Origin of the sequence: Novosphingobium sp. 9 (genome assembly GCF_025340265.1) — a bacterium.
GTDB lineage: Bacteria > Pseudomonadota > Alphaproteobacteria > Sphingomonadales > Sphingomonadaceae > Novosphingobium.
The window spans coordinates 1,527,450-1,982,028 of sequence record NZ_CP022707.1 but is presented as its reverse complement, the minus strand read 5'-3'; the positions used below and the strand labels follow the sequence as shown (position 1 = coordinate 1,982,028).

The following is a 454,579-nucleotide window of genomic DNA, read 5'->3' as shown; positions in this document are numbered from 1 at the left end:
AAAATTCGTAGGACTGAAGGCCGTTGAAGCGCGAGGTGGTCGAGGGCGATGTCGACCAGCCTACGGTGGCGAAGGCCGAGAACGGCGACATCTGGCCGTCCGACCCTCGGACATACCACTGGGCCATATCCTCCGGGCGCGAGCGGTACGGCGCATCGCCCTGCACGTAGACCTTCTTGACGCGGCCCTGATCGATGAAGTCGTTGACGTACGTGCCGCCCCATGCGGTCGCCAGCGTGGCGTTCACGTCCGACTGCGAAAGGCCGTAGGCGCTCAGCGCCTGCGTGTTCGTCTTGACGTTCATCGTCGAGACGTCGGGCAAATCGCTCAGGCGGACCTGCGAGAGTCGATGGTCGGCCGTCGCCATCTCCAGCAGCTTGTCGCGGGCAGCGGCAAAGTCCGTGCGCGACAGTCCACCGCTGTTCTGAAGCTCCATGGTGAAGCCCGCATCCTGCCCGAGACCACGGATGGCTCCCGGCACGGTCGCAAAGACCTGCGCATTGCGCAGCGCCTTGAAGGCACCGGTCGCGCGCTTGACGATGGCATCGGCACTGTTCTTCTCGTCGGTGCGCTGGCTCCAGTCGACAAGGTTGATGAACGAGGAGCCGGTGTTCTGGCCCGCCGCGCCAAGGCCACCGCCCGAGACGGTGAACATGCCGTTGACGAGCTTTTCATCGCGGCCGAGGAAGTATTTCTCGACTTCGCTCTGGACCTCTTCGGTGCGGCTGATCGGCGAGCCTGCGGGAAGGCGCCATTGCACGCGAATGGTGCCCTGATCCTCGTTGGGCAGGAAGCCGGTGGGCAGGGCGTGGAACAGCAGGTAGGTGATGCCGCAAAGCACTGCGAACAGTGCCAGCCACCACCACTTGCGGTCGATCACCTTGCCCACGCCGTTGGCGTAGCTGTGGCTGGTCTTGTCGAACGAGGTGTTGAACCAGGTCTGGAAACGATGCCAGCCGCGCGCAAGGAAAGGCAGCTTGCGTTCGATCAGGTTCGGGCCGCCATGGGCATGACGCGGCTTGAGCAGGGTCGATGTCAGCGCCGGGCTGAGGATCAGCGCAACGAGCACCGACAGCCCCATCGCCGAAATGATCGTCAGCGAGAACTGGCGGTAGATCACGCCCGTCGAGCCCCCGAAGAAGGCCATTGGCAGGAACACGGCGGACAGCACCAGCGCAATGGCGATCAGCGCGATCTGGATCTCCTTCATGGAGATGATCGTCGCCTCGCGGGCACTCATGCCGGGATTTTCCTCCATCAGGCGCTCGACGTTCTCGACCACCACGATCGCATCGTCGACGAGCAGGCCGATGGCGAGCACAAGCCCGAACATCGTCATCGTGTTGATCGAGAAGCCCGCGAGGTAGAAAATCGCGAATGTCCCCAGCAAAACCACCGGCACCGCGATTGCCGGGATCAGCGTGGCGCGCCAGCTCTGGAGGAATACGAACATCACCACGACGACCAGTGCGATGGCCTCGAACAGGGCCTTCACCACTTCGTCGATCGACAGCTTGATGAACGTGGTGCTGTCGCTGGCATAGAGGAACTTCATGCCATCGGGCATGCCGACAGCCATCTTGTCCATCGCGGCCTTCACGCGCTCGGACGTCTGGAGCGCGTCCGCCCCCGGCGACAGCGAAATCGAGATGCCTGCGCCCGGATGGCCGTTGACGTGGCTGATCGTCGAATAGTTTTCCGACCCCATTTCCACCCGGCCGAGATCGGCGATGGTCACGGTCGAGCCGTCGGCCTGGGTCTTGACGACGATGTTGCGGAACTGGTCGACCGTTTGCAGCCGCGATCCCGCCCGCACGATGGCATCAAGGGCCTGATCGCGCGGCGAGGGCAGGCCGCCCACTTCACCGGCGGCGACTTCGGTGTTCTGCGCCTCGATGGCAGAACTGACGTCGCTGGGCATCAGCGACACGGCGGCCAGTTTGGCTGGGTCCAGCCAGATACGCATGGCATGGGGCGAGCCGAACACGTTGACGTCACCCACGCCTTCGATACGCGAAAGCGGGTCCTGAATGTGCGAGGACAGGTAGTCCGACACATCCTGGTTCGAGCGGGTGTCCGTCTCGTCGTAAACGGCGACCAGCAGGAGCTGATCGGGGTTCGACTTGGTGACGGTGACGCCCTGGCTCTGCACCGACTGGGGCAGGCGGCTGACGGCGGTCTGGACCTTGTTCTGGACCTGCACCTGCGCAATGTCGGGATCGGTGCCCTTGGCGAAGACCGCCGTGATCGTGGCCTGACCCTTGTTGCTCGATTGCGAGCTGAAATAGAGCAGGCCATCGATGCCGGTCAGCTGCTGCTCGATGATCTGGGTGACGCTGTTCTCGATGGTCTGCGCCGAGGCGCCCGGATAGGTCGCCTTGATGTTGACCTGCGTGGGCGCAATATCGGGATACTGCTCGTTGGGCAGCGAGACCAGCGCGCCAAGGCCCGCCAGCATGACGATGATCGCAAGCACCCATGCGAAGATGGGGCGGTCGATGAAGATCCGTGACATGCCGGTGCGTCAGCCCTGCTTGCCGGTGCCGGAAGCCGCGCCCTTGTCAGCACCGGCCTTCTTGTCCTGCACCTTCTGCGGTGTCGAGGCCGGAACCGGCTTGATCGCAGCCCCTTGCTTCAGGCCATTGAGGCCCTGAACGATGATCTTGTCCCCGGCCTTCAGGCCGCTGGTGACGACGGCGTTCACACCGGCGGTCCGGTCCGAGTCCACCTTGCGCCGTGCGGCCTTGCCGTCGGCGCCGACCACCATCACGAAAGCGCTGCCATCGAAATCGCGTTGCACGGCGGCCTGCGGGACAAGATAGGCGCCCTTTTCGATCGACTGGTCGAACTCGGCATTCACGAACATGCCCGGCATCAGGAAGCCCGTGGGATTGGGAAACTGTGCGCGCAGTGTCACCGTACCCGTCGCTTCATCGACGATGACTTCGGAGAACTTGACCGTACCGGCCACCGGATAGGTCGAACCGTCCTGCATATGGAGATGTACGACCGTGCTGCCCGGATCGACGCCGCCGCTGCTCAGCTTCTGGCGCAGCGCGAGCAGGTCGGTCGAGGACTGCTTCATGTCGACATACATCGGATCGGTGCGCTCGATCTGGGCAAGCGGATCGGTCTGGGCGCTGCTGACAAGCGCACCTACGGTGTAGAGCGAACGGCCGATTCGCCCGGAGATCGGGGCAGGCACCGTGGTGAAGCGCAGGTTGACCTGCGCGGTGTCGAGCGCGGCCTGCATCTGCGCGACGGTGGCATCGGCCACGCGGGTGGCGGCCAGCGCATCGGTATAGTCCTGCTGGGCGATGGCCTGCATCGCGGCCAGCGGCTTGTACCGGTCGGACTTCGCCCGCGCGGCAGCGGCAGTCGCCCGCGCGCTGGCAAGGTTGGCCTTGGCCTGATTGACGGCAGCGGTGTAGAGGCTCTGGTCGATCACGAACAGCGGTTGCCCGGCGCGGACTGCATCGCCTTCGGTGAACAGGCGCTTCTTGATGAGGCCTGTAACCTGCGGCCGCACGTCCGAGCTTTCGAACGAGACGGTGCGACCGCCCAGAATGACCGGAAGCGGCACGTCGCTCGGCTGTGCAACGATGTACCCGACTTCGGGAGCCCCGCCTTTCTTGGTTTTATCGCTGCTGCCACAGGCTGCCAGAGAAAGTGCAACTGTTGCGATAAGGGCGCCGCGCAGGGCCTGCGCACGTCGAGTGGTCTTCAGGGGGTTGGTCAAGTGATCCGCCGGTCTACTATGCCTTGGCGGCCTGTATCGTTTCAAATTTTTGCTACTGCAAGCGTCGTTTTTTGCAATTGCATCAATTTTGCCGAGCTTGCGAAATCATCTGTCACACGCAGGCCCCATGCCTTCGATAAGTTTCGCGCTCGACTTTATAAGTATGCCGACTGCATCCCTCCGAGTGATGGCGCTCGGATAATGACTTCGCCTAGGTACCGATGACATAAATCGGGAGAATTGAGAGTGGCCATGAAATCAGGGCGCAGAACGCTCGGGGCCGGTCTGGCCGTAGTGCCTTTGATCATATTCCTGTCGGGATGCCAGACTGTCCCGAAAGTTATGGAAGGCGGGAAATCTCAGGACTTGCTTGCCTATGTCGGAACGCAGGGCAGTGTGGCTGCAGGGCAGGGAATTGTCGCGGTGAAGCTTGATCCGCGAACCGGGGCGCTGACCTCGCAAGGCGTTGTCGGCCCCGTCGAGAGGCCGACCTGGGTGCTGGCCGATACCCTGCACCGCCACCTCTTTTCCGTCAGCGAAGTGGGGAACGACGGCAAGGATCATGGCGCGGTGCTATCCTTCGCCTACGATCCGGCGACCGGGGCGCTTCGCCCGTTGGGCCGGGCGGATTCGGGGGGCGGCGGCGCGACCCATCTGGCTCTCGATGGCAAGGGACGAACGGTATACGTCGCCAATTATGGCAGCGGGCAAATTGCCGCGATCCCCATTGATGCGCAGGGCAGGGTGGCAGCGATGCCGTCCGACGTGGAGGCGCACACGGGCTCCGGCCCCAGTCCCCGCCAGAAGAGCGCCCATGCCCACGGCGTGACCGTCGATCCATCGGGCCGCTATCTGCTGTCGCCCGATCTCGGCACCGATCGGATCTATATCTACCGCATTGGTGCGGGCGGCTCGCTCACGCCCGCCAAAACCCCTTGGGCAGCGCTGCCTCCGGGCAGCGGGCCGCGCCATATCGTCTTCGCACCGGATGGCCGCCATGCCTTCCTGATGACCGAGATGGGCGGCACGATCTACGCGTTCAACTGGAACGCCGAAGTCGGGAGCCTCGCACCCGTGGCGAGCACACCGCTCGATGGACCGGAGTTTACGGGCAAGCCCAGTGGTTCGGAGATTGCGCTCTCACGGGATGGACGCTTCCTTTACGCCGGCAATCGCGCCGCGAACCGCGTGCAGGTCTATGCTGTCGGTAAGGACGGACACCTGACCTTCGTGCAGGCCCTCGATTGCGGCGGTCAGGTGCCCTGGGGTTTTGCGCTGAGCCATGATGGCCGCTGGCTGGTGGTCGCCAACCAGATGTCCAATAACCTGTCGGTATTCCGTATCGATGCTGCGAGCGGCAAGCTTGACGCGACCGGCCAGCGGCTCGACATCGCAAGGCCCACCTCGGTCGCGTTCACCGATCGCTGAGACAGGAAATCGAGAGCCAGATGACTGACACTTTCCACGCCGTCCTCTACCTGAAGGCCGCTTGCCCGCATTGCCTGAAGCTGCGGATATTCCTGCTGGAGGCGGGGCTCATGGAGCGGTTCGACATGCGGGTCTTCACGCCCGGCGATGACAACGAAACGGATATGCGCGCCGAACTGGCGCCGTGGTTCGAAAAGGTCACCTTCCCGACCGTCCAGCACACACCGGGAGCCTTCATGAACGAGTCTGATGCGATCATCGCGCTCTATGCGCAAGAGGCGGGCCTTGATCCGGCCAGGCTGCCGACCTTCGTCGATTACACGCAAGGCGTGCTGCCCAAGTACCAGCGCATGCGGCGTGAACTGGTGTCGCTGGGGCAGCCAGTCTGACAGCCCGCCTCAAAGGCGTAATGTAAAAAAGACGCCCGGCGGAAGCGCAGCTTCCGCCGGTTTTTTATTCGCAGTTCTCAGAAATCGAAGCCTGCCGTCACACCATACGTGCGCGGGGCAGCGTAAGTGCCGTTGTCGCCGCTATTGCTGGCGGCGATCTGCGTGAAGTAGAACGCCTTGGTGAGGTTCTTGCCCAGAGGCGAACGAACAGGTGATCGTCGCTGGAGTGCCAGGTCAGCGCGGCATCGACGGTGTTGTAGGCCTTCTGCTTCACGCGCTCGTCGGGCGAGCCCACGAAGCCGGAGTTGTAGTAGTAGTTCCCCGAAAGCGTGAACTTGCCGATCCCGGTATCGAGATCGTAGCTGCCCCCGATGCTGCCGGTGAATGTCGGCGTGTTCTGCAGCTTGTTGCCCGAAGCATCGCCGATGTAGAGGCAATTGCCCCCGGCAATCGCGCCGTATGGCGGGAACGAGCCGTAGCACACGCCGCCCGGAACCGTGAAGCCGCTCGGCAGCGGATAGGGCTGACTGAGCATCGCGTCGGTGAACCTGGTGTAGCGTGCATGGGTGTAGTTCACGCCGCCGAACAACCGCAGCGCATGGGTCACGCGCCAGGTCATATCGGCGTCGACCCCGTAGATATGCGCGCCGTCTGCCTGATAGACCGTCTGCGCACCCGAGATCACCTGCATGACCTGGATGTTCTTCTCGTTATAGTAGTACCCTGCAACGTTGAGCTGGACCGACCGGTTGAACAGATCCGTCTTCAGGCCGACTTCGTAGGCATCGACCGTTTCGGGCTTGAGCAGCACGACGGGATCGTTCTGGGTGATGTAGGTGCCGCCGCGGAAGCCGCGGTTGTAGCTGGCATAGGCCAGAACCTCGGGCGAGAAGCGGTGATCGAGCGACAGGCGCCAGGTCAGCTTGTTGAAGGTGTGCTGCTCCGGATCGATCGTCGTTACCGTGGTGGTGCCGATGTTGCCGTTATAGTCCGTGACCTGCGCGTTCAGTGAACGCTTGTCGCTGGTATAGCGCAGACCCGCCGTCAGGTTGGTGGAAGATCCGAAAGTATAAGTGCCCTCGGCAAAGGCGGCGATCGAGTCCAGTTTGACGGCGTTGTCGTCCTGCGAATAGCCGTTGCCGCCGAAGGTATAGATACCGGTCGTGCGCGAGCCGTCGTTACCCGCCTTGTCGTGCATGTAGAAGCCGCCCAGCACCCACTTGAACGGGCCGCTGCCTTCGGAAACGAGGTTCAGCTCCTGCGTGAACTGCTTGTCGAACTGGTGGTTGTCGACGACGATGTAGTTCGCCGCCGAACCGTCCGGGTCGAAGAAGTAGCTGAACTTGGAATCGCGATAGGCGGTGATCGACTTGAGCGTCGCGAAACCGAGGTTTTGTTCGACCGTCAGGCTGGAGCCCCAGGCGCGCGTGGACATCTTCGGATCGACGTTCGAGATGATGTCGGTATGCGGATCGCCGCCCAGCGAGGTAATCAGCGCGGGTACGTTCTGGCCCAGCGAATTGAGGCCGAAGTTGCGGAAGGCAGGCGCAGCGCCGTCACGTCCGTTGAAATCGCCCGCCAGCGTCACCTTCGTATCCGTGCCCGGCTCCCACAGCAGCTTGGCCCGCCCCCCCCACGATTTCGAGGTGTTGATGTCGTTTCCGGTGGTCAGGTTCTTACCCCAGCCATCCTGCTGGTTGTCGTACTGCCCGGCAAGGCTGATCGCGAGTGTCTTGGTCAGGCCGCCGGAGATATAGGCAGCGGAATGGACGGTATCGTAGTTCGCGTATCCGACCTCGGCCTTGCCGGTCCAGTCGAAGCTCGGGCCCATCGTGGTGATCTGGATGAGGCCGCCGGTGGCGTTGCGACCGAACAGCGTGCCTTGCGGCCCCTTGAGCACCGCCACCTGATCGGTGTCATACATCGACTGCAGAATGCCGAACGAGGCGCCATAATACACGCCATCGACATAGACCGCGACCGGGTTCTCGATGCCGGGCCCTTGCCCCGTCGCGCCGATGCCGCGAATGCGGGGCAGGCCGATACCGCCGGTGCCGGTGGTGATATTGAGCGCAGGCACCGTGGCCTTGAGATCGAGCGTGCTGGAAACGCCGGCATTGCTCAACTGCTGGTTGGTGAGGGCGGTAATCGCGATCGGCACGTTCTGCACGCTTTCGGCGCGCTTCTGAGCCGTCACGATGATTTCCTGGATGCCCTTGTCTTCGGAGGCAGGAGGTGTTGCGTCCTGTGCCGAGGCAATCTGCGGAGCTGCCAGCAAGGCCACGCCTGCCATCAGCATGGCGCGCAGCGAACGGACACGGATTTCGGGTGTGGTTTTCATCGACTTGCTCTCCCCAAGCATCGACCGACATGGGTGACGGTCGTCGTACTGATGCCGGGCATGTCGTTCGGGACTATTTGCCCCGAATGCTGCCTCGGCTTGCCTCACGTTGTAATCGGCGTTTTTCGTAAGGGCGTTATCGGCACTTGGATCGGACCGATAATTTCAGTGATGGCGTCGATGTAATGTTCCGAGGGGCTGCACTATACAGGAAGACAAGGCAGTCAAACGTGCTGCCGGAAGCAAAAAAGTCATTCTGCACAGCAGAAATTCAGTCCGGGATTACGGGGAGAGCGTAATATGAAGCGTAGGGATTTTCTCGCGGCCGTGCCCGCGTCCATGCTGCTCAGCCAGGTCGGGATCGCCAAGCCGGCTCCCACACGCAAGGGCGTGATGATGATGAACCGCATCGCGCCATCGGTTTCCGAACTGCGCGTCTGCGCCGCCGATGGAACGGGTGAACGCAAGGTGCTTGCCGAAGGCGCCTACGATTACAACGCCATGCTGTCCCACGATGGATCGCGCCTCGTCTTCACGTCCGAGCGGCTGGGGGACGGCAACTCCAGCCTGTTCATCGCCAAGGGCGATGGGACGGGCGTCACCGCGCTGCAGGGCGGTCCCAGCGTCGATGATGCCGCCGCGCTCTCGCCCGACGGCAAGTGGCTGGCCTTCGTCTCCACGCGTAACGGCTACAAGGCGAACATCTGGGTGATGAACCTCGCCAGCGGCAAACTGAGGCAGTTGACCGGCATTGGTGAGGTCAAGGGCGAAGCAGACAGCCCGATTGCTACTTCCGCCCTTCTTGGTCCCCGGACGGCCAGTGGATCGCCTTTTCGAGCGATCGGAACACCAGCTGGCGCGGCCACGACGAAGGTCGCGGGTGGGAGCACACGCAGGAACTGGCGATCTACAAAATTCGCCCCGATGGCACCGGCTTTGCCAAGGTCTCCTCGCGCAAGAACTGGTGCCAGGGCTCTCCGGTATGGTCACCGGACGGCAAGCGGATCGCCTTCTATGAACTGACCACAGAATCCACCTGGGGTGCGCGCCGTCCCGAATGGATCGGCCGCGTCGAATCGCAGATCGTCTCGGTCGACGTGGAGACCGGTGCGCGGGTCGAGCATACCAGTGGCGGCTGGCTGAAAGTCTCGCCGCACTGGGTCAGCAACGACGAGATCGGCTATGTCGTCAAGGGCGGACCACTGGAAGGAATCGCCTATACTTCCGGTCGCCCCGGCTTCAAGCGGGAGGGGCTGCGCTCGCCGCGATGGACGGCGGATGGCGCCTCGATCCTGTATGAGGTGCAGGCCTTCCGCCCGGTGCGCCAGCTCGACAAGCCGCTCTACAGCTGGGACGCGCAGTACGACTATCGCTTCATGGACGTGTTCCCGATCCTGTCGCGCCAGGGCATGATGGCCTTTACCGAGAAGCAGACCGGCAATTCCTCGATCGTCACTTGCCGTCCCGATGGCTCGCAGCGCCGCGTGGTGTTCGACAACACCAAGTCCGGCCTCAATCCCGATATGGTCAAGAAGGGGCTCGCAGGCGCATTCCAGCCCTGTTGGTCGCCCGATGGCGAATGGCTGGCCTTCGGGATCGGGACGTGGTTTGCCGAGCGCTCCTATGCCAAGGCGGTCGTCGCGCGTGTCCGCAAGGACGGCAGCGATCTGGAGATCCTGACCGATGGCACGGTCCATTCCGGGTTCCCCAGCTTTTCCGGCGACGGCAAGGAACTGGTGTTCCGCGTCTGGGGCGAGAGCGAGGAGCGCGGCCTGCGCGTGCTGAACCTCGATACGAAACAGCAGCGCGTGCTGACAAAGGATCTCGATAACCTTCCGGGCTGGTCCCCGATGGCCAGCGCATCGTCTTCACCCGCAAGGTGGACGGGCTCTATTTCCAGATCTGCACGATCCGCCCCGATGGTTCGGATCTTCAGCAGCTCACCACCGGCAATGCCAGCGATGCACACGCGGTGTGGTCGCCCGATGGACGGATCATGTGGTCGGGCTCCGCCCACGGTTTCCGCGACGAGGCGGCGCTCTACGACAACACCTTCCAGCAATATGGCCAGATCTACGTGATGGATGCCGATGGCGGCAACAAGCGCCTGCTGACCGACAGCAAGTGGGAGGATTCGATGCCGCTCTACATCGACAAGTCGCTGCTCTGAGCAAACGCGGGCGGCATCAGGGCGCTACAGATCACACGGGCGCGGCATTTCGATGTCGCGCCCGTTTTTGCGTGAGCGCTGGAGCGTCCCCACGAACACAGCGTGCGACAAGCATTGACGAATAGCGTCAGAATTTCAAAACGTTGTGGAAATACCATGCCTTGAAAGGGACGATGGTGCCCGGGGACGGATTCGAACCGCCGACACTGCGATTTTCAATCGCATGCTCTACCAACTGAGCTACCCGGGCATTTCGTCATCAGCAGTCCATAAAAGGAAGCGCTGAGCGGCTGGTGGAGGGGCCTATGAAGAAGGGGTGGCCGGTTGGCAACCCTAAAATTTGCAGGCTTTCAAACTTGTTCAATCATCCTGTGGATAATCTTCGACATTCGCCGGACCGGGCAGGGCGTAGCCGTCTTCCAGCCATTGCAGGAGGTCGCGGTCGCGGCAGCGCTTGGAGCAGAAGGGCGTATGCTCCTGCGAGCGGGGCTTGCCGCAGATCGGGCATTTGCGTTCGGTCGGGCTCATGCCGACAGCGCCTGCGCGAAACCGGCATGGAGTGCAAGTGCGGGATCGTTCTGGCGGCGGATGCGACGCCCGGTGCGCCGTGCCAGTTCCTCGTCCCATTCCGGCAGGCTGGCAGCGTGGACTTGCGGGTGGGCCGTCAGAACCAGCACGCCCGGTTCGGCGACATGCTCGCCCCGGCGCAGCAGTTCGCGCGCGGCACCGGCGACAGGGGCATGGTGCAGGCGGTGGAGCAGAGAGGGACGCTCCAGCCGGGCGACGAGCTGGACGAAGCCGAAGCCGTTGATCGCGGTGTGCTGGTGTGGCCAGTGATCGAGCGCAGCGGCAAGTGCGTCGTCCACGGCCCGGCGCTCCTCCTTGCGCTCGATGGTCGGGAAATCGATGCCGATGGAGCCGCCCAGTTCGAAATGTCCAATCGCGTCGGCAATCGCCGGAACCGCCGCCAGCGCCAGCGCGCCCGGCGGAAGGTGGCCGTCGATGTCGATCAGCGTCATCGCCGGGGTCGGCATGACGAGCACTGCGCCGCCCGGAAACGGGATTTCGCCGGAACGGGCTTCGTCGATCAGGTCGTGCCAGGGATCATCGGGAAAGCGGCGGACCGTGCGGACCGGATGAGAGGTCTCCCGCAGGCGTTCGGCGAGGCCGGGTGCAGGGCGCGGGGCTTGCGTGGTGAAGCGGGCCTGCGGGCGTTTGTGGCGCCCCTGCTCGGCGATGGCTTCACGGGTGACGAGGGCATTGAGCGTGGCGCCGGTGGTGATCTCGCGCGGGAGCGTGTCGATCAGCGCCTCTGTACCGCTTTCAAAGCGGATCAGGCCGCGCGCGGTGCCGCGCTGGCGCTCGATCAGGCGCGCGGGCGCGATCTGCCCAACGGTGAGGTCATCGGCGCCCGAATGCCACAGCGAGCGCGCTTCCAGCATCCGGTCGCCATGCACGAGAATGGCGCGGGTTTCCCCGATGCCGTCCTCGACCAGCCACTCAGGCAATCGGGAAGCCCGCCGCGCGCAGCAGCGCCCGCGTCTCGAACAGAGGCAGGCCGACGACGCCCGAATGGCTGCCGCTGATCGAGGCGATCAGGCCCTCGGCGCTGCCCTGAATGGCGTAGCCGCCTGCCTTGCCGTCCCATTCGCCGCCCGCGATATAGGCGTCGATTTCCTGCGCGCTCAGCGTCTTGAAGCGGACCACGGTTTCGGAAAGGCGTTCGCGCAACGAGCCATCGGGGCCTTGAGCGCGACTGAAGAGAGCACCCTGTGACGTCGGCCGGACAACAGGGCAAGGCACTGGCGCGCGGTGGCCTCGTCCTCGGCCTTGGGCAGGATGCGATGGCCGCAGGCGACGACAGTATCACCCGCCAGAACGTGCATGCCGGGTGCCGTCAGCGCGAGCGCCTTTTCCCGCGCCATACGCCGGGCATAGGCGCGCGGGGCTTCGGCAGGACGCGAGGTCTCGTCGATATCGGCGGCTTCGACAGCATCGGGCGTTATGCCGAGCCGCTCGATCAGCTCGCGGCGTCGCGGGCTGGCGGATGCCAGCAGCAGACGCGCGGGTGCGTGGGACGAAGTGCACTCCGTCCCGGTATTCGCAGCCGTCACCGGATCAGTACGGGCCGGGGCCACCGCGACCGGGCATGAAGCGATAGGTGATGCGACCCTTGGTCAGGTCGTAAGGGGTGAGTTCCACCAGCACCTCGTCACCCACCAGAACGCGAATGCGGTTCTTGCGCATCTTGCCGGCGGTGTGACCGAGGATTTCGTGACCGTTTTCCAGCTCGACGCGGAACATCGCGTTGGGCAGAAGCTCGACCACACGGCCGCGCATTTCGAGAAGTTCTTCTTTCGCCATGGGCGATCAGTTTCCGTAGATTTTGTGCATGTTGGCGCGCCACATAGACGCGACTCCGCAAAATTGAAAGAGTGCCATCTTCGCCGCAGGCAATAAGAATGCGACAAAAGGTTGTGCAGACCGGCTTGCGCTCCCTTCGCAGACGCGGCAAGCCGCGCTCGGGAAGGACATGGCAGGCCCGGCGGGATACCGGGCAAGCTCTTGGCGGAGAAAGCGTTTGCGTCCCAAATACAGGAATTTTACCGTCGGCGCGATTTCCGTGTCGGCACTGGCGCTGTGCCATCCCGCGTTCGCGACAGGTACGGGCGTAGGCACGGGCACCGAGCAGGCCGCGACCCCGGCGGCGGCCCTGAATGACGAGGACAAGCCGATCGACGTGCCGGTGACGGGCAACGAGATCGTCGTCGTCAGCAAGCGCATTCCCGGACAGGTCGTGGCGCCGCAAGCGCCGATCCAGACGTTCGACGAGCAGGACATCGCGGCTTATGGCGCATCGTCCATCGACGAACTGATCGATTCCATCGCGCCGCAGACCGGCAGCGGTCGCGGTCGTGGTGACGGTACGCCGGTGATCCTGCTCAACGGCCAGCGCATCAGCAGCTTCCGCGAGCTTCGCCGCATTCCGCCCGAGGCGATCCGCCGCATGGAAGTGCTGCCCGAGGAAGTCGCCCTGCGCTTCGGCTATCCGCCCGACCAGCGGGTGGTGAACATCATCCTCAAGGATCATTACGCAGCGACGACGGTTTCGGGCGAGATCAACGTGCCCACGCGCGGTGGCTACGAAAACCACGCGTTCGAAGGCGGCATCGTCAAGATCGAGGGACTGCGGCGCTACAATGTCTCGGCCGAGATCAACAACACCTCGATGCTGACCGATGCCGAACGCGGCATCACCGAGGACGCCTCGATCATGCCGACCGTCTCGGGCGATCCCGATCCGGCGAAGTATCGCAGCCTGATCGCGCAGGATCACGTCTTCACGCTGGAAGGCACGATTACACAGGGCCTGGGCGAGAAGGGCTATGGTGGATCGTTGACCGGCAACGTCACCTATTCGCACGAATCCAAGATTTCGCTCTCCGGTCTCGATACCGTGACGCTGGAAGATCCCGATGGGGATACCGCGATCCGCACGCTGCCCGACCCGCTGGAAACCCGCGTAATCACCGACGAGATCCAGGTCGGCCTGGGCTTCAACAAGTCGCTCGGTCCATGGCAACTGAGCGTCACATCGGACAACGGCTATACCACCGCCGACACCTGGACCGACAACAAGCGCGACACCTCTTCGCTGGTCGATGCGGCGGCGGCGGGCACACTGTCGATCGACGGTGCGCTTCCGGATGTCCCCGGCAGCGGCGTCAACCACGCGCTCAACCGCACCTTCACCTCGACCAACGTCGCGACGATCAACGGTTCGCCGTTCGAGATGCCCGCAGGCGAAGCCTCGCTGACAGCCAAGGCGGGATACGCTTTCAACAACAGCCAGAGCGAGGCGTCGAACAGCCTTGTGGGCAATACCACGCTCAATCGCGGCGACGTGTCCGGCAGCGTCAACCTCGCGCTGCCACTGACCAGCCGCAGCGCCGACGTGCTGGGCGCAATAGGCGACATCTCGCTGAACCTGTCGGGCGGGATCGACCAGCTTTCCGATTTCGGCACGCTCACCAACTGGAACGCGGGCGTCACCTGGTCGCCGACCGATACGCTGACGCTGGGCGCCAGCTACATCGTCGCCGATGCAGCGCCGACGCTGACCCAGCTCGGTGCGCCCGAGACGATCACCTACAACGTCGCCACCTACGACTATACCAATTCGCGCACGGCGCTGGTGACGGTGATCAGCGGCGGCAATCCCGACCTTCGCAAGGAGCGCCAGCGCGACTGGAAGTTCTCGGCCAACTGGAAGCTGCCGTTCCTCGACCGCTCGAACCTGCTGGTGGAATATTTCCGCAACCGTTCGACCAACGTCAGCGAGACGTTCCCGACGCTGACCACCGCCGTCGAAGGCGCGTTCCCCGATCGCGTGACGCGCGATGCCGAGGGTAATCTGCTGACCATCGACGAGCGCCCGGTGACGTTCGACGAGGTAAAAAGCTCGAACCTGCGCTGGGGCTTCAACCTTTCGGGCAATGTCGGGAAGAAGCAGGAAGACCAGAAGGGCGGCAGCAATGGAGGCCGACGTGGCCCCGGTGGCGGTGGCTTCGGCCCGCCTCCCAAGGGCAGCGGTCGCTGGAACCTGTCGATCTATCATACCTGGCGGTTCAACGACACGATCAAGATCGCCGATGGCGTGCCGGTTCTGGACCAGCTGAACGGCGGCGCGATCACCTCGGGCGGCGTAGCGCGGCACGAGATCACGGGTGAGGGCGGCGTCTTCATGAACGGCGTCGGCTTCCGCCTGAAGGGCACCTGGACTGCGCCGACGACCGTCGACGGCAGCGGCGCGCCGGACAGCACCGATCTGCGCTTCGGCAGCACGTTCATCACCCAGCTGCGCCTGTTCATGGACCTTGGTCAGCAGGAAAAGCTCGTGAAGAAGCTGCCGTTCTTCAAGGATGCGCGCCTCTCGTTCGTGGTCGAGAACCTGTTCGATTCGCGCCAGAAGGTGACGAACTCGGCCGGTGAGACGCCACTCGCCTACCAGCGCGCCTATATGGAGCCGCAGGGCCGGGTGGTCGGGCTGGAACTCCGCAAGATGTTTTAAAGAAGCCTGCGGATGGAACATCGCCGGGGCTACTCAAGTCCGGCGATGTTCCCTATCTGGACCGGATGGCAAGGACACCCGCCGGCACGCCGGATACCCCGCAAGGACACGCGCGATTCAACGAGGATCGCGCGACCTATACGGTGCGCGGATCGGACCAGCCCGACCTTCAGGCCGGGGTCGAGGTGATCCGCGATACCGTGCGCACGCTGCCCGCCAAGCCGGGCGTCTATCGCATGCAGGATGCGCGCGGCGACGTGCTCTATGTCGGCAAGGCGCGGGTGTTGCGCAATCGCGTGGCGAACTACACGCAGTGGGAACGCCTGCCCTCGCGCCTGCAACGCATGGTCAGCCAGACGCGCAGCATGACCATCGTCACCACCAATTCGGAAGCCGAGGCGCTGCTGCTCGAAGCGCAGCTGATCAAGCGCTTTCGTCCGGCCTACAATGTGCTGCTGCGCGACGACAAGTCGTTCCCGTTCATCCTGCTGCGCGCCGAGCATGACTTCCCGCGCATCATGAAGCATCGCGGCGCGCGGCGGTTCAAGGGCAACTATTACGGCCCCTTCGCCAGCGCCGGTTCGGTGAACACCACGATCAACGCGCTGCAGAAGTTGTTCCTGCTGCGCAGCTGCACCGACAGCTTCTTTGCGCGGCGCGACCGGCCCTGTCTGCTTTACCAGATCAAGCGCTGCTCGGCGCCCTGCGTGGGGCGGATCGACGAGGCGGGCTATGCCGAGCTGGTGAAGGAGGCGAAGGACTTCCTTGGCGGCAAGTCCAGCGCGGTGCAGCGCAAGATCGAGGGTCAGATGGCCGAGGCCGCCGAAGCGCTCGACTTCGAGCGGGCGGCGATGCTGCGCGACCGGTTGCGTGCGGCGACTTTCATCCAGGGCAGTCAGGCGATCAACGCCGAGGGCATGGACAATGCCGATATCTTCGCGATGGCCGCCAAGAACGGTCAGATCGGCGTGCAGGCCTTCTTCATTCGCGGCGGCCAGAATTGGGGGCACCGCGCCTTCTTCCCCACCCACACCGAGGGGCTTTCGGAAGAGGAAGTGTTTCAGAGCTTCCTCGGACAATTCTACGAAGAGGTCCCCCCGGCACGCACGATCCTGCTCGACCGCGAACTGCCCGAGGCCGAGCTTCTGGCCGAGGCATTTCGCGAAGGGGCAGGGGGCAAGGTCGAGATTTCGGTGCCCCAGCGCGGCAATCGCAAGCGGCTGATCGAACAGGCGGTGCGCAATGCCGTCGAGGCGCTGGACCGGCGCATGGCCGAGCGCGGATCGCAGGCGAAGATCTGGCGCGAGATGGCCGAGTTCCTCGAACTGCCCGAGCTGCCGCAGCGCGTCGAGGTCTACGACAACGCGCATATCCAGGGCTCGAACGCGCTGGGTGCGATGATCGTCGCCGGGCCGGAGGGCTTCCTCACCGGCCAGTATCGCAAGTTCAACATCCGCGAAGCGCAGACCGACGACGACTATGCGATGATGCGCGAGGTCATGACCCGGCGCTTCTCGCGCGTGCAAGAGGAAGACCCCGAGCGCGAGAGCGGCATGTGGCCCGACCTCGTGCTGATCGACGGCGGCAAGGGGCAGATGAGCACGGTGCGTGATGCGCTGGAGGAACTGGGCATCGAGGACGTGCCGCTGATCGCCATCGCCAAGGGTCCGCATCACGGGCGCGAGGGGCGCGAGGTGTTCCACTTCCCCGACGGGCGCGAAAAGATGCTGCCGGTCAATTCGCCGCTGCTGTTCCACCTCCAGCGCCTCCGCGACGAGGTCCACCGCTTCGTCATCGGCGCCCACCGCGCCAAGCGCAGCCGCGCGATCACCGCCAGTCCGCTCGACGAGATTCCCGGCATCGGTCCGGCCCGCAAGCGCGCGCTGCTGCTGCATTTCGGTACGGCGAGCAAGGTTCGCGCGGCAAGCCTCGAAGACCTCCAGCGCGCGCCGGGCGTCAGCGTGACCGTGGCGCGCACGATCTACGATTTCTATCACCCGAATGGCTGATTGACCGATGAATATACGAATCATATATGGTTCGTATATTCATCGAGGACATTTCCGCCCATGGGCATCGTGAAAATCGCCGACGACCTGCATGAAGAGGCCCGCCGCGCCAGCGCGGTGATGTGCCGCTCGATCAACGCACAGGCCGAATTCTGGATGAAACTGGGCATGCTCGCCGAAGCGCATCCCACGCTCTCGTTCAACGAGATCGTCCGCCGGGAGCTGGCGGCTGCGCAAGTGCAGGTGGCGGGAATGTCCTCGCAGGATCGCGAAGCTGCCTGACATGGTGAAGACGCCCGATGAACTCGCGCTCATGCGCATTTCCGGCAAGCTGCTCGCCTCGGTGTTCGAGATGCTGGACGGGCAGGATCTGGCCGGGATGACGACCATGGCGGTGAACGACATGGTCGAGCGGTTCATCGTCCACGACCTTGCCTCGCGCCCCGCCAGCAAGGGGCAGTACGGCTTCAAGTACGTGCTCAACTGCTCAATCAACCAGGTGGTCTGCCACGGCGTGCCGAGCGAGCGCGAAGTGATCCGCGAGGGCGATATCATCAACCTCGATATCACGCTGGAGAAGAACGGCTTTATCGCCGATTCGAGCAAGACCTATATGGTCGGTACTGTTTCGGCGGCAGCGCAGCGCCTTGTCCGGGTGGCGCAGGAGGCGATGTGGGAGGGTATCCGGCAGGTTCGCCCCGGCGCGCATATGGGCGACATCGGCTTCGCCATCGAGCGTCATGCCGCGAAGAACGGCTATACGGTCGTGCGCGAATACTGCGGCCATGGCATCGGTCGTGAGATGCACGAGGAGCCACAGGTGCTGAACTTCGGTCGGCGCGGATCGGGGCTGAAACTGCGCGAAGGCATGGTCTTTACCATCGAGCCGATGGTCAATCAGGGCACCCGCCACTGCTCGACCGGGGATGACGGGTGGACCGTCACGACCGACGACGGCAAGCTTTCGGCGCAGTTCGAACATACCGTTGCGGTGACGAAGGACGGCGTGGAAGTGCTGACCTTGCGCAAGGATGAAGCGGCAAAGCTGCGCGCGGCATAAAGCCGTCATCCCAGCGAAAGCTGGGATCGTTGTGATGAACGCGCTCCCCTCCAGCGATCCCGGCCTTCGCCGGGATGACGGGACTCGAGAGCGCGGCTCCCCTTACAGCGTGAACAGGTAGTACAGCCCACCCGCGATGATAATCGTGCCGGGCAGCGTCAGTATCCACGCCAGCATGATCTTGCGGATCGTGGTCCAGCGCAGCCCTGCGCCCGAGCCGACCATCGTGCCCGCGATGCCGGAGGTGACGACATGCGTGGTCGAGACCGGGCCTCCGGTGAAGCCCGCAACGCCGATCACCACTGCCGAGACCAGCTCCGCCGAGGCGCCCTGTGCGGGCACGAGGTGCGATTTGCCCAGCTTTTCGCCCAGTGTGACGACGATACGGCGATAGCCCACCATCGTGCCGATGCCGAGGCACAGCGCCGAGAGGATGCGCACCCACCATGGGGCATATTCGATGGTCTTGCCCAGCGTTCCACCGAGCGCCTTGGCCTGCTTCTTGACGGCATCGGGCGCGGTGGTGCCGCGATCTTCGGTGATGGTCTGGAGCGCCGCCTGAACGCGGGTCACGTCGCCGCGCACATGCGGGCGGTCGGGCCGGGCGATGTCGTGCATCGAGGTGACACCGGCAAGGCGCGCCTCGAGGTCGGTCGCCGCCTTCAGGCCCCGCGCCTTGTCATAGCCGCCGTAGCTCTGGATCAAGGCGGCCGCTTCGTGCGCGGCAGGCGCCAGTGCGGCGACATCGGCGGGCTTGCGGTCGAGATCGATGGCGAACGAGAAGGGCGCAAGGCCGATCACCACCAGCATGATCAGGCCGATGCTTTTCTGCCCATCGTTGCTGCCGTGCGAGTAGGATACGCCGGTGCAGGTCAGGATCAGCAGCGCACGCACCCACCAGACCGGCGGCGTCTCGCCTTCGGGTTGCTGGTAGAGCGCGCGGTCCTTGAACAGCAGTTTGACCACATTGAACAGGATCAGCGCGCAGACGAAGCCGATCAGTGGCGAGAACAGCAGCGCTTCCAGCACCTTGACGATCTGGCTCCAGTCCACGCCGTTGTTCAGCGGCACATGGGTGTGCAGCGAGGAGGCGATGGATATGCCGATCAGCGAGCCGATCAGGGCATGGCTGCTCGAATTGGGAATGCCCAGTGCCCAGGTTGCGATGTTCCACCCGAAGGCCGAGACCAGCAGTGCCGCCAGCATGCCGATGGCCGGGTTCGTGTCCGGCGGGCTGAGCACTTCGGGCGGCAGGATATGCACCACGGCATAGGCCACCGCGATGCCGCCGGTCAGCACGCCGAGGAAGTTCATCACGCCCGACAGTACCACGGCGGGCACGGGCTTGAGCGAATTGGTGTAGATCACCGTGGCGACGGCATTGGCGGTGTCGTGAAAACCGTTCGAGAACTCGAAGGCGAGGACAAGCAGGAGGCAGATTACCAGCAGCACGATGGCTGCGGTCGATCCCGCCGTGACGAACCAGAACATGCCGAAAGCTCCCGGTGTGGAGTGTTGATTAACGAGGTCTTTCCTGCCCAAAGCAGGCATGCATGACGGGACTGTGACACTATCCCCGGTCTCAGCGCGATCTTGTCCTGCGCGATAACGAAATTTCACGCGATGCTGCGAAAGATATTCGGGCTGGATCGAAACGGATAGAGCGACTACCCCTCCCGACCGGTCACAAACCCAAGAGTCCCAGGGAGCACTCATCCATGCGCCGTTCAATCCTTCGTCGTCCGTCCGCCCGTCGCGGCCTGGCAGGCGTTGCCGCCGCCACGCTGGCCTTCGTTCTCGCTCAAAGTGCCATGGCTGACGAAGTGCCGATGCCGCAGCCGGGGCCGGGCACAACGGCGATCGTGCCGCTGACCGATGCGATCCCGACCAGCCTGCCGCGCACCGCGCGTCCGATCCATTACAGGATCGACATCGTGCCCGACACCAAGGCGCTGACCTTTGCCGGCACCGCCTCGATCGATCTTCAGGTGTTTACGGCCAGCCCCAGCATCACCCTGAACGGCAACGAACTGACCGTCTCGAAGGCCAGCCTCGTGCCGACCGACGGGAAGGGCAAGCCCATCGCGCTGACCGTCGCCACCGATGCCGACGCGCAGACGCTCACCTTCACCGCGCCTGCCGCCATCGCCGCGGGCCGCTATCGCCTAGACATTGCCTATACCGGCAAGATCGGCACGCAGGCGGCGGGTCTGTTCGTGCTCGACTATCCCGATCCGGCCACCGGCAAGGACGTGCGCGGTCTGTTCACCCAGTTCGAGGCGCCCGATGCGCGCCGCATGATCCCCAGCTTCGACGAGCCGAGCTACAAGGCGACCTTCGATCTCTCCGCCGTGGTCCCGGCCGACCAGATGACGATCGGCAACATGCCCATCGCCAGGACCGACGACCTCGGCAATGGTCTGAAGCGCGTGACCTTCCAGACCACGCCGAAGATGAGCAGCTACCTGCTGTTCCTCGCTTCGGGCCAGTTCTCGCGCAGCGCGATGAAGGCGGCGGATGGCGTCGAGGCCGGTATCGTCGGGCCGAAGGGCACCGAAGCGCAGATGGCCTATGCCCGCGATTCGATGGCACAGGTGCTGCCGTTCTACGACGAATACTTTGGTGCGCGCTTCCCGCTGCCCAAGCTCGACAACGTGGCCGCGCCGGGCGCCTCGCAGTTCTTCAGCGCGATGGAGAACTGGGGCGGGATCATGACCTTCCAGCGCCTGCTGCTGCTCGATCCCAAGCTGACCAGCCCCGCCGCCAAGCAGGGCATCTACTCGGTGCAGGCGCACGAGATGGCGCACCAGTGGTTCGGCGATCTGGTGACGATGGCCTGGTGGGACGACATCTGGCTGAACGAGGGCTTCGCCAGCTGGATGGCCGCCAAGGCGACCGCGCACTTCAACCCGGACTGGAACTGGCTGCTCGGCCAGATCGACGGGCGCGAAGGCGCGATGGCGCAGGATGCGCTGCCCACCACGCACCCGGTGGTCCAGCATGTGCGCACGACTTCGGAGATGGAGCAGGCCTTCGACGGTATCACCTACCAGAAGGGGCAGGCCGTCATCACCATGCTCGAACACTATGTGGGCGAGGACACCTGGCGCGACGGCATCCGCCGCTACATGAAGGCGCATGCGTTCTCGAACACGCAGAGCCACGATCTGTGGTCGGCGATCGAGCAGGCGGGCGGCAAGGACGTGAACCGCATCGCGCAGGCCTTCACCACGCAGCCGGGCGTCCCGCTGGTGCGCGTGACTTCGGTCTCGTGCAAGGGTGGGCAGACCACGTTGCAGCTTGAGCAGGGCGAATTCTCGACCCGCAACACCACGGGCGAGACGACCAGCCTCTGGCCGATCCCGCTGCTGCTCAGCGCGGGCGAGGGCGAGCCTGTCCAGCATCTGATGACCGGCAAGACCGACACGGTGACGATTGCCGGTTGCGGTCCGCTGGTGGTGAACTCGGGCCAGCTTGGCTACTATCGTACGCTCTACCCCAAGACGGCGATTGCCGGGCTGGTCAAGGGCTTCGCCAAGCTGTCCTCGATCGATCAGTACGGCCTGATCCGCGACAATCTTTCGCTCGGCAATGCCGGGTATCAGGACATGTCGGTCGGCCTCGATCTGCTGAATGCGGTTCCGGCAAGCATGGACCCGGTGATGGCAGGCAATGTGGTCGCGCTGTGGGCAGGCCTTTACGAGAGCGTCGACAATGCGGCGGACAAGGCCAAGATCCGCAAGCTTGCCATCGCGAAGTTCGGCCCGCGCCTCAAGGCGCTCGGCTTCGATGCGAAGCCTGACGAGAAGCTGGTCGAAACCTCGCTGCGTGCCGATCTGATCGGGCGTCTCGGCGCGATGGGCGATCCGACCGTTGTGGCCGAGGCCCGCAAGCGCCTGAGCGCGCTCGCCAGCGATCCGCATGCGCTGGACGGCCCGCTCAAGCCGACGTGGATCTCGGTCGCGGCCAAGAACGCCACGGCGCAGGACTGGGAGCTGATGAAGTCGCTCGCGGCCAAGTCCGGTTCGATCGTCGAACGCCAGATCTACTATGCGGCGATGGGCGCAGCCCATGACGATGCGCTGGCGCAGAAGACGCTCGATCTGGCGATCTCGGGCACGCCCGATGCCACCAGCGGCTCGCAGATGATCGTCGCGGTCGCGGGCGATCACTCAAACCTGGCGTGGGAGTTCGTGCGCGCCCATCAGGTCGAGACCGACAAGCTGATCTCCAGCGCCGGTCGTCCGCGCTTCCAGGCCAATCTGGTGCGCAACAACGACGATCCGGCGATGGTCGGGAAGCTGGCAGCCTACGCCAAGACGCTGCCGGTCGATCAGGCCAAGCCGATCAACCAGGCGCTCTCTCGTTTGCAGGAGCGCCTGAAGAACACCCCGCGCACGCGGGCAGAGATCGGTGCCTGGCTGAAGACCGCGAAGTAAACCTTACCGGTTTTCGAACCATGCAGACCCCGCTCCGGCCCTCGCGCCGGGGCGGGGTTTCTGTTAGGGGCACCATGTCCCCCTCTCCAGACAGGAGCCTGTCCGCTGTCTTCCTCTGCAATTCGCCGCCCGCTTGCCGTGATCTTCGATATGGATGGCACTCTGCTCGATACCGAAGCGATGTTCCATACCGCGCTTGGACAGGCCGCAAAGGCTGTCGGGCAAGTGCTGACGCAGGATCACATCCACCAGATGGTCGGCATCCACCGCGAGGAAAACGAGAAGCTCCTGCGTCGTCTGTGGGGTGAGGATTTCCAGCTCGAAACGTTCTATCGGCAGGTCGACGTGCTGTTCGAGGCCGCATGGCGCGAGGGCGTGCCGCTGCGCCCTGGTGCGGTGGAACTGCTCGATTCCCTGCGCGCGGCTGGTCTGCCGCTGGGCCTGTGCACCTCGTCCACCAGTCCCGATGCCGAGGAACGTCTGAAGATCGCCGGGCTGTTCGACTATTTCCAGCACATCGTGACGATCAGCCACGTTACCCATCCCAAGCCGCACCCCGATCCCTATCTGTTGACGGCGAAGAAGCTCGGCATCGATCCGGCGGATTGCGTGACCGTGGAGGACTCGCCCAACGGCCTGCGCGCGGCGGCAGGTGCAGGCACCATGGCATTGCTGGTGCCGGACATGGTGCCGGCCAACGACGAGACCCGCGCTCTGGCCTGTGCCGTGCTCCCCGATCTTCACGCCGTGTCCGACTGGATCGCGCAGGCGCTGACGCTCGAAGAGACGCCTGCCGAGTGACCGGACAAGTCGGGCAGGGCATCACCTTGCCCGATCTTTCAGATACTTGCACTGCTGTCCTCTATCGCAGTCCGTCCAGACCACGATAGAGGTGGGTTGCCCACCGTTTCTGCACAGTCCCCGCATTGCCAAGTGTCATGCTTGTCTATAGCACTGTGAAGTACCGCACCGGTAAAGCTGGGCGGCAATACACAAGACAATAAAAATAACATCTTTGGGAAGAGGAGAGTGGCGTGAACCTTATCACGATTGCACTTGTCCTGGGACTTGTGGCCATTGGCTACGGGCTCGTTACCGCGCGGCAAGTGCTTGCTGCGCCAGCGGGTTCTGCCGCCATGCAGGCCATCGCCGGGGCTATCCAGGAGGGCGCGCAGGCCTATCTGCGCCGGCAATATCTGACCATCTCGATCGTCGGCATCATCGTCGCTGCCGTGCTATCGGCTTCGCTGGGCCCGGTGTCCGCCGCCGGGTTCATCCTTGGCGCGCTGCTTTCGGGCGCTACCGGGTTCATCGGCATGACGATCTCGGTGCGTGCCAACGTGCGTACCGCCGCCGCCGCGCAGGCCGGGTTGCAACAGGGGTTGACGCTGGCGTTCCGCTCCGGCGCGATCACCGGCCTGCTGGTGGCGGGACTGGCGCTGCTGGCGGTCGCCGGGTTCTACGCGCTGCTGATCGGCCCCGGAGGACATACCGTGGGCGGCAGCGACCGCACGGTGATCGAGGGGCTGACCGCACTGGCCTTCGGCGCTTCGCTGATCTCGATCTTCGCGCGGCTGGGCGGCGGTATCTTCACCAAGGCGGCAGACGTCGGCGCCGATCTCGTCGGCAAGGTGGAGGCGGGAATCCCCGAGGACGATCCACGCAATCCCGCCGTCATCGCCGATAACGTGGGCGATAACGTGGGCGACTGCGCAGGGATGGCCGCCGACCTGTTCGAGACCTATGTCGTCACCGTAGGCGCGACGATGGTGCTGACCGCGCTGTTGCTCGGTTCCGCCCCGCAGATCGCGTCGCTGATGGCGCTGCCGCTGCTGATCGGCGGGGTGTGCATCGTCACCTCGATCATCGGCACGTTCGCGGTGCGCCTTGGCGGTTCCGACAACATCATGGGCGCGATGTACAAGGGTTTCCTGCTGACCGCCGTGCTGTCGATCCCGGCGATCCTCTGGACCTTCCATATGGCGCTGGGCGGGCTCGATGTCGTGCTGCTGGCAGGCGAGCACAGCGTGGCCGTCGCAAACCTGTTCTGGTGTGCGATGCTGGGTCTGGCGATCACCGGGCTGATCGTGTGGATCACCGAATATTACACCGGCACGAACTATCGCCCGGTTCGCTCGATCGCCAGGGCTTCGGAGACCGGGCACGGAACGAACGTCATTCAGGGCCTTGCGATCAGCATGGAGGCGACCGCGCTGCCCACGCTGGTGATCGTGGCGGGCATCGTCATCGCCTACCAGCTCGCCGGGCTGCTCGGCATCGCCTATGCAGCCACAGCGATGCTCGCGCTGGCAGGCATGGTCGTGGCGCTAGATGCCTATGGACCGGTGACCGACAACGCGGGCGGCATTGCCGAGATGGCGGGGCTCGACGACGATGTGCGCCGCCGCACCGACGCGCTCGATGCGGTGGGGAATACCACCAAGGCCGTGACCAAGGGCTATGCCATCGGTTCGGCAGGACTGGCCGCACTGGTGCTGTTCGCGGCCTATACCACCGATCTCAAAGCGTTCTTTCCCGGTGTCCCGGTCGATTTCAGTCTGGAGAACCCCTACGTCATCGTCGGCCTGCTGCTGGGAGCGCTGCTGCCGTACCTGTTCGGGGCACTGGGCATGACCGCGGTGGGGCGCGCGGCGGGTGAAGTGGTGATGGACGTGCGCGAGCAGTTTCGTGAGGCGCCCGGCATCATGACGCGCGAGGTGCGGCCCGACTATGCCCGCACCGTCGATCTCGTCACCCGCGCTGCGATCCGCGAGATGATTGCGCCCTCGCTGCTGCCGGTGCTGGTGCCGATCGTGGTATTCTTCGCGATCGGAGCCGTGGCCGGGCGGGCCAACGGTTTCGCGGCTCTCGGCGCGTTGCTGTTGGGGGTGATCGTCAGCGGACTGTTCGTTGCGCTGTCGATGACGTCCGGCGGCGGCGCCTGGGACAATGCCAAGAAATATATCGAAGACGGCCACCACGGCGGCAAGGGTTCCGAAGCCCACAAGGCCGCCGTCACCGGCGATACCGTCGGCGATCCCTACAAGGACACCGCCGGGCCTGCGGTCAACCCGATGATCAAGATCACGAATATCGTGGCGCTCCTGCTGCTCGCGGCTCTTGCCGGCGGCACCTGAGCGTCCCGAACGGGGGAGCACGCGATCTGCGCAGGGCATTCGGGCAATGTCTCGCCGGATCGCGTGCTTCCGCTCCCTTTCGACATAGCTTGGCAACGTTAGGACTTCCTTGAGCGGACTGTGCTATATCCGGCCCGTCCCCAAGCGAGTACCTCTCCCGACGATGCCTCAAGCGCAAACCCGGATTGCTTCTGATGCGCCCGCGAAGGGAACGCTGACGTGCGTGCCATGGCAGTCCATGGAGCGGGACATTGCGGCATGGGATGCGCTTGCAAGGCAGGCATCGGAGCCCAATCCCTTCTTCGAGAGCTGGTATCTGCTGCCCTCGCTGCGCCATGTCGCGGGAGGGAAGGGGGCTCGATCCTGCGCTTCGAGGTCGAGGGGCGTCTGGCCGGGCTGCTGCCGGTTATCCGCGCACCGCGCTATTACCGCTATCCCTTGCCGCAACTGGCAAGCTGGGTTCACGACAACTGCTTTCTCGGCGCGCCGCTGGTCGAGCGAGGCTGCGAGGTTGCGTTCTGGCGCGCGCTTCTGGCTTGGGCCGATCGCCGCGCAGGCACATCGCTGTTCCTGCATTTGCGCAGCCTGCCGCTGAGTGGCCCGCTCCATGACGCGCTGGAAACCGTGCTGACGGAACAGGGCCGTCCCGGCGCCGTGGTCCATCGCGAGGCGCGGGCGCTGCTCGCCTCAGATCTTTCGCCCGAGGCCTATCTCGAAGCCTCGCTGACCGGCAAGAAACGCAAGGAACTGCGCCGCCAGAGCGCGCGCCTGTCGGAGTTGGGGCACGTCGCCGTCGAGCGGCAGGAGGACGGTGAGGGCATCGCGGCATGGTGCGAGGAATTTCTCGCACTCGAAGCCAAGGGCTGGAAAGGCGAGGCCGGTTCCGCGCTGGCCTCTGCTCCCGGCACGCGAGCGCTTTTCGTCGAGAGCCTTGCAGGCGCGGCGGGGCAGGGGCGTCTCGAACGGCTGACGCTGCGGCTCAATGGCGGGCCCATTGCGATGCTCGCCAGCTTCCTGACATCGCCCGGCGCGTTCTCGTACAAGACCGCGTTCGACGAAAGCTTTGCGCGCTATTCGCCCGGTGTTCTGCTCCAGCGGGAGAACCTCGCGATGCTGGAGCGTCCCGGTATCGACTGGACCGACAGCTGCGCTTCTGCCGATCACCCGATGATCGACCACCTGTGGCGCGAGCGCCGCGTTGTCGGGCGCTATTCCATCGCCATCGGCGGGGCCTTGCGCCGTGCCCTGTTCACGCGCCTCCTGCGCGCCGAAACGGCCCGCGCGGCGCCTGTCCTGCCTCCTTCGGAAGATCTCCCTGCATGAGCGTGTTCCCGACCGAGACCCGCGATCTGTTCGCGGCGAACTACCCCGAAGTGCCGCATATCCTGCGCCACGATCTTGGCCTGCACCCGTTGCTGGAGCTGGAGCCGCTTGCCGCGCTGGCCGAAAGTCTGCCGCCTTCCAGCGTCGAATACAACTTCGGCAACCAGCCGCTCGGCGTCGATGGCAAGCCCGCGCCCACCGGCATTCCCATCGGCAAGACCATCCGCGAGATCGAGACAACCAATTCGTGGGCCGTGCTCAAGAATATCGAGCAGGACCCGGCCTATGCCGCGCTGCTGGGCGATCTCCTCGCCGAAATCCGCCCCGCGATCGAGGAGAAGACCGGAAAGATGCTCAAGACGCAGGGGTTCATCTTCGTGACTTCGGCGGGCGGCGTCACGCCCTATCACTTCGACCCGGAGCACAACATCCTGCTGCAGGTGCGCGGCGCCAAGACGATGACGCAGTTCCCGGCAGGCAACGCCCGTTTCGCACCCGATACCGTCCACGAAGGCTATCACACCGGCGGCGGGCGCGAGCTGAAATGGTCGGACGATCTGCACGAGGGCGGCAGCGAGTTCCCGCTCGTCGCGGGCGAGGCGGTGTTCGTGCCGGTGATGGCCCCGCATTTCGTGCGCAACGGCACCGCGCCTTCGGTCTCGCTCTCGATCACCTGGCGCTCCGAATGGAGCTTTGCCGAGGCGGACGCACGCGCCTTCAACGGGCTGCTGCGCAAGTGCGGGATCAGCCCCAAGGCGCCCGGCCGCTGGCCCGAACGCAACCGCGCCAAGGCGCTGGGCTGGCGTATCGCCCGCAAGCTGGGTGCGGGCTGACGAGGCTATAGCTTAGTGCTGATAGCCCAGTTTTGCGGGCAGGGGGACAGTCTCCCCGCCATCGCGCAGGTTTATGCCGCTGCCTTCCACAACCTCACCAATGCGGACGAGCGCCTGACCAAGGCGATCGGCTTCGGCCAATAGCGCTGGTTCATTGGCGGCTGGCGCGGTGAACAGCAGTACGTAGTCGTCACCCGCCGTCGCGGCGAAGAGGCGGCGTTCGCGGCTGTCTCCGGCGATGGCGCGAAACGGCACCGAAAGCGGCAGGCGCGCGAGGTCCACGGTCACGCCCACGCCACTGGCCTCGGCCATGCGCGCGGCATCGACCAGCAGCCCGTCGGACACGTCCATCATCGCGCTGACATGCGGGGCAAGGGTAGGTCCGAGGCGACCGTCGGGCGTCGGGCGGCGATAGGCTTCGCACAGCGCTTCGGGCAGGTGCGCGGTCTCGGCGGCGTCGAAACCATCGAGGCCAAGGCGATGACCCAGCCATAGCCCAGCGTCTCCCAGTGCCCCCGCGACCCACAGCCCGTCCCCGGCCTGCGCCCCGAGCGCGAGGGCACCGGAACGCCACCCTCGACCAGACCCAGCGCGGTCAGCGAGAAGCTGCGTGCGGAGCCCTGCGGCATGCGCACGGTATCGCCGCCCAGCACCGGCAGGCCGAAGTGGCGGCAGGCAAGGCCCAGCCCCTCGACGAAGCGGGCATCCCATTCGGGCGCGCCCAGCGCGTGCGAGGTCAGGCAGCCGAGCGGCCCGGCGCCCTTGGCGGAGAGGTCCGAGGCGTTCACCGCCACCAGCTTCCACGCCACCGTTTCGGGCGGATCGTCGGGCAGGAAATGGACGCCCTCGACGATGGTGTCCATCGTCAGCACCAGCTGGCCATGGCCGAGCGGCAGCACGGCGGCATCGTCCGACAGCCCGCGCGCGGCAGGGTCGGTGGCGATGGCGCGCAGGGCGTCGATAAAGGCGAATTCGCCGCTCATGGCATCAATTCCCGAGCAGCGATCCGCAAATTCAGCGAACCGACTTGCCGACCGCGTCGAGCACGCCGTTGACGAACTTTGCCTCGCGCTCGTCGAAGAAGGCATGGGCGACGTCGACATATTCGCTGATCGCTGCGGCCATCGGCACGTCGGCGCGCGCCATCAGCTCGTAGGAGCCCGCGCGCAGGATCTGCAGCATGGTCTTGTCGAGGCGGTGCAGCGACCAGCCCTCGGCGAGCTTGGAAGAAAGCAGTTCGTCGATCTCGTCGCGGCGGGCGATAGTGCCCTTCACCACGTCGTCGAAGAAGGCGGTCTCGCCTTTGACGCTCTCGTCCTCGGCGAGCACCGCGCCGCCGCGATGGCGGTGGAACTCGTCGAGAAGGATGGCGATCGGGGTCGCTTCCATCTGGAACTGGTAGAGCGCCTGAACGGCGGCAAGGCGGGCGGCAGCGCGGTCGCGCTTGCTGGAGGGAGTTGCGGCGGTCATAGGCCAAGTCTCAATTCGATCGAGCGCGCGTGCGCGGGAAGCCCTTCCGCATCGGCAAGGGCAATGGCGGCGGGGCCGACGGCTTGCAGCGCGGCCTCGTCAAGCTGGATGAAGCTGGTGCGCTTCATGAAATCGAGCACCGAAAGGCCCGAGGAGAACCGCGCCCGGCGCCCGGTGGGGAGCACGTGATTCGGCCCGGCGACATAATCGCCCACGGCTTCGGGGGTCATGCGGCCAAGGAACACCGAGCCTGCATGGCGGATGCCGCGCATCAATGCTTCGGGATTGTCTGTGGCGATCTCGACATGTTCGGCGGCAAGGCGATTGGCGAGCGCGGGCGCTTCGTCGAGGCTTTCCACCTCGATGATCACGCCATGCGTGTCCCAGCTCGCCTTCGCGGTGCGCGCGGTCGGCAGCATGGCGATCTCGACGCCAACGCGGTCGGCCACGGTATCGGCAAACAGCGCATCGTCGGTGATGAGGATCGACTGGGCAGCTGGGTCATGCTCGGCCTGGCTGAGCAGGTCGACAGCGGTCCACTCGGGATCGTTCTTGCCATCGGCGATGACGAGGATTTCGCTGGGGCCTGCCACCATGTCGATGCCGACGACGCCGTAGAGCTGGCGCTTCGCCTCGGCCACCCAGGCATTGCCGGGGCCGGTGACGACATCGACCGGCGCGATCTTCTTCGTGCCGTAAGCCAGCGCGCCCACGGCATGGGCACCGCCCACGCGCCACAACTCGTCCACGCCGGCCAGATGCGCGGCGGCCAGCACCAGCGGATTGACCTGCCCCTTGGGCGTGGGGGTGACGACGACCAGCCGCTCGACGCCTGCGACCTTGGCCGGAATGGCGTTCATCAGCAGCGAGGAGGGATAGGCCGCGCGGCCGCCCGGCACATAGAGCCCGGCGGCGTCGACACCGCGCCAGATCGCGCCGAGACGCACACCGGTTTCGTCGACATAGTCGCGGTTTTCCGGCAGCTGCGCCTCGTGATAGGCGCGGATGCGCTGGGCCGCGAGTTCGAGCGCCGCGCGCAGATCGGGCTTGAGCGCATCGAAAGCCTCGCGGCATTCGGCAGCGTCGATCCGCCAGCCGGTCTGGTCGAGGTCGTGCCCGTCGAAGCGGCGGGTGTAGTCCGCCAGTGCCTCGTCGCCGCGATTGCGCACGTCGGCAAGGATCAGCGCGACATCGCGGGCGATATCGTCACCGCTCTCGCGGCGATCGCGCACCAGACGCTCGAACGCCTGGGCAAAGTTCGGATCGCGGGTGGAAAGGCGCAGCATCTACAGCGCCACTTCCGGCTCGGCAGCGACGAGCTCGCGGAAGGCATCGACCAGCGCGGCGACGCGCTCGTCAGTCTTGAGTGCGGCCCGGTTGACGATCAGGCGTGCGGAAATTTCGAGGATATGCGCGGTCTCGACCAGCCCGTTTTCCTTCAGCGTGCGACCGGTGGAGACCAGATCGACGATCCGGCTCGACAGGCCGAGCGAAGGCGCCAGTTCCATCGCACCGTTCAGCTTTACCACCTCGGCCTGCACGCCCAGCTTCTCGAAGTGGCGGCGGGTGAGGTTGGGATACTTGCTGGCAATGCGCAGGTGTGAGGGCAGCACGGTCGAATCCTGCCCGACCGGCTCGGCCACCGACAGGCGGCAGTGCCCGATCTTGAGATCGACCGGCGCGTAGAGGTCAGAGTAGTTGAACTCCTCCACCACGTCCGAACCGACGATGCCGACCTGCGCGGCGCCATGCGCCACGAACGTCGCGACGTCGAACGCGCGCACGCGGATCAGGCGCATGTCGCTGTTCTCACACGCGAAAGAGAGCGCGCGGGACTTCTTGTCGTGGAACTCGGCCTCGGGCACCACGCCGGCGCGCGCCATCAACGGCAGCGCCTCGTCGAGAATGCGCCCCTTGGGCACGGCGAAAGTCAGCGGTTCGGGCATAGCCCGCGCATGTACGCAAGGCCCCGCCAAAGGGCAACCGGGTTAACGCCCCCGATTGCCTCTATATTGTACGTTGTGCTTGCCCTTGGCGCCTACTCGCCGGGCGCGCGGGCCTTGATGGCGACGGCGTGAACGCGGTTTCCGGGTATGTCGCCGAGCGCGGCATTGACCATGCGCTGGCGCTGGAGGCGCGAAATCCCGGCGAAGGCCGCGCTTTCGATCTCGATGGTGAAGTGCGATTCGCCGCTGCCGTCATCCCCCATATGGCCGCTGTGCTGGGCGGAATCGTTGGAGACGACGAGCGAGGTCGGGGCGAGCACGGCGGTCAGGCGCGCGTGCATTTCCTGTGCGAGAGGTCCGGTCATGGGGTTTCATTTAGCGCCAAGTGCCTCCATCTTGAAGCCGGTGATGAGACACGACAGATTTCATGGACGCCATCGCACCGCCGGACGCGAATGTTCCTGGCCGGGCTGCGAGGAGGCGGGTGAGTTCCGGGCGCCGGGCAGCCGCGCACCCGGCTTCGACGGGCCGGGCGATTATCGCTGGATGTGCCTGGAGCATGTGCGCCAGTTCAATTCGGGCTACGACTATTTCGAGGGCATGGCGGCCGAGGAGATCCTGCGCGCGCAGTCGCCGATCCATGGCTGGGACACCCATTCGCGCGCCTTTCGGGCGGATGCAGGCGTGGACGGCGTGCCGCGCTGGGCGGACTTTTCCGATCCGCTCGAAGCGATCAGCGGACGCGCCCGAGCGCATGTCCGTCGTCGTCAGGAAGAGATGGCCCGTGCCGAAGCGCGCCCCTCGCGGTTCTCGCCCGGCGAATGGCAGGCGATGGAAACGCTGGGGCTCGAAGCCGATGCCGATCGCAAGACACTCCGCCTGCGCTACACGCGCCTGCTGCGCCAGTATCACCCCGACCACAACGGCGGCGACCGCAGCCACGAGGCTCGGTTGCAGCAGGTGGTTGAGGCGTATCAGACCTTGCGCGGCGCAGCGGCTTTCCGCGCCGAGGCGTAAGCGGCGCGGGTAAGCTGGTGTTCGCTGAGTTTGGATAGCTACCAGACCATCAAGTACCCAATCTTCGTCCTTCCCGCGAAGGCGGGAATCCAGCTTCGATCAGCCGGGATGTCCGGCACCGGTGCCATATCTCGATCCCCTTGTATTGGATCAGTTTAAAAGTGCTGCCGGTGTAGAGCGTACCGTCTGACGCCAATGCGTGGACGAAGGTATTTTCTATCGTGAGGTCGTTTCTGGATTCCCGCCTTCGCGGGAATGACGAAGAAGGGTGGGAAATTGCCATTAGGGCAAGGCCTATAAATGCATCCCAAGCCAGATGATTGCTTCCGTTGATGCGGAGACAATCGGGTCTATCAGCTTGGGCCAGAACAGGCTTCTGCCAAGCCGCCTAACGGAGAGGTCGTGATGCTCCTGCTCTTCCGAGATAACGCAGCGCAAGGTTGCCGCCGCATGCAGATCGACATTTTCTAATACGCGTAGCTGTTCATGCATGTGGTGTAACACCACCCGTTCGATGACTACGGTGGTTGCCGCTATCGCATTGCGACCGGCCAACCCTGTGACACCTCCGAGGATGAAGCCCCCAATTCCGCACCAATGATAGCTTCGACAACGACGCCTGTTACGGCGTTGCAACTCGGCATCAAACAGTGCGCGGTGCCCTCTCTCGTGCCGAAGGAAGTGCTCAAGCTCAGGCACCATTTCAGGTGCTCGCCAGCGCGCCAGCCAGCGCTGTGCACGATAGATGCAAATTGCCCCGTGCTCTCCAGCATGGTCGACCTTCATTACTCGGTCACCCAGCGTCTCGCCTACGCCCAATCGTGCGGTTAAACCCATCCGTGGACCGATCCATGCATGCGGAATGTCCGCAAGGGGGCGCTTACAGACGAACCATCCAAATTCGCCTGCGCCGCTTCCAGCCTCACCCCTCGCACAGCTTCGCAAGCTGCTCGGCGGCGGCGGTCCAGCCGGGGGTGAAGCCCATCGCTTCGTGGGCGTCGCGGTCTTCGGCGCGCCAGTGGCGGGCGCTGGCGGTGTAGCGCGTTCCCTCGGCCTCGGGCGCGATTTCCCACACGCCGATCATGAACGGTCCGGCAGGGTGCAGCGTGGAGGTGATCGCATCGGTGGTGACGAAGCGCACGCCGGGCTCGAAGGCGAGATAGAGGCCGTCCTGCGGGATCGTCTCTCCGTCCGGCCCGTGCATCGTCATCCGCAAGGCGCCGCCGGGGCGGTGGTCCTGCTCGATCACCGAGACGCGCCAAGGGGCGGGGCACCACCATTCCTCGATCCTTTCGACCATGGCATGCCACACCGCCTCGGGCGGCGCGGCGATATACCGGGTGATCGACAGCTCGAAAGGCCCCTCGGTCGTTCCGGTCACTTCTTCATCTCCGCGATCAGCGCGCTGTCGATGGCCTTGGCCGCCTTGTAGGCGGGGCGCGCCTGCAGGCGCTCGGCATAGGCGACGAAAGCCTCGACCGGCGGCATCGTCCCGAAGGTCAGCCCCCAGTCCACCGCGCTGCCGACGTAGACGTCCGCCATCGTGAAGCGCGGCCCGCACACGTAATCGCGGTTGGCCAGATGCGTCTCCAGCGTGGTCATCGTGCGCTCGTAGCTGCCGAAGCCAACCATGCCCTTCTGTTCGGGTGCGGGCTCGAACTTGAGCGCGCGGGCCGTCACCGCCTGTTCGACCGGCCCTGCGGCAAAGAACGTCCAGCGCAGGTAATCGGCGATCTCGGGCGGGGTCGGCAAGAGGTTCGCCTGCGGGTGCATCTCGGCAAGGTAGAGACATACCGCCGCCGCCTCGCTCACCACGCGGTTCTCTCCGGCGACGTGGTGGACGAGCGTGGGCACCTTACCCATCGGGTTGATCGCCAGCAGCGCCTCGGGCTTGGCGCGCCAGTCGACCAGCACCTGCGTATAGTCGGCGCCCGCCTCGTGCAGCGCCCAGCGCGCGATCTGCCCGCGCGACATGGGGTTGGTGTAGAAGGTGTATTCGGCCAAGGCTTGCGTGCTCCGCTGCGAGGAAAGAGTGGGGGAAAGGCGCCTGCTCAGATCGCGACGAGTTGCGGCCCGACCAGCCCGAAGGCCGCGCCTTGCGGGTCGGCTGCCAGCACGATCCAGTCGCCGCCCGGCACCTCATGCGGCCCCATGAAGACCTGCCCGCCGTTCGCGACCACCGCCTCGGCAGCTGCCGTGATCGAGGGAACCCCGAAATAGAGCGTCCAGAGCGAAGGCTGATCGGGGTTGCGGCTCTGCCAGATCGCGCCGACCCGAAGGCCCGCGTGATCGATGAACCGGTATTCGCCCAGTTCGCCCATATCCATCGCCTCGTCGAACACGAAGCCGAAGTGCCGGGTATAGAACGCCTGAGCGCCTGCCTGATCGGGGCTGGCCAGCTCGTTCCAGCGGACATGCTGCACGGCATCGGGCGAGAACACGTCGCTGCGCTCACCCTCGCGCCCTGGCACAGGCACCGGTGCCATTACATAGAACGGCACCCCTTGCGGGTCGGCAAGCATGGCGATCCGCCCGACTTCCAGATCGGCAGGCGGCATCAGCACATGTGCGCCGTCCTCGGCCATTGCCGCCACCGCCACATCGACGTCGATCACATGGAGGTACGGCATCCAGCAGGGGCGCGTGCCTTGTTCGACCATCGCGGTGCTGAGCGTGAGCACGCCACCGGCAAAGCCGCCGTCGGCACGGCCGATCATGCGATAGTCGATATCGCCCGCGACCGGTGCCGCCGCGCCGATCGTCCATCCCACCACCGCGCCATAGAAGGCGGCGGCTGCATCGGGATCGGGGGTCATCAGTTCGTACCAGATGAAGCTTCCGGCAGGGTTCAGCATCCTTGGAGGGCCTTTCGTGTCGGAGGAAGGGAAATCAGGGGACAGCACGAGCGCGGGCACGAACCCGCCGTAGATCATGCGAGCGCCATCGAAGGGCATCGGGGAGTCCTCGGGAAAGAAGCGCGGATCGCTTTCCATCGCGGCAAAACAACGGTCGCGCGTGGCCTTGTCGGGCCATTCGATCCAGCTAAAGACCACCGCCTCGCCATCGCCTGCTTCGACCGACCGGTAGAAGTCGGTGCGCTTGCCGGGCGGCACATCGTCGCTCCAGCACTCGACCACACGCAGTGCGCCATATTCGAGAAAGAGCGCATCCATCGTGCGGGCGTGTTCGTAAAAGGCCTCCCGTCCGATCATCGGGACGGGAATGACGAAGCCATCGACATAGCCCAGGCCCTGTCCGGGCTGGGTGACGATACCTTCTGCGGAAATGCTCTCATCAGACACTTGGACTTCTCCCGGTCGATTCGCAGTTCTGAAGCGAGAGTGCGCGTGCTCTCCCGGCTTGGCAATCGCGTTCGCACCGGCGCCCGCGCCGATACCCGCCACTCTATATCGCATCTGCACGCAAAGGGTGTTGCGAGCGCTCGCCCCGTCCGTTAGTCGGGTGGGCAAGATGACCGACAGCGCAAAGATTCATACCGAAAGCCGCGACAAGACTGTCCTGGCCGCCCCCGACATCGAACTGGACGTCCGCGAGACCTTCGGGATCGACATCGACATGATGGTGCCCGCCTTCTCGCAGGCCGACGAGCGTGTGCCCGATCTCGACGAGACCTATGTGTTCGATCCGGACACCACGCTCGCGATTCTGGCGGGCTTTGCCTATAATCGCCGCGTGATGGTGCAGGGCTACCACGGCACCGGCAAGTCGACCCATATCGAGCAGGTGGCCGCGCGCCTGAAATGGCCGTGCATCCGCATCAACCTCGATGCGCATATCAGCCGTATCGACCTGATCGGTCGCGATGCCATCGTCCTGCGCGACGGGCTTCAGGTTACCGAATTCCGCGAGGGTCTGCTCCCCTGGGCGCTCCAGCACCCGGTTGCGCTGGTGTTCGACGAATACGACGCGGGCCGTCCGGACGTGATGTTCGTGATCCAGCGCATCCTCGAAACCGAGGGCAAGCTGACGCTGCTCGACCAGAACCGCGTGATCCGCCCCGATGCCAACTTCCGCCTGTTCGCCACTGCCAACACGGTGGGTCTTGGCGACACTTCGGGCCTCTATCACGGCACCCAGCAGATCAACCAGGGCCAGATGGACCGCTGGAACATGGTCGTGGGTCTGAACTACCTGCCCGAGGACACCGAAGTCGCCATCGTCTCGAAGAAGGTGCCCAAGGTTTCGGAAAAGACCATCGCCGACATGGTGAAGGTGGCCGACCTGTCGCGTCGCGGCTTCATGAACGGCGATATCTCGACGGTGATGAGCCCGCGCACGGTCATCACCTGGGCGCAGAACGCGGCGATCTTCAGCGACGTGGGCTTCGCCTTCCGCCTCTCGTTCCTCAACAAGTGCGACGAGACCGAGCGCGTGCTGGTGGCCGAATACTACCAACGCGTCTTCGGCACCGACCTGCCCGAAAGCGTGGTCGGGAAGGCCTGATCGGCGACGGATATACGAACAGGGAAGGGAGGCTGCGGCCTCCCTTTTTTGTTGCCGAGGGCAGCGCCACCCGCACGTCATCCCAGCGGAAGCTGGGATCGTTATGGGCTGGGTACGAACTCAAGGCGATCCCAGCCTTCGCTGGGATGACGACCTGGTTTGAGGCCGGATTTGAGCCCGAACTTGAGCCCGAATTTTCCTACAGACGCGGCTTGATCTATTTTCGATGGATGCCCGCAACTCGCCCTGACACCTTCGGAAAACCCGTTCTGCGTTTACATCGCAGGGTGACACTCGCCACTTGCAAGGTGACACTTTCTGCCGGAATTGCGCGTCTTCCCTTGAACCGTGTCAACTGTGTCAACCAGAGTGTCACCTTGCGCCGGGCCACACGGTTTCAGGGCTCACTCGTCCGGATACGTCGCCTTCACGAAATAGAGCCCGTCCGGCGGCGCGTTCAGGCCGAGCGCCTGCCGGTCGCGCGCTTCCAGTGCCTCGCCGATCTGCGCCTCGCTCCACCGGCCCATGCCGACCAGCGCAAGGCAGCCGACCATCGAGCGGACCTGATGGTGCAGGAAGCTGCGCGCCTCCGCTTCGATCAGCACCATGTCGCCCTCGCGCCGCACATCGAGCCGATCGAGCGACTTCAGCGGCGAGGCGGACTGGCAGTGGGCGGAGCGGAAGGTGGTGAAATCGTGCCGCCCGACCAGCGCCTGTGCGGAACGGTGCATCACCGCCGCGTCGAGCGACTGCATCACTTGCCAGGCTTTGCCGCGCTCCAGCGTCAGCGGCGCCCGGCGATTGGCGATGCGATAGATATAGGCGCGACCGGTGCAGGAAAATCGCGCGTGCCAGTCGTCCGCCACCTCGACGCAATCCAGCACGGCAATCGGATCGGGACGCAGTCTGGCGTTGAGGGCCTCGCGCAAGCGAAACGCGCCGAGCGGCTTGTCGATCTCGATATGCGCGCGCATGCCCAGCGCATGGACGCCCGCATCGGTGCGCCCGGCGGCGTGCATGATCACCGGATGTCCGCAGACCGCTTCGGCAGCCTCTTCCACTGCCTGTTGCACGGACGGCCCGTGCGACTGGCGTTGCAGGCCCATGAACGGGGCACCGTCGAACTCCAGAGTCAGCGCGAACCGGGTCACGAGAGCAGCGTTCCCGCCGGGATCGGGCGCCCGCGCAACAGGTCTGCCGCGGCCATCGCCGGCTTGCCTGCGCGCTGGATCGTCACCACGCGCAAGGCACCAGTGCCGCATGCCACCGTCAGCGCGTGGTCCAACGTCGTTCCCGGCGCACCGGACATGTCGGCTACCACCTCGGCAGCAAGCACCTTGTACCGCTCGCCCTCAAGCTCGAAGAACGCCCCCGGCGCCGGGACGAAGGCGCGGACCTGCCGCTCTACCGCCTCGGTATCCTGCGAGAAATCGAGCCGGGCCTCGGCCTTGTCGATCTTGCTGGCGTAGGTCACGCCGTCCTCAGGCTGGGGCACGGCGCGGTGGACCGCCAGATCGCGCAGCGTCTCGACCATCAGCCGCGCGCCGCGTTCGGCCAGTTCCTGTGTCAGCTCGCCTGCGGTCTTGCGCTCGATGGGCGTGCGCAGCGTTGCCAGCATCGGCCCGGTGTCGAGGCCGCTCTCCATCTGCATGATGGTAACGCCGGTGGTCGGGTCGCCGCTGAGGATCGCGCGCTGGATCGGCGCCGCACCTCGCCAGCGCGGCAGGATCGAGGCATGGATATTCAGGCAACCAAGGCGCGGGGCATCGAGCACCGCACGTGGCAGGATCAGGCCGTAAGCGGCGACCACCGCGATATCCGCCTCCAGCGCCGCGAACGCTGCCTGCTCGTCCGCCCCTTTCAGCGAGACCGGATGGCGCACTTCAAGGCCAAGCCGTTCCGCCTCGCGCTGGACCGGGGAAGGCGTCAGTTCGCGCCCGCGCCGCCCGCCGGGGCGTGGCGGCTGGCTGTAGACTGCAACGATCTGATGCCCTGCCTCATGCAGTGCTAGCAGCGCGGGCACGGCGAAATCGGGTGTTCCCATAAAAATGATGCGCATGACTGGGGAAACTCCGAGGTTCGAGGGCAGGGCAATACAGACAGGCACTATCGCCGGGTCGGCGCAGGCCCTATCTGCCTGAGGATGGCATCGCAAGAGATCGAGACGCTGACCGCCGCGCTTTCGCGCCTTCCCGGCCTCGGGCCGCGCTCCGCCCGCCGGGCCGTGCTCTGGCTCATCAAGCGCCGCGAGACCGCACTGGTGCAGGTGCTCGATGCGCTGGAGGCCGTGCGCGGCGCGCTGGTCGAATGCGACACCTGCGGCAATATCGACACCACCAACCCTTGCGCGATCTGCGCCGATCCCCGCCGCGATGTCCGCTCGATCTGCGTGGTGGAGGAAGTGGCGGACCTGTGGGCGCTCGACCGCGCGCGGCTGTTCACCGGGCGCTATCACGTCCTTGGCGGCAGGCTCTCGGCGCTTGACGGCATTCGCCCCGAAGACCTCGCCATCGACAGCCTGCTGCGCCGGGTCGAAGCAGGGGGTATCGACGAAGTGCTGCTTGCCATGAATGCCACGCTCGAAGGTCAGACCACCGCGCACTACATCGCCGAGCGGCTGGAGGCGATGCCTGTCCGCGTCACGCAACTGGCGCATGGCGTCCCGGTCGGCGGCGAACTCGATTATCTCGACGAAGGCACTCTGGCGCAGGCGATCCGCGCGCGCAGGCCGGTGATCTGACAGGCTGTTTATCCCGCACCTTATCCGATCACGGTGATCGCAAGCGCCCGGATTGCGGAATCGCGACGATGCGCTTATTTAGAGCACATGGCTATCCGTGAAATCATCGAAGTTCCCGACCCGCGCCTGAAGCAGGTCTCCAAGCCCGTCGAAACGTTCGACGACGAGTTGCGCACGCTCGTCGAGGATATGTTCGAGACGATGTACGATGCCCCCGGCATCGGCCTCGCCGCAATTCAGGTCGGCGTGCCGCTGCGCGTGCTGGTCATCGACCTGCAGCCCGATGACCCGGATGCAGAGCCCGAGAAGTGCCACTCGCACGGCGATCACGAGCACTATCACCAGCCCACCAAGCGCGAGCCGCGGGTGTTCATCAATCCCGAGATTCTCGACCCCTCGGAAGACTATTCGGTCTATTCCGAGGGTTGCCTCTCGGTGCCCGAGATCTTCGCCGAAGTCGAACGCCCGGCCCGGATTCGCGCTCGCTGGCAGGACCTTGACGGCACTGTCCATGAAGAGGTCATGGACGATCTGATGGCGACCTGCCTCCAGCACGAGATGGACCATCTCGAAGGCATCCTGTTCATCGACCACCTCTCGCGCCTCAAGCGCCAGATGGCGCTCAAGAAGCTCGACAAGCTGCGCAAGGCGGCCTGATCCGCCAAACTGGTGGAAATTCTGCAATAGAGACTGGCGTTCCCTGAATGTTCCCGATAAGCTCGGGGCATGCAGGGAATCGTCTTCGCCATTGTCGCACTCGTCATCGGTCTCGTTCTGGGCTGGGTCTTCGGCTCGCGACCCGGTGCGCAGTGGCGTGCGATGGCCGACGCGCGCGAAAAGGAAGCGCGCGAGGCGGACGGTAAGTATCTGCGCGCCTTCGCCGAACTGGAAGCGGCGCGTGAAAGAGCCAGTCGGGTAGACGAACTGACTGTGGCCCTTGAGCGGGCAAGAACGGAACACGCAGCGCAGACCGAACGCCTCCGCGGCGAGAGTGTCACAACGCTCCAGCAGGCCCGCAGTGAACTGGAACAGGCGCACGAACGCACGCGCTCCGAGCATGCTCAGCGCGTCGATGTGTTGCTTCGTGAACAACGCGCGCTTTCCGATGAACTCTCGACCCTGCGCGAAAAGACCGCGAATTTCGACGAGCAGAAGCGCTTGCTGATCGAAGCGCAGGAAGGCTTGCGCAAGGAGTTCGAGAACGCTGGTGCGAAGGTTCTGGCGGGCGCGCAGGAAGCCTTCCTCCATCGCGCTGGTGCGCGTTTCGAGGAAAGCGAAAAAGCCAGTGCAGAGCGTATCGCAACCCTGTTGGCCCCTGTCGGCGAACGCCTGAAAAGCTATGAATTGCAGGTCGCCACACTGGAAAAGCAGCGCACCGATGCCTTCGCCACGCTGACCGGGCAACTTGTCGAACTCAGCGCAGGCCAGGAACGCGTGCGTGCCGAAGCCGCCCGCCTCAGCAACTCGCTTCGCAATGCCCCAAGGCGCGCGGGCGCTGGGGCGAGCAGCAGCTGAAAAACGTGCTCGAACAGTGCGGCCTTACCGAGCATACTGATTTCGAGACCGAACAATCGATCGAGACCGAGGATGGCCGGCTTCGTCCTGACGCGATCGTTCGCGTGCCGGGCAACAAGCAACTGGTCATCGACGCCAAGGTTTCCCTGAACGCCTATCAGGATGCGTTCGAGGCCGAAGATGAAACGCGCCGCAACGTCTTTCTCGACCAGCATGCCGCTTCGATGCGCAATCACATTCAGACGCTGGGCGCCAAGAGCTATCAGAGCCAGTTCGAGAATGCGCCGGATTACGTCATCATGTTCGTCCCCGGCGAACATTTCATCGCCGCCGCGCTCGATCACGATTCCGGGCTTTGGGACTATGCTTTCGATCGCAAGGTCCTGCTGGCAAGCCCGACCAACCTTGTCGCGATCTGCCGGACAATCGCACAGGTCTGGCAGCAGGAGGGTTTGGCGCGCGAGGCACGCGAAATCGGCAAGCTCGGCAGCGATCTTTACGATAGCCTTGCCAAGACGCAAGACGACCTTGGCAAGGTAGGCGTGCATCTCGGACGGGCGGTGAACAGCTTCAACGACTTCGCCCGAACCTATGACGGCAATGTCCTGAGCCGGGCACGCCGCCTCAGCGAGAAGCACATCAAGATCGGTAAGCGCGAAGTCTCGGATGAAGTCGCGCTGGTGGAAACGAGCCCGCGTTATGGGACTTCGGCAGATAACGCTGAAGCATCAGACGCCGACCTGCCGCGTATCGCCGCAGCCGAATGACCACCCGTATGAAACCGGCCCGTATGAAACCGGGGCGCGATTTCGCGCTTCGGTCTTGAAATCCGGCTGTTTTGTAAATCGGTTAAACTGGCTCAGACCTTGATGCGGGCCAATGCTTCATAGGCCAGAACGGCCCCGGCGATCGCCGCGTTCAGGCTGTCGGCACGGCCCAGCATCGGCATGGTGACGCGAATATCGCACGCCTTCTCATACGCTTCCGGCAAGCCTTGCGATTCGTTGCCGACCATCAGGAAGCAAGGGGCCGTGTAAGCCGCTTCGCGATAGCCGGTAGGATCGCGAAGCGAGGCGGCCACCAGTTGTCCGGGGCCGGAGCGCAGCCACGGTTCGAACTCGTCCCACGGGGCCATGACCAGCTTCTGGGTGAAGATCGCGCCCATGCTGGCGCGCACGGCCTCGACCGAGAAGGGATCGGCGCAGTCGTCGATCAGGATCAGGCCGCCAGCGCCCACGGCATCGCCGGTGCGCAGCATGGTGCCCAGATTACCGGGATCGCGCATCGCCTGCGCCACCAGCCAGATCGACGATGCGCCACGGTCGATATTGGCGAGCGAAGTGTCGAACTCGGAGAAAACGCCTGCCACGGCTTGCGGGTTGTCCTTGCCCGTAACCTTGGCGAGGATTTCGACGTCCATCTCGACGACATCGCCACCCGCTGCCAGCACGTCCGCTTCCAGTGCTTCGAGCAAAGGGTGCGGATCGCGTCCCGTTGCCATCACCAGGATTTCGGGAAGAATGCCGTTCTCGCGGGCATCGGTCAGCAGACGCAGGCCTTCTGCGAGAAAGCGACGCTCACGCTTGCGGTGCTTCTTCTCGCGCAGGCTGCGCAGAAACTTGACGAGCGGATTGGAAAAGCCCGTGATTGTACGCCGATGCATGGGAAAATCAGTCCTCGCCGAAGCCATCGCGTACCAGTGCGCCGAGCGTTTCCATCGCGTGCTGCGCGCCGTCGCCACGGCAGGCGATCTCGATGGTATCGCCTTTCGCGGCACCAAGCATCATCAGCCCCAGGATGGAGTTACCGGCCGCTTCCGTACCGTCCTTGCTTACGATCACGCCGACGGTTTCCGGCAGTTCCGACACGTAATTGACGAATTTGGCACTGGCGCGCGCATGCAGGCCGCGCTTGTTGACGATAAGGATCGTCTCGCGAAATTCGCTCATGCGTCCTGACCCAGATATTCGCTGGCGATGGTGATGTAGTTCCGGCCTGCATCCCGCGCCGCCGTCACGGCATCGCGAACCGGCATGCAGCGGCGCGCCTTGGCGAGGCGGATCAGCATGGGGAGATTGATACCGGCGATCACTTCGACCTTGCCTGCCTGCATCAGCGAAATGGCAAGGTTGGACGGTGTGCCGCCGAACAGATCGGTCAGAACGATCACGCCTTCGCCCGAATCGACAGCTGCGATGGCGTCGGCGATTTCGGAACGGCGACGCTCCATATCGTCATTGGGGCCGATACAGATCGTGGCGACCGCTGTCTGGCTACCCACGACATGTTCCATCGCATTGACGAATTCGACGGCAAGATTGCCATGCGTGACGAGGATCATGCCGATCATTGGAAAAGAATGCTCCGAATTTCCTGCGAATGCATCCTGGTCCCAGTCTTTTGCTCAGTTGCCACGAGGCAGTCCTCCTTCGAGAAGGTCAGCCGCTCTCGCCCCCAGGTTGCGGTGCAGCAATGTGGGCGAAAAACCGGCGAGACGCAAGGCTTCGCCCATCAGTTCGGCGGTGAAGACCGAACGGTGCCGACCGCCGGTGCAGCCAAAGGCAATCGTCACGTAGCTTTTTCCTTGCGCCTTGTAGCGCGGAAGCAACAGCATGAGCAGATCGCGCATCCGCTCGAAGGCTTCGTCGAAAGCGGGGTCCTTGCGGATGTAGTCACCGACTGGGGCATCCTGTCCCGTCATCGGGCGCAGTACCGGGTCCCAGTGCGGATTGTCCACGAAGCGCATGTCGAACACCAGATCGGCAAGCGGCGGCATGCCGCGCGAAAAGCCGAAACTGGTGATGGTGATCGTCATTTCGGCAGGAGATTCCTCACCGAAACGGTCGCGGATGGTGCGCTGGAGATCGTTCGAGGTGAAGTCGCTGGTGTCGATCAGAACTTCGGCCCAGCGCCGAAGCGGTGCCATAAGATCGCGCTCGGCGCGGATGCCCACTGCCACCGGGTTGTCGTGGGCCAGTGGATGCCGGCGGCGCGTTTCGTTGTACCGTCGTTCGAGTTCCGCAGACGTGCAGTCCAGGAACAGGGTGGTCAGTTCCACGCTGCCGCGCTCGACCAGCGTTTTGACTTGCCGGATGATCCGCTGGGCATCGAAGCCGCGCGTTCGCGAGTCAAAGCCGATCGCCAGCGGGCCGGATGTGCCGCTCTCTTCATGATTTGCAGGGTCGAGCAGGCGATCGAGCAACCGGACGGGGAAATTGTCGATGATTTCCCAACCGAGATCTTCCAGCACCCGAAGCGCGGTCGTCTTTCCCGCACCGAGCATGCCGGTGACGAGCATGAGCTGCTGCTTTTCGCCGCTTCCGACAGGCTGAGCCTGCAACGATGGATCGTCCTCATTCATGTTTGCTTGTCCGCGCCCGCCTCATGCCGTCGGCAGTTGGTCCTGCCTGATCGGTCTTGTTCTCTCGCATCGTCACTCTCCCCGGAAAAGTCCATAGGTTTTGAGTGCGAGTTCCACCTTGAAGGCCATCAGTGTGGCTTCCGTGGGCCAGATATCGACGTGCGGGACAGCATGGCCGAGAATATCACGCTTGCCTGCCGCCTCGATAAACCGGGGCGCTTCGCAATCCAGCGTGACGGACAGCGACACAAATGCGTGCTGGACCGGGGCCGTCCGGATGAGGCCGAGATTGCGGACTTCGATCAAACCGCTCGTTCGAGGGTGAGGGCGAACCAGCAGGCGGTCTCCGCTGTCGTCCAGAAGGACGGAATCGTCGCCGACAAGTCGTGCTCCCCGATCAATCAGCGTGAGAGCCAGCGAGGACTTGCCCAGCCCGGAGGCCCCGTCGATCAGTATCGCCATGCCGTCGATAGCCACTGCTGTCAGTTGCCGGGCGATCCCGTCCATGGCGCCTTGTGCCTCGCTCATGGCACGCTTTCCCATGCGGGCAAGGTCAACTCAAAGCGTGCGCCGGGTTTTCCGTCTTCCCGTTGCATTGCCGCCAGCCTGCCGAAATGGGCCTCGACAATGGTCCGGGCGATCGCGAGGCCGAGGCCGCTGTGCCGCCCGAAGGCTTCGCCGTCCGGCCGCAGCGAGTGGAAACGCTGAAAAATCCGCTCGCGCGCATCTTCCGGAATGCCGGGCCCATGGTCGCTGACGGCAACGCGGATACGATCTTCCTGCCGCGACAGCGCAACTTCGATCGAGGCATTTTCAGGCGAGAACGAAACCGCATTGTCGAGGAGGTTCTGCAGCACGCGAGCGAGGCGGGAGGCATCGCCCGGCACCAGCAGGTCCTGCGATCCTTCGCGCCCGATCACAACTTGCCGCCCCTCGTTCACGCCGCGCTGGTCGCGTTCGGCGACAAGCGCGCGAACAAGGCCGGTCATGTCGACCGGTTCGAATGTCGTACGGCTCAATTGTGCATCGATGCGACTGGCATCGGCGATTTCGGTAATGAGGAAGTCGATCCGTCGAACGTCATCCTGCGCAATGCCCATCAACTGACGGCGTAGATCCGGTTGCTCGACCCGTTCGAGGCTCTCCAGCGCGCTGCGCAGAGAGGTAAGCGGATTCTTCAATTCGTGCGAGACATCGGCAGCGAAGCTTTCCACGTCATCGATGCGCTGGCGTAGCGCCAGACTCATGTCCGAGATCGCGCGGGCCAAAAGTCCGATTTCGTCCCGTCGGTCGGGCAGGCGCGGCACGATGACGCTGCGGTCACGCCCCAGCCGCACGCGGACCGCCGCCCGGACAAGCTTGCGCAGCGGCTCGACGATGGTGCGGGCCAGAAACAGCGAGAGCAGGACCGAAACGACCAGCGCCGCGCCAACAATGATCGCCAGCGTCTGGCGCGCCTCTCGTACATTGTCGGTGATGTCGCGCGCATTGCGGGTGGTCAACAGCGCCTCGCCATCGGTGCCGACCGGCGTTGCCGCAATGATGATCGGCGTCTGGTCCGGCGCGGCCATATGCTGAATGCGCGTATCGTGTGCGGCAAGCGCCTGTGCGATTTCGGGCCAGTTGGCGGCCTTGTCGACTGTGGGATCGCGATACTCGTCGAGCGGACTGGAGCCGAGAATGACATCCATGGCCCGGTCCAGCATCCGTGCAGCGTCCTGCACCCATGGCTCTTTTGACGGATCTACCAGCGTGTAGGACGGGGGGCCAGAGCGAAGCTGTCGGCAACAAGGTCGCCCTTGGCATCATATAACCGCAATCGCAGGTGTTGCGTCGTGCCGATCCGGGCCAGCAGGTCGAGCCGCTCGTAAGGACTGCGCGCGGCAAGGGCGCTGGCTGCGATTTCGGCCTCGGCGGCGGCCAGTCGGTAGCGCTCCGCCAGCAGTTCGCGACGATAGCTGTCGATGTAGAACAGGCTGCCGGCCATCAGCGCCAGCGCGATCACGTTCACGGCAAGGATGCGCGCGGTCAACGAGACACGGCGCGAAATCCCGAAACGGGGTTTGAAAGGACGCCAGCCCGAAACGGGCCGCGCCCTAGCCATCGGCGAAGGCATAACCGGCACCATAGAGGGTATCGATCGCGCTGAATTCCGGATCGACCTGCCGGAACTTGCGCCGCATGCGTTTGATGTGGCTGTCGATGGTGCGATCGTCGACGTAGATATCGTCGTTGTACGCGGCGTCCATCAGCTGGTTCCGGCTCTTGACCACGCCGGGGCGCGCGGCGAGCGCTTCAAGGATCAGGAACTCCGTCACGGTCAAAGACACCGCGCGATCACGCCATGTCACCATATGGCGTGCCGGATCGAGTTGCAGGCGCCCGCGCACCACGGGGTCGGGAACCGGCTCGTTTTCGGACATGTCGCCTGCCTCGCGGGCCAGATCGCTGCGGCGAAGGATCGCGCGGATACGGGCGACGAGCAGGCGTTGGCTGAACGGCTTGGTGATGTAGTCGTCAGCACCCATCGCCAGCCCCAGCGCTTCGTCCGGCTCCTCGTCCTTCGAGGTCAGGAAGATCACCGGCAGGCTGGACTTCGCCCGCAACGCCTGGAGAAGGGCGAGGCCGTCCATGCGCGGCATCTTCACGTCGAAGATGGCAAGGTCGGGCGGGTTGTCGAGCAGCGCCCGCAGCGCGGTCGCCCCATCGGCATAGACGCGGGTCGCGAAGCCTTCGGCCTGTAGCGAGATCGACAGCGTCGTGAGAATATTGCGATCGTCGTCGACGAGCGCGATCGTCTGCTGGCGTTTGGTCGCCTGCGCTGGAGCGGAGAGCGACTCCGGCTGCGACTCCGGGGGGGCGGACGCGGACATGACGGACCCTGCAAACCTTCCTAACTCGCGGATTCGGCGTGCATCGCTACCCGTCAAACCGCTGTCGTCTTCGGACTTGTGAGTAGCCCGCCCATGCCGCGCTGACAACGCGTGGAATATCGTTTGCAACACCCATTTGGACGCACTCGGCGTTCCATTCTGTGGGATTTATGCACATTCTGCATCCGCCGGCCGCCTCTTCTTCCGAGGGAAGGGGCGGCAGGTACAGGAATGGGCGCTCCGGCCGGGAAAACCGGAGCGGGCAAGTCATAGGAGGAGATGACCTTGACCACAGTTCTCAACACACCGCTTTCCGCGCAGGGTATCGAGACCACTGCAACGATCCACGCCAATCTGCAGACCGCACCACTGGTCGAACATGCGGTCCGCAACGGGGAGGGTGTGCTCGCAGCGGACGGCCCCTTCGTTGTGGCGACCGGCAAGCACACCGGCCGTTCGGCCAAGGACAAGTTCATCGTCCGCGATGCGACGACCGAAGACACCGTGTGGTGGGGCGACGTCAACCGCCCCATGACCGAGGCGCATTTCGCTGCGCTCAAGAGCGATTTCCTGAAGGCGCTGTCGCAGAAGGACACGCTTTACGTCGCGGACCTGTTCGGGGGCTCGCAGCCCGAACACCGCGTGAACGTGCGGGTGGTCAACGAATATGCCTGGCACAACCTGTTCATCCGCACGCTGCTGGTCCGTCCCACGCAGGATGAGCTTGCCGGGTTCGCGCCGGAATACACGATCATCGACCTGCCCAGTTTCCGCGCCGATCCCGAGCGCCACGGCTGCCGCAGCGAGACGGTGATCGCGGTCAACTTCACCGAAAAGCTGATCCTGATCGGCGGTACGGCCTATGCGGGCGAAATGAAGAAGTCGGTCTTCGGCATCCTCAACTTCCTGCTGCCCGCCAAGGGCGTGATGCCGATGCACTGTTCGGCCAATATCGGCCCCGATGGCAATACCGCGGTGTTCTTCGGCCTTTCGGGCACCGGCAAGACCACGCTTTCGGCCGATGCCTCTCGCACGCTGATCGGCGATGATGAACATGGCTGGTCGGACACCGCGGTCTTCAACTTCGAAGGCGGCTGCTACGCCAAGATGATCCGCATCTCGGCCGAGGCGGAGCCGGAAATCTACGCCACCACCAAGCGCTTTGGCACCGTGCTGGAAAACGTGGTGATCGATCCTGACACCCGCACGCTCGATTTCGACGACGCCTCGCTCGCCGAAAACTCGCGTGGGGCCTATCCGATCGACTTCATTCCCAACACCTCGGAAGAAAATCTGGGGCCGGTGCCGCAGAACATCATCTTCCTGACCGCTGATGCCTTCGGGGTGCTGCCGCCGATCGCACGGCTCACGCCCGAACAGGCGATGTACCACTTCCTCTCGGGCTATACCGCCAAGGTCGCGGGCACCGAGATCGGCGTGACCGAGCCGGAAACGACGTTCTCCACCTGCTTTGGTGCCGCGTTCATGCCGCGTCACCCGTCTGTTTATGGGAACCTGCTCAAGGAGCGGATCGCCAGGGGCGGGGTGAAGTGCTGGCTGGTCAACACCGGCTGGTCGGGCGGCAAGGCGACGATGGAGGGCATCAAGCGCATGCCGATCAAGGCCACGCGCGCACTGCTGAACGCCGCGCTCGACGGCTCGCTCAACAGCGCCGAGTTCAAGGAAGATCCGAATTTCGGCTTCGAAGTGCCTGTTTCGGTTCCGGGCGTAGATACGAAGCTGCTCGATCCGCGCGGCGCGTGGGCCGATCCGGTTGCCTATGACGAGACCGCACAGGCGCTCGTCAAGCGCTTCATCGACAACTTCGCGCAATTCGAGGCGCATGTTGACGAAGGCGTTCGCAAGGCCGCACCGGGGTTCGCTCCTTCGGTCGAAGCGGCCTGACGGGATAATGACGAACAGCAGGAGGTCCCCTTCTTTGGTTGGGGGCCTCTTGTTCTGTCATGACAAGCGTGCATGATCGCGTGAATGCCAAGAGTGGCAGCCCGTCGTTGAGAAGGAGTACGCGAAATGGGAATGTTCGATTCGATCCTCGGTCAGGTGAGCGAGCACGCCGACGTCGAGAACCTTGCCGCCAAGCTCGGCATTGACCCCGCGATGGCGGAGAAGGCTATCGCCGCGCTCGGCATCGCCCACCAGCAGCCCGGCGACACTGCCGAACTCGCTGCTCAGAAGACCGGGCTCGACCTTGGCACGATCCAGTCGCTGATCGGCCATATCGGCGGCGAAGGCTCGCTCAGCGAATTTGCAGGTCAGATCGCCTCCGATCCCTCGAAGATCGCCTCGATGTTCGACAAGGATGGCGACGGCAGCGCGATGGACGATATTACCGATATGGCCAAGGGCTTCTTCGGCCGCTCGTAATCGCCTGAAAGCTTGACGAAAAGGCCGGAAACCCAGGTTGGGATTCCGGCCTTTTCGTTTGTTCACAACCGAGCCCGGAGCCCATCGTCTCGGATCACTTGATAGGGCAATCCGGCGCGAGGCGCATGTCGAGATAGCGGTCGACCGAAGTCATCAGTTCGGTCGTCTCGTTCTCGAAGAAGTGGTTGGCGCGCGGGATCTCGTCATGATGGATGGTGATGTGCTTCTGCGTGCGCAGCTTGTCGACGAGCTTCTGCACGGCATTGGGCGTCACCACCGTGTCACCGGTGCCCTGGATGATGATGCCCGAAGCCGGGCAGGGCGCCAGGAACGAGAAATCGTACATGTTGGCGGGCGGCGCGATCGAGATGAAGCCGCGAATTTCGGGGCGACGCATCAGCAACTGCATGCCGATCAGCGCACCGAACGAGCTGCCCGCGATCCAGGTGGTCGAGGCTTCGGGATGGATCGACTGCACCCAATCGAGCGCCGCAGCGGCATCCGAAAGCTCACCGATGCCGTTGTCGAAGCTGCCCTGGCTGCGGCCGACGCCGCGGAAGTTGAAGCGCAGAGTCGCAAAACCGCGGTTCACGAAGGTCTTGTAGAGGTGCTGCGTGATGCGGTCGTTCATCGTGCCGCCGGCCTGCGGGTGCGGGTGCAGGATCATCGCCACGGGCGCGCGGGCGCGGGTTGCGGGCTGGAAGCGGCCTTCGAGGCGACCTTCGGGACCGGGAAAGATGACGGCTGGCATAGTTGTGTGTCGACCTGACCTGTTGAAACTCCCGCCCAGGCCACAATCGGATCGACCGGCGGCCACAAGCGGGAGTGTAAAAGAGCAAAGTCCGTATATAGAAACGGCTTCCTTGAAAACAACTTTACGATCCGAGCGTGCCGGAAACCATCTATCTCGACCATGCCGCCACCACGCCGATGCTGCCTGCCGCCCGTGCGGCCTGGCTCGAAGGCGCTGACATCTGGGCCAATCCCTCCAGCCCGCACAAGCCGGGCCGCGCCGCGCGCGCCGCGCTGGAAGATGCGCGCGAGCGGGTAAGGACTGCGCTGCAATGGCAAGGCGAAGTGATCTTCACCTCGGGCGCCAGCGAAGCCCTCGCGCTAGGCCTAGGGCGAGCCAAGGCAGAGCGTAGGCTGGTCTCGGCGGTGGAGCACGATGCCGTGTTCCGCGCCGCGCCGGGGGCTGACGTATTGCCGATTGGTGATGGCTGGGAGGTGGATCGCGCAATTCTGCAGCAGAAATTACGTGATGGAACGCGTGCCGCCGTGGCCATTCAGCACGTCAACTCGGAAACCGGGGTTATTCAACCCGTCAGCGAATACACGGCGATGGTGCGCGAGCATGGCAGTCTGTTGCTCAGCGATTGCTCACAGTCGGCAGGTAAATTCAGGCTGCCGGATGCCGACATGATCGTGCTTTCGGCGCACAAGCTGGGAGGTCCGGTCGGCATTGGCGCGTTGCTTGTGCGCGATTTCGCCATGCTGGAAGCTGCTGGCGGTCAGGAACGCGGCTACCGTGCTGGCACCGAAAACCTTCCCGGTGCGCTGGCTTTTGCGGCAGCGTTGGAGGCGCGGCAGATCAGCAAACATACCATTGGCAAAGGAATGCAAACGAGCGCCATTGAAGGATGGGCATCTTGGGTTACGATGGCCAGCCTCGCTTTTGTTGATATCGAATATGAGATCAATCGACTTGGCGGCACATTTCAGTGTCCGGCAAAGCAATACGATCCTTCGATCCTGTCGATCACGATGCCGGGCGTCAGCGCAGCCGCTCAGCTGATCCAGTTCGATTCTGCCGGTTTCGCGGTTTCGGCGGGTAGTGCCTGTTCCTCGGGGACACTCAAGCAGAGCCGAACTTTGCTGGCGTTTGGAGTGCCAGAGGAACAAGCCCGAAACACCATCAGAATGAGCGCTGGCTGGAACACTAGCCACGAAGACATCGTTTCCTTTTCGAAGGCGTGGAGTACCATCGCCTCGCGTGGGAGGAAGCAGGCATGATCTACCTCGACTATCAGGCGACGACCCCGCTGGCGCCCGAAGCGCGCGAGGCAATGCTGGCGTGGCTTTCCGGTCCGGATACCGACGGCTTCGCCAATCCGCACAGCCCGCACCGTGCCGGACGCGGCGCGGCGGCCGCCGTCGAGATCGCGCGTGAACAGGTGGCGCAGCTTCTGCCCGCCGGTGGCCGGGTGATCTTCACATCCGGTGCAACCGAGGCGATCAACCTGGCACTGCTGGGCTCGGGACGCAGGCATCTTGCCGTCTCTGCGATCGAACATGCCGCCGTGCTCGACTGCGCGCAGGCGATTGATCCGGCGTTGGCTCTACTGCCAGTCGACAGCGAGGGCCTGGTCTCCGCCGATGTGCCATTCCCTGCGCAGACCGACCTCGTCGCGGTGATGCAGGTGAACAACGAGATCGGCACGATCCAGCCGGTCGAAGCTCTCGCCGAGCGCGCGCATGAGCAAGGCGCGCTGTTCCTGTGCGACGCGGTGCAGAGCGCCGGGAAGCTGGCACCGCCGCAGAACGCCGACCTGATCGCGATCTCCGCGCACAAGCTCTACGGACCCAAGGGTATCGGCGCATTGTGGGTGCGCGATGGTGTCGAGATCGCGCCGCTGATCCGGGGCGGCGGGCAGGAGCAGGGCCTGCGTTCGGGCACGCTCAGTCCGGCGCTCTGCGCAGGCTTCGGCGCTGCTGCGGCACTGGCCCACCGCCGTCGCACCGAGGATGCCGCCCGCGCCGAAGCGCTGTGGCACCGCACTCGCGCCATGCTGGGGCGCTGGACGCTGAATGGCTCGGCGACCGCGCGGTGGCACGGCAATCTCAATCTGCGCCTGCCGGGTCTCGACGTGGCACGGCTGATGTCGGACCTTCGCGACGTGGCGTTCTCCGCCGGATCGGCCTGCGCCAGCGGTTCGGGGCGGCCCAGTCATGTGCTGCGCGCGCTGGGGCTTTCAGATTCCGATGCAAAGACCTCTATCCGGTTGGGATTCGGACGTTATAGTCACCTTCGGGACATTGAGGATGCCTGCGCACGCCTGGAAGCCGCCGCCGCGGATCAGGGCGTATGAGTTGCAGGAGTTTGAATTGCCGGACGTACGTTTCGTAACGGAGCAGGGCGAGATCGTCCTCGCCCATGCCGCCAGCGGCGACAGGCTGCTCAAAGTGGCGCAGATCGCAGGCATGCCGCTGGAAGGCACCTGCGAGGGGCAGATGGCCTGTTCCACCTGCCATGTGATCGTCGCGCCAGACTGGTTCCCGCGCCTGCCCGACCCGTCCGACGAAGAGGAAGACCTGCTCGACCTCGCGGCCCACGTTACCCGGACCAGTCGCCTCGCCTGCCAGATCAGCGTGACCGAGGATCTCGACGGGATCGAGGTGCGCATTCCCCGCAATGCGCACAACCTGCAGATCGGCTGACCGCTCCCGCTTCCCCCATCCTCGCGAAAGATCGTCGGAAAACTTGGGGTAAGGGTATTCCGGTCTGCCGATCGCGTTGCTAGGCTGTTCCTACCATGGTGAACACGATCGACGACGCTCCGGACCCTTTCGACGCCATTGTCGATGCGCCCTTCGATGCCGCGCTGTCCGAGCGCTATCTCGTTTATGCGCTCTCGACGATCACCGCGCGTTCGCTGCCCGATCTTCGCGACGGCCTGAAGCCGGTCCACCGCCGCCTGCTCTGGGCGATGCGGCAGCTCAAGCTCGATCCCGCCAGCGCCTACAAGAAGTCCGCGCGCGTCGTCGGCGACGTGATCGGCAAGTATCACCCGCATGGCGACGCCTCGGTCTACGATGCGATGGTCCGCCTCGCGCAGGACTTCTCGCTGCGCTATCCGCTGGTCGAGGGGCAGGGCAACTTCGGCAATATCGATGGCGATAACGCCGCCGCCTATCGCTACACCGAAGCGCGCCTGACCAAGACCGCGATCCAGCTCATGGCCGGGCTGGACGAGGGCACCGTCGATTTCGTCCCCACCTACAACGGTGAAGAGAGCGAGCCGGATATCTTCCCCGGCCTGTTCCCAAACCTGCTGGCCAATGGTGCCACCGGCATCGCGGTGGGCATGGCGACCTCGATCCCCAGCCACAACGTCGCCGAGATCATCGACGCGACGCTGATGCTGATCGACAATCCGCAGGCCGAGCATGCGCAGATCATGCAGGTGTTCAAGGGGCCGGACTTCGCGACCGGCGGCCTCGTGGTCGACAGCCCCGAAGCGATCAGCCACGCCTACGAGACCGGCAAGGGCGCGTTCCGCGTGCGCGGTCGTTTCTCGACCGGGCGGAACGAGGACGGCAGCTGGGAAGAGACCGGCATCGAAAAGCTGGGGGGCGGCCAGTGGCAGCTCGTCATCAGCGAAATTCCTTACATGCTGCCCAAGGGCAAGCTGATAGAGCAGGTCGCGCAGCTGATCGCCGACCGTAAGCTGCCGATCCTCGAAGACATTCGGGACGAGAGCGACGAGAGCATCCGCATCGTCTTCGTGCCCAAGAGCCGCAATGTCGATCCGGAGCTGCTGAAGGAAAGCCTCTACCGCCTCTCCGATCTGGAGAGCCGCTTCTCGCTGAACCTCAACGTGCTCGATGCGCACCGCACGCCGGGCGTTCTTGGCATCCGGCTGGTGTTGCAGGAGTGGGTCTTCGCGCAGATCGATATCCTGCTGCGCCGCACCCAGCATCGCCTCGAAAAGATCGCTGCCCGCCTCGAACTGCTCGAAGGCTACATCATCGCCTATCTCAACCTCGACCGGATCATCGAGATCATCCGGACCGAGGACGAGCCCAAGCAGGTGATGATGGCCGAGTTCAGCCTGACCGACCGTCAGGCCGAGGCGATCCTCAACATGCGCCTGCGCTCCTTGCGCAAGCTGGAGGAGATGGAGCTGCGGCAGGAACATGCCGAACTGCTCAAGGAGCAGGACGACCTCACCAAGCTGCTCGAAAGCCCGGCCCGCCAGCGCACGCGTCTCAAGCGCGATCTCAATACCCTGCGCAAGGACTATGCCGAGACCACCGTGCTGGGCCGTCGCCGGACGACCATCGCGCAGGCCACGCCAACCGTCGAGTTCTCGATGGACGCGATGATCGAGAAGGAGCCGGTGACGGTCATCCTCTCGGCAAGAGGCTGGATTCGTGCCGCTAAGGGCCATGTGCCGCTGGACGGCGATTTCAAGTTCAAGGAAGGCGATGGCCCGGCCTTCGCCTTCCATGCCCAGACCACCGACAAGATCCTGATCGCGGTGGAGAACGGCCGGTTCTACACGCTCGGTGCTGACAAGCTGCCCGGCGCGCGCGGCTTCGGCGAGCCGATCCGCACGATGGTCGATATCGATGCCGATGCCCACATCATCGCCGCCATGCCGCACAAGCCCAAGGCGCAGCTGCTGCTGGCCTCGAATATCGGACGTGGCTTCGCGGCGGACAGCGACGAACTGCTGGCCGAAACCCGCAAGGGCAAGGCGGTCATGTCCACCAAGCCCGGCGTTACGCTCACCATCGTGCGCGAAATTCCGGCTGAGCACGATCACGTTGCCGTGGTGGGCGACAATCGCAAGCTCGTGGTGTTCAGCCTGGAAGAGCTGCCGGTGCTGGCCAAGGGGCAGGGCGTTACGCTCCAGCGCTATCGCGACGGGGGCCTTGCCGATGCGATCACGCTGAAGCTGGAGGATGGCCTGTCATGGACGATGGGCGGCGATACCGGCCGCACGCGTACCGAAAAGGACATGGTGCTGTGGAAGGTCGCGCGCGGTGCCGCCGGTCGCCTGCCGCCTAACGGCTTCCCGCGCGACAACAAGTTTCAGGGATAGTCCGAATACATCGCCCCGGCGCAGGCCGGGATGATGCCAGCGCCGTCAGGCCCCCGTCACCGTCTGCGGATGGTGGGGCTCAAGGATCAGCGTGTTGCGCTCCACCCGCCAGCCCGCGAGGCGCGAGAGCAGGTTCATGCCGATCACGTTGGCATCCTGAAGTCCCGGCACGATCACGGCATCGAGATCGCGAGCGACGATATTGCCCATGTGCATCTCGTCGATCGTCGCCATGTCGGCGGAGACGGTGCCGTTGGCGGTCTGCATCATCACCGCCCGGCGGATCGGCTGCACTTCGACGCCTGCTTCGCGCGCCGCACGCGGGCTGAGCGCAGTAATCGTTGCGCCGGTATCGACAAGGAAGCGGATCGGGGTGCCGTTCACTCGGGCGCGTATCCAGAAGTGCCCGTCGGGCGACATCGGCACCCGCGTCACCCGGCCTTCGACCACCTGCCTGGGAACGCCGAGTGCGGGAATGGAGATGTCCGCGCTCGTCGAAAACCGCGCGACCTGCGCCACGGTCAGCAGCAGCGCTGCGACCAGCCCGAGCGTGCCGATCCCGCGCAGCAGACCCGCTATCCACGGGAGCGGGCGGCGCAGCACACCGCCCAGCACGCTGACGAAGATCGCCGCCAGCGCCAGTGCCAGCAAGGGCTGCCCCCGCAACCACGGCAGGAGATCATGAAAGCCCGAGAGATCGAAGCCGGAAAAGTTCATATACCGAGCGCTTAGTTCGTGCCGGCTTTCTCGACGCTGACTGGCCGACTTGTCGCGCCGGCAGACGGCACCAGCGTCATCCGGTCGCCATCCACCCGCCAGCCTTTCAGGCGCGAGAGCAGGTTCATGCCGATCACGCTGGTATCGCCTGCGCTGTCGGGTGTGACGGCCACCGGGAGTTCGCGCGCCGAAACACCGCCGAAGTCCAGCGATCCCGCGGTCGACATGCGCGCGACGATAGTACCGTTGGCGGTATCGAGCATCCGCCCCTCGCTATCAGGATTGACGATGATGCCCGCTGCCTGCGCGACGCTTTGGGAGATCGAGGTGTAGGTCGCGCCGGTATCGATCAGGAAGGCGGTGGGCACGCCGTTCAATTTCGCCTCGACCCAGAAATGTCCGTCCCGGCGCTTAGCGATCTGCGTCTCGTCGCCTGAAACGGTGGCGGGGCGCGTATGGTCGAACCAGTCCGCCGCTTCCGACTTGTCATTGTTGAGTGCGGATTCCGCGATGGTCAGCAAGACCACGGCGGCCATGATGAGATAGGCCCCGTTGCGCAGCCCCTGGGCCAGACGTGTGCGTTCGGGCGACAGCATCATCGAGGCGATACCCGCCAGCACCGCCACGACGGCCAGCGCCAGCAGGGGATTGGCATAAAGTTGCGCGCCCAGTTCGCCGAGGTTCACGAGCCGAGTTCCTTGTCCAGCATCGCGTCGATGGTCGCCGGATCGGAAGGGAAGCCTGCCGCGATCCAGCAGTCCTCGACCTTTCGCAACGTGGCCGCGACCTGTGGCCCGGCGCTGACGCCGCGTGCGACGATCTGCCCACCCTTCACCGGAAAGAGGGGAATGTCCCAGCCAGTCAGTGGCGAGGTATCCGCGCCTGCCAGCAGCAGGCGATCGAGCGCTTCCTTGCGGCCCAGCCGATAGGCAAGTTCGCGCGCGGATGGCATGTCATCGGTTCGTGCGGCCGCCAGCGACAGGCGCTTCCTCTGCGCGCCCGAGAGGCGGAAGCGCGCGGTGACCTGTTCGGCGAGCCCCGGCTGTTGCGGCACCAGCGCTGCCAGACGACGCAGCGGATCGGGCGCGATGCCCTGTGCCTTTTCGCTGGCGACAAGCCGGGCGAGGGCGGGAACGTCAGCTTCCGGCAGGATTTCGCGCAGGACGCCAAGTTCCTCCATCCGTGCCACGGTCGGTGCCGGATCGGGCAGGCCCAGCAGGTTCATGGTCTCCATGCCGACCCGCTCGCGCGAGAGGCCTTTCAGTGTGGCTGCAAGATTATGACATGCCTCTTCCGCCTGCTTGTCAGCAGGTTGAGCGCCAAATCTCGCCTGAAAACGGAAGTAACGCAGGATACGCAAGTGGTCCTCGCGGATGCGCTGTGCGGCATCGCCAATGAAGCGGACCCGGCGCGCATCGAGATCGGCGAGCCCGCCGAACCAGTCAAACACCTCGCCGGTCAGGGTATCGGCGTAAAGCGCGTTGATCGTGAAATCGCGACGGGCGGCATCCTCGCGCCAGTCGCTGGCGAAAGCCACTGTCGCGCGGCGGCCATCGGTGCTGACATCGTGGCGCAGCGTGGTGATCTCGACCGGACCGCCCGGCAGGACAGCGGTCACGGTGCCGTGCTTGATCCCGGTCGGTACCTTGCGGATCGCCGCCACATCAAGGCGCCGCATGATCTCTTCGGGATGCAGCACCGTCGCCATGTCGATGTCCTTGACCGGCGCGCCGAGCAGGCTGTCGCGCACCGCGCCGCCGACATAGCGCACGTTCTCCCGGCCCAGCGCCGCCACCAGCGCGGCCAGATCGGCCCGCGCCATCCATTCGGCCTCAAGCCGTTTCGTCATGCCAGTTCAGTCTTCTTGCAAGGTTGGAGAGGATTGCCCCGGTCACGCCCCAGATGACGTGGCCCTGCCAGTCGATCTCGATGACAGGATACTGCTGACCATTGCGCTCCAGCAACCGGGTGCGCTGGTTGGCGGGATCGAGGACGAAGTCTGCAGGGGCTTCGAACCACTGCGACACTTCGGCAGCATTGGGACGGATTTCGATATCGGGGGGAATCACGCCGATCACCGGCGTGATCTCATAGCCGCTCCCGGTGCGATAGACGTCGGTTGCGCCCACCACGCGAACGAGGTCGGAAGGAATGCCGAGTTCTTCCTCTGCCTCTCTCAAGGCCGCCTCTGTCGCGTTCTCCCCCAGTTCGCGGCGACCGCCGGGAAGGGCGATCTGCCCCGGATGGGCGCGCATCGTCGAGGGGCGATGGAGCATAAGAATTCCGGGGTTATCGCGTTCTGTCAGCGCGATAAGGACCGAAGCTGGCTTCAGTTCGAGGTCACTGCCTTTCAGGCGCGGGTCGGACAAGCGCATCGGAGGCTGCTCTGCATGCGCATCGGTGAGGCGCTGTGCCACACGCTGGAACAGGTCGCTCATACAGATGGCGCCAGTGCGAAGGTGCAGCCCTTGCTGCTGACCGACATGTCCGAGAGTTCAATCGCAATTTCAGCGAGTTGCAGCCATGTGCTGCGATCCAGTCTGGCTTCGATCCCATGGCGGACGGCGAGATAGATCGCCGGCGCCTCGATGCTGCCACGGGCGATCAGCGGGTGATCGCTGTCGGCAATGACGAACTCATCGGTGTTCAGCCGAAAGACCAGCGCGTCGCCTTCGTGCTTGAGGTCGACGGCAAGGAAAGCGGCATCGTCCACCACGATCGACAGCTTCTGCCCCGGCGTGACCAGCCAGTGCTGCCCTTGTGCATCGCGGATCAGCAGTTGCGAGAAGGCGCGAACCATCGCCGCGCGGCGGATTTCCGTGCCTTCATGATACCAGCGCCCATCCGCTGCGATCCGCATATCGCTACTGCCCACCACGTCCGGTCGCCACGTATCGACCGGCGCGAGCCTGCGCTCGGCGACGAGTTCGGCGATACGGGACAGACTGAGGCCTGCCAGATCAGGGGGCGGATCGTAAGGCATGCCGCCCGGATGCCAGATCGGCACCCCGACGCCAAGCGTTCCTTGTCGAATTTAAGCCGTGAACTCAGCGCAGCCAGGGGCCGAGCGTGCCCGCTTCGGGAAGCACCGCCGCGTTGGGGGTGCGCACCAGCAGACGATGGCGCTCGAACGGTCCGGGCAGTTCCCAGGCGCCTGTGTGGGTGCTCTCGAAGCCCCAGAAACGGCCGTAATATTCGGGGTCGCCGATCAGGACCTGCGGCAGCGGCGCGCGAGGATCGAGGCCTGCAAGCGCTGCGGACATCAGCGCCTGACCGTAGCCCATGCCCTGATGTTCGGGCAGCACGGCAACCGGGCCGACCATCACCATCGGATGGGCGCGCCCCGCCGGGGCGGTGAGTGCCACCGGCCAGCACTGGATCGTGCCGACCAGCATCTCGTTCGCATCCATCGCCGCGAAGCTGAGCGCCGGGAGCCAGTCGGTTCCCTCGCGCACCTTGTAGGCTGTTCGCTGGTGTCGCTCGGAACCGAAAGCGCGGTCGAGCAGGCTCTCGACAAGCACGGGGTCGACGTTATCGAGCGGGATCAGCGTGGATTGAACGGTATCGGACATGGCGCGCGCGGATAGGCGGGTCTGCGGGGTTTGTCGATTCAAATCGCGGGATACAGGCTTGCATGTCCAGTAATCGCGACCTTGCGGCGCTGCGATACAGCGGCGATAGACGCTTTCCATGAGCACTTCGCCTGCCCCGTTCGCCCTGCCGCCCCGCATCGTCATCGGCGTGGATGAAGCCGGGCGAGGGCCTCTTGCAGGTCCGGTGGTCGCAGGAGCCGTGATCCTGTCCAGGCCGCGCCCTTCCGGGCTCGACGATTCCAAGAAGCTCTCGGCCAAACGCCGTGCGGAACTGGAAGCGGTGATCCAGCGCCGGTGCCTGTGGGCGCTGGGCGTCGTCGATGTCGAGGAGATCGATCGCCTCAACATCTTCGGCGCTACGATGCTGGCAATGACCCGCGCGGTGGAGGCGCTGTGCATCCAGATCGACCGGGAGCCCGACGAGGTATTGATCGACGGCAACATGACGCCTGCGGGCCGTCGTCCGGAATGGCGATGGAATGCCCGCGCCATCGTCGGCGGCGATGCGCTGGAGCCGTGCATTTCCGCAGCTTCGATCGTCGCCAAGGAACATCGCGACCGGGTGATGCGGGGCCTTGCCGAGCAGCACCCGCACTATGGGTGGGAACGCAATGCCGGATACGGCACCGTGCAGCACCTCGCCGCGCTACGCGAACATGGTGCGACGGTGCATCATCGCCGCAGTTTCGCACCGGTTGCGCAACTCTCGCTCCTGTAAGCGGAAAACTGGTTCAAGCCTTTCCGGATCGTTCCTGAGCGCGAAATAAATTTCGCAGGTGAGTCGTGCGAGTCACACCGCAGAATCTTGAGTCATCGCGATTCGAAAGCCCACTATATCTTGTGTCGGATTCGTTTTGTTCCGCTTCCGATTCGCCTGAATCGCGAGAGATTCCGGCGAGTCGCAGCTTGACGGCGAGTCTCTGACGACTCACAAGGGGGAACATTTTCCACATCTGAGTTTCGGAGCACACATGGGTCAGGTCCTCGTCAAGGAGCGTCTTCGCGCAGCAGCACCGGCGCCTACGCCGCGCGAACTGCTGCCGCTGGGCCGCATCATTCCGGGTGACTGCATCGAGGCCATGCGCTCGCTGCCGGACGCCTGCGTCGACATGGTCTTCGCCGACCCGCCGTACAACCTCCAGCTTGGCGGCGACCTTGCCCGTCCCGACGGCAGCCACGTCGATGCCGTGACCAACGACTGGGACAAGTTCTCCAGCTTCGCCGCCTACGACCAGTTTACCCGTGAGTGGCTGACCGAAGCGCGCCGCGTGCTCAAGCCCGACGGCTCGCTGTGGGTGATCGGATCGTACCACAACGTGTTCCGCCTCGGCGCGATCATGCAGGACATGGGCTTCTGGATCCTGAACGATATCGTCTGGCGCAAGGCGAACCCGATGCCCAACTTCAAGGGCACGCGCTTCACCAACGCGCACGAGACGCTGATCTGGGCCAGCATGGGCGAGAAGTCGAAGTACACCTTCAACTATCGCGCGATGAAGACGCTGAACGACGAATTGCAGATGCGTTCGGACTGGGTTCTGCCGATCTGCAACGGCGCCGAGCGTCTCAAGAAGGGCGGTCGCAAGGTTCACCCGACGCAGAAGCCCGAAGCGCTGCTCTACCGCGTCATGCTGGCGACCACCAACGCGGGCGATGTCGTGCTCGATCCGTTCTTCGGCACCGGCACCACGGGCGCTGTAGCCAAGCGTCTTGGCCGCGAGTGGATCGGCTGCGAGCGTGAGAGCGACTATCGCGAAGCCGCTCTGGAGCGTATCGAGATGGCGCTGCCGCTCGACGAAAGCGCACTCAAGACCATGCAGTCCAAGCGCACCGCCCCCAAGGTCGCCTTCGGCACGCTGGTCGAGACCGGCTGGATCGAGCCCGGCACCAAGGTTTTCGACAAGAAGCGCCGCCATGTCGCCTCAATCCGCGCCGACGGCTCACTGATCCAGGGCGATGCCACCGGCTCGATCCACGGGCTGGGCAAGGACCTGCAGGGCGCGCCGTCGTGCAACGGCTGGACCTTCTGGCATCTGGAGCACGAGGGCGAAGTGAAGCCGCTCGACGCGATCCGCCAGCTCTACATCCTCGCCACCGAGCCCTGAGTTTTACGGCAGGGTCATGGCACGGCAGGTCTACATCCGTCCGATCGGCTTTGCCGAAAGCCCGCAGAGCGAGCTTGGCGAAGCCATACGGTTGGGCGGCTCTATGGTCTGGGCCAGCCGCTTCGCGCTGATCGTACGCGAGAATGGCGTGGTGACGCGGCGTGAGCGGGTCGATGTTCCCGCGATGCCGACCGCGCTTGCCGGGCTTCCCGACGATCTGGCGCAGGAGGCCGAGGCGCAATGGGCGAACCTGCGCAAGAGCCATCCTGCGTTGCAGTGCGGCAACCGAACCATTCGCTTTGACCAGCCGCAGGTCATGGCGATCCTTAACCGCACGCCGGACAGTTTCTCGGACGGTGGCCGCTTCGACAGCGACCTTGATGCTGCCGCTGATCACGCCATGCAGATGCTGGAGGCAGGCGCCGCGATCATCGATGTCGGAGGCGAGTCCACCCGCCCCGGTGCTGCGTCCGTGTGGGAAGGGGACGAAATCGCCCGCGTGGTGCCGATCGTGGACAGGCTGGCCAAGGCTGGCGCTGCAATCAGCGTCGATACCCGGCGAGCGGGGGTGATGGAAGCCGCGCTCAAGGTCGGCGCGCATATCTTCAACGACGTCTCGGGCCTGCGTTTCGATCCGCGCAGCGCCGAACTGGCTGCGAACGCTGGAACGCCGGTCGTGCTGATGCATGCTCCCGGTGACGGGAACGACCTGCATGCCGAGCATGGCTATCGCGATGTCGTGCTGGACGTGTTCGATCGCCTGAGAGCCCTTCGCGATCGGGCGGTGGAGCAGGGCATCGCGCCGGAACGCATCTGGCTGGACCCAGGCATTGGCTTTGGCATGTCCGTCGCCGAAAACCTTGCCTTGATGAATTGTCTGGCACTGTTCCACGCTCTGGGGCATCCGATCCTGCTGGGTGCAAGCCGCAAGCGGCTGATCGGCGCGCTGGCGGGCGAAGTTCCCGCAGATCAACGCCTGGGCGGCTCGCTGACGCTTGCTCTGAAGGCTGCTGAAGCGGGGTGCCATGTGATCCGCGTCCACGATGCGATGGAGACCGTTCAGGCCTTGCGTGTCTGGCGAGGTCTTCGCGACAGTGCTCTGACGGACTTCTCACAAATACCGGAATAAAGCGCATTTTTCGTGCATGTATCGGCCGGAAATCTGAACACCCGTACAGAAACAGTAGTTCCCAGAGCACATAATAACATGTTGCCGGTGGAAAGGCTCACTTCATCCATTTTGCGGACGACTTTTCCCGATTTGCTCGTTTCTCCCTCAAACGCAGGCAATCGGGCCTGTGTCGTACAAGCGAAAGGGAGTAATTCCATGAAGCAGACCACGACCATCCGAGCCGCTCTGGCCGTCGCCGCGCTGGGCGTGACCGGCGGTGTGACCGCCACCGCCATGGCCGCCTTGCCCATGATGTATGAGGAATCGCTCGCCCATCAGGAAGAAGGGCGGATCATCAAGTCTCCCATCGGCGGGATCGAGAACAGCCACTGGTTCAATTATCGCGCCAATATCAACGAGAGCCGCAAGGAACTGGTCAGCGACATGCGCCATGCCAGCGATACGGAGGATCGCCGCGATGCCTGGGACGAATACGCGCACGAACTGAACCATGAGCGGGCCGGCTATGTGAAGTACATGGCCAAGCGCGGCTACCGCATGCCTCAGGTCTACTTCGAAGGCATGTAAACCAGCCACCGAGGGATGAAGCCTCTCCCGCCATCGGGCGGCAGGGACTTCGCCCGGGCAAAGGGGTCGGATTGTGGTCCGGCCCCTTTTCTCATACCACTTTCAAATCGGTCAGCGTGCCAGATAACCGCCATCGACCGGATAATAGGTCCCGGTCATGAACGAGGCCTTCGACGAGAGCAGGAACAGCGTGAGGTTGGCGATCTCATCCGGCGTCGCAAGGCGGTTGAGCGCGTGCTTTTCGGCCAGTTGGGCGATCGCCTCATCGGTCATGTTCTTTTCCAGCGCAGGCGTGGAAACGAAGCCCGGCCCCACAGCATTGATGCGCAGGCCATCGGCGGCATAATCGAGCGCGGCGGTCTTGGTCATCCCCAGCAACGCGTGCTTCGCAGTGACATAGGCCGCCGAGCCCTGCCAGGCGACAGCGCCGAGGATCGAGGCCATATTGACGATCGAGCCGCCACCGCCTGCGACCATCGCCGGGATCTGGTATTTCATGGCATAGAACACGCTGTTGAGATCGACATTGAGCACGCGCTGCCAGTTCTGCAGGGGAATGTCCGCCAGCTTCATCGGCTTGTCGCCGATCCCGGCATTGTTCACGGCATAGGCGAGTGGACCGAAGCGCTCTTCGGCGAAGCGTACCAGTTCCTCGTTCGCTGCGGCATCGGCGACGTCGATGCCGAATACGGCAGTCTGTTCGGTACCCAGTTCCCTTGACAGCGCGTGGGCAGCCTCTTCATCGAAATCGGCGATCACGACGCGGGCACCGGCCTTGGCCAACTGGCGCGCGATAGCCGCACCGATGCCGGAGGCTGCGCCGGTCACGATGGCGCAACGGTTGGTAAAGTCTTCCATTCTCGAAATCTCCCGTTGGATTACGTCGTACAACGCATGGGAGCATCAGAGGTTTTCTTTACAAACGAGAGACTTGTAAAAATATCAGGCGACGTTGTCGATGCCGAGCTCACTGAGCTTGCGATACAGCGTCGAGCGGCCGATCCCCAGCCTGCGCGCGACCTCGGTCATGCGCCCCCGGTAGTGGCCGATGGCGAGGCGGATGACATCGGCCTCAATCTCTTCCAGCGGGCGCAGGTTGCCGTCTGCGGTGTAGAGCATGACGCCGCTGGCTTCCTGACGCGGATTGCCGTTGGCATGGGCCGTCCCGTCGCCGAGGATCGCCAGAAGCTGCGGGAAGTCCTCTGCGGTCAGCGCATCACCGTCGCAGAATACGGCGGCGCGGAACAGCACCGCCTGCAACTGGCGGACATTTCCGGGCCAGTCGTAGGACGACAGCAGCGAAAGCGCGCCGTCGGTGATGCCAAGCTCGCGCAGGCCCGGCTGCTCGCCGATGCGGGCCAGGAAAAAGCGGGTGAGGGCAGGAATGTCGCCCGGTCGTTCGCGCAAGGGCGGCAGCAGCACCTTGGTGGGAGCGAGCAGATCGTGAAGCCCTACAAGGAAGTGACCTTGCGCGACCAGTTCCTCCAGCGGAATATTGCTGGCAACGATCAGGCGGACGTCTACCCGGAACGAATGGCGCGCGCCGATCGGGCGGACATCGCCGCGCTGGAGCGCTTCGAGCAGGCGCTCCTGCACCGAGAGCGGGAGGCGGTCCACTTCATCGAGGGCGAGCGTGGCCCCGTCGGCATTCTGCAGTGCGCCGACATGACGGTCGAACGCACCGGGGAAAGCCCCTTTCTCATGACCGAACAGCACCGACTCCACCGAGCTTGCCGGAACGCCGCCGAGATTCACGATCCGCAGCGGCATCTTCGCGCGTGGTGAGGCCGCATGCATGGAGCGGATCAGCATTTCCTTGCCGCTGCCGCTCTCGCCCTCGACCAGCACCGCGCCGTGGCCGCGCGCCGCCTTGGCGGCGACAGCCAGCGCCTTGCGGAAAGTGGGGGCGGCGCCGACCATCGACTCGAAATCGGGGCTGAGCATCAGCTTTTCGGTCAGCGGCGCCAGTTCGTCGCGCGGCGCCTCCAGCATGGTCGCGGCCCGCAGCGCATGCATCAGGCGGTCGGGCGCGACGGGCTTCACGAGATAATCCGTCGCGCCCGCACGCATCGCCTCGACCGCAAGCAGCGGCGAGGTGCTGGCAGTCAGCATCAGGATCGGCAGCGCCGGGCGGCGGGCTTTCAATTCGGCAATCAGCGCACAGGCATCGTCGCCCGGCACCCACTGGTCCAGAATGATCGCGGATAGGCGCATCCCCTCACGCGTGCCCAGCGTGGCGATCGCCGTCTCGGCATCGCGCACGAGCAGGCAGCGCCAGCCTTCGCGTGCAGCAAGCGCGGAGATGAGCCGGCTCTGTCCCGGTTCATCGTCAATCAGCATCAAGAGGCGCTGCTCGATTTCAGCCATGATCCCTGTTTCTTCGTCCGCGACCCGCCAATGTTGTAACGGCCTTAGCTTACGGGGAGTAAATACCGGATTAAGCACAGGGGCAACCGCGAAGCGCGCGGCTCAGATCCACCTTGCCGCCGCAGTTCCACAGGCATAGCATCACCCCAGTTCCGGCTTGGGAGAGCGGATAAGGCCATGACACCCGACAAGAGCATCGCTGCCGCGCAGCAGACCTATCACAGTTTCCTGAAAGTGCTGGGCTGGACCGTGCCGATCATCCTGCTGATTGTCGCCTTCGTGGTGTTTCTGCTCACCTCGTAACACTCGCTCATCCTGCGGCAATGCAGACCCGCGCAATGAGAGGCCTTGCGTGCGACTCGCCTCGCCTGCCACAGGAGCCTTCATGCGTATTGCCCCTTTGCCCCTGATCGCCTCTGCGCTTGCGATCGCTGCGGGCCTTTCGCTCTCGGGATGCGCCTCGCGCATCGCCTATTCGCACGTCCGGGACTCGCTGGTCGAGGCTGGCGTGCCGCCGCCGACCGCCGAATGCATGGCCCAGCGCATGACCGACCGCCTGACCGTCAAGCAGCTCAAGAAGCTCAAGGCGCTGAAGGGCGCAGGGCACGCCAGCATGTCCGACCTTGCGCTGCTGGCCGCGCGCATCGACGATCCCGAAGTGGTCCGCGTCACGGTGAAGTCTGCCGTCGTCTGTTCGGTGCAAACCGCGCGTTAGGGAATGGACCTCGGCCCCGTGCCCGGTTAGGTGCGGTATCGATTGCGACCATCCCAACGCGAAAGGATCTGCTCCCTTGCGGAAAATCGGCCTGATCGGCGGTCTCAGCTGGTACTCGACCCAAACCTACTACGATGCCATCAATCGCGGCGTGCAGAGCCGCATCGGCGCGAACCATTCCGCCCCATGGTGATCGAGAGCCTCGATGCCGCAGGGCTCACCCGGCTTTCCAGCGCGGATGACTGGGCACGGGCCGGAGACGAACTGGCCAGCGCGGCACAGCGGCTTGAAGCGGCAGGCGCGACCTCCGTGCTGATCGGCGCCAATTCGATGCACAAGGTCTACGACAAGGTCGCAGCGGCGGTTTCGGTGCCGGTGCTGCACATCGCCGAATGCGTGGCCGAACGCATGGTGTCGGACAAGGTCGGCCTCGCCGGGCTGATCGGCACGCGCAACGTGATGCTGGAGAGCTTCTATCGTCAGAAGCTGATCGCGCGCGACATCGAACTGTTGCCGCCGGTGCTGACCCGCGTCGAGGCGCTGGACAAGATCATCTACGATGAGCTGATGCTCGGCAAAGTGACGCGCCAGTCGGAGCGCGACCTCAAGACCATCGTCACCAACCTCGCGCAGGAAGGCGCGCAGGCCATCGTGCTGGGCTGCACTGAACTCGCCATGATCGTCGATGTCGATGCCAATGTCCTGCCGGTCTACGACTGCACCCGCATCCATGCGGAAGCGGCGGTCGACTGGATCCTGGGGTAACATATCTTGGCAAGAGCCCCTTACGCGTCCGATCCTGCGCACTCGCGCGGGCGTGAGTTCACCATCGAGGGCTCGCTTTCGCGCGGGCCGCGCAGCGACTATCAGCGCGATCGCGACCGGATCATCCATTCGATCGCGTTCCGTCGCCTGCGCTACAAGACGCAGGTCTTCGTCGCACCCGATGGCGATCATTACCGCGTTCGCCTGACGCACAGCCTCGAAGTCGCGCAGATCGCCCGCGTGATCGCCCGCGCGATGAACCTCGACGAGGATCTGGCCGAAGCGCTGGCGCTGGCCCACGATATCGGCCACGCGCCGTTCGGCCATGCGGGTGAGGATGCGCTCAACGCCGCGCTCGTCCATGCCGGTGGCTTCGACCATAACGCCCAGAGCCTGCGCACGCTGATGCGGCTGGAAAGCCCCTATTGCGAGCACGACGGATTGAACCTGACGTGGGAAACGCTGGAGGGCCTCGCCAAGCACAACGGCCCGGTGCTCGATCCCGGCTGGGCGCTGACCGAACTCGACGCGGCCTATAACCTCGATCTCGGCTCGCACGCTTCGCTGGAGGCGCAGGTCGCGGCGCTGTCCGACGATATCGCCTACGACAACCACGATATCGACGATGGCCTGCGCGCCGGGTTCCTCAACCTCGACGAAGTGCTCGCCCATCCGTTCGTGGCGCAGCAGTGGGCGGCGGTCGAGAAGCGCTATCCGGGCGTTCCGCGCAATCGCCAGCTCTCGGAACTGATCCGCAGCCAGATCGGCGTGATGGTCAATGACCTGCTGGAAGAAAGCGCGCGGCGTCTGGTCGGCATCACCTCGGTCGACGAGGTGCGGCAGGCCGGGCGCCAGCTGATCGCGTTTTCGCCCGAAGTCGAGGAGGGCGAGCGCGCCTTCAAGCGCTTCATGTACGAGAAGCTTTATTTCCACCCGGAGCAGCTGGAAACGGCGCGCCGGGCGCGTGCGCTGCTGGCGGAACTCTACTCCGCCTATTCGCAGGACCCCGTGCTGATGGACGAGGAGTGGATCGACACGCTGCCCCGCCACGAGCCCGAGCGCAGCCGCCATATCGCCGATTACATCGCCGGTATGACCGACCGCTTCGCCATCGCCCGCCATGCCGAGATCTACGAGCGCACGCCCGAAGTCCTGCGCAATGTCTGACGACCGCGAAGGGGCGGAGGAGCGTTCCTCCGCTTCCTTGCGTATCTGCCTGCTCGGCGCGTCCGGGCTGGTGGGGCAGGCGGTGATCGCGGCGGGCGCGAAGGCTCCTGGCCTGCGCCTGACGGCCATTTCGCGTCGGGAAATTCCGCTGCCGGAAGGGGCGCGTATGGAGGTTCTGCTGGACGAGCCGTCCGGCTGGCCCGATCTCGTCCGTGCAGCCCGTCCCGATGTCGTGATCTGCGCGCTGGGCACCACGTTGCGCAAGGCCGGATCGAAAGAAGCCTTCCGCGCAGTCGATCACGATCTCGTGCTCGATCTTGCGAGAGCCGCGCGGGAGGCGGGGGCAGACCACTTTATCCTCGTTTCCTCAACCGGCGCCGATGCCGCCAGCGGCAACTTCTACCTGCGCACCAAGGGCGAGGTCGAACAGGCGGTGCAGGCGCTCGGCTTTGCTCGCGTCGATGTGATGCGCCCCGGCGTTCTGCGTGGGCCTCGCAGCGAGTTCAGGCCCATGGAACTGGTTGCCCGCATCACCGCGCCTGCCGTGGACCTTGCAATCCTGCGCGGACAATGGCGCCGGTTCCGCTCGATGCCTGCACGACGTCTTGCCGCCGCGATGCTTGCGCTGACCCGCCAGCGCGAGCCGGGCGTGTTCGTGCATGACTGGGACGCGGTTGACACCCTCTTGCGCGAGGCGGCCTGATCGGGTCGTGGAAATTGCGCGCGCTTGCGTCTCGCGGACGTTGACTTGCGTTGCGCGCTCGACCAAGGCTTTGCGCGTCGCTGACAACGCGGGAGAGACCCGCCGATTCGGACGGGACTTGCCCCTGTGGTAAGCTACGGAAGAACGGCAGGCGCCGAAGGAGCAACCGCCCCGGAAACTCTCAGGCAAAAGGACCGCGCCCGTCGATAGCGACGCTCTGGAAAGTGCCCCTCCGGCAACGGTGTGGCCGCCGAAGGTGTAACCTTGCTCCCCGCATCGGGTGAGTGGGGGAAAGCTCTCAGGCTTCCGTGACAGAGGGGGCACCTGGAATGGTGTGCCAATGCTGTGCGGAGCTGTGTCTTGAGCGAATTTCCCGTGAATGATGACGATCAGGTCGAAGAGACCCTGGAGCCGATGATCCTGCCGCTCGATGCCTGGCATCGCGAGAAGGGCGGCCGAATGGTCGAATTCGCCGGTTACATGATGCCCGTGCAGTATGAAGGCATCATGGCCGAGCACCTGTGGACCCGCGAGAATGCAGGGCTGTTCGACGTCAGCCACATGGGCCAGCTGTTCCTGTCGGGTGAGGGCGTGGAAGCGGCCATCGAGGCCGCGCTGCCCATCGACCTTTCGACCCTGAAGACCAACTCGGTACGCTATTCGCTGCTGCTCGACGAAGAGGGCGGCATTCTGGACGACCTGATGGTCACGCGCTGGGACGATGGTTTCTACATGGTCGTCAACGGCGCGACCAAGTGGGACGACATCGGCACGCTGCGCGAACTGCTGCCTGATGATATTACGCTCAACCACCTCGATGACCGCGCGCTGCTGGCGTTGCAGGGCCCCAGGGCCGTCGCCGCGCTGGAGCGTATCGCTGAGGGCGAGCAGGCACTGTCCTCGCTCACCTTCATGAAGGGCGCGCGTTTCACGCTGGGCGGCGTCGAGGCCTGGATCAGCCGTTCGGGCTATACCGGCGAGGACGGTTTCGAAATCTCGATCCCAGGCGAGGATGCTGCCAAGGTCGCCGACCTGATCTGCGCACAGCCCGAAGTGAAGCCGATCGCTCTTGGCGCACGCGATTCGCTGCGCCTCGAAGCGGGGCTGCCGCTTTACGGCCATGACATGGATCCCGCGCGCGGTCCGGTCGACGCGGGCCTCGCATTCGGCGTGAACAAGCGCCGCCGCCTCGAAGGCGGTTTCCCCGGCGCCGAGCGCGTGCAGCGCGATTTCGCGCAGGGCACTGCGCAGAAGCGTATCGGCCTCGTGCTCGAAGGCCGCATGGCCGCACGCGAGGGCGCCAAGGTGCTGAACGGCGATACCGAAGTCGGCGTCGTCACTTCGGGCGGGTTCTCGCCCAGTCTGCAAAAGCCGATCGCGATGGCCTATGTCGATGCGGCCCTGACCGCCGACGGCACCGCGCTCACCATCGAAATGCGGGGCAAGAAGCTCGACGCCACCGTCGCGCCCATGCCCTTCGTCCCAACCGCTATCACCGCTGAAGGAGCCAAGGCGATGACACGTTATTTTTCCGAAGACCATGAGTGGATCGAAGTCGAGGGCGACCTCGGCACCGTCGGCATCACCGACTATGCACAGGGCCAGCTTGGCGACATCACCTTCGTCGACCTGCCCGAAGTGGGCGCCACGTTCGGCAAGGGCGATTCCGTCTCGGTCGTCGATTCGGTGAAGGCCGCCAGCGATGTCTACACCCCGGTTTCGGGCAGCATCGCCGAAGTGAACGAGGCGCTCGCCGACGCTCCCGAGCTGGTGAACACCGAAGCCGAGACCGGCGGCTGGCTGTTCCGCATCACGCTGTCGGACACCGCCGAACTCTCGGGCCTGATGGACGAGACCAACTACAAGGCTTTCGTCGAAGCCCTCTGATCGCCTGACGGGGACGCAGCGAGAGCGCAAAGCGCCGCGCGCGTCCCCACCCGGCCTCACCAATTCTCCCGAGGATCTGCCCCTTGCGTTACCTCCCCCTGACACCCGCCGACCGGGCCGAGATGCTCGGCGTGATCGGCGCGGCCTCGGTCGACGATCTGTTCGTCGACGTTCCCGAGGAAGCCCGGCTTGCCGGCCCGATTTCCGGCCTTGCCCTCCACGCCAGCGAATTGGCGGTCGAGCGCCACATGTCGAAGCTCGCTGCCAAGAACATGAGCGCGGGCTCCGTGCCGTTCTTCCTGGGCGCAGGGGCGTACCGCCATCATGTGCCCGCCTCGGTCGATCACCTGATCCAGCGCGGCGAGTTCCTGACGGCCTACACGCCCTATCAGCCGGAAATTGCGCAAGGCACGCTGCAGGTCCTGTTCGAGTTCCAGACGCAAGTCGCGCGCCTGTTCGGCACCGACATCGCCAACGCCTCGATGTACGACGGTTCGACCGCGTGCTGGGAAGCCATCCTGATGGCGGCGCGCGTCACCCGCAAGGGCCGCAGCGTCCTGTCGGGCGGTCTGCACCCGCACTACGGCGAAGTCGTGCGCACGATGGCCAAGTTCACCAAGGACGACATCGTCTCGCTCGCCGCCGAACTGACCGCCGAGCCCGATGACGCCGCGCTGATCGCCGCGATCGACGACAAGACCGCCAGCGTCGTCGTCCAGTACCCGGACGTTCTTGGCCGCATCCCCGATCTCGCCGCGATTGCCGAAGCCGCGCACGCCAAGGGCGCGCTGATGATCGTGGTCGTGACCGAGCCGGTCGCGCTCGGCATGATCGAGGCACCCGGCAACCTCGGTGCCGATATCGTCGTGGGCGAGGGTCAGTCGATCGGCGTCGGCCTCCAGTTCGGCGGGCCGTACCTCGGCCTGTTCGGCTGCCGCGAAAAGTTCGTGCGCCAGATGCCGGGGCGTCTGTGTGGCGAGACCGTCGATGCCGAGGGCAAGCGCGGTTTCGTGCTCACGCTTTCCACGCGCGAGCAGCACATCCGCCGCGAGAAGGCGACGAGCAACATCTGCACCAACTCCGGCCTCTGCGCGCTGGCGTTCAGCATCCACCTGACGCTGCTGGGCGGCGAGGGCATTGCCCAGCTGGCGGCGGTCAACCATGACCGCGCACAGGCGATGGTCGACGCGCTCACGCAGATCCCCGGCGTCACCTGTCTGAACGAGGCGTACTTCAACGAAGTCACGCTCGTCCTGCCGACCGATGCCCGCGAAGTGGTCCGCCAGTTGGCCGACCGCGAGGTGCTGGGCGGCGTGTCGCTTGGCCGCCTGTTCCCCGACGCCTCGGGCCTGCACAACGGCCTGCTCGTCACCGCCACCGAAACCACCACCGACGAGGATATCGCGACGCTCGCGCGCGAACTCGCCGCCGTTCTCGAAGGAGCCGCCGCATGAGCGCCGTGAATGCTGCCGGATGGCGCCCCTCGATGGGTGAAGGTTCGACCGGAACGCCGCTCACCACCAACAGTGGCGATCGCGGCCTGATGCTGGAAGAGGCGCTGAGCTTCGAACTCGGCGCGGACGGCAAGTGCGGCGTCGATATCGACGTTCCTGCACGTAGCCCCGCTGCGGGCGTGTCGAAGTTCCTGCGCAAGTCGGCCCCGGCACTGCCCGGCCTGACCGAGCCGGAAGTGGTGCGCCACTACACCCGTCTGTCGCGCCAGAACTACGCGATCGACCTCGGGCCGTTCCCGCTCGGTTCGTGCACGATGAAGCACAACCCGCGCCTGAACGAGAAGATGGCGCGTCTGCCGGGCTTCGCCGACGTCCACCCGATGCAGCCGCAGGGCACCGTGCAGGGCGCGCTGGAAGTCATCGAGCAGTTGGCCGACTGGCTGATCACGCTGACCGGCATGGCCTCGGTGGCGATGAGCCCCAAGGCCGGTGCCCATGGCGAGCTGTGCGGTCTGCTGTGTATCCGCGCCGCTCTGGACGCGCGCGGCGAGACCCGCGATGTCGTGCTGGTGCCCGAGAGCGCCCACGGCACCAACCCGGCGACTGCGGCTTTCGCAGGCTTCAAGGTCCAGTCGATCCCGGCCACGCCTGAGGGCCGCGTCGATGTCGAGGCGCTCAAGGCCAAGCTGGGACCGAACGTTGCGGGCGTGATGATCACCAACCCCAACACCTGCGGCCTGTTCGAGCCTGAACTGAAGACCATCGCCGATGCGGTCCACGAGGCTGGCGGCTATGTCTACTGCGACGGCGCGAACTTCAACGCCATCGTCGGCAAGGTCCGCCCCGGCGACCTGGGCGTGGATGCCATGCACATCAACCTGCACAAGACCTTCTCGACGCCGCACGGCGGCGGTGGTCCGGGTGCGGGGCCGGTGGTGCTGTCCGAAGCGCTGGCGCCCTTCGCGCCGCTGCCCTTCGTCACGCGAGGCGCCGACGGTTCGATCCACCTCGTCGAGGAAGAGAACCGCGGCGAGGGCCATGACAAGGCGTTCGGCCGCATGGTCGCCTTCCACGGTCAGATGGGCATGTTCACCCGCGCGCTGACCTACATCCTCAGCCACGGCGCGGACGGTCTGCGTCAGGTGGCCGAGGACGCGGTGCTCAACGCCAACTACGTGCTGCGTTCGTGCGACGACGTGCTGCAGGCCCCGTTCGGTGCCAGCGGTCCGTGCATGCACGAGGCGCTGTTCAGCGACGCCGGGCTGGCCGATGGCTTCTCGACGCTCGACATCGCCAAGGGGCTGATCGACGAGGGCTTCCACCCGATGACGGTCTACTTCCCGCTGGTGGTGCGCGGCGCGATGCTGGTCGAGCCGACCGAAACCGAGAGCAAGGCCGGTCTCGACCGCTTCATCGGTTCGCTGCGCAGCCTGGCGGAGCGCGCCAAGCAGGGCGACGACACCCTGCATTCGGCACCGCACTTCGCGCCGCGCCGCCGTCTTGACGAAACGCTCGCGGCGCGCAAACCTGTGCTGGTATGGCAAGGCGATGTGGCTCCGGCAGGGACGCCCTCGCTGAGCGAGATCGGCGGAAGCTAAGGGGTATCATATGACGGGGGATGCAAAGTCGCTGCTGGGGTATCTGCCGGTGGCGATTTTCGCCCTCGTCATGCTCCTGCGCTATCGCAATCTGCAGAAGGCACGGCCGCTGCGGCTGCCAATGCTGTGGATCATGCCGGTGATCCTGTGTGCCGTGGTGGGAATTGCCCTGTTCGGCATGCATCCCAGTCCGATGGGCTGGCTGGCCGTGGCGGGAGGCGTGGTCATCGGCGCCGCCATTGGCTGGCAGCGTGGCCGCATGATGCGCCTTCATGTCGAAGGTGAGGGCGAAAATGCCCGCGTGATGATGCGCCAGTCGCCTGCAGCGCTGCTGTTCGTCGCTGCGATCTTCATCGTCAGGCGGGTGATCTTTCCAAGCTATCAGCCGGGTTCAACGCCGGATCATCATCCCGCCGCCGGTGCCTTGCTGGTGACGGACGGTATGCTTGGTCTGGCGCTGGGAATGGTGCTGGCGCTGCGACTGTGCCTCTGGCTTCGTGCCCGAAAGGTGGCGGAAGAGCATCGGCTCAGGAAAACCGAAGAAGTCTTCCAGTAAGATAAAAGCCCGCGCTCCGGGGTTGGAGCGCGGGCTTTTCTGACGGCTTACTTGCCGTTGATGGCGTCGTCGCCGGCCTGACCGACCGACGTCACGTCGCGACCGGCACCCTTCACGGTGTTGCAGGCGGTCGCACCCAGCGCGATGCTGGAGGCGACGAGCATGAGAACGACTTTCTTCATCATGACGGGAATTCCTTGTTCCTGTTGTCTCCGCCGCCGCCAAGAGCGTGCGGATCGGGAGAACAAACGTGTGTCGGCAGGTCAGGTTCCCACGCTCCGGCGATGACCGAGCACGTTTTCACGAAGATGATCAGAGAGGCTGGGGACCAGCCTTGGCCTCTTCCAGTGCAGCATCGTCGAGCGAAGTGGTCGGCGCGATCGCTTTTGCCAGCACGATCTCGCGCCAGGTGATGAGAAGGCCCGCACCAATCACCAGCGGTGCCCCCAGCCAGATCGAGGCAGGCGGCCACTCGCCGAATACCAGCACGCCAAAGCCGGTCGCCCAGATCAGCGAGGTGTAGTCCATCACCACCACCGTCGCCACCGCACCCCGGCTGAGCGCGGCTGCAATGAAGAACTGCGCCAGCGTCCCTGCCAGCCCCACGCCGACCAACATCAGCCAGACCTGCCAAGGGTGCGGCTGTCCGTAGAGCGGCAGCGCGATGGCGGCCACCACCGCGCCGAAGGCCGAGAACCAGAATACACAGGCGATCGGCGAATCGGTGCGGGCCAGACTGCGCACCTGAAAGCTCACGGTCGCAACGATCAGGCCCGCGCCCAGGCCCGAGGCGAGGCCCGCCAGCGCAATCGGCTCGGCGCCGGGTCGCGCGATCAGCAGGACGCCTGCAAAGCCGATCAGCACCGCGCTCCAGCGCCACGGGCCAACCTTCTCGCGCAGGACCAGTCCCGCGATCAGCACGGCAAAGATCGGCGAAGTGAAGCTGAGCGTAGTACCCACCGGCAACGGCAGCAGCGTTGCCGTGCCGACATTGCACAACAGGCCAAGCGTTCCCACTGCGGCCCGGCCCAGATGCGCAGGCACGCGGTGCGTCTTGAGCAGTGACATCTCTCCACGAGCCGCGAGCCATAGCAGCATGATCGGCACCGCCATGCCCTGCCGCCAGAACAACATCTCCGGCACTGAAACGCCGTGCCTGGAGGCAAGGCGGATCAGCATGAACATCGCCGAGAGCATGAACATGCCGAGCACGCGCAGGCCCAGCGCGGCGAGCGGGCTGTCCTGTGTCCTGGTGCGGGGCGGAATGGCAGGAGTTGCGGAGGCGGTCATTTCGCCTACCCCCTTTAATTTGCGTGAGCGTCAGGGCAATGGGCGAGAGATGGATCAAACCGATCTCCTCTTCGCCGCAGGCGGTGGCGCCTGCATCGTTCTGGCTGCGATTGCTTGGCTGGCCGATCACCTGCGCGCGCGGCGCCGCGATCTCGACCGGGTGGGCCTGATCCCGTGGACAGGCGTGTTCTTCATGACCTTCCTGCCCGGTATCCTGATGCTGGGCCTTGCCTCGCGCGCGATCGTGACGGCCCTGATCGCGCGCTTTCAGTAGAGTTCAGAGGCAGGCTTCGAGGAAGGCCTGATCGAAGCCGAACTGGCGCGCCTTCTCCAGCGTATAGGGACGCAGGCCCGAGGAGCGGAATTCGCCGATGATCTTGCCGTCGTCGGTCTCGTCCAGATACTCGAACTTGAACAGTTCCTGCGTGACGATGACATCGCCCTCCATGCCGATCACCTCGGTGATGTTGGTGGTGCGGCGCGAACCATCGCGCAGGCGCTTCACCTGCACGATAAGGTCGACCGATTCGGCGATCTGGCGGCTGATGGCTTCCTTGGGGATCTTGATGTCGCCCATCAGGATCATGTTTTCCATACGGCCAAGGCATTCGCGCGGGCTGTTGGCGTGGAGCGTACACATCGAACCGTCGTGACCGGTGTTCATCGCGGCGAGCAGGTCGAAGCACTCGGCGCCACGGATTTCGCCCAGGATGATGCGGTCGGGACGCATACGCAGGGCGTTCTTCACCAGATCGCCGATGGTGATCGCGCCTTGCCCTTCAAGGTTCGGCGGGCGGGTTTCCAGCGGCAGCCAATGCGGCTGCTGCAGGCGGAGTTCGGCTGCGTCCTCGATCGTCAGCACGCGCTCGCCCGGATCGATCATTTTCGAAAGGGCGTTGAGCATCGTTGTCTTGCCCGAGCCCGTACCGCCCGAGATCACCACGTTCATGCGGCAGGCCCCGGCGATCTTGAGCGCGGTTGCCATCTTCTCGCTCATCGAACCGAAGCCCTTGAGCATGTCGATGGTGATCGGCTTCTCGGAGAACTTACGGATCGAGATCGCCGTGCCGCGAAGGCTCAGCGGCGGGACGATCACGTTGACGCGGCTGCCGTCCTTAAGGCGGGCGTCGGCCAGCGGCGTGGTCTGGTCGACGCGGCGGCCGACCTGGTTGACGATGCGCTGGGCGATCTGGAACAGGTGCTGCTCGTCGCGGAATTTGGTCGAGGCGAGTTGCAGCTTGCCCTTCTTTTCGATGTAGGTCTGGTTGGGTCCATTGACCATGATATCGGACACGTCAGGGTCGTTCAGCAGTTCTTCGAGCGGACCGAAACCCAGCAGTTCGTCGATCAGCACCTTTTCGAGCGCGAACTGCTCACGACGGTTGAAGGTGATCTTCAGTTCCGCCAGCACTTCCATGATGATCGGGCGGAATTCCTCCGACAGCTCATCCTTGGTCAGCGTGGCGGCAGCTTCGGGATCGACGCGCTCCAGCAGGCGCGGCAGCACCTGTTCCTTGATCTTGTGGATCGAGGCTTCGAAGCCGCCTTGCTCGTTGGAAGCGTCGTGAACGGCATTGGCGCGATCGGCGAGACGCGCCATGGCGTCCTCCCCGCGTGCCTTGGGGCCTTCGGGTGCCGCTGCGGCGGCAGGCTCGGCAAAGGGCGTTTCCGGCATTCCGCCTTTGAGCGGGCGAGCGACACCAAAAGCCGGGCGTGCGCCCTGCGTCATGCCGTTGATACCGTTGCGCCGACCGAATGCCGTCATTTTACCCTCAATTCCAAGTTCGCAAGACGCAGGCTGCTTTGGAGAAGCATGCGGGCGATTGAGCACCGGATTAAGGTTGAAACTTTGATAACTTCCTAATGCCGGGAGGTATCCGGCGGCGAACACGGCGAAGCGAACTTGATCGGTTCGGCCAAGCGCGCCATTTTCGGGACATCATGGATGCACCGCAAACCTGCTGCTGGCTATGCGACAGGCCTCTGGGGCAGCGGGTCGAATGGCATCATCCCGTGCCAAAAAGCCGGGGCGGGCGTCGGACGGTTCCCGTCCATCCCATCTGCCACCGCACCTTGCATGCGACCTTTCCCAATGCCCGGCTGGCAAAGCTGGGCGAGGATCTGGCGATGTTGCGGGCCACCCCGGAAATCGCGCGTTTCCTCTCGTGGGTTGCCAGCAAACCGCCTGATTTTCATGCGCCTACGGCCAAGCGTAGATAAAGAAAAAGGGCGCCGCCGGTCAGACCGGGGCGCCCCATTTTCGCGTGATGTAAAAGGCGTCAGCCGTTCACATGCTCGGCCAGAACCGTCAGACCGTTCGCGCCGACTTCCGCGAAGCCGCCGGTGATCTGGATCGCCTCGGGCGCGGCGTTCTCGGTGCGATAGACCATGAGCGCGCCGTCGGCGACGGTCGACATGAAGGGCGCGTGGCCCTCCAGCACGCCGAACTCGCCTTCGGTTCCGGGGACGACCACCATGTGGACTTCCTCGGAGCGAACGAGCCGGGCCGGCGTCACGAGTTCGAAGTGCAGTGCCATCGGTTCGTTTCCTTGCGTTCGATCAGCAGACGTGACGATCAGGCGTCAGCGGCCAGCTTCTTGGCCTTCTCGACGGCGTCGTCGATGCCGCCGACCATGTAGAAGGCCGCTTCCGGCAGGTGATCGTACTCACCGTTGACCACCGCCTTGAACGACTTGATGGTTTCTTCCAGCTGCACGAACTTGCCCGAGATGCCGGTGAAGACTTCGGCCACGTGGAACGGCTGCGAAAGGAACTTCTGGATCTTGCGGGCGCGGGCGACCGTCAGCTTGTCCTCTTCCGACAGTTCGTCCATGCCCAGGATTGCGATGATGTCCTGCAGCGACTTGTACTTCTGCAGGGTTTCCTGAACGCGGCGGGCGGTCTCGTAGTGCTCGGCACCGACGATGCGGGGCTCCAGCACGCGCGAGGTCGAGTCGAGCGGGTCGACCGCCGGGTAGATGCCCAGTTCCGAGATGGCGCGGTTCAGCGTCGTCGTCGCATCAAGGTGCGCGAACGAGGCAGCAGGCGCCGGATCGGTAAGGTCGTCCGCGGGGACGTAGATCGCCTGGACCGAGGTGATCGAACCCTTGGTGGTCGAGGTGATGCGCTCCTGCAACTGACCCATGTCGGTCGCCAGCGTCGGCTGATAGCCCACGGCCGAAGGAATACGGCCCAGCAGTGCCGACACTTCCGCGCCCGCCTGCGTGAAGCGGAAGATGTTGTCGACGAAGAACAGCACGTCCTGACCTTCCTGGTCGCGGAAGTACTCGGCCATGGTCAGACCCGACAGGGCAACGCGGGCACGCGCGCCCGGCGGCTCGTTCATCTGGCCGTACACGAGCGCAACCTTCGAACCGTCCGAGGTGGCGTTGCCTTCGGCGTCCTTGGCGATAACGCCCGCGTCGAGGAACTCGTGGTACAGATCGTTACCCTCGCGGGTGCGCTCGCCGACGCCCGCGAAGACGGAAACGCCGCCGTGGCCCTTGGCGATGTTGTTGATCAGTTCCTGGATGAGCACGGTCTTGCCGACGCCCGCGCCGCCGAACAGGCCGATCTTGCCGCCCTTGGCGTAAGGGGCGAGAAGGTCGATGACCTTGATGCCGGTGACGAGGATCGCCGCTTCGGTCGACTGCTCGGTGAACTCGGGCGCCTTGGCGTGGATCGGGGCGAACATGTCCGAACCGATCGGGCCACGCTCGTCGATCGGATCGCCGACGACGTTCATGATACGGCCCAGGGTCTTGGGACCGACCGGAACCGAGATCTGCGCGCCGGTCGACACGACGTTCTGACCGCGGGTCAGGCCCTCGGTGCTGTCCATCGCGATGGTGCGAACGGTGTTCTCACCCAGATGCTGGGCGACTTCGAGCACCAGCTTCTGGCCGTTGTTCTCGGTTTCGAGAGCGGAGAGGATCGACGGCAGTTCGCCATCGAAAGTCACATCGACGACAGCACCGATGATCTGGCTGATCTTGCCAGTAGTGGTCTGGTTAAGCACGGGGGCGGTGGCCATTTTGGGTTCCTTGCCTGCGGTTTCTTGAAGCGCTTCCGCGCCAGAGTTTTCGGGTGCCGTTAAAGCGCTTCCGCGCCGGCGATAATTTCGACGAGCTCAGTGGTGATCGCGGCCTGACGGCTGCGGTTGTACTGGATCGTGAGGTTCTTGATAAGATCGCCGGCGTTGCGCGTCGCGTTGTCCATGGCGGTCATCGACGCGCCCTGTTCGGAAGCGGCATTTTCCAGCAGCGCCCCGAAGATCTGGGTCTTCACGTAGCGCGGCAGCAGGGCTGCCAGGATCTGCTCCTCATCGGGCTCGTACTCGACGACGGCATCGTTGGCATCGGCAGCCTCGACCTTGGGAGTCGGAACCGGAATGACCTGAACGCTCGTCGGCTCCTGAAGAAGCGCGGTGCGGAACTTGGAGAAGAACAGGTGGGCCACGTCGAAGCGGCCTTCGTCGTAGAGCTTCACCAGTTCGTTGGCGATCTTCTCGGCTTCGTCGAAACCGGGTTGCGCACGTCCGTGGTGTCGAACGTGTAGGCGACCTGGTTCGGGTAGGCGCGGGTGATCGGCGCGCGGCCCTTGCGGCCCACGAGGTAGAACAGCACGGTTTTGCCCTGGGCTTCCAGCTCGCGCGCCTTGGCCATGGCAGCCTTGACGATGTTCGAGTTGAAAGCGCCCGCCAGACCCTTGTCCGAGTTGGCAACCACGAGCAGGTGAACCTGATCGCTGCCGGTGCCGGTCAACAGCTTGGGGCTGGAGCCGCTGAGGCTGACGCGGCCCGCCAGCGAGGCCATGACGCGCGTCAGACGCGTGGCGTAAGGGCGCGCGGCCTCGGCGGCCGCCTGTGCCTTGCGCAGCTTGGCCGCAGCGACCATCTGCTTGGCCTTGGTGATCTTCTGGGTCGATTTGACCGAGCCGATCCGGCCCTTGAGTTCCTTGAGCGAAGCCACTCGTTTGTCTCCGAATTACCGGCCGGACCCGAAAGCCCGGCGCGGCGGCGTCACGTCAGTCTCAGGCGAACTGCTTGGCGAAGGCGTCGAGCGCGGCGACGGTCTTGTCCTTGATCTCGCCCTCGAACTTCTTCGTGTCGCGGATCATGGCCAGCACGTCGGCATGCTCGGCGCGCATGTAGTCCAGCATCTCGGCTTCGTACTCGGTCACGCGGGTGGCCGGGATCTTGTCGAGGTAGCCGTTGGTGCCCGCGAAGATCGAGACGACCTGCTCTTCCATGCCGAGCGGCGAGAACTGCTTCTGCTTGAGCAGCTCGGTCAGGCGCGCACCGCGGTTGAGCAGCTTCTGCGTCGAGGCGTCGAGGTCCGAACCGAACTGCGCGAAGGCCGCCATTTCGCGGTACTGCGCCAGCTCCAGCTTGATCGAACCGGCAACCTTCTTCATCGCCTTGGTCTGCGCAGCGCCGCCGACGCGGCTGACCGACAGGCCGACGTTGATCGCCGGACGGATGCCCTGATAGAACAGGCCGGTTTCGAGGAAGATCTGGCCGTCGGTGATCGAGATCACGTTGGTCGGAATGTAGGCCGACACGTCGCCTGCCTGCGTCTCGACGATCGGGAACGCGGTCAGCGACCCTGCGCCCTTGTCGTCGCTCATCTTGGCCGCACGCTCAAGCAGGCGGCTGTGGAGGTAGAACACGTCGCCCGGATAGGCTTCGCGGCCCGGCGGACGGCGCAGCAGCAGCGACATTTGGCGGTAGGCGACGGCCTGCTTCGAAAGATCGTCGTACACGATCACGGCGTGCATGCCGTTGTCGCGGAAGAACTCACCCATCGCGGCGCCGGTGTAGGGCGCGAGGTACTGCATCGGTGCGGGCTCCGAAGCAGTCGCGGCGATGACGATGGAATATTCCATCGCGCCGTTCTCTTCGAGCTGGCGCACGATCTGCGCCACGGTCGAGCGCTTCTGGCCGACAGCGACGTAGATGCAGTAGAGCTTCTTGTTCTCGTCGTCGCTCTTGTTCGCTTCCTTCTGGTTGATGAAGGTGTCGATGGCGACGGCGGTCTTGCCGGTCTGGCGGTCACCGATGATCAGCTCGCGCTGGCCACGGCCCACGGGAACGAGGGCGTCGATCGCCTTGAGGCCGGTCTGCACGGGCTCGTGCACCGACTGGCGCGGGATGATGCCGGGAGCCTTGGTCTCGACGCGGCGACGCTCGGTGTACTCGATCGGGCCCTTGCCGTCGATCGGGTTGCCCAGCGCATCGACGACGCGGCCGAGCAGGCCCTTGCCGGTCGGCACGTCGACGATGGTGTTGGTGCGCTCGACGATGTCGCCTTCCTTGATCTCGGCGTCCGAGCCGAAGATCACGACGCCGACGTTGTCGGCTTCGAGGTTGAGCGCCATGCCCTGGGTGCCGTTGGCGAACTTGACCATTTCGCCGGCCTGGATGTTGTCCAGACCATGGATGCGGGCGATGCCATCACCCACCTTGAGCACCGAGCCGACTTCCGAGACCTGTGCCCCGGTGCCGAAGCTGGCGATCTGGTCCTTGATGACCTTCGAGATTTCTGCCGCGCGGATATCCATTGTTCTGCCTTTCTTAGCCCTGCATGGCCTGGGCGAGCGAATTGAGACGGGTGCGGATCGAGCTGTCGATGCGCTTGGACCCGATAGTGACGACGAGGCCGCCGAGCAGTTCCGGATCGATCCGGGTGCTGAGCTTGATCTTGCGGCCTTCGCGCGCCTCGAGCTTGTGACGCAGTTCCTCGACCTGGGCTTCGCTCAGCGGGTGAGCGCTGGCCACTTCGGCCGAGACTTCGCCGCGCTGGGCAGCGGCAATCGCGGCGAACGCGGTGACGATGCCCGGCAGCGAGGCAAGGCGACGGTTGGCCGCCAGCACGCCGAGGAAATTGCGAGTGAGGGGCGAGACACCGAGCACACCGGCCACGGCATCGATCGCCTGACCGGCTGCCTTGCGGCTCAGCTGGGGATTGCGAATCAGATCCGCCATTTCCGCGCTTTCGCGCAGGGCCTGCCCAAGACCTTCGAGGTCGCTCTCGACTGTCGAGACGGTGCCCGCTTCGCTGGCAAGGTCGAACAGCGCCGAAGCGTATCGTCCCTGCAGGCTGGCCTTGATTGCGCCGGAATTCTCCACGCCGTCCTGTTCCTTACATCGGTGTGTCTGGGGCACGACAAGACAGTGCGCGAAAGCGCTCTCCCCGGCCTGCTGTCGGGGGCCGCATAGCGACGATAATGCGACGACGCAAGGTGGGCGGATTGTCTATGCGCGACCGCAATCGAAGTGATTTGAAAGCAGAAATCGGGAAGCGCTGCCGTGTGCACGCAATTACTATGCGCGCATGACCTTCATTTCGCCAAAAACTGCGCCGCAAGCGGGACACACCCTGCCGATTTTCCAGCTCGGAAATGGTGCAGGCCCGCGCGATCTTTCGCGCTCGCGCCTTGACCCGGCAGGTCGGATGACGGATTCGGACGGCATGGCGAACACTATGCCCGATAATAATACGGGGCCCGATGATGATACGGCCTGGCGCGCGGTTCTGTCGCGCAACCGGGATTACGACGGGCATTTCGTGACCGGCGTGCTCTCTACCGGCATCTACTGCCGTCCCTCGTGCGCGGCCCGCCATCCCCGGCGCGAGAACGTGCGGTTCTTCGCGACGCCTTCGCAAGCGCGTGAGGAAGGCCTGCGCCCGTGCCTGCGCTGCCATCCCGATGACGTATCGCGGGACGAGGCCGCGCTGGCAGAGGCGGTGCGAATGCTCGCGCTCGACGAGGCCATCACGGTCGAGCAGGTGGCAGGCCATGTCGGCTATTCGCCCGCCCATTTCCAGCGCCTGTTCAAGCGCGCGCTGGGACTGACGCCTGCCGCCTATGCCCGCGCCCGGCGCATGGAACGCGTACAGAACGCCTTACAGGAGACCCACAAGGTGACAGAGGCCATCTACGACGCCGGATACGGCTCCGCATCGCGCTTCTACGAGGCCAGCGAAGCCCGCCTCGGCATGACACCCTCGGCATGGAAGCACGGCGGGCGCGGCGTGGCGATCCATTGGGCGGTGGTTCCCACCAGTATGGGCGCGATGCTGGTCGCCGCGACGGGGAAGGGTGTGTGCCGCCTCTCGTTCGACGAAAGCGTCGAGGCGCTGGCCGAGCGTTTCCCCCATGCTGATCTGATCGAGGGCGGCGAGGATTTCGCGGCCTTACTCCGACAAGTGATCGACGCGGTCGAGCGTCCGGGCGATGCACGCGGCATTCCGCTCGACGTGGCAGGCACCGCGTTTCAGGAAGCGATCTGGCGCGAGCTTCAGCGCATTCCGGCAGGCGAGACGCGCAGCTATGCGCAGCTGGCCACCGCCGTGGGCAAGCCCAAGGCCATGCGCGCGGCAGGCTCAGCCAATGGCGCGAACTGTGTGGCGGTGCTGATCCCGTGCCACCGCGTGGTGCGCACCGATGGCACGATCGGCGGCTATGCCTATGGCACCGACATCAAGCGCGAACTGCTGCGCCGCGAGGGTGTCACTACGGAACACGGCGACACGCCTGATCTCTTTGCTGATCGGACGCCCCGGACAAGTCAGACAAAAGAGTAAGGGTCGATATCGATGTTCACGCGCACACCGCGCGGGAACTGGAGCGGCTCCAGCCACTCGCGCAGCACCTTCTGAAGACTGGCCGAGCGCCGCGCGTTGATGAGCAGACGGAAGCGGTGCCGTCCGCGCAGCAGCGAGAGCGGGGCAGGGGCAGGGCCGAGCACCAGCATGTCGGGCAGGTCCGGCGCAGTGCCGCCGATGGCGCGGGCCGCATCGCGCGCCTCGTTGAGTTCTTCCGAGGAGACGATGATCGCTGCCCAGCGTCCGAACGGCGGGGCACCGGCATCGCGGCGCGCCTCGGTCTCGGCGGCATAGAAGGCATCGCGGTCGCCCGCCGCCAGCGCAGCGATGACGGCGGCTTCGGGATGCCGCGTCTGGAGCAGCACCTGCCCCGGCTTCTCGCCGCGCCCGGCGCGCCCGGCGACCTGCGCGATCTGCTGGTACGTCCGCTCGCCCGCGCGCAGATCGCCACCTTCGAGGCCAAGGTCCGCATCGACGACACCGACCAGCGTCAATTCCGGAAAATGGTATCCCTTCGTTACCAGTTGCGTACCGATAATGACGTCGATCACGCGGCCTTCCGCCATCGCGACGAACTCGCCGATGGCTTCGGGCGTGTTCATCGTGTCCGAGGTGACAAGCGCGGTGCGCGCCTCGGGCAGCACTTCGGCCACTTCATCGGCGATCCGCTCCACACCCGGCCCGCAGGCGACGAGGCAATCGCCGGTGCCGCATTCGGGGCAGGCCTCCGGTGCAGGCGTTTCATGCCCACAGTGGTGACAGGCAAGGCGCTTGGAAAAGCGATGCTCCACCAGCCATGCCGTGCAGTTGGGACACTGGAAGCGATAGCCGCAGTTGCGGCACAGCGTCAGCGGGGCATAGCCGCGGCGGTTGAGGAACAGCAGCGATTGCTCGCCCCGCGCCAGCCTTACCTTCATCTCCTCGACCAGCCGAGGCGCCAGCCAGCGCCCGCGCTCGGGCGCCTCGCTGCGCAAGTCCAGCACCTCGATCGAGGGCAGGCTGGCACCCCCGAAGCGCCCGGCCAGCTCGATCCGGCGATAGACACCCGCCTCGGCAAGCTGCATCGATTCCAGCGCCGGGGTTGCGCTGGCAAGGATCACCGGGATGCCCTCGAACCGCGCGCGGATCACCGCCACGTCGCGGGCATTGTAGCGCACGCCGTCATCCTGCTTGAACGAGACCTCATGCGCCTCGTCGACGACGATCAGGCCCAGCCTGGCATAAGGCATGAACAGTGCCGAGCGCGCGCCGACGACGACCTGCGCGTCTCCGCTGACGATAGCCCGCCATGCCCGTCGCCGCTCGCTGGCCTTGAGCGAGGAATGCCACAGGATCGGCGGCACGCCGAAGCGATGCTCGAAACGGCGCAGGAAATTCTCGGTCAGCGCGATCTCGGGCAGCAATACCAGAATTTGCCGCCCCAGCCGCAGCGCTTCGGCGACAGCCTCGAAATAGGTCTCGGTCTTGCCCGAGCCAGTCACGCCATCGAGCAGGAACGGCGCAAATTCATGCGCGATGACGGCCTCGATAAAGGCATCCGCCGCCGTGCGCTGTTCCGGATTGAGGTCGGGCACGGCATGTTCGGGATCGGCGGCGAGATAAGGCCGGTCGAGATCGACCGTCACCGCCTCCAGTATCCCTGCGCCCACCATCCCGCGCAGCACCCCTTCGGAGACGCTGGCGAGTTCGGCGAGTTCGCGGATCGAGGCCTGCTCACCCTGCAGCGCGTCCATTGCGGCAGCGCGCTGGGGGTAAGGCGGGCGGGTTCCACGCCCGTCAGGCGATACTCGGTGGTCGTGCCGCCGCCGCGCAACGCCGCGCTGCTGCCCAGTGCCATGCGTGCCACCGAGGCCATCGGCGCGCAGTAGTAATCGGCCGTCCACTCCACCAACCGCCGCAGCGGTTCGGGCAGCGGGGGCACCGGCAGCACTTCCAGAATGGGACGCAGTTTTGATTCAGGCACTTCCTGCGCATTCAGGCGTTGCGGCTCCCAGACGATTCCGAGTATTTGTCTGGGCCCCAACGGCGCCACCACCACGGCGCCCGGCTGCGGGGCCATGCCGTCCGGCACGCGGTAGTCGAGCACGCCGAGCGCGGCATTGAAGACGAGGAGGCGGACGCGTTTCATGTCGCGTCGATATAGGCACCGCATCGGGTGTTCGTGAAGCAGGAGGGCATTGTGAACTGGGGATCGCGTAACAATTTCACCGCGCAAGGCGCGTTTTTCGGACCCGAGGCGATCATCGCACGCCGCAGCGTGCTGGGTTTTGCTGCAGCGGGCCTCGCCGTGGCCCTGACCGGCTGCGTGACGAACGAAGGCGGCTCCCGCCCGCATAGGGCAGGGCCGCCGCCAGCGAACGAGGGTGCCGTGCGCGCACTTCTGCACCTCGCCAGCGCCCGTGCCTTTGCGCAGCTCAGCCAGCCGGACGGCTTCTGGAACAGCCCGGTCGCACAGATCGGCCTGCCGGTGCTGTTCCAGCGCCCCGGTCGCACCCGCAACAATGCGCTGCGCTCGGCAAAATTCCGCAACGACCTTGCGCACCGGCTCAACACCTTCGCCGAGGCCGGTGCGAAAGTCGCCAGGCCGCTGATCGAACGCGCGATCGACGAGGCGACCTTTGCCAAGCCCGACGCGCTGCTTACTGCGGGGCGCACTGCCGCCAGCAGCGACTTGCGCCAGCAGATGGGGCCAGCGCTGGTCAACACGATGATCCCAGCGCTCGAACAGGCCATGCAGGCCAGTAACGATCCGGTGCTGGCCAGGGCCATGGCGGCGGTTTCGGGCGTGACGATCACCGACGCGGCACATGCCCTCGCACTCGGGGCCGACAATGCGATCTGGTACGAGATCGGAGCCGCCGAAGGACAGGTTCGCGACGATCCCACCGCTGGCGGTAACGCCATGCTGGCCGCCGCTCTGCATCGCCGATAACCGATTGCCTTCGCTGCATAACGTTACACAGTGATACTTGACTGTTATGCGGTGAAACGAACGCGCCATCGCGACGAAACGAGTTCTTCCTAGCCCTGCGCCACCAAAGATGCGTGGCGGAGGGTTGAGGGGAATGACGACAGTCGGTTTCGAGCAGGTCTTAGACCTGAAGAAAACAACGCGGCGAGCCGTACTCGCCGGTGGCGGGCTGCTTGCGGCGGGGCTTCTGTCCGGCTGTGCCGCCTCGATGGTGCATTCCGGCCCGACGCTGACCGGGCGGCGCCTGCTGACGCTCTCGATCGAGCGCAGCTATGCCCAGCTTGCCAGTGCGAACGGATTCTGGGACAGCCGCTACCGGCTCGCCATTCCGCGCCTTTCCGGGACGCAGCCCGCCTCGGCCTCGAACGATCCCGCGCTTCAGCGCCAGCTCAACGACTATGCCTACAAGGCCATTCTCGAAGCGCAGCCGGTGCTGATGGATGCGGCCGAGCGCCTGCCGATGAAATATGGACGGCAGGCCTATCGCGGGCAGATGTCGATCAGCGCCTTCATGCGACGCGGGTTCGGCGCTTCACTGGACAACGTACTGTTCTCCAACCTCTATACGATCATCGGTAATGGCAGCAGCATTTCGCTCGCCATGCAGCAGCAACTGGCGCACGATGCCGCCGATGCGCTGTGGCGCACGATCGCGGCGAACGAGGCCGAGCTGAAGGCGCACCCCGGCGAACTCGATACCGAACCGATGCATACTGCCGTCTGAGCCGCTTGGCCCGACGGCATCTCTCACGCGGATCAGCCTTACACGGGGTAGCCCCGCGCACGCGGGACGCCTATAGCGGGGCCAGAATCGCAAACCCATCGAAGCCGGGTCTTGCGGGCCGGGCACTCCTGTCCTGCGCCTGCCAGTGAACCGGCTTTCGCAGCAGGATGTTTCCCGAGCCATGAAGTTCTTTGTCGACACCGCCGAAATCGCCGACATCAAGGAGCTTGCCGAAACCGGCCTGCTCGACGGCGTGACCACCAACCCCTCGCTGATCGCCAAGTCGGGTCGTGACTTCATCGAAGTGACCAAGGAAATCTGCGCGCTGGTGGACGGTCCGGTTTCCGCCGAAGTCGTCGCGCTCGACCACGCAGGGATGATGCGCGAGGCGGAAAAGCTGCGCAAGATCGCCGACAACGTGTGCATCAAGGTGCCGCTGACGATCGACGGTCTCAAGACCTGCAAGGCGCTGACCTCGGACGGCACGCAGGTCAACGTGACGCTGTGCTTCTCGGCCAACCAGGCGCTGCTCGCCGCCAAGGCAGGGGCAACCTTCATCTCGCCCTTCATCGGTCGCCATGACGACAACGGCTTCGACGGCATCCAGCTGATCGAGGATATCCGCATCATCTATGACAACTACGCCTACGAGACCCAGATTCTCGCGGCATCGGTGCGTCACCCGATCCACCTCCTCCAGTGTGCGAAGATCGGCGCCGATGTCGCCACGATGCCGCCCTCGGTCATTAAGAACCTGTTCAAGCACGTTCTGACCGAAAAGGGCATCGAGGGCTTCCTGGCCGACTGGGCGAAGACCGGCCAGTCGATCTGATCCGGAAAGGTCGATCTGATCTCAAGAGGTCGGCCTAGCTAATTGTAAATACGAAGGTTCCCCCGTTTTGAGCGAAGAGACACCGGCAGACCGCTTCAAGGCCGCACTGGCAGGCGCCGCGCGCGCCATTGCCGACGAGACCGAGATCGAGGTCAACTGGACGTCCGACGCGCCGAGCCAGACCGGAGGAACCTTCCGCCTGCCGCTGCCCGCCCGCAGCCTGCCGGCGGATCAGGCGGCGCAGCTGCGCGGCTTTGCCGACAGTTTCGCGCTGCGCCTGCGCCACCACGACGAAAAGCTGCACGCCCGCAACGCGCCCGTCGAACCTTCGGCACGCGCCTGCTACGATGCCGTCGAGGCGGTGCGCTACGAGGCCATGGGTGCCAACCGTTTCGACGGCATGCGCGACAATCTGAATGCGGCGCTCGATGTGCGGATTGCCAGCGATCCGATTACCCGCGCCAAGTCGCCCGACGAAGTGCCGATGCCGACCGCGCTGGCGTTGCTGCTGCGCGAGCGGCTGACCGGCGAGCCGATCCCCGAGGTCGCTGCCGAAGGTGTCGCCATGCGCCGTCGCTGGATCGAGGAGAAGGCGGGCGAGGATTTCGAGGCGCTGGCGAACTCGCTGTCGGACCAGAAGGCCTTCCAGTCGCTCTCGCTCGACATGCTGCGTCACCTCGAAATGACGCGCGTCGACGAGCTGGACATGCCCCCTGAGGATTCGGAGGACATCGACGGCGACGAAGAGACCGAGCAGGACGAGCAGGGCGACGAGAGCGGGGAGCAGCAGCAGCCCGCCGAAATGTCGACCGAGCCGGTCCGCGGCGAGGATCAGGGCGACGCCGAGGCCGAGGGCGACATGCCCGATGACGTCGAGGACGGCCAGGAAGGCGACGAGGGCGAGGAGGGCATGATGCCCGTGCGCCCCAATCGCCAGTGGACCGATATTCCCGACGGTTTCGACTATCAGGTCTTCACCGAGGCCTTCGACGAAGTGGTCGCCGCGCACGAGTTGTGCGACGAGGAGGAACTCACCCGCCTGCGCGCCTATCTCGACGCGCAGTTGAAGGGCCTGCAAGGCCTCGTCACCAAGCTGGCGAACCGGTTGCAGCGCCGCCTGATGGCGCAGCAGAACCGCTCGTGGGACTTCGATCAGGAAGAAGGCCTGCTCGATGCCGCGCGTCTTGCCCGCGTGGTCGTCTCGCCGGGCAGTTCGCTGTCCTACAAGATCGAGCGCGACGTCGAGTTCAAGGATACCGTCGTCACGCTGCTGCTCGACAACTCCGGCTCGATGCGCGGACGGCCGATCTCGATCGCCGCGATCAGCGCCGATGTGCTGGCCCGCACGCTGGAACGCTGCGGCGTCAAGGTCGAGATTCTGGGCTTCACCACCCGCGCATGGAAGGGCGGGCAGAGCCGCGAGACCTGGCTGGCCAATGGCAAGCCGGTGCATCCCGGCCGCCTCAACGACTTGCGTCACATCATCTACAAGAAGGCCGACGAGCCGTGGCGCCGCGCGCGCCGCAACCTTGGCCTGATGATGCGCGAAGGGCTGCTGAAGGAGAACATCGACGGTGAGGCGCTGCTCTGGGCGCACAACCGCATGCTCGCCCGGCAGGAAGACCGTCGTATCCTGATGGTGATCTCGGACGGTGCGCCGGTCGACGATTCGACGCTCTCGGTGAACTCGGCAGGCTATCTGGAGGCGCACTTGCGCAAGGTGATCCAGTGGATCGAGAGCAAGTCTCCGGTCCAGCTCGTCGCCATCGGCATCGGCCACGACGTGACGCGCTACTATCGCCGCGCGGTGACGATCATGGATGTCGAGCAACTCGGCGGCACGATGATCGAGCAGTTGGCGGACCTCTTCGAGGAAGAGTGAGGCATAGGGGGCAGGCGAGGGGAAACTCTCTCGCCTCTCGTAAACACGACGATCAGAATACCGACTTCGGATGCTCATCCTTTACGCAGCGCCATGACACCGGCAGCTTGCCACTATCCAGAAGCGCCCAGTTGTAGGCGATCAGGAAATGCTTCTGTTTGGCATAACCATCGAGCGCTCCCACTTCAATCGCATCTGACACGCCGTACCCGTAAGCATAGATCGTTTCGGGCTTTGTATCGGGAAGCGCCTCGCATTTCAGGCCATAAGAATACCATACGCCTTTCGGCTGAAACAAGCCGTATTGCAAGACACCTGCCAGTCGATAGTCCTGGCGAGCGAGAGCATGCCGTGCCGCGACGGCGGGATCGGGAGGAGTGGCGCCGATCATGATGATAACGGAGGCCAGAATTTCGAACATCGCATCTCCTGACTGATCCTGTCGAGGCTGACACGAGATCGCCTCCATGTCACGATCCTTGCATCCGTTTCAAAGCCATCTTGTCCTACAGATATTGCAGAAATCCGCGGCTCATCCCGGCCATGACGCTGCCCACCTCCTTCCCGATGTAAGTATGTGCGACAGATGCGCGCGAATTTTGCGTTATGTTGCAACAAAGATGAAATCTTCGGGAAGGAATTAACTCCGACAAATGCGCTCGCAAAAAGCGAGTCTGAGGGGACCGGGAAAGCCTGCCCCTCACATTGGGAGGGTGATTTATGGCGTTCCGGCCATTCGTATTCTGCACAGCATCGGTCCTTGCGCTCGGCATGAGCGGCGTCGCGCAGGCGCAAACCGCGCAGGTCAACGCAACCGCGCAGTCCGGCGGCGATTCCGCCGACAGCGCCGCGACCGCAGCCGCACCGACGGACAACTCGGAAATCATCGTGACGGGCGTGCGCGCCTCGCTGATGTCGGCCGAGAACATCAAGAAGAACGCGATCAACATCGTCGATTCGATCGTGGCCGAAGACATCGGCAAATTGCCGGACAACACCGTGTCCGACGCGCTCCAGCGCGTAACCGGCGTGCAGATCACCCGCGCCGCAGGTGAAGCCAGCTCGGTCCAGATCCGCGGCCTTCCCAACGCTGCCACGCTGGTCAACGGCTTGGAGACTTTCACCGGAACGGGCCGTGCCGTATCGCTGGGCGATATTCCTGCCGAACTCGTCAACGGGGTCGACGTCTACAAGACCAGTACGCCCGATCTGATCGAGGGCGGCGTCGCCGGTGTCATCGACGTGCGCCTGCGCCGTCCGTTCGATTTCAGCGACGGACTGCATGTGGCAGGCGGTATCCGCGGCATCTACTCCGACCAGTCGGACAAGGGCAGCTACGTTGGCAGCGCGCTCGTCAGCGATCGCTGGCAGACTGGCCTTGGCGAAATGGGCCTGCTGGTCTCGGTCTCGTACAACCGCCGCAAGTACCAGGATCAGGACGCGTTCGACTATGTCAGCACCGGCGATCCAGTCGCCATCCCCAATACCGTTGGCGGCATCTATGCCGGCGGCGACCGCGAACGGACCGGCGTGAACGTCGCCTACCAGTGGCGCCCCAGTTCGAACCTCGAAATCCACGCGGACGGGCTCTACACCAAGTACCGCAATCTCTATAACAACAGCTACTTCATCGGCATTCCGGGGGCGGGCACGATCACCTCGACGACGCCCTACGACGATTACGATTTCCTTGCCCAGAGCACGACAACAACCAACGCCTACACGCTGACCAGCATGCAGGCATACCTTGACCAGACGCAGAACTATCAGGGCAATCTGGGTGCGCGCTGGAACAGCGGCAACGTGACGATCTCGTCCGAGCTGACGTACAACTACAGCAAGATCAAGGATCGTAACGTCATCGTTGATACGTCGTTCAACGCGCCGTCGATGACGATCGATTACGATCATGGCGGCACGCCGAACGTCGATATTTCGGGCGTCGATATGACCGACCCGTCGAACTACACCTTGCGCAACCTGTTCGACAATCACTCGCTCGCCACCAGCAAGCAGTGGGCCTGGCGCAACGATCTCAAGGTCGACACCGGCGATGGGTTCTTCAAGAACATCAAGATCGGCACGCGCTTCACGCATCGCGAGGTCGTCTCGCAGGCGACCACCTCGACGCAGTATGCCTCCGATGGCACGACAACGCTCGATATGCTGTCGAGCGATGCCTACACCACCTCGCCGACCGGCCTCGTCAAGGGCGCCCTTGGCGTGGGCCAGTACCTGACGATGGATCCGGACTACCTGCTCAGCCACACCGACGCGATCCGTGAACTGTTCGGCCGTGCCGATGGCGATCCTGCCTACGATCCCAACAACTATTTCGCTGACACCGAAGATACCTATGCGTTCTACGGCCAGTTCCAGTACGGCTTCAACCTCGGCTCGATCCCGGTCACGGGCGTCGGCGGCGCGCGTGTCGTCAACACCGTGGAGCGACTGGTCGGCGGCACCGTGGGCTCGAAGCAGAATTACCTGAACGTGCTGCCCAGCATCAATGCGAAGGCGGAACTGGCGGACAACCTGTTCCTGCGTCTGGCCTGGGGCAAAACGGTTACCCGTCCCGAGTTCGCCTCGCTCAACCCGCTGGTGAGCTACGCGCCAAGCGGCGACACCGGCCTTAATGGCGGCTACTATGGCAGCGGCTCGGGCGGCAACCCGGACCTCACGCCAATCAAGTCGACCGCCTACGACGCCAGCCTGGAGTTCTACCCCTCGCGCTCGACCTCGCTGACGGCAGCCGGGTTCTATCGCTCGATCGACGGCTATATCGTCACCTACTCAGCGGACGAATATATCGATGGCAACAAGTATCTCGTCAGCCGTCCGCGCAACACGCATGACGGTAAGCTCTATGGCGTGGAAGTGGCTTATCAGCAGTTCTTCGACTTCCTGCCGGGCGCCTTCAGCGGCCTCGGCGTGCAGTTGAACGGTACTTACAGCGACGGCACCGTCGAGGATCCGATCAACGGCGGGCGCGAGCGCGTTCCCGATGTCTCGCACTGGTCGTACAATGCCGTCGCCATGTACGAGAAGTACGGCATCTCGGCTCGCCTCGCGTACAACTGGCGTTCGAGCTATGTCGACAGCTACAATTCGGGCGGCGTGCAGGGCAACACGATCATGGTCAAGCCGACCGGGCAGCTCGACTTCTCGGCAAGCTACGATCTGACGCAAAACGTGACGCTGACCTTCAACGCCACGAACATCACCGACCGTACCTATCACGACTACTTCGTCGGTACGGGATCTACCGGTGAGACCAGTGTGACACCGCGTGATACCCGCACTTACGACCGTACTTTCGAGTTCGGCGCCCGCTTCAAGTTCTGATCGAGCCTGAAGGTCGCACAAAAAAGAGCCGGGGAACCAGCGAGGTCCCCCGGCTCTTTTGCATTACCGTCCCGTGAAAAGGGGCGATCAGCTCTCGGGGAACATCGCATCGCGCGCGGCGCGGGCGGCCTGCACTTCCTCTGCCGTCAGGTCGAGGCGATCGAAGGCCTCGTCGAGCATGATCGGCAACGGCGCATCGGGGTGGCGCACGGCAAGCACGAAAGTCTCGTTGTACATCGGCACGAAATGCATCCACGGCGTCTCGGTCTTGCGGAACAGCGAGACGACCGAAAGGCGCGTCTTGCGACCGGTGACAGGCGCATAGGTAATGCGATCCTTGCCCCGCTTCTTCATGCGATGGGTGACACGCGCCCAGACCGGCTCCAGCTTTGCCGCGCCCTTGATGCCCTTGTAAGTCGCGGCCATGTGGAAGTGGCGGCGGATCAGCAGTACCGAGACCACGCCCAGCAGTACGACGATCGCCAGCGAGCCGAGCGCGCGGTTCCAGAACTCGTCGATGGCAAGCGAAAGCGTCATGTTTTCAGGGTGTCCGCGCTGGGCGACGACAGTGGTCTCGTAGTCACCGCCACCGATATAGATGAACGAGAAATCGACGTCCTTGATCGCGGTCGTACCGTCAGGCGCGGTATAGGCAATGCCCGCCTTGCAGTTCACCGTCATGCGCTTGGACCGACATTCGCTGCTGGCGAGCGAAGCGTCGGTCACTTCCACCGGATCGAGCTTGATCTGGAAGTCGCGATAGAGCCCCGGCCACACGACAATCGCCGTTCCGATGGCCACAATGCCCATGATGATCGCGATGAAGACCATGCGATAGCGGTCGGCGAGGCCGGGATTGCGCACTCCGATCGGTCTGTCGGGCAGCACGCCCGCAAGGCTGGGAAGGTCGAAATCGGTTTTCATCTGAGGTTATCCCCCCGTTACTTTTCATTAAGGATAAAGCGGTCGCCACAGAACCGAAAAGCCAATCAAGGCAACGGACTAGAGGCGATAACTCTACTCAAAAGCAGATCGGGACGGGTGGTTAAAGCACAGCTGTCGGAAATGAGGCACGTCTCGTCCCTTCATGTCGGACAAGACGTGCGGGAGCGACGGATGACCCACGACTTGGCTTAAGCTGCCGCTTGAACGCGTGTTGCGTGCCATAAGACAGCGGCCATCGCAGCCACACGCCGATAGGGGCATCGGCGGAGCTGTTCGCAACGACTGCCATCAAGGGCCGGCTCTTAGGAAATGGCGGACAGGGTGGGATTCGAACCCACGGTGAGCTTGCACCCACGGCGGTTTTCAAGACCGCTGCCTTAAACCACTCGGCCACCTGTCCGTTGGGGATTGCGCATAGCGCAAAGCGGGCGCGGTGCAAGAGGCGTTCTCACGCCGTGAGCGCGAAGACGGAACGCGCGATGCTTGCGATGGCTTTCCACGACGAAGCAGGGCTTTGCATTTCCTTGGGCTCCCGATTGTGCAAGGTTGTGTGGCGATGACTTTGGCGAACCGACTTTCGACCCGTTTTTCTGCCGCAACCCGTCGGCGTGGCTTTGGCATGGCGGCGCTGGCCGCTGCACTGCTGGCAGTGCCGGGATCGGCATTGCAGGCCCAACCGGGCGGCCAGTCGTTCGACAGTTATATCTCCACCGTGGCAGCCCGCGCCCGCCGCGAAGGCGTGAGCGAGGCGACAATTTCGCGCATGCTGACGGGCCTCACGCCCAACGACAAGGTGATCGCGCTCGATACGCAGCAGCCCAGTCGCCAGAGCGCACCGCCTGCGATGTCGGGCTACCTCGCCAAGCACCTTGGCGCAGGGATTGTCCAGCGCGGCAAGGCCAACTATGCGCGCATGGCGGGTATCCTGCCGGGTATCGAACAGCGCTATGGCGTTCCTGCCCCGGTGCTGTTCGCGATCTGGGGGCATGAGACGAATTTCGGCAGCTATACCGGCGATTTCGACCTCAACCGCTCGCTCGCGACGCTGGCCTGGGAAGGGCGCCGCCGTGCGCTGTTCGAGGGCGAACTGATCGCGCTGCTCAAGATGGTCGACCGGGGTGTGCCGCCGTCGAGCCTCAAGGGCAGCTGGGCAGGGGCGTTCGGCTATCCGCAATTCCTCCCCAGCGTCTACCTGCGTCTTGCCGTGGACGGCGACGGCAATGGCGATGCCAACCTGTTCAGTGCTGCCGACGCGATTGCCTCGATCGCCAACTATTTCCGCGATGCCGGATGGCGCCCCGGACAACCTTGGGGCGTCAGCGCCTCCATTCCCTCGGGCTTCAACACCGCCGCTTATGCGCCCAAGCTGAACGCGGCGAGTTGCAATTCGGTCTATGCGCGCCATTCACAGTGGAAGACGGTATCGGAATGGCGTGCGCTCGGCGTGCAGGCACTCGCCCCGATTGCGGGCAATGTGCAGACCACGCTGTTCCAGCCCGATGGCCCCGGAACCCCGGCCTGGCTGTTAACCGGTAATTATCGGGTCATCCTCCAGTACAACTGCTCGAACTACTACGCGCTTTCCGTGGGGTTGCTTGCAGATGAAATTGCCCGTTAACCACGCCGCCTCGCTGGCGACCGTGATCGCTCTCGCTACCGGCGGGATCGCCTTGCCCTTGCTTGCCGTTCCCGCGCTCGCGCGCGATCATGACAAGCATCAGGCCGAACAGGTCGAGCCGACGAACGGTCCCGCCGCCGATTATCCCGTGGTGATCGGCGATCCCTTCACCATCGGCACCACGACCTGGACGCCCTCGGATCAGCTCAACTACGACGCCGTGGGCTATGCCAGCGTCGACAGCACCGAAGGGCTCGTCGGCGTCAGCGCGGCGCACAAGACGCTGCCGCTGCCCAGCTATGTCGAAGTGACGGCGCTCGATAGCGGACGCACGATCCTGCTGCGCCTGACCAAGCGCGGGCCGATGAGCAACGATGTGCTGGTCGGGCTTTCGCCCGACGCCGCCGCGCAGCTCGGGATCGCGCCCGGCTCGCATGCGCCAGTTCGCGTGCGCCGGGTGATCCCGCCGGAACAGGAGCGCGCACTCCTGCGCGCCGATGGCCGTGCGCCCGAACGCATGGCGACGCCCGACGGCCTGCTGCGCGTCCTGCGTCGCAAGCTGGCGGAACAGTCCCCGCTGCTCCCACCGCCTTCCACGCCGCCGACGATGCCCTCCGCCATTCCCACCGATGCCAGGGTCGGCGCTTTTGCAGGTGGTCCGACAGCCCCGGTGGTGAAGCCGGATTCGGTGGTCGCAGCACAGAAGGCAGCGCCGAAGCCTGTCGTTGCGTCAGCGCCCAAGGTGGAGCCGGTTACACCGCCGAGGCAGACGCCCAAGCCGAAGGCAAGCGAGGCCGCAAAACCGACGCCTAAGCCTGCCGAGAAACCCGCCGCTCCTGTTGCGGACAAGGGCTTGGACAAGGGGTGGGCCGTGCAGGTCGGCGCCTTCTCGTCCGCGCCTAACGCCAAGGCGCTCGCCCGCAAGCTGGGCGGCAGCGCGACGGCCAGCGGCAAGCTGACGCTCGTGCGGATGGGGCCTTTCGCAAGCCGTGCACAGGCTGCCGCAGCGCTGGAGAAGGCCAAGAGTGCAGGGTATAGCGACGCCCGAATAGTCCACTTAGACTGATCCTGCACGTGGACTGATCTTGCCGCCGCATTGACCCGGCGCACCTTCTCCGCGATGCAAATGGACGAGTTACCGGAGAAGCGGGTCTTGAAGTCTTACGTGAAATTCGCCAGCGCGCTCGCCCTTGCCGGCGGCGTGGTGGCGACAGGCGCTGCCACGGCGGCCAACACTGCCACCACGGTCCGCACCGTTTCCCTCCCGGCACCGCCGCCCGAACTGGCGAAAGTGCCGGTGAGCATCCTTGTCGATCTCGGCTCGGGCCAGGTGCTCGAACAGCGCCGCCCGGACGTGTCCTGGCTGCCTGCCTCGGTGACGAAGGTCATGACGGCCTACACCGCCTTTCAGGAAATCGACGCCGGGCGCCTCAAGCTTGACCGGCGCTTCCCGGTGCCCAAGGCAATCTCGGACGAGTGGTTTGCCAAGGGTACCTCGATGTACCTCAAGCCCACCGACAACCCGACCACCGCAGACCTGCTCCATGGCATCCTGACGCAATCGGCCAACGATGCCGCGATCCTGCTCGCCACCGAATATGCAGGCAGCGTGCCTGCGTGGACAGCGAAGATGAATGCCAATGCCCGCGCGCTGGGCATGGCGCACAGCCACTACAACACGCCCAACGGCTGGATGGACGAAGGCAATACCTATGTCGCCGCGCGCGATATGGTGAAGCTCGCCGATGCGATGATCATGCACCACCCCGAACTCTATCACGAGTTCGTCGGCAAGAAGCACTGGTTCTGGCGCGATGTCGCCATGCGCAGCCACGATCCTCTGGTCGATGTGTTCCCCGGCGCCGACGGGATCAAGACCGGCTACACGCGCGAGGCGGGCTACAACTATGTCGGCACGGCAGAGCGCGATGGTCGCCGTCTGGTGCTGGTGCTCGCCGCGTCGGCGACGCCCAAGATCCGTGACGATGCCGCCAAGGCGCTGATGGAATGGGGCTTCTCGGGATGGCAGGCGCATCACCTGTTCGACAAGGGGGCGACGATCACCGCCGCCCGCGTCCAGAACGGAGCCCAGCGCACCGTGCCGCTGGTCGCCGACCGTGAGGTTCACGCCACCGTTCTCACCGGCACCGACCCGAAGATCACGCTCACCGCACATTACGACGGGCCCTTGCGGGCGCCGATCACGCGAGGGCAGAAAGTGGGCGATCTCGAAATCCGCGTCGGCAATCTGCCTGCGGGACACATCGCCCTCTATGCCCGCGAAGATGTGCCTGTCGCCGGGCCGGTGGACAGGATCGTCAACGGGTTTATGAACCTGTTCTCATGAGCCAGAGCATCACCAAAGGACGCTTCATCGCGCTGGAAGGCGGCGAGGGGGCAGGCAAGTCGACACAGGCGCGCCTGCTGGCCGAGCGTCTGCGCGCGCAGGGCCTCGAAGTCGTGAGCACGCGCGAGCCCGGCGGCACGCCCGGCGCCGAGGCCATCCGCCACCTGCTGCTCCATGGGGTCGATACGCCGCAGGGCACCGCAGGCTGGAACCCGCGCGCCGAAGCGCTGCTGTTCGCTGCCGCGCGCTCCGATCATGTCGAAACGCTGATCCAGCCTGCGCTCGCGCGCGGAGCATGGGTGGTGTGCGACCGCTATCTCGATTCGAGCCGCGCCTATCAGGGCGGCGGCGGTGGACTGTCGGATGCCGATATCGTCACGCTCCACGGCGTGGGCAGCGAAGGCCTGCTGCCCGACCTCACACTGCTGGTCGAGATCGATCCCGAGGTTGCCGCCGCGCGCCTCGCGATCCGCGATGCCGATGGCACCGACCGCATCGGCTCGCGCGGGAGCGACTACCACGCCCGCGTCGCCACCGCCTTTGCCGCGTTTCGCGAGGAAGACCCGGCGCGCTACGCCCGGATCGACGGCAACGGTGATGCGGACAGCACCGCCGCACTGATCTGGCAGGCCGTCTCCCGCCTGATCGAAGTCTCCGCAGCATGACCGGCAAACCCGATACGGTCATCGGCCAGGACGCGGTCTGGGCCGAATGGATGGCCGCGCTCGCGTCCGAGCGAATGCACCATGCCTGGCTGCTTGCCGGTCCCAAAGGGCTTGGCAAGCGCGACTTCGCCCATGCCGCCGCCGCCGAACTGGTGCGCGAGGAGGGCGTGCGCCAGCCTCCGCTCGATCAGCACCCCGATATCCTGCTGCTCGAACCGCTGCCCGCCAACGACGACGAGGCCAAGAAGAAGGCCGAGGGCAAGCCGTTCCAGACCAAGCGCAACATCTCGGTCGATCAGGTCCGCACGATGATCCGCAAGCTGGCGACCAAGCCGACGCTCGGCAGCCGGCGCGCGATCATCGTCGAACCGGCGGATGATCTGGAGAAAGGCGCGGTCAACGCGCTGCTCAAGGTGCTGGAGGAGCCGCCCGCGGGCACCTACTTCCTGCTGATCGCGCACCAGCCCGGCCGCCTGTTGCCGACCGTGCGCTCGCGCTGCCGCACCTTGCGCTTCGCCCCGCTGGAGCGTGACCAGCTCGACCGGATGCTCCGTCAGGCCGAGCCGCAGGCAGACGACGCCTCGCGCGCCGCCGCGATTGCCGCTTCCAATGGCTCGCCCGGCCTCGCGCTTACCATCGTCCAGCTTGAACTTGGCGCCATCCATGCGCTGATGCAGCGCATCCTTCACGAAGGCGACCACCATATGCAGTTGCGCGGCGCGCTGACGCAGGAAATGGGCGCAAGGCCGACACGCGAACGGCAATTGGCCGCGCTCGAACTCGCCCGTGCCGAACTGGCGGGGGCGTTGGCCGCTGCCTCGGGCGAGCGGCAGATGCGGATCATCGAAGCCCATGCGGCGATGACGCAGCTCTCGGTCGAGGCCGGGACCTACAATTTCGATGCCGGGCTTCTCATATTGGAAATTGGCGGCTTGCTGGCCTCGGCTGCGGTGCCTAGAGAAGCGGTTCGCACACCACGGTAATCATCACAGAAAGTCGCGACGGCGCCATGGCCGAGCCCTATTACATCACCACCGCGATCAGCTATCCCAACGGCAAGCCGCATATCGGCCATGCCTATGAGGCTATCGCCGCCGACGTCATCGCCCGCCATCGCAAGGCCGAAGGCCACGAGGTGCGATTCCAGACCGGCACTGACGAGCATGGCCTGAAAATGGCGCAGAAGGCGCGCGACCTTGGCATGACCGCCGCCGAACTTGCAGATGAAATGTCACAGCATTTCATCGATATGTGTGCCGCTCTTAATATCGATTACGATGTTTTCCTGCGCACCACCGAGCCCCGCCATCATGCCGCCAGCCAAGCGCTGTGGCAGCGCATGGAAGCCAACGGCGACCTTTACCTCGATCGCTACGAAGGCTGGTACTCGCTCCGCGACGAGGCCTATTACGACGAGAGCGAACTGGTCGCAGGCGAGAGCGGCGAAAAGCTCTCGCCGCAAGGTACGCCGGTCGAGTGGACGGTCGAGGAATCGTGGTTTTTCCGCCTCTCGAAGTATCAGGAGCCGTTGCTGGAACTCTACCGCAACGCCGAGTTCATTCGCCCGGAGAGCCGCCGCAACGAGATCGTCCGCTTCGTCGAAGGCGGGTTGCGCGATCTGTCGGTCTCGCGCACCAGCTTCGACTGGGGCGTGAAAGTGCCCGGCAGCGACAACCACGTGATGTACGTATGGGTCGATGCGCTCACCAACTACCTGACCGGCCTCGGCTTCCCCGAGCAGACCGAGGATATGGCCAAGTTCTGGCCCGCCGATCTGCACCTGATCGGCAAGGATATCGTCCGCTTCCACACGGTCTACTGGCCCGCCTTCCTGATGAGCGCGCAATTGCCGCTCCCCAAGCAGGTGTTCGGCCACGGTTTCCTGCTCAATCGCGGGCAGAAAGAATCGAAGTCGCTCGGCAACACCACTGACCCCGTAGCACTGGCCGAGACTTTTGGCGTCGATACCGTCCGCTACTTCCTGATGCGCGAAGTCGCTTTCGGGCAGGACGGTTCGTGGTCGCCCGAAGCCATCGTGACACGCTCGAACGCCGAACTCGCCAACAGCTTCGGCAATCTGGCGCAGCGCAGCCTTTCCATGATCTTCAAGAACATGGATGGCGAAGTAAAGGCTGGACTTGAGCTTTCCGAGGCCGACACCGTGCTCGAAGCCGCCGTCGCACTGGGCATCGCCGAACTGCGCGAAGCCTTTGGTCGCCTCGCTTTCTCCGACGGGCTCGACGCCTGGATGCGCGCTGTTTTTGCCTGCAACCAGTACGTCGATGAGCAGGCCCCCTGGGCACTGCGCAAGAGCGACCCGGCGCGCATGGAAGCGGTGTTGATGACGCTGTTCCGCGTCGTGCGCGATCTCGCGCTTGCCGTCCGTCCGGTCGTGCCGGGCGCCATCGACGCCCTGCTCGACCAGATGGGACAGGCTGCGGATGCCCGCACTTATGCCGCACTGGCGACGAACGACTGGTTCGCCACCTTGGCTGCCAGCGGCTACAAGGTCGACAAGCCGCAGGGCGTCTTCCCGCGCCTTGAACTGCCGGAAGAGGCCGCCGCCTGATGCTGATCGATTCCCACTGCCACCTCGAATACGAAGGCGTCGCTGAGGATCGCGAGGGCGTTCTCGCCCGCGCAAGGGCGGCGGGAATCGCCGGTTTTCTCAACATTTCCACGCGCCAGAGCGAGTGGGAGAGGGTGGTCGGCACCGCCGAGCGTGAGCCCGACATCTGGGCCTCGGTCGGCATCCATCCGCATGAGGCCGACAGTCACGCCGATCTCGGCGAGGCGGTCCTGCTGGCCGCTACGGCCCATCCCAAGGTAATCGGTATCGGCGAGACGGGGCTCGACTTCTATTACGACAAGTCCGACCGGCAAGTGCAGGAAGAGCTCTTCCGCATGCATATCCGCGTCGCGCGCGAGACCGGCCTTCCAGTCATCATCCATACGCGCGAGGCCGAAGCGGATACGCTGCGGATCCTGGAGGACGAACTGGGGAAGGGGGCGTTTCCGGCGCTCATCCACTGCTTCACCGCCTCGCCCGAATTTGGCCGCGCCGTGCTCGATCTGGGCCTGCGCATCTCGATTTCCGGCATCGTGACTTTCAAGAATGCCAAGGACTTGCAGGCTTTTGTTCCGACTATTCCGGAAGATCGTCTGCTGGTCGAGACGGACTCGCCGTTCCTGGCGCCGGTGCCGCATCGTGGGCGCCCTTGCGAGCCTGCCTTCACCGCCGTGACTGCGCAGTTCGTGGCGGACCTTCGTGATGTGTCGCTTGCTGATCTGGGCGCCTCAACCACGCGCAACTTCTTTACGTTGTTCTCGAAAGCACAGCCGGTGCAGGCGGTTACGGCGTGAAAGTCACGATCCTTGGCAGCGGGACATCGACTGGCGTGCCGCGCCTAGGCGGCGAGGACGGCAAGGCGGACTGGGGCCTTTGCGACCCGAACGAGCCCAAGAACCGTCGCACCCGCGTTGCGATCCTGCTGGAGAGCGATGCCGGCGCGCGCATCCTCGTGGATACGCCCACGGATCTGCGCCAGCAGCTGCTCGATAACGACATCCATCGGCTCGATGCGGTGTTCTGGACGCACGATCATGCGGATCACTGCCACGGCATCGATGATCTGCGCCCGTTGCGCTATGGCCGTGCTGGTCCGATACCGGGCTTTGCGGATTCCGAGACAGTACGCCGGTTGCGCCAGCGTTTCGGTTATGTCTTTGCCGGGCAATACGGCTACCCGACGCTGATCCAGCTCGACAATCTGGACACGCTGCGGCTGTGCGAGGGCTTTCGGGTGGACCATTGCCAGATGCCGCACGGCGGCATGGAATCGACCGGATATCGCTTCGACTGCGATGGCAAGTCCGTCTGCTATACGACTGATTTCAATGCGATTACGCGTGATATTGAAGACCTGTGTTATCGCGCGGACCTGCTGATCGTCGACTGCCTGCGCCGTGAACCGCATCCCACGCATGCGCATTTGGCCATGTCGCTCGAACTGATCGAGCGCTGCCGCGTGGGCCATGCGGTGCTGACACATCTCGACAAGAGCATGGATTACGCAACTCTAGTGGCCGAGATGCCCGATAACGTTACGGTCGGCTATGACGGGCTGGTGATCGCGCCATGAGCAGTATGGGAACCATCGTTGCGATCATAACCGTGCTAGGCTCGCTGTTTCTGGTGACGCGAGGTTCGACATTCCAGTCGATGAAGGCGTCTCAGACGGTAAAGCTTGCCGCGATCTGGGCCGCAATCATCCTCGGGCTGGTGCTTCTCATTTCGTTTTTGCAGCACTGACGGTCGGTCAAAGGCCACCTCTGCCTGACACCTAATTTAACATAATATGGATTATCAATCATATTCGATCTTTGCCGTCATCGCCCTCAGATCAGGAATCTGGGACTCACTCCATCGAGCGCCTGATTACAAATCAGGTGCGTTCCATCACACTCTGCACTGTCCTAACGATTGCCAAGCGTGAAACCCCAAGCTAGAGGCATCCGCGTTGCATCCGTAGCTCAGCCGGATAGAGCACCAGATTCCTAATCTGGGGGCCATGGGTTCGAATCCCGTCGGGTGCACCACCCCCTCAAAATCGCGAGAAATTCGCTGCCGTCAGTTGGCCTTTTCCGGCGTAAGCGGAAACAGCAGCGGCGCGAGGTCGATGCCTTCCTCTGCCAGCGCACGGGCATCGGCCAGACTGGCCTCGCCATGGATCGCTTCGGCATCCTGCTCGCCATAGTGCATGGCGCGCGCCTCCTTGACGAAATGCTTCCCGACATGTCGCGAGGACTTGAGCACTTCGGCCTGAACCGTGGCAAGGTGCATCAAGACGGCAGCGAGTTGCTCGGGGCCTGGCGGCGGAGCCTGCGGCGATGGAGCGGCCGATACGGCAGCCTGTTTCGACGCTTTGGCAGGCGCCTCCGCATGCTGGGGCAACTGGTTGCCCTTGCGGGTCAGGCGCGGCGCCTGCACGGCCTTACCTATGTCGGAACAATCGCAGTGTGGACAGAAAATCAGCCCCTTGACCTGCTGATCCTCGAAATCGCCTGAACTCTTGAACCAGCCTTCGAAACGATGATCGCCGCCCGCGCACTGGAGATCATAGACGATCATCGGGCCACCTCGCGACGATTGGCAAGGCTCGGCAACTGCCTGCGCACGTCGACGAGACGCGCCGGATCGAGATCGACGAAGCCGAGGCCCGCAACCTCACCGCCCATGTCGAGAAGAACCTCGCCCCAGGGATCGATCGCTAGCGAGTGGCCATAGGTTTCGCGCCCATCCTCGTGGACACCGACTTGCGCGGCGCTCAGCACGAAGGCGCTGGCCTCAACGGCGCGGGCGCGCTGCAACAGGTGCCAGTGCGCGCGGCCCGTAGGCACGGTGAAGGCCGCCGGAATCGCGATCACATCGCACGTGGCTCGGCCCAGCGCCTCGAACAACGCCGGGAAGCGAATGTCGTAGCAGATCGCCAGCCCCAGTTTGCCGAGCGGAGTCTCGACTGTGGTGACGCGCTCGCCCGGCGCATAGGCCCCGGATTCGCGCCAGGTCTCACCGGTATCGAGTTCGACATCGAACATGTGCATCTTGTCGTAGCGCGCAGCGACATCACCTTGCGCGTTGATCACGAACGCGCGGTTGGCGAAGCGCTGGTCCTCTGCCCCCGCCTCGGGTCGGATCGCCAGCGAGCCGAGGTGGACCCACACCCCTTCCCGCGCCGCGGCTTCGCGCACGGCAGCCAGTACGCGGTCTTCCGTCTCGGTCATGACCTTGGGACGGCCTCTTGCACGGTCGCGATCGAGCAGGCCGGACATCTCGGGCGTGAACAGCATGGCAGCCCCGCCCTCACGCGCGGCCTTCACCGCCGCCACAATCGTGGCGGCGTTGGCATCGGGGTCGATGCCGCTGGTCATCTGCAGGATCGCGGCGCGGGGCATGGTATTCCGGGCCTCCGCGATCAGAGGCCGAGCACCGGATCGAGTTTGCCCGCGCGGTCCAGCGCGTTGATGTCGTCGAAACCGCCATAGGGCGTGCCGTCGACCAGAACCTGTGGCACGGTGCGTGCGCCGGGCACGCGCTCTTCCATCTCGGTGCGCTTGGGGCCGCCCATGGTGATGTCATATTCCTCGTAGGCGACGCCCTTGTCGTCGAGCAGCGCCTTGGCCGCGACGCAGTACGGGCAACCCCACTTGGTGTAGATCTCGACTTTCGGGGTGCTGCTCATCTGCGATGCTCCTTGAGGTAATGCGCGACCGTTCGGAAGGGGCCATGAAAACTCTTTCATCGTGCCCCTTGAAAGCCTGCGGCGCTACCATAACTTGGGAGCAGAGTCATGGCCCGCCAAGGGGATGGCTCGATAACCGGGGCGCCGCAGTGCGGGCCCTTCACGAAGATTGCTCAGCAGAGGATTTTTGTCATGAACCGTGTCGATTTTTCGCCCTATCGCCGCACCATGGTCGGTTTCGATCGTTTGTTCGACATGATCGAGAACCAGAACCGGGTGAACGGCGGCGACAAGTACCCCCCGTTCAATATCGAGCGCCGTAGCCAGGACGACTACCGCATCACGCTGGCGGTCGCCGGTTTCAAGTCCGCCGATATCGACATCACCGCGCAGGCCAACCTGCTGATCGTCAAGGGTTCCAAGCCCGAGGATCATGCCGAGGGCGAATACCTGCACGTCGGCATCGCCCAGCGCGGGTTCGAGCGTCGCTTCGAACTGGCCGATTATGTCCGCGTCACCGGCGCCGACATGGCCGACGGTCTCCTGGTGATCGACCTTGCACGCGAAGTGCCCGAGGCGATGAAGCCCAAGAAGATCGCCATCGGCGGCAACCAGTTGACGGTGGTGGAGAACGACGAAGGCAGCGCAGCGGCCTGATCCGCGCGCTCACCTCTCCCTTGTTGCTCGTTATAGGGCGGTCCGGTTTTCCGGGCCGCCCTTTTGTCATGCAGCGCTGAATTCCTCCGCCCTGCCGAGAGCCGGTTGCCGCCATCCAACTGTCTGGGCTAGATACTTTACGCAGGGCGTTAGCCGGCGACGCCTTGGCTAGAAGCATCGACGGACGCAACGATGATCGAAGACACGAAACTGCAGGATGAAGCCGGGCGCCTCGGCGCGCTGCGACGTCTCGACGTTCTGGACACGGCGCCGGAAGAACCGTTCGACAATATCGTCCAGCTTGTGCGCTCGGTACTCTCCGTACCGATGGCGCTGGTGACGCTGCTCGATGAGGACCGGCAGTGGTTCAAGGCCCGGCGTGGCCTCGAAGCCTGTGAGACCGCACGCGAGATATCTTTCTGCACATATGGCATCCAGCATCGTGAGCCGTTCATGATTCCCGATGCCCAGATCGACGCGCGCTTTGCCGAAAATCCTCTTGTCACCGGCAATCCCAATATCCGCAGCTATCTAGGCATCCCGCTTGAGACGCCCGACGGCTACAACGTGGGCATGCTCTGCGCGATCGATACGCATGCGCGCAACTACAAGGACAGCGAGATCGATCTGATGCGCGGGTTTGCGCGGCTGGTCATGAAGGAGTTCGAACTGCGTACCGCCGCGATCCGAGACCCGCTGACCGGCGCGCACAGTCGCCGGGGTTTTCTCGACCGCGCCGAGCAGGAGCGCGAACGGTTCGCACGCTATGGCGGCCCCGGTTGCATGGTGATGATCGACATCGATCACTTCAAGGCCGTCAACGACACGCACGGACATCGCGCCGGTGACATCGTACTGCGCGAGGTGGCCCAGCGCCTCAACGCGGACAAGCGACCCAGCGATGTCTTCGGGCGACTGGGCGGCGAGGAGTTCGCGATGATGCTGCCTGAGACCAGTGCAGCCGATGCCCGGATCGTGACCGAGCGGTTCCGCAAGGTGGTCGAGGACATGGCCATAGACATCGGCGGAGGCAAAACCCTGAACGTCACGGCCAGCTTCGGAATCGCGCCGCTCGACACTTTGTTCGACAGTGCCGAAGACTGGATCGCAGCTGCCGACGAGCCGCTCTATCTCGCCAAGCGCGGCGGCCGCAATCGCTGGATGATGCGCGGCGAAAGCTGAGCCTCGCCCTGGGGCAGGACCCGATAGAGCGGGTAACTACCCTTCCCGCGCCTGATCTCGTGAACGCAAACGAAAAGGGCCGAGGCGATCATCCGCCCCGGCCCTTTTCGTTTTTCTAGTCGGCCGACGAAAGCGTCAGACCAGACGGGCCTGACGCAGCGCGGCGGCGATGAAACCGGCGAACAGCGGGTGCGGCTCGAACGGGCGCGACTTCAGCTCCGGGTGGAACTGTACGCCGACGAACCACGGATGGTCCGGCCGCTCGACGATCTCGGGCAGCAGGCCATCGGGCGACATGCCGGCGAAGATCAGGCCGCTGCCTTCCAACTGCTCGCGATACGAGGCGTTGACCTCGTAGCGGTGGCGGTGGCGCTCGCTGATCGTGGTCGAACCGTAGAGCGAGGCGACGTGGCTGTTGGGCGAAAGCTCGGCCGTGTAGGCGCCAAGGCGCATGGTGCCGCCCAGATCGCCGCCCGAAGCGCGCTGCTCAAGACCATCCTTGCCCATCCACTCGGTGATGATGCCGACGACGGGTTCGTCGGTCGGGCCGAACTCGGTCGAGCTGGCCTTGGCGACACCGGCATGGCGGGCGCCCTCGATGCAGGCCATCTGCATGCCTAGGCAAATGCCGAGGAACGGCACGTTGCGTTCGCGGGCGAAGCGCACCGAGGCGATCTTGCCTTCTGCGCCGCGCTCACCGAAGCCGCCGGGCACGAGAATGCCGTGCATCGGCTCCAGCTCGGCAGCGATTTCCGAATCGGCCTTCTCGAACAGCTCGGCGTCGATCCACTTGATGTGGACCTTGACGCGGTTGGCCATGCCACCGTGGACGAGCGCCTCGTTCAGCGACTTGTAGGCATCGGGCAGGCCAACGTACTTGCCGACGACGCCGATGGTCACTTCGCCTTCGGGGTTCTCGTAGCGGTCGGTGATGTCGTCCCAGCGCGCCATGTCGGGGGCCACCGAAGTCTCTTCCATCCCGAAGTGATGGAGCACTTCGGCGTCGAGGCCTTCCTGGTGGTACTGGAGCGGCACCGCGTAGATGTTCGGCGCGTCGAGCGCCTGGATGACTGCTTGCGGACGCACATTGCAGAACAGCGCGATCTTGCGGCGCTCACCCTCGGGCAGCGGACGGTCGCAGCGGCACAGCAGGATGTCGGGCTGGATGCCGAGGCCGGTCAGCTCGCGCACCGAGTGCTGCGTCGGCTTGGTCTTCAGCTCGCCCGCAGCCGCGATGTAGGGCACCAGCGTGACGTGGACGAAGCAGGTCTGCTCGCGCCCCAGTTCGTTGCGCAGCTGGCGCATCGCCTCGACGAAGGGCAGGCCCTCGATGTCGCCGACGGTCCCGCCGATCTCGCAGAGCACGAAATCGAGGTCGTCGGCATCGTCAAGCGCGAAGTCCTTGATCTGGTCGGTGACATGCGGGATCACCTGCACCGTCGCGCCCAGATAGTCGCCACGGCGCTCCTTCGTGATGATGTCACGATAGATGCGGCCCGAAGTGATATTGTCGCTCTGATGGGCCGAGACGCCGGTGAAGCGCTCGTAGTGGCCGAGATCGAGATCCGTCTCCGCGCCGTCGTCGGTCACGAAGACCTCGCCGTGCTGATACGGGCTCATCGTGCCCGGATCGACGTTGAGGTAGGGATCGAACTTGCGGATGCGCACGCGATATCCGCGTGCCTGCAGGAGAGCCGCGAGGCTCGCTGCCATGAGACCCTTGCCGAGCGAGGAGACCACGCCGCCGGTGATAAAAATATGCCGCGCCATGGGAGTCGGCCCCTAAATCGCATGGAGGCCCAAAGGCAAGAGCCCTTGTGCCGAAATCCACAAAATGAACAAACGAAAGGCGCCCGACCCTGCCGGGCGCCCGCGAAAAATCAGGCTCTCAAGTGTCGGTCAGGCTGCGACCGACAAGGCGCCATTCCAGCAGCTTACTGCTTGGCGGCACCCGAAAGCGGATCGGCGGCAGCGCCGGTCGCGGCAGGTGCCGGAGCCGGTGCGGCAGGCGCGGTCGAAGCCGGTGCCTGCTGCTGGATGTTGCGCTGCAGCGAGGTATCGATCTGGCGGCCCGAGCTTGCGCCCACAGCCAGCGAGGCGAGCACGATGCTGAGCAGCACGAAAACACCAGCCAGGATGCTGGTCAGGCGCGTCATGATATTGGCCGCACCGCGCGCCGACATCACGCCCGAAGGGCTGCCGCCCGTGCCAAGACCGCCACCTTCGGACTGCTGCATCAGGATCACTGCCACGAGAGCGGCAGCCACCAGTGCCTGAACGATGGTGAGGAATTGGAACAGCATGTCAGAATCAGCCTCGTCGTGGGCCAAGCGCCCGCCTTGTTGTCGCGCAGATAGGGCCAAGCCCTTTCTTACGCAACCCGCTTGGTCCGCTGACGGCACAAGCCCGACCGCAAACCGTCACAAATATAGTCCCCGAACTCAGTCCTGCAGGGCCGCTGCCGCGCCAACGATGGCGAGGAAGCTTTCCGCGGTCAGGCTGGCGCCGCCGACAAGTGCGCCGCCGACTTCCGGGGTTTCGAGCAGCTCGCCCGCGTTGTCCGCCTTGACCGAGCCGCCGTAGAGGATGCGCACCTGCGCGCCTGCCTCGCCGTAGACTTCGACCAGCTTGGCGCGCAGCGCCGCGTGCATCTCGGCGACATCGGAAGCTGCGCAGACCTTGCCGGTGCCGATCGCCCAGATCGGCTCATAGGCGACAGACAGCTTCTCCGCCGCCTGCTCGGACAGCGGCAGGCTCTCGCCCAGCTGCGCGGTCACGACATCGAGCGCCCTGCCCGCCTCGCGCACGTCTAGGCTTTCGCCGACGCAGACGATCACGCCAAGATTCGCCGACAGCGCGGCTTCCGCCTTGGCGCGTACGTCCGAATTGCTCTCGCCATGGAGCGTGCGACGCTCGGAGTGGCCGACGATGGTGAAGTCGGCGCCCGCATCGCGCAGCATCGGCGCCGAGACGTCGCCGGTGAAGGCGCCCGATTCGAGCGCGTGGCAGTCCTGACCGCCGATCCCGATCAGTTCGACCGCGTCACGGGCGCGGAAGATCAGCGTGGCGGGCGGCGCGATCGCCACCTGCACGCGCGGCAGACGGCCAGCTGCACGGTCGATCGCACGAAGCTCGTTGAGCATCGCACGCGTGCCGTTCATTTTCCAGTTGCCGACGATGTAAGGCAGAGCAGCCATAGTAGTACCTTCAATAAACCCCCGCGGCGAACAGGGCTGCGGCGCGGACGCGCTCGACAGACATTACCCGGACGATTCCCCGATCAGAAGAGGAATCATGTCGCCACCATTGCCGCGCAGCTAGGCCAGTGGAGGGCGACTTGTCAAAACCGGTGCGACAGGACGTGGCTTGCATTTCCTGCTCCGTTGATTGCGCCCGTGCGCGTCGCCAGCCATTGCAGGATGGACAAAGGCCCCCTAAAGCCTGCCGCGATCCATCTGCCGGACGCGCATGCGTGCGGCGCACATGGACATTTTGTCATATGCAATTTCGGCAGGGTCATGCTTTCTGGTCTTCGCTCCCTAATCAAGTCCAAGTTCGGTGTCGTCGTTGCGGCGCTGTTCCTGATCGTCATCATCTTCGCTTTCACCAGCGGTGATCTGTCGAACTTCACCTCCAGCGTGACTGGCGACGACAGTTCCGGTTCGGTCGCGGTCGTCGGCGGCAAGCCGATCGACCAGCAGACGCTCACCCAGTCGATGCAGGTCGCCTTCCAGCGCATCCAGCAGCAGCAGCCGACCGCGACGATGGGCCTGATGATCGCCCAGGGCGCGCTCGACGACGTGCTTAACGATCTGGTCGACCGCGTGGCCGTGGGCGTGTGGGGCCAGAAGCACGGGATTGTTGCGGGCGACCGCCTGATCGACAGCGAGATCGCCTCGATCCCGGCGTTCGCGGGCGTTGACGGCAAGTTCAGCCAGGACACCTTCAAGCAGGCGCTGGCCCAGCGCAACATCACCGAGCAGTCACTGCGTGACGACATCGCCCAGGGTCTCATCGCCCGCCAGCTGGTGGTGCCTGCAGGCTTTGGCACGGTGATGCCCAAGGCGCTGGCGGAACGCTACGCCGCCATGCTCGGCGAAAGCCGTGAGGGCGCGATCATCGAGGTTCCCGCGCTGGCCTTCGCGCCGCAGGGCGACCCTTCGGCCGCGCAGCTGAACGCCTATTACAATGCGCACATCACCCGCTTCCAGCGCCCCGAACGTCGCACAGTGCGCTATGCCCTGTTCGACGAGGCGGCGATGAAGAACGTGCCTGCGCCGACCGATGCAGAGATCGCCGCGCAGTACCAGAAGGATCAGGCCCAGTACGCCGCGCAGAACCTGCGCAGCGTGACCCAGCTGATCGTCGCTGACCAGAACACCGCCAACGCGGTCGAGGCCGAGGTCAAGGGCGGCAAGTCGCTCGACGACGTGGCCAAGGCCAAGGGTCTGTCGACCGCCAAGGTCGGCCCGCTCGACAACAACGCTTTCGCCAACCAGATCTCGCAGCCCGTCGCCAACGCGATCTTTGCGGCCCCTTCGGGTCAGCTTCTGCCGCCGCAGAAGGGCGTGCTCGGCTGGTACGTGATCCGCATCGACAGCGTGACCACCAAGCCCGCGCAGTCGCTCGATCAGGTCAAGGCCGATATCGCCAAGACGCTGGCCACTGCCAAGCAGACCGCTGCGTTCTCGGCGATGCTGAGCAAGATCCAGTCGCAGTTCGATGGCGGCGCAGGCCTGCCCGACGTTGCCAAGGCGATGGGCCTCGAAGTCAAGACGTCCGAGCCGATCACCGCTGACGGCAAGGTCTACGGCAAGCCGCAGGAAGCGCTGGCACCCGAACTGGTCCCGGTGATCAAGACCGCATTCTCGATGGAACAGAACCAGCCGCAGGTCGCCGAGGCCGTGCGCGGCAAGAGCGTGATCCTGTTCGACGTGTCCCAGATCGACGAATCGGCGCCCGCGCCGCTCGCACAGATCAAGGGTGACGTCGCGCAGGCCTACAAGCTCGACGCCGGGTTCGATGCCGCCAAGGGCGCAGCCCTGAAGGTGCGCGATGCCGTGCTCAAGGCCAAGGACCCGGCAGCGGGCCTCTCGGCGGCGGGCAAGCCGCTGCCCCCGGTCCAGCCGATCGGCCTCTCGCGTGCGGTGCTGACGCAGATGATGCAGCAGGGTCGCCAGATCCCGCCGCCGGTCTCGCTGCTGTTCCATATGGCTCAGGGCACCGTGAAGGTGCAGGCAGCGCCGGACAAGCGCGGCTGGTTCGTGGTCTTCCTCAAGACCGTGAAGCCCGGCGCGCAGGTTCCGCCGCAGGCCATCGCCTCGGCGCAGACCGAACTGGGCCAGCAGCAGGGTGACGAGTACACCCAGGCGCTGACCAAGGCGATCCGCAAGGACGTGGGCGTGATCAAGCACCCCGCCGCGATCAAGACGGTGGTCCAGCAGCTGGGCGGTAACGCGCCCGCCGCCTCGACCAACTGATCGCCGCTTACCTGACAGAATGCTTCGGCGGCCTCCCGCAACGGATGGCCGCCGAAGAACCGCATACCCCAAACAGCATACCGGGAACCCAAGTGATGGTGCATGAAACCGACCACGCGGCCGCGCTCGCCTGCCTCGAAGCGGGACGTCCGGCTCTCGCCTGGCGGCGGTTGGTTGCGGACACCGTCACCCCGGTCGGCGCCGCGCTCAAGCTGTTCGAGGATGGCCGCGGCGACTTCGTGCTCGAATCGGTGGAAGGCGGCGAGACGCGCGGGCGCTACAGCCTGATCGGCCTCGATCCTGACCTCGTGTTCCGCGCCATCGGTCCCAAGGCTGAAATCAACCGCGGCTGGAAGCACGATCGCAAGGCCTTTGCGCCGCTCCCCGGCGACAGCCTCACCGAACTGCGCCGCCTTGTCGCCTCATGCAAGATGGACGTGCCTGCCGAGCTGCCCCCCGCGCTTGCCTGCGTGGTCGGCTATTTCGGCTACGAGACCATCGGCCTTGTCGAGAAGCTGCCGCGCGCGCCGCAAAGCCCGCTCGAACTGCCCGACATGCTGTTCGTGCGCCCCTCCGTCATCCTCGTGTTCGACCGACTGAGCGACGAGCTGTTCTGTGTCGCCCCGGTCTGGCCGCAGCCCTTGTGGAGCGGCACCGCCGATGCCGAGCGGGCGCTCGACATGGCGCGCGACCGCATCGACGAGACCCTGCGCCGCCTTGCCGAACCCGTACCGGCAGAGCCTGCCGCGCTCGAACTGCCCGTGGCCGAACGCCAGCCCGTGATGGCCCCTGAGGATTACCGCGCCATGGTCCTTCGCGCGAAGGACTACATCGAGGCGGGCGATATCTTCCAGGTGGTGCTGGCCCAGCGCTTCACCTGCGAGTTCCCGCTGCCGCCGCTGGCGCTCTATCGCTCGCTTCGCCGCATCAATCCTTCGCCGTTCCTCTATTTCCTCGACCTGCCCGGCTTCGCGCTGATCGGATCGAGCCCGGAAATCCTCGTGCGCGTGCGAGATGGCGAAGTCACCATCCGCCCGATCGCGGGCACCCGCCCGCGCGGCAAGACCGCGATCGAGGACAAGGCGAACGAGGAAAGCCTGCTCGCCGATCCCAAGGAGCGCGCCGAGCACCTGATGCTGCTCGATCTTGGCCGCAACGATGTGGGCCGGGTAGCCGCTGCGGGCACGGTCGAAGTGACCGACAGCTACACCATCGAGCGTTACAGCCACGTCATGCACATTGTCTCGAACGTGGTCGGCCAGCTGGACGACAAGCGTCACGATGCCGTGGATGCAGTCTTCGCAGGGTTCCCCGCAGGCACCGTCTCGGGCGCGCCCAAGGTTCGCGCCTGCCAGATCATCGCCGAACTCGAACCCGAGACGCGCGGCGCCTATGCGGGCGGCGTCGGCTATTTCGCGCCGGACGGCTCGGTCGATTCGTGCATCGTCCTGCGCACCGGAGTCCTCAAGGACGGCGTGCTCCACGTTCAGGCGGGCGCCGGCATCGTTGCCGATTCCGACCCCGAATACGAACACCGCGAATGCGAGGCCAAGTCCGGCGCGCTCTTCGCCGCTGCCCGCGAAGCCTTGCGCGTCGCCGGAGAGCCGGGTTTCGGCCAATGACGTCCCGTCCTGCCGGGCGGGATATCGAAGTCATCCTGACCGAAGCAGATATTCGCGAGGCACTGACCGCCCGGCGTAGCCTTGGCCGCGAGGTCTTCCGCGATCCGTTCTTCGGGTTCCTGCTGGCGGTCATCGCCATGGTCATCGGCAACGGCGGTCAGTTCCACGCGCTCTATCTGCTGAGCGGTCTGGCCGTCATGGTGGTGCTGGCAGGCTGGTACTACTGGCGCCGCGAGCCCCGCTTCGAGGCCGAAGTGGCGCGCGAGATCCGCTATCGCCAGACGCTGGATGCCAACAAGGGACCGCTGCACGTCATCATCGCGCGCGAAGGTCTTGCCATGGCGCGCGGCGGAAAGGTCGAGCAATTGCCGTGGAGCGCCCGCAAGCTGCGCGGCGAACTCGAAGGCGTCTTCCTCGTGCGCGACGATGTGCTGCCCAAGCGGCTGTTCTCGCCCGCCGAAATCAAGCTGCTGCGCACAGGGCTTCCCGACAATGCTGCGCCGCGCGGCTGAGCCTGTCCCTCGCATTGCACTGACGGCGGGCCTGCTCGCAGTCCTCGCCGCGTGCTCGCCATCCCAATCCGAAAAGCCTGCCCCGCAAGCCAGTGAAACCCCGCCGCCCGCCGCCTGCGAGAGCGCGCAGTTCGAGGGCACCCCGCTCACCCACTGCACCGCGCGGACCGGTCTCAACCGGATCGTGACCGTGCTGGGACCTGCAGGCGGCAAGCCTTACCGTAGCCTCTCCGAACTGGCCCTCGCCCGCAGCCATGCGCAAGGCGGCAAGGCCCAGCCTGCCGTCGCCTTTGCGATGAATGCAGGCATGTTCGACACACAGGGCCTTCCCATCGGCTACTACGTCGAGAACGGAAAGCGCGGCCACGAACTGAACACCAACGAAGGCTGGGGCAATTTCCACCTCAAGCCCAACGGCGTGTTCTACGGCGCGGCGAACGGCCCCTGGGCGATCCGCACCAGCGACGATTTTCAGGCCCATGTCTCCAGCCGCCCAGACTTCGGCACGCAATCGGGGCCGATGCTGGTGATCGGCGGCAAGCTGCACCCCAAGCTCGACAGCGACGGTGCTTCGCTCAAGCTGCGCAACGCCGTGGGCGTGGACGACAAAGGCAACGCCCATTTCGTCATCGCCGATGCCCCGGTCTCGTTCGGGCGCCTTGCGCGCTATTTCCGCGATGTGCTCCATTGCCGCAACGCGCTGTTCCTCGATGGCTCGGTCTCCTCCTTGTGGGACCCCGAACATGGCCGTGTCGACGGCGGCCCTGCGCTCGGCCCCTTGATCGTCGTCGAGAAAAGGACGAAGGCGAAACCATGATCCTCGTCATCGACAATTACGACAGCTTCACCTGGAACCTCGTCCACTACCTGATGGAACTGGGCGCGCAGGTTGAGGTCGTGCGCAACGACGCGCTTTCCGCCGCGCAGGCCGTGGGTTCGGGCGCCAAGGGCTTCCTGATCTCGCCCGGCCCCTGCACGCCGAACGAGGCAGGCGTCAGCCTCGATCTCGTGGGCGCGGCGGCGGACAGCGGCATTCCACTGCTGGGCGTGTGCCTTGGCCACCAGTCGATCGGCCAGTATTTCGGCGGCAAAGTGGTGCGCGGCGGGCTGATGCACGGCAAGACCAGCCCGGTCACGCACGATGGCAGCGGCGTCTTCGCAGGCCTGCCCTCGCCGTTCACCGCGACGCGCTATCACTCGCTGATCGTCGAGGACATCCCCGAGGTGCTCCACGTCAACGCGCGCAGCGACGACGATCACGTCATGGGCTTCCGCCACAGGACGCTGCCGATCCACGGCGTGCAGTTCCACCCCGAATCGATCGCGACCGAGCACGGCCACGCGATGCTCGCCAACTGGCTCAAGGCCTGCGGTGTCGATGCGGTGCTGCCCGAGCGAGTGCGCGCGAAAGAAAGCCTGAGCGCGTGATCGCCACCCTCCCCGATCCGCTCCACCCGATTGCCGAGGACGAGGCCGAAGCCGCGTTCGGTGCGATCCTCGACGGGCAGGTTCCCGAAGAGACCATCGCCGCGTTTCTGATCGCGCTGTCCGAGCGTGGTGAAGTCGCCAGCGAGATCGTCGGCGCCGCACGGGCGATGCGCGCGCGGATGATCCCCATCGATGCGCCTGCCAATGCGCTCGACGTGTGCGGCACCGGCGGCGACGGGCACCATACGCTCAACGTCTCGACCGCCGTCTCGCTGGTGGTCGCGGCCTGCGGCGTGCCGGTCGCCAAGCACGGCAACCGCGCGGCGAGTTCCAAGGCAGGCGCGGCGGACACGCTCGAAGCGCTCGGCCTCAATCTCGACCGGGCGGCGGAGACGGCGGAAGAGACGCTGCGCGATCTCAATATCTGTTTCCTGTTCGCCGCTGCCCATCACCCGACGATGGGGCGCCTGATGCCGCTGCGCCGCGCGATCGGACGCCGCACGATCTTCAACCTGATGGGGCCGCTCGCCAATCCCGCGAAAGTCACGCGCCAGCTGGTCGGCATTGCGCGTCCGGCCTACGTGCCGATCTATGCCGAGGCGATCCTGCGGCTCGGCACCGAGCACTCGATGGTGATCTCGGGCGACGAGGGTCTCGACGAGCTGAGCCTTGCGGGCGGCAACGAAGTCGCCGACATTCGCGGCGGCGAAGTCTCGATGCGCCGTGTCGCGCCGCTCGACGTGGGTCTGCCCGAAGCCGGGATCGACGCGATCCGGGGCGGCGATCCGGCCTATAACGCGGCGGCCTTGCGCGGCCTGCTGATGGGCGAGCCCTCGGCCTATCGCGACGCGGTGCTGCTCAATGCGGCAGGCGCGCTGATGGTCGCGGGCGAAGTCTCCTCGTGGCGCGACGGCGTCGAGGAAGCCGCCGAGGCCATCGACAAGGGGCTCGCCAAGGCCCTGCTCGACTGCTGGATCGACACGCTGCGCTGAAGCAAGCATCCCTACTTTTTCAAGGTTTCTCCCGATGGCCGACAAGCTCACCGAAATCTGTGCGACCAAGCGCGAGGAAGTCCTCGCTCGCAAGGCACTGACCACGCTCGCCGATCTTGATGCGCGTACCGCCCAGCAGAGCGCTCCGCGCGGCTTCGAGGCAGCGCTGCGGACCAAGGCCGAGACCGGCTTCGCGCTGATCGCCGAGATCAAGAAAGCCTCGCCCTCCAAGGGCCTGATCCGCGAGGACTTCCGCCCCGCAGAGCACGCCGCAGCCTATGAACAGGGCGGCGCGGCCTGTCTTTCGGTTCTGACCGACGCCCCCTACTTTCAGGGGCACGAGGATTTCCTGATCGAGGCGCGCGCGGCCTGTGCGCTGCCGGTGATCCGCAAGGACTTCATGATCGATCCGTGGCAGGTGGCCGAAGCGCGCGCCATCGGCGCCGATGCCATCCTCATCATCGTCGCCGCGCTCGACGATGTACTGATGGCCGAGATCGAGGCCGCCGCGCACGGCTATGGCATGGACTGCCTTGTCGAAGTGCACAACGAAGAGGAAATGGCGCGCGCGGCCAGGCTGAAGTCGCGCCTCATCGGCGTGAACAACCGCGATCTCAAGCGCTTCGTCACCGACATCGGCGTGACCGAGCGCCTCGCACCGCTGGCGCCCGAAGGCACCCTGCTGGTGAGCGAGAGCGGGATCAACGCCCATGCCGACCTCACGCGCCTGTCGGCATGCGGCGCGCGGACCTTCCTTGTCGGCGAAAGCCTGATGCGCCACGCCGACGTCACCGCCGCCACCCGCGCGCTGCTGACGGGGGCCTGAGCGTCCCTCACCCCTCCAGCGGCAGCATCAGTTCGGTGAGCGCCTCGGCTTCGGGCACCATCGGGTAAAGCCGCACGCGCTCGCAGAACAGCGGATAGTCGCGCAAGGTCTCGCCGCTGGCGGGCAGCCAGTCGCGATAGAGCGCGATGGCCGGGGCTTCGAGGTCCATCCCCCGCCCCGGCACCGGCAAGACCGCCACGCGCCCGCCGGGAATCTCGACCCGCTCGACACCGGCCGCCGCATCCCCCTTGAACGCGCCCAGCTTCGCCGCCGGAACCGAAGCGCAGAGCACCAGTCGATAGTCCTCCACCGGCACGCTGCGCGGATCGACCGGGAACAGCGTGAAGGTGCGGCTGAGCGGCGGCACCAGCCCCGCCTCGCGTCGCAAGTCGATGAAGCGGCGGATGGTGTCCTCCAGCGACGCCGGACCGCCGCGATGCTCCATGGCGGCGACGATCACGGGAGCAAATTCGCGAATTTCAACACCATTCAGCATCGTAGCATTCGTCATCACACGGCTCCTTGCCTGTTGAAGTCTGTCGCCCAGATCGCGCCAGGCGCTCCAGTTCGGCGCGCGGCGAAACGCGCTGGGAGAGCTTGCGAACTGCCGCCGGAAAGCGCGGGTGAACGCCTCCAGTGTCTCGTAGCCGGCATCGAACGCGAGATCGGTCACGCCCGTTTGCGAATGGAAGCCGAGGCGATGCGCCGCGCGGTGAAGCCGCAGGCCTTGCGCGAAATCGTGCGCGGTCAGCCCCGCCAGCCCGCGAAACTGGCGATGGAAGTGATAGCGCGAGAACCCTGCCACCTCGGCCAGCGCCTCAAGATCAGCGGGGCGGCCCTCCTCAGCCTCGATCCGCGCGATCACGGCAGCGAAGCGGTCGGCGTAAGGGTCTCGGCGAGGCGGGTTCTGCGTCATGCCGCTGCTTGTGACAGGATTCGCAGCGGCCCGCCTGCCCGATCTTGCGCTTGTGCGCCCCTTTGAAAGAACATCGTTTTTGTCAGGCACCCTGTCCTGCACCCTGTCCTACTGCGCGCGATTGTGCCAACCAGAGAACATGCTCCACGCTCCCTTTCCTTTCCTGCCCTTGCAAGTGGACACTGCCGACCGGCAAGGCGACACCTTTGCGCCCGAAGATAACGCTGTTAACTTCGGTAAAGTTCGCGTTTTCAATCAGGTAAGCCAGTGTTTCACGTCCAAGGTGACACTTCCTCTCTGGACCGTGTCAACTGTGTCAACCAGCCTCGCCTCGAAGCCGATTTCGGAAAGGTCCATCGCATGACCCGCTCGCTCACCCACATCGATGCCGAGGGCACCGCGCGCATGGTCGATGTCGGGGGCAAGGCCGAGACACAGCGCCTCGCCATCGCCTCGGGCCGCATCACGATGGCCCCCGAAGCGCTCGCCGCGATCCGCGCCGGGAACGCGCCCAAGGGCGACGTGCTGGGCACGGCGCGCATCGCCGGGATACTCGCCGCCAAGAAGACCGGCGACCTCATCCCGATGTGCCATCCGCTCGCGCTCGATGCGGTCAATCTGGACTTTTCGTTCGAGGACAATGCCGTCAGGGCCACCGCCACCGCCTCGCTCACCGGGCGCACGGGCGTCGAGATGGAGGCGATCACCGCCGTCTCGATCGCGCTGGTGACGATCTACGATATGGCCAAGGCGCTCGACAAGGCGATGGTCATCGAGGGCATCCGCCTGATCGAGAAACGCGGCGGCAAGTCCGGCCACTGGCGCGCTCCCGACGCCCCCGACGCGCCGGAGCCCATCGCATGACACCGCCGCTGCCTCTGGAGGACGCGCAGGCACGTCTGCTGGCACTGGTGGAACCGCTATCACCGGAAACGATCGCGACTCAGCATGCCGCGGGCCGCTCCCTTGTCGCGCCCCTGCTCGCCCGGCGCACCCAGCCTGCCGCCGACCTCTCGGCGATGGACGGCTACGCGCTCCGCGCGGACGATCTTTCCGGCCCCTGGCGCGTAATCGGCGAAAGCGCTGCCGGGCATCCTTTCCACGGCACGCCCAAGGCGGGCGAAGCGGTGCGGATCTCCACCGGCGCTCTGCTGCCCGCAAGCGCCGATGCGGTGATCGTACAGGAAGATGTCATCCGTGAGGGGATGTTCTCACCCTGACCGGCGACGGCCCGGACACGCCCCGCAGCCACGTCCGCCCGGCCGGGATGGATTTTCGCACGGGTGACACTGTCATTCCGGCCGGAGCGCCTCTCGCCCCGGCAAGCCTTGCCCTCGCCCTTTCAGCGGGACATGGCACGCTCGATGTCCACCGACTTCCCTCGCTTGCCGTCATCGACAGCGGCGACGAACTTGCAGACGATCCCGCCGACTGCGCCTTGCATCGCATTCCGGCGAGCAACGGCGTCATGCTGAGCGCCCTTGCTGCACCGCTCTGTCATGGCGTCACCCGGACCGGCCCGGTCGCGGATCGTGCGGACGCCCTGCTCGCAGCGTTCGAAAGCGCCCGCGATGCCGATGTCATCGTCACCAGCGGCGGCGCCTCGGTGGGCGACCACGACCTGATCCGGCCCGCGTTGGAAACCTGGGGGGCGCAACTCGCTTTCTGGCGCGTGGCGATCAAGCCCGGCAAACCGCTGCTGATCGCAACGCGCGAAAATGCTGCCCGTCGCCAGATAATCGTGGGATTGCCCGGAAATCCGGTGTCGGCATTCGTGACCGGATATTTCTTCCTGCTCCCTTTGCTACGCCGACTGGGTGGCGCGAAAATGGCGACCCCGCGCTCGATCGTCACCCGTCTGGCCGGCTCGACGCCCGCGACCGGTAGCCGCCGTGAGTTCGTTCGGGGAATATGGGACGGCGAAGCGGTTCAGCCCATACCCTTGCGCGATAGTGGCGCACTGACATCTCTGGCTCATGCCGATGCCCTTATCGATCTTCCCGCTGGCAGCCCGCCCCGCCGGCAGGGTGACAATGCGCGCATCTACTTGATCCGGAACGGCGGTATTGCTTGACCGGGCGCAATTTGTTGCTTAGTTGTTCTCACATTGTTCACGCTTTAGAGCAGTGAGGCGGTCATGCCTCACCAGATCGGCAAGAGGCAGCGACCATGTTGACGCGCAAACAGCACGAATTGCTCCGGTTCATTCAGGTCCGTCTGGAAGAAAGCGGTATCTCGCCAAGCTTTGAAGAAATGAAGGAAGCCCTCGACCTCAAGTCCAAGTCGGGTGTGCACCGCCTGATTTCGGCACTGGAGGAACGCGGCTTCATTCGCCGCCTGCCCAACCGGGCCCGCGCGCTGGAAGTCCTGCGCCAGCCCGAAGACGCCACAAGCAAGCCCGCTCCGTCCCGCCCGGCAGAGGCTGGCGTTGCAGCCTCCTCGCTCACAAGCGGCACGCCTGCGCCTCGCACTCCGGCGAACAATAACGATGTGATCGAAATTCCTCTTCACGGAAAGATCGCTGCCGGCGTTCCGATCGAGGCCCTTGAAACGCACGCAATGTTGCCCGTGCCTGCCGCTCTGCTGGGCGCCGGCGACCACTATGCACTGGAGGTTTCGGGGGACTCGATGATCGAGGCAGGTATTCTCGATGGCGACTTCGCCCTGGTCAAACGCACCAATACAGCGCGTGACGGGGAAATCGTGGTGGCACTTGTGCGCGGAGAAGAAGCCACTCTCAAATATCTTCAGCGTGAGGGTGGCATGGTTCGGCTGGAACCTGCCAACGCCGCTTACGAACCTCAGATCTATGCCCCGCAAGACGTCGAGGTTCAGGGCAAACTCGCCGGCCTGCTGCGCCGCTACCATTGAACCGGAATTGCGGTAGATGACTGCTCCGACATGGCAAAGCAGTCATCTTGCAATCGACAGGCAAGCTCCCGCCTCGCAGCCGGGTCCAGCCCCCTATAGCGCTGAAGACGATACTGAACGGTCGTCTGATTGAGAATGATCGTCGGATCGCAATCGCAGTCGATGGTTCGTCCCGCTGGGTATGGGCCGCCACCAGCCATGCCCCCCTTGCCCTGCGGCAACGGTATCGACGGACTGGCCTTCCAGATCGATCGACAGGCCGCCGGTACGGCCCAGTGTATCGCGATCGATCAATAGCCACGCGGGCCGGCAACTCGATGCCAGCCATCGATCGGCGATCACAATGTCGGCACCGGCGCATGCCGCCGCAAGACTACGCTCGCTGACCGCTTCATGCCCGCGAGACAGAAGAACGCGCCACAAGCGCCCTGTCTTCGAAATATCGATACGACAGAAATCGTCATTGCATCGCGCCGACGGCCAGGTCTCCAATGGCCGCAGATCTCCGGAAAAGCCGGCTATTTCCTTGATGCTCTGGCGGGTATAATCGCTGCGAGTATTGCGTAATGTCAGCAGAGTGCGCCCCCCGTCCTCGACGATGGCAACATGTCGGCCATCGCCTGTGACGAGAATATCGGGCGGTTGCAGAGTACATAGCCACAGCACGCCTGCGAATGCGGGCAACAGCCCCCACAGGCGCACAGCCCCACGCCAAAGCCCCAACCATAGCCCGCCAAACGCAAACAGGGCAAAAGCCACACCGCTCATCGTGGGCAACAGCGTGACAGCGCCTGGGCGCTCGGCCACCCAATGCGCCAGCCCGATGAGAAAGCGGATCGCCTGTCCCGCCACCCACCATGCCGGCGCGCCCAGATGGGCAATATCCAGCACAAGCGCCAATGCGACCGCAGGCATGATCACGACAGTCGTCAGCGGGATCGCGATGACATTCGCAATCGCCCCGTAGAGCCCCGCTCGATGAAAGTGATAGAACCCGATGGGCATCAGCGCCAATTCGACGACGATGCCAGAGATGAGAAGCATCGCGGTCGCGCGGGCGGTTCGCGCGATCACCCCCTCTTCGCGAGGCGCCAGAAATCGCCGGACCGGCTGTGCACCGCTGAGACTGACAATCGCCAGAACGGCGGCGAAGCTCATCTGGAAGCTGGGCCCTACCATGGCTTCCGGCCAGATCAGCAGAACGCCGAAGGCCGCGACCGCGAGCATGCGCAAGGAAAGCGCCTCACGCCCCGTCGCCATCGCCGCCAGCACGAGGAGCGCCCCAAAACACGAGCGCATCGTCGGCACCTGCGATCCGGTTAGCACAGTGTAGGCAATCCCCGTCATCGCTCCGGATATTGCTGCCAAAAACGGCAGACGTGCTCGCAGGACTATCCCAGGGACCAGCGCAAGCACGCGCAGAACGAGAAAATAGGCTGCTGCTATCACGGCACTGACATGGAGCCCGCTGATCGATAGCAGATGCGCCAGCCCGGCATCGCGCATCGCCTGCGCATCGCTTTCAGGAATGGCGCCGACATCGCCCGACGCAAGCGCGCTGGCGATCCCCCCGGTATCCTTGCCCAGCCTGTCGAGGATATGGGCTGCCAATCGGTTGCGCAATTCACCGATACGGTCTCGCGCCCCGTCGTGCGAAACGACTCGCAGTTCCGACATCGCCGATCCGGTTGCCGACAACCCTGAAAACCACGCCGTGCGGGCAAAGTTGTAGGCACCAGGCAACATCGGCGGTGCTGGCGGCATAAGTCTGACTTTCGCGCGAACGGTATCTCCCGCCTTCGCCCCTCCGCCACGATACTCATCCGGCACATTCACGCGCACTTTCGAGGCTCCAGAGCCGGAAAGCGTCCCGACAGCCAAAATCAATTGTTCGCGATGCAGCGCCGGTTGTGGTTGCATAGCAAGCACAACCCCTTCGATTTCCGACACGCCACTGCCTTCGAACGGCGCCGGACCGATGATGCTCGAACGCGCCCAAACGACGCACAGGCCTGCCGTCGCCATCAGTATAAGACCGAGCAATGCTCTGAAAATATGCGGATAATTGACATACCCCGGACGAAGCAGCCACAGCAGCCCGACCATCGTTGCTGCACCTGCGAGGAACAGGGACCATTCCCGCACAGAGCCAAGCGCGAACCACGATACAATACCTGCACCAAATGCAACTGACAGCCATGGCGCGCGTTCGTATGCCGCCCGGACAAGAAAATCTTCGAGCCCGGCCAAACCCCTCGACAAACGCCTCGCGGTGTTCCAAGGCCCCTGCTGCAACGCAGCGGGCGCCGGATCAACCGGCAGCGAACTGCGGTTTCGGGACGCGGCATGGGAGGCCATGCCGCCCATAGGACAGGAAGGACGAATAAATGGCAAGCGAGGTTGCAACGGGATCTGCGGCAGGCAAACGGCCGGTCGTCACCCGGTTCGCGCCCTCGCCGACCGGGTTCCTTCATATCGGCGGCGCGCGCACGGCGCTGTTCAACTGGCTGTTCGCCCGCCACCACGGCGGCAAATACCTCCTGCGCATCGAGGACACCGACCGTGAGCGCTCGACCGAGCCCGCGATCGAAGCCATTTTCGATGGTCTGCGCTGGCTGGACCTTGACGGCGACGAGGCCCCGGTGTTCCAGTTCGCCCGCTCCGATCGCCATGCCGAAGTCGCCGCACAGATGCTGGCCTCGGGCGATGCCTATCGCTGTTACCTGACGCAGGACGAACTCGCCGAGCGCCGCAAGAAGGCGCAGGAAGAGCGCCGCCCCTTCCGCATCGACAGCGAATGGCGCGATGCCGATCCTTCGACCTGGCCCGCCGACGCTTCGTATGTCGTGCGCGTGAAGGCGCCGCGTGAAGGCGAGACGACGATCGTCGATCTCGTTCAGGGCGCCGTCACCGTCCAGAACGTGGAAATCGACGATTTCGTGCTGCTGCGCTCGGACGGCACGCCCACGTATATGCTGGCGGTGGTTGTCGATGACCACGACATGGGCGTCACCCACGTCCTGCGCGGTGACGATCACCTGAATAACGCGTTCCGCCAGCTTGCCATCCTGAACGCCATGGGCTGGGACGTGCCGGTCTACGGACACGTTCCGCTGATCCATGGCGCGGACGGTGCCAAGCTGTCCAAGCGCCACGGCGCGCTCGGCGTTGATGCCTATCGCGACGAGATGGGCCTGCTGCCCGAAGCCGTGTTCAATTACCTGCTGCGCCTTGGCTGGGGCCATGGCGACGACGAGATCATCTCGCGCGAGCAGGCGGTCGAGTGGTTCGACATGGCCGATGTCGGCAAATCGCCCTCGCGCTTCGACATTGCGAAACTGCAGAATCTCAACGGGCACTACCTGCGTGAAGCTGATGACGAGCGCCTTGCCGCGCTGGTCGCGCCGCGCGTCGAGGCTGCCGGCTATGCCGACATCGACCTTGGGCTGCTGGCCCAGGCGATGCCCGTACTCAAGGTCCGCGCCAAGGACCTGAACGAACTTGCCGAAGGCGCTGCCTTCCTGTTTGCCAAACGCCCTCTTGCGTTCAGCGAGAAGGCACAGGCGCTGCTGACCGACGAGGCGCGGGGGCGCCTCGCCTCGATGCACGAGCGCCTGTCCGGGCTGTCCGACTGGACGCCGGAGGCACTGGAAGCGAACCTGAAGGCAATGGCCGAGGACCTGGGGGTCGGACTCGGCAAGCTCGCACAACCGCTGCGAGCCGCTCTGACGGGTCAGACGACCTCGCCAGGCATTTTCGACGTACTGGTTCTGCTCGGGCGGGACGAAAGCCTTGCGCGCATCGGCGCTCAAAGCTCTGCCCCGGTCGGGTCCCAATCATAAAACAAAGGAGTTTGGATAGGTGGGTGATCAGGCAAAACTGAGCTCGGAAGGCAAGGATTTCGAATATCCGGTCCTCAAGGGCAGTGTCGGCCCCGATGTCATCGACATCCGCAAGCTGTACGGCCAGACGGGGAAGTTCACCTTCGACCCCGGCTTCACCTCGACGGCCAGCTGCGAAAGCGCGCTGACCTACATCGATGGTGACGAAGGCGTCCTGCTGCACCGCGGCTACCCGATCGGCCAGCTCGCAGAGCAGTCTTCGTTCATGGAGACCAGCTACCTGCTGCTGAACGGCGAACTGCCGAACGCGGAAGAGCTGAAGGACTTCGAATACACCATCAGCCGCCACACCATGCTGCACGAGCAGCTCAAGAGCTTCTACAGCGGCTTCCGACGCGATGCGCACCCGATGGCGGTGATGTGCGGCGTGGTCGGCGCGCTCTCGGCGTTCTACCCTGACTCGACCGACATCGCCGATCCCGAGCAGCGCAAGATCAGCGCGCATCGCCTGATCGCCAAGATGCCGACGATCGCTGCGGCCGCGTACAAGTACTCGGTCGGCCAGCCGATGCTCTACCCGGACAACAACCTGTCCTACACCGGCAACTTCCTGCGCATGACCTTCGGCGTGCCCGCGGAAGAGTATGAAGTGCTGCCCGAGGTCGAAAAGGCCATGGACCGCATCTTCATCCTGCATGCCGACCACGAGCAGAACGCTTCGACCTCGACCGTGCGCCTTGCCGGCTCGTCGGGCGCGAACCCGTTCGCATGTATCGCGGCGGGCATCGCCTGCCTCTGGGGCCCCGCTCACGGCGGCGCCAACGAGGCCGCGCTCAACATGCTGCGCGAGATCGGCACGCCCGATCGCATCCAGCACTACATCGATCGCGCCAAGGACAAGAACGATCCGTTCCGTCTGATGGGCTTCGGCCACCGCGTGTACAAGAACTACGATCCGCGCGCGACGGTCATGCAGAAGACCGTGCGCGAGGTGTTCAACGCGCTCAAGGTTACGGACCCGGTCTTCGAGACCGCCCTGCGTCTTGAGGAAATCGCGCTGTCCGACCCGTACTTCGCAGAGAAGAAGCTGTTCCCGAACGTCGATTTCTACTCGGGCATCATCCTCTCGGCGATCGGCTTCCCGACCACGATGTTCACCGTGCTCTTCGCGCTCGCCCGCACCGTGGGCTGGGTCGCGCAGTGGAACGAAATGATCTCGGATCCAGGCCAGAAGATCGGCCGTCCGCGCCAGCTCTACACTGGCCCCACGCAGCGCGATTACGTGCCGCTGGCCCAGCGCTGAGCGCTTGCAGATCCGATCATCGGACAAGAAAAAGGCCCCGGAAACGGGGCCTTTTTTTCACCTGTTCGCCCTGATCGCTGGAGGCAGACCGATCGTCAGTTCGAAAAAGCCGGTAGCGATAATGTAAACCTCGCGCCCTGGCCTTTGATGCTGGAAACAGAGAGTTCGCCTCCCATCGCAGCGGCAAGCCGATGGGAAATATAAAGCCCCAGTCCCGATCCGCCGTCTCCGCTGCGCCCCAGACGCTCGAAACGCTCGAAAACCTTGCGCTGCTCCTCTTCCGTGAGCCCCGGCCCCTCGTCCGTCACGTGGACGCTGTGCGCTTGGCCGGCCAAGCCTTCCTCAATCGCCACTTCGATACGGGAATTCTCCGGCGAATACCGAATAGCGTTCCCGATCAGGTTGAGAAGAACCTGAAGAACCCGTCGGAACTCCCCGCGCGCACTCAGTTCCTGAGCGAGACCGGGGGCTCGACACGAATATTCTTTTCCAGCGCCCGCACATTCAGGATGCCGGCAGCCTGTCTTGCCGCCTGCACCAGATCGATTTCCTCGCAATCGACGCTGAAACCTGCATCCTCGACCACTTCGAGGTCCGCGAAGTCGTCCAGCAATCCGGCAAGCAGAGTACCCGCCGCCACGATCTCACCGGCATATTCCGCATAAGCATCGGGCAAGGGGCCTGCCAGACGCGAACGAATGGTCTCGGCATTGGCAATAACGCGCGAGATCGGCTGCCGAAGCGCCGGAGCGAGATCCTGCGCCACCACGCCGCCGGAAAGCGGTTCAGGGCCGAAATCGGCAGCTGCCAACGGCTGAACGTCTGCAAGCTCTTCCGGTTCATCCGACAGGAGAAGGAGATCGAATCCCGCCGGTTCGGCACCGGGTTGCAATTGAGGTACAAGCGAGACGTGCCAACGCCGCGTCGAGCCTGATACCGTTACTTCCACGCCGTCCAGCAATCGCCAGTGAAGGCCATGCGACCCCGGCAGCCCCACCGGCGGCAGGATATCGGTCCAGGGGCGCCCTACCGCCTGCATGAATATCTGCTGCAGCCCCGCCAGCGCATCCGAACCGGAGTGGGCGGCAAGCACGCGCTGCTGGCTATCGAGTACCGCCGTCAACTCTGAAACGGCCCTGTCGGTCATATTCCGACGTCGCGTTGCAAGATGTCCGTCCTCGGCCAACGGGGATCCGGCCTGCCATGTGCGCAACCGGATCTCGCAACCGGTCTCGTCGCCAAGAGGTACGACATCCACCCATGCCCAGATATGCTCGGCGCCATCAAAGGCGGTAATCTGCCGTGTCAGCACTGCCTTGTTCGATCGGGCAAGCCGCACGACTTCCAGCAATTCCGGGATTGCCAGTGTTCCGGGTATGTCACCGCCGCAATGCAGTTGAAGCGAGGCGAGAGGCTCTTGCGCCGTCATGACACGATCGAGCGCGTCCGTCATGACCTTCGCCAACACGGGAAGCCGGGTATTCATGCCACAGCCCTTCCGCTTTGCGCCAGAACCTCGGCTGCCCGATCTGCTCCCAGTGTCTCGATACCCATAGGCAAAGGGAGTCCGGGATGGATCATGACGAACTGCAACTCGACCGCCGCAGCGCGCAGCCCGGCGGCTCGAAGCTGTAACAGCAGGCGCGCACTTTGCGAGGCATGCAATGAAAAGGCCACCTGATCGCGCACTTCACCCAAGGCCCCTGCCAGCGTGGAAACGAAAAGGCCAACGCCTGCATGTTCGATGGATAGGGCCTTCTCGGCGTCGACAGGCAGTGCGTCGACGATGCTTCTGGCAAGGTCGAGGCGGCATCGCCCCAAGCCGCGAGCTTCTTTCAATCGACGGACGCAATCGGGCAGACGTTCGCCAACGACAGAATGCTCGGCAGCGACGCCGTGAAGCGCAGCCATGATCACGTCGAACTGCGCTGCAGGCAATTCCGCAACCGTAATCGCCATCCGACGCTGGGACTGGCACCATCGGGCCTGCGCCGCCAGATAGGCCATGGCGAGCGACTGAAGCTGCATATCGCTCGATGCTATCAATTCGCGCACCAGCGGAGACGTCACCGCATCCAGCGACAATCTGGCCTGCAGGCGCTGCGTCACCTGATACTCCAGCGCCATGGCATGGAGATGCTGGAGCATGGCTTCATCGACCACCAGCAGATGGAAAAAATCGTTCTCGACCATGTCCCGCTGCGCGGCTTCGGTATAATGATCGTCCGCAAAGATCGCATCTTGCAGTGCATTGGCCAGCGATCGGATCATACCCTTGACCCGTGCCACAATCTCTTCGCTGAACAGATCGTTGCTGTCCTGCTGCAGTAAATGGCGCAGAATTGGTCGTGCTTCCTGTGCAACGGCGTCGCCCTGCATCAGTTGCACGCGCATCGCGGCTTCAAGAGAACCGGCACCGGAGAGATGGTCTTGCGTATCGCTCATCCCTTCCTCGCTAGCCTCACAGTGGTTAAAGTGGTGTTATTCCCGAAACGAACGGGGAATGCACAGGCACGTTATAGCGAGCGCCAGCGCGATAAGCTCCACTGCCGACTGCACCTGACCAAGCACGGCGGCCAACGCCAGCAACAGCGAGACCGCAGCCCTGTCCGAAACCCAGCATGCAATGCGTGCGGGGAGCAACCTTGGCACCAGCAGAAGCAGTAGAATCAGCGAAAGCGGCGCATAGAGCCAGTCGATCCAGGCGCTTCCCGTGATCGGTTGGGCCGCCAGCATCGTCCCTGTAAAAACCGCATCCCTTGCCCATGCGAGCACCTCGGCACGCGTAATAGCCGGGGGCAACTGCCCCACGGACTGCCGCTCGATATTGCGCAGCAGTCGCCCGGCCTCAATGCCGACGCAGGCCAATGCAACAGCTGCAAAGCCTGCCCACAGCATGGAAAACCACGTCATGACAGAGCCGATGAACAGCAACGCCAGGACGGCAAGGCTCATCGCGTTGCTGGCATTTCCGGCATGGAGAAGCGTCGCACCCAGTGCTTTCACGCCGAACCCTGCCACGCGCGTGGACGACCCGGCATTCCGCCCATCGCCAAGACGTGAACGCAACCAATGCACTTCCGCATCGTGTGCCTCACCCTCGTCACGGACCATCCGCCAGGCTCCGCTGCTCCGCAACGACGCCCCGATCTCGCACGTCTCGACACCAGCCTGAAGCGCGATCCGGGTCAGCGCAGACGCCACCTCGACATCTGACGGAAGATCATGAAGCTTCTCGACCAGTTGCGCGGAAATCCGGATGAGACCACCGGCAGCGCGATTGATGTCGATCCGCTCAAAACCTTCTCCGACCGCGCTTTCGACCGGTTGCACAAGAACGGCCTGGGCCCGCTTCTCCAACAGCCCCGCTGCTGCGGCACCATCCGCGAAAAGACCTTCCGAGATTACGACCAGTTCGTCGCGAGCCGTCACCAGGCTCGACAACTGATGGCTTGCCCCAGCAACGTGGAATTGCAGCCCTGCGTTTTCCGCGACGATCTGAAGGGCGGACAGTTCCGCATAAGGACGCCGCGCAAGGCAGATCACCCGCTGGCAGTCCAATGCCAGCGCGATGCTCAACTGGTGCTGCGCGACAGTCGCCCCCGCCACGCGCAAGAATGCGCGCGGCGTAGTCTGTCCCGCAACAGCAGGCTCGGTGATGGCGAGCAAAGCGATACGCAATGGTGATTCCCGAATATCCCAAGGCATTATCTAGGTTGACCGCCGCGCAGTGCCAAGCGTGGCCGACGATTTGCACCCGGTAATATTCGGCAAGTCCGGTGCAGTCCTTGCCGGCGATTGCCGAAAGCGACTGAGGGCTGCTGCAAGGGTCTCCGGTGGCGGCTATCCCCAGTTAATCGCCAGTTCGTTCAATCGAGGGTTTTAACACCGGGAACACGGGAGTATCCCGTCTCGATGGCAGGGGAAAAGAGCAGGATCGTCCCGATCGGGTCTAATGGCAGCGTCAGCGAAGGCGAGGCGCACAGCAGCGCGTCCGTATCCGAGGCATCCAGCCCCTCTTCGCCGCTGCCAGACCAGGTCCACTCCGAACAAGCCTGGGTGGAATACCATCCTCACGCCGAAGACGAAGCCGATCAGAGCCCATCACAAGGATCGCGGCTATGGATCGCGCCTGCCGTGGCCGGTGGCGCTCTGCTGGGATGGACGGCGTTCTTCCTGTTCGCCAACAGCAAGACCCTGACGGGTGCCAGTTCCACTCAGGTCTCGGCGCTTGTCTCGCAATGGGCGATGCCTGCCGCGTTCATTGCGGTGCTGCTATTGCTGGTCCTGCGCAGCAGTACGCGTGAAGCCCGGCGGTTCGGCGATGCGGCGTCGCGCCTCTCGCAAGAGTCCCTGTTGCTGGAACAGCGCCTGACATCGGTGAACCGCGAACTCAGCCTCGCGCGAGAGTTCCTTGCCTCGCAGTCGCGCGATCTCGAAACCCTGGGGCGCCTTGCCAGTGAGCGCCTGTCGACGAACGCTGCACGGCTGGAGGAACTGGTTCGCGAAAACGGCGAGCGCGTGGAGACGATCAGCACGGTCAGCACCCGCGCGCGGGACAACATGGAGCAACTTCGCGACCAGTTGCCGGTGATCGCCAATGCCGCCAAGGACGTGACGAACAATATCGCCGGTGCCGGGCGCATGGCGCATGGTCAGCTCGACGACATGATCAGGGGCTTCAATCGTCTCAACGAGTTCGGCATCGCCAGCGAGCGTCAGGTCGAAGCGCTGAACCGTACCACGCAGGGCACGCTGGCCATGTTCGCCGAGCGACTTGAGCAGATGCGCGTGCTGGCGGATGAACGGTTTGCAGCCATGACGCAGAACGGCGAGGCGCTTCGCAGCCAGTGGGACACGCAGGAGCGCGAAACACTCGCGGCCATGCGTCACCGGATCACGGCGCTGGGCACCGAAATCGACGAAGCACGGCAGCAGCTGGATACACAGGAAGCCCAGAGCCTCACCTCCCTGCGATCGCGTCTTGGCGCACTGCGCGATGAGAGCGATGTCGTCTCCCGCGCCTTCCGCGACAGCGAACAACGCGCCCTGCTGGCCCTGCGCAGCACGCTGGCGGGCGTGGAAGAAGAACAACAGCGCCGCAGCGCCGAGATCGAACACCATCAGAATGCAGCGACTTCCGCGCTGTCGAAACGCCTCGGCGACATCGCGGAAGAAATCGCGCGGCTGAACGGATCGCTCACGCGCGACGCAGAGCAGTTCCACAGCGAGATCGAGCAGCGCCGCAAACTGGCGCTCCAGCACGAAACCGAAGGCGCTGCCCGCCTGTCCGGTCTACTTGCGGATATCGATGCCGGCGTATCTGCTCGCCTTGCAGGCCATCGCGAACACACGGACGCACTCAAGCAGCGCTCCAACGATCTTTCCGATCTGCTCGGCAGCCACGATCAGCGCCTTGCCAGCATCGTGCAACAAGCCGAAATCGCCGAGGCACGCCTTGCCCGCACGCTCGATTTGCTGGCCGAGCGCCTCGCCGCGGCCCGAGAAACACTCGCTTCGGCCGACGGCGACGTATCCGGCCTGACCGATGCCGCCCTGCGCCTGCTCGAACTCGTGCAAGCCAGCGGCAAGCAGGTTCATGACAGCCTGCCCGAAGCGTTGTCGATCAACGAGGATCGACTGACCCGGCTCGATCACGGCGTCTCGGGCCTGCTCGATCTTCTGCGACATTCGGCGGACAACGGAGAACGCCTTGCCGACAGCGTTGGAAACAGCCAGTCGCAACTCGGCGCGCTCAATACGGCTCTGCTCCAGTCGCAGGCTGCCCTTTCGACCAGCGGCAAGGCCCATGCCTCGCTCCTCGACGGCCTGCGCCTCACGCTTGTCGAACTCGAAGAAGCGACCGACCGTACCGCCGACAAGGCGCAAGGCGCTTTGCACGATGCCGTTCACACACTGGCGACCAGCGCCGGTGAAGCGGTAGCCTCCATCGAGACCGACACCGCTGCGCGCGTGCTGGCGCTTGCCGCACGTCTTGGCGAAGAGAGCGACAAGGCCATCGACAAGGCGATGCGTGCCAAGGTGGCGGAAATCTCCGGACGCCTCGAACAGGCCGTCGCTCATGCCTCTGGCGTCACGCATGAAGCCACAGGCCAGCTTCGCGATGAACTGGCCCGTGTCGATGAACTGGTCGGCAACCTCGAAGCGCGCGTCACCGATGCCCGCACCAGGGCCGAGGAGCAGGTCGACAACAACTTCGCCCGCCGCGCGGCGATCATCAGCGAATCGCTCAATTCGCACGCCATCGACATTGCCGGTGCCCTCTCCGTCGATGTCTCCGACACGGCCTGGGCCTCCTACCTTCGCGGCGATCGCGGTATCTTCACGCGCCGCGCCGTCAGCCTGCTCGATGCGGGGCAAGTCAAGGCGATCCAGCAGACCTACGAGCGCGACGATGCCTTCCGCGATCACGTGAACCGCTACATCCACGACTTCGAATCGATTCTGCGCCAAATTCTCTCCACGCGCGACGGCAAGGCGCTGGGCGTTACCCTGCTGTCGTCGGACATGGGCAAGCTCTACGTTGCACTGGCACAGGGGATCGAGCGCCTGCGCGGCTGATCCGCGCGGTTGACATCCGGCGGGCGCAAGCGGCTCAGCCCGCTTAGTATCCTAGATCTTTCACTGGAGGGTGGCCGAACAGGTTGAGGTCGGCAAACGTCACCCAGCCCTCCCGCGCGTTGAGGTAGAACAGCGCGAACAGGATGGCCGCAAGCACCGTCGCGCGTATTGCGATCCGTCGCGGGCGGAAATTGACAGGAGCGCTGTCGGCATGGCCCTTGCCGATGTCGTGGTCGCGCACCTCATCGGGCGTGCGTAGCCCGAAGGGCATGACCAGAAACGCGCTGAAGACCCACAAGAGCCAGTAGACGGCCAGCATAGACAGGGGCTTCATCGGCATCCTCTCCCAAGGAGAGCGACAGGACGCCGGGATTGTCCGGTCCTGCCTGTCGCTCTTTCAATCTGCCGGATCAGTCCTCCAGCAGCATGACCTGTACCTGCGGCTTCTTGCCGCTCCAGCGCGTGGCCGCACGGCGGACGGCAAGGCGCATGGCCTCGACCCGGTCCTCGCGCGAACGCTTGCGCGTCTTGCCCAGAGCATCCGCCACGTCGCGGCGGGCTTCATCGAGGAACGTCTCGTAATCTTCTTCGAGCGGCAGGCCCAGCGCCGAAACCTCGACCTTGCCGCGACCGTCCGCAGCGACCGAGACCACGCCGTTGTGCGCCAGTCGGCGGCGCATGACCACGGCCTGTCCATCGGCAGGCGCGATGATATCGCCATCCAGCACCAGGCGGCCATGTTCGACCTCACCAAACTTGCCCGGCTTTCCGGGCGCCAGACGCACCAGATCGCCGTTCTTCTGGAACACCGCATCGGGAATGCCGCTCGACAGGCCGAGCCGCACCTGCTCGCGCATGTGGCGGATCTCGCCATGCACCGGCATCAGGATCTGCGGACGCAGCCAGCCATAGATCGCTTCCAGTTCCGGCCGCCCCGGATGGCCCGAGACGTGAATCTCGCTCTGACGATCCGTCACCAGCACGATACCCGCGTCCGAAAGCCGGTTCTGGATGCGGCCGATGGCGATCTCGTTGCCGGGAATCTGGCGGCTGGAGAACAGCACCACGTCCCCCGCCTCCAGCGAAATCTGGTGGTTGCCTTCCGAAATGCGCGAAAGCGCCGCGCGCGGCTCGCCCTGACCACCGGTGGCGATGAACAGCACTTCGCCGCGCGGCAGGTTCATTGCCGTCTCGAAATCGACGAGATCCGGCATTTCCTTGAGATAGCCGCTGGCCTGCCCGACCTCGATGATGCGGTCGAGCGAGCGCCCGGCAACGCAAAGCCTGCGGTTGGTGGCCTTTGCGATGCGTCCCAGCGTATGCAGGCGCGCCACGTTCGAAGCGAAGGTCGTGACCAGCACCCGGCGGCCCTTCCAGCGCTTCACCTCGTCCAGCAACCCGCGATAGACATCGCCTTCGGAGCCGGATGCCTTGGGATTGAAGACATTGGTGGAATCGCAGACCAGCGCCAGCACGCCATCGTCGCCAATGGCCTTGAGTTCTTCCGCCGTGGCGGGCGTTCCCACCTGCGGCTCATCGTCGAGCTTCCAGTCGCCGGTATGAAAGATCCGGCCGAACGGCGTATCGATCAGCAGGGCGTGCCCCTCGGCGATCGAGTGCGCTAACGGCAGGTAGCTGATGCCGAACGGACCGATCTCGAATTTTTCGAGGTTGTCGACGACGATCAACTCGATCTCATCGAGAATCCCCGCTTCTTCGAGCTTGGCGGCCACCAGACGTGCGGTGAACGGCGTCGCATAGATGGGAACGTTCAGTTCCTGCACGAAGTACGGCACCGCCCCGATATGGTCTTCATGCGCGTGGGTCAGCACGATGCCCAGCAGGTTGTCTCGCTGCTGCTCGATAAAATCGAGGTCCGCGAACACCAGTTCGACACCCGGATATTCGTTCATGCCGAACGTCATGCCCAGATCGACCATCAGCCACTTGCCCTGACAGCCGTAGAGATTGACGTTCATTCCGATTTCGCCCGAACCGCCGAGCGCGCAGAAAATCAGTTCGTTACCGGGAATCACTTAAGCGCAGCCCTTTCAGCCAGAATCGCCAGGCCTTCGAGTGTCAGGTCGGCATCGACCGCATCGAAGATATCGGTCGCCTCGTCAAACAGAACGGCCAGCCCGCCGGTCGCAATGACTTTCGCCGGGCGCCCGATTTCGGCACGCATCCGCGCGATCAGCCCCTCCATCGTCGCGACATAGCCCCAGAACACGCCGATCAGCATCTGGTCTTCGGTGTTACGACCGATGACGCTGCGGCTCTCCGGCGCGCGGATGGCGATGCGCGGCAGCTTCGCCGTATTGCCCACCAGCGCGTCGAGCGAGAGATTGATGCCCGGCGCGATGATCCCGCCCTTGTACGTGCCGTTGAAATCGACGACGTCGAACGTGGTCGCCGTCCCGAAGTCGATCACGATCAGGTCGCCCGGATATTTCTCGTGCGCAGCGATCGCGTTGATCGCGCGGTCTGCGCCCAGCGAGCGCGGCTGATCGACGTCGATCTCGATGCCGTATTCGGCGCTGCCCTGCCCGGCGATCAGCGGCTCCACGTCGAAATAGTGGCGGCAGAGAATTTCGAGATTGTGCAGCGCACGTGGCACCACGGTTGCGATGATGACCCGCTCGACCTCTTTCGGATCAACCTTGCGAATGGCCAGCAACTGCATCAGCCACACGGCATATTCGTCACCGGTACGGCGCGGATCGGTGGCGATACGCCAGCGCGCACGCATTTCGCGACCGTCGAACAGGGCAAAGACGACGTTGGTATTGCCGACATCGATGGCGAGCAGCATGGAAAGTGTCAGTCCTTCATAAAACGGCGGGCATAAAACGCCGGGCGACCGTGACGGAAACGTCATGCCGGTCGCGGCAGGTCGACATCCCCGGCGTGGATCGTGCGCAGCGATCCGTCATGGAGCGTGAGCCGCAGATTGCCATCCTCGGTCAATCCCGCAAAAGTACCCTCTACCGGACCTTCACCCGGTGCGATCACGCGAAGAGGCGTGCCCACCGGATGCGCTGCACTCTGCCAGCGGCGCACCAGCGGCGCAAGTCCGCCAAGCCGCCAGCGTTCGAGTTCCGTCGCGAAACTGCGGACAAGCGCATCGGCGAACGCGTCGCGCGAAACGTCGATGCCATGCGCGGCAAGCGAGGTGGTCGCCCTGTCCGGCACGTCCGGCGCGGCGACGAGATTGACGCCGATCCCCACGATCACGGCACCGGCAACGCCTTCCAGCAACACACCGCTGATCTTCGCGCCATCCAGCAGCACATCGTTGGGCCACTTCACGCGAAGGTCGGCATGGCGCCCGAGCCAGCCTGTCAGCGCATCCTGCACCGCAAGCCCGGCGACCAGCGCAAGCGATGCCACGGGTGGATCGCCATGCCCTGCACGAACGATCCCCGATCCCATGAAGTTACCGCGACCGTCGAACCACGTCCGACCAAGCCGTCCCCGGCCTGCCGTCTGCCGGTCCGCCAAAAGCCAATGCCCCTCGGGGAGGTATTCTCCTCCCCTCAGGGCATCGGACAGATCGGCGTTCGTCGACCCGGTTTCAGGTACGATCTGGAGCAAGCGCCGGCTCGGTTACGCGCCAGCGAACAGGGCCTTGGCAGCGGTTGCAGCCAGACCGTTCAGCCAGCCCATCGCCAGATAGCCAAGCGGCGAGATGAACAGCGTCGCAACCGTCAGCAGCACATAATGCGCCACGTCGCCCTTGCCCTTCACCACATCCGCAGGCTCGTCGAAGTACATGATCTTGACGACCTTGAGATAGTAGAAGGCGCCGATCACCGAAGCGACGATACCGATCGAGGCGAGCGGGACCATGTGGGCCTGCACGGCGGCCTGGAACACCACGACCTTACCCCAGAACCCGAGCAGCGGCGGAATACCGGCAAGGCTGAACATCACAAGGGCAAGCGCAGCGGCAAGACCGGGGCGCGTCCGCGACAGACCGGCCAGCTTCGGAATCTCCTCGACCGCGTTGCCATCCGCATCGCGCAGCAGCAGCACCGCCGCGAAGCTGGCAACCGAGGTCGCGACATAGATGCCGAGGTACGTCAGCATGCCGGTGGCGCCATTGAGCGTCGCGGTCGACAGGCCGATGAGCAGGAAGCCCACGTTGTTGATCGACGAATAGGCCAGCAGGCGCTTGATGTTGCTCTGCCCCATCGCGCCCAGAGCACCGATCACGATCGAGGCCAGCGCCAGGAACATGACGATCTGCTGCCAGGCATGTGCCTGATCGCCGAACGCCTCGAACACGATACGCATCAGCAGCGCCAGCGAGGCGACCTTCGGTGCCGTCGCGAAGAACGTCGTAACCGGCGTCGGTGCGCCTTCATAGACGTCGGGCGTCCACATATGGAACGGCACGGCGCTGATCTTGAAGGCCATGCCGGCCAGCATGAAGACGATACCGAACAGCGCGCCATTCGACAGACCATGCGACAGTGCCGCGCTGATGCCGTCGAACGAGGTCGTTCCGGTGAACCCGTAGGTCAGGCTCATGCCGAACAGCAGAATGCCCGAGGCCAGCGAGCCCAGCACGAAGTACTTGAGGCCCGCTTCCGCCGAACGATCATCGACCCGCAGGAATGCAGCCAGCACATAGGCGGCGAGCGAGTTCATCTCGAGACCGATGTACAGCGTCAGCAGATCGCCCGCAGACACCATCATGCCCATGCCGAGTGCGGCGAAGATGACGAGGATCGGATATTCGGCCCGCATCGCCTTGAAGCGATCAAAGTACGCCGGTGCCACGATCAGGCCCACTGCCGAAGACAGATAGATCAAGATCTTGGCGTAAGACGCGAAGGCGTCCGCCTGGAACTGGCCGTAGAAGGCCGAAGCCTGCTCGCCCATGACGCCGCCGCACAGGGCAGGCGCGACCATGAACGACACGCCCACCAGCACTGCAACGGCAAGAACCGAGATCAGCTTCGCAGCCTTGTCACCGCCCCAGGCGGCGATCATCAGCAGGACGAGGCCCGCGATGCTCAGCGTTTCTTCCGGCGCGATAAGGCGCAGGGAGTGCGACCAGTCCATCAGTGTGCCCCCTCGTGCGCGGCTTCGGCCTGCGCAGGCTTCTTGTTACTAGGCATGAAGACCTTGGCGTCTTCCTTCGGCTTGGCGTGTTCAAGCCTTGCGTCGATCGCGGCAATGTCCGCCCGCATCGGCGCAATGAAGCTTTCCGGGTAGACACCCATCCAGAACACCACAGCCGCCATCGGAAGAACCATCAGGAACTCGCGAAGATCGATGTCGCGCATGGCGGCTGCATCGGCGTTGACCTGCGCGCCGAACACGACCTTGCGGTACATGTAAAGCATGTAGACCGCGCCGAGAATGATCGTGGTGGTGCAGACCGCTGCCGTCCAGGTGGAGACGCGGAACACGCCGCCAAGGCTCAGGAACTCACCGACGAAGCCGCTCGTGCCCGGAAGACCAATCGAGGCCATCGTGAAGATCATGAAGAACAGCGCATAACGCGGCATGTTCACCGCAAGGCCGCGATAGCGGATGATCTCGCGAGTGTGCAGGCGGTCGTAGAGCACGCCCACGCACAGGAACAGCGCGCCCGAGACGACACCATGGCTGAGCATGAGGATCATCGCGCCTTCAAGACCCTGCTGGTTGAAGGCGAACAGGCCCACAGCGTCGACCGCCATGTGCGCGACCGAGGAATAGGCGATTAGCTTCTTCATGTCCTGCTGCACGGCCGCGATCAGCGAGGCGGTGATGACCGCCGCCATCGACAGCGCCCAGACCAGCGGCGCGAAGTACGCCGAGGCTTCCGGGAACATCGGCAGCGAGAAGCGCAGGAAGCCGTAGCCGCCCATCTTCAGCAGCACGCCTGCCAGAATGATCGAGCCTGCGGTCGGCGCCTCGACGTGCGCCGCCGGAAGCCAGGTGTGGACCGGCCACATCGGCATCTTCACCGCAAAGCTCGCGAAGAAGGCCAGGAACAGCCAGGTCTGGACATGCGGATCGAAGTTGTAGGCCATCAGCGTCGGGATGAAGCTGGTGCCGGTCTGGTTCACCATCCACAGCATCGCGATCAGCATGAGAACCGAGCCGACGAGCGTGTAGAGGAAGAACTTGTACGAGGCGTAGATGCGGTTGGGACCACCCCAGATGCCGATCGCGAGGTACATCGGGATCAGGCCACCTTCGAAGAACATGTAGAACAGGAACAGGTCCTGCGCCGCGAAAGCGCCGATCATCAGCGTTTCCATGAGCAGGAAGATCGCCATGTACTCGCTGACGCGGTTCTGGATCGATTTCCAGCTGGCACCGATACAGATCGGCATCAGGAAGACCGTCATGACGATCAGCAGCATGGCGATGCCGTCGACGCCAAGCGAATAGGAGAAGCCGGCGAACAGCGGCACGCGTTCGGTGAACTGCCACTGGGCCCCGCCCACGTCGAAATTCAGCCAGAGCACGATGCCAAGCGCCAGGTCCGCGAGCGTGGCGACGAGCGCAAGCATGCGCGCCGCCTTCGCATCGAGGTACAGACAGACCAGTGCCGCCGCAAACGGCACCAGAAGCATCAGACTGAGGATCGGAAAACCACTCATCATCTTATCCGCGATCGCCCAGCTGATGGCGGCGACAAGCCCCAGCAGCATGACAAGTGCATAACTGTACAGATAGCCCGTCTGGACCTTCTGCGCGTAAGTAGAGCTCTTGGCGACGAGCCAGGCCACACCATCGGGACCGAACCTGTCGATCACGTTGATGTCCAGAACGTCCCAGAACTCACGGCCGAGCCACATCGACGGGCGCACGAACAGGAAGTCGTACAGATCGTCGAACATCCACTTGCGATAGATGAAGGTGTAGATCGGGCCGAGCTGCTTGGCGACAGCCGCCGGGAAGCGGGTGTTCCGGATATAGCCGTACCAAGCGATCACGAAACCGATCACCATCACAATGAAGGGCATGTACTTCACCAGTCCGGTGATGCCGTGCATCGCGTGGAGCAGGTGCTCGTTGTAGACCAGCGCGCCCTTCCAGAACTCACCCGAACCGGGGCTGACGAAGGCATCCTCGAACACCGCGCCTGCGGCGACCGCGCCGACCGACAGCAGAACCAGCGGCAGCCACATGACCCAGGGGCTCTCGTGCGGATGATAGCCGCCCGTACCGTCGTCGTGCGCGCCATGATCATGACCGCCATGACCGTGCCCATGATCCGCATGCCCATGGCCGTGCGCATCATGCAGCGCGTGCTGGATATGCTCGGACTGCGCCCAGCGCGGCTTGCCGAAGAAGGTCAGGAACACCAGGCGCCACGAGTAGAAGCTCGTCAGCAGCGCGGCGAGCACGCCCATCCAGTAGGCGAACAGGCCCATGTTGGTGCCCGAAGCATAGGCCGCCTCGATAATCGAATCCTTCGAGAAGTAGCCCGCAAAGCCCCAACCGAACAGACCGAATCCGGTGATCGCCAGTGTACCCAGCGTCATGGCGACGAAAGTGATCGGCACCTTCTTCCACAGGTTGCCGTAGTACCGCATGTCCTGTTCGTGGTGCATCGCGTGGATCACCGAACCGGCGCAGAGGAACAGCAGCGCCTTGAAGAAAGCGTGCGTGAAGAGGTGGAACATGGCCGAGCCGAACGCCCCCACGCCTGCGGCAAAGAACATGTAGCCCAGCTGCGAACAGGTCGAATAGGCGATGACGCGCTTGATGTCCCACTGCGTGCAGCCGACAGTCGCCGCGAAGATACAGGTCGCCGCGCCGATGAAGGTGATGAAGGTCATCGCCGCAGGGCTCGTCTCGAACAGCGGCGACAGACGGCAGACCATGAAGACGCCCGCCGTGACCATCGTCGCCGCGTGGATCAGCGCCGACACCGGGGTCGGGCCTTCCATCGCATCAGGCAGCCACGTGTGCAGGCCAAGCTGCGCCGATTTGCCCATCGCGCCGATGAACAGCAGGATGCACAGCACCGTCATGGTGTCGAAATGACTGCCCAGGAAGCTGATCTGCGAACCGGCCATGCCGGGTGCGGCCTGCAGGATCTCGGGGATCGAGACCGTGCCGAACACCCAGAACACGCCGAAGATGCCGAGCATGAAGCCAAGGTCACCCACGCGATTGACCACGAAGGCCTTGATCGCGGCAGCGTTTGCAGACGGCTTGCTGAACCAGAAGCCGATCAGCAGGTACGAGGCAAGGCCCACACCTTCCCAGCCGAAGAACATCTGCACCAGGTTGTTCGCCGTCACCAGCATGAGCATGGCGAAGGTGAATAGCGACAGATAGGCGAAGAAGCGCGGCTGATCCGGCTCGTCGCTCATGTAGCCCCACGAATAGAGGTGCACGAGCATCGAGACAGACGTCACGACGACCAGCATGACCGCGGTCAGCGTGTCGACGCGCAGGTTCCAGTCGAACACGAGACCACCGGAATGGACCCACTTCAACACCGGAACGACAGTCGCTTCGGACGTGCCGTTCAGGAAGCCGATGAAGATCGGCCAGGACAGCACGCAGGCGACGAGCAGTGCGCCGGTCGTGATGACCTTGGGCGCCACCAGCCCGAACGACTTGTTGCACAGCCCGGCAACGATCGCTGCCAGAATAGGCAGGAAGACAATGAACAGGATCGGGTGCAAGGCCTTATCCCTTCATCCGGTTGACGTCGTCGACGGCGATGGTGCCGCGGCCACGGAAGTAGATCACGAGGATTGCAAGCCCCACTGCTGCCTCGCCCGCCGCCACGGTCAGGACGAACATGGCGAAGATCTGCCCGGTCAGGTCTCCCAGGAAGGAGCTGAAGGCGACGAGGTTGAGATTGACCGCAAGCAGGATCAGTTCGATCGCCATCAGGATGATGATGATGTTCTTGCGGTTGAGGAAAATCCCCAGGACGCCGAGCACGAACAGGATCGAGCTCACGACCAGATAATGTTCGATGCCGATCACAGCTGGACCCCCTTGCCGACTTCCGGCTTGACGTTGACGGTAGCATCGCCCGGACGGCGCTTGACCTGTCGGCTGATCTTCTGGCCGCGCGTATCACCGCGCTGGCGATGGGTCAGCACGATCGCACCGATCATCGCGACCAGCAGGATCACGCCTGCGGCCTCGAAAAGGAACAGGTAGCGGCCATAAAGCAGCGAGCCGATCGCGGTGGTGTTCGTCACACCCGTCGGGATCGCGGCGGTGCCGTTGGGCGTGCCCAGGTGGATCGCGCCCGAATGGTAGGCGCCGATGCCGAACACCATTTCCGCCAGCAGGATCACCGCGACAAGCGCCCCGAACGGGAAGTACTTGACGAGACCGCCGCGCAGTTCGGCGAAATCGATGTTGAGCATCATCACGACGAACAGGAACAGCACGGCAACCGCGCCGACGTAGACGATGACCAGCAGCATCGCGATGAACTCGGCGCCGGTCAGCACCATCAGGCCGGCAGCGTTGAAGAACGCCAGGATCAGCCAGAGCACCGAATGGACCGGGTTGCGCGACAGCACGGTGCTGGCGGCAGACGCGATCGTCATCACCGCGAAGAGATAGAAGGCGATTACGTGGATCATGATGCCCTCCCCTCAGCGATACGGCGCGTCGGCTTCAAGGTTCGCGGCAATCGCCCGCTCCCACTTGTCGCCGTTGGCCAGCAGCTTGGCCTTGTCGTAGAGAAGTTCCTCGCGCGTTTCGGTCGCGAACTCGAAGTTCGGTCCCTCGACGATCGCGTCCACCGGACAGGCTTCCTGACAGAAGCCGCAGTAGATGCACTTCGTCATGTCGATGTCGTAACGCGTGGTGCGTCGCGAACCGTCGACACGCGGCGCGGCCTCGATCGTGATCGCCTGCGCCGGGCAGATCGCCTCGCACAGCTTGCACGCGATGCAGCGTTCTTCGCCATTGGGATAGCGACGAAGCGCGTGCTCCCCGCGAAAACGCGGCGAAAGCGGGTTCTTCTCGAACGGGTAGTTCACGGTGGCCTTGGGCTTGAAGAAATACTTCAAGGTAAGCCCATGGGCCTTCACGAACTCCCAGAGCGTGAAGCTCTTGATGAAGTGTCCGACGGTCATGCGAAGTGTCCGGTAGCCATGAGGTAGCCGCTGACGAGTACGACGAACAGCAGCGAGATCGGGAGGAAGACCTTCCAGCCCAGGCGCATCAGCTGATCATAGCGGTAACGGGGAACCGTCGCCTTGATCCAGCTGAACACGAAGAAGCCGAACAGGACCTTGACGAGGAACCAGATGAAGCCCGGGATCAGGTACAGCGGCGCCCAGTCCAGCGGCGGCAGCCAGCCCCCCCAGAACAGCGTCGCGTTGAGCGCGCACATCAGGATGACGTTGGCATATTCGCCAAGCCAGTAGGCCGCAAAGGCCATCGACGAGTATTCGGTCTGATACCCTGCGACGAGTTCCGATTCCGCTTCGGCCAGATCGAACGGCGCGCGCTGCGTTTCGGCGAGACCCGAGATCAGGAACATCACCCACATCGGGAACAGGAAAACGTTGCAGGCGAAGGCGTTGACGATGCCGAAGCCGTGGCCCTTCTGCGCCTCGACGATACCGTTGAGGTTGAAGGTGCCGGCCCACAGCACGACGCAGACCAGAATGAAGCCGATCGAGACTTCATAGCTGATCATCTGCGCCGAGCCGCGCATGGCCGAGAAGAACGGGTACTTCGAGTTCGAAGCCCAGCCCGCCATGATCGTGCCGTAAACGCCCAGCGAACTGATCGCGAGGACATAGAGCAGGCCGACGTTGATGTTCGCCAGCACCGCGCCCGAATTGAACGGGATCACCGCCCAAGCCATCAGCGCGACCGTGAACGTCACGATCGGCGCGATCAAGAACAGCCCCTTGTTCGACGCCGAAGGAACGATGGTTTCCTGAAGGAACACCTTCAGACCATCCGCGAAGGACTGCAGCAGACCGAACGGGCCGACCACGTTGGGGCCGCGACGCAGCGCCATGGCCGCCCAGATCTTGCGATCAAGATAGATGATCATGGCGACGGCCAGCAGCAGCGGCAGCGCGATCAGCAAAATCCCGCAGATCGTGGAAATGAACCAGGCCCAATCGTGGCTCATTCCCAAAGATTGGAAGAAAGCGGTCATTCCGCGGCCTCCGCGATCTCTTCGCCATGCAACAGCTCCGCCGAGCATTGCTGCATCGTCGCGCTGGCGCGGGCGATGGGGTTGGTCATGTAGAAGTCCTTGATCGGATAGGCAATCGCACCGGATGCGGAACCGCCCCCGGCGTTGAGAGCCGTGCCGTAATCCACCAGATCTTCGACGCCAAGTGCAGGAACCGCTGAAATCATTGCATTTCGCAGTTCATCGAAGCTGTCGAACCCGACATTCACGCCAAAGGCATCGGCCATCGCACGAAGGATCGTCCAGTCCTCGCGCGCATCGCCCGGTGCGAACACCGCCTTGTCGGAAAGCTGCACGCGGCCTTCGGTGTTGACGTAAGTGCCGGCCTTCTCGGTGAAGGCCGCGCCCGGCAGGATGACGTCAGCCGCGTGGGCAGCCTTGTCACCGTGGTGGCCGATGTAGACGATCATCGAATCCGCGAACCTGGCATAGTCCACTTCGTCGGCGCCGAGCGAGATCAGGACCTTGGGCTTTGCCGCCACGAGATCGGCGATGCCGCCCTTCTGCGCGAAACCGAGCATCAGGCCGCCCATGCGGGCTGCCGCCATGTGCAGGACGTTGAAACCGTTCCAGCTCGAACCATCCTCCAGCGTGCGCACGAGGTTGAACTGCGCGGCTGCAGCAAGTCCGGCTTCAAGGCCGCCCCTGCCCAGTGCCGCACCGCCCAGGATCATGGCCGGACGCGATGCGTTCGACAGCGCCTCGGCAACATGCTGCGGCAGGTTGCCGAGTACCGACAGGTCTTCGCCGAGGAACTCGCCGCCGAACGTGGTTTCCCACTCGGGGCCGATCAGGAACACCTTGGCGCCGCGACGCACGGCCTTGCGCAGGCGAACGTTGACCAGCGGCGCTTCCCAACGGACCATCGAGCCGACGATCAGGATCGCATCGGCGGTTTCGATTCCCGAAAACGTCGTGTTGAAGTTCACCGACGCGAGGCTGGACGTATCGTAGTCCATGCCGGTCTGGCGGCCTTCGAGCAGGTCCGAGCCCAGCGCGCCGACGAGTGCCTTGGCGGCGAACATCGTTTCGCAATCGACCATGTCGCCTGCGACAGCCGCGATCGACGCCCCCGGATTCAGCGTGGCGATGGCGGAGAACGCCTCGCTCCAAGTTGCCGGAACGAGCTTGCCGTCACGGCGCAGATAGGGCCTGTCGAGGCGGCGCTTCATCAGGCCATCGACCTGATACCGCGCCTTGTCGCTGATCCATTCCTCGTTCACGTCATCGTTGATGCGCGGAAGGATGCGCAGGACTTCGCGGCCGCGCGCGTCGATGCGAATGTTCGCGCCGCACGCGTCGGACACGTCGATGCCGAGCGTCTTCTTCAGTTCCCACGGGCGTGCTTCGAACGCGTAAGGACGCGAGGTAAGCGCGCCGACCGGGCACAGATCGATCACATTGGCCGACATCTCGTGCTTCGCAGCCTGTTCGAGATAAGTCGTGATCTGCATGTTCTCGCCGCGATAGAGCGCGCCGATCTCGCTGACGCCCGCGATCTGCTCCGAGAAGCGGACGCAACGGGTGCAGTGGATGCAGCGGGTCATCTGCGTGCGGATCAGCGGCCCCATGTACTTCTCGGTCACGGCGCGCTTGTGCTCGTGATACCGCGAAGCGCCGCGACCATAGGCCATCGACTGGTCCTGAAGATCGCACTCGCCGCCCTGATCGCAGATCGGGCAATCGAGCGGGTGATTGATGAGGAGGAACTCCATCACCCCTTCGCGCGCCTTCTTGACCATTTCGGAGTCCGTGCGGATCTCCTGGCCTTCGGCGGCGGGAAGCGCGCAGGAAGCCTGCGGCTTAGGCGGTCCGGGCTTCACCTCGACAAGGCACATGCGGCAGTTGCCCGCGATGGACAGCCGCTCATGATAGCAGAAACGCGGGATTTCCTTGCCGGCAAGCTCGCAGGCCTGCAGCACGGTGGCGCCTGCCGGAACTTCGAGCTCTACGCCGTCAACTTTGACTTTTGGCATCGTTTCAGCCTTCCGGGTGGACTTGGGGACCGGCCAGCAGGCGGTAGGCACCAAGCGCGTACATCGCGCGGACCGCCGGACGGTTGAGCTTCATGGTCACGCCTTCGGGCACACAGCCGGGAAGGTCGGCGCCGGTAGGCTGGAGCGCTGCCAGTTCCTCAGGCGAATTGGGCGAAGTCTTGAGCAACGCTGCGACTGCATCGGGCTTTTGCAACACCACGCAAAGGCCGACAGCCTCCGAGACGGTATCCGCGTGCGAAGCGGCAAAGGCGCGGAAGGTCGGGGCATCGACGGGCTTGCCGTCCGCGTCCTGTCCTGCCGCCTTCCTGCGTTCGGCATCCAGCGCGGCCGCGGCATTCGCAAGCGAACGCCCTTCGTACCGGGTCGCCAGAACGGCCTCGGCAAGATCGCCGGCGAACGGCAGTCCGGTGAACTTCAGCTCCGTTCCCGTACGCGTGCAGTAACTGTGGCCCTTGGCAAAGCGCCTGAGTTCCGCGTTATACTCCGAAGAGGTGTGGTCCATGGCCAGAAGCTTGACCGCACCATCGGGCGTGCGCTGCACCGCGCACAGCGCGTAATTGTGCAGCGCTTCCAGTGCGAGGGTGTTCTCCGCGCCCGGATCGGCCAACGCAGGCGCAGATGCTCCCGCGCCGACGATTGCCAGCGCAAGGGCTCCGAAAAGTCCTCCTGTTGCGCGCAGCGTCTTCATTCCGCCGCCTCCGGCAGGCCGTGACGTTCACCGATGCGACGCTCAAGCTCGGGACGGAAGTGACGGATCAGGCCCTGGATCGGCCATGCCGCCGCATCGCCCAGCGCGCAGATGGTGTGGCCTTCGACCTGCTTGGTCACCTGCTGCAGCATGTCGATCTCCTCGACAGCCGCGTCACCGGTGCGCAGGCGCTCCATCATGCGCCACATCCAGCCCGTGCCTTCGCGGCACGGCGTGCACTGGCCGCAGCTCTCGTGCTTGTAGAACGCCGAAATACGGCTGATCGCGCGGACGATATCGGTGGACTTGTCCATGACAATGACCGCTGCGGTGCCGAGGCCTGAGCCGACAGCCTTGAGGCCGTCGTAATCCATCGGCGCGTCCCAGATCTGCTCGGCAGGCACCAGCGGCACCGACGAACCGCCGGGGATCACCGCTAGGAGGTTGTCCTTGCCGCCACGAATGCCGCCGCAGTGCTTTTCGATCAGTTCGCTGAACGGGATCGACATCTCTTCCTCGACCACGCAGGGAAGGTTCACGTGCCCGCTGATCTGGAAGAGCTTGGTGCCCTTGTTGTTCTCCCGCCCGAAGCTGGAGAACCACGCAGCGCCGCGACGCAGGATCGTCGGCGAAACCGCGATCGATTCCACGTTGTTCACCGTCGTCGGGCAGCCATAGAGGCCTGCACCTGCCGGGAACGGCGGCTTGAGGCGCGGCTGGCCCTTCTTGCCTTCGAGGCTTTCGAGCATCGCGGTCTCTTCGCCGCAGATATAGGCGCCCGCACCGCGATGGACGAAGACGTCGAAGTCGTAGCCCGACCCGCAGGCGTTCTTGCCCAGCAGACCCGCCGCATAGGCTTCGTCGCGCGCCGCGAACAGCGTTTCCGCCTCACGGATATATTCGCCGCGAATGTAGATGTAGGCCGCCCGCGCGCCCATCGCGAAGCCCGCGACCAGCGCGCCTTCGAGCAGAAGGTGCGGGTCGTGGCGCAGTATCTCGCGATCCTTGCACGAGCCGGGCTCGGATTCGTCCGCGTTGATCACGAGGAAGCTGGGCTTGGGATTGCCGTTCTGATCGACCGGCGCCTGCTTGGGCATGAACGACCACTTCATGCCGGTGGGGAAGCCCGCACCGCCACGACCGCGCAGGCCCGATGCCTTCATCTCGTCGATGATGGCATCGCGTCCGCGCGCGATGATGTCCTTGGTGCCGTCCCACGCGCCGCGCGCCTGCGCTTCCTTCAGGTTCCACGGCTGGAAGCCGTAGAGGTTCGTGAAGATGCGGTCCTTATCGAGGAGAGCCATTACCACTCACTCCGGTAGTCATGGTTGCCCGAGGTCATGGCGACGAGCGTGGTCGGACCGCCCGAAGGCTCGACAGTGTGACGGCCCGGCTCCTGCGTTCCGGCCTTCGGGCTCTCGCCACGCGCCAGCGCGTCCAGCACGGCATCGAGACGCTCGACCGTCAGGTCCTCGTAGTTGTCGTCGTTGATCTGCACCATCGGCGCAGAGGCGCAGTTGCCCATGCACTCGACCTCGGTGAACGACCACAAGCCGTCCTCGGTGATGTGCCCGGCCTTCATGCCGCGCTTCTTGCAGGCCGAGATCAGATCGTCCGAGCCGCGCAGCATGCACGGCGTGGTGCCGCAGACCTGCACGTGGAAACGGCCGATCGGCGCGATGTTATACATCGTGTAGAACGAGGCGACCTCGACCACGCGAATGATCGGCATACCCAGATAACCGGCGATATATTCCATCACCGGGATCGGCAGCCAGCCCTGCGTGTTCTCTTCCGCGCCGACCTGACGCTGGGCAAGATCGAGCAGCGGCATCACCGCCGAGCGCTGACGCCCCTCGGGATAGCGCGCAACGATCTGCTTCGCCTTCTCGGCATTCTCGGCAGTCCAGGCAAAATTACCCCAGCGCGCCCGCAGTTCGGGCGTTTCGGGTTCGATGTAGCGGTCAGCCATGCTTACCCCTGCGCTTCAGCCATTCGTCCTGGCCGAACAGAAACAATTCAAAACCACCGATGGCCGTGACCAGCATGGCCAGCACCGGCGAGGGATTTGCCCGGACGTAGAGCATCCCGAAATACGTAACGGCGAGCAGCAGCCCGGTGATCGCCGCCCAGACGCGGGCGAGATCGAGAGTGTTCATCTTCATCGGATGAACTCCACGCGCGAGCACTTGTCGCCCTCGAAGCTGTAGACGGCCACAACGTCGAACGGTTCGACCAGTGCCGAACCGTCAGTGGCGGGGCCGCGCGTCACATGCTCGCGCATCAGGACGTAAGCCCCGATGGCCTGCGCCTCGACGATCTCGGCGCGGTTCTGCGGCCAGCGCGCGAAAGCTGCAGCAAGGCCCGAACGCGTGCCTTCCTTGCCTTCGCGAACCACGTCGCCGCGATAGTTCGCCTCGCAGGCCGCATCGGTCATGTACGAAACGTAAGTATCGACGTCCTGCGCATTGTAGGCCGCGATCATCGCCTTTGCGGTGTCGAGATTGCTCATCGGTCGCACTCGCCGAACACGATGTCCATTGCGCCCAGGATCGCGGTCGCGTCGGGCAGCATGTGGCCCCTGCTCAGGAAATCCATGGCTTGAAGGTGTGAAAACGCGGTCGGGCGGATCTTGCAGCGGTACGGCTTGTTGGTGCCGTCCGAGACCAGATAGACGCCGAACTCACCCTTGGGACTTTCTGTGGCGACGTACACTTCACCCGCAGGCACGTGATAGCCTTCGGTGTAGAGCTTGAAGTGATGGATCAGCGATTCCATCGAGCTCTTCATCTCGCCGCGCTTGGGCGGTCCGACCTTGCGATCGGTGGTCATCGTCGGGCCTTCGGGCAGCTCGTTCAGGCACTGGCGCACGATGCGCGCGGACTGGCGGACTTCCTCGACGCGCACCATGATGCGATCGTAGCAGTCCGAATGGCTGCCCACCGGAATCTCGAAGTCCATCCGGTCATAGACGTCGTAAGGCTGGCTCTTGCGGATATCCCAGGCAAGCCCGGTCGCGCGGATCATCGGCCCCGAGAAGCCCCAGGCAATCGCATCCTCACGCGAGATCTTGCCGATGTCGGCATTGCGCTGCTTGAAGATGCGGTTGTCCATCCACAGCTTGCAGCCTTCCTCGAACAGCTTGGGAAAGCGCGTATCCAGCCACTCGCCGATATCGACCAGCAGCTTGAGCGGCACGTCCTGATGCACGCCGCCGGGACGGAACCAGGCCGAGTGCATGCGGGCGCCCGAAGCGCGCTCGAAGAAGTTGAGCAGATCCTCGCGGATTTCGAAGTACCAGAGCATCGGCGTCATCGCGCCGACGTCCATCACATGCGATCCGATGTTCATCATGTGGTTGGAAATGCGGGTCAGTTCCGCGAACATCACGCGCAGGTACTGCGCGCGCAGCGGCACTTCGACGTTCAGCAGCTTCTCGACCGCCAGAACGTAGGAATATTCCATGGCCAGCGGCGAGGAATAGTCCAGACGATCGAAATACGGCAGCGCCTGCGTGTAGGTCTTGTGCTCGATCAGCTTTTCGGTGCCGCGATGCAGCAGGCCGACGTGCGGGTCGATACGCTCGACGATCTCGCCGTCAAGCTCCATGACCATGCGCAGCACGCCGTGCGCCGCAGGGTGCTGCGGCCCGAAGTTGATCGTGTAGTTGGTGATGACCTCATCGCCGGTGGTCGGCGACTGTTCGAGCTGCATGCTCACTTGTCATCCTCCTTCTTGGAAGGCGCGGCGGCCTTGGAGTCAGCGGGTTCGCCCGCGCCGCTCTCGCCCTTCTTCTCGGTCGTCTTGGGCTCGGCAACCGGCGGAGGAGCGGGCTGCTGTGCCGCCTTCTCGTCGCCCGGCAGGATATAGTCAGCGCCTTCCCAGGGGCTCATGAAGTCGAACTGGCGAAGATCCTGCGGCAGCTGGACCGGTTCGTAGACCACGCGCTGTTCCTCGTCGGAATAGCGCAGCTCGACATAGCCGGTCAGCGGGAAGTCCTTGCGGAACGGATGCCCTTCGAAGCCGTAATCGGTGAGGATACGGCGCAGGTCCTGATTTCCGGCGAAGATCACGCCATACAGATCGAAGATTTCGCGTTCGAGCCAGCCGGCGTTCGGCCACAGCGTCGTGACCGTCGGCACCTGCGTCCTCTCGGACGCGGAGACCTTGACCATGATGCGATGGTTCTTCGTCAGCGAAAGCAGCATGTAGACGACTTCGAAACGCTCGGGGCGCGACGGGTAGTCGGCACCGGCCATTTCCATCAACTGCTGGTATTCGTAGCCATCGCGCAGCAGGCGCAAGGCGCTCTCGATCTCGTCGCGAGCAACGGTGAGCAGGATTTCGCCATGCTCCTCCGTCGCGGAAACGAGCATGGTCCCGAGCGCGGCGGAAAGCGTGTCGAGCACACCCTCGTTCGAGGCGAACTTGGGGGCGGAATGCAGAACGGGCATCCTGGCGATTACCTTTCGAGCGTGCCGACGCGGCGGATCTTGCGCTGCAACTGCATCACACCATAGAGCAGCGCTTCGGCGGTCGGCGGGCAGCCCGGCACGTAGATATCGACCGGAACGATGCGATCACAGCCGCGCACGACCGAATAGCTATAGTGGTAGTACCCACCGCCGTTCGCGCACGAGCCCATCGAGATGACGTACTTGGGCTCCGACATCTGGTCGTAGACCTTGCGCAGCGCAGGCGCCATCTTGTTGCACAGCGTGCCCGCCACGATCATCACGTCCGACTGTCGCGGAGACGCACGCGGCGCGGCACCGAAGCGCTCCATGTCGTAACGCGGCATGCTGGCGTGGATCATCTCCACCGCACAACAGGCCAGACCGAAGCTCATCCACCACAGCGAACCGGTACGGGCCCACTGGAACAGTTCCTCGGTCGTCGTGATCAGGAAGCCCTTGTCGGACACTTCCTGATTGAGATCCTTGAAGAACGCCTGATCGGGAGCGACAACGGCTCCACCGGCGGCGTTCACGGGAAGCGGCTGTCCCGCAGAGTTAACGAGCGTGCTCATTCCCAGTCCAGAGCCCCCTTCTTGAGTGCATAGACGAGACCGATCGCCAATTCACCCAGAAACACCATCATGGTGATCCAGCCGGCCCAGCCCGTGAACTTGAGCGACACGGCCCAGGGAAACAGGAAGGCAGCCTCGATATCGAAAATGATGAACAGGATGGCGACCAGATAGAAGCGCACATCGAACTGGCTGCGCGGGTCCTCGAACGCGGGAAAACCGCACTCGTACTCGCTCAGCTTTTCGGCATTCGGCTTACTTGTACCCGTCAGTCGGGACACGGCCATCGGAAGAAAAACGATGATCGAGGAGAGCCCGACGGCGATGACCATAAAGATCAGGATCGGGAGATATTGTGTCAGATCAGTCAAGGTTTTCTGGCCTCATACCGCTGCGGCGTTGTTCGGACTCAATTGTCATGGAAAGCCCTGCCGTTGGCCGCGTCCTTAGGCCAGCCTACCCCTGTCCGCAAGCCCGGCAAGTGCGAATTTGCGCCGGGATTTGAGGGACTCTAGCCAATTGTACCTGCATTGAGACAGCCCCCGATCTCACCCACAATCGGCCTAGACTGCGGGGTTAGGTGTGACAAAGTGTCCTAGGGGTTGCATGAAACTGCACGCGCCATGCGCAAATGGGGCGAGAAGATAAATTTCGAAAAATTTTAAATCACGAAGTAACCAATCAGTACATTCGTTGAACCACGACTCTCTCGCGGAAGACCGAAGATCGCCCACCCCCGCGCCTTCTTTATGACGGCAATCCTCGCACATTGCTTTTGAATCGGTCGCTGCCTATCTCTTCGCGAAGAGAAAATCCCGTTTCCACCCCGAGCGAAAGGCAGCAAATGCCGCAAATCTCCGTGAACGATCCGATTGTCATTCTCTCTTACGCCCGCACGCCAATGGGAGGGCTTCAGGGCAGCCTATCCGAAGTCACCACCACCGAACTGGGCGCCACCGCGATCAAGGCCGCCGTCGAGCGCTCCGGCGTCTCTGCCGAGGATATCGACCGCGCCTATATGGGCTGCGTGCTCTCCGCAGGGCTGGGACAGGCTCCTGCCCGTCAGGCCGTAATCAAGGCGGGCCTGCCCAAGTCGGTCCAGGCCACCACTGTCAACAAGGTCTGCGGCTCGGGCATGCAGACCGTCATCATGGCATCCGAGGCCCTGGCCTGCGGGTCGGCGGACCTGATCGTCGCGGGCGGCATGGAATCGATGACCAACGCGCCGTACCTCACCAAGAAGCACCGCTCGGGCGCGCGCATGGGGCATGACACGCTCTATGACCACATGTTCCTCGATGGCCTTGAAGACGCCTACGAAAGCGCCTCGATGGGCGCGTTCGCACAGGCCACCGCCGACGAGTACCAGCTGACCCGCGAGGATCAGGACGGCTATTCGATCGAATCGCTCAAACGCGCGCAGGATGCCATCGCCTCGGGCGCCTTCGCTGCCGAAATCGTCCCTGTCACGGTGAAGACCCGCAAGGGCGAAGTCGTGGTCGACACCGACGAGCAGCCCGGCAAGGGCAATCCGGACAAGATCCCGACCCTTCGCCCCGCCTTCGCCAAGGACGGCACGATCACGGCAGCCACCTCCAGCTCGATCTCGGACGGCGCCGCCGCGCTCGTCCTGACCCGCGCCAGCGTGGCCTCGGACAAGGGCTACACGCCCGTCGCCACCGTGATCGGTGTGGAAGCCCACTCGCACGAGCCGCAGAAGTTCACGACAGCACCGGTCGGCGCGATCACCAAGCTGCTCAAGAAGGTCGGCTGGGACGTCGGCGATGTCGACCTGTTCGAGGTCAACGAGGCTTTCGCCTGCGTCGCGATGTTCGCCATGCAGGATCTCGGTATCCCGCGCGACAAGGTGAACATCCACGGCGGCGCCACGGCGCTGGGCCATCCGATCGGCGCTTCGGGATCGCGCATCCTCGTCACGCTGATCGGCGCGCTCAAGGAAAAGGGCCTCAAGCGCGGCATCGCCAGCCTGTGCATCGGGGGTGGCGAGGCCACAGCCGTCGCCCTCGAACTGGCCTGAGGTTCACGCCCCAACAAAAGGAAAAGCCCGCAAACTTTGCGGGGCTTTTTCATGTGGCCAGCGCTGCAAGCCCCATCAGGGGGCGACAGTTCCCCACAGGCGATCTTCGGGCGCGAAACCCTTGTGGCCGCCTGCATCAAACGAACACCAGCCCTGCTTGCAGTCACCGAGCATTCCGGTGACGCCCGGCTCGACCTTCCAGGCGAGCCCGCCTGCGCCGCCTTCACCGGTCCGCATCTCCGCCAGCCCGTCACCGATGACGATCGCCCCGCGCTTGCGCGAAAGCAGCAGGTCGCGCATCCACCCTTGCGTGCCCGAAGGGTCCTCGATCAGACGCCAGGGACCTTCACGGCGGATCACCTTCACCGGCAGGCCGACGCGGCGATAGACCCAGCTGATCCGGAACGTGTTGCCCGGCCCCACCCGCAGGAAGGCCTTGTCTGCCGAGATGGTCGCCCAGTAGGGCACCTTGCCGTCATCGGCGGCATGCGCAGCGCCGGTCCCGGCGGCGGCAACGAGTGCAAGCCCGACGAGAATCGTCTTGGAGAAGATGGATCGAATCATCGCCGCCTCTTAATCTCCGCCCCGAGCGGGTAGCAAGACCACCGTTCCCGTCCGGATGAAAGGTATTTCACGCTTTCCTCACCTGTTTGCGGCTATCCGTTTCACCGGCACCGCAATATCGCGCATAACCGACAGCGGGTGCAGAACACGTAACGACGGGGCGGCAAGGCAATGGTTCGATCATTCAGATACGGCGGGTTTCATTCGACATTGCTTTTCTCCGCCCTGACCGTCGCACTGCCCGCCCCGCGAGCGCGCAGGCGGCATTTTCCGCTGGCACCGCCGTTGTCACCGACAGCGGCGATAGCGCACTGGTCATCGTCTGCGCACTACTGGCACTGCTCGTCGTCCCCGGCATCGCGCTCGCCTATGCCGGACAGGTCAGGGCGGCAAACATCCTGTCGGCCACGCTCCAGCCGCTGCTGGTCGCTCTGGCGGCGAGCCTGGCATGGGTGATCGCCGGATATACCCTAGCCTTCGGCCAGGTAACATCGGGCTGGATCGGCTCGGGCAATGCCTGGATGCTGCTGCACCTCGGCAATGTGCGCAGCGGCACCACCGTTCCGGAAAGCGCCTTCGCGCTGTTCCAGATCGCCATTGCCGTTGGCGCCCCCGCGCTGCTGACGGGAGCATGGGCAGGTCGCGCGCGGCTCGGCTGGGCCTTCACCTTCTGCACGCTCTGGAGCCTCGCCGTGCTCGCTCCAGCGGCGCACTGGCTGTGGGGCGGAGGATGGCTTTTCACCTCGGTCGGCACGCTCGACTGGGCTGGCGGACTGACCTTGCGGACCAGTGCAGGCGTATCGGCCCTCGTCTGCGCGGCCATGCTGGGGCGCGGTCGCGACCACGCGCATCCGTCTGCGCCTTCGCCATATGCCCTGCTGGCCCCGCTGGGCGCGATGCTGGCCTCGCTCGGCCTCCTCGGCATCAGCGCAGGATGGGCACTGGGCGCCAACGACGATAGCTCCTCCGCCATAATCGCCGCCTACGCGGGCGTTGCCGCAGGAACACTGGCGTGGCTGCTGATCGGTTGCCTCCGACGCGAGCCCTTGACGGCGCAGGACCTTGCCCGCGCAGTGATCGCCGCCTCCGCCGCGCTTTCGGCACCGGCCGGATACGTGTCACCCGGCGGCGCCATCGCCATCGGCGTGATCGCGACGGTGCTCGCCCGCTTTGCCGACCGCGCCCTCGCCCGCTCACCGATCGACGACCGGCTCGGCGTCTTTGCGGGCAATGCCGTGGCCGGGGCGGCGGGTGCTCTGCTGCTCGCGCCGTTTCTGAACCCGACGCTTGGCGGCACCGGCTATCGCGCCGGGATGAGCCTTGTCGCGCAACTCGCCGCGCAAGGGATCGGCATCCTTGTCATCACCGTCTGGTCGCTGGTGATGAGCGTGATCCTCGCGGTGATGATCTCCGTCATCTTCCCCATGCGCGTGAGCGAAGACGCCGAATTGCAGGGGCTGGACCCTTCCGTTCACACCCGGCGCTGACAGCGCTCATCCCCGAAACGAAAAGAGCCCCAAACGAAAAGAGGCGGCCCGATACCGGACCGCCTCTTTCTTGTGTTCCGCTCTGAAGGCAGCGCGCTCAGTCGCCGGTCAGGATGCGATCGACCAGTTCCTTGACCGTCGGCGTGAAGCCGTTGGAATAGAACGGGTCCTTCTTGAACATGTAGGCCGCGTGCCCTGCGAACATCAGGTTGTCGTCGATCGGGCCGCCGTGGGCGATGTCCTGAAGCGTCTTCTGGATGCAGAAGCTGCGCGGATCGGCGAGGCGGCCTGTGGTGTAGTCGTCATGGTCCTTCCACGACGAGAACCCGCAGTGCGACAGACAGCCCATGCAGTCGGCCTGATCCTGACGGATCATGTTGCGCTCTTCGGGGCCGACGAAGATGATCGTGTCGTCGGGCGTGCGCAGACCATCGGTGAAGCCTTGAGCGGACCACGAACGCGCACGATCAAGGTCGCCCGGCGTCACCCAGAAGTTCTTGCCCTTCACACCCACGTCCAGGCGCACGGTATGATCGCCCGCCTCGACCTTGGAATAGGGAATCTGCCGGTCCGAGCGCGCTTCGAGGCTGCGCAGGAACGGGTTGCGCACCGCCGAGGAATAGAACCCGGTCGGCGAGAAGCGGTGGAGCAGGACATCGCCCGGCTCCAGCGTGCGCAGGTGATCCTTCCACGGCTGCGGGATCGGGCTCTCGTGCGTCAGCAGCGGGCGCGTGCCGTACTGGAAGGCGATCGAGCCAAGCTCGGGGTTCTCGATCCAGTCGTCCCAGTCTCGCAGGAACCACACGCCGCCCGCCATCACGATCGGCACGTCGTCCGAGATACCCTCGGCCCGCATCGTATCGCGCAGCGCCTTGACGCGCGGATAGGGATTCTCGGGCTTGAGCGGATCTTCGGCGTTCGACAGGCCGTTATGGCCACCGGCCAGCCACGGGTCTTCGTAGACCACCGCGCCCAGCAGGTGCGGCACCTTGCTGTAGGCGCGCTTCCACAGCGCGCGGAAAGCGCGGGCCGAGCTGACGATCGGCAGGTAATGCACGTTGAAGCGCGCCGCGATCTCGGACAGGCGATAGGGCATGCCCGCACCGCAGGTCACACCCGTGACCATGCCCTGCGTCTGCTCCAGCACGCCTTCGAGGATCGGCTGCGCGCCGCCCATTTCCCACAGGACGTTGATGTTGATCGCGCCCTGACCGTTGGAGATCTCGTAGGCCCGGCGGACCTGCTCGACCGCACCGTCGATGCCGTAGCGAATCAGCTCTTCATGGCGCGCCTTGCGGGTCAGTTCCTTGTAGACCTGCGGGACGATCTTGCCTTCGGCATCATAGCTGTCGGCGTTGACCGCACTGACAGTGCCGATGCCACCGGCTGCGGCCCATGCGCCCGAGCTCATGTGGTTGGTCGCGGCAACGCCCTTACCGCCCTCGACGAGCGGCCAGACCTCGCGTCCACCATAGACGATCGGCTTGAGACCCTTGAAACCCATAGTAATCTCTGTCTTCCCTGGCTGTGCGCTCAGCTCGTTACCGCCTGCGCCGTGCCAGACAATCGGCATGGCTTGATCTGCGACGGTTCCGGCCGCGGTCCTGCGACCTCGAACTGCGCATAGTAACCCTGCAGTTCCGGCTTACGGACAAATTCGGTCAAACGAAAGCCCACCGAGCCCATTTCGCAGAAAAGCAGGGCCGGTGGAATACCGTGCCGGTCGGTGGCACGGTCGGTTTCGACCACGATCACGCGCCCGCCGGGGCGCAGCGCCGGGCGCAGATGCCATGCAAAGGCATAAGGCTCGGTCACTTCGTGATACATGTGGACAAGAAAAATGCGGTCGAAGCTGTTATCGGGCAGCTTCGGATCCTCGGGCGCGCCGAGGCGGATCGAGACATTCTCCAGCCGCTCGCGCTCGATGCGCAGGCCCAGATCGCGGATCACGTCCGGCTCGATGTCCTCGGCCAAGACCCGCCCCTTGCGCCCGACGCGCGGCGAAAGGCGCACGGTGTAATACCCGGCACCCGCACCGATATCGGCCACGGTCATCCCCGGCTCGATTCTGGCAAGGTCCATCACCGTGGTCGCTTCATGGAAGCTGTCGCGCTTGACCTCACTGGAGAAATCGTCGCTGACGGAAGAGACCGGGCGATCCGCAACCGGAAAATCGCGCACATCGGCGGGGCGCCGCTTCTCCTCGTTCTGCTGCTGGCAGCCGGCAAGGACCGCGCCCGCAGACAGACCCAGCGCGATCGTCGCGGCCTGGCGCCAGAGAGGCGACGCATCCATGGTCGATCTCAGTTCCACAGGCCCGAGATGGCGAACGCGCGCGCCATTGCAACCCTGCGCACGGCTTCGCAGCGACGCGGCGTATGCGCCAGCATGCCAGCCGTTACGGCATTCAGGGAAAGCGACATGCGCAAGCGTTCAGCCCCGGCGATCAGTCGACGTCTTCGACCTCGACCTTCTCGCCGGTCACGCGCTGCGAGAGCGCCGCCGCCATGAAGGGATCGAGAGCCCCGTCGAGCACATCGCCCGGCGCGGTGGAGACGACACCCGTACGCAGGTCCTTCACCTGCTGATACGGCTGAAGCACGTAGGAGCGGATCTGGTGGCCCCAGCCGATATCGCTCTTGTTGGCGTGCTCGGCACTGGCGGCCTCTTCACGCTTCTGCATCTCGGCCTCGAACATGCGCGCCTTGAGCATGCCCATGGCGATTTCGCGGTTCTTGTGCTGCGAACGGTCGATCTGGCTGGCCACCACGATGCCCGAGGGCTGGTGGGTGATGCGCACCGCCGAATCGGTGGTGTTGACGTGCTGACCGCCCGCACCCGAAGCGCGGTAGGTATCGATCTTCAGGTCCGCCGGATTGATCTCGATCTCGAAACTGTCGTCGATCACCGGGTAGACCCAGACCGACGAGAAGCTGGTGTGGCGACGCGCCGAGCTGTCATAGGGGCTGATGCGGACCAGACGGTGAACGCCGCTCTCGGTCTTGGCATAGCCATAGGCGTTCTCGCCCTTGATCAACAGCGTGCAGCTCTTGATGCCCGCGGCTTCACCGGCGTGATAATCGACCAGCTCGACCTTGTAGCCATGACGCTCGGCCCAGCGCGTGTACATGCGCTGGAGCATCTCGGCCCAATCCTGGCTTTCGGTGCCGCCGGCGCCTGCGTGAACTTCGAGATAGGTATCGTTGCCGTCGGCCTCGCCCGAAAGCAGTGCCGTCACCTTGTCCTGATCGGCGCGTTCGGCCAGTGCCTTGAGCGCCGCAAGGCCTTCGAGGATCGTATCCTCGTCGCCTTCCATCTCACCCAGTTCGACGAACTCGACCGCGTCGTTCATTTCGGCGCTGATCGACTTCACGGCGCCGATGGACGCCTCCAGACGACGGCGCTCCTTCATGACCGCCTCGGCCTCCTTGGGCTTGTCCCAGAGAGTGGGGTCCTCGACGCGCGCGTTCAGCTCGTCGAACCGGCGCAGCGCGCGGTCCCAGTCGAGGAACTTGCGAACGAGGGCCAATGCCTTCTCGATGCGGTCGATATGGGCCTGCCCTTCGGCACGCATGACGGACTTCTCCTGAAACCAGCGGTCGATCGGCGATGCGCCCCTGCGCCTCCTGCCTTCCGTGCCCGAGGCACACGGCGACAGGACGCGCGAAACGCGTCGTCCGGAAAGGCGCGCTCTTACGCGCGAGTGGGGGACTTAGCAAGCCCTGCCGCAGCCCCTGCAGCAGCGGGGCGTTGGCGGCGCGCGCTGCCTGTCGGCCAGAGCGGTTGACCGCACCGCCAGCCTCGTTCCACAAGGCCCGCCATGATTAACCCGAACCGTCCCCGTCCCCGTCGCAGCGCCCTGTTCATGCCGGCCTCTAACCCGCGCGCCATCGAGAAGGCCCGCAGCCTGCCCTGCGACGTGGTGATCCTCGATCTGGAGGATGCCGTGGCGCCCGATGCCAAGGCCGCTGCACGCGCAGCGGCAGTCGAAGCGGTCAACGCAGGCGGTTTCGGCACGCGGGAACTGGTGGTGCGGGTCAATGCCCTCGACACGGCATGGGGCGCGGACGATCTGGCAGCGCTTTCGCAGACCGGTGTCGATGCCGTGCTCGCCCCCAAGGTGGACAGTGCCGAGGATGTCGCCCGCTTCAACGCGCACCTCACCGGCGCGCATCAGGGCCTTGCGCTGTGGGCGATGATCGAGACCTGCACCGCCATGCTCTCGCTGCGGGAAATCGCGGCCAGCGCCGCCACGTCGCGCCTCGGTGCCTTCGTGGTCGGCACCAACGATCTCGCCAAGGAAATGCGCGCCGAGCGCACGCCCTGCCGCACGCCGTTCCTGCCGTTTTTCTCGCTGACGGTCGCGGCTGCCCGCGCGCATGGCCTCGCCGTGCTGGATGCGGTCTGCAACGACTTCCGCGACCTCGACGCCTTCGAGGCCGAAGCCCGGCAGGGGCGGATGTTCGGCTTCGACGGCAAGAGCCTGATCCACCCCGCGCAGATCGCCCCTGCCAATGCCGTGTTCGGCCCCTCGCCCGAGCGCATCGCGCAAGCACAGGCCATCCTCGCCGCTTTCGCCCTGCCCGAGAATGCAGGCAAGGGCGCGGTCGATATCGACGGGCAGATGGTGGAGCGCCTGCACCTCGAAGAAGCGCAGGCGCTGCTGGCGATGGCCGAGCGGATCTCGGCTACCGACTGATCGCGGCGATCCGCCGGGCGCTGTCAGTCCCCGCCTTCAGGAGCAGGCGCAACCGTCGCGATCGGTCCCGGTTCATTCGCGATGACCTTGAGCACGGTGCCCCAGGCATCGACGTTCTGCTGCAACTGGGCGGGGTCGATCTTGTCGAGCGTGTCGTCGGGCGTGTGGTGGATGTCGAAATAGCGGGTGCCGTCCTGCGCCAGATCGACCACCGCCAGCCGGTTCGCCGCGATGATCGGCCCCACGTCCTCGCCACCCCCTGCGCGGCCCGGATGGGGCACGATGCCCATCGGCCACAGCGCGGCCTCGATCTTCTTCACCAGCGGGGCGTTCTGCGGCGCGAACGTGGTCTTGAGCGCCCAGACGTGATCGGCGCCGAAATCGCTCTCCATCGCCACCGCGTGCGGCTCTGCGCCGTGGGCCTTGAGGTAGGCATCGCCGCCACCGCCGGTCAGCCCCATCTCTTCATTGCCCGACCACAGCACGCGGATCGTGCGCAGCGGCTGCCCGTCCTTTTGCGCCGCAAGCGCGGCAGCGGTGATGATGGCACACCCCGCGCCGTCGTCGATTGCGCCGGTGCCCAGATCCCACGAATCGAGATGACAGGCGAGCAGGATCATCGGCAGCGAGGGATCACGCCCCGGCAGGTCGGCGATCACGTTGCCCGAAGGCGCATCGGGATAGGGCTTGCCCAGCAGCGTCATGTCGATGCTCATCGGCTTGCCCCGCCCGGCAATGCGCGCGATCAGATCCGCGTCCGGGTTCGATACCGCGCCCGAGGGGATCGGCGTGACGCCCTGCGGGAAGATCGTGATGCCGGTATGCGGATTGCGATGCTCGTCGGTTCCGGCCGAGCGGATGACGACACCTGCCGCCCCCTTCTGCGAGGCAATGCCCGGCCCCTTGCGGCGAACGTCCCCGTAGGGACCGTATCCCGAGCCATCCTGCGCCGCGAGCATGGCATGATCGATAAAGGCAACCTTGCCCTTGAGCGACCCTGCCGGTGCGGCTTCGAGCGCGGCCAGCGTTGGGAAATAGGCCAGCGGCGCCTTCAGGCCCGTGGCCGGCGTCGGCACCGAATAGCCCAGCGCCGTGATCGCCAGCGGCTGGTCATAGGGTGCCGTCAGCCGCGCATGTTCGGGCCCGCGCTGCCAGGCGAGCGTGCGGAACGGCTCGATCCGCACATTGCGAAAGCCCAGCGCTTCCAGCTTCGCCTTGCCCCAGTCGCGCGCCCTGGCCTCGGCCGCAGAGCCGGTCGGACGCGGGCCGATTTCGGTCGTCAGGCCCTCAACGATGGTCCAGGCCGTGCCCGTACCTTCGACCGGACGGGCCGAAACCGATGGAGCCGGGAGGGCGGCGGCGGCAGCGGCCAGCAGGGCCGCGCGGAAAAGTGTGTGTCGCATGGAACACAGGCGTAACGCGCGCGGTCGCACCTGCCAACCGCCTCAGCGCAAGGCCAACCGTTTCAACGCAACGAAAGTCACACCGTCTGTAATGCGGACAGGTCCATCGTGAAGAACTGGTTGTGCGCGCTCTCCTCGTAGTCGGCGAAAGGCCCGCACGAGACGAAACCCGCGCTGCGATAGAGGCCAACGGCGGGCATATGCATCGGGGCGACGCCGGTCTCCAAGCTCAATCGTGCAGCCCCACGCCGCCGCGCCTCGGCGATCAGGTGATCCATCATCGCCCGGCCCACGCCCTTGCCCGTGGCCGACGGCGCCGCGCGCATCGACTTGACCTCGGCATGGGTCGGATCGAGCATCTTGAGCGCGCAGATCCCTGCGAGTTCCCCCTCGATCCACGCAGACCAGAACGTGATGTCCGGGTCCGACAGTTCCGAGGCGTCGAGCGCGAAGGCATATTCTTCCATCACCGCGCGCACCTGCGCCAGATGGTAGGCCAGCAGCTGCGCAACATGGGGCGCCTGCGGATCGTCCTGCCGGATGCTGATCGTCACTGTATTCACCTGATCTCCCCGAAGGCCAAACCCTGTCGTCCCCACGCGGCACGCCCCCTGCCGGGGCTGCCCTTGGCAACACGCCACCGCCCCTGTAGAGCGGGCGCCAACTATTCCCGATCCAGATCCTATTTCCAGAGGAATCCGATGGCCGCGCAATACGCCTTCGTCATGAAGGACATGACCAAGACCTTCCCCGGTGCCCAGAAGCCGGTGCTGAGCAACATCAACCTGCAGTTCTATCAGGGTGCCAAGATCGGCATCGTCGGCCCGAACGGCGCCGGTAAGTCCACCCTCATCAAGATCATGGCTGGCATCGACACCGACTTCACCGGTGAAGCCTGGCCGGGTGAGAACATCACCGTGGGCTACCTTGAGCAGGAGCCCGAGCTCGACCCGACCAAGACCGTTCTGGAGAACGTCAAGGACGGCGCGCGCGAGACCGCCGATCTGGTCGAGCGCTTCAACGAGATCTCCAACATCATGGGCGATCCGCCGGAAGACGTCGATTTCGACGCGCTGATGGAGGAAATGGGCGAGCTTCAGGGCAAGATCGACGCGGTCGACGGCTGGACGCTCGACAACCAGCTCGAAATCGCCATGGAAGCCCTGCGCTGCCCGCCGGGCGACTGGCCCGTCGACAAGCTGTCAGGCGGTGAAAAGCGCCGCGTCGCCCTTACCCGCCTGCTGATCCAGAAGCCCTCGATCCTGCTGCTCGACGAACCGACCAACCACCTCGACGCCGAATCCGTCGAATGGCTGGAGCACCACCTCAAGGAATACGCGGGTGCGGTGCTGATGATCACCCACGATCGCTACTTCCTCGACCACGTGGTGGACTGGATCCTCGAACTCGATCGCGGGAAGTACTTCCCCTACGAAGGCAACTACTCCACCTATCTGGAGAAGAAGGCCAAGCGCATGGAGCAGGAAGACCGCGAGGAATCCGGCCGCGCCAAGGCGCTCAAGGACGAGCTGGAGTGGATGCGCCAGACGCCTGCCGCCCGCCAGACCAAGTCGAAGGCGCGTATCCGCAAGTTCGAGCAGCTTCAGGAAGCCCAGGCCGGACGCAAGCCCGGCAAGGCGCAGATCGTCATCCAGGTGCCCGAGCGCCTCGGCGGCAAGGTCATCGAGGTGAAGAACATCTCGAAGGCGTTCGGCGACAAGCTGCTGTTCGAGGACCTCTCGTTCATCCTGCCGCCGGGCGGCATCGTCGGCGTCATCGGCCCCAACGGCGCGGGCAAGTCCACGCTGTTCAAAATGCTCACCGGCAAGGAACAGCCCGACAGCGGTACGATCGACATCGGTTCGACCGTGCATCTGGGCTTCGTGGACCAGAGCCGCGATCACCTCGACCCCAAGAAGAACGTCTGGGAGGAAGTCTCTGACGGCCTCGACTACATGAAGGTCAACGGCCACGACATGTCGACGCGTGCCTATGTCGGCGCGTTCAACTTCAAGGGCGCCGACCAGCAGAAGAACGTCGGCAAGCTGTCGGGCGGTGAACGCAACCGCGTCCACATGGCCAAGATGCTCAAGGAGGGTGGCAACGTCCTCCTGCTCGACGAACCGACCAACGACCTCGACGTGGAAACGCTGGGCGCGCTGGAAGAGGCGATCGAGAACTTCGCGGGCTGCGCCGTGGTCATCAGCCACGACCGCTTCTTCCTTGACCGTCTCGCCACGCACATCCTCGCCTTCGAGGGCAACAGCCACGTCGAATGGTTCGAAGGCAACTTCGAATCTTACGAGGAAGACAAGCGCCGCCGCCTCGGCGATGCCGCCGACCGCCCGACCGCGCTCAGCTACAAGAAGCTGACGCGCTAAGGTTTCGAGGCTAGAACCGATACAGAAAAGGCCGCCCGGCTCCTTGCGAACCGGGCGGCCTTTTTCGTGGGCGGTTTCGGGAAGGTTGTATTGGGAGCGAGATATTTCTGAACGATCGCTCCTTGCACCATTCACGAAACCGACAGCGCACACTCTGTAATTGTAGCGACACGAAAGGATGTCGGCAGGCAGAGAATCTCGCCGACACTGGAGAAGACCGATGGCGGACAGGTATACGAACACGGCAGGCCGATGGTTGCAGGCAGGTGCGCTTGGCGCCCTTGCGCTGACGATGGCCGCGACGGCCATTCCGGGTGCGGCACTGGCGCAGGACGGCCACCGCGAACATGGTGAGCGCGGCAACGGCGGCGGCAATCGCGGTGGCAACAATGGTGGCGGTCAGCAACGCCAGCAGGCCCCGCGCCCGCAGGCTGCGCCGCAGCAGCAGGCCCGCCCGCAGATGCAGGGCCAGATGCAGGGTCAGATGCAGGCTCGTCCGCAGATGAACGCCCCCCAGATGAATCGTGGCGGCAATGCGCAATGGAACCGCGGCGAGCGCCTCGACAACGCGAACCGTGATAACGGGGGCCGCGATAACGGCAATCGCGGTGCGTGGAACGCCGGGGGCAACAATCGCCCGGACGGCGGCAACGCCCGGCCCGATACACCGCGCCCCGGTGCCTGGAATGCGGGCAACAACGGCCGTCCCGGCGGCGATGACAATCGCCCCGGTCGCGGCGACGACAACGGACGTCCCGGCAACGATGGTCGTCCCGGCGGCAGCTGGAACAACGGTCGGCCCGGCAATGATGATCGTCCCGGTGGCAGCTGGAACAACGGACGCCCCGGCAACGACGGTCGCCCAGGCGGCAGCTGGAACAACGGTCGCCCCGGCAACGATGGTCGCCCCGGCGGTAGCTGGAACAACGGACGCCCCGGCGGGAACGGCGCCTGGAACCGCAACGACTGGCGCCGCGACAACCGCTACGACTGGCGCAGCTATCGCAGCAGCCACGGGTCGATCTATCGCCCGGCGGCTACTATGCGCCCTATCGCGGATATTCGTATCGCCGCGTCGGCATCGGCTTCTCGCTCGGCGCACTGTTCTATGGCGAGCGCTACTGGATCAACGATCCGTGGTACTACCGCCTGCCGCCCGCCTACGAGCCCTATCGCTGGGTCCGCTACTATGACGACGTGCTGCTGGTGAACGTCTACACCGGCGACGTGGTAGACGTGATTTACGACTTCTTCGATTAACGCGGCGGATCACGCCAAAACATCGAAAGGCCTCTCGCCCCTGCGGCGGGGGGCCTTTTCGCATTCCCGCTTGCGCGTTCGATCCTCGCCACGCAGGATGCTCTTCCTCGGGATATTGTCCGGGAGGAGACGGCATGGGCCATCGCGAGCATCCCGACACCCGCGCGCTGGGGCGCATCGGCTGCTGCGTGCGGGAACGTCTGGCGCGGCAGAGCACCCTCGCCCGCCTCGATTCCCCCGATGTCGAACTGTGGCACGCCGAAGCCTATGTCGAGCCGCATGCCTGCGCCCGCCTGATCGCGCTGATCGACACCGCCGCTGCGCCTTCGTTGCTGGCGCAGGAGGATGGCTGGGCAGGCTATCGCACCAGTTGCTCTGCCGACATCCCGCCTGCCGACCACGACGTGCGCATGCTGGAGCAGCGCCTGACCGACCTCACCGGCATCGATGCAAGGTGCGGGGAGAACCTGCAAGGCCAGCGCTATGCGCCGGGCGAATACTATCACACCCACTGCGACTGGTTCGACACCGCCGCGCCTTACTGGCAGCACGAGCGGCGCTGCGGCGGCCAGCGCAGCTGGACCGCGATGGTCTATCTCAACGATGTAAACGGCGGCGGCGAAACGCATTTCCCGCGCTCGGCCTGCGCGTTCGCCCGCGCACCGGCACGCTGCTGGTGTGGAACAACGCCCGCCCCGACGGCACTCCGAATCCCGCGACCCGCCACGCCGCCCTCGCGGTGGAACAAGGCACGAAATATATCCTGACGAAGTGGTTCCGGGCACGCGCCTGGGTGTTGTGAAACGCGCATCCGGCCTCAACAGCAGCACGAGATCACTCATTCATTTCCGACCACCAAGACATCGGAATTATTGCATGTCCTGAAAAGTTTCTGCTACTCTCGGGAAAATACGTAACTATTCAACGTAATCGGTCATTGACGTTGAAAGCTACTGTTTTCACCACCGGGGGGCCAGCGTGATTCAGGGAAGAAACTATACCTTCGATGCCATGCGGGGCGCAGCAGCCATTCTTGTGGTCCTGACGCATTCGACGTTTCTTACCGGAATTGCGCTGCCGTCAGGCTTTCTGGCTGTCGATTTCTTCTTTATCCTTAGCGGATTTGTGATCGCGCAGTCTTATCAGGACAGGTTGCTGTCCGGCCATTTCGGCAAGGAATTCATCAAAACGAGATTTGTCAGGTTATATCCCATGGTGCTTTTCGGCGCCTCGCTGGGTTTTCTGAAGGAAATATTCAAAACCCTGAGCGGTGATGGGAATCATATAGCCGCCATACTTGTTTTTTACGTCAGCAGCGCCACCCTCATACCCATTCCCATAAATGACACCTCACTATTCCCCGTGAATGGACCGATGTGGTCATTATTTTTCGAAGCGCTGATCAACATTGCATTCGTTTCATTTATATTCAAATTCAAAAACCATACTCTATTGATAGCCTGCCTCGCAGGCGCCTTGATCCTGGGCCTTTCGTCGGCAAATATGCCTTCCCTGAATGCCGGTTCTCACTGGTCCAGTTTTTTCGGCGGCGCGGGACGCGTTATCTTCGGTTTTTGCGCAGGACAGCTGATCTGGAGGGTGCTGCGGAACAGGTCTTCATCAAAGCAAGGAATGCTTTCCCTCGCCTTGATGGCCGTTCTGATCGCCGCCTTGATGATAAACCCGAGTATAGTATCGCAGAAAATATTTGACGGGATCGCCATATTCGCGATTTTTCCTGCAATCGTCTATATCGGGGCATCGATAAACCCTCCCAAATGGGCCATCTCCACTTGCAAATTCCTGGGCGAAGTGTCCTATCCGCTTTACGCGATACACTTCCCACTCGTGGTGGCGCTGGGCGTTGTTTTCAAGCATCTGAAACTCACGCCATCACTGGGATCTGCGGTGATTATCGTGTGCGTCACAGTAGCCTTTGCATGGCTGGCCCAGCGTTTCTTTGATGCGCCCGCACGCAAAGCGCTGACAAAGCTGCTGAATCGTGAAAAGCCTTTCGCCGGAAAGGCGCATTCCCCGCATCCAGCGGAGCCGGTGATCGCAACGCCTGATGCGCAGATAACGTCCTTGCCCCACTCGTAATACCAAGGCGCCGCGCGGGCTTTAGAGCATTTTCTAATCAGGTGGAATCACCTGATGACTCGGAAAATGCGACTAATCAAAAACTTAGAGCGGATGATTCGGCGCAGCCGGATCGAAATCCGCTCTAGCCCATCCCCCATGCCATGCCTCCTGTGACAGGGAACATGGCATGGAGGACGGCCAGGCCTTCCTTTACGATCAGAGCGTCGTCCGGATCAGCAGGGAATCCCCCTCCTGAGCCCGCCTAATCCGCCTCGTCCGGCACGCCCATATGGCGCGCCATCGCGTCGAGGCGGCGATGGAGGCGCAGGATTTCGAGCTGGGTGCGCAGGTTCACCTCGTAGTCGTGCCGCGCGGTAATGCGGTCGCGGGCGGACTGGCGGTTCTGGCTCATCATGATCACCGGCGCCTGGATCGCGGCCAGCATCGAGAGCATCAGGTTGAGGAAGATATAGGGATAGGCATCGAAGGGATGCAGCCCGAAGTCTTCGAGGATGCGGCTGTTGATCGCCATCCAGCCCAGCAGCACCACGCCGAAGGTGATGATGAAGCCCCAACTGCCGCCCACCGCCGCGACGCGATCGGCCAGACGGTCGGCGAAGCTGGCGTGGATCGAGGCTTCCTCGTCCGCGTCCGGCCCCATCACCGTCCCCGCCGCGATCCGGCGCAGCACGCGCTGCTCTTCCGGGTCGACCTGATCCAGCCGACGCCCGAGCAGATCCTCGCAGAGCTGCTCGGCCGTGGGACGGCGCAGGGCTTCGGGGCTCATGATGCGATCGAACTCAGGCTGCCAGCGCTTCGGCGATCAGCTTGCGCGTTTCCGGCACACCGTACAGCGCAATGAAGCTGCCCATGCGCGGCCCCTGCGAGGAGCCGAGCAGCGTCTCGTAAAGCGCCTTGAACCAGTCGCGCAGGGTCTCGAAGCCATAGGCCTCGTCCTTGCCGATCTCGTAAACGATGTTCTGGAGGTCTTCGGCAGTTGCATCCGCACCTGCCTCTTCCAGCTTCGCATCGAGCGTGCGCAACGCGGCGGCTTCGCTCTCGCTCGGCGCGCGGCGCTGGAGCGTCGGCGCGATGTAATCGCGGTTGGTGGCGAGCGCGGCGCGGACCATTTCGCCGAGCGCCGGATGCGCCTCGGGCTTGGCATCGGCCACATAGTTGCCGAGGTACGACCACACCTGCTCCGCCGTCGCTTCGGCACCGAGGACGCCCACAAGGTTCAGCAGCAGCGCGAAGGTCACCGGCACGGTATCGCCCGCTCCGACGACACTGCCGCCTTCCGCACCGCCGTTAGCGCGCAGCAAGTGCCACACCGGGTTGCCCAGCTGCTTGTCGAGCGCCTGCCCGGCCAGATTGCCACGGAACTGCCAGTACTCGTCCACCGCCTTGGGGATCACGCCGACATGCAGCTGCTTGGCGCTCTTGGGCTCGCGGAACAGGTAGAAGCCGAGGCTTTCCTCGGTGCCGTAGGTCAGCCACTGGTCGATGGTCAGGCCATTGCCCTTGGACTTGGAGATCTTCTCGCCGTTCTCGTCGAGGAACAGCTCGTAGATCAGCCCCTCCGGCTTGCGACCGCCCAGCACCTGCACGATCTTGCCCGACTGCGTGACCGAATCGGTCAGGTCCTTGCCGCACATCTCGTAATCGACGCCCAGCGCATACCAGCGCATCGCCCAGTCGACCTTCCACTGCAGCTTGGCCTTGCCGCCGAACACCGACTGCTCGACGACAGTGCCGTCCTCGTCGGTGAAACGCACCATGCCCGTGGCCGGGTCGAGCACTTCGACCGGCACCTGCAGCACGACGCCCGTGCTCGGCGAGACCGGCAGGATCGGCGAATAGGTGCGGCGGCGCTCCTCGCGCAGCGTCGGCAGCATGATGTCGAGGATGCCCTGGTTGCATTCGAGCACGCGGGTCAGCGCGGCGTCGAACTCACCCGAGTTGTAGCGGTCGCTCGCCGAGACGAACTCGTAGTCGAAGCCGAAGCGGTCGAGGAATTCGCGCAGCATCGCGTTGTTGTGATGGGCAAAGCTCTCGTGAGTCCCGAACGGATCGGGAATGCGGCTGAGCGGCTTGCCAAGATTGGCGGCGAGAACCTCGGCGTTCGGGATATTGTCCGGCACCTTTCGAAGGCCGTCCATGTCGTCCGAGAAGGCGACGAGGCGCGTGGGCGCGCCGCCCGTCAGCGCCTCGTAGGCGCGGCGGACCAGCGTGGTGCGCAACACTTCCTGGAAGGTGCCGATATGCGGCAGGCCCGAAGGACCATAGCCGGTCTCGAACAGCACCGGGGCGGGCGTTCCGTCCGGCCCGGTCTTGCCCTGAGGATAGCGTTTGAGCAGTTTCTGCGCTTCCTGGAACGGCCATGCCTTCGAGACACGGGCGGCCTCGCAAAGAGTTGCGTCATCGGTTGCGGCGGAAAGGGCGTCAATCTGGCTCATGCGCGCGCTATTGCCGGATAAGGGGCGCTTTAGGCAAGTGTGAAGGTGGTGCCGGAAAACGATAGGCAACCGGAGACCCGCTCGTCTCCGGTTGCCGCGTTTTCGGATCAGACGTCGAGACGTTCGATCCGGCGCGTCACCTCGTCGATCGCCTCGGCGATCTGGAGGATGGTCTCGCGGTCGGGCTCGCCCTTGGAGAGGCGCTCGATCACCGCGCTGCGCAGGCCGTGGATGGCGCGGCGCACCGGCGCGGGATCGACCTGCGCGCGCACGCTCGCCATGCTTTCAAGCCGGGCGCGCAGTTCAGCGGCCTTCTTCTCGTCGGTCATCACCTGCGCGCGGCCTTCGTCGGTGACGTCGAACGCCTTGCGCGCGCCCTCACCCTGCACCTGTGCGATCAACCCGGACTCTTCCATATAGGTGAGCGCGGGATAGACCACGCCCGGCGAAGGCGCGTATTCGCCGCCGGAAAGCGCCTCGATCTCGCGGATCAGTTCATAGCCGTGGCGCGGCCCCTGCGCGATCAGCGAGAGCAGCAGCGATTGCAGTTCGGCCTGATCGAACAGACGCCGACGGCGCCCACCACGACCGGCACCGCGACCACCGCCCCGACCATCGCGACCGTCATCGCCGAAACCACCGAAGCCGCCCGGAAAACCGCCGCCGCCAAAGCCGCCGCCCATGCCGCCGAAACCGCCGCCGAAGCCACGAACGGACGCGCGGCGCAGGAACTCACGCCCCATCGCCTCGAAACCGCGCCCGCCGAAGTCCCGACCGCCAGCCATAACCGCCATCATCCGCGCCCGCATCGCGCCGCGCAGATCGTCGCCGTCCACACCAAAGTCCTCGCTCGAACCGCGACCGCCCCGGCGCCCATGACGGCCACAGCGACGCCCTCGACCGAAATCGCCGCCGAAGCCTGCCTCGTCAAAGCCGCGATCTTCCCCGCGGCCACCAAAAAATGTATTACGCATATGCGTTCCTTGATCTCTCATGATGGTTCTAAGATATATCTTAAAGCGAAAAGCGCAAGAGCTTTTCCGCAGCCGTGCCGTGCGTGCCGGTTTTCAGCCGCGCATGGCCTCCCTATTAGGGTCATATGGACCCCTGCTCGTGCCTGCCCTTCATGCCAGCCACGCCGGATCGTGGCTGTGCGACCGGCGCGGGATCGCGCGCAGCGTCTCGAAGGGGCAGGCGGTTTCGGCCGTGGCGGACACCCCGCACCTGATGCTCAACGCGCCGCTGCTGGCAACGCGCCTCGGCTATCCCGACCTGACCGGGCTGGACCTGCTGGAGCTTTACGCCTTCGTTCACCCGGCGCGCTTCGTGGTGCCGACCGCGCACGGCCTTGCCACCGCGCTCGACCTGACGCCGCCCGCCAACGATGCCGAAGTCCCCGCGCTGCTCCAGCAGGCCGCCGCGAAACTGATCGCCACGTGCGAGAGCCCGCCCGACACGCCTGAGTGGCCTGAGCGCGAAGGCGCCTGGACCGCGCTGCAATCGCTGGTGCGCCTGCGCTGGCCCTGGGCCTCGGTACTGACGGGCCGCATCGCCCGTCCGCAACGCGCCGAGCGCTGGCTCTTCGCCAAGCTGCCTGAATGGGAAGAGGCGCAGGACGTGCCCCAGCCCCGGCAGGTCACGCTCGATCCCGAAGAGGTCACGCAACACCTCACCCGATTGACCGGCAGCGGCGCCGAACAGCGCCCTGGCCAGCAGGCCTATGCGCGCGAGGCTGCCGAGGCTTTCGCCCCCCGCACCCAGCGCGGGTTGCCGCGCATGATGCTGGCGCAGGCGGGCACCGGCGTCGGCAAGACGCTGGGCTATCTCGCGCCCGCCTCGCTATGGAGCGCGCTGTCGGGCGGCACGGTCTGGGTCTCGACTTTCACCAAGGCGCTGCAACGCCAGTTGCAGAGCGAGAGCCGCCGCGCCTGGCCCGAGCGTCGCCCCGATGGATCGCGCCCGGTCGTCGTGCGCAAGGGGCGCGAGAACTACCTTTGCCTGCTCAATCTGGAGGACGCGCTGCAAGGCGGCTTTGCAGGCCGCGCCGCGATCCTGGCGCAGCTGGTCGCGCGCTGGGCGGCCTATAGCCGCGATGGCGACATGATCGGCGGCGATCTGCCCGGCTGGCTGGGAACGCTGTTCCGCCAGCGCGGCATCACCGCCCTCACCGACCGGCGCGGCGAATGCGTCTATGCCGGGTGTCCGCATTACCGCAAATGCTTCATCGAGCGCGCGACGCGTGAAAGCGCGCAGGCCGATCTCGTCATCGCCAACCACGCGCTCGTCATGGTCAACGCCGCACGCGGACGCGATGCCGCCGCGCGCCCGACCCGCGTGGTGTTCGACGAAGGCCACCATGTCTTCGATGCCGCCGATTCGACCTTCGCCGCCGAACTGACCGGGGCCGAGGCCATCGAACTGCGCCGCTGGGTGATTGGCCCGGAAAAGAACGCGCGCGGGCGCCGTCGCGGCCTTTCCGCCCGTCTTGCCGACGTGGCGAGCTATGACGAGGCGGGCGGCAAGGCCATCGCTGCCGCCGTCTCTGCCGCCGAGGCGCTGCCTGCCGACGGCTTCATGCAGCGCATCGTCGAGGGGGAACCGTCCGGCCCGCTGGAACAGTTGCTCGCCGCCGTGCGCGCCACCGTCTACGCGCGCGACGAAAGCGGCGGACAGGAAGCGGGCTATGGCCTCGAAACCGAAGCGGCAGGGCTCGACGGCGATCTGATCGAGCGCGCCGCCGAGGCCGGTCTTGCGCTCGCCGAACTGCGCGCGCCGCTGATGCGCCTGTCCTCACGCCTCGAAGCGCTGCTGGAAGACGGGCCGGACTGGCTCGACGGACAGGGCCGCGCGCGGATCGAAGGCGCGCGCTTTTCGCTCGGCTGGCGTGTCGATCTGATTTCGGCCTGGGAAGCGCTGCTCGCGCGCCTCGGCGGGGTTGCCGATCCTGATTATGTGGACTGGCTGGCGCTCTCCCGCTCCGAAGCGCGCGAATACGATGTCGGCCTGCACCGCCACTGGCTCGACCCGATGAAGCCTTTCGCACAGGTCGTGCTCGAACCCGCACACGGCGTGCTGATGACCTCGGCCACGCTCAAGGATGGCGAGGACTGGACCCGCGCGGTCGCGCGTTCCGGCGCACCGCATATCGATCTCGCCCCGCGCTTCGGCGAGCATCCCAGCCCGTTCGACTATGCAGCGCAGGCCGAAGTGCTGATCGTGACGGACGTGCCGCGCGGCGACATTGCCGCGCTCGCGGGCGCCTATGGCAAGCTGATCGAGGCATCGGGCGGCGGCGTGCTCGGCCTGTTCACCGCGATCCGGCGCCTGCGCGCGGTCTATGCCCGCGTCGCGGATCGGCTCGCACGCGGCGGCCTGCCGCTCTATGCCCAGCATGTCGATCCGATCGACACCGGCACGCTGGTCGACATCTTCCGCGACGATCCCGCCGCCTCGCTGCTCGGCACCGATGCGCTGCGCGACGGGGTGGACGTGCCGGGCGAATCGCTGCGGCTGGTGGTGATGGAGCAGGTGCCGTGGTCGCGCCCGACGATCCTGCACCGCGCGCGCAAGCTGGCCGCGCAGGACCAGCCCGGCGGCGGTTCGGCTTACGAGGACAGCCTGATCCGCGCGCGTCTGGCGCAGGCTTTCGGGCGTCTGATCCGCTCGAAAGGCGACAAGGGCCGCTTCGTGGTGCTGTCCTCCGCGTTCCCCTCGCGCCTGCTCTCGGCCTTTCCCGAAGGCACCCCGGTTCACCGCGTCACGCTCGATCAGGCTTTACAGCGCATCGGCGGTCGTGCTTCAGCGGCGGGACCGGATGCGAATGCGGGAACGGGCGAGGTGGCGGATGCCGCTACGCCCCCCTCGATCCAGGACCGTTTTTTCTAGGCCGCGATGGCCAGCCAGCAAGGACGCGCGCGCTTCATGAAAACCCTCGGCCTGTTCCGCCACGCGAAATCGGACTGGCACGATGCGCGCCTGCGCGATTTCGACCGCCCGCTGAACAAGCGCGGGCGGATCGGCGCGGAAGTCATGGGGCGGCATATCCGCCAGCACGGGCTCGACACCGGCATCAAGTGGAACCGCGTGCTCGCGAGCCCGGCGGTACGCGTCACGCAAACCATCGACATCGCCGCCGAGGCTGCGGGCTTCACCCCGCCGGTGAAGTGGGACCGGCGCATCTACCTCGCCAGCTCCCCAACGCTGATGGAAGTGCTGCGCGAGCAGGACGATCACGCCGCCTCGGCACTCATGATCGGGCACAATCCCGGCCTCGAAGACCTGATCTTCGATCTGGTGCCCGACGACGGCTCCAGCCCCTTGCGCGATGTGGTCGAGGAGAAATTCCCGACCGCCGCCTTCGCGGTGATCGAACTCGATATCGAAACATGGTCCGATATCGACGACAATTGCGGACGGCTGACCCATCTGATCCGCCCGCGCGATCTCGACCCCGCCCTCGGACCGCAGGCCGAGTTCTGATTCGCGAGCGATAGCCTCCGCGAATCGATTCGCGAATCAGGCTGCGGCGTCAGGCGGAAAGATCGTCTTCGAGGGCCTGCTTCAGGCGCGCATGGATCGCCGCCAGTCGAGGGCGAACGTCATCGCGCGCTGACGGTGTAGACAGGCCTTCAGGCGTCTCGCCCCCTTCCAGACTCGCCTTACCCCCCTCTAGACCCGTCTCAGCCCCGCTTTCGATCTCGATCCTCGCGCCGCGCAAGGTGTAGCCCTTGCGGTGTACGAGGTCGCTGATCCGCAGGATAAGCACCATGTCTTCAGGGCGATAATAGCGCCGCCCGCCGCTGCGCTTGACCGGCTGCAGGCTGGGAAACTGCTCTTCCCAATAGCGCAGGACATGCGGCTTCAGCCCCAGCGCCTGCGCGACCTCCCCGATCGTGCGCAGCGCGCCAGGCTCTTTTTCGTCGTTAAACTGCAAATCTTCCAATGCTTTACAAGGCGGACCTCAGTCCACCCTCCTCATCGGCCGATTGCCATGAAGCACGCCGCAACGTCAGGAACCGACAATCCGGTCCTTCAGCATCTGGCTCGCCCGGAAGGTCATCACACGCCGCGGCGTGATCGGAACCTCGACCCCGGTCTTGGGATTGCGCCCCACCCGCTCGCCCTTGTCGCGCAGGAGGAAAGTCCCGAACCCGGAAATCTTGACGTTCTCGCCCTCGGCCAGAGCTTCCGACATATGCTGGAGAATGGACTCCACCATGGTCAGCGACTCTGCGCGGGACAGACCCAGTTTCCGGTGAATGGCTTCGGCTATTTCGGCTCTCGTCAAAGTTTCCGTCGCGCGCATCGCCCTGTATCCCCTCTGCTGCGCTGACCCCCGCTGCTGATCATAAGAATTCTTGCAACGAAATCAACGCTGGTGGAAATACCGGGCGTGCGGGAAGCACTTTTGGGCGCGATTGTCCCGATCAGATACGGATCAAGCTGGCGCCCCAGGTGAAGCCGCCGCCCATGGCTTCGAGCATGACGAGGTTTCCGGGGACGATTCGCCCGTCGCGAACTGCCCGGTCCAGCGCCAGCGGCACCGACGCCGCCGACGTATTCGCATGTTCGGAAACGGTTACGACGACCTTTTCGACCGGCATGTTCAGCTTGCGCGCGGTGGCATCGAGAATGCGAGCATTCGCCTGATGCGGCACCAGCCAGTCGATGTCGTCGCTGGTCAGGCCGGTCTCTTCAAGTACTTCCTGAAGAACCTCGGCCAGGTTCACGACTGCGTGGCGAAATACCTCGCGCCCCTTCATGCGCAGCTTGCCGACCGTCCCGGTCGTCGAAGGACCGCCATCGACGTAGAGCAGCGAGTTGTGCTCACCATCGGCATGCAGTCGCGTGGCAAGGATACCGCGCGGCGAAGCCTCGTCTTCCGGCTGTTCCTGTGCTTCGAGCACGATCGCACCGGCGCCGTCGCCGAAGAGCACGCAAGTCGCGCGATCTTCCCAGTCGAGGATACGACTGAACGTTTCTGCCCCGATCACCAGCGCGCGCTTGGCCATGCCGGAGCGCAGCATCGAATCCGCCGTACCCAGCGCATAGAGGAAGCCCGAGCATACGGCGGCGACATCGAATGCCATGCCGCCACGACAACCGAGATCGGCCTGTACGCGGGTTGCCGTCGCCGGGAAGGTCTGGTCGGGCGTGGCTGTCGCCAGCACGATCAGATCGATGGTTTCTGCTGCGATTCCAGCGGCATCTAGAGCTGCACGCGCCGCTGCCGTGGCAAGCGACGATGTGGTTTCATCCGCCTCAGCGATGTAGCGCTGGCGAATCCCGGTACGCTCGACGATCCACTCGTCACTGGTATCGACACGCTCGGCAAGATCGGCATTGGTGACGACCGTGCGCGGGAGCGCAGAGCCGGTGCCCAGCAGTACGGAACGACGCATCACGCGCGCTCTTCGGCCAGAGGACTGCGACGCAGGGAATCTTCCCCGACGCGGGCCAGGTCCGCCGAAATGCGCTCGGTCACGTTTTCCTCCAGAAGCTTCGCGGTCACCGCCACGGCATTCGCGACACCGGCAGCGCTGGCGCCGCCATGGCTTTTCACGACAATGCCGTTCAGGCCCAGGAAGACTGCGCCGTTGTGATTGTTGGGATCGAGATGGTGCTTGAGCAGTTCGGTGGCAGGCCGCGAGATCAGAAACCCGATCTTCGAGCGCAGCGAACTGGAAAAGCCCCGCCGCAGCAGGTCTGCGACGAAACGCGCGGTGCCTTCGACCGCCTTCAGGGCGATATTGCCCGAAAAGCCATCCGTCACCACGACGTCGACGTTGCCGCGACAGATCTTGTCCGCCTCGGTAAAGCCGTCGAAGCTGATCGAGAGATCACCGGCCGCCCGCTTGAGCGTGGCCGCTGCATCACGCAGCAGGTCGGTGCCCTTGATCTCTTCCGTGCCGATATTGAGCAACCGCACGCGCGGCACCTCGCGCCCCGTGGCGATGCGCGCATACGCGGCACCCATCACGGCGAACTGCACGAGATTGCGGCTGTCGCACTCGGTATTGGCACCGAGATCGAGCATTATGACGTCATTGTCGCCCAGCGTCGGCAGCAAAGCCGCCAAGGCCGGTCGATCGATGCCTGGCATCGTGCGAAGAGTCAGCTTGGCGATCGCCATCAGCGCACCGGTATTACCGGCACTGACAGCAGCTCCGGCGTCACCCGCCTTCACCGCTTCGATCGCACGCCCCATCGAGGTTCCCTTGGCCCGGCGCAACGCCTGGCTGGGTTTATCCTCTCCGGAGATCACTCCATCGGTATGGAGGATTTCGGAGGATGCCCTGAGATTCGGGTGGTTCTCAAGCGCGGCCTTGATCCGCACTTCATCCCCGACCAGCAGGAACTTGAACTTGTCATGGCGTCGACGGGCGAGCGCCGCGCCTTCGACCATGACGCGCACACCCTCGTCGCCGCCCATCGCATCAACAGCGATACGCGGCAGACTCATGGGCAATCTCCGACTGCGCTTGCGCTCTTAGACTTCGACCGCGACGATTTCGCGACCGTTGTAGTGACCGCAGGCATCGCACAGGTTGTGCGGACGCTTGAGTTCACCGCAGTTCGGGCATTCATGGAATGCTGCAACCGTCAGCGCATCGTGGCTACGGCGCATGCCCCGGCGGGACGGGGTCGTTTTTCTTTTAGGGACAGCCATTTCGGCACCTGTTCCTGGAATTCGTTAGTGTCAAAAACGCCGCCGTAGACCGTTCAAGGAACACGGCGGCTTGCGAAGGCGCGCCTATAACCGATTTCTGCCAAGTTGCAAGCGCTCGTGGCATCTCGATGACAGCACGAAACCGGAAAGACGAGAACTGCACGCCTGCATGAGCACGCTGGCAACTCTTATCACGCGGCGCTATCTGCACGCATATGATCCTGCAGACAACCCTTTGCCTCGCGGCGGCCGCCGCCGTCATCAACCTGTGGCTGATTGCCCGCACCATCCAGATGCGCTTTGCCCTCAAGGCATTGAGCGGAGATGGCGGTGACGCGCGCCTAGCCCAGCGGATGCGCGCGCAGGCCAACTTCGTCGAAAATGCGCCTTTCGCGTTGATCCTGTGCGCACTGATCGACCTCAGCGGCAAGGGCGGCGTATGGCTGGCTCCTGTCGGCGCGATCTTCATGATCGCGCGCGTGCTTCACGCCTTCGGCATGGACCGCCCTGCGCCCAATCCGCTGCGCGCCGGCGGCATGTTCCTGACCCTGCTGAGCCTCGCAGGCCTCGCCATCGCTGCGGTGCTGATCGCAGTCGGCGTTCTTTAAAGACGGTCACAAATACTGCAGCGCTGGCGCCTAACGATCCAGCGCTGCATCTCCGACATAGGGATTGGTCCGACGCTCATCCCCGAACGTGCTGACAGGGCCGTGGCCGGGCACAAAAGTCACGTCATTCCCCAGCGGCCAGAGCCGACCGGTGATCGATTCGACCAGATCGTCGAAATTGCCGCGCGGGAAGTCCGTCCGCCCGATCGAGCCCTTGAACAGGACGTCGCCGACGATCGCAAAGCGGCTGGGGGCATGGTGGAACACCACGTGGCCCGGCGTGTGCCCCGGACAGTGGTAGACGTCGAGTTCCAGCTCACCGACCGTCACCTTGTCTCCGTTCTCCAGCCAGCGATCCGGCGCGAAGACGTGCCCCTCGATATTCCAGCGTTGCCCCGCTTCGCCGAGCTGGGCGATCCAGAACATGTCCTCTTCGTGCGGCCCTTCGATCGGCACGCCCAGTTCCTTGGCCAGCACGCCCGCCATGCCGCAATGATCAACATGCCCATGGGTGACAAGGATCTTCTCCAACGTCACGCCCGCCTTCGTCAGCGCCTGCTTCAGCTTGTCGAGATCGCCACCCGGATCGATCAGCGCGGCTCGCATCGTACGGGTACACCATACGAGCGAACAATTCTGCTGGAGCGGCGTAACCGGAATAAGGGCGACACGCATAGGCGCTTCATTCTTGCTCATGCCCCAAGCCATGACCCGAGCCACGCGCGATTGCAATCGCCAAGCCGGAGCAGGGCAAAACTACAAACGGCCACCCTTCCAGACAACCCTGCCGATTATCGCAACATCCCCCGCAAGACATTCTACGGGGCGATAGGCCTGGTTGTCGCTGAGAAGGGTAATGACACCGGGACGAACGATCTCCAGCCGCTTCACCAGCACAGTATCGCCCAGCCGCACCACCCATATCCCATCGCCTGGGCGCCCCGGAGAGGTATCGACGAGCAATTCATCGCCATTGCGAAGGGTCGGCTCCATCGAATCACCGTCGACCACGATGACCGACAGGCGATCGCTCCGAAGCCCCATCTCGCGCAGCCACCTGCCGGAAAAACGCAGGATGCCGACCGCAGCCTCTTCGTCCACCAACGCCCCGGCACCTGCCGAAGCCCCCACAGCCAACCTTGGCATATCGACCCAGGTTGCAGAACTTACAGCTCGAACAGAGGATTTATCCTTCGACGAACGCAGTTCAGCTTCATCAACGCCGAAGAACCTCGCGAGCCGACCGCGGTCATGTTCCTCCAACTTGCGCGGCGAACCCTTTCGCACGAACTGCTGGAGATAGCTGGCGTTTCGTCCAAGCATTTGTGAAAGCGCAGACAAACTCACGCCTTGCTCAGACGCCAACTCCAACAACCGGGACCGGGCCTTGTCGATATCCATAATGTAATACCCTACGCGTAGGATTTTTCCTAGACAAGTTGGATTTCAGAAGGAACATTTAGCGAACAAAGCAACGCCCGCCAGCAAAGGATCGCCATGCTTTTGCGAGACATCGAACGCTTCCTGCGCCGCACCGACATGCCCTGGACGAAGTTCGGACGCCTTGCGGCCAACGACCCGAGGCTCGTCGGCGATCTGCGCAATGGGCGCGTGCCGCGCGAGGCCATGTGCCTGCGAGTCCAATCCTTCATGACCAGCTACCCGGAGCAGACCGATGCGATCTGAATGCGCCCCTGTCCTGTCACCTCCCGCACCGCTTTCACCCGTGCAATCACCCCGTGCGATAGAGCGCGGCCCATGGCTGCGCCTGGTATCGCAGGTTCTCAACCTTTCCGGCGATCAGGCCCAATTTGTCAGCCATGCAGAACGCGCCTGGACATCCAGCCTCTTTTGCGGGGCCAGACATCTCATCGTCCTGAGATTTGAACAGATTGCGGCGATTCTGGCTGGCGAGGATTTTATCGAGCAGCTTGAAGATCACGAATTTTCCATCTCCGGACAGATCGTTGCTGACGCGACCGTCACCGCAGTCCATCATGACACAGTGCCGGAGCCGCGAATGACAGTGGAAATGGAATTTCTGCTCATCCAGGAAAGATAAGGGAAAGCGCTACGCTGCGCTTTCCCGCCAGATCATTCAGGCACCCACTCCCAGCCGAGTGGGTCGCCATCCATCACCTCGACACCTGCTGCGACCAATTGCTCACGCAGGGCATCGGAAGCTGCAAAATCCTTTTCCGCACGAGCCAGTCTACGCTGTTCGAGGACACCCTCGATCTCAGCCTCGGCAACCGTTGCATGGCGAGGACGCAATCGCAGATCACGGCGCTCCACCGAGAGCAGCCCCAGCCCCAGAACATCATCCATCACTGCGACAGCCGCACGCTTGGCCGAAAGATCGACCTTCTTGGCGAACAGGACGTCTTCCAGCGCCGTCAGAGCGACCGCCGTGTTGAGATCGTCCCCGATCGCGGCCTCGAAGGCATTGAGCATCGGCGTCAGCTTGGGATGACGGGCATCGCCTGGAGCCACATCCTTCAATCGCTCTGCCGCCAGGATCATGCGCTTGAGCCGCGTCAGCGCCGCGCCCAGCCCTTCCCACGAAAACTCCAGTTCGCTACGATAATGCGCCTGCAGGCACATCAGACGATAGGCCAGCGGATGATAGCCGCGGTCGATCAGCAGTTGCAGACGCAGGAACTCGCCCGAAGACTTGCTCATCTTGCCCGAACGCTCAACGAGAAAATTGTTGTGCAGCCACATGTTCGCGCCGGAATTTGCGGCGCTGTCGAGGCTTCCCGCGCAGCAGAATGCCTGATTCTGGGCGATCTCGTTGGGGTGATGGATCTCGCGGTGGTCGATACCGCCGGTGTGGATGTCGAACGGGAATCCCAACAGGTCGCCGCTCATCACCGAGCATTCGAGATGCCAGCCGGGCGCGCCCTTGCCCCACGGCGAATCCCATTCCATCTGACGCGTCTCGCCCGCCGGGGTCTTGCGCCAGATCGCGAAGTCGGCCGCATTGCGCTTGCCCTCGACCGCCTCGATCCGCCCTTCCCCCTCGTCGGTGACGGCACGGGCCAGTCGCCCGTAATCCGCGACGCTGGCGACGTCGAAATAGAGGCCGCTCTCCAGTTCGTAGCAGTGCGCAGGCGCGATCTTTTCCGCAAAGGCGATCATCTGCGGCACATAGTCGGTCGCGATCGACCATTTGGCCGGCTGACGGATATTGAGCGCGGCAATGTCGGCCCAGTAGGCCTGCGTGTAATGCGCGGCGATATCCCAGATGGACTGGCTCTGTGCCTTGGCCATCTTCTCCATCTTGTCCTCACCGGCATCGGCATCGTCGGTCAGATGGCCGACATCGGTGATGTTGATGACGTGGGTTAGCCTGTAGCCCTTGTGGCTGAGCGTGCGCCCGAGAATGTCCGCAAAGACATAGGCGCGCATGTTGCCAATGTGGGGATAGTTGTAGACCGTCGGACCACAGCTGTAGACCCGCGCTTCCCCGGCATGGACCGGCCGGAACGGCTCGATCTGGCGGGTCAGGCTGTTGAACAGCGCAAGGGTGCGCGGTGCGGTCTGGCTTTCTTCGGTCATGCGCGGGCGATGGGCAATTCTGGCCGCGTCCGTCAAGTACCGATCGCGAGAAAGCAGGAAATCCCGGCGCGATTCCGCAAGACGGAACCGCGCCGGGCATAGGCTCAGAGCTTGGCCTGAACGCCGATAAACATGCGCTGGCCGGGATAGTAGAGTTCTACCGGCATGTCCTTGTTGATATAGGTCTTGGAATATTCCTTGAGGATGTTCTGCATCTCGAAGAACACGCTGAAATGCTGCTCGGGGAAGCGCAGCGTGATCTTGCCGTCAAGATAGCCCTCGCCCTTGCGGTAGATCGGATTGTTGCCGTTGTTGGCATCGAGCACCGTCACCAGCCACTTCGAGCGATAGTTGTAGTTCAGACGGGCGTTGAGGATGCCCTTGTCGTAGAAAATGCTCGCATTGTACGTGTACGTCGAAAGACCCGGATATTCCTTCAGCGGTTCGTTCGTCGCACTGTTGGTCAGGTTGGTGCGGATCGCGCGGGCATACGTCATGTTGCCGGTAATACCGAAGCCATCGAACGGCTTAGGCAGGAACGAGAAGACCGTCTGCGCGCTGACTTCGACACCGTCGAGCAGCGATCCATAGCCGTTGATCGGCTGGCGAACGGTATAGGTGATGCCGTCGTGGAACAAATCCACCCCGCTGCGCAGCACGTTCGGAATGACAAAGGTACTTTCGTACTTCTTGTAATATCCCAGGCTGATCATCGTGTCCGGGTTGGGATACCAGGCAAGGTTCAGTTCCCACTGGTCCGCACGATAGGGCTTCAGGTCCGGGTTACCTGCGGTGCAGACGTCATCAGCCGCCGCAATCGTCGTGTCGTCAAGGCAGTTGATATTGGGCACCAGATCGGTCGGCCGGGGCCGTGCCAGGTTCTTGGCATAGTTGGCCCGCAACGACAGCGTCGGCGTGATCGCGAGATTGGCGTTGAAGGCCGGCAGCCAGTCCGTGTACGAATTCTTGATCGAGGCTTCCTGCGCTGCCAGCACGACCGTTTCCGTGCCGCCGCTGGCATTGAGGCGCGTGACACGGCTGATGTTCGTGCCCAGCCCAGTATCCTCGGTATGGGTCCAGCGGATACCGGCGTTGCCCGTCAGGCGCATTCCGAACACCGGCATGTCGATGTCGGCCATGATATAGCCCGCATAAATCTTTTCGGTGATCTTGGCCTGCGGAATCTGCGGCAGGCCGTTGGCCTCCTTGACCAGATCATGATCGAAGCCGGACAGATCATAATACTGCGAGAGCACATCGGGGTCGAAATTCAGATAGGCTAGCCGCCCCGGAATACCGGAAGGCGCATTCTGCAAGCCGGAGTACAGCGGAGCGCCTCCGGTCACGCCGCCAAGCTGCGTAATCAGGCTCTGGTATTGGGCCGGTGTCAGATAGAACGTGTTACCGTTTTGCGCTGCCGGCGTATCCTGAATAACGGTCGTATAGGAAACGTTCGCAGTCGACTGATAAGTCAGCGTGGTGGGGTCGATCAGACGCGAACCGCCACCGGCATAGTTCAGAAACTTCTGCTCACGTCCCTGGATACCGAACTCGATCTTGTTGACGATGGGGTGGTCGATTTCCCAGTCGCCATCGAGCTTGAACTGCATTTCGGTGTTGTTGTACTCGGCCGGGCGATATTGCAGGGTCGGCCCATAGATCGGCAGGACCTGGCCATTCGCCCCCGTTCGCGTCAGATCCCCGTACACATTCGGGTCTGCCGGATCGAAATTCGAAGGGAAGTTGAAAACCGGAATTCCCAGCGCGTTATTACGATCAATGCCGATCCCGGCAACGCTCGTTCCGACCGCGATCAGATTGGTTTCGCTGTCCGTGTGCGCCTTGGCATACGATGCCATGCCGTCGAACTTCAATCGGCTCAGTTCCCAGGTAAAGCCGCCCGAATAGTATTTCGAGTTCTGGTCATAACTGAAATCGCGACGCTGCACGCCGACGATATTTGCCGCGCCGTTATAGTTGGGCGCTGCGGCCGTACCGATATTCACTGCATTGAGGGCCGTTGTGAGGCTCGTCACGACGTGATTTTCGTTGACCGTCGAAGTTCCCAGCTGAACCTGCGGACGAGACGTTCCGCCATTGGCACCCGCTGCAAGTTGCGGATCAAGATTGAACCGCTGGAACCGCGTCAGATCCACCGAATAGTTGGTGTCCTGCAGGTTCTGCGTGCGCGTGTTGATCTGCGCCTCGACATAGGCCTTGAAATTCGGGGCGGCCTGATATTGCAGCACGAAATCGCTGGAGAGGCGCTTGTCTTCCCGCACCAGGTTACGATAGCGCGGGACCGTGGGTGCCCAGTCGAAGAACTGGGTTTCGCAAGCCAGACGATTGGCTGTCGCCGCCGCCGTAGTCGCGCCACCAACACCGGCGCAGCTCGCATAAGTATTGTAATTTGCGTACTTGGGATCGGCGACCGTCTTCTGATCGGAATGATCGAAGTCTGCCAGACGCGACCAATTGGTGTTCGAGATGTAGTCCTGACGCGTGCTGACGTCGCTGTAGGTCATGTTGACCATGGCACCGAGGCCATCGATGAACAGCTTGGGCGTGCCGGCCACGAAGGTGACGCGCGGCTTCCAGTTCTCGGTCGTGTCGAGGTGCTGCCCGGAAATCACGCCGGTTGCCAGCGGCCCCTTGAGATCCAGCGGCTTGCGCGTCTCGATGCTGACCGTACCGCCGATACCGCCTTCGGTCAGGTTTACCGAATAGCCCTTGTAGACGTCGATCGACTTGACCAGTTCGGTCGCGAATTCGCGAAAATCGCCCGCGCGTTCGCCAGTGGCGCTGACCTGGCTGACGCCGTTGATCTCGACACGGTTGAGGTCAGGCTCGACGCCACGGATCGAAACCTGCGTTCCCTCGCCAAAGTCGCGGCTGAGCTGAACGCCAGTAATGCGCGCAAGTGAATCGCCGATATTCTTGTCGGGAAAGCTGGCGATATCATCGGCGACAATCGAATCGACGACGGTATTTGCATTCTTCTTGCGATTGATAGCCGACTGCAACGAGGCACGGGTGCCGACGACGACGATGTCGCTCGCCGTCCCGATGATCTGCTCTGCTGTCCGGCGATCAAGTTCCTCGGCCGGTCTCTTGTCGCGCCCCCCGATTTCCTGTGGTGGATTACTCTCTGATCCGGAACTTGTCTGAGCATAGAGCGGTGAGGATACCGTCATCGCGATCGTGATCGCCAATCCGGAAGCGCCCACCGCCATGGAACGCGACTTGGATTTCGTGCGGATTTTGGACGCACTTTCAGTGACATGCTTGAGCATATCCTCTCCCCCTCTTTTTCTGTTCGAACCGCCATCGGACGCTTTTGGTCCGTTGCTCGAATCAGTTTCTGGACCCAGACTTATTCTCCCTTTATGTGGGATGCAATTTTATATTTTGGACCAAAATAGAATTAGTAGGGAGAGAGCAAAGCCATGAACGCAAGAATCCGCTCATTTCCGGCAGTTTCGCTGCTCGTTTCGACCGCGCTGACAGCCATTCCCGTAACGGCATATGCGCAGACCAAGTCCCAACGGGTGGGACCGGAGCATCTCGACCGGGGCGCGGTAGCCGTTCCCGCGCAGGGCGGCGGCATGCTGGTGGACTGGCGCCTCCTGAAGCAGGACCCCGAGAATGCCCGCTTCCAGATCTTTCGGAACGGCAAGCTCGTCCACACCACCACGCCGCTGGAAGCCAGCGCCTGGCATGATCCGCAAGGTCAGGGAAAAGACAGCTACGCGGTACAGAGGCTGGGAGAGCGCACCAAGCCTACCCCGGCCATCGCGTTCCCTAACGGCTATCTTTCGATCCCGCTCACCCCGCCGCCGTCCGGCACCACGCCCGATGGACAAGCCTATTCCTACACCGCCAACGATGCCAGCGTGGGCGATCTCGACGGCGACGGACGCTATGAGATCATCCTGAAGTGGGACCCGACCAATAGCCACGACAACAGCCAGAGCGGCTATACCGGCGATGTCTTCCTCGATGCCTACCGCCTCGACGGAACGCGGCTCTGGCGGATCGACCTTGGTCCCAACATCCGCGCAGGCGCCCACTATACCCAGTTCCTCGTCTACGATTTCGACGGCGACGGGCGCGCCGAAGTGGCGATGAAGACGGCGGACGGCACAATAGACGGCACCGGCAAGGCGATCGGCGATGCCAAGGCCGACTGGCGCAGCCATGATGGCGAGGTTGCCCAGCGCGACCGCACCGGCGCCAAGGTGCTGGCGGATGGCACCATGGTTGCCCAGATGAAGGGACGGATCGTGCGCGGCCCCGAATATCTCACCGTGTTCGAGGGGCTGACCGGCAAGGCGCTGGCCACCGCCCCTTACGATCCGCCGCGCTATCCCGGCGGCAATCCCACGCCCGAGCAACTCGCCGCCAGTTGGGGGGATGGATACGCCAACCGCTCGGACCGGTTCCTGGCGGGCGTCGCCTATCTCGACGGCCATCTGCCCAGCATGGTGTTCGGGCGTGGGTACTATGCCCGCACGGCGCTGGCGGCATGGGACTGGCGCGGCGGCAAGCTGACCGAGCGCTGGCTGTTCGACAGTGCGACACCTGGCAATCAGGACTATGGCAATCGCGGCAACCACCAGCTCGCCGTGGCCGATGTCGACAACGACGGACGCGACGAGGTGATCTACGGATCGATGGCCATCGACGACAACGGCAAGGGCCTGTGGACCGACCCGCTGTTCCACGGCGATGCCATGCATGTGAGCGACCTCGACCCCGCCCGCCCCGGCCTCGAAAAATTCGGCGTCTTCGAGGAAGTGCGCAGCAACGGCCACATCGGATCGGGCCTGCTCGACGCGCGCACCGGCGAAGTGCTGTGGTCGAAACCCGCCGAGACCGACACCGGGCGCGGCCTCGCCGCCGATATCGACCCGCGACACTGGGGTGCCGAGTTCTGGGGTTCCAACTCACCCGACCTGTTCGACACGGCGGGCAAGCCCATCGGCCCGCATCCCAAGCAGACCAACTTCGCGATCTGGTGGGACGGCGACCTGCTGCGCGAACTGCTCGACGGCACGACCATCTACAAGTGGGACTGGCAGGACGGCGTATCGGTGCCGCTGCTCTCACCCACCGGCCTTGCCTCCAACAACTCGACCAAGGCGACACCCGCCCTTTCCGCCGACATTCTGGGCGACTGGCGCGAGGAAGTGGTCTGGCGCAGCGCCGACAATCGCGAGTTGCGGATCTATTCCACGCCCTATCCCACCACGCACCGCATGGTCACGCTGATGCAGGACCCGACCTACCGGCTCTCGATCGCGTGGCAGAACACCGCCTACAACCAGCCGCCGCACCCCGGCTTCTACCTCGGCGCGCGCAAGGACGGTTCGCGGTAACGCGCAAAGCCCGCACACCGTGGCGGAAGGGCTTCTCCTTCCGTCACGGCCGGGGCGCCGCATCCAAACTAAAACTATCCAACGCCTTATATTCTATAGCATTGATTGAGATTTATCCGTGTCGCAGCTTGCCGCGCATTCCGCCTGCAATCGTTGCGACTGCAAATACCTGCATGCAGCCCGTTGACGATGCAATCCACATGATGAAATATCGTCCCACATAAGGCACCACATGACCGAATCCCTGGCGCCGCACTTCATGGGAGAGACAATGGACAAGCTCGTTCTGAGCCGCCGCCAGATTCTGGCATCTTCGGCTGTAGCCGGCAGCATGGCGCTGTTTGCCGAGGGTGCAGGCGCAGCGATCCCGGCTCCTGCCCCTCTTCCCACGACCGAACCGCTCGGCTCGCAGATCGCCCCCGGTGACGACACGGTATGGATCGACGGCACGCCACCGCCTGCGCATGAGGGCATGAGCTGGGGCCAGCCCTGGCCGCGCGGCACGCGGCTATCCAAGAGCGGCTATGTCCTGCAAGGCGCTGGCGGCACTGCCGAAGCGGTGCAGACCTGGCCGCTCGCCTATTGGCCCGATGGCTCGATCAAGTGGACCGGCCATGCCATCGCCGCAAACGGCGGCCTTTCGAAAGGCCTGACTGTCGTTCCCGGCAAGGGCAAGCTTGCCGCCGGCCTCTCCGTGCGCGAGAGCAGCGATGCCGTGATCGTGACGGTTGGCGATACCGTGTGGACCATCGGCCGCTCGGGCGAAGCGCTGATCCGTTCAGCCAGCGCGGGCGGGCGCGAGGTGCTCCAGACGGTGCGGCTGGTCGCCTCGGCGCAGGATCGGGCCGACGATGAAGGAAACGGCGCACCGGTGGTTTCACGCTGGACGAGCGCCATCGACAAGGCAGAGGTCGAACAGAGCGGCCCCTTGCGCGCGGTCGTCCGGGTCAGCGGCAAGCACGCGGGCAGCGAAGGCGAATGGCTGCCGTTCACCGCGCGGCTCTATTTCCACGCAGGCTCGGCTTCGGTGCGCATCGTCCATTCGATGGTGTTCGACGGCGATCCCGCCAAGCGCTTCATCCGCGGCCTCGGCCTCGAAGGCGCGGTGCCGATGCACGATGCGCCCTATGACCGCCATGTGCGGATCGCGGGCGAAGATGGCGGCCTGCTGGGCGAGGCTGTCATGCCGCTCACCGGACTGCGCCGCGATCCCGGCAAGGCCTTCCGCACGGCGCAGGTCGCGGGCGAGAAGGTGCCGCCGCTCGACCAGATGGCGGCGACGGTGCGCGAGAAGCTACAATATATTCCGACCTGGGGCGACTTCCGCCTGCGCCAGCCCAATGCCGACGGGTTCTCGATCATCAAGCGCACCAAACCGGGCTGCGGCTGGATCGACGTCGACAGCGCCGGACGGGCGCCGGGGCTTGGCTATATCGGTGGCGCGTCGGGCGGCGTGGCGTTCGGAATGCACGACTTCTGGCAGCGCTGCCCGGTCGGCCTCGACATTACCGATGCCGCCAGCGACACCGCGCGCTTTGCGGTGTGGTATCACGCGCCCGATGCCCCGGCGATGGACCTGCGCTTCTATCACGACGTCATGGGCATGGAGACCTACGAGAAGCAGAACCTCGGCCTCGATGTGACGTACGAGGACTACGAGCCCGGCTGGGGCGATGCGATGGGCATCGCGCGCACCATGGAGTTCCGCCTCTGGGCACTGCCCGCAACGCCCCGCGCGAACGGCTGGCGCAGATGGCCGACACCCTCGCCAAGCCGCCGCGCCTGATCGCCAATGTCGCACGCGTCCATTCGGCGCGGATCTTCGGGCCGTGGAGCCCGATCACGGATGGCGCCGGTCGCCACGCCCAGATCGAGACGCGGGCGAAGCGCGAGGTCGATTTCTACCTCGGCCAGATCGACCAGCGGCGCTGGTACGGCTTCTGGAACTACGGCGATATCATGCACACCTACGATAACGACCGCCACGTCTGGCGCTACGATATCGGCGGCTTCGCATGGGACAACAGCGAGCTGTCGAGCGACCTGTGGCTGTGGTTCGCCTTCCTGCGCTCGGGCCGGGCCGACGTGTTCCGCATGGCCGAGGCGATGACGCGCCACACCGGCGAGGTCGACGTATACCACATGGGCCGCTTCAAGGGCCTCGGCACCCGCCACGGCGTGCAGCACTGGGGCGACAGCTCCAAGCAACCGCGCATCTCGAACGCGGCCTATCGCCGGTTCTACTACTTTCTCACCACCGACGAGCGCTGCGGCGACCTGATGCGCGAGTGCCTCGATGGCGACTACACGCTCCAGCATGTCGATATCGGCCGCAAGGTGATGCACCGCGAGGGCGACAACAACCCGCCCGGCGGCACCGGCGCGGTCGTCAATACCGAGCCCTTGCCCAAGGGACAGGTGTTCCTCCAGTTCGGCACCAGTTGGGGCTCGCTGATCGCGGCCTGGCTGGCCGAGTGGGAGCGCACCGGCGACAAGCGCTGGCGTGACCGGATCACCACCGGCATGCGCTCGATCGCGGGCCTGCCCAAGGGCTGGTTCGCAGGCGGCGCCAACTATGACCTTGCCACCGGGCGCTTCCTCGGCCCCGGCACCGAGGTCAGCATGAGCCATCTCAACGGCGTGTTCGGCGTGTTCGAGACGACGGCGGAACTGCTCGAACTGGTCGACGAGCCCGAATACCGTAAGGCCTGGCTCGACTATTGCGCGCTCTATAACGCGCCCGAGGCCGAGTTCCGCGCCGCCACCGGCTCTGCCGGCAAGGGCCGCGCGCTCAATCAGGCGCACTCGCGCTTCACCGCCTATGCCGCCGTGCAGCGCAACGATCCGGCGCTGGCGAAGCGCGCCTGGAGCGAGTTCTTCGGCGCGGGCGACCGTGCGGGCCGAGACCAGTCGCGCGGCAGCCACAAGGTCGATGGCGCCGCTGTGCTTAAGCCCATCGACGAGATCTCGGAAGTCTCCACCAACGATGCCGCACAATGGGGCATCGCGGCAGGCGTGAACCTGACGCTGATCGGAGACCTGCTGACATGAAACAGGCCGCTGCCGCGCTGCTCGCCGCCTTCGTCCTGACCGGCGCGGCATCTCCTGCGTCAACAGACGATTTCCGCCACGGGCTTGCCGGGTGGAGCGTCGAATCCGAGGCGGGCGCGAAAGGCCATGTCACGGTGTCCGGCGGCGTGATGGATATCGACACCCCGCAAGGCATCTCGGTGTGGTGGAAGCGCAAGCTGAGCGGGCCGGTCGCCATCGATTACGACGTGATGGCGGTTTCCGCAGGCGGTCCGAACGATGCCGTCAGCGACGTCAACGCGTTCTGGATGGCGAGCGATCCCGCGGTGCCGAACGGCTCCCCCTCACCCGTCGACGCAGCGGCGCCTTTGCGGATTACGATACGCTCAAGACCTACTACGTCGGCATCGGCGGCAACCGCAACACCACCACGCGCCTGCGCCGCTATGTCGGCAAGCCGGGCGACCGCCCGCTGCTGCCCGGCAACGACCGCGCCGATCCCGCCTCGCGGCTCCAGCCCAACCGCTGGACCCATGTGCGACTGACGGCCGAGGGTGGGCACATCACTGTCGAATACGACGGCAAGCCGCTGTTCGCGCTCGACGATGCCGATCCCTATCGCGCGGGCTGGTTCGCGCTGCGCACCACCAAGAGCCACCTCAAGATCCGCAACTTCCGCATCGCCCCGCTGCGGACGGACGATGTGGCGTCCAAGCCGCTGTTCCGCGATCCGGTCCACGATGGCGCCGCCGATCCCTCGACGATCTACGACGCGGCCAAGCGCGAGTGGGTGATGTTTTACACAAACCGCCGCGCCGACCTGCCGATGGACGACAAGGACGACGTGCGCTGGGTTCATGGTACCGCCATCGGCACCGCGCGCTCCAAGGATGGTGTCCACTGGCGCTATGGCGGGACCGCCGCCATCCCTGCAAGCTGCACCGGTGAGACGCTGTGGGCGCCCGATGTGGAGCGCTTCGGCGGCCTCTATCACATGTGGGTAACGGTGGTGCCCGGCGTGTTCCGCGACTGGAAAGCACCGCGCTTCATCGTCCACCTGACCAGCCGCGATCTGGCGCACTGGACCTGTGGCGAGCGGCTGGACCTTGGCGCCGACCGGGTGATCGATCCCAGCGTCGTTGCCCTGCCCGGCGGCGGCTATCGCCTGTTCTTCAACGACGAGCGCATGGGCAAGGCGATCCGCACTGCCGACAGCCCCGATCTGGTTCACTGGACCGTGAAGGATCGCCTGACGCAAACGCCCGGCGAAGGCCCCAAGGCGTTCTTCTGGAAGAACCGCTGGTGGCTGGTCTCCGATGCGTGGAAAGGCTTGCTTGTCATGTCCTCCACCGACGGCGAGCACTGGAGCACCCAGCCCGGCTATATCCTCGCCGATGCCGGAACTGCGCCCACCGACCGCGCCAAGGGACAGCACCCGGACGTGATTGTCTCTGGCGAACGCGCGTGGATCGTCTATTTCGTCCATCAGAGCGGCGAGAACCGGACGAAGACACAGCCCGATTACGGACGGCACACGGCCCTGCAGATCGCGGAACTGAAGGAGAGTGATGGCGTGCTCAGTGTCGATCGCAATGCCCCGGCCCATGTCGATCTCATACCCCCGGCGGGCCATCGATGATCCGGCTTGACCGTCGCACGGCTTGCGCGGGGCTGGGTCTCGGGATCGGCCTTTCACTCACCGGCACGCACGCATTCGCAGCACAGTCGTCTCGCAGCGGCCCGATCGTCTTCGCCTATTTCAGTACCGGCAAGGGAGAGGCCGACGGCATGAAGCTGGCGATCAGCGAGGATGGTTACACTTTCCGCTCGCTGCTCGAAGGACGCCCGGTGCTGGTCCCGCAAGTGGGCGAGAAAAAACTGCTGCGCGATCCGTTCCTGTTTCGCGGGACGGAAACCGAGCCGCTCTGGCACTGCGTGTGGACCACGGCATGGGACGGCCAGACCATCGGCCATGCGGTCAGCCGCGATCTCGTGACCTGGACCGACCAGCAGGCGCTGCCGGTGATGGCGGGCATCGAGGGCACCCGCAACTGCTGGGCGCCCGAGGCGATTTACGATGCCGCGAACCGGCGCTGGGTGCTGTTCTGGTCGAGCACGGTCGAAGGGCGTTTCCTCGAAACGGCGGGCACATCGGAAGGCGGCTACAACCACCGCCTGTGGTCCACCACCACGCGCGATTTCCAGACGTTCACGCCCGCGCAGGTGCTCTACGATCCCGGCTTCAGCGTGATCGACGGCACCTTTGCCCATGCACCGGACGGCTCGCTGTGGCTGGTGGTCAAAGACGAGACGGTCAAGCCGCCCCGCAAGTGGCTGCGTGCCGCACTTGCCAAAGGCCCGCTCGGCCCGTTCGGCAAACTGGGCGAACCGTTTACCGACAGCTGGGTGGAAGGGCCGATGACGCTTCGCGTGGGCGACGAACTGCTGTGCTGGTACGACGTCTATCGCGACGGGCGCTGGGGCGCGGCCGTCACCCGCGATATGGTCCACTGGCGCGATGCCTCGCCCCTGCTGCAGATGCCGCCGGGCGCGCGCCATGGCTCGGTCGTGCGGGTGAATGCTGCCGAAGGGGCAAGGCTGCTGGCTTTGACTTGAGCACTGGGGGGCCTGAACATCGGGCGGGAAGGTCCGGCGCCCCCCGCGTTTTCCTACAGGGTAACGTTCGGGGTATCCTTCGGGAATGCGCCCCTATCTTCGCCGCCCCCTGCCGTGCTCTCGAAACGGTAATCGATCTGCTTGCGTCAAGGTGACACATGTCACTTTGGCAGTGCTGCTCCGTGCCCCGCAAGGTGACGCTTTGGGCGCGGAAATCCGCCAGTCAGGGGCAAGGTGACATTTCATCCCTGAACCGTGTCAACTGTGTCAACCAGAGTGTCATCTTACGAAGATGAAGCGCGCAGCGCGGAAGGGGCGGGAAGCCGTAGATGCCGGACCCTTTCGCGCCCCGAAGCGCCAAAGAGGTCCAGCATCCGGCCGGGGCTCCGACTTGGGAAGGTCGCACCGGAGCCCCTTGCAGGATCGGGAACGTGGCGAGGTCTGGTCCGGGATTACCACCCCGCCAGATGCCCGGCCCACACACGAACCGGACACCCTCTCCCGATGCTGCATTCTTCCGATTCTCTGCCCGCCAAGAACAGGAATCGGACTTGCTTCAAGTTCCATTTTGTGGAACCCTGTTGCACATAATAAGATCGCATCCCGGTTCCGCTGTCAACCCGTCCGTTGCCCTGCCTCAGCTCGACGATGCTCGGCCCGACGACAACCAGCCCGACGATGCCCCGAATGCGGAGAGACCTGCGGACATGCCCTTCCTGCCGATGCGCGCGGCGCTCCTCGTCCCCCTGTTCGCCGGTCTTGTCGGCATCGCCCTGACTGGAGTTCCCATGGCGCAAGCAAAGGCCGCTGCTGCATCGGTCGCGGCGCCTGCGGCACGGACCTATCCGATCGGCGATCCGGCGCGGCTGGCAGCCTACACGCCGGGCGGAAGCGGGATCGAGGCGATCGATTCCGCGCAAGGCTTCGTCTGGTCCGTCGCCGTGCCCGAGGGGCTCTATCGCGTCACGGTGACGCTCGGCGATTCCCGGCGCGCGGCGCACACCACCGTCAAGGCGGAAAGCCGCCGCCTGATGCTGCGCGACGTAGCCACCCGTGCCGGGCAGAGCGTGACGCGCAGTTTCCTCGTCGATGTGCGGCGCCCCGATCTCCCCACCGATCCGCACGGCGCGCCGAGCCTTGCCGATCACGTCCTGCTGGATGCCGACGACATCGCCAGCCGTGACTGGGACGACCGGCTCAGCCTCGAATTTCTCGGCGCGCCCGCCGTGTACTCGATTCGCATCGAGCCCGCGCGCACGCCGGTGATCTACCTCGTTGGCGATTCGACGGTCGCGGACCAGTACGCCGAGCCCTATGCCAGTTGGGGCCAGGCTCTCCCCGCGCTGTTCGACGATGGCGTGGCGGTGTCGAACCACGCCAAGTCCGGCGGCACGATGAAGTCGCTGCTCGCCCAGTTGCGACTGGCCAAAGTGCTGTCGCGCATCCAGCCGGGCGACTGGCTGTTCATCCAGTTCGGTCACAATGACCAGAAGCAGAACTGGCCGCTGACCTATCTCGATCCCAAGACGACCTACCCCGCCTATCTGCGCGCCTACATCGCCGAAGCCCGCGCGCGCGGTGCAAATCCGGTGCTGGTGACATCGCCGGAGCGCCGCAACTTCGATGCCGCCGGGCACATCACCGATACGCTCGGCACTTATGCCGAAGCGGTCCGGCAGGTGGCGGCGCAGGAGCATGTGCCGCTGATCGACCTAAACGCCGACAGCCGCGCGATCTATGAGGCCCTGGGACCCGACGTTTCGCCCCGCGCCTTTGCCATGGATGGTGCGGACAGGACCCACAACGACAACTACGGCGCGCTGCTGCTGGCCAGTGCCGTCGCCGAACGTATCCGCGAGTCGATTCCCGCCCTCGCCGCGCACATCACCGCGCCGCCGTTCGATCCGGCCCATCCTCCGCCACCCGAAACGCTGAAAACGCTCGAAAGCCTCGGCCACGCCACGGAAAAGCCGAAAGGCAACTGACCCGGCGATTGACGCATGCCCAAATGATGATTACCATCATGCGGAACATACAACCAAATAATGAAACCATAAATCGATCAGGGAAGAGGACAGGGATCGTGCAGCTCCACGCTTTCAGAATGCGGCTGAAGCCCGGCAACCTCGATGAGTACCGCCGTCGCCACGATGAAATCTGGCCCGAGCTTGCCGAACTGCTGCATCAGGCCGGCATCCGCAATTACTCGATCTTCCTCGACGAAGAGACGCTCGCACTGTTTGCCGTCCTCCGCCTCGAAGAGAACAACAGTCGCGAGACCTTGCCCGATCATCCTGTGATGCAGCGCTGGTGGGAATACATGGCGCCGCTGATGGAGGTCGAGCCCGACAACCGGCCACAAGAACGCGCCCTGCCGCTCATGTTCCACATGGATTGACCCCATGATGCCGCGCGCCTTCTCCTCCCTCTTGATGCTGTCCAGCGCCTTGATCGCGCCGGTTGTCAGTGCCCCGGTCGCGATGGCGCAAGAGGCGCGCGCGTTGCCCGATCTTTCGGCGCCCGTGCAGAAATTCGGGCGCGTGTCCTACGATGCCCGCTCGCTGATGATCGACGGCAAGCGGCAGGTCATCTGGTCGGGCGAGTTCCATCCCTTCCGCCTGCCCAGCCCCGACTTGTGGCGCGATGTGCTGCAGAAGATGAAGGCGAGCGGCTTCAACACCGTCGCGCTTTATTTCGATTGGGGCTATCACTCGTCCAAGCAGGGCGTGTACGATTTCAGCGGTATCCGCGATCTCGACCGGCTGCTCGACATGGCGCAGGAGGAAGGCCTCTACGTCATCACCCGCGCCGGGCCTTACGTGAACGCCGAGCTTTCGCGCGGTGGCTTTCCCGGCTGGCTGGTCAACCAGAAGGCCCGCGCCCGCACCGACGATCCTGAATACATGGCCGCCGCCGACGAGTGGCTGGATCACGTCAATGCGATCATCGCCCGGCACCAGATCAATGGCGACGGGCATGGTCACGTGGGGACAGTGATCCTCCACCAGATCGAGAACGAACTGGCTCTGACCACACCTGCGCAGCGTCGCTACATGGACCACCTCTACGCCAAGGCTCGTGCGGACGGCATCACCGTGCCGATCTTCCACAACGACCAGGGCCGCAACGGCTACTGGGTCCCGAAAAGTTCCGGCGTCGAGAAAACCGTAGAGGGACCGAACAACCTCTATGCCTTCGACGGCTACCCCGGCGGCACCTGCACCGTGGCCGGCAAGCCGACGCGCGGGTCCGCTGCTCCCGACTGGGGCTTCTACGGTCCCGGCGGAGCAAAGGGCGGCGCCTCCGCATCTCCCAGAACGCCTGGCTTTCTGGCGGAATTCGGCGGCGGCTGGTTCGATTACTGGGGCTCGAACGGCAACTACGAATGCAACGCGATCCAGCGCGGCAATCGCTACCAGCGGGTGTTCTACGGCACCAACCTTGCCAACGGCATCGACATCCAGAGCTTTTATATGACCTACGGCGGCACCAGCTGGGGCTGGTTGCCTGCTCCCGTGGTGTTCACCAGCTACGACTACGGCGCCGCCATTTCCGAGCCGCGCAACATCCGGCCCAAGGCGCTGGAGATGAAGCAGCTGGGCGAGTTTATCGCCTCGGTGCCGGACCTTGCAGGCATGGTCCCGGCAGGACCAGTCGAGATTTCCTCGCCGTCGGTTCAGGTCTACCACAACAGGAGCACGGAAACCGACGCGCGGTTCCTGATGGTCACGCACAAGCCATCGAACGGCGACGGCAACGACCGCTTCACTGTCACCGCCGATCTTCCGGACGGACACTACACTCTTCCGCTGCAACTCAATGGCTTCGATGCCAAATGGCTGATCGCGGGCGTCAATCTCGGCGGACAGCGCCTGGTCTATTCGACCTCGGAACTGCAATCAGCCTCCAAAACCGGAAGTGCTGACCTTCTGCTCCTTTATGGTCGCAAAGGGGAACCCGGCGAGACCGTGCTGCGCTATGCATCGCCGCCCAAGGTCGACATAGTCGAAGGCAAGGCACAGAGCACCTTCAACGCAGCCACGGGCGACCTGAAACTCACTTACACGCATCAGGGCCGGACCGTAGTGCGCATGTCCGGCGGCGGACGCCCTGCCCTCACGCTGCTGCTCACCGATGAGGCGGAAGCGCAACTTTACACGCGCATTGCGACCAGTGCCGGTGCGCTATTGGTTCGTGGACCTGAAGTCGTGCGCAGCGCAGCGATCAAGGGGCCGGTTCTCGCTTTGACCGGCGACACCAGTGACAGCACGCCTTTGGAAGTCTGGGCTCCCGGCACCATACGTTCAGTCCGCTGGGATGGCGAAGCCGTTCCGGTGAAACCAACTGCATCGGGCAGCCTCGCGTCGAACCGGCCTTTGCTCGGCCCCGCTCCGATCACGCTACCCAGCCTCGACCGTTGGCGCATGGCTCAAGGTTCACCCGAAGCCGCGCCCGGTTTCGACGACAGTTCATGGCAACCGGTCGGCAGCAAACGCGGCGCCAGCACTACCGCACGCCCCGATGGCCAGCCGGACATGGCCATGGACGCCTATGGCTTCCACGATGGCGACGTGTGGTATCGCGGCCGCTACGAAGGCGCCGACGCGGCTCGCGACCTGACACTGGCCTACGGGCTGGGCGGCGCCGGTCTCCTGCAGGTGTGGATCGACGGCCAGTTCATCGGAGAGTCGGAAACGCCCGGCGGCCTGCCCCGCCCGATCACGACCGGCATGAAGACATTTACACTGCCGGACAGTGCCCGCACGCCCGGAACGCACGTCATCTCGGTCATGACACGCAGCGACGGACACAACTGGGATCTCGATTCCGATGACTTCCACAAGGAAGCGCGCGGGCTGATCTCGGCCTCGCTCGCCAGCCCCGGCGGGCGCAGCTTCGCGGTTCCTATCACATGGAAGATTCAAGGTGCCCGCGGCGGCGAGGATCTTCCCGATCCTACGCGTGGCCCTGCCAACAACGGTGGCCTCTATGGCGAACGCATCGGCTGGCATCTGCCTGACTTCGACGACACGAAGTGGCAAAGCGCCAGCCTTCCTGCGGCCACGGTAAAGCCCGGCACCACCTGGTATCGCACCCGCTTCGATCTTGCAGTTCCCAAGGGCAGGACGCCACGATCGGCGTATCAATCGGCGACAGCGAGACGCCCCGCTCTCCCGGCCGCTACCGCGTGCTGGTGTTCGTCAACGGCTGGAACATGGGGCAATTCATCGCCCATGTCGGCCCCAACGAACATTCCCGGTGCCGGAAGGTATCCTCAACCACCACGGCACCAACACGCTGGCTCTGGCTGTGACATCCGATGGTGCCTCTGGCGACGCACTGGAGGCAGTTCGCCTCGTCACGCTGCGCAATTCGCGCGGCGGGTTGCCGGTCCACATGGTCGATGCTCCCCGGACACCGGAACAGCTCAAATGAACATTCTCAATCCCATTTCCCTCCCGCGCGAGACGCATGCCGCCGGGACTTTCAGGAGACCCCACTTGGCCGCCCTTACGCACGACATTCCGCGCGAGGACATCGTCCGCTCCATCGACCTGCTGATGGACAACCTCGTCAACATCAAGGACGAGACCGGCGAATTCCTCCTGCACCTCGAAGACGGTCGCGTGATCGACACCAAGGGCTGGGCCGGATGGGAATGGACCCACGGCGTCGGCCTCTTCGGCATGTGGCGCTATTTCGAGCAGACCGGCGATGACAAGGCATTGAGCATCATCAAGCAATGGTTCGAGGATCGCTTCGCCGAAGGCACGCCGACCAAGAACATCAACACGATGGCCCCGTTCATCACACTCGCCTATCTCTACGAGTACGAGCCGGACCCGCGCTACATCCCTTATCTGGATACATGGGCCGAATGGCTGATGGCGCCCGATGGATTGCCCAAGACCGAGGAAGGCGGCTTCCAGCACATCGTCTATAATGACGAAAATCCGGGCGAGATGTGGGACGACACCCTGATGATGTCGGTGCTGCCGCTCGCCAAGATCGGCCTGTTGCTGAACCGCCCGCAGTATGTCGAGGAAGCCAAGCGCCAGTTCCTCGTTCACATCAAATACCTGTTCGATCGTAAGACCGGGCTGTGGTTCCACGGCTGGGACTTCACCGATCGCCACAACTTCGCCGAAGCGCTTTGGGCGCGCGGAAACTGCTGGGTGACGATCGCCATTCCCGAGATCATCGAGATCCTGAACCTGCCCGAAGGGGATGCCTTCCGCACCTTCCTGATCGACACACTCACCGCGCAGGTAAAGACGCTGGCAGAGACGCAGGATGCAGAGACCGGCCTGTGGCACACGCTCATCGTCGATCCGACGAGCTATCTGGAAGCTTCGGCCACCGCCGGGTTCGCGTATGGAATCCTGAAGGCCGTGCGCAAGGGCTATCTGCCCCGCCATTACGAGGCCGTGGGCATCGCGGCGGTAAAGGGCGTGCTCGCCAATATCGACGAGACCGGCGAACTTCAGCAGGTGAGCTTCGGCACCGCGATGGGTGACACGATGCAGTTCTACAAGGACATAGCCCTCACCTCGATGCCCTATGGCCAGAGTCTGGCGATCTGCGCGCTCGGCGAATTCCTGCGCAGCTATATTTGACTTGAAACGTCGCGCTCCGGTGCGGCACATTAACTCCGACAAGAAAAGGCGACAGCGGTCCCCCAAGAGACCGCGCCGCCAGAGCCGGACAACCGGCAAACCATGGTAGAGGATGCCCGCGATGCCCGAACAAGACGGCAGACCCACGCGACAGGTGCGCCTGACAACGTATCTCGGCTACGGCTCGAACGACGTGCTGGGCGCGGGCTCGATGGCAGTGATTTCCGGCTGGGTCCTGATCTTCTACACCCAGTTCTGCGGACTTTCCGCTGCTGAAGCCGGATTGATTTTCGCCGTCGCCCGCGTGCTCGATGCTTTCGCGTCGCCGATGATCGGCTATATCTCCGATCACTTCGGCGCGACCGCACTCGGGCGTCGATTTGGACGCCGCCGGTTCTTCATCCTCGCTGCCATTCCCCTGTTGCCCAGCTTTGCCCTGATGTGGCTGCCGGGCATGCATTTCTGGTACTATCTGGTCAGCTACGTGCTGTTCGAACTGGTCTACGCAATGGAGATCATCCCGTTCGAGACACTCGCGGCAGAAATGTCGAGCGATTACCGCACGAAAGCCAAGTTCGCCGGATCGCGTATCCTGTTCGGCCAGGCCGCCGCGATCCTTGCCGGCTTTCTTCCGCTCTGGCTCATCACCGCGCTGGGCCGCGACAGCGCCGCGACGTTCTTTTACATGGGCTGCATCTTCGCCGTGCTGTTCATGGCGACCGCCGCCTGTCTGTGGGCGGTCAGTTGGGAGCGGCATATCCCTGCCGCCGCTGATCCGGCCCAGGCACACAAGTCACAGGCTGCCAGTCCCCTCGACGCGATCAAGGCCCTGTATCGCAATCTGTTCTCGACGATGCGCATCCGGGCGTTCCGGCTGCATCTGGGCATGTATCTCGGCGGCTATATCAGCCAGGATATCTTCAACGCCGCCTTCACCTTCTTCGTGATCTTCGCGCTGGCAGGATCGACCGCTGTGGCCTCGGGCCTTCTGGGCACGATGTACATCGTCCAGTTCGTTGCGGTAATCGTGGCGATCAACATGGCGCTGCGGGCATCCCCCTCCATGGCCTACCAGATCGCGGCGGCGTCGTTCGCGGCGGGCGCGCTGATGCTGGTATTCCTCTGGGCCATGGGCATTTCTGCGAGCGGCCCGATCATCTGGGCACCCATCGTGCTTGCGGGCCTTGGTCGCGGGGCGCTCAACTACATCCCATGGGCCACGTACAATTACATGGCCGATGTCGACGAGATCGTGACCGGACGTCGCCGTGAGGGTGCTTTTGCAGGCGTCATGACTTTTGTGCGCAAGGCAACCCAGGCTGCTGCCGTCGCCGGCGTCGGCATCGTCATGGAAGCGGGCGGATTTGTTTCAGGGGCGCAGGTTCAATCCGACGATGCCGTCGTCACGATTGCTGCGCTGCTGGGCTTCGGCACCGTCGCCATGCTGATTTTCGGCATTCTGGTATCCACACGCTTTCGCCTTTCGCCCAAGACGCACGCCATCCTCATGGCTGAAATCGAGCATCTGCGCGCCGGACACCGAGCGCCATCGAGCCCGGAAGCGGGACGCGTGGTCGAAGACCTGTCCGGCTGGCGATACGATCAACTCTGGGGTCGCAATCCGCTCAGCGATGATCCGGCATCCGAGCTTCACCCGCATCGCAATGTGAACCTTAATTCCATATCGCGGGATTAAGCCTTTCACTCCCCATGAGCGCGCTATAACCGGCGACAAGAACACGAATTTTCGGAGAGTCCCATGTTTGAGAAGACCTATCACGCCACGCACCCCGACATGATGCAGTGCGTCGACAATGAGGACCTGCGCGATCGCTATCTGGTTGGCAGCATGTTCGAGCCCGGCAAAGTCTGCCTGAACTACTCTCATAACGAGCGTTTCGTGATCGGCGGCGCGGTTCCGGCTGGCGGCTCGATCAAGCTGCCGGAACAGAGCGAGCCCGCCTCGGCCAAGGGCCACCCCTTCCTCGAACGGCGCGAGGCTGGCATCGTCAACATCGGCGGCCCCGGCGCGATTGTCGTTGACGGTACGCGATACGAAATGGGCAACAAGGAGTGCCTCTACGTGCCGATGGGCACGAACGAGGTCATCTTCGAAGGCGCCGAAGCGCGCTATTACATTGCCTCGCTTCCGGCCCACAAGGTGTGCCCGATCAAGAAGATCACGCTGGCCGAGGCGAACCCGCTGGAGCGCGGCGATCTGGCCAACTCCAACCATCGCACGATCTATCAGTTGGTCATCCCCGGCGTGTGCGAAAGCGCGCAGCTTCTGCTTGGGCTGACCGTTCTGGAGACCGGTAGCGTGTGGAACACGATGCCCCCGCATCTCCACGACCGTCGCAGCGAGATCTACCTCTACTTCGATCTGCAGGGCGGCGACCGCGTGTTCCACTACATGGGCGAGCCCGAAGCGATGCGCCACATCGTCATCGAGAACGAGGAAGCCGTGATCTCGCCGCCGTGGTCCGTCCACATGGGTTCGGGCACCAAGTCCTACGCCTTCATCTGGGCGATGGGTGGCGAGAACCTCGATTATACGGACATGAACGTCCTCGACATCTGCCAGCTCAAGTAAGCATTCGGGCAAGAGGACAGGACATGGCCATATCCTTCGATCTGACCGGCAAGACGGCGCTCGTCACCGGCGCCAATACGGGTATCGGACAGGCGATCGCGGTCGCCTTTGCCGAGGCCGGTGCCGACGTTGCCGTCGCGGGGCGCTCGGAACCTTCCGAAACGCTGGAGAAAATTGCCGCGACCGGACGCAAGGCCGTTAACATCAGGGCCGATCTCTCCACAATCGCTCCAGTCCAGCGCGTCGTCGATGAGACCGTCGCAGAGCTGGGGCGCATCGACATTCTCGTCAACAACGCCGGGATCATCCGCCGCGACGACCTGCTCCAGTTCTCCGAAGAGGACTGGGACGCGGTCATCGACACCAATCTCAAGACGCTGTTCTTCCTCAGTCAGGCCGCTGCCAGGGGCATGGCCGAGCGGGGTGCGGGGAAGATCATCAACATCGCTTCGCTGCTGACCTTCCAGGGCGGCATCCGCGTACCAAGCTATGCTGCCGCCAAGTCCGGTGTCGGCGGCGTGACCAAGGCAATGGCAAACGAACTGGCGCCGCGCGGCGTGCAGGTCAATGCCATTGCGCCGGGCTACATCGCCACCAACAACACTGCCGCGCTACAAGCTGACGAAACACGCAGTCGCCAGATTCTGGAGCGCATTCCCACAGGCCGCTGGGGACGCCCAGAAGACATTGCCGGCGCGGCGGTATTTCTCGCCTCTCAGGCCTCCGACTATGTCACAGGACAAGTGCTGGCAGTCGACGGCGGATGGCTTGCGCGCTAAGAGGTCTGTCCACATTGTCTGACCGGATACCGTTACGATGACTCGCATCGCCTGCTTTGGTGAGCTTCTCTGCCGCCTTTCGCCTCCGGGACGGACGTTGCTGCGTACCGCGACCAGCCTTGACCTGCATGTCGGTGGGGCAGAGGCCAATGTCGCGATCGGCCTTGCCAGTCTGGGGCATTCCACCAGTATGATCGGCCTGATTCCGGATGACGGCCTCGGCGATACCGCGCTCGCAGCCTTGCGCGGTGCCGGCGTGAACTGTGAAGGCCTTCGGCGAGAGCCGGGGCGTATGGGCCTCTACTTCCTGACGCCCGGTGCAAGCCTGCGGTCATCCGAAATTGTCTATGACCGGGCAAACAGCGTCTTTGCATGCGCCGCCCCGGAAAGCTGGGATTGGGATGCCCTGCTGGATGGCATGGACTGGTTACACCTGTCAGGCATCACGCCAGCGCTGGGCGCTGGCCCTGCTCAGGCAGCAATCACCGCAGCCAAGGCCGCGCACGCCAAAGGCATGAAAGTGATCTTCGACGGCAATTACCGTGCTCGGCTATGGGAAGCCTGGGACAGCGACCCGCGCACAACGCTGACCGAACTGGTCAGCCAGGCCGACGTGTTGTTCGGCAACCATCGCGATATCTCGCTGCTGCTGGGCCAGACTTTCTCCGGCGACGGCCCCGAGCGTCGCCGCGACGCCGCTCTTGCCGCTTTCAAGACTTTCCCGAACCTCTCGATGATCGCCTCCACGGCGCGACACCTCATTGATGCGGACCACCACCGACTGGCGGCGCGTCTCGATACGCCGACACAGCATGTCCAGACCGAGGAACTGTCGATAACGGGAATCATCGACAGGATTGGCGGCGGCGACGCTTTCGCGACGGGTGTGCTTCACGGCCTGCTTTCAGCCGCCCCGGACGATCTCGAAAACATCGCTCGCAGCGGCCTTGCGGTAGCTGCGCTCAAGCACAGCCTCCCCGGAGACGCGAGCCTGTTCGGAATCAAGGATCTCATGGCCTTTATGGAAGGCAGTCTCGACGTCCGGCGCTAGTAGCGCCACGATCAGCGAACCCGGAACCCCACCGCCTCGCTGATTTCGGCCGCCGTCTTCACCACCTTGGCAATCAGCGCATCAGCGATATCGTCGGTAAGATAATGCGCGGCACTGGCAATGGAAATCGCGATCGCGACCTCCTTCTTAGCATCGCGCACTGGTACTGCGATCGATCGCACGCCGTCGCCCAGTTCGCTATCGTGAAAGACATACCCACGGGCGTGGTGCCTTCGCATAGTCTCCATCCACGCCTTCAGCCGTGCGGATGAGATTTTGCCATCGTTCGCCTGACGGTAGAGCGCTTCCCAAGTCGCTTCATCCTCGTCAAACAGCAGCGCCTTGCCGAGCCCCGTCTCGGCAATCGGACGGCGATCCCCCGGCGCGGTGGCAACACGAAGGCGCTGACGGCCGGTCACGCGATCGAGATGTCGAGACCAGTCGCCTTCGCGCTTGCCCACGAAAACGCAGAATCCCGTCTCCTCGGACAAGCGCTCCATGAACGGGCGCGCAACCTGTACATAGTCAATCTGTTCGGTTGCCATCACGCCAAGTTCAAGCAGTTTCGGCCCCAGCCCGAAACCCTCGCGCGTCACCGAAAGATAGCCGCGGGATTTCAGAGCATGAACGAGGCGATGCGCCGTCGTCTTGCTCATTCCCAGCTTACGTGCCAGATCAACGGCGCGGATCGGACCATCAATCACTTCATCGAGAATATCAAGCGCACGCATCAGCGTCTGCGTGCCCTTCACTTCGATTTCGGGCTTGTCTTCGGTAGCGGTAGCCATATGCGTGGTGCCATTATCTTATACCATCCCACTTTGCGGGACGATGACCCATAATTCCACTTGATCTAGAGCATCGCCACGCGCCGTCAACCGCTTCCTGTGCGCAACAGTATCGCACACGTTGCTCATAGGCATCTGGACGGGTAGCCTGGTTTCCTGTTCACATCTCAACCGGAGTTTCCCGATGGCCGCGACGAACCGTACACCGGATCAGGAACTCGCTCGTCTACTGGCCATCATGGTCCGCCTGCGCCATCCCGAGACCGGATGCGAGTGGGACCGCGAACAGACATTCGCGACGATTGCACCTTACACAATAGAAGAAGCTTACGAAGTCGCCGAAGCCATCGCTCATGACGACCTCATTTCACTGCGTGACGAACTGGGAGACCTCTTGTTTCAGGTCGTCTTCCATGCACGCATGGCGGAAGAACGCGGCGCATTCGCTTTCGCTGACGTTGCCGCCGCGATTTCACACAAGATGGAACGCCGCCACCCACATATTTTCGGTGACGTGAACGACCAGCTCGATGTTGAAGGCATACATCGGCGCTGGGAAGAGATCAAAGCATCCGAAAGGGAAGCAAAGGGAGAAACCAGCGCGATTGATGGCGTTGCCGTGACCCTCCCTGCCCTGATGCGTGCAGAAAAGCTGCAGAAGCGTGCGGCACGCGTGGGCTTCGACTGGCCCGAACCCCACAGCGCGGCGGCCAAAGTTGCTGAAGAAGTCGCCGAACTGGCCGAGGCCTCTCCTGAAGAAAAGCTGGAAGAGGCTGGAGACCTGCTGTTTGCAGCCGTCAATCTCGTGCGCCTCAACGGTATTGCCCCGGAAGACGCCTTGCGTGCGGCCAATGCCAAGTTTGAGCGGCGCTTTCGCTCGATGGAACAGTTCGCCAGCGAGGACGGCCATGACTTCGCCATACTCACTCTGGACGAACAAGAGCAGTATTGGCAGGCCGTCAAACGATCAGAGCGAACGGTAACGGCCTAACTCGCGCTCTGTCAGACGCACTTCGATACGGAGCATGGGGCCTTCAGGCCCTTCGCCTCCATCGGTCTCGCTTAGGACTTGCCCGCGCGCATGCAAATAAGCAAGGCGCTGTCCGTCACCTGCCGAAATCAGGAATGTATAGACTTTCGCATCCACTGTAAGCCTGTGACCAACCACATCGAGCAGCCTGTCACAGCCCTCTCCAGTCAGCGCCGATAGCGGAACGATGGTTTCATCGGGGCGATGCTCAACCGCATCTTCCAGTTCAGCTACGCGTTCGGGGCTCAGCAAATCCCACTTGTTCCAGACCTCGATAATCGGGATCGCCCCGTCAATGTTACTATCCTCGTCAGGTAACACACCAAGATCAGCCAGCACATCGAGCACCTGCCGTTTCTGTGCGTCAGTATCGGGATTGGCGATATCGCGCACATGCAGAATGACGTCAGCCGCGGTCACTTCCTCCAGCGTTGCACGGAAGGCGGCAACCAGCTGCGTCGGAAGATCGGAAATGAACCCTACCGTATCCGACAGGATCGCCTTTTCTACCGCTGGCAGGCGCACCGCCCGCATTGTCGGGTCGAGCGTCGCAAAGAGCAGATCCTGCGCCATCACCTCTGCGCCGGTCAGATGATTGAATAGCGTGGACTTACCCGCATTGGTATAACCGACAAGCGCGACAATCGGCCAGGGAGCCTTCTCACGACGATCCCTGTGCAGCCCCCGCGTACGGCGCACTTGCTCCAGCTCGCGGCGGATCTTCGCCATGCGATCACGGATCATGCGGCGATCCGCCTCGATCTGGGTTTCACCTGGACCACCAAGGAACCCGAAACCACCGCGCTGGCGTTCAAGGTGCGTCCAACTGCGCACAAGACGCCCCGCCTGATAATCGAGATGCGCGAGTTCTACCTGGAGGCGGCCTTCCGCCGTCGCCGCGCGCTCACCGAAAATCTCCAGAATAAGCCCGGTACGATCGATGACCTTGCGCTTGAGCTTCTCCTCAAGATTGCGCTGCTGAATGGCCGACAACGCACCATCAACGATAATCAGCTCAGCCTCATTCAATTGGCAGGCTGCAGAAATATTCTGAATCTGCCCTTCGCCAAAGAGCGTGCCCGCACGCGGTTCTCGGATCGGGATTGCCATCGCTTCGACGACTTCCAGGCCGATCGCCAGCGCAAGGCCACGCGCTTCTTCTAGGCGCGCTTCGGTGTCGAGATCGCTCACAGGGCCACGCGGCCCGCGCATTTGCGGATAGGCCACGAGGACACGCGCGCCACGCGTGACCTCGCCCTTCAATTCATCTGTCAATGCCGGTCAGCTTTTTTCTGAAATGCCAGTTCAGTCGTCCTGCGCTTCTTCGTGCGCCTGCAGATCGACCGGTGTAACCGGCTGGATGGTCGATACAGCATGCTTGTAAGCCAGCTGAACGTAGCCCTCGCGCTCCAGCAGCATGCAGAACAGGTCATACGCGGCAACGCGCCCCTGAAGCATGACGCCGTTGATGAGAAACATGGTCACCTGCACGCTCGCACTGCGAATGCTGGACAGGAACACATCCTGAAGCACGCGCGTTTTCTTGGCGCTTTCCGGACCACCGAACTGGTTCACATCGACCGGAGTCGAAGGCATGATCGTCGAGATCGCATGCTTGTAAACCAGCTGCGACTGTCCGTCACGGCGAAGCAGGATCGAGAAATTGTCGAACCAGGTCACGATACCCTGGAGCTTCACACCCTTGACAAGGAACATCGTGACAGGTGTCTTGTTCTTACGCAGCAGGTTCAGGAACTGGTCCTGAAGATTTTGCCCTTTGCCAGCAGACGATCCGGCGCTTACCGGGGTTGCTGCAGCCGGCGCGGCGGCAGTCGCTTCCTGCGCTGCAGGCTCGGATTTCGGACGTGCTGTCAGCGTACGACCAGCCATCTCGTCATTCTCCTTCTTTTTGGCAGCCGCCTATGCGGTCCGCAATCTGGCCCGTGCTACCCACTTGGACCGTTGGAGGCGAAAAGCTACCTCCTTGCTGCAATGCAGTAAACGGGTAAAATTGTCCCAGGCGGTTACGTCTCGACCGGGCCTTCTTCATCGCCTTCCAGTTCGCCCTCCCGCCTTTCGGACATACCCAACAGCTTGAGCTTTCGATGCAAGGCTGAACGCTCCATGCCGATAAAAGACGCTGTACGCGAGATATTCCCCGAAAATCGGCGGATCTGCACCTTAAGATACTCGCGCTCGAAGCTTTCTCGAGCCTCGCGCAAGGGAGCGCTCATCATGACTGACATACCTGAATCGCCCTGACTGCGAGTACTGAAAATCTCCGGCGGCAACATGTCAGCGGAGATTTCCTCCAGCTTTTCCCGCGGCGCCATAATAACTGTCCGCTCAACGACATTGCGCAACTGCCGAACGTTGCCGGGCCACTCATACGCCTGAAGCGCCGTCATCGCCTCAGCGCTTACAAGCGGCGGGATGACGCCCTGCTCGCTGGCATAGCGCGCGAAGAAGTGATCGATGAGTGCCGGAACATCTTCGCGCCGCTCACGCAAGGCGGGGATAGCGATTGGCACGACGTTCAGACGATAGAATAGATCTTCGCGGAACCGCCGCTCGGCTATCTCCTTCTCCAGATCGCGTGAGGTTGAGGAGACCACCCGAACATCGACGCGTATCTGCCGCGTTCCACCCACGCGCACAAACGCCTGATCCGTCAGCACCCTCAGGATTCGCGCCTGAGTAGAGAGCGGCATATCGGCCACTTCATCGAAATAAAGTGTTCCACCATCGGCCATTTCAAGAAGACCAGGCCGAATAAGCGCGCCATCAGCCTCCTCCCCAAACAACTCCTGCTCGAAACGCTCAGGCGTAATCCGCGCGGAATTGACGCTCACAAAGGCATTGTTAGCTCGCGGCGACCACGCATGGAGAATGCGTGCAGCCACTTCCTTGCCCGAGCCGGCAGGTCCGGTGATCAGCAGCCGGCTTCCGGTGTTCGCTACCCGCTTCAGCGTGGCTCGCACCTGATTGATCGCACTGCTGGAGCCGGTAAATTCCTCGTTGCCGGAATAATCCTGCCGCAGTTGCTGGTTCTCGCGCCTTAGGCGCTCAGTCTCGGTCGCACGCCCGACAAGGTGCAAAAGGCGCTCAGCCTCGAACGGTTTTTCGATGAAATCCATCGCACCACGGCTGATCGCAGCGACTGCGGTGTCGATGTTGCCATGCCCAGAGAAAATGATGACCGGCAACTCAGGCTCCCGCGCCTTGATCGCATCAAGGATTTCGAGCCCGTCCATTGGACTGCCGTGAAGCCATACGTCGAGCAGAACCAGTGACGGACGGCGTGCATCAACGGCCGCCAATGCCGCGACGCTGTCGCCTGCGGTACGGCATTCGTAACCTTCGTCACTCAGGACGCCAGCGACCAGCTCGCGGATGTCGCGCTCGTCGTCGACGATCAGGATATCAAGAGCCATGGGGGAATTTCTCGATGTGCTTGGGGGGAAAGGCATGAGCGAGGGAGATCATACGTCGATGGCCTCCGGCTTGCGAGTGGCGAGAAGCGGATCGGTCGCGAAGCGCATCACCACTTCAGTGCCTCCGCCCACCGCAGGCAGGAAGGTCATCTCCCCACCGTGCTCCTCGATAATCTTGTTGACGATAGCGAGACCAAGGCCGGTGCCCTTTTCCCGCGTAGTGACATATGGCTCGATGATCCGTTCGCGATCCTGCGAAAGGCCAATGCCGTTGTCACGAATACGGACACGGGCAGAGCCTGGAAGACCATCGACGGCAACTGCAATCAGGCCGCGATATCCCTCACCGATCTGCGCTGCCTTTGCCTCGATAGCCTCAACCGCATTCTTGAGAACATTGGTCATGGCCTGCCCGAATTGATGCCGATCACAATCGATCGAGCCAAGTTCTGAATCGCTGGCGAACTCGAACTCGATATCGGGGCGCGCAATTTCCTGGAGAAACAAGGCCTGCCGGGTTAGGGCGACCGGGTCTTCAGCGCGAAAAACGGGCTTCGGCAATCGCGCGAAAGAGGAGAACTCATCGACCATTTTCCGCAAATCGCCGACCTGACGAATGATCGTTCGGGTCAGGTCCTCGAACAATTCCGGATTATCGGTGATCTGCTTACGATAACGGCGGCTCAAACGCTCTGTCGCCAACTGTATAGGCGTTAGCGGATTCTTGATTTCATGCGCGATGCGTCTCGCGACATCCGACCAGGCGGCCGTGCGCTGATCCAGCAATTGTCGCGTGATATCTTCAAAGGTGATGACATGGCCGGTCACATCGCGACTGGTCTTCACTGCCAGCGTAAGCAGATCCCCGCCTCGACTGTATTGAACCAGTCCCCCGGCGTTCCCCTGTTCCACAACAGCGGCGATCTGCGGAGCCACTTCAGCAAGGTGCCGCCCCACGAATTCAACCTCAGCCCCCGGTTGACTCAGCAACTTCTGCGCCATCGAGTTCATCAGCAGGACTTCCCCTGCCGCATCGAGCGAGACAATGCCCGATGTCACCGATTCGAGCACCGCTTCGATAAACACGCTACGCTCGTGCAGCTCACGGTTCGCGCTCAGGAGATCCTGCGTCTGCTTGTCGATCTGCGCGGTCATGCGATTGAATGCCCGATTAAGCAGCCCGATCTCGTCTGCCCCCGTGCGCCCTTCAAGCCGCAAGGCATAGTTACCTGCACCGACCCGTCGTGCAGCATCGACCAGTTCGTAGAGTGGTTTGACCTGCCGGTCAGCAAATCGCAGCGCAAACCATATTGAAAGCCCAACCAAAACCAGCGAGGCAATGAACAGCGCGACATTGAACCGCAACTGGAGCACTCGGGCGCGATTAGTCAGAACCTCGTAAGCCTGCACGATGTTCTCTGCGCGCTGCCCCTGACTGAGCGCCAGAAGATCAGATGCGCGGGCTGTATATAGATAGATGCCACGCTCACGCTCGATCGGGGCAACCGCAACGATCCGGTTTGCGTTAGATGCCGTCGCCATAGGCTCGCCCCTGTCAAGCTGGGCAAGCTCATCCTTGGTGATCCGCTGCTCCTGCCCTTTCCTGTCAGGATCGACGATGATCGGGGTTCGCTGTTTGCCATCGGCATCAACCTGAACAATGGCAGCCATCGACAGATTACGGCGCAGCACCGCATCAGCCAGAAACGCCTGAAAAGTGGGACTGGCAACCGCGTTCTCGTTCAGCATGATGCGCGTATCCTGCGCCATCGCAACCGTTTGATACCCAACATCGCGCCGTGCCTGGTCGTAATATCCCAAGGCCAGTTTGTTGGCATTCTCCAAAAGGCCGCGTGAACTGTCAGAGAACCAGAATTCCACGCCGGACTGGAACAGCCATGACGCGAACACTACCACAAGCAGCGTCGGGATGGCAGATATCAACGAAAACAAGAAGACCAGCCGAACGTGCATCAAACCGGTGCCGCCGATACTCTCCTGCGCACGGCGAAGCGCCATGCGGCGCCCGAACAGCACCAGAATCGTCAACGCCGGAACGAGCGTCCCGACCAGCAGGCTCGCCGTAAGATCGGACGGCAGCAACTTGCCGTTATCGGCATTGGACGTGAGCGCGTACCAAGTGGTCGCTGTCATCACCAGGAAGGCGACAATTGCGATCACGGCAATCACGGCGAACAGGTTTGCGCGTCGGGCTACGACTTGCATTCGTCGCCACCAGCGCGGCCAGGCGCGTTTATGAACGGTAAGCTCATCCATCGTTGCCATCATACAACACTGCTGTTGCTTAACGGCAAGAGAAAATCCGTAGCCCGCGCATCAGGGACGACGGACAAACTCCTCCGGATCCAGAGCCAACTCGCCGAGGCGCTTGCGCAATGTATTGCGATTTATACCGAGTGCGCTTGCCGCACGCAGTTGGTTGCCGCCGGTCTCACGTAACACTTGTGCGAATAAGGGCCGTTCGAAGGCTGCCATGGCACGGACATAAATTGTCCCTGCTGTCGGCTGCTCCTGAGTCAACCACAGATACACAGCATCATCAATGCCAAGTGCGCCAGGGTCCCCGTTCGCGGATTGCGCTGCCTCTTGCGTCAATAACGGCGCAAGCCCATCAACGTCCACCAGGTCTTCGCGCGCCAACAGCGCAAGACGATAGATGAAGTTCTTCAACTCACGGACGTTACCCCGCCAGGGCTGCTGGCGCAGCAGTTCTATTGCCTGCGTCGTCAACTGCCTGCGCGGCAACCCTTCTCCAGCTGCCAATTGCAGGAAATGGCGCGCCAATACATCGATGTCATCCCGTCGCTCACGTAACGGCGGCGTCACGATCGGCACGACATTCAGACGATAATAGAGGTCCTCCCTGAAACGGCCAGCCGCAATTTCGGGTTCCAGATCCTTGTTCGTCGCAGCGATGATGCGCACGTCGAGAATCACCTCCTCGCGTCCGCCGACCCGGCGAATCGAACCGGACTGCAATGCTCTGAGCAGCCGTGTCTGTGCCTGCATCGGCATATCGCCAATCTCATCGAGAAAAAGCGTGCCGCCGGCCGCCTGTTCGAACTTCCCGACATGACGCGAAACCGCCCCGGTGAAAGCCCCTTTTTCGTGCCCGAACAGTTCGCTCTCGATCAGATCCGCAGGGATCGCCGCAGTGTTGACGGCGACAAAAGGCCCCTCCCGGCGATGACCTAGCTGATGGATAGCTTCGGCGACGAGTTCCTTGCCCGTACCTGATTCACCAAGGATCAGCACCGTCAGATCATTACGCAGAACGCGCGTTATCATGCGGAACACGGTCTGCATCGCCGGGCTGCGGCCTACCAGCGGCACCCCCTCGGCCAGCGGCTCGTCCTCACCCAGCATGCTGCCGACGGATGTTTCCGCAGCTTGCCGCACCGTTCTTGCGAGTTCGTCGATATCAAACGGCTTGGGAAAATACTCAAAAGCCCCCGTGTCAGTGGCGCGAACAGCCGTATCAAGAGTATTCTGCGCCGAAAGCACGATAACAGGAAGAGAAGACGCCACTTCTCGCACACGAGCCAAACTCTCGATGCCGTCACCGTCAGGCAGCATGACATCTGTCACCAACGCCGAGAAGCAATCCGACACCAGCAAGCGATCGCGCTCGGCAAGGGTCGCGCAATGCGTGACCGTCAATCCTTCGGCCTCAAGGGCCGCAGTTATGACCATGGCGATGGACATGTCGTCCTCGACGAGCAGAATACTCATGATCGATCTTTCTTTCCGGACACTCCGTGATTCACGTGCTCGCCTGAAAAATCCAGTGCCAGCGGCAAATGGACCCGGAAATGGGTAAGACCACGATCTTCGTCGCGCTCATGACTGATACGCCCATTCATGTCTCTTATCAGCTTACGTACAAGCGGAAGCCCCAATCCCTGCCCGCTCTTCTTCGTCGTTACGAACGGCTCGAAAATATGTTCGCGCATGGATCCGTCTACGCCGGGACCATTATCCGTCACCCGCAATTCAATCGGCAGGCGCAGCGGAACTCCCGCATCGGTCGTGTGAAGCTGCAAACCGCTTGCGAAACGGGATCTGATGGCTACGCGAGCCCCCGATACATCACGGCAGGCTTCAACCGCATTCGACAGAAGGTTGATGATGACCTGCACCAAGCCATCCGGGCTGCCGAGAACCGATGGCAAGGAGGGGTCGAATTCCTCAACGATTTTTAGCGGTTCACCACGTCCGGCACAGGCGGCTTCGATCACATCGACGGCACGCCGTGCGGAAATATGCAAATTGCAGGATTCCACCGGCGCAACCGTGCGTCGGCTTAATTTCTGCATCTGCTCGATCAACGTCGCAATTCGATCGACCTCCCCGGTGATCAGATCGGTGAGCGCCCGGTCGCGATCATCAAGCTTGCGGGCCAACAGTTGCGCCGCGCCGCGAATGCCTGCGAGAGGGTTCTTGATCTCGTGCGCAATAATTTCCGGACCGCGCAACACGGCGTTGTCCGCAGTTCCCGAATCCTCTCCAAGAGCTTCAGCCGGACTGTTGTCGTGCAGCGCCAGCACCTGCCAGCCCGGCGTGTCCGCCAATGGCGCAAGATTTATGTCTATCCGGCGCTGCCCCCGCCCCCTGAGATTGACGGCGATCTCGCGCGCACTCAGAGGCGTTTCATAATCAAGCAAGCGCTCTGCAAGGCGCGGATCCGTCAGTTCCATCACCGCATCCAGCGATTGCCCGGAAAGGCGGCGCTGCGACTGACCAAAGAATTGCTCGGCCGCCGGATTGACCGACGCGATCCGCAAGCCCGGCTCCAGCAGGACCACTGCCTGCGGCAGACTGGCGAGCATCCGGCTCGCTTCAGGCAACGAGGGCGTACGGACCAGCGGCGTCATGCAGCCCGCAAGTCATCCGGCAGCTCACCCACCTCATTGCCCCCACAATATGGAGCGTAGAATGCTTCAAGCTCACGCAGAACGGCATCCGCGTCCTGAATGAAGTTCACTTTGTTCCGGAATTCCGCCGAGCCTCGAACACCCTTGATGTACCAACCCAGATGCTTGCGCGCCATCTTGACGCCGGTGTCTTCACCATAGTGGTCGAGCATGTCCTGATAGTGACGGCGAATGATCTCGTACTGTTCTGCCACAGTCGGATCTGCGTCAACCGACTGACCACGCCACCACTGCATGACCTGAGCAAGAAACCACGGACGACCGTAGGCACCACGCCCAATCATGAGGCCGTCTGCCCCGGACTGCTCCAGCGCCTGCGCTGCGTCCGCGATCGTGCAGATGTCACCATTGACAACCACGGGGATCGAGACCGCATCTTTCACGCGGCGCACGAAAGCCCAATCGGCGCTTCCTTTATACATCTGGTTACGAGTGCGCCCATGGACGGTAATCATCTTGGCGCCCAGATCCTCGGCAATACGAGCGAGTTCCGGTGCGTTCAGGCTGTCATGGCACCACCCCATACGCATCTTGACCGTCACCGGCACCTTTACCGCCTTCACGGTTGCCTCGATCAGTCTGGTCGCGAGCGGAACCTGACGCATCAGCGCGGAACCGGCATCGCCGTTGACGACCTTACGAACCGGGCACCCCATGTTGATGTCGATAATCGCCGCTCCGCGATCCTCGACCAGTTTCGCTGCCTCGGCCATCTGCTCGGGATCGCAGCCGACCAACTGCATCGAGACCGGGTCTTCGACCTTGTCCCACATCGCCTTTTGCAACGACACACGCGTTTCGCGAATCGCCGCTGGGCTCGCGATCATCTCGGTGACATTCAAGCCAGAACCGAACGCGCGCACCATCCGACGAAACGGCAAGTCCGAAACGCCCGTCATCGGCGCCAGCACGACCGGGCAGTCGATCTGGACCGGACCGACCATGATCGGCTTCAATTCGGGCGAAATCGGATAATTGGACATTTTGTAACCAGCGTGCCTAAAAAACAGGCAGCGCATAATCCATTGCCCTTCTCACGGCAAGAGACTACCGGCGACGACGATGTCGCCTACACCTGCCACATCTGCCCAGGATGCAGTCCAACCACCCGAAAAGGTTGGCGGGGTTGGCGCTATCGTCGTAGCCGCAGGCCAGGGCCTGCGCGCCGGTCAGCCGCTTCCTAAACAGTTCGCCCTCTGGCGCGGCAAACCGGTGATACGCCATTCGGTCGAAACGCTCGTTCGCGCCGGCATTACGCCGGTTCTGGTGGTCATCCCAGAGGGGACAGAGCACGTCGCCACATCCGCGCTTGCCGGGCTCGAAGGCGTTCACTTCACCAATGGCGGCGACAGCCGACAGGATTCCGTGCGACGCGGACTGGAAGCGCTGGCCTCGCACGCCCCTTCCCAGGTGCTGATCCATGATGCTGCCCGACCTGCTCTGCCAATGCCAGTGCTGGAACGTCTGCTCGAAGCTCTTGCCAGTCAGCCAGGCGCAATTCCCGTACTGCCTGTGCCGGACAGCCTCACCCATATCGAAATCGACGCTGACATGCCGGTGATGGGCGCTCCAGCCCGCCGCGAAGATTTACGTCGCGTACAGACACCGCAAGCCTTTCGTTTCGCTGAAATCCTGTCGGCGCATCGCGAATGGGATGGTCCACTGACCGCGAGCGATGATGCACAAGTCGCGCAGGCTAATGGCCTCACCATAGCGCTGATCGAAGGAGACGAAGCCCTGCACAAGCTGACTTATGCAGCCGATTTCGCGACTGAAGCCCCCTTGATGCGTGTCGGGACAGGCTACGACGTGCACGCCCTTGTCGAAGGGGAGGAACTGTGGCTTGCAGGCATTCGGATCGAACATACTCACGGCCTTTCAGGCCATAGTGATGCCGACGTAGCCATTCACGCGCTGGTAGATGCGATGCTCGGCGCGGTAGGGGCTGGCGATATTGGTCAGCACTTCCCGCCATCCGATCCGCAGTGGCGCGGCGCTGCCTCTGACCAGTTCCTGGCCCATGCTGCAAAGCTTGCTGGCGAAGCCGGGTATCGCCTCGGCAATGCAGATCTCACCATCATTTGCGAAGCGCCCAAGATCGGCCCCCACCGCGAAGCGATGCGCCAGCGACTGGCAGCTATCCTGAACGTCGATCCGGTTCTGATCAGCGTGAAGGCCACCACGACCGAAAAGCTGGGCTTTACCGGGCGCAGTGAAGGCATCGCCGCACAGGCGGCCGTGTGCATGGTACGCTCATGAGGCCAACTGCAATGAGCCTCGCCACCTCGAAATGGGCTGCAGCCGCGCTTGCTCTAGGTGCGCTGGCATCCAACAATGCTGCACAGGCGGCGGATAGCGCCTGCCTGACACGCAGTGAAGCATCCTCGCTGATGACATATGCCCTGCCCGACGTCATCAGCGGGACTGCGGCACGTTGCCAGCAGGCACTGCCGCCCGGCGCTTTTCTGCCGACTGGCGGCAACGCGCTGGCGCAAAGGTACAGCCGCCAGCGCGCTGCCGTATGGCCCGCCGCACGCGCAGCTTTTCTGAAATTCGCAAAATCCGGGCATCTCGATCAAGGCACCGGCCTGTTCGCGGCTTTACCTGAAGCGACACAGCAACAGCTTGTGGGCGTGACCGTTCAGGGCTTCGTTGCGCAGGCCATTCCGCTTGACCAGTGCAGCCGCATCGACACCGTGATAGGCTTGATGGCACCGCTACCCCCGAAAGCACCGCCCGACTGCTTGCCGTATTTATCGACATGACCGCCCGAAATCGCCAGACCACTTCCGCCTCCTTCGGCGGACTGACTCTCTGCCGGGGCTAAAGGCCCCTTTAGACCTTCCAAGGACAACCATCAGGTATCCCCATGGCCCAGGCAACTCTCCTTCCCTCCGAACTGATTGAACTCGCCCAGCGCGTGATCGACGAGAACAAGGCGGCCGGACGCCGCGTCGCACTCGCCGAAAGCTGCACAGGCGGCCTTGTCTGCGCGGCACTTACCGAGATCGCCGGATCGTCCGCCGTTCTCGATCGCGGGTTCGTGACCTACTCCAATGAAGCGAAGACCGATCTTTTGGGCGTTTCACCGGATCTGCTCGATGCCGTCGGCGCTGTATCGCCCGCAGTGGCCTGGGCGATGGCGCAAGGCGCAATCGAGCGCAGCGACGCCGATGTCGCTGTCGCAATCAGCGGCATTGCCGGCCCCGACGGCGGCTCGGACGCCAAGCCCGTCGGCACCGTGGTCTTTTCTCGCGCGCACCGGGTGGAAGAGGAAATCAACGCCGAACAGCGGCTGATGAACGGCAAGAATCGCAGCGAAATCCGCCTTCAGGCCGCGATAGTCGCGCTGAAACTCCTGCTGCCGGAAAACGACGGCATCACTGTCGACTGAGGAGTACGGCGAAGGGGCGCTTTACAGCGCCCCCGCGATAAAGGTCAGCCGTTCTGCGGCGCACCGTAGAGTTCGACCGCGCGCTCTTCGAAGGCCGCTACCATCTTGCGGAAAGCCTTGTCGAAATACTGACCCGCCAGCTTTTCGAACAAGGCATTGCGGAACGTGAAGCGCACATCGAACTCAACGTCGCACGCGTTCTCGTCAACGGCGTGAAAACGCCAGACATTTTCCAGATCACGCATAGGGCCGTCGACGTAATGAACCTTGAGTTCCTGCGCCCGGACCTTCTCGACTCTGGACGTGAACTTCTCCCGCAGCGCCTTGAAGCCCACCAGCATATCGGCGACCATTTCGGTCTCGCTGTCCGATTTTACGCGGGTTGCGACGACCCAGGGGAGAAATTCCTGATAGCGCCCCACGTCCGCGACGAGGTCGAACATCTGCTCGGCACTATAAGGCAGTCGATACGTCTCATGGATACCGGGCATCAGCGCGTCTCAGCCGCCTTCGCACCCGACTTGACCGCTGCTGCCTTTGCCAGCTTCGCTTCACGCGCAGCACGCATCTCGGCGAAATCCTTGCCCGCGTGATAGCTTGAACGGGTCAACGGCGAAGAGGCGACCTGCAGGAAGCCCTTGGCGCGGGCGATGGCGCCATAGGCATCGAATGCCTTGGGCGTGACGAACTCCTTCACCTCGGCATGCTTGGGGGTCGGGCGCAGGTATTGCCCCATGGTCAGGAAGTCGATGTCGGCGCTGCGCATGTCGTCCATTACCTGATGAACTTCCAGACGCTCTTCGCCGAGGCCAAGCATCACGCCGGACTTGGTGAAGATCGAGGGATCGTGTGCCTTCACCTCTTCCAGCAACCGCAGCGATGCGTAGTAGCGCGCACCGGGGCGGATCGTCGGATAGAGGCGCGGAACCGTTTCGAGGTTATGGTTGTAGACGTCAGGGCGGGCGGCCACGATCGCCTCGATGGCGGGGCGCATCTTGCCGCGGAAATCCGGCGTCAGAATTTCAATCGTGGTCTGCGGCGTTGCGGCTCGCAGCGCCTGAATGACCTTCACGAACTGGTGCGCGCCACCGTCCGGCAAGTCATCGCGATCGACCGAGGTAATGACGATATGCTCCAGGCCGGTCTTGAGCGCCAGTTCTGCAACGTGTTCAGGCTCGGCAGGATCGACTCGCCCCGGCATACCGGTCTTCACATTGCAGAACGCGCAGGCGCGAGTGCAGGTGTCACCCAGAATCATCACGGTCGCGTGCTTCTTGGTCCAGCACTCACCGATATTCGGGCAGGCTGCCTCCTCGCACACCGTATTCAGGCTGAGGTCGCGCATCAGCTTGCGCGTTTCGCCATAGCCCTTGCTGGTCGGCGCCTTGACGCGAATCCAGTCCGGCTTGCGCTGGCGCTGCGGCGAATTTTCGGAAGGCGGCGTGCTGGAGAGGTCGTTCATGGGCTCCAGATAGTCTCATGCACGCGCCCTTGCCAGTAGGAATATCCGGACTAAGGCGAGAGCAGATTGTGAAGGAGCCCTACCATGACCGCTGAGAACGCAAACCCCGAAGAGAACCGCGTGCTCGACACGCTGATCGCCGGCTATCGCCGCTTCCGCAGCACCGGCTGGTCGCAGAACCGCGAACGCTGGGCGCAGTTGAGCGAGGGGCAGCAGCCCGAGGTGATGATTATCGCCTGCTCCGACAGCCGAGTCGATCCGTCGCAGATCTTTGACGTCGATCCGGGCGAAATCTTCGTCGTGCGAAACGTTGCCGCGCTGGTCCCGCCGTTCGAGACCACGCCCGGACTGCACGGTGTGTCGGCCGCACTCGAATTCGCGGTGCAGGTGCTCAAGGTCAAGGAAGTGGTCGTCATGGGCCATGGCATGTGCGGCGGCTGCAAGGCTGCACTGACGCAGGAACTGCACGGCACCCAGCCGGGTGAAGGCGGCTTCGTCGCCAACTGGATCGCCATGCTGGACGAAGCGCGCGAACCGGTCGCGGCCAAGCACGGCACCACCGGTCGCCCTGCCGAGCGCGAGATGGAGCAGGCTGCCGTGCGCGTCAGCCTAGACAACCTGATGACCTTCCCCTGTGTCCAGCGCAAGACTGCCAGCGGCGAGCTGCGCATTCGCGGCGCCTTCTTCGCGATCTCCGATGGCGTCCTGCACCTGATGGACAATGAAACCCGCGAATTCCACGCCGTCGCCTGATTGCTATCCGCTTGCCACTGATTGGCGCGGACACGAGCAAGCAAGGCCGCCACGAGCATGAAAAAGGGCGCCGGTCTCATGACCGGCGCCCTTTACAATTCAGCGAGATAGACCTGCCTTGCGATCAGGCGCCCGCCTTGCTCGCAGCATAAGCTTCCCACATCTTGGCAACCGAGGCCCGCGGCCCCGTCACCTTCTCGAAGCTGGTCTTGGCGTCGGCATACTTGCCCTGCTGGACCTGCGCCATGCCGAGGCGGAGCGCGACCTTGGCAGCGTCGACACCGGGCATGCCCAGAGCCTTGGTATATGCAGCCTCGGCCTGCGCCGGCTGATCGTAGCTCAGGAAAGCGTCGCCAGCGGCCACGACGGTCGCCAGCTTGGCACCCGGCTTCATCGCGTCGCGCTCCTGCGATGGCAGCGAAGCCTTGTCGGCACCGACAGCAGCAGCCGCGACGCTCTTGTCCTGTGCCACCGTGGAAGCGGTCAGCTTGCCCGCCGCAACGCCCGCATCGATGATCTTGATCGCTTCACCCGGATAGGCACGCGGATCGACGTCGGCGAGATATTCGAGGTAGTCATTGCCGTTCTTGAGAGCGCCGGTCGCGAACATCAGGCGCATCAGGTCAACGTTCTGATCGTTGGGCAGGCGGGCCAATTGACGCACGACCGCCAGCGATACGTTCCAGGTGTCCGGGCTGGGGTAATACTGCGCGAGCATCCCGGCATACTTCACCGACTGGTCCAGCTGCTTGGCATCGTAGGCGGATTGCAGCGCCGTCCGCACCGCATTCTGGTCAGGCTTCTGGCCAGCAGCGATGGCCTGATCAATCGACTGTGTCGCCATGCCGAGTGCAGCGCCAGCATTACCCGAACGCTTGTAGCTGTCGGCAAGCAGCGCAGGGATCAGATTCTGGTCGTCCTTGTAACCCGAATCGCTCGCCATCTTCAGGTACTTGGCCGCATTCGCATAATCGGCCGACTGATAGGCGGTAACGCCGGTAAGATACTGGACCTGCGGGACGTTGGCTGCGTCGAGCGCACCGCTGTCCAGCATATGGACGAGGCCCTGATTCTGGACCTTGGGATCGTCCAGATAAACGCCCAGCATGCGCTCCATATCGCCCTGCTTGAGTTTGTCGGTCGGCGTGCTGGCCACGGCGCCGGCAGCTTGCAGCTTGGCAGTGATACCGCCCATATCGGCATCAACCTTGGCCCGTGCCGCCGTCTTGGCCGCATCGTCAGTTGCGGCCTTCACCGCCGCTACGTCAGCCTGAACCGTGGCATTGGTCTTGCCATCGGTAATCGTCTTGTCGATCTCCTGGGCGGCCTTTGCATATTCGGGCGAGAAAGCCGACTTGGCAGGTTCGTCCTTCTTCTTGGCCGCCATCGCTGCCGAGGGCAGCATGGCAGCGGTCATGCCGCCCGACAGGGCGACCGCGAGAGCAAGGCGGGACAGCAGGAACTTGCGAGCCATTACAGGCCAACTCCTCTTTCAGAATGGACCGAGCGCGCCCCTTGGGCATGCTCGACGGGGGTTTGCCGCTGGTGATGGCTTCGAAATACGGCCTTGGCAACCAGCTTGCCGGAATAGTTTCATGCGACTTAACGCCGATTGAATGCAGTTTGTCGCAGAGTGCCCCACCCACTCGACGCTCAGCATTGGCGATTCGTCGAAAATGGCGCGCAAGGTGTGGAAAAGCTGACCGCCAAAGCCGCCTCGCATGCGGTTACGGTGGCATTCGCACGCAAGCTGTCCTAGTGCAGAACATCCGCCCTTCCCTGCTTAGCAACGAAACGACGAGCCCGCGTGAGCGACGACACCGACATTCTCGAAAGCACCGGCCCCGAGGGCGAGTACCCCCGCGTCGACATCGTCGACGAGATGAAGACGAGCTACCTCGATTACGCGATGAGCGTGATCGTCAGCCGCGCGCTTCCCGATGTGCGCGACGGCCTGAAGCCCGTCCATCGCCGCATCCTTTTCGCGAGCCAGGAAGGCGGCTTCGTCGCCGGACGTCCGTTCCGCAAGTCGGCCAAGATCGTCGGCGACGTGATGGGCAACTATCACCCGCATGGTGACGCCGCGATCTATGACGCCCTCGCGCGCCTGACGCAGCCGTGGTCGATGCGACTGCCTCTGATCGACGGTCAGGGCAACTTCGGGTCGATGGACCCCGATCCGCCAGCCTCGATGCGCTATACCGAAGCGCGTCTTGGCAGGGTCGCCAACTCGCTGCTCGAAGATCTCGACAAGGATACTGTCGATTTCGCCGACAACTACGACGGTTCGCGCCGCGAGCCGACGGTTCTGCCCGCGCGCTTTCCGAACCTGCTGGTCAACGGCGCGGGCGGCATCGCGGTCGGCATGGCGACCAACATTCCGCCGCACAACCTTGGCGAAGTGATCGACGGCTGCTTTGCGATGATGGAAAATCCGGGGATCACCTCGGAAGAGCTTCTCCAGATCATCCCCGGCCCCGATTTCCCGACCGCACCGCTGATCCTGGGTCAGGGTGGATCGCGCAATGCCGCGATCACCGGTCGCGGCTCGATCATCATGCGCTGCCGTCACAAGATCGAGGAAGGCCGGGGCGACCGCCGCTCGATCGTGCTCACCTCGATTCCCTATCAGGTCGGGAAGTCCAACCTCGTCGAGAAGATCGCCGAGGCCGCCAAGGACAAGCGGATCGAGGGTATCTCGGATATCCGCGACGAATCGAACCGCGAAGGCGTGCGCGTGGTCATCGACCTCAAGCGCGACGCCTCGCCCGAGGTCGTGCTCAACCAGCTGTGGCGCAACACGCCCGCGCAGTCGAACTTCGCCGCGAACATGCTGGCAATCCGGGGCGGTCGTCCCGAAGTGCTGTCGCTGCGCGACATCCTGCAGACCTTCATCCAGTTCCGCGAACAGGTCATCACTCGCCGCACCAAGTTCGAACTGAACAAGGCGCGCGACCGGGCCCATATCCTGCTTGGCCTCGTTGTCGCGGTTTCGAACCTCGACGAAGTGGTGCGGATCATCCGCGGCTCGCCGAACCCGGCAGAGGCACGCGGCAAGCTGCTGGCCAAGGAATGGCCGATCGGCGACATCGCGCCCTACATCCGTCTGGTCGAGGCGATCGAGCCGAATGCCGAGGAATCGGGCGGTTCCTATCGCCTGTCCGAAGTGCAGGTGAAGGCGATTCTCGACCTGCGCCTGCACCGCCTGACGGCGCTCGGCCGTGACGAGATCGGCGACGAGCTCAAGGAACTGGCGATCGCGATCGAGGAATACCTCTCGATCCTGGCCGACCGCGTGAAGCTCTACGCGGTCATGCGCGAAGAGTTGCAGGCCGTTCGCGATCTCTACGCCAACCCGCGCCGTTCCGAGTTCACCGCCGCTTTCGACGGGATCGACGACGAAGATCTGATCGAGCGCGAGGACATGGTCGTCACCGTCACCATGGACGGGTACATCAAGCGCACCCCGCTCTCGACCTTCCGGGCGCAGGCACGCGGCGGCAAGGGCCGCTCGGGCATGGCGACCAAGGACGAGGATGCCGTGACGACGATGTTCGTCACCTCCACGCACAACCCGGTGCTGTTCTTCTCGACTGCCGGGAAGGTCTATCGCCTCAAGGTCTACAAGCTGCCAGAAGGCGGCCCGACCACGCGTGGCCGCCCGATCGTCAACCTGCTGCCCGCGCTTGACAAGGACGAGACGATCCAGACCGTCCTAGCCCTGCCGGAAGACGAGGCAGAATGGGGCAAGCTCTCGGTCGTGTTCGCCACGGCCAAGGGCAATGTACGCCGTAACGCCATGGATTCCTTCGCGAACATTCCGACCAACGGCAAGTTCGCGATGCGCTTCGAGGACGAGTCGGAGGATCGCCTGATCGGCGTTGCCCTGCTCGAAGCGACCGACGATGTACTGCTCGCCACCCGTCAGGGTCGTGCGATCCGCTTTGCCGGCGACGACGTGCGCGAATTCGCCAGCCGCACCTCGACCGGGGTTCGCGGCATGACGCTGAAGGATGGCGACGAGGTCATCTCGCTGTCGATCCTCCACCGCGTCGGCGTGAAGGATCAGGACGAGCGCGATGCCTACCTGCGCTTTGCCGCGTGGAAGGGTGAAAAGGACGGCGAACCAACGCTTTCGGCAGAGCGCATGGCCGAACTGGCCGAGCGCGAGCAGTTCATCCTGACCGTCTGCGCCAATGGCTACGGCAAGATGTCTTCCGCCTACGAATACCGACGGACCGGGCGCGGTGGTCAGGGTATCACCAATATCGACAATATCGAGCGTAACGGCCCGGTTGTCGCCAGCTTCCCGGCGTTCCAGGCCGAGCAGCTGATGCTCGTCACCGATCAGGCCAAGCTGATCCGTCTGCCGCTGCACTCTCTGCGGGTGATCGGGCGCGGTTCGGCGGGCGTGCGCCTGTTCAACGTCTCGAAGGGCGAGCATGTCGTCAGCGCCGTGCGCCTTGACGAGGAGCAGGAGCCGGAAGAGATCGAAGGTGCTGAAATCGCGCCTGAAATTTCGCCGGAAGCCCCTGAAGCAGGCGCCGGCGAGTGAGCGAGCACCCCGCTGTCGCCTACAAGATCCTGACCGCAGAGCAGTTCGCCGAACTCTCTGCGGCGGGGACTTTCGCGGGTGCTCCGGTGGATCTGGCCGACGGCTATATCCACCTCTCCGCCGAAGCGCAGGTTCAGGGCACTCTGGACAAGCACTTCGCCGGGCAGAGCGATCTGGTGATCGCTGCCGTCGATCTTGCCAAAGTGCCCGATCCGGTGAAATGGGAAGTCTCGCGCGGCGGGGCCCTGTTCCCGCATATCTATGGAAACCTGCCGTTTTCTGCGGTCTTCGCACATGGACCAGCGACGCTGGATGAGGCCGGAAACGTCGTTCTGCCGGCCTGAGACAGGGGCGGACTGAAACAGACCCTAAAAGGGGGATAGAGGGGGGCTAGACGGGGTCTAGCCCTACCATAAGGCACTCTACCCCTGTCCCGCCCTTCCCTGCGCGCGCCAAAACGGGTAGGCGCGCGCTCCATGACCCAGAACACCTCTTACGACGTCCACATCATCGGCGGCGGCCTCGCCGGAAGCGAAGCGGCCTGGCAGCTTGGCAAGCGCGGTTTCCGCGTGCGCCTGTCCGAGATGCGCGGCGCCCCTGCCGACAAGGGCGGCGAGCGCAGCCCCGCCCATCAGGGCGATGGACTTGCCGAACTGGTGTGCTCGAACTCGTTCCGCTCGGACGATGACGAAAAGAACGCGGTCGGCCTGCTGCACCATGAGATGCGCCGCTGCGATTCGATCATCATGAGCGCTGCCGCCGAAGCGCAAGTGCCCGCAGGCTCCGCGCTCGCCGTTGATCGCGAGGTGTTCTCCGCCGCCGTCGAGGCGCGCCTGACCGCGCTGCCCAATGTCGATCTGGTGCGCGAGCGTGTCGACACGCTGCCCGACGCCGGGATCACCATCGTCGCCACCGGACCGCTGACCGCCGCCAGCCTTGCCTCCAGCATCGGCAGCGCGACCGGGGCCGACAGCCTGGCGTTCTTCGATGCCATCGCCCCCATCGTCTATCGCGACTCGATCGACATGGACGTGTGCTGGATGGCCTCGCGTTGGGACAAGCCCTCGAAACTGACCGGCGAGGCAAAGGACTACATCAACTGCCCGCTCGACAAGGAGCAGTACCTGGCCTTTCACGCCGCGCTGATCGCGGGCGAGAAGACCTCGTTCAAGGAGTGGGAAGCCAACACGCCCTATTTCGACGGCTGCATGCCGATCGAGGTCATGGCCGAGCGCGGCGTCGAGACCCTGCGCTTCGGGCCGATGAAGCCGGTCGGCCTCGACAACCCGCACTGGGCGACGCCCGAGCATCCCAACGGCCGCTGGCCCTATGCGGTGATCCAGCTGCGGCAGGACAATGCGCTGGGCACCTTGTGGAACATGGTCGGCTTCCAGACCAAGCTGAAGCATGCCGAGCAGGTGAAGCTGTTCCGCACGATCCCCGGCCTTGAGAATGCCGAGTTTGCACGGCTGGGCGGCCTGCACCGCAACACCTTCCTCAATTCGCCCGAACTGCTCGACCGCCAGCTTCGCCTCAAGAGCGCGCCGCACATCCGCTTTGCAGGCCAGATCACCGGCTGCGAAGGCTATGTCGAAAGCGCCTCGGTCGGCCTGCTGGCGGGGCTGATGACGGCAAGCGAACTGGCGGAGCAAACGTGGCAGGCGCCGCCGCGCGAAACCGCGCTGGGCGCCCTGCTCTCGCACATCACCGGCGATGCCGATGCCGAGACCTATCAGCCGATGAACGTCAACTTCGGCCTGTTCCCGCCGCTGCACGACGTGAAGAAGAAGGCTCGCAAGGAAGCCTATACCGAGCGCGCCAAGCGCGAGATCGGTGGCTGGCTGTCGGGGCTGGTCGGGACGGCCTGAGGAAGATGCCCGAAGTTCGCACGGCCTGATCCCTGCGAACTTCAGGCGACCGCGTTCAGGGGGCGGCCTTTCTGCGGCCGTTCATGGTTTCGAAGAATGCCTTGAAATCATACACATTCAGGGCCTTGGCATATCGCCAACCCTGAACATAGGTGACGCCCGCCGCGCGCAGATAGTCTTCCTGAATCCGGGTCTCGACGCCTTCGGCAACCACATCGAACGCCAGTTCGCGCGCCATTTCGATCACATGCGGCACCACCACGCTGGTCGCGGCTTCGGTGCCGATCGCATCGATGAACGACTTGTCGATCTTGAGCGCATCGAGCGGCAGGGTCTCCAGCAACGACAGGCTGGAAAAGCCGGTGCCGAAATCGTCGATTGCCACCTTGTGACCCGCCGCGCGCGCCCGCTCGATCGTCGCGCGCGCGGCCTCAGCGTTCATGAAGCCGCGCTCGGTCGCCTCCAGCCACACTTGCGACGGGGCAATTCCGGCAGCCCCAAGCGCGCGCGAAAGCACCGGCAGGAAGCGCCCGCTCTGCATATCCGCCGCCGAAATGTTGATGGCAACGTGAGCGCCGCGATCGGTACGCAGCAGGTCTCCGAGATCGGCGACCACCTGCCCGATCACCAGATCGGTCAGCGGATCGATCAATCCGGTCTCCTCCGCCAGCGCGATGAAATAATCCGGCGAAGTCAGCGAGCCGTCGAGACGGCGCCAGCGCACCAGAGCCTCGCCGCCGACACAGACGCCGGAGTGCAGATCGATCATCGGCTGATAGCAGACCGTGAATTCACGCTTGCGTATCGCGATCGCCAGTTCGGTCTGCGGCGAAAGGCGCAGGCGTGATGCCCACAGGATCAGGCCGACCAGCACGATCGACACCGCGACGCCGAGCGGCACCAGTGTCCACATCTCGCCACTGGTCCGATTCTCCACCACGGCATAGCTGGTGACGGCGAAAGCCCGCAGACCTCCCCGTTCGACCGAGGCATAGAGCTGATCCCCGTCGCGCCCGAAACCGGCCTTGTGCTCCAGCCGGTCCAGCAGACCGGACGAGATCGGCCCCGACAGCGCCAGCAGGTGCCCATCGGGTGCGACCACGCCCAGCGTCATCTTCGTATCGGTCAGGACATCGACCAGCATCGCCGGATTCATCAGCGCATTGTACCGGCCAAAGCGCAGCACGTTCATCGGCTTGCCACCCGTGACGCGCGGCTTAATGCCAAGATCGAAGGCATAGCCATCGCCCAGTTGCACCTGCGGCGGCTCGACGAGGATGGTCTTGTCGACCTTGCCCCACACCGTGCAGGCGAGGCGACCGTTCTCGAAATAACCGATCTCTTCCACGGAGGCGGTATTGATGGACACCTGCCGCATCCGGTCGATCTGGGCCGTCGTGCAGCCCGACCAATGCTCGCGTTCGATCGAGGTCAGCGCGGCCTTGGCCATATCGAGATTGCGCGTGGTGCGATCGAGCGTCCACCCCGCGTATTCGCGCAAGTGCATGCGCTCACCGTCCATGGCCCGATGCCGCGAATAGACCGCGATGCCCACCAGAGGCAGGATTGCCGCCAGCACAGCCAGCAGCGCTGCGATGAAAACAATCCTGCGGCGTTCCATTCTGCCGGGTTCCGGTTCGTTCTGGCGGTGGAGTGCGTTGGACAGTCTCGGAGCAAGAAGTGGATGAAGTGTTAAACCGTGATCACAGATCGCATTTTTGCACCTATTTGCCGCAAGCGCACTGCAGTTTGGGCTTGGGTTTTGGAGGCGCCGTGCTGCGAAATTCCGTGGGCGTCAGGTACAGGTCATGGTTGCTATCGGCACCCTGGAACTTGTCGACCGTGGTGACGGCCCATTCCTCGAAGGTCAGCAGGTTGTTGCCGTCCTTGTCCAGCTTGCGGAACGCCGCCGTGCGGGTGGAGAGCAGTTCGGCGCGCGAGACGCGGCCGTCGCGATCCCGGTCGTAGCGGGCAAAGCGCTTCTGCTCGCGAGAGAGTTCGCTGGCGACCGGCAGGTCCGGGCCTTCGATATTGGCCAGCGCATCGTCATCGGCACTGGGCAGGTCCATCGGATCGGGCGGCGGCGCACTGGGCAAGGCGGGTGGCGCCAGACGCTCGACCGCTGCCTTGCTCTGCCACCAGAACAGTCCCAGCGACACCAGCGCCAGCGCGCCGAGCGCGCCCAGAATCACCCGGTTCATGGCCATTCCCCTGCTGCCGATGCCGATCGGCACATACCCGGCGGCAGGGTAGAATCGGGCTCGAACTACGGGAAATTACATAATGGCAAGCGGCACCATACGCCGCAAAGCCTCAGCGCCCGAAGGCGCCGAGGCGCAGCGCCTGAAGCAGCGCGGCAGGCGAGCGGGCGCCGTCATCGTGACCGGCGCGGAAACGCCGCGCGGACAGCGCTTCGAGCACCAGCAGCGGGCGCAGATCGCGCGACACATAAGGACGGCGCGTGGCAATGGCCGCTTCGGCGAGAGTACGTGCGGTATCGCGCTCCCCCGGCTTGCCCAAACGCATCGCCAGATCGGTCAGGCCCCAGCGGCAACCGAGGTCATGCGCCCTGTCCGCCTCCCTCTCGCGACCGATGGCACGGGCAAACGCCGCGAAGGCCGCGCCGCGCCCCTCGGCCATGGCCTGCATGCCCTCGGCAGCCAGCGGCTCGGCGCCGGTCAGTTCCTCCCAGCCGTCGACCAGCGCGGTGAGGCCCAGATGCTCACCGTTCCACTGGCGCAGCGAGGCCAGCAGCGGTTCGCCTTCGGGCCACCCGGCAGGGTCGGCCTGAAGCGATTCGCGCCACCATGCCAGGCGGATGCGTGCCAGCATCGGCTCCTTGGAGTGGCGCAGCAGCCCGGCCATGCGCGTATCGAGCGCCAGCAGCACTGCCGTCTGTTCGCGCACCCGGCGCGGCGCATAGACCAGCGCGAGCCGCGAAAGATCGGGCAGCGCCTCGGTCAGCGTATCGAGAGTGGCGCGAGCGGCGGGCAGGGAAGCGTTGTCAGGCACGCAGCCAGCCCTAGTCGCGTCGGGCGGGCGGAGGCAAGCGCAAGGACCGCCTTCAAGGCGGGAGCGCAGCGAAAATCACGCGCTCAGGCTTGCCGCGCTGGCTTCGGGCGCCAGCTCTGGACGCCCACTCCGGCCACCGCCCACGCAAAAGGGCCGGGGAAGTTGCCATCCCCGGCCCTTTCAGATCCGTGTCACCGGAAGGTTTGCGAACCGCTTAGCGGTAGCAGACCTTCTTGGCGGCAGCGACGATGCTGTCGGTGTTGATCAGCGTCGCCTTTTCGAGGTTCGCCGCATACGGCATCGGCACGTCCTCGTTGGTGACGCGCAGAACCGGTGCGTCGAGGTTGTCGAAGCCTTCCTCCATGCAGATCGTCGCGATTTCCGAGGCGATCGAGCAGACCGGGAAGCCTTCTTCGGCCACGATCAGACGGTTGGTCTTGGCGAGGCTTTCGAGCACCGTGTCCTTGTCGAGCGGGCGCAGCGTGCGCAGATCGACGACTTCGGCATCGATGCCCTCTTCGGCCAGCTTTTCAGCTGCTTCCAGAGCCAGGCCGACGCCGATCGAGTACGACACGATCGTCACGTCCTTGCCTTCCTTCATGATGCGCGCCTTGCCGATCGGCAGGACGTGGTCATCAAGCTCGGGCAGCTCGAAGTGACGGCCGTAGACCAGCTCGTTCTCGAGGAACACGACCGGATCTTCCGACCGGATCGCCGCCTTGAGCAGGCCCTTGGCGTCCGAAGCGTCGTAAGGCGCGATCACCACCAGACCCGGGACCGAGGCGTACCACGGACCGTAGTTCTGCGAGTGCTGCGCACCCACGCGGGCCGCAGCACCGTTGGGACCACGGAACACGATCGGACAGCGCATCTGTCCACCGGACATGTAGTTGGTCTTGGCAGCCGAGTTGATGATATGGTCGATCGCCTGCATGGCGAAGTTGAACGTCATGAACTCGACGACCGGACGCAGACCACCCATCGCCGCACCGGCACCGATACCGGCAAAGCCGTATTCGGTGATCGGGGTGTCGATGACGCGCTTGGGGCCGAACTCCTGAAGGAGGCCCTGCGTCACCTTGTAGGCGCCCTGGTACTCAGCGACTTCCTCGCCCATCACGAAGACGCGCTCGTCACGGCGCATTTCCTCGGCCATGGCGTCGCGCAGGGCGTCGCGGACGGTCGAGGTCTTCATGTTGGTGCCGTGCGGGATCACCGGGTCCGAGACCTTGGGCTTGGCCGAACTGGCAAGCTGCTCGGTGCCGCTGGCGGCAGCCTTGGGAGCTTCCTCGGCAGCCGCAGCGGGCGCGGCAGCAGGCGCTGCCGAAACGCTCGACGCGTCTTCGCCTTCGGCGGCCAGAACCGCGATTACGGTGCCGACCTTCACGCCCTCGGTGCCTTCGGCCACGAGGATCTTGCCGACCACGCCTTCATCGACGGCTTCAAATTCCATCGTCGCCTTGTCGGTCTCGATCTCGGCCATGATGTCGCCCGAAGAGACGGTATCGCCTTCCTTGACCAGCCACTTGGCCAGCTTGCCCTCTTCCATGGTGGGCGAGAGAGCGGGCATTTTCAGTTCGATCGCCATCTCAGTACTGCTCCACCAGGATGTCGGTATAAAGTTCGGAGAGTTCCGGCTCGGGCGACTTCTCGGCGAAGTCCGCCGCTTCGGCGACGACGGCGCGCACGCGCTTGTCGAGATCCTTGAGGCTCTCTTCGGTAACGCCCATCTTGATCAGCTCGGCCTTGGCGTGCTCGATCGGGTCGCGATTGTCGCGAACGTCCTGCACTTCCTCGCGGCTGCGATACTTCGCAGGGTCCGACATCGAGTGACCGCGATAGCGATAGGTGTTGAGTTCCATCAGAACCGGACCGTTGCCGCCGCGCACGTGCGCCAGCGCCACTTCGGCGGCCTTGCGGACCTGCAGCACGTCCATGCCGTCAACCTGCATGCCGGGGATGCGGAAGGCATGGCCGCGACGGTGGAAGTGCGTTTCGGCCGAACCGCGCTTCACGGCGGTGCCCATGGCATAACCGTTGTTCTCGATCACGAAGATGATCGGCAGGTTCCACAAGGCGGCCATGTTGAACGCTTCGTAGACCTGGCCCTGGTTCGCAGCGCCATCGCCGAAGTAGGCGAGCGTGACGCCGCCGTCCTCGTTGTACTTGTGCGCGAAGGCAAGCCCTGCGCCCAGCGGCACCTGCGCGCCGACGATGCCGTGGCCGCCGTAGAACTTATGTTCGACGGAGAACATGTGCATCGAGCCGCCCTTGCCCTTCGAGATACCGGCTTCACGGCCGGTAAGCTCGGCCATGATGACCTTGGGATCGATGCCGTAGGCCAGCATGTGGCCGTGGTCGCGGTAGCCGGTGATGACCGAGTCTACGCCCGAGGTCAGGGCTGACTGCAGACCGACCGCAACGGCTTCCTGGCCGATGTAAAGGTGGCAGAAGCCGCCGATGAAACCCAGACCATAGAGCTGGCCGGCCTTTTCCTCGAAACGGCGGATGAGCAGCATCTGCTCGTAGAAGTTGAGAAGCTCCTCCTTCTCCGGCTGATACCGGCGGTCAGCATCGTAGGCTTCCTGGAGGGCATTCATGGCGAAGTTGTCGTCCGGTGCAGTTGCACCTGCGGCTTCCACCTCCGGCTGGACGTCGTTTTTTGCTTTAGGCAACGGGGGCTCCCCATCGTTTTGTGTCGTCAGGTGGAGGCGGTATAGGAGCGGTATGGCGAGAGCGGAAGCGGCAACACCAAAAATTGGCCGCTTTGCCGGAGAAATTATGGCTCCACGCAAGATTGATGCGTCGCGATGCAAAAGACGCTTATGAAATGCGCCTGAACCATTCGGTACAGCACACGAAGACGCCCTCACCGATCATGCTGCGGCGCAGCAGAATCAGGTGCGGTGCAGCAAGGAACTGGGCAGCAAAGATCTGGGCAGCAAAGTTATCGGAAGGTCAGGAGCCCTGATGCGGCAGCATCATGATCATCTCGTCCGGGTGCGCGACGTTCAGGTCGCGGCGGACGAGTTCCCCTGCCAGATCCGGGTCCATGTGATCGGGTTCGAGCAGATTGACGCGGTTCTGGAGGTGATCGCGCTGGCCACGCAGACCAGCCAGCGTTACCTGTCGCGCCTGCAACAGATGCGCGTTCTCGTTCCACGCGATCAGACCGCTGGGCCCGGCGATGACGAAGCCGAGCATGACAAGCAGGCTCATCAGGGCCATGCCCTGAATCATCCTCTCGCGTGCCATCCGGGGTTCGTGTCGCATCGTCCTCAATCGCAAGTCTGTATCACCGCGAAACACTGTGAATCACACCCGATTCCGTGTTGCAAGCCTTTTCATACGGAATGCGGCGAGTCGCGGCCACAGCCGGGCGCTACGTCCCGCCGCAAAGGTTGTGCATAGCTGTTGATAAGTGGGGTGGGATGACTGCGATGGGCACACCCCAAATCTTCGTCATTCCCGCGAAGGCGGGAATCCAGTCGGCGCCGCACTTCAAAATTGAGAGCCCCTCCAAGTTTGCGCCGCTCACTGTGGATTACCAATCCTCACATTTCGCGCAAAGGCAAGAATGGCAAAAACAATCGGAAGGTATGCCCCACGGCAAGGTGACCACCGGGCTCCCACTTTCGCGGGAATGACGAAGAAGGGTGGGGAGCGATCATAGCCTTCTCCCCTTCAGGGGAGAGGGCTGGAAGAGGGAGCGCGCGGCCTAACCCCTCTCAACTACGGCTAGACAGCAAACTGCCAAGCCTTCGTATCTCTCCCCTGAAGAGGAGAGAGGATATGTCCGCAACGGGGCGTAAACCATCTCGAACTCAATGATCCACTTCACACCCGAACGCCTTTCACCTCCCCATCAACGCCGTCGCCATGCAGTAAAGCTGCGGGCGTGCCCCGGCTTGTCACGCAGGACGCGTTGTGGGCCGTCGCGGACCAGCGCCTCTGCATCGGGTGACTGACCGGGGTTCATCGACCAGGATTCGATGCGCTCGTTATCGAACACGAAACCGGCCCCACCCTCGGCGCCGACATCGAGGCGGAAGGTGATGAAATCAGTCCAGTGCTGGCCACACGCGACACCGTTCTCGACCGTGAAGTAGCGCCCCGCGACGGAGATCGTCGCATCGCTGTCGAGGAAAGGGTCGCACTGGCCGCCTTCATCCGCCCTCATGACAACATCGTCATTGCGGGCAACCAGCACGAGCGCCCGTGCCTCATGCCCGCCGCGCTCCTCGAAGATCAGCAAGGGACGCGCTGGCGCCGCTTCATCGCGGGTGCGATAGCTGTCCTCACCCTTGCGTCCCATGGCGACCAGACGGAAACTCGGAGCGCCTTTCGGCGCCATCTCCCGACTGGCGAGAATGTCATAACCAGGCAGAACGCGCGCGGCAGCAACCGCGACCGGATCATCTGCGGGCGGCGCCGCCATAGCAGCAGCAGGAACACTCGAAAGTAGGGCAAGAGTGCCAAGCGAGATCGTCATATGCCGGGCCTAGCTGCATTGACCGACCTGGCAAAGCCCTTCAATCCGCCAGCGTCGTGAAGATCGCGCCAAAGTCCAGCGCCCCCTTGCCCGAAGCGACGAAGGCCTCGTAGATGCGCGTCGCGTGTTCGCCCATCGGCACGCTCGCACCCGCGCCTTCGGCTCCCGCCATCGCCAGACGCAGGTCCTTCAGCATCAGCGCGGACGCAAAGCCGCCTGCGTAATGGTTGTCTGCCGGGCTCGGCGCGCCGACGCCGGGCATCGGGTATAGTCGTTGAGCGACCAGCAGGCGCCCGTCGCCTTCGAGGCGATCGACTGGAACACCTGCGGGTCAAGGCCCGCCTTGCTCGCCAGCGCCAGCGCCTCGCACGTGCCGATCATGTGGATTGCCAGCAGCATGTTGTTCGCCATCTTGGCGATCTGCCCGCAACCCGAGGCACCGGCATGGATCACGGCCTTGGCCATCGGTGCCAGCACGGCCTCGGCGCGCACAAAGCTCTCCTCGCCGCCACCGACCATGAAAGTGAGCGCGCCCGCCTTCGCCCCGGCGATACCGCCAGAGGCCGGCGCATCGACCATCGCGAAGCCCCCTGCCTCGGCATCGGCCGTCAGCGCCCGCGCTGTCGCCAGATCGATGGTCGAGCATTCCACGAACAGCGTGCCGGGGCGAGCATGGGGGAATACCTCGCCCTCATAGACCGCGCGCACGATCTCACCGTTCGGCAACATCGAGACGACCGCCTCAGCGCCGACCACCGCCTCGGCCACCGAACGCATGATTGTGCAACCATTCTGCCGGCCTTGCTCCAGCGCCGGTTCAGAAAGGTCGAAGGCCCGCACACGGTGTCCGGCGGCGGTAATATTGGCCGCCATGCCGCTGCCCATGTTGCCAAGTCCGATGAAGGCGATCTCCATGGCATCCTCTCCTCGTACTGACGCCCGAAGTTGCTCCTCAGTGCGTCTCTACCCCTTTTTTATCCGTCTCAGCCGGGTTCTCCGAAACGTGTCACGAGCCGCTCAGCGGCCCTTCCAGACCCCTGCCCGCTTCTCGATGAACGCCGCCATGCCCTCGGCCTTGTCTTCGCTCGCGGCAAGCACCTGGAACATCCGGCGCTCGGCGACGAGACCCTGCGTCAGCGTGGTTTCATAAGCGGTATCCACCATTTCCTTGACCATCATCGCGGCCAGCGGCGGCATCGAGGCGATCACTTCGGCGGTTTTCAGCGCCTCGTCGAGCAGGTCCGCAAGTGGCACCACCCGCGCGACGAGCCCGGAACGCTCGGCCTCGGCGGCATCCATCATCCGCCCGGTCAGACACATTTCCATGGCCTTGGCCTTGCCGATGGCGCGGGTCAGTCGCTGCGAGCCGCCCATGCCGGGGCCTTCGCCGAGCTTGATCTCGGGCTGGCCGAACTTCGCAGTATCGGCGGCGATGATGAAGTCCGCCATCATCGCCAGCTCACACCCGCCGCCCAGCGCAAAGCCGTTGACCGCCGCGATCCACGGCTTGCGGGTCCGCCCGACCACATCGCTCTGCCACCCGGCGAACAGGTCCTCGGCATACATCGCCGCCGCGCCCTTGTCGGCCATTTCCTTGATGTCAGCCCCTGCAGCAAAGGCCTTCTCGCCACTGCCGGTGACGACGGCACAGAGTTGCGACGGATCGGCCTGAAAGGCAGCCAGCGCCTGACTCAATTCCGAAAGAACCTGCAAGTTCAGGGCATTGAGAGATTTAGGTCGATTTAATGTGAGGAGCGTAACAGCGCCTCGCTGTTCGACAAGAAGGGTTTCGAACTGGGTTGCACTGCTCATTGCGGGGTCCACTCCTCTTCGGCCGGCAGGGCGGCAAAGATAGCGTCCAGCATCGCCTCGGTCACGTCCTGCGATGCAGCCGGATGCCAATGCGGGGAATTGTCCTTGTCGACCAGCACCGCGCGCACGCCCTCGGCGAAATCCGGTTGCAGGATCGTGCGCGCTGCCAGGCGGTATTCCATAACCATCTCGTCTGCAAAGGTTTCCAGCCCCGCCCCGATCGCGAGTTGCCGCAAGGCGACCTTGCACGAGGTCGGGCTGCGAGTCTGCAACAGTGCAAGTTGGTCCAGCGCCCAGTCGGACGGATCGTCCGCCAGCGAGTGGAGAATGTCCTCCAGCGAATCCGAGGCGAAGTGCCGGGCAATCTCCGCGGCCTGCACCGCAATTCGAGGTTCCGGAGGTTTCACCGACAGGTCATTGAGAACACTGGCGATCTCATGTCCCGCCGCCAGTCTCTGTTTCGCATCCTCCAGCCGTTCCGACGGCAGGTAGTGCGTCGCAAGGCCAGCCCATAGGCACTCAGCGCCATCCAGCCGCGCGCCGGTCAGCGCCAGGAACTGCCCCAGACGCCCTTGCAGGCGCGAGAGATACCAGCCGCCGCCGACATCGGGAAACAGGCCGATCGCGGTCTCGGGCATGGCGAAGCGGGTGTTCTCGGTCGCCACCCGAAACCGTGCGGGCTGCGACAGGCCGACGCCTCCGCCCATGGTGATGCCGTCCATGAACGCGACGACAGGCTTGGGATAAGTAAACAGCCGATAGTTCAGCCGGTACTCGGCATGGAAGAACGCCCGACCGCTCATGCCGCCATCGTCGAGCGCCGAGCGCCGCACCTTGGCGACATCACCGCCTGCGCAAAAGCCGCGCCCGCCGGCATGATCAATCATCACCAGCGCAATGTGCGGATCGCTCTCCCATTCGTCGAGCGCACGGCGCATCGCTCGGCACATGCCCAGCGTCAGCGCGTGGATAGCCTTGGGGCGGTCGAGCGAGATGTGCCCGGCGATGCCATCGGCACGGGCCTGAACGGCCTCTTCAAGTATCTGGGAAGGCATGAAAACCTTTCATTCACTAAGCAGGTCGCGCCCGATGATGAGACGCATCACTTCGTTGGTGCCTTCCAAGATGCGATGCACGCGCAGGTCCCGCCAGAACCGTTCGATCGGATAGTCGCGCAAATAGCCGTAGCCACCGAAAAGCTGCAAGGCCCGGTCGACGACAGCCGAACCGGTATCGGTGGCGATCAGTTTGGCCATCGCCGCGAACCGGGTGCGATCAGGCGCGCCATGCGTCACCTTGTCCGCCGCCAGATAGAGCAGCGCCCGCGCCGCTTCGAGTTCGGCGGCCATGTCGGCCAGCCGGAACTGGGTATTCTGGAACTCGGCCAGGGGTCGGTCGAACTGGCGGCGATCGCGCACATAGCCCACCGCCTCGTCAAGGCAACGCTGCGCCCCACCAAGCGAGCAGGCGCCGATATTGAGCCGCCCGCCGTCGAGCCCCGCCATCGCAAAGCGAAAACCTTCACCCTCGTTTCCCAGAAGGTTAGTGGACGAAATTCGGGCATTTTCGAAGATTACCTGCGCCGTCGGCGAGGCATTCCAGCCCAGCTTCTTCTCCGGTGCGCCGAAGCTGACACCCGGCGTATCCTTCTCGACCACGAAGCAGGAAATGCCGCGCGACTTGTGCTCGCCGGTTCGCGCCATCACGAAATAGAGATCGTTGACGCCCGCCCCGGAAATGAACTGCTTGGTGCCGTTGAGGACATAATGATCGCCCTCCCGCCGTGCCGAAGTGCGCAGCGCTGCCGCGTCCGAGCCGGAACCGGGCTCGGTGAGGCAATACGACGCGATCTTGTCCATCGTCACCAGATCGGCGAGATAGCGCGCTTTCAGATCGTCGCTGCCGAACCTGTCGAGCATCCACGCCGCCATGTTGTGGATCGAGATATAGGCCGAGGTCGCAGGGCAGCCATAGGCCATCGCTTCCATCACCAGCGCTGCCTCGATCCGGCCAAGGCCGATGCCACCGCCTTCTTCCGACACATAGATGCCGCCAAAGCCGAGATCGCCCGCCGCCTTCCAGACATCGCGCGGATAGTGGCAGGTCTCGTCCCATTTCCCGGCATAAGGGGTGATCCGCTCGGCGGTGAAGCGGCGTGCCGTCTCCCGTATGGCAATCTGGTCTTCGGTCAGCCCGAACTGGCTCTCGGTCATGTCCTCTCCTGCGGGTTGGCCCCGCCTTTTTCGGTACGGTATGTCTTTATGTCAGGGGCACTTGGAGTACGTCAGTGCCTGCGGCATGGCATCGGGGCCAGTGTCCTTGCGGATCATCGTCAAGCCGCCGTCTGGCGTATGCAGGGCAACCTGGAGCTTCCAGCTTTGCCCTTCCCCGCTGAAATTGAAATCGCCGGTGAAGGCATCGGCCTTCGCGATGGTCACATGAGTCAGATCGGCCACCGATTCGTAGAACTGGAGGCGCGTGGAACTAACCGTCAGCAGGCCCTTGGCATCGCCTGCCTGCGAAGTGCAATCCGCCTTGACCAATCCCCAGCGGCCCAGCAGCGCGGGCGGGATCGCATCCTGCGGCACGGCCGCCTGCGTAGATGAAGGTTCCGGCGACGGCATATCGGAGGCGATGTCCTCCACCGGCGCATTGGCAGTGGGGCTGGGCTCAGGCTGATCCTTGCTCGATCTGGAGCAACCGGCCAGCGCGAGCATGGCGGCTCCGGTGACAAGGAACGCGGCGAAAGTGGAACGGCGCATGGCGGTATCCCTTTGCTGGAAGAGGCCTTTTCATCCGACGAAACGCGCTGGCTGCCAAGGCTGTTCCGCAAGTTGACCCCGTTTCAGCCCCCATTTCACCCCATCGTCGGGATCACGAAGGCATCGTGCCCCGTTGCTCCGCCGCTACCATCGGGCCAGCGCTGTGTGACCGTCTTTACGCGGGTCCAGAAGCGCACGCCTTCCATGCCGTGCTGGTTGGCATCGCCGAAAGCCGAACGCTTCCATCCGCCGAAGCTGTGATAGGCGACCGGCACCGGGATCGGCACGTTGATGCCCACCATGCCGACATCCACGCGCGAGGCGAATTCGCGCGCGGCATGGCCATTGCGCGTGAAGATCGCGACGCCGTTGCCGTACTGGTGACGCGAAGGCAGCGCGACCGCCTCCTCGAACGTCTGTGCCCGCACGATCTGGAGAACAGGGCCGAAAATTTCCTCGTGATAGCTGCGCATCTCGGGCGTCACCCGGTCGATCAGCGTCGGGCCGACGAACCAGCCGCCTTCGTGGCCCTGCAAAACCAGTCCACGGCCATCGACGACGATCTCTGCGCCTTCCTCGGCGGACTTCGCAATCCAGCCCTCGACCCGCGCCTTGTGCTCGGAAGAAACGACCGGGCCGTAATGTGCATTCGCGTCGGTCGATACGCCGACGCGCAAGGCCTCGATGGCCGGGATCAGCCTGGCGCGAAGTCGCTCTGCCGTCTCCTCCCCCACCGGCACGACGACCGGCAGGGCCATGCAGCGCTCCCCGGCCGAGCCGAAAGCGGCACCGGTAAGGTCGTTCACCACCTGATCGAGATCGGCATCGGGCATGACGATGCCGTGGTTCTTCGCCCCGCCCATCGCCTGTACCCGCTTGCCCGCCGCCGCACCGCGCCGATAGACCTCGTGCGCGATGTCGGACGAGCCGACGAAGCTGACAGCCGCGATATCGGGGTGATCGAGAATCGCCTCGACCATCTCGCGATCGCCGTGGACGACCTGCAGCACACCTTCGGGCGCACCGGCTTCCAGGAACAGTTCGGCAAGCCGCACCGGCACCGAAGGATCGCGCTCGGACGGCTTGAGAATGAAAGCATTGCCCACCGCCGTCGCCACTGCGAACATCCACATCGGGATCATCGCGGGGAAGTTGAACGGGGTGATCCCGGCACCGATGCCGATCGGCTGGCGCATCGAGAACACGTCGATCCCCGGCCCTGCGCCTTGCGTATATTCGCCCTTCAGCGCGTGCGGAATGCCGCAGGCGAATTCGACGACTTCCAGCCCGCGCTGGATATCGCCGCGCGCATCGGCAATGACCTTGCCGTGTTCGCTCGACAGCAGATGGGCGAGTTCGTCCATCTGCGCCTCGACCAGTTCCTTGAAGCGGAACAGCACGCGGGCGCGTCGCTGCGGATTGAGCGCGGCCCAGGCCGGTTGCGCCGCGCGGGCATGCGCGATGGCGCGGTCGAGCACGGATCTGTCTCCGAGCACGACGCGCGCCTGCACTTCGCCCCTGTTGGGATCGAAGACATCGCCCAGTCGGCAATCAGAAGAATCGCCCCGAAGCGATGCATCTGCGGGAATTCGCGTGACCGGGTTATTGTGATTCAGGGGATGTTCGTCGGCGCCTCCGACGAGATGGTCGATGAGGCGCATAACGGCATCCTCTCCCATGTTTTCGTTCTGTATTTTTGTTCTGAAGGCCGTTTAGGACCGACCCTTCTTGCAGGGAAGCAGTGATTTTGCTTTTCTGACCTGCATAAATGCAGGCACACGTCGGGAACCTTTCTGGGCGATGAATAAGGACGTAAAATCATGAGCATGCCCGATCTGGACTGGAGCGATTGCCAGGCTTTTCTGGCAGTTGCACGCTCCGGACAACTCGCTGCGGCAGGCCGCAGGCTCGGTGTCGATCCCACGACGGTCAGTCGTCGCCTGCGCCGGCTGGAGGCCGCAGTGGGCCAGACCCTGTTTGAGCAGAGTCGCACCGGGCAGGAACTGACCGAGGCAGGCGAGGCCATGCTCACTTCGGTCGAGGCGATGGCACTGGCCGCACACGAGATTTCCGAACGCGCCGAGGACGAGGAAGGCCTCGGCGGCACCCTGCGCATGAGCGTGACCGAGGGTTTCGGCTCCTGGTTCCTCGCCAGCATGCTGCCCCGCTTTCGCGAGGCACATCCCCGCCTCGCCATCGACCTTGTGGCCAGCAGCGGCTTTCTCAGCCCGTCACGACGCGAGGCCGACGTGGCGATCATGCTCTCGCGCCCGCGCGCGGGGCCGCTCGTCGCCCACAAGCTGACCGACTACACGCTGCGCCTCTATGCCAGCACCGATTATCTGGTGACGCGCGACCTGCCGAAAGTCCCCGCCGACCTCGAACAGCACCAGCTTGTCGGCTACATCCCCGACCTCATCTATGCCCCGGAACTGCGATATCTTGAGGAGATCCATCCTAACCTCAAGCCGACGATCCGCTCCACCAGTATCGCCGCGCAGCAGAACCTGCTGGCCGCAGGGGCAGGCATCGCCGTACTCCCATGCTTCATGGCCGATCGCGACACCCGCCTCGAACGGGTCATGCCCGACGTGTCGATCAGCCGCAGCCTGTGGTTCGTCACCCATCAGGACACCCGAAGTTTCCGCAGAGTGAGACTCCTGCGCGAATGGCTTGATGAAATCGTGGACATCATGGAGGTTTCCTTGCGCCCGAAGTGACTTCGGGCCAAACCTTGGCATGTTCAGTTCAGCGGAGACAGTGTGACTACCACGACCATCGACCCGGCCGTCTTTCGCAAGGTGCTCGGCAGCTATCCCACCGGCGTCAGCCTGATCACCGCGCTCGATGGCGACAAGCCCGCAGGCATGGTGGTGGGCACTTTCACCTCGGTTTCGCTCGATCCGCCGCTGGTCGGCTTCCTGCCTGCGCGATCGTCCTCATCCTGGCCGCTGATCGAGCGGGCCGGACACTTCGCGGTGAACATCCTCGCCGCCGACCAGCAGGACGTCTGCCGCGCCGCCAGCGCCAAGGGTGACGAGAAGTTCCTCGGCGTGAACTTCACGATGTCCGAACACAACCTGCCGATCATCGCCGATTCCATCGCCTGCATCGAATGCCGCCTCTATTCGGTGACGGACGCGGGCGATCACCTCTTCGTGCTGGGCGAGGTGCTGCGCATGGAGATCGTGCGCGACGAGGACCCGATGCTGTTCCATCGCGGCCGGTTCGGCGGTTTCGCCGAGCGGATCTGAAACAGGCGCGGCGCCTCAGTGTAAAACGGGCGCCGCCACTTCCACCATCGCCGGTTTTGCCCGGCGGTGTCGATTGAGTCCGATCAGCGGACGCAGCGGGCCGATTTCGCGACCGATCAGGTAGAAGCTCCAGCATCCCACCACGGTCGCCGCGATCAGGATCAGGAACTCGGTCAGAGCCGAAAAGCTCTGCTTCATCAGCCAGTATTCCACCGCCACCTGCACCGTCTGGTGGATGATGTAGAACGGGAACACCGCCTCGGCGAGCGTCGCGCGCCAGCTGCCGTCCACGTTCCAGAAGCGATCGGCGATCCCGAACAGCGCGATCATGATGCCCCAACTCTGCACCGCCTTGGCGAAGATCACCGGCACCTGCCAGAACGGCGGGGTCGGCACGTTGCCGGGGTAGAAGCACGCATCCAACGCTACGGCAGCATAGCCGACGAGGCCCGCTACCAGAGCGGCAGGCCACTGCTTCGCGATCGCCAGACGCAGCAGTTCGGAACGGCGCAGCGCAATGCCGAACAGGAACATCAGCCCATAGTGCAGGTGCGCATTGGGGTCGTTCAGGAAATGGTGCGTATCGGTCCAGTCGCCCGGCAACATGCGGATCGCAAAGACGATAAGGGTGCCCAGCGGCAGCAAGCCTGGCCCTGCCAGCAGCGTCTCGGTGCCGCGCAGCATCGCTGCCAGCCAGCGCGTGGGCAGCAGCGACAGCGCGCAGAGCGCCAGCGTATAGGCCAGCAGGTAGATCACGAACCACAAGTGCATGTCGGCAGGCAAGTTCTCGCCGCCCACGCGCCGGAAGCTGAAGGCGTCGTGGAGCATGAAGTAGCCGTAGCCGTGGGTATAACCGCTATGGACCAGCCCCAGAAACGGCTGCGGCGGCACCACCACGATCAGGCCGAACAGCAGCGGAATGCCCAGACGCTTGAGGCGGCTTTTCAGGAACCCGCCGGTGACATCGCCCCTCCCCCTCTGGTGGCAAACGTGCCCTGCTTCACGAACAGCGCCGCGCTGGCATAGCCGGAGATCGCGAACAGCAGCGACAGCCGCCAGGGACTGAGCGCCAGCAGCGGGATTTCCGCCCACCAGATCACGCCGCGCCCCGCCGTCTGGTATCCCCAGGGCGTGAAACCGAAGCCGACATGGTAGAAGATCAGCAGCGCGAACGCACCGACCCGCAGCCAGTCCATGCCATAGTGGCGTCGCGAGGGGGCGTGTTGCATCAAGGTCCGTGTCACTGCCGCATAGCCGACAGAGCCGACCGAAGAACCGCGAGCCTTAGTCCCGATGCCCCGCGCACGCAATCGCGCGATTGCTCCGCGAGACCGCCGGGTATCTCTCCGAAACGGCGCTATCTCGGCTTGGCCGCATCCGCCGGAAGTCCCATCCCCATACACAATGAAGTTCGCGCGTTTTCTTGAAGGCTCAAGCGTAGAGGCTGGCGCCAGCGGGGGTACTGGTGAACCGACCAGTGAACGAACGGGCGTTCAGATCGCCCTGCTTCACGATGGCACCAATATGCCGGTGGCCGGGCTGATCGAGGCCGGACTGCTCGAAGCCATGGCGGGAAGCGGCGTCGCGTTGCTGGTGCAGCCTGTGCTGGCGGGCCTGGGGCACGGCGCCGTGCCGCGCTTTCTCGCCGACCATCGCCCTGCCGCCGTGGTGATCGCCCCGCCGCTCTCCTACGACGATGCGCTGGGCGATCTCTGCGCAGAGGCAGGGGTTACGGCGCTGCGGCTCGGCCCGATCGAGGGCGACCATGCCATGGGCTGCGACGAGCGCTCGGCGATGGCCGCGCTGGTGGCGGCGCTGATCGCGCGCGGACATACCCGCATCGCACTGGTGAGCGGCGCCGATCTCTCACCCTCTGCACGCCTGCGCGAAATGGGGTATCTCGACATGCTGGCCGAGCACGGCCTCGATCGCGGCCCTTCGCTGATCGTGCCGGGGGATGACAGCTTCGCATCAGGACAGGAGGCCGCGCGCCTGCTGTTTCAGGTCAGCCCCTGCCCAGCGCGATCCTGAGCACGTCAGACATGATGGCCGCAGGCGTCCTCGCTGCCGCCACGGAGGCGCGCATCGCCGTGCCCGCCACGCTCGCCGTCGCCGGGTTCGACGACATGCCGATCGCCGCGCGCCTCTCGCCTGCCCTCACCTCGGTCCATATCCCCTGGCGCACGATGGCCCACGACGCCGTGCGCCGCCTGTTCGCCTCGCACCTCACGCCCGAGCCCATGATCTACCCCGCTCCGATCCTCGAACGCCCCAGCACCGCAATGCCCACCCCCGACCTGTCCCGCTCGGCACTCGATCCGGGGCGAGTGTGAAATTCAATCTGCTCGTAGAGAAACTTAATTCCGCTCCGCGAAACCTCGATATGGACCATCTTTGGGCATAACGAATGGTCGATCATCGGACTGGACGCGAACAGAAGATAGATCGACATGGCCATCTCTAACATCGCCAATCATCCATAAGGAATGGAAGCTGCCGGGATGCTTCGCAAATTCCGCACAGGCGTAAGGAGCGCTAATCGTAACCATCACGAGGTGTTCGCTGTCGCTGCTCCAGCGCACGCCATTAGGCAAAACCATTCGAGGCGGAAGGCATGGATAGCGCGTTGTTGCGATTTTCACGACAGCCCTGCCAAGCGCAGGCCGCTCCACAACGGTGGAATTGACGATCTCAAAAACTTGTAACGTATCCATGAAAGAACCGACGTGATGGTTAACAAAGAACCATCGTGAATTCGGCGCCCAAGATACCGAAAACGGCATATCATCACTCAGGACGCGAAGCGTTTGGGACACTTTGCCATGCACGTCATGCACCTCGATTGGAGGCTGTTCGTCGTCATAGGCCTTTTGGACAATTGCAATCCGCCCATCAGGCGAGCGCGCTTCCCCTGCACACGTAGCAATGAATTGATAGCTGCCATCTGGCTGAAGGCCGCCCAGATCACAATCCGTTTGCAAGGCACCCACCTGCGCGCGCACAGGCGATAAACAAAAAGCCGCCAAAACAAAAAGAGCGATAACAAAGCGCATAAAGCAACTATAAGTCGCACGCGCTATGTCGACAACGTAAAAGGACAATATTTCGCCGTCATTAGAGAAATAATGAAGAGATTTGAAAAAATTCTGCGCCTAGGGAGTACAATGCGCGTACTCTCAAGCTCAGCCCAGCATCACCTCTCGGTGAGGGCCGCCACCAGCGCGCGGACTTTCTTCTGGCGCCATTGCGGTACGGGGGCGACCAGCCAGTAGCCCCGGCGGCAGGCTTCGGGCGTCCCGCCTTCGCCATCGGGCAGCAGCAGCGAGGGGACGCGGGCCTTGCCGAGCCCGGCGCGGGCCATCGCCAGCGCCTGTCCGGCATCGCCAACCGCGATGGCGGCGGCGCTGTCTCCCAAGCCTTCGCCCGTCTCGTCAGGATCGCCCGGCCAGACGATGCGCTCGCCCTCGCCCAGTTCGGTCCATTCGGGCGCGCCGAGGGCTACGCCTTCAAGGTCGCCCGGCCCTTCGGTCCAGCGCACGGCAAGGTCGAGGTTCGCCTCGGTGAAATCATTCGCCGCGCCGTCGACGATCACGAAGCGGACCTGCGGGTTCTCCGCGCGGAACGCGGCCAGTCGCGGCGCGAGCCAGGCACCGAGGAACTCGCGCGGGGCGGCAATCGTCAGGACATGGCTGGACTGGCCCGCCTGCATCGCCTGCACCGCTTCCTCGAACTGGAGGAAACCGCTGCGCAGCGGGGCAAGGCCGCTGGAGGCCTCGTCGGTCAGTTCCAGGCCCTTGCTGGTGCGGCGGAACAGCACGACGCCCAGCAGGTCCTCGAGCGCGCGAATCTGCTGGCCGACGGCAGCAGGCGTCACCGCCAGTTCGTCCGCCGCGCGGGTGAACGAGAGGTGCCGGGCGGCGGCATCGAAAACGCGCAGGGCGTTGAGAGGCAGGTGCGTGCGCTTCATGCCGCATCCCTATGGCCTGACGCGCCTGTCGGCAATGGCTGACGTGCCCGGCGAAATCAGCCCGCTGTCGCAGGCGCGGCGAGCGGGAAGTACGGGATGGCAATGGCGATCTCGCTGCCGTCCGCGCGGCGCAGCATGTAGTGCCCTTCCATCGAGCCCTGCGGCGTGGGCAGCGGACAGCCCGACACGTAATCGTGGCTGGCGCCGGGCGCGAGCACCGGCTGCTCGCCCACCACGCCCTCGCCATCGACGAGGCTGACCTCGCCCGTGCCGTCGGTGATGCGCCAGTGCCGGGTGGTCAGCTGGAGCACCTCGTCCGACCTGTTCTCAATGCGAATGTGATAGACCCAGAACCACTTGCCCGCCTCGATCCGAGATTGCTCGGGCAGGAAGTTCACGGCCACGCGAACGGTCACGCCATGGGTAATGGCGGAATGCTGGAACAGCTCCTTCATGGTCCGATCGAGACTAGCGACTGATTTGCCGGGCGACAACCGGGGCCGGTGCCGCTTCTGAAATCGCTTCTTCGCGATTTCTCAAACGGGCGTGGCCGCGTCACCCCAGATCGGCGGGATCGCAGGCCAGCGTCCACACGAAACCCTCGGGCGGATAGCGCGTCTCGACCACTGCATTCAGGCGAGAACGCGGCACGTCTATGGTGATGCGCGTACCGAAGCCGGTGCGCACCGGCGGCGTCACCGGCGGCCCGTCGCTTTCGCACCACGACAGCTCAAAACGCGGTGCCTCCTGCTCTCCCGACAGCGACCAGACGATATCGATCCAGCCTGCCGCGACCGAGAGCGCGCCGTACTTGAGCGAATTGGTCGCCATCTCGTGCATCGCCATGGCCAGCGATTCGGCGGCGGCAGGCGAAAGCGAGACCGGCGGCCCGGCCATACGCACTTGCCGACTGACCTCTCCGATATTGCCCAGCTGCGCCTCGATCATGTCGATCAGCGGCACGTTGGACCATGACCGGCTGACGAGAAGGTCCTGATTTGCCGCGAGCCCCCGGATGCGCTGCTCCAGCCGCTTCACGAAATCGGGATGTCCCGAATCCGTGCGCCTCGCGATGGAAAGGATCACCGCCAGCATGTTTTTCGAGCGGTGGTTCACTTCATCGAGCAGCAGGGCGATGCGCTGTTCGGCATCGCGCATCTCGGTGACGTCGGTGTTGGTGCCGAACCAGCGCACGATCCGCCCACCCGAATCGCGGATCGCCTTCGCGCGCGAGAGGAACCAGCGGTAGGAGCCATCTGCGGCGCGCAAGGGGAAGGTGTCCTCCCAGTCCTGCCCGGTATCGATGCAGTGGCTGAAGTGGCGCACGACCCGATGCAGGTGATCGGGTGGTGGTACGAGCGCCACTGCCAGTTGCGCATGTCCTCCAGTGCGGCACCCGTGTAGTCGAACCAGCGCCGGTTGAACCAGATGATCGACCCGCGCGGCTCGGCGATCCACGCCAGCTGCGACATATTGTCGGCCAGCAGCCGCAACCGTGCCTCGCTTTCGGCAAGCTGCGTGATCATCTGCTTCTGCGCGGTGATGTCGCGTGCGATCTTGCTGGCGGCGACCACCCTGCCCTCGGCATCGAGCACCGGAGAGACGGTGACATCCACCAGCACTTCGCTGCCATCCTTGCGCAGACGGACCGTCTCGAACGGCGGCACGCGGCTCCCGCTCGAGATGCTGGCGATGATCGCATCTTCCTCGGCCTGCCGGTCGAGCGGGATCAGCGTGCGGATATTGCGCCCGATGATCTCGGCGGCGCTCCAGCCGAAGATGCGCGTGGCCGAATCGTTCCACGAGAGGATCGTCCCGTCGAGCGACTTGCCGACGATGGCATTGTCGCTCGACTGCACGATCGCCGCCAGAAAGGCGGCGGCGCCGGGGCCGGAGGTGTCCGCCTCTGTCAGCGCCGCGGTCCCTGTCAGAGCCCGGCTCGTGTGAGAGCCTGATCCATGTCGGCGATCAGGTCGTCCACGTCTTCAAGGCCCACGTTGATACGCAGCATGCCCTGATTGATGCCCATTTCCACGCGTGCGTCCTCACCCATGTTGGCATGGGTGGAAGAGGCCGGGTGGCACATCAGCGAGCGCGAATCGCCGATGTTGTTCGAGATGTCGATCAGTTCGAGCGCGTCCAGCAACGCATGCGCCTGTTCGCGACCGTTGACCTCGAACGAGAAGATCGGGCCGCAGGCGTCCATCTGCTTCATGGCAAGTGCCTGCGACGGGTGGCTGTCGAGCCAGGGGTGCAGGATCTTGGGCACGCGGCCTGCCACGAACTGGCCCAGCTTGAGCGCATTCTCGCTCTGGCGCTTGGCGCGCAGGTCCAGCGTTTCGAGGCCCTTGAGCACGACCCACGCGTTGAACGGCGAAAGGTTAGGCCCGGTGTTGCGCTGGAACGGCAGCAGCTTCTCGTTGATGAACTCTTCCGAACCGCACACGGCACCGGCCAGCACGCGGCCCTGCCCGTCCATCAGCTTGGTGGCCGAGTAAGCCACCACGTCGATCCCGAATTCGAGCGGACGCTGGAGTGCGGGCGAGCAGAAGGCGTTGTCGACCACGGTGGTGATACCGTGCGCCTTGGCGATCGCGGCGATGCCGGCCAGATCGGCGATGTCCATCGTCGGGTTGGCGGGCGTCTCGAAGAAGAAGACCTTGGTGTTGGGACGGATCGCGGCTTCCCATGCGGCGGTGTCGGTCGCGTCGATCACCGAGACCTCGATGCCGAAGCGCGGCAGCAGGCTGTCGCCCAGCCAGCGGCACGAACCGAACGCAGCGCGCGCGGCGACCATGTGATCGCCCGCCGACAACTGGCAGAGCAGCGCGGCGGTCATCGCCGCCATGCCCGATGCCTGCGTGCGGCATGCCTCTGCCCCTTCGAGCAGCGCGATGCGCTCTTCGAGCATCTGCACGGTCGGGTTCTGGAGGCGCGAATAGGTCATGCCGTCCGCTTCACCGGCGAAGCGCGCCGCAACGGTGGCGGCATCGTCATAGGTGAAGCCCGAGGTGAGGAACAGCGCTTCGCTGGTCTCCCCCATCTCGCTGCGCCACGTGCCCCCACGGATCGCGCGGGTTGCAGGGCGCCAGTTGGCGGTCTTGGTTCGGTCCTGTCCGGTGGTGCGTTTCATGATGGCACCGCTCTAGGACGCACCAGATGCAGGTGCAAGCGAGTCGCGCGCCCGAACGCACCCGAGATTACCGGTGCTTGCGCCGCGCCCGTGCCGCGCTTATCCCGCCCGGCGATGCCCCGCACGTTTTCGTCCGCCGCCCCGTCCTCCGCTCTGGCCTCTGCCGCCCGCAGGAACATCGACCCCATCGAGTGGTGCGTGGGCCTAGCCGTGGCCTTCATGGCGCTGGCGACATGGCGCCTGTCGATCCCGAGCAAGTTCTATTTCGACGAAATCCATTACGTCCCCGCCGCGCGCAAGATGCTGGAGTTGGTGGCCGTGAACCGCGAACATCCGCTGTTCGCCAAGGAAGTGCTGGCCGCCTCAATCCATTTCCTGGGAGACCGCCCGTTCGGCTGGCGCTTCCCGATGGTGCTGTTCGGCGGGCTTGGCCTGTTCGCGTTCGGGCGCACGGTATGGCACGCCAGCCAGCGTCGCTGGGCGACAATCGCGGCGATGATCCTGCTCGCCACCAACTTCATGTGGTTCGTCCAGAGCCGCATCGCCATGCTCGACATGGTGGAGGCCAGCCTGTGCATGGTCGGTCTGTGGCAGTTCGCCGGGGCCTTGCGCGAGACGAAGCGCGGCGCTGCCCGCCGCCGCCTCGTGTTCTGCGGCATTGCGTTGGGCCTCTCGCTCGGCGCCAAATGGAGCAGCGCGCCCGCGCTCGCGATGCCGGGTCTGTGCTTCCTGATCCTGTGTCTGCGCGATGGCGGCCCGATCCTGCCGCGCACCAGGCGCCGCACCGGGATCGCCAGCCAGACACGCGGCCCTGCCGCCGGGATTTCGCTGGTCGAGGCCTTCGTCTGGCTCGGCCTTGTACCGCTGGTGGTTTACTGGCTGACCTTCCTGCCCGCCATGTTCTACGCGCAGCACACGCTCGCCCCGTTCGACATCGTGGGCCAGCACAAACTGATGTTCCGCCTTCAGGATTCGGTGAAGAAGCATCACCCCTACCAGACCTACTGGTATCAGTGGGTCGTCGACTGGCGCGGCATCTGGTATCTGTTCAAGACCATCGACGGCGCCCCGCGCGGCATCGTGATGCTGGGCAATCCCTTCTCGATGATCGCCGGGCTGTTTGCGCTGGTGTGGAGCCTGTGGGCCATGATCTGGCGCCGCCGCAGCGATGTTGCCTGCTTCGTCGCGCTCTATCTCGGCACGCTGATGATGTGGGCGCTCGATGGCAAGCCGGTGCAGTTCTACTACCATTACCTGCTCCCCGGCGCCTTCCTGATGGCCCTGCTCGCCTTCGCGCTGGAAGCCCTCGCGCTGCGCCGCGACCGCTGGCGCTGGACAGGGCCCGGCGGCGTGATGCTGGCAGTGCTGATGTTCGTCGGGTTCTTCCCGATCATCTCGGGGCTCCCGATGCCTTATACCCAGTTCTACAACGTATGGATATGGCTGCCGAGCTGGCGATGAACGTCAACGCGATCGAAATACCCTAATCTTCGTCATTCCCGCGAAGGCGGGAATCCAGTGAGCCCAACGCTCAGATCGTCGCAAGCAAAGCGCCATATCGAGAGCGATCCCAGCTTTCGCTGGGATAACGATGTTGGTGAAGACTCAACCCACTATCCACCCCCCTTTCCTTCGCACTCGCACACCTTCTTCGCAGCTGCCCTTTGCGGCCTTGGCGTTTGCCTGCTAGGCGCGCAGCCATGCTGACGATCCGCGACATCACCGTGCGCCTTGGCGGGCGCGTCATCCTTGACGGCGCAAGCGCCACTTTGCCGCAGGGCGGCAAGATCGGCCTCATTGGCCGCAACGGCGCGGGCAAGTCCACGCTGGTCAAGACGATCATCGGCGAACTGGACCCGGACGGCGGCAGCGTCGACATGCCCAAGCGCGCACGTCTTGGCTATATTGCGCAGGAAGCGCCCGACGGCACCCGCACCCCGTTCGAGGCCGTGCTCGAAGCCGATGTAGAGCGCACGCAGCTGCTCGCCGAGTCCGAGAATTGCACCGACATGGACCGCCTCGGCGACGTCTATGAGCGGCTGATCGCGATCGACGCCTATACCGCCCCTGCCCGCGCCGCCCGCATCCTTGTCGGCCTCGGCTTCGACGAGGAGATGCAGGCGCGTCCGCTAAGCAGCTTCTCGGGCGGCTGGAAGATGCGCGTGGCGCTCGCCGCGCTGCTGTTCTCCGAACCCGACGTGATGCTGCTCGACGAGCCCTCGAACCACCTCGACCTCGAAGCGACGCTGTGGCTGGAGAACTTCCTCAAGAGCTACCCCAAGACGCTGCTGGTCATCAGCCACGAGCGCGATCTGCTGAACACCGTGGTCGATCACATCCTGCACCTGCAGGCGGGCAAGCTCTCGCTCTATCCGGGCGACTACGACAGCTTCGAGCGCCTGCGCGCCGAACGCGCCGCGCAGGTCGCTGCCGCGCGCGCCAGCCAGGATGCCCAGCGCAAGAAGCTGGCGGACTATGTTGCGCGCAACTCGGCCCGCGCCTCGACCGCCAAACAGGCGCAGTCTCGCGCCAAGATGCTGGCCAAGATGCAGCCGATCGCGGCGATGGCCGAGGACAGCTCGCTCAGCTTCGACTTCCCGAGCCCGGACGAACTGCGCCCGCCGCTGATCACCATGGATCTGGCATCGGTGGGCTATCAGGCCGATCTGCCGATCCTCAAGCGCCTGAACCTGCGCATCGATCCGGAAGACCGCATCGCCCTGCTGGGCCGCAACGGCAACGGCAAGACCACGCTGGCGCGCCTGCTCGCCCGCCAGCTGGAGCCGATGGACGGCGAGATGGCGTACTCGCCCAAGATCCGCATCGGCTACTTCACGCAGTATCAGGTGGAGGAGCTGCCCGGCGATTCCACCCCGCTCGAACTCATGTCGCGCGCGATGGACGGCAAGCCGACGACGGCGGTGCGCGGGCAGCTGGGGCGCTTCGGCTTCTCCGGCAACCGCGCGACGGCAGAGACCGGCACGCTTTCGGGCGGTGAGCGCGCCCGCCTTGCGCTGGCCCTCGTGACGCGCGACGCACCGCACATGCTGATCCTCGACGAGCCGACCAACCACCTCGACGTCGATGCGCGCGAGGCGCTGGTACAGGCGCTCAACGATTTTGCCGGCGCGGTGATCCTCGTCAGCCACGATCGCCACATGGTGGAACTGGTCGCCGACCGGCTGGTGCTGGTCGATGGCGGCACGGCGACGCCCTACGACGGCTCGATGGACGACTATGTCGACTTCGTGCTCGGCCGCAACCAGCCCAAGGGCGATGCCGCCAGCCAGCGCGCCGCCGCCAATGCCGCCGCAGCACCCGCCCCCGCTCCTGCCAGGAAAACCGTCTCGCTCTCGCGCGAGGAACTCAAAGCCCTGCGCAAGCGGGCCACCGAGACCGAAACCCGCCTCGCGCGCCTTCAGACGCAGATCGCGGCGGTGGACGCGGCACTCATCGATCCCGCTTCGGCCAAGGGCGATCTCAAGGGCCTGGCCACAGGGGCGCTCGGCACCCGCCGCAACGCGCTGGAAGAGGAACTGGCCGAGGCCGAAATCGCCTGGCTGGAAGCAAGCGAGGCGCTGGAAGAAGTGATGGGCCCGCAAGGCTGAGCCACGCCGAGCAAAGGGATGGCGCTGGACGGGCAGCACTGAACGGGCGGCCTTAGACCAAGAGCACCGCACCTTCGGTCATCACGGTCGAAGCCATCGCGACCGAAGCCATCGCGACCGAAGCCATCGCGACCGAAGCCATCAGGGTCGAAGATTGCCGCGTGATGGCCCGCGTAGTTACGCGCGGCCAACGCACTTGCCTGCATCACGTTGCAACGCATGATCAGGGCGACGCAAGGCAAGGCGTCCGGAATAGTTCAAACATTACCCGACGGTGCAGCACTGTGTCTGCTTGCCGCGCGTTACAGTCGTGATTCGGACAGATTCATCGGCGCGCGCGCAATTAACTTTGAAAAAATAGTAATAATAAATATAGAAATAAATCTACTCCGACAATCTCTATAACATGCATTTTTTACCATAGTATTCCCTCCTAGTTTCAGATAAATGACGCGATATTGCAGGGCGATGCAAAATATGTTGCCCGACAGTCACGGCATTTTCATTTAACGATGTCACAATCTGTTCGCCGCTTGGCGAAACCGTTTGGCCGAGCGCAAAAGAACCCCACACACCGCCAGCCCTTGGGTCGCGACAGGCACGGCGGTGTTTCAATCAGGGAGTTCTTGATGACATCGAAAATGAAGTGCCTGCTGCTGGCTTCGGCCTGCATCGCGGGCCTGCCCGCCGTCGCGCAGGCACAGACCGAGGCCGCTGCCAGCACCCCGGATACCGGCGCCTCCAACGATACCGCCTCCGACGCCAATGCGATCGTCGTAACTGGTTCGCGCCTCAGCAACCCGAACCTGGAGCAGGCTGCTCCGATCATGACGATGTCGTCCAAGACGATCGCCCTGACCGGCCAGCAGAACGTCGAGAACATCCTCGCCCAGATGCCGCAGATCGTGCCCGGCGAAGGTGCAAGCTCGAACAATCCGGGCGACGGCGTTGCCACCGCAGACCTGCGCGGCCTTGGCGCCCAGCGCACGCTGGTGCTGGTCAACGGCCACCGCTACGTTTCGTACGACACCAACCAGATCGTCGACCTCAACACGATCCCGGCTCCTCTGCTCGAGCGCGTCGATGTCGTGACCGGCGGCAAGTCGGCCGTCTACGGTTCGGACGCCGTCAGCGGCGTCATCAACTTCGTGACGAAGCAGGATTACCAGGGTGTCGAAGCCGGCGGCAACTACCGCCTGACGACTTATGGCGACGGCGGCCAGTACGACGGCTACCTGATGGTCGGCAAGAACTTCGCCGACGGCCGCGGCAACATCACCCTTTACGGTGACTACATGCACCGCAACGGCATCCTGCAATCGGCCCGCAGCTACACCGCGAACGCCCAGACCGATGACGGCGCCGGCGGCCTGATGAACGGCGGCTCGAGCATCACCCCGCAGGGTTCCGCCGTGCTCAACGGCACGACCAACATCTTCGGCACGGACGGCAGCATCTCGCCCTACAGCTCGAGCGACGCGTACAATTATGCCAGCGAGAACTACCTGCAGATCCCGCAGACGCGCAAAATGCTGTTTGCGCAGTGGCACTATGATGTGAGCGACCATCTGAAGCTCTACGGTGAAGCCCAGTACGTCGACAACAAGGTGACGACGCAGCTCGCGGCGACTCCGGTCGACGACGACTTCGAGATCACCGACAACTCACCTTATCTCAGCTCGGCCGCGCAGTCCTGGCTGGCCAGCGGCGATACGGACGGCGACGGCCTGACCACTGTCGAGCTGAAGCGCCGCATGAACGAGATCGGCGACCGCATCCAGGTGCAGGACAGCAAGGCCTATCGCGCCCTGCTCGGCGCCAAGGGCAACATCACCGGCAACTGGAACTATGACGTCTACGGCAGCTATGCCCGCACCCATCTGGTCCAGAAGCAGTATGGTAACGTATCGTACAGCAAGCTGCAGCAGGCGCTGCTGACCACCACGGATGCCGATGGCAATCTGGTCTGCACCGACCAGAGCAATGGCTGCGTGCCGATCAACGTGTTCGGCGAAGGCAACATCAGCCAGGCCGCGGCAGACTTCATCTCGGTCGACACCGTCAACCGCTCGACGATCGTCGAAAAGGTCGCCAACGCCTCGATCACCAACAACAACCTGTTCGATCTCGGCGCCGGTCCGGCCGGGCTTGCCTTCGGTGCGGAATACCGCAGCGAACACGGCAACTACGATCCGGACGAAGAGTTGGCATCGGGTGACGTGATCGGCTTCAACGCGAATGAGCCGATCTCGGGCGGTTACAACGTCAAGGAGCTGTTCGCCGAAATGGACGTGCCGCTGCTGGCGGACATGCCCTTCGTGCATAACCTCGCGTTCAACGGTGCGGCGCGCTATTCGGACTACTCGACTTCGGTCGGCAGTGTTGGCACCTACTCGGTTGGCCTCGTCTATGCCCCGATCAAGGACATCTCGTTCCGCGGCCAGTTCTCGCGTGCGGTGCGGGCACCTACGGTGAACGACCTCTATTCGAGCGCTGCACAGAACTACGAGGAAGCCGTCGATCCGTGCTCGGAAGCCGTCGCCCTCACCAACTCGAACCTCAATTCGAGCTGCCTTGCCTCGGGCGTTCCGGCCTCGGCCATCGGTTCGGGCTACCAGACCGACTCGCAGATCGAGAGCTACAACGGTGGCAGCACCAGCCTGAAGGCGGAATCGGCCTACACCTATACGCTGGGTGTCGCGCTGCAACCGAGCTTCCTGCCGCGCTTCTCGATGACGGTGGACTACTACCACATCAAGATCAGCAACTACATCACCACGCTGGGCACCCAGACGCTGATCAACCAGTGCTACGGCACGTCCGAGAACGGTTACACGCCGACCAACACCGATGCCTGCTCGCTGCTGCCGCGTAACAGCAACAGCTACAACATCGATGGCGCCATCGACGATCTGACCAACGCGGGCATGGTGAAGACCAGCGGCATCGACTTCGAAGCGAAGTACTCGATCCCGCTGAACTTCGGCACTGACCACTCGAGCAACCTCGACATCGACTTTGCCGGCACCCGCCTGATCAGCTGGACCCTGTCGCCCGACGGCGAGTCGGACGACGCCTACAGCTGCGCCGGCAAGTTCGGTGTGACCTGCGGCAACGTCTATGCCAAGTGGCGCTGGAACACCCGCGCAACCTGGTCGACCGAGGGCCTGACCCTGTCGCTCAACTGGCGCCACCTCTCGCCGGTCGACGGCGATGCCACCGGCTACAGCGTCGAGCACATCAAGGCCTACGACTACTTCGACGGTACGGCCCAGATCGACGTGAACCACATGTTCACCTGGACCATCGGCATGAACAACATGTTCAACAAGAAGCCGCCGATCCTGGGCGACAACCAGGAGCAGTCGAACACCTACCCGTCGACCTACGACGTGATGGGTCGTACGTTCTTCACCGGCATCAAGGTGGACTTCCAGTAAGATACATGCGGGGGCCGTCATCCGGCGGCTCCCGATACATCGATATGGAAACCAAAAAGGGCCGCCGGACGATCTGTCCGGCGGCCCTTTTTTGTTACGCTGTCAGCGGATCGGGCGATCAGCGGCCCTTCTTGGGACGCCCCTTGAAGCCGCCACCGGCAGCACGCTCGCCGCCGCCGTTACGCGGCCCGCGCGGACCACCCTGCGAAGGGCGCGCCTTGTAGTGCGGCCTGCCGCCCTCACGCCCGCCATCCCGATCGCCGCCTCGCTCGTAGCCGCCCTCGCGGCGACCTTCGCGACGGTTCTCCCGCGCGGCCTCGCGCGGCGTTTCGGCGGCGCGCTCGATCACGATAGTGCTCTCGAACTCGTCGTTTCCGCTGGCCGTTCTGGCGACCGCACGCTCGAACTGCTCGGCCTGATCGCGCGGGATCTGGAAATGCGTCTGCTTGGCCGAGATCCGGATCGCACCCACCGCATTGCGGGTGATATGGCCGCGACGGCACAGCAACGGCAGAAGCCAGCGCGGATCGGCGCGCTGGTTGCGCCCCACGTCCATCGAGAACCACACCACGTCCTCGAAACCGGGACGCTCGCGCTGCTGCTTGGCCTGCGGGCTGTTGCCGATCAGTTCCTCGGGCGCGGGCATCGCGGCGCGGTGCGTGCGCACCAGTGCCAGTGCGAGATCCTCGGCCGAGACCTTTTCGAGCAGTTCCTGCGCGATCGCGCGGTCCTCGTCCTCGGCTTCGACCGGAAGCAACAGCTTTTCCAGCAGGCGAGTACGGTCGGCGGCGTGAATTTCCTCCGGGCCCGGCGCTTCGCCCCACTCGGCCTGGATACGCGCACCACGCAGCATCGATTCGACACGGCGACGGCGCGGATAAGGCACGATCAGAACGGCGGTGCCCTTCTTGCCCGCACGACCGGTACGGCCCGAGCGATGCTGAAGCGTTTCGGCGTCCCGCGGAATCTCGACATGGACGACGAGGCTGAGCGAGGGCAGATCGATGCCGCGCGCGGCAACGTCGGTGGCAACACAAACGCGGGCGCGCTGATCGCGAAGGGCCTGCAACGCATTGTTGCGCTCGCTCTGCGAGTGCTCGCCCGACAGGGCGACGGCGGAGAAGCCACGCTCCATCAGCGAGGCATGGAGGTGCTTCACATTGTCGCGCGTGGCGCAGAACAGGATCGCCGTCTGTGCCTCGTGCAGGCGCAGCAGGTTGATCACGGCATGCTCGATATCGGCCGGGGCGACCGTGATCGCCTTGTATTCGATATCGCCATGGCCGCGGCTCTCGCTCATCGTCGAGATGCGCAGCGAATCGGTCTGATACTGGCGGGCCAGCGCCGCGATCGGTGCGGGCATCGTCGCCGAGAACATCAGCGAGCGGCGCTCGGCGGGGGTCGCATCGAGAATCTCTTCCAGATCCTCGCGGAAGCCCATGTCGAGCATCTCGTCGGCTTCGTCGAGCACCGCCACGCGCAGGCGCGACAGATGCAGCGCGCCGCGCTCCAGATGGTCGCGAAGACGGCCGGGCGTTCCGACCACGACAGTCGCCCCGCGCTCAAGCTCGCGGCGTTCGGCGGAAGGGTTCATACCGCCGACGCACGTCACGATACGCGCGCCGGTCTGGGCATAAAGCCATGTCAGCTCGCGGCTTACCTGCAGGGCCAATTCGCGCGTCGGCGCGATCACCAGCGCCAGCGGCGACGCGGGTGTGGGAACGGCATCGCCCTCCAGCAGTTGTTCCGCCATCGCAAGACCGAAGGCAACGGTCTTGCCCGAACCGGTCTGCGCGGAGACGAGGAGGTCACGACCCTTGGCCTCGTCCTCGATTACCGCGGACTGGACGGGGGTAAGCTGGTTGTAGCCCTGCGCCTGCAGGGATGCGCCGATAACGGCGGGAATCTGGGAAAACGTCATGTATCTCTCTGGGACGCTCCACATTGGGGAGCCTGAAATCCGCGCCGAAGCCGGCTCGACCCTCGACCCATGGCTCGCTTGTGCGGAATGGCCCCCATACACGCAAAAGTTCCGTTTGGCTCCCCCTGAAAATTCACAGGCGATTCCGGGGATGGGACGAGGCTCCTGCACGATGAATCGATCCGCAATCGCCCCATTCGCAGGCGCAGCATGATTGCCACACGCGTTCCAGATGCTATCGGGAGCCTTACTCGACACTCTCGCAATCCGGGCGAAATGCGAAAATTTGCTTCTCTGGTCATGGTTATCGCAGCTGCGGGATGCACTACGGTGCAGCCGACAAGCGCGCCCGAGACGCGTGCGCACCAGCTCTCCGACGGGATCGTGGTGATCGGCCACAGGCCCGAACGGACCCCGTGGTGGAAGGATGCGGGCGATCCGATCCTCGCTGCGCTGATCGACCAGGGGCTCTACAACGCCAGCGAACTCGGCTGCGGCGCACAGGCCGTGCGCGCGTTCGAGAAGAGCCAGCAGGATCGCGAGGGGCACATCGGCAACCGGCTGGCAAAGCTGGTCGGCGAGAAACCCACGCAAGCCGACCCGCTGCTGCTTTCGGCCCGCGCCTACCGCTGGCTGGATACGCGCGGCCATTACGCCGAACGCATCGCGCTCGCCTATTTCGAGGTCCGCCGCCTCCAGCGCCGCGAAGCGCTGCGCAGCGCGCTGGCCGACCAGTTCAAGGACAACGGCGAAATCGCCCGCTTCCGCCGCGAGGCCGGGCTGGTCCCGGCGATCGACGGCTCGCTGGCCGACAGCCAGGACGAGGTGAACCGCTCCGAACTCGGCCTCAATCAGGGACGGCTCGACCGTGCCGTCGCCGATCTCGCGACGCTTACGGATCTGACGCCGGAAGAGATTCTCAAGCGCCTTGGCACCGCGCCCGACACTGCCGCATCGGCTCCCGATCCGATGGCCGCGAACGCCAATGTCGCGGGCGACCGGCCCGACCTGCTCGCCCTGCGCTCGGCAGGCATTGCAGACCAGCTTCACGGCAAGGTCGTGCAGAGCGATATCGAGGCGAGCTTTGCCGCCACTTCCGATCCCGCCGCGCCCGCCCTTCCCGCCGATGCTCCGGCAGGTCTGCTGCGTTACCGGCAGGCGCTCGATACGGCACGGGCGACCATCCAGAACGAACGCGCGACGCTCGCCAAGGCCGAACTCGACGAGGCCGGTCTCCAGACCGCGCTTGCCAAGGCGCAACGCACCGTCGACGACGCCCGCCTCGCCTATCGCAACGGCATGGGCGATTTCTCGGCACTCTATGTCGCGGAAGCCGCTGCCCTTGCCGTGCGCGAGGGTCAGATCGACGCGGAAGCCGCGCGCCTTTCCGCCATGGCGCGGCTGTGGACCGATCGCGGCGCCACATGGTCGCGAAACGATCTGAACCTGCTCGACAATGCCCTGCCCGAAGGAGCTCCGGCCTGTGACTGAGACCGGCCCTGTAACCGAACCGGGTGGCGTGACCGAAACGGATGGCGTGACCGAGGTGGGTAACGGCGCCTACGAAGACGGCGCTGCCGAGCACAGCCCTCTCGACGCGTTCCTCGGATCGTCGCCGCGCCGCGCCAAACGGCACATCTTCAGCATTCTGATGCTGATCCTGATCGTGCTGGCAGCGGGCGTGTTCCTGCTCAAGTTCCTGGTCGGCACCGATTCGGCCTATTTCTCCAGCCCGGTGGAGCGTGGCGACCTGACGCCGCTGGTCTCCGAACGCGGCACCCTGCAAGGCAGCGGCGAAGTGACCGTGCGTGCGCCCTTCGACGGCAATGTGCTGGAAACGCCCGCGCTCGGCCATACGCAAGTCAAAGCGGGCGACGTGCTCGCCGTTCTCGATGCCGAACCGATCCGCAACGATATTGCCATCGCCTCTGCCGAACTGGCCGCCGCGCAGGGCGATCTGGCTTCGGCGCAGGCCGCCGTCGATCAGACCGGCGCGCGGCTGGCCCGATTCGAAAGCGTCTGGCGCAAGTCACAGGGCCGCGTTCCCGCGTTCAACGAACTGGAAACCGCCCGCACGCAGGCAACACAGGCGCTCGACGCCCGTGAATCGGCCACAGCGCGCGCCAAGGCTGCGACACTGCAACTGGCGTCCGACAAGGCCCGGCTCGCAGGCGCGGTGATCCGCGCGCCCACAGACGGCGTGCTGATGACGAGCGCCGCGCGAGTCGGCCAGCATATCGCCGCGCAGGACACGCTGTTCACGCTCGCCACCGGCACCGACAGGCTCCACGTCGATCTGCAACTGCCACAGACGCCGACCGGACCGTTGCAGGCAGGCGCGCTTGCCCATGTCCGCATCGACGATGCGCCCGACAAGGTGCAGGAAGCACGGCTCGACCGCATCCTCATCAATCCTCCCGGCGAGCCGGAAAAGCGCATCGCGCAGTTCGTGATCGACAAGCCGCAGCCGCCCTTGCGCGCAGGCCTGCCGGTCAATGCCGAGATCCAGCTGCCGGTCCGCAGCAACGTGCTGCTGGTGCCCAATTCGGCGCTGCACTTTGTGCCCGCAGGCTCGGCCGATCCCCGACGTCCGCGCGTTTATGTGCTGACCCGAGGCGAGCCGCGCCGCGTCTACGTGACCGTGGGCGGCAACGACGGCGCGCATACCGAAGTGTTCTCGACCGACCTCAAGCCCGGCGACCGGGTCATCACCGGCTGGCGGGATTCCTCGGCAGGTCGGGAACCTTAAGGCGTTTCAGGAATCTTTCACTCGGATTGCAGGAGTCCGACGCGCAAGTGCGTCCGGAACACGGCATCAGAAAGGTCCGAAGCGCCCTGACCGAGTTTTCAGCCCCGAGGCGCCCCCGTCGGACGCTGCCCACCGTCACTCGGCGGGAGGCGAGTGGTTTGCTGGCAGCCCTCGCCGCCACGTTCGGCCTGCCGCGACAGGTGCTTGCCGCAACATCGCCGCAAGTACATTTGGGGGCGCCGCAACCGTTCTCCTGGGATGTGCTGGTGGCGATGGCACGGAAACTGGCGGCAGCCCCTTATGTGGCGCCCAAGCCGACACCCAATGCCGCGCCGGACTATGACAGCGCCGTCAAGGCCACCTATGGCCCGGCAAAGACGCTTGCGGGCAATGTCCGCCTGTTCCCCGCCGCGAAGATCAACGCGCCGTTCCCGGTCGAGATCGCGCTGGTGAAGGACGGACAGGCCCGTCGCGTGGTCGATACCACCGGGCTGTTCGTGGGCAGCGCCCATTCCGATGCGGCAGGTTTCCGGGTGATGACGCCCGACGGCAAGTCCGATTGGCTGGCCTATATGGGCGCATCCTACTTCCGCGCCTCGGGCAGTCGCGACCAGTACGGGCTTTCGGCGCGCGGCATCGCCATCGACACCGGATCGAACCATGGCGAGGAATTTCCCAACTTCACCAAGTTCTGGTTCGAGGAAACGGGTGCCGACCGCGTGCGGGTCCATGCGCTGATGGAAGGCCCCAGCCTGACCGGTGCTTACGCCTTCGACTGCGCGAAGACCGATGCAGGCGTGGTGCAGGACATCCGCGCAACGCTGTTCCTGCGCAAGGACGTGGAACAGCTTGGCCTTGCCGCCGCCTCCAGCATGTTCTGGTACGATCAGGCCGATCCGCACAAGCGCCCCGACTGGCGCCCGGAAATCCACGATTCCGATGGCCTCGCGATCTGGTCTGGCAACGGGGAGCGGGTCTGGCGCCCCTTGCAGGATCCGGCAGGCGCAAAGATGTTCTCGTTCCGCGCCGATCATCCCAAGGGCTTCGGCCTGCTCCAGCGCGACCAGCATTTCGACCATTACGAGGACGATGGCGTGTTCTACGACAAGCGCCCCTCGCTCTGGGTCGAGCCACAGGGCGACTGGGGGGCGGGCGCGGTCTATCTCTACGAGATGCCCACGAAGTCCGAGACGCTCGACAACATCGCCGTGTTCTGGCGCGGCGATGCGCCTGCCAGAGCGGGCGAACGGCGCGATTTCGGCTATCGCCTGACATGGACCTCGAACGACCCGACGATCGATGCCAACGCGCGCTGCATCAACAGCTTCCTTGGCCCCGCGGGTATCCCCGGACACGAATACATCGCCGACGGCCTGAAATTCGTGTACGATTTCGCCGGTCCCTCGCTGAAAGGGCTGACCCGCGAGAGCGGGGTCAAACTGGTGTCGAGCGTCCCCCAGGCGGCACTGATCGCCGCCGAGGCCTATCCCATTGTCGGAACTGACGATATGTGGCGGGCCATGATCGATCTGAAGCCTGCGGGCCTTCCTGCCCCGGACTTCCGGCTGTTCCTCCAGCACGAGGGAACCGCCCTGACCGAAACCGTGATACAGGCTATCGAACCTTGACCATGACCGAACCTGCCGCCGCCCCCATGCTCCCGGCCGAAGCGCCGATGGAGATGCCGGTCCAGCGGCTCGACGGCAATCCGCCGGCCTCGCACGAAGTGCTCACCCGTCCGCACGGGATGCTGGTGAAACGCCTGCTGCTGATCGCGCTGACCGCACTGATCGGGCTTGCCGCCTCCAGTTCGGTGCGCATGGCCTTTGCGCGCGACGGGCTCGATGCCTTCGAGATCGCCCTGCTGATCTTCTTCGTGCCGCTGTTCTTCTGGATCTCGTTCGGATTCGTCACCTCAACCATCGGGTTTCTGAAGCTGATCAGCGGCGAGCATCCCGGCTTCACCGCGATCCCCAGCCCCGCCTCGACGCTGCGCCACCGCACCGCCGTGCTGATGCCGGTCTACAACGAGGACGTGGACGAGGTTTTCGCCCGCGTCCGCGCGATGACCACCTCGATCGCCCGCGCTGGCGGCGGTGAGTGGATCGACTTCTTTATCCTGAGCGATTCCAACCCCTTCCACGGCAAGCGCGAAGAGGCCGTGGCGCGCGAGGTCGCGGCTGAATCGCCGATCCCGGTCTATTACCGCCGCCGCGAGAAGAACACTGCGCGCAAGCCCGGCAATATCGCCGAATGGGTGCAGCGCTTCGGCGCGGCCTACGAGAACATGCTGGTGCTCGACGCGGATTCGATGATGAGCGGCAGCGCCATTGTCGGCATGGCCTCGATCATGGAGGAGCGCCCCTCGATCGGCCTGCTCCAGACGGTGCCGATGATCATCAACCCGACCACGCTGTTCCAGCGCTGGATGCAGTTCGCGAGCGAGGCCTACGGCCCCATCGCCTCGGCAGGGCTGCTGTGGTGGTCGGGCGCGGAGGCGAACTTCTGGGGGCACAATGCTATCGTGCGCACCCGCGCCTTCGCCGAAAGCTGCGGGCTTCCCGAACTGCCGGGCAAGGCACCGTTCGGTGGCCATATCCTGAGCCACGACATGCTCGAATCCGCGCTTCTGCGCCGTCGCGGCTGGGCCGTTCACATGGTGATGATCGGCGGCAGTTATGAGGAGTTTCCGCCCTCCATCGTCGACATGGCGATCCGTGACCGCCGCTGGATGCAGGGTAACCTGCAGCATCTGCAACTCCTTGGCTCGTCCGGCCTGCACTGGGTCAGCCGCCTGCACCTGCTGATCGGCGCGACCGCCTACCTCACCTCCCCCGGCTGGCTGCTGCTGCTGATCACCGCCATCGCCCAGACCGCGACGCTGGGCAGCGACGAGCGCTTTGCCGCCGCCACCCCGCCCGAAGTGCTGTGGCTGACGGTCATGCTGCTGTTCGGCCCCAAGCTGATGGGCACTATCTGGATGCTGGCCGACAGGGGCCGCCGCGCCGCTTTTGGCGGTACGCTCGGCGTCCTGAAATCGGTGCTGCTCGAAGTTCCGCTGGCCATCCTGCTCGCGCCTGTCACCATGGTCACGCAGACCAAGGCGCTGCTCGGGCTGCTCACCGGCATTTCCGCAGGCTGGACCACGCAGCAGCGCGGCGCGCGGCGCATCCAGGTACGCGAGATCGTGCCCGATCTGCGCGAGCACTTGCTGCTGGGCCTCGTATTTCTGGGGACATTCTTCATCGACAAGGTGACGGCGATCTGGCTCCTGCCGCTCACCATCGGCCTGCTCATCTCGCCCTGGCTGATCAGCCTGACCTCCAGCGAACGGCTCGGCACGAAGCTGCACGACAAGGGCTGGCTGCGCGTGCCCCCGCCACAGATTTCCGATCACGAGAACGGCCATCTGCTGACTGCGCCGCCCTCCTCCCCGCCGGAAGAAAGCCTGAATTCAGGCACCTGACACGCCCCTTTCGCAAGGCTGCGACCCTTTGGTACAAAGGTGAACCGCCGCCTTGTCACATTGTTCATGGCGCCGTCATGAGATCAGCATAATAGCGCGTCCCAGCCGCATTCTGCGGTGGAGCGCTGTTACATGTCCCTGCCTGCGACTGGTCCCGACAAACGACTTCTCGCCTCGATCCACGACGTAGGGCCGGGCGCTGCCGAGCGCGTCGCGCGCCTCGTCGATCTGTTCGAAAAACATCTTGGCACCGCGCGCTTCGCAATGCTGGTCGTCCCCGATCACTGGGGACAGCACCCACTTGCGGCAGACAAAAATTTTCAGACGCAACTGCGGGTCTGGGCAGAGCGCGGCGTCGAGATGTTCGTGCACGGATGGTTTCACAAAGACACGCAGCAGCATGCGGATGGGATGGCCCGGTTCAAGGCGCGTCATATGACCGCCGGCGAAGGCGAGTTCCTGGGTCTCGACCATGCGACGGCGCTGCAGCGCATGCGCGATGGCAAGGCGCTGATCGAGGACATCATCGGCCGCCCGACCGCAGGCTTCATCGCCCCTGCCTGGCTCTATGGCGATGGCGCCCGCGCGGCGCTGCGCGATGTCGGCTTCCCGCTTGCCGAAGATCACATGCGGGTGTGGGACCCGCGCGATGGCCGTGAACTGGCGAAAGGCCCGGTGATCACCTGGGCCAGCCGCTCGACGATGCGCACGGCCTCCTCGCTCGCCTTCGCCTCGCTTGCCCGGCTCGCCCTGCCGCGCCTCAACACCGTGCGCCTTGCCGTGCATCCCGGCGATGTCACCAAGGCTTCGTTGATCCGCAGCATCGATGCGACGCTTGCACGCTTCGTGCGCACGCACCGCCCCGCCCGCTACGCCGAACTGCTGGCCTGACACCCGATGTCCGTCGCGCTCCTGTCTCAAGTTGGCTCGCAAGTCTGCCGCGTCGCAGAGCGTCGTCACAGGACCGACATGACTTATCCGTACCAGCGGGCAGCGAGGCAGCCGCTGGCACACGCGCGAAATTCGCGGGCAATCCAGTCGCCGCAGGCAGGAGCGTCGCAATGACCGAACCGAACCAAGCTGCCGCGCAAACGGTGCGCCTCAGGATCGCCGTGCCGATCCACAGCCTCGATCCCGGCGGCGTGGAGCGCGTGGGCGTCAATCTGGCAGCCCGGTGGCATGAGGCGGGGCATGACGTCACGGTCGTGCTGGGCCGGATCGCCAGTCGTCACCTGTCGAGCGCGCCTTCGATCAACTACTGGCGCATTCCCAACCGCTATGCCTCGGTCGCGTGGGAAACGCCGTGGATGATCTTCACGCTGCTGCGCTATCTGCGCCGCAACGAGACCGACGTGGTGTTCCTTCCGGGTAATACCTATGCCATCGTCGGCGCACTCGTGCGACTGCTGGCCCCGCTGGTGCTGAAGCGTCGGATGCCGCCGATGGTCCTCAAGATCAGCAACGCACTGGAGCGGGCGGACATGCCCTCTGCCTTGCGGCGCGGCTATGCAGCGTGGCTGCGGCTGCATGCCCGGCTGTTCGACCGCATGATCGCGCTTTCCGACGCCATGCGCGACGAAGTGCTGCGCGCGACCACCGCCGCGCCAGAGCAGGTCTGCACGATCGCCAATCCGATCCTCTCCCGCCACCGCATCGAAACCCTCGCCCGGATCAGCCAGCCGGAGCGCCGCGATGGCGCCATGCACTTCGTCAGCGCCGGGCGACTGGTGACGCAGAAGAACTACCCGCTGCTGCTGCGCGCTTTCGCCGCCGTATGGCAGCGCGGCGACCGGCTGACGATCGCGGGCGAAGGCCCGGAACGTGCCCGGCTGGAACGCCTCGCGGCAGAACTGGGCATTGCCGCTTCGGTCGATCTGCCGGGGCATCTCGGCTCCGTCGACGGGCTGCTGGCCAAGGCCGATGCCTTCGTGCTCAGTTCCGATTACGAAGGCCTGCCCGGCGTCGTCGTCGAAGCGCTGGCAGCGGGTCTTCCGGTGGCCGCGACGGATTGCTGCGCCAGCATGTCCGGGCTTCTCGATCACGGCCGCATCGGCCTGCTGGTCGCCCCGCGCAATGTCGAGGCTCTGGCGGCGGCCATGAACGGCTTGCGCGACCACACCTTTTCCAACGCCGCCGCGCGCGCCGTTGCCGCCCGTTACGAGATCGAGGCGGCGTCGGTGGAATATCTCGATCTCATGGCGGACCTGAAGGGGACACGGGCCGCTGCAACCACCCCATCGCCGTCACCCCGGACCATGCCCCCCAGCATGGCCGGTGTCGATGGCCGGCGCCGCCGCGCGCTCTGACTCTTCGGGAGTTCCCTAGCTTGTCCGACACTTCTCCCGCCATGGCCCTGACCTTGCCCGGAACCGTGGCCAGTCCGGCACCGTCGCTGAACCTGATCCCGCAGGACCGCACCTCCAACCGGGGCCGCAATGCGCTGATCTCGATCGGCCTGTCGCTGGCCGTGATCGCGGCGGTCATCCACGAACTGGGTGGCCTCGATGTCCATCACCTGATCCGCATGGTGCCCACGCGCCCCGATTTCTGGCTGACCTTCGCGGCGTTCTATCTGCTGACGCCAGCCTGCGACTGGATGATCTTCCATCGGCTGTGGAGCCTGCCCGGCGCCGGATTCTTCGCGCTGCTGCGCAAGAAGGTCTATAACGAACTGCTGCTCGGCTATCTGGGCGAGGCTTACTTCTACACCTGGGCACGGCGTCGCGGCGCGCTGACCGACGCGCCGTTCGGCGGCGTGAAGGACGTGGCGATCCTCTCGGCAATGGCCGGGAACGGCGTCACCGTGGGCCTGCTGGCGATCATGCTGCCGCTGGTCGGCACGACCAGCCTTGGGCTCGATACCCGGATGCTGACGCTTTCCCTCGGCGTGATCGTGGTCATCTCGATTGCCGCCATGGCCTTTCGCAAGCGGGTGTTCACGCTTTCGCGCCCCGAACTTTGGATGATCACCCGCGTCCACCTGTTCCGCATCTTCGGCACGACCTTCCTGAACGCGCTGCTGTGGCGCATGGTGCTGCCGGACGTGCCGCTTTCGTGGTGGCTCTATCTCGCGACGCTGCGCCTGCTGGTCTCGCGCCTGCCGCTGGTGCCGAACAAGGATCTGCTGTTCGCAGGCGTCGCCGTGGTGATGCTGGGGCACGAGAAGGACATCGGCGAGCTGATGGCGCTGATGGCGGGCCTGATCCTCGTCGCCCACCTGCTGCTCGGCACCCTGCTGGCCGCACGCGACCTCGCCCAGCCGGAGCAAACGGCGTGAGCGCGCTGCTCGCCCTGCCGCTGCTGGCCGCCGCCGCGGCCGGACAGCCGCCCCGCCTGCGCTCGACGCCCGAACTGGGACAGGCCGAAGGGCGCTGCCGTGCCGACGAGCGTGGCCCTGCCTTTATGGTCAACGTGGCCGGGCTCAAGGACCGCGCCGGGATGCTCAAGCTCGAAGTCTATCCCGACAACGACACCGACTTCCTGGCCGACGACAATGTTCTGGTCAGCGCGGGCAAGACCTTCCGCCGCGTGGTGATGCCGGTTCCCGCCTCCGGCTCCGTCACCATGTGCGTGCGCCTGCCGGGACCGGGGCGCTATTCGGTCAGCCTGCTGCATGACCGCGATTCCGACCGCAAGTTCGAATGGCGTCATGACGGGATCGGCTTCGGCGGCAATCCGAAGCTCGGCTGGAGCAAGCCCAAATCCGCTGCCGCCAGCGCCGCAGCTGGCCCCGGCCTGACGCCGATCACCATTGTCATGAACTATCAACGCGGGTTCGGTATGAGCCCGCTGCCGACGAAGTAACAGGAGCAGATCGATGCGCATCGTCGATGTCTGTGCTTTCTACACCCCCCATGGCGGCGGCGTGCGGACTTATGTGGAACAGAAGCTCGCGGTCGGCCCGAAGCTGGGCCACGAGATCGTGATCCTCGCCCCCGGAGACCGCGACGAAGTGATCGAGCGCGGCCCGAACGCGCGGATCATCACGCTGAAATCGCCGCGCTTTCCACTCGATCGCAAGTACTGGTACTTCGCCGAGAGTGCGCAGGTCCACGACGCGCTCGATCAGCTCCGCCCCGATTTCGTCGAGGCGACCTCACCCTGGCGCACGGCCTCGCTTGTCGCCGACTGGCACGGCGATGCCCCGCGCAGTCTGGTGATGCACGCCGATCCGCTTTCGGCCTATGCCTACCGCATTCTCGGGCCGATCTTCTCGCGCCAGACCATCGACCGGCAGTTCTCGATCTTCTGGGAGCATCTGCGCCGCAATTCGCGCCGGTACGATATGGTCGTCTGCGCCAATGCCGATCTCGAACGGCGCCTGCGCGAAGGCGGCGTCCACGCGACGGCCACCATCCCGATGGGCATCGAGGCCGGGCGCTTCTCGCCCACGCACCGCGACGAGGCCCTGCGCGCGCGCATGCTCGCCGCCTGCGATCTGGGACCGGATGCCGCGCTGATGGTTGCGCTGGGTCGCCTTGCCCCGGAAAAGCGCTGGCCGCTGGTGATCGACGCGGTGAACGCGGCCAGTCGCCATGCACAGATCGGCCTTGTCATGCTGGGCGAAGGGCGCGAGCAGCGCACGATCCTGAAGCACATCGCGGGCAACCCGCATGTCCGCCTCTTCGCCCCTGAACGCGACCGCGAGGCCTTCGCCCGGATCGTCGCCAGCGCCGACGGCCTCGTTCATGGCTGCGAGGCTGAGACTTATTGCATGACCGCTGCCGAGGCGCGCGCCAGCGGCGTGCCGGTGGTCGTTCCCGATGCCGGCGGCGCAGCGGATCACGCCGCAGGCGGCGCCGGCCTGACCTATACCGCCGGCGATGCCGCGTCCGCCGCGAAAGCCATCCTCCAGATCGCCCGCGACCGCCCGCGTCCGGGCGCGGTCGCCCGCACCATCGGCGAGCATTTCGAGGATCTCTTCGCCTCCTACGCCATGATCGCCACGGGCCGTCGCCGCGCGGCATGATCCCATGCGCCGCACGCTAGCGGCGGGTGTTGCGCCGCAACGCGTCAACCAGCAGACGGAACGCCGCAGAAGGCTGGCGGCGACTGGCATAGTAGAGATGATAGCCTGCGAACGGCGCGCACCATTCGTCAAGAAGCGGGACAAGTCTGCCCGCCTCGACATGGTGTGCAACGCTGGCCTCCATCACAAAGCCGATACCGAAACCGTCAAGTGTGGCCTGCTCGATCATTTCGATACTATCGCACGTGAACTGCCCTTCGACCCGCACGTTGAGCGCGCGACCATCGCGCTCGAACTCCCATGCATAGAGAATGCCGCGGGTTCGCATGCGCAGGTTGATGCAGCGATGCGCCGCAAGGTCATGCGGCGTTGCAGGCGCGCCGTACTTCTCGATGTAGGAAGGCGCCGCATACGTCACCAACCGCATCGGCGGGCCGATGGGTATCGCAATCATATCCTTCGCGACGGACTCGCCGATCCGGATCCCTGCATCGAACCGCTCGGCGACAATATCGGTCAATCCCGCATCGACGCTGATCTCGACATGAATATCGGGATAGCTGGATAGAAACTCGGCCAGTACCGGCCAGAGCACCGAGCGCACGGCATGGTCCGTCGCTGTCAGGCGGATCGTCCCGGCAGGCATTTCGCGCAGTTCGGTCACTTCGCCGATGCCGCGCTCGATCTCGGCCAGTGCTGGGCGGATCGTCTCCAGCAACCGCTCGCCCGCCTCGGTCGGCGCGACGCTCCGCGTGGTGCGCGACAGCAACCGCACGCCCAGGCGCGCCTCCAGACGGCGCAGCGTGTGGCTCAGCGCGGACTGGGACGTACCCAGCCGCGCAGCGGCACGGGTAAAGCTGCCCTCGTCGGCCACGGCGATGAGAGCGGTAAGATCAGCAAGATGTTCGCGTTGCATTGATGAACATCTATCATGAGTTCGATGCGCCGACAGCCGCTAATCTTTACCTGACGACAGCTTACATTCACACTGCCAATGCCGTGCCCGAGACGGCACGACAATTGGCATATCCAGTTTCCCCGTAATGAGGACCCCCACCCATGAAGACCATCGGTTACGCCGCCCAGTCGGCCGACACGCCGCTTGCGCCCTACGAGTTCGAGCGCCGCGCGCTGCGCCCCGAAGATGTCGCCATCGAGATCCTCTATTCCGGCGTCTGCCACTCCGACCTGCACACCGCGCGCAGCGACTGGCCCGGCACGATGTACCCCGTCGTTCCCGGCCACGAGATCATCGGCAAGGTCATCGAAGTCGGTGCCGACGTCGTGAACTTCGCCGTCGGTGACAAGGTCGGCGTCGGCTGCATGGTCGATTCCTGCCAGGAATGCGACCAGTGCCACCACGATCACGAACAGTTCTGCCGCGAAGGCTTCACCGGCACCTACTCGGCCCCCAGCCGCGTCGACGGCACCGCCACGCAAGGCGGCTATTCGCGCCACATCGTCGTGCGCGAGGAATTCGTGCTGAGCATCCCTGAGGGCCTCGATATCGCGAAGGCCGCGCCGCTGCTCTGCGCCGGGATCACCACCTATTCGCCGCTGCGGACCTGGAACGTCGGCCCCGGCAGCCGCGTCGGCGTGATCGGCCTTGGCGGCCTTGGCCACATGGCGGTCAAGCTGGCCGTGGCGATGGGCGCTCAAGTTACCGTGTTCAGCCGCACGCCGGGCAAGGAGAAGGACGCCTTCGCACTCGGCGCCGAAGCCGTGCTGATCTCCAGCGATGCCGATGCCATGGCCGAAGCTGCCTCCAGCTTCGACCTCATCATCGATACCGTGCCGGTGCGCCATGACCTCAGCCCCTACACCCCGCTGCTCGACGTCGACGGCAGCCTCGTGATCGTCGGCCAGGTCGGCCCGGTCGACGAGACCAGCACCGTGCCGCTCATCATGGGTCGCCGCTCGATCGCCGGTTCGCTGATCGGCGGCATCGCCGAGACGCAGGAGATGCTCGACTTCTGCGGTCGCAAGAACATCCTGCCCGAAGTCGAGATGATCCGCATGGACCAGATCAACGAGGCGTGGGACCGCATGGAGCGCTCGGACGTCCACTATCGCTTCGTGATCGACATGGCGAGCCTCGCAACCGCCGCCTGATCGCGCGCTCACATCTGACAGATACTGAAGGGGCCGGATCGCCATAGGGGTGATCCGGCCCCTTTACTTGGGCCCTTTTACTTTGGTGCAGCGCGAATTGACGGCGGGCTTGCACGAAATTGCGTTGTCATGCTGCGCACAACCGATAAGGATTGCGTGCATGGCAATTCATCCCTTCCGGCCGCTGGCATCGTGACGCGCCGCCCCCCACCTCACATGATGTCGCACGGCTTGCCGGCGTCTCGCAGTCCGCCGTCTCGCGCTGCTTCACGCCCGGCGGCAGCGTCTCGCCCGCCATGCGCGAACGCATCGAAGTCGCCGCGCGCGAACTCGGCTATCGCCCCAGCCGCCTGCCCGGCATGATGCTGAGCGGCAAGACCGGGATCATCGCGGTGGTCGTCGGCAGCTTCGAGAACCCGTTCTACACCGCCACGCTAGGCGCCTTCACCCGCGCGCTGAAAGCTGCCGACCGGCAGGTCATGCTGATGCAGGTCGATAGCGACCTCGCGCTCGACGATGCCGTGGGCGAACTGGAGACCTACCGCGTGGACGGCGTGGTCAGCGCGCTCGCGGTGTCCTCGCCCGAAGTGGCGGAGCAGCTTGACCGCTACCAGTTGCCGATCGTCACGCTGAACTCGATCGTGTCGAGCGAATGGGTCCGCGTGGTCCAGTCCGACAACCGCGCGGCAGGCGTGAAGGCGGCGAACCTGCTGCACGAGTGCGGCGCAGCCAGCCTCGCCTATGTCGCGGGCGCGCCGGACAGCCTCTCGCAGATGGACCGCCAGCGCGGCTTCATCGAAGGCGTCGAGGCTCTCGGCCTCGGTTCCCCGCGCATTGTCGATGGCAACTACACCTATGAGGGCGGCTGGCAGGCGGGATTGGAACTCGCCAAGGACGATGTCCCCCAAGGGCTGTTCTGCGCCAACGACGTCACCGCTTTCGGCGTGATCGACGCCCTGCGCCGCACGCGCGGCCTCGAAGCCGGGCGCGACTATCGCATCATCGGCTACGACAATCTCTCCGCCGCGCGCTGGCGGGGCTATGATCTCACCTCGTTCGATCAGGATGTGGACGAGATGGCGCGCGTTGCGGTCGAACTGCTCGACACCCCGGAAGCGGGGCTGAACCCGGTCGAGGTCTGCGCCACGCTCCACCGTCGCACCTCCTGCTGAGAGCCGTTTGCGCATGCGTGATGTTGCCCGCGAGCTGCCCGGCTCGCTGATCCGCTCGATCGCCAATGCCGCGATGGGGACGCCCGGCCTGATCCCCCTGTGGTTCGGCGAAAGCGACCTGCCGACCGCCCCGGTGATCGTCGAGGCGGCGCGCGAAAGCCTGCTGCGCGGCGAGACGCGCTATGGCCCGAACCTGGGCCTGCCGGAACTTCGCGAAGGGCTGGACCGCTACCAGCGCCGCCTGTTCGCGACGAGCGCCGGTTTCGGGAACATCGCCGTCACCAGTTCGGGCCTCAACGCGCTGCTGCTCACGCTCTCCGCGCTGGTCGATCCGGGCGACGAAGTGATCGTGCCGGTGCCGACATGGCCGAACCTGCTGGCGATCCCCAAGGTGCTGAGCGCCACGGTGCGCGAAGTCCCCTTACGCCTGTCGAACGCCCGCTTCGATCTGCCGGTGGACGATATCCTCGCCGCCTGCACCGAACGCACGCGGGTGGTGCTCATCAACAGCCCCCAGAACCCCACCGGCTGGCGCATGCCGCCCCAAGACATGGCCCGCCTTGTCGAGGAACTGGACCGGCGCGGCATCTGGCTACTGGCGGACGAAGTCTATTCGCGCATCCTGCCCGAAGGCGTGGCGCCAGCCTCGTTCCTCGAACACTTCGACGAGCGCCGCCGCATCGTCGTGGTCAACAGCTATTCCAAGACCTGGTCGATGACCGGGTGGCGGCTCGGCTGGATCACTGCGCCAGCCGAACTGGTGCAGGCCTTCGAGCGGCTGATCGAGTTCAACACCTCCTGCGCGCCTGACTTCGTGCAGCGCGGAGGCCTTGCCGCGCTTGGCGAGGAAGGCGAAACTTTCGTCGCCATGCAGCGCGCCCGGCTGGAGGCGGCCCGGCTTGCCGCCATCGAGGTGCTGGGCAGCGATCCGCGCATCGAACTGCCGGAAATCGGCGGCGCGTTCTACCTGTTCCCGCGCATCGAGGGCCTGACCGACGGCGTGGCCCTCGCCCGCAAGGCCGTGGAGCTTGGCGTCGGCATCGCGCCGGGCGAAGGCTTCGGCGAGGAAGGCCGCGGCCACCTGCGCCTGTGCTTCGCCCGCGATCCCGCCGAGATCCGCACCGCGATGGAGCGCCTGCTCGAAGCCCTGAAGGCCTGAGAGTCCGTTTGAAAATTCGCGCCATGCGAATTTTCGCGGCACCGGCCCTCTCCCCCACCCTGCACCCAACGGTAGTATCCTGCGGGTGGCAGGGTGGGGGAGAGGGCCGGTGCCGCCTAAGCAAGCGTACCTTACACCGTCGCCGGTTGCGGGCGGTTCGCCAGCAGGTGATCGACCACCGAAGGATCAGCCAGCGTCGAGGTATCGCCAAGGTTCGACACGTCGTTCTCACCGATCTTGCGCAGGATACGCCGCATGATCTTGCCCGAGCGGGTCTTGGGCAGCCCCGGCGCGAACTGGATCACGTCGGGCGTCGCGATCGGGCCGATCTCGTGGCGGACCCACTGGATCAGCTCCTTGCGCAGCGAATCGTCGGGCTCGACCTCGGAATTGCAGGTGACGAAGGCATAAATGCCCTGCCCCTTGATCGGGTGCGGCATGCCGACGACCGCCGCTTCGGCCACCTTGGCATGGGCAACCAGCGCCGATTCGATCTCCGCCGTGCCCATGCGGTGGCCCGAGACGTTGATCACGTCATCGATGCGTCCGGTGATCCAGTAATAGCCGTCTTCATCGCGGCGGCATCCGTCGCCGGTGAAGTAATAGCCCTTGAAGGTACTGAAATAGGTCTGGAAGAAGCGTTCGTGATCGCCCCAGACGGTGCGCATCTGGCCGGGCCAGGATTCGGCGATGACAAGGCAGCCCTCGCCCGCGCCCTCGATCGCCTTGCCGTCGTTGTCGAGCAGCATCGGCTTGACCCCGAACATCGGCTTGCTGGCGGAACCGGGCTTGAGCGCTGTGGCACCGGGCAGCGGGGTGATCATGTGCCCGCCGGTCTCGGTCTGCCACCAGGTATCGACGATCGGGCAGCGTCCCTCGCCCACCACCTCGTGATACCACGACCACGCTTCGGGATTGATCGGCTCGCCCACCGATCCCAGCACCCGCAGCGACTGGCGCGAGGTCTTCTTCACCCACTCGTCGCCCTCGCGCATCAGCGCGCGCAGGGCTGTCGGCGCGCCGTAGAACGCCTCGACCTGGAACTTGTCGACGATCTGCCAGAAGCGCGAGGGATCGGGCCAGTTCGGCACGCCCTCGAACATCACCGTCGTCGCGCCATTGGCCAGCGGGCCGTAGACGACATAGGAATGTCCCGTGACCCAGCCGATATCGGCGGCGCACCAGTAGATCTGGCCGGGACGGTAATCGAAGACGTATTCATGCGTCATCGCCGCCCACACGGCATAGCCGCCGGTGGTGTGGAGCACGCCCTTGGGCTTGCCGGTCGATCCCGAAGTATAGAGGATGAACAGCGGATCTTCCGCGCGCATTTCCGCAGGCGCGCATTCGGCGCTCTGGTCGGCGACGCCCGAAGCCCAGTCGATATCGCGACCGTCCTTCATCGCAACCTCGGCGCCGGTATGCGCGAGCACGATTACCGTATCGACGCCGGGGCAGCGCTCCAGCGCCTCGTCCACGCAGGCCTTGAGTGCGATGGCCTTGCCGCCGCGCAGGCCCTGATCCGCAGTCAGCACGATGCGGCTGTCACAGTCCTGAATGCGGCCCGCCAGCGCATCGGCGGAGAATCCGGCGAAGACGATCGAGTGGATCGCCCCGATCCGCGCGCAGGCCAGCATGGCGACGGCTGCCTCGGGCACCATCGGCAAGTAGATCGTCACCCGCTCGCCGCGCTTGACGCCGCGCGCCTTGAGCAGATTGGCGAAACGGCAGACCTGCTCATGAAGCTCGCGATAGGTGATCCGGCGTACGTCATGCGTCGGATCGTCCGGCTCCCAGATGATCGCCACGGTATCCCCGCGCTCGGCCAGATGGCGGTCGAGGCAGTTGGCCGAGAGGTTCAGCGTGCCGTCGGTGAACCACGAGATGTTGAAGTCCGCCTCGTCAAAGCTGGTGTCCTTCACCACCGAGAACGGTTTGATCCAGTCGAGCCGCTGGGCCTCGTCTCGCCAGAAAGCGTCCGGGTCCTCGATCGACTGGCGGTACATCGTCTCGTACCGCTCGGCATCGATCAGCGCATCGCGCGCCCAGTCCTCGGGAACCGGATACAGGGCTTCGGCCATGGCGTTGTCTCCTCTCGCAAATTTCTGTGCGGCACCTCGCAGAGTGCCTTTGCGCACAGTCTTGCACATGGATGCCAACGCGAACAGGGGGTGAATCGTTGCAGGTGCGAAAGCGCGGGCAAGGTGTCCCGGCCCGGATACGATGGCATCCTTCAGACTCGGCATTTGCGCTGGATCAAGGCGGCGCGCCGCGAATGGCCGCATAAGCCCTGTGTCTCGTGATGGGAGCCTATGTGTCATGACCGATCCTGCCGCCGCAACTGTCCACAACAGCACCGTCCTTACCACCCGCGCCGGTCTCGCGCTCGACATCCGCTCGGCGCGCGCTTCGGACATCATCATGCTGGTGGACTTCTTCGACCGCGTTTCGGAGGATGACCGCCGCTTTCGCTTCCTCAGCGGCGTACGACATATCGGCCCGGTGCAGTTGCAGCCGATCATCCACACCGATCATTTCCGCACCGAATCGTGGCTGGCCTTCGATCACGCCAACGGACGACTGGTCGCCTCGGGCGTGCTGGCCTGCGACGGGCCGCTGGAGAACGCGGAAGTCGCCGTGTCGATCTGCGGCAGCCATCGCGGCCTCGGTATCGGCTGGGCGATGCTGGACTTCCTCGCCGAACAGGCCGCGCGCCGGGGCTGCCGCCGGGTATTCTCGATCGAATCGCGCGACAACCGCGCCGCCATCGAACTGGAGCAGGAGAAGGGGTTCGTCTCGGAGGTCTGCGACGACGACCCTGCTCTCGTCGTGCTCAGCCGGGACCTGCGCTGATCCGGTTTTCCACCGGATTGGTTGCACTATCATCCGTTTGGTAACGGCTTGGTAAGGGGCGGTGGTACATTCGGCAGGCATCCACTGGAGTGCCCCGCCCTTGGCTCAGTTCCCTTACCTTGACGACGAAGACGACGCGCAGCCCGAGCGTGATACGCGGGCGGAAGTCTCCATCGTGTGCGAGGCGCGCCAGGGCACCCGACCATGGCGCAAGGTGCGGCTGGAAGACCTCTCGCCCGGCGGCTTTCGCGTGGCATGGATGCCCGATGTCCGCGCCGACACGCCCTTGCGCATCCGTATCCCCGGCATGCAAATGCTGACCGCGAAGATCGTGTGGCAGCGCGACAATGCGCTGGGCTGTGCGTTCGAGGAGCCGCTCTATCCGGCGGTGTTCGAGCATCTGGTGCGCACTGCGGGCTGATCGCGCCTGCCGATTGTCTTTGCGAAGACTTCGCAAGCGGTTAGCATCTTCCCCATCGACATCGTTTCGAGGGGAAAACACGTGAAGTCGACTATCGCCTTACTGATGGCCCTGCCCACGCTTGCCTTGGCAACAACGGCCCAGGCCCAGACCGAACCGCCGCAACCGCAGATTCTCGTCTCCGCCACCGGCATCGCGCGCACCGCGCCGGACCGGGTGACAATCGGCTATACCGTGCGCGGCGAAGGAACCACGTCCGATACGGCCATCACGAAACTGCGCGACTCGGCGCTGAGGATCGAAGGCGGGGTCCGCAACCTTGCCAAGGATGCGGACCTGCATACGTCCGACCTCAACGTGGCGGAAATCCGCCCCAAGGAATGCGATGCCAACAACTACGGCACGCAGCGTCTGTCCGAAGGCCCCTGCGCCGTCATCGGCTATGTCGCGACGATGCCCGTGCAGGTCGAGACCGGCGATGTGGACGATGCGGGAACGCTGACCGGCCTCATCAGCCGTCTGGGTGGCACATACGTCGGGATCAGCCGCTTCTCGTTGCACGACGACAATGCCGCACGGGCCAAGGCTCTGGCGCAGGCCTTGGCCGATGCGCGCAATCAGGCGCAGATGATCGCCGACGGCTCGGGCCGCAAACTGGGGCCACTCCTGCGCGTGCAGGACGGGGATTATCGCAACGTCGCGCCGGAGCTCATGGTCACCGCCATGCGGGCTGGAGAAGCTCCTCCGCCACCCCCACCGCCTGCTCCGCCGGCACCGATCAAGGTCGGCATGAAGCCTGCGCCGATCGAGACGAGCGCACGGATCATGGTCTCCTACGCGCTGCAATAAGCGGGCCAAACGAAAAGGGCGGGAGCATCAAGCCCCCGCCCTTTCGCGTTTCGATCTCAACCGGTCGATCAGATGTGCGCCATCAGATGTGAAGCGCGCGACCGTAGGCGGCGAGCACCGATTCGTGCATCGCTTCCGAAATGGTCGGGTGCGGGAACACCGTCTGCATCAGTTCGAGTTCCGTGGTCTCCAGCGTCTTGCCGACGACGTAGCCCTGGATCATCTCGGTCACTTCCGCGCCGACCATGTGTGCGCCCAGCAGTTCGCCGGTCTTGGCGTCGAACACCGTCTTCACGAAGCCTTCCGGCTCGCCCAGCGCGATGGCCTTGCCGTTGCCGATGAACGGGAACGTACCCGCCTTGACGGTGTAGCCCGCTTCCTTGGCCTTGGCCTCGGTCATGCCGACCGACGCCACCTGCGGGTGGCAATAGGTGCAGCCCGGAATGTTGTTCCGGTCAAGGCCGTGCGGGTGCACGTCCTTGTTGCCCAGCTCCTTGGCAATCGACTCGGCGGTCGTCACACCCTCGTGGCTGGCCTTGTGGGCAAGCCAGGGTCCGGGGGTGCAGTCACCGATGGCCCACAGGCCCGGCACGCCGGTGCGGCCATAGTCGTCGATCTGGATGAAACCGCGGTCCAGCTTGGCGCCGACCTTCTCCAGCCCGACGTTCTCGGTGTTCGGCACGATGCCGACCGCCGAGATCACATGGCTGTAGGTTTCCTCGGTGATCTTGCCGTCCTTGGCCTTGATCTTGACCTTCACGTCCGCCGCGCCGGCCTTGACCTCCTGCACCGCCGCTTCGGTGAGGATCTTCATGCCCTGCTTGGTGAGCGCCTTCTCCATGAACGAGGAGACGTCCTTGTCCTCCACCGGCATGATCCGGTCGAGCATCTCGACGATCGTGACCTCGACGCCCATGTCGTTGTAGAAGCTGGCGAACTCGACGCCGATGGCGCCCGAGCCCATGACCAGCAGCTTGGTCGGCATTTCGGTGGGGGTCATCGCGTGACGATAGGTCCACACGCGCTTGCCGTCGACGGGAGCGAACGGCAGTTCGCGCGCCCGCGCGCCGGTGGCGACGATGATGTGCTTGCCCGAGATGGTCTCGGCGCCCTTGTCGCCCTTCACTTCGATCTTGCCGCCGCCCAGAAGCGTGCCGGTGCCCATGTGGACGGTGATCTTGTTCTTCTTCATCAGGTGCGTGACGCCCTGATTGAGCTGCTTGGCCACGCCGCGCGAACGCTTGACGATGGCGTCCAGGTCGGCGCGGATGTTGTCCGCCGCCAGACCGTAGTTCTTGGCGTGCTTCATCTGGTGGAACACTTCCGAGGAGCGCAGCAGCGCCTTGGTCGGAATACAGCCCCAGTTGAGGCAGATGCCGCCGAGCAGTTCGCGCTCGACGATTGCGGTCTTGAGGCCGAGCTGTGCGGAACGGATCGCCGCAACATAGCCGCCGGGGCCCGAACCGAGGACGATGACGTCGTAGGAATCAGCCACTGCTTCAAATCTCCTGATCGATCACGCGGGGACGCTTGTTCTCGTCCACCGCGACGAAAGTGAACACTGCCTGGGTCACTTTCACTTCTTCTTCCTCGTGGCGATGCCGGCGCCAGGCCTCGATCGAGATCGTCATCGAGGTGCGGCCCACACGCTCCAGCGTGCCGTAGACCGAAACCTCGTCGCCGATGCGGACGGGCGAGTGGAACTGCATCCCGTCCATCGCCACCGTAACGGCGCGACCGTGCGAATGGCGCGCGGCGATCAGCCCCGCGCCCGAGTCCATGAGGCTCATCAGCCAGCCGCCGAAGATGTCGCCATAGGCGTTGGCATCGGCGGGCATGGCCGTTACCCGGATCACCGGATCGCGGCCATTGTTCACGGCACGCGCGGGCGCGTCCATTTACGCGATCATCCCGAGCGGGTTCTCGACGAAGTCCTTGAACGCGGCCATCAGGCGTGCGCCGTCTGCCCCGTCCACACCGCGGTGGTCGAAGCTGCCGGTCGCGGTCAGGATGGTGGCAACGCCGATCGAGCCGTCTTCCATCACCCAGGGGCGCTTCACGCCCGCGCCGATCGCCAGGATCACCGACTGCGGCGGGTTGATGACGGCTGCGAACTGCGTGATGCCCATCATGCCCATGTTCGAGATCGAGGCGGTGCCGCCCTGATACTCTTCGGGCTTGAGCTTACCTTCCTTGGCGCGCTTGCCGAGGTCCTTGGTCATCGTCGCGATCTGCGAGAACGACTTGCCGCCCGCGTCCGGCACGATCGGGGTGATCAGGCCGTTGGGGATCGACACCGCGACCGACACGTCGGCGCGCTCGTACTTGATGATCTCGTCACCGGCGAAGGTCACGTTGCACTCGGGCACTTCGGCCAGAGCCATGCCGAGCGCCTTGACCAGCATGTCGTTGACCGACACCTTGATGCCGCGCTTTTCAAGCTGGGCGTTGACCTGCGAGCGCAGCGCCATCAGCTTGTCGAGCACCACATCCACCGTCAGGTAGATGTGCGGCGCTTCCTGCTTGGACTGGGTCAGACGCTTGGCGATGGTCTTGCGCATGCCCGAAAGCTTCTCGACCGTGTGCGGGACACGGGCATCGAGCAGCGCGCGGGTGCTGTCGGCCATCTCGACGCTCGACGTCGCGGCGGCAGGAGCCGCTGCGGCAGCGGGCGCAGCCTTGGGTGCAGCCGCACCGGGCTTGGCATTCTCGACGTCCGCCTTGACGATGCGACCGTTGGGGCCGGTGCCGGTCAGCGTCGACAGGTCGATGCCCTTGTCGGCAGCGATCCGGCGCGCGAGCGGCGAGGCAATCGAACGGCCTTCGGTCTTGGCAGCAGGTGCGCTTGCGGCAGGCGCCGGAGCAGCAGCAGCCTTGGCGGCGGCAGGAGCGGGAGCGGCTTCGGGAGCGGTGGGAGCCGGTGCGGGTGCTGCGGCGGGGGCGGCTTCGATCGAAGACACATCCTCACCTTCGCCGGCCAGCACCGCGATCACGGCTCCGACCTTAACGCCTTCGGTCCCCTCGGCCACCAGGATCTTGCCGATGACGCCTTCGTCAACGGCTTCGAACTCCATGGTCGCCTTGTCCGTCTCGATCTCCGCCATGATGTCGCCGGAGGAGACGGTATCACCCTCCTTGACGAGCCACTTGGCCAGCTTGCCTTCCTCCATGGTGGGCGAAAGCGCGGGCATCTTGATCTCGATGGGCATGGATTCTTTTATGTCCCTTGCTTGGGTTGGCTGGGGTTGCACCCTCCTTGGACAATCTGTCGCCTCCACACAAGCGGCTTTGCATCCCTATTACGCATTCCTGATGGCTTGCACGCAAAGCCCAATGGCCGGATAAGCGGCGCCCGAGAGGAACTTCATGCGCGTCTATCTGGTCATCATCGACGAATCCGACGAAGCGCTGGTCGCGCTGCAGTATGCCGCGCGCCGTGCCGCAAGCACCGAAGGCGTGCTGCATCTCCTCGCGCTCGTGCCGTCCCAGCCCTTCAATGCCTTCGCCGGTGTGCAGGCCACCATCGAGGAGGAGGCCCGCGCGCGCGCCGAAACGCTGGTGACGGCGGCAGCAGGCAACCTGCTCTCCCAGGGCGGCAAGATGCCGGTGATCTCGGTCAAGATGGGCGAGGACGTGAAAGTCGTGCGCAAGTACCTTGAGGAGCATCCCGAGGTGTCCGCGCTGGTGCTCGGCGCCGCCAGCGAAGGCTCGCCCGGCCCGCTGGTCTCGCACTTCACCGGCTCGGGCATGGCGCATATGACCTGCCCGGTGTTCGTGGTGCCCGGCGGCCTGACGCCCGAGCAGATCGAAAGCCTGAGTTAAACCAGACCGGCGGCGCCCGCTTCTGGGCGGACGCCGAACCGAGCTTATTTCTTTTTGCGCCCTTGATGGCGAATATTTGCCGGGCGTCCGCGCTGGCCGACCGTGTGACCGCCCTGCTTTCTGAAGGTGCCCTTGTGCTTGATCGGCTTGCCGCCCTGCGGGCGACCGCGCGGCTCGATCCGGCCACCGCCTACCTCCAGTTCGTACTTCAGCGAACCGGTCAGCGGATTGGCCTCGGCCAGTCGCAGCCGCAGGATCTGGCCGACGGAATAGGTCGTGCCCGTCTGCTCGCCTTCCAGCACCTGCGCCTTTTCATCGAAGGAGAAGCGCTCGTCGCCCAGCGTCGACACCGGCACCAGCCCGTCGCCGCCAAGGCCGACGATGGTCGCGAAGAAGCCGAACTTCTGGACGCCGGTGATGCGCGTGTCGAACACCTCGCCCACGCGGCCCGCCAGCCACGCCGCGACATAGCGGTCAATCGTCTCGCGCTCGGCCATCATCGCGCGGCGCTCGGCCTGGCTGATCGCATCGGTGATCCGCGTGAGGTCGGTCCGGTCGCGATCGGCAAGGCCTGACAGCGCGGGCAGATCGCTCTTGGGCGCGGGCTGCTCCAGCCCATAGGCATCGACCAACGCACGATGGACCAGAAGGTCGGCATAGCGGCGGATCGGCGAGGTGAAGTGCGCGTAGGAGCCAAGCGCCAGACCGAAGTGCCCTTCGTTGCGCGGGCCGTAATAGGCCTGCGTCTGGCTGCGCAGCACCGCTTCCATGATCAGCGCCTTCTCGGTCTCGTCACTGATGTCCTTCATCATGCGATTGAACAGGCCCGGCGTGATGACCTGCCCCATCGCCAGCTTCTTGCCGAAGGTGGCGAGGTAGTCCTTGAGCGCCATCAGCTTCTCGCGACTCGGCGTCTCGTGGATGCGATAGACCACGGGCGCGACCTTGGCTTCCAGCGCCTTGGCCGCCGCAACGTTGGCCGCGATCATGAAATCCTCGACCACGCGGTGCGCATCGAGCCGCTCGCGCAGCGCGATCTCGGTGATGCGGCCCTGCTCGTCCAGCTTCACCCGGCGCTCGGGCAGTTCGAGTTCGAGCGGATCGCGCGCCTCGCGCGCCTTGGCCAGCAGCTTCCAGCAGGCCCACAGGTCTTGGAGATGCCCAGGCGCCTCGCCCGCATCGATGCGGCGCTGGGCCTCCTCATAGGCGATAACTTCGTCGATGCGCACGATGGCGCGGGTGAAGCGCCATTCGGTGACGCGGCCCTGTGCATCGACCTTCATGTGGCAGGCCATTGCCGCACGGTCCTCGCCGCTGCGCAGCGAGCAGACATCGGCGCTGAGCACTTCGGGCAGCATTGGCACGACACGGTCGGGGAAGTAGACCGAGTTGCCGCGCCGCCGCGCCTCGCCGTCGATCGCGCCGCCGGGGCGCACGAAGAACGACACATCAGCGATGGCGACAAGCGCCTCGAAACCGCCATTGCCATCGGGCTTGGCACAGATCGCATCGTCATGGTCGCGCGCGTCGGAAGGGTCGATGGCGACGATCGGCAGGTGGCGCAGATCCTCGCGCTTCTCGTGGCTCAGGGGCAACTTCGCCGCGCGCTCGGCCTCGGCCAGCGTCTCTTCGGAGAAGTGGTTGGGAATGCCGTGCTTGTGGATCGCGATCAGGCTGAACGCCTTGGGCGCCAGCGGCTCACCCAGACGCTCGGTGACTTTCACCGAGGCACGCACCGAACGCCCGACCGGTTCGGCCAGCACCAGTTCGCCCGCCTCGGCCCCGCCCATGTCGGAAATCAGCGAGGAATTGCGGATGCGCTTGTCGACCGGGGCCAGCCACGCCTTGCCCTGACTGTCGATCTCGATCACGCCCAGCATCTGCTCGGCGCGCAGTTCCAGCTTCTTCATCGGCCAGGCGCGCCAGCCGGTTTCGCTCTCCTCGGTGCGCGACAGCACCCGGTCGCCCTTGCGCAGCGCCGAGCCGCGCGGGCCGCTTTTCGGTCCCTTCTCGACCAGACGGATACGCGGCGGCGGGTTGCGTCCTCGGGCGTCCAGGTATCGGGAATGGCGATGGCCTCGCCCTCGTCGATATCGACGACGCGCAGCACGGTGACGCGCGGCACGCCGCCCATGCGGTGATAGGCGGTGCGCCGGCCGTCGATCAGGCCTTCCTCGGCCATGTCCTTGAGCAGCGCCTTGAGCTGGATCTTCTCCGAACCCTGAAGGCCGAAATGCTTGGAAATCTCGCGCTTGCCTGCCGGTTCCGCCGAGTTCTGGATGAACTCCAGTATCTGCTCGCGCGAGGGCATGCCCGGCGCGGGGCGCGCGGGCGCGGAACGCTTGGATGCAGGACGGTTGAGCGAGAGACGATCGGAGCCGGGACGGTTTTTGGGAGCCATGACCCTGCCATGCCCCCTGCACCGCGCAATTACAATGGCCCGGCCAATTCAGCCCCTGCGCGGCACACCTTCGCGGTCAGAGGTGATCAGGCTCCGGACCATAGCGGTTGTCGCCATCGCTCGACGGCCAGACGCCGAACACCACGACGATCAGCAGCGGCAGCCAGCCCAGCGCACCTTGCGCCGCGAACTTGGCCTGATGAGCCTTTATGGACGCCTGCATCGCCACCGGATCTTCCGGCGTCAGGTGCGACATGTAGCTGACCATCTCGCCGATCATGCCGATGGTCAGGATTGCAGTTGCGCTCTGCAGCAGCACCACGATGGCAGTGATCCAGCCCGGCTTGCCCGAATCGTGAAGCCGCCGCGTGAACGACGCCGAGACGAGCAACGTCATCACCAGCGACAGCACGGCAGAGCCCCACATGGAGACGCGCATCATGCCCGCCATCCGGCCGAACATCGCATGCTGGATAGCCACCTGATCGGTCCCCTTGCTGGCGGCATGGAAGGCATCGACCGCCATCATGCCGCCTGCCACCATCGACAGGCCCATCGAGACGACGACCTGCACGATCACCAGAAACAGGATGTAGAACCAGAAGGTGGAGCGCGAGTCCCGTCCCGAAAACCGGGTCAGGTTGGCGAGATTATAGCGAATAGCCTCGAACACGCGCGCTCCCCCTCAAGCTGTCAGTCTTCCGTAAGATCAACCTTAGTACGATCGGGCAACATATATCCGCTCGACCGCCTCACGTCCCGTGAAAATGCATTCACCGGCAACGGGTTCGCCCACCAGCGGGGTGTTGCGGATGGTCAGCTTCAGTTCCTTCAGGCGCTTGACCACGCCTTCCAGATCCTCACCGGTCGGCCGCGCCCAGACCACTTCGGCCCAGCCGGGATAGCGCTTGTCTTCGGAGAAAAACGCGGCCAGCTCGTCGAAGGTCGAAACCTTGGTGATGTTCGCATCGCGGCGCGCCAGCGCCTCGGCATGGAGCGAGGCCTGAATGTCTTCCAGCTCCGCTGCGGCACGGGCGACGAAATCGTCCTTCGCCAGCGCCTCGAAATTGGCCTTGGCCGCCTCGTTCCACAACCTGTCGCGGCGCAGCATCGAGACCTGACCGCCTGCGGCATCGCGACCGCCGATCTCCAGGATCAGCGGCACGCCTTTCTTCACCCAGGCCCAGCGCTTCTGCGTGGCCTTGCCCGGACGCTTGTCGAGCAGCACGCGTACCGGCTCGCCCAGCGCGAACTGCGACACCAGCGACTTGCGCAGGTCCTCACAGTAATCGAGCAGTGCCGCATCCTCGTCGTTGTCGCGCAGCATCGGCAGGATGATGATCTGCTGCGGCGCAATCGCGGGCGGCACGCGCAGGCCGTCGTCGTCGCCATGGACCATGATGACACCGCCGACCATGCGGGTGGAGGTGCCCCAACTGGTGGTGTGCGCGAACTGCTGCTGGCCTTCCTTGTCCTGATACTGGATGCCCGCCGCCTTGGCGAACCCGGTGCCGAGATAGTGCGAGGTGCCCGCCTGCAGCGCCTTGCCGTCCTGCATCATCGCCTCGATCGAATAGGTCGCGACGGCACCGGGGAAGCGCTCGTTCTCGGGCTTTTCACCGGTCGTGACCGGCATCGCCAGCACGTTCTCGGAAAATTCGCGGTACATTTCGAGCGCGCGCAGCGTTTCCTTCAGCGCATCCTCGCGATCGGCATGGGCGGTGTGCCCTTCCTGCCAGAGGAACTCGCTGGTGCGCAGGAACATGCGCGTGCGCATTTCCCAGCGGACCACGTTGGCCCACTGGTTGACCATCAGCGGCAGGTCGCGCCACGATTGCACCCAGCGCGCCATCGCCTGACCGATCACCGTCTCCGAAGTGGGACGCACGATCAGCGGCTCTTCCAGCTTGGCTTCGGGATCGGGCACCAGCCCGCCCTTGCCGTCGCCGATCAGGCGGTGATGGGTGACGACCGCCATTTCCTTGGCGAAACCATCGACGTGCTCGGCTTCCTTGGCGAAGTAGGACAGCGGAATGAACAGCGGGAAGTAGCAGTTGTCGACACCGGCGGCCTTGATCCGGTCATCCATCAGGCGCTGCATGCGCTCCCAGATGCCGTAGCCCCACGGCTTGATGACCATGCAACCGCGAACGCCCGATTCCTCGGCCATTTCAGCCTCGGAGATGACTTCCTGGAACCACTGGGCGAAATCGTCCTCGCGCTTGATCGTGAGGGCGTGTCGGATGGCGGGCACTTGCGGCTCTTCCTGCTTGGGCGCGCGCCGGACCTCCCGGCGCGCTTCATCCCGCGATGCACTAGGACCAATCGACATTCAGCCCTGACTGCCTGCAAATGGCGATTTCCCGAGCTTCCGGTGCTCACGTACAAAAAAAGTACGCTGCGCTCCGGGTCTCGAAAAATCACCATTTTCGGCTCGTCATCTTCTGAATATCGATCGACCCTAACATGCGGGAGCGTCTGCGCTGGCCCTTATTTACCCAGCGCGTCAAGCCTCTTCTGGATTTCGGCCATCTGATCGCGCAGTGCGGAAAGGTCGGAGGGCGACTCTTCCGCAGCGGTAGCAGGCTTCGCCTCGGGCACTTCGGCCCCCGGCATGAAGGCCGAGGCCGCGGCCTTGAACATCGCCATATTCTGTTCCGCCAGCTTGGCGAGCGGGTTGTTACCCATGCTGTCCCCGAAGGCCTTGCTCAGCTTGGCCTGGTTGGCGCGGAAGTTCTCCATCGACGCCTCAAGGTAGTGCGGGATCAGCGACTGCATGGAATTGCCATACATTGCAATGAGTTCGCGCAGGAAGTTGACCGGGAGCATCTGCTCGCCATGGGCCTCTTCCTCCATGATGATCTGGGTCAGGATCGTATGGGTGATGTCCACGCCGGACTTGGCATCCAGCACCTTGTAGTCGATCCCCTCACGCGTCATCTTCGCGAGGTGTTCCAGCGTGATGTAGCTGGAGGTGCGGGTATTGTAGAGCCGCCTGTTGGCGTACTTCTTGATGATGACCGTACCGTCGTCGCTCTTGTCCGCCTTGGTCATGGCTGATCCTCTATCCTCTAGAGATCACACGGTATCATTCCACGTTATCGCGGCGCAACCGCTTTTGCTGCGCAGCAACACAACGAAATCACACCGTTTCGGTGAGAGCGACTGAAACGGACAGAATCGGGGTAAAAACGGACAGAAATCGACCTAGGCGAGAATGTCGAGCGCTGCGTCCCACACCAGCATGACGGCCCCGTGCCGCGCGGGATAATCGCGCGCCGCCGCAATCGCATCGAGGCCCGGCCATTCGGGAAGCGCGCCCTCCCCGCCAGCCAGCACCGCATCGCCTGCGCGGTCTGCCGGATCGTTTGCGCATCCATGCCCGCCGCATGCTGCGCGAAGATCGCCGCCGAAGCCTGCCCGATCGCGCAGGCCTGGCAGCGCAGACCCACCCGCGCGATCCGCCCTTCGCCGTCCAACGCCATCCCGAGTTCAAGCGTACTGCCGCAGCTTTTCGAACGGGCACTGGCGCGCAGCGGCACGCCATCGTCGAGCGGATGCTCGAACAGCACCATCGCAAGGCCGAGCACTTCGGGGTGTAGAGCACCGTCGCCATGTCAGTCGGCGCTGGCCGTACCCGCTTCGGTGTCGCTGCCCTCGCCCGAGGTCATCGCGTGGTGACGGTCCGAGATCATCTTCACCACCGCGCGGCTGCTGGCGTCGATGAAGGGATAGGTCCGCGCATCGACCATCCAGTCCGGACGGCCCTTCACCCCCCAGATCGTATCGTAGCCCAGCACCACTACCGAGAAGCCGAGCACGACCACGATCATGCCCTTGAGCGCGCCGAAGCCGAAGCCGAGCACGCGGTCGATGGGACCGAGCACCGAGGCGCGGCTGCGCTTGCCTGCCCAGCGCGCGACAAGGCGGACGATCAGGTAGGGCACCAGCAGCAGGATCGCGAAAGCCAGCACCGCTGCCGCCGAAGAACTCGACACATGCGATTCGAGCATCCGCGTCAGCGGCGTGTGGAGCCCCCTGATCGCCAGAATCGCAAAGATCCAGGCTGCAAGAGCAAGTATTTCCTGCACGAAACCGCGCAAGAAACCGATTATCGCGCCGATCCCGACGACAAGCAGGACGACAATATCAAAGCCAGTCATTTGCAGGCGAAACTAGGCTTCGCCGATGATCCGGTCAACGAGATTGGGCAGCATCGTCACCGCACGGTAGGTGATCTTGCCATCCGGCTCCGGCCCGCCTGCCGGACCAACCGCCCGCCCGAAACCGAGTTTCGCCGATTCGCGCTGGCGAATGGAGGAATGCGCGACAGGGCGCACCTCGCCCGCCAGCGAGACTTCACCGAACCATACCGCATCGCGCGGCAACGGCCTTTCGGACAGTGCCGAGATCAGCGCGGCGGCCACCGCAAGGTCCGCCGCCGGATCGGCCAGTCGATAGCCGCCCGAGACGTTGAGATAGACTTCCGCGCTGGAGAAATTCAGCCCGCAGCGCGCCTCCAGCACCGCCAGCAGCATCGCCATGCGCCCCGAGTCCCAGCCGACGACCGCACGGCGCGGCGTCGCGCCACTCTGCAACCGCACGATCAGCGCCTGAATCTCGACCAGTACGGGGCGCGTGCCTTCCATCGCCGGGAACACCGCACTGCCCGCCAGAGGCTCGTCCCGCCCGGAGAGGAACAGCAGCGAGGGATTGCCTACTTCGGCAAGGCCGTCGCCTTCCATCGCGAAGACGCCGATCTCGTCCACCGGGCCAAAGCGGTTCTTGAGCGAACGCAGGATGCGGTATTGATGGCTGCGCTCTCCCTCGAAGCTCATCACCACGTCGACCATGTGTTCGAGCACACGCGGCCCGGCGATATTGCCGTCCTTGGTGACATGGCCGACCAGCAGCAGCGTGACGCCGTTCTCCTTGGCATAGCGGATCAGTTCGAAGGCACAGCCGCGCACCTGGCTGACCGTGCCGGGGGCACCCTCGATCTGGTCCGAATGCATCGTCTGGATCGAATCGATGACGAGGATCGAGGGCGGCTCCATCATCCCCAGCGTCGTCAGGATATCGCGCACGGAGGTTGCCGCCGCCATCTGGATCGGCGCGTCGGAAAGCCCAAGCCGCGCCGCGCGCAGCCGCACCTGCCCCGAGGCTTCCTCGCCGCTGACGTAGACCGCCTGTCGCGGGCTGCCTTTCGCCGCGCCCTCGCGCGCCATGTGCGCGGAGACCTGCAACAGCAGCGTGGACTTGCCGATGCCCGGATCGCCGCCCATCAGGATCGCCGAGCCGGGAACGAGGCCGCCACCCAGCGCCCGGTCGAACTCGGCAAGGCCACTGGCGCGGCGCACCGGCATCTCGCCCGGCTGGTCGAGCGGCGTGAACAGGATCGGCCGCCCGCCCGAGGACAGATCGTGCTTGGAGGAAAACACCGTCTGCGGTGCCTCTTCGGCCAGCGTGTTCCACTCGCCACAATCCGGGCACTGCCCCTGCCAGCGGGTGGAGACGCCGCCGCAGGCGGTGCAGACATATCGACGCTTGGGTTTGGCCATGCGGCGGGCGTAACCGGAACAGATGCGGAACGCAATTGCCTTTTCCCCGTATGATCCCCATGCTTGGATTATGCGGCAGAAAGAACTGCGAATAGCTCTGGTTTGCTACGGCGGCGTCAGCCTGGCCGTCTACATGCACGGCGTGACCAAGGAACTGTGGCACGCCCTGCGCGCCAGCCAGACGCACTGGTCGGGCGAGGAACCGGAGGCCGGTGTCGCCGGGGTCTATCACCGCCTGCTGGCTGCCGTGAGCGAGCGTGGCCTGCGCCTCAAGGTGATGGCCGATATCGTGACCGGCGCCAGCGCGGGCGGGGTGAACTCGGTGCTGCTGGCGCAGGCGATCCACACCGGCCAGTCGCTCGATCCGCTGACCGCGCTGTGGCTCGAAGGAGCCGATGTCGACGAACTGCTGGACCCTGCGGCCAAGCCCGGCTCGGACCTTGCCAAGTTCTGGGCGCGCCCGCTGATCGAATATCTGCTGCGCCGCCCCGGCAATGCGGTGAGCGAGACGGTCGCCCCCGAAACGCGCACCGAAGTGCGCCAGAAGCTTTCCCGCCTCGTACGCTCGCGCTGGTTCGAGCCGCCGTTCGGGGGGACGCGCTTTTCAGGCCTCATGCTGCGCGCGCTTCAGGGGATGGCCGAAGGGCCGATCGGCCCGCCGCTGCTGCCCGAGCGTCATCCGCTGGACCTGTTCGTGACCGCCACCGATTTCAACGGCCATCTCGAAACGCTGCGCCTCAATTCGCCCCGCCTCGTGCGCGAGAGCGAGCACCGCGTCGGCATCGAGTTCCATGTCGGCAGGCGCGGCGCGGCGGCGGGCGAGACGGCAAGCCTTGCCCCGATCGTCGAACTGATCTTTGCCGCGCGCGCCACATCGGCGTTTCCGGGGGCCTTCCCGCCGCTGTCGCTGGCCGAGATGGACAGCTTTGCAAAAGAGCACGAACTTGACTGGCCCGAGCGCGAGGCCTTCCTGCGCCGCATCCTGCCCGAGCATGCGCGCGCGGGCGATCTAGACCGGGTGGCGCTGATCGACGGCTCGGTGCTGGTCAACGCTCCTTTCGCCGAGGCTCTGAAGGCGCTGCGCAACCGCCCCGCCGCGCGCGAGGTGGACCGCCGCGTCGTCTATATCGACCCGCTGCCCGAACGGCACAGCGCGCTGATCGAGGACAGCGAGGAACTGCCCGGCTTCTTTCAGGTGATCTTCGGCGCGCTCTCCTCGATCCCGCGCGAGCAGCCGATCCGTGACAACCTCGATGCCATCGAGCGCACCTCGCGCGAGCAGGCGCAGTTGCAGCGCATCGTGCAGGCGCTGCGCCCCGAAGTGGAAGACACCGTCGCGCGGCTGTTCGGCAACACGCTGTTCCTCGACCGCCCCACCCCGCGCCGCATCGCCGCCTGGCGCGAGAAGGCGCACGGCCGGGCGATGGAACAGGCAGGCTATGCCTGGCACGGCTATGCCCAGCTCAAGTTCGCCTCGGTCGTCGCGCAACTGGGCCAGCTGATCGAGCGGCTGCTCCCTCGCGAGAACAACCCCGGCGCGATCGTGATCGCCGATCATCTGATGGTGCATCTGAAAGCCAGCGGCCTCGATCACAGCGAAGCGCTGCGCGGCAAGGGGACGCCGGAGATGGCCGCATTCCTGCGGGCGCACGACCTGCCCTATCGCATCCGCCGCCTGCGCCTGCTCGCCCGGCGGCTGGCGCAGGACTGGGACTTCGACGAAACGGTGAGCGAGGCCGAGCGCGAAACCGCGCGCACGCTGATCTATCAGGCCCTCGCGATCTATCAGGAGAAGGAGCGCCTCTCGGTGCTGGGTCAAGACCTGTGCGAGACGGCTGGCCACGTTTTCGCGGAACCCGGCGCGGTGCTCGATGCCATCGCTGCCGCGCGCGAATTGATCGCCACCGATGAGCGCGTAGATACGATGCTGGCCGAAGCCATGGCCGACATGCCGCAACCGCTGCGCCGCAAGCTGCTGCTGACCTACCTCGGCTTCCCGTTTTACGACACGGTAACGCTGCCACTGCTGCGCGGGGAAGGACTGACCGAGTTTGATCCGATCAAGGTCGATCGCATCTCACCCGAGGACTGCCGCAGCCTGATGTCCGAAGATGGGGAGAGCCCGCTGCGCGGTGCCGAGTTCTATCGCTTCGGCGCCTTCTTCAGCCGCGCCTATCGTGAGAACGATTACCTGTGGGGCCGCCTCCACGGCGCCGAGCGCACCATCGACCTGATCGCCTCGACACTGGAGGACGACAGCGCCCTGCCCCCCGCCGATCTGGCAAAGTTCAAGCGCGAAGCCTTCGCGGCCATTCTGGAGGAGGAAGACGGACGGCTGTGCGCGGACCCCTCGCTGATCGAGAGCATCCGCGCACGCCTGTCTGACAGTAAGCCCTGACCCGTTACTCGGTCAGGTCGTTCCAGGCGTCCTTGATCCGGTCGAAGAAGCCCTTGGACTGGGGCATTCGTCGCCGGTTTCGGTCGACTGGAGTTCGCGGATCAGTTCCTTCTGGCGCGCGGAAAGGCGCGTGGGCGTTTCCACCGCGATCTCGATCACCATGTCGCCGCGGCCACGGCCCTGCAGCACGGGCATGCCCGCACCGCGCTTGCGCAGCTGCTTGCCCGACTGGATGCCCGCCGGAATGTCGAGCGTGATGCGGTCGCCATCAATGCCGGGAATCTCCACCGCACCGCCCAGCGCCGCCGTGGTGAAGGTGATCGGCACGCGCGTCGAAAGCGTGGTGCTCTCGCGCTCGAACACCTTGTGGCGCTTCACATGCAGGAAGATATAGAGATCGCCCGGAGGCGCGCCGAACGGTCCGGCCTCACCCTTGCCCGAAAGGCGGATGCGGGTGCCCGAATCGACGCCCGGCGGGATCGTCACGTCCAGCTTCTGCGGACGATCGACCCGGCCTTCGCCACCGCAGGCGCGGCACGGCTTCTCGATCACTTCGCCCCGGCCATGGCAGGTCGGGCAGGCCCGCTCCACCACGAAGAAGCCCTGCTGCGCACGGACCTTTCCGTGGCCGCCGCACATGTTGCAGGTGCGCTTGCCGGTGCCGGGCTCGGCGCCCGAACCGTGGCAGGGCTCGCACGATTGCGAGACTTCGATCTCGATCTGGGTGTCCTTGCCGTGGAAGGCTTCTTCCAGGCTGATTTCCATATCGTAGCGAAGGTCCGCACCGCGACGCGCCTGCTGGCGTCCGCCTCCGCCACCGCCGCCAAAGGCGCTGCCGAAGATCGATTCGAAGATGTCGCCGATATCGCCGAAGTCGGCGCCGCCGCCCATACCGCCGGGGCCACCGCCACCCATGCCCTGCTGGAATGCGGCATGACCATAACGATCATAGGCCGCGCGCTTTTGCGGGTCCTTGAGGCAATCGTAAGCCTCGGAAATCTGCTTGAACTTCGCCTCGGCGGCGGCATCGCCCGGATTCTTGTCCGGGTGCCAGCGCATGGCGAGCTTGCGGTACGACGACTTGATGATCTTGTCGTCGGCGGTCCGCTCCACCTCGAGCAGTTCGTAATAGTCTATTTCGGTTGCTGACACGTCGTTTATCCCCTGGGGAATAACCTAAGCGCCACCGATGCGAATTGCACCGGTGGCGCCCGTGGTTTTCATCAGGACTCTGGATCAGCCCTTGGTTTCGTCGACTTCCGAGAACTCGGCATCGACCACATCGTCGTCGGCCTTGGGCGCGTCGGCACCCGGAGCCGCAGCCGAAGCCTGCTCCTTCTCGTAGATCGCCTGACCCATCTTCATGGCAACTTCGGTGAGCGCCTGGGCCTTGGCATTGATCTCGGCAGCATCGTCGCCTTCGAGCGCGGTCTTGGTCGCGGCAATCGCGGCCTCTACTTCACCCTTGAGCGAAGCATCAACCTTGTCGCCGTTCTCGGCCAGCTGCTGCTCGGTCGCGTGGACGAGGCTGTCAGCCTGGTTGCGGGCTTCTGCCGATTCGCGACGCTTCTTGTCCTCTTCGGCGAACTTCTCGGCATCCTTGACCATCTGGTCGATGTCGGAGTCCGAAAGACCACCCGAGGCCTGGATGCGGATCTGCTGTTCCTTGCCGGTGCCCTTGTCCTTGGCGGACACGTTCACGAGGCCGTTGGCGTCGATGTCGAAGGTCACTTCGATCTGCGGCACGCCGCGACGGGCCGAGGGAATGCCGACGAGGTCGAACTGGCCGAGCAGCTTGTTGTCCTGCGCCATCTCGCGCTCGCCCTGGAACACGCGGATCGTCACCGCCTGCTGGTTGTCCTCGGCGGTCGAGTAGACCTGGCTCTTCTTGGTCGGGATCGTCGTGTTGCGGTCGATCATCTTGGTCATGATGCCACCGAGAGTCTCGATGCCCAGCGACAGCGGGGTCACGTCGAGCAGCAGCACGTCCTTGACGTCACCCTGCAGCACGCCGGCTTGGATCGCCGCGCCCATGGCGACGACTTCGTCCGGGTTCACGCCGGTGTGCGGTTCCTTGCCGAAGAACTCCTTCACGACGTCGCGCACCTTGGGCATGCGGGTCATGCCGCCCACGAGCACGACTTCGTCGATCTCCGAAGCCGAGATACCGGCATCGGCCAGCGCCTTCTTGCACGGATCGATGGTGCGCTTGATGAGGTCGGCAACCATCTTTTCGAGGTCCGAACGCGTCACCGTCTCGACGAGGTGCAGCGGGGTGGTGGCGCCGCCTTCCATGCGCGCGGTGATGAAGGGCAGGTTGATCTCGGTCGAAGCGGTGCTCGACAGCTCGATCTTGGCCTTCTCGGCAGCTTCCTTCAGACGCTGCAGCGCGAGCTTGTCGGTCTTCAAGTCCAGGCCTTCCTTGGCCTTGAACTTGTCGGCCAGCCACTCGACCAGCTTGGTGTCGAAGTCTTCACCGCCCAGGAACGTGTCGCCGTTGGTCGACTTCACCTCGAACACGCCGTCGCCGATCTCGAGGATCGAGACGTCGAAAGTGCCGCCACCAAGGTCGTAGACCGCGATGGTCTTGCCGTCCTGCTTGTCGAGGCCATAGGCCAGCGCAGCCGCGGTCGGCTCGTTGATGATGCGCAGGACTTCGAGGCCGGCGATCTGGCCTGCGTCCTTGGTCGCCTGACGCTGGGCGTCGTTGAAGTACGCGGGAACAGTGATGACCGCCTGCGTAACCGTTTCACCGAGGTACGATTCGGCGGTTTCCTTCATCTTCTGAAGGATGAAGGCCGAAACCTGCGACGGGCTGTAGTCTTCGCCGCCGGCCTGCACCCACGCATCGCCGTTCTTGCCACGGGTGATGGTGTAGGGAACCAGCTCGGTGTCCTTCTTGGTCACCGGGTCGTCGAAGCGGCGGCCGATCAGGCGCTTCACCGCGAAAATCGTGTTGTCGCCGTTCGTCACGGCCTGGCGCTTTGCCGGCTGCCCGATCAGGCGCTCACCATCCTTGGTGAAAGCGACGATCGAGGGCGTCGTGCGGGCGCCTTCTGCATTTTCGATAACCTTGGGCTTGCCGCCGTCCATGACGGCGATGCAGCTGTTGGTGGTGCCAAGGTCGATACCAATTACTTTTGCCATTATCCCCATTCCTCACGTCAGTGGGTGACACCGCCCGGATCGCCTCCCGCAAAAGCGGCAAGACGCGTTGCGCGGCTCGGTGACGTTCAAGTCGTCGAACCGGCATATAGGTGCGGTTTTTGTTGGAACAAGCCCGATGCGCTGGCATTACCGCGCTCTATTTGAAACACTCTGGCGGGAGGAGCCCAAACCCATGAACATGCGCCATCACATTCGCGCTGCCGCGCTGGTTGCGGGCACCGCGCTGGCCTGCCTTGCGCTTTCGGGCTGCGAAAAGGCCAATACACCCACGGTGGAAGACAGCGCAGCCGCGCATGACAGCGCCTCGGGTAATCCGGTCGCTGTGCCGGGGCCTGACGCAAAGCCCGGCATTTCCGCCCGCAACGGCAGGCTGATACTCGCACCTGTCGCAGGCAATCCGGCTGCCGCCTACTTCACCGTGCGCAACGGCGGGACGAAGACGGCAGAACTGGTGAGCGTCCACATCGATGGCGCCAGTCAGGCGATGATGCACACGACCGACGGCGGCACGATGAAGATGCTGGACGAGGTGAAGCTCGATCCCGGCGCCGAAGTCAGCTTCGCGCCGGGCAAGATGCACGTCATGGTCTTCGGCCTGCCGAAAGACACCAAGGCAGGCACCAGCGTCGAGATGACGCTGACCTTCTCGGACGGCGACAAGCTCTCGATGCCGCTGCGCGTTCAGGCGATGGGCTCCGGCATGGATCCAGGCATGGCCGAGGCAACCGGCATGGGCGGCCCCGGTGACATGAATGGGATGCATCACTGACAAGCAATCACTGACAGGCGAAAGGCCGGAAGCGCAATGCTTCCGGCCTTTCTCATACCTAACGTCAGCTCTTCAGCAGCGCCGCGAACTGTTCGGGCGTACACAGTCCCGGATGGCTGGGCACCTTGCACGAGGCAGGGACCAGCGCGGGGTGATAGAGCCGCCCCGGCGCGCGCGGATTGCGAATTTGCTCCAGCGATTGCGCGCGGTAGGACAGGCGGATGAACTGCGCACCGCTGGCATCGTGCAGGCTCTCGATCACGATCGCCCCGCCCGGAACCGGATCGTCGGTGGCCACGCCCGGCACTTTCCAGTGAACGCCCAGCAGCCCGCCCAGATTGCCGACATTGCCGTCATGACCGGAAATGAAGGTGATCTTCGCAGGACCGGTGAGCCCTTCCATCACGATCGGCGCGAGGCCGGAGAAGCTCGCCTGCGCCACCGGACGCAGCCGCGCCATCAGCGAATATTCCAGCGCATGGAACGCCGAGAGGTCGGTCACGTCCTGCGCCGTCGCGCGGCCCCAGCCCACATCGGCCATCGGCTTGCCATCGGCATATTCCAGCAGCAGCGCCTGCCCCATGGTCGAGGCATAGTCGAGCGCGCCGGTCAGCTTGGGCTTCGAGGTCGGCGTGGTCCACTTCACGCCGGTCGGCTTCTGACGAACTCCGCAAGCGTCACCGCCGTCGGGCCCGCACAGGATCGCATCGACGCGGGCCAGCAGCGGGGCATAGCGCGCCTCCAGAGCCGCCACGCCGCCAGAACCCAGCGCCGTCTTCAGCGCCGCATCGCTGCGCGCCACATCGAACGTCGCGCCGTTGCCGATGGGCGAGAAGCGCGGATCGGTGACGTCCTGCGGCTTGTGATCGCTCGGCAGCTTGCAGCCCGGCGCCACGGCCCCCAGCCACGCCGCCGCCGTGGCGATAGTCCGCTGGTCGCTGTCAGCCACCGTGCGCACGGTTCCCGGCTTCGGGCAGCCCGAGGCAGGCAGCAGACCGGCGGCGCGCAAGGCCTTGCCGTCGCTGGCGCCCAGCCGCGCGATGGCATCGGTGCCGTGCGGCGTCAGCCAGCCGAACGCGACCGGCCACGAGGGCCAGTCCTGCGCGGCCATGCCTTCGGGCAGCGCCGGGTTCTTCGTCGGCGGCCGCACGCCATGGCGCTGGACCAGCACGACATGATCGACGGTCAGCGCAGGCGCCGCACTCGCCTTTGCAGGCGCAGCCATCGAGGGCGACGAAACCGTTCCCAGCAGCCCGAGGGCGAGCAGCGGAAGCGAGCGGAGCGGAAATCGGTTCAAGCGATGAGGCCTTTTCTGTTCGGACCGGGTGACAGCAAGCACAGGACCATCGTGCTGTCACGCGGCCCGCAAGGGAGCGACAGGCTCCCGTGGCAACGTATCATGACAGTTTTGTGATACTCGCTGCCGATAACGAGAGCGGTTACAATTTTAACAGGCCTTCCCCTGACCGACGTGATAGCGATCCCGGTCATGTCATCCCCCGATCCCGCCTCCACACCCCGCCCGCTGACGCAGGCCGAGCGCGCCCTCGCCGCGCCGGTGTTTCGCGGCGCGCTGGACCTCGATGCGGCGCGGATCGTGCGCAGGCGCTGGTGGCCGCTCCAGCCGCGCAACGTGGTGATGACCCCGCGCGGCTGCATCCACATCGCCCCGAACGCGCCCTTCGCGTGCGACTGCTTCGCCTCGCAGCGGCTATCCCTGCAGGCCTTGCTGATCCACGAACTGGTGCACGTCTGGCAGCACCAGCAGGGCGTCAACCTCCTGCTGCGCCGCATGCCGTGGAGCCGCTACGACTACGCGATCAAGCCCGGCTGGACGCTGGAGCGCTACGGCATCGAGCAGCAGGCGATGATCGTCGAGCACGTCTTCACCCTGCGCCACGGCGGTCGGGTTCCGGGGGCGCCGCCGCTGGAGACGTTGGAGAGCATCCTGCCGTTCTAGGGCTGTGGGGGCGGAGGCGGGTGGTCTGCAAGCGCCCCACGGTGGACATATCTCTCTCCTCTTCAGGGGAGAGATACGAAGGCTTGGCAGCTTGCTGCCTAGCCGTAGTTGAGAGGGGTTAGGTCGCGCGCTCCCCTCTCCCAACCCTCTCCCCTGAAGGAGAGAGGGCTATGACCGCTCCCCACCCTTCTTCGTCATTCCCGCGAAGGCGGGAATCCAGTCGCAACCTTGCGATGAAGGACACCTTCGCGCCTGCCCGCTAATATTCCCGCAGCGGCGCAATCTTGCGAGCGATCTCGGGTGCGAAGCGCTGCGCAGACTGGATTCCCGCTTTCGCGGGAATGACGAAGGTTTGTGCATTTTATCCTTTCAAAAAGGATATTAACGCGCGTTCTTCACGTCACTTGTAAGCTTGCCGGATCAGCAGTTGCGATCCCAGTAGCGGCGGCCGTCGTTATCGTAGCGATAGCAGCCGTGATCGTCCTTCTGTTTGGTCGAGCCCGCCAGGGCGCCCGCCGCCGCCCCGATCGCCGCGCCCGTGCCGACATTGCCGCCGGTCAGTGCGCCGACACCGGCGCCGACTGCGCCGCCCGCCACCGCGCCCTCGCCCGCATAGTTGTGCGCGCAGCCTGCCAAGCTCCCGGTTATGCACAGCGCACCTGCCGCTAGCAGCGGCAAAAGGATCGTCTTTTTCATTGTCGCTCTCCGCTTGGTTCCCGGTCGTCGTGCCGGATGTCATGCCGATTCAACGGCGCGGGTGAGCTTGCGGTTCCCGAAACGCAAAATGCCGGACGCCGGGCGGGACACTCCCGCCAGACGCCCGGCATCGCAATCCGGCGAACCGATAGAGCGCGTCAGTCCGGCTTCTTGGCCACCGCGACCATGGCGGGGCGCAGCAGGCGGTCCTTGATCATGTAGCCGGCCTGCAGTTCCTGGATGATCGTGCCCGGCTCGGCATCGGCGCTGGGCATCTCGATCATCGCCTGATGCTGGTTGGGATCGAGCGGCATGCCCATCGCGGCGATGCGGGTGATGCCGTGCGAAGCAAACACCTTGTCGATCTCACGCGAGGTCGCCTCAATGCCTGAGACGATGACCTTGAGCGATTCGTCTTCACGCTTGTCGGCGGGGATCGCGCTCAGCGCGCGAGACAGGTTGTCCGACACCGAGAGGATATCGCGGGCAAAGCCGGTCGCGGCATAGGCGCGGGCATCGGCGATGTCCTTTTCCAGACGGCGGCGCACGTTCTGCGTTTCCGCGCGCGCATAGAGCACGTCCTGCTTGGCGGCATCGAGCTGTTCGCGCAGCGCGGCCAGTTCGCCTTCCGAAAGCGAGGCCTTGTCGATCATATCCTCGGGCACGCCCTTCAGCTCTTCGGCCACGGCAGTATCTTCGGGCGACGGGGTCTTATCGTCGGTCATGTGTTCTCTTGTTCCAAGCTATCCGATGAGCTTGCCCAGGCTCTGGGCAGTGAAGTCCACCATGGGGACGACGCGCGCGTAATTCAACCGCGTCGGGCCGATTACCCCCACAACGCCGACCACCCTGCCCTCGCGGTCGCGATAGGGCGAGGCGATCACCGAAGACCCCGAAAGCGCGAAAAGCCGGTTCTCCGAGCCGATGAAGATGCGCGTCGAGCGCGCCTCGCGCGCCACCGCCAGAAGATCGGCGACCGACTGCTTGTTCTCCAGATCGTCCAGCAGAGAGCGCACCCGCTCCAGATCGTGCAGCGCGCTTTCGTCGAGCAGGTTCGCCTGCCCGCGCACGATCAGCACCGGGCGTTCGAGCGTGTCCTGACTCCACACGGCAAGGCCCCGCTCGACCAGATCGCGGCTGGCGGCATCGAGTTCGGAGCGACCCGCCGCGATCTCGGCCAGCATCGCGCGCCCCGCTTCGGCGAGCGTGCGCCCGGCCAGCCGCGCGGTGACGAAGTTCGAGACTTCCACCAGTGCGCTCGGCGAGAGGCTTTCCGGCAGATCGACCAGCCGGTTCTCGACCGAACCGTCCTCGCCCACCAGCACCGCCAGCGCGCGGTCGGGCGCGAGCGGGACAAGCTGCAACTGGCGCAGGCGCGGCTCGCGACGCGGCACCATGACCACGCCTGCGCCCGATGACAGGTTCGACAGCATCGAACTGGCCGCCTCCAGCGCCTGCTCGATCGGCCCCGGCGAAGAGAGCCGCCGCTCGATCGCGGCGCGTTCCTCCGGCGTGGGCTCGGCCACCTGCATGATGCCGTCGACGAACAGCCTGAGGCCTGCCTCGGTCGGCAGGCGCCCCGCGCTGGTGTGCGGCGCGGCCAGCAAGCCCACCGATTCGAGTTCCGCCAGCACCGAGCGGATCGAGGCCGAGGACAGGTTCACCCCACCGGCGCCCGACAGCGCCTTCGAGCCCACCGGCGCGCCGGTATCTATGTAGCCTTCCACCACGAGACGGAAAATCTCTCGCGCGCGGTCGGTCAGTTCGGTGATCGTCGGTGTGGCCATACGCCCCACTATGGCGCCAAGCGCCTTGCATAGCCAAGCCCGATGCGCGAAGGGCGCTGTCGAATCCTGTCCAGCGTGACACATTCCTGTGCAACGACATCTAATCGAGGAATTCCCATGCGTCCTTCCGGCCGTTCGCCCGACGAAATGCGTACCATCGAGATCCAGACCGGCTTTACCAAGCATGCGGAAGGCTCGGTCCTGATCTCCTTCGGCGACACGCGCGTGCTCGTGACCGCCTCGGTCGAAGAGAAGGTTCCGCCGTTCCTGCGCGGCAAGGGCGAAGGCTGGGTGACCGCCGAATACTCGATGCTGCCGCGCGCCACGCATACCCGTGGCAGCCGCGAAGCCGCCAAGGGCAAGCAGTCTGGTCGCACGCAGGAAATCCAGCGTCTGATCGGCCGCAGCTTGCGCGCCGTGGTCGACATGAAGAAGCTGGGCGAGCGCCAGATCGTGCTCGACTGCGACGTGATCCAGGCTGACGGCGGCACCCGCACAGCCTCGATCTCGGGCGCATGGGTCGCGCTGCGCCTCGCGGTCGACAAGCTGATGGCCGAGGGCAAGATCAAGGAAGACCCGATCCTGGGCCGCGTCGCTGCCGTCTCCTGCGGCATCTGCAAGGGCACGCCGGTGCTCGACCTCGACTACATCGAGGACAGCGCCGCCGATGCCGACGCGAACTTCGTGCTGATCGAGGGCGGCCAGATCGCCGAGGTTCAGGCGACCGCCGAGGGCGCGACCTATGACGAGGAAGGCCTGCTGCGCCTGCTGCGTCTGGCCCGCATGGGCTGCGACGGCATCTTCGCCGCGCAGGCCAAGGCTGTCGGCCGGTGAGCAGCGTTCCCCGCCTCGGCAACGAACGTCTCGTCATCGCCACGCACAATGCGGGCAAGCTGCGCGAGATGTCAGCGCTGCTGGCCGCGCACGGTGTGGACTGCGTTTCCGCAGGCGACCTCGGCCTGCCCGAGCCCGAGGAGACCGGCACCACCTTCATCGAGAACGCGCTGCTGAAAGCCCACGCTGCCGCCAAGGCTGCGAACCTTCCCGCGCTGGCCGATGACAGCGGCCTGTCGGTCGTCGCGCTGGGCGGACGCCCCGGCGTCTACACTGCCGACTGGGCCGAGCGGCAGTGGTTCGAGGGCGACAAGGGCCGCGACTGGTACATGGCCATGGGCAAGGTCGAGGGGCTGCTGTGCGAACAGGGCGCCGAGGTCGACCGTTCGTGCTGGTTCACCAGCGTGCTCGCCATCGCCTGGCCGGACGGCTCGGAAGCGGTCTACGAAGGCCGTGCGATGGGATCGTTCACCTGGCCGCCGCGTGGCAAGATGGGCTTTGGCTACGATCCGGCGTTCATCCCTGAAGGCTTCGACCGCACCTTCGCCGAGCTGGAACTGTCGGAAAAGCAGGCGATCAGCCACCGCGCCGACGCTTTCCGCAAGCTCGTGGCCGAACAGTTCCCCGGTTGATCTGATCCGAACAGATTACAGCGGGCCGCTTTCCTTGTCGGGGAGCGGCCCGTTTTACTGGTTATCCGGGCCGCTCGACATTCAGATGATGACGTGACGAAAATGGTGGGACTTCGAGACCCGGAGCGCAGCGTACTCAAAGTACGTGAGCACCGGAAGCTCGGAGAACCGCCATTTGCAGGCCGTCAGGGCTGAATGTCGAGTGGGCCTATCCGACCCGCTCGCCCACGATATTGCCGAGCGGGGCATAGCGGCACACCAGCCAGTCTGTCCCGCCCCGGCTGACGAGCGCGCAGCCGACCTCGGTGGTATCCGGCCAGATCATCTGCGTGTAGTGCGCCACCTCTTCCCACTGTCCATCGCGCGCGACGCGGGGGAATACGCCGGGGCGGAAATCGCGCTTCTCGTCGATGAAGTGCCCCATCATCTCTTCCAGCGTATAGGCACCCGCCGTGCCCTTCCACAGGTTCTCGCCCTCGCCCGGACGCGCGGCGTTGGCGGAATGCTCGAAGCGGTTCGCACTGGCGAGCTGCTGGGCATAGCGCTGGGCGTGATCGGCCAGCACCGGGTTCCACACCAGCGGCGCAAGGCCCTGCCGCGCGCGTTCGGTATTGTGGGCGCGCAGCAACCTTGCGGCAAAATCGGTGCGGTTGTCAGTAGGTGCGCCGTACCACGGCTCGATCTCGCGCCGCGCCCCCGGCCCCGCGCAAGCGGCGGCAAGGAGGGAAATCAGCGCGGCTACTCGGTGCTTGGTACGCATCTTTTCTTCTTCTACGTGTGCTCTTGCCGGTGCGACCCTGGGCGAGAGCTCTTGACTTCAACCAGCATTGCAGGCCTTGGGATGCCATGGCGCGCGCGCTCTATATCCATTGGCCCTTCTGTCTCGCCAAGTGCCCGTACTGCGACTTCAACAGTCATGTGCGGGACAAGGTGGAGCATGAACACTGGAAAACCGCTTTGGTTTCCGAGATGCGGCGCGAGCGCGAGATCTCGGGCCATGACGGCGCGCTGTCGTCGATCTTCTTCGGCGGCGGCACCCCGTCGCTGATGCCGCCCGCGCTCGTCTCGCACCTGATCGACACCGCGCAGGACCTGTGGGGTTTCGCGCCCGACATCGAGATCACGCTGGAGGGCAATCCCTCCTCGATCGAGGCGGCGAACTACACCGCGCTCGCCAGCGCCGGGATCAACCGCGTGTCGCTGGGCGTGCAGGCGCTCGATGACGAGACGCTGCGCTTCCTTGGCCGCCTGCACGATGCGCGCGAGGCCCTCGACGCGCTCGAAATCGCGCAAGGCCTGTTCTCGCGCGTCAGTTTCGACCTGATCTACGCCCGCCCCGGCCAGACGCTGGACGGCTGGCGCGCCGAACTGGAGCAGGCGCTGGCCTATGGCACCGGCCACCTCTCGCTCTACCAGCTGACGATCGAGCCGGGCACGCGGTTCGAGACGATGGTGCGCAAAGGCCAGTTCGCCCCGCTCGACGAGGATGCCTGCGCCGACATGTTCGCCCTCACCCGCGAGATGACGGCGAACGCGGGGCTTCCCGCCTACGAGATCAGCAATCACGCCCGACCCGGCGAGGAAAGCCGCCACAACCTCACCTACTGGCGCTATCAGGACTATTGCGGGATCGGCCCCGGCGCGCATGGCCGTCGCGGAGGCGTGGCGACCACCCGCCATCGCAAGCCGGAGAACTGGCTGGATGCCGTGGCCGCACGCGGCGACGGGATCAACGAGACGCGCGACCTCGGCCTTCGCGAACAGGCGAGCGAAGCGATGCTGATGGGCCTGCGACTGGCCGAGGGCGTGAACCTCGCAGCGCTGTCCACCCGCTTCGGCCTGCCGCAAGAGGCCTTGCACGATCCCCGCAAGGTGGCGTTCTACGAAACGCAAGGGCTGCTCTGGCGGCAGGGCGAGGTGCTCGGCGTAACCGAGGCGGGCATGGCTCTGCTCGACGGACTGCTGGGCGAGATCGTACCAGCCGACCTCGTTGAAAGCGCCGATCTGGTCGAAAGCGGACTGTCCTGAACGCCCCCTCTCCCACGCGCGCCGACATGCTGGAGGCCTGGGGCAACCATCTCACCCATGCCCGGCGGCGCAGCCCGCATACCGTGCGCGCCTATGTCGCCACTGCCGCGCGGCTGCTCGATCATCTGGGAGAGACCGACTGGGCGCGCCTTGCAACGCTCGAAAGCGGCGCACTGCGCGAGCAACTGGCCGCACGGCGACAGGCCGGGATCGGCAATGTTTCTGCCGCGCGCGAGCTTTCGGCACTCAAGGCTTTCCTCGGCTTCGCGCGCGAACAGGCGGGGGCATCGCACGCCGCCCCGCCGCGCCTGCGTGCGCCGCGCGTCAAGAAGGGCTTGCCCCGCCCGGTCACGCCCGACGAGGCGGTGAACCTTGCCGCCACGGTGGATGAGGACGCGAGCGCTCCGTGGATCGGCGCACGGGATCGCGCGGTGCTGCTGCTGCTCTACGGCGCGGGCCTGCGCATCGCCGAGGCGCTTTCCCTCAAAGGCGGCGACGCGCCGCTGGGCGAGACGCTCGTCGTGACCGGCAAGGGCGGCAAGCAGCGCATGGTGCCGATCCTGCCGATCGTGCGCGCCGGGGTGGAGGAATACCGCGCCAGATGCCCTTGGCCGCTGGACCGCGACGCCCCGCTGTTTCGCGGCGCACGCGGCGGCGCTCTGGCGCAGGGGATGGTACAGCGCGCGATGGCACGGGCGCGGGGCGTGCTCGGCCTGCCCGCCAGCGCGACGCCGCATGCGCTGCGCCACAGCTTCGCCACGCATCTGCTGGGCGCGGGCGCGGACTTGCGCTCGTTGCAGGACCTGCTGGGCCACGCCAGCCTCGGCTCGACGCAGATCTATACGAAAGTGGACGCGGCCACACTGCTCGACGTTTACCGCAACGCGCATCCACGTGAGGGTAACTCGTAAAGGCGGTTATCCCGGCTCGCGCGCCACGCGCGCCCGGCGCGGACGCCAGCGCAGCACGCGCCACAGATACCACACCACACCTGCGACGCCGCCCGCGATCGCGCCCCAGGTGATCCACTTGTCGGCCTGTGCGAAGCTGTGTCCCAGCCACTGCCCGCCCAGAATCAGCAGCGTGTTCCAGATGCCCGCGCCGAGGAAGGTATAAACGATGAACTTCCAGTGGCTCATGTGCGCCAGCCCCGCCGGAAGCGAGATCGTGGTGCGGAACATGGGCATGAAGCGCATGATGAAGACCACCCACTGGCCATGCGCGCGCATGAAGTGGCCGGCCTTCTCGATATCCTCCCACTCCAGCGTCACCCAGCGCTCCCAGCGCACGATCAGGGGTTTCAGGCGCTCGAAGCCGAGGCGGTCGGCGATCAGGAACAGGATGTAGTTTCCGGCGGTGGCGCCCACGGTGCCTGCGAACAGCAGCGGCGTGAAGCTCATCGTCCCGCGCGCCAGCGCCAGCCCGCCAATGCCCATGATCAGCTCGGAGGGGATCGGCGGAAACAGGTTCTCGAGCATCATCAGAAAGGCGATGCCCCAGTACCCTCCGGCCTGAACGAAATGCACCACCCAGTCGTTCACTCAACACCCTCCTGCGGGCACGCAGCCCTTACATCGCTGCGTGCCGGACCTCGATAGCATCCCAGATGCGCGCAGCCGTGTCGGTTCCGTTGAACCGGTCGATAGCCACGATGCCCGTAGGCGATGTCACGTTGATTTCGGTGAGCCATTTTCCGCCGATCACGTCGATACCCACGAAAACCAGCCCCCGCGCCTTGAGTTCCGGCCCCATCGCCGCGCAGATCTCTTCTTCGGTCGAAGTGAGTGTCGCCGCTTCCGCCGACCCGCCGACGGCAAGGTTCGAGCGGAACTCGCCCTCGCCCGGCTTGCGGTTGATCGCGCCTGCGAACTCGCCATCGACCAGCACGATGCGCTTGTCGCCCTCGGCCACGCCCGGAAGGAAGGGCTGGACCATGAACGGCTCGATCCAGGCGTTCTGGAACATCTCGATCAGCGCGCCCAGATTGCTGCCGTCGGCCGGCACGCGGAACACTGCCTTGCCGCCGTTGCCGTGGAGCGGCTTGATCACCAGATCGCCGCCGAAGCCCGCATTGACGTTGCGCTGCTGGAATTCGCGCACATCCTCGATCCGGCGCGCGACGAACGTGGGCGGCATGAAGCGCGCATAGTCGAGCACCATCACCTTCTCGGGCGCATTGCGCACCGAGGCGGGATCGTTGACCACCAGCGTGCGGCCTTCGAGCCGCTCCAGCAGGTGCGTGGCGGTGATGTAGCCAAGGTCGAACGGCGGGTCCTGCCGCATCAGCACCACGTCGATATCGGCGACCAGATCGATCAGGCGATAGTCGCCGCGCGTGAAGTGGGCGCCCGCCACGCGCTGCACCGTCACCGGCGCACCCCAGCAGGTCAGCCGCCCATTGGCGCCGAACGCGGCGTCATAGGCCAGCGTCTTGACGTCATAGTGGAACAGCTGATGCCCGCGCGCCTGCGCCGAGAGCATCAGCGCAAAGGACGAATCCCCGGCGATGTTCACGGTCTCGAGCGGGTCCATCTGGACGGCGATGCGAAGGGTCATGAAAAAGTCCGTTCCGGGCAGGGATTAGCTTTGCAGATTCTCGTGCGGCTTAGTCGGAATTGTGTGCGGTTGCGACCACTATTCGACACGGCGAGACGCGCAATCGTTCGATCCACGGTATCCGAAAACGCAAGTCGTGGGTGTTGGGCGCTGAATAACGCAAGATGGCGATTGTGTCGGACTTGGGAGGTTAGTTTCGGTCGCACCGGCCCACCCCGCTGCGACCAGGCTCGCTACGCTCTCCAGGTCTCGCTCCCCTCCCGCGGGCGGGAGTGGAAAGCAGTATTGCCCTCCCCCTCGGGAGGGCCGGAAGGCTTGGGAACGCAGTGACCTAGCCGGAAGGGGGTGGGCCAACCACAACGGTTGTTTGTCATAGCCCTCTCCCCTTCAGGGGAGAGGGTTGGGAGAGGGGAATGCGTGACCTAAACCCCTCTCAACTACGGCTAGGCAGCAAGCTGCCAAGCCTTCGTATCTCTCCCCTGAAGAGGAGAGAAGAATAGTCCGCTCGGGCGGCGCAACCCAAAACACCACACACCCCATCTAAACCCCCGGCTGCCACACATTGACGATCCGGCGCGGCCATGTGCCGGGGGAGACCAGCACTACGTCGATGCGCTGGCTGTCGCCGGGGCGGGCGTGGCGCGGCAGCGCCGCTTCGGCGGCGGCGGCCACCCGGCGTAGGCGCCACGCGTCGATCACGGTGTCGAGCGATTCGGCGCGGGCGCGCCACTTCACCTCGACCGCCGCGACCACCGTGCCGCGCCGCACCACCAGATCGATTTCGCCGCGCGGGGTCTTCACCCGGCGCGCGAGCACGCGCCATCCGGTGAGCCGCAGATACCACGCCGCGATGCTCTCGCCGCGACGGCCCTGCCGCTCTGCCCGGATGCGCCTTTCGGTCATTTCAGTTCGAGCGCGCGTGCATAGAGCGTCTTGCGGTCGAGCCCGGTCGCCTTGGCAACGGCAGCGGCGGCCTGCGAGGCCTTGGCGAATTGCAGCTCGGTCAGCAGCAGCGCATCGACGTCGATCTCGCCCAGTGGCTCGTCGCCCGGTGGCGCGATCACCAGCGCGATCTCACCCTTCGGGGGATGCTGCGCGTAATGTGCGATCAACTCTGCGGGCAGCGCGGTGCGGCATTCCTCGAACTTCTTGGTGAGTTCGCGCGCCACCGCCACCTCGCGCCCCGGCAGGACTTCTGCAATCGCGGTGAGCGCAGCCTCCAGACGCGGGGACGTTTCGTAGAACACCAGCGTTGCGGGCACCTTGGCGAGTTCGCGCAGCACGTCCTCGCGCGCCTTGGCCTTGTTGGGCAGGAAGCCTGCGAACAGGAAGCGGTCGTTGGGCAGCCCCGAGAGCGTCATCGCCATCACCGCCGCATTGGCGCCCGGCAGGCTGGTGACGGCAATCCGCGCGCCCTGGCGTCACGCACCAGCCGATAGCCGGGATCGGAGATCAGCGGCGTGCCCGCATCGCTCACCAGCGCGACGGGTTCGCTCTGCATCAGGGCCAGCAGGCGTTCGCGGTCGCCCTCGCCCGCATGGTCGTCATAGCGAATCAGCTTCTGCTTGATTTCCAGGTGATGCAATAACTTACCGGTGACGCGCGTGTCCTCGCAGGCCACCGCAGAGACGCCTCGCAGCACCTCCACCGCGCGCAGGGTAATGTCGCCCAGGTTGCCAATCGGAGTGGCCACGATATAGAGGCCCGGCAAAAGAGAATGTTCCATGTCGCCATTCATGGCGAGGCCACGCGGGAGCGGCAAGCGATGTTCCACAGCCGATTGAACGGCACCCTCAACCGACGGACCCTTCTGGCCGCCGGCGCACTGATGACTCTGGCCGCCTGTTCGGTCATTCCCAAGGGGCCGCGTTACACGCCCCCGCCACCGCCGCCCACCAAGGCGCCCAGTTCGAGCACGCTGCCGATGGACGGCGGGCAGCACCGCGTCGCTTTGCTGGTGCCGACCACCGGGCCGAATGGCGCGGCCGGACAGTCGATCGCCAATGCGGCGACGATGGCGCTGCTCGATACCGGCGCCAAGGACCTGCGCGTCACCACTTATGACACCGCGACCGGTGCCACCGCCGCCGCGCAGCACGCGCTGGCCGACGGCAACGGCCTGATTCTCGGCCCGCTGCTGTCGGACGACGTATCCGCCGTGATCGCCGTCGCGCGGCCCGCGCATGTCCCGCTGGTGACGTTCTCGAACGACGAGACGATCGCAGCCAAGGACGTCTTCGTGATGGGCAACCTGCCCGGCGCCTCGATGGCGCGCACGATTTCCTATGCCCAGAGCCAGGGCGTCAACGTGTTCTCCGCACTCGTTCCGCGCGGCGAATATGGCGACCGTGCCTCCGCCGCACTGCTCCAGACCGCGCGCGCCAAGGGCAGCAAGGTGCTGAACATGCAGACCTATGACCGCTCTGCCGCGTCGATCACGGCAGCGGCGCAACGCCTGCGCGCACAAGGCGGCTATCAGGCGGTGCTGATCGCGGACGGCGGTTCGCTCTCGTCCAGCGCAGCGACCGCGCTCAAGAGCAGGGGCATGCCCGCCGGATCGCCACGCCTGCTCGGCACCGAGCTGTGGAGCGGCGACAAGGCGATCACCGCCAACCCGGCGCTCAGCGGTGCATGGTTCGCCAGCGTGTCCGACGCGCGCTTCCCGCGCTTCGCCGCCAGCTATCGCACGCGCTACGGCAAGACGCCCTATCGCATCGCAACGCTGGGCTACGACGGCGTGCTGCTGACCCTGCGCGCCGCGCGGGACTGGCAGGCGGGGCGCCCCTTCCCGGTCTCCAGCCTGATCAACCCGGACGGCTTCCTCGGCCTCGACGGCGCGTTCCGCTTCGGACGCGACGGCGTGATCGAACGCGCGCTCGAAGTGCGCGAAATCCGCCCCGGCGGTGCCACGGTCATCAGCCCGGCGCCGACCAGCTTCGCGAAGTAAGGTAGGATAAGCGTGAAGCCGCGCTTGATCGCGGTTTCACGCACTGCTTATAGTCGCGGCCATGTCCGACGACCTCTTCGAGCAGCTTCCGACCGCAGCCGGCGAAACCTATGACGGTTCCGCGATCGAGGTGCTGGAGGGGCTTGAGCCCGTCCGCCGCCGCCCCGGCATGTATATCGGCGGCACCGACGAGCGCGCGCTGCATCACCTCGTCGCCGAAGTGCTCGACAACGCGATGGACGAGGCCGTCGCCGGGCACGCCAACCGCATCGAGGTGACGCTGGAGGAAGAACCGGGCACGGCGGGCCGCGTGACCATCACCGACAACGGGCGCGGCATCCCGGTGGACGAGCATCCGAAATATCCCGGCAAGTCGGCACTGGAGGTCATCCTCTCCACCCTGCACTCGGGCGGCAAGTTCTCAGGGAAAGCCTACGCCACCTCGGGCGGCCTGCACGGCGTCGGCATCTCGGTAGTCAATGCCCTGTCGGTGAAGACCCGCGTGGAAGTGGCGCGCAACAAGGAACTCTACGCGCAGGAGTTCTCGCGCGGGGTCACGCTCGGCCCGATCCAGAAGGTCGGCGCGGCGCCCAACCGGCGCGGCACCGCCGTCACCTTCACGCCCGACACCGAGATCTTCGGCGACCAGAAATTCAAGCCCTCACGCCTGTTCAAGCTGGTGCGCTCCAAGGCCTACCTGTTCGCAGGCGTCGAGATCCGCTGGAAGTGCGCGCCCTCGCTGGCCGGCGAGGACGTGCCTACCGAAGCGACGTTCCAGTTTCCCGGCGGTCTGGCCGATCACCTTGCCGAGCAGATCGGCAAGCGCGAATGCGTGACCACGCAGTTCTTCTCCGGTCGTCAGGACTTTCCCAAGGGCGAGGACGGTTCCGAGCAGGGCCGCGTCGAATGGGCGATCGCCTGGCCGCTCTACTCCGACGGCTCGTTCTCGTGGTACTGCAACACCATCCCCACGCCCGACGGCGGCACCCATGAACAGGGCCTGCGCGGCGCGCTGACCAAGGGCATCCGCGCCTTCGCCGATCTTGTGGGTCAGGGCAAGAAGGCCAAGGACATCACGCCCGACGACATGATCACCGGCAGCGAAGTGATGCTTTCGGTGTTCATCCGCGATCCCCAGTTCCAGAGCCAGACCAAGGACCGCCTCACCTCGCCCGAGGCCGCGCGCATGGTCGAGGCTGCCGTGCGCGATCACTTCGACCACTTCCTCACCGACAATCTGGAGCGCGGCAAGGCGCTGCTGGGTGCGGTGATGGAGCGCATGGACGAGCGCCTGCGCCGCAAGGCGGAGCGCGACATCAAGCGCAAGACCGCCACCAACGCCAAGAAGGTCCGCCTGCCCGGCAAGCTGACCGACTGTTCGGGCGAAGGCGACGGCGAGACCGAGCTGTTCATCGTCGAGGGCGATTCGGCAGGCGGTTCGGCCAAGCAGGCGCGCGACCGCAAGACGCAGGCGATCCTGCCGATCCGCGGCAAGATCCTCAACGTCGCCTCAGCCACGGCGGACAAGATCCGCGCCAATGCGGAAATCGCCGACCTCGGCCTCGCGCTCGGCTGCGGCACCCGCAAGGACTGCAACGCCGACAACCTGCGCTACGACCGCATCGTCATCATGACCGATGCCGACGTCGACGGCGCGCATATCGCCACGCTCTTGATGACGTTCTTCTTCCAGGAGATGCCGGACATCGTGCGGCGCGGGCACCTCTACCTCGCCCAGCCGCCGCTCTATCGCCTGACGCACGGCTCCAAATCCGCCTATGCCCGCGACGATGCCCACCGCGCCGAACTGGAAGCGACCGTTTTCAAGGGCAAGAAGGTGGAAGTAGGCCGCTTCAAGGGCCTTGGCGAGATGAACCCCGGCCAGCTGCGCGAGACCACGATGGCGCCCGCCAGCCGCTCGCTGATCCGCATCACCCTGCCGCCTGAGTACGAGAACCGTGCGGCGGTGAAGGACCTGGTCGACCGGCTGATGGGCCGTAACCCGGAGCACCGCTTCCACTTCATCCAGAATCGCGCCGGCGATCTCGACCGCGATCTGATTGACGCCTGATCCCGTTCGCGCCACCCTCTCGCCCCGCGGGAAACTGGAGGATGGGATGGCACATGGGCGGTTTCGCAAGTTCGCAAGCCTCTGGCTCACCACCCTCGCCGCCATGGTCGCGCTGGCAGTGAGCGCCCCGGCTTACGCACAGTCGGTGGATGAAGCGCTGTTGCGCCAGCGCAGCGACGATGTGCTGGCGGTGCTGGAAGGCCGAAAGCCCGCCGCCGAGGTGTTCGACGCGACGTTTCTCGCTGCCGTCTCCCCCGATCAGTTGAAGGCGCTCGCCGCGCAACTGAGCGAGCGGGCGGGACCGCTCGAAAGCTACGACCAGTTCAAGGTCGAAGGCCCTTACGCCGCCAGTGCCATGCTGCACTTCGCCAGGGGATCGGCGCCTGCGCATCTGGTGGTCGGCGGCGGCCCTGAACATCTCGTCGCCGGATACCGCATCTTCGCGCTCACGCTGAACGACGACAGCTTCGCCAGACTCGACGCCGATTTCGCCGCGCTTCCCGGCAAGAGCGGCTACGGCGTCTTCGCGCTCGACACGGCAACCGACAGCGCGCCCAAGCTGATCCACGGTCAGGATGCGCGCCATCCCTTCGCCATCGGCTCGACCTTCAAGCTCTACGTGCTCGCCGCGCTCGCACGGCAGGTCAAAGAGGGCCAGCGCAGTTGGAGCGACGTTGTGCCGGTCTCGGGCAAGTCCTTCCCCGGCGGCACCCTGCACGGCTTTCCTGATGGCGCGCCGGTGACGTTGCACACGCTCGCCAGCCTGATGATCTCGATCAGCGACAACAGCGCCACCGACATGCTGGTGCGCCTTGTCGGGCAGGACGCACTTGCCCGAGAAGTGACGCTCGCCCACCACGCCCATCCCGACGCGCTGCGCCCGTTTCTGACGACCGCGCAGTTCTTCGCGCTCAAGCGTGCGGGGCCGGATGCCACCGCGCGCTACGCCAAGGGTTCCCCCGCCGAACGCGCCGCCCAGTTATCGGCGCTCGACATGCGCGGCGTGGCAGAGGCCGATCCCGGCGCGGTCTTCGGGCGCGGCCCCGTCGCCATCGACGAGGTGGAATGGTTCGCCTCCCCCACCGACCTCGCCCGCGTAATGGAAGATCTGCGCGATCTGGACAGCCCTGAGGCCTCGGCGATCCTCACGATCAACCCCGCGCTTGATGCCCCGACACGGCAGAAATGGGCCTATGTCGGCTACAAGGGCGGCTCGGAAGATGGCGTAATCAGCATGACATGGCTGCTGCGCGCGCCCTCCGGCGAATGGCGCATCGTCACCGGATCGTGGAACGACAAGAAAGCGAGCGTGGATGAGGGCCGCTTCCAGTCACTGATGCTGCGCGCGGTGAAGCTGGCCGGGTAATTCCCGAAAATCGCTCGAAAACGCACTTGTGACGATGCCGGGTCAGGACCAAGGTTGCCGCGAATTTACGGAGTCCCACCATGACCGATCTCACACCCCACCCCTTCACCGGACGCTGCAACTGCGGTGCCGTTTCCGCCACGATCGACGCGCCGCCGCTGTGGGTGCGCCAGTGCTGGTGTGCGCAGTGCCAGCGGATCGCCTGCGGCAATGCCACGGTGAACGCCTCGTTCCCGGTCGAACATATCCATCTTGAAGGTGAGCTTGCATGGTCGCCCAACACGGCGGCGAGCGGGAATGTGGTCGAGCACGGGTTCTGTGCGAAGTGCGGGACGCAAGTGATGAGCCGCAATTCGGGACGCTTGCAGGCGCGCACGGTGCGCGTGGGCTTTCTCGACCAGAGCGACGCGCTGGTGCCGGATTCGGCGATCTGGCTGGAGGAGGCGCCCGAATGGGTGCGCGTGCCCGAAGGCATGGAAGGCTTCCCGCGCCAGCCGTGATGCACGCCCCTGCCCGCCATACCCGCTTCGCCGCGATCCGTACGCGGCTGGAGCGCTTCGCACCGCCGCCGGGGCCAGCCTCTTGGCTCTATGAGTTCGTGCTGTTCGGCTTCAAGCAGGGCTGGGCCTGCCTGTTCGGCGCACTGATGCTGGCGCTGCTGCTGGGCACGCACCTGTTCTATCCCGACCATGCCGCGCTGGCGCGGTACGACTTCCTGACGCTGTGCGCGCTTGCGATCCAGATCAGCATGCTGGCGCTGCGGTTGGAGACATGGGACGAGGCGAAAGTGATCCTGGCCTTCCATGTGGTCGGCACGGTGATGGAACTGTTCAAGACCGCGCACGGATCGTGGACCTATCCCGAAGGATCGGTGTTGCATGTCGGCGGCGTGCCGCTGTTCTCGGGCTTCATGTATGCCGCTGTCGGCAGCTATATCGCGCGGGTGTGGCGCATCTTCGACTTCCGCTTCACGCGCTATCCGCCGCTGTGGGCGAGCGGGCTGCTGGCGGTGGCGGTCTACGTCAATTTCTTCGCGCACCACTGGCTGCCGGACGTGCGGCTCGGCCTGTTCGCTGCGATGGCGTTGCTGTTTGTCCGCACACGCATCTGGTTCCGCGTCTGGCGCGAGGACCGCTGGATGCCACTGCTGCTCGGCTGGTTCCTCGTCGCGCTGTTCATCTGGTTTGCCGAGAACCTCGCGACGTTTTCGAACGCGTGGATCTATCCCAGCCAGAGCCATGGCTGGACCATGGTGCAGCCGACCAAGATGGGGGCGTGGTATCTCTTGATGTATGTCTCGTTCGTGCTGGTCGCCGCCGTCCACCGCCCGCGTGAGCGAGAGGCGACGGCAACGGGCATTCCAGCTTAACGGTACAGCAGCAGGTCCGCCACTTCGGCGCGCCACGCGGCCTCGTCGCGCGCTGCGATGGCATCGAGATCGGCAGGCGTCGAGGCCGGATTGTCCACCCATTCGCGCAAGGCAGGCCCACCGTTGATGACGTCGATCGCCAGCCGCTCGAACTCGTATTCGTAAGGAAAATCGCGCCAGAGCGGATAGTCGGGATAAAGCGTACGGATCGCCTTGAAGGCCAGCGCCTGCAAGCGCCACGGACGGAACGCGGCGTGATCGTAGAAGGCGCCTTCCGCGTGGATCATCAGCGCGTTGCACAGCTGGCCGTGGTGCTTGTGGAAGGTCGGCTCGAACCAGCATTCGCGGATCGCGCAGCCCGCCAGCCACTCGGGCGCGAAGCGGCGCATCTCGGCCAGCACGGCACCGGCATCCACATCGGGCGCGCCGAACAGCACTTCGAGCGGGCGCGTGGTGCCACGCCCTTCGGACAGCGTCGCGCCCTCGATCATCACCGTGCCCGCGTAGGCACGCGCCATGTTGAGGTTCGCCGCGTTGGGGCTCGGGTTGATCCAGAGACGATCCTGCGGCCAGCCATAGCCCGGCGCCGCCTCGGGCTCCCAGCCTTCCATGGCGATCACCCGGTAATCGACATCGAGATTGTAGTGGCGCACGAACCAGTGGCCCATCTCGCCCAGCGTCAACCCGTGCCGCATCGGCATTGGCCCGGCGCCGACGAAGCTCTCTTGCCCCGCCAGCAGCGTCGTGCCCTCCACCGGGCGACCGGCAGGATTGGGGCGATCGAGCACCCAGACGCTCTTGCCGCTCTCCGCCGCCGCCTCCAGCATGTAGAGCAGCGTGGTGACGAAGGTGTAGATGCGGCAGCCGAGATCCTGCAGGTCGAACAGGAACACGTCTGCGGTATCCATCATCGCCGCGCTGGGGCGACGCACTTCGCCATAGAGGCTGAAGACCGGGATGCCGTACTGCGGATCGGTCTCGTCCGCCGTCTCGACCATGTTGTCCTGCTTGTCGCCCTTCAGACCATGCTGCGGACCGAAAGCGCTGGTCACGTTGACGCCCGCCGCGATCAGCGCGTCGAGCGAATGGACCAGTTCCTGCGTCACCGAGGCCGGGTGCGCGACGAGCGAGACGCGCTTGCCGTCAAGCGGCGCGCGGAGCGAGGGGTCCGCCAGCAGGCGGTCGATGCCGAATTTCATGCGCCCTCGCCTGCCCCAAGGCGTGCGACGAAGCAAGCCGGGTCGTGGAAGTCGGGCTCCGCGCCGCCATGGGCCAGCGCCCAGTAGCTCTTGACGGTTTCGCTCATGCCTTCCGCGCGTTCCTCGATCACGGCGGTCATCCCGAGACGCCACGGACGCGGCGGCAGCGTGGCGAGCGGCACGGCGGCATCGAAGATCATCAGGTTGCCGCTGCCGCGAAGCGCGCAGTCGGCATCGCGCGGCATGGGAACCTCAGCCATGCCCTCGCGCCGCCCGGTGAAGCTGTAGGCGGCCCATTGTTCGGAGGGCGAGAGGTTCAGTTCGACATAGCCTGCACTGCCATCGTCAGACTGGAGAAACGCCTCGAAGCAGGTCGCCTGCCACAGACCGTCCGCCCGGCCGCGCCCGGCGAAGGGCGGCACCACCAGCGCGCCCGCGCCCTCGACTCGCCAGCGCAGCAGCAGCCAGCTGCCCTCCATCCCGGCGCCAACGGTGATGGCGCTGACGTTCAGCGGCGGGCGGGCAGGATGCGCGGTCAGGTTCAAGGGCGGTGCTTTCCGAAACGAGGTAGCCCGCTGGCTAACGCACGCGCCGTATCGCGTCGAGAGCAACCCTGTTTTGCGAATCGCTCTTGCCCCGCCCCGCCCTTCCTGTGCTAGACGCGCGCGCATCATGACACAGTACCAGTCCGATCTGCTCCGCCTGCTCGAAGAGCGTGGCTACATCCACCAGACCACCGACGCCGAGGGTCTCGACGCGCTTGCGGCCAAGCAGGTCGTGCCGGGTTACGTGGGCTTCGATGCCACCGCGCCTTCGCTGCATGTCGGCAATCTGGTGTCGATCATGCTGCTGCGCCGCCTCCAGCAGGCAGGGCACAAGCCGGTCGTGCTGATGGGCGGCGGCACCACGCGCATCGGTGATCCGACCGGCAAGGACGAAGTCCGCAAGATGCTGACCGACGACGCGATCGAGGGCAACATCGCCTCGATCCGCACCGCCTTCGAGCGTTTCCTGACCTTCGGCGATGGCCCGACCGATGCGGTGATGGTCAACAATCACGACTGGCTCGGCCAGATCGGTTACATCGAGATGCTCCAGCGCGTCGGCACGCACTTCACGGTCAACCGCATGCTCTCGTTCGATTCGGTGAAGCTGCGCCTTGAGCGCGAGCAGCCGATGACCTTCCTCGAATTCAACTACATGATCCTCCAGGGTTACGACTTCCGGCACCTCAGCGGCGCGCACGGCGTGCGGTTGCAGATGGGCGGGTCGGACCAGTGGGGCAATATCGTCAACGGCGTGGAACTGGCGCGCCGCATGGACGGCACCGAAGTCTACGGCCTGACCACCCCGCTCATCACCAAGGCCGACGGCACCAAGATGGGCAAGTCGGTCTCGGGCGCGGTGTGGCTCAACGAGACCTCGCTGCCGAGCTATGACTACTGGCAGTTCTGGCGCAACTGCGACGACCGCGATGTCGGCAAGTTCCTGCGCCTGTTCACCGATCTGCCGATGGACGAGATCGCCCGGCTCGAAGCGCTGGAAGGCGCCGAGATCAACCACGCCAAGGAAGTGCTCGCCAACGAGGCGACCAGGCTGTGCCGTGGCGAGGACGCCGCCATCGCCGCCGCCCAGACCGCGCGCGACACCTTCGCGGGCGGCGGCCTTGGCGAAGACCTGCCGACCATCGAGGTCGGCGCCGACGGCATCCGGCTTGGCGCGGCCTGCACCGAACTGGGCTTCACCGCCTCGAACGGCGAGTCCAAGCGCAAGATCGGCGAAGGCGCGGTCAAGCTGGACGACGAGGTGATGAGCGATCCTAATTTCCTGATAACGATTACACCGGGCAATACTTCCAAGCTCAGCCTCGGAAAAAAGAAGCACGGGATTATCAAGGGTATCTAACTTAATAGACTTGCGCCGGATCGTCGTTTTTCAGCGACGATCCAGTGTGCAATTTACAAAATCTTTGCCTTTTGCCGGCATGGTACCCGCTCCCCAAACGGACATGCGAGGACAACGGCAAAATGAGCGCAGGAGCGCAGCTCACCGTCACGGACATGCGGCGCGCGGCACGCCATCCGGTCGAGCACGCGGTGACGGCAGAGCACCGGTCATTGGGTGAGGTTCCCCTCAACATCGTTAACGTCTCGCCGCAGGGATTCATGATCTCGGGCGATCTCGGCCTCGAACGCGGCGAGCGCCTTGTCATGCGCCTGCCGGTGATCGGCCGGATCGAGGCGCATATGATCTGGGCCCACGAAGGCCGCGCCGGTTTCCAGTTCGAGCGGATCGTGCGGATCGACGATTTCCAGAAGATGGTCGATACGATGCAACCCAACCCAAGGCTGCGCCCCAAGCGCTGAGGCCGCGTAAGCGCAGTTCATCTGGACCGCTGTTCGCTTCACGCCTAGACACAGCCCATGCTGGACACCCTGTGGCATTTGCGCGGATCGCTGCCTTTGCCCCCTTCTCTTTCAGACGCCGAGGCGCTCGATCAGGTCGAGGGATTTCTGGCGGCCGAATGCAAGCAGGTCCTCGGGCGAGAGGCTGATCGACTGGCATTCCGGAGCGACATGTTTCGCGGAGAGCGAAACGCCGTTCTCGCGTTCTTCAATTCGGGCGAGTTTCAGATCACGGCCCGCAGCGCTGCTGGCGAACGCATGCTCGATTACGACTTGAGCGCGCGATACGGCTTCCTTGCCTGCGTGGTGTTCGCCATGTTTGCCGCCGGCATCGGTGCGATCGGCGATGGGCTGCGGGGTGCACTCATCGGCGCAGCGCTGGCGCTCGCATGGATCTATGGGATGAACAGGCTGACGGCCTCCATCCGCGTCCCCCATGCGCTCTCGAAAGTTGTCCTCCGAGGGCATGAGGAATGGAACGACGCCTGCCAGAAGCCGTGAGAATTTTGCACGACGCCGATCAAACGGCCATTCGCTGCGATCCATATGCGATTAATATTTGATGCAGGCGCACGCAGCGGCTTGGCAACCTGATCGGGCGCTGCCATGCGGGATGGCGTGAGTACGACCAGCACCCCCCGCCCCTGCCGAGCCGTTCGGCGACCAGTACGACGAACGCACATCTCCGCTGATCTTCCGCGATTTCCGGCTCTACTGGCTGGCCCGCTTCGCCTCGGTGATCTCCACCAACGGTATGGTCGTGGTGATCGGCTACCAGCTCTATGACGTGGCGCGCGGCGAATATGGGATGAGCATTGCGCGGGCCGCTTTCGCGCTGGGCGTGCTGGGCCTCGTGCAGTTCCTGCCGCTCTTCGTGCTGACGCCGGTCGCAGGCGTCGTCGCGGACCGCTTCGACCGTCGCCGCGTCGCCACGATGGCGATGATGATCGACATGGTCGTGGCGCTGGGCATGGCGCTCATCACCACATTCCAGATCCACAACCTCGGCGCGATCTATGCCTTTGCCGCCCTGCACGGCGCCGCCCGCGTCTTCGTGCGACCGGCCATGGCGGCGATTGCGCCCAATGTCGTGCCCGTGAAGGTCATGCCGCGCGCCATCGCCATGGGATCGATGGCGATGCAGATCGGCACGATGATCGGGCCTGCGACTTACGGCTTCCTGTTCGCGACGCACCCCTCGCTGCCCTACTGGGCGACGGTGGCGATCCTTGTCGGCGGTTCGGTGGCGACGATGGCGATCCGCCAGATGCCGCCGCCGCCCGAGGAAGCGCGCCGCACCCATCCGGTGCGCCAGATCGTCGATGGGTTCGTGTTCGTGTGGAAGGAGCGCTTCCTGCTGGGCTGCATCACGCTCGACCTGTTCGCGGTGCTGCTGGGCGGCGCGACCGCGCTGCTGCCGATCTATGCGCGCGATATCCTGCACGTTGGCGCCGAGGGGCTCGGCCCCATGCGCTCGGCCCCGGCCATCGGCGCTGCAATCGTGGCGATCCTGTTCTCGGTTCGCCCGCTGGCGAAGAATGTCGGCATCAAGATGCTGGTCGCGGTCGCTGTCTACGGCGCCGCCACGGTCGCCTTCGGCCTCTCGTGGAACTACTGGCTCTCGCTGGTGTGCCTTGCAGGCGTAGGCGCGGCGGACATGTATTCGGTGTTCATCCGCACGACGCTGACCCAGTTGAAGACGCCCGACGAGATGCGGGGCCGCGTCTCGGCGATTTCCGGCGTCGCCATTTCCGCCTCGAACGAGCTGGGCGAGATGCAGTCCGGCCTTGCCGCCTCGCTGCTCGGACCTGTCGGGGCTGTTGTGTTCGGGGGCGTGGGTGCGATAGTGGTCACAGGCATCTGGGCCTGGGGCTTCCCGGAACTTCGCCGGGCCCGGTCGTTTTCCCAGAGCGACGACGCATAAGAAGAGGGATTTTCCGCCATGAAGGCCGACAGCATTCTCGCCACCATCGGCAATACCCCGCATATCCGCCTCTCGCGCCTGTTCCCGGACCATGAGGTCTGGATCAAGGCCGAGCGTGCCAACCCCGGCGGTTCGGTGAAGGACCGCATCGGCCTCGCCATGATCGAAGCGGCAGAGGCCGATGGCAGCCTCAAGCCCGGCGGCACCATCGTCGAGCCGACCTCGGGCAACACCGGCATCGGCCTTGCCATGGTCGCGGCGGTCAAGGGCTACAAGCTGGTCCTCGTCATGCCCGAATCGATGTCGATCGAACGTCGCCGCCTAATGCTGGCCTATGGCGCCACGTTCGACCTCACCCCGCGCGAAAAGGGCATGAAGGGCGCCATCGAGCGCGCCAAGGAACTCGTCGAGCAGACGCCCGGTGCGTGGATGCCCCAGCAGTTCGACAATCCCGCCAACGTTGTCGTCCATGTGAAGACCACCGCGCAGGAAATCCTCGCCGACTTCGCGCAGGAGCCCATCGACGTGCTGATCTCGGGCGTCGGCACCGGCGGCCATCTGACCGGCTGCGCCGAAACGCTCAAGAAGAGCTGGCCCTCGCTGAAGGCCTATGCGGTGGAGCCCACGCTCTCGCCGGTGATTTCGGGCGGCCAGCCCGGCCCGCACCCGATCCAGGGCATCGGCGCGGGCTTCATTCCCGGCAACCTGCATACCCAGGCCATCGACGGCGCGATTCAGGTCGAAGCCGCCGATGCCAAGGACTGGGCACGCCGCTGCGCCACTACCGAAGGCATGCTGGTGGGCATCAGTTCGGGCGCGACGCTGGCTGCCATCGCGAAGAAGCTGGAGGAACTGCCCGCCGGATCACGCGTGCTCGGCTTCAACTACGACACCGGCGAGCGCTATCTCTCGGTGCCGGATTTCCTTCCGGAATAAAATCTCGCAGATACATCCTGAGGCCCGGACACACACCGGGCCTCAGTTGCTTTCACCGTCCCCCCTCCCCCAAAACGAACCGGGATCATCATGAGCACTCTTGAAACCGTTGCCTATTCGCACGCCGGCAAGGACCTGACCGGCTATCTCGCGCGCCCCGCAGGTACGCCGCGCGCCGCCGTGGTCGTCTTCCCGACCATCGCCAACGTCGATCCGCATATCGAACGCCGCGCGCAGATGCTCGCCGACCTCGGCTACATCGCGATGATTGCCGACTTCTACGGCGATCCGGTGGAGAGCTTCGAGGCCTCATTCCCGATGGCCGGCGCCCTTCGCGAAGACAACGCCTTCTACCGCGCGCGCATCCGCGCCGCTTTCGCCAAGCTGCGCGAGATCGCACCGGGCCTGCCGATGCTCGCCACCGGCTATTGCATGGGCGGCGGCGCGATTCTGGAAGCCGCGCGCGATGGTGAGGACATTCTCGCCCTCGCCACCTTCCACGCCACGCTGAGCACCGAGGCGCCCGCCGCGCCCGGCGGCATCAAGCCGCGCATTCTGGTCTGCCACGGCGATGCCGACCCGCTGGTCCCGCACGATCAGGTCATCGCCTTCTGGGACGAGATGAACGCCGCCGATGCCGACTGGCACTTCCACTCGTACGGCAAGGTCAAGCACGGCTTCACGGCAACCAAGAGCGACACGATGGGCAAGGACTTCCTCGCCTACAGCCAGAGCGCCGACCGCCAGAGCTGGACCTCAATGGTCGCGTTCTTCGACGAGACGCTGGGCTGATCGCAGCCTGAGGAATACCCCGTCGCCGCCCGAGCGGTGGCGACGGGACATCCCGATTTATTCCGCTACCCGCTCCGTTTTTTTTTATTCCGCTACCCGCTCCAGCACATCGCCGTCGAGCACGCGGTAGAAGCACGAAGGCGCGCCCGTGTGGCATGCCGGACCTTCGGGCAGCACGTTCAGGATCAGCGCATCCTGATCGCAGTCGACCATGATCGACTGGACGCGCAGGAAATGCCCCGAGGTCTCGCCCTTCAGCCACAGCTTGCCCCGCGAACGCGAGTGGAAGTGCGCCAGCCCGCTCGCCCGCGTCTTGGCGAGCGCTTCGGCGTCCATATAGGCGACCATCAGGATCTCGCGGGTCTCGGCGTGCTGGGCGATGGCGATCAGCAGCCCCTGCGCATCGAAGCGCGGCAGGAAGTTACGGCCCAGTTCGCGCTCTGCTTTCGTCACGTCGCTCATTTCGTATATTATCCCGATAGACTGCCATGGTTTTGTAATGTTGCACGATAACCACAGGCGTTCGCCAATATCCACAGCCCCTCGCGATTCCCCTTTCCAAGACCTGAGATTCGGAAGAAACAGGAGAGGCAGTCGGGGGGCTGCACTGACGGAAAGGCCGCTGACACACAAGCGCCAATGGTTCAGGGATGGCCGTGATCGACCCAGGGGGTCGGACCGGCCGCAAGGATTGAGGGATCGGACCAGACGACGCGCAGGGGGTCGTCTAATCGCAGAAATGCGGGGTCCAGCAGTTTCGTCACGTGGACGCCCGGAGCTAATCACTCCGGGCGTTTACTTTGTGGGGTGTTGCCAATGGCTCTTACCATCTTGCTCGCAGCCCAGGCGCTGACATTGCATCTGCTTTGCCCCGGACAAGGTCTGGATACCAAGGTCGGCGTCACCAGCGGGCAGGCTTTTGCCAGCAACGGTGCCAGCGCCACCGCAAACGTCTATCAGCGCAAGACCAACGCCTTCGACGATGAAATCGAGATCACCCTGACCAACAGCACCGCAAGTGTGCGTCTTCCAAGGTCCATCGTGCCCCCGATCCATGGCGGCAAGGACGGGTGGTTCGACGTGAAGGACCTCAAGGTCACGCCGGATGCCATCGACGGCAAGGTCCCGATCAATTTCACCAACGCCCCGCGCCTGCATATCAACCGAATCACAGGCAGCGTCGCCATCGAGGGCCGGGACGGGTCATTCAATGGCCTGTGCCACGCTTACGACCCCGAAACGGTGAAGCACGCCTTCTGAAGTGCGCTCACTCGAAGGCTGTAGAGCGCGACAGCGCATCCCACGCGTGCATCTCTTCGGCCATCGCCGACAGCTTCCGCTCCACGAGCCCGAGGGCATCCTCGCCCAGAAACAGACGCACCGGTGGATTTTCTGACTCGACCAGCGTGAGCAAGGCCTGTGCCGCCTTGGCCGGATCGCCCGGCTGGTTCCCGCTCTTGGCCTGACGGGCTTGGCGGATGGGGTCCATCACCGCATCGTAATCCGCAATGCTGCGCGCGGTGCGCTGCATCGAGCGGCCCGCCCACTCGGTCCGGAACTGCCCCGGCGCCAGCGCGGTGACCCGAATGCCGAAGGCCGCGACTTCCTTGCCCAGCGATTCGGAAATGCCCTCCAGCGCGAACTTGCTGCCGCAGTAGTAGCTGATCCCCGGCATCGTGATGAACCCGCCCATCGAGGTGACATTGACGATATGGCCGCCGCGCCGCGCGCGCATGCCGGGAAGCACGGCCTTCATCATCGCCACCGGCCCGAACACATTGGCGGCGAACTGGCGCTGGAGTTCGTCCATCGAGGATTCCTCCATCACCCCTTCGTGGCCATATCCGGCATTGTTCACCAACACGTCGATCGGTCCTGCGCGCCGCTCGGCTTCGGCCACCGCGCCCGCAATCGCCTCGAAATCGGTGACATCCAGCACCAGCGCATAGGCGCCCCCCGGCGCCAGTGCCTCGAAGGCCTGGGCATCTTCGGCGCGGCGCACGGTGCCTGCGACCCGGTGTCCGGCCTCAAGCGCCGCCGTGGCGAAGGCCTTGCCCAGCCCCGAACTGACGCCGGTAATCAGGAAAGTCTTGGGAGAGGCTGCTGCCATGGTACAACTCCATCATGAACACGATAACTATATCATGATATAATAAGTCTCATGCCCCATTTCAAGGACAACCCCGCCCCCTCTCCCCGAGGAGAACCACTGCGCCAGCGCGTGCTCGATGCCGCCGAAGCCCTCCTGCGCAGCGGCAAAGCGGATTTCTCGATGCGCGATCTCGCCGCCGAGGCTGGCGTGAGCTTCGCGACACCGTTCAACCAGTTCGGCAACAAGGCCGCGATCATGCATGCGCTGTCCGCCCGGCGGATCGACGCGATGGCCGAGCGTTTCGCGCAGGCGGAGAGGCCAGTTCAAGCGCTCGATCGCGTGCTGCTCGCCACCGCCACGGCCGCGCAGGTGATGCTGGAGGAACCGCAGGTCAATCGCGCGGTGATGGAATGGATCGGCACTGCCGCGCCATCTCCCGGCAATGTCCTCGAACGCTCGTCCGAACTGTGGCGCCTTGCGATAGCGCAGGACGCTGGCAAGACCTCTGCCACGGCGGACGAGGACAACCTGCCCAGACTGCTCGCCTTCGGATTTCGCGGCGTGCTCTCGTTCTGGACGGCGGGGGAACTGGCCGACGATGCGCTGGTCGAGCATGCGCAGGATGTCGCGCGCGCCATCATGGCAGGTGCAGCGCGACGGTGACAGGCTGATGCCCCCCTACCCCGGCAGGCCTTCATCCAGCACCCGCGCGTAGCACGAGATCGCGACCGCCTTCGCCCCTGCGCGCTTGAGCGCCGAGACGCAGGCGTTGCTGGTCGCCCCGCTGGTCAGCACATCGTCGACCAGCAGCACCTGTGCGCCGCGCAGCATGTCCTTGCGGCGCGGGTTCACGGTGATCGCGCCCGACAGCGCCCGCTCGCGCGCCTTGCGCCCCAGCCCCCCCAGCGACGGCGTGCGCTTGTGGCGCTCCAGCGCATCGACGATCAGCCGCGCGTCGCGCTCGCGCGCCACGCAGCGGCCCAGTTCCACCGCCTGGTTATAGCCGCGCTGCCACAGCCGCCAGCGATGCAGCGGCACCGGCACCACCAGCCAGCCCGGCCCGACATGCGGCACGCGCGCGGCCATCTGCCCCGCCAGCATCCCCGCCATCGCGATCTTGCCGCCGTGCTTCAACGCCAGCACCAGCTTGCGCGAGGGATCGTTATAGAGCGTCGCGGCGAATATCCCGTCGTGGCGCGGCGGCTCGGCAAGGCATGGCGCACAGATCGCGCCGTGCTCGATATCGCTGGAGAAAGGCCGTCGGCACAGCGCACAGGCAGGCTCTCCGGGAACCACCATCCCGCTCCAGCAAGCGGAGCACAGGCCGTTCTGCACGGCGATGGCATCGCCGCAGATCGGACAGCGCGGCGGGAACACCAGATCGACCACCGGCGCTATCGACTGCCACAGCACAACCCCGCCCGCGCAGCGCGGGAGCGTCGACGCTGCGACGGTATGGGCGACGGCAAGGGAGCGGAAGTCTCCATGCCCGAAGCCTATCGTGCCCGGCGAATGCGCCCAAGCCGGACCAGCCACCCTTACATAAATGTCATCGGCCCATGCCCATCGTGCATCCCGCGATCGACGCGATACGGTTGCGCGCGGCGGCGCAACGCGGCAGGGCAACCCCATGGCCAGCAAAGCTCCCCCCGCATCTTCTCGCCCACCCGCCGCCTCGCCCTGCGCAACCGCGCGCTGCGGCTCCAGCAGGCGCCCGACGCGCCGCGTTTCCTGATCGAGGACATGATCGAGGACGTGCTCGACCGTCTCGCCTTCCTGCGGCTGGAACCGAAGCGGGCGTTGGTGATCGGCGATTTCACCGGCGATCTCGCCCGCCAGTTGCGCGCACGCGGCGCCGAGGTGATCGAGGCAGAGCCCTCGCAAGGCTTCGACGAGGAACAGCCCTACCCGTTCGAAGGCTTCGACCTGATCGCCAGCCTCGGCACGCTCGACACGCTGAACGACCTGCCCGGCGCGCTCGTCCACATGCGCCGTGCGCTGGCGCCCGGCGGCCTGATGATGGCCAGCTTCCTTTCGGCGGGCAGCGTGCCGGTGCTGCGCGAGGCGATGCTGGCCGCCGATGGTGAACGTCCCGCCGCCCGGCTCCATCCCACGGTGGACGTGCGCTCGGGCGGGCAACTGCTCCAGCGCACGCTCTATGCCGATCCGGTGATCGATCACCGCGCGGTCCATGTCTCATACCGCTCGCTGCCACGGCTGGTGCAGGACCTTCGCGCGCTGGGTGCAACCAGCGTGCTCGCCGATCGCGGCCCGGTGCTCGGCAAGGCAGCCTATGCGCGCGCCGCCGAGGTCTTCGCAGCCGCCGGCGAGGACGGGCGCACGACAGAGATCTTCGAGATCCTGACGCTTTCGGGCTGGAAACCGAAGATCCCCGAGTTCTGATACGAAAAGAGGCGGCCGGATCGCTCCAGCCGCCCCTTCTGTCATTCTCTGCCCCAGTTAAGGGGGGCGCTTACTTGAGCGCGGCCTGCGCTGCGGCCAGACGCGCGATCGGCACGCGGTAGGGCGAGGCGCTGACGTAATCGAGGCCGACCTTCTCGCAGAACGCGATCGACGCCGGATCGCCGCCATGCTCGCCACAAATGCCAAGCTTCAGAGCGGGATAGGTCGCACGACCACGCTCGGCACCGAGCTGGACGAGCTGGCCCACGCCCTCGATATCGAGGCTGACGAACGGATCGCGCGGGTAGATGCCCTTCTCGACATAGGGGCTGAGGAAGCGCGCGGCATCGTCGCGCGAGACGCCCAGCGTGGTCTGCGTCAGGTCGTTGGTGCCGAACGAGAAGAACTTGGCCTCCTCGGCGATTTCCCCTGCCATCAGCGCCGCACGCGGCAGCTCGATCATGGTGCCGACCATGTATTCCAGCGTCTTGCCCTTTTCGGCGAAGACCTTCGCAGCGGTCTCGTCGACCACCTTCTTGAGGATCGCCAGCTCGCGCTTGGTCGCGACCAGCGGGATCATCACTTCCGGCACGATGGCTTCGCCCGATGCCGTAGCGACGTCGCACGCCGCCTCGAAGATCGCGCGGGCCTGCATCTCGTAGATTTCCGGGAAGGTGATGCCCAGACGGCAGCCGCGATGGCCCAGCATCGGGTTGAACTCGTGGAGTTCGTCGGCCCGGCGCTTGAGCGTGTCGATACCGATGCCGATGGTCTCCGAAAGCTCTGCGAATTCGGCATCGCCGTGCGGCAGGAACTCATGGAGCGGCGGATCGAGCAGACGGATGGTGACGGGCAGGCCCGCCATCACCTCGAAGATCGCGCGGAAGTCCGCACGCTGTTCGGGCAGCAGCTTTTCGAGCGCGGCACGGCGACCGGCCTCGTCCTCGGCCAAGATCATCTGGCGCACGGCCGAGATGCGGCCCGCATCGAAGAACATGTGCTCGGTACGGCACAGGCCGATGCCCTCGGCACCGAACTGGCGCGCCATGCGGCAGTCCGCCGGGGTCTCGGCATTGGTGCGCACCTTCATGCGGCGGATCTTGTCGGCCCAGACCATCAGCGTGCCGAAGTCACCGGCGAGTTCCGGCTCGATGGTCGGCACTTCGCCGGCCATGATCTCGCCGTTGGCGCCGTCCAGCGTGATGATGTCGCCTTCCTTCAGTTCGCGCGAGCCGATGCGAAGGGTGCGGTCCTTCATGCTGATCGACAGGCCCGAAGCGCCCGAGACGCAAGGGCGCCCCATGCCGCGGGCGACGACCGCCGCGTGGCTGGTCATGCCGCCGCGCGCCGTCAGGATACCCTTGGCCGCGTGCATGCCGTGAATGTCCTCGGGCGAGGTTTCCACGCGCACCAGCACCACCGCTTCGCCGCGCTCGGCCAGCTTCTCGGCGGTATCGGCATCGAGCACGATCTTGCCCGAAGCGGCGCCCGGCGAGGCCGGAAGCCCCTTGCCCAGCACGTCGCGCGGCGCATCGGGATCGAGCGTGGGGTGCAGCAGCTGGTCAAGCGCCATCGGGTCGACACGCAGGATCGCGGTCTTCTCGTCGATCAGGCCTTCGCCCACCATGTCGACCGCCATCTTGAGCGCGGCCTTCGCGGTGCGCTTGCCCGACCGGGTCTGCAGCATCCACAGCTTGCCGCGCTCGACGGTGAACTCGATGTCCTGCATGTCCTTGTAGTGCTTTTCGAGCAGCTCGAACACGGCAGCGAGTTCGCCGTAGGCGGCAGGCATCGCCTCTTCCATCGACAGCGGCTTGGCGCCCGCTTCCTCGCGAGCGGCCTTGGTCAGATACTGCGGGGTACGGATGCCGGCAACGACGTCCTCGCCCTGCGCATTGACCAGCCACTCGCCGTAATAGGCCTTGGTGCCGGTGGCCGGATCGCGGGTGAACGCAACGCCGGTGGCCGAGGTATCGCCCATGTTGCCGAAGACCATCGCCTGCACGTTGACGGCGGTGCCCCAACCGGCAGGAATGTCGTTCAGTCGGCGATAGACCTTGGCGCGGTCCGAATCCCACGAATCGAACACGGCGGCAATTGCGCCCCAGAGCTGTTCGTGAACGTCCTGCGGGAACGGCTTGCCGCCCTGCTCCTTGACGACGATCGCCTTGTATTCGCTGACAATCTTGCGCCAGTCGTCCGCCGTCATCTCGACGTCGTTCATGTAGCCGTTGTCTTCCTTGGCAACTTCCAGCGCTTCCTCGAAGAGGTGGTGCTCAAGGCCGAGAACGACGTCGGAATACATCTGCACGAAGCGGCGATAGCTGTCCCAGGCGAAGCGATCGTCGCCCGAGGTTTTCGCCAGGCCCTCCACGGTCTCGTCGTTGAGACCCAGGTTGAGCACCGTGTCCATCATGCCCGGCATCGACACCCGCGCCCCCGAGCGGACCGACACCAGCAGCGGATCGGCAGCATCGCCGAACGACTTGCCCACGCTCTTCTCGATATGGGCCAGCGCAGCAGCCGCATCGGCGCGAAGCTGGTCCGAGAAATCACTGCCCTCGGCAAGGTACTTCACGCACTCTTCGGTGGTGATGGTAAAGCCCGGAGGAACCGGCAGGCCGATCCCCGCCATTTCTGCCAGATTGCCGCCCTTCCCGCCGACAATCACCTTGTCCTTCGCACGCGGATCGTCGTGTTGGACGCCGCCACCGAACGTATAGACCTGACTGACCATGAATCCCCGGACTTCCCTTTTAGTAATTGTTCGCGTTCGGGCGCGAACGGAAAATCGCTAACCCTCGATCTTCGAGAAATCAGCGACATTGTGCACCGCAATACGGAACCTATCGAGCAGGTCCAGCCTTGCATTGCGTTTCAACGGATCTGAATCATTGACGATCACATCTTGGAAGAAGGCGTCGATAGGTCCGCGCAACGTTGCCAGCGCGCTCATGGCACTGGCAAAGTCTTCGGTTTCAACGGCCTGCAAGGCCAGAGGTTCCGCCTTGTCGAGCGCATCGCGCAAGGAACGCTCCGCCGGTTCGGGCTCGTAGCCCGCAGAGGCATAGACATGGCGCATATCCGCATCCTCGACGTTTTCGAGCGGGTCCTCGTCACCGGTATGCTGCAACGCATTATGCTGCGCCGCAGTCGAACCTGCCCAGTCCTCCTTCTTGAGGATATTGGCCGCGCGCTTGTAGCCTGCGAGCAGGTTCACGCCGTCCTCGGTGCCAACGAAGTCCTGCAGGGCATGAACGCGGGCGAGGTTGCCAACGATCTCGTCCTTGCGCTGCTTCAGCTTGAAGACCGCATCAATCAAATCGTGGCGAATACCAGCTTCACGCTGTTGAACCTTTAGACGCTCGACAAAGAACTCGGGTACGGCACCATACAATTCAGCCGAACAATGCGTTTCTACCCAGTCGACGTTTGCCTCGACCCCGATCCTGTATTCATTCTGGCGTGCAACCAAATGGGCAGCCCGCGCGGTCGCATAATCCAGTTCAAGGCGAAGCCTGTTAGCGAGCACAATCTCGATAATTCCTAGAGCTGCACGTCGTAGGGCAAACGGGTCACGCGAGCCGGTTGGACGCTCCTTGATGACGAAAAATCCAACCAGCGTATCCAGCTTATCCGCCAGCGACACGGCCACGCTGACCGGTGCGGTGGGGACGCCGTCGCCCTGACCGACCGGCTTGTAGTGATCGCGGATGGCGTCGGCGACGGCATCGGGCAGACCTTCGGCGCGGGCGTAATAGCCGCCCATAAGCCCCTGAAGTTCGGGGAATTCGCCGACCATCTCGGTGACGAGATCGGCCTTGCACAGACGTGCGGCGAGTTCTGCCTGATCGGCAAGCGCCTCCCTCTCCCCTTCAGGGGAGAGGGTCGGGGAGAGGGGATCGACGGCAGAGATGGCAGCAGCCCCTCTCCCAACCCTCTCCCCTGAAGGGGAGAGGGCTTAACAATGCCTTCTTCCACCAGCCAGCGCGCCAGCTTGGCCACGCGCTCGACCTTGTCGGCGACGGTGCCCAGCTTTTCGTGGAAGGTGATGCGCTCCAGCTTCTTCGCGTGTTCGGAAAGCGGGGTCTTGCGGTCCTGCTCCCAGAAGAAGCGCGCGTCGGACAGGCGTGCGGCGAGCACCTTGCGGTTGCCCGCGACAATCGCCTCGCCATGGTCCGCCGCCTCGATATTGGCGGTGCAGACGAAGGCGTCGGCCAGTTTGCCGTCCTTCTCGCACACGAAATACTTCTGGTTCACGCGCGCGGTGAGCTGGATCGTCTCGGGCGGGACTTCGAGGAAATCCTCGTCGAACCGGCCGAGCAGCGGCACCGGCCATTCGGTGAGCCCGGCGTTCTCGATCACCAGCCCCTCGTCCTCGACGAGCGTGAGCCCGGCAGCGGCGGCGGCATTGCGCGCCTCGTCGCGGATCAGGTCCTGACGCTCGACATGATCGACGATGACATGGCAGGCCGAAAGCTTGCGGGCATAGTCATGCGCGCCGCCGATGGTGATCTCGCCCGGCGCGTGGAAGCGATGCCCAAGCGTGACATAGCCCGAACGGATACCGCCGACTTCGCACTCGACAAGGTCCTCGCCCAGAATGGCGACGATGCCCGAGAGCGGACGCACCCAGCGCAAGGACTCGGTGCTGATCGAGGCGGCGCCCCAGCGCTGCGACTTGGGCCAGGGGAACGCGCGCACGATGGCGGGGATCGCCTCGGCCAGCACGTCCTTGACGGCACGGCCCGGCTTCTCAACCACCGCGAACCAGGTCGGCTTGCCCTTGAGGTCGCGGACTTCGAGCTGGTCCTTGGTCAGGCCGGTCTTGCGCAGGAAGCCTTCGAGCGCCTGCTCGGGCGCCGAGGCGGCAGGCCCTTGGTCTCCTCGCTCACCGCGGCGGTTTCGAGCGGCAGCCCGGTCGCGATCAGCGCGAGACGGCGCGGCGTCGACCACACGGTGATCGTGCCCAGCGCAACGCCGGCAGCGTCCATTTCCTTGCGGAACAGCTTTTCCAGATCGGCGCGCGCGCCAGCCTGCATGCGCGCCGGGATCTCCTGCGAACGCAATTCGAGAAGGAAGTCGGTCACAGGCTCCACTCCGGGTACTTTTCAGCCCATTCGGCCTTGTTCTTGTCGATCCATGCCTGACAGGCGCCCTTGGCCATGTCGCGCACGCGGGCCATGTAGCTGGCGCGCTCCTGCACCGAGATCACGCCGCGCGCCTGCAACAGGTTGAACAGGTGGCTGGCCTCGATCGCCTGATCGTAGGCGGCGAGCGGAACCTCGGCGGCGATGCAGCGCTGGCTCTCGGCCTCGGCGGCGCGGAAGCCCGCAAACAGGCTGTCGGTATCGGCGATCTCGAAGTTGTACTTCGACTGTTCCTGCTCGTTCTTCAGGAACACGTCGCCATAGCTGACGCCTTCGTTGTTGAAGCGCAGGTCGTATACGCGATCGACGCCCTGGATATACATCGCGAGGCGTTCGAGGCCGTAGGTCAGCTCGCCCGCCACCGGCTTGCAGTCGAACCCGCCGACCTGCTGGAAATAGGTGAACTGCGTCACCTCCATGCCGTCGCACCACACTTCCCAGCCGAGCCCCCAGGCGCCTAGCGTGGGGCTTTCCCAGTCATCCTCGACGAAGCGGATATCGTGCTTGAGCGGATCGACGCCAATCGCGGCAAGGCTCTGGAGATACAGCTCCTGCAGATTGTCCGGGTTCGGCTTCAGGATCACCTGATACTGGTAATAGTGCTGGAGCCGGTTCGGGTTCTCGCCATAGCGCCCGTCGGTGGGGCGGCGCGAGGGCTGCACGTAAGCGGCCTTCCACGGCTCGGGGCCGAGCGCGCGCAGCGTGGTGGCAGGGTGGAACGTGCCCGCACCCATGCGCATGTCATAGGGCTGGAGAATAAGGCAGCCTTGCGCGCTCCAGAAATTGTGGAGCGTCAGGATCATGTCCTGGAAGCTGAGCGGCTGAGTTTCGGCGGTCGACATCGAAATCCCGTCGGTCTTGTGTGATTGGGCGGCCTTTGGCGGATCGGCGCGACCAAATCAACTGCGCTGCGCCACCATGACGCAACCATATGTCCACCGGTTAGCACAGCGCGGCGTGAAACGTCACTTCGCTCGGGCAGGCTGAAATGCTGCGCGAAGAGATTTCCGGCCTGTGCGGCAGCATTTCCGGCCCGTGCGACAGCATTTCCGGTTCGACAGCGGCGCTGCGCCGTCGCATGGGAGCGGACATGATCGACCTTACCCGCCGCCCGATGGCGATTCTCTGTGCGCTTGGCCTCGCGCTTGCTCCTGTCGCTGCGGCGGCAGAGCAGGACACCCCTGCCGCGATCCCGCCCGCAGCGGCGCTGGCCGCCCCGCAGATCGAGGCGCATCCCGCGCTGTGGAAGGTGTCCGACGGAGACACCACCATCTACCTCTTCGGCACGATCCACCTGCTGCCGCCCAATGTCGACTGGTTCGAGGGGCCGGTCGCCAAGGCCTTCGGCGGCTCGCAGGAACTCGTCACCGAGATCGTCCAGCCCGATGCGCCGACGATGCAGAAGATCACGCTGGCTGCCGCCCGCCGCACCGACGGCAAGACGCTGCGCGCCACGCTCTCGCCGGAAGAAAAGGCGAAGTACGAGACCGCGCTGGCGGGTCTGGGCATTCCGGCGGGTGCGTTCGATAACGTCGATACCTGGTTCGCCGCCGTCACGCTGACCGTGCTGCCGCTGGTCAAGGAAGGCTATTCGACCGAAAGCGGCGTCGACAACCAGCTGGGCGCCAAGGCCGATGCCCGCCATGTGCCGCACAGTGCGCTGGAAACGGCGGAATACCAGCTTGGCCTGTTCGACGCCCTGCCCGCCGACGTCCAGCTTCGCTATCTCGACGATACGCTCGACAAGCTGCCCGAAGTGGGCACGGAACTGGGCAAGATGGTCAAGGCCTGGGAAGCGGGCGATGCCGATACGCTGGCAAAGATGATGAACGACGACATGACCGACCCGGTGATCGGGCAAGTCCTCCTCACCAACCGCAACCGCAACTGGAGCCAGTGGATCGAGCAGCGTCTGAAAAAGCCCGGCACGGTGTTCATCGCTGTCGGTGCCGGACATCTCGCCGGTGCCGACAGCGTGCAGGCGATGCTGGCGAAGGACGGCGTGACGGCGGTTCGGGTTCAGTGAAGTTGAACTTGCCGACGTTCCGGCGCGCCGCGCTGCTGCTTGCCCTGCCGCTGGCGCTGGCCGCGTGCGCGAAAGCGCCGCAGCCCGCGAACCCGGCGCTGTGGAAGGTCGAAAGCGCGAACGGCAAGATCGGCTATCTCTTCGGCACGATCCACACTGCCCCGCGCCCGCTGGACTGGCGCACACCGGCAGTCGGCAAGGCGCTCGACGCGTCGGGTACGGTAATGGTCGAAGTCGCCAATCTCGCCGACGAGAAGGCCGTGGCCGCGACGTTCGCACGCCTTGCCCACGGCGCAGGCGAACCGCCGCTGTCGCAGCGCGTGCCTGCTGCCGACCGCAAGGCGCTGGCCGCGCTCCTCGCCAAGGGCGGCTATCACGACGGCGACTTCGCCGCGACCGACACCTGGGCGGCAGCGCTGATGCTTGCGCGGATAGGCCAAGGTGCGGACGATGGGAAGAACGGCGTAGACCGCGCCATCATCGCCGCCGCGCCGCCACGCCCTGTCGTCGAACTGGAAGGCGCGGAAAAACAGCTGAGCCTGTTCGATTCGCTGTCGGAGGCGGACCAGCGCCAGTTCCTGAGCGAAGTCGTGCGCGAGGCGGATACACCGGACACCGATATCTCGCAGGACTGGGCGAAAGGCGACATGACCGCCCTCACCGCCGAGACCCGTCGCGGCCTGCTTGCGGTGCCGGACCTTCGCGCCGTGTTGTTCACCGGGCGCAATCGCGACTGGTCCGGCCGGATCGCTGCGGCCATCGCGACCGGCAAACGCCCGTTCGTCGCCGTCGGCGCTGCCCATATGGCAGGACCGGATGGCCTGCCCGCCATACTAGCCTCGCAAGGCTTCCGCGTCACCCGCGTCGAGTGAGGTCCGAAAACACGGGCCAGCTTGCCAATCGCCCCATTTTCGCGTAACGGCGCGCGCTTCCCGTCATGGTCATCCCTGGAGGCGTGGCGGGACGGTGCACAGCGATGGTCGCTGCTGCGCCGTGAACTTATCCAGTTTTGAAAGGCAAGTCCTATGAGCGATACGCTTAACCTGCCGGCCGAGACGCGCGAACGGGCAGGCAAGGGAGCCTCCCGTGCTCTGCGCCTCGAAGGCCGCGTCCCCGCCGTGATCTATGGCGGCAACGAAGCACCCCTCTCGATTCACGTCGAGGCCAAGGAGCTCGTTCGCCAGCTTGGCACCGGCCACTTCTTCAACTCGATCATCGAGATCGAAGTTGGCGGCAAGACCGTGCGCACGCAGCCCAAGGACGTTGCCTTCCACCCCGTCAACGAGCGTCCGCTCCACGTCGACTTCCTGCGTCTCGTCAAGGGCGCGACCGTGCACGTCAACGTGCCGGTGGTGTTCCAGAACGAAGAAGCCTCGCCGGGCCTGAAGCGCGGCGGCGTGCTGAACATCGTTCGTCACGACCTCGAACTGGTCTGCGATGCTGACAAGATCCCGCACGAGATCGTCGTCGACGTGACCGGCTTCGACGTGGGCGAATCGATCCACTTCAGCCACGTGAAGCTGCCGGCTGGTGCCGAGAGCGCCATCACCGACCGCGACTTCACGATCGCCACCATCGCCGCTCCGTCGGCGCTGAAGAGCGAAGAAGGTCAGGAAGAAGCCGCAGCCGAGTAATCGCGCCGCGCTTTTGCTGCTTTCGAAAGGCCCCGCCTGCCCCGGTTCGTTCCGGCGTGCAGACGGGGCCTTTCCCGTTTTGCGGCCCCGTTTGCGTCCTGCGGCCCCGCTTACACCCTTCGGCCTATGCGGAGCGCCCCTTGCGCGCTATCCGCGCCGCTCAACCATCTGACTATCGGGAATATCGCCATGCAGCTGTGGGTCGGCCTCGGCAATCCGGGCGCGCAATATGCGCTCAACCGTCACAACGTGGGCTTCATGGCGATCGACGCGCTGGCCGAGATCCACAATTTCGGCCCGGTGCAGAAGAAGTTTCAGGGCTGGCTGCAGGAAGGCCGCATCGGTCGCGACAAGGTCCTGCTGCTCAAGCCTGCCACCTTCATGAACGAAAGCGGCCGCGCGGTGAGCGAGGCGATGCGCTTCTACAAGCTGGAGCCCGATGCCCTCACCGTGTTCCACGACGAACTCGATATCGATCCCTTCCGCGTCAAGGTGAAGCAGGGCGGCGGTCATGCCGGACACAACGGCCTGCGCTCGATCGCCCAGCATATCGGCCCGGACTATCGCCGCATCCGCCTTGGCATCGGCCATCCCGGCCACAAGGATCGCGTGACCGGCTATGTGCTGGGCAACTACACCAAGGCCGAAATGGACCCGCTCGCCGACATGCTGGGCGCCGTGGCCGCCGAGGCAGACCGGCTGGTCGATGGCGACGATACCCGCTTCATGAATGACGTTGCCCTGCGAATGCGCGATTGAGCGCAGTTGCAAGGATCGGCGACACCTCCGCGATATCCGTTAACCTTTCAGAAACACGGTAATTCAGCCCCCTGAAGTGTCGGAACCGCTTACAAGTCACCGACCGCCGGAAACATATTAACCTTTATACTGCACGTATTTCCGTAGTTGGCACGGGGTTTGCGAAGGATGTTGGCAATCCATTTCGCAAACAGGGAACACTCGATATGATCCGCAAGACGCTCCTCGCCGCCGCGCTCGTCGCTGGTTCTTCGATCACTGCCGCCACTCCGGCGCTGGCCCATGGCGGCGGCTCTTCGGGCGGCTGCTTCCTGCTGATCTTCTGCACCCCCAGCTCCTCGGGCGGCTCGTCGTCGGGCGGCAGCAGCTCGGGTGGTTCGAGCAGCTCGTCCTCGTCGTCCAGCTCGGGCGGCTGGAGCTCCTCGACCTCGGGCGGCACCACGTCGACTTCGGGTGGCACCACCACTTCGGGCGGTACGACTTCGACCTCCGGCGGCACCACCACTTCGGGTGGTACGACCTCGACTTCGGGTGGCACCACCACCTCGGGTGGCACGACCTCGACTTCGGGTGGCACCACCACCTCGGGTGGCACGACCTCGACCTCGGGCGGTTCGACTTCGGGCGGCTCGTCGGGCGGCAGCACGGCCGTTCCGGAGCCGGGCATGCTCGGCATGATGGGCCTTGGCCTCGTCGGTCTGGCCGTTGCCCGCCGCCGTCGCACTGCTACCAAGAAGTAAGCGCTCCAGACGGAAGCCTACCGAAAGGCCCGCTCTACCTGTCCGGTAGAGCGGGCCTTTTCCGTTTCAGCTCGTTGCCGCCGCCCCGCGCATCCGCTTCACTTTGGCCAAAGCGGTTGCCAGCACCCTGTTCTGCGGCGCAGCGCTCGATGCCTGGGACAGCATCCTCTCCGCTGCCGCCAGATCGATCCCTGCATTCGAGCGAACCAGCCCGCCGACATAGAGCACATCGGTATCGTCCGGCGCGAGCGCCAGCGACTTGTCGGCATAGCCGATCGCCGCGGCATGCTGGCCCAGTCCGTCGCTGGCCAGCGCCAGCCGCTTGAACACTTCGGGATCGGGCGGACCTTCCGCCGACAGCTTGCCATAGACCGCCATCGCCCGGCTCCAATCGTGCGCGGCCATCGCTGCCGCGCCCTGATCGACCAGCGCCGTGTGCACCTTGAGCCGGTCGGGCTGGAGCCTCACAGCCAGCAACGGGGCTTCGGGCGCATGGATCATCCGCCCCGCCTTCTCCGCCATGCGCAGCGCCTCGGGGTTCACGAGGGCGGATTTCGTCAGCGGAAACAGCGTGTTCCACGCGCTTTGCGGATCGCCCGACTGCAACTGCGCGATGCCCAGCAGCATCTGCGAATAGGGATTCCCCGGCGCGCGCAATGTCGCGCGGTTGAGCATCACCCGCGCCTGCTCCGAATGGCCGGTGTGCAGCAGCGCCTCCGCATAGGACAGCCCGATTGGAGAGGCCGGATCGAGATCGCTGTCCTGATCCTGCAAGGTCAGGCGGATCTTCTCCCACGCCCCCTGCCGGTAGAGTTCGCGGATCTGGAGCACCTGCACATCGGGATTGTCGGGCGCGAGCTTGCCCGCCTGCGCCACGGCCTGCGCCTCATCGTCGAACGCGCCTTTCGCGTCGTACTGGTTGGCGAGTGCGATGACCGGCGCGATCTCTTGCGGGAACGCCGCACTGGCGGCGCGGTAAGCCGCGATGGCCGCATCGCCCTGCCCGCGCGCGGCAGCGATGTCGCCCGCCAGCACCAGCGTCTCGTAGGCTTTGGGGTCGCTCGCCTTCATCCGGTCATAGATGCGCGCCGCGCCGTCCACGTCGCCCGATTGCAGGCAGTAACGGGCATAGGCGGTTTCCAGCTCGGTATCGTCGCCGAGCGCGAGCCCCTTTTCGAACGAGAACACCGCGCCCTTCTCGTCCCCCAGCGCCAGTTGCGCCTGCGCCCGCACTTTCCAGCCTTCGAGCGTGGCGTCGGCGCCGATCAGCGACAGCGCCGCCTTTGGATCGCCCTCCAGCAAGGCCAGTTCGGCCCGCAAGGGGCTAAGCTGCGCCTCGTCTGCCCCGGCCTTCTGCAATCGCCGCAGCGTCGTCTCCGCGCCGTCGGGATCGTCCAGCCGCAGTTGCGCGCGCATCAGCAGCACCAGCATCGCAACATCGCCGGGCCTCTTGTCGAGCGCCTTCGAGAGCAGCACGCGCGCCGCCACGTAGTTCTCCGAGGCGAAATCGGCCTGCGCCTTGGCATAGAGCGTTTCGGGACTGTCCCCGCATCCCGCCAGCAAAGCGAGCGCCGGAAGCGGTGCGAGAAGGCGAACGAGAGTCCTCATGGCATCCTGCTAGGGCCGCAGCCCTGAAATTTCCGTGAAGGACAAGGCTTGGTCGCGCGCTGACAACTGGTCAAGCCGCGATACCGGCGCTATGGGCGGCGCATGTTCGCGCGACAGGCTGCGGGCGCGCGCCCGGCGCGGATGGTCGTCATCACTGGCCCCACCGCCCTGCCGGAGCCTTCGCGTACCCTCGCAGCCGCGCCAGAGGAGAATGACGAGATGGGTTTCCGTTGCGGGATCGTGGGCCTGCCGAATGTCGGCAAGTCGACCTTGTTCAATGCGCTGACCGAGACGCAGGCCGCGCAGGCGGCGAACTATCCGTTCTGCACGATCGAGCCGAACGTCGGCCAGGTCGGCGTGCCCGACGTGCGGCTGGACAAGCTGGCCGCGATTGCCGGCTCGGCCAAGATCATCCCGACGCAGCTTTCGTTCGTCGACATCGCCGGTCTTGTACGTGGCGCCTCGAAGGGTGAAGGCCTTGGCAACCAGTTCCTCGGCAACATTCGCGAGGTCGATGCCGTCGTCCACGTGCTGCGCTGCTTCGAAAACGACGATATCCAGCACGTCGACAACAAGGTCGATCCCATCGCCGATGCCGAGACGGTCGAGACCGAGCTGCTGCTCTCCGACCTCGAAAGCCTCGAAAAGCGCGTGCCCGCAGCCCAGAAGAAGGCGACGCAGGGCGACAAGGAAGCCAAGATCACCGCATCGGTGCTCGGGCAGGCACTGGACCTGCTGCGCGACGGCAAGCCCGCGCGCCTGACCCAGCCCAAGGATGAGGACGAAGCCCGCATCTTCGCACAGGCACAGCTGCTCACGGCCAAGCCGGTGCTCTACGTCTGCAACGTCGAGGAAGAGTGCGCTGCCGAGGGCAACGATTTCTCGAAGCGCGTGTTCGAGAAGGCCAAGGCCGAGAACGCAACCGCCGTCATCGTCTCCGCCGCGATCGAAGCCGATCTGGTCGGCATGGACATGGAAGAGCGCCTCGTCTTCCTTGAGGAAATGGGCCTGCACGAAACCGGCCTCGCGCGGATCATCCGCGCCGGGTACGAGCTGCTCGAACTGCTCACCTTCTTCACCGTCGGTCCCAAGGAAGCCCGCGCCTGGACCGTCCACAAGGGCGCCAAGGCGCCCGAGGCCGCGGGCACCATCCACTCCGACATGCAGCGCGGCTTCATCCGCGCCGAGACCATCGCCTACGAGGACTTCGTAACGCTCGGCGGCGAGAGCGCGGCCAAGGAAGCGGGCAAGCTGCGTCAGGAAGGCAAGGAGTATCTCGTAGCCGATGGCGACGTGATGCACTTCAAGTTCAACGTCTGATCCGCCTTCCTGTTCGGAAACACGAAAAGGCGTCGCGGTTGCGGCGCCTTTTTCGCATGTGCCGCATTTTCTTGCATGTTCACGCGATCTGCATGCTGAACTGTCATGATCGAACGGCTAAGCATCGGCCCATGTCGCGATTCGCTCCCCTGCTCGGCGCCCTGCTGGCGCTCTCGCCCGTTCCCGCTCTCGCCCATCAGGGAACTGCTCAGGCAGCAACGTCTTCGAGCAAGCGACCCGTCGTCATTCTGGTCTCCATCGACGGCTTCCGGGCAGATTACCTCCAGCGGGGTATCACGCCCAATCTCTCGGCGCTGGCGGCGAAAGGCATCTCGGCGGCGATGCGCCCCTCGTTTCCGTCCAAGACCTTCCCCAATCACTGGGCGCTCGTGACTGGTGAATACCCCGACCACAACGGCATCGTCGGCAACACCTTCGAAGACCCGCGCCGCCCCGGCGAGACATTCACGATGAAAAGCGATGATCCGTTCTGGTGGGACGAGGCCGAGCCGATCTGGGTCGCCGCCGAAAAGGCGGGCATCCGCACCGCGACGATGTTCTGGCCCGGATCGAACATCGGCTGGGGCGGCACCATGGCACAGCACGGCTATCCGGTTGTCACGGGCGGCACGCGCCCCGAGGACTGGCAGCAGTACAACGGCGCCGTCGATGCCACCCAGCGCGTCAATGCCGTGCTCGACTGGATGCGCCGCCCCGCTGCCATCCGCCCGCGCCTCGTCACGCTCTATTTCGACACGGTGGATACGGCGGGCCACATGTACGGCCCCGACGATGCCCGCACCAACGATGCGATCCACGACGTCGACAGCCACATCGGCGATCTGGTCGCGGGGCTCAAGGCGCAAGGCATCAAGGCCGACGTGATCGTCGTGGCCGACCATGGCATGGCAGCGATTTCCAGCCAGCGGGTGGTCGCGCTCGACAAGGTGGCCGATCCGGCGCTCTACCGGATCGTCGATTCGGGGCCTTTCGCATCGCTTCAGCCGACCGAGGGCAACACCGCGAAACTGGAAGCCGCCCTACTCGCCCCGCACGACCACATGCAATGCTGGCGCAAGGGCGAAATTCCGGCGCGGCTGCACTACGGCACCAACCCGCGCATCGCGCCCTACTTCTGCCTTGCCGAGACCGGCTGGCAGATCGCCGCCACCGCACCCACCGAGGAAAAGACCGGCGGCAGCCATGGCTGGGACAATGCCGCGCCCGAAATGGCCGCGCTGTTCGTCGCCGCAGGCCCCGACATCGAGCGCAAAGGCGCGCTCCCCGCGTTCGACAACGTGGACGTGGAACCGCTGGTGCGCGACCTCCTCGGCCTCGCGCCCAAGCCCGAGGCGGACGGAAACGATGCTCCGTTCAAGGCCGCGTTGCGCAAATAAGCGCTGGTTTGTTCTTAATTATGGCAGGCCATTGCCCCGTCGGCGGTGAAGACCACGCGGTGATGGGGATCATGGACGATCATGCGCGTGGCAAGGCCGTCCATCCCGTCGCCTGAATCCATGTCCGAAGGCTGGCGCAGGAAATCGACGGTATAGCGCAGGCCGACATAGCCGGTGCGCGCATTGTCGGTGATCTGGGCGGTGTCCTCCTGCGCCGCGAAACGCTGGAGATCACCATCGGCCAGCATGTAGCCATCCTGCGCCCCTGCGAAGAAGATCATCGCCGTCTGCCCATGCTTGGTGAACATGCAGCCCGGTCGATCGAGCCCGAAACGCGCGATCGCGGCGGCGTCCAGCGGCTTGGGCTGGATCGGCCTGAGCGGCGTCTCGTTCATCCGCTCCACCATCGCGATATCCTTGGCATCGGACGCGCGATCTTCAGGGGTGGGCTGGTGGTGGCAGGCCGTCAGCAAGGCCGCCAGAGCGATGGGGGTACAAAAACCGAGAAGACCTTTTCTTGTCATTTTCGTCCAAACAGCTTTTCGATGTCGTTGTGTGCAAGTTTAACCCACGTAGGGCGTCCATGGTTGCACTGGCCCGAACGCGGCGTGCGCTCCATTTCGCGCAGCAGCGCGTTCATCTCGGCCACCGACAAAGAGCGCCCTGCCCGCACTGATCCGTGGCAGGCCATCGTCGCCAGCACGAGGTCGAGCTTCTCGCCCAGCAGAAGCGCATCGCCGTTCTTCGCAAGGTCGTCCGACACGTCGCGCACCAGCGATTCGATATTCGCCTTGCCCAGCACCGAGGGCACGCCGCGCACCAGCATCGCGGCGGGGCCGAAACGCTCCAGCACCAGCCCGAAGCGCGCCAGATCCTCCAGCTTGTCCTCCAGCGCGTCGCAGGCGACTTCCTCCAGTTCGACGACTTCGGGCAGCAGCAGCGCCTGCGTGCGCTTCATCGCATCCTCGGCGCCCGCCGCTTTCAGGCGTTCGAGCGTCAAGCGTTCATGCGCGGCATGCTGGTCGACGATGACGAGACCATCCTCCGCCTCGGCGATGATATAGGTGTCGGACACCTGCCCGCGCGCCACGCCCAGCGGATAGCGCAGGGCTTCCTCCTCCCCGGCGGCCTCTTCGGGCAACGTTTCGGCGCGCCCCGAAGGTTCGGCCATGACCGACTGCTCATAGCTGCGCCAGACCTCTCCCGCCTCGGAAACGCGCGAGGGCTCGTAACGCGTTTCCGAAAAGCGTCCCGAAGTCGGGGCATATTCGCGGGCAAACAGCGATCCGATACTCGGCGCAGGTTCGGCACGGGATGGAGCGACCGGCTCGACCTGCCAGTTGCCCATCGCCCCTGCCGAAGGTGGCTGCGCACTGCGCTGGCCCGCGCCTTCCAGCGCATGACGCAGCGCGCCGACCAGGAAGCCACGGATGAAGGCCGGATCGCGGAAGCGCACTTCGGTCTTGGCCGGATGGACGTTGACGTCCACTTCCTCGGGCGGAAGTTCAAGAAACAGCGCCAGCACCGCATGGCGATCGCGCGCCAGCATGTCGGAATAGGCACCGCGCACCGCCCCCACCAGCAGGCGATCCTTCACCGGGCGGCCATTGACGAACAGGTACTGGTGATCGGCCACGCCGCGATTGTAGGTGGGCAGGCCCGCCACGCCGGTCAGCCTGCAAGGGCCGCGCTCGGCATCGATCAGCACGCCGTCCTCGGCCAGTTCGCGCGCGATCAGGCGGGCAACGCGCGCCGCCAGTTCCTCGCGCGGCTGCACCGCAATCACCCGGCGCCCGTCATGCTCCAGCGTGAAGCCGACATCGGGCCGCGCCATCGCCAGACGCCGGACCACATCCTGACACGCCGCATATTCCGACCGTGCCGAGCGCAGGAACTTGCGCCGCGCAGGCACTTTGCCGAACAGATCCTCCACCCGGATTCGTGTGCCGGGCGGCAGCGCGGCAGGCTCGTCCACCGCTACTTGCCCGTGATCGACCACGCGACGCCAGCCCTCTTGTGCGTCGTGCGGGCGGCTCTCGATGGTGAGCTTCGCCACCGAGCCAATCGAGGGCAGCGCTTCGCCGCGAAAGCCCAGCGTGGCGACCAGTTCGATCGCCTCGTCCGGCAGCTTGGAGGTGGCATGCCGCTCCAGCGCCAGCGCGATCTGGTCGGGCTCCATGCCGCAGCCATCGTCCGTGACTTCGATAAGGTCGAGCCCGCCCGAGACCAGCCGCACGGCGATCTCGGTACTGCCGGCATCGATCGCATTCTCGACCAGTTCCTTGAGCGCGGCGGCGGGCCGCTCCACCACTTCGCCCGCCGCGATGCGGTTGACGAGATGTTCAGGCAGACGGCGGATCAGGCGACGGATGGGGGGCATATGGAAAGAATCGGTCCTTGGTTCGGAAGTGATTCGCACGGTGAAACAAAAGCGAAAACGGACGTTCAACAGAGGCGATTCGCGCCATTACGCCACAGGCTTCGCCGGCAAATGCGCCGTTGGGGCACACTATAGGCGAACTGGCGTCAATTCGAGACGAACGGGCACAGATTCCCCCTGCTTTTTGTCACAAAATTTTGGCGTTTGATCCCGCCATCGTCTAAGGGAGGCACCTTCCATGCCAACCTGCCCTTGGCGGATTCCCGATGGTTCGGGATCGGATCGGGGCAAGAAACGGATTTGTTGATGTCCTCGCTCATGTCGCGATTTTTCAAACTCGGTTCCCAGAACATGGCGATCGACCTGGGTACTGCCAACACGCTGGTCTACGTTCAGGATCGCGGCATCGTCCTGAACGAACCTTCCGTGGTCGCGATCGAGACGCTCAACGGCATCAAGAAGGTCAAGGCCGTCGGTGACGACGCCAAGATGATGATGGGCAAGACGCCTGACAACATCGAAGCGATCCGCCCGATGCGCGACGGCGTGATCGCCGACATCGAAATTGCCGAAGAGATGATCAAGCACTTCATCCGCAAGGTGCACGGCAAGAAGAACCTGTTCCGCTATCCCGAGATCGTGATCTGCGTTCCCTCGGGCTCGACCTCGGTCGAACGCCGCGCGATCCGCGATGCGGCCAGCAACGCCGGCGCCAGCCAGGTCTACCTGATCCTGGAGCCGATGGCGGCAGCAATCGGCGCCGACATGCCCGTGACCGAGCCGGTCGGCTCGATGGTGGTCGACATCGGCGGCGGCACCACGGAAGTCGCCGTGCTCTCGCTGCGCGGCCTGGCCTACACCACTTCGGTGCGCGTCGGCGGTGACAAGATGGACGAGGCGATCGTCTCGCACGTGCGCCGTCACCACAACCTGCTGATCGGCGATGCCACGGCAGAGCGCATCAAGAAGGACTACGGCATCGCCACGATCCCCGCCGACGGCGTGGGCGCGACGATCCACATCAAGGGCCGCGATCTCGTCAACGGCGTGCCCAAGGAAATCACCATCACCCAGGCGAACGTCGCCGAGGCGCTGGCAGAGCCGATCGGTGCCATCGTCGAAGGCGTGCGCATCGCGCTGGAAAACACCGCGCCGGAACTCGCCGCCGATATTGTCGATCAGGGCATCGTGCTCACCGGCGGCGGCGCGCTGATTCAGGGGCTGGACGATTACCTGCGCGAAGAAACCGGCCTGCCGGTCAGCGTCGCCGAAGATCCGCTGTCGTGCGTCGCGCTCGGCACCGGCCGTGCGATGGAAGACCCGGTCTATCGCGGCGTGCTCATGTCGGCCTGAGCCGACACGACGAACCGTTTGAGAAATCGCGGGATACGGGGTGCAGGCGCTTGATGCCGGCGCCCCGTATCCGCATCATGCTTAATGCCGGGTCGCATGTGGCCACCCGGCTTCGATCGAGGGAGTTGAGAGCGCATGGCGCCGCCAGCCAACCGGCGCACCGGCTTTTCGCGCAGGGCGCAGTACTCGACCTTTGCCAGCTACATCGCGTGGTTCGTGGGTGTGGCGGTGGGCGTCATCCTGCTGGTGGTCTCGCTGACCAGCCCCGAAAGCTTCGCCCCGCTCCGCACCCTTGCCGCAGACGCCGGGGAGCCCGCCGCGAGGACCATCGCGAACACGCGCGCCGGTAGCCTCGACTGGATTCGTACCGTCTCCGGTTTCTTCCAGACCGGTGGCGAGAACGCGCGTTTGCGCCGTGAACTGGCCGTCGCCAAGGTCCGTCTGGTCGAGGCGCAGGCGACGGTTAACGAGAACCATCGCCTCAAGGCCCTGCTCCAGCTCGGACAGGACGACGATACCGTCGTTGCCTATGGCCGCCTGACCAGTTCGACCTCCTCCAGCGTGCGCCGTTATGCCACGCTCGGCGCCGGGGCCGACAAGGGCGTGGTCAAGGGCATGCCGGTGCGCTCGCGCCTTGGCCTGATCGGCCGCGTGCTCGAAGTCGGCGCGCGCAGTTCGCGTGTGCTGCTCATCACCGATACCGAAAGCGTCGTGCCGGTCCGCCGCGTGACCGACGGCGTGCCCGCCTTCGCGCAGGGGAACGGTGACGGCACCATCCGCATCCGCCTGATCAATCTGGGGCTCAATCCGCTCAAGGTCGGTGATGTCATGGTCACGTCGGGCTCGGGCGGCCTCTATCGCCCCGGCACGCCGATGGTGGTCATCATCAAGCTGCTGCGCGACGGCGGCATTGCCCAAGTGCTGACCAACCCGTCCGACAGCGAATTCGTGCTGGTCCAGAAGACCTGGGCACCGCCGACACCGCCCGCGCATCAGGATACCGAGGCGACCGGTACGGTCGAGACGGCCGACGAATCGAGCGCTGCCGCCGCCAGCGACGCTGCCGCGCAGACCCACGATCAGGCCGCCGACTGATGAGCCTGCTCCCTTCCGCCCGCGACCGGCTTGGCGGGCGGCCGCGGATCAACCGGGTGCCCTCGCCGGTCCTCGCCCATGTGGTGCCGTGGCTGACCATCGTGCTGTGCTCGATGGTGCCGGGCTGGCTGCTGATCGCTTCGGCCCCCGTGCTGCCGCCCTTTGGTTTCCTGACCTATCTGGCCTGGCGGCAATTGCGCCCCGGCCTGCTGCCGATCTGGGCAGGCCTTCCGCTGGGCTTCGTGGATGACTTGTTCAGCGGACAGCCCATCGGCTTTGCAGTCCTGAGCTGGTCGCTCGCGGCCATCGCGCTCGATCTCGTCGAGACCCGCCTGCCGTGGCGCAATTTCATCACCGAATGGCTGGTGGCGGTCTCGCTGGTGATCACCTATATCCTGCTGGGCCTTGGCGTCGCCGATATCGACGGCGCCCATGCCATGGTGCAGGTGATCGTGCCGCAACTGGTGATCTCGCTGCTGTTCTACCCCCTCGTCGGCCGCGTCATTGCCGCTGCCGACCGTTTCCGTCTCAGGCCTATCAGATCCGCACGATGAAGTTCCGGTTCCGTTTCCAGCGTCACGTCAGTCCGGCAATCCTGCGCAACAGCTTTGACCGCCGCAGCCTGCTGGTCGGCGGCATTCAGGGCGGTGTCGGCGTGCTCTTGGCCACCCGCCTCGGCTATCTCGCCATTGCCGAGAACGCCAAGTACGAGCTTCAGGCCGAGAGCAATCGCGTGAACCTCACGCTGATCCCGCCGCGCCGTGGCTGGATTCTCGACCGCAAGGGCATCCCGCTCGCCTCGAACCGCGCCGACTTCCGCGTCGACCTGATCCCGAGCGCCTGACCGATCCCGCCCACACCCTCGAGACGCTGGGCAAGCTGCTCGACCTGACGCCGGTTGACTTGCAGGACCTGCAGGACAAGCTCGACAAGTCGCACGGCTTCACGCCCGTCGAAGTCGCCACCGGGCTCGACTGGGACAAGTTCGCCGCCGTTTCCGTGCGCCTGCCCGATCTGCCCGGCGTCATCACCCAGCGCGGCTATTCGCGTTTCTATCCCACCGGACCGGCCGTCGGCCACCTCGTCGGCTACGTCGGCCCTGCCTCTGCCGAAGAGTACGAGAAGGACCACGATCCGCTGCTCATCACGCCCGGCTACAAGGTGGGCAAGGATGCGCTGGAAAAGGTCTACGAGAAGGACTTGCGCGGCACGCCCGGCGCCCGCCGCGTCGAAGTGACCGCATCGGGCCGCATCGTGCGCGATCTCCAGACGCGCGAGGATATTCCCGGCAAGACGATGCGCCTCAGCATCGACGCCGATCTTCAGGACTACGCGGCGCGCCGAATCGGCCTCGAATCGGGCTCCGTCGTCGTCACTGACTGCGCAACCGGTGATCTGCTGGCGATGGTCTCGATGCCCAGCTTCGATCCCAACAGCTTTTCCGACGGTATCGGCCGTCTGGAATGGAAGATGCTGTCGGACGACGACCATGTGCCGCTGCGCAACAAGGTGCTGCGCGGGCTCTATCCCCCGGCTCCACGATCAAGCCGACGGCGGCGCTTGGCTTCCTCGAAGCAGGGCTTGATCCCGAAGCCAGCGTGGTCTGCAACGGCGGCCTGCGCGTGGGCAACCGTGTGTTCCACTGCTGGAACCACCACGGCCACGGCTCGGTCAACATGGCGCACGCCATCCGCCAGAGTTGCGACGTCTATTTCTACTACTTCGCCCAGAAAATGGGCATGGACGTCATCTCCAACATGGCGCGCCGCATGGGCCTTGGACAGAGCTTCGACCTGCCGGTGCTCGGCCAGTCATACGGCACCGTACCCGACCCTGCGTGGAAGCTGCGCAAGTACGGCAAGGAGTGGCAAATCTACGATACCGTCAACGCGACGATCGGTCAGGGGTACTTCCTCGTCAATCCGTTGCAGCAGGCGGTGGTGGCCACCCGCATCGCCACCGGCAAGAAGATGATGCCGCATATGTTCCATGGCGCTCATGACGGGGATGTTCCGTCGCTTGGCATCCCGCAGGATCATCTCGCTCTGGTTCACGAAGGTATGCGGCGTGTGGTCAACGGGCCGGATGGAAGTGCTCCACGCGCCAAGCTGCCGTTGCCCGACATACAGATGGCCGGCAAATCCGGAACAGCTCAGGTCGTCGGCCTTCAGCATGGTAACGGCAAGGGCGGCCTCTGGAAGAACCGCGATCATGGCCACTTCATCTGCTTCGCGCCATTCGACAACCCACGCTACGCCATAGCCGTCGCCATCGAGCATGGTGGAGGATCTCCCTCTGCATACCCCATCGCGCGCGACGTGATGACCTATCTGTTCGACAAGGACTTGGGCATGAAAGCGCTTGAGGAATTGGAAAAAGGCTGGGGTGGCACACCGAAGCAGCGGCTTGATGCCCGCTTTCGCCAGTACGTGGCCGAATACGGCACCGGAGCCCCCAAGGTTACGAATGCCGAAGAGGCTGCGGAGGTCCAGCAGGTGGACAACACCCAGAACGCCCCGCAGCCGATCGTAAACGATGCGCAGTCGCCAGCGCCCGAACCGGTCAACGTGACACCCAACGCGCCCAAACCGGCTGCGCCCGTCATTCAGGCTCCGTCGGCGCGGCCGACCAACGGAGGCGGACAGTGATCAGCCGCTCGATCGTTCCCGACATGATCGCGCGCCAGCCCTGGCGCATGATCCTGCCGCTGATGGGCCTCGTCTCGCTGGGCGGCGCGGTGCTCTATTCCGCTGCCGGTGGGCACTGGGAGCCCTACGCCATCAATCATCTGATGCGCTTCGTCGTGTTCCTGGGCATGGCGATGGTGATCTCGCGCTTCAACCGCGATTTTTTCCGCAACTGGGCCTACCCGATCTACGGCGCCATCGTCGTGCTGCTGGTCATGGTGGAAGTGTTCGGCGCGGTCGGCGGCGGCAGTCGGCGCTGGCTGAACCTGGGCTTCATGACGCTCCAGCCCTCGGAACTGATGAAGCCCGCCATCGTGCTGGTGCTGGCCAAGTTCTACGAGACCTTGCCCCCGCCGATGACCGCCAGTTGGCGTGGTCTTGTGCCCGCAGGCGTGCTGATCGGCATTCCCGCCGCTTTCGTGATGCTCCAGCCCGATCTCGGCACCGCCCTTGCCATCTGCTTTGGCGGCGCGGTGGTGATGTTCCTGGCGGGTCTGCCGATGTGGTGGTTCGTCAGCGCAGGGCTCGCCGGGATAATCGCGGCGCCCCTCGCCTTCTTCTTCGCGCTGCACGATTATCAGCGCAACCGCGTGCTGATCTTCCTCAACCCGGAAAGCGACCCGCTGGGCACCGGCTACCACATCACCCAGTCGAAAATCGCCATCGGCTCGGGCGGCCTGTTCGGCAAGGGCTTCGGCAACGGCACGCAGAGCCACCTGCAATACCTGCCCGAGGCCCATACCGACTTTGTCTTCGCCACCATGGCAGAGGAATGGGGCATGCTGGGCGGCCTGTTCGTGATCGGCGTGTTCAGCATCATCATCTCGTGGGGCCTTGGCGTCGCTCGCCGCTCGCAGGATCGCTTCTCATCCTTGCTGGCGATGGGCATGACGGCAACGGTGTTCTTCTACGTCGCGATCAACCTGATGATGGTCATGGGCCTTGCTCCGGTGGTCGGAATTCCGCTCCCCTTCATGAGCCACGGCGGCACCTCGATGATGACCAACATGATCTGCCTTGGCACCGTCATGGCCGTGAACACGTGGAACCGGGGGCCGAAGACATTAAATTGAGGCCGAGCGCATTTTTCCGCTTTTCATACTCGGAACAATCGCTATAGGAGCCTCTCCGCCGCCGAATCGGCGAGGACAGAAACCCTTCCACCAAAAGGGTTTTTACCTCAAACGGCAAGGTAGCGTGGACGCATAGCTCAGTTGGTAGAGCAGCTGACTCTTAATCAGCGGGTCCTTGGTTCGAGCCCAAGTGCGTCCACCAAACCTTACCATCCTGCGGTTACCCGTGGGGACGCATAGCTCAGTTGGTAGAGCAGCTGACTCTTAATCAGCGGGTCCTTGGTTCGAGCCCAAGTGCGTCCACCACCCCCCTTTTTCCTACATATCTGGACCGCCAAGCAGGCGGTGTAATCCATTCAAAGCGGGCGCTCGCTCACGCGGATGAAATCTCGATCCCGTAGTGCGACGTCAGGCGTGACAGCACTTCCGGTGTCAGCGGCGTATCGAAGATCAGCCCGCAGCGGTCGTCCGCCACCCAGCACACCTTTGCGGAAACGGCCTTGAGGTCAGCGATTCGCAGCGACACCGCCTGCCCTTCGACCGGCGCGCGCGCACCGCTGACGATGCAGCAGCCACCGCTGGACAGGTTGCCGATCTCGACGCTGGCGACATGCCACGAAGACTGGCGAAAGCGGCCCGACAGCAGCACTTCGTGTCGCTTGGCCCGCCTGTTGTCGTCGTTACCCGTCATGCACTTGTCCCGCCTGATATCGCCAATCTCTTTGCCATCGGCGGGTAAAACAAAGGTTTAGGGAAACGCGTTCAGAGCTCCTCTCCGGAGGGCGCAGCTGACGGGCCATCCGTCGGCACCGCCCGCATTCCGGCATCGATCTGCGTGTCGATTTCCTTGGCGGTCTTGCCGATCGACTGCTGCGCCTCGGAATAGCGCTCATCGAATGTCGGCTCGCGGTGGCAGCCGCCGAGGCAGGCTGCCCCGGCGACCACTGCAAGCAAAGCGATCCGCTCCCGCCTTAGCCGACGCATCAGTAGTCCTTCTTGATCTTCACGCTGAAGCTGGTGGTGTTCGAACCACCCGCCTGGCTGATCACCGAAAGCCACTTGGTCAGGCTGATTTCCAGCTGCGTGGCAGTAAAGCCGCGCGCGTCGGTGATCAGTTCGACGTAGATGTCATCGGTGATGTACTGCCCCGCCGCCAGCGCCGTGCCGCGCCCGGTGGTCTCGTCAGGGCCGAGGATACGCAGGCGGTCGATGCCCGTCGCCGAACGCAGCTTGCCCAGCGGGTTGAGCCCGCCGCCCGAACCGCTCAGCGAATTGAGCGAGGCCGCCAGCTGCACGGCCTGCAACGCCGAGAGGTTGGACACCGAACTGCCGAACAGGATGCGCGAGACGATCTCGTCGTTGGGCAGGCTGGGCGAGGACGAGAAGGTGATCTGCGGGTCGTAGGCACGACCGGAAACGCTGACCGTCACGTCCACATCGTCGATAGCATCGGTCGCGGTGATCGCCACGCTCGGGTTGATCGGCGTCTCACCGGTGAACGAAACGCGCCCTTCGGAAAGCTCGAACGAGCGGCTGGCGAAGCCCAGCGTACCACGGATCAGGTTGATCTCGCCCGACAGGCGCGGATCGGCGCTGGTGCCCTGGATCGCCAGCTTCGCGCTCCATTCGGATTCAAGACCCATGCCCGAGACATAGAGCTTTTCGGGCGCGCGCAGCTTCAGGTCGAGGCGGATCAGCGAGAAGGCACTGGTGCCCGATGGCGCAGGCTCATCGCCGGTGATGCGCTTGGGCATGTTGTGCGGCTTGAAGCGAACGCCCGTCAGCGCCGGAACCTGCGCCGCGCCTTCGCGAACGATGGTATAGCGCGTTTCGGGCAGCGTGATCGTGCCCGAGAGCAGCGCGGGCTGCCCCACCTGCTTGGTCAGGTGCAGCGTGCCGTTGGCTGCCGCCGAGATGTTCTCGCTCTTGGCCAGCTGGGCGTTCTTCAGATCGACCGAGACGTCCATCGGATAGCCCTGCTCCGCCGAGAGCCCGACACGACCGCTGGCGCTGACGCTGCCGTCGCCTGCCTTGCCCGTCAGGCTGTCGAGCACGAACTGGCTGCCGTCGAAATGGCCGTCCATCGAGATATTGCTGAGACGCGTGCCGTAGGTCTGGTTCTCGTAGTTGACGCCGCGCGCCTTCACCACGCCGTTGACGCAAGGCGCCGCCAGCTTGCACGAGAAGTCCGCCGCAAGGCCGACCGGCCCTGTGAAGCGCTGGCCGGTAGCCCCTGCGAACGAGAACAGCGTGTCGCCGGGACCGTTGTAGCGGATACCGCCGCCGAGCTGCGCCTGCTTCATTTCGGCCACCCAGTCGCTGCCGCCCGGAATGGCGCTGAGCGTCGTCACCAGTCGCCCGATCACCGCGCCACGCTGGCGGATCACCGCGCGCACGTCCGCACCTGCGGTGGACAGCTTGCCGACAAAGTTTATGTCGACCGGCGTGCTGATCGTTGCCGAGGTGGTGCGGGTGAAATTGTTGATCGAAAGCTGCGCATCCACCTGCGGCATCGCGCCGGTTGTCACCTGCTCGTAGTCCACACTGCCGCTGGCCGTACCGCCGATGCCCATATCGGCGACAAAACCGTTGGCCAGCGCCATGTCGATCTTTTCGAGCCGCGCCTGCATCTTGATACCCGGCCCGTAGGAACCGCTGAGGCGCGCCGTGCCCTGATTGCCGAACGTCAGCGTGGTGGGCTGGAGTTCGTACCCCGCCTCGGTCGGCACGATGCGGGCGGGCGATGCGGTCTTCACATCCACCCGCGCACACGCCCGTCCAGTGCGACGCGCCACAGCTTCGGCTGCAATTCGGCATTGGCGGCAAGCCGGAACGGCACACCGCTGACGCCCTCGACCAGTGCCTTCGCGCGGCCAGTGCCGTTACGATAATCGACGATCACACGGGCGGCGGCGAGTTCGAGCGCACCAAATGTCGTGCCCGAAACCTGTGCGTCGGCCACGACCTGCGGCTGATCGGTCAGCACCGCGCGCCCGTCGATGATCGCCGAGCCGATGGTCAGCTGCGCCGGTCCCTTGAACACCGCATCCTTGGCGCGCAGGTTGAAGTCCACCGCCTGATACTTGCCTTCGGCGGAGAGTTTGAGCGCACCGCCGATGCCGTTGCCTTCCGCGGTCAGTTGCCCTGCGAACGGCCCGCTAGGCACCTGCTGGATACGGCCCGCGAAATCGACGCCCGACAGGTTCGCGCTGTTGATCTGTATGGCCAGCGCTTTGCCCATGCCGAGCGTCACGTCGGCCTTGAGCGGGCCGTAATCGGTGTCGCTGGTCATCGCCAGACGATACCCTTCACGAACGCCTGTTACGCGCGCATCGACATTGGCGAGGCCGACACCGAAGCCCGGATGCTCCGCCGTGACGTGCGCGTCGGGGTTCTGAATAGTGCCTTTCACGTTGACGCCGATGGCGCCGTAGCGGTCCGACGTGCCGCTGGCGACGAGCGCGATGCGTCCGCTCGGCGACCAGCTGCCATAGCCGCCACGCACCGCCAGATCCGGCGCGGCAAGGCGCAGGTCCGAGAAATGCACGACGCCGTCGGTGCCATACTTCACGTTGGACGAGGCCGCGAAATTACCGCCGAGATAGGTCTGGAGACTGTCGTTCAGCAGCTTGGTCGAGCGCGCCCGCACGGTGCCCTGCAAGGCGAAGGCACTGCCCTCGCTCTTGAGCTTCATGTCGGTGGTGATGTTGAAAATGCCGACGCTGTCGAGCCGGTAATTGTCGATCCGCCCGTCGATGGCGCCGGTGTAGAGCCCTTTCGCGGTATCGGCCACGACGATCACCTTGGCATCGATCCGGTCGGATTTCAGGCGCAGGTTGTCGGACAGCACACGACCGCCCTTCACGGCCAGATCGCCGTTCAGCCGCACGTTGGCAAGCGAACCGCCCGCAACACTGTCGAGGCCAGTGATGCGGCGCACACTGGCCGAAACCGGGATCAGGATGCGATCGGCATTGACCGTTGCGGCGCCCGAGGCATGGAGCCCTTCCAGCCCCATATCGTTCATCACCAGCCGCTGCGCATCGATCACATAGGCGACCTTGGGGTAGCGAACGCGCCGTCCAGCGTCAGGTTCGCGCGCATGCCCGCCCCGCTCAGGTTCGGGGCGATGGCCGTGGCCTTGCGCAGCACGAAGGCCAGCTTGAGATCGCCGAACGTGTTCTGCCCCAGATCGACGACACCGTTGGGCGTCAGCGAGAAGGCATCGCTGGAAATTAGGCCGGAGACCGTCGCACGGCGTTTCTCAAAGGCAGCGCTGAGATCGACGTCGGTAATCGGCCCCAGCAGCGCCGCGCTTGGCCCCGTGACGAGCTTCGCGATCTGCGTCGGCCCCTTGATGTGGAAGGTGCCATTACGCGCTTCCAGCGCGAGATCGGCTAGCTTGCCGCCGCCCAGTTGCCCGGTGAGATGACCGTTCCAGGTCGCCCAGTCACCCTTGCCGTCGATCCGCAGCGTCATCGGCTGCTTGAGCCCGCCCATCGTCGCGATCAGGCCGCCCGTGGGCGCCTCGACGTCGAGGCCGATGGCTAGGCGATTCTTGTCCGGTACGGCATCGAGGTTCAGGCGGAAGCGATCACCGCCCTCCTTCCCATCGACGGCAATCGTGCCGCCATCGGCATAGACCTGCGCCCGGCCATCCGAGATATGCGCGCGGCCATCGACCGTAACGATGCGCAGCTTGCCCGCGACCGGCGCCTCGGCGACGAAGCGGTCCACTTTCAGGCGCCCTACGTCGATATCGAGGTCGGGCAGCAACGGCGCGTTGGGATCGGTCGGCGTCTGCTTGAAATGCGGCGTGCGGCGCAGGACAACGCGCTGCGCCGTGGCGCTGCGCACGTTGACGTGGTTGTCGAGGTACTCGAACGGGCGCCAGTCGATATTGATCTCGGGCGCGAACAGGAACTCTCCCTGCGGATCGCGCACGGACAGATCGCGCAGTGTCATCTTCGAGTAGAGCGATCCGTCGATCCGACCCACGGTGATCCGCATGCCGTTGGCGAACTTCAACGCGCCGATCTGGTCGGCCACGAAGCGCCGCCCCGGCCCGGTGTTGATCCCGAAGACGATCAGCGCCGCCAGCGCGATCACGCCCAGGATCGCCGCGATCACCGTCTTGAGCAGGCGCATGCGAACGCGCTGCCAAACGGTGCGGCGGGGCGATGTCAGATCGTCTTCGCCCATCGTTTCAGATCCGGTCGCAGCGAACTGATCTTCAGGCCCATGATCCCCGGCCTCACGGGTGTTGTCCCCGTTCATCGATCCCGTGTCGTTCGTATCGTCCGTGCCCGCCATCAGAATGCCTGCCCGATCGAGACATAGATGTTGAGTCGTCCCTCACCCGGACGCCGGTCGATCGGTGTCGCCACATCGAGGCGGAACGGGCCAAAGTTGGTGTAGAAACGCCCGCCGATACCCACGCCATAGCGCAAATCGTTGAACTGCGGCGTGGTCTGCGCATAGGCCTGCCCGGCATCGACAAAGGCGACAACGCCGTAATTGCCGAAGCGATAGCGCGCCTCGACCGAGGCTTCGTTCAGGCTGCGCCCGCCGACCGGCTTGCCGTCCGGCGCCTGCTCGCCCAGCGACTGGTACGCATAACCGCGTACCGAGCCACCGCCACCGGCATAGAGCCTGCGCGAGGGCGCGATATCATAGAGCCCGGAGCCCTGGATCGTCGCCAGCCGCAGCCGGCCCGCCAGCACGAAGCTGTCACCGAAAGGCTGATAACCGGACACATCGAGCTGGCTGCGCACGTACGGATTGAAGCCGGAGCGCAGCGTCGTCTCGGGCTCTGCGAACAGGGTGACGCGATAGCCCTTGGTCGGGTTCATCAGGTTGTCGCTGGTATCGTAGCCGATCTGGCCGCTGACCCCGGCGACATAGAAGGTGTGCCGGTCGCGCGTCTGCGTCGAGGGCTCGTAATCGGTTTCCGCCGTGCCCAGAACCTCCACGCCATAGGCATAGGTGATCTTCTTCTGCCAGATATTCGTCGAATCCCGGCTGATCTTGGCGGCAATGCGCCCGGTATAGGCGCTGTAGGCGTCGTAATCGTTGTGGAAGGCTTCCGCGACCAGTTCGAACGTGCGATCCCGCTTGCCCGCGTTCGAGCGGCGGAAGGTCAGCCCTGCCCCCTGCTGCAACGTACCGGCCAGCACATGCGCGATCAGCGCGCCTTCGGGCGGGAAGATGTTGCGATGAGTCCAGGTCGCCTCGGCCGTTGCGCCCTCGCCCGTCGCATAGCCAAGCTGCGCGGCGATGGTATGCGAGGGACCTGCATCCTGCTTCACGTCCAGCGTGACGTATTCGGTGCCATCGGGCGCCTTCTCGCCGCTGTCCTTGGGTTCTACAGTCACGGTCGAGAACAGGCTGGTCGCCACCAGCGCCTTGCGAAGATCGTCCACCTTGCGGCTGTCGTACAGTTCACCGCGCTTGAAGCGCGAAAGCACCGCAACGTGCTTGGCATCGAAGGCCAGATCGCCCTCGGTGGTGAAGCCCCCGAAGCTGCCCCGCGCGCCGACATCGACCGGCAGCGTGTAATCGCCCTTGCCGGTATCCTCATCGAGCAGAATGTCGCGCTGGCCGACCTTGGCGAAAGGATAGCCGTTCTCGGGCAGGACCACGGCGATCTGCGCCTCGGCGCCCTGCACCCGGTCCGCCACGATCGGCTGCCCGACCTTGAGCGCGACGTTTTTTGCAATCAAATCCGCAGGGATCGTCGTCCCCGCCTGAACGTCGATCGAGGCAAAAGTGTATCGCGTGCCGGGCGTCACCGTGACGCTCGCCTTCAGCGGACCGCCGGCCTCATCTGCCGGGTCGATCCGGGTCCGCACCACCGGCGAATACCACCCCTGCGAGGCCAGGATGGTCTCCATCAGCTTGCTGTCCTCGGTCAGCCGCGCCGACAGCATCGCGAGGTTCGCCGCCTTGCCATGCCCCTTGTCGAGCGCCGAGAGCGACTTGAACTGGCTGGCCATGTTCGTGTCGGTCTCTTCATCGGCGTTTTCGAGGCCCTTGAGCACCGTGACATAACGCACTTCCGGCTGCTTGGCGTTCTCGTCCTTGGCCGTGAACTGAACCGGCGTCACCTCGAAGCTGTTCAGGGCCGGGAGCGGCTGCGACAGTTCGGGATCGCTGGAGGGATTGGCAGCGACATCCGCAGAGGTGCCCTGCGATGCGGAAGCATTCGCCGCTGCGGTCGCAGGAGAAGCTGCGGCAGCGGACTGCGCCTTGGCCGCCTGCCCATCCGCAGCCGGAGCCGCTTGCTCGCGCGCCATGCGGGACTCGAAATCGCCGATCGATTCCAGAGGCTTGTCCATCTCCGGATCGTCTTGCGGCGAAAGCGCGGGCACGGCGCCGTTGAATTCCTGATCGGTGATGACCGGATCGACCTTGGGCAGCGGCACGTCGGCTGGCGCTGCCGGAACCGGGACCTTGCCCGCCTCCAGCGAGACATCGGCATCCTGCGCCTGCGCCCCGTCCGGCGCGGCGTCAGGCGCGGCGCTCGGTGCCGAAGGCTGCTGCGCGGTATCGGCCTTGGCCGCATCGTCCTTTGCCGTATCCTGCGCAATGGCAGGGACGCTCGCCAGCGCCAGAACCGCGACGAGCGTCAACGATCCCGCCTGCACTCCGCGGGCCTGCGCAAAAGCCTTGCGCACTCTGCGCCGGGAACCAGCCGCCTGATGGTCCATTAGCCAAGACATGCGATATGTGACGAGTCATCCCCCTCATGAGATCGGACACCTGTCCATAACGGATAGTCCGAATCTTCCTGAATACGCCTATCGCATTGCAACACCGAAAGTTCCCGAAAGGCCAGCCCGCGCGTGATGAATCCGGCAACCGATCCACAACAACATCCCCCCGGCGCCTTTGCGCGGGCGCCCTGGCAGATGCCGCTCTCGGCCTGGCGCCGCGTGCTGAAGCGCGTATGGGTGATGATCGGCTTTCACGAACTGGCCCTGCTTTCGGCAGGCCTGGCCTTTTATACCTTCCTTGCCATCACCCCGCTGATCGCCGCGACGGTCATGACCTATGGCCTTATCGGCGATGTGCAGACGGTGCGCGGGCAGATGGAGGCGATCGTCAAGGTCGTGCCCGGCGACGTCGCCCGCCTGATCGAGGCGCAGCTCATGCAGATCGTCAGCACCAGCCACGGCGTGACCGGCTTCGCCCTGATCATCGCGCTTTTCTTCGCAATCTATGGCGGCATGCGCGCTGCCAACGGAATGATCAGCGCGCTCAACATCATCAATGAGGAGCGCGAGACCCGCAGCTTCATAGCGCTGTGGATGCGCGCGGCCTCGCTGACAGTCGCCGCCATCGGCCTTGCGCTGACGGGCGTTCTTTCGGGCGGCGTCTTTGCGTGGCTGCAAACACAGGCAATGTACTACCTCGGCGATTCCACCGCGCTGTTCTTCAAATGGCTCACCTGGGCGCTGGCGGTGACGCTGGGCTCCTGCGGCTTCGCTTTGATCATGCGCTATGGGCCGGATCGCCGCCCCGCCAAGTGGCGCTGGCTCGCCCCCGGCTCGCTGCTGGCGACGCTACTGTGGATTCTGGTCTCGTTCGGCTTCTCGCTCTACGTCGCCTATATCAGCAACTACAACGCCACGTACGGCTCGCTGTCGGCCATCGTCGTGTTCCTCATGTGGCTGTTCCTCAGCGCCTACGGCGTCCTGCTCGGCGCCCTGCTCAACGCCGAGATCGAACGCCAGACCTTCTGCGATTCGACCGCCGGACCCGACCGCCCCGCCGGGCAGCGCGGCGCCGTTCTGGCCGATGTGATCGACGACCGCATCCCGCGCCTGCGCGATCTTCAGGCCCGCAAACGCCGCCGCGCGGACGAGATTCGCCACGAGGCGGACGACGGCCTCTGACAATCTCCTTGCATCACGATGTGATATTCGCCACATGGAAATCACATCATAATGTGCGAATGAGATTTCAATGTCCGGCAACATCATCGATCAGGTCCGCCGCCTCGTCAGCGAAGGCGGCATGAGCAAGGCGGGCCTTGCGCGCGCCGCAGGCCTTCACGCCAACACCTTGCGCGATTGCGCCGAGGAAAGCTGGAATCCCACCGCCGATACGCTCGGCAAGCTGGAGCGCTTCCTCGCCTCGAACGACGACCGCCCGGTCCTCGTCCCATCGAGGAGATCATCGACGAGGCGCGCAATGGCCGCATGTTCATCCTCGTCGACGATGAAGACCGCGAGAACGAAGGCGACCTCATCATCCCCGCGCAAATGGCGACGCCCGCTGCGATCAACTTCATGGCCACGCACGGTCGCGGCCTGATCTGCCTTGCCCTCACCGGCCGCCGGATCGACGAGCTTGGCCTCGACCTGATGAGCCGCAACAACGGCACCCGTCATGAGACCGCCTTTACCGTCTCGATCGAGGCGCGCGAAGGCGTGACCACCGGTATCTCCGCCGCCGACCGCGCGCGCACCGTCTCGGTCGCCATCGACGGCACCAAGTCGCGCGAGGATATCGTGACGCCCGGCCACGTCTTCCCGCTGCGCGCCCGCGAGGGCGGCGTGCTGGTGCGTACCGGCCATACCGAGGCCGCCGTCGACATCTCGCGCCTCGCCGGGCTCAATCCGTCCGGCGTGATCTGCGAGATCATGAAGGACGACGGCACGATGGCGCGCATGGACGACCTGATGGCCTTTGCCCGCCTTCACGATCTCAAGATCGGCACGATCCGCGATCTCATCGCCTATCGCCGCCGCCACGACCGCCTGGTCGAAGCGCGGGGCGAGCGGACATTCCGCAGCCGTCATGGCGGCGAATGGGTGGCACGCACCTATCACAACCGCGCCACCGGCGACGAGACGCTGACGCTGATCAAGGGGCGCCTTGATCCCGACAAGCCCACCCTGGTGCGCATGCATGCGCTGTCCATGTATGCCGACGTTCTGGGCGAAAATGCTCCCAACCGCACCGGCCTGCTGCATCGCGCGATGGACATCATCGCCGAGGAAGGCCAAGGGGTGATCGTCCTCATCAACCGGATGGGGCAGACCGCATCGACGGCGGCGCCCGCGCCCGAAGCCGATGAACTGCGCGATTACGGGATCGGCGCCCAGATCCTGGCCGAACTGGGAATCCACGACATGATCCTGCTCAGCAATTCGCGCCATTCGCTGATCGCCCTGGAGGGCTACGGCCTTACCATCGCCGGTGAACGCCCCATTCCGCTGAACCCCACCCCTACCGCGTCGCTCGCCGACGTCGCCTACGGAGCATAAGATTCATGGCCCGCTTCCTCATCGTCGAAGCCCGCTTCTACGCCGCCCTCAACGACATGCTGGTGAACGGCGCCCGCGCCGCGCTCAAGGCTGCCGGTCACAAGGCGGACGTCATCACCGTACCGGGCGCGCTGGAAATTCCCGCCGCGATCTCGCTGGCGGATGCGACCGGCGACTATGACGGCTACGTCGCGATCGGCGTCGTCATCCGTGGCGAAACCTACCATTTCGAGATCGTCGCCGGAGAATCCGCGCGCGGCATCATGGCGATGACGATGGACGGCCTTGCCATCGGCAACGGCATCCTGACCGTCGAGAACGAAGCGCAGGCCATCGTCCGCGCCGACCCCGCCCAGAAGGACAAGGGCGGAGAGGCCGCCAAGGCTGCGCTGGCGCTCTACGAATTGCGCGAGAAGTTCGGCGCCTGATAGCCTGAACACCGAGAGAAAGCAGGGGAAGAGCCCGAGCGCATCCGGCTTCTTCCCCGTGGCATGTCCAGAAACGCAATCGCTTGGACAGTCGCGCCCGGCTTGCTAGGGCAGCGGCATGGCAAGGATACTGGTGATCGAGGATGACGAGGTTACAGCCCGCGTCATCGTCGAGGAATTGCAATCGCACGGACAGGAAGCCGAACACCGTGCGACCGGCGCCGAGGCCATCGCCCGTGCCGGGGAGGTCTCGTTCGACTGCCTTACCCTCGATCGCATGCTGCCCGACATGGACGGGCTTGAGGTTCTGGGCGAATTGCGGCGCCTTGGCGTTACCGCCCCCGTGCTGATGATCAGTGCGCTCAGCGATGTCGACGACCGGATCGCCGGTCTGCGCGCCGGTGGCGACGATTATCTGGTCAAGCCCTTTGCGCCGAGCGAAATGGCCGTCCGGGTGGAAGTCCTGCTGCGTCGCGCAAGCGCCGGCGGTGTCGACGAGCCGGTAATGTTGCAGGGCGGTGGGATCGTCTTCGATCTGGTACGCCGCAGCGTTACCATCAATGGCGAACCGGTAAAGCTGTTGCACATGGAATTGCGCCTTCTCGAATTCCTTATGCGAAATGCCGGAGAGGTCGTCAGCCGCCGCATCATCTTCGAAAAGGTCTGGGGGTATTTCTTCGATCCCGGCGCGAACCTCATCAATGTCCATATCGCTCGCCTGCGCCGCAAGCTGGACCAACCCGGCACCCCTTCCCCGATCGTGACGGTGAAAGGCGAAGGATACCGTTTCGATGCCGGATAGCAGCGTTTCGGACCGCCCCTCGGATATCGGCCCGAACACCGCCGAAACCCGAACGCCCGGCTTTGGACTGAGCGACATCGCACGCCCCTGGCGCCTGCGTTTCGCTGATATCCGCAACACCAGCACCTTTCGCCTGACCGTGGTACTGGGCGCCATCGCGATAGCGGGCGTGGCGCTGTTGATTCTCGTCATCTACCTGTTCAGCGCCGACCAGATAAACGCGCGCACGGACCGCATCCTCAAGCGCGAGGCGGTACGCATGCAGTCCATCCCATCTGAAGACGTGCCGCATGAAATCGACTCCTCACTCGCCCGCGATATCAGCGGACTGAACTATTACGCCTTGCTGGATTCATCCGGGCACCGAATTGCCGGAAACCTGACAGCGCGGGTCAGCGCCCTGAACCGTCATCCGCACGACCTGGCGGCCCAGCCCGGAATCCGCACCGCGATAAGGCTGCTTGCCGTACCTGTCGGCAAAGGGGACATGCTTCTGATCGGAAGGGATATCACGCTTGTGGTCGATCTGCGCCAGCGTGTGACCGTTATTTTCGTGGCCAGCGGCCTTGTCATCCTGTTGCTGATGCTGACGCTGGGAACCGCACTCAGCCTGGCGCCGCTTCGACGGGTAAGCCACTTGCAGAACGTCGCTCGCCGGATCGCCGCCGGCCGCTTCGACGAGCGCATGCCGCTGACCGGCCGCGACGATGAGTTCGACCAGTTCGCCCGCACCGTGAACGCCATGGTCGAGGAAGTGGCACAGGTGGTCAACCAGACAAAATCCGTGACTGACGCGATCGCCCATGACCTGCGCACCCCCTTTACGCGCGTACGCGGACGGCTTTCGCAGATCCGCACAAAAAACGAAGGGAATCCTACGCTCGTCAGCGCGCTCGACGCGGCGATCGGCGATCTGGATCACGCTCTTGGGCGCTTCGCAGGCCTGCTGCGCATCTCCGAAATCGAGGCCCGTACCCGGCGAGCCGGTTTCGCCCCTGTAGATGTGGGCGACTTGCTGGCGACGCTGATCGACCTTTATCGTCCCTTAGCCGAAGAGCGCACCCAGAACCTTACCTGCCATTCCGCCAGCGCCCTGTGTCTGTTTGCCGATGGCAGCCTGCTGTTCGAAGCGCTCAGCAACCTGCTCGACAATGCGATCAAGTATGCGCCGACAGCCGGGCATATCTCGATCTCTGCTTCACGGGATGTTCGCGGCGCCGTGCGCATCACGGTGGCCGACGACGGCCCCGGCATCGCCCCCGGAGAGCGAGCGACAGCCCTCCATCGCTTCGAGCGAGGCATCGTCGGCAGCGGCATTTCGGGATACGGCCTCGGCCTCAGCATAGTTGCTGCGATTGCTCACTTGCACCAGTTCGAGCTGGAGCTTCGAGATAACGAACCCGGTCTTGCAATCGCACTGGTGACACCACCGGATGCCGTAATCGCTCCGCTTCCAGGTGAATTTTAATTCACTAGCGCAAACTCGCACAGAGGCCGATCTCGCGACAGTTCGATGGTGCAGTGCGGCACGACATGACGCACCGCACTCTACCTGTTCTGCTTTGACCCGAGATGGCCATGCTCCAAATCGTCAAGATCGCACTCAGCAAGCCGCTGACATTCGTCGTCCTAGCTATTCTGATCCTGATCGGAGGTGTCACCGCCTGGCTTAAGACACCCACCGACATCTTCCCAGACATCAAGATCCCCGTGATCGCCGCCGTATGGTCCTATCGCGGCCTGCCGCCCGAGGACATGTCCGGCCGCGTGATTTACTATTACGAGCGTTCGCTGTCCTCGACTGTCAACGACATCGACCATATCGAGAGCCAGTCGCTGAACGGCATCGGTATCGTAAAGATCTTCTTCCGCCCCGGTGTCGACATCCGCACCGCCACCGCGCAGGTCACGTCGATCAGCCAGACCGTGCTCAAGCAGATGCCCCACGGCATCACGCCACCGCTGATCCTGAACTACAACGCCTCGACCGTGCCGATCCTGCAACTGGCGCTTTCATCCAACCATCTCTCGGAAAAGCAGCTGTTCGACAGCGGGCAGAACTTCATCCGCCCCGCGCTTGCCTCGGTGGAAGGAGCTGCCATTCCCTCGCCCTATGGCGGCCGTGAGCGCCAGATCCAGATCGACCTCGATCCCCAACTTCTGGCCGCGCACCACCTTTCGGCCACCGACGTCGGCGAGGCACTGGCCGCGCAGAACCAGATTACCCCCGCCGGCACAACCAAGATCGGCCGCTACGAATACGATGTCAGCCTGAACAACAGCCCCTCTGCGGTCGATGCCCTCAATTCGCTGCCGATCAAGACCGTGGACGGCGTGACCGTGCTGATGAGCGATGTCGCCCATGTGCGCGATGGTTCGCCGCCGCAGCGCAACGAAGTGCGTGTCGACGGCCACCGCTCGGTGCTGATGACCGTTCTCAAAGCGGGCTCGGCATCGACCCTGACGATCGTCGATCAGGTCAAGGCCATGCTCCCCAAGCTGCGGGAGACGCTGCCCAAGAATCTGAAGATCGTCACCCTGTCCGACCAGTCGCTGTTCGTGAAGGCCGCAGTGTCGGGCGTCATCCGCGAAGGTGTGATTGCCGCCGCACTCACCAGCCTGATGATCCTGCTGTTCCTCGGTTCCTGGCGCTCGACCGTAATTATCGCCGCATCAATTCCGTTGGCAATCCTGGCTGCGGTTGCCGGGCTCTCCATCACCGGCGAAACGCTGAACGTGATGACGCTGGGCGGCTTGGCGCTCGCGGTCGGCATCCTCGTCGACGATGCGACCGTCACCATCGAGAACATCAACTGGCACCTCGAACAGGGCAAGGGCGTGCGGGAGTCGATCCTCGATGGCGCTCGTCAGATCGTCGGCCCGGCGTTCGTCTCGCTGCTGTGCATCTGCATCGCCTTTGTGCCGATGTTCTTCCTGCCGGGTATCGCAGGCTATCTCTTTGCGCCCATGGCCAAGGCAGTGGTCTTTGCGATGATCGCCTCCTTTGTTCTCTCCCGCACGCTGGTGCCGACGATGGGCAACTTCCTGCTGCGTGCCCATGCCGGGCCGCACACCGCCGAGGTCATGGCCAGCCACAACGCAATGGCGGGACGCCCCGAGAGCCACAATCCGCTACGCCGCTTCCAACAGGGCTTCGAGAAGCGTTTTGAGGCCGTGCGCAGCTGGTATGTCGAATTGTTGACCTTCGTGCTTGAACGCCGACGCGTGTTTGTACCGGGGTTTCTTGCCGTGGTACTCGTCTCCTTCGCCCTCATCCCGATGCTGGGACGCGACTTCTTCCCCTCGATCGATGCCGGCCAGATCGACCTCCATGTACGCGCGCCCGTCGGCACCCGTCTTGAGGAAACTGCCGCGCTGTTCGATCATGTCGAGGCCCGCATTCGCAGCACCCTTCCGCTAGGGCAGATCGCCTCGATCGTCGATAACATCGGCCTGCCGGTCTCCGGCATCAACCGTGCCTATTCCAACGATGGCGGCGTCGGCCCGCAGGACGGCGACATTCTGGTGACGCTTTCCAAGGATCACGGACCCACCGCCGATTACGTGAAGCAGTTACGCAAGGTTCTGCCCGACACGTTCCCCGGCTCGACCTTCTCGTTCCTGCCGGCTGACATCATCAGCCAGATCCTGAATTTCGGCTCACCTGCGCCGATCGACGTCATGGTGACGGGGCCGAACACCACGGCCAACGAAGCCTACGCCCAGGAACTGGTGCGCAAGATCGGCCATGTCGCTGGCATCGCCGATGTTCGCCTGCAGCAGGCAGAGAACTATCCGGAGCTCAAGGTCAACGTGAACCGTGCCGAGGCTGATCGCGATGGAATCACCGAAGCGGACGTGACGAACAGCCTTTCGGTGGATCTCTCCGGTTCGTTCCAGGTCGCGCCCACCTTCTGGCTGAACCCGAAGAATGGTGTGTCCTATCCCATCGTCGTGCAGATGCCGGAATATCGTACCGACAGCATGTCTGCGATGGATTCGATCCCCGTGACAGGCAGCAAGGGCGCTTTCCAGACGCTGGGCGGGATCGGCCAGATCGTGCGCAAGCCTTCGCCTGCGGTGGTTTCGCACTATGCCGTGCAGCCCGCCTTCGATGTCTACGCCGCACCACAGGGCCGCGATCTTGGCGCGGTAGCTGCCGATATCGATACGATCCTGAAGGACACTCACGCCGATCTTCCGGCAGGTGCCAGCGTGCATCTACGCGGGCAGGTGGAAACGATGAACACCGCCTTCACCGGTCTGTTGCTGGGCCTCGCGGGTGCCATCGTGCTGATCTACCTGCTGATCGTCGTCAACTTCCAGAGCTGGGTGGACCCTGCGGTGATCGTCTCGGCACTGCCTGCGGCACTGGCCGGGATCGTGTGGATGCTGTTCGCCACGCACACCCCGCTCTCGGTGCCTGCTCTCACCGGCGCGATCATGTGCATGGGCGTGGCCACCGCAAACGCCGTGCTGGTAGTCAGCTTCGCCCGAGAGAAACTGCTCGAACTGGGCGACGCCACCAAGGCCGCGCTTGCGGCGGGTGCAACGCGCTTCCGCCCCGTCCTGATGACCGCGCTGGCGATGATCATCGGCATGGGGCCGATGGCCCTCGGCCTTGGCGATGGTGGTGAACAAAACGCTCCCCTCGGCCGTGCCGTGATCGGCGGCCTCATCTGCGCGACGATGGCGACCCTCGTCTTCGTGCCGGTGGTGTTCTCGATCGTCCATCGCAAGTACCGCCCGGCGCCTTCGCCCGACACCGTACCTGACCATTCCACCTCCTCCGATCTTCCCCAGGGAGACATCGCCCATGCATGAATCCACTCCCCAGCAGGACACCGCGCGCGCGCCGCGTGGCCTCAAGACCGCTGGCATCGTCGCCGTTCTCATCGCAGCTGGTGTCGTTGCGACCGGCGCCGTCAGCCGCATGAACCAGCACCATGCCGCCCAGCACTGGGCCGATGCGCGCACAGTGCAAAGCGTCCACCTCGTACCTGTCGGCGCCAACGCCAAAAGCCATTCGCTGTCGCTGCCGGGCACGATGGCAGCCTGGAACGAGGCCAAGCTGTATGCCCGCGTAAACGGCTATGTCGGCAGCTGGTCGAAGGACATCGGCGCGAACGTTGCTGCCGGAACCGCACTGGGCACGATCGACACGCCTGAACTGGATCAGCAGATCGCGCAGGCCCGCGCCCAGCTGGCACAGGCCAATGCTGATGCAGGTCTCGCCAAGACGACCGCAGCGCGCTGGAACGACCTGCTGTCTTCCAACTCGGTCTCACGTCAGGAAGCCGACGAAAAGAACAGCGATTCAGCAGCAAAAAGCGCCGGAGTTGCCGCAGCCAAAGCCGACCTCGACCGTCTGCTCGCCCTCAAGAGCTATACCGTCGTGCGTGCGCCTTTCGCAGGCGTCGTCTCGGCCCGCAATGCGGACATCGGGGATCTTGTCGGTCCAGGCGCCAGCAACCCGCAACCGATGTTCGAAGTGGCAGACCTACACAAGATCCGCCTTTACGTCGGCGTTCCTCAGGACTTCTCTGCCGCTATCCATGACGGTCTCACCGCCACGCTGACAACGCCAAGCTATCCTGGCCTGACGTTCGCCGCGCACGTCGTGGGCTCGGCCGGTGTCATCAACACCGGCAATGGTACGCTCAATGTCCAGCTTCTGGTCGATAACCCCGACGGTAAACTGAAGCCCGGCGGCTATGCCGAAGTCGATTTCGACCTGCCCGGTGACGTCCACACCGTGACCATCCCTTCAAGCGCACTGATCTTCCGTTCTGCCGGCACACAAGTGGCAACCGTCACGCCCGATCATCGCATTGCCCTGCACAACGTCACGCTCGGCCGCGATATGGGCAGCACCGTGGAAGTGATCTCCGGCGTGTCGCAAGGCATGCAGGTCGTCGATAATCCGGCGGATTCAATCACACAGGGCCAACAGGTCCAGGTGGAGAACGCGCATGGCTGACCGTTCCGCGGGATGGCGTGCCCTCACGCTGGCAGTGCTGGCCTCCACTGCACTGGCAGCCTGCTCGCAGGCCCCCGCCTATCATCCGCCGATCGTCACGGCACCTGCTGCCTACAAGGAGGCCGGGCCATGGCAGCCCGCCTCCCCCGCCTCCCCGGCTATCTCCGGCGCATGGTGGACAGTGTACGGCGATCAGACCCTGGATGGGCTGGAGACGAAGATCGGCAGTGACAACCCCACGTTGCAGGCGGCCTTGGGCCGTTATCAGGAAGCACAAGCCGATCTGAAGGAAGCGCACTCGGCGGCGTTGCCCCATATTGGGCTGGGCGCCGATCCGATGTATGATCGCCAGTCTGACAATCGTCCGCTGAGAGGCAGCACCCAGCCGGACACCTACTCCGACGACGCCTTGGGCGGTGCAGTAAGCTACGAGGTCGACCTGTGGGGGCGGGTCAGCAATTCCGTCGCCGCAGGACGCGCGGACGCGCAGGCCAGTGCCGATGACCTTGCCGCGATCCGTCTCAGCCTGGAGGCCGAGCTAGCGCATACATATGTGGAATTGCGCGGTGATGACCGGCAGATCGAACTGCTGCGTGAAACGGTCGATGATTACAGCCGCGCCGATGCGATGACCCGCCGCCGTTTCGCAGATGGCATCGCCAGCGGCATCGAGACAGGCCAGTCGGGCACACAGTTGCAGGAAGCTCGTGCGCAGCTCGCGGACCTCAACAATTCGCGCGCCCTGCTGGAACATGCGATAGCCAGCCTGATAGGCACACCTGCCAGTTCCTTCTCACTGGCCGCGTCCACCCAGATGCCCACCATACCGGACACGCCCGTTGGGGTGCCGTCCACGCTCCTGGAACGTCGCCCCGACGTTGCCGCTGCCGAGCGGCGCATGTTCGCGGCCAACCGGCGTATCGGCGTCGCCAAGGCCGCATTCTTCCCCCAACTGATGCTCGGCGGCGAAGGTGGGCTGGAGAACACCGGCATCGCCGGACTGCTGAGCGCATCCAACATCTTCTGGTCGCTGGGACCACGCGCCGTGCTTTCAGTCTTCGATGGCGGCAAGCGTCACGCCAAGGTCGAAGAGGCTCGCGCGCAGTGGACACAGGCAACGGCAGACTACCGCACTTGCGTTCTCGATGCCTTCCAGCAGGTCGAAGACAGCCTCTCGCGCCTGCATCACCTGGGCGATGAGACCAGGGCCGAAACTGCGGCACAGCAGCAGGCCGGGCAAACAGAACAGCTCAGCCTCAATCGCTATCGCAAAGGCGCCGAGGACTACCTTACTGTCGTCACCACACAAACGACTGCATTGCGGGTCCGGCGCGCAGTGATCGCACTCGACACACGCCGTGTCGAGGCCAGCATCGACCTTATCCGCGCACTCGGCGGCGGCTGGACACCTGCCGCCTGAAACAACCCCTGGCGCTCTCGCTCAACGGGCCGAAGAGGCAGACTGCGGGCGGTGACATCCGTTTCTCGCCCGCAACCGCCCCCAACATCTCGAAGAAAATGCAGATCATTGCGCCCTGCTTTTCAACACCACCCAGCGACCATCCAGCACTCGCTGGGCGTTTTCGCGCATTTGAGCGGGGCGGCGGCTACCATGAAGAGGAGGTGAAAGTATGCCCAGCATACGGCAGCCATACAGGAAGCAAGAGCCGATCCCGGCAGCTCGGCCTCCGTTGCTCAGCACTACCATTAGCTTTGCACTGCATGCAGGCAGAATGATGCGCCCTTGATGACTTCAGCAACCCGCAGGCTGAAAGAGCACTATCTTTCTAAACGCTCGCCCAAATAAGCCGAACGATTCCAACAATTTCAGAAAAACCGTTTGAAAACAGTGGTAGCGGAGGAGGGACTCGAACCCCCGACACGCGGATTATGATTCCGCTGCTCTAACCAGCTGAGCTACTCCGCCACATCGTGATCTTCAGCCAGTGAAGATGCGATCTGGTGCACCGTTGCTGCGGTGCAGGCCGCGTCCTCTAGGGGTGGGTCGCAAATTGGTCAACAGGGAAAATGACCTTCAGCGACGAAAAACAATCGTGCGCAACGGACGCCACAATCCCTCCTCCCAGGCATAGAGCCCGAAGCCCTGAAAGCGGAACAAACGTGGCCGGAAATTCGCGGCGAGTTCGCCCTGCAAGGCGCGCGCAAGACGCGTTTCAACCTTGTTCTGGATGGTAATATGCAACCGGAGAGGCTGTGCATCCTGACGCGAAAGCAGACCGTGCATTCGCTCGGCGATATCGGCGTGAAGATCCACCATCTCCGGCGAATTGACAGCAAAGGCGGTGCCGTTTTCGAGCTTCATCACCCCGCAGATCTCGGCATGGGGCGACGGCTTTGCAGCAAGGCCTGCCAGCACCTGCACCACTTCCGCCTCGACCGAGGGCGGCAGCGCGTGGAACAGCGTCACATGGGCGCGCAACCGGTTTCGCTCGGGCGGATAATGCTGCTGACGCAACTGGTCTGCCCAGCCCTGGACATCAGGCGGCAGTTCGGCAGTAACGAGCAAGGGCGCCCCGCGCCTACGCGAAGAGGCGAGCCCTTCGTCGGGGTGCGGAAGATTGGGATTACGCATCAAAGGCCCCGGACACACGCACAAGGATCATTCGGCGGATCGTGCCATGAGGTGCACGCGCTTTGCAACCGCCGGTGCCACAAGGCCCACTTTCCAGCGGGGCTGCGTATCAGCTACAAGCGCCTCTCGATCAATTGCAGCTGGCAGCTGCCTTGCGCGTCCGAAACGTCACCGTGGCCGTGTTGACACCGACCTTGCGCTCGATCTGCACGAACAGCAGCCTCACACCGCCCTTTTCATCGAAACCGAGCATCCGGGTATAGGGGAACTGGTCACGCGTATCCTTCGCAAGCACGAGCCTGTTTTCCCGCGCCTGCCGCGCATAGAAATCGACAATGGAATCGACCGAGCCACGCGTTGTGAAGCGATAACGATAGCCGCATTCCACCTTGAAGCTGCGGTCCGGCGTCACGTCGGCATCGGGCATGGGGTGCCGAGCGACGAGGAGGGCACAGCTTGCTGCGGCAATTGCTGCGCCTGCTGCGGCGTTTCCGCCGACGCCGCAGCGAGCGGCGTCAGAATCATCAGTGGAGCCAGAACCGGCGCCAGAACGTATCGCATGACCTCTCCAGAAAGACTGTCCGTGCCGCCCGCATGGGCCAACCAAGCGACTAGGAACGCCGGGCTGAACGGTGGATGACTCCCCTACTCGCGCCCGGCTCCACGCACCCGCGCCCTGTCGCTCACATATCGCCCCGCGCGCGGCGAATGGCGAACCACTTGGCCACGTTGCGGTTATGCTCGGCCAGCGTATCGGCGAAGACATGACCGCCGGTGCCATCTGCCACCATATAGAGCGCCTTAGTCGCCGCCGGGTGCAGCACCGCCTCGATCGAGGCGCGGCCCGGATTGGTGATGGGGTGCAGCGGCAGGCCTACGCGAGTATAGGTGTTGTAGTCGTTGACCGCCTGAATTTCCGATTGCTTGATCCGGCGCCCCAGCGGTTTGCCCCTGGTGATCGGGTAGATGATTGTCGGATCGGCCTGAAGCAGCATGCCGGTGCGCAGGCGGTTGGAATAGAGCCCGGCCACCATCGCACGCTCGGAGGGCTTGCCGGTTTCCTTCTCGACGATGGACGCCAGGATCACGGCCTGCTCGGGCGTCTTGACCACGAGGTTGGCGCCGCGCTTCGCCCAAAGTTCCTCGACCGTGCGGGCCATGCCCGCCTGCATGCGACGCAGCACCGATTCGCGGGTTTCGCCCTTGTCTATCAGATAGGTGTCGGGAAGGACCGAGCCCTCTTCAGGCACGGCGAGATTGCCGGTCAGCTGCTTGTTCGCTTCCAGCCGGTCATAGACCATGATCGAGGGCATCCCCTCGGGAATGGTCACGAAGCGCTGGACCATGTCATCGCTGGTGATGATCGCCAGCACCCGTGCGGCGCTGGCGTGAGCGGGGATCGCGAACTCGCCCGCCTTGATCGCCCCGCCGCCGCCAAACACGCGGGCCCGCAGGGTGAAGCCGGTCGCCGAGCCGATCAGGCCCTTTTCCTGCAACCGCGCAGCGACAGTTGGCAGCGTGGCGCCGCTGGGCACCAGAAAGGTCGCATCCTTCTTCAAAGGACCCGAACCGTACCAGCCACCCAGCAGCCAGACTATTCCTGCAAGAGCGCCAACGGCAAGCGCCGCAGTTCCGACGCAGCCGCGACGCGACAGCATCAGTCGATCTTGCGCATCACCAGGCTGGCGTTGGTCCCGCCAAACCCGAAGCTGTTGTTGAGCACGGCGCGCACTTCGCGCTTCTTGGCAACGTGCGGCACCAGATCGACGCCCTCGCAGCCCTCGTCAGGCGTATCGAGGTTCAGCGTGGGCGGCACGATCTGGTCGCGCAGCGCCAGGATGCAGAAGATCGATTCGACCGCACCGGCACCACCCAGCAAGTGGCCGATGGCCGACTTGGTCGAGCTCATCGAAACCTTGCCAATGTCATCGCCGAACAGACGGCGCACCGCGCCCAGTTCGATCGTGTCGGCCATGGTCGAGGTGCCGTGGGCGTTGATGTAGTCGATGTCGGCAGGCGTCATGCCAGCCTTCTTCAGCGCCATGGCCATCGAGCGGTAGGCGCCGTCGCCATCGGGATGCGGGGCGGTGACGTGATAGGCATCGCCCGAGAGGCCATAGCCGATCACTTCGCAGTAGATCTTCGCGCCGCGCGCCTTGGCGTGCTCGTACTCTTCGAGCACCAGAACACCGGCGCCCTCGCCCATGACGAAGCCGTCACGGTCCTTGTCGTAGGGGCGGCTCGCCGCCTCGGGGCGATCGTTGAAGCTGGTATTGAGCGCGCGGGCCTGCGCGAAACCGGCAATGCCGATCGGGCACACGGTCGATTCGGCGCCGCCTGCCAGCATGATGTCGGCATCGCCGTCCTTGATCATGCGGGCCGCGTCACCGATCGAGTGCGCGCCGGTCGAGCATGCGGTGACGACCGCGTGGTTCGGCCCCTTGAGGCCGTACTTGATCGAGACCTGACCCGAGATCAGGTTGATGAGGCGCCCGTGCACGAAGTGCGGCGAGACGCGGCCGGGGCCCTTCTGGTCGAGCACCAGCGATTCGCTTTCAATGCCCGGCAGACCGCCGATGCCCGAACCAATCGAGCAACCGGCCATGAGCTTATCTTCCTCGCTCATGTCGGTGAGACCGGCGTCTTCGAGCGCCTGGCCCGCGGCATCGATGCCGAACACGATGAACGGATCGACCTGGCGCTGGATCTTGTGATCGACGCGCTTGTTCGCGTCGAAGCCATACTCGTGATCGGCAGGCTTCACTTCGCAGGCGATCGTGCACTTCTGCCCGGCCGTGTCGAACTTGGTGATCGTGCCTGCGCCAGACTTGCTGGCAAGGATGTTGGCCCAGGTGGTCTCGACGTCAGCTCCCAGCGGGGTGACAAGACCAAGTCCGGTTACGACGACGCGACGCATTCACGCTCTCCAATTGGCGGCCTCCAATTGTGGCGGCAGGCCAAAAAACAACACAGGGCCGAAGCGGCTTCACTCGGCGAAGGCACGATGTAGCCATCACCAGCCAAGACGGCAACAGGCCCGCCCCCTTAGAGGGCGAGCCTGTCGATTTCAATCCGGGTTCCGGCAAAAGACCGCCTTTTGCAAGGCGGCCCCACCCGGAGCAAAGGCTGAAAGATCAGCCCCAGGGATTAACCCTTGTTCTCGTCGATGTACTTGATCGCATCCGAGACGGTGCTGATCTTCTCAGCAGCATCGTCGGGGATCTCAACGCCGAACTCTTCCTCGAAGGCCATGACCAGCTCGACGATGTCGAGCGAGTCTGCGCCCAGATCGTCGATGAAGCTTGCATCTTCGGTGACCTTGTCGGCTTCGACGCCCAGGTGCTCGACGACGATCTTCTTAACCCGATCCGCAGTATCGCTCATTCTAAAATCCCTTCACACATCCGGAGGATCAATAAATTCAGAGTTCGCCCTAGTCAGAACCCGGCGCGCTGGCAAGAGGGGCCGACACAGGTGTTCCCCGGCGCAAACGCACCTGATCGACGAGCGTTGCCGCAAACCCGCTCAAACGTCGAATGTCACCGTGCCACTGGCGTCAACGGACCATTGTTCGTTCCACGCGATTTCCCAGGCATTGCCTTCAGGATCAGCGACATAGCCGCGCCAGCCGCCATATTCCGGCGCATCCGCGGCGCGCAGCAACGTGCCGCCCGCCGCGACCAGCCGATCCATCAGCGCCTCGACCGCCGCCTGACTTTCGACGTTGTGGGCCAGTGAAAAGCTGCCCGCAGGCGCACAAGCACGCTTCATGTCGCCTTCCAGCTGCGCCTTTTCCCACAGCGCGAAGGTGAGCGAGCCCATCTTGTAAAACGCCAGATCGTCCATCTGGAAATCCGGCTCCCAGCCGAACCCCTCGCGATAGAACGCCTTGGCCCGCGCCACGTCGTCGCAGCCCAGCGTCACGAACGAAATGCCGATCATGCCTGCTTCCCTTTCCCATATGACCGGAGCAACGACCGAAACCGCCCATCTGAAACGACAGACGCCCGTGCCGCTCTCCTTGCAAGCCAAGGGAGTAGCACGGGCGCTGCTATCGACAACCGGGCATTCGCCCGGCGCACATCGGAACGCGAAGGGTCAGCCCGCGCTGGGCGTCACCACGTTGCCAGCTACCGCAGGCTTCTGCGGCTCGACCACGCGCATATGCAGTTCGCGAAGCTGACGGGGCTCTGCCGGAGTCGGCGCGCCCATCAGCAGGTCTTCCGCGCGCTGGTTCATCGGGAACAGCGCCACTTCACGCAGGTTCTGCGCGCCGCACAGCAGCATCACGATACGGTCGACGCCAGCTGCCATGCCGCCGTGCGGCGGGGCGCCGTACTGGAATGCGCGGTACAGACCGCCGAAGCGCTCCTCGACGTCGGCCTTGGTCAGACCCACCATCTCGAAGGCCTTGACCATCAGTTCGGGGCTCTGGTTACGGATCGAGCCCGAAGCGATCTCGAAGCCGTTGCAGACCAGATCGTACTGGTAGGCCTTGATCGTCAGCGGGTCCTGATTCTCCAGCGCTTCCATCCCGCCCTGCGGCATCGAGAACGGGTTGTGCGCGAAGTCGACCTTCTTGTTGTCCTCGTCCCACTCATAGAACGGGAAGTCGACGATCCAGCACAGCTCGAAGCGGTCCTTGTCGATCAGGTCCAGCTGCTCGCCGGTACGGATACGGGCGAGCCCTGCCAGCTTGGCCGCCTGCTCTTCCTTGCCCGCCGCGAAGAACACGCCGTCGTTGGGGCCAAGGCCCAGCGCTTCGATCAGCGCGGCAGTCTTTTCCTCGCCGTGGTTCTTGGCGATCGGGCCGCCGGGAACGCCGTCCTTGATATTGATGTAGCCAAGGCCCGAATAGCCCTCGCCGCGTGCCCACACGTTCATCTCGTCGAAGAACTTGCGGCTGCCCGCACCTGCGCCCGGTGCCGGGATCGCGCGGATCTTGCCGCCGTTCGCGACGATCCCTGCGAAGATGCCGAAGCCCGAATCGACGAAGTGCTCGGTCACATCCTTGATGATCAGCGGGTTGCGCAGGTCCGGCTTGTCCGAGCCGTAGTCCAGCATCGACTGGGCGTGCGGAATACGGCGGAAGCTGCCAGCCGGGGTGACCGGCTTGCCCTCGGCGAAATCGGCGAACACGCTCTGGAGTACCGGCTCCATAGTTTCCCAGATTTCTTCCTGCGTGACGAAGCTCATTTCGAGGTCGAGCTGGTAGAATTCGCCCGGCAGGCGGTCGGCACGCGGGTCTTCGTCGCGGAAGCAGGGCGCGATCTGGAAGTAACGGTCGAACCCGGCCACCATCAGCAGCTGCTTGTACTGCTGCGGCGCCTGCGGCAGCGCATAGAACTTGCCCGCGTGGATGCGGCTTGGCACCAGGAAATCGCGCGCGCCCTCTGGCGACGAGGCGGTCAGGATCGGCGTCGCATATTCGGTGAAGCCGATGCCTTCCATCTTGCGGCGCATGTCCGAGATGATCTTCGTGCGCTTGACGATGTTGGCGTGGAGCGTCTCGCGGCGCAGGTCGAGGAAGCGGTAGCGCAGGCGGATGTCTTCCGGGTACTCCTGCTCACCTGCCACCGGCATCGGCAGTTCCTCGGCCTTGCCCAGCACCGTGGCGGCGCGGGCATAGACCTCGATCTGGCCGGTCGCGAGGTTCGGGTTCACCGTGCCTTCGCTGCGCGCCTTCACCACGCCCTCGATCGTCACGACCGATTCCGCACGCAGCGAATCGAGCACGGCCAGCGCCGGGCTGTCGCTGTCGGTCACGACCTGGGTCATGCCGTAGTGATCGCGCAGGTCGACGAACAGGACGCCGCCGTGATCGCGCTTGCGATGGACCCAGCCCGAGAGGCGGACAGTCTGGCCGACCTCGGCAGAGGTCAGGGCGCCGCAGGTGTGGGAACGATAGGGATGGGTCATGGCGTGTCCGCGTGATTGTCGGGTGAAGCGTGTTGCAAGCCGCGCCCTCTAGTCCAGAGCCGCCGCGATTTCCAGATGCCGCGTGTTTTTCGCATCAACAAGACCGCACGCAAGCCCCCGGCGCCTCTATCCTTTCGTCCGTGGAAACCTTGATCCGCAATACGGATGAAACCACATGCGGTTACACCCTCTTTACGGGTGCCACCAACGAAGAAGACCGGAGATATATCCGAAATGACCGGCGAATCCGCCGAAAACCGCCACCGCGAGGACGATGCGGCGCGCGAAGAGTACACCGGCACCGAAAGCTCCGACGAGTTCGCGTGGCACTTACCCCTACCCGGCTCGCATGTGACCGGCAGCCAGTTGCGCCGCCGCCTGATCACCCCCGAGCAGGTCGCCGAAGCGCTCGAACCGGACCGCCCCAAGGGCCTGACCGGACTGTTGCAGAGGATTTTCGGTCGCAGACAGCGCTGAATCGTGACAGTGCCCTCCAGCGCCGGTTGATCGCCGTTCATCTTCGTCGTAACGCCACCGACACATGAAGATACATCCGCTCATCACGACCTCCGACACGCTCGCCGAACTGTGTGAACGCCTCGCGAAATCCGAATTCGTGACGGTCGATACCGAATTCATGCGCGAAAACACCTATTGGCCCGAACTCTGCCTCGTGCAGATCGCCAATACCGAGGAAGCGGCGGCCATTGATCCGATGGCGGAAGGTCTCGACATGACCCCGCTCTACGACCTGCTGACGCGCAACGAGGACGTCCTCAAGGTCTTCCATGCCGGCGGTCAGGATGTGGAGATCATCTTCAACGCCACCGGTCGCACCCCGCATCCGATCTTCGACACGCAGATCGCGATGATGGCGATCAGCCAGTCCGAACAGATCGGCTATTCCAACCTCGTCGAATCGTGGCAGGGTCTCACCATCGACAAGGGCGCGCGCTTTACCGACTGGTCGCGCCGCCCCCTGACTGAGCGTCAGATCGAATATGCCATCGGCGACGTGACACACCTGTCCAAGATCTTCCCCAAGATGCTCAAGCGCCTGATCAAGACCGGGCGTGGCCAGTGGCTGGACGAGGAAATGGAAAAGCTCGCCGATCCCGAGCACTATCGCAGCGATCCCGCGCAGGCGTGGAAGCGCATCAAGGCACCGGGCCGCAATCCGCAAGTGCTCGGTCGCCTGAGGGCCATTGCCGAATGGCGCGAGATCGAAGCGCAGGGCAAGAACCTGCCGCGCGGCCGCATCGCCCGCGACGAGACACTGGCCGACCTCGCCAGCCACCCGCCCAAAACCCAGGCCGACCTCGCCAAGGTGCGCGGCCTCTCGCAAGGGTGGAAGGACAACGAGATCGGCAAGCGGCTGATGAATGCCATCGCCAAAGCCCAGCCGATGACCGAGGACGACATGCCCCCGCGCACCCCGCGCGGCGCGCCGCTCGGCAAGGAAGGCGTGCTAGTCGCGGACCTGCTCAAGCTGCTACTCAAGATCCGCGCGCGCGAGATCGACGTCGCCGCACGCCTGCTTGCCCGCAGCGACGAGCTGGAAATGCTGGCCTCGGGCGTGCGCAAGAACCTGCCGGTGCTCACCGGCTGGCGCTACGAGGTATTCGGCCACGATGCGGTCGATCTGGTCGAGGGCAAGCTCGCCTTCGCGGTCGAGAACGGTCGCCTCAAGATGACTCACGTCGACGATGTTGTTGATGCCGCGCCCGCCGCCCCGGCAAAGGACGCCGCCCCGACGACCGACGCCTCCCCGACAACAAGCGACTGAGCCGGAGAGGCTCGGAACGCATGACGGTCTATCAGCCCACGCTCAAGCAGCTGCAATATCTGGTTGCGCTGCATGAGCATGGCCATTTCGGTCGCGCTGCCGAAGCCTGCTTCGTCTCGCAGTCTACTCTGTCGGCGGGCCTGCGCGATTTGGAAGCGCTGCTGGGCGTCGTACTGGTCGAGCGCACCAAGCGCGCCGTCCGCTTCACCCCGCTGGGTAATGCGGTGGTCGAGAAGGCCCACCGTATCTTGCGCGAGACCGAGGAACTCTCCGAACTTGTGCAGTCCAGCGGCAAGCCGCTTTCGGGCGAAGTGCGCATGAGCGTGATCCCCACGATCGCGCCGTTCCTGCTGCCTCGCATGCTTCCGCGCCTGCGTCGCGAGCGGCCAAGCCTCAAGCTTTTCCTGCGCGAAGAGCCCAGCCAGCAGGCGATCGAATCGCTCCATCACGGGCGCGCCGACTGCGTGCTGCTCGCCCTGCCCTTCTCGACCGGCGAAGTGGAGAAGGAGACGATCGAACTCGACGCCTTCTTCGTCGCCTTCCCCGCCGACGATCCGCGCGATCCCCCGGCGGAAGTCCGCCCCGAGATCATCGACGAGAACCGCCTGCTCCTGCTCGAAGACGGGCATTGCCTGAAGGATCACGCACTCGCGGCCTGCAACCGCCCCGAGCTGCGCGCCTCTGCAACGATGATCGGCACCTCGCTGCACACGCTGGTGCAGATGGTCGATAACGGCCTTGGCCTCACGATGCTGCCTGAAATGGCGATCGACGCGGGCATTCTCAACGGGACGGACGTGGTCGCCCGTCCGCTGATCTCCCCCAATGCCAATCGCGAGATCGCGCTGGTGTGGCGCAAGAACTCTCCGCGAGCAGACGAATTTCGCCTGCTCGCGGACGAACTGCGCGCCGGCTAATCAGGTAGACTTGGCCTTGCGGCGGAGCGTCTGCAAGGCCACGCCGATCGCGGCAATACACAGCCCGAGCGTCGAAACCCCAGTCCAGCCATATGCATGCCACACCGTCGTCGCCGCGCCGGACGCCGCCGCGCCTGAAAGGAACATGCTGCCCATATAGACGGTGTTGATCCGTGACCGCGCCTCGGGACGCAGGGCATAGATAATGCTCTGGTTCGACACCTGGCAGGACTGGATCGCGAAATCGAGCAGCACCACGCCAACAATCAGCCCGGCGATCGACTGCCAGAACGCGAACACCAGCCACGAGGCGAACGTCAGCACCGTTGCCGCCACGACCACGCCATGCGGGCCGCGCCTGTCGGCAAAGCGACCAGCCAGCGGGGCTGCCAGCACACCTGCCGCGCCAAGAATGCCGAACAGGCCTGCCGCCTGCGGTCCCATCGCGAAGCGCGGCTCCTGAAGGTGCAGCGCCAGGATCGTCCAGAACACGCTGAACACGCCGAACTGCGTGCACTGGGTATAGGTCGCCAGTCGCAGCGCGGGAAGATCGCGCCACAGATGCCACATCGAGGCCATGAGCCCGCCGTAACTCATCCCCGCCCGATCCGGCTGTGAGCGCGGCAACATCACCGCCATCAGCCCTGCCGCACCGAGCGCCAGCGGCACTGCCAGCCAGAACATCTCGCGCCAGCCCCAATGCTGGGCGACGACACCTGCAAGGGTACGGCTAAGCAGGATACCGCAGAGCAGTCCAGCCATCGTGACGCCGACCACGGACCCGCGCTTTTCCGGCGGGGCGTGATTGGCTGCGAAGGGAATGATCTGCTGTGCGACCGAGGCCACCACGCCAACGGCCAGCGCGCCTGCCAGCAGGATACCGCTCGTCGGTGCCCATGCCGTCAGTGCGAGCGCCAGCGTCAGGGCCAGACACTGCGCCACGATCAACCGCTTGCGCTCGACCAGATCGCCCAGCGGCACCAGCACGAACAGGCCGAAAGCATAGCCAAGCTGGGTTGCCGTGGGGACATACGTCACCAGACTGCCCCCGATCTCTCGCTCGATCTGCCCGATCATCGGCTGGTTGTAGTAGATGTTGGCCACCGTCAGCCCCGCTGCAACGGCGAGCGCATAGACAACCGAGCCGGTCAGAACCGGAGGCGTCTTCATGCCTTCAGCAGCGTGATGCGCATCGGTACGGCGAGAGGGAGTGGTGGCGATGTCATGGCTCCTGTTGCTGACCTCCCCCGGTCAGGCTCCACCTGAGGAGCGGGCAGCATCATGCCAAGCGCAAGCGGGACAACCTAGATTGCAATGAACGCAACCCGTGCCATCAGTCCATGTGCTTGAGGCCGACCCGCAGGTAATCCCAGCCTGTGATCAATGTAAGCGCAGCAGCCGCCCACAGCGTCACAAGACCAATGGTGTGGGGGATATTCATCTCGATGCCGATGGTCACGTTCCACCATGGCATTGCGCCCCCCAGAATCAGCGCGCCCAGCGAAACCAGCTGGAAGGTCGTCTTCCACTTGGCCAGCCGACTGACCGGCACCGAAACCTGCAGCCCCCCAGAAATTCGCGCAGGCCCGAGACTGCAATCTCGCGAATGAGAATGATCAGACCGGCGATCACATGCATGTCGCTGACATAAGGTCCAGTCAGGATGCCCTGTGCCGTCAGCACCAGAATGACCGCGGCGACCATGATCTTGTCGGCGATGGGGTCGAGGAAGATGCCGAGCCGCGATACCGCGCCGCTGGCGCGCGCCAGATAGCCATCGAAATAGTCGGTCAGCCCCATCAGGCAGTACAGCGCGAAGGCCAGACCGTAGCCCAGATGCCAGGTCGGCCACCACAGCCAGAAAGCCAGCAGCGGGACAGCGAAGATGCGCGAAAGCGTCAGGAGATTCGGGACGGTCAGCATTCTATGAAAGGCCATAGCGCCGGTCTCCCCCCGAAAAAGGCCCCGCTTCCCGAAAAAGGGCGAGATCCTGAAAAAGGACACCGAGCGTCGCGACAGTGTGGCAATAAAGTGGCGATCAGGGCTTGTGCCCTCGCCTCAGGCCATTAAGTGTCCCGGGCAAGCCACAGCGGCGAGTTGAAAAAGGCGCGTTCAAGCAAAAGTCGTTATGACCACCACGACCCAACTGATCCGCGCGCGCCGGTTCCTGCCCCTGTTCCTCACGCAGCTTCTCAACGCGTTCAACGACAACCTGTTCAAGAACGCCATGGTGCTGTTCGTGGTATACAGCGTATACCATTCCGAAGCGCAGGAGGCGCGCTTCAGCGCCATTGCCTCGGCAATCTTCATCATTCCCTTCTTCGTGCTCTCGGCCATCGCCGGGCAGCTTGCCGACATGCGCGACAAGGCGAGGATCATCCGCCTTATCAAGCTGTGCGAGATCTTCATCATGGCAGCAGGCGGCACGGGGCTGGCACTGGCCTGGCAGCATATCGCGCTGGAAACGGTCGCCATCCCACTGATGCTGCTCGCGCTGTTTGCGATGGGGGTTCATTCGACCTTTTTCGGCCCGATCAAGTACGCCATCCTGCCCCAACACCTGCATGCAAACGAAGTGCTGGCAGGCACCGGACTTGTCGAGGCGGGCACGTATCTGGCTGTGTTGGCAGGCACCATCGTCGCAGGCTGGATCAGCGTCGATACCGCAGCGATCATGGTCATGATAACGGCAGTGATCGGCTATCTTGTCAGCTGGCGAGTGCCCCCCGCCCCTCCGATGGGCGAATGCGAGCCGCTGGACTATCACTTCATCCGCGCCTCGATCCGGCTGGTGCGCACGACCATGCACGATCGCCGGGTATTTCTGGCGATCTGCGCGATCAGCTTCTTCTGGGCGATCGGCACCGTGCTGTTCGTCCACTTCCCGCCGCTGACCAAGAACATCCTTCAGGCCAGCAAGGAAGTGGCCAGCCTGTTCCTGGTGATCTTCTCGGTCGGCGTCGCCATCGGCTCAGTCATCATCAACGCCCTGCTCAAAGGCAAGGTTTCGGCACGATGGTCACCCGTTTCGGTGATCGCAATGGGGGTGTTCCTCGTCGGCTTCGAAGTGGTGTGCAACGCCTGGGTGCCGCATGCTCCCAAGGGGCACCTGATGGATGTCTCCACCTTCCTCGTCCAGCCGCTGGCGATCCCGCTGCTGGGCACGCTGCTGGGCATTGCCGTCAGCGGCGGCATGTTCGTGGTGCCGCTCTATGCTTTCCTCACCACCTTCGTCGACAAGTCGCAGACCGCGCGCACGGTAGCTGCAAACAATGTCGTCAATTCGGGCGCGATGGTTCTGGGTGCAGCGATGACCGGCGTGATGACGCTGATCGGCCTCAGGGTGATCGACCAGTTCCTGGTGGTCGCCGCCAGTTGCCTTGCCGCAGCGTGGCTCGGCCTGCTGCTCTATCGCGCCGAACGCGCCGCGCACGAGGACTGAGCCAGCGCCACCGCCGCTCTCGGCACGGCAATATTCAGGGCGTAGCCCTCAGGTCAGATAGATCGTGATCGCCGCGAAGCATGCGCCGTAGGCCTGCGCGAATCGCTGCCAGTCCCGCCCGGCCCCGTTCCAGCGCCGCTTCGCCTGTGCATTTTCAGCTGCAACCCCATCCGGAGCCGCCCAGCCTTCGGCCTCGACCGGGCGCCTGCGCACATGCGGCGGCAACGAACGACGGAACCAGTGCCGTGCCGTATCGTCGGTCAGAACAAGTGCGCGTCGTTTCATCGTCTGCATGACGTGCAGTTAAGGATTTGTTTACCTTTATGCCAAGCACGCAAATGCACCTTTCCCGAAACGGGACGCGTGTCTGGACAAGTCGTTGAACGAGGAACCTTTTGCGCATGACAAAAGGGCCGCCTTTACGGCGGCCCTTCCGGGAGTCTGTCAGTCAGACTGTTCGCAAATCGCGAATTATCGGCGCCCGACCATCATCCAATTCGTCAGATCTTGTCGCCAAACGCGCCCTTGACCTTGCCAACGAGATTCTGCGCCTCGCCCTTGGTTTCCTGCGCCTTGCCTTCGGCCTTCAGCGCCGGATCGTCCTGGGCATTGCCGACCATCTGTTTGACGTTGCCGGCGATTTCGTTGCCGATGCCCTTGGCCTTGTCCTTGAGTTCACCCATGGTGCTGCTCCTTGTGGTTGGTTGTTTCCAGCGCGACCGAGCCATCGGCCGCTGTCACAAGGAAAAACATGCAAACGGGCGGATTGTTCCGGCCACAAGCTACTTCTTCGCCAATCCCAGAATGTAATCCCACTCCGAGGCCGTGACTTGCGCAACCGATAGGCGCGAAAGCCGCACCAGTTCCATCTCAGCCAGATTCGGGTCAGCCTTGATCTCGGCCAGCGTCACCGCGCGCGGCAGCTTTTCGATCGGCTTCACTTTCACCGCCGCCCACTTACCGGTCTCGTCGGTCGGGTCGATCAGGCCTGCCGCACTGATCTCGGCAATCCCGACGATCTCCTTGCCGATGTTGGAGTGGTAGAAGAACGCCCGGTCGCCAACCTCCATCGCGCGCAGGTTGTTCGCCGCACGATGGTTGCGCACGCCGTCCCAGGTCCCCTCCCCCTCGCGCACGAGATCGCGCCAGCCATAGGCGTCGGGTTCCGATTTCATCAGCCAGTAGCGCATTGCGTAAAGCCCTCGCCTTTCCGTTTCGCCCTGCGGCGCGATGCCTTATGGAAGGCGCATAGCGATTCACTCGCGCAAGACAACGCGATTCAACCGCTCACCCAAATGCGATATGCGTCGCACATGACAACTCCCGCCGCACGCTGGCGCTTTCGTCCCGGTCACGGACAAGGCCCACGCCCTCGCAGCGGATGCGACACTGGACACGGACTGACAGATGGACCTTGCACAGATTCCTGTTCTCAGCCTTGAGAACGACACCGCCGAATTTCCCGCCCGCATCGGCGAGAGCTTTCGCACCTTCGGCTTCGCCATGGTGCGCGACCACGGCATCGACCTGGCACTGATCGAGCGCGCCTGGGACCTTACCGCGCAGTTCTTTGCCCTGCCGGTCGAAACCAAGATGCAGTACTTCAAGACCGGCCAGGGCGGCGCGCGCGGCTACACCCCGTTCCGCACCGAAGTGGCCAAGGGCGCGAAGGAAAAGGATCTTAAGGAGTTCTGGCACGTCGGCCGGGATCTGCCCGCAGGCTCGCCGCTGGCTGCCACCATGGCCCCCAACATCTGGCCCAGCGAGATCGACGGTTTCGAGGAGACCTTCACCGAGCTTTACGCGCAGTTCGACAAGGCCGGAGCCCGCATTCTTTCCGCGATTGCCATAGACCTCGGCATCGGCGCCGACTGGTTCGATCCGGCGATCGAGGACGGCAATTCGGTGCTGCGCCTGCTCCACTACCCGCCGATCGGCGAAGGCGCTGGCGGCGCGATCCGCGCTGGCGCGCATGAGGACATCAATCTCATCACCCTGCTGCTCGGCGCACAGGAAGCAGGCCTCGAGCTGCTCAGCAAGGACGGGCGCTGGCTTTCGGTCGCCCCACCCGAAGGCGCGATCGTCATCAACATCGGCGACATGCTGCAGCGCCTGACCAACCATGTTCTGCCTTCGACCACGCACCGCGTGCGTAACCCGGACGGCGAGCGCGCGTCGCACAGCCGCTACTCGATGCCGTACTTCCTGCATCTGCGGAGCGATTTCCCGTTCCACACGCTGCCCGGCTGCGTCTCCGCCGAAAACCCCGACCGCTATCCGGTCTCGATCACCGCGGACGACTATCTGCAGGAACGCCTGCGCGAAATCGGCCTGATAAAGGCCTAATTGCCCCTCGGGGACCAACATGTTCAGGGCATGGGAAGCACACTGCTTCTCATGCCTTGCCTCTTCCGGAAGTCTCTACTGGTGCGCGAAATCTCCAGCGTATTACGCATATTCACGCATTGTGATGATTTAACCGAAATTTCAGACCAATCGGCCTATCCCTGTGTGCTGGAAATCAGGGGATCGCAGTGGCCGTCTTTTCGTTCTTGAAGAAAAACCTTGTCGGTAACACGACCGGTATCGGGACCGAGGCTGCAAAAGTCGATGTCGTAGCGTTGGGTATCGTTTCGGCCTCGATCATGCTGTTCATCGCCACGGGCGTTTCCGTTGGCCCTCACGTGATCGACGCCCTTGCCGGTCGGGGCCAGGGGCCGCAGAACTTCATGGTCGACGCGTTTCTCCTGAACGTCGCGATTCTGCTGTTCGGATGGAGTCGCTATCGCGATCTGCTCAAGGAAGTCGAAACGCATCGGGCTGCGGAAAACGACGCCCGCCAGATCGCGCGGACCGATGCCCTCACCGGTTTTCTGAACCGGCGGACCTTCGCGGAAGTGACAGCTTCTCTGCTCGAAAATGCAGGCCGCGACGATCGCATCGTGGTTGTCATGATGATCGATCTGGACAACTTCAAGCAGGTTAACGACTACCACGGCCATCAGACCGGCGACCTCCTTCTGCAGGAAATCGCCGCTCGCATAGCCTCGATCGTTCCGGCGGGCGCCGCTGTTGCCCGAGTTGGCGGAGACGAATTCGCGCTCTCGATGTCCTTGCCGGAGAATCGTCTGGAAACCGCCGATCATGTTGCAGACCAGATCGTGCGTGCGGTCGGTTCGGGGACGATGATCCGCAAGCTCAGCCTGGGTGTCAGCGCCTCGGTCGGGATCGCCCGTAGCGATGTCGCCAGCCGGGCCCGCCGCAACAATCCGAGCGAGCCGATCGATCCGCGCTCGATGCTCGATATGGCCGACATTGCCATGTACCATGCCAAACGCAACGGCCGGAACGGACACTACTGGTTCGAGGCCTCGATGGCCGACGAGATGCGTATGCGCGGCCAGCTGGAAGCGGGCATCCGCGATGGTATCGCGCGCGGCGAATTCGTGCCGTTCTACGAACAGCAGATCGATCTCGAAACCGGCACGCTGACCGGTTTCGAGATGCTCGCGCGCTGGGACTCGCCCAGCTTCGGCTTGGTCTCGCCCGACCTGTTCATTCCGATTGCCGAAGAAATCGGTGCTATCGGAAGTCTTTCGGAAAGCGTGATCCAGCAGGCGCTGGAAGATGCGATGGGCTGGGACGCCTCGCTCTCGCTGTCGGTCAACATCTCCCCGCTTCAATTGCGAGATCCCTGGTTCGCGCAGAAGCTGATGAAGATGCTGGCGGAAGCGAATTTCCCGCCGCAGCGTCTTGAGATCGAAATCACCGAATCGTGCCTGCACGAGAACATCGCCCAGGTCCGAACACTGATCGCCAGCCTCAAGAACCAGGGCGTGCGCGTCAGTCTCGACGATTTCGGCACCGGCTACAGCTCACTCGCACAGCTGCGCAACCTGCCGTTCGACCGCATCAAGATCGACCGCAGCTTCGTAACCAACCTTACCGAGAACGAGGACAACGCCGCAATTGTCCACGCCATCGCGCTGCTCGGCGAAGGGCTCAACCTGCCAGTGACGGTGGAGGGCATCGAAACCGGCGCCATTCTCGAACGTCTGCGTCAATATCGCGCCATCAAGGGCCAAGGATACCTATATGGTCGCCCCCGCCCGGCCAAGGACTTGCAGGAATGGCTGGTCAAGCACGGTTCAAGCCTGCCTGCCGCCACAGTCGCCGCCATCCGTCCGCAACTGACCCTGGTCGATAAACCCGAACCGGACAAGCCAACCCAGACAGGCAAGCGCCAGATCGGAAACCGGTAGACCGGCCTGGCGCCACTGGACCTGAGGCGTCCGAGCGCATACATCGCGCCCATGCGGATCGACTTCACCAAGATGCACGGGCTGGGCAACGATTTCGTCGTGCTCGACGCACGCGAAGGCCGTGCTCCCCTCCCGCCGATCGACGCGGCATTCGCGGCCGCCATCGCCCATCGCCACACCGGCATCGGGTGCGATCAGTTGATCGTGCTCCAGCCGTCCGAAACCTGCAACTTTACGATGCGTATCTTCAATGCCGATGGCAGCGAGGTGGAGGCTTGCGGCAACGCCACCCGTGCGGTTGGGCTGCTGCATGGCACGCCGGCACGGATCGAGACGCGTGGTGGTGTGGTCAGCACGCGGCCTGACGCAGCCGGCATCTCGGTCGAGATGGGCAAGCCCCGGTTCGACTGGGAGGCGATCCCGCTCGGCTATCCGATGGACACCCACGCGATGCCGGTCGCCTGGGAAGAGCTGGTCAACCCGATCGCCGTCAATGTCGGCAATCCGCACGTCATCTTCTTCGTCGCCGATCCCTATGCCATCGACATGGCCCGGCTCGGCCCATTGGTCGAGACCGACCCACTGTTTCCCGAGCGCATCAATGTAAACGTCGCGGCCATCACCGCGCGCGATGCGATCACCCTGCGCGTGTGGGAGCGCGGCGCTGGCCTGACGCTCGCCTGCGGGACCGGCGCCTGCGCAACCGCCATCGGCGCCATGCGGCGCGGGCTGGTCGACCGGCGCGTGACCGTGACGCTTCCCGGCGGCCCGCTTGTGATCGAGTGGCGTGAGGATGACGAGATCGTGATGACAGGGCCTGCGGTCGAAGCCTATCGCGGCAGCTTCGATCCTGCCGCATTCGGGCTGCGCGTTTGAGCCTTGAAGTCCATTCGCTGGGCTGTCGGCTGAACCTTGCCGAAAGCGAAGAGATGCGTGCGCTGCTGGCCGCCGAAGACAACCTCGTCGTCGTCAACTCCTGCGCCGTCACCGCCGAGGCCGTTCGCCAGACCCGGCAGGCGATCCGCCGGGCCCGCCGGGCCCGTCCCGACGCCCGCCTGATCGTCACCGGCTGTGCAGCCGAGGTCGAGCGCGAGATGCTGGCGGCCATGCCCGAAGTCGATGGCCTTGTTGCCAATACCGCCAAGCTCGACCCGCGCGTCTGGAACGCCGCGCCTGCTCCCCCGGTTCAGGCAAGGCGCGGCTACACACGCGGTTTTGTGCAGGTACAGAACGGCTGCGACCACGCCTGCACGTTCTGCGTGATCCCGCAAGGGCGCGGCCCCAGCCGCTCGCGCGCGGTGGCAGACGTGCTTGCCGATGTGTCAGTCCATGTCGAAGCGGGCGTTCACGAAGTGGTGCTCACCGGCGTCGACCTCACCTCGTGGGGTGGGGACCTGCCCGATGCCCCGGCGCTCGGCACCCTGTGCGCAGCGATCCTCGCGCGTTTCCCCCAGCTCGCCCGGTTGCGCCTATCGTCGGTGGACGGCGCCGAAGTGGACCCGCTTCTGTTCGAGCTTCTGGCCTGCGAGGCACGGCTGATGCCGCACCTGCATCTCTCGCTCCAGCACGGCAACGATCTGATCCTCAAGCGCATGAAGCGCCGCCACTCTCGCGCACAGGCACTCTTGCTGGTCGAGGGGCTGAAGGCCCGCCGCCCTGAGATCGCCATCGGCGCCGACCTCATCGCTGGATTTCCGACCGAGGATGAGCAAGCCCATGCCGACAACCTCTCGATAATCTCCGCGCTGGAAATCGTACACGGCCACGTCTTCCCGTTCTCGCAGCGCCCCGGTACTCCCGCAGCCCGGATGCCGCAGGTCCATCCTGTGACGGTGCGCGAACGCGCCGCCCAATTACGGCAGAGAGTCGCGCAAATCCGCGAAAGCTGGCTTGCCAGCCACGTGGGCAAGACGCTAACCGTGCTGGCCGAACGCGGCGGCACCGGCCATGCGGAGAACTTCGCCCCCGTGCGTCTCCCGGCAGGTACGGAGGCCGCACCCGGCACCTTGCTCCAAGTGGTGCCGACAAGAGTTTTTGAAGGAATACTGGAATGAGCAGCGAGACCCCTCCGGCAGAACCCGTATCGGGCGCCGTGCAGGATGACTGGTCCGGTCGCCTGCTGGGCGGTTTCCGTCGCACCTCCGAGCGCCTTTCCGGCAACCTGGCCGGGATCGTCGGCAAGACCCGCCTCGACGACAGCCAGCTCGACGATCTGGAAGACGCGCTCATCATGTCGGACCTCGGCCCACGCGCGGCCGCCCGCATCCGCGCGCGCCTTGCCGAGGAACGCTTCGAACGCGATGCAGACGAGCGCGCGATCATGGAAGTGGTCGCCCGAGAAATCGCCGAAATCCTGCGTCCAGTCGCCAAGCCGCTGGACATCATCGCCTTCCCGCGTCCGCAGGTGATCCTCGTCATCGGCGTCAACGGCTCGGGCAAAACCACCACCATCGCCAAGCTGGCTCACCTGTTCCAGGAACAGGATTACTCGGTGATGCTGGCCGCCGGAGACACTTTCCGTGCCGCCGCCATCGGCCAGCTGAAAGTCTGGGCCGATCGCCTGTCGATTCCCATCGTCACCGGCCCCGAGGGCGGCGATCCGGCCTCAGTAGTGTTCGATGCCGTCAAGGCCGCGACCGATACCGGTATCGACGCGCTGATCGTCGACACCGCAGGCCGCCTGCAAAACAAGCGCGAACTGATGGACGAGCTGGCCAAGATCCGCCGCGTGCTGGGCCGCCTCAATCCCGAAGCGCCGCATGACGTGGTGCTGGTGCTCGATGCCACCAACGGCCAGAATGCGCTCTCGCAGATCGAGATCTTCAAGGAAGTGGCGGGCGTTTCCGGCCTGATCATGACCAAGCTGGACGGCACCGCGCGCGGCGGCGTCCTGGTCGCGGCGGCAGAACAATACGGCCTGCCCATCCATGCCATCGGCGTCGGCGAAAAGATCGACGACCTGCGCCCCTTCAATCCCGACCTGCTCGCGCGGGTGATCGCCGGAATTGCGTGACCCATTCCATGACTACACAAACGCCTGCCGAAAACACCAAGCCGAAAAGCTCCTGGCTTAACCTCGTCGTCGATTACGGGCCACTGCTCGTCTTCTTCCTGGTCTATCGCCACTATGCGCCCAAGCAGGACACAGACGCCGTGGGCACGATGCTGGCGATCACCCGCAGCACCATAGGCTTCATGATCGCGACAGTGGTGGCGCTGATCGTCTCGAAGTGGCGGCTAGGGCGAATTTCGCCGATGCTGTGGCTAACGACGGTGCTGATCATGGGCTTCGGCACGCTCACCATCCTGCTGCGCGACCCGATCTGGATCGAGATCAAGCCTACCGCTGTCTACCTGATGTTCTCGGTGGTGCTGTTCGCCGGGCTGTTCCGGGGCAAGCCGATGCTGCGCTATCTGCTGGAAGCCGCGTTCGAGGGGCTGACCGAGGAAGGCTGGCTGAAGCTCTCGCGCAACTGGGCGTGGTTCTTCCTTGTGCTGGCCATCGCCAACACTGTGCTGGTCTACACCGTCAGCTTCGACGTCTGGCTGAAGGCGAAGGTCTGGGGCTTCACGACCGCCTCGTTCCTCTTCACATTCTCGCAGATCCCGCTGGTGATGAAGCACGGTATGGGTGAGGACGCGAAGGACCAGGTAATCGAGAACCCGCCGCACGACTGATCCTGCGATTACGGCGGTAATACTGAGAACGGCTGCTCGTTCGCCTCCCTTTCCTGGGTTTCACCTCGATGCGCCCCATCATTGTCGTCGGCCGCACAAACAAGGCCCGCGAATCCGACTCTATCCGGCAAATGCTCGCGATGCTGGAAGCCTGTGGCCGTCCGCTGCTCTGGTTCGATTCAGCCTATTTCAGGTCCGAGACGGACATTGCGATCAGACTTGCGCGGCTGGCTCCCTCGCTGGTCACCACATCGGGCGAGCACCCTTTTTCCTGCGTAAAGCGCTGGCAACGCCGTTTGCTGCGACTGATCTGCATCCTTGCCGACAACCGGCGCTACGATCACCTCTACACACGGTGTTTCGGCGTCGCGGCCAATGATGCGCGACAGCTCAGGAGCATGCTGGCCAAGCTGCCAGAGGGCCCAGCCGATTTCGTCACCCATTCAGCGGGCGGCGTATCCGTCACCATGCTCGCGGGGCATCCCAAACTCGGACGGGTCGCCTGCTTCGGCTACCCGTTCCGGCATCCCGAACGCGCTCAGGAGCCTTATCGCATCCGGCATCTCGCCAGCGTGACGACGCCACTACTCATCCTTCAGGGTGAGCAAGATCCCTATGGCGCCAATCCTGCCGAGTTCGGATGCCATCTGCCCACCCATGCCCAGATCGTAACGCTTGCCTGCGATCATGACTGCGATGCGCTTCCCGCCCCTGAGTTCGCCCGCGCCCTGCAAGTTCTGTCGCAGTTTCTGGACAACCCTGTGCAAGCCTGAGCGCACCCAGTTTTCCTACAGCCTGTGATCGTGCCATGAAGAAACCTGTAGGGAGCACGCGATCTCTGGCATCGTCGGTTCAGACGACAACGCAGCGTTCCTGCACGACTGCGAACGCCGCAGATGTAGCGTTGATGGCAGAGGGAGAAAGAGCCTCAGGACCGTGTCAACCTGAGTGTCACCTTACGCACAAATCTCGAACAGCCGCCTGGCGAGGCAGGTCAGGACGACACAAAAGACCGTTCAAATCTCGAGCTGGCTGCCCAGTTCAACCACGCGGTTGGTAGGCAGACGGAAGAACACCATCGCACTGGCGGCATTGCGCATCATCCACGCAAACAGCTTTTCGCGCCAGATCGCCATGCCCGGTTTGTCCGAGGGGACAAGGGTCTGACGCGAGAGGAAGAAGCTGGTCTTCATCATCTCGAACGGACCGCCGCACAGCTGGTTGTGCGCAAGTGCGGCAGGCACGTCGGTCTCTTCCATGAAGCCATAGCGCAGCGACATGCGGAAGAAGCCCTGCCCCAGTTCCTGCACTTCATAGCGCTCGGTCGGCTCCACATAGGGCACGTCCTGAACTTCGACGGTCAGCACCACCACCCGCTCGTGCAGCACCTTGTTGTGCTTGATGTTGTGGAGCAGCGCCGAAGGAACGCCCGCAGAGCTCGACGCCATGAAGATCGCCGTACCGGGAACACGAGTCGCCGAGCCATGCGCGCTCTTGGCGAAGACGTTGAGCGGGAGCGCCGCCTCGGTCATGCGCTGGCGCATCAGGCGGCGGCCCTTGTTCCACGTCGTCAGCAAGGTGAAAGCGATACCGCCGATCATCAGCGGGAACCAGCCACCGTCCGGAATCTTGGTGGCGTTGGCGGCAAAGTAGCCGCCATCGACCACGAAGAAGGTCAGGATGACCGGCGCTGCCAGCCACCACTTCCAGCGCCAAAGTACCAGCACCAGTACGCTCATCAAACAGGTGTCGATCAGCATCGCCCCGGTAACCGCGATACCGTAGGCCGACGCGAGATTCGAGGAGTTCTGGAACACCAGCACCAGCGCGATGACACCGATCATCAGCGCCCAGTTGACGAAGGGGATATAAATCTGCCCAACCTCATGCTCGCTGGTGTGGCGGGTCGATAGCCGCGGGATGAAGCCCAGTTGCATTGCCTGATGGGTGATCGAGAATGCACCGGAGATCACCGCCTGGCTGGCAATGAACGTCGCACAGGTCGCCAGGATCACTAGCGGCAGGCGCAGATGATCAGGTGCGAGGTTGAAGAACGGGTTGCGCATCGCTTGCGCGGCCATGTCGTCATCGAGGCCGAGAATCATCGCGGCCTGCCCGAAATAGTTGATCAGCAGGCAGGGCATGACGAAGGCAAACCACGAGACGCGCAGCGGGCTCCGCCCGAAGTGCCCCATATCGGCATAGAGCGCCTCGGCGCCGGTTACCGCCAGCACGACCGATCCGAGAGCCAGAAAACCCAGCACCTTGTCGGTGAGGAAGAACTGGATCGCATACCAGGGATTGAGCGCCACCAGCACATGCGGAAGCTGCACCAGATGATAGATCCCGAGAATCGCGAGAACCGAGAAATAGAGCACCATAACGGGCGCAAAGAACGCACCGACCTTGGCGGTGCCGCTCTTCTGGATCACGAACAGGCAGACCAGCAGGACCAGCGCGATCGGCATGACAAACGGCGCAAGGCTGGTCTGGACTACGGTCAGACCTTCAACCGCTGAGAGCACCGAAACCGCAGGCGTAATCATCGAATCGCCGTAAAACAGCGACGTCGCGAAAACGCCCAGCAGCACGACGAGACCGGAATAACGCGACTTGCGGATATGTCCGGAAATCAGCGCAACAAGCGCAAGGCTGCCGCCTTGCCCCTTGTTGTCAGCCCGCATCAGCACGGTGACGTACTGCAGCGCCACCACCAGCGTCATCGACCAGAAGATCAGGCTGACGACGCCAAGGATGTGCAGTTCGTCAATCGCCAGCGGATGCGGACCAACAAACGTCTCGCGAAAAGCGTAGATCGGGCTTGTGCCGATGTCGCCGAAGACGACACCGATAGCCCCGAAGGCCAGCTTCGTGAGATTGCCCGAACCATGTCCGTGGCCTGTAGCGGCAGCCGGCGCCGACGTGACGGTGGTCACGGCCAGCGGGGTATCGGCTCCCTGCGAAGTAGCATCACTCATTCATGCGCCCCGTCATGGGATCCGGAAGCGCCTTCGCGCTCGGGCAAGGGGTGGCCGTTAGCAGCATGCGACGGGCCAAGCAACGTTACTTAACCGATTGTCAGCTTGGAGGTTGCGAGCGGGATAGAGCAAAACGGATATGATCTATGCGAATCTATCGCAGCCGACCGACAGAGCAGGCGCAAAGACATATGCACTTGCTTGTGCACCCTGCAGTCGCAGGCATCTCATCGGCGTAGATGGAAAAGGGAGAAATGGGGCGATCGATGGGGTTCGAACCCACGACCTCCGGTACCACAAACCGGCGCTCTAACCAACTGAGCTACGATCGCCACACTTCTGCAAAAGCCACCGTTGCGGTAAGCTTCGCGGGAGCGGCGCCTTTGCACCAGCGCGGCCTGCTTGCCAAGCGAAAAACGCACCCGAGACAAACAAAGGTCGATTTTCTTGAGCAGGCCGCCGTTATACCAAGCAAGTGATGAAAATGCCTTGCGAATCGACAATTGGGGAAGGCCTCGCCGCACGGGCTCTCCAGCGCGTGCCCTCCCCAGGATCGAAATGTTCCTTCAGCGCGGTTTCCTGGACGCCGACCACTGTCGCGATCTTATTACGCTGATTGAAGAACAACACCGTCCTTCCACGCTCGCCGACCACAATGGTGATCGCAAATTTCGTACGAGCTCGACTTGCGATCTGGCGCCAAGCGAGCCCGCCGTTGCACACTTGGCCAACAAACTGACTGAACTTTCCGGCATCGATCCGATTTATGGAGAGCCACTTCAGGGGCAACGTTATGAGCCGGGGCAGGAGTTCAAGGCCCACACAGACTATTTCGAGCCCGCCAATCCAGACTTTCAGCGCTATTGCGCCATCGCCGGCCAGCGCACCTGGACCTTCATGGTCTATCTAAACAATGTCGAGGCTGGCGGAGCGACCCGCTTCAAGGCGATCGACAAAGTCATCCAGCCTGAAGCCGGGAAGCTTGTCGCGTGGAACAACCGGCGCCCCGACGGCTCACTCAACGCTGCCACACTTCATCACGCGATGAAGGTTCGCAAAGGCAACAAATATGTGATTACCCGCTGGTATCGTGAAAAGCCCTGGGCGTAATTCTCCATATCCGCGCCAAGGTGTCGCGATAAGGCGGAGCGAACCGAACCGAACTGTCAGCCTTGCAAATCAATGCACAAAAAAAGGCGGTCCGCAGGGACCGCCTTCTTCATGCCCATAAAGGACGTCTCGAACTCAGTTCTTCTTGAGCGAAAGACCACCGAAGCGCTTGTTGAACTGCGCAACACGGCCACCTTCCTGCAACTGCTTGGTGCCACCGGTCCATGCCGGGTGCGACGTCGGGTCGATGTCGAGCACCAGCGTGTCGCCTTCGCTACCCCAGGTCGAGCGGGTCTGGAAGGTGGTGCCGTCGGTCATCTGCACCGTGATCATGTGGTAGTCGGGATGGGTATCGGCCTTCATGTCGTGTCTCTTTCGCATCTGGCCGGTTCCGACCGGCCTGGCTTGGAAAGCGGCGCCCATACAGCGTCCCCCGCAAATTGCAAGGGGAACTCCGCCAAGGCGCCGGATATAGCGGGATCAGGCGTCCGCAATCATCGCGGTGAAGTTGACCTCGCAGGTCACCTTGTCACCGATGGAGGCCTTCCCCCAGAACTTGCAGACCCGCGAACGCTTCTGAACGAAGCCAGCGCGCAGGTCGAGCAAATTGCCCGGCGTTACAGGGTTGCGGAACTTGGCTTCCTCGATCGCCATGAAATAGACGAGCTTACCGGTTCCGGCGAGCCCGAGGCTTTCGATGGCAAGGATACCAGCCGCCTGCGCCAGCGCCTCGATCTGCAAAACACCCGGCATGATCGGCCGGCCCGGAAAGTGCCCCTGGAAGAAATCCTCGTTGAAGCTGACTGCTTTCACCGCATGGATCTCCTCCTCGTCGAAGGAGACCACACGGTCGACCAGCAGCATCGGGTAGCGGTGCGGAAGCGCCGCCAGGATCTTCGCGGTATCGTACACCGTCTCGTTACCGTCGCTCATGCCGGATACGTTCCTGCGATCAGCGGCCGGTCGGCGCCGCGGTGCCCGAAGCGGCAGGCGCCTGCTGCGCTGCGGCCTGCTGCTGTGCGCGCTGTTCACGAACCTGACGCGGCTCCCAGCCAGCAGGCGGAACCAGCTGCGCCGAAGGAATAGCGGCGTTGAGGTCGTTCAGGATGTCCTGATTGAGGTTGTACGCACCGCCATTGAGTGCAAGAATCGCGTCCGGCGACAGCAGGATCGAGACGCCCTTCTTGCTCATCGCCGACTTCACGGCATCATTGAGCTTGTCCTCGATCTGCTCCTGCACGTACTGCTGCGAGAGACCGACGGGCGCCAGAATCTGCTGCAGTTCGCGCTTGCCGTTCTCCTGGATACCCTGGATCTGCTGCGCTTCCTGCTGCAGCTGGGCATCGGTTGCCTTACCACCCGAACGATCGGCATTGAACTTGTCGATCAGCGGCTTGAGCTGGGCATTGATCGCATCGCTGCGGGTCTTCGCCTGGTCGAACTGGGTCTTGTACGTGGTCTGGCGCTGCGTCTCGGCCGTCTGATAGGCGGTCGAGTTAGCGACGATGGCATCGAAATTGGCGATACCCAGACCCTGCACAATCGTGCCGCCGGCGGCCGGAGCAGCCGCCGCTGCTGTCGGCACAGGAGCGGCCTTCTTCGCGGCAAACGCGGGCTGAGCCGAGACGGCGCCCAGAGCGACAGTTGCAACCAGCAGGGTTGCCTTCGAGATGGTCTTCATCAGAATTGGGTTCCCACGTTGAAAGTGATAGTCTTCGTATCGTCGCCGTCTTCCTTGAGCAGCGCCTTGGCAAGGTCGATGCGCAGAGGTCCGAAAGGCGAATTCCAGTTCACGCCGATGCCGACCGCAAGACGCGGCCTCCAGCTGTCACCGACATAATACTCGTTGAAGTTGTACAGATACTCACCGGTTGGCACGTTCGCACCGCCCGTTTCGGAGTTGGTCGCGCTCGTAACGGTCGAGGTCGTGCCGTCGGTATTCGTCTGTGTGTAAGTTGCGATACAACCCGTTGTACAGTTCGACGTCTTGGGCGCCTTCACGCCCCAGACCGCGCCTGCATTCACGAAGACAGACGGACGCAGGCCCATATCGCGCGCACCGGCACCGAGCGGGATCTCCATTTCGGCACGAGCAAGGTAGTAATATTTGCCGCCCAGCGCGTCATCCGTCCAATCACTGCGCTTGGTGGATTCGACACCATCGGTGATCGGTTTGCGCAGCACGCGCGGACCGATACCGCGAATGTCAAAGCCGCTCATCTGAGGCGAGCCAAGGAAGAAGCGATCCGTCAGACGAACGTCATCGCCATCGTATCCGACGATAGCGCCGCCTTCGGCAGACATCGAGAAGATGAAGCCGCTACCCACGTTCCAGTACTTCGCGGCCTGCGCGCGTGCCTTAACGTAATGAACGTCGCCACCAAGCCCCGAAACGTCGAGGTTGATCGACGCCGAGATACCCTTCGTAGGCCGCATGCGGTTATCGAGGGTATCATAGATCAGCGAGCCACCGACAATCGAGCTGAGGCGCTTGCCCACTGCGTCGCAAAGATACTGACCTGCATAAAGCGGGTCACACGTCAGCTGGCTGGGATCAAGACGATACGAATAGTACGTGCTCTTATCCAGGGAAACGTCATCGTAGTTCAGCGTATAACGAGCAATCGCAGTCAGGAATTCCGTCAGCGGCACGCCTGCGCGAACCTGGAAACCAGTGGTTGATTGCTCGTAGGTCGTATTGCGGTCCGAATCGAGCGTGTTCCAGCTGTTGTAGTCGCGGCGATAGATATCGACGCCCAGCGAGATGTTCTTGTCGAACAGATAAGGCTCGACGAAGCTGGCCTGCACTGACTTCGAATAGTACGAATAGCTGCCCGACAGGCCGACCGTCTGGCCGCGACCACGGAAGTTACGCTGCTGGATGGAGGCCTGGAAGATAAAGCTTTCGATGCTCGAGAAGCCTGCCGACAGCTGGAGCTGACCGGTCGGCTTCTCTTCCACGTTGGCTTCGAGGATAGCGCGATCAGGGGCACTTCCGGGCTTCTGCTCGACCTCGAACTTCTCCTGAAAATAGCCGAGCGACTTGATGCGATTGGTCGAACGCTTGACCTGCAGCGAGTTGAAGGCATCGCCTTCCGACAAACGAAACTCGCGACGGATGACCTTGTCCTGCGTCAGCGTATTGCCATTGATGTCGATCTTCTCGACATAGACGCGCGGGGCTTCCTGGATGAGGAAAGTGATCCCCATCGTCAGGTCGTCCTTGTTGCGATGGTACTGCGGCTGAACGTCAGCGAAAGCGTAACCGAAGGCGCCTGCGGTCTCGTTCAGGTTGTCGATCGTGTCTTCGACCTGCTTGGCGTTGTACCAGTCGCCCTTGTGCATCGGCAGCGTCTTGGCGAGGCGTTCACCGTCGAAGTCACGGATCTGGCTATCGACCTTCACATCGCCGAACTTGTAGCGCTTACCTTCCTCCACCACGTAAGTCATGATGAAGTCCTTCTTGTCCGGCGTCAGTTCGGCGACTGCCGAAACCACGCGGAAGTCAGCATAACCCTGCGTCAGATAGAACTGACGCAGCTTCTGCTGGTCGAAGGCCATACGATCGGGATCGTACGTGGTGCCCGAGCTGAATACACGGAAGAAGCGCGACTGCTTGGTCATCATCTGCGCACGCAGTTCCGCGTCCGAGAAGTGATCATTACCGATGATATTGATCTGCCGCACCTTGGACTTGTCGCCCTCGGTGATCTCGAAAACGATATCCACGCGATTCTGGTCAAGCTTGACCATCTTCGGCTCGACCGTTGCGGCATAGCGTCCCTGACGCTTGTACAGCTCGATAATGCGGGCGACGTCGGCACGAACCTTGGAGCGGGTAAAGATCTGGCGCGGCGCGAGCTTGATCTCCGGACGGATCTTGTCGTCCTTGATGCGCTTGTTACCCTCCAGAATGATCCGGTTGATCACCGGATTTTCCTTCACCTGAACCGTGACATTACCATCGTCATTGCTGACCTGGACGTCCGCAAAGAGTTCGGTCTCGTAAAGGTCCTTCAGCGCCTGGTCAGCCGCCGATTTGGTGTATTGCTGGCCAACGCGCAGCTTGATGTAGCTGAGCACCGTCTGCGGCTCGAGGCGTTCAGCCCCCGTGACCTGCAGCGACTTGATCGTCACCGCAGGCTCGGGCGCAGCAGCAGGCGTCGCCGCGACAGCAGGCGCGGCGGCTGGGGCCGGCGCAGCGTCCTGGGCCATGGCGGCAACTGGCGTGCCGGCAAGGATCGTGGTGCCGAGCAGCACGGCCGCAAGATGCGGCGAGCGTCGGGCTTCAGTACTGCGACCCATTTCCCATCCCATCATTCTACGCAAAATCCCGTAAGCACTAACGCGAGGACCCATCACCGCCCTGACAGGCTGCCTGCCCGCCCGGCAAGCAATCGAAGCCATCTGCCTGATGGCGTGAAGGCAATCAAGCAAGCAAAGTCGGCAAGAGTATGTCGCTGGTAAAATTTCTCCAGGCTATCCACCGAATATCGGCAGCGAAGCCAGATCATTGACGGTCACGAACAGCATGAGCGCGAGTACCAGCATCACGCCGGTGCGGATAGCCCATTCCTGACTGCGAGCCCCCAGCGGCCTGCGACGAACGAATTCGGCCACGTAGAAAGCCAGATGTCCGCCGTCCAGCCCTGGGATTGGCAGCAGGTTGATGAATGCCAAATTAATCGAGATCAGCGCCACGAAGTTGACGAACTCGGGCCAGCCTAGGCTGAATTGCTCGCCAGAATATTTCGCGATCTTGATCGGACCGCCCAGTTCCTTGACCGAACGCTCGCCGGTAACGATCTGACCAATTCCATCCAGCATCGTGCGCATCAGCGACACGCTCTGCGACGAAGCGAGCCCCACCGCTTCAAATGCGCCGACAGGCACTATCCGTCCTGGACTATTGGCAATCCCCAGTCGTCCGATGGTGATCCTGCGCCCTTGCTCATCAAGAGCAGATGCAGCTTCAAGATGCACCTCCATCGCCATCGACTGCCCACTTCGGTCGATCACGACGTTGACCGTACGCCCCGGATTGGGAGACACTGCATCGATCAGATCCATGAAACTGCGCACCGGGCTGCCATCGACGGCGACGATCCGATCTCCGATCTGCATGCCTGCATACTCGGCTGGAGAATCCTTCGAGAAGCGACCAATCACCGCCGGCATGTAATCCACGCCAAGGTCGGCAACACGCGCGACATTACCGAATTGGTCGGAAACTTCCTGCGCGGACAAATGTACCGGCAGCACAAAGTCACGCCCATCTCGCTCAATCGCAAGTGGCAGTGTCCGCCCAGGGTACGGCGCCACCAGAGGCGCAATGTCGGTAAAACTTGCGACCTTCTGCCCGTCCACCGCAAGAACGCGATCTCCGACACGCAGCCCTGCGTCGCGGGCATCCGAATGCTGCGCAAAACCCAATACCACCGGGTCCGCCTCAACCCTGCCATAGCCATAATTGAACGCCGCAAAAACCGCGATGGCCAGCATCAGATTCGTCATCGGGCCCGCGAGCACGATCAGCGAGCGCTGCCACAATGGCTTGGCATGAAATGTCCGTGCCCGCTCGGCAGGCGTCAGCCCATCCTCGCGTGGCGAGGGAGCACTCGACGGATTCATGTCGCCTGCAAACTGCACATAGCCACCAAGCGGCAGTATCGACAGTTTCCAGCGTGTACCGCGCTTGTCGGTCCACCCGACGATCTCGCGCCCGAACCCGATAGAGAAGGCGTCGGCCTTCACGCCGAACAGGCGACCGACCAGATAGTGCCCCAGTTCGTGGAACAGCACCAACGGGCCGAGCACCAGAGCAAAGGCAAAGACGGTGGTCAGCAATCCGGGTGCGCTCGTCATATCAGGTCGCCTCGGTCAATTCGCGCGAACGGACACGCGCCTCGGCATCCACGGCGAGTACGTCGGCAAGGGACTGCGGCGGAGGCGGCGCATAGCGGGAAAGGACATCCTCCACTTGTGCCGCAATACGCGTGAATGAAATGTGACCATCGAGGAACGCGGCCACCGCAATCTCGTTCGCCGCGTTCAGAACGGCGGGAATTGCACCGCCCGCCAAAGCGGCTGCGCGCGCCAGACGCGTCGCCGGAAAACGTACTTCGTCAGGCGCCCGGAAGGTAAGCTCGCCAATCGCGGCAAGGTCCAGGGGCGCGCACGGCGTTTCCATACGCGCGGGGTAAGCCAGGGATGAAGCGATCGGCACCCGCATATCGGACGGCCCCAGTTGCGCCAGCGTCGATCCATCGCGGTACTCGACCATCGAATGTACTACCGATTGCGGGTGAACGATGATCCGAAGCTTGTCGAGGCCGACGGGGAACAGATGATGCGCCTCGATCAGTTCAAGCCCCTTGTTGAACATCGTCGCCGAATCAACGCTGATCTTGGCGCCCATCGACCAGTTGGGATGGCGCACCGCTTCCGCCGGTGTCGCCCTTGCCAGTTGCTCTGCGGACCAATCTCGGAACGGGCCGCCACTGGCAGTCAGCGTGATCCAGCGCACATCCTCAAGATCGTTGCCCTGCAGGCACTGGAAAATCGCGTTGTGCTCGGAATCGACCGGCAGCAGTGTTGCCCCGTGCCGTGCCACCGCCGCCGTCATCACTTCGCCCGCAGAGACCAGCGCTTCCTTGTTGGCCAGCGCGATCACCCTGCCGCGCTCGATCGCTGCCATGGTGGGCGCAAGCCCTGCACAGCCGACGATGGCCGCCACAGTGACCTCGGCATCACGCGCGGCAGCTTCGATCAGAGCCGCAGGACCGCCAGCCGCTTCGATACCGCTGCCAGCCAGCGCTTCGCGCAGAGCGGGCAGGCAGGTTTCATCCGCAACAACCGCCAATTCCGCTGCGAACTCCCGTGCAAGCTTTGCCAGTTCGACAGCATTGCCATTGGCCGTCAACGCGACGGCCCGCCAGTTCGGGCGATCACGGCGGATCAGATCAAGCGTCGAGGCGCCGATCGACCCGGTCGCGCCCAGCACAGTGATGGAGCGCTGGCTCATAGATAACCACCTGCACGCAGCGCCGAGAAATAGAGCCCGAGCACGAAGCACAGCGCCAGCAGACCATCGACGCGATCAAACAGCCCGCCGTGACCGGGGATCAGGCCGCTGGAATCCTTCACGCCCGCGCGGCGCTTCATCCAGCTCTCGAAGAAATCACCTGCCTGCGCGACCACGGCAGCCAGCGCGCCTTCCAGCAGTGCTGCACCGACGACGGCAGCGCCGAGCGGGTATCCGGCCCACCAGAAGCTGGCGACCATGACGGCTCCCGCCAGAACCATACCGCCGATCAGTCCAGCCCAGGTCTTGGATGGACTGATGCGCGGGGCGATCTTGGGGCCACCAAAGGTCCGCCCGCTGAAATAGGCGCCGACATCGGTCGCAATCACGAGCCCAAGTAGCACGAGCACGGCCATCGCGCCCATCGGCGCATCACGCAGCAGCGCCAACGTCGCCGCAGCGATGATCACATAGATGATACCCGCTGCATTCCACAGGCCGCGCTTTACCGGACTTGGCGTGATCGCGTGAACGAGCCGCACCCATTCCCAGAACACACCTGCCGCCACCGCGATCACGAAACCGCGCCAGAACAAACCGCCCAGCCATAGGGCGCTACCGGCAATCGCCAGCATCACGATCGCGGAAAGGGTGCGAACCTTGAGGTCGGACTTGCGCCCTTCGACCTTGGCCGAAATTCGCTCAGCGTCCGCCATAACGGCGCTCCCGATTTCGGAAATCGTCGAGCGCCTCACGCAGATGCTCGACCGTAAAGTCCGGCCAGAGCACTTCAGTGAACATCATTTCGGCATAGGCAGCCTGCCACAGCAGGAAGTTCGACAGGCGCACTTCGCCCGAAGTGCGGATCAGCAGGTCAAGCGGCGGCATATCCGCCGTATCCAGCTGCGCGGAGATGCTCTCCGCCGTGATCGGCCCCAGTGCCGCCGCCTTGGTGGCGGCACGGGCGATCTCATCCTGCGCGCCGTAGTTCAGCGCAACGGCCAGCGTCGTGCCGGTGTTCGCGGCGGTCTTGGCCACCGCACCGTCGATCAGTTCGACCAGATCGGGGCGGAAAGCACGGTAATCACCGATGATCTTGAGGCGCACGCCCGCCGCTGCGAACTCGTCGAGGTCGGACATGATGAAGCGCTTCATCAGGCCCATCAGGTCCGAAACCTCGTCCTCCGGGCGCCGCCAGTTCTCGGTGGAGAAGGCGTAAAGCGTCAGCGCTTCCAGTCCCAGTTCGCGGGCGCCGCGCACGATCCGGCGCACCGCCTCCACGCCGCGCTGGTGCCCCAGCGCACGCGGAAGATGGCGCTTCTTCGCCCAGCGCCCGTTGCCGTCCATGATGATGGCGACATGCCGGGCGCCCACGACGACGTCCTTCTTGGCCATCAGGCCTCCCTCACCCCGCAGAAACCCGACATCACTTGCCGAGGATTTCCTTTTCCTTCGCACCGAAGACTTCGTCCAGCGACTTGATGATGTCGTCGGTCAGCTTCTGGACCTCGGTTTCACCGCGCTTGCGCTCGTCTTCCGAGATTTCCTTCTTCTTCTCGTCCGCCTTGAGGTTCTCGATACCGTCGCGGCGCACGTTGCGCACGGCGACACGGGCCTTCTCGGCGTAGGAGCTGGCGAGCTTGGCCAGTTCCTTGCGACGCTCCTCGGTCAGATCGGGGATCGGCAGGCGCAGCGTGTTGCCGTCGTTGATCGGGTTGAGCCCCAGCCCTGCCGAGCGGATCGCCTTTTCGACCGGACCGATGTTCGACTTGTCCCACACCTGCACCGAGAGCATGCGCGGCTCGGGCGCCGAGAGCGTGGCAACCGACGTGATCGGCATCGCGCTGCCATAGACCGTCACCATGATCGGTTCGAGCAGCGCGGTGTTCGCGCGGCCCGTACGCAGACCCGAAAGGTCATGCTTGAGTGCTTCGATCGCGCCGCTCATGCGACGCTCGAGATCGGCCTTGTCGTACTTTGCCATGGTTCAGGCTCCTTTCTGGACGAGCGTCTGGGTGCCTTCACCGGCGAGAACGCGGGCCAGATTGCCCTTCTCGCGGATCGAGAACACGACGATCGGAATATCGTTGTCGCGGCACAGGGCCACGGCGGAAGCATCCATCACCTTCAGATTGTCAGCGAGGACACGATCGTAATCGACTGTATCGTAACGGGTCGCAGCCGGGTTCGTCTTGGGGTCGCAGTCATAGACGCCATCGACGCTGGTGCCCTTGAGCAGCGCGTCGCACTTCATCTCGGCCGCACGCAGGGCAGCACCCGAATCGGTGGTGAAGTACGGCGCGCCGACGCCCGCCGCGAAAATCACCACGCGCCCCTTTTCGAGGTGACGTTCGGCACGGCGGCGGATCACCGGCTCGCAGACCTGATCCATCTGCACCGCAGACTGCACGCGGGTTTCCACGCCCAGCTGCTCCAGCGCGTTCTGCATCGCCAGCGCATTCATCACCGTCGCCAGCATACCCATGTAATCGGCCTGCGCGCGGTCCATGCCCTTGGCCGCACCGGCCATACCGCGGAAGATATTGCCGCCACCGATGACGAGGCAGACCTCGAGACCGGTCTCCTTCGCCGCCTTCACTTCCTTAGCCATCTCGGACACGAAGTCTGGGTCGATGCCGAAAGGCTGGCTGCCCATCAGAACCTCACCCGACAGCTTCAGCAGGACGCGTTTGTAGCGGGGGGCACTCATGGTTTCAGGTTCTCCTGGGGGACAGACGGCCCCGGCTGTAGGAGCGTGCGGCGTCCTTGCCAAGGGGTTGCCCTGTGGAAGGCGCTCCTCTGGACCGTGGAGGCCTCTCCGCTCAGCCGTTCAGACGCTCCATCTCGACATCGTAGGCCACCCTCGCCAGCGCCACCTGCGCCATCCGCCGCTCCGCCCAGTCGATCATCGCGCGCAGCGAATCGAGCAGTTCGGCGCCCAGCGGCGCGATGGCGTAGCTGACCGAAACCGGCACCGTAGGTACGACCTGCCGCAGCACCAGCCCGTCGCGCTCCAGCGAGCGCAATGTCTGGCTCAGCATCTTCTGCGAAATCCCCTCGATCCGCCGCCGCAGCGCGTTGAAACGCATCTCGCCAGTGCCGAGCGTGGTGAGGATCAGCACGCTCCACTTGTCCGCCACCCGGTCCAGAAGCTGCCGCGTGGGACAGTCCGCCGCATAGACATCGGGCGCCCGCAAAGGGACCTCGCGGTCCAGTGCGGTTACTTCCGGGTGACCCGGTGCGAGCAAAGTGCCTTCTTGCATAGACGCCCTCTCTATCACACCTGGTCACTATCAGTAACCACCAAGGATTGTCCCATGAAGATTGCCGTCCTCGGCGCCAGTGGCCGCGCCGGATCGCAGATCGCCCTCGAAGCCGCAGCGCGCGATCACGAGGTGCTCGCCCTCGCCCGCCATCCGGAAAAGATCCCGACTGCCGCGGGAATCACCCCGCTTGCGGCCGATGCCGGCGATCCCGCAGCCCTCGCCCCGCTGATTGCCGGGTGCAATGCCGTTGTCAGCGCGCTGCATTTCGACGTGACCGCCGAAACATTGCTCTCCGCCATCCGCAGCGCCGGGGTTCCCCGCCTGCTGGTGACGGGCGGCGCGGCCAGCCTGCTCGGCCCCGATGGCCAGCGCCTGATCGATTCGCCCGACTTCCCGGCAGAGTGGAAGCCCATGGCGATGGGCGGCATTGTCTTCCTCGATGTCCTCAAAACGACGACCGACATCGACTGGACCTTCTTCTCGCCCGCCGCGCTGATCTTCGAGGGCGAACGTACTGGCCACTATCGCACCGATACCGATCACCTCGTCACTGATGCGCAGGGCGAAAGCCGCATCAGCTTCGCCGACTACGCCATCGCCATGATCGACGAACTGGAGGCCCACAAGCACAGCCGGGCACGCTTCACCGCCGCCTACTGAAGCCCCCGCCACGACAGCGCCCACATCGCAAGGTGACACCTTGGTTGACACAGTTGACACGGTTCAGGGATGAAATGTCACCTTGGCCCGAACCGGCGGATTTCAGCCATTCACCCGTCACCTTGCCCGCCGGAAGTGTCACCTCGCCATTTGCGCAAGGTGACACTTCGCACGCGGCATTGCGGGCAGGCACACCTGCTCTCACAGAGTGAACGTCGGCACCGTTCGGCAAGAGGCAATCAGCAAAGTCCATCGCGGCATCCTACCGCGAACGATGCCCTGTAGGAAAACGGACGCGGCGTAGCCCCGAGGCGTGAGCGCACAGAAAAAGGGCCGGGAAGCCATCGCTCCCCGGCCCTTTTTTCCATTCCGGTGACCTCCTCCCTGCGCGGGTGGGGATCAGCCGCGAAGATCAGCCTGCAACAGCAGCGGCAACCTCGGCAGCGAAGTCGGTGACTTCCTTCTCGATGCCTTCGCCGAGCTGGAAGCGCACGAAGTCCTTGAGGACGATCTTGGCACCGGCTTCCTTGCCGGCAGCCGCCACGACCTGGTCGATCGGGTCTTGTTGTCCATCACGAACAGCTGCGAGAGCAGTGCGTTTTCCTTGGCGTACTTGGCGATCGCACCGTCGACCATCTTGGCCTGCACGGCTTCCGGCTTGCCAGACTCGGCGGCCTTCTCCTCGGCGATCTTGCGCTCGCGGGCGATCAGGTCGGCGTCGAGATCGTCAGCGTTCAGCGCGAGCGGGAAAGCCGCTGCGATGTGCATGGCGATCTGCTTGCCCAGCGTGTCGAGCACGTCGGCAGGAGCCGACGATTCGAGCGCGACGAGCACGCCGATCTTGCCGAGGTTCGGTGCGGCGGCGTTGTGCATGTAGGGAACGATCAGGCCTTCCGAGACCGAAACCGTCTTCATGCGGCGAACCTGCTGGTTCTCGCCGATGGTGGCAACGTTGTTGGTCAGCGCGTCGCTGACGGTGCCGCCGGTCGGGTAGGCAGCAGCCTTGAGCACTTCGACGTCGTCGCCATCCACGCCCAGCGCGACTTCGGTGGTCTTGCGCACGAAGTCCTGGAACTGGTCGTTCTTGGCAACGAAGTCCGTCTCCGAGTTCACCTCGACGGCAACGCCGCGGGTGCCGGTGACGGCAACGCCCACCAGGCCTTCAGCGGCGGTGCGGCTCGACTTCTTGGCGGCAGCGGCCAGACCGCGGGCGCGCAGCGCGTCCACGGCGGCTTCGAGATCGCCACCGGTTTCGTCGAGGGCCTTCTTGCAGTCCATCATGCCGGCGCCGGTGCGCTCACGCAGGTTCTTCACGTCTGCTGCGGTGTAAGCCATCGCTCAAAATCCTCTTGTCTGGTCAGGCCCCGCACAAAGGAGGCCCGTTAGGTTCATTCCCGTAAAAGTACGGGGGCCCTGAATATGGGTTGCGCGCCGGGCCCTCGTGGACCCGGCGCGCGACAATTCCATGACGAAGTTGTCGTCGCCGGGAGCCTATCAGGCTTCGGCGGTTTCCTCGACCGGTGCGTCCAGTGCGCCGAGGTCGACACCGCTGTCGATCACGCCGTCACGGTGGCCCTTGGTCGCAGCCTGCGCAATGGCCTCGCAGTAGAGGCGAACGGCGCGGCTGGCGTCGTCGTTGCCCGGAACCGGGAACGCGATGCCCTCGGGCGAAACGTTCGAGTCGAGGATCGCCACAACCGGGATACCCAGGGTGTTGGCTTCCTTGATCGCGAGGTCTTCCTTGTTGGCGTCGATCACGAACATCACGTCGGGGATGCCGCCCATGTCGCGGATGCCGCCGAGCGACAGCTCAAGCTTGTCGCGCTCGCGCGTCAGCTGAAGGACTTCCTTCTTGGTGAGACCGGCGGTGTCACCCGAAAGCTGCTCTTCCAGCGCCTTGAAGCGCTTGATCGACTGCGAGATCGTCTTCCAGTTGGTGAGCATGCCGCCCAGCCAGCGGTGGTTGACGTAGTGCTGGCCGCATGCCTTGGCAGCCTGAGCGATCGGCTCCTGCGCCTGGCGCTTGGTGCCGACGAACAGAACCTTGCCGCCAGCCTGGACGGTGGCCGACACGAAGTCGAGCGCACGGGCCATCAGGGGCACGGTCTGCGACAGGTCGATGATGTGGATGCCGTTGCGCGCGCCGAAGATGTACGGCTTCATGCGCGGGTTCCAACGGTGGGTCTGGTGACCAAAGTGTGCGCCAGCTTCGATCAGCTGCGACATGGTAACGACGGGAGCCGCCATAAATACTTCCTTTTCCGGTTCAACCTCTGGGATGCTGGAACCGTGCGGTAGCCCGAAGGGCCTGGTCCGCTGCGGCACCGGTATGTGTGCATCCCATGTGGAGTGCCGACCCGATTCGCGTACCGACAATTCGGCGCCAAGGGATCGAACGCGGGCCCCTTACGCGCAAAAGCCCGTCAACGCCAGCACCAATTCACCGCAGCCACCGCACCTGCCGCCGCGAGATGCCCTGCAAATCGCGACAAGTCGGGAACGCGGCCATTCCTGCGGCTTTCCCCTGTGGAAAACACGCAATAGTTAACGGATCGCAAAGACAGTCCGCCCTCCGGGTCGGACGAGATGGAAAGGGGGAATGGTCGCCGGAAGTGGCCATTCGGGGGCATCACGACTGCGATTGCAGGAAAGGAACCTCGATGACCGCCCTCGCCCCGATCCTGTTCGCCGCCGCTGCCGTGATCTGCATCGCCTTGGTACGCCGGACGATGCTTGCCAACGGGTCGGCCATCCACGCCCTGTACCGCGAATGGCTCAGGCGGCAGGAGCCGCTTCATCTCGAAACGCACTGGGTCGATACCGCGCGCGATCGTCAGGCGAATACGCGGCGCCAGAGGATTCGTGTATCCGGTCGAGCAGACAAACCGGCTGGCGCGAATCCCTCGGGGCGCCATCACAAGGCGATTCCCAAGCCCGTCACGCATCGCCTGCATCAGGCCCGCCAGCGTCAGGATGATGCCGCGTAAGGCGGGTTAACGTTCTAAAATCGCGCATTTCTTTCTTGAGGCGCGAGACTTGTTCCACCCTTGTTCCGCATTTCGCTTGACAAGGACGGAACAAAAAACGAACAACAGCACATCGGAACATTCAGAGAACCAAGTACCAATCACCCAGTGGCAGACCGCATTGGACAATGCGATGGAGCCCGAAGGCAAAGGATCAGGTCATGACTGCGTTCGCCGCCAGCCTCTTCACGCTCGCAGCCCTCTTCTCGGGGCTCGTCATCGCTCTGGCATGGTTGACCCATGGCCGCAGGGCACTCGGCCTCGGCAGCCGCATCGTGCATTGCTCCGGGGAACTGACCGTCACCTGGAAGCGCGTCGAGCGCGTGGCCATGCCGATCCCGGCACAGGCCCCGCGCCCGCGCGGGATCAGTGGGCGCCGTCGTCCGGCAACGCTGCGCTCGCCCCGGCTGGAGTGGCTTTCGCCGGAAAACCTTGCCGCTTGACGCGCAGATAGGTGATCAGGCCCAAGGGCAGCAGCGCGAGGTAGAAGACCGTCAGGCCTACCAGCGTCAGCCAGGGCTCGATCAGCAGTGCCGAGACGGTCAGGCCAACCAGCGCAATCAGTCCGATACGCACACCGCGCGGCGGGCTGAGACGCGACCAGCTGAGCGTTGGCAGGTTCGAAATCATCAGGAAAGCATTGATCAGCATCCACAGGCTGACCACCACAGGATTGGCGAACTCGGGACGGCTGGTGCCGATCCACAGGTACATCGGCAGGAACGCGAGACCAGCGCCCAGCGGTGCCGGAACGCCGGTCAGGAAGCCTGCCGACTTGTGCGGCTGGTCCAGCATGTCGAGCCGCGCATTGAAGCGCGCCAGACGCAGGACACAGCAAATGGCAAAGGCGAGCGCCGCGATCCAGCCCAGCCCCGGCAGCGCATTGAGCGTCCACAGATAGACGATCAGCGCAGGCGCCACACCGAACGAGATCGCATCGGCAAGGCTATCCAGTTCCGCACCAAAGCGGGTCTCGGCCTTGAGCAGGCGCGCGGCGCGCCCGTCGATCCCGTCAAGCAGTGCCGCGACGATCACCGCCTGCACCGACTTTTCGAAATCTCCGGCAATCGCAAAGCGGATACCGGTCAACCCCGAGCAGAGCGCTGCCGCCGTGATCGCGTTGGGCACGATCGCCCGAACCGACAGGCCCGCAGCAAGACGCCGACGCGGCCAGCGGCCTCGGGCATCGTACATGTCAGCGGCATCGTCGAGCATATCGTCCTCGAAGCCATCCGCCGCCTGACCGCTCTCCCCGCGATCCATCACTGCGCGATGCCTTCAATCACATTGCCCGTACCGATACGCCCCAGCACGGTTTCGCCCGCGACGATCTTCTGGCCCATCAACACCAGAGGCTCGGTGCCTGCGGGCAGATAGACGTCGACGCGGCTGCCGAAGCGGATCAGACCGACACGCTGACCGGCAGCGACTATATCGCCCGGCTTTACGAACGGCACGATGCGGCGCGCGACAAGGCCTGCAATCTGCGTGAAGCAGATCCGCACGCCATCGCTGCGCTCGACGAGGATATGCTGACGCTCGTTCTCCTCGCTCGCCTTGTCGAGATCCGCGTTCACGAACTTGCCGGGAATGTAGACGACGCGGCGCACGGTGCCGCCGATCGGCGTGCGGTTGATGTGAACATCGAACACGCTCATGAAGATCGAGACGCGCGTGACCGGCGTGGCATCGAGCGGACGCGTGCCGCTGCCATCGTCCATGGTCATCTCGCGCGGGGGCGCGACCTTCTGGATCAGCGTGACGAGGCCATCGGCGGGCGCGACGATCGCTGCATCATCCTGCGGCGTGACGCGCACCGGATCGCGGAAGAAGGCCAGGACGCAATAGGTGAGCACGGCCAGCGGCCAGCCAAACCACGGCCCCCAGATGATCCATACCACCAGCGCGACCGCACCGGCGATGGCACCGAACTTGCGACCTTCGGGATGAACCGTCGGCCAGCGCCAGGACGCTTCACCGCGCCCCTGATTATCGAGAATATCGTTGGACATTGTGTGCATCTACGGGCTCCGCGAAAGGACCGCAATGGGCGCGGACACGAAGACCGGATGTCTTCCGACGAGACCGGGTACAAACCCGGCAAACAGCTCTGTAAGGTGAGTTGCGCTTTTCCTGTTCCCCTTGCGGGGTGGCTCTCAGAGCGAGGGAAGCTGGTGGTGGACAGAGCTGGATTCGAACCAACGTACGCTTGCGCGGGCAGATTTACAGTCTGCTGCCTTTAACCACTCGGCCATCTGTCCACACCAGCTTGCTGGCTTGCAAATCCTTTCGGATCCGCGATTTGGAGCGTTCCGAAGAGCGCCCCGTGCCGAGGAGACGCGCCTTTGCCGAAGCTTCTCTTGCCTGTCAATGCCCTCGCTGGCAGAGCGGACCAGAAATTACGATTTTTTTGCTGAAAGGACGTTTTGATGAGCAATCGTGGCCGTGGTCGCGCCGGGACCTATGGAGGATCCGGTGATGACACCCGCGACAATGGCAGCGGCGAAGGCGGCACGCGCAAGCGCGGCGCACTGCGTGGCCGCGCCGGACGCATGCAGGGCGGCCGTGGCAGCGGTCGCGGAAGCAGCGGTTCGGTGCGCCTGTGGGGCCGTCATGCCGTGGAAGCGGCGCTGAAGAATCCCGAGCGCCGCCATCGCAAGCTCTGGGCGACTCGCGAAGGCGTCGCGTCGCTGGATGGCGAACTGCCCGACGACTTCCCGGTCGAATGGGCACAGCCTGCCGATCTGGCGCGACTCGTCGCCCGCGACGCGCCGCATCAGGGCCTCGTGCTCGACTGCGACCCGCTGGAGGACATCTTCCTTGAAGACGTGCTCGATGGCGATGCCTCGCGCCCGGTGCTGGTGCTGGATCAGGTGACCGACCCGCACAACGTCGGCGCCATCCTGCGCTCGGCTGCGGCGTTCAACGCCTGCGCGATCGTGACGCAGGATCGCCATGCCCCGCCCGAATCGGGCACGCTGGCCAAATCGGCTTCGGGAGCGCTTGAAGTGGTGCCCTGGGTGCGGGTGGTAAATCTGGCCCGCGCCCTGGAGGACATCGCCGAGGCCGGTTACTGGCGCATCGGTCTGGACGGGGCGGCCAAATCGACCCTGCAAGGCGCCCTGCCCGCTGGCCCTGTCGCACTCGTGCTCGGCGCAGAAGGTGACGGCATGCGCCACAACATTGTCCAGCACTGCGACGCGATCGCCAAGTTGCCGATCAGCGAGGCCATGGAAAGCCTTAATGTCAGTAATGCCGCCGCGATCTCGCTCTATGCAGTTGCTACGCGTGTCATCGATGCCAGCGAGGGCGGATAAGGGATAATCGCATGGAGGCGCTGTAACGGCGCCTCCCCTCTAGCCCGGAAGGGCGAATATCCTGACCAACAAAAAACGCCGCGTGAACCGAAGTTCGCGCGGCGTATTTGTGCGACCCGGGAGGCAGTGCCGGGTCGCCGGAACAATCGGTCTTAGTTGACCGCGTCCTTCAGGCCCTTGCCGGCCTTGAACTTCGGCTGAGCCGAAGCCTTGATTTCCATCGGCTCGCCGGTGCGCGGGTTGCGACCGGTCGACGCCTTGCGCTTGGCGACCGAGAACGTGCCGAAGCCGACCAGACGAACTTCGTCGCCAGCCTTCAGCGCGCCGGTGATCGCGTCGAACACGCCTTCAACAGCCTTGGTGGCGTCGCTGCGGGTCAGACCGCTGGTTTCAGCGACCGCGCTGATCAGATCGTTCTTGTTCATTATGGGAACCCCCTAGCCTTTCAGTGGAACTATGGTTGGTGGGAAAAAACTTCAGCTGCCTCTCGAACGGCACGGAATTGAGCCAATTTTGACGACGGTGTCAAAGCCTAAACTGGCCGAAACTCGCAGTTTATCGTGTTTCTCCGTCGTTCGTAGCATCGAATGGAGGGCAAGAGGGATAAGCACCCCGCCTGACGCTCCGACTCGCCGGCTCATTAGGAAACAGCCAACGGGAACTTCAAGCGGCCCGATTGACCACCCTGGCGGTTATCCACAGGCCCGAAGCCTGTAAAATGCGTGGTTTACTGCGGATAAACCACAAGCAAGAAAGGGGTGACCCGGTAGACCGGATCACCCCTTCCTGAAACGCGCCTTTGCAGGGCGGCGTCGTTCGTGACCGAACGATCAGCCTTCTGCGCGGGTGTCGCGACGCTCGGCGATACGCGCGCGCTTGCCGGTACGACCACGCAGGTAGTACAGCTTGGCGCGACGCACGACACCGCGACGCACGACTTCGATCGAATCGATGTTCGGCGAGTAGAGCGGGAATACGCGCTCGACGCCTTCACCGAAGCTCATCTTGCGCACGGTGAAGTTCGAACCCATGCCACGGTTCGAACGCGCGATGCACACGCCTTCGAAAGCCTGGACGCGGGTGCGGGTGCCTTCGACGACCTTCACGCCGACGCGGACGGTGTCGCCCGGACGGAATTCGGGAATGGTCTTGCCGGCCTTGGCGATTTCTTCGGCTTCGATCTGCTGAATCAGGTTCATGACCTGGTATCCTCATGCTTTCGCCGCGCGCCAGAGGCAGATCGGCCCCGAACGTCACCACGACGTTCCCAAAGGTCCGGCCTGCGTGACCGAGTATCCTGCTCCGCCTGGAGTTTCCTCCATGAAGCAATCTTCGCATGATCCCCCGATCGCAGCACTTCAGGGATCGTGCGCCCTTCCCATTCGACGGGTCGGGTATAGTGCGGGTACTCGAGAAGGCCGTCCTCGAACGATTCCTCGGTCCCGCTGGAAGCCGCGCCCATTACGCCGGGAAGCAGGCGAATGCAAGCGTCGAGCAGCAGCAGCGCGCCGCATTCTCCGCCCGACAGGACGATGTCGCCCACGCAGACTTCCTCGACCTCGCGCCCCTCGAAGATGCGCTCGTCGAAGCCTTCGAAGCGGCCGCACAGGATGGTGACGCCCGGCCCTGCCGCGAGTTCGCGCACGCGCGCCTGCGTGATCGGCTTCCCGCGCGGCGTCATCGCCAGCACCGGTGCCTCGGGGCTGATCGTGCGCGCATGGTCGATCACCGAGGCGAGCACGTCGACCTTGAGCACCATCCCTGCGCCGCCGCCTGCAGGCGTATCGTCGACGGTACGATGCTTGTCGGTCGCGAAGTCGCGGATCTGCACCGCGTTCATCGCCCAGTCCCCGCGCTCCAGCGCGCGCCCGGCAAGGCTGACGCCCAGCGGACCGGGGAACATCTCGGGATAGAGCGTAAGGACAGTGGCGTTGAAGGTCATCGGAAAGCTCGCATCATTCGGCGAAGGCCGCGACGACCACCAGCTTCTCGTCGTCCCATTCGGGAACGGCGGCAGCAATCATTGGCACCATGAAGCGCTGGCGACGGCCCTTCTCGTCCGGTTCGGCGCGCTCGATTTCGAGCACGTCACCGGCACCGAAGTTCTCGACCGCGATCACCACGCCCAGCGCCTGCCCGTCGTCCGAGACGGCGGGAAGCCCCAGCAGGTCGGCGTGATAATACTCGCCTTCTGCAAGGTCCGGCATGGCCGAACGCGGAACGGTCAGCACGGTGCCGCGCAGTTTCTCGGCCGCGGTGCGATCCTTCACCTCGTCGAAGCGGGCAATGGCGCCGCCCTTGCCGTCGTCGCGCAGCTTGGAAAGCGTGAGCTGTGAATCGTTGAAGGCGCGGTAGCGCTTGAGCGCCGCCACGCCTTCACCGAACAGCTTGAGGCGAACTTCGCCTGTCACGCCATGCGCGCCGGAGACGGCGGCAAGCGTGACAGGGCGATCCTTCGAGCTGGAAGCCAAGACTTACGCCTCGGTCGATTCCTCAGCGCCCTCGGCAGCCGGAGCTTCCTCGGCGGGAGCGGCCGCTGCAGCAGCAGCGGCCTCTTCGGCCTCACGGATCTTCTCGGCGCGCTCTTCTGCACGCTCCTTGGCCTTCTTGCCCGGCTCTGCCTGCTTCGGGTTCACGGTAGCCTTGCGCTCCTTGATGCCGGCCTTGTCGAGCAGGCGGGCGACGCGGTCGGTCGGCTGGCCGCCAACGCTCAGCCAGTGGCGAACGCGGTCTTCGACCAGACGCACGCGGTTCTCGTCGTCCTTGGCGAGCAGCGGGTTGTAGGTGCCGACCTGCTCCAGGTACTTGCCGTCACGCGGCGCGGTCGAGTTGGCAACGACGATCTTGTAGTACGGACGCTTCTTGGCACCGCCGCGCGAAAGACGAATGGAAACGGACATGTGATTCTACCTTCCTGTGAATTTTCGAAAACGTGTGATTATTTCTTCAGAAACTTGCTGAGATCGGGAGCGCCGCCGCCGAGACCGGGCATGCCACCAAGGCCACCTGCACCACCCGCGCCAAGCCCGTCGAGACCCGGCATCGCACCGCCAAGGCCGCCCTTGCCGAACATCGCCGCGAGCCCCTTGAGGCCGCCCATCTTCTTGATCTGCTTCATGGCCTTGGCCATTTCCAGATGCATCTTGAGCAGCTTGTTGACGTCCTGCACCTGCGTACCCGAACCGTTGGCGACACGGATCTTGCGCTTGGCGTTGAGCAGCGCCGGGTTCGCGCGCTCCTTGGGCGTCATCGAACCGATGATCGCATCCATGCGCAGCAGAACCTTGTCGTCCATGCCCGACTGCTGCATCGCCGCCTTGGCCTTCTTGAGGCCCGGCATCATGCCTGCCAGCGCACCGAGGCCGCCCATCTTCTGCATCTGATTAAGCTGCGTGCGCAGGTCATTCATGTCGAACTTGCCCTGCTCCATGCGCTTGGCAAGGGCCTCGGCTTCCTCGACCTTGACCGCTTCGGCGGCCTTCTCGACCAGGCTGACGACGTCGCCCATGCCCAGGATACGGCTGGCGACGCGGCCCGGATGGAACACTTCGAGCGCGTCCATCTTCTCGCCGGTACCGGCGAACTTGATCGGCTTGCCGGTAACGGCGCGCATCGACAATGCCGCACCGCCGCGTGCATCGCCGTCCATACGGGTCAGCACGACGCCAGTCAGATCGACCTCGCCCGAGAACGACTGCGCGACGTTCACCGCGTCCTGACCGGTCAGCGAATCGACGACCAGCAGCGTCTCACGCGGGGTGGCGATCGCGGCCACCGCCTTCATCTCGTCCATCAACTGGGTGTCGACGTGGAGGCGACCCGCAGTGTCGAGCAGCAGCACGTCCACGGCCTGAAGGCGGGCGGCCTGCATGGCACGCGTGGCGATCTCGGTGGGCTGCTGCCCGGCGATGATCGGCAGCGTGGCGACCGAGACCTGCTCGCCCAGCACGCGAAGCTGCTCCTGCGCCGCCGGACGGTTCACGTCCAGCGAGGCCATCATCACCTTCTTGCCGTGCTTCTCGCGGAGAAGGCGCGCGATCTTGGCAGTGCTGGTGGTCTTGCCCGAGCCCTGAAGGCCGACCATCATGATGACGACCGGCGGCACGGCTTCCAGATCGAGATCGGCAGGCTTGTCGCCGCCCAGCATCTCGACCAGCGCATCGTTGACGATCTTGACGACCTGCTGGCCCGGCGTAACCGAACGCAGCACCGACTGGCCGATGGCCTGTTCCGTCACCTGATCGACGAAGCGGCGGACCACCGGCAGCGCGACATCGGCTTCCAGCAGCGCGATGCGCACTTCGCGCATGGCGTCGCGGACGTCCTGCTCCTTGAGCGCGCCGCGACCGCGCAGCTTGTCGAAGACGCCGCCGAGACGATCCGAAAGAGAGTCGAACATGAAACCCGTTCCTCAACTTCGTTCGGCCCGAGTCACTTGCCCGGACCTTTCCAGCAGCGCCGCAAGGCGCCAGATCAAGCGGCGTGAATACGCCAAAAAAGCCGGTGGGCGAAACCTCGCTGACCGGCTGATGCATGAGCGTTATAGCGAAAAACGCCGGTGGACGAAACCTCGTCAACCAGCGTATCGCATCATGCGAAACTGCAATGTGTTTTGAAATGGTGGAGCCTAGCGGGATCGAACCGCTGACCTCCTGCATGCCATGCAGGCGCTCTCCCAGCTGAGCTAAGGCCCCAATCATTTCAACTAGTTACCCCTGGGAGGAGCAACCCGTTTCCCTCGTTTCGGAGCGTTCCGGAGAAGCACCGCCGCTTGGGAGGCCGCCCTCTAAGCGGGCTGGAAAAAGTTGGCAAGAGAAAAAATTCGAAGGTGCGATTTTTTTCGCCTGCCCCTTCGGCAACCCTGCCAACCTCCCCCAAAACAAAAAGGGCGGCACCGAACCGGCACCGCCCTTTTTGCTGGATCAGGGGATCAACCGATCAGTTGTCGTGATCCTCATCGTCGTCACCGCCGCCGATGCCCAGATCGTCGTCACCGCCGAGATCGACATCGTTGTCGGGCGAATCGCCGTCCTCGTCGATGTCCAGATCGTCATCGGCCAGATCGGTGTCTTCCTGCTCGACCGATTCCTTCTTCTGGATTTCCTCGAAGGGAATCGGCTGCTTGGACTTGAGCACCGGCTCGGGGTTCCAGGTATTGCCGCATTCGATGCAGGTTACCGGATCGTCCTTGCCCAGATCGTAGAAGCGGGTGCCGCATTTCGGGCAGCCGTGCTTGGCGCCCCACTCAGGCTTTGCCATGAATAGTCCTCGAAGATGGCGCGGGCATGCAGGCCCGGGCGTGAAAATCTTTGTACTTGATGGAAAGAGCGGCGCGCAAAATCAAGCGTTCCGCTCACATCAGGGCGCGCGCCTTGCCATAGGCGGCCCCCGCTGTCAAAAGCCGCCCCGATTTTCGCCGTTTTGCGGCATCGTTCGCCTGTCAGCATTCGCCCTTAGGAAAGACCTGCCCTCGTGAGTCACGCCGATCCCGCCCAGATGCGCCCTCGCCGCTTCCTGCCCTCCGGCCCACTGAAGGGCCGAATCCGGGTTCCGGGCGACAAGTCGATCAGCCACCGCTCGATCATGCTGGGCGCGCTGGCCGTGGGCGAGACGAAAGTGACGGGCCTGCTCGAAGGCGAGGACGTCCTCTCCACCGCCGCCGCGATGCGCGCCATGGGCGCACAGGTGGAGCGCACCGGCGAAGGCGCATGGTCGGTCCATGGCGTCGGCGTCGGCTCGCTGCTGCAACCCAAGGCACCGCTCGACATGGGCAATTCGGGCACTTCGACGCGTCTGCTGATGGGCCTTGTCGCCACCCACCCCATCACCGCGACTTTCGTGGGCGACGCCTCGCTTTCCAAGCGCCCGATGGGCCGTGTGATCGATCCGCTCTCGACGATGGGCGCCAGCTTCGAGGCCACCGATGGAGGCCGTCTTCCCCTTATCCTCAAGGGCGCCTCGCCCGCCGTGCCGATCCGCTATCGCCTGCCGATGGCCTCGGCACAGGTGAAGAGCGCGATCCTGCTGGCCGGCCTCAACACGCCGGGGATCACCACCGTGGTCGAGCCCGTGCCGACCCGCGACCACTCCGAGCGAATGCTGCGCGGCTTCGGCGCCGAGCTTACGGTCGAAACCGACAGCGACGGCGCCCGCGTCATCTCGATCCGGGGCGAGGCGGAATTGCAGCCCCAGACCATCGAGGTTCCGGGCGACCCTTCGTCGGCCGCGTTCTTCATCGTCGCGGCGCTGATCGTGCCGGGCAGCGAAGTACTGATCGAGAACGTCGGCCTCAACCCGACCCGCGCCGGGATCATCGAAGTGCTGCGCCAGATGGGCGGCCATATCGAGGAAGTGAACCCCCGCGAAGTCGGCGGTGAGCCGGTCGCCGACCTGCTGGTCAAGCACTCGGCGCTCAAGGGCATCGACGTCGATCCCGCCATCGTGCCTGCCATGGTCGACGAGTTCCCGGTGCTGTTCGTCGCCGCCGCGATGGCAGAGGGCGTCACCACTACCACCGGCCTTGAGGAACTGCGCGTCAAGGAATCGGACCGCATCGCGGTGATGGCGACGGCCCTCGCCGCAGCGGGCGCCACCGTGCGCGAGACCGAGGACGGCATGGTCATCACCGGCACCGGCGGCGAGCGCCTGCCCGGCACCGCACACGAGATCGCCACCCACCTCGACCATCGCATCGCCATGTCGATGGCCGTCGCCGGTCTCGTCAGTCGCGAGGGCGTGGAAGTGGACGACGTGCGCCCGATCGCCACCAGCTTCCCGGTGTTCGAATCGATGCTCGAAGGGCTGGCGGGGGCATGAGCAGCCTGAGAGCAAACGGGCTGATCGTCGCCGTCGACGGGCCGACCGCCTCGGGCAAGGGCACCATCGCCCGCGCGCTCTCGGCACATTTCGGCCTGCCGCATCTCGACACCGGCCTGCTCTACCGCGCGGTCGGCTATCAGTGCTTCCTCGACGGCGGCAACCCGGATGACAGCGCCGCAGCCCTCGCCGCCTGTTCATTCCCCGATGCGCTGCTCGGCGACCCCGAACTGCGCTCCGAAGCGACCGGCGGGCTGGCGAGCCGCGTCTCGATCCATCCGGCAGTGCGTCAGGCGCTGTTCGAACGCCAGCGCAGCTTCGCGACGCAGCCCGGCGGCGCCGTGCTCGACGGACGCGACATCGGCACGGTGATCGCTCCCGAGGCCCCCGCCAAGCTCTTCGTCATCGCCTCGGTCGAAGCCCGCGCCCAGCGCCGCTTCCTCGAAATGCAGGGTCAGGGCCGCAAAGTTGCGCTGGCAGACATCGCCGCCGACCTTGCCGCACGCGACGAGCGCGACCGCAACCGCAAGGACGCCCCGCTCGTTGCCGCTGACGATGCCGTGATGCTCGACACCTCCGATCTGGGCCGCGACGAGGCGATCGCCCGCGCCATCGCCATCGTCGAGTCGGCAAGGGCAGCCGCGCGGGACTGACCGACGCGATTGCGGCCAGGCCTGTCCGGTGACAGTATCGGCGGCAGGCAGCGGCGGAGGGAGTCTCCGCCTTTTCGCGCAAGGCACACCGGTAGTCCGCCTTGCGGCTGTCAGGCGGTGGGCGGAGAGGCCGCCTCCGCAAGCCGGGCGCCGCCGATCCACTCGCCCGGACCGCCCGCGTCGCCCACCCCCTTTTCCAGGCGCCGAGCGCCCCAAATCCCTTGCATTTTGCCTGTCTCAGGCGTAAGCGCCGCCGGTCTGGTCGGGCCTCGCGCCTGAACGGGCGCCGTGTCCGGCATCCGGCCGCCACGGCAGTTCGGCCCTTTTGGCCCGCACGTCGCATGGGGCGGCTTGCGGAGAAAGACCGGCGGAGAAAACCGCCTGGCCGGTAAAATCGTACGAAACAGGAACCTGATACCCAATGGCTACTTCTGCCAATCCGACCCGCGACGATTTCGCGGCGATGCTCGACGAGCAGCTCGGCGGCGCTGCCGACGACGGCTTCGAGGGTCGCGTCGTCAAGGGCACCATCACCGCCATCGAGAACGACAAGGCCGTCATCGACGTGGGCCTGAAGAGCGAAGGCCGCGTGCCGCTTCGCGAATTCGCCCGTGGCGAGGACGAGCACGGCCTCAAGGTCGGTGACGAAGTCGAAGTCTACGTCGACCGCGTCGAGAACGCCGACGGCGAAGCGATGCTGTCGCGCGACCGCGCCCGCCGCGAAGCGGCCTGGGACAAGCTCGAGAACGAGTTCGGCGAAGGCAAGCGCGTCGAAGGCGTGATCTTCGGCCGCGTCAAGGGCGGCTTCACCGTCGACCTCGACGGCGCCGTTGCGTTCCTTCCCGGCTCGCAGGTCGACATCCGTCCGGTGCGCGACGTCGCCCCGCTCATGGATGTGCCGCAGCCCTTCCAGATCCTCAAGATGGACCGTCGCCGCGGCAACATCGTCGTGTCGCGTCGCGCCGTTCTCGAAGAGACCCGCGCCGAGCAGCGCAGCGAGCTGATCGACAAGCTGAGCGAAGGCCAGGTCATCGAGGGCGTGGTCAAGAACATCACCGACTACGGTGCGTTCGTTGACCTCGGCGGCATCGACGGCCTGCTCCATGTCACCGACATGAGCTACAAGCGCGTCAACCACCCGAGCGAAGTGATCGCCATCGGCGACACCGTGAAGGTCCAGATCATCCGCATCAACCAGGACACCCAGCGCATCAGCCTCGGCATGAAGCAGCTGGAGAGCGATCCGTGGGAAGGTGCATCGGTCAAGTACCCGGTCGGCGCCAAGCTGCAGGGCACTGTCACCAACATCACCGAATACGGCGCCTTCGTGGAACTGGAAGCCGGCATCGAGGGCCTCGTCCACGTGTCGGAAATGTCCTGGACCAAGAAGAACGTCCACCCCGGCAAGATCGTCTCGACCTCGCAGGAAGTCGAAGTGGTCGTGCTCGAAGTCGATTCGGAAAAGCGCCGCATCTCGCTCGGCCTCAAGCAGGCTCAGCAGAACCCCTGGGAAGCCTTCGCCGAGAAGCACCCTGTTGGTTCGCAGGTCGAAGGCGAAGTCAAGAACGCGACCGAGTTCGGTCTGTTCATCGGCCTCGACGGCGACGTGGACGGCATGGTTCACATGTCGGACATCGCATGGGGCATCTCGGGCGAGGACGCTCTGGCCCTGCACCGCAAGGGCGAGCAGGTTTCGGCCGTGGTTCTCGATGTCGACGTCGAGAAGGAGCGCATCTCGCTCGGCATGAAGCAGCTTGAGCGTGGCGCTCCGGCAGCCGGCATTGCCGCTGCTGGTGGCACCCTGCGCCGCGGCGAGACCGTGACCGTCACCATCCTCGAAGTCCGCGACGGCGGCCTGGAAGTCCAGGCTGGCGAAGATGGCGCCACCGGCTTCATCAAGCGTTCGGACCTCGGCCGCGACCGCGACGAGCAGCGCCCCGACCGCTTCCAGGTTGGCCAGAAGCTCGACGCCATGGTCACCGGCTTCGATCGTTCGAAGAAGCCGAACTTCTCGGTCAAGGCCCGCCAGCTGGCCGAAGAGAAGGAAGCCGTGGAGCAGTACGGTTCGTCGGACTCGGGCGCTTCGCTCGGCGACATCCTGGGCGAGGCTCTGAAGGGCCGTTCGTAAGATCGGACCCAGCCTCACCGTCAGGTGAACACAAAAGCCCGTCCGGAGAAATCCGGGCGGGCTTTTGCTTTGGCGCAGACGTGATAGGCTTTGCACCATGACTTGGCGCGACACCTTGCAGGCATCGGCTCCCTATACCGCCCCGATTGCGGGAGGGCTGCTCCTGCTTGCCTGGGTAGACATCATCGCTGCGCCTGCATTCATCGAAGACGCTGCCGTTTTTCTCGCTCTGCCGCTCTGGCTCATCCTGATAGCGCTGTATTTGCGCTCCGCCTTGAAACCCGACGGCGTCGCGACGAACACGCGCATCACGGTCGCAGGACGCACGATCTGCGCGCTCGTGGGCATCACCTGCGGTTACATGTTGTATGCCGGAGACTGGCATACCGGGCGCGAACTCGCCCTGCCTCTGGTCATGCTGAGCGCACAGATCGCGTTAGCGAGCAGGACCTTCTCGCCTGCCCTTCCCGAAGGTACATCCCAAACACCTTCCTATTGATGCTGCGAGCCCCTAGATCTCCCCTCCAAGGAGATCACCCATGACCGCAGCACTCCAAGTCCATCAGTTCCCGTGCCTGTCCGACAACTACGGCTTCCTGCTCCACGATCCCGCGAGCGGCGAGACGGTATGCATCGACACGCCCGATGCGGCGGAATACCTCGCACAGGCAACCCGCATGGGCTGGACGATCACGCAGGTCTGGAACACCCACTGGCATCGCGATCATGCAGGCGGGAACCTTGCCATCAAGGCCGCGACGGGCTGCACGATCAGCGCGCCCGCAGGCGATGCCGGAAAGATCGAGGGCGTCGACCGGCAGGTTTCGCAAGGTGATACTCTGCGCATCGGTGCCTATACGGCGGACGTGATCGACGTGGGCGGCCACACCCTCGGCCATGTCGCCTACCATCTGCCCGAAGCGAGTATCGCCTTCGTGGGCGATTCGGTCTTTGCTCTTGGCTGCGGACGCATGTTCGAGGGCACGGCGGAGCAGTTCTGGGCCAGCATCGAGCGGATCAAGGCACTGCCGCCCGAAACGCTGCTCTACTGCGCGCACGAATATACCGAGAGCAACGCGCGCTTCGCACTGCATGCGGACCCTCAGAACGCCGCCCTCGCCGCCTATGCGGACGACGTGGCGCAAGCGCGCAAGGAAGGTCGTGCCACCGTGCCGACCGTGCTGAAGCGCGAACTGGCGAGCAACCCCTTCCTTCGGGCCGATGAGCCGGACCTCCAGAGCCACTGGGGCATCGCCGGAGATGCCATCGCCACCTTCGCTGCCCTGCGCGACGCCAAGAACACGTTCTGACGGCGATGCTGCGCCCTCTCCTCCTCGCGGCCTCGCTCGGCGCGGTTTCAGTCCCGGCATGGGCCGCACCGGTCGTCGTGACCTCGCCTCAGGCCCTCCCCGCCGACCACGCACATCCCCGCGTGTTCCTGGGCGGCAGTATCGACATGGGCCATGCCACCGACTGGCAGGCGGACCTGATCGCCGCGCTCAAGGATCAGGACGTCACCGTGCTCAATCCGCGCCGGGCGGACTGGAACCCGGCGTGGAAGCCCGAGGCCTCCGATCCGAACTTTCGCCAGCAGGTGGGGTGGGAACTCGCCGCGCTCGACAGCGCCGACGTGATCGTGATGTACCTCGCGCCAGGAACGCAGAGCCCGGTCAGCCTGATGGAACTGGGCCTCCATGCCCGCGACGGCAAGCTGATCGTACTGTGCCCGCAAGGCTACTGGCGCAAGGGCAATGTCGATATCACCGCCGCCCGCTACGGCGTGCAGCAGGTGGCAACGATGGACGAACTGATCGCGGCGACGAAAGCGCGGATCGCCGAGTGGAAGAAGGGGCGGAAATAAGGCGCCTCAACGCCCGATCTGCCGTGCCGGAACGCCGACAACGGTAGCGCCTTCCGGTACGTCTTGCGTGACAACGGCGCCGGCGCCGATCACGCATCCGGCACCCAGTCTAAGACCCGGCAAAACCGAGGCATTGATCCCGATAAACGCGCCCTCGCCGACATGAACCGCGCCCCCGAGCCGCGCGCCGGGGCACAGATTGGCAAAGGGGCCGACCACGCAATCATGATCGACACTGGCTGCATGATTGACGATCGTGCCATCACCGATTGCGGCGCGCGGGCCGAGGATGGCCCCCGCCAAGAACATAGCCCCCGATCCGACAATCGCGCTGGGCGAGAGGATCGCCGCAGGATGGCAAACCGTCGCGGCCTGCGAGCCCGCCTCCTCAAGCCGCCGCGACACACTCTCACGCACGCTATTGTCGCCGCAAGCGATCACGAAGGATGAGGCGGATTGTCCATCGATGAGATCATCAAGAGAACCGAGATAGGGACAATGGAGCAATGCGACAGGGCCATGAAGGGCAAGGCTCGCATAGCCTTGTACCATCATACCTGAGAGCAGTGCCGCCTCATAGACGACGCTCGCATGCTGCCCACTTGCGCTCGATACAATGACCAGTGCCATGCGGGCTCCTTTTCCCTACCCGATCAGCCTACGCCCCGATTGCACAACAAAAAAAGCCCCCGACCCGAAGGGCGGAGGCTTTCGTGTTCTTGTTGCGAACCTTCCGGGAAATCAGATCCCGGCGATCGCCTGATCGACGAGGCCCTTGTCCGCATCGGCGCCGTGGTTGGCGGCGATGACGACGCGCGAGGCTTCGGCGGCAGCCTTGGCGGCCTGGTTCTGCAGACCGATCACGGCAGCGCGTTCGGCAGCCGAAATCTTGTCTTCGGCCATCTTTTCGCGGCGGGCGATCGTCTCTGCCGTGTCGGCCTCGGCCTTGGCGACAATGGCGCCTGCTTCGTGACGGGCATGTTCGAGCATGGCCGCCGCTTCCTTTTCGGCGTTGGCGATACGCTCGGCATATTCATGACGGAGCGCCTCGGCCTCTGCGCGCAGGGTGCGGGCTTCTTCGAGCTGGGCCTTGATCTCGGCGATCTTGCCGTCGAGCCCGCGGCCGAGCATCGCGGGGACACCCTTCCAGACCAGAATGATCAGCAGCACCAGCATCGAGGCGCTGACGATGGCCATCGGCGGGGCAATACCCAGCAGACGGGGTTCGGCGTGCACGGCGTCATAGGGCGAGCCGGCAGCGGCGGCGGCAAGCGCCAGCAGCATGGTATTAGCCATGAACGAGGCTCTCCTTGACGGCGGCGCGGACAGCGGCGTCCTCGACGGAGAGGCCCGCCACGCGCGCAACGATGTCGCGAGCGGCATCTGCGGCCACGTCCTCAATCTCGGCAGCCGCCGAACGGCGGGCTTCCTCGATACGAGCCTCGGCCTGCGCAATGCGGGCATCGATGGTGCCCTGCGCGGCGGCAAGGCGGTCGGCGGTGGCGGCCGAAGCCTTGGCACGCGCCTCGGCGATCAGGCCCTGGGCCTGCGCACGGTTCGCGTTTTCACGCTGGCGCCATGCGGCCTCTTCGGCATCGGCCTGGTCGCGCGCCTGCTCGGCGGCGCGCAGGTCGTCGGCAATCTGCTTGTCGCGCTGCGCAACCGTATCCATGACCTTGGGCACCATGCCCCGGCCGACCACGAAGAAGGTCAGCCCGAAGAAGATCAGCAGCCAGAAGATCTGGCTGGAATAGGTCGCGGCTAGCTGGTCGATCTGAGGCATTGGTCAGCCCTGTCTCGAAGTGGCCGTGAAAAATCCGGTCCGCCCGCCCCGCATCTCGCCAAAGGCCGAGAGGGAGCGGACGGACGAAACGTTCGTCGCTGGTGCGATCAGGCGAAGATCAGCAGCGCGGCGATGACGAACGAGAGAAGACCGAGAAGCTCGGCACCGGCGAAACCGATGAAGAGACGGCCCTGCTGCGCGTCGGCAGCACCGGGGTTGCGCAGCGCGCCTTCAAGGAACTTGGCGAACACGTTGCCCACGCCGATCGAGGCGAGGCCGCAACCGATCGCAGCGAAACCGGCGCCGAGCAGCTTTGCAGCATCTGCTTCCATTACAAAAACTCCCTTTGGTAGAAAATCGAGCGAGATAAACTCAGTGAAGGTTCTCGGCGTCGTTGAGATAGACGCAGGTGAGAAGAGCGAAGACGTAGGCCTGGATGCCGGCAACCAGCAGTTCCAGCGCGCAGATGCCGATCATCAGCACGAAGCTGGGAATGCCGGCGACCGCGAACAGGCCGATGTTGGCGTTGCCCGAGCTGATCACGAAGCTCGAAAGCACTTCAAGCAGGACGTGCCCGGCCATCATGGCCACGAAAAGACGAAGGCCGAGGCTGAACGGACGCACCAGGAACGAGACCAGTTCGACGAAGAAGATCGGAACGATCATCGCCACGGGCGTACCGTGCGGCACGAACAGCGAGAAGAAGTGAAGCTTGTGCTTGGCGAAACCGACGACCAGCACGATCGCGAACGACAGCAGCGCCAGAACGCCCGTCACCGTGAAGTGGCTGGTAAACGTGAAGGGATGCACGCCGAGCACGCCGAGCGGCATCAGGCCCAGGAAGTTCGCAAACAGGATGAACATGAACAGCGAGAAGATGTACGGCACATACTTCTTGCCGTTGGGGCCGACGTTGGCGGCCAGCATCCCGGCGACGAAACCGGTGAAGGTCTCCACCGCCATCTGCCAGCGACCGGGCACGACCTGGCGCTTGAGGCCACCGGCCACGAAGACGATCAGCACAACCGTCGCCAGCGCCATCCACAACGCGCTGTTGGTGAAGGCGACATTATAGCCCGCAATGTTCCATCCATCCGAGCCGAACAACGGCTGGATGGTGAACTGGTGCATCGGATCGACCTTGCCTTCGGCTGCCACCTGAAAAAATCCCGTCGCCTGCGAGCATAAGCGCCCCTCCTGGCCCTTACCACAGGGTCATTCAGGACGCTTGCTCGTAATCCTAAGAATGTTCCTGAAGCCGACGAATATCCCGAAGAACATCATCGACAACAGACCCCAGGGCGACGTTCCGGCGAAGCGATCAATCACCCAGCCAAGAAACAGTCCGCCCGCAAGCCCCCCCAGCAGTTCGGCGAGGACGCGATTGCCGACACGATAGTTCTCGTCGGCTTCCGCACCCCCTACCGGCCGGTTGCGCGCATCTTCCCGCTGCCTGAGAGCCTTGAGCTTCTCATCCAGCGCATCGATACGGGCATCCTCGCCAACAGGGTCCTGGGCAGACGGCTCGTCGTTCATGTCAGGCTCCTCACAATACAGGGAACGCTTGGACACGCACAACGGCTGCCTGCCGAAGGCGCCGACCCCTTAGGGTGCCCCCCCAGTTGAGTCAACCGCACCTCCCAGCGGGTTTGCGCCCACTTGCGAGCTATCCGGGCCGTGACGCCCGATGCAAATTCAGCCGACGCGGGAAGATGCAATCATATTTCTGACGGAAAACAGAAAAATCCCGCAGAATTGCGCGGGATTGGCTGGAACGTATCCGTTCCGTGACCAAATCCGGGGGCAATGAACAGGGTAGGACAATTCGTCCCGGATCAGGGACAGGGCCAGACCGGCTGCGCAGGTGCATTCAGCGCAACCGATCGGCACCGATGTATCAGGGGCAGCGCGGATCGCGGTCAGGCGCACCGGCGCCGCGCGTCTTCCAGCTGCCGTCGGGCGCCTGATACTTCTCGCCCGGCTTGGTCTCCGAGATCAGACGGCAGGCCGAAACGAAGGCAAACTCCTCGATCGTGCCCTTGCCCGCAGCGCCCTGCGTGTAGACGGCGCGGCGCTGGTTGTTGATGTCGCGCACCATGGCCTTCACATCGGCGCTCTGGTTGCCGACGACACCGAGATAGCCGTCAGCCTGCTCACCCACCTGCCCGGCCGCGCGTGCGGCGGCGTAAGCGGGGCTGCGGCTCTGGGCCATGGCGGGAGCGGCGGCAAAGCCCGTCACCACCAGTGCGGCGGCAGCGAGGCCGGTCATCGCGAAACTGCCGGAACGAAGCATAGTCATCAGAAGATATCCTTGTTGTCGTCGATCGTCTTGGCCGCATCGGCAGCCAGCTTGTAAATCACTTCCTGGCGGATATTCACGTTCAGCTCGATCACGATCGGCTTGTCGGGCGCGGTGACATTGATGCACCCGCCCAGCAAGGCAGACGAGCCGGCCGCCACCAGCACCGTCCCGGCACGAAGCCCGCGTGAGGCCAAATGCCTTCCGAGCCACTGCCTTCCGATCTGCTTCATTGCCCTGCGCGCCTCGAGAGACTCACCTGTCGATGAAGCGGTCGATACATACGACGTCATGGTCTTTTCTCGCTGTCTAAAGGCTGAATGTTGGAGGAGGTGGAAGGGACAGGGGGTGGAGGCGCCACAAGTACCGGCGTTTTCACCGGCTTGCCGTCGGTCCCGATCAGACCGAGCGTGCGCGGATCGGTCACGAAAGTCGGATCATAGAGCGAGCGGACCGAGCCGAACAGCGAGAAGAACGGCGCCTTGATATTGACGATGAAGCGGATGGGCAGCTTGGCGATACGCTTGGTCAGGAAGTTCTGCTTCGCGCCATCACCCTGGCTGAGCCCGTCGAAGCGGATGCGCGTCAGGATATCGCCGGAGAGCGAACCGCCCAGATCGATCTCCATCGCCTTGTACTTGACCGAGCGCAGCGCCTGGAAGGCGAAATTGCCCATCGTGCCCAGATCCTTGTAGGTCAGCGCGCCCAGATAGGCGACCGAGCCGCCCGGATCGCGTGAGCGCAGTACGCCCTCCTCGATCCGCCCGCCATTCTGGTCGAACACCAGCGGCACTTCGCCATCGAACACGCCGGTCGCGTTGATATTGCCGACCTGAAGGTTCTGCACGAAGGTCGCCGCGTTCAGGCCGGTGACCTTCAGCGTATAGCGCCGCGTCTCGGCAATCCCGAGGCGCATGGTGGTGGGCAGCAATTCGAGCGTGCCGTCCATGAACGGCCACTTCGCGCCGTTCACCTGCAATTCGTGCCCCGGTTTGATCTGGTACGACAGCACCCCGTCCGACACCGCGATGCCGGGATTGATACCCTTGATCGCGACACTCTGGTTCGGCGCCGTCACCAGCCCCAGCAGGTCGGTGAAGTGGATCGTGCCCGAAAGCCCCGTCACCGGACCGAAGGCGGCGGCAAAGTCCAGCCCCTTGGAGGCGAACTGGCCGTGGCTGGTCACGCCCTTCGCATTCCAGTCGATCCGGCCCGAGCCCGTGACCGTGCCCTTGAGATCGGAGACGATACCCAGCGCCAGTGAGGAAAGCTGGGCTGCCTGAAGCTGCTTGTCGAACGTGATCCCCGGCACCGCAAGGTCGGCATGGCCCGAGGCATCGCGCAGGTCGTGCAGGATCGAGACTTGCGTGACCAGCCGATGCGTACCCGGCTCCAGCAGGCGGGCTTCGGCGGTGATGCGGTTGTCGAACAGGCGCAGCGTGCCGCCTTCCGCCACCAACGGCTCGAACCGGCTGACCTTTTCGCGATCCTGCAGGCGGAAGCTGGCATCGCTGAGCGTGAGCGCCCTTGCGCATAGGCCCACTTGCCCGCCGTATCGTGCAGGTCGAGCGGCACGGCGGCAAGCGAGACGTCCGCGCCGCCGAAAGTGCCCGCGATATCCTTGCCCAGCTTCGCTTCCAGATCGGCGACGTGGAACAGCGAGGCACTCTCCTGCGGCCCCAGCGCGATGCGCAGGTTCTGCGCCTTGACCATGCCCGGCCACGCGAAGCCGACCGGGCCGCTGGCGATATGCACCGGCGTCGCGCCAAGCTTGCCGGTAAGGTCGAGCGCGGAAACCCCGGCGGCGACATGCCATGCCTCGCCCTGCCGGGTGACGATGGGCTTGCCCGGCGTCGGGCAGACCGAGAGCTTGCGCGCATCGAGCGTCAGGTTGGCCAGCGTCAGGCCATCGAACGAAATGTCCGTGCAGCGCTCCCACAGCGCCAGATCGGCGCCTGCCGAGACATGCCCGTCGAGCGGGATCACCAGATTGCGCGCCTCACCGCCCGGCAGCGCGCCGCTCAACCTTGCGGCACCACCGAAGGTCAGCGCGCCACCGGGGGCCTGATGGACACTGAGGCGCGGCAGCGCTGCCAGCGCATTGCCCGCGCGGTACTCCTCCATGGAAACCTGCAAGCCCAGATGGCCATCGCGCCCGGCTTCCATGCGGCCGGTGATCTTCGGCAGATCGACTCCGCCGGTGAAGAAGTTTCCGCTCATACGCGGCATGCCATGGCCCGAGGTCAGCAGTTGCAGCCTTGAGAGCGCGAGCACCGTCTGGCCGCTACGCCCGGTCAGCGTGCCCATCGGCACCACCAGGCTGTAGCCATCGACACTGCGCCGCGCGACCATCTCGGCCTGAAAGCGACTGCCGCGCCCTTCGCGAACGAGCGCGCCGCGCATCTTCTGGAGCAGCGGCACCAGCAGTGTGCCCTCGCCCGCCGCCTGCACCTTGGCGAGCGCGCGATCCGGCGCGTCACCCGGCACAAGGCCGGTGCCAGAGACTGTCCCTTCGGCATCGAAGTGCGCGAAGTTCGCGCTCCCTCGCCCCTGCCCGTCGAACGTCAGGGTTGAGAGCCGGGCAAAGTCGGTAACGATACCCCTCCGGTCAGGGTATAGCGTGCCGTCACATTACCGCCGCGCAGGCTGGCGCGCACGCTGCCCTTGAGGCTGGCGGCGCGCTGGCGATCCAGCGAGAAAGCCCCGGCTGCAATACCCAGCACCGCATCGCCGCCATCGAGATGCTGGTCGAGCGTCAGCTTCGCCTGCACCGCGCTTTGCGCCAGCGTGAAGCCTTTTGCGGGGCACGAAGCCGAAGCCAGCCGGATCGGCCCTTCGAACGAGGGGCGCTCCGCCCGGACCCACAACTTGCCATAGGCGGTCAGCTTGCCGGTCTGGCAGCCATTGACCTTCAACCCCGGCGTCAACGCCGCCAGCGTGCCCGTGAAGCCGCCGCGAAGCTCGCCCTGTCCTTCCAGCTTGAGCGCCACGCGGCCCTGATCGGCATCGATCAGCGCCCGCCCGTCGCGCACCGCGATGTCCAGATCGGGCAGGCGAAACGGTTCCTTGCTGCCAGTGAACAGCACCTTGTCGAGCGCGCCGAAGCTGGGCTTGCCGTGATGGACGGTGCCATAGAGGCGCGGTGCGACCAGCGTGATCCGCCCGATCCCCGGCAGCCCCCACCACAGCCGCGTGGCGACATGGACTTCCTTGACCGTCAGGTCGGGCCGGGCCGGATCGCCGATCACAAGGTCGGTGATCACCTGCTCGGACGGGCTGATCGTGCGCACTTTATACTGCGCGGGCAGGCCCATGGCCTTGAGTTCGGAGGCGATCAGATCGTCGGCGATGCGCTTGCGCAGCACCCAGGCCGTGCCGCCCGCCGCCACGCCGACCAGCAGCACGGCGACCACGGCCCTGCGCCAGACGCGCGTTTTTCCGCCGCGATGCAGTGCATCGTCGCGCTCTCCCGCAGGCAGGCTCTCGCCCTCCGCCTCGCGGGTCCAGTCGTCGCCGGGATTATCCTTATCCGCCATTCGTTCCATCACTTGCGCCGGGCCGCGACGAAAGGCAATGTCTCACTGCCGATGCCGGACGATACGCCTCTCTTCGCCGACATGCCCGCAGCGCACCCCGCCCCGCGCGACCAACGCGATTCGGCGCCTGAGGTTTCCACAAGCCGTGTTGCAAAACCGGGTCACGATCCCTCCGGCCACCGTCAGCGCCTGCGCGCGCGGCTGCTCGACGGCGGGGCCGAGGCGCTGGCCGACCACGAGGTAATCGAACTGCTGCTGATGCAGGCGGTGCCCCGGCGCGACATGAAACCGCTGGCGCGCACGCTCCTCCAGCGCTTCGGCTCGCTCGCCGCCGTGTTGCAGGCCGATGCGCGCACGCTCACGGGGCACCCCGGCATGGGCGAGGCGACGGTTGCCGCGCTCAAGATCGTCACCGTCGCCGCCACACGCCTTGCCCGCCAGAAAGTGCGCGAGGCGCCGGTGATCGGATCGTGGCAGGCGTTGATCGACTATCTCACCATCGACATGGCGCACCTGACGGTCGAACGCGTGCGCGTGCTCTATCTCAATGCCCGCAACATGCTGATCCTCGACGACATGGTGGGCGAAGGCTCGATCGACGAGGCCGCGATCCACCCGCGCGAAGTGATCCGCCGCGCGCTGGACCTTGGCGCGACAGCGGTGATCCTCGTCCACAACCACCCCTCCGGCTCCCCCCAGCCCAGCCGCGCCGATATCGAGATCACCAACCGCATCGCCGAAGCCGGTCGCCTGCTGGGCGTCACTGTCCACGACCATGTGGTGATCGGCCGCGAAGGGCACGTCAGCCTGCGCGCAGGGGCTGATCTAGACGGGGATCAGACACCCCGTCGCGCGACCGTCATTCAGCCGAAAAGCGAAAGGCCGGCCCCTGATGGAACCGGCCTTTTCTTTGTTTGGCAATGGCCTGCGATCAGTACTTCAGACGTAGTCTTCGGTATCGATGGTCTTGCGGATCACTTCGGGATAACGATGGCCCGAGACGGTCTGCTGGTTGATCAGATCGCCCGCGCGGGTCAGGATCGCCGCCGAAATCTCCAGCGCGGCCACCGCGTGGTTCTGTTCCCAGTGGGCGATCGAGCGGGTGCCGGGGATCGCGTGGATGTGCCCGGCCTGCGCCAGAACCCAGCCGTTCGCCAACTGCGCCGGGGTAATCCCCGCTTCTGCCGCGAGCGCATCGAAGGCGTCGATCAGTTCGCGGTTGCGGGTCCAGTTGGTGCCCTGGAAGCGCGGCATACCGCGACGCAGATCCTTCTCGACCAGCGTCTCGATATCCTTGAGTTCACCACCCAGCGCCCCGCGGGCAACCGACGAAAAAGCCACGAGCGCGATGCCGAGCGCGCGGGTGGTCTCCAGCACGCCCAGTTCGACGTTGCGCGTCCACAGCGAGTACTCGGTCTGCACCGCCGCCACCGGATGGACGGCATGGGCTTCGCGGATATGCGCCGAAGACCACTCCGAAACGCCGTAAGCGCCGATCTTCCCGGCCTCGATGGCGCGCACCATGGCGCCCACCGAGTCCGCGATCGGCACCTTGGGATCGAAGCGGTGCATGTAGAACAGGTCGACATGATCGGTGCCCAGCCGCTTCAGGCTGGCATCGAGCGAGGCGGTGATCGCATCGGGGCTGCAATCAATCCCGCGACGCACGCCGTCGACGATGATCCCGGTCTTGGTGGCCAGGAAGAATTCGTCGCGGCGATCCATGATCGCTTCGGACAGGATCTCCTCCGACACGCCCATTCCGTAGATATTGGCAGTGTCGAAGTGATCGCAGCCGTTATCGAGCGCGTGGCGGAACAGGGCCACGGCATCCTCGCGCGAGGGCGGCGTGCCATAGGCCCAGGCCACGTTCATGCAGCCCAACCCCATCGGGTTGAGCTGCTTTCCGGCGAGGACGCGTGTACGGCTCATCAGGACCAGCCGTCCTGCGCTTCGAGGCTGGCGGCCAGTTCGCCGATCACGCGGTAGCAATCGAGCACCGACGAGATCGAGCTGTTGGGCTGGCGGCCTTCCTTGATCGCGGCGATGAACTCGCGGTCCTGAAGCTCGATGCCGTTCATCGAGACGTCGACCTTCGAAACGTCGATCGGCTCTTCCCGGCCGGTGACGAGATCGTCGTAGCGCGCGATGTAGGTGCCGGTGTCGCCGATGTAGCGGAAGAAGGTGCCGAGCGGACCGTCGTTGTTGAACGACAGCGCGAGGGTCAGGATCTGGCCTGCCTCAGTCTTCAGCTGGATCGACATGTCCATGGCGATGCCCAGTTCAGGGTGCTTGGGACCCTGCAGCACGTTGGCGGCGATCACCTTCGAGCCGGTCATGTACTGGAAGATGTCGATCGAGTGGGCCGAGTGGTGCCACAGCAGGTGGTCGGTCCACGAACGGGCCTCACCCTTGGCGTTCATGTTCTTGCGGCGGAAGAAGAACGTCTCGATGTCCATCGCCTGGATGTTGAATTCACCGGCGTCGATCTTGTTCTTCACCCACTGGTGCGAGGGGTTGAAGCGGCGGGTGTGGCCGACCATGCAGACAAGGCCGGTTTCCTCAGCCTTGGCGGCAACGGCCTGCGCATCGGCCCAGGTATCGGCGGCGGGGATTTCCACCTGCACGTGCTTGCCCGCGTTCATGCAGGCGATGGCCTGCTCGGCGTGCATCTGGGTGGGCGTGCACAGGATCACGGCGTCGACGTCGGGCAGTGCCAGCGCTTCTGCAAGATCGGTGCCCGAGTGGGGCGCGCCGTACTTGGCGGCGACTTCCGCTGCCTGCTCTGCCGAGCGCGAAATGACCGAGGCGATTTCAACGCCGTCGATGTTCTTGAGGCCGTCGAGGTGCTTTTCACCGAAGGCACCGGCGCCGATAAGGGCGATACGCATGGATTTCTCCTTTGTGGGAATGCGTCTTGAAAAGGGGAATGCCCGGCGGCTCGGGAAAGAGCAACCGGGCAGGCAGGGTTTGGATCAGCCGAGCGTCACGTCGTGCGCGGACGCCGCCGCTTCCAGCGTGTGGCTGGGCGGCACTTCGCCATCGACCGGTTCGAGCACGAGGTGCCCGATGGCGGTGTTCGAGCACGGTACGTGGTAATGGCGGTGGAGCAGCTTGGTCTCGCGCCCCATGGCGCCGCGCATGATCAGCCACATGACCATCTCGATACCTTCCGAGCCGGTCTCGCGCAGGTATTCGATATGCGGGATCTTGCGCGCTTCCTGCGTGGTGCCGACCAGCTTGTCCATGAAGGCATTGTCCCACTCGGCATTGATCAGGCCGGCGCGGGGGCCCTGAAGCTGGTGGCTCATGCCGCCGGTGCCCCAGATCTGGACGTTGAGGTCTTCGGGGAACGACTGCACCGCACGCGCGATCGCCTCGCCCAGCAGCCAGCAGCGGTTGCCCGACGGCGGCGGATAGGTAACGACGTTGACCGCCAGCGGAATGATCTTGCACGGCCATTCGGGCACTTCGCCGAACATCATCGAGAGCGGCACGGTCAGACCGTGATCCACGTCCATCTCGTTGATGACAGTCATGTCGAATTCGTCGAGCACCAGGCTCTGGGCGATGTGCCAGGCGAGGTCCGGGTGACCTTCGACGTCGGGGACCGGGCGCGGGCCCCAGCCTTCGTCGGCGGGCTTGTAGCGTTCGCCACAGCCGATCGCGAAAGTCGGGATGATCTTCATGTCGAACGCCGAAGCGTGATCGTTGTAGACCAGGATCACGACGTCGGGCTTGACCTCGGGCTTCTTCAGCCAGTCACGCGTCCAGTCGTAGCCGGAGAAGATCGGCGTGAAGTAATCGTCGCGCTCCTTGCCCTGATCGGCAGCGACGCCAAGCAGGGGAACGTGGCTGGAGGCGACGCCAGCGGTAATGCGGGCCATCTCAGTGGGTCTCCGTAGTCTTGTCAGCGGGCGTCAGAACGGGGGCGTCAGAACGGCATCGTGCGCCTTCGCCTCGTTCTCGCGGATCGAGCGCTGCCCTTCGGGCGAGCGGCCACCGGCGTTCATCATCGCGGCGTAATCGGGCACGGTCATGCCGGTCATCGTCGAGACGGCCTGCAGGAACGACTGGCCATCGGTCGAAAAGACCTTGGCCATGAAGTAGATGTTGCCGCCAAGGTCCAGAAGCCGGTTGTAGTCGCGGTCGAGCACCGCCTGCTTCTGTTCCGGGGTCATCGGGAAGCGGTCGAGATAGGCAGGCTCGTCGGCCAGCCACTCGGCGCGGCCCTCGGGCTTCATCAGCGTCATCGCGAACTGGTTGAGGTGATAGCCCCGGCGCGCGCGTGCTGCGGTGAACACGCGGGTGCCCGGAATATCCTCGAAGTCGGCGAGATACTCGTGAATGTCCACGTAGCCGCTCACGGCCGCTCCTCCTTCAGACCCTTTGCGTTCAGCCGGGCATCGAGGCGCGGGAACACCGTGCGCACGTTGCCCTCGAAGATCATGTGGCGTTCGTGGTCCGAGATATCCAGAGCATCGACATAGCGCTTGGTATCGTCGAAGTAGTGCCCGGTCTGCGGGTCGATCCCGCGAACGGCGCCGACCATTTCCGAACCGAACAGGATGTTCTTGTTCTCGATCACGTCGGCCAGCAGGTTGATGCCCGGCTGGTGGTAGACGCAGGTATCGAAGAACACGTTCTTCATGATGTATTCGTCGAGCGAGGGCTTCTTGAGCATGTCCGCCAGACCGCGATAACGGCCCCAGTGGTAAGGCACCGCGCCGCCACCGTGCGGGATGATGAAGCGCAGCTTGGGGAACTTGGCGAACAGATCGCCCTGCATCAGCTGCATGAACGCAACCGTGTCAGCCGCCAGATAGAAGCCGCCGGTCGCGTGCATCGCCGGGTTGCACGAACCCGAGACGTGGATCATCGCGGGCACGTCCAGCTCGGACATGACCTCGTAGATCGGGAACCAGTATTCGTCGGTCAGCGGCGGATGCTCGAAGTGGCCGCCGCCCGGATCGGGATTGAGGTTGCAGCCGATGAAGCCCAGCTCCTCGACGCAGCGGCGCAGTTCCTTGATCGAAGCGGTGAGGTCCGCCTTCGGGCTCTGCGGCAGCATGCACACGCCCACGAAGGTCTCGGGGAAGAGGTGGACGACGCGGGCGATCAGGTTGTTGCAGTGAACCGCCCAGGCCTCGCTCATCGCCTGATCGCCGATGTGGTGGGCCATGGCGCTGGCCCGCGGCGAGAAGATCGTCAGGTCCGCGCCGCGCTCCTTGATGAGCTTGAGCTGGTTCTGCTCGATCGTCTCGATGATCTCGGCATCCGAGATTTCGGGGTACGGCGGAGCTTCCTCGCCTGCCTTGAAAGCGGCGATCTGCGCCTCGCGCCAGGCGTCGTGCGCCTTGGGGAGGACGGTGTAGTGTCCGTGACAGTCGATGACGCGGGTCATTGTTCGCTGTGTTCCTTCCAGCCATTCGTCGCGGTGATCGCCGCGAGTTTTTCATTGAATCCTTCCGGCACGGGCCGGATTCCGAGCCCGCCGAGCGAGCCCTGCCACGAGACCGTGCCTGCGGTCATGCGCGGGGCGATGCCCAGCGCGTCCAGCATCAGCGCGGCCTCGGCCATTTCCGCCGAACGACGCGTGCCGTGCACGATCATGCGGTCGAGATTGTAGTCGGTACGCTGCGGCCAGCTGATCGTCTTCTCGCTGGCATCGAGCGAGGCGAGCACTTCGTCGGCCACGCCCTCGGCCTCGGCGGCCATCATCATTTCGGCGGTGAGCGCTTCCAGTCCCTTGACCATGACCGAGCGCACCAGCTTGATCGCCGAGGCCCGCCCGACATCGGCACCGACCGCGCGAATCTTGGCAAAGCCCGCAGCGCCGAGCGCCTGCACGGCCTCCTCGGCATCGGGACCGGCGACCAGCAGCGGCACATTGAGGCGCGCCGGATCGACAGGCGCCATCACCGCGACATCGACGTATCTACCCTTCCCGGCATTCACGAGTTCGGCATTCGCCCGCTTGGTCTGCGGCGCGATCGAGTTCATGTCGCAGAACAGCGCGCCCTTGCCCAGCAGCGGCGCGGCGGCAGCGGCCACATCGCGAGCGGCGTCGGCAGTCACCAGCGAGAGCACCGTACTCGCTCCGTCGAGCGCCTCGGCCAGACTGTCGCAGGCGATAACGCCGAGCGAAGTCATCTCGTCACGGCGACCCGCTGCAATATCGAAGGCGCAAGCCTCGGATTCCCAGCCTGCGACACGCGCAAACGTCGATCCAGCCTCTCCGAAGCCTATAAGGGCAATGGTTTTGCTCATGGCGCCTCATGTGCCCTGCGAGGCGGAAAGCCGCCAATCGAAAGTGGCCGGGCGGTATAACCTGTGCCTAATCACCTGCACTCGGATACCGCCTTCGAACTACCCTTCCTCGATGGCCGCCGCCGCCAGATCCTCGAAGAATTCGCGCTGGACTTCGGTCGGGCGCAGCGAGCCGCGCGTGGTCATGCCGATCGTGCGGTGGAAGCCCTTGGGCGGGCGCCCCAGTTCGCAGAGCCACCCGGCCTGCACTTCCACCGTCACCTGGTCGGGCGAGAGCAGCGCGATGATGTCGCTCTCCAGCATGATCTGGCGCATCATCATCACCGAGCCGGATTCGATCGGCACCGCGGGCAGCGGTACGCCCGCCGCTGCGAAGAACCGCTCGCAACTGTCGCGCAGCGGCGCCCCCTGCGGCGGGAGCACGATGGGATAGGCCGCCAGTTGCTCCGGTCCCGCATCCGAGCCTGCCAGCGGATGCCCGACGCGCCCGAAGAACGCCGGCATGTCATCGAACAGCGGGTGCTGGGCAAGGTCGGTTTCGATCAGCGGATCGCGCAGTGCGCCCACCATCACGTCGAGCGTGCCGCTGCGCAGCGGCTCGACCAGTTCCACGCGCGAGCCTTCGACGATGGTGAGTTTCACCTTGGGCCGCCGACGCATGAACCGCGCCACCGCACGCGGCAGCACGCGGGCGCGAGAGAGCGGCATGGCGCCGATGGTAATGCGCCGGGTCTCGTGGCCGCGCAGCGCGTCGATCTCGGAAAGGCCCGTCTCCAGCTCCACCTTCGCCAGCCGGAACTCGCGCGCCAGCTGCGTACCCGCCTCGGTGGTGATCACCACCTTGCCCCGGCGCACCACCAGCGGACGGCGCAGTGCCAGCGACAGGTCGTTCACCGCGCGGTGGATCGAGGGGAGCGACAGCCCCGTCGCCTGCCCTGCCCCGGCATAGCTGCCGGTTTCCGCCAGCGCGAGCAGCGCGCGCAGGCGGCTCATGGTGACGTGCGGGCTCTGCACATGTTCCAGCGCGGCATGGATGCGCGGCGCGAAGGCCTCGCCCGCCTGCGTCGGGATCATGCCGTCATGCCGTCGCTCGAACAACGGCATGCCAAGCTGCGACTCGAGTCGCCCCAACGCCTGTGTTATTGCGGGCTGGGACAGATTCACGGCCATCGCGGCGGCATTCACTGTGCCCAATTCCGCGATTTTCCCCACGGCACGCAAGTGCCTGAGGTTCAGGTTCCAGATCTCCATGACGCATCACTTAGCCAAAACCTATCGCCAAGCCAAAGTTTCTCTTTCACCCTTGACGCGTTCGCTCCCATCTAGCGCAGGGTAGAGAAGGAGTGACCTGATGAGTGGTATTGTCGTCCAGAACATCGAACGCGCGGACCAGGACGTGATCGACGGCCTCGCCGCCTGCGGCGTGGCGACCGTGCATGAAGCGCAGGGCCGCACCGGCCTGCTCGCCAGCTACATGACCCCGATCTATCGCGGCGCGCGCATTGCCGGATCGGCCGTGACGATCAGCGCCCCTCCGGGCGACAACTGGATGGTCCACGTCGCCATCGAACAGCTGAAGGCCGGTGACGTGCTGCTGCTCGCGCCGACCAGCCCCTGCGAGGACGGCTACTTCGGCGACCTGCTCGCCACCAGCGCCATCGCCCGCGGCTGCCGTGGCCTGATCATCGACGCCGGCGTGCGCGATGTGCGCGACCTGACCGAGATGGAATTCCCCGTGTGGTCCAAGGCGATCCACGCGCAGGGCACGGTCAAGAACACGCTTGGCTCGGTCAACGTGCCGGTCGTCTGTGCCAACGCCGCCGTCCAGCCGGGCGACGTGATCGTGGCCGACGATGACGGCGTGGTCGTGGTGCCGCGCGAAAAGGCCGCCGAAGTGCTCAAGGCCGCGCAGGCCCGCGAAGCCAACGAAGGCGAAAAGCGCGAGAAGCTGGCGAACGGCGTGCTCGGCCTCGACATGTACAAGATGCGCGAGCGTCTTGAGAAGGAAGGCCTGAAGTATGTCTGAGACCTTCTCCCAAGCTCCAGTCATGTGGATGCGCGGGGGAACGTCCAAGGGCGGGTACTTCCTGAAGGATGACCTGCCCGCAGACCCGGCCGAGCGGGACGCGTTCCTGCTCGGCGTCATGGGATCCCCCGACCCGCGCCAGATCGACGGCATGGGCGGCGCCGATCCGCTGACCAGCAAGGTGGGCGTGGTTTCGAAGTCGGACCGCGAGGGCATCGACGTCGAGTATCACTTCTTCCAGGTCTTCGTGGATCAGGCGATCGTCTCGGACGCGCAGAACTGCGGCAACATCCTTGCCGGGATCGGCCCCTTCGCCATCGAGCGCGGCCTTGTCGCTGCCACCGGCGACGAGACCAAGGTGACGATCTACATGGTCAACACCGATCAGGTCGCCGTCGCCACCGTGCAGACGCCGGGCGGAACCGTCACCTACAAGGGCGATGCGAAGATCGACGGCGTTCCGGGCAGCCATGCCCCGGTGCCGCTGGAATTTCGCGACACCGCCGGGTCGATGACCGGCGCGCTCCTGCCCACCGGCAATGTTGTGGACGAAGTCAACGGCGTGAAGGTCACGCTGATCGACAACGGCATGCCCTGCGTGGTCATGAAGGCCGAGGATCTGGGCGTGACCGGCTATGAGGACCGCGAGACGCTCGATGCGGACAGCGCCCTCAAGGAAAAGCTGGAAGCGATCCGCCTGGCCGTGGGCGAGCGGATGAACCTGGGCGACGTCAAGGACAAGTCGGTCCCCAAGATGTTCCTCGTCTCGCCCCCGAAGAACGGCGGCGCGATCAACACCCGCAGCTTCATTCCGCACCGCGCCCATGCGACGGTCGGCGTGCTGGCGGCGGTCACGGTCGCAACGGCGGCGCTGCTCGACGGTTCGCCTGCTGCGGAAGTGGCGCAGATCCCGGATGGCGCGCGCAAGACCCTTTCGGTCGAGCATCCCACCGGCGAGATGAGCTGCGTGCTCGAAGTCAACGAAGCGGGCGATGTCACCAGCGCCGCGCTGCTGCGCACCGCGCGCAAGCTGATGGATGGAATTGTCTATGTCTGATCGTATCCTTTCCTGGCACGGCGCGCCGAGCAAGCCCGCTTTCACGCCGCCGCCCGGCGCCATCGACGCGCACTGCCACGTCTTCGGGCCGATGGCGCAGTTCCCGTTCAGCGCCAAGGCGAAGTACCTGCCGCAGGACGCGGGGCCGGACATGCTCTTTGCCCTGCGCGATCATCTGGGCTTTGCCCGCAACGTGATCGTTCAAGCCAGCTGCCACGGCACCGACAACGCCGCAACGCTCGACGCTATCGCCAAGAGCGGCGGCAAGGCGCGCGGCGTGGCGGTAGTCGATCCGGACATTTCGGAAGCCGATCTCCTCGCGCTGCACGAAGGCGGGATGCGCGGCATCCGCTTCAATTTCCTCAAGCGCCTTGTCGACAACGCCCCCAAGGACAAGTTCCTCGAAGTCGCCAGCCGCCTGCCCGAAGGCTGGCACGTGGTGATCTACTTCGAGGCCGATATCCTTGAGGAACTGCGCCCCTTCATCGATGCGATCCCGGTGCCGGTGGTGATCGACCACATGGGCCGCCCGGACGTCAGCCAGGGGCCGGACGGCGCCGACATGAAGGCGTTCCGCAGCCTTCTGGAAAGCCGTGAGGATATCTGGTTCAAGGCCACCTGCCCGGATCGCCTCGATGCCTCGGGCGATCCGTGGAACGACTTCGCCAAGGCCGTCGCGCCGCTGGTGGCGGACTATCAGGACCGCGTGATCTGGGGCACCGACTGGCCGCACCCGAACATGCAGGACAACATCCCCGACGATGGCCACCTCGTCGACATGATCCCCCGGATCGCGCCGACGGCAGAGCTTCAGGAGAAGCTGCTGGTGACCAATCCGATGCGGCTCTACTGGCCCGAGGAACTCTGACACGAACAAGCCCCGGCGGATCACTCCACCGGGGCTTTTCTTTTTGCTCCAATCGGTTGCTCAAGCCGGTTCAAGCAGCATCGTAGCCCCTGCCGTGTTCGAGATCGGCGCGTGGTAATTGCGGTGCGTCTCCACCGCGCTGCCCCCAGCGCCCCGCGCGCGGCGATCCAGTTGACCAGTTCGACGCCCTGCGCACCCGACAGCCGGATGATCTCCTCGATGCTGTCCGCCGCGATCCGGTCGGGGTCGCTGGCCAGCCGGTCCATGCACAGGCGGTCGTATTCGGGGTTGAGGAAGCCCGCCCGCTCGCCATCCAGCTGGTGCGAGAGGCCGCCGGTGCCGACCACCACGATGCGCTCGTCGCCCTGCCATCTGGCCAGCGCCCGACCGACACTGCGGCCGAGTTCAAGGCAGCGGCGAGCGCTGGGCAATGGGAACTGCACGGTGTTGATCGCGATCGGCACCAGCTTGACCGGCCAGGCATCGCAATCGGGATAGGCCAGTTCGAACGGGATCGACAGCGCATGATCCACCAGCATCGACTGGCATGTCGTGATGTCGAAATCATCGCCGACAAGCTGCTCGATGACATGCCACGAAAGCGCGGGATGGCCGGAAAAGGGTTTGAAAACAGGCAGTCCCCAGCCCTCGTCCTTGTTGAAGTATTCCGCCGCCGCGCCGACCGCGAACGTCGGCATCTTGTCGAGGAAGAAGTTCAGCCCGTGGTCGTTGTAGAAGCAAACGGCGACGTCCGGGCGGGTTTCGGCGAGCCATTCGCGGACCGGGGGTAGCCGTCGAAGAACGGTTTCCAGTACGGGTCCTGCTGCTTGCCGCCGAAGATCGCCCCGCCGATCGAGGGGACGTGGCTGGTGAAGTATGCACCGACGACTTTTGCCATGATCTTATGCCTTTCCCTGATCGATGAGATGCTGGCGGAACGCCTCGACGCTCATGCCCGTCTGCTGCGCGCCGATGTCCTGCACATTGAGCCCGAAAATGCCCGCCAGCTTGGCGAGATAGTAGATATTGCCGCCCGCCTCGATCATCGCCAGCACGTTGCGCGATCGGACCGCCTCGCGCTGCTGCGGCGTCAGGTGGAACTGCGCGCAGTAGGCGTCCTCGTCCTGACGGAAAGCCACGCGATTGCGGGCATCGTTGAAGGAAAAGCACATGGCATTGAGCTGGTAGCCCTTCGCTGCGGCTACGCCGTCGAAGAACGGTGTGCCCGGCACCGGGGAATGGGTTTCGTGCCTTTCGAGCGGCGGAATTTCCGCCTCGGCAGCTGTAGTCTGGTTCATCGTTGCGCGGCTCCTTCTCCCGGTCTCGATAGCCCCGGATGCCGCGCCGCCTGACGGCGATCCTTGACCTCGATCAAACTGCGGTCCGCACAGCCTTTCGTACGATCAGGATTAGCCAGATATTATCGCGCACAAACACCTCTACTCCGGCGCGGGCATCCACAGCATCGTATCGTCGCGCGCCACCGCCGCGATCGACAGCCCGGCGGCATGGGCACGGCACACGGCAAGGTCGGTCGGCGCCGAGATCGCCACCAGCAGCGGCACGCCTGCGCGCGCCGCCTTCTCGACCAGCTCGTAGGAACAGCGCGAGGTCATCACCACGAAGCCCACGGATGGATCGCGCCCTTCCCTCGCCAGTGCGCCCAGCAGCTTGTCGAGCGCGTTATGCCGCCCGACATCCTCGCGCACGAGAAGCAGCGTGCCGTCCTCTCCCGCAAAACCAGCGGCATGGCTGGCGCGGGTCTCGCGGCCCAGCGGCTGGCGCTCACGCAAGGCGTGGAGCGCGCGCGCGATGGCTTCGGGCGTGGCGCCGGTTCGACGCTCCAAACCGGGCAGCGGACGCAGCGCCGCCTCGACACTCTCGATCCCGCAAATCCCGCAGGCGCTGTCGCCCACCCGCCCCCGCGCGCGGCGCATCACCGGTTCGAGACGATGCGCAGGCAAGGTCACGCGCGCGACGTGCCCCGTGCCCCAAAGCGCATCCTCCACGGCGTGCAGCGCGATGGCGCCGATCTCGGAGGCTTCCGCCAGCCCCTCGCCGAGCAGGAAGCCGGTGACGAAATCCTCAAGATCGATGGGCGTCGCCATCATCACGGCATAGGCCATGCCGTTGATCTCGATGGCGACCGGCGCCTCGACCGGCAGCGCGATCTCGACCGGATCGCCGGCAGTCCCGTCATAGGCGCGGCGGCGGGCCGGGAATGTCGCGCTTCCGCTCACGGCTTTTGCGCCATCGCCTGCCGGATCGCCGCTTCTGCCAGCGGCTGCATCGCGGCGTAGCCCGCCGGATTGGGATGCACGCTGTCGAGCCCGAGTTCGGGCTTCAACGCCCCGATGGATCGGCCAGCACGCGCGCATAGTCCACGAAGACGATCCGGTGCGCTTTCGCATAGGCGGCCAGACGCGCGTTGATCGCCGCGATCTCCGCCCCCTGATCACCGACTTCGGGCCGCCAGTTGAAATAGCGCGTCGGCGGTATCCCTGCGAGCACCACGCGGATGCCGTTGGCCCGCGCGAGTTCGACCATCGAGACGATATAGCCATAGATCTCGTCCGGCGTTTCCGGCCCGGTATTGCCCGCCACATCGTTCGTGCCCGCCATGATATGGACGACAGCCGGATGCAGCGCGATCACGTCCGAGCGGAAGCGCAGCAGCATCTGCGGTGCCGTCTGCCCGGAGATGCCACGCCCGATGTGATCGGTCCGATCACGCAGATAGGGCTCGCGCGCCCAGTTCTGGGTGATCGAATCGCCCATGAACACCACGCGGGCGGGATCGTCGTGCCCTGCAAGCGCCTCGTTCTCGGCCCGGTAGCGGGCAAGATTGCCGAAATCACCCGCAGGCATCTGCGCACGGGCGACCATTCCCAGCGGCAGCGCGCCGAGCACAAGCGCCACCAGCGGCACCGCTATCCATTTACGCATCGAGTCTCCAACGTCATCGGGCGGCAGGAGAAATATCCTGTCCCGCCGGAGTTGAACCCAGCCTTTAGGCCCCGCCTTCAGGCCACCGCTAAATGGCCTATGCCCCATCGTCCAGCAGCATCGCCCGGAAACGGGCCGCAGCGGGGGTGAGCGTTTCCTTGTGGACCATCCACAGGTCGCTGGTGAACGGCACGTCGAGATCGCGAAACACCAGCCGCTCGACGCTGATGCGCGCGAGCGAGTTGGACACCACCGTCAGCCCGAAACCCGCCGCCGTCAGCCCCAGCAGCGTGGCAAGACTGGACGCCTCCAGCACCACATCGGCCTCGAACCCCTCCGCCCGGCACAAGGCCACAAGGTGATCGGCAAAGCCCGCTGCCCGGCTGCCGCCATAGAACACCAGCGGCTCGCCCCGCAGATCGGAAACGCGCGGGCGCCTGTCGAGCGTGGCGAACCTGTGGTCATCCCGCATCGCCACGACCAGCCCTTCGCGCATCAGGCATTGCGAGACGAGACCCGCCGGCAGCGGCGGATCGACCAGCGAACGCACCAGCGCGATGTCGATCTCGTCGCGCACCACGCCATCGATCTGAAGGTCGCGGGCGAGCTCGTGGAGATCGAGCCGGACCTGCCCGTTCTCCTGCCGGAAGCCGGACAGCGCCTTGACGATGCGCGGCATGAACGGGACCGAAGTGGAGAACGACAGCGACAGCCGCCCGATCTCGCCACGCTGCGCCCGGCGGGCGGTGAGCATGGCATGCTCGGCCTGATCGAGCGTCGCCTGCGCTTCGGGCACGAACTGGCGCCCGGCGACGGTCAGCTGGACCCGGCGGCTGGTGCGCTCGAACAGCTGCACGCCCAGTTCCTCTTCCAGCGCGCGCACCTGCTGGCTGAGCGGCGGCTGCGAAATGCCCAGCCGCGCCGCAGCCCGACCGAAGTGCAGTTCCTCGGCGACGCACAGAAAATATCGCAAGTGTCTCAGATCCATGGCATCAATTCGTCCAGCCTATCGATCCAGCCGTATTATATATTGGACACATTCCTGACCAGAGGCCATCCGAAGCGTGAAAGCGCAACCATGCGTGCTCAATTTCAGCCGAAGCGACCGGGAATGCCCGGCAAAGCCCGGAACCGTTGCCCCTTGAACGACAGGGCTACAGCGACAGGCTTGGCCTGTCGCGCTGTTTCTGTTGGGCGACCGACGCCGGTCCATCGAAATTTCGGGTTGAGGATTTGCTGTCGTCCGGTGGCCCCTCCACCTGTGCCGGACGGCCTTTGGAGTAGTCGATGATTGGAATCGTCAAGACCGCCCTGCACCGCCCGTTGACGTTCATCGTCATGGCGATCCTGATCGCCATCGGCGGCACCATTGCCGCCCTGCGCACGCCGGTCGATATTTTTCCCGATATCAAGATCCCCGTGATCGCTGTCGCCTGGCAGTACTCGGGCCTGCCGCCGCAGGACATGTCCGATCGCATCGTGACACCTTTCGAGCGCGTGCTCACCACCACCGTCAACGACATCGAGCATACCGAAAGCCAGTCCTACCAGGGCATGGGCGTCGTCAAGATCTACTTCCAGCCGACCGTCGACATCCGCACGGCAACCGCGCAGGTCACGTCGGTCTCGCAGACGATCCTCAAGCAGCTGCCCGCAGGCGCAACGCCGCCGCTGATCCTCAACTACTCCGCATCGACCGTGCCGATCCTGCAGCTGGCGCTGTCGGGCAAGGGCCTGTCGGAAGGCCAGCTGTTCGACATCGGCATGAACCAGATCCGCACGCGACTGGTGACAGTGCCGGGCCTCGCCATGCCCTACCCCTCGGGCGGCAAGACCCGCCAGATCCAGATCGACCTCGACCCGCAGGCCCTGCAGTCGAAGGGGCTTTCTGCGCAGGACGTCAGCAACGCCATCGCCGCGCAGAACCAGATCAATCCGGCCGGCTTCATCAAGATCGGGCCGACGCAGTACTCGGTCCAGCTCAACAATGCACCCGACACCATCGACGGCCTGAATGACCTTCCGGTGAAGGTGGTGAACGGCGCGACGATCTACATGCACGATGTTGCCCACGTCCGCGACGGCAGCGCCCAGCAGCAGAACGTCGTCCATGTCGAGGGCACCCGCTCGGTACTGCTCACCGTCTTCAAGAACGGCGCGGCATCCACGCTCGCGGTCGTCAACGGCGTCAAGGCCGCCCTGCCCAAGATCCAGCAGACGCTGCCCGACACGCTGAAGATCCTGCCGGTGGGCGACCAGTCGATGTTCGTGAAGGGCGCGGTCGAAGGCGTGGTCCGCGAAGGCGCGATTGCCGCTGCGCTCACCTCGCTGATGATTCTGCTGTTCCTCGGCTCGTGGCGTTCGACCGTGATCATCGCGCTCTCGATCCCGCTGGCCATTCTGGCGGCGATCGCGGCGCTGGCGGTGTTCGGCCAGACGCTGAACGTGATGACGCTGGGCGGCCTCGCCCTCGCGGTCGGCATCCTCGTCGATGACGCAACCGTGACCATCGAGAACATCAACTGGCACCTCGAACAGGGCAAGGGCGTGGTCGAGTCCATTCTCGACGGCGCCGCCCAGATCGTGACCCCGGCCTTCGTCTCGCTGCTGTGCATCTGCATCGTGTTCGTGCCGATGTTCTTCCTGCCCGGCGTTGCAGGCTACCTGTTCGTGCCGATGGCGCTTTCGGTGGTCTTCGCGATGGTCGCCTCGTTCATCCTGTCGCGTACCCTGGTGCCGACGATGGCGATGTACCTCCTCAAGCCCCACGCCACCCATGGCGAGGACGTGCACAACTCGGGCTCGCCCACCTCGCGCAATCCGCTGGTGCATTTTCAGCGCGGGTTCGAGAAGCGCTTCGAGATCGTTCGCGGCAACTACGTGGCGCTGCTGCGCCGCGCGCTGGGCGCCCGCAAGCCGTTCATGATCGGCTTCCTGGCAATCGTCGTGCTGTCTATGGGTCTCGTCACCCTGCTGGGCAGCAACTTCTTCCCCAACGTCGATTCCGGCCAGATCATGATGCACGTCCGCGTTCCCGTGGGCACCCGCATCGAGACCGCTGCGTCGGACTTCGAGAAGATCGCCCAGCAGGTGCGCGAGACGATCCCGGCCGATCAGCTGGCATCGATCACCGACAACATCGGCCTGCCGGTCAGCTCGATCAACACCGTCTACAATGCCAGCGGCACCATCGGTCCGCAGGACGGCGACATGATGATCACCCTGAAGGAAGGCCATGCGCCGACCGACGGCTGGGTCAACACCCTGCGCCGCGAACTGCCGCGCCGCTTCCCCGGCACGACCTTCTCGTTCCTGCCCGCAGACATCACCAGCCAGATCCTGAACTTCGGTTCGCCCGCCCCGATCGACATCCAGATCTCCGGCAAGGATCCCGAGGCCTCGCGTGAATATGCGCACAAGCTGATGGCCAAGCTGAAGGCGATCCCCGGCATTGCCGACCTGCGTCTCCAGCAGCCCGAAACCAGCCCGCAGCTTTCGGTCGATGTCGACCGCAGCCGCGCCGGCCAGTACGGCCTCAGCGAAAAGGACGTGACGACCAGCCTGGGCAACACCCTTGCCGGTTCCTCGCAGACCGCCCCGGTCTACTACGTGAACCCCGACAATGGCGTGTCCTACGCCGTCGTCGCCCAGACGCCAGACTACATGGTCAACACCATGAGCGACCTCAACAACGTGCCGGTCTCCGGTTCGGCAGGCGTGCCCACGCAGTTGCTCGGCGCCGTAGCGACGATCAAGCGCACCGGCACGGCCGCTGTGGTCTCGCACTACAACATCGCCCCGGTGCTCGACGTATACGCCACGCCTTCGGGCCGTGACCTCGGCGCGATCGCCACCGACATCAACAAGGCCATCAAGTCGCTCGACAGCGCCGTTCCCAAGGGTTCGACGGTGACGCTGCGCGGCCAGTACCAGACCATGAACACCGCGTTCTCGGGTCTGGGCTGGGGCCTGGTCGGCGCCATCGTGCTGATCTACCTGCTGATCGTGGTGAACTTCCAGAGCTGGCTCGACCCGTTCGTCATCATCACCGCGCTGCCTGCGGCTCTCGCCGGTATCGTGTGGATGCTGTTCACCACCGGAACCACGCTATCGGTCCCGGCGCTGACCGGCGCGATCATGTGCATGGGCGTCGCCACCGCCAACTCGATTCTCGTCGTCTCCTTCGCCCGCGAGAAGCTGGCCGAGACCGGCGATGCCATCGAGGCGGCGATGCAGGCCGGCATGGTCCGCTTCCGCCCGGTGCTGATGACCGCGCTTGCCATGATCATCGGCATGCTGCCGATGGCGCTCGGCATGGGTGACGGCGGCGAGCAGAACGCCCCGCTCGGCCGTGCGGTGATCGGCGGCCTGATGTGCGCCACCATCGCCACCCTCTTCTTCGTTCCCACCGTGTTCAGCTTCGTCCATCGCCGCGTCACCCGCGACGAAAAGACCCCCCAGACGGAAATGCAGCCCAGCCATGTCTGAAACTCCCCTTCACGAAACCGAGGGCCCCAGCGCCCGCACCCTGAAGATGCTCGGCCTGGGCGTGGCGGTGATCGCCGTCGCCGTCGTCGGCTTCGGCACCATGAGCCGCCTGCGCGCGACCGGTGATCTCAAGACCGTGGCGGCAGACGCTTCCATCCCCACGGTCGCGGTGATCCACCCGGCCAAGGTGACGGGCGACGGCTCGCTGGTCCTGCCCGGCAATGTCCAGGCGTGGAACAGCGCGGCGATCTTCGCGCGCACCAACGGCTATGTCCGTTCGTGGAACGCCGACATCGGCGACAAGGTGGGCGCGGGCCAGACCCTCGCGGTGCTCGACGCGCCCGACCTCGATCAGCAGCTGGCGTCGGCCAAGGCGGACTATCAGACCGCGCTGGCCAACCAGAAGCTCGCCGCCAGCACCGCCAAGCGCTGGAAGAGCCTGCTGGCGCAGGATGCCGTCTCGCAGCAGGAAACCGATGAGAAGGCCGGTGACTATGCCGCCAAGACCGCACTCGCCAATGCCGCGCTCGCCAAGGTGCGCGAACTTCAGGCGACCTACGGCTTCACCCGCCTCTCGGCGCCGTTCCCCGGTGTCGTGACCAGCCGCTCGGCCCAGATCGGCGCGCTGGTGGTGGCAGGCAATGCCGCCTCGCAGCCGCTGTTCACCGTGTCCGACATCCACCAGATGCGGATCTACGTGAAGGTGCCGCAGGTCGATTCCGCCCGCCTCAAGGACGGCGACACCGCCACGCTGACGCTGCCCGAATATCCGGGCCGCGAGTTCCCGGCGATCGTCAAGCGCAGCGCCGGATCGGTGGACCAGCAGTCGGGCGCGGTGCTCGTCCAGTTGCAGGCCGCCAACCCCGACGGCGCGCTGAAGCCCGGCGCCTATGCGCAGGTCCACTTCAACGTGCAGGGTGACACCTCCGCCCTGACCCTGCCGGGCAGCGCCGTGCTCTACACCGCCAGCGGCCCGAACGTGGTTGTGCTGGGCAGCAACGATCAGGTCACGCTGCATCCGATCACCATCGCGCAGGACATGGGCAAGTCGGTGCTCGTCTCGGTCGGCGTGAAGCCGGGCGATGCGATCGTGGATTCGCCGCCGGACTCGATCGCCAACGGCGACAAGGTCCGCGTGCAGACCGCTGCGGATGCCGGCAAGAGTGCCGAAACTGCTACGAAAAGCGCACCTGCGGGCAGCAAGTAAGACCATGCGGCTCTCAACTCTATCAAGAGGGGCTCTGTCCCCGCTGGTGCTGTTCGCGGTAGCCGGTTGCTCGATGGCACCGGCCTACCACGCACCCCAGACCGCCGCCCCTGCCCAGTTCAAGGAAGTCGCCGGGTGGACCTCGGCGACCCCTGCCGACGGTGCCGATCGCGGCGCCTGGTGGACCGTGTTCAACGATCCGGTCCTGAACGATCTCGAAGCCAAGGCCGCCGCCGCCAGCCCGACGCTGGCGGCAGCCCTCGCCCGCTACGATGCCGCCACCGCCTCTGCCCGGATCGACGCTTCGGCGCTCTATCCGCAGATCGGCGCCAGCGGCAGCGCCGAACGCGCGCGCGTCTCGAAGTACCGCGTGCGCTCGACCGGCACGTCCTCGACCCAGAACGACTACATTCTGGGCGGCAGCCTCGATTACGAACTCGACCTGTGGGGCCGGGTTCGCAACACGGTGAAGGCCGGGCGCGCCGAAGCCGCCGCCAGCGGTGCAGACCTTGCCTCGGCCCGCCTCAGCCTGCAGGCGCAGGTGGCAGACGCCTACTTCCGCCTGCGCGGGCTCGACGCCCAGCAGGACCTGCTGGTGCGCTCGGTCCATGCCTATACCAAGGCCTACAAGCTCACCGAAGCGCGCCATCAGGGTGGTGACGCCTCGGGCATCGACACCAACCGCTCGCTGACCGTGCTGGCCAATGCCAAGGCGCTGGTTTCGACCACCGCCAACCAGCGCGCCGCGACCGAGCATGAACTGGCGGCACTGACCGGCGCCGTCGCTTCGACCTTCTCGGTTCCCGTACAGGTCGAGACGCTGGCCCCGCCGATCATGCCGGTGGCAACGCCTGCCGTGCTGCTCCAGCGCCGCCCGGACATTTCGGCGGCAGAACGCCGTGTGTTCGCCGCAAATGCCGAGATCGGCGTCGCCAAGGCCGCCTACTTCCCGCAGATCTCGCTGGGCGGCAGCGGCGGTTTCGACACCACCGGCCCGGACTTCCTCGGCGCACCGACCAGCTTCTGGGGGCTCGGTCCGATCAGCGCGGTCCTGTCGATCTTCGACGGCGGCGCGCGCAAGGCCAAGGTGCGCATGTCGCGCGCCGAATACGAGGAGGCAACCGCCACCTATCGCGGCACCGTGCTCTCTGCCTTCCAGGAGACCGAGGACGCGATCGCGGCGATGCACCACCTGGCCGATGCCAGCGCGTCGCAGCACACCGCCGCCACCGCCGCGCAGAAGACCAGCGATATCGCGATGATCCGTTACCGCGACGGTGCATCGGACTATCTCGATGTCGTGACGGCACAGACCGACGCGCTCAATGCCGAGCGCACCTATATCGCGGTGCAGACCGAGCAGATGCAGGCCGCCATCGCCTATGTGAAGGCCATCGGCGGTTCGCCGGATGCTGCGGCAACGCCAGCGGGCGCACCTGCCAACGGCGGCTGATGCCCAAGCAGCATCGCTGAAAACGAAAGAGCCCCCGGCACGCGATGTGCCTGCCGGGGGCTCTTTCGTTTTTGCGCTATCGGTCCATCATTCGGGCAGCGGAATGAACTCGTGCTCGCCGGGGACGTGATCGAAGCGGTCGGCCTTCCAGTCGGCCTTGGCCTGCTCCAGCCGCTCGGGCGAGGAGGAGACGAAGTTCCAGAAGATGTGGCGCTGTTCGGGGAACGGCTCACCGCCCACCAGCATCACCCGCGCCGCGCTCTCGCCGCGCAGCACGATCTCGGCGCCGGGCTTGAACACCACCAGTTCGCCCTCAGCGAAGGCCCCGGTCTGCCCTTCGACGGCGACCGATCCCGACACGACGTAGATCGCGCGCTCGACATGTTCGGCGGTCAGGCGATAGCGGCCACCGGGCGCCAGCAGCAGTTCGGCCTCGATCAGATCGGAGTAGGTCTTTACCGGCGAGGTCATGCCATCCAGCGTACCGGCAATCACCGTCAGGCGCAGGCCCGCATCCTCGGCGAAAGGAATGTCATCCGCCTTGTGGTGCGAGAAGTCCGGCGCGATTTCCTCGGCATGGGTCGGCAGCGCCACCCAGGTCTGCAAGCCCAGCAGCTTCGCGCTGCCGTCGCGGGCATCGTCGGGGCTGCGCTCGGAATGGACGATGCCGCGCCCGGCGGTCATCCAGTTCACCTCGCCGGGGCGGATGCGCTGGAGCGAGCCGAGCGAATCGCGGTGCATGATCTCGCCCTCGACCAGAAAGCTCAGCGTCGAAAGACCAATGTGCGGATGCGGGCGCACGTCGAGACCGGTGCCTGCATCAAATGCGGCAGGGCCCATCTGGTCGAGGAAGATGAACGGCCCCACCATCCGGCGATGGTGCGAAGGCAGCGCGCGGCGCACCTTGAAGCCATCGCCCAGATCGCGGACGGGCGGCAGGATTATGGCATCGACGCCATCGATTTCGGTGGGGCGAAGGGTCATGGCTTGTATCTCCGGTCGTCGGTGCGGACGCAGCCGTCCGCTTGACCAACGCTCTACCCGAGCCTGCGGTGCCGAATAAGTGGGATAAAAGCGACGATCATGTTCGAAACTCTCGAACGTTTGAGCACACCACCGGGAAGAAGTGGCCCGGCCGCGCTTCCGGGGACGGGGGATGGGAAGAAGCGCGCCGGGCCTATATTCCCCGGTGCGGGCGGCACGCGGGGAAACTGCATTCACCGACGGAATACGAACCGCCAAGGCCGTATTCCACAAGGCGGACGGTATCCTCGCATGACAGATCCGCCGCCCGTTTTTTCACGCACGAAGCCACGAGGCTCCGGGCGATACAGGAAGTTTGGGGGAAACTTCTGTACCACTCGGTAATTTAAGACGGACAGAAGAAATTCAAGAGGTCAAAAGTCACCGGATGCAATTATTTTGCAATCCGCCGCAACGTGCGGTGACGTCTTGCCTGTTTGTGCGCTTTTACGCGCTGGGCCAGCAGGCCAGCGTCGTCGCGACGATCTGCTTGAGCGTCTCGGGCTCGGCGCCGGAACCCGCGCGGACCGACAGTCCCTGAAGAACCGTGGTCAGATAGGCGGCAATGGCGGCAGGTTCGACATGGGCGGGCAGATCGCCCTCTTCGCGCGCCTGCTCCATGCGGCGGATCAACGCGGTCTCGGACGACTTGCGCCGGGCGATCACTTCCTCGCGAATCGCTTCGGCCTCGGCCCCGCAGGCCACCGAGCTGATGACGCCAAGGCACCCTTGCGGATCGCGCTTGCCGCAGTGTGTTTCCAACGCGCCGCTCAGCAGCACTTCGGCAACGCCGCGCGCGGTCGGCTCGGCCAGAGCACGGCCGATATAGGCCAGCTTTTCCTGCTCGTAGAGGTCGAGAGCCTTGCGAAACAGCGCTTCCTTGTTGCCGAAGCAGGCATAGAGGCTGGGCTTGGTGATCCCCATCGCCTCGGTCAGTTCCGCCAGCGACGCGCCTTCATAGCCGCGCAGCCAGAAGACGCGCAGGGCCGCGGAAAGCGCGGTGTCGGGATCGAATTCACGCGGACGACCGCGTGTCGTGGTTGCGGAGCATTCCATACCAGCCGGTATATAGGCGCACGGCAGGGCATCGTCCAGTGGACTCCCCCTTCCCGCCCCTCGGCTCATCCGGAACCATCCGCCCCCACGCCGGGTTGTCCAGGGCAGAAGCGATCCGCCCATGACCAGACCCGCGGACATTCAGGCTCCACAAGAGAGCACCCACAGGACAACCGGAGACATCACCATGGCCGAAGCCGATACCGCGTTCTTCACCGACGTCACCACCCTGCGCGAACGCGCGCGCAAGTCGCTGGGCGAAGGCCCGGTCACGCCCACATACGAAGGCGGCGTGGAGCAGGCGATCGATCTGCTGCAGGGCGCGCTGGCGACCGAGATCGTCTGCGTGCTGCGCTACCAGATGCACGCCATTTCCGCCTCGGGCATCGATTCCAAGACCGTCGCGAGCGAATTCGAGGAACATGCCCGTTCGGAAGCCGAGCACGCAAAACTGCTGGCCGAACGCATCGACCAGCTGGGCGGCGTTCCAAACTTCAATCCCGAAGGCCTCGCGAGCCGCTCCGCCACCGAATACGGCAAGGCCGGCAATCTGGTCGAGATGATGAAGGAAGACCTTATCGCCGAGCGCGTGGTGATCGACCACTACCGCGAGCTGATCCGCTATTTCGGCGACAAGGACCCGACCACCCGCATCATGCTGGAGCACCTACTGGCCGATGAGGAAGAGCACGCCGCCGACCTGCATGACCTGCTCGTCGCGCATCAGGGCAAGCCGTTCCTCAAGGACTGACGCCCGAAAAACCGGCGCCGCTGTCCTCAAGGGTCCACGGCGCCGGTTTCAATCCTTGGTCAGCCCCGTGCGGCAGGCAGCCGCACGGTGGCGGCCATACCCCCGCCGGTCCGGTTCTCCAGCGTCACGATCGCGCCGAAGGTCCCCGCCTGCGCCTGCGCGATGGTCAGACCGATGCCGGTGCCGTTGGTATTGAGGCTGGACGCGCCACCCAGCCGCCAGAACGGATCGAAGGCTCTGGCCAGTTCCTCCTCCGGCAATCCCGGCCCGCGATCGAGCACCCGGATCACCACATCGCGCCCTTCGATGGCGCATTCGACTTGCGCCCCGCCGCCGTACTTCACGGCATTCTCAACCAGATTGTCGACACAGCGCTGCAACGCATTGGGCTTCACCCGGACATTGGCGCCGCACCCTGCGGTGAACTTCACATCGTGCCCGAACTCGGCGGCATCCTCGGACAGGCTGGAGAGGAAGGAATCG

Annotated in this window: 416 protein-coding genes, 9 tRNA genes, 24 pseudogenes and 2 riboswitches (2 of these 451 only partly in view); of the genes and pseudogenes, 207 read left to right on the top strand and 242 right to left on the bottom strand. The window is 64.5% G+C overall.

What is annotated here, in order from left to right; translation table 11 throughout:
• Together CI805_RS09860 and CI805_RS09855 are read right to left on the bottom strand one after the other, a co-directional pair.
• Positions 1 to 2,515, bottom strand: the 5' portion of a protein-coding gene (locus CI805_RS09860; protein ID WP_260922794.1) for an efflux RND transporter permease subunit. 689 nt of this gene lie to the left of the window's left edge; only the first 2,515 of its 3,204 coding nucleotides appear in the window; its start codon is at positions 2,513 to 2,515; the stop codon falls past the left edge of the window.
• 9 nt (positions 2,516 to 2,524) lie between these two features.
• The gene (locus tag CI805_RS09855) at positions 2,525 to 3,727 is read right to left on the bottom strand and encodes an efflux RND transporter periplasmic adaptor subunit (protein WP_409934950.1); all 1,203 of its coding nucleotides are present in this window, start codon (positions 3,725 to 3,727) and stop codon (positions 2,525 to 2,527) included.
• A gap of 435 nt (positions 3,728 to 4,162) precedes the next feature.
• On the opposite strand from CI805_RS09855, the gene CI805_RS09850 reads away from it, so the two are divergent.
• Entirely contained in the window at positions 4,163 to 5,167 is a 1,005-nt protein-coding gene (locus CI805_RS09850) for a lactonase family protein (RefSeq protein ID WP_260922784.1), read from the top strand.
• Between the two features lie 20 nt (positions 5,168 to 5,187).
• Positions 5,188 to 5,556, top strand: coding sequence for a glutathione S-transferase N-terminal domain-containing protein (locus CI805_RS09845; RefSeq protein ID WP_260922775.1), 369 nt, complete (start codon positions 5,188 to 5,190; stop codon positions 5,554 to 5,556).
• Positions 5,557 to 5,653: 97 nt separating this feature from the next.
• Here the strand turns inward: CI805_RS09845 and CI805_RS09840 are convergent, their stop codons facing one another.
• Positions 5,654 to 7,897 carry a TonB-dependent receptor gene (locus CI805_RS09840; protein ID WP_260922772.1) on the bottom strand — a complete coding sequence of 748 codons (2,244 nt, stop codon included), beginning with the start codon at positions 7,895 to 7,897 and terminating at the stop codon, positions 5,654 to 5,656.
• 300 nt (positions 7,898 to 8,197) lie between these two features.
• Here CI805_RS09840 and CI805_RS09835 point away from each other — a divergent pair, with 300 nt between their 5' ends.
• Positions 8,198 to 8,920 carry a TolB family protein gene (locus CI805_RS09835; protein ID WP_260922769.1) on the top strand — a complete coding sequence of 241 codons (723 nt, stop codon included), beginning with the start codon at positions 8,198 to 8,200 and terminating at the stop codon, positions 8,918 to 8,920.
• A 74-nt stretch (positions 8,921 to 8,994) separates the two neighbouring features.
• A complete protein-coding gene (locus CI805_RS09830) occupies positions 8,995 to 9,978 on the top strand; it encodes a TolB family protein (protein WP_260922767.1) in 984 nt (327 codons plus the stop codon).
• Between the two features lie 263 nt (positions 9,979 to 10,241).
• On the opposite strand, the gene CI805_RS09825 is transcribed toward CI805_RS09830, so the two are convergent.
• The 5 genes and pseudogenes from CI805_RS09825 to infA all read right to left on the bottom strand — a co-directional run bounded on the left by CI805_RS09825 (position 10,242) and on the right by infA (position 12,431).
• Positions 10,242 to 10,317, bottom strand: a tRNA-Phe gene (locus CI805_RS09825).
• A 110-nt stretch (positions 10,318 to 10,427) separates the two neighbouring features.
• Entirely contained in the window at positions 10,428 to 10,595 is a 168-nt protein-coding gene (gene yacG / locus CI805_RS09820) for a DNA gyrase inhibitor YacG (protein WP_260922764.1), read from the bottom strand.
• Entirely contained in the window at positions 10,592 to 11,575 is a 984-nt protein-coding gene (locus CI805_RS09815) for a ribonuclease (protein ID WP_260922753.1), read from the bottom strand. The genes yacG and CI805_RS09815 overlap by 4 nt, the downstream gene beginning before the upstream one ends.
• Positions 11,568 to 12,181, bottom strand: a pseudogene (locus CI805_RS09810) (Maf family protein). The gene CI805_RS09815 and the pseudogene CI805_RS09810 overlap by 8 nt, the downstream one beginning before the upstream one ends.
• Before the next feature lie 4 nt (positions 12,182 to 12,185).
• The gene (gene infA, locus CI805_RS09805) at positions 12,186 to 12,431 is read right to left on the bottom strand and encodes a translation initiation factor IF-1 (RefSeq protein WP_260922750.1); all 246 of its coding nucleotides are present in this window, start codon (positions 12,429 to 12,431) and stop codon (positions 12,186 to 12,188) included.
• Positions 12,432 to 12,648: 217 nt separating this feature from the next.
• Between infA and CI805_RS09800 the strand changes: the two genes are divergently transcribed.
• From CI805_RS09800 to map, 4 genes are all read left to right on the top strand, one after another.
• Positions 12,649 to 15,138, top strand: coding sequence for a TonB-dependent receptor plug domain-containing protein (locus tag CI805_RS09800; RefSeq protein ID WP_260922746.1), 2,490 nt, complete (start codon positions 12,649 to 12,651; stop codon positions 15,136 to 15,138).
• A 65-nt stretch (positions 15,139 to 15,203) separates the two neighbouring features.
• Positions 15,204 to 17,147: an excinuclease ABC subunit UvrC gene (gene uvrC, locus CI805_RS09795; protein ID WP_260922744.1), complete on the top strand. Its 1,944-nt coding sequence runs from the start codon at positions 15,204 to 15,206 to the stop codon at positions 17,145 to 17,147.
• A gap of 60 nt (positions 17,148 to 17,207) precedes the next feature.
• Positions 17,208 to 17,429, top strand: coding sequence for a ParD-like family protein (locus CI805_RS09790; protein WP_260922731.1), 222 nt, complete (start codon positions 17,208 to 17,210; stop codon positions 17,427 to 17,429).
• A gap of 1 nt (position 17,430) precedes the next feature.
• Positions 17,431 to 18,207 carry a type I methionyl aminopeptidase gene (map, locus tag CI805_RS09785; protein WP_260922728.1) on the top strand — a complete coding sequence of 259 codons (777 nt, stop codon included), beginning with the start codon at positions 17,431 to 17,433 and terminating at the stop codon, positions 18,205 to 18,207.
• 102 nt (positions 18,208 to 18,309) lie between these two features.
• Here map and CI805_RS09780 read toward each other — a convergent pair whose 3' ends face one another.
• On the bottom strand, positions 18,310 to 19,698 hold the full coding sequence (locus CI805_RS09780; RefSeq protein WP_260922725.1) for an inorganic phosphate transporter: 1,389 nt from the start codon (positions 19,696 to 19,698) through the stop codon (positions 18,310 to 18,312).
• A 227-nt stretch (positions 19,699 to 19,925) separates the two neighbouring features.
• Here CI805_RS09780 and CI805_RS09775 point away from each other — a divergent pair, with 227 nt between their 5' ends.
• From CI805_RS09775 to CI805_RS09755, 5 genes are all read left to right on the top strand, one after another.
• Positions 19,926 to 22,646 (top strand): M1 family metallopeptidase, encoded by a 2,721-nt coding sequence (locus CI805_RS09775; RefSeq protein WP_260922723.1) that lies wholly within the window; start codon positions 19,926 to 19,928, stop codon positions 22,644 to 22,646.
• Between the two features lie 150 nt (positions 22,647 to 22,796).
• The gene (locus tag CI805_RS09770; protein ID WP_260922720.1) at positions 22,797 to 23,447 is read left to right on the top strand and encodes an HAD family hydrolase; all 651 of its coding nucleotides are present in this window, start codon (positions 22,797 to 22,799) and stop codon (positions 23,445 to 23,447) included.
• A 233-nt stretch (positions 23,448 to 23,680) separates the two neighbouring features.
• Positions 23,681 to 25,783, top strand: coding sequence for a sodium-translocating pyrophosphatase (locus CI805_RS09765; protein ID WP_260922717.1), 2,103 nt, complete (start codon positions 23,681 to 23,683; stop codon positions 25,781 to 25,783).
• A 258-nt stretch (positions 25,784 to 26,041) separates the two neighbouring features.
• Positions 26,042 to 27,106, top strand: a complete 1,065-nt coding sequence (locus CI805_RS09760) for a GNAT family N-acetyltransferase (protein ID WP_260922715.1) — start codon at positions 26,042 to 26,044, stop codon at positions 27,104 to 27,106.
• Complete coding sequence (locus CI805_RS09755; protein ID WP_260922712.1) at positions 27,103 to 27,939, top strand: cupin-like domain-containing protein; 837 nt, start codon at positions 27,103 to 27,105, stop codon at positions 27,937 to 27,939. The genes CI805_RS09760 and CI805_RS09755 overlap by 4 nt, the downstream gene beginning before the upstream one ends.
• A gap of 12 nt (positions 27,940 to 27,951) precedes the next feature.
• On the opposite strand, the pseudogene thiL reads toward CI805_RS09755, so the two are convergent.
• The 5 genes and pseudogenes from thiL to CI805_RS09730 all read right to left on the bottom strand — a co-directional run bounded on the left by thiL (position 27,952) and on the right by CI805_RS09730 (position 31,720).
• Positions 27,952 to 28,922: pseudogene (gene thiL, locus CI805_RS09750) on the bottom strand (thiamine-phosphate kinase).
• Positions 28,923 to 28,953: 31 nt separating this feature from the next.
• The gene (nusB, locus tag CI805_RS09745) at positions 28,954 to 29,409 is read right to left on the bottom strand and encodes a transcription antitermination factor NusB (RefSeq protein ID WP_260922704.1); all 456 of its coding nucleotides are present in this window, start codon (positions 29,407 to 29,409) and stop codon (positions 28,954 to 28,956) included.
• Positions 29,406 to 30,695: a histidinol dehydrogenase gene (hisD, locus tag CI805_RS09740; RefSeq protein ID WP_260922702.1), complete on the bottom strand. Its 1,290-nt coding sequence runs from the start codon at positions 30,693 to 30,695 to the stop codon at positions 29,406 to 29,408. The genes nusB and hisD overlap by 4 nt, the downstream gene beginning before the upstream one ends.
• Positions 30,696 to 31,355, bottom strand: a complete 660-nt coding sequence (hisG, locus tag CI805_RS09735) for an ATP phosphoribosyltransferase (protein ID WP_260922689.1) — start codon at positions 31,353 to 31,355, stop codon at positions 30,696 to 30,698. It abuts the gene before it with no gap.
• 92 nt (positions 31,356 to 31,447) lie between these two features.
• A complete protein-coding gene (locus tag CI805_RS09730; protein ID WP_260922686.1) occupies positions 31,448 to 31,720 on the bottom strand; it encodes a BolA family protein in 273 nt (90 codons plus the stop codon).
• A 43-nt stretch (positions 31,721 to 31,763) separates the two neighbouring features.
• Between CI805_RS09730 and CI805_RS09725 the strand changes: the two genes are divergently transcribed.
• A complete protein-coding gene (locus tag CI805_RS09725; protein ID WP_260922683.1) occupies positions 31,764 to 32,372 on the top strand; it encodes a J domain-containing protein in 609 nt (202 codons plus the stop codon).
• Positions 32,373 to 32,666: 294 nt separating this feature from the next.
• Here CI805_RS09725 and CI805_RS09720 read toward each other — a convergent pair whose 3' ends face one another.
• The 5 genes and pseudogenes from CI805_RS09720 to CI805_RS09700 form a co-directional block, all read right to left on the bottom strand.
• Positions 32,667 to 33,209, bottom strand: a complete 543-nt coding sequence (locus CI805_RS09720) for a demethoxyubiquinone hydroxylase family protein (RefSeq protein ID WP_260922680.1) — start codon at positions 33,207 to 33,209, stop codon at positions 32,667 to 32,669.
• Between the two features lie 85 nt (positions 33,210 to 33,294).
• Entirely contained in the window at positions 33,295 to 33,672 is a 378-nt protein-coding gene (locus CI805_RS09715) for an SRPBCC domain-containing protein (RefSeq protein WP_260927932.1), read from the bottom strand.
• A gap of 77 nt (positions 33,673 to 33,749) precedes the next feature.
• The gene (locus CI805_RS09710) at positions 33,750 to 34,376 is read right to left on the bottom strand and encodes a glutathione S-transferase family protein (protein WP_260922677.1); all 627 of its coding nucleotides are present in this window, start codon (positions 34,374 to 34,376) and stop codon (positions 33,750 to 33,752) included.
• 47 nt (positions 34,377 to 34,423) lie between these two features.
• Positions 34,424 to 35,140 (bottom strand): annotated as a pseudogene (locus tag CI805_RS09705) (VOC family protein); the annotation flags it as partial.
• Positions 35,141 to 35,266: 126 nt separating this feature from the next.
• Positions 35,267 to 35,620, bottom strand: a pseudogene (locus CI805_RS09700) (DUF1428 domain-containing protein); the annotation flags it as partial.
• Between the two features lie 223 nt (positions 35,621 to 35,843).
• Here CI805_RS09700 and cobS point away from each other — a divergent pair.
• Positions 35,844 to 36,836, top strand: coding sequence for a cobaltochelatase subunit CobS (gene cobS, locus CI805_RS09695; RefSeq protein WP_260922674.1), 993 nt, complete (start codon positions 35,844 to 35,846; stop codon positions 36,834 to 36,836).
• Between the two features lie 404 nt (positions 36,837 to 37,240).
• On the opposite strand, the gene truA is transcribed toward cobS, so the two are convergent.
• The gene (gene truA, locus CI805_RS09690; RefSeq protein ID WP_260922670.1) at positions 37,241 to 37,987 is read right to left on the bottom strand and encodes a tRNA pseudouridine(38-40) synthase TruA; all 747 of its coding nucleotides are present in this window, start codon (positions 37,985 to 37,987) and stop codon (positions 37,241 to 37,243) included.
• Entirely contained in the window at positions 37,984 to 38,895 is a 912-nt protein-coding gene (gene fmt / locus CI805_RS09685) for a methionyl-tRNA formyltransferase (protein ID WP_260922664.1), read from the bottom strand. The genes truA and fmt overlap by 4 nt, the downstream gene beginning before the upstream one ends.
• A gap of 84 nt (positions 38,896 to 38,979) precedes the next feature.
• On the opposite strand from fmt, the gene recR reads away from it, so the two are divergent.
• The 3 genes and pseudogenes from recR to rmuC all read left to right on the top strand — a co-directional run bounded on the left by recR (position 38,980) and on the right by rmuC (position 41,858).
• Positions 38,980 to 39,576 (top strand): recombination mediator RecR, encoded by a 597-nt coding sequence (gene recR, locus CI805_RS09680; protein ID WP_260922662.1) that lies wholly within the window; start codon positions 38,980 to 38,982, stop codon positions 39,574 to 39,576.
• An 87-nt stretch (positions 39,577 to 39,663) separates the two neighbouring features.
• Positions 39,664 to 40,233, top strand: a complete 570-nt coding sequence (locus CI805_RS09675) for a peptide deformylase (protein ID WP_260922655.1) — start codon at positions 39,664 to 39,666, stop codon at positions 40,231 to 40,233.
• A gap of 69 nt (positions 40,234 to 40,302) precedes the next feature.
• Positions 40,303 to 41,858: pseudogene (gene rmuC / locus CI805_RS09670) on the top strand (DNA recombination protein RmuC).
• A 92-nt stretch (positions 41,859 to 41,950) separates the two neighbouring features.
• Here the strand turns inward: rmuC and CI805_RS09665 are convergent.
• From CI805_RS09665 to CI805_RS09635, 7 genes and pseudogenes are all read right to left on the bottom strand, one after another.
• On the bottom strand, positions 41,951 to 42,754 hold the full coding sequence (locus tag CI805_RS09665) for a TrmH family RNA methyltransferase (protein WP_260922652.1): 804 nt from the start codon (positions 42,752 to 42,754) through the stop codon (positions 41,951 to 41,953).
• A gap of 7 nt (positions 42,755 to 42,761) precedes the next feature.
• Positions 42,762 to 43,040, bottom strand: a complete 279-nt coding sequence (locus tag CI805_RS09660) for an HPr family phosphocarrier protein (protein ID WP_260922641.1) — start codon at positions 43,038 to 43,040, stop codon at positions 42,762 to 42,764.
• Entirely contained in the window at positions 43,037 to 43,441 is a 405-nt protein-coding gene (locus CI805_RS09655) for a PTS sugar transporter subunit IIA (protein ID WP_260922640.1), read from the bottom strand. Before CI805_RS09655 ends, CI805_RS09660 begins: the two co-directional genes overlap by 4 nt.
• A 54-nt stretch (positions 43,442 to 43,495) precedes the next feature.
• Positions 43,496 to 44,452: an RNase adapter RapZ gene (gene rapZ, locus CI805_RS09650; RefSeq protein WP_260922638.1), complete on the bottom strand. Its 957-nt coding sequence runs from the start codon at positions 44,450 to 44,452 to the stop codon at positions 43,496 to 43,498.
• A 72-nt stretch (positions 44,453 to 44,524) separates the two neighbouring features.
• Entirely contained in the window at positions 44,525 to 44,980 is a 456-nt protein-coding gene (locus CI805_RS09645; RefSeq protein WP_260922632.1) for an HPr kinase/phosphorylase, read from the bottom strand.
• A pseudogene (locus tag CI805_RS09640) lies at positions 44,977 to 46,556 on the bottom strand (stimulus-sensing domain-containing protein). The gene CI805_RS09645 and the pseudogene CI805_RS09640 overlap by 4 nt, the downstream one beginning before the upstream one ends.
• Positions 46,549 to 47,325, bottom strand: coding sequence for a response regulator transcription factor (locus tag CI805_RS09635; protein ID WP_260922630.1), 777 nt, complete (start codon positions 47,323 to 47,325; stop codon positions 46,549 to 46,551). Before CI805_RS09635 ends, CI805_RS09640 begins: the two are co-directional and overlap by 8 nt.
• 285 nt (positions 47,326 to 47,610) lie before the next feature.
• On the opposite strand from CI805_RS09635, the gene CI805_RS09630 reads away from it, so the two are divergent.
• Entirely contained in the window at positions 47,611 to 49,230 is a 1,620-nt protein-coding gene (locus tag CI805_RS09630; RefSeq protein WP_260922628.1) for a phosphoenolpyruvate carboxykinase, read from the top strand.
• Positions 49,231 to 49,356: 126 nt separating this feature from the next.
• The gene (locus CI805_RS09625; RefSeq protein WP_260922626.1) at positions 49,357 to 49,710 is read left to right on the top strand and encodes a hypothetical protein; all 354 of its coding nucleotides are present in this window, start codon (positions 49,357 to 49,359) and stop codon (positions 49,708 to 49,710) included.
• A 94-nt stretch (positions 49,711 to 49,804) separates the two neighbouring features.
• Here CI805_RS09625 and CI805_RS09620 read toward each other — a convergent pair whose 3' ends face one another.
• Complete coding sequence (locus CI805_RS09620; RefSeq protein WP_260922624.1) at positions 49,805 to 50,461, bottom strand: alpha/beta hydrolase; 657 nt, start codon at positions 50,459 to 50,461, stop codon at positions 49,805 to 49,807.
• A 137-nt stretch (positions 50,462 to 50,598) separates the two neighbouring features.
• Here CI805_RS09620 and CI805_RS09615 point away from each other — a divergent pair, with 137 nt between their 5' ends.
• The 4 genes from CI805_RS09615 to parC all read left to right on the top strand — a co-directional run bounded on the left by CI805_RS09615 (position 50,599) and on the right by parC (position 55,538).
• Positions 50,599 to 51,723 (top strand): cysteine desulfurase family protein, encoded by a 1,125-nt coding sequence (locus tag CI805_RS09615; protein WP_260922623.1) that lies wholly within the window; start codon positions 50,599 to 50,601, stop codon positions 51,721 to 51,723.
• The gene (locus CI805_RS09610; RefSeq protein WP_260922616.1) at positions 51,720 to 52,799 is read left to right on the top strand and encodes a cysteine desulfurase family protein; all 1,080 of its coding nucleotides are present in this window, start codon (positions 51,720 to 51,722) and stop codon (positions 52,797 to 52,799) included. The genes CI805_RS09615 and CI805_RS09610 overlap by 4 nt, the downstream gene beginning before the upstream one ends.
• A gap of 16 nt (positions 52,800 to 52,815) precedes the next feature.
• A complete protein-coding gene (locus tag CI805_RS09605) occupies positions 52,816 to 53,148 on the top strand; it encodes a 2Fe-2S iron-sulfur cluster-binding protein (RefSeq protein ID WP_260922614.1) in 333 nt (110 codons plus the stop codon).
• Positions 53,149 to 53,243: 95 nt separating this feature from the next.
• The gene (parC, locus tag CI805_RS09600; protein ID WP_260922604.1) at positions 53,244 to 55,538 is read left to right on the top strand and encodes a DNA topoisomerase IV subunit A; all 2,295 of its coding nucleotides are present in this window, start codon (positions 53,244 to 53,246) and stop codon (positions 55,536 to 55,538) included.
• Positions 55,539 to 55,583: 45 nt separating this feature from the next.
• On the opposite strand, the gene CI805_RS09595 is transcribed toward parC, so the two are convergent.
• The 6 genes from CI805_RS09595 to CI805_RS09570 form a co-directional block, all read right to left on the bottom strand.
• On the bottom strand, positions 55,584 to 56,255 hold the full coding sequence (locus tag CI805_RS09595) for a TIGR02281 family clan AA aspartic protease (protein ID WP_260922581.1): 672 nt from the start codon (positions 56,253 to 56,255) through the stop codon (positions 55,584 to 55,586).
• A gap of 11 nt (positions 56,256 to 56,266) precedes the next feature.
• A complete protein-coding gene (locus CI805_RS09590; protein ID WP_260922579.1) occupies positions 56,267 to 56,941 on the bottom strand; it encodes a TIGR02281 family clan AA aspartic protease in 675 nt (224 codons plus the stop codon).
• Positions 56,938 to 58,104, bottom strand: a complete 1,167-nt coding sequence (locus CI805_RS09585) for a CCA tRNA nucleotidyltransferase (protein WP_260922577.1) — start codon at positions 58,102 to 58,104, stop codon at positions 56,938 to 56,940. Before CI805_RS09585 ends, CI805_RS09590 begins: the two co-directional genes overlap by 4 nt.
• On the bottom strand, positions 58,088 to 58,693 hold the full coding sequence (locus tag CI805_RS09580) for a CoA pyrophosphatase (protein ID WP_260922575.1): 606 nt from the start codon (positions 58,691 to 58,693) through the stop codon (positions 58,088 to 58,090). Before CI805_RS09580 ends, CI805_RS09585 begins: the two co-directional genes overlap by 17 nt.
• Positions 58,690 to 59,238 (bottom strand): DUF1285 domain-containing protein, encoded by a 549-nt coding sequence (locus tag CI805_RS09575; protein ID WP_260927930.1) that lies wholly within the window; start codon positions 59,236 to 59,238, stop codon positions 58,690 to 58,692. Before CI805_RS09575 ends, CI805_RS09580 begins: the two co-directional genes overlap by 4 nt.
• A gap of 64 nt (positions 59,239 to 59,302) precedes the next feature.
• Positions 59,303 to 59,827: a GNAT family N-acetyltransferase gene (locus CI805_RS09570; RefSeq protein WP_260922573.1), complete on the bottom strand. Its 525-nt coding sequence runs from the start codon at positions 59,825 to 59,827 to the stop codon at positions 59,303 to 59,305.
• A gap of 118 nt (positions 59,828 to 59,945) precedes the next feature.
• Between CI805_RS09570 and CI805_RS09565 the strand changes: the two genes are divergently transcribed.
• The 4 genes from CI805_RS09565 to CI805_RS09550 all read left to right on the top strand — a co-directional run bounded on the left by CI805_RS09565 (position 59,946) and on the right by CI805_RS09550 (position 63,652).
• A complete protein-coding gene (locus CI805_RS09565; protein ID WP_260922570.1) occupies positions 59,946 to 60,566 on the top strand; it encodes a ribonuclease HII in 621 nt (206 codons plus the stop codon).
• A gap of 253 nt (positions 60,567 to 60,819) precedes the next feature.
• Entirely contained in the window at positions 60,820 to 61,953 is a 1,134-nt protein-coding gene (locus tag CI805_RS09560) for a site-specific DNA-methyltransferase (RefSeq protein WP_313958490.1), read from the top strand.
• Positions 61,954 to 61,969: 16 nt separating this feature from the next.
• Positions 61,970 to 63,082, top strand: a complete 1,113-nt coding sequence (gene folP, locus CI805_RS09555) for a dihydropteroate synthase (RefSeq protein WP_260922567.1) — start codon at positions 61,970 to 61,972, stop codon at positions 63,080 to 63,082.
• Between the two features lie 198 nt (positions 63,083 to 63,280).
• Complete coding sequence (locus CI805_RS09550) at positions 63,281 to 63,652, top strand: hypothetical protein (RefSeq protein WP_260922564.1); 372 nt, start codon at positions 63,281 to 63,283, stop codon at positions 63,650 to 63,652.
• A gap of 111 nt (positions 63,653 to 63,763) precedes the next feature.
• Here the strand turns inward: CI805_RS09550 and CI805_RS09545 are convergent, their stop codons facing one another.
• Together CI805_RS09545 and CI805_RS09540 are read right to left on the bottom strand one after the other, a co-directional pair.
• On the bottom strand, positions 63,764 to 64,510 hold the full coding sequence (locus CI805_RS09545; RefSeq protein WP_260922561.1) for an SDR family NAD(P)-dependent oxidoreductase: 747 nt from the start codon (positions 64,508 to 64,510) through the stop codon (positions 63,764 to 63,766).
• Between the two features lie 84 nt (positions 64,511 to 64,594).
• On the bottom strand, positions 64,595 to 66,019 hold the full coding sequence (locus tag CI805_RS09540) for a sigma-54-dependent transcriptional regulator (RefSeq protein ID WP_260922558.1): 1,425 nt from the start codon (positions 66,017 to 66,019) through the stop codon (positions 64,595 to 64,597).
• Positions 66,020 to 66,196: 177 nt separating this feature from the next.
• Between CI805_RS09540 and CI805_RS09535 the strand changes: the two genes are divergently transcribed.
• The 10 genes and pseudogenes from CI805_RS09535 (at position 66,197) to CI805_RS09490 (ending at position 74,864) form a co-directional block, all read left to right on the top strand.
• A complete protein-coding gene (locus CI805_RS09535) occupies positions 66,197 to 66,322 on the top strand; it encodes a hypothetical protein (protein WP_260922549.1) in 126 nt (41 codons plus the stop codon).
• Between the two features lie 82 nt (positions 66,323 to 66,404).
• On the top strand, positions 66,405 to 66,734 hold the full coding sequence (locus tag CI805_RS09530) for a hypothetical protein (RefSeq protein WP_260922547.1): 330 nt from the start codon (positions 66,405 to 66,407) through the stop codon (positions 66,732 to 66,734).
• A 186-nt stretch (positions 66,735 to 66,920) separates the two neighbouring features.
• A complete protein-coding gene (locus CI805_RS09525) occupies positions 66,921 to 67,499 on the top strand; it encodes an aspartate/glutamate racemase family protein (protein WP_313958489.1) in 579 nt (192 codons plus the stop codon).
• Between the two features lie 6 nt (positions 67,500 to 67,505).
• Positions 67,506 to 68,666, top strand: coding sequence for a deoxyguanosinetriphosphate triphosphohydrolase (locus CI805_RS09520; RefSeq protein WP_260922545.1), 1,161 nt, complete (start codon positions 67,506 to 67,508; stop codon positions 68,664 to 68,666).
• Positions 68,659 to 69,369, top strand: coding sequence for an NAD(P)H-binding protein (locus CI805_RS09515; RefSeq protein ID WP_260922543.1), 711 nt, complete (start codon positions 68,659 to 68,661; stop codon positions 69,367 to 69,369). The genes CI805_RS09520 and CI805_RS09515 overlap by 8 nt, the downstream gene beginning before the upstream one ends.
• 79 nt (positions 69,370 to 69,448) lie before the next feature.
• Positions 69,449 to 69,576, top strand: a riboswitch (glycine riboswitch).
• Positions 69,577 to 69,694, top strand: a riboswitch (glycine riboswitch).
• Positions 69,695 to 69,783: 89 nt separating this feature from the next.
• Positions 69,784 to 70,797: pseudogene (gene gcvT / locus CI805_RS09510) on the top strand (glycine cleavage system aminomethyltransferase GcvT); the annotation flags it as partial.
• An 87-nt stretch (positions 70,798 to 70,884) separates the two neighbouring features.
• Complete coding sequence (gene gcvH / locus CI805_RS09505; RefSeq protein WP_260922533.1) at positions 70,885 to 71,256, top strand: glycine cleavage system protein GcvH; 372 nt, start codon at positions 70,885 to 70,887, stop codon at positions 71,254 to 71,256.
• Positions 71,257 to 71,339: 83 nt separating this feature from the next.
• The gene (gene gcvPA, locus CI805_RS09500) at positions 71,340 to 72,710 is read left to right on the top strand and encodes an aminomethyl-transferring glycine dehydrogenase subunit GcvPA (RefSeq protein WP_260922532.1); all 1,371 of its coding nucleotides are present in this window, start codon (positions 71,340 to 71,342) and stop codon (positions 72,708 to 72,710) included.
• Positions 72,707 to 74,308, top strand: coding sequence for an aminomethyl-transferring glycine dehydrogenase subunit GcvPB (gcvPB, locus tag CI805_RS09495; protein WP_260922527.1), 1,602 nt, complete (start codon positions 72,707 to 72,709; stop codon positions 74,306 to 74,308). The genes gcvPA and gcvPB overlap by 4 nt, the downstream gene beginning before the upstream one ends.
• A gap of 10 nt (positions 74,309 to 74,318) precedes the next feature.
• On the top strand, positions 74,319 to 74,864 hold the full coding sequence (locus CI805_RS09490) for a CcdC protein domain-containing protein (RefSeq protein WP_260922516.1): 546 nt from the start codon (positions 74,319 to 74,321) through the stop codon (positions 74,862 to 74,864).
• Positions 74,865 to 74,911: 47 nt separating this feature from the next.
• On the opposite strand, the gene CI805_RS09485 is transcribed toward CI805_RS09490, so the two are convergent.
• The gene (locus CI805_RS09485) at positions 74,912 to 75,049 is read right to left on the bottom strand and encodes an Entericidin EcnA/B family protein (protein WP_260922515.1); all 138 of its coding nucleotides are present in this window, start codon (positions 75,047 to 75,049) and stop codon (positions 74,912 to 74,914) included.
• A gap of 127 nt (positions 75,050 to 75,176) precedes the next feature.
• Positions 75,177 to 76,154, bottom strand: a complete 978-nt coding sequence (locus tag CI805_RS09480) for a DMT family transporter (RefSeq protein WP_260922513.1) — start codon at positions 76,152 to 76,154, stop codon at positions 75,177 to 75,179.
• Between the two features lie 49 nt (positions 76,155 to 76,203).
• Here CI805_RS09480 and CI805_RS09475 point away from each other — a divergent pair, with 49 nt between their 5' ends.
• Positions 76,204 to 76,428, top strand: coding sequence for a hypothetical protein (locus CI805_RS09475; protein ID WP_260922510.1), 225 nt, complete (start codon positions 76,204 to 76,206; stop codon positions 76,426 to 76,428).
• Positions 76,429 to 76,431: 3 nt separating this feature from the next.
• Here the strand turns inward: CI805_RS09475 and CI805_RS09470 are convergent, their stop codons facing one another.
• Positions 76,432 to 77,919, bottom strand: coding sequence for a CpaF family protein (locus CI805_RS09470; protein WP_260922507.1), 1,488 nt, complete (start codon positions 77,917 to 77,919; stop codon positions 76,432 to 76,434).
• 176 nt (positions 77,920 to 78,095) lie between these two features.
• On the opposite strand from CI805_RS09470, the gene CI805_RS09465 reads away from it, so the two are divergent.
• Positions 78,096 to 78,374, top strand: coding sequence for an HNH endonuclease (locus CI805_RS09465; protein ID WP_260927928.1), 279 nt, complete (start codon positions 78,096 to 78,098; stop codon positions 78,372 to 78,374).
• A gap of 59 nt (positions 78,375 to 78,433) precedes the next feature.
• On the opposite strand, the gene CI805_RS09460 is transcribed toward CI805_RS09465, so the two are convergent.
• From CI805_RS09460 to CI805_RS09440, 5 genes and pseudogenes are all read right to left on the bottom strand, one after another.
• Positions 78,434 to 78,691 carry an ATP synthase F1 subunit epsilon gene (locus CI805_RS09460; RefSeq protein WP_260922504.1) on the bottom strand — a complete coding sequence of 86 codons (258 nt, stop codon included), beginning with the start codon at positions 78,689 to 78,691 and terminating at the stop codon, positions 78,434 to 78,436.
• Between the two features lie 38 nt (positions 78,692 to 78,729).
• Entirely contained in the window at positions 78,730 to 80,187 is a 1,458-nt protein-coding gene (atpD, locus tag CI805_RS09455) for a F0F1 ATP synthase subunit beta (RefSeq protein ID WP_260922502.1), read from the bottom strand.
• A 59-nt stretch (positions 80,188 to 80,246) separates the two neighbouring features.
• A pseudogene (locus CI805_RS09450) lies at positions 80,247 to 81,124 on the bottom strand (F0F1 ATP synthase subunit gamma).
• 61 nt (positions 81,125 to 81,185) lie between these two features.
• Positions 81,186 to 82,715: a F0F1 ATP synthase subunit alpha gene (gene atpA / locus CI805_RS09445; RefSeq protein ID WP_260922500.1), complete on the bottom strand. Its 1,530-nt coding sequence runs from the start codon at positions 82,713 to 82,715 to the stop codon at positions 81,186 to 81,188.
• Between the two features lie 13 nt (positions 82,716 to 82,728).
• Positions 82,729 to 83,283 carry a F0F1 ATP synthase subunit delta gene (locus CI805_RS09440; RefSeq protein ID WP_260922493.1) on the bottom strand — a complete coding sequence of 185 codons (555 nt, stop codon included), beginning with the start codon at positions 83,281 to 83,283 and terminating at the stop codon, positions 82,729 to 82,731.
• 325 nt (positions 83,284 to 83,608) lie between these two features.
• On the opposite strand from CI805_RS09440, the gene ada reads away from it, so the two are divergent.
• Positions 83,609 to 84,742: a bifunctional DNA-binding transcriptional regulator/O6-methylguanine-DNA methyltransferase Ada gene (gene ada / locus CI805_RS09435; protein WP_260922490.1), complete on the top strand. Its 1,134-nt coding sequence runs from the start codon at positions 83,609 to 83,611 to the stop codon at positions 84,740 to 84,742.
• Here the strand turns inward: ada and CI805_RS09430 are convergent.
• A pseudogene (locus CI805_RS09430) lies at positions 84,727 to 86,891 on the bottom strand (primosomal protein N'). The gene ada and the pseudogene CI805_RS09430 overlap by 16 nt on opposite strands.
• Positions 86,892 to 86,942: 51 nt before the next feature.
• Between CI805_RS09430 and CI805_RS09425 the strand changes: the two are divergent.
• The 4 genes from CI805_RS09425 to cobT all read left to right on the top strand — a co-directional run bounded on the left by CI805_RS09425 (position 86,943) and on the right by cobT (position 91,172).
• Positions 86,943 to 87,695, top strand: a complete 753-nt coding sequence (locus CI805_RS09425; RefSeq protein WP_260922487.1) for a DUF4197 family protein — start codon at positions 86,943 to 86,945, stop codon at positions 87,693 to 87,695.
• A gap of 133 nt (positions 87,696 to 87,828) precedes the next feature.
• Positions 87,829 to 88,458, top strand: coding sequence for a DUF4197 family protein (locus CI805_RS09420; protein ID WP_260922484.1), 630 nt, complete (start codon positions 87,829 to 87,831; stop codon positions 88,456 to 88,458).
• Positions 88,459 to 88,639: 181 nt separating this feature from the next.
• Entirely contained in the window at positions 88,640 to 89,290 is a 651-nt protein-coding gene (gene fsa / locus CI805_RS09415; protein ID WP_260922481.1) for a fructose-6-phosphate aldolase, read from the top strand.
• A 67-nt stretch (positions 89,291 to 89,357) separates the two neighbouring features.
• Positions 89,358 to 91,172 carry a cobaltochelatase subunit CobT gene (gene cobT, locus CI805_RS09410; protein ID WP_260922475.1) on the top strand — a complete coding sequence of 605 codons (1,815 nt, stop codon included), beginning with the start codon at positions 89,358 to 89,360 and terminating at the stop codon, positions 91,170 to 91,172.
• A 52-nt stretch (positions 91,173 to 91,224) separates the two neighbouring features.
• Here the strand turns inward: cobT and CI805_RS09405 are convergent, their stop codons facing one another.
• A complete protein-coding gene (locus CI805_RS09405; RefSeq protein ID WP_260922467.1) occupies positions 91,225 to 91,593 on the bottom strand; it encodes a hypothetical protein in 369 nt (122 codons plus the stop codon).
• 350 nt (positions 91,594 to 91,943) lie between these two features.
• Between CI805_RS09405 and CI805_RS09400 the strand changes: the two genes are divergently transcribed.
• On the top strand, positions 91,944 to 94,517 hold the full coding sequence (locus CI805_RS09400) for a TonB-dependent receptor (protein WP_260922465.1): 2,574 nt from the start codon (positions 91,944 to 91,946) through the stop codon (positions 94,515 to 94,517).
• A gap of 87 nt (positions 94,518 to 94,604) precedes the next feature.
• Here the strand turns inward: CI805_RS09400 and CI805_RS09395 are convergent, their stop codons facing one another.
• Both CI805_RS09395 and CI805_RS09390 read right to left on the bottom strand, forming a co-directional pair.
• Positions 94,605 to 95,441 (bottom strand): hypothetical protein, encoded by an 837-nt coding sequence (locus tag CI805_RS09395; RefSeq protein ID WP_260922463.1) that lies wholly within the window; start codon positions 95,439 to 95,441, stop codon positions 94,605 to 94,607.
• 331 nt (positions 95,442 to 95,772) lie between these two features.
• A tRNA-Ser gene (locus CI805_RS09390) sits at positions 95,773 to 95,862 on the bottom strand.
• 219 nt (positions 95,863 to 96,081) lie between these two features.
• Between CI805_RS09390 and CI805_RS09385 the strand changes: the two genes are divergently transcribed.
• The 10 genes from CI805_RS09385 to CI805_RS09340 all read left to right on the top strand — a co-directional run bounded on the left by CI805_RS09385 (position 96,082) and on the right by CI805_RS09340 (position 104,691).
• Positions 96,082 to 97,080 (top strand): lytic transglycosylase domain-containing protein, encoded by a 999-nt coding sequence (locus CI805_RS09385; RefSeq protein ID WP_260927927.1) that lies wholly within the window; start codon positions 96,082 to 96,084, stop codon positions 97,078 to 97,080.
• Positions 97,064 to 98,146, top strand: a complete 1,083-nt coding sequence (locus CI805_RS09380; protein ID WP_260922459.1) for an SPOR domain-containing protein — start codon at positions 97,064 to 97,066, stop codon at positions 98,144 to 98,146. The genes CI805_RS09385 and CI805_RS09380 overlap by 17 nt, the downstream gene beginning before the upstream one ends.
• A gap of 99 nt (positions 98,147 to 98,245) precedes the next feature.
• Positions 98,246 to 99,427, top strand: coding sequence for a D-alanyl-D-alanine carboxypeptidase family protein (locus CI805_RS09375; RefSeq protein ID WP_260922456.1), 1,182 nt, complete (start codon positions 98,246 to 98,248; stop codon positions 99,425 to 99,427).
• An 8-nt stretch (positions 99,428 to 99,435) separates the two neighbouring features.
• Entirely contained in the window at positions 99,436 to 100,092 is a 657-nt protein-coding gene (gene tmk, locus CI805_RS09370; RefSeq protein WP_260927926.1) for a dTMP kinase, read from the top strand.
• Positions 100,089 to 101,075, top strand: coding sequence for a DNA polymerase III subunit delta' (locus CI805_RS09365; RefSeq protein ID WP_260922453.1), 987 nt, complete (start codon positions 100,089 to 100,091; stop codon positions 101,073 to 101,075). The genes tmk and CI805_RS09365 overlap by 4 nt, the downstream gene beginning before the upstream one ends.
• 26 nt (positions 101,076 to 101,101) lie before the next feature.
• The gene (gene metG / locus CI805_RS09360; protein WP_260922450.1) at positions 101,102 to 102,661 is read left to right on the top strand and encodes a methionine--tRNA ligase; all 1,560 of its coding nucleotides are present in this window, start codon (positions 101,102 to 101,104) and stop codon (positions 102,659 to 102,661) included.
• Positions 102,661 to 103,455, top strand: a complete 795-nt coding sequence (locus tag CI805_RS09355; RefSeq protein ID WP_260922433.1) for a TatD family hydrolase — start codon at positions 102,661 to 102,663, stop codon at positions 103,453 to 103,455. The genes metG and CI805_RS09355 overlap by 1 nt, the downstream gene beginning before the upstream one ends.
• Complete coding sequence (locus CI805_RS09350; protein WP_260922430.1) at positions 103,452 to 104,234, top strand: MBL fold metallo-hydrolase; 783 nt, start codon at positions 103,452 to 103,454, stop codon at positions 104,232 to 104,234. The genes CI805_RS09355 and CI805_RS09350 overlap by 4 nt, the downstream gene beginning before the upstream one ends.
• Positions 104,231 to 104,404, top strand: coding sequence for a hypothetical protein (locus CI805_RS09345; RefSeq protein ID WP_260922428.1), 174 nt, complete (start codon positions 104,231 to 104,233; stop codon positions 104,402 to 104,404). Before CI805_RS09350 ends, CI805_RS09345 begins: the two co-directional genes overlap by 4 nt.
• A gap of 210 nt (positions 104,405 to 104,614) precedes the next feature.
• Positions 104,615 to 104,691 (top strand) — tRNA-Arg (locus CI805_RS09340).
• A gap of 31 nt (positions 104,692 to 104,722) precedes the next feature.
• On the opposite strand, the gene CI805_RS09335 is transcribed toward CI805_RS09340, so the two are convergent.
• Genes CI805_RS09335 through grxC form a run of 3 tightly spaced genes read right to left on the bottom strand, consistent with a single transcriptional unit; the run spans position 104,723 to position 106,334 of the window.
• On the bottom strand, positions 104,723 to 105,223 hold the full coding sequence (locus CI805_RS09335; RefSeq protein ID WP_260922423.1) for a DUF1178 family protein: 501 nt from the start codon (positions 105,221 to 105,223) through the stop codon (positions 104,723 to 104,725).
• Positions 105,220 to 106,047: a carbon-nitrogen hydrolase family protein gene (locus CI805_RS09330; protein ID WP_260922420.1), complete on the bottom strand. Its 828-nt coding sequence runs from the start codon at positions 106,045 to 106,047 to the stop codon at positions 105,220 to 105,222. Before CI805_RS09330 ends, CI805_RS09335 begins: the two co-directional genes overlap by 4 nt.
• A 20-nt stretch (positions 106,048 to 106,067) precedes the next feature.
• Complete coding sequence (grxC, locus tag CI805_RS09325; RefSeq protein ID WP_260922417.1) at positions 106,068 to 106,334, bottom strand: glutaredoxin 3; 267 nt, start codon at positions 106,332 to 106,334, stop codon at positions 106,068 to 106,070.
• Positions 106,335 to 106,526: 192 nt separating this feature from the next.
• Here grxC and CI805_RS09320 point away from each other — a divergent pair, with 192 nt between their 5' ends.
• Together CI805_RS09320 and CI805_RS09315 are read left to right on the top strand one after the other, a co-directional pair.
• The gene (locus tag CI805_RS09320; RefSeq protein ID WP_260922412.1) at positions 106,527 to 106,991 is read left to right on the top strand and encodes an Hsp20 family protein; all 465 of its coding nucleotides are present in this window, start codon (positions 106,527 to 106,529) and stop codon (positions 106,989 to 106,991) included.
• Between the two features lie 192 nt (positions 106,992 to 107,183).
• Positions 107,184 to 108,173 carry a sensor domain-containing diguanylate cyclase gene (locus CI805_RS09315; protein ID WP_313958488.1) on the top strand — a complete coding sequence of 330 codons (990 nt, stop codon included), beginning with the start codon at positions 107,184 to 107,186 and terminating at the stop codon, positions 108,171 to 108,173.
• Between the two features lie 135 nt (positions 108,174 to 108,308).
• Here CI805_RS09315 and CI805_RS09310 read toward each other — a convergent pair whose 3' ends face one another.
• The 3 genes from CI805_RS09310 to tpiA form a co-directional block, all read right to left on the bottom strand.
• Positions 108,309 to 109,943 (bottom strand): CTP synthase, encoded by a 1,635-nt coding sequence (locus CI805_RS09310; protein WP_260922410.1) that lies wholly within the window; start codon positions 109,941 to 109,943, stop codon positions 108,309 to 108,311.
• A gap of 164 nt (positions 109,944 to 110,107) precedes the next feature.
• A complete protein-coding gene (gene secG / locus CI805_RS09305; protein ID WP_260927921.1) occupies positions 110,108 to 110,473 on the bottom strand; it encodes a preprotein translocase subunit SecG in 366 nt (121 codons plus the stop codon).
• A gap of 141 nt (positions 110,474 to 110,614) precedes the next feature.
• Positions 110,615 to 111,370, bottom strand: coding sequence for a triose-phosphate isomerase (tpiA, locus tag CI805_RS09300; RefSeq protein WP_260922407.1), 756 nt, complete (start codon positions 111,368 to 111,370; stop codon positions 110,615 to 110,617).
• Between the two features lie 321 nt (positions 111,371 to 111,691).
• On the opposite strand from tpiA, the gene CI805_RS09295 reads away from it, so the two are divergent.
• The 7 genes from CI805_RS09295 to trpC all read left to right on the top strand — a co-directional run bounded on the left by CI805_RS09295 (position 111,692) and on the right by trpC (position 119,033).
• A complete protein-coding gene (locus tag CI805_RS09295) occupies positions 111,692 to 113,653 on the top strand; it encodes a peptidylprolyl isomerase (protein ID WP_260922403.1) in 1,962 nt (653 codons plus the stop codon).
• A 95-nt stretch (positions 113,654 to 113,748) separates the two neighbouring features.
• Complete coding sequence (trpE, locus tag CI805_RS09290) at positions 113,749 to 115,275, top strand: anthranilate synthase component I (protein WP_260922400.1); 1,527 nt, start codon at positions 113,749 to 113,751, stop codon at positions 115,273 to 115,275.
• Positions 115,272 to 115,787, top strand: a complete 516-nt coding sequence (locus CI805_RS09285; RefSeq protein WP_260922397.1) for a hypothetical protein — start codon at positions 115,272 to 115,274, stop codon at positions 115,785 to 115,787. Before trpE ends, CI805_RS09285 begins: the two co-directional genes overlap by 4 nt.
• Complete coding sequence (locus tag CI805_RS09280) at positions 115,768 to 116,604, top strand: phosphodiester glycosidase family protein (protein ID WP_260922394.1); 837 nt, start codon at positions 115,768 to 115,770, stop codon at positions 116,602 to 116,604. Before CI805_RS09285 ends, CI805_RS09280 begins: the two co-directional genes overlap by 20 nt.
• Entirely contained in the window at positions 116,601 to 117,215 is a 615-nt protein-coding gene (locus CI805_RS09275) for an anthranilate synthase component II (RefSeq protein ID WP_260922390.1), read from the top strand. The genes CI805_RS09280 and CI805_RS09275 overlap by 4 nt, the downstream gene beginning before the upstream one ends.
• Positions 117,215 to 118,207, top strand: coding sequence for an anthranilate phosphoribosyltransferase (trpD, locus tag CI805_RS09270; RefSeq protein ID WP_260927920.1), 993 nt, complete (start codon positions 117,215 to 117,217; stop codon positions 118,205 to 118,207). The genes CI805_RS09275 and trpD overlap by 1 nt, the downstream gene beginning before the upstream one ends.
• A 34-nt stretch (positions 118,208 to 118,241) precedes the next feature.
• Positions 118,242 to 119,033 carry an indole-3-glycerol phosphate synthase TrpC gene (trpC, locus tag CI805_RS09265; RefSeq protein WP_260922386.1) on the top strand — a complete coding sequence of 264 codons (792 nt, stop codon included), beginning with the start codon at positions 118,242 to 118,244 and terminating at the stop codon, positions 119,031 to 119,033.
• A gap of 7 nt (positions 119,034 to 119,040) precedes the next feature.
• Here the strand turns inward: trpC and CI805_RS09260 are convergent, their stop codons facing one another.
• Positions 119,041 to 119,949, bottom strand: coding sequence for a GyrI-like domain-containing protein (locus tag CI805_RS09260; protein WP_260922382.1), 909 nt, complete (start codon positions 119,947 to 119,949; stop codon positions 119,041 to 119,043).
• On the opposite strand from CI805_RS09260, the gene CI805_RS09255 reads away from it, so the two are divergent.
• The 5 genes from CI805_RS09255 to lexA all read left to right on the top strand — a co-directional run bounded on the left by CI805_RS09255 (position 119,948) and on the right by lexA (position 122,820).
• Positions 119,948 to 120,313, top strand: coding sequence for a hypothetical protein (locus CI805_RS09255; protein WP_260922371.1), 366 nt, complete (start codon positions 119,948 to 119,950; stop codon positions 120,311 to 120,313). The genes CI805_RS09260 and CI805_RS09255 overlap by 2 nt on opposite strands.
• Entirely contained in the window at positions 120,310 to 120,813 is a 504-nt protein-coding gene (gene moaC / locus CI805_RS09250; RefSeq protein WP_260922369.1) for a cyclic pyranopterin monophosphate synthase MoaC, read from the top strand. Before CI805_RS09255 ends, moaC begins: the two co-directional genes overlap by 4 nt.
• Positions 120,810 to 121,169: a hypothetical protein gene (locus CI805_RS20890; protein ID WP_313958487.1), complete on the top strand. Its 360-nt coding sequence runs from the start codon at positions 120,810 to 120,812 to the stop codon at positions 121,167 to 121,169. The genes moaC and CI805_RS20890 overlap by 4 nt, the downstream gene beginning before the upstream one ends.
• 47 nt (positions 121,170 to 121,216) lie before the next feature.
• The gene (locus CI805_RS09245) at positions 121,217 to 122,023 is read left to right on the top strand and encodes a molybdopterin-binding protein (RefSeq protein ID WP_313958486.1); all 807 of its coding nucleotides are present in this window, start codon (positions 121,217 to 121,219) and stop codon (positions 122,021 to 122,023) included.
• 95 nt (positions 122,024 to 122,118) lie between these two features.
• Positions 122,119 to 122,820: a transcriptional repressor LexA gene (lexA, locus tag CI805_RS09240; protein ID WP_260922366.1), complete on the top strand. Its 702-nt coding sequence runs from the start codon at positions 122,119 to 122,121 to the stop codon at positions 122,818 to 122,820.
• 93 nt (positions 122,821 to 122,913) lie between these two features.
• Here lexA and CI805_RS09235 read toward each other — a convergent pair whose 3' ends face one another.
• On the bottom strand, positions 122,914 to 125,178 hold the full coding sequence (locus CI805_RS09235; RefSeq protein WP_260922363.1) for a ComEC/Rec2 family competence protein: 2,265 nt from the start codon (positions 125,176 to 125,178) through the stop codon (positions 122,914 to 122,916).
• Positions 125,179 to 125,207: 29 nt separating this feature from the next.
• On the opposite strand from CI805_RS09235, the gene gltX reads away from it, so the two are divergent.
• Together gltX and CI805_RS09225 are read left to right on the top strand one after the other, a co-directional pair.
• Positions 125,208 to 126,662, top strand: coding sequence for a glutamate--tRNA ligase (gene gltX, locus CI805_RS09230; protein ID WP_260922361.1), 1,455 nt, complete (start codon positions 125,208 to 125,210; stop codon positions 126,660 to 126,662).
• Positions 126,663 to 126,681: 19 nt separating this feature from the next.
• On the top strand, positions 126,682 to 127,965 hold the full coding sequence (locus CI805_RS09225; RefSeq protein ID WP_260922358.1) for a citrate synthase: 1,284 nt from the start codon (positions 126,682 to 126,684) through the stop codon (positions 127,963 to 127,965).
• A gap of 95 nt (positions 127,966 to 128,060) precedes the next feature.
• On the opposite strand, the gene CI805_RS20885 is transcribed toward CI805_RS09225, so the two are convergent.
• The 4 genes from CI805_RS20885 to CI805_RS09210 are packed head-to-tail and all read right to left on the bottom strand — an operon-like array spanning position 128,061 to position 131,079.
• Positions 128,061 to 128,522 carry an ATP-binding protein gene (locus CI805_RS20885; protein ID WP_313958485.1) on the bottom strand — a complete coding sequence of 154 codons (462 nt, stop codon included), beginning with the start codon at positions 128,520 to 128,522 and terminating at the stop codon, positions 128,061 to 128,063.
• Positions 128,411 to 129,418 (bottom strand): sensor histidine kinase, encoded by a 1,008-nt coding sequence (locus CI805_RS09220; protein ID WP_313958484.1) that lies wholly within the window; start codon positions 129,416 to 129,418, stop codon positions 128,411 to 128,413. The genes CI805_RS20885 and CI805_RS09220 overlap by 112 nt, the downstream gene beginning before the upstream one ends.
• Positions 129,419 to 129,447: 29 nt before the next feature.
• A complete protein-coding gene (locus tag CI805_RS09215) occupies positions 129,448 to 130,410 on the bottom strand; it encodes a hypothetical protein (RefSeq protein WP_260922342.1) in 963 nt (320 codons plus the stop codon).
• 36 nt (positions 130,411 to 130,446) lie between these two features.
• Positions 130,447 to 131,079 carry a hypothetical protein gene (locus tag CI805_RS09210; RefSeq protein ID WP_260922340.1) on the bottom strand — a complete coding sequence of 211 codons (633 nt, stop codon included), beginning with the start codon at positions 131,077 to 131,079 and terminating at the stop codon, positions 130,447 to 130,449.
• A gap of 111 nt (positions 131,080 to 131,190) precedes the next feature.
• On the opposite strand from CI805_RS09210, the gene CI805_RS09205 reads away from it, so the two are divergent.
• Both CI805_RS09205 and CI805_RS09200 read left to right on the top strand, forming a co-directional pair.
• The gene (locus CI805_RS09205; protein ID WP_260922337.1) at positions 131,191 to 131,652 is read left to right on the top strand and encodes a hypothetical protein; all 462 of its coding nucleotides are present in this window, start codon (positions 131,191 to 131,193) and stop codon (positions 131,650 to 131,652) included.
• A gap of 372 nt (positions 131,653 to 132,024) precedes the next feature.
• Positions 132,025 to 134,547 carry an ATPase gene (locus CI805_RS09200; RefSeq protein ID WP_260922334.1) on the top strand — a complete coding sequence of 841 codons (2,523 nt, stop codon included), beginning with the start codon at positions 132,025 to 132,027 and terminating at the stop codon, positions 134,545 to 134,547.
• Positions 134,548 to 134,590: 43 nt separating this feature from the next.
• On the opposite strand, the gene CI805_RS09195 is transcribed toward CI805_RS09200, so the two are convergent.
• From CI805_RS09195 to ndhC, 21 genes and pseudogenes are all read right to left on the bottom strand, one after another.
• Positions 134,591 to 134,881, bottom strand: coding sequence for a DUF1467 family protein (locus tag CI805_RS09195; RefSeq protein ID WP_260922332.1), 291 nt, complete (start codon positions 134,879 to 134,881; stop codon positions 134,591 to 134,593).
• A 76-nt stretch (positions 134,882 to 134,957) separates the two neighbouring features.
• Positions 134,958 to 136,583: a ribonuclease J gene (locus CI805_RS09190; RefSeq protein WP_260922330.1), complete on the bottom strand. Its 1,626-nt coding sequence runs from the start codon at positions 136,581 to 136,583 to the stop codon at positions 134,958 to 134,960.
• The gene (locus CI805_RS09185; protein WP_260922328.1) at positions 136,580 to 137,359 is read right to left on the bottom strand and encodes a type III pantothenate kinase; all 780 of its coding nucleotides are present in this window, start codon (positions 137,357 to 137,359) and stop codon (positions 136,580 to 136,582) included. The genes CI805_RS09190 and CI805_RS09185 overlap by 4 nt, the downstream gene beginning before the upstream one ends.
• Before the next feature lie 62 nt (positions 137,360 to 137,421).
• Positions 137,422 to 138,141: a biotin--[acetyl-CoA-carboxylase] ligase gene (locus CI805_RS09180; RefSeq protein WP_260922325.1), complete on the bottom strand. Its 720-nt coding sequence runs from the start codon at positions 138,139 to 138,141 to the stop codon at positions 137,422 to 137,424.
• A 12-nt stretch (positions 138,142 to 138,153) separates the two neighbouring features.
• The gene (gene nuoN, locus CI805_RS09175) at positions 138,154 to 139,617 is read right to left on the bottom strand and encodes an NADH-quinone oxidoreductase subunit NuoN (RefSeq protein ID WP_260922324.1); all 1,464 of its coding nucleotides are present in this window, start codon (positions 139,615 to 139,617) and stop codon (positions 138,154 to 138,156) included.
• Positions 139,617 to 141,152 carry an NADH-quinone oxidoreductase subunit M gene (locus tag CI805_RS09170; protein WP_260927918.1) on the bottom strand — a complete coding sequence of 512 codons (1,536 nt, stop codon included), beginning with the start codon at positions 141,150 to 141,152 and terminating at the stop codon, positions 139,617 to 139,619. The genes nuoN and CI805_RS09170 overlap by 1 nt, the downstream gene beginning before the upstream one ends.
• A gap of 9 nt (positions 141,153 to 141,161) precedes the next feature.
• A pseudogene (nuoL, locus tag CI805_RS09165) lies at positions 141,162 to 143,195 on the bottom strand (NADH-quinone oxidoreductase subunit L); the annotation flags it as partial.
• Between the two features lie 4 nt (positions 143,196 to 143,199).
• On the bottom strand, positions 143,200 to 143,505 hold the full coding sequence (gene nuoK / locus CI805_RS09160) for an NADH-quinone oxidoreductase subunit NuoK (protein ID WP_260922322.1): 306 nt from the start codon (positions 143,503 to 143,505) through the stop codon (positions 143,200 to 143,202).
• Positions 143,502 to 144,119, bottom strand: coding sequence for an NADH-quinone oxidoreductase subunit J (locus CI805_RS09155; RefSeq protein WP_260922313.1), 618 nt, complete (start codon positions 144,117 to 144,119; stop codon positions 143,502 to 143,504). Before CI805_RS09155 ends, nuoK begins: the two co-directional genes overlap by 4 nt.
• A 12-nt stretch (positions 144,120 to 144,131) precedes the next feature.
• Positions 144,132 to 144,617, bottom strand: coding sequence for an NADH-quinone oxidoreductase subunit NuoI (gene nuoI / locus CI805_RS09150; protein ID WP_260922305.1), 486 nt, complete (start codon positions 144,615 to 144,617; stop codon positions 144,132 to 144,134).
• Positions 144,614 to 145,660, bottom strand: coding sequence for an NADH-quinone oxidoreductase subunit NuoH (gene nuoH, locus CI805_RS09145; protein WP_260922298.1), 1,047 nt, complete (start codon positions 145,658 to 145,660; stop codon positions 144,614 to 144,616). Before nuoH ends, nuoI begins: the two co-directional genes overlap by 4 nt.
• Positions 145,657 to 147,675, bottom strand: a complete 2,019-nt coding sequence (gene nuoG, locus CI805_RS09140; RefSeq protein ID WP_260922295.1) for an NADH-quinone oxidoreductase subunit NuoG — start codon at positions 147,673 to 147,675, stop codon at positions 145,657 to 145,659. The genes nuoH and nuoG overlap by 4 nt, the downstream gene beginning before the upstream one ends.
• Before the next feature lie 4 nt (positions 147,676 to 147,679).
• Positions 147,680 to 148,384: a hypothetical protein gene (locus CI805_RS09135; RefSeq protein WP_260922293.1), complete on the bottom strand. Its 705-nt coding sequence runs from the start codon at positions 148,382 to 148,384 to the stop codon at positions 147,680 to 147,682.
• Positions 148,381 to 149,688 carry an NADH-quinone oxidoreductase subunit NuoF gene (nuoF, locus tag CI805_RS09130; RefSeq protein ID WP_260922291.1) on the bottom strand — a complete coding sequence of 436 codons (1,308 nt, stop codon included), beginning with the start codon at positions 149,686 to 149,688 and terminating at the stop codon, positions 148,381 to 148,383. Before nuoF ends, CI805_RS09135 begins: the two co-directional genes overlap by 4 nt.
• Positions 149,688 to 150,356, bottom strand: a complete 669-nt coding sequence (locus tag CI805_RS09125) for a complex I 24 kDa subunit family protein (protein WP_260922287.1) — start codon at positions 150,354 to 150,356, stop codon at positions 149,688 to 149,690. Before CI805_RS09125 ends, nuoF begins: the two co-directional genes overlap by 1 nt.
• Positions 150,349 to 150,549, bottom strand: a complete 201-nt coding sequence (locus CI805_RS09120; RefSeq protein WP_260922286.1) for a hypothetical protein — start codon at positions 150,547 to 150,549, stop codon at positions 150,349 to 150,351. The genes CI805_RS09125 and CI805_RS09120 overlap by 8 nt, the downstream gene beginning before the upstream one ends.
• Complete coding sequence (locus tag CI805_RS09115; RefSeq protein WP_260922285.1) at positions 150,546 to 150,896, bottom strand: nuclear transport factor 2 family protein; 351 nt, start codon at positions 150,894 to 150,896, stop codon at positions 150,546 to 150,548. Before CI805_RS09115 ends, CI805_RS09120 begins: the two co-directional genes overlap by 4 nt.
• On the bottom strand, positions 150,893 to 152,098 hold the full coding sequence (locus CI805_RS09110) for an NADH-quinone oxidoreductase subunit D (RefSeq protein ID WP_260927916.1): 1,206 nt from the start codon (positions 152,096 to 152,098) through the stop codon (positions 150,893 to 150,895). The genes CI805_RS09115 and CI805_RS09110 overlap by 4 nt, the downstream gene beginning before the upstream one ends.
• 2 nt (positions 152,099 to 152,100) lie before the next feature.
• On the bottom strand, positions 152,101 to 152,838 hold the full coding sequence (locus tag CI805_RS09105) for an NADH-quinone oxidoreductase subunit C (RefSeq protein ID WP_260922284.1): 738 nt from the start codon (positions 152,836 to 152,838) through the stop codon (positions 152,101 to 152,103).
• Between the two features lie 8 nt (positions 152,839 to 152,846).
• Positions 152,847 to 153,413, bottom strand: a complete 567-nt coding sequence (locus CI805_RS09100; protein ID WP_260922282.1) for a NuoB/complex I 20 kDa subunit family protein — start codon at positions 153,411 to 153,413, stop codon at positions 152,847 to 152,849.
• Entirely contained in the window at positions 153,410 to 153,784 is a 375-nt protein-coding gene (gene ndhC / locus CI805_RS09095; RefSeq protein ID WP_260922281.1) for an NADH-quinone oxidoreductase subunit A, read from the bottom strand. Before ndhC ends, CI805_RS09100 begins: the two co-directional genes overlap by 4 nt.
• A gap of 473 nt (positions 153,785 to 154,257) precedes the next feature.
• Here ndhC and CI805_RS09090 point away from each other — a divergent pair, with 473 nt between their 5' ends.
• Complete coding sequence (locus CI805_RS09090) at positions 154,258 to 155,451, top strand: acetyl-CoA C-acyltransferase (protein ID WP_260922280.1); 1,194 nt, start codon at positions 154,258 to 154,260, stop codon at positions 155,449 to 155,451.
• Positions 155,452 to 155,526: 75 nt separating this feature from the next.
• Here CI805_RS09090 and CI805_RS09085 read toward each other — a convergent pair whose 3' ends face one another.
• The gene (locus CI805_RS09085; protein WP_260922277.1) at positions 155,527 to 156,015 is read right to left on the bottom strand and encodes an SH3 domain-containing protein; all 489 of its coding nucleotides are present in this window, start codon (positions 156,013 to 156,015) and stop codon (positions 155,527 to 155,529) included.
• A gap of 179 nt (positions 156,016 to 156,194) precedes the next feature.
• Here CI805_RS09085 and CI805_RS09080 point away from each other — a divergent pair, with 179 nt between their 5' ends.
• Positions 156,195 to 157,502 (top strand): ammonium transporter, encoded by a 1,308-nt coding sequence (locus tag CI805_RS09080; protein ID WP_313958548.1) that lies wholly within the window; start codon positions 156,195 to 156,197, stop codon positions 157,500 to 157,502.
• 97 nt (positions 157,503 to 157,599) lie between these two features.
• Here CI805_RS09080 and CI805_RS09075 read toward each other — a convergent pair whose 3' ends face one another.
• From CI805_RS09075 to prfB, 3 genes are all read right to left on the bottom strand, one after another.
• A complete protein-coding gene (locus tag CI805_RS09075) occupies positions 157,600 to 159,006 on the bottom strand; it encodes an NAD(P)H-dependent flavin oxidoreductase (protein WP_260922269.1) in 1,407 nt (468 codons plus the stop codon).
• Between the two features lie 29 nt (positions 159,007 to 159,035).
• Entirely contained in the window at positions 159,036 to 159,797 is a 762-nt protein-coding gene (locus tag CI805_RS09070; RefSeq protein WP_260922260.1) for a class I SAM-dependent methyltransferase, read from the bottom strand.
• Between the two features lie 151 nt (positions 159,798 to 159,948).
• Positions 159,949 to 161,076: a peptide chain release factor 2 gene (gene prfB / locus CI805_RS09065; protein ID WP_260922258.1), complete on the bottom strand. Its 1,128-nt coding sequence runs from the start codon at positions 161,074 to 161,076 to the stop codon at positions 159,949 to 159,951.
• A gap of 246 nt (positions 161,077 to 161,322) precedes the next feature.
• Between prfB and CI805_RS09060 the strand changes: the two genes are divergently transcribed.
• A complete protein-coding gene (locus CI805_RS09060; RefSeq protein WP_260922257.1) occupies positions 161,323 to 162,201 on the top strand; it encodes an HpcH/HpaI aldolase/citrate lyase family protein in 879 nt (292 codons plus the stop codon).
• 23 nt (positions 162,202 to 162,224) lie between these two features.
• Here CI805_RS09060 and CI805_RS09055 read toward each other — a convergent pair whose 3' ends face one another.
• Both CI805_RS09055 and CI805_RS09050 read right to left on the bottom strand, forming a co-directional pair.
• Positions 162,225 to 163,604 (bottom strand): M28 family peptidase, encoded by a 1,380-nt coding sequence (locus CI805_RS09055; RefSeq protein ID WP_260922255.1) that lies wholly within the window; start codon positions 163,602 to 163,604, stop codon positions 162,225 to 162,227.
• A 77-nt stretch (positions 163,605 to 163,681) separates the two neighbouring features.
• Positions 163,682 to 164,158, bottom strand: coding sequence for a GNAT family N-acetyltransferase (locus CI805_RS09050; protein ID WP_260922252.1), 477 nt, complete (start codon positions 164,156 to 164,158; stop codon positions 163,682 to 163,684).
• Between the two features lie 147 nt (positions 164,159 to 164,305).
• On the opposite strand from CI805_RS09050, the gene ettA reads away from it, so the two are divergent.
• The 4 genes from ettA to CI805_RS09030 all read left to right on the top strand — a co-directional run bounded on the left by ettA (position 164,306) and on the right by CI805_RS09030 (position 169,345).
• Positions 164,306 to 165,985: an energy-dependent translational throttle protein EttA gene (gene ettA / locus CI805_RS09045; protein WP_260922250.1), complete on the top strand. Its 1,680-nt coding sequence runs from the start codon at positions 164,306 to 164,308 to the stop codon at positions 165,983 to 165,985.
• A gap of 918 nt (positions 165,986 to 166,903) precedes the next feature.
• Entirely contained in the window at positions 166,904 to 167,245 is a 342-nt protein-coding gene (locus CI805_RS20880; protein ID WP_313958547.1) for an RcnB family protein, read from the top strand.
• A 134-nt stretch (positions 167,246 to 167,379) separates the two neighbouring features.
• A complete protein-coding gene (locus tag CI805_RS09035; RefSeq protein ID WP_260922247.1) occupies positions 167,380 to 168,012 on the top strand; it encodes a 2OG-Fe(II) oxygenase in 633 nt (210 codons plus the stop codon).
• 211 nt (positions 168,013 to 168,223) lie between these two features.
• Complete coding sequence (locus CI805_RS09030; RefSeq protein ID WP_260922244.1) at positions 168,224 to 169,345, top strand: acyltransferase family protein; 1,122 nt, start codon at positions 168,224 to 168,226, stop codon at positions 169,343 to 169,345.
• A gap of 244 nt (positions 169,346 to 169,589) precedes the next feature.
• Here CI805_RS09030 and CI805_RS09025 read toward each other — a convergent pair whose 3' ends face one another.
• The 3 genes from CI805_RS09025 to CI805_RS09015 form a co-directional block, all read right to left on the bottom strand.
• On the bottom strand, positions 169,590 to 170,114 hold the full coding sequence (locus CI805_RS09025; RefSeq protein ID WP_260922241.1) for a DUF1003 domain-containing protein: 525 nt from the start codon (positions 170,112 to 170,114) through the stop codon (positions 169,590 to 169,592).
• Between the two features lie 13 nt (positions 170,115 to 170,127).
• Positions 170,128 to 171,783 (bottom strand): lysine--tRNA ligase, encoded by a 1,656-nt coding sequence (locus tag CI805_RS09020; protein WP_260922238.1) that lies wholly within the window; start codon positions 171,781 to 171,783, stop codon positions 170,128 to 170,130.
• 107 nt (positions 171,784 to 171,890) lie between these two features.
• The gene (locus CI805_RS09015) at positions 171,891 to 172,757 is read right to left on the bottom strand and encodes a PadR family transcriptional regulator (protein ID WP_260922237.1); all 867 of its coding nucleotides are present in this window, start codon (positions 172,755 to 172,757) and stop codon (positions 171,891 to 171,893) included.
• A 103-nt stretch (positions 172,758 to 172,860) separates the two neighbouring features.
• Between CI805_RS09015 and CI805_RS09010 the strand changes: the two genes are divergently transcribed.
• Positions 172,861 to 175,668, top strand: coding sequence for an ATP-dependent DNA helicase (locus CI805_RS09010; protein ID WP_260922235.1), 2,808 nt, complete (start codon positions 172,861 to 172,863; stop codon positions 175,666 to 175,668).
• 36 nt (positions 175,669 to 175,704) lie between these two features.
• Positions 175,705 to 176,262 carry a SixA phosphatase family protein gene (locus tag CI805_RS09005; RefSeq protein ID WP_260922233.1) on the top strand — a complete coding sequence of 186 codons (558 nt, stop codon included), beginning with the start codon at positions 175,705 to 175,707 and terminating at the stop codon, positions 176,260 to 176,262.
• A 49-nt stretch (positions 176,263 to 176,311) separates the two neighbouring features.
• Here CI805_RS09005 and CI805_RS09000 read toward each other — a convergent pair whose 3' ends face one another.
• The 5 genes from CI805_RS09000 to rpmF all read right to left on the bottom strand — a co-directional run bounded on the left by CI805_RS09000 (position 176,312) and on the right by rpmF (position 179,452).
• Positions 176,312 to 176,716 carry a MerR family transcriptional regulator gene (locus tag CI805_RS09000; protein ID WP_260922209.1) on the bottom strand — a complete coding sequence of 135 codons (405 nt, stop codon included), beginning with the start codon at positions 176,714 to 176,716 and terminating at the stop codon, positions 176,312 to 176,314.
• 75 nt (positions 176,717 to 176,791) lie between these two features.
• Positions 176,792 to 177,088: an integration host factor subunit alpha gene (locus CI805_RS08995; protein ID WP_260922207.1), complete on the bottom strand. Its 297-nt coding sequence runs from the start codon at positions 177,086 to 177,088 to the stop codon at positions 176,792 to 176,794.
• 121 nt (positions 177,089 to 177,209) lie between these two features.
• Positions 177,210 to 178,184 (bottom strand): beta-ketoacyl-ACP synthase III, encoded by a 975-nt coding sequence (locus CI805_RS08990; protein WP_260922205.1) that lies wholly within the window; start codon positions 178,182 to 178,184, stop codon positions 177,210 to 177,212.
• The gene (gene plsX / locus CI805_RS08985; RefSeq protein WP_260922202.1) at positions 178,184 to 179,245 is read right to left on the bottom strand and encodes a phosphate acyltransferase PlsX; all 1,062 of its coding nucleotides are present in this window, start codon (positions 179,243 to 179,245) and stop codon (positions 178,184 to 178,186) included. Before plsX ends, CI805_RS08990 begins: the two co-directional genes overlap by 1 nt.
• A 27-nt stretch (positions 179,246 to 179,272) precedes the next feature.
• On the bottom strand, positions 179,273 to 179,452 hold the full coding sequence (gene rpmF / locus CI805_RS08980) for a 50S ribosomal protein L32 (RefSeq protein ID WP_260922200.1): 180 nt from the start codon (positions 179,450 to 179,452) through the stop codon (positions 179,273 to 179,275).
• 215 nt (positions 179,453 to 179,667) lie between these two features.
• On the opposite strand from rpmF, the gene CI805_RS08975 reads away from it, so the two are divergent.
• Positions 179,668 to 180,060 (top strand): MAPEG family protein, encoded by a 393-nt coding sequence (locus CI805_RS08975; RefSeq protein WP_260922190.1) that lies wholly within the window; start codon positions 179,668 to 179,670, stop codon positions 180,058 to 180,060.
• 30 nt (positions 180,061 to 180,090) lie between these two features.
• On the opposite strand, the gene CI805_RS08970 is transcribed toward CI805_RS08975, so the two are convergent.
• Entirely contained in the window at positions 180,091 to 180,756 is a 666-nt protein-coding gene (locus tag CI805_RS08970; RefSeq protein WP_313958483.1) for an MBL fold metallo-hydrolase, read from the bottom strand.
• 60 nt (positions 180,757 to 180,816) lie between these two features.
• Positions 180,817 to 181,461, bottom strand: coding sequence for a helix-turn-helix transcriptional regulator (locus tag CI805_RS08965; protein WP_260922180.1), 645 nt, complete (start codon positions 181,459 to 181,461; stop codon positions 180,817 to 180,819).
• A 96-nt stretch (positions 181,462 to 181,557) separates the two neighbouring features.
• On the opposite strand from CI805_RS08965, the gene CI805_RS08960 reads away from it, so the two are divergent.
• Positions 181,558 to 181,746 (top strand): hypothetical protein, encoded by a 189-nt coding sequence (locus CI805_RS08960; RefSeq protein ID WP_260922177.1) that lies wholly within the window; start codon positions 181,558 to 181,560, stop codon positions 181,744 to 181,746.
• A 46-nt stretch (positions 181,747 to 181,792) separates the two neighbouring features.
• Here CI805_RS08960 and CI805_RS08955 read toward each other — a convergent pair whose 3' ends face one another.
• The 3 genes from CI805_RS08955 to CI805_RS08945 form a co-directional block, all read right to left on the bottom strand.
• Positions 181,793 to 182,059 (bottom strand): hypothetical protein, encoded by a 267-nt coding sequence (locus CI805_RS08955; RefSeq protein WP_260922165.1) that lies wholly within the window; start codon positions 182,057 to 182,059, stop codon positions 181,793 to 181,795.
• A gap of 95 nt (positions 182,060 to 182,154) precedes the next feature.
• Complete coding sequence (gene cysS, locus CI805_RS08950) at positions 182,155 to 183,621, bottom strand: cysteine--tRNA ligase (RefSeq protein ID WP_260922160.1); 1,467 nt, start codon at positions 183,619 to 183,621, stop codon at positions 182,155 to 182,157.
• 104 nt (positions 183,622 to 183,725) lie between these two features.
• The gene (locus CI805_RS08945; protein WP_260922149.1) at positions 183,726 to 186,914 is read right to left on the bottom strand and encodes a TonB-dependent receptor; all 3,189 of its coding nucleotides are present in this window, start codon (positions 186,912 to 186,914) and stop codon (positions 183,726 to 183,728) included.
• A gap of 312 nt (positions 186,915 to 187,226) precedes the next feature.
• Between CI805_RS08945 and CI805_RS08940 the strand changes: the two genes are divergently transcribed.
• The 14 genes and pseudogenes from CI805_RS08940 (at position 187,227) to CI805_RS08875 (ending at position 205,685) form a co-directional block, all read left to right on the top strand.
• Positions 187,227 to 188,999 carry a rhamnogalacturonan lyase gene (locus CI805_RS08940; RefSeq protein ID WP_260927901.1) on the top strand — a complete coding sequence of 591 codons (1,773 nt, stop codon included), beginning with the start codon at positions 187,227 to 187,229 and terminating at the stop codon, positions 188,997 to 188,999.
• A gap of 232 nt (positions 189,000 to 189,231) precedes the next feature.
• Positions 189,232 to 190,785, top strand: a complete 1,554-nt coding sequence (locus CI805_RS20875; RefSeq protein ID WP_313958482.1) for a hypothetical protein — start codon at positions 189,232 to 189,234, stop codon at positions 190,783 to 190,785.
• Positions 190,752 to 192,050, top strand: coding sequence for a hypothetical protein (locus tag CI805_RS20870; protein ID WP_313958481.1), 1,299 nt, complete (start codon positions 190,752 to 190,754; stop codon positions 192,048 to 192,050). Before CI805_RS20875 ends, CI805_RS20870 begins: the two co-directional genes overlap by 34 nt.
• Positions 191,996 to 192,310, top strand: a pseudogene (locus CI805_RS20865) (DUF6250 domain-containing protein); the annotation flags it as partial. The gene CI805_RS20870 and the pseudogene CI805_RS20865, both read left to right, overlap by 55 nt.
• A complete protein-coding gene (locus tag CI805_RS08925; RefSeq protein WP_313958480.1) occupies positions 192,232 to 193,668 on the top strand; it encodes a DUF6250 domain-containing protein in 1,437 nt (478 codons plus the stop codon). The pseudogene CI805_RS20865 and the gene CI805_RS08925, both read left to right, overlap by 79 nt.
• On the top strand, positions 193,665 to 194,645 hold the full coding sequence (locus CI805_RS08920) for a glycoside hydrolase family 43 protein (RefSeq protein WP_260922147.1): 981 nt from the start codon (positions 193,665 to 193,667) through the stop codon (positions 194,643 to 194,645). Before CI805_RS08925 ends, CI805_RS08920 begins: the two co-directional genes overlap by 4 nt.
• Before the next feature lie 788 nt (positions 194,646 to 195,433).
• Positions 195,434 to 196,630 (top strand): rhamnogalacturonan acetylesterase, encoded by a 1,197-nt coding sequence (locus tag CI805_RS08915; RefSeq protein WP_409934949.1) that lies wholly within the window; start codon positions 195,434 to 195,436, stop codon positions 196,628 to 196,630.
• A gap of 23 nt (positions 196,631 to 196,653) precedes the next feature.
• Complete coding sequence (gene rhaM / locus CI805_RS08910) at positions 196,654 to 197,043, top strand: L-rhamnose mutarotase (protein ID WP_409934882.1); 390 nt, start codon at positions 196,654 to 196,656, stop codon at positions 197,041 to 197,043.
• Between the two features lie 4 nt (positions 197,044 to 197,047).
• Positions 197,048 to 200,081, top strand: a pseudogene (locus CI805_RS08905) (glycoside hydrolase family 35 protein).
• A 65-nt stretch (positions 200,082 to 200,146) separates the two neighbouring features.
• Complete coding sequence (locus CI805_RS08895; RefSeq protein WP_313958546.1) at positions 200,147 to 201,262, top strand: glycoside hydrolase family 105 protein; 1,116 nt, start codon at positions 200,147 to 200,149, stop codon at positions 201,260 to 201,262.
• A 121-nt stretch (positions 201,263 to 201,383) separates the two neighbouring features.
• Positions 201,384 to 202,958, top strand: a complete 1,575-nt coding sequence (locus CI805_RS08890; protein WP_260922143.1) for an MFS transporter — start codon at positions 201,384 to 201,386, stop codon at positions 202,956 to 202,958.
• A 63-nt stretch (positions 202,959 to 203,021) separates the two neighbouring features.
• Entirely contained in the window at positions 203,022 to 203,855 is an 834-nt protein-coding gene (gene kduI, locus CI805_RS08885) for a 5-dehydro-4-deoxy-D-glucuronate isomerase (protein WP_260922141.1), read from the top strand.
• 23 nt (positions 203,856 to 203,878) lie between these two features.
• Entirely contained in the window at positions 203,879 to 204,634 is a 756-nt protein-coding gene (kduD, locus tag CI805_RS08880; protein WP_260922140.1) for a 2-dehydro-3-deoxy-D-gluconate 5-dehydrogenase KduD, read from the top strand.
• A gap of 37 nt (positions 204,635 to 204,671) precedes the next feature.
• A complete protein-coding gene (locus tag CI805_RS08875; RefSeq protein WP_260922139.1) occupies positions 204,672 to 205,685 on the top strand; it encodes a sugar kinase in 1,014 nt (337 codons plus the stop codon).
• 11 nt (positions 205,686 to 205,696) lie between these two features.
• On the opposite strand, the gene CI805_RS08870 is transcribed toward CI805_RS08875, so the two are convergent.
• Positions 205,697 to 206,473 carry an IclR family transcriptional regulator gene (locus CI805_RS08870; protein ID WP_260922137.1) on the bottom strand — a complete coding sequence of 259 codons (777 nt, stop codon included), beginning with the start codon at positions 206,471 to 206,473 and terminating at the stop codon, positions 205,697 to 205,699.
• Positions 206,474 to 206,657: 184 nt separating this feature from the next.
• Here CI805_RS08870 and mazG point away from each other — a divergent pair, with 184 nt between their 5' ends.
• Positions 206,658 to 207,464, top strand: a complete 807-nt coding sequence (mazG, locus tag CI805_RS08865; RefSeq protein ID WP_260922134.1) for a nucleoside triphosphate pyrophosphohydrolase — start codon at positions 206,658 to 206,660, stop codon at positions 207,462 to 207,464.
• On the opposite strand, the gene hflX is transcribed toward mazG, so the two are convergent.
• The 7 genes from hflX to dusB form a co-directional block, all read right to left on the bottom strand.
• Complete coding sequence (gene hflX / locus CI805_RS08860; RefSeq protein ID WP_260922131.1) at positions 207,441 to 208,778, bottom strand: GTPase HflX; 1,338 nt, start codon at positions 208,776 to 208,778, stop codon at positions 207,441 to 207,443. The genes mazG and hflX overlap by 24 nt on opposite strands.
• 30 nt (positions 208,779 to 208,808) lie before the next feature.
• Positions 208,809 to 209,393, bottom strand: coding sequence for an RNA chaperone Hfq (gene hfq / locus CI805_RS08855; protein ID WP_260922114.1), 585 nt, complete (start codon positions 209,391 to 209,393; stop codon positions 208,809 to 208,811).
• A gap of 134 nt (positions 209,394 to 209,527) precedes the next feature.
• Complete coding sequence (locus CI805_RS08850) at positions 209,528 to 210,937, bottom strand: sigma-54-dependent transcriptional regulator (RefSeq protein ID WP_260922111.1); 1,410 nt, start codon at positions 210,935 to 210,937, stop codon at positions 209,528 to 209,530.
• Between the two features lie 48 nt (positions 210,938 to 210,985).
• Positions 210,986 to 213,163 (bottom strand): ATP-binding protein, encoded by a 2,178-nt coding sequence (locus CI805_RS08845; protein WP_260927890.1) that lies wholly within the window; start codon positions 213,161 to 213,163, stop codon positions 210,986 to 210,988.
• A gap of 111 nt (positions 213,164 to 213,274) precedes the next feature.
• Entirely contained in the window at positions 213,275 to 214,690 is a 1,416-nt protein-coding gene (locus CI805_RS08840) for a sigma-54-dependent transcriptional regulator (RefSeq protein WP_260922109.1), read from the bottom strand.
• Positions 214,687 to 215,832 (bottom strand): two-component system sensor histidine kinase NtrB, encoded by a 1,146-nt coding sequence (locus tag CI805_RS08835; protein WP_260922106.1) that lies wholly within the window; start codon positions 215,830 to 215,832, stop codon positions 214,687 to 214,689. Before CI805_RS08835 ends, CI805_RS08840 begins: the two co-directional genes overlap by 4 nt.
• Positions 215,829 to 216,875 (bottom strand): tRNA dihydrouridine synthase DusB, encoded by a 1,047-nt coding sequence (dusB, locus tag CI805_RS08830; RefSeq protein ID WP_260927888.1) that lies wholly within the window; start codon positions 216,873 to 216,875, stop codon positions 215,829 to 215,831. The genes CI805_RS08835 and dusB overlap by 4 nt, the downstream gene beginning before the upstream one ends.
• A 79-nt stretch (positions 216,876 to 216,954) precedes the next feature.
• Here dusB and CI805_RS08825 point away from each other — a divergent pair, with 79 nt between their 5' ends.
• From CI805_RS08825 to CI805_RS08815, 3 genes are all read left to right on the top strand, one after another.
• Positions 216,955 to 218,151, top strand: a complete 1,197-nt coding sequence (locus CI805_RS08825) for a bifunctional 2-C-methyl-D-erythritol 4-phosphate cytidylyltransferase/2-C-methyl-D-erythritol 2,4-cyclodiphosphate synthase (RefSeq protein ID WP_260922104.1) — start codon at positions 216,955 to 216,957, stop codon at positions 218,149 to 218,151.
• Positions 218,152 to 218,162: 11 nt separating this feature from the next.
• Complete coding sequence (locus CI805_RS08820; RefSeq protein ID WP_260922101.1) at positions 218,163 to 218,657, top strand: hypothetical protein; 495 nt, start codon at positions 218,163 to 218,165, stop codon at positions 218,655 to 218,657.
• Positions 218,658 to 218,761: 104 nt separating this feature from the next.
• On the top strand, positions 218,762 to 219,286 hold the full coding sequence (locus tag CI805_RS08815; protein WP_260922098.1) for a CinA family protein: 525 nt from the start codon (positions 218,762 to 218,764) through the stop codon (positions 219,284 to 219,286).
• 44 nt (positions 219,287 to 219,330) lie between these two features.
• Here the strand turns inward: CI805_RS08815 and CI805_RS08810 are convergent, their stop codons facing one another.
• Both CI805_RS08810 and lipA read right to left on the bottom strand, forming a co-directional pair.
• Positions 219,331 to 219,777, bottom strand: coding sequence for a type II toxin-antitoxin system RatA family toxin (locus tag CI805_RS08810; protein WP_260922088.1), 447 nt, complete (start codon positions 219,775 to 219,777; stop codon positions 219,331 to 219,333).
• The gene (gene lipA / locus CI805_RS08805; protein WP_260922087.1) at positions 219,777 to 220,748 is read right to left on the bottom strand and encodes a lipoyl synthase; all 972 of its coding nucleotides are present in this window, start codon (positions 220,746 to 220,748) and stop codon (positions 219,777 to 219,779) included. The genes CI805_RS08810 and lipA overlap by 1 nt, the downstream gene beginning before the upstream one ends.
• An 84-nt stretch (positions 220,749 to 220,832) precedes the next feature.
• Here lipA and CI805_RS08800 point away from each other — a divergent pair, with 84 nt between their 5' ends.
• Positions 220,833 to 221,501 carry a carbonic anhydrase gene (locus CI805_RS08800; protein ID WP_260922074.1) on the top strand — a complete coding sequence of 223 codons (669 nt, stop codon included), beginning with the start codon at positions 220,833 to 220,835 and terminating at the stop codon, positions 221,499 to 221,501.
• A 124-nt stretch (positions 221,502 to 221,625) separates the two neighbouring features.
• Here CI805_RS08800 and CI805_RS08795 read toward each other — a convergent pair whose 3' ends face one another.
• The gene (locus CI805_RS08795; protein WP_260922073.1) at positions 221,626 to 222,975 is read right to left on the bottom strand and encodes a hypothetical protein; all 1,350 of its coding nucleotides are present in this window, start codon (positions 222,973 to 222,975) and stop codon (positions 221,626 to 221,628) included.
• A gap of 333 nt (positions 222,976 to 223,308) precedes the next feature.
• Between CI805_RS08795 and gyrA the strand changes: the two genes are divergently transcribed.
• The 3 genes from gyrA (at position 223,309) to trmFO (ending at position 227,924) form a co-directional block, all read left to right on the top strand.
• Positions 223,309 to 226,056 carry a DNA gyrase subunit A gene (gyrA, locus tag CI805_RS08790; protein WP_260922071.1) on the top strand — a complete coding sequence of 916 codons (2,748 nt, stop codon included), beginning with the start codon at positions 223,309 to 223,311 and terminating at the stop codon, positions 226,054 to 226,056.
• On the top strand, positions 226,053 to 226,400 hold the full coding sequence (locus tag CI805_RS08785) for a DUF952 domain-containing protein (protein WP_260922069.1): 348 nt from the start codon (positions 226,053 to 226,055) through the stop codon (positions 226,398 to 226,400). Before gyrA ends, CI805_RS08785 begins: the two co-directional genes overlap by 4 nt.
• 132 nt (positions 226,401 to 226,532) lie before the next feature.
• On the top strand, positions 226,533 to 227,924 hold the full coding sequence (trmFO, locus tag CI805_RS08780; protein ID WP_260922067.1) for a methylenetetrahydrofolate--tRNA-(uracil(54)-C(5))-methyltransferase (FADH(2)-oxidizing) TrmFO: 1,392 nt from the start codon (positions 226,533 to 226,535) through the stop codon (positions 227,922 to 227,924).
• A 55-nt stretch (positions 227,925 to 227,979) separates the two neighbouring features.
• On the opposite strand, the gene CI805_RS08775 is transcribed toward trmFO, so the two are convergent.
• From CI805_RS08775 to CI805_RS08750, 6 genes are all read right to left on the bottom strand, one after another.
• Positions 227,980 to 229,545 (bottom strand): EAL domain-containing protein, encoded by a 1,566-nt coding sequence (locus CI805_RS08775; RefSeq protein ID WP_260922065.1) that lies wholly within the window; start codon positions 229,543 to 229,545, stop codon positions 227,980 to 227,982.
• Between the two features lie 103 nt (positions 229,546 to 229,648).
• Positions 229,649 to 230,125 (bottom strand): EF-hand domain-containing protein, encoded by a 477-nt coding sequence (locus CI805_RS08770; protein WP_260922063.1) that lies wholly within the window; start codon positions 230,123 to 230,125, stop codon positions 229,649 to 229,651.
• A gap of 112 nt (positions 230,126 to 230,237) precedes the next feature.
• Positions 230,238 to 230,936, bottom strand: coding sequence for a hypothetical protein (locus CI805_RS08765; RefSeq protein WP_260922061.1), 699 nt, complete (start codon positions 230,934 to 230,936; stop codon positions 230,238 to 230,240).
• A gap of 214 nt (positions 230,937 to 231,150) precedes the next feature.
• Entirely contained in the window at positions 231,151 to 232,524 is a 1,374-nt protein-coding gene (locus CI805_RS08760; RefSeq protein ID WP_260922059.1) for a pyruvate dehydrogenase complex E1 component subunit beta, read from the bottom strand.
• A 1-nt stretch (position 232,525) separates the two neighbouring features.
• Complete coding sequence (gene pdhA, locus CI805_RS08755) at positions 232,526 to 233,611, bottom strand: pyruvate dehydrogenase (acetyl-transferring) E1 component subunit alpha (RefSeq protein ID WP_260922056.1); 1,086 nt, start codon at positions 233,609 to 233,611, stop codon at positions 232,526 to 232,528.
• Positions 233,612 to 233,894: 283 nt separating this feature from the next.
• A complete protein-coding gene (locus tag CI805_RS08750) occupies positions 233,895 to 234,164 on the bottom strand; it encodes an FtsB family cell division protein (RefSeq protein ID WP_260922053.1) in 270 nt (89 codons plus the stop codon).
• A gap of 203 nt (positions 234,165 to 234,367) precedes the next feature.
• Between CI805_RS08750 and CI805_RS08745 the strand changes: the two genes are divergently transcribed.
• Positions 234,368 to 234,583 carry a hypothetical protein gene (locus CI805_RS08745; protein ID WP_260922050.1) on the top strand — a complete coding sequence of 72 codons (216 nt, stop codon included), beginning with the start codon at positions 234,368 to 234,370 and terminating at the stop codon, positions 234,581 to 234,583.
• 218 nt (positions 234,584 to 234,801) lie between these two features.
• On the opposite strand, the gene CI805_RS08740 is transcribed toward CI805_RS08745, so the two are convergent.
• The 7 genes and pseudogenes from CI805_RS08740 to CI805_RS08710 all read right to left on the bottom strand — a co-directional run bounded on the left by CI805_RS08740 (position 234,802) and on the right by CI805_RS08710 (position 241,546).
• Positions 234,802 to 235,374: a hypothetical protein gene (locus CI805_RS08740; protein ID WP_260922047.1), complete on the bottom strand. Its 573-nt coding sequence runs from the start codon at positions 235,372 to 235,374 to the stop codon at positions 234,802 to 234,804.
• 94 nt (positions 235,375 to 235,468) lie between these two features.
• Positions 235,469 to 236,343 (bottom strand): annotated as a pseudogene (gene mmsB, locus CI805_RS08735) (3-hydroxyisobutyrate dehydrogenase).
• 102 nt (positions 236,344 to 236,445) lie between these two features.
• The gene (locus CI805_RS08730) at positions 236,446 to 237,240 is read right to left on the bottom strand and encodes an enoyl-CoA hydratase-related protein (protein ID WP_260922033.1); all 795 of its coding nucleotides are present in this window, start codon (positions 237,238 to 237,240) and stop codon (positions 236,446 to 236,448) included.
• The gene (locus CI805_RS08725) at positions 237,237 to 238,295 is read right to left on the bottom strand and encodes an enoyl-CoA hydratase/isomerase family protein (RefSeq protein ID WP_260922030.1); all 1,059 of its coding nucleotides are present in this window, start codon (positions 238,293 to 238,295) and stop codon (positions 237,237 to 237,239) included. The genes CI805_RS08730 and CI805_RS08725 overlap by 4 nt, the downstream gene beginning before the upstream one ends.
• A gap of 9 nt (positions 238,296 to 238,304) precedes the next feature.
• Positions 238,305 to 239,453: an acyl-CoA dehydrogenase family protein gene (locus tag CI805_RS08720; protein WP_260922026.1), complete on the bottom strand. Its 1,149-nt coding sequence runs from the start codon at positions 239,451 to 239,453 to the stop codon at positions 238,305 to 238,307.
• A gap of 51 nt (positions 239,454 to 239,504) precedes the next feature.
• Complete coding sequence (locus CI805_RS08715) at positions 239,505 to 240,002, bottom strand: hypothetical protein (protein ID WP_260922020.1); 498 nt, start codon at positions 240,000 to 240,002, stop codon at positions 239,505 to 239,507.
• Between the two features lie 95 nt (positions 240,003 to 240,097).
• On the bottom strand, positions 240,098 to 241,546 hold the full coding sequence (locus CI805_RS08710; RefSeq protein ID WP_260927886.1) for a CoA-acylating methylmalonate-semialdehyde dehydrogenase: 1,449 nt from the start codon (positions 241,544 to 241,546) through the stop codon (positions 240,098 to 240,100).
• On the opposite strand from CI805_RS08710, the gene CI805_RS08705 reads away from it, so the two are divergent.
• The 3 genes from CI805_RS08705 (at position 241,457) to CI805_RS08695 (ending at position 243,256) form a co-directional block, all read left to right on the top strand.
• Positions 241,457 to 241,747 (top strand): hypothetical protein, encoded by a 291-nt coding sequence (locus CI805_RS08705; protein WP_260928030.1) that lies wholly within the window; start codon positions 241,457 to 241,459, stop codon positions 241,745 to 241,747. The two genes, CI805_RS08710 and CI805_RS08705, sit on opposite strands and share 90 nt — an antisense overlap.
• A gap of 75 nt (positions 241,748 to 241,822) precedes the next feature.
• Positions 241,823 to 242,722, top strand: coding sequence for a LysR family transcriptional regulator (locus tag CI805_RS08700; protein ID WP_313958479.1), 900 nt, complete (start codon positions 241,823 to 241,825; stop codon positions 242,720 to 242,722).
• A 42-nt stretch (positions 242,723 to 242,764) separates the two neighbouring features.
• Entirely contained in the window at positions 242,765 to 243,256 is a 492-nt protein-coding gene (locus tag CI805_RS08695; protein WP_260922015.1) for a flavin reductase family protein, read from the top strand.
• Positions 243,257 to 243,271: 15 nt separating this feature from the next.
• On the opposite strand, the gene CI805_RS08690 is transcribed toward CI805_RS08695, so the two are convergent.
• Together CI805_RS08690 and CI805_RS08685 are read right to left on the bottom strand one after the other, a co-directional pair.
• Positions 243,272 to 244,204, bottom strand: a complete 933-nt coding sequence (locus tag CI805_RS08690) for an acyltransferase family protein (protein ID WP_409934948.1) — start codon at positions 244,202 to 244,204, stop codon at positions 243,272 to 243,274.
• Entirely contained in the window at positions 244,201 to 244,452 is a 252-nt protein-coding gene (locus tag CI805_RS08685) for a hypothetical protein (RefSeq protein WP_260922012.1), read from the bottom strand. Before CI805_RS08685 ends, CI805_RS08690 begins: the two co-directional genes overlap by 4 nt.
• A 208-nt stretch (positions 244,453 to 244,660) precedes the next feature.
• Here CI805_RS08685 and CI805_RS08680 point away from each other — a divergent pair, with 208 nt between their 5' ends.
• Entirely contained in the window at positions 244,661 to 245,287 is a 627-nt protein-coding gene (locus CI805_RS08680; protein ID WP_260921995.1) for a substrate-binding domain-containing protein, read from the top strand.
• A gap of 11 nt (positions 245,288 to 245,298) precedes the next feature.
• On the top strand, positions 245,299 to 245,589 hold the full coding sequence (locus tag CI805_RS08675) for a substrate-binding domain-containing protein (RefSeq protein WP_260921992.1): 291 nt from the start codon (positions 245,299 to 245,301) through the stop codon (positions 245,587 to 245,589).
• Between the two features lie 24 nt (positions 245,590 to 245,613).
• Here the strand turns inward: CI805_RS08675 and CI805_RS08670 are convergent, their stop codons facing one another.
• From CI805_RS08670 to CI805_RS08645, 6 genes and pseudogenes are all read right to left on the bottom strand, one after another.
• Entirely contained in the window at positions 245,614 to 246,309 is a 696-nt protein-coding gene (locus tag CI805_RS08670) for a hypothetical protein (RefSeq protein ID WP_260921989.1), read from the bottom strand.
• A 140-nt stretch (positions 246,310 to 246,449) separates the two neighbouring features.
• Entirely contained in the window at positions 246,450 to 247,223 is a 774-nt protein-coding gene (locus tag CI805_RS08665; protein ID WP_260921986.1) for a LysR family transcriptional regulator, read from the bottom strand.
• 56 nt (positions 247,224 to 247,279) lie between these two features.
• Positions 247,280 to 247,678: a Co2+/Mg2+ efflux protein ApaG gene (gene apaG, locus CI805_RS08660; RefSeq protein WP_260921975.1), complete on the bottom strand. Its 399-nt coding sequence runs from the start codon at positions 247,676 to 247,678 to the stop codon at positions 247,280 to 247,282.
• Between the two features lie 100 nt (positions 247,679 to 247,778).
• On the bottom strand, positions 247,779 to 248,549 hold the full coding sequence (locus tag CI805_RS08655; protein WP_260921966.1) for a sensor histidine kinase: 771 nt from the start codon (positions 248,547 to 248,549) through the stop codon (positions 247,779 to 247,781).
• Positions 248,550 to 248,638: 89 nt separating this feature from the next.
• Positions 248,639 to 249,082: pseudogene (locus tag CI805_RS21105) on the bottom strand (PAS domain-containing protein); the annotation flags it as partial.
• Positions 249,083 to 249,150: 68 nt separating this feature from the next.
• A complete protein-coding gene (locus CI805_RS08645; protein WP_260921956.1) occupies positions 249,151 to 250,356 on the bottom strand; it encodes a trans-sulfuration enzyme family protein in 1,206 nt (401 codons plus the stop codon).
• A 114-nt stretch (positions 250,357 to 250,470) separates the two neighbouring features.
• Here CI805_RS08645 and CI805_RS08640 point away from each other — a divergent pair, with 114 nt between their 5' ends.
• The 3 genes from CI805_RS08640 (at position 250,471) to CI805_RS08630 (ending at position 257,404) form a co-directional block, all read left to right on the top strand.
• Positions 250,471 to 251,817 carry a phospholipid carrier-dependent glycosyltransferase gene (locus CI805_RS08640; RefSeq protein ID WP_260921955.1) on the top strand — a complete coding sequence of 449 codons (1,347 nt, stop codon included), beginning with the start codon at positions 250,471 to 250,473 and terminating at the stop codon, positions 251,815 to 251,817.
• Positions 251,818 to 252,056: 239 nt separating this feature from the next.
• Positions 252,057 to 253,964, top strand: coding sequence for an ABC-F family ATP-binding cassette domain-containing protein (locus CI805_RS08635; protein ID WP_260921945.1), 1,908 nt, complete (start codon positions 252,057 to 252,059; stop codon positions 253,962 to 253,964).
• Between the two features lie 629 nt (positions 253,965 to 254,593).
• Positions 254,594 to 257,404 (top strand): TonB-dependent receptor domain-containing protein, encoded by a 2,811-nt coding sequence (locus CI805_RS08630; protein WP_260921921.1) that lies wholly within the window; start codon positions 254,594 to 254,596, stop codon positions 257,402 to 257,404.
• Positions 257,405 to 257,522: 118 nt separating this feature from the next.
• Here CI805_RS08630 and CI805_RS08625 read toward each other — a convergent pair whose 3' ends face one another.
• The gene (locus CI805_RS08625; RefSeq protein ID WP_260921919.1) at positions 257,523 to 259,325 is read right to left on the bottom strand and encodes a DEAD/DEAH box helicase; all 1,803 of its coding nucleotides are present in this window, start codon (positions 259,323 to 259,325) and stop codon (positions 257,523 to 257,525) included.
• 330 nt (positions 259,326 to 259,655) lie between these two features.
• On the opposite strand from CI805_RS08625, the gene CI805_RS08620 reads away from it, so the two are divergent.
• The 9 genes from CI805_RS08620 (at position 259,656) to CI805_RS08580 (ending at position 270,509) form a co-directional block, all read left to right on the top strand.
• The gene (locus CI805_RS08620) at positions 259,656 to 260,816 is read left to right on the top strand and encodes a TolC family protein (RefSeq protein WP_260921917.1); all 1,161 of its coding nucleotides are present in this window, start codon (positions 259,656 to 259,658) and stop codon (positions 260,814 to 260,816) included.
• Positions 260,809 to 262,074: an efflux RND transporter periplasmic adaptor subunit gene (locus tag CI805_RS08615; protein WP_260921916.1), complete on the top strand. Its 1,266-nt coding sequence runs from the start codon at positions 260,809 to 260,811 to the stop codon at positions 262,072 to 262,074. Before CI805_RS08620 ends, CI805_RS08615 begins: the two co-directional genes overlap by 8 nt.
• A gap of 158 nt (positions 262,075 to 262,232) precedes the next feature.
• On the top strand, positions 262,233 to 263,702 hold the full coding sequence (locus tag CI805_RS08610; RefSeq protein WP_260921914.1) for a glucan biosynthesis protein: 1,470 nt from the start codon (positions 262,233 to 262,235) through the stop codon (positions 263,700 to 263,702).
• Positions 263,703 to 263,704: 2 nt separating this feature from the next.
• Entirely contained in the window at positions 263,705 to 265,540 is a 1,836-nt protein-coding gene (mdoH, locus tag CI805_RS08605; RefSeq protein ID WP_260921904.1) for a glucans biosynthesis glucosyltransferase MdoH, read from the top strand.
• A 132-nt stretch (positions 265,541 to 265,672) separates the two neighbouring features.
• The gene (locus CI805_RS08600) at positions 265,673 to 266,431 is read left to right on the top strand and encodes a polysaccharide deacetylase family protein (RefSeq protein WP_260921902.1); all 759 of its coding nucleotides are present in this window, start codon (positions 265,673 to 265,675) and stop codon (positions 266,429 to 266,431) included.
• 170 nt (positions 266,432 to 266,601) lie between these two features.
• Complete coding sequence (locus tag CI805_RS08595) at positions 266,602 to 267,846, top strand: glycosyltransferase (RefSeq protein WP_260921900.1); 1,245 nt, start codon at positions 266,602 to 266,604, stop codon at positions 267,844 to 267,846.
• A gap of 20 nt (positions 267,847 to 267,866) precedes the next feature.
• Entirely contained in the window at positions 267,867 to 268,817 is a 951-nt protein-coding gene (locus tag CI805_RS08590; protein ID WP_313958478.1) for a hypothetical protein, read from the top strand.
• A complete protein-coding gene (locus CI805_RS08585) occupies positions 268,814 to 269,344 on the top strand; it encodes a DUF2141 domain-containing protein (RefSeq protein ID WP_260921898.1) in 531 nt (176 codons plus the stop codon). Before CI805_RS08590 ends, CI805_RS08585 begins: the two co-directional genes overlap by 4 nt.
• Before the next feature lie 13 nt (positions 269,345 to 269,357).
• Positions 269,358 to 270,509 (top strand): glycosyltransferase, encoded by a 1,152-nt coding sequence (locus CI805_RS08580; protein ID WP_260921896.1) that lies wholly within the window; start codon positions 269,358 to 269,360, stop codon positions 270,507 to 270,509.
• Positions 270,510 to 270,525: 16 nt separating this feature from the next.
• Here the strand turns inward: CI805_RS08580 and CI805_RS08575 are convergent, their stop codons facing one another.
• Positions 270,526 to 271,425, bottom strand: a complete 900-nt coding sequence (locus tag CI805_RS08575; protein ID WP_260921893.1) for a LysR family transcriptional regulator — start codon at positions 271,423 to 271,425, stop codon at positions 270,526 to 270,528.
• 143 nt (positions 271,426 to 271,568) lie between these two features.
• Here CI805_RS08575 and CI805_RS08570 point away from each other — a divergent pair, with 143 nt between their 5' ends.
• The 3 genes from CI805_RS08570 (at position 271,569) to CI805_RS08560 (ending at position 274,952) form a co-directional block, all read left to right on the top strand.
• Positions 271,569 to 272,621 (top strand): NAD(P)-dependent alcohol dehydrogenase, encoded by a 1,053-nt coding sequence (locus tag CI805_RS08570; protein WP_260921890.1) that lies wholly within the window; start codon positions 271,569 to 271,571, stop codon positions 272,619 to 272,621.
• Between the two features lie 152 nt (positions 272,622 to 272,773).
• Positions 272,774 to 273,793, top strand: a complete 1,020-nt coding sequence (locus CI805_RS08565; RefSeq protein WP_260921887.1) for a LacI family DNA-binding transcriptional regulator — start codon at positions 272,774 to 272,776, stop codon at positions 273,791 to 273,793.
• Positions 273,794 to 273,806: 13 nt separating this feature from the next.
• The gene (locus CI805_RS08560) at positions 273,807 to 274,952 is read left to right on the top strand and encodes a pyridoxal phosphate-dependent aminotransferase (RefSeq protein ID WP_260921885.1); all 1,146 of its coding nucleotides are present in this window, start codon (positions 273,807 to 273,809) and stop codon (positions 274,950 to 274,952) included.
• 131 nt (positions 274,953 to 275,083) lie between these two features.
• Here the strand turns inward: CI805_RS08560 and acs are convergent, their stop codons facing one another.
• The gene (acs, locus tag CI805_RS08555; RefSeq protein WP_260921883.1) at positions 275,084 to 277,033 is read right to left on the bottom strand and encodes an acetate--CoA ligase; all 1,950 of its coding nucleotides are present in this window, start codon (positions 277,031 to 277,033) and stop codon (positions 275,084 to 275,086) included.
• Between the two features lie 238 nt (positions 277,034 to 277,271).
• On the opposite strand from acs, the gene CI805_RS08550 reads away from it, so the two are divergent.
• From CI805_RS08550 to CI805_RS08540, 3 genes are all read left to right on the top strand, one after another.
• Positions 277,272 to 277,805: a GNAT family N-acetyltransferase gene (locus CI805_RS08550; RefSeq protein WP_260921878.1), complete on the top strand. Its 534-nt coding sequence runs from the start codon at positions 277,272 to 277,274 to the stop codon at positions 277,803 to 277,805.
• Positions 277,806 to 277,905: 100 nt separating this feature from the next.
• A complete protein-coding gene (locus CI805_RS08545; protein WP_260921875.1) occupies positions 277,906 to 278,226 on the top strand; it encodes a PilZ domain-containing protein in 321 nt (106 codons plus the stop codon).
• An 81-nt stretch (positions 278,227 to 278,307) separates the two neighbouring features.
• The gene (locus CI805_RS08540; protein WP_260921873.1) at positions 278,308 to 279,075 is read left to right on the top strand and encodes an SIMPL domain-containing protein; all 768 of its coding nucleotides are present in this window, start codon (positions 278,308 to 278,310) and stop codon (positions 279,073 to 279,075) included.
• An 82-nt stretch (positions 279,076 to 279,157) separates the two neighbouring features.
• On the opposite strand, the gene lpdA is transcribed toward CI805_RS08540, so the two are convergent.
• The 3 genes from lpdA to CI805_RS08525 are packed head-to-tail and all read right to left on the bottom strand — an operon-like array spanning position 279,158 to position 282,284.
• Positions 279,158 to 280,570, bottom strand: coding sequence for a dihydrolipoyl dehydrogenase (gene lpdA / locus CI805_RS08535; protein ID WP_260921871.1), 1,413 nt, complete (start codon positions 280,568 to 280,570; stop codon positions 279,158 to 279,160).
• Positions 280,571 to 280,574: 4 nt separating this feature from the next.
• Entirely contained in the window at positions 280,575 to 280,973 is a 399-nt protein-coding gene (locus CI805_RS08530; protein WP_260921869.1) for an acyl-CoA thioesterase, read from the bottom strand.
• On the bottom strand, positions 280,974 to 282,284 hold the full coding sequence (locus CI805_RS08525) for a pyruvate dehydrogenase complex dihydrolipoamide acetyltransferase (RefSeq protein ID WP_260921852.1): 1,311 nt from the start codon (positions 282,282 to 282,284) through the stop codon (positions 280,974 to 280,976).
• A 157-nt stretch (positions 282,285 to 282,441) separates the two neighbouring features.
• Between CI805_RS08525 and CI805_RS08520 the strand changes: the two genes are divergently transcribed.
• Positions 282,442 to 282,897 (top strand): universal stress protein, encoded by a 456-nt coding sequence (locus tag CI805_RS08520; protein ID WP_260921849.1) that lies wholly within the window; start codon positions 282,442 to 282,444, stop codon positions 282,895 to 282,897.
• A 44-nt stretch (positions 282,898 to 282,941) separates the two neighbouring features.
• On the opposite strand, the pseudogene CI805_RS08515 reads toward CI805_RS08520, so the two are convergent.
• The 5 genes and pseudogenes from CI805_RS08515 to CI805_RS08495 form a co-directional block, all read right to left on the bottom strand.
• A pseudogene (locus CI805_RS08515) lies at positions 282,942 to 285,208 on the bottom strand (ribonuclease R family protein).
• Positions 285,209 to 285,374: 166 nt separating this feature from the next.
• On the bottom strand, positions 285,375 to 285,971 hold the full coding sequence (locus CI805_RS08510) for a DUF805 domain-containing protein (RefSeq protein ID WP_260921845.1): 597 nt from the start codon (positions 285,969 to 285,971) through the stop codon (positions 285,375 to 285,377).
• A 42-nt stretch (positions 285,972 to 286,013) separates the two neighbouring features.
• Positions 286,014 to 287,552: a proline--tRNA ligase gene (proS, locus tag CI805_RS08505; protein ID WP_260927872.1), complete on the bottom strand. Its 1,539-nt coding sequence runs from the start codon at positions 287,550 to 287,552 to the stop codon at positions 286,014 to 286,016.
• A gap of 236 nt (positions 287,553 to 287,788) precedes the next feature.
• Positions 287,789 to 288,352 (bottom strand): polyhydroxyalkanoate synthesis repressor PhaR, encoded by a 564-nt coding sequence (phaR, locus tag CI805_RS08500; protein WP_260921843.1) that lies wholly within the window; start codon positions 288,350 to 288,352, stop codon positions 287,789 to 287,791.
• A gap of 153 nt (positions 288,353 to 288,505) precedes the next feature.
• Positions 288,506 to 288,637: a hypothetical protein gene (locus CI805_RS08495; RefSeq protein ID WP_260921839.1), complete on the bottom strand. Its 132-nt coding sequence runs from the start codon at positions 288,635 to 288,637 to the stop codon at positions 288,506 to 288,508.
• A 50-nt stretch (positions 288,638 to 288,687) separates the two neighbouring features.
• Here CI805_RS08495 and CI805_RS08490 point away from each other — a divergent pair, with 50 nt between their 5' ends.
• Complete coding sequence (locus CI805_RS08490; protein WP_260921835.1) at positions 288,688 to 288,900, top strand: hypothetical protein; 213 nt, start codon at positions 288,688 to 288,690, stop codon at positions 288,898 to 288,900.
• 15 nt (positions 288,901 to 288,915) lie between these two features.
• Here the strand turns inward: CI805_RS08490 and CI805_RS08485 are convergent, their stop codons facing one another.
• Positions 288,916 to 289,461 (bottom strand): CvpA family protein, encoded by a 546-nt coding sequence (locus CI805_RS08485; RefSeq protein ID WP_260921833.1) that lies wholly within the window; start codon positions 289,459 to 289,461, stop codon positions 288,916 to 288,918.
• A gap of 12 nt (positions 289,462 to 289,473) precedes the next feature.
• Positions 289,474 to 290,859: a DNA repair protein RadA gene (gene radA, locus CI805_RS08480; protein WP_260921830.1), complete on the bottom strand. Its 1,386-nt coding sequence runs from the start codon at positions 290,857 to 290,859 to the stop codon at positions 289,474 to 289,476.
• Positions 290,860 to 290,929: 70 nt separating this feature from the next.
• Between radA and CI805_RS08475 the strand changes: the two genes are divergently transcribed.
• Positions 290,930 to 293,257: a patatin-like protein gene (locus CI805_RS08475; protein ID WP_260921825.1), complete on the top strand. Its 2,328-nt coding sequence runs from the start codon at positions 290,930 to 290,932 to the stop codon at positions 293,255 to 293,257.
• A 4-nt stretch (positions 293,258 to 293,261) separates the two neighbouring features.
• Here the strand turns inward: CI805_RS08475 and dnaJ are convergent.
• Together dnaJ and dnaK are read right to left on the bottom strand one after the other, a co-directional pair.
• Positions 293,262 to 294,409, bottom strand: a pseudogene (gene dnaJ, locus CI805_RS08470) (molecular chaperone DnaJ).
• A gap of 84 nt (positions 294,410 to 294,493) precedes the next feature.
• Positions 294,494 to 296,404, bottom strand: coding sequence for a molecular chaperone DnaK (gene dnaK, locus CI805_RS08465; RefSeq protein WP_260921822.1), 1,911 nt, complete (start codon positions 296,402 to 296,404; stop codon positions 294,494 to 294,496).
• A gap of 193 nt (positions 296,405 to 296,597) precedes the next feature.
• Here dnaK and CI805_RS08460 point away from each other — a divergent pair, with 193 nt between their 5' ends.
• Positions 296,598 to 297,194: a copper chaperone PCu(A)C gene (locus tag CI805_RS08460; RefSeq protein WP_260921821.1), complete on the top strand. Its 597-nt coding sequence runs from the start codon at positions 296,598 to 296,600 to the stop codon at positions 297,192 to 297,194.
• Positions 297,195 to 297,258: 64 nt separating this feature from the next.
• Here CI805_RS08460 and CI805_RS08455 read toward each other — a convergent pair whose 3' ends face one another.
• Complete coding sequence (locus tag CI805_RS08455; RefSeq protein WP_260921818.1) at positions 297,259 to 298,491, bottom strand: histidine-type phosphatase; 1,233 nt, start codon at positions 298,489 to 298,491, stop codon at positions 297,259 to 297,261.
• A 192-nt stretch (positions 298,492 to 298,683) separates the two neighbouring features.
• On the opposite strand from CI805_RS08455, the gene CI805_RS08450 reads away from it, so the two are divergent.
• A complete protein-coding gene (locus tag CI805_RS08450) occupies positions 298,684 to 299,154 on the top strand; it encodes a vgr related protein (RefSeq protein WP_260921815.1) in 471 nt (156 codons plus the stop codon).
• Positions 299,155 to 299,574: 420 nt separating this feature from the next.
• On the opposite strand, the gene CI805_RS08445 is transcribed toward CI805_RS08450, so the two are convergent.
• The 3 genes from CI805_RS08445 to hrcA all read right to left on the bottom strand — a co-directional run bounded on the left by CI805_RS08445 (position 299,575) and on the right by hrcA (position 301,637).
• Positions 299,575 to 299,850 carry a hypothetical protein gene (locus CI805_RS08445; RefSeq protein ID WP_260921812.1) on the bottom strand — a complete coding sequence of 92 codons (276 nt, stop codon included), beginning with the start codon at positions 299,848 to 299,850 and terminating at the stop codon, positions 299,575 to 299,577.
• 158 nt (positions 299,851 to 300,008) lie between these two features.
• Positions 300,009 to 300,575 carry a nucleotide exchange factor GrpE gene (gene grpE, locus CI805_RS08440; protein ID WP_260921808.1) on the bottom strand — a complete coding sequence of 189 codons (567 nt, stop codon included), beginning with the start codon at positions 300,573 to 300,575 and terminating at the stop codon, positions 300,009 to 300,011.
• Positions 300,576 to 300,593: 18 nt separating this feature from the next.
• Entirely contained in the window at positions 300,594 to 301,637 is a 1,044-nt protein-coding gene (gene hrcA, locus CI805_RS08435) for a heat-inducible transcriptional repressor HrcA (RefSeq protein ID WP_260921805.1), read from the bottom strand.
• A 117-nt stretch (positions 301,638 to 301,754) separates the two neighbouring features.
• Here hrcA and rph point away from each other — a divergent pair, with 117 nt between their 5' ends.
• Complete coding sequence (rph, locus tag CI805_RS08430; protein WP_260921802.1) at positions 301,755 to 302,471, top strand: ribonuclease PH; 717 nt, start codon at positions 301,755 to 301,757, stop codon at positions 302,469 to 302,471.
• Complete coding sequence (gene rdgB, locus CI805_RS08425; RefSeq protein WP_260921798.1) at positions 302,468 to 303,103, top strand: RdgB/HAM1 family non-canonical purine NTP pyrophosphatase; 636 nt, start codon at positions 302,468 to 302,470, stop codon at positions 303,101 to 303,103. The genes rph and rdgB overlap by 4 nt, the downstream gene beginning before the upstream one ends.
• 208 nt (positions 303,104 to 303,311) lie before the next feature.
• Here rdgB and CI805_RS08420 read toward each other — a convergent pair whose 3' ends face one another.
• On the bottom strand, positions 303,312 to 303,863 hold the full coding sequence (locus tag CI805_RS08420; RefSeq protein ID WP_260921796.1) for a CAP domain-containing protein: 552 nt from the start codon (positions 303,861 to 303,863) through the stop codon (positions 303,312 to 303,314).
• An 86-nt stretch (positions 303,864 to 303,949) separates the two neighbouring features.
• Here CI805_RS08420 and hemW point away from each other — a divergent pair, with 86 nt between their 5' ends.
• On the top strand, positions 303,950 to 305,131 hold the full coding sequence (hemW, locus tag CI805_RS08415) for a radical SAM family heme chaperone HemW (protein WP_260921793.1): 1,182 nt from the start codon (positions 303,950 to 303,952) through the stop codon (positions 305,129 to 305,131).
• Positions 305,132 to 305,157: 26 nt separating this feature from the next.
• Complete coding sequence (locus CI805_RS08410; protein ID WP_260921790.1) at positions 305,158 to 306,042, top strand: tyrosine recombinase XerC; 885 nt, start codon at positions 305,158 to 305,160, stop codon at positions 306,040 to 306,042.
• 6 nt (positions 306,043 to 306,048) lie between these two features.
• On the opposite strand, the gene CI805_RS08405 is transcribed toward CI805_RS08410, so the two are convergent.
• The 4 genes and pseudogenes from CI805_RS08405 to rsmI form a co-directional block, all read right to left on the bottom strand.
• Entirely contained in the window at positions 306,049 to 306,672 is a 624-nt protein-coding gene (locus tag CI805_RS08405) for a DedA family protein (protein ID WP_260921788.1), read from the bottom strand.
• A gap of 28 nt (positions 306,673 to 306,700) precedes the next feature.
• Positions 306,701 to 307,687, bottom strand: a complete 987-nt coding sequence (gshB, locus tag CI805_RS08400; RefSeq protein WP_260921786.1) for a glutathione synthase — start codon at positions 307,685 to 307,687, stop codon at positions 306,701 to 306,703.
• 540 nt (positions 307,688 to 308,227) lie between these two features.
• A complete protein-coding gene (locus CI805_RS08395) occupies positions 308,228 to 308,590 on the bottom strand; it encodes a YraN family protein (RefSeq protein ID WP_260921785.1) in 363 nt (120 codons plus the stop codon).
• Positions 308,587 to 309,413 (bottom strand): annotated as a pseudogene (gene rsmI / locus CI805_RS08390) (16S rRNA (cytidine(1402)-2'-O)-methyltransferase). The gene CI805_RS08395 and the pseudogene rsmI overlap by 4 nt, the downstream one beginning before the upstream one ends.
• Positions 309,414 to 309,515: 102 nt before the next feature.
• Here rsmI and CI805_RS08385 point away from each other — a divergent pair.
• The 5 genes from CI805_RS08385 to CI805_RS08365 all read left to right on the top strand — a co-directional run bounded on the left by CI805_RS08385 (position 309,516) and on the right by CI805_RS08365 (position 315,440).
• On the top strand, positions 309,516 to 310,634 hold the full coding sequence (locus CI805_RS08385) for a penicillin-binding protein activator (RefSeq protein WP_260921784.1): 1,119 nt from the start codon (positions 309,516 to 309,518) through the stop codon (positions 310,632 to 310,634).
• 61 nt (positions 310,635 to 310,695) lie between these two features.
• Entirely contained in the window at positions 310,696 to 312,705 is a 2,010-nt protein-coding gene (parE, locus tag CI805_RS08380; protein WP_260921783.1) for a DNA topoisomerase IV subunit B, read from the top strand.
• 46 nt (positions 312,706 to 312,751) lie between these two features.
• Entirely contained in the window at positions 312,752 to 314,071 is a 1,320-nt protein-coding gene (locus CI805_RS08375; protein ID WP_260921782.1) for a class A beta-lactamase-related serine hydrolase, read from the top strand.
• A gap of 80 nt (positions 314,072 to 314,151) precedes the next feature.
• The gene (locus CI805_RS08370; protein WP_260921781.1) at positions 314,152 to 314,571 is read left to right on the top strand and encodes a GFA family protein; all 420 of its coding nucleotides are present in this window, start codon (positions 314,152 to 314,154) and stop codon (positions 314,569 to 314,571) included.
• Entirely contained in the window at positions 314,571 to 315,440 is an 870-nt protein-coding gene (locus tag CI805_RS08365; RefSeq protein WP_260921779.1) for a DUF817 domain-containing protein, read from the top strand. The genes CI805_RS08370 and CI805_RS08365 overlap by 1 nt, the downstream gene beginning before the upstream one ends.
• Here the strand turns inward: CI805_RS08365 and CI805_RS08360 are convergent.
• Positions 315,437 to 316,639 (bottom strand): DUF1343 domain-containing protein, encoded by a 1,203-nt coding sequence (locus tag CI805_RS08360; RefSeq protein ID WP_260921778.1) that lies wholly within the window; start codon positions 316,637 to 316,639, stop codon positions 315,437 to 315,439. The two genes, CI805_RS08365 and CI805_RS08360, sit on opposite strands and share 4 nt — an antisense overlap.
• A complete protein-coding gene (locus tag CI805_RS08355; protein ID WP_260921773.1) occupies positions 316,636 to 317,184 on the bottom strand; it encodes a DOMON-like domain-containing protein in 549 nt (182 codons plus the stop codon). Before CI805_RS08355 ends, CI805_RS08360 begins: the two co-directional genes overlap by 4 nt.
• 127 nt (positions 317,185 to 317,311) lie before the next feature.
• Here CI805_RS08355 and tyrS point away from each other — a divergent pair, with 127 nt between their 5' ends.
• The 6 genes from tyrS (at position 317,312) to CI805_RS08325 (ending at position 322,696) form a co-directional block, all read left to right on the top strand.
• Positions 317,312 to 318,544 carry a tyrosine--tRNA ligase gene (gene tyrS, locus CI805_RS08350; protein ID WP_260921772.1) on the top strand — a complete coding sequence of 411 codons (1,233 nt, stop codon included), beginning with the start codon at positions 317,312 to 317,314 and terminating at the stop codon, positions 318,542 to 318,544.
• Positions 318,545 to 318,666: 122 nt separating this feature from the next.
• A complete protein-coding gene (locus tag CI805_RS08345) occupies positions 318,667 to 319,005 on the top strand; it encodes a PilZ domain-containing protein (RefSeq protein ID WP_260921771.1) in 339 nt (112 codons plus the stop codon).
• 57 nt (positions 319,006 to 319,062) lie between these two features.
• Positions 319,063 to 319,545, top strand: a complete 483-nt coding sequence (locus tag CI805_RS08340) for a hypothetical protein (RefSeq protein WP_260921770.1) — start codon at positions 319,063 to 319,065, stop codon at positions 319,543 to 319,545.
• Positions 319,546 to 319,780: 235 nt separating this feature from the next.
• Positions 319,781 to 320,968, top strand: coding sequence for an MFS transporter (locus CI805_RS08335; RefSeq protein ID WP_313958477.1), 1,188 nt, complete (start codon positions 319,781 to 319,783; stop codon positions 320,966 to 320,968).
• An 18-nt stretch (positions 320,969 to 320,986) separates the two neighbouring features.
• Complete coding sequence (gene cysK, locus CI805_RS08330) at positions 320,987 to 321,904, top strand: cysteine synthase A (RefSeq protein ID WP_260921769.1); 918 nt, start codon at positions 320,987 to 320,989, stop codon at positions 321,902 to 321,904.
• 90 nt (positions 321,905 to 321,994) lie between these two features.
• The gene (locus CI805_RS08325) at positions 321,995 to 322,696 is read left to right on the top strand and encodes a dienelactone hydrolase family protein (protein WP_260921768.1); all 702 of its coding nucleotides are present in this window, start codon (positions 321,995 to 321,997) and stop codon (positions 322,694 to 322,696) included.
• 84 nt (positions 322,697 to 322,780) lie between these two features.
• On the opposite strand, the gene hisI is transcribed toward CI805_RS08325, so the two are convergent.
• Positions 322,781 to 323,158 carry a phosphoribosyl-AMP cyclohydrolase gene (hisI, locus tag CI805_RS08320; RefSeq protein ID WP_260921766.1) on the bottom strand — a complete coding sequence of 126 codons (378 nt, stop codon included), beginning with the start codon at positions 323,156 to 323,158 and terminating at the stop codon, positions 322,781 to 322,783.
• 354 nt (positions 323,159 to 323,512) lie between these two features.
• Between hisI and CI805_RS08315 the strand changes: the two genes are divergently transcribed.
• Positions 323,513 to 323,956, top strand: a complete 444-nt coding sequence (locus CI805_RS08315) for a hypothetical protein (protein WP_260921764.1) — start codon at positions 323,513 to 323,515, stop codon at positions 323,954 to 323,956.
• A 7-nt stretch (positions 323,957 to 323,963) separates the two neighbouring features.
• Here CI805_RS08315 and CI805_RS08310 read toward each other — a convergent pair whose 3' ends face one another.
• A complete protein-coding gene (locus tag CI805_RS08310) occupies positions 323,964 to 324,806 on the bottom strand; it encodes an oxidoreductase (RefSeq protein ID WP_260921762.1) in 843 nt (280 codons plus the stop codon).
• A 51-nt stretch (positions 324,807 to 324,857) separates the two neighbouring features.
• On the opposite strand from CI805_RS08310, the gene CI805_RS08305 reads away from it, so the two are divergent.
• Positions 324,858 to 325,451, top strand: coding sequence for a TetR/AcrR family transcriptional regulator (locus tag CI805_RS08305; protein WP_260921760.1), 594 nt, complete (start codon positions 324,858 to 324,860; stop codon positions 325,449 to 325,451).
• A gap of 15 nt (positions 325,452 to 325,466) precedes the next feature.
• Here CI805_RS08305 and CI805_RS08300 read toward each other — a convergent pair whose 3' ends face one another.
• Positions 325,467 to 326,201 carry a ComF family protein gene (locus tag CI805_RS08300; RefSeq protein WP_260921758.1) on the bottom strand — a complete coding sequence of 245 codons (735 nt, stop codon included), beginning with the start codon at positions 326,199 to 326,201 and terminating at the stop codon, positions 325,467 to 325,469.
• Positions 326,202 to 326,273: 72 nt separating this feature from the next.
• Here CI805_RS08300 and CI805_RS08295 point away from each other — a divergent pair, with 72 nt between their 5' ends.
• Positions 326,274 to 327,191 (top strand): methyltransferase domain-containing protein, encoded by a 918-nt coding sequence (locus tag CI805_RS08295; protein ID WP_313958476.1) that lies wholly within the window; start codon positions 326,274 to 326,276, stop codon positions 327,189 to 327,191.
• A gap of 70 nt (positions 327,192 to 327,261) precedes the next feature.
• Here the strand turns inward: CI805_RS08295 and ppdK are convergent, their stop codons facing one another.
• From ppdK to CI805_RS08280, 4 genes and pseudogenes are all read right to left on the bottom strand, one after another.
• Positions 327,262 to 329,928 carry a pyruvate, phosphate dikinase gene (gene ppdK, locus CI805_RS08290; protein ID WP_260921757.1) on the bottom strand — a complete coding sequence of 889 codons (2,667 nt, stop codon included), beginning with the start codon at positions 329,926 to 329,928 and terminating at the stop codon, positions 327,262 to 327,264.
• A gap of 57 nt (positions 329,929 to 329,985) precedes the next feature.
• Positions 329,986 to 331,053 (bottom strand): annotated as a pseudogene (locus CI805_RS21100) (glycine--tRNA ligase subunit beta); the annotation flags it as partial.
• Positions 331,054 to 331,223: 170 nt separating this feature from the next.
• Positions 331,224 to 332,233, bottom strand: a pseudogene (glyS, locus tag CI805_RS21095) (glycine--tRNA ligase subunit beta); the annotation flags it as partial.
• 44 nt (positions 332,234 to 332,277) lie between these two features.
• Positions 332,278 to 333,183 (bottom strand): glycine--tRNA ligase subunit alpha, encoded by a 906-nt coding sequence (locus tag CI805_RS08280; protein WP_260921756.1) that lies wholly within the window; start codon positions 333,181 to 333,183, stop codon positions 332,278 to 332,280.
• Between the two features lie 146 nt (positions 333,184 to 333,329).
• On the opposite strand from CI805_RS08280, the gene CI805_RS08275 reads away from it, so the two are divergent.
• The 5 genes from CI805_RS08275 to CI805_RS08255 all read left to right on the top strand — a co-directional run bounded on the left by CI805_RS08275 (position 333,330) and on the right by CI805_RS08255 (position 337,500).
• A complete protein-coding gene (locus CI805_RS08275) occupies positions 333,330 to 334,367 on the top strand; it encodes a TraB/GumN family protein (RefSeq protein WP_260921755.1) in 1,038 nt (345 codons plus the stop codon).
• On the top strand, positions 334,364 to 335,239 hold the full coding sequence (locus tag CI805_RS08270; RefSeq protein WP_260921754.1) for a TraB/GumN family protein: 876 nt from the start codon (positions 334,364 to 334,366) through the stop codon (positions 335,237 to 335,239). Before CI805_RS08275 ends, CI805_RS08270 begins: the two co-directional genes overlap by 4 nt.
• 153 nt (positions 335,240 to 335,392) lie before the next feature.
• Positions 335,393 to 336,001 (top strand): 50S ribosomal protein L25/general stress protein Ctc, encoded by a 609-nt coding sequence (locus CI805_RS08265; RefSeq protein ID WP_260921753.1) that lies wholly within the window; start codon positions 335,393 to 335,395, stop codon positions 335,999 to 336,001.
• Positions 336,002 to 336,190: 189 nt separating this feature from the next.
• Positions 336,191 to 336,760: an aminoacyl-tRNA hydrolase gene (gene pth, locus CI805_RS08260; RefSeq protein WP_260921752.1), complete on the top strand. Its 570-nt coding sequence runs from the start codon at positions 336,191 to 336,193 to the stop codon at positions 336,758 to 336,760.
• A 206-nt stretch (positions 336,761 to 336,966) separates the two neighbouring features.
• Complete coding sequence (locus CI805_RS08255; RefSeq protein ID WP_260921751.1) at positions 336,967 to 337,500, top strand: PEP-CTERM sorting domain-containing protein; 534 nt, start codon at positions 336,967 to 336,969, stop codon at positions 337,498 to 337,500.
• A gap of 66 nt (positions 337,501 to 337,566) precedes the next feature.
• On the opposite strand, the gene CI805_RS08250 is transcribed toward CI805_RS08255, so the two are convergent.
• Positions 337,567 to 339,108, bottom strand: coding sequence for a tetratricopeptide repeat protein (locus CI805_RS08250; protein WP_260921748.1), 1,542 nt, complete (start codon positions 339,106 to 339,108; stop codon positions 337,567 to 337,569).
• Positions 339,109 to 339,327: 219 nt separating this feature from the next.
• Here CI805_RS08250 and ychF point away from each other — a divergent pair, with 219 nt between their 5' ends.
• Together ychF and CI805_RS08240 are read left to right on the top strand one after the other, a co-directional pair.
• On the top strand, positions 339,328 to 340,428 hold the full coding sequence (gene ychF, locus CI805_RS08245; protein WP_260927867.1) for a redox-regulated ATPase YchF: 1,101 nt from the start codon (positions 339,328 to 339,330) through the stop codon (positions 340,426 to 340,428).
• Between the two features lie 131 nt (positions 340,429 to 340,559).
• Positions 340,560 to 341,825, top strand: coding sequence for an ectonucleotide pyrophosphatase/phosphodiesterase (locus tag CI805_RS08240; RefSeq protein ID WP_260921746.1), 1,266 nt, complete (start codon positions 340,560 to 340,562; stop codon positions 341,823 to 341,825).
• A 14-nt stretch (positions 341,826 to 341,839) separates the two neighbouring features.
• On the opposite strand, the gene CI805_RS08235 is transcribed toward CI805_RS08240, so the two are convergent.
• The 3 genes from CI805_RS08235 to CI805_RS08225 form a co-directional block, all read right to left on the bottom strand.
• Entirely contained in the window at positions 341,840 to 342,349 is a 510-nt protein-coding gene (locus CI805_RS08235) for a hypothetical protein (RefSeq protein WP_260921744.1), read from the bottom strand.
• On the bottom strand, positions 342,346 to 344,205 hold the full coding sequence (gene mutL, locus CI805_RS08230) for a DNA mismatch repair endonuclease MutL (protein ID WP_260921742.1): 1,860 nt from the start codon (positions 344,203 to 344,205) through the stop codon (positions 342,346 to 342,348). The genes CI805_RS08235 and mutL overlap by 4 nt, the downstream gene beginning before the upstream one ends.
• Positions 344,206 to 344,351: 146 nt before the next feature.
• Complete coding sequence (locus tag CI805_RS08225; protein ID WP_260928029.1) at positions 344,352 to 344,525, bottom strand: hypothetical protein; 174 nt, start codon at positions 344,523 to 344,525, stop codon at positions 344,352 to 344,354.
• On the opposite strand from CI805_RS08225, the gene CI805_RS08220 reads away from it, so the two are divergent.
• From CI805_RS08220 to CI805_RS08190, 7 genes and pseudogenes are all read left to right on the top strand, one after another.
• Entirely contained in the window at positions 344,512 to 345,558 is a 1,047-nt protein-coding gene (locus CI805_RS08220; protein WP_260921734.1) for a rod shape-determining protein, read from the top strand. The genes CI805_RS08225 and CI805_RS08220 overlap by 14 nt on opposite strands.
• Positions 345,559 to 345,693: 135 nt before the next feature.
• Entirely contained in the window at positions 345,694 to 346,653 is a 960-nt protein-coding gene (mreC, locus tag CI805_RS08215; protein ID WP_260921732.1) for a rod shape-determining protein MreC, read from the top strand.
• On the top strand, positions 346,653 to 347,207 hold the full coding sequence (locus CI805_RS08210; protein ID WP_260921725.1) for a rod shape-determining protein MreD: 555 nt from the start codon (positions 346,653 to 346,655) through the stop codon (positions 347,205 to 347,207). The genes mreC and CI805_RS08210 overlap by 1 nt, the downstream gene beginning before the upstream one ends.
• Positions 347,204 to 349,301, top strand: a pseudogene (mrdA, locus tag CI805_RS08205) (penicillin-binding protein 2). The gene CI805_RS08210 and the pseudogene mrdA overlap by 4 nt, the downstream one beginning before the upstream one ends.
• A complete protein-coding gene (rodA, locus tag CI805_RS08200; protein WP_260927866.1) occupies positions 349,301 to 350,413 on the top strand; it encodes a rod shape-determining protein RodA in 1,113 nt (370 codons plus the stop codon). Before mrdA ends, rodA begins: the two are co-directional and overlap by 1 nt.
• Before the next feature lie 126 nt (positions 350,414 to 350,539).
• Positions 350,540 to 350,615: transfer RNA gene (locus tag CI805_RS08195), tRNA-Lys, on the top strand.
• 28 nt (positions 350,616 to 350,643) lie between these two features.
• Positions 350,644 to 350,719, top strand: a tRNA-Lys gene (locus tag CI805_RS08190).
• 67 nt (positions 350,720 to 350,786) lie between these two features.
• Here CI805_RS08190 and CI805_RS08185 read toward each other — a convergent pair.
• From CI805_RS08185 to CI805_RS08160, 6 genes are all read right to left on the bottom strand, one after another.
• The gene (locus CI805_RS08185; RefSeq protein WP_260921724.1) at positions 350,787 to 351,104 is read right to left on the bottom strand and encodes a PilZ domain-containing protein; all 318 of its coding nucleotides are present in this window, start codon (positions 351,102 to 351,104) and stop codon (positions 350,787 to 350,789) included.
• A 71-nt stretch (positions 351,105 to 351,175) separates the two neighbouring features.
• Positions 351,176 to 351,397: a hypothetical protein gene (locus tag CI805_RS08180; protein ID WP_260921722.1), complete on the bottom strand. Its 222-nt coding sequence runs from the start codon at positions 351,395 to 351,397 to the stop codon at positions 351,176 to 351,178.
• Positions 351,397 to 353,208 (bottom strand): translocation/assembly module TamB domain-containing protein, encoded by a 1,812-nt coding sequence (locus CI805_RS08175; protein WP_260921720.1) that lies wholly within the window; start codon positions 353,206 to 353,208, stop codon positions 351,397 to 351,399. The genes CI805_RS08180 and CI805_RS08175 overlap by 1 nt, the downstream gene beginning before the upstream one ends.
• A complete protein-coding gene (locus CI805_RS08170) occupies positions 353,166 to 354,464 on the bottom strand; it encodes a hypothetical protein (RefSeq protein WP_260921718.1) in 1,299 nt (432 codons plus the stop codon). The genes CI805_RS08175 and CI805_RS08170 overlap by 43 nt, the downstream gene beginning before the upstream one ends.
• The gene (locus tag CI805_RS08165; RefSeq protein WP_260921716.1) at positions 354,461 to 355,726 is read right to left on the bottom strand and encodes a hypothetical protein; all 1,266 of its coding nucleotides are present in this window, start codon (positions 355,724 to 355,726) and stop codon (positions 354,461 to 354,463) included. Before CI805_RS08165 ends, CI805_RS08170 begins: the two co-directional genes overlap by 4 nt.
• Positions 355,726 to 358,089, bottom strand: coding sequence for an autotransporter assembly complex protein TamA (locus tag CI805_RS08160; protein ID WP_260921715.1), 2,364 nt, complete (start codon positions 358,087 to 358,089; stop codon positions 355,726 to 355,728). Before CI805_RS08160 ends, CI805_RS08165 begins: the two co-directional genes overlap by 1 nt.
• A 171-nt stretch (positions 358,090 to 358,260) precedes the next feature.
• Here CI805_RS08160 and CI805_RS08155 point away from each other — a divergent pair, with 171 nt between their 5' ends.
• From CI805_RS08155 to CI805_RS08120, 9 genes are all read left to right on the top strand, one after another.
• Positions 358,261 to 359,310: a YihY/virulence factor BrkB family protein gene (locus CI805_RS08155; RefSeq protein ID WP_260927864.1), complete on the top strand. Its 1,050-nt coding sequence runs from the start codon at positions 358,261 to 358,263 to the stop codon at positions 359,308 to 359,310.
• A 70-nt stretch (positions 359,311 to 359,380) separates the two neighbouring features.
• On the top strand, positions 359,381 to 359,731 hold the full coding sequence (locus CI805_RS21090; RefSeq protein WP_409934881.1) for a hypothetical protein: 351 nt from the start codon (positions 359,381 to 359,383) through the stop codon (positions 359,729 to 359,731).
• Positions 359,617 to 360,687, top strand: coding sequence for a 3,4-dihydroxy-2-butanone-4-phosphate synthase (ribB, locus tag CI805_RS08150; protein ID WP_409934880.1), 1,071 nt, complete (start codon positions 359,617 to 359,619; stop codon positions 360,685 to 360,687). The genes CI805_RS21090 and ribB overlap by 115 nt, the downstream gene beginning before the upstream one ends.
• Before the next feature lie 5 nt (positions 360,688 to 360,692).
• Entirely contained in the window at positions 360,693 to 361,115 is a 423-nt protein-coding gene (gene ribH, locus CI805_RS08145) for a 6,7-dimethyl-8-ribityllumazine synthase (RefSeq protein WP_260921713.1), read from the top strand.
• Positions 361,116 to 361,233: 118 nt separating this feature from the next.
• Complete coding sequence (locus CI805_RS08140; RefSeq protein WP_260921711.1) at positions 361,234 to 361,917, top strand: response regulator transcription factor; 684 nt, start codon at positions 361,234 to 361,236, stop codon at positions 361,915 to 361,917.
• Positions 361,918 to 362,056: 139 nt separating this feature from the next.
• The gene (locus CI805_RS08135; protein ID WP_260921709.1) at positions 362,057 to 363,385 is read left to right on the top strand and encodes a sensor histidine kinase; all 1,329 of its coding nucleotides are present in this window, start codon (positions 362,057 to 362,059) and stop codon (positions 363,383 to 363,385) included.
• Positions 363,386 to 363,495: 110 nt separating this feature from the next.
• On the top strand, positions 363,496 to 366,741 hold the full coding sequence (locus CI805_RS08130; protein ID WP_260927862.1) for an efflux RND transporter permease subunit: 3,246 nt from the start codon (positions 363,496 to 363,498) through the stop codon (positions 366,739 to 366,741).
• Complete coding sequence (locus CI805_RS08125; protein WP_260921707.1) at positions 366,734 to 367,897, top strand: efflux RND transporter periplasmic adaptor subunit; 1,164 nt, start codon at positions 366,734 to 366,736, stop codon at positions 367,895 to 367,897. The genes CI805_RS08130 and CI805_RS08125 overlap by 8 nt, the downstream gene beginning before the upstream one ends.
• Positions 367,890 to 369,317, top strand: a complete 1,428-nt coding sequence (locus CI805_RS08120; protein WP_260921705.1) for an efflux transporter outer membrane subunit — start codon at positions 367,890 to 367,892, stop codon at positions 369,315 to 369,317. The genes CI805_RS08125 and CI805_RS08120 overlap by 8 nt, the downstream gene beginning before the upstream one ends.
• Before the next feature lie 430 nt (positions 369,318 to 369,747).
• Here the strand turns inward: CI805_RS08120 and CI805_RS08115 are convergent.
• The 9 genes from CI805_RS08115 to aspS form a co-directional block, all read right to left on the bottom strand.
• Positions 369,748 to 369,824, bottom strand: a tRNA-Met gene (locus tag CI805_RS08115).
• A 108-nt stretch (positions 369,825 to 369,932) separates the two neighbouring features.
• Positions 369,933 to 370,490, bottom strand: a complete 558-nt coding sequence (locus tag CI805_RS08110; protein WP_260921703.1) for a 2'-5' RNA ligase family protein — start codon at positions 370,488 to 370,490, stop codon at positions 369,933 to 369,935.
• 130 nt (positions 370,491 to 370,620) lie between these two features.
• Positions 370,621 to 370,902, bottom strand: a complete 282-nt coding sequence (locus tag CI805_RS08105) for a hypothetical protein (protein WP_260921701.1) — start codon at positions 370,900 to 370,902, stop codon at positions 370,621 to 370,623.
• A complete protein-coding gene (locus CI805_RS08100; RefSeq protein WP_260921700.1) occupies positions 370,899 to 371,051 on the bottom strand; it encodes a hypothetical protein in 153 nt (50 codons plus the stop codon). The genes CI805_RS08105 and CI805_RS08100 overlap by 4 nt, the downstream gene beginning before the upstream one ends.
• A 122-nt stretch (positions 371,052 to 371,173) precedes the next feature.
• Complete coding sequence (mltG, locus tag CI805_RS08095) at positions 371,174 to 372,148, bottom strand: endolytic transglycosylase MltG (protein WP_260921698.1); 975 nt, start codon at positions 372,146 to 372,148, stop codon at positions 371,174 to 371,176.
• Positions 372,148 to 373,407, bottom strand: a complete 1,260-nt coding sequence (gene fabF, locus CI805_RS08090; protein ID WP_260921694.1) for a beta-ketoacyl-ACP synthase II — start codon at positions 373,405 to 373,407, stop codon at positions 372,148 to 372,150. The genes mltG and fabF overlap by 1 nt, the downstream gene beginning before the upstream one ends.
• 230 nt (positions 373,408 to 373,637) lie before the next feature.
• Complete coding sequence (locus tag CI805_RS08085) at positions 373,638 to 373,874, bottom strand: acyl carrier protein (protein WP_028657713.1); 237 nt, start codon at positions 373,872 to 373,874, stop codon at positions 373,638 to 373,640.
• Positions 373,875 to 374,015: 141 nt separating this feature from the next.
• The gene (locus tag CI805_RS08080) at positions 374,016 to 374,432 is read right to left on the bottom strand and encodes a VOC family protein (RefSeq protein WP_260921681.1); all 417 of its coding nucleotides are present in this window, start codon (positions 374,430 to 374,432) and stop codon (positions 374,016 to 374,018) included.
• A 156-nt stretch (positions 374,433 to 374,588) separates the two neighbouring features.
• A complete protein-coding gene (gene aspS / locus CI805_RS08075) occupies positions 374,589 to 376,409 on the bottom strand; it encodes an aspartate--tRNA ligase (RefSeq protein ID WP_260921679.1) in 1,821 nt (606 codons plus the stop codon).
• Between the two features lie 234 nt (positions 376,410 to 376,643).
• On the opposite strand from aspS, the gene CI805_RS08070 reads away from it, so the two are divergent.
• From CI805_RS08070 to CI805_RS08060, 3 genes are all read left to right on the top strand, one after another.
• A complete protein-coding gene (locus tag CI805_RS08070) occupies positions 376,644 to 376,886 on the top strand; it encodes a hypothetical protein (protein WP_260921677.1) in 243 nt (80 codons plus the stop codon).
• Between the two features lie 64 nt (positions 376,887 to 376,950).
• Positions 376,951 to 378,195, top strand: a complete 1,245-nt coding sequence (gene rnd / locus CI805_RS08065; RefSeq protein ID WP_260921675.1) for a ribonuclease D — start codon at positions 376,951 to 376,953, stop codon at positions 378,193 to 378,195.
• A gap of 20 nt (positions 378,196 to 378,215) precedes the next feature.
• Complete coding sequence (locus CI805_RS08060; protein ID WP_260921673.1) at positions 378,216 to 379,112, top strand: hydrogen peroxide-inducible genes activator; 897 nt, start codon at positions 378,216 to 378,218, stop codon at positions 379,110 to 379,112.
• Here the strand turns inward: CI805_RS08060 and CI805_RS08055 are convergent, their stop codons facing one another.
• Positions 379,113 to 380,282, bottom strand: coding sequence for an MFS transporter (locus CI805_RS08055; RefSeq protein WP_260921672.1), 1,170 nt, complete (start codon positions 380,280 to 380,282; stop codon positions 379,113 to 379,115).
• 163 nt (positions 380,283 to 380,445) lie between these two features.
• Positions 380,446 to 381,035, bottom strand: a pseudogene (gene pgsA, locus CI805_RS08050) (CDP-diacylglycerol--glycerol-3-phosphate 3-phosphatidyltransferase).
• A gap of 205 nt (positions 381,036 to 381,240) precedes the next feature.
• Here pgsA and CI805_RS08045 point away from each other — a divergent pair.
• On the top strand, positions 381,241 to 382,554 hold the full coding sequence (locus CI805_RS08045) for an MFS transporter (RefSeq protein WP_260921670.1): 1,314 nt from the start codon (positions 381,241 to 381,243) through the stop codon (positions 382,552 to 382,554).
• A gap of 48 nt (positions 382,555 to 382,602) precedes the next feature.
• Here CI805_RS08045 and CI805_RS08040 read toward each other — a convergent pair whose 3' ends face one another.
• From CI805_RS08040 to CI805_RS08030, 3 genes are all read right to left on the bottom strand, one after another.
• Entirely contained in the window at positions 382,603 to 382,848 is a 246-nt protein-coding gene (locus tag CI805_RS08040) for a hypothetical protein (protein ID WP_260921668.1), read from the bottom strand.
• A 206-nt stretch (positions 382,849 to 383,054) separates the two neighbouring features.
• Positions 383,055 to 383,237, bottom strand: coding sequence for a CsbD family protein (locus tag CI805_RS08035; RefSeq protein ID WP_260921666.1), 183 nt, complete (start codon positions 383,235 to 383,237; stop codon positions 383,055 to 383,057).
• 99 nt (positions 383,238 to 383,336) lie between these two features.
• On the bottom strand, positions 383,337 to 383,744 hold the full coding sequence (locus tag CI805_RS08030; RefSeq protein WP_313958475.1) for an EVE domain-containing protein: 408 nt from the start codon (positions 383,742 to 383,744) through the stop codon (positions 383,337 to 383,339).
• Positions 383,745 to 383,961: 217 nt separating this feature from the next.
• Here CI805_RS08030 and CI805_RS08025 point away from each other — a divergent pair, with 217 nt between their 5' ends.
• The 7 genes from CI805_RS08025 (at position 383,962) to CI805_RS07995 (ending at position 391,267) form a co-directional block, all read left to right on the top strand.
• Positions 383,962 to 384,900 (top strand): isopenicillin N synthase family dioxygenase, encoded by a 939-nt coding sequence (locus CI805_RS08025; protein WP_260921662.1) that lies wholly within the window; start codon positions 383,962 to 383,964, stop codon positions 384,898 to 384,900.
• 206 nt (positions 384,901 to 385,106) lie between these two features.
• Positions 385,107 to 386,816 carry a putative bifunctional diguanylate cyclase/phosphodiesterase gene (locus CI805_RS08020; protein WP_260921655.1) on the top strand — a complete coding sequence of 570 codons (1,710 nt, stop codon included), beginning with the start codon at positions 385,107 to 385,109 and terminating at the stop codon, positions 386,814 to 386,816.
• A 51-nt stretch (positions 386,817 to 386,867) separates the two neighbouring features.
• Positions 386,868 to 387,692: a diaminopimelate epimerase gene (gene dapF, locus CI805_RS08015; RefSeq protein WP_260921653.1), complete on the top strand. Its 825-nt coding sequence runs from the start codon at positions 386,868 to 386,870 to the stop codon at positions 387,690 to 387,692.
• Positions 387,689 to 388,870: a MiaB/RimO family radical SAM methylthiotransferase gene (locus CI805_RS08010; protein WP_260921650.1), complete on the top strand. Its 1,182-nt coding sequence runs from the start codon at positions 387,689 to 387,691 to the stop codon at positions 388,868 to 388,870. Before dapF ends, CI805_RS08010 begins: the two co-directional genes overlap by 4 nt.
• Positions 388,867 to 389,829 carry a signal recognition particle-docking protein FtsY gene (gene ftsY / locus CI805_RS08005; RefSeq protein WP_260921647.1) on the top strand — a complete coding sequence of 321 codons (963 nt, stop codon included), beginning with the start codon at positions 388,867 to 388,869 and terminating at the stop codon, positions 389,827 to 389,829. The genes CI805_RS08010 and ftsY overlap by 4 nt, the downstream gene beginning before the upstream one ends.
• An 8-nt stretch (positions 389,830 to 389,837) precedes the next feature.
• Positions 389,838 to 390,494: an inner membrane-spanning protein YciB gene (locus tag CI805_RS08000; protein WP_260921646.1), complete on the top strand. Its 657-nt coding sequence runs from the start codon at positions 389,838 to 389,840 to the stop codon at positions 390,492 to 390,494.
• A 68-nt stretch (positions 390,495 to 390,562) separates the two neighbouring features.
• A complete protein-coding gene (locus CI805_RS07995; RefSeq protein ID WP_260921645.1) occupies positions 390,563 to 391,267 on the top strand; it encodes an alpha/beta family hydrolase in 705 nt (234 codons plus the stop codon).
• A gap of 243 nt (positions 391,268 to 391,510) precedes the next feature.
• Here the strand turns inward: CI805_RS07995 and CI805_RS07990 are convergent, their stop codons facing one another.
• Together CI805_RS07990 and CI805_RS07985 are read right to left on the bottom strand one after the other, a co-directional pair.
• The gene (locus CI805_RS07990; protein ID WP_260921643.1) at positions 391,511 to 393,472 is read right to left on the bottom strand and encodes a potassium transporter Kup; all 1,962 of its coding nucleotides are present in this window, start codon (positions 393,470 to 393,472) and stop codon (positions 391,511 to 391,513) included.
• A gap of 255 nt (positions 393,473 to 393,727) precedes the next feature.
• Positions 393,728 to 393,804 (bottom strand) — tRNA-His (locus CI805_RS07985).
• Between the two features lie 146 nt (positions 393,805 to 393,950).
• Between CI805_RS07985 and CI805_RS07980 the strand changes: the two are divergent.
• Positions 393,951 to 394,582, top strand: a pseudogene (locus CI805_RS07980) (prolyl hydroxylase family protein).
• A gap of 135 nt (positions 394,583 to 394,717) precedes the next feature.
• Here CI805_RS07980 and rpmE read toward each other — a convergent pair.
• The 11 genes from rpmE to CI805_RS07925 all read right to left on the bottom strand — a co-directional run bounded on the left by rpmE (position 394,718) and on the right by CI805_RS07925 (position 404,869).
• The gene (gene rpmE, locus CI805_RS07975) at positions 394,718 to 394,945 is read right to left on the bottom strand and encodes a 50S ribosomal protein L31 (RefSeq protein WP_103730111.1); all 228 of its coding nucleotides are present in this window, start codon (positions 394,943 to 394,945) and stop codon (positions 394,718 to 394,720) included.
• Between the two features lie 117 nt (positions 394,946 to 395,062).
• Entirely contained in the window at positions 395,063 to 395,515 is a 453-nt protein-coding gene (gene fabZ, locus CI805_RS07970; protein WP_260921642.1) for a 3-hydroxyacyl-ACP dehydratase FabZ, read from the bottom strand.
• A gap of 19 nt (positions 395,516 to 395,534) precedes the next feature.
• Positions 395,535 to 396,263 (bottom strand): OmpH family outer membrane protein, encoded by a 729-nt coding sequence (locus CI805_RS07965; protein ID WP_260921640.1) that lies wholly within the window; start codon positions 396,261 to 396,263, stop codon positions 395,535 to 395,537.
• Positions 396,263 to 398,887, bottom strand: coding sequence for an outer membrane protein assembly factor BamA (bamA, locus tag CI805_RS07960; protein WP_260927861.1), 2,625 nt, complete (start codon positions 398,885 to 398,887; stop codon positions 396,263 to 396,265). Before bamA ends, CI805_RS07965 begins: the two co-directional genes overlap by 1 nt.
• A gap of 174 nt (positions 398,888 to 399,061) precedes the next feature.
• Complete coding sequence (gene rseP / locus CI805_RS07955) at positions 399,062 to 400,447, bottom strand: RIP metalloprotease RseP (protein WP_260921639.1); 1,386 nt, start codon at positions 400,445 to 400,447, stop codon at positions 399,062 to 399,064.
• A 1-nt stretch (position 400,448) separates the two neighbouring features.
• On the bottom strand, positions 400,449 to 401,606 hold the full coding sequence (gene dxr / locus CI805_RS07950; RefSeq protein WP_260921637.1) for a 1-deoxy-D-xylulose-5-phosphate reductoisomerase: 1,158 nt from the start codon (positions 401,604 to 401,606) through the stop codon (positions 400,449 to 400,451).
• Positions 401,603 to 402,322: a phosphatidate cytidylyltransferase gene (locus CI805_RS07945; protein WP_260921629.1), complete on the bottom strand. Its 720-nt coding sequence runs from the start codon at positions 402,320 to 402,322 to the stop codon at positions 401,603 to 401,605. Before CI805_RS07945 ends, dxr begins: the two co-directional genes overlap by 4 nt.
• Positions 402,309 to 403,001, bottom strand: a complete 693-nt coding sequence (gene uppS / locus CI805_RS07940) for a polyprenyl diphosphate synthase (RefSeq protein WP_260921626.1) — start codon at positions 402,999 to 403,001, stop codon at positions 402,309 to 402,311. Before uppS ends, CI805_RS07945 begins: the two co-directional genes overlap by 14 nt.
• Before the next feature lie 31 nt (positions 403,002 to 403,032).
• Positions 403,033 to 403,590, bottom strand: a complete 558-nt coding sequence (frr, locus tag CI805_RS07935) for a ribosome recycling factor (protein WP_260921623.1) — start codon at positions 403,588 to 403,590, stop codon at positions 403,033 to 403,035.
• Between the two features lie 3 nt (positions 403,591 to 403,593).
• Positions 403,594 to 404,316, bottom strand: coding sequence for a UMP kinase (gene pyrH, locus CI805_RS07930; protein ID WP_260921622.1), 723 nt, complete (start codon positions 404,314 to 404,316; stop codon positions 403,594 to 403,596).
• 112 nt (positions 404,317 to 404,428) lie between these two features.
• Positions 404,429 to 404,869 carry a winged helix-turn-helix transcriptional regulator gene (locus CI805_RS07925; RefSeq protein ID WP_260921621.1) on the bottom strand — a complete coding sequence of 147 codons (441 nt, stop codon included), beginning with the start codon at positions 404,867 to 404,869 and terminating at the stop codon, positions 404,429 to 404,431.
• Positions 404,870 to 404,923: 54 nt separating this feature from the next.
• Between CI805_RS07925 and CI805_RS07920 the strand changes: the two genes are divergently transcribed.
• On the top strand, positions 404,924 to 405,532 hold the full coding sequence (locus CI805_RS07920) for an NAD(P)-dependent oxidoreductase (RefSeq protein WP_260921619.1): 609 nt from the start codon (positions 404,924 to 404,926) through the stop codon (positions 405,530 to 405,532).
• A gap of 412 nt (positions 405,533 to 405,944) precedes the next feature.
• On the opposite strand, the pseudogene tsf reads toward CI805_RS07920, so the two are convergent.
• Positions 405,945 to 406,867, bottom strand: a pseudogene (gene tsf / locus CI805_RS07915) (translation elongation factor Ts).
• A 159-nt stretch (positions 406,868 to 407,026) separates the two neighbouring features.
• A complete protein-coding gene (rpsB, locus tag CI805_RS07910) occupies positions 407,027 to 407,779 on the bottom strand; it encodes a 30S ribosomal protein S2 (protein ID WP_260921617.1) in 753 nt (250 codons plus the stop codon).
• A gap of 413 nt (positions 407,780 to 408,192) precedes the next feature.
• Here rpsB and CI805_RS07905 point away from each other — a divergent pair, with 413 nt between their 5' ends.
• Positions 408,193 to 408,519: a hypothetical protein gene (locus CI805_RS07905; RefSeq protein ID WP_260921615.1), complete on the top strand. Its 327-nt coding sequence runs from the start codon at positions 408,193 to 408,195 to the stop codon at positions 408,517 to 408,519.
• Positions 408,520 to 408,719: 200 nt separating this feature from the next.
• A complete protein-coding gene (locus CI805_RS07900; RefSeq protein WP_260921613.1) occupies positions 408,720 to 409,001 on the top strand; it encodes a hypothetical protein in 282 nt (93 codons plus the stop codon).
• Here CI805_RS07900 and CI805_RS07895 read toward each other — a convergent pair.
• The 3 genes from CI805_RS07895 to CI805_RS07885 form a co-directional block, all read right to left on the bottom strand.
• Positions 408,925 to 409,752, bottom strand: coding sequence for a CDP-alcohol phosphatidyltransferase family protein (locus CI805_RS07895; protein ID WP_409934947.1), 828 nt, complete (start codon positions 409,750 to 409,752; stop codon positions 408,925 to 408,927). The two genes, CI805_RS07900 and CI805_RS07895, sit on opposite strands and share 77 nt — an antisense overlap.
• A 68-nt stretch (positions 409,753 to 409,820) precedes the next feature.
• On the bottom strand, positions 409,821 to 410,570 hold the full coding sequence (locus CI805_RS07890; protein ID WP_260921611.1) for a phosphatidylserine decarboxylase: 750 nt from the start codon (positions 410,568 to 410,570) through the stop codon (positions 409,821 to 409,823).
• Between the two features lie 163 nt (positions 410,571 to 410,733).
• Positions 410,734 to 410,819 (bottom strand) — tRNA-Tyr (locus CI805_RS07885).
• 291 nt (positions 410,820 to 411,110) lie between these two features.
• Between CI805_RS07885 and CI805_RS07880 the strand changes: the two genes are divergently transcribed.
• Entirely contained in the window at positions 411,111 to 411,875 is a 765-nt protein-coding gene (locus CI805_RS07880) for a TrmH family RNA methyltransferase (RefSeq protein WP_260927859.1), read from the top strand.
• A gap of 152 nt (positions 411,876 to 412,027) precedes the next feature.
• On the opposite strand, the gene CI805_RS07875 is transcribed toward CI805_RS07880, so the two are convergent.
• From CI805_RS07875 to CI805_RS07840, 8 genes are all read right to left on the bottom strand, one after another.
• Positions 412,028 to 412,300 (bottom strand): HU family DNA-binding protein, encoded by a 273-nt coding sequence (locus CI805_RS07875; protein WP_260921609.1) that lies wholly within the window; start codon positions 412,298 to 412,300, stop codon positions 412,028 to 412,030.
• A 405-nt stretch (positions 412,301 to 412,705) separates the two neighbouring features.
• Positions 412,706 to 413,074, bottom strand: coding sequence for a 50S ribosomal protein L19 (rplS, locus tag CI805_RS07870; protein ID WP_260921607.1), 369 nt, complete (start codon positions 413,072 to 413,074; stop codon positions 412,706 to 412,708).
• On the bottom strand, positions 413,071 to 413,817 hold the full coding sequence (gene trmD, locus CI805_RS07865) for a tRNA (guanosine(37)-N1)-methyltransferase TrmD (protein ID WP_260921605.1): 747 nt from the start codon (positions 413,815 to 413,817) through the stop codon (positions 413,071 to 413,073). The genes rplS and trmD overlap by 4 nt, the downstream gene beginning before the upstream one ends.
• 13 nt (positions 413,818 to 413,830) lie before the next feature.
• Positions 413,831 to 414,346, bottom strand: a complete 516-nt coding sequence (gene rimM, locus CI805_RS07860; protein WP_260921603.1) for a ribosome maturation factor RimM — start codon at positions 414,344 to 414,346, stop codon at positions 413,831 to 413,833.
• Positions 414,347 to 414,349: 3 nt separating this feature from the next.
• Entirely contained in the window at positions 414,350 to 414,775 is a 426-nt protein-coding gene (gene rpsP / locus CI805_RS07855) for a 30S ribosomal protein S16 (RefSeq protein ID WP_260921601.1), read from the bottom strand.
• A gap of 38 nt (positions 414,776 to 414,813) precedes the next feature.
• Positions 414,814 to 416,274 carry a signal recognition particle protein gene (gene ffh, locus CI805_RS07850; RefSeq protein WP_260921599.1) on the bottom strand — a complete coding sequence of 487 codons (1,461 nt, stop codon included), beginning with the start codon at positions 416,272 to 416,274 and terminating at the stop codon, positions 414,814 to 414,816.
• Positions 416,275 to 416,493: 219 nt separating this feature from the next.
• Positions 416,494 to 416,569: transfer RNA gene (locus CI805_RS07845), tRNA-Ala, on the bottom strand.
• A 244-nt stretch (positions 416,570 to 416,813) separates the two neighbouring features.
• On the bottom strand, positions 416,814 to 417,134 hold the full coding sequence (locus CI805_RS07840) for an FYDLN acid domain-containing protein (RefSeq protein WP_260921591.1): 321 nt from the start codon (positions 417,132 to 417,134) through the stop codon (positions 416,814 to 416,816).
• A 237-nt stretch (positions 417,135 to 417,371) separates the two neighbouring features.
• Between CI805_RS07840 and aroA the strand changes: the two genes are divergently transcribed.
• From aroA to CI805_RS07810, 6 genes are all read left to right on the top strand, one after another.
• On the top strand, positions 417,372 to 418,691 hold the full coding sequence (gene aroA, locus CI805_RS07835) for a 3-phosphoshikimate 1-carboxyvinyltransferase (protein WP_260927858.1): 1,320 nt from the start codon (positions 417,372 to 417,374) through the stop codon (positions 418,689 to 418,691).
• Between the two features lie 20 nt (positions 418,692 to 418,711).
• A complete protein-coding gene (locus CI805_RS07830) occupies positions 418,712 to 419,344 on the top strand; it encodes a (d)CMP kinase (protein ID WP_260927857.1) in 633 nt (210 codons plus the stop codon).
• A gap of 421 nt (positions 419,345 to 419,765) precedes the next feature.
• Positions 419,766 to 421,472, top strand: coding sequence for a 30S ribosomal protein S1 (rpsA, locus tag CI805_RS07825; protein ID WP_260921589.1), 1,707 nt, complete (start codon positions 419,766 to 419,768; stop codon positions 421,470 to 421,472).
• Positions 421,473 to 421,569: 97 nt separating this feature from the next.
• On the top strand, positions 421,570 to 421,971 hold the full coding sequence (locus CI805_RS07820) for a hypothetical protein (protein ID WP_260921587.1): 402 nt from the start codon (positions 421,570 to 421,572) through the stop codon (positions 421,969 to 421,971).
• A gap of 40 nt (positions 421,972 to 422,011) precedes the next feature.
• Positions 422,012 to 422,782: a hydroxyacylglutathione hydrolase gene (gene gloB / locus CI805_RS07815; RefSeq protein ID WP_260921585.1), complete on the top strand. Its 771-nt coding sequence runs from the start codon at positions 422,012 to 422,014 to the stop codon at positions 422,780 to 422,782.
• Between the two features lie 5 nt (positions 422,783 to 422,787).
• Positions 422,788 to 423,333 carry a nucleoside 2-deoxyribosyltransferase domain-containing protein gene (locus CI805_RS07810; protein ID WP_260921581.1) on the top strand — a complete coding sequence of 182 codons (546 nt, stop codon included), beginning with the start codon at positions 422,788 to 422,790 and terminating at the stop codon, positions 423,331 to 423,333.
• A gap of 6 nt (positions 423,334 to 423,339) precedes the next feature.
• Here the strand turns inward: CI805_RS07810 and CI805_RS07805 are convergent, their stop codons facing one another.
• From CI805_RS07805 to CI805_RS07755, 11 genes are all read right to left on the bottom strand, one after another.
• Complete coding sequence (locus CI805_RS07805) at positions 423,340 to 423,963, bottom strand: acetyltransferase (RefSeq protein WP_260921579.1); 624 nt, start codon at positions 423,961 to 423,963, stop codon at positions 423,340 to 423,342.
• 111 nt (positions 423,964 to 424,074) lie between these two features.
• Positions 424,075 to 424,617, bottom strand: a complete 543-nt coding sequence (locus tag CI805_RS07800; RefSeq protein ID WP_409934946.1) for a hypothetical protein — start codon at positions 424,615 to 424,617, stop codon at positions 424,075 to 424,077.
• A 4-nt stretch (positions 424,618 to 424,621) separates the two neighbouring features.
• A complete protein-coding gene (locus CI805_RS07795) occupies positions 424,622 to 425,116 on the bottom strand; it encodes an ATPase (RefSeq protein WP_260921575.1) in 495 nt (164 codons plus the stop codon).
• A gap of 107 nt (positions 425,117 to 425,223) precedes the next feature.
• A complete protein-coding gene (locus CI805_RS07790; RefSeq protein ID WP_260921574.1) occupies positions 425,224 to 425,448 on the bottom strand; it encodes a F0F1 ATP synthase subunit C in 225 nt (74 codons plus the stop codon).
• Positions 425,449 to 425,488: 40 nt separating this feature from the next.
• Positions 425,489 to 426,274 (bottom strand): F0F1 ATP synthase subunit A, encoded by a 786-nt coding sequence (locus CI805_RS07785; protein ID WP_260921573.1) that lies wholly within the window; start codon positions 426,272 to 426,274, stop codon positions 425,489 to 425,491.
• Positions 426,275 to 426,331: 57 nt separating this feature from the next.
• Positions 426,332 to 426,652, bottom strand: coding sequence for an AtpZ/AtpI family protein (locus CI805_RS07780; protein WP_260921572.1), 321 nt, complete (start codon positions 426,650 to 426,652; stop codon positions 426,332 to 426,334).
• A gap of 361 nt (positions 426,653 to 427,013) precedes the next feature.
• Positions 427,014 to 427,415 (bottom strand): YdbL family protein, encoded by a 402-nt coding sequence (locus tag CI805_RS07775; protein ID WP_260921571.1) that lies wholly within the window; start codon positions 427,413 to 427,415, stop codon positions 427,014 to 427,016.
• Positions 427,415 to 427,648 (bottom strand): YnbE family lipoprotein, encoded by a 234-nt coding sequence (locus CI805_RS07770; protein WP_260921570.1) that lies wholly within the window; start codon positions 427,646 to 427,648, stop codon positions 427,415 to 427,417. Before CI805_RS07770 ends, CI805_RS07775 begins: the two co-directional genes overlap by 1 nt.
• 56 nt (positions 427,649 to 427,704) lie before the next feature.
• The gene (locus CI805_RS07765) at positions 427,705 to 428,427 is read right to left on the bottom strand and encodes a YdbH domain-containing protein (protein WP_260927856.1); all 723 of its coding nucleotides are present in this window, start codon (positions 428,425 to 428,427) and stop codon (positions 427,705 to 427,707) included.
• Positions 428,428 to 428,597: 170 nt separating this feature from the next.
• Positions 428,598 to 429,902 carry a hypothetical protein gene (locus CI805_RS07760; RefSeq protein WP_260921568.1) on the bottom strand — a complete coding sequence of 435 codons (1,305 nt, stop codon included), beginning with the start codon at positions 429,900 to 429,902 and terminating at the stop codon, positions 428,598 to 428,600.
• 77 nt (positions 429,903 to 429,979) lie between these two features.
• Positions 429,980 to 430,951, bottom strand: a complete 972-nt coding sequence (locus tag CI805_RS07755; protein ID WP_260921566.1) for a hypothetical protein — start codon at positions 430,949 to 430,951, stop codon at positions 429,980 to 429,982.
• A 51-nt stretch (positions 430,952 to 431,002) separates the two neighbouring features.
• Between CI805_RS07755 and radC the strand changes: the two are divergent.
• Positions 431,003 to 431,767 (top strand): annotated as a pseudogene (radC, locus tag CI805_RS07750) (RadC family protein); the annotation flags it as partial.
• A 123-nt stretch (positions 431,768 to 431,890) separates the two neighbouring features.
• Here the strand turns inward: radC and CI805_RS07745 are convergent.
• The 7 genes from CI805_RS07745 to CI805_RS07715 all read right to left on the bottom strand — a co-directional run bounded on the left by CI805_RS07745 (position 431,891) and on the right by CI805_RS07715 (position 438,472).
• Complete coding sequence (locus CI805_RS07745) at positions 431,891 to 432,883, bottom strand: aldo/keto reductase (protein WP_260921565.1); 993 nt, start codon at positions 432,881 to 432,883, stop codon at positions 431,891 to 431,893.
• Complete coding sequence (locus tag CI805_RS07740; RefSeq protein ID WP_260921563.1) at positions 432,883 to 433,842, bottom strand: Gfo/Idh/MocA family oxidoreductase; 960 nt, start codon at positions 433,840 to 433,842, stop codon at positions 432,883 to 432,885. Before CI805_RS07740 ends, CI805_RS07745 begins: the two co-directional genes overlap by 1 nt.
• Before the next feature lie 84 nt (positions 433,843 to 433,926).
• Positions 433,927 to 434,838 carry a class III extradiol dioxygenase subunit beta gene (locus CI805_RS07735; RefSeq protein ID WP_260921556.1) on the bottom strand — a complete coding sequence of 304 codons (912 nt, stop codon included), beginning with the start codon at positions 434,836 to 434,838 and terminating at the stop codon, positions 433,927 to 433,929.
• Between the two features lie 33 nt (positions 434,839 to 434,871).
• Entirely contained in the window at positions 434,872 to 435,318 is a 447-nt protein-coding gene (ligA, locus tag CI805_RS07730) for a protocatechuate 4,5-dioxygenase subunit alpha (protein WP_260921554.1), read from the bottom strand.
• On the bottom strand, positions 435,315 to 436,355 hold the full coding sequence (locus CI805_RS07725; protein ID WP_260921551.1) for an amidohydrolase family protein: 1,041 nt from the start codon (positions 436,353 to 436,355) through the stop codon (positions 435,315 to 435,317). The genes ligA and CI805_RS07725 overlap by 4 nt, the downstream gene beginning before the upstream one ends.
• Positions 436,352 to 437,221: an NAD(P)-dependent oxidoreductase gene (locus CI805_RS07720; RefSeq protein WP_260921549.1), complete on the bottom strand. Its 870-nt coding sequence runs from the start codon at positions 437,219 to 437,221 to the stop codon at positions 436,352 to 436,354. Before CI805_RS07720 ends, CI805_RS07725 begins: the two co-directional genes overlap by 4 nt.
• A 99-nt stretch (positions 437,222 to 437,320) precedes the next feature.
• The gene (locus CI805_RS07715; RefSeq protein WP_260921547.1) at positions 437,321 to 438,472 is read right to left on the bottom strand and encodes a LysR substrate-binding domain-containing protein; all 1,152 of its coding nucleotides are present in this window, start codon (positions 438,470 to 438,472) and stop codon (positions 437,321 to 437,323) included.
• A gap of 100 nt (positions 438,473 to 438,572) precedes the next feature.
• Between CI805_RS07715 and ligK the strand changes: the two genes are divergently transcribed.
• The 3 genes from ligK to CI805_RS07700 are packed head-to-tail and all read left to right on the top strand — an operon-like array spanning position 438,573 to position 441,172.
• On the top strand, positions 438,573 to 439,247 hold the full coding sequence (gene ligK, locus CI805_RS07710) for a 4-carboxy-4-hydroxy-2-oxoadipate aldolase/oxaloacetate decarboxylase (protein ID WP_260921545.1): 675 nt from the start codon (positions 438,573 to 438,575) through the stop codon (positions 439,245 to 439,247).
• Complete coding sequence (locus CI805_RS07705; protein WP_260921543.1) at positions 439,240 to 440,304, top strand: 4-oxalomesaconate tautomerase; 1,065 nt, start codon at positions 439,240 to 439,242, stop codon at positions 440,302 to 440,304. Before ligK ends, CI805_RS07705 begins: the two co-directional genes overlap by 8 nt.
• A complete protein-coding gene (locus CI805_RS07700; RefSeq protein ID WP_409934879.1) occupies positions 440,297 to 441,172 on the top strand; it encodes an amidohydrolase family protein in 876 nt (291 codons plus the stop codon). Before CI805_RS07705 ends, CI805_RS07700 begins: the two co-directional genes overlap by 8 nt.
• A gap of 20 nt (positions 441,173 to 441,192) precedes the next feature.
• On the opposite strand, the gene CI805_RS07695 is transcribed toward CI805_RS07700, so the two are convergent.
• The 5 genes from CI805_RS07695 to CI805_RS07675 all read right to left on the bottom strand — a co-directional run bounded on the left by CI805_RS07695 (position 441,193) and on the right by CI805_RS07675 (position 445,091).
• Positions 441,193 to 441,984 (bottom strand): class III extradiol dioxygenase family protein, encoded by a 792-nt coding sequence (locus tag CI805_RS07695; protein WP_260927855.1) that lies wholly within the window; start codon positions 441,982 to 441,984, stop codon positions 441,193 to 441,195.
• 90 nt (positions 441,985 to 442,074) lie between these two features.
• Positions 442,075 to 442,470 carry a protocatechuate 4,5-dioxygenase subunit alpha gene (locus CI805_RS07690; protein ID WP_260921541.1) on the bottom strand — a complete coding sequence of 132 codons (396 nt, stop codon included), beginning with the start codon at positions 442,468 to 442,470 and terminating at the stop codon, positions 442,075 to 442,077.
• 141 nt (positions 442,471 to 442,611) lie between these two features.
• Positions 442,612 to 443,412, bottom strand: coding sequence for a formate dehydrogenase accessory sulfurtransferase FdhD (gene fdhD / locus CI805_RS07685; RefSeq protein WP_260921540.1), 801 nt, complete (start codon positions 443,410 to 443,412; stop codon positions 442,612 to 442,614).
• Positions 443,413 to 443,515: 103 nt separating this feature from the next.
• A complete protein-coding gene (locus CI805_RS07680) occupies positions 443,516 to 444,118 on the bottom strand; it encodes a GDSL-type esterase/lipase family protein (RefSeq protein WP_260921520.1) in 603 nt (200 codons plus the stop codon).
• A gap of 97 nt (positions 444,119 to 444,215) precedes the next feature.
• Entirely contained in the window at positions 444,216 to 445,091 is an 876-nt protein-coding gene (locus CI805_RS07675) for a LysR substrate-binding domain-containing protein (protein WP_260921518.1), read from the bottom strand.
• 314 nt (positions 445,092 to 445,405) lie between these two features.
• Between CI805_RS07675 and CI805_RS07670 the strand changes: the two genes are divergently transcribed.
• Genes CI805_RS07670 through CI805_RS07660 form a run of 3 tightly spaced genes read left to right on the top strand, consistent with a single transcriptional unit; the run spans position 445,406 to position 451,266 of the window.
• Entirely contained in the window at positions 445,406 to 448,606 is a 3,201-nt protein-coding gene (locus tag CI805_RS07670) for an efflux RND transporter permease subunit (RefSeq protein ID WP_260921516.1), read from the top strand.
• Positions 448,599 to 449,813: an efflux RND transporter periplasmic adaptor subunit gene (locus CI805_RS07665; RefSeq protein ID WP_260921513.1), complete on the top strand. Its 1,215-nt coding sequence runs from the start codon at positions 448,599 to 448,601 to the stop codon at positions 449,811 to 449,813. Before CI805_RS07670 ends, CI805_RS07665 begins: the two co-directional genes overlap by 8 nt.
• 4 nt (positions 449,814 to 449,817) lie before the next feature.
• On the top strand, positions 449,818 to 451,266 hold the full coding sequence (locus CI805_RS07660) for an efflux transporter outer membrane subunit (RefSeq protein WP_260921511.1): 1,449 nt from the start codon (positions 449,818 to 449,820) through the stop codon (positions 451,264 to 451,266).
• An 87-nt stretch (positions 451,267 to 451,353) separates the two neighbouring features.
• Here CI805_RS07660 and CI805_RS07655 read toward each other — a convergent pair whose 3' ends face one another.
• Complete coding sequence (locus tag CI805_RS07655; RefSeq protein WP_260921509.1) at positions 451,354 to 452,250, bottom strand: pirin family protein; 897 nt, start codon at positions 452,248 to 452,250, stop codon at positions 451,354 to 451,356.
• Positions 452,251 to 452,736: 486 nt separating this feature from the next.
• Positions 452,737 to 453,345 carry a TetR/AcrR family transcriptional regulator gene (locus CI805_RS07650; RefSeq protein WP_260921508.1) on the bottom strand — a complete coding sequence of 203 codons (609 nt, stop codon included), beginning with the start codon at positions 453,343 to 453,345 and terminating at the stop codon, positions 452,737 to 452,739.
• Between the two features lie 121 nt (positions 453,346 to 453,466).
• Between CI805_RS07650 and CI805_RS07645 the strand changes: the two genes are divergently transcribed.
• On the top strand, positions 453,467 to 454,096 hold the full coding sequence (locus CI805_RS07645; RefSeq protein WP_260921507.1) for a bacterioferritin: 630 nt from the start codon (positions 453,467 to 453,469) through the stop codon (positions 454,094 to 454,096).
• Positions 454,097 to 454,155: 59 nt separating this feature from the next.
• On the opposite strand, the gene CI805_RS07640 is transcribed toward CI805_RS07645, so the two are convergent.
• Positions 454,156 to 454,579 carry the final stretch of an ATP-binding protein gene (locus tag CI805_RS07640; protein WP_260921505.1) on the bottom strand. It continues 980 nt past the right edge of the window, so the window shows 424 of its 1,404 coding nt (coding positions 981–1,404); its start codon lies off the right edge, out of view; it ends in the stop codon at positions 454,156 to 454,158.

What these genes read in the sequence shown, in the direction of transcription:
- CI805_RS07770 (WP_260921570.1), bottom strand. Translation starts at nt 427,648, where the DNA reads ATGAAGCAGATCGGAAGGCAGTGGCTCGGAAGGCATTTGGCCTCACGC.
- CI805_RS08125 (WP_260921707.1), top strand. Translation starts at nt 366,734, where the DNA reads ATGCATGAATCCACTCCCCAGCAGGACACCGCGCGCGCGCCGCGTGGC.
- CI805_RS08395 (WP_260921785.1), bottom strand. Translation starts at nt 308,590, where the DNA reads ATGACCGAAAGGCGCATCCGGGCAGAGCGGCAGGGCCGTCGCGGCGAG.
- CI805_RS09320 (WP_260922412.1), top strand. Translation starts at nt 106,527, where the DNA reads ATGAACCGTGTCGATTTTTCGCCCTATCGCCGCACCATGGTCGGTTTC.
- CI805_RS09405 (WP_260922467.1), bottom strand. Translation starts at nt 91,593, where the DNA reads ATGTTCGAAATTCTGGCCTCCGTTATCATCATGATCGGCGCCACTCCT.
- CI805_RS09485 (WP_260922515.1), bottom strand. Translation starts at nt 75,049, where the DNA reads ATGATGAAGAAAGTCGTTCTCATGCTCGTCGCCTCCAGCATCGCGCTG.
- CI805_RS09395 (WP_260922463.1), bottom strand. Translation starts at nt 95,441, where the DNA reads ATGAAAACCGATTTCGACCTTCCCAGCCTTGCGGGCGTGCTGCCCGAC.
- CI805_RS07740 (WP_260921563.1), bottom strand. Translation starts at nt 433,842, where the DNA reads ATGCGTATCGCCCTTATCGGCGCCGGTGCCTTCGGTGAAAAGCACCTC.
- CI805_RS08810 (WP_260922088.1), bottom strand. Translation starts at nt 219,777, where the DNA reads ATGCCCGGTATCCATGAGACGTATCGACTGCCTTATAGTGCCGAGCAG.
- yacG (WP_260922764.1), bottom strand. Translation starts at nt 10,595, where the DNA reads ATGAGCCCGACCGAACGCAAATGCCCGATCTGCGGCAAGCCCCGCTCG.
- CI805_RS08870 (WP_260922137.1), bottom strand. Translation starts at nt 206,473, where the DNA reads ATGGCTACCGCTACCGAAGACAAGCCCGAAATCGAAGTGAAGGGCACG.
- mazG (WP_260922134.1), top strand. Translation starts at nt 206,658, where the DNA reads ATGGCCGCGACGAACCGTACACCGGATCAGGAACTCGCTCGTCTACTG.
- mltG (WP_260921698.1), bottom strand. Translation starts at nt 372,148, where the DNA reads ATGCTGTCGCGTCGCGGCTGCGTCGGAACTGCGGCGCTTGCCGTTGGC.
- CI805_RS09275 (WP_260922390.1), top strand. Translation starts at nt 116,601, where the DNA reads ATGATCCTCGTCATCGACAATTACGACAGCTTCACCTGGAACCTCGTC.
- CI805_RS08705 (WP_260928030.1), top strand. Translation starts at nt 241,457, where the DNA reads ATGCGCGATGGCGCGGTCGAGCACGGATCTGTCTCCGAGCACGACGCG.
- ppdK (WP_260921757.1), bottom strand. Translation starts at nt 329,928, where the DNA reads ATGGTCAGTCAGGTCTATACGTTCGGTGGCGGCGTCCAACACGACGAT.
- CI805_RS08800 (WP_260922074.1), top strand. Translation starts at nt 220,833, where the DNA reads ATGACCGCTGAGAACGCAAACCCCGAAGAGAACCGCGTGCTCGACACG.
- CI805_RS08120 (WP_260921705.1), top strand. Translation starts at nt 367,890, where the DNA reads ATGGCTGACCGTTCCGCGGGATGGCGTGCCCTCACGCTGGCAGTGCTG.
- CI805_RS08580 (WP_260921896.1), top strand. Translation starts at nt 269,358, where the DNA reads ATGCGCATCGTCGATGTCTGTGCTTTCTACACCCCCCATGGCGGCGGC.
- CI805_RS08060 (WP_260921673.1), top strand. Translation starts at nt 378,216, where the DNA reads ATGACGGTCTATCAGCCCACGCTCAAGCAGCTGCAATATCTGGTTGCG.
- fsa (WP_260922481.1), top strand. Translation starts at nt 88,640, where the DNA reads ATGAAGTTCTTTGTCGACACCGCCGAAATCGCCGACATCAAGGAGCTT.
- CI805_RS20890 (WP_313958487.1), top strand. Translation starts at nt 120,810, where the DNA reads ATGACACCGCCGCTGCCTCTGGAGGACGCGCAGGCACGTCTGCTGGCA.
- CI805_RS08345 (WP_260921771.1), top strand. Translation starts at nt 318,667, where the DNA reads ATGAGCGCAGGAGCGCAGCTCACCGTCACGGACATGCGGCGCGCGGCA.
- CI805_RS09660 (WP_260922641.1), bottom strand. Translation starts at nt 43,040, where the DNA reads ATGAGCGAATTTCGCGAGACGATCCTTATCGTCAACAAGCGCGGCCTG.
- CI805_RS09775 (WP_260922723.1), top strand. Translation starts at nt 19,926, where the DNA reads ATGCGCCGTTCAATCCTTCGTCGTCCGTCCGCCCGTCGCGGCCTGGCA.
- kduD (WP_260922140.1), top strand. Translation starts at nt 203,879, where the DNA reads ATGGCCATATCCTTCGATCTGACCGGCAAGACGGCGCTCGTCACCGGC.
- CI805_RS07810 (WP_260921581.1), top strand. Translation starts at nt 422,788, where the DNA reads ATGCTGCGCCCTCTCCTCCTCGCGGCCTCGCTCGGCGCGGTTTCAGTC.
- CI805_RS08645 (WP_260921956.1), bottom strand. Translation starts at nt 250,356, where the DNA reads ATGAAACGCACCACCGGACAGGACCGAACCAAGACCGCCAACTGGCGC.
- CI805_RS08995 (WP_260922207.1), bottom strand. Translation starts at nt 177,088, where the DNA reads ATGCGCGCGACGGAAACTTTGACGAGAGCCGAAATAGCCGAAGCCATT.
- CI805_RS09760 (WP_260922715.1), top strand. Translation starts at nt 26,042, where the DNA reads ATGGGATGCGCTTGCAAGGCAGGCATCGGAGCCCAATCCCTTCTTCGA.
- aroA (WP_260927858.1), top strand. Translation starts at nt 417,372, where the DNA reads ATGCGCCCTCGCCGCTTCCTGCCCTCCGGCCCACTGAAGGGCCGAATC.
- ribB (WP_409934880.1), top strand. Translation starts at nt 359,617, where the DNA reads ATGTTCATCCTCGTCGACGATGAAGACCGCGAGAACGAAGGCGACCTC.
- CI805_RS07895 (WP_409934947.1), bottom strand. Translation starts at nt 409,752, where the DNA reads ATGTACGATGCCCGAGGCCGCTGGCCGCGTCGGCGTCTTGCTGCGGGC.
- CI805_RS08850 (WP_260922111.1), bottom strand. Translation starts at nt 210,937, where the DNA reads ATGGCTCTTGATATCCTGATCGTCGACGACGAGCGCGACATCCGCGAG.
- CI805_RS08280 (WP_260921756.1), bottom strand. Translation starts at nt 333,183, where the DNA reads ATGTCGACCGCCGAAACTCAGCCGCTCAGCTTCCAGGACATGATCCTG.
- CI805_RS08825 (WP_260922104.1), top strand. Translation starts at nt 216,955, where the DNA reads ATGTCGCCTACACCTGCCACATCTGCCCAGGATGCAGTCCAACCACCC.
- CI805_RS09210 (WP_260922340.1), bottom strand. Translation starts at nt 131,079, where the DNA reads ATGGTCCGTGACGAGGGTGAGGCACACGATGCGGAAGTGCATTGGTTG.
- CI805_RS08165 (WP_260921716.1), bottom strand. Translation starts at nt 355,726, where the DNA reads ATGGCGGGCACGGACGATACGAACGACACGGGATCGATGAACGGGGAC.
- CI805_RS08730 (WP_260922033.1), bottom strand. Translation starts at nt 237,240, where the DNA reads ATGAGCAGTGCAACCCAGTTCGAAACCCTTCTTGTCGAACAGCGAGGC.
- CI805_RS09310 (WP_260922410.1), bottom strand. Translation starts at nt 109,943, where the DNA reads ATGGCGCGGCATATTTTTATCACCGGCGGCGTGGTCTCCTCGCTCGGC.
- CI805_RS09005 (WP_260922233.1), top strand. Translation starts at nt 175,705, where the DNA reads ATGAAAACCCTCGGCCTGTTCCGCCACGCGAAATCGGACTGGCACGAT.
- CI805_RS07715 (WP_260921547.1), bottom strand. Translation starts at nt 438,472, where the DNA reads ATGGAGATCTGGAACCTGAACCTCAGGCACTTGCGTGCCGTGGGGAAA.
- CI805_RS07745 (WP_260921565.1), bottom strand. Translation starts at nt 432,883, where the DNA reads ATGAGCCGTACACGCGTCCTCGCCGGAAAGCAGCTCAACCCGATGGGG.
- CI805_RS09835 (WP_260922769.1), top strand. Translation starts at nt 8,198, where the DNA reads ATGAAGCGTAGGGATTTTCTCGCGGCCGTGCCCGCGTCCATGCTGCTC.
- CI805_RS09675 (WP_260922655.1), top strand. Translation starts at nt 39,664, where the DNA reads ATGGCTATCCGTGAAATCATCGAAGTTCCCGACCCGCGCCTGAAGCAG.
- CI805_RS08210 (WP_260921725.1), top strand. Translation starts at nt 346,653, where the DNA reads ATGAGCCTGCTCCCTTCCGCCCGCGACCGGCTTGGCGGGCGGCCGCGG.
- CI805_RS08070 (WP_260921677.1), top strand. Translation starts at nt 376,644, where the DNA reads ATGACCGGCGAATCCGCCGAAAACCGCCACCGCGAGGACGATGCGGCG.
- grxC (WP_260922417.1), bottom strand. Translation starts at nt 106,334, where the DNA reads ATGAGCAGCACCCCGAAAGTCGAGATCTACACCAAGTGGGGTTGCCCG.
- dapF (WP_260921653.1), top strand. Translation starts at nt 386,868, where the DNA reads ATGCGGATCGACTTCACCAAGATGCACGGGCTGGGCAACGATTTCGTC.
- CI805_RS07790 (WP_260921574.1), bottom strand. Translation starts at nt 425,448, where the DNA reads ATGGAAGCAGATGCTGCAAAGCTGCTCGGCGCCGGTTTCGCTGCGATC.
- CI805_RS08250 (WP_260921748.1), bottom strand. Translation starts at nt 339,108, where the DNA reads ATGAGGACTCTCGTTCGCCTTCTCGCACCGCTTCCGGCGCTCGCTTTG.
- lexA (WP_260922366.1), top strand. Translation starts at nt 122,119, where the DNA reads ATGTTGACGCGCAAACAGCACGAATTGCTCCGGTTCATTCAGGTCCGT.
- CI805_RS09645 (WP_260922632.1), bottom strand. Translation starts at nt 44,980, where the DNA reads ATGAGCGAGGCACAAGGCGCCATGGACGGGATCGCCCGGCAACTGACA.
- CI805_RS08990 (WP_260922205.1), bottom strand. Translation starts at nt 178,184, where the DNA reads ATGCGTCGTTCCGTACTGCTGGGCACCGGCTCTGCGCTCCCGCGCACG.
- rapZ (WP_260922638.1), bottom strand. Translation starts at nt 44,452, where the DNA reads ATGAATGAGGACGATCCATCGTTGCAGGCTCAGCCTGTCGGAAGCGGC.
- CI805_RS08920 (WP_260922147.1), top strand. Translation starts at nt 193,665, where the DNA reads ATGATCCGGCTTGACCGTCGCACGGCTTGCGCGGGGCTGGGTCTCGGG.
- CI805_RS07880 (WP_260927859.1), top strand. Translation starts at nt 411,111, where the DNA reads ATGCAGGGCGGCCGTGGCAGCGGTCGCGGAAGCAGCGGTTCGGTGCGC.
- CI805_RS08845 (WP_260927890.1), bottom strand. Translation starts at nt 213,163, where the DNA reads ATGCAAGTCGTAGCCCGACGCGCAAACCTGTTCGCCGTGATTGCCGTG.
- CI805_RS08085 (WP_028657713.1), bottom strand. Translation starts at nt 373,874, where the DNA reads ATGAGCGATACTGCGGATCGGGTTAAGAAGATCGTCGTCGAGCACCTG.
- CI805_RS08560 (WP_260921885.1), top strand. Translation starts at nt 273,807, where the DNA reads ATGCGTGATGTTGCCCGCGAGCTGCCCGGCTCGCTGATCCGCTCGATC.
- CI805_RS09345 (WP_260922428.1), top strand. Translation starts at nt 104,231, where the DNA reads ATGAGCAGTATGGGAACCATCGTTGCGATCATAACCGTGCTAGGCTCG.
- CI805_RS09170 (WP_260927918.1), bottom strand. Translation starts at nt 141,152, where the DNA reads ATGAGTGGTTTTCCGATCCTCAGTCTGATGCTTCTGGTGCCGTTTGCG.
- CI805_RS07905 (WP_260921615.1), top strand. Translation starts at nt 408,193, where the DNA reads ATGACCGCCCTCGCCCCGATCCTGTTCGCCGCCGCTGCCGTGATCTGC.
- trpE (WP_260922400.1), top strand. Translation starts at nt 113,749, where the DNA reads ATGGTGCATGAAACCGACCACGCGGCCGCGCTCGCCTGCCTCGAAGCG.
- cobS (WP_260922674.1), top strand. Translation starts at nt 35,844, where the DNA reads ATGACCGACAGCGCAAAGATTCATACCGAAAGCCGCGACAAGACTGTC.
- ada (WP_260922490.1), top strand. Translation starts at nt 83,609, where the DNA reads ATGACGGATTCGGACGGCATGGCGAACACTATGCCCGATAATAATACG.
- CI805_RS09565 (WP_260922570.1), top strand. Translation starts at nt 59,946, where the DNA reads ATGAGCACTTCGCCTGCCCCGTTCGCCCTGCCGCCCCGCATCGTCATC.
- CI805_RS09020 (WP_260922238.1), bottom strand. Translation starts at nt 171,783, where the DNA reads ATGAGCCAGATTGACGCCCTTTCCGCCGCAACCGATGACGCAACTCTT.
- CI805_RS08965 (WP_260922180.1), bottom strand. Translation starts at nt 181,461, where the DNA reads ATGGATATCGACAAGGCCCGGTCCCGGTTGTTGGAGTTGGCGTCTGAG.
- CI805_RS09135 (WP_260922293.1), bottom strand. Translation starts at nt 148,384, where the DNA reads ATGAAGACGCTGCGCGCAACAGGAGGACTTTTCGGAGCCCTTGCGCTG.
- CI805_RS08685 (WP_260922012.1), bottom strand. Translation starts at nt 244,452, where the DNA reads ATGGACTGGCTGCGGGTCGGTGCGTTCGCGCTGCTGATCTTCTACCAT.
- CI805_RS09055 (WP_260922255.1), bottom strand. Translation starts at nt 163,604, where the DNA reads ATGCGACACACACTTTTCCGCGCGGCCCTGCTGGCCGCTGCCGCCGCC.
- hfq (WP_260922114.1), bottom strand. Translation starts at nt 209,393, where the DNA reads ATGGCTGGTCGTACGCTGACAGCACGTCCGAAATCCGAGCCTGCAGCG.
- CI805_RS09365 (WP_260922453.1), top strand. Translation starts at nt 100,089, where the DNA reads ATGACCGGCAAACCCGATACGGTCATCGGCCAGGACGCGGTCTGGGCC.
- CI805_RS09460 (WP_260922504.1), bottom strand. Translation starts at nt 78,691, where the DNA reads ATGGCACTGCACTTCGAACTCGTGACGCCGGCCCGGCTCGTTCGCTCC.
- ychF (WP_260927867.1), top strand. Translation starts at nt 339,328, where the DNA reads ATGGGTTTCCGTTGCGGGATCGTGGGCCTGCCGAATGTCGGCAAGTCG.
- CI805_RS09725 (WP_260922683.1), top strand. Translation starts at nt 31,764, where the DNA reads ATGAGACACGACAGATTTCATGGACGCCATCGCACCGCCGGACGCGAA.
- CI805_RS08750 (WP_260922053.1), bottom strand. Translation starts at nt 234,164, where the DNA reads ATGGCCCTGATGAGCCTGCTTGTCATGCTCGGCTTCGTCATCGCCGGG.
- trmD (WP_260921605.1), bottom strand. Translation starts at nt 413,817, where the DNA reads ATGACCTTCAACGCCACTGTCCTTACGCTCTATCCCGAGATGTTCCCC.
- CI805_RS08030 (WP_313958475.1), bottom strand. Translation starts at nt 383,744, where the DNA reads ATGCGCTACTGGCTGATGAAATCGGAACCCGACGCCTATGGCTGGCGC.
- CI805_RS08940 (WP_260927901.1), top strand. Translation starts at nt 187,227, where the DNA reads ATGCTGGTGGACTGGCGCCTCCTGAAGCAGGACCCCGAGAATGCCCGC.
- CI805_RS09400 (WP_260922465.1), top strand. Translation starts at nt 91,944, where the DNA reads ATGAGCGGCGTCGCGCAGGCGCAAACCGCGCAGGTCAACGCAACCGCG.
- CI805_RS08100 (WP_260921700.1), bottom strand. Translation starts at nt 371,051, where the DNA reads ATGCGATACGTTCTGGCGCCGGTTCTGGCTCCACTGATGATTCTGACG.
- CI805_RS09215 (WP_260922342.1), bottom strand. Translation starts at nt 130,410, where the DNA reads ATGAGCGATACGCAAGACCATCTCTCCGGTGCCGGTTCTCTTGAAGCC.
- nuoH (WP_260922298.1), bottom strand. Translation starts at nt 145,660, where the DNA reads ATGACCGCTTTCTTCCAATCTTTGGGAATGAGCCACGATTGGGCCTGG.
- CI805_RS08975 (WP_260922190.1), top strand. Translation starts at nt 179,668, where the DNA reads ATGATCCTGCAGACAACCCTTTGCCTCGCGGCGGCCGCCGCCGTCATC.
- CI805_RS08490 (WP_260921835.1), top strand. Translation starts at nt 288,688, where the DNA reads ATGCTGCGCGAAGATCGCCGCCGAAGCCTGCCCGATCGCGCAGGCCTG.
- CI805_RS08340 (WP_260921770.1), top strand. Translation starts at nt 319,063, where the DNA reads ATGCTGGACACCCTGTGGCATTTGCGCGGATCGCTGCCTTTGCCCCCT.
- tpiA (WP_260922407.1), bottom strand. Translation starts at nt 111,370, where the DNA reads ATGGCTGCTCTGCCTTACATCGTCGGCAACTGGAAAATGAACGGCACG.
- CI805_RS09525 (WP_313958489.1), top strand. Translation starts at nt 66,921, where the DNA reads ATGGTGATCGAGAGCCTCGATGCCGCAGGGCTCACCCGGCTTTCCAGC.
- CI805_RS08130 (WP_260927862.1), top strand. Translation starts at nt 363,496, where the DNA reads ATGCTCCAAATCGTCAAGATCGCACTCAGCAAGCCGCTGACATTCGTC.
- infA (WP_260922750.1), bottom strand. Translation starts at nt 12,431, where the DNA reads ATGGCGAAAGAAGAACTTCTCGAAATGCGCGGCCGTGTGGTCGAGCTT.
- CI805_RS09570 (WP_260922573.1), bottom strand. Translation starts at nt 59,827, where the DNA reads ATGTCCGATACCGTTCAATCCACGCTGATCCCGCTCGATAACGTCGAC.
- CI805_RS07720 (WP_260921549.1), bottom strand. Translation starts at nt 437,221, where the DNA reads ATGAGCAAAACCATTGCCCTTATAGGCTTCGGAGAGGCTGGATCGACG.
- CI805_RS07680 (WP_260921520.1), bottom strand. Translation starts at nt 444,118, where the DNA reads ATGCGTAAATGGATAGCGGTGCCGCTGGTGGCGCTTGTGCTCGGCGCG.
- CI805_RS09105 (WP_260922284.1), bottom strand. Translation starts at nt 152,838, where the DNA reads ATGCCCGTTCTGCATTCCGCCCCCAAGTTCGCCTCGAACGAGGGTGTG.
- tyrS (WP_260921772.1), top strand. Translation starts at nt 317,312, where the DNA reads ATGACACAGTACCAGTCCGATCTGCTCCGCCTGCTCGAAGAGCGTGGC.
- CI805_RS09125 (WP_260922287.1), bottom strand. Translation starts at nt 150,356, where the DNA reads ATGGCTGACCGCTACATCGAACCCGAAACGCCCGAACTGCGGGCGCGC.
- moaC (WP_260922369.1), top strand. Translation starts at nt 120,310, where the DNA reads ATGACCCGCTCGCTCACCCACATCGATGCCGAGGGCACCGCGCGCATG.
- CI805_RS08235 (WP_260921744.1), bottom strand. Translation starts at nt 342,349, where the DNA reads ATGACAAGAAAAGGTCTTCTCGGTTTTTGTACCCCCATCGCTCTGGCG.
- mdoH (WP_260921904.1), top strand. Translation starts at nt 263,705, where the DNA reads ATGACCGAACCTGCCGCCGCCCCCATGCTCCCGGCCGAAGCGCCGATG.
- CI805_RS08670 (WP_260921989.1), bottom strand. Translation starts at nt 246,309, where the DNA reads ATGCGCTTTGTTATCGCTCTTTTTGTTTTGGCGGCTTTTTGTTTATCG.
- CI805_RS09545 (WP_260922561.1), bottom strand. Translation starts at nt 64,510, where the DNA reads ATGGAAGACTTTACCAACCGTTGCGCCATCGTGACCGGCGCAGCCTCC.
- CI805_RS09090 (WP_260922280.1), top strand. Translation starts at nt 154,258, where the DNA reads ATGCCGCAAATCTCCGTGAACGATCCGATTGTCATTCTCTCTTACGCC.
- CI805_RS07665 (WP_260921513.1), top strand. Translation starts at nt 448,599, where the DNA reads ATGTCTGAAACTCCCCTTCACGAAACCGAGGGCCCCAGCGCCCGCACC.
- CI805_RS07645 (WP_260921507.1), top strand. Translation starts at nt 453,467, where the DNA reads ATGACCAGACCCGCGGACATTCAGGCTCCACAAGAGAGCACCCACAGG.
- trpC (WP_260922386.1), top strand. Translation starts at nt 118,242, where the DNA reads ATGGCCGACAAGCTCACCGAAATCTGTGCGACCAAGCGCGAGGAAGTC.
- CI805_RS08265 (WP_260921753.1), top strand. Translation starts at nt 335,393, where the DNA reads ATGAGCGATACGCTTAACCTGCCGGCCGAGACGCGCGAACGGGCAGGC.
- hisG (WP_260922689.1), bottom strand. Translation starts at nt 31,355, where the DNA reads ATGCCCGAACCGCTGACTTTCGCCGTGCCCAAGGGGCGCATTCTCGAC.
- CI805_RS07820 (WP_260921587.1), top strand. Translation starts at nt 421,570, where the DNA reads ATGACTTGGCGCGACACCTTGCAGGCATCGGCTCCCTATACCGCCCCG.
- CI805_RS08530 (WP_260921869.1), bottom strand. Translation starts at nt 280,973, where the DNA reads ATGGACGCGCCCGCGCGTGCCGTGAACAATGGCCGCGATCCGGTGATC.
- atpA (WP_260922500.1), bottom strand. Translation starts at nt 82,715, where the DNA reads ATGGATATCCGCGCGGCAGAAATCTCGAAGGTCATCAAGGACCAGATC.
- recR (WP_260922662.1), top strand. Translation starts at nt 38,980, where the DNA reads ATGGCATCGCAAGAGATCGAGACGCTGACCGCCGCGCTTTCGCGCCTT.
- CI805_RS21090 (WP_409934881.1), top strand. Translation starts at nt 359,381, where the DNA reads ATGTCCGGCAACATCATCGATCAGGTCCGCCGCCTCGTCAGCGAAGGC.
- phaR (WP_260921843.1), bottom strand. Translation starts at nt 288,352, where the DNA reads ATGACCAAGGCGGACAAGAGCGACGACGGTACGGTCATCATCAAGAAG.
- CI805_RS09550 (WP_260922564.1), top strand. Translation starts at nt 63,281, where the DNA reads ATGAAGCAGACCACGACCATCCGAGCCGCTCTGGCCGTCGCCGCGCTG.
- CI805_RS09330 (WP_260922420.1), bottom strand. Translation starts at nt 106,047, where the DNA reads ATGCCCCGCGCCGCGATCCTGCAGATGACCAGCGGCATCGACCCCGAT.
- CI805_RS07925 (WP_260921621.1), bottom strand. Translation starts at nt 404,869, where the DNA reads ATGCAAGAAGGCACTTTGCTCGCACCGGGTCACCCGGAAGTAACCGCA.
- folP (WP_260922567.1), top strand. Translation starts at nt 61,970, where the DNA reads ATGGCACGGCAGGTCTACATCCGTCCGATCGGCTTTGCCGAAAGCCCG.
- pth (WP_260921752.1), top strand. Translation starts at nt 336,191, where the DNA reads ATGCAGCTGTGGGTCGGCCTCGGCAATCCGGGCGCGCAATATGCGCTC.
- CI805_RS08445 (WP_260921812.1), bottom strand. Translation starts at nt 299,850, where the DNA reads ATGAAAAAGACGATCCTTTTGCCGCTGCTAGCGGCAGGTGCGCTGTGC.
- CI805_RS09515 (WP_260922543.1), top strand. Translation starts at nt 68,659, where the DNA reads ATGTCTGACGACCGCGAAGGGGCGGAGGAGCGTTCCTCCGCTTCCTTG.
- ribH (WP_260921713.1), top strand. Translation starts at nt 360,693, where the DNA reads ATGGCCCGCTTCCTCATCGTCGAAGCCCGCTTCTACGCCGCCCTCAAC.
- CI805_RS09490 (WP_260922516.1), top strand. Translation starts at nt 74,319, where the DNA reads ATGACGGGGGATGCAAAGTCGCTGCTGGGGTATCTGCCGGTGGCGATT.
- CI805_RS09280 (WP_260922394.1), top strand. Translation starts at nt 115,768, where the DNA reads ATGCTGCGCCGCGCGGCTGAGCCTGTCCCTCGCATTGCACTGACGGCG.
- gcvPB (WP_260922527.1), top strand. Translation starts at nt 72,707, where the DNA reads ATGAGCGCCGTGAATGCTGCCGGATGGCGCCCCTCGATGGGTGAAGGT.
- CI805_RS08570 (WP_260921890.1), top strand. Translation starts at nt 271,569, where the DNA reads ATGAAGACCATCGGTTACGCCGCCCAGTCGGCCGACACGCCGCTTGCG.
- prfB (WP_260922258.1), bottom strand. Translation starts at nt 161,076, where the DNA reads ATGCGTGCCGAAGGGCAGGCCCATATCGACCGCATCGAGAAGGCATTG.
- CI805_RS09635 (WP_260922630.1), bottom strand. Translation starts at nt 47,325, where the DNA reads ATGTCCGCGTCCGCCCCCCCGGAGTCGCAGCCGGAGTCGCTCTCCGCT.
- CI805_RS09715 (WP_260927932.1), bottom strand. Translation starts at nt 33,672, where the DNA reads ATGGTCGAAAGGATCGAGGAATGGTGGTGCCCCGCCCCTTGGCGCGTC.
- parE (WP_260921783.1), top strand. Translation starts at nt 310,696, where the DNA reads ATGTCCGACGACCTCTTCGAGCAGCTTCCGACCGCAGCCGGCGAAACC.
- CI805_RS08715 (WP_260922020.1), bottom strand. Translation starts at nt 240,002, where the DNA reads ATGCGCCGTTCCACTTTCGCCGCGTTCCTTGTCACCGGAGCCGCCATG.
- CI805_RS07780 (WP_260921572.1), bottom strand. Translation starts at nt 426,652, where the DNA reads ATGAACGACGAGCCGTCTGCCCAGGACCCTGTTGGCGAGGATGCCCGT.
- CI805_RS08665 (WP_260921986.1), bottom strand. Translation starts at nt 247,223, where the DNA reads ATGAAGCGCACGCACCTGCCTCTCAACGCCCTGCGCGTTTTCGATGCC.
- CI805_RS08475 (WP_260921825.1), top strand. Translation starts at nt 290,930, where the DNA reads ATGCGGCAGAAAGAACTGCGAATAGCTCTGGTTTGCTACGGCGGCGTC.
- CI805_RS08055 (WP_260921672.1), bottom strand. Translation starts at nt 380,282, where the DNA reads ATGAAGACGCCTCCGGTTCTGACCGGCTCGGTTGTCTATGCGCTCGCC.
- CI805_RS08795 (WP_260922073.1), bottom strand. Translation starts at nt 222,975, where the DNA reads ATGGCTCGCAAGTTCCTGCTGTCCCGCCTTGCTCTCGCGGTCGCCCTG.
- CI805_RS09285 (WP_260922397.1), top strand. Translation starts at nt 115,272, where the DNA reads ATGACGTCCCGTCCTGCCGGGCGGGATATCGAAGTCATCCTGACCGAA.
- CI805_RS08640 (WP_260921955.1), top strand. Translation starts at nt 250,471, where the DNA reads ATGCCCCGCACGTTTTCGTCCGCCGCCCCGTCCTCCGCTCTGGCCTCT.
- CI805_RS09205 (WP_260922337.1), top strand. Translation starts at nt 131,191, where the DNA reads ATGAAGCTTCTCGACCAGTTGCGCGGAAATCCGGATGAGACCACCGGC.
- frr (WP_260921623.1), bottom strand. Translation starts at nt 403,590, where the DNA reads ATGGCAAAGTACGACAAGGCCGATCTCGAGCGTCGCATGAGCGGCGCG.
- rpsP (WP_260921601.1), bottom strand. Translation starts at nt 414,775, where the DNA reads ATGTCCGTTTCCATTCGTCTTTCGCGCGGCGGTGCCAAGAAGCGTCCG.
- CI805_RS20870 (WP_313958481.1), top strand. Translation starts at nt 190,752, where the DNA reads ATGGCCGACACCCTCGCCAAGCCGCCGCGCCTGATCGCCAATGTCGCA.
- CI805_RS09585 (WP_260922577.1), bottom strand. Translation starts at nt 58,104, where the DNA reads ATGACGAAACGGCTTGAGGCCGAATGGATGGCGCGGGCCGATCTGGCC.
- CI805_RS08325 (WP_260921768.1), top strand. Translation starts at nt 321,995, where the DNA reads ATGAGCACTCTTGAAACCGTTGCCTATTCGCACGCCGGCAAGGACCTG.
- CI805_RS08915 (WP_409934949.1), top strand. Translation starts at nt 195,434, where the DNA reads ATGGCGCAAGCAAAGGCCGCTGCTGCATCGGTCGCGGCGCCTGCGGCA.
- CI805_RS08365 (WP_260921779.1), top strand. Translation starts at nt 314,571, where the DNA reads ATGCACGCCCCTGCCCGCCATACCCGCTTCGCCGCGATCCGTACGCGG.
- CI805_RS08575 (WP_260921893.1), bottom strand. Translation starts at nt 271,425, where the DNA reads ATGCAACGCGAACATCTTGCTGATCTTACCGCTCTCATCGCCGTGGCC.
- CI805_RS08240 (WP_260921746.1), top strand. Translation starts at nt 340,560, where the DNA reads ATGTCGCGATTCGCTCCCCTGCTCGGCGCCCTGCTGGCGCTCTCGCCC.
- CI805_RS08720 (WP_260922026.1), bottom strand. Translation starts at nt 239,453, where the DNA reads ATGACCGAGAGCCAGTTCGGGCTGACCGAAGACCAGATTGCCATACGG.
- CI805_RS08370 (WP_260921781.1), top strand. Translation starts at nt 314,152, where the DNA reads ATGACCGATCTCACACCCCACCCCTTCACCGGACGCTGCAACTGCGGT.
- cysK (WP_260921769.1), top strand. Translation starts at nt 320,987, where the DNA reads ATGAAGGCCGACAGCATTCTCGCCACCATCGGCAATACCCCGCATATC.
- CI805_RS08760 (WP_260922059.1), bottom strand. Translation starts at nt 232,524, where the DNA reads ATGGCGATCGAACTGAAAATGCCCGCTCTCTCGCCCACCATGGAAGAG.
- lipA (WP_260922087.1), bottom strand. Translation starts at nt 220,748, where the DNA reads ATGAACGACCTCTCCAGCACGCCGCCTTCCGAAAATTCGCCGCAGCGC.
- CI805_RS09840 (WP_260922772.1), bottom strand. Translation starts at nt 7,897, where the DNA reads ATGAAAACCACACCCGAAATCCGTGTCCGTTCGCTGCGCGCCATGCTG.
- CI805_RS07670 (WP_260921516.1), top strand. Translation starts at nt 445,406, where the DNA reads ATGATTGGAATCGTCAAGACCGCCCTGCACCGCCCGTTGACGTTCATC.
- CI805_RS09380 (WP_260922459.1), top strand. Translation starts at nt 97,064, where the DNA reads ATGAAATTGCCCGTTAACCACGCCGCCTCGCTGGCGACCGTGATCGCT.
- CI805_RS07755 (WP_260921566.1), bottom strand. Translation starts at nt 430,951, where the DNA reads ATGGCGGATAAGGATAATCCCGGCGACGACTGGACCCGCGAGGCGGAG.
- CI805_RS09335 (WP_260922423.1), bottom strand. Translation starts at nt 105,223, where the DNA reads ATGATCGTCTATGATCTCCAGTGCGCGGGCGGCGATCATCGTTTCGAA.
- CI805_RS08295 (WP_313958476.1), top strand. Translation starts at nt 326,274, where the DNA reads ATGCCCGAAGCCTATCGTGCCCGGCGAATGCGCCCAAGCCGGACCAGC.
- CI805_RS08360 (WP_260921778.1), bottom strand. Translation starts at nt 316,639, where the DNA reads ATGAAATTCGGCATCGACCGCCTGCTGGCGGACCCCTCGCTCCGCGCG.
- mreC (WP_260921732.1), top strand. Translation starts at nt 345,694, where the DNA reads ATGGCGCCGCCAGCCAACCGGCGCACCGGCTTTTCGCGCAGGGCGCAG.
- CI805_RS08255 (WP_260921751.1), top strand. Translation starts at nt 336,967, where the DNA reads ATGATCCGCAAGACGCTCCTCGCCGCCGCGCTCGTCGCTGGTTCTTCG.
- CI805_RS09100 (WP_260922282.1), bottom strand. Translation starts at nt 153,413, where the DNA reads ATGAGCACGCTCGTTAACTCTGCGGGACAGCCGCTTCCCGTGAACGCC.
- CI805_RS07805 (WP_260921579.1), bottom strand. Translation starts at nt 423,963, where the DNA reads ATGGCACTGGTCATTGTATCGAGCGCAAGTGGGCAGCATGCGAGCGTC.
- ftsY (WP_260921647.1), top strand. Translation starts at nt 388,867, where the DNA reads ATGAGCAGCGAGACCCCTCCGGCAGAACCCGTATCGGGCGCCGTGCAG.
- CI805_RS09595 (WP_260922581.1), bottom strand. Translation starts at nt 56,255, where the DNA reads ATGAACTTTTCCGGCTTCGATCTCTCGGGCTTTCATGATCTCCTGCCG.
- pyrH (WP_260921622.1), bottom strand. Translation starts at nt 404,316, where the DNA reads ATGAGTGCCCCCCGCTACAAACGCGTCCTGCTGAAGCTGTCGGGTGAG.
- CI805_RS20875 (WP_313958482.1), top strand. Translation starts at nt 189,232, where the DNA reads ATGACCGAATCCCTGGCGCCGCACTTCATGGGAGAGACAATGGACAAG.
- CI805_RS09015 (WP_260922237.1), bottom strand. Translation starts at nt 172,757, where the DNA reads ATGCGTAATACATTTTTTGGTGGCCGCGGGGAAGATCGCGGCTTTGAC.
- CI805_RS08460 (WP_260921821.1), top strand. Translation starts at nt 296,598, where the DNA reads ATGAACATGCGCCATCACATTCGCGCTGCCGCGCTGGTTGCGGGCACC.
- fmt (WP_260922664.1), bottom strand. Translation starts at nt 38,895, where the DNA reads ATGCGCATCATTTTTATGGGAACACCCGATTTCGCCGTGCCCGCGCTG.
- CI805_RS09665 (WP_260922652.1), bottom strand. Translation starts at nt 42,754, where the DNA reads ATGCATCGGCGTACAATCACGGGCTTTTCCAATCCGCTCGTCAAGTTT.
- CI805_RS09085 (WP_260922277.1), bottom strand. Translation starts at nt 156,015, where the DNA reads ATGATTCGATCCATCTTCTCCAAGACGATTCTCGTCGGGCTTGCACTC.
- CI805_RS08420 (WP_260921796.1), bottom strand. Translation starts at nt 303,863, where the DNA reads ATGCGTACCAAGCACCGAGTAGCCGCGCTGATTTCCCTCCTTGCCGCC.
- nuoI (WP_260922305.1), bottom strand. Translation starts at nt 144,617, where the DNA reads ATGACCGTCGGACACTTCATCAAGAGCTTCACGCTCTGGGAGTTCGTG.
- CI805_RS09655 (WP_260922640.1), bottom strand. Translation starts at nt 43,441, where the DNA reads ATGATCGGCATGATCCTCGTCACGCATGGCAATCTTGCCGTCGAATTC.
- CI805_RS08080 (WP_260921681.1), bottom strand. Translation starts at nt 374,432, where the DNA reads ATGATCGGCATTTCGTTCGTGACGCTGGGCTGCGACGACGTGGCGCGG.
- CI805_RS09385 (WP_260927927.1), top strand. Translation starts at nt 96,082, where the DNA reads ATGGCGGCGCTGGCCGCTGCACTGCTGGCAGTGCCGGGATCGGCATTG.
- CI805_RS07725 (WP_260921551.1), bottom strand. Translation starts at nt 436,355, where the DNA reads ATGACCCGCGTCATCGACTGTCACGGACACTACACCGTCCTCCCCAAG.
- nuoG (WP_260922295.1), bottom strand. Translation starts at nt 147,675, where the DNA reads ATGCCAAAAGTCAAAGTTGACGGCGTAGAGCTCGAAGTTCCGGCAGGC.
- hisD (WP_260922702.1), bottom strand. Translation starts at nt 30,695, where the DNA reads ATGCTGCGCCTTTCCACCCGCGATCCGAACTTTGCCCAGGCGTTCGAG.
- CI805_RS08820 (WP_260922101.1), top strand. Translation starts at nt 218,163, where the DNA reads ATGAGCCTCGCCACCTCGAAATGGGCTGCAGCCGCGCTTGCTCTAGGT.
- CI805_RS09530 (WP_260922547.1), top strand. Translation starts at nt 66,405, where the DNA reads ATGCGTATTGCCCCTTTGCCCCTGATCGCCTCTGCGCTTGCGATCGCT.
- CI805_RS09035 (WP_260922247.1), top strand. Translation starts at nt 167,380, where the DNA reads ATGGGCCATCGCGAGCATCCCGACACCCGCGCGCTGGGGCGCATCGGC.
- hrcA (WP_260921805.1), bottom strand. Translation starts at nt 301,637, where the DNA reads ATGGCCACACCGACGATCACCGAACTGACCGACCGCGCGCGAGAGATT.
- dnaK (WP_260921822.1), bottom strand. Translation starts at nt 296,404, where the DNA reads ATGGCAAAAGTAATTGGTATCGACCTTGGCACCACCAACAGCTGCATC.
- CI805_RS08375 (WP_260921782.1), top strand. Translation starts at nt 312,752, where the DNA reads ATGGCACATGGGCGGTTTCGCAAGTTCGCAAGCCTCTGGCTCACCACC.
- CI805_RS08275 (WP_260921755.1), top strand. Translation starts at nt 333,330, where the DNA reads ATGCTGCGCGAAGAGATTTCCGGCCTGTGCGGCAGCATTTCCGGCCCG.
- CI805_RS07650 (WP_260921508.1), bottom strand. Translation starts at nt 453,345, where the DNA reads ATGGAATGCTCCGCAACCACGACACGCGGTCGTCCGCGTGAATTCGAT.
- CI805_RS08450 (WP_260921815.1), top strand. Translation starts at nt 298,684, where the DNA reads ATGTCATCCCCCGATCCCGCCTCCACACCCCGCCCGCTGACGCAGGCC.
- CI805_RS08305 (WP_260921760.1), top strand. Translation starts at nt 324,858, where the DNA reads ATGCCCCATTTCAAGGACAACCCCGCCCCCTCTCCCCGAGGAGAACCA.
- gcvH (WP_260922533.1), top strand. Translation starts at nt 70,885, where the DNA reads ATGACACGTTATTTTTCCGAAGACCATGAGTGGATCGAAGTCGAGGGC.
- CI805_RS08025 (WP_260921662.1), top strand. Translation starts at nt 383,962, where the DNA reads ATGGACCTTGCACAGATTCCTGTTCTCAGCCTTGAGAACGACACCGCC.
- parC (WP_260922604.1), top strand. Translation starts at nt 53,244, where the DNA reads ATGGTGAACACGATCGACGACGCTCCGGACCCTTTCGACGCCATTGTC.
- CI805_RS08680 (WP_260921995.1), top strand. Translation starts at nt 244,661, where the DNA reads ATGAAGTTCGCGCGTTTTCTTGAAGGCTCAAGCGTAGAGGCTGGCGCC.
- atpD (WP_260922502.1), bottom strand. Translation starts at nt 80,187, where the DNA reads ATGGCCACCGCCCCCGTGCTTAACCAGACCACTACTGGCAAGATCAGC.
- rhaM (WP_409934882.1), top strand. Translation starts at nt 196,654, where the DNA reads ATGATGATTACCATCATGCGGAACATACAACCAAATAATGAAACCATA.
- CI805_RS07735 (WP_260921556.1), bottom strand. Translation starts at nt 434,838, where the DNA reads ATGGCCCGCATTACCGCTGGCGTCGCCTCCAGCCACGTTCCCCTGCTT.
- trmFO (WP_260922067.1), top strand. Translation starts at nt 226,533, where the DNA reads ATGACCCAGAACACCTCTTACGACGTCCACATCATCGGCGGCGGCCTC.
- gltX (WP_260922361.1), top strand. Translation starts at nt 125,208, where the DNA reads ATGGCAAGCGAGGTTGCAACGGGATCTGCGGCAGGCAAACGGCCGGTC.
- CI805_RS08220 (WP_260921734.1), top strand. Translation starts at nt 344,512, where the DNA reads ATGTCCTCGCTCATGTCGCGATTTTTCAAACTCGGTTCCCAGAACATG.
- CI805_RS08625 (WP_260921919.1), bottom strand. Translation starts at nt 259,325, where the DNA reads ATGACGTTTTCCCAGATTCCCGCCGTTATCGGCGCATCCCTGCAGGCG.
- CI805_RS08775 (WP_260922065.1), bottom strand. Translation starts at nt 229,545, where the DNA reads ATGGAACGCCGCAGGATTGTTTTCATCGCAGCGCTGCTGGCTGTGCTG.
- CI805_RS09755 (WP_260922712.1), top strand. Translation starts at nt 27,103, where the DNA reads ATGAGCGTGTTCCCGACCGAGACCCGCGATCTGTTCGCGGCGAACTAC.
- CI805_RS09480 (WP_260922513.1), bottom strand. Translation starts at nt 76,154, where the DNA reads ATGACCGCCTCCGCAACTCCTGCCATTCCGCCCCGCACCAGGACACAG.
- acs (WP_260921883.1), bottom strand. Translation starts at nt 277,033, where the DNA reads ATGGCCGAAGCCCTGTATCCGGTTCCCGAGGACTGGGCGCGCGATGCG.
- CI805_RS08815 (WP_260922098.1), top strand. Translation starts at nt 218,762, where the DNA reads ATGGCCCAGGCAACTCTCCTTCCCTCCGAACTGATTGAACTCGCCCAG.
- CI805_RS07900 (WP_260921613.1), top strand. Translation starts at nt 408,720, where the DNA reads ATGACTGCGTTCGCCGCCAGCCTCTTCACGCTCGCAGCCCTCTTCTCG.
- CI805_RS08525 (WP_260921852.1), bottom strand. Translation starts at nt 282,284, where the DNA reads ATGCCCATCGAGATCAAGATGCCCGCGCTTTCGCCCACCATGGAGGAA.
- CI805_RS07705 (WP_260921543.1), top strand. Translation starts at nt 439,240, where the DNA reads ATGTCTGAGACCTTCTCCCAAGCTCCAGTCATGTGGATGCGCGGGGGA.
- ligK (WP_260921545.1), top strand. Translation starts at nt 438,573, where the DNA reads ATGAGTGGTATTGTCGTCCAGAACATCGAACGCGCGGACCAGGACGTG.
- CI805_RS09025 (WP_260922241.1), bottom strand. Translation starts at nt 170,114, where the DNA reads ATGAGCCCCGAAGCCCTGCGCCGTCCCACGGCCGAGCAGCTCTGCGAG.
- CI805_RS08315 (WP_260921764.1), top strand. Translation starts at nt 323,513, where the DNA reads ATGGCTCTTACCATCTTGCTCGCAGCCCAGGCGCTGACATTGCATCTG.
- CI805_RS09295 (WP_260922403.1), top strand. Translation starts at nt 111,692, where the DNA reads ATGCTTTCTGGTCTTCGCTCCCTAATCAAGTCCAAGTTCGGTGTCGTC.
- rpsA (WP_260921589.1), top strand. Translation starts at nt 419,766, where the DNA reads ATGGCTACTTCTGCCAATCCGACCCGCGACGATTTCGCGGCGATGCTC.
- CI805_RS07890 (WP_260921611.1), bottom strand. Translation starts at nt 410,570, where the DNA reads ATGTCCAACGATATTCTCGATAATCAGGGGCGCGGTGAAGCGTCCTGG.
- CI805_RS08960 (WP_260922177.1), top strand. Translation starts at nt 181,558, where the DNA reads ATGCTTTTGCGAGACATCGAACGCTTCCTGCGCCGCACCGACATGCCC.
- CI805_RS08385 (WP_260921784.1), top strand. Translation starts at nt 309,516, where the DNA reads ATGACTCTGGCCGCCTGTTCGGTCATTCCCAAGGGGCCGCGTTACACG.
- CI805_RS09260 (WP_260922382.1), bottom strand. Translation starts at nt 119,949, where the DNA reads ATGACGCAGAACCCGCCTCGCCGAGACCCTTACGCCGACCGCTTCGCT.
- CI805_RS09790 (WP_260922731.1), top strand. Translation starts at nt 17,208, where the DNA reads ATGGGCATCGTGAAAATCGCCGACGACCTGCATGAAGAGGCCCGCCGC.
- CI805_RS09075 (WP_260922269.1), bottom strand. Translation starts at nt 159,006, where the DNA reads ATGGGTTTCAAGGGTCTCAAGCCGATCGTCTATGGTGGACGCGAGGTC.
- metG (WP_260922450.1), top strand. Translation starts at nt 101,102, where the DNA reads ATGGCCGAGCCCTATTACATCACCACCGCGATCAGCTATCCCAACGGC.
- CI805_RS08875 (WP_260922139.1), top strand. Translation starts at nt 204,672, where the DNA reads ATGACTCGCATCGCCTGCTTTGGTGAGCTTCTCTGCCGCCTTTCGCCT.
- CI805_RS07840 (WP_260921591.1), bottom strand. Translation starts at nt 417,134, where the DNA reads ATGGCAAAGCCTGAGTGGGGCGCCAAGCACGGCTGCCCGAAATGCGGC.
- CI805_RS09470 (WP_260922507.1), bottom strand. Translation starts at nt 77,919, where the DNA reads ATGACGGCATTCGGTCGGCGCAACGGTATCAACGGCATGACGCAGGGC.
- CI805_RS08140 (WP_260921711.1), top strand. Translation starts at nt 361,234, where the DNA reads ATGGCAAGGATACTGGTGATCGAGGATGACGAGGTTACAGCCCGCGTC.
- CI805_RS09780 (WP_260922725.1), bottom strand. Translation starts at nt 19,698, where the DNA reads ATGTTCTGGTTCGTCACGGCGGGATCGACCGCAGCCATCGTGCTGCTG.
- CI805_RS09770 (WP_260922720.1), top strand. Translation starts at nt 22,797, where the DNA reads ATGGATGGCACTCTGCTCGATACCGAAGCGATGTTCCATACCGCGCTT.
- CI805_RS09255 (WP_260922371.1), top strand. Translation starts at nt 119,948, where the DNA reads ATGCCGCTGCTTGTGACAGGATTCGCAGCGGCCCGCCTGCCCGATCTT.
- apaG (WP_260921975.1), bottom strand. Translation starts at nt 247,678, where the DNA reads ATGAAGGAGCTGTTCCAGCATTCCGCCATTACCCATGGCGTGACCGTT.
- CI805_RS09070 (WP_260922260.1), bottom strand. Translation starts at nt 159,797, where the DNA reads ATGGATGCGTCGCCTCTCTGGCGCCAGGCCGCGACGATCGCGCTGGGT.
- CI805_RS07920 (WP_260921619.1), top strand. Translation starts at nt 404,924, where the DNA reads ATGAAGATTGCCGTCCTCGGCGCCAGTGGCCGCGCCGGATCGCAGATC.
- CI805_RS07775 (WP_260921571.1), bottom strand. Translation starts at nt 427,415, where the DNA reads ATGACTATGCTTCGTTCCGGCAGTTTCGCGATGACCGGCCTCGCTGCC.
- CI805_RS08410 (WP_260921790.1), top strand. Translation starts at nt 305,158, where the DNA reads ATGCTGGAGGCCTGGGGCAACCATCTCACCCATGCCCGGCGGCGCAGC.
- CI805_RS08040 (WP_260921668.1), bottom strand. Translation starts at nt 382,848, where the DNA reads ATGCAGACGATGAAACGACGCGCACTTGTTCTGACCGACGATACGGCA.
- CI805_RS09060 (WP_260922257.1), top strand. Translation starts at nt 161,323, where the DNA reads ATGATTAACCCGAACCGTCCCCGTCCCCGTCGCAGCGCCCTGTTCATG.
- CI805_RS09220 (WP_313958484.1), bottom strand. Translation starts at nt 129,418, where the DNA reads ATGACGGACGCGCTCGATCGTGTCATGACGGCGCAAGAGCCTCTCGCC.
- CI805_RS07945 (WP_260921629.1), bottom strand. Translation starts at nt 402,322, where the DNA reads ATGGCGGACGCTGAGCGAATTTCGGCCAAGGTCGAAGGGCGCAAGTCC.
- CI805_RS09115 (WP_260922285.1), bottom strand. Translation starts at nt 150,896, where the DNA reads ATGAGCAATCTCGACACCGCAAAGGCGATGATCGCGGCCTACAATGCG.
- CI805_RS08955 (WP_260922165.1), bottom strand. Translation starts at nt 182,059, where the DNA reads ATGATGGACTGCGGTGACGGTCGCGTCAGCAACGATCTGTCCGGAGAT.
- CI805_RS07990 (WP_260921643.1), bottom strand. Translation starts at nt 393,472, where the DNA reads ATGAGTGATGCTACTTCGCAGGGAGCCGATACCCCGCTGGCCGTGACC.
- CI805_RS08595 (WP_260921900.1), top strand. Translation starts at nt 266,602, where the DNA reads ATGACCGAACCGAACCAAGCTGCCGCGCAAACGGTGCGCCTCAGGATC.
- fabZ (WP_260921642.1), bottom strand. Translation starts at nt 395,515, where the DNA reads ATGAGCGACGGTAACGAGACGGTGTACGATACCGCGAAGATCCTGGCG.
- ettA (WP_260922250.1), top strand. Translation starts at nt 164,306, where the DNA reads ATGGCCGCGCAATACGCCTTCGTCATGAAGGACATGACCAAGACCTTC.
- CI805_RS09235 (WP_260922363.1), bottom strand. Translation starts at nt 125,178, where the DNA reads ATGGCCTCCCATGCCGCGTCCCGAAACCGCAGTTCGCTGCCGGTTGAT.
- CI805_RS09420 (WP_260922484.1), top strand. Translation starts at nt 87,829, where the DNA reads ATGACGACAGTCGGTTTCGAGCAGGTCTTAGACCTGAAGAAAACAACG.
- CI805_RS07875 (WP_260921609.1), bottom strand. Translation starts at nt 412,300, where the DNA reads ATGAACAAGAACGATCTGATCAGCGCGGTCGCTGAAACCAGCGGTCTG.
- CI805_RS08225 (WP_260928029.1), bottom strand. Translation starts at nt 344,525, where the DNA reads ATGAGCGAGGACATCAACAAATCCGTTTCTTGCCCCGATCCGATCCCG.
- CI805_RS09195 (WP_260922332.1), bottom strand. Translation starts at nt 134,881, where the DNA reads ATGAAGCCCCTGTCTATGCTGGCCGTCTACTGGCTCTTGTGGGTCTTC.
- rpsB (WP_260921617.1), bottom strand. Translation starts at nt 407,779, where the DNA reads ATGGCGGCTCCCGTCGTTACCATGTCGCAGCTGATCGAAGCTGGCGCA.
- CI805_RS08635 (WP_260921945.1), top strand. Translation starts at nt 252,057, where the DNA reads ATGCTGACGATCCGCGACATCACCGTGCGCCTTGGCGGGCGCGTCATC.
- CI805_RS08770 (WP_260922063.1), bottom strand. Translation starts at nt 230,125, where the DNA reads ATGAACCGGGTGATTCTGGGCGCGCTCGGCGCGCTGGCGCTGGTGTCG.
- CI805_RS08180 (WP_260921722.1), bottom strand. Translation starts at nt 351,397, where the DNA reads ATGCGTCGGCTAAGGCGGGAGCGGATCGCTTTGCTTGCAGTGGTCGCC.
- CI805_RS08740 (WP_260922047.1), bottom strand. Translation starts at nt 235,374, where the DNA reads ATGGCGGCGCCGCCCGCAGATGATCCGGTCGCGGTTGCTGCCGCGCGC.
- CI805_RS09560 (WP_313958490.1), top strand. Translation starts at nt 60,820, where the DNA reads ATGGGTCAGGTCCTCGTCAAGGAGCGTCTTCGCGCAGCAGCACCGGCG.
- CI805_RS09610 (WP_260922616.1), top strand. Translation starts at nt 51,720, where the DNA reads ATGATCTACCTCGACTATCAGGCGACGACCCCGCTGGCGCCCGAAGCG.
- CI805_RS07690 (WP_260921541.1), bottom strand. Translation starts at nt 442,470, where the DNA reads ATGAACCAGACTACAGCTGCCGAGGCGGAAATTCCGCCGCTCGAAAGG.
- ffh (WP_260921599.1), bottom strand. Translation starts at nt 416,274, where the DNA reads ATGTTCGACTCTCTTTCGGATCGTCTCGGCGGCGTCTTCGACAAGCTG.
- CI805_RS09155 (WP_260922313.1), bottom strand. Translation starts at nt 144,119, where the DNA reads ATGATCCACGTAATCGCCTTCTATCTCTTCGCGGTGATGACGATCGCG.
- CI805_RS09465 (WP_260927928.1), top strand. Translation starts at nt 78,096, where the DNA reads ATGGATGCACCGCAAACCTGCTGCTGGCTATGCGACAGGCCTCTGGGG.
- CI805_RS08725 (WP_260922030.1), bottom strand. Translation starts at nt 238,295, where the DNA reads ATGCCTTCCCAGATACTTGAAGAGGCCGTTCAGGCCCGTGCCGATGGC.
- CI805_RS09540 (WP_260922558.1), bottom strand. Translation starts at nt 66,019, where the DNA reads ATGGCTGAAATCGAGCAGCGCCTCTTGATGCTGATTGACGATGAACCG.
- CI805_RS09110 (WP_260927916.1), bottom strand. Translation starts at nt 152,098, where the DNA reads ATGCAGCTCGAACAGTCGCCGACCACCGGCGATGAGGTCATCACCAAC.
- dxr (WP_260921637.1), bottom strand. Translation starts at nt 401,606, where the DNA reads ATGAGCCAGCGCTCCATCACTGTGCTGGGCGCGACCGGGTCGATCGGC.
- gloB (WP_260921585.1), top strand. Translation starts at nt 422,012, where the DNA reads ATGACCGCAGCACTCCAAGTCCATCAGTTCCCGTGCCTGTCCGACAAC.
- CI805_RS09120 (WP_260922286.1), bottom strand. Translation starts at nt 150,549, where the DNA reads ATGAAGATGAACACTCTCGATCTCGCCCGCGTCTGGGCGGCGATCACC.
- CI805_RS09245 (WP_313958486.1), top strand. Translation starts at nt 121,217, where the DNA reads ATGGATTTTCGCACGGGTGACACTGTCATTCCGGCCGGAGCGCCTCTC.
- CI805_RS07660 (WP_260921511.1), top strand. Translation starts at nt 449,818, where the DNA reads ATGCGGCTCTCAACTCTATCAAGAGGGGCTCTGTCCCCGCTGGTGCTG.
- nusB (WP_260922704.1), bottom strand. Translation starts at nt 29,409, where the DNA reads ATGACCGCCGCAACTCCCTCCAGCAAGCGCGACCGCGCTGCCGCCCGC.
- cysS (WP_260922160.1), bottom strand. Translation starts at nt 183,621, where the DNA reads ATGACCGAAGAAAGCCAGACCGCACCGCGCACCCTTGCGCTGTTCAAC.
- CI805_RS08485 (WP_260921833.1), bottom strand. Translation starts at nt 289,461, where the DNA reads ATGACTGGCTTTGATATTGTCGTCCTGCTTGTCGTCGGGATCGGCGCG.
- CI805_RS09845 (WP_260922775.1), top strand. Translation starts at nt 5,188, where the DNA reads ATGACTGACACTTTCCACGCCGTCCTCTACCTGAAGGCCGCTTGCCCG.
- CI805_RS08835 (WP_260922106.1), bottom strand. Translation starts at nt 215,832, where the DNA reads ATGACGCCGCTGGTCCGTACGCCCTCGTTGCCTGAAGCGAGCCGGATG.
- rpmF (WP_260922200.1), bottom strand. Translation starts at nt 179,452, where the DNA reads ATGGCTGTCCCTAAAAGAAAAACGACCCCGTCCCGCCGGGGCATGCGC.
- CI805_RS07700 (WP_409934879.1), top strand. Translation starts at nt 440,297, where the DNA reads ATGTCTGATCGTATCCTTTCCTGGCACGGCGCGCCGAGCAAGCCCGCT.
- CI805_RS08155 (WP_260927864.1), top strand. Translation starts at nt 358,261, where the DNA reads ATGAATCCGGCAACCGATCCACAACAACATCCCCCCGGCGCCTTTGCG.
- CI805_RS09580 (WP_260922575.1), bottom strand. Translation starts at nt 58,693, where the DNA reads ATGAGCGACCTGTTCCAGCGTGTGGCACAGCGCCTCACCGATGCGCAT.
- CI805_RS08310 (WP_260921762.1), bottom strand. Translation starts at nt 324,806, where the DNA reads ATGGCAGCAGCCTCTCCCAAGACTTTCCTGATTACCGGCGTCAGTTCG.
- rnd (WP_260921675.1), top strand. Translation starts at nt 376,951, where the DNA reads ATGAAGATACATCCGCTCATCACGACCTCCGACACGCTCGCCGAACTG.
- radA (WP_260921830.1), bottom strand. Translation starts at nt 290,859, where the DNA reads ATGGCCAAACCCAAGCGTCGATATGTCTGCACCGCCTGCGGCGGCGTC.
- CI805_RS08840 (WP_260922109.1), bottom strand. Translation starts at nt 214,690, where the DNA reads ATGAGTATTCTGCTCGTCGAGGACGACATGTCCATCGCCATGGTCATA.
- CI805_RS08745 (WP_260922050.1), top strand. Translation starts at nt 234,368, where the DNA reads ATGACTGCGATGGGCACACCCCAAATCTTCGTCATTCCCGCGAAGGCG.
- hemW (WP_260921793.1), top strand. Translation starts at nt 303,950, where the DNA reads ATGGCGCGCGCGCTCTATATCCATTGGCCCTTCTGTCTCGCCAAGTGC.
- map (WP_260922728.1), top strand. Translation starts at nt 17,431, where the DNA reads ATGGTGAAGACGCCCGATGAACTCGCGCTCATGCGCATTTCCGGCAAG.
- mutL (WP_260921742.1), bottom strand. Translation starts at nt 344,205, where the DNA reads ATGCCCCCCATCCGTCGCCTGATCCGCCGTCTGCCTGAACATCTCGTC.
- CI805_RS09620 (WP_260922624.1), bottom strand. Translation starts at nt 50,461, where the DNA reads ATGCCAGCCGTCATCTTTCCCGGTCCCGAAGGTCGCCTCGAAGGCCGC.
- nuoF (WP_260922291.1), bottom strand. Translation starts at nt 149,688, where the DNA reads ATGGCTCTCCTCGATAAGGACCGCATCTTCACGAACCTCTACGGCTTC.
- rseP (WP_260921639.1), bottom strand. Translation starts at nt 400,447, where the DNA reads ATGACGAGCGCACCCGGATTGCTGACCACCGTCTTTGCCTTTGCTCTG.
- rpmE (WP_103730111.1), bottom strand. Translation starts at nt 394,945, where the DNA reads ATGAAGGCCGATACCCATCCCGACTACCACATGATCACGGTGCAGATG.
- CI805_RS09185 (WP_260922328.1), bottom strand. Translation starts at nt 137,359, where the DNA reads ATGCTGCTCGCCATCGATGTCGGCAATACCAACGTCGTCTTTGCCCTG.
- CI805_RS09355 (WP_260922433.1), top strand. Translation starts at nt 102,661, where the DNA reads ATGCTGATCGATTCCCACTGCCACCTCGAATACGAAGGCGTCGCTGAG.
- bamA (WP_260927861.1), bottom strand. Translation starts at nt 398,887, where the DNA reads ATGGGTCGCAGTACTGAAGCCCGACGCTCGCCGCATCTTGCGGCCGTG.
- CI805_RS07965 (WP_260921640.1), bottom strand. Translation starts at nt 396,263, where the DNA reads ATGAAGACCATCTCGAAGGCAACCCTGCTGGTTGCAACTGTCGCTCTG.
- CI805_RS08520 (WP_260921849.1), top strand. Translation starts at nt 282,442, where the DNA reads ATGCGCGTCTATCTGGTCATCATCGACGAATCCGACGAAGCGCTGGTC.
- fabF (WP_260921694.1), bottom strand. Translation starts at nt 373,407, where the DNA reads ATGCGTCGCGTCGTCGTAACCGGACTTGGTCTTGTCACCCCGCTGGGA.
- CI805_RS09575 (WP_260927930.1), bottom strand. Translation starts at nt 59,238, where the DNA reads ATGCCTTACGATCCGCCCCCTGATCTGGCAGGCCTCAGTCTGTCCCGT.
- CI805_RS08890 (WP_260922143.1), top strand. Translation starts at nt 201,384, where the DNA reads ATGCCCGAACAAGACGGCAGACCCACGCGACAGGTGCGCCTGACAACG.
- kduI (WP_260922141.1), top strand. Translation starts at nt 203,022, where the DNA reads ATGTTTGAGAAGACCTATCACGCCACGCACCCCGACATGATGCAGTGC.
- CI805_RS08945 (WP_260922149.1), bottom strand. Translation starts at nt 186,914, where the DNA reads ATGCTCAAGCATGTCACTGAAAGTGCGTCCAAAATCCGCACGAAATCC.
- CI805_RS08185 (WP_260921724.1), bottom strand. Translation starts at nt 351,104, where the DNA reads ATGACGGGTAACGACGACAACAGGCGGGCCAAGCGACACGAAGTGCTG.
- aspS (WP_260921679.1), bottom strand. Translation starts at nt 376,409, where the DNA reads ATGACCCATCCCTATCGTTCCCACACCTGCGGCGCCCTGACCTCTGCC.
- uppS (WP_260921626.1), bottom strand. Translation starts at nt 403,001, where the DNA reads ATGGCCAAGAAGGACGTCGTCGTGGGCGCCCGGCATGTCGCCATCATC.
- CI805_RS08035 (WP_260921666.1), bottom strand. Translation starts at nt 383,237, where the DNA reads ATGGGTGAACTCAAGGACAAGGCCAAGGGCATCGGCAACGAAATCGCC.
- plsX (WP_260922202.1), bottom strand. Translation starts at nt 179,245, where the DNA reads ATGAGTCTGCCGCGTATCGCTGTTGATGCGATGGGCGGCGACGAGGGT.
- CI805_RS09535 (WP_260922549.1), top strand. Translation starts at nt 66,197, where the DNA reads ATGACACCCGACAAGAGCATCGCTGCCGCGCAGCAGACCTATCACAGT.
- CI805_RS07795 (WP_260921575.1), bottom strand. Translation starts at nt 425,116, where the DNA reads ATGCCTCAGATCGACCAGCTAGCCGCGACCTATTCCAGCCAGATCTTC.
- CI805_RS08110 (WP_260921703.1), bottom strand. Translation starts at nt 370,490, where the DNA reads ATGCGTAATCCCAATCTTCCGCACCCCGACGAAGGGCTCGCCTCTTCG.
- grpE (WP_260921808.1), bottom strand. Translation starts at nt 300,575, where the DNA reads ATGACCGACGATAAGACCCCGTCGCCCGAAGATACTGCCGTGGCCGAA.
- CI805_RS09730 (WP_260922686.1), bottom strand. Translation starts at nt 31,720, where the DNA reads ATGACCGGACCTCTCGCACAGGAAATGCACGCGCGCCTGACCGCCGTG.
- CI805_RS09625 (WP_260922626.1), top strand. Translation starts at nt 49,357, where the DNA reads ATGGGAATGTTCGATTCGATCCTCGGTCAGGTGAGCGAGCACGCCGAC.
- dusB (WP_260927888.1), bottom strand. Translation starts at nt 216,875, where the DNA reads ATGTCCAATTATCCGATTTCGCCCGAATTGAAGCCGATCATGGTCGGT.
- CI805_RS08000 (WP_260921646.1), top strand. Translation starts at nt 389,838, where the DNA reads ATGACTACACAAACGCCTGCCGAAAACACCAAGCCGAAAAGCTCCTGG.
- CI805_RS08600 (WP_260921902.1), top strand. Translation starts at nt 265,673, where the DNA reads ATGTCCCTGCCTGCGACTGGTCCCGACAAACGACTTCTCGCCTCGATC.
- CI805_RS08675 (WP_260921992.1), top strand. Translation starts at nt 245,299, where the DNA reads ATGATGGCCGCAGGCGTCCTCGCTGCCGCCACGGAGGCGCGCATCGCC.
- CI805_RS07995 (WP_260921645.1), top strand. Translation starts at nt 390,563, where the DNA reads ATGCGCCCCATCATTGTCGTCGGCCGCACAAACAAGGCCCGCGAATCC.
- CI805_RS08700 (WP_313958479.1), top strand. Translation starts at nt 241,823, where the DNA reads ATGAGCATGCCCGATCTGGACTGGAGCGATTGCCAGGCTTTTCTGGCA.
- hisI (WP_260921766.1), bottom strand. Translation starts at nt 323,158, where the DNA reads ATGAGCGACGTGACGAAAGCAGAGCGCGAACTGGGCCGTAACTTCCTG.
- rph (WP_260921802.1), top strand. Translation starts at nt 301,755, where the DNA reads ATGCGTCCTTCCGGCCGTTCGCCCGACGAAATGCGTACCATCGAGATC.
- CI805_RS09010 (WP_260922235.1), top strand. Translation starts at nt 172,861, where the DNA reads ATGGCCTCCCTATTAGGGTCATATGGACCCCTGCTCGTGCCTGCCCTT.
- uvrC (WP_260922744.1), top strand. Translation starts at nt 15,204, where the DNA reads ATGGCAAGGACACCCGCCGGCACGCCGGATACCCCGCAAGGACACGCG.
- CI805_RS09315 (WP_313958488.1), top strand. Translation starts at nt 107,184, where the DNA reads ATGATCGAAGACACGAAACTGCAGGATGAAGCCGGGCGCCTCGGCGCG.
- CI805_RS09475 (WP_260922510.1), top strand. Translation starts at nt 76,204, where the DNA reads ATGGATCAAACCGATCTCCTCTTCGCCGCAGGCGGTGGCGCCTGCATC.
- CI805_RS07655 (WP_260921509.1), bottom strand. Translation starts at nt 452,250, where the DNA reads ATGACCCTTCGCCCCACCGAAATCGATGGCGTCGATGCCATAATCCTG.
- nuoN (WP_260922324.1), bottom strand. Translation starts at nt 139,617, where the DNA reads ATGGACTGGTCGCACTCCCTGCGCCTTATCGCGCCGGAAGAAACGCTG.
- CI805_RS08045 (WP_260921670.1), top strand. Translation starts at nt 381,241, where the DNA reads ATGACCACCACGACCCAACTGATCCGCGCGCGCCGGTTCCTGCCCCTG.
- CI805_RS07800 (WP_409934946.1), bottom strand. Translation starts at nt 424,617, where the DNA reads ATGCTGCTGGCGCTTGCCGCCGCCGCTGCCGGCTCGCCCTATGACGCC.
- rplS (WP_260921607.1), bottom strand. Translation starts at nt 413,074, where the DNA reads ATGAACCTGATTCAGCAGATCGAAGCCGAAGAAATCGCCAAGGCCGGC.
- CI805_RS08970 (WP_313958483.1), bottom strand. Translation starts at nt 180,756, where the DNA reads ATGAGCAAGAATGAAGCGCCTATGCGTGTCGCCCTTATTCCGGTTACG.
- CI805_RS08630 (WP_260921921.1), top strand. Translation starts at nt 254,594, where the DNA reads ATGACATCGAAAATGAAGTGCCTGCTGCTGGCTTCGGCCTGCATCGCG.
- gshB (WP_260921786.1), bottom strand. Translation starts at nt 307,687, where the DNA reads ATGACCCTTCGCATCGCCGTCCAGATGGACCCGCTCGAGACCGTGAAC.
- CI805_RS09720 (WP_260922680.1), bottom strand. Translation starts at nt 33,209, where the DNA reads ATGGGTTTAACCGCACGATTGGGCGTAGGCGAGACGCTGGGTGACCGA.
- CI805_RS08550 (WP_260921878.1), top strand. Translation starts at nt 277,272, where the DNA reads ATGACCGATCCTGCCGCCGCAACTGTCCACAACAGCACCGTCCTTACC.